This window comes from Gordonia sp. SL306 (assembly GCF_026625785.1).
Taxonomy (GTDB): Bacteria; Actinomycetota; Actinomycetes; order Mycobacteriales; family Mycobacteriaceae; genus Gordonia.
On the sequence record NZ_CP113063.1, the window covers coordinates 1,547,722 to 2,007,709 of the forward strand.

429 protein-coding genes, 3 tRNA genes, 6 pseudogenes and 1 riboswitch (2 of these 439 running past the window's edge) are annotated in these 459,988 nt (G+C 66.7%); of the genes and pseudogenes, 201 read left to right on the forward strand and 237 right to left on the reverse strand.

Translation table 11 applies throughout. The annotated features are described in order from the left end of the window. The 5 genes in view from OVA31_RS07015 to OVA31_RS07035 are tightly spaced (at most 41 nt apart) and all read left to right on the forward strand, a layout consistent with a single transcriptional unit that may run on beyond the window. A protein-coding gene (locus OVA31_RS07015) for an FAD-binding and (Fe-S)-binding domain-containing protein (RefSeq protein ID WP_267630374.1) crosses the window boundary here: on the forward strand, positions 1-2,931 show its 3' portion. 321 nt of this gene lie to the left of the window's left edge; only the last 2,931 of its 3,252 coding nucleotides appear in the window; the start codon falls outside the window, past its left edge; the stop codon is at positions 2,929-2,931. A 2-nt stretch (positions 2,932-2,933) separates the two neighbouring features. After that, positions 2,934-4,451 (forward strand): NAD-dependent succinate-semialdehyde dehydrogenase, encoded by a 1,518-nt coding sequence (locus tag OVA31_RS07020; RefSeq protein ID WP_267630375.1) that lies wholly within the window; start codon positions 2,934-2,936, stop codon positions 4,449-4,451. Between the two features lie 40 nt (positions 4,452-4,491). Then, positions 4,492-5,682 carry a M24 family metallopeptidase gene (locus OVA31_RS07025; protein ID WP_267630376.1) on the forward strand — a complete coding sequence of 397 codons (1,191 nt, stop codon included), beginning with the start codon at positions 4,492-4,494 and terminating at the stop codon, positions 5,680-5,682. Between the two features lie 41 nt (positions 5,683-5,723). Beyond that, a complete protein-coding gene (locus tag OVA31_RS07030) occupies positions 5,724-6,974 on the forward strand; it encodes a PLP-dependent aminotransferase family protein (RefSeq protein WP_267630377.1) in 1,251 nt (416 codons plus the stop codon). A 22-nt stretch (positions 6,975-6,996) separates the two neighbouring features. After that, entirely contained in the window at positions 6,997-8,205 is a 1,209-nt protein-coding gene (locus OVA31_RS07035) for a M20 family metallopeptidase (protein ID WP_267630378.1), read from the forward strand. 104 nt (positions 8,206-8,309) lie between these two features. Here OVA31_RS07035 and OVA31_RS07040 read toward each other — a convergent pair whose 3' ends face one another. From OVA31_RS07040 to OVA31_RS07055, 4 genes are all read right to left on the reverse strand, one after another. After that, positions 8,310-9,692: an MFS transporter gene (locus tag OVA31_RS07040; protein ID WP_267630379.1), complete on the reverse strand. Its 1,383-nt coding sequence runs from the start codon at positions 9,690-9,692 to the stop codon at positions 8,310-8,312. An 84-nt stretch (positions 9,693-9,776) separates the two neighbouring features. Then, complete coding sequence (locus OVA31_RS07045) at positions 9,777-10,490, reverse strand: GntR family transcriptional regulator (protein ID WP_267630380.1); 714 nt, start codon at positions 10,488-10,490, stop codon at positions 9,777-9,779. 18 nt (positions 10,491-10,508) lie between these two features. Next, positions 10,509-11,012, reverse strand: a complete 504-nt coding sequence (locus tag OVA31_RS07050) for a DUF3830 family protein (protein WP_267630381.1) — start codon at positions 11,010-11,012, stop codon at positions 10,509-10,511. Further along, the gene (locus OVA31_RS07055; protein WP_267630382.1) at positions 11,009-12,433 is read right to left on the reverse strand and encodes an amidase; all 1,425 of its coding nucleotides are present in this window, start codon (positions 12,431-12,433) and stop codon (positions 11,009-11,011) included. The genes OVA31_RS07050 and OVA31_RS07055 overlap by 4 nt, the downstream gene beginning before the upstream one ends. Positions 12,434-12,525: 92 nt before the next feature. On the opposite strand from OVA31_RS07055, the gene OVA31_RS07060 reads away from it, so the two are divergent. Further along, positions 12,526-13,266 carry an aspartate/glutamate racemase family protein gene (locus OVA31_RS07060; protein ID WP_267631433.1) on the forward strand — a complete coding sequence of 247 codons (741 nt, stop codon included), beginning with the start codon at positions 12,526-12,528 and terminating at the stop codon, positions 13,264-13,266. On the opposite strand, the gene OVA31_RS07065 is transcribed toward OVA31_RS07060, so the two are convergent. The 8 genes from OVA31_RS07065 to OVA31_RS07100 all read right to left on the reverse strand — a co-directional run bounded on the left by OVA31_RS07065 (position 13,229) and on the right by OVA31_RS07100 (position 22,914). Then, positions 13,229-13,921 carry a response regulator gene (locus OVA31_RS07065; RefSeq protein WP_267630383.1) on the reverse strand — a complete coding sequence of 231 codons (693 nt, stop codon included), beginning with the start codon at positions 13,919-13,921 and terminating at the stop codon, positions 13,229-13,231. The genes OVA31_RS07060 and OVA31_RS07065 overlap by 38 nt on opposite strands. Then, on the reverse strand, positions 13,918-16,497 hold the full coding sequence (locus tag OVA31_RS07070; RefSeq protein WP_267630384.1) for a sensor histidine kinase: 2,580 nt from the start codon (positions 16,495-16,497) through the stop codon (positions 13,918-13,920). The genes OVA31_RS07065 and OVA31_RS07070 overlap by 4 nt, the downstream gene beginning before the upstream one ends. 36 nt (positions 16,498-16,533) lie before the next feature. Then, positions 16,534-17,166, reverse strand: coding sequence for a potassium-transporting ATPase subunit C (locus OVA31_RS07075; RefSeq protein ID WP_267630385.1), 633 nt, complete (start codon positions 17,164-17,166; stop codon positions 16,534-16,536). A gap of 4 nt (positions 17,167-17,170) precedes the next feature. Further along, positions 17,171-19,333 (reverse strand): potassium-transporting ATPase subunit KdpB, encoded by a 2,163-nt coding sequence (kdpB, locus tag OVA31_RS07080; RefSeq protein WP_267630386.1) that lies wholly within the window; start codon positions 19,331-19,333, stop codon positions 17,171-17,173. Positions 19,334-19,464: 131 nt separating this feature from the next. Next, entirely contained in the window at positions 19,465-21,279 is a 1,815-nt protein-coding gene (kdpA, locus tag OVA31_RS07085; protein WP_267630387.1) for a potassium-transporting ATPase subunit KdpA, read from the reverse strand. Between the two features lies 1 nt (position 21,280). Further along, positions 21,281-21,379 (reverse strand): potassium-transporting ATPase subunit F, encoded by a 99-nt coding sequence (locus OVA31_RS07090; RefSeq protein WP_267630388.1) that lies wholly within the window; start codon positions 21,377-21,379, stop codon positions 21,281-21,283. 372 nt (positions 21,380-21,751) lie between these two features. Continuing rightward, on the reverse strand, positions 21,752-22,153 hold the full coding sequence (locus OVA31_RS07095) for a PPOX class F420-dependent oxidoreductase (RefSeq protein WP_267630389.1): 402 nt from the start codon (positions 22,151-22,153) through the stop codon (positions 21,752-21,754). 5 nt (positions 22,154-22,158) lie between these two features. Further along, a complete protein-coding gene (locus OVA31_RS07100; RefSeq protein WP_267630390.1) occupies positions 22,159-22,914 on the reverse strand; it encodes an Asp/Glu/hydantoin racemase in 756 nt (251 codons plus the stop codon). A 228-nt stretch (positions 22,915-23,142) separates the two neighbouring features. On the opposite strand from OVA31_RS07100, the gene sigK reads away from it, so the two are divergent. Next, on the forward strand, positions 23,143-23,748 hold the full coding sequence (gene sigK / locus OVA31_RS07105; protein WP_267630391.1) for an ECF RNA polymerase sigma factor SigK: 606 nt from the start codon (positions 23,143-23,145) through the stop codon (positions 23,746-23,748). 4 nt (positions 23,749-23,752) lie between these two features. On the opposite strand, the gene OVA31_RS07110 is transcribed toward sigK, so the two are convergent. Genes OVA31_RS07110 through OVA31_RS07120 form a run of 3 tightly spaced genes read right to left on the reverse strand, consistent with a single transcriptional unit; the run spans position 23,753 to position 25,242 of the window. Further along, complete coding sequence (locus OVA31_RS07110; RefSeq protein ID WP_267630392.1) at positions 23,753-24,130, reverse strand: PPOX class F420-dependent oxidoreductase; 378 nt, start codon at positions 24,128-24,130, stop codon at positions 23,753-23,755. Between the two features lie 8 nt (positions 24,131-24,138). Continuing rightward, the gene (locus tag OVA31_RS07115; protein ID WP_267630393.1) at positions 24,139-24,579 is read right to left on the reverse strand and encodes a hypothetical protein; all 441 of its coding nucleotides are present in this window, start codon (positions 24,577-24,579) and stop codon (positions 24,139-24,141) included. 48 nt (positions 24,580-24,627) lie between these two features. Next, positions 24,628-25,242: a DNA-3-methyladenine glycosylase I gene (locus OVA31_RS07120; protein ID WP_267630394.1), complete on the reverse strand. Its 615-nt coding sequence runs from the start codon at positions 25,240-25,242 to the stop codon at positions 24,628-24,630. A 151-nt stretch (positions 25,243-25,393) separates the two neighbouring features. Here OVA31_RS07120 and OVA31_RS07125 point away from each other — a divergent pair, with 151 nt between their 5' ends. Beyond that, positions 25,394-27,028 (forward strand): dihydroxyacetone kinase family protein, encoded by a 1,635-nt coding sequence (locus OVA31_RS07125; RefSeq protein WP_267630395.1) that lies wholly within the window; start codon positions 25,394-25,396, stop codon positions 27,026-27,028. Positions 27,029-27,058: 30 nt separating this feature from the next. Here OVA31_RS07125 and OVA31_RS07130 read toward each other — a convergent pair whose 3' ends face one another. Further along, entirely contained in the window at positions 27,059-27,706 is a 648-nt protein-coding gene (locus OVA31_RS07130) for a TetR/AcrR family transcriptional regulator (RefSeq protein WP_267630396.1), read from the reverse strand. A gap of 143 nt (positions 27,707-27,849) precedes the next feature. Here OVA31_RS07130 and OVA31_RS07135 point away from each other — a divergent pair, with 143 nt between their 5' ends. Together OVA31_RS07135 and OVA31_RS07140 are read left to right on the forward strand one after the other, a co-directional pair. Beyond that, positions 27,850-29,394, forward strand: coding sequence for an MFS transporter (locus OVA31_RS07135; protein WP_267630397.1), 1,545 nt, complete (start codon positions 27,850-27,852; stop codon positions 29,392-29,394). Between the two features lie 106 nt (positions 29,395-29,500). Continuing rightward, positions 29,501-30,013: a DinB family protein gene (locus OVA31_RS07140; protein WP_267630398.1), complete on the forward strand. Its 513-nt coding sequence runs from the start codon at positions 29,501-29,503 to the stop codon at positions 30,011-30,013. A gap of 81 nt (positions 30,014-30,094) precedes the next feature. Here the strand turns inward: OVA31_RS07140 and clpB are convergent, their stop codons facing one another. The 4 genes from clpB to OVA31_RS07160 form a co-directional block, all read right to left on the reverse strand. Continuing rightward, positions 30,095-32,647 (reverse strand): ATP-dependent chaperone ClpB, encoded by a 2,553-nt coding sequence (gene clpB / locus OVA31_RS07145; RefSeq protein WP_267630399.1) that lies wholly within the window; start codon positions 32,645-32,647, stop codon positions 30,095-30,097. Positions 32,648-32,811: 164 nt separating this feature from the next. Beyond that, a complete protein-coding gene (locus OVA31_RS07150) occupies positions 32,812-33,849 on the reverse strand; it encodes an alpha/beta hydrolase fold domain-containing protein (protein WP_267630400.1) in 1,038 nt (345 codons plus the stop codon). Positions 33,850-33,940: 91 nt separating this feature from the next. After that, positions 33,941-35,575 (reverse strand): flavin-containing monooxygenase, encoded by a 1,635-nt coding sequence (locus tag OVA31_RS07155; RefSeq protein WP_267630401.1) that lies wholly within the window; start codon positions 35,573-35,575, stop codon positions 33,941-33,943. 10 nt (positions 35,576-35,585) lie between these two features. Further along, positions 35,586-36,551, reverse strand: coding sequence for an NAD(P)H-dependent flavin oxidoreductase (locus tag OVA31_RS07160; RefSeq protein WP_267630402.1), 966 nt, complete (start codon positions 36,549-36,551; stop codon positions 35,586-35,588). A gap of 194 nt (positions 36,552-36,745) precedes the next feature. On the opposite strand from OVA31_RS07160, the gene OVA31_RS07165 reads away from it, so the two are divergent. The 5 genes from OVA31_RS07165 (at position 36,746) to OVA31_RS07185 (ending at position 42,354) form a co-directional block, all read left to right on the forward strand. Next, positions 36,746-37,900 (forward strand): acyl-CoA dehydrogenase family protein, encoded by a 1,155-nt coding sequence (locus OVA31_RS07165; protein WP_267630403.1) that lies wholly within the window; start codon positions 36,746-36,748, stop codon positions 37,898-37,900. Continuing rightward, a complete protein-coding gene (locus OVA31_RS07170; protein ID WP_267630404.1) occupies positions 37,897-38,820 on the forward strand; it encodes an acyl-CoA dehydrogenase family protein in 924 nt (307 codons plus the stop codon). The genes OVA31_RS07165 and OVA31_RS07170 overlap by 4 nt, the downstream gene beginning before the upstream one ends. Continuing rightward, positions 38,810-39,601: an enoyl-CoA hydratase/isomerase family protein gene (locus OVA31_RS07175; RefSeq protein WP_267630405.1), complete on the forward strand. Its 792-nt coding sequence runs from the start codon at positions 38,810-38,812 to the stop codon at positions 39,599-39,601. The genes OVA31_RS07170 and OVA31_RS07175 overlap by 11 nt, the downstream gene beginning before the upstream one ends. Then, positions 39,598-41,673, forward strand: coding sequence for an acetate--CoA ligase family protein (locus OVA31_RS07180; RefSeq protein WP_267630406.1), 2,076 nt, complete (start codon positions 39,598-39,600; stop codon positions 41,671-41,673). The genes OVA31_RS07175 and OVA31_RS07180 overlap by 4 nt, the downstream gene beginning before the upstream one ends. Positions 41,674-41,748: 75 nt before the next feature. Beyond that, complete coding sequence (locus OVA31_RS07185; RefSeq protein WP_267630407.1) at positions 41,749-42,354, forward strand: TetR/AcrR family transcriptional regulator; 606 nt, start codon at positions 41,749-41,751, stop codon at positions 42,352-42,354. A gap of 73 nt (positions 42,355-42,427) precedes the next feature. Here the strand turns inward: OVA31_RS07185 and OVA31_RS07190 are convergent, their stop codons facing one another. Together OVA31_RS07190 and OVA31_RS07195 are read right to left on the reverse strand one after the other, a co-directional pair. Beyond that, on the reverse strand, positions 42,428-43,966 hold the full coding sequence (locus tag OVA31_RS07190; protein ID WP_267630408.1) for a class I adenylate-forming enzyme family protein: 1,539 nt from the start codon (positions 43,964-43,966) through the stop codon (positions 42,428-42,430). Positions 43,967-44,046: 80 nt separating this feature from the next. Next, positions 44,047-44,490, reverse strand: coding sequence for a MarR family winged helix-turn-helix transcriptional regulator (locus tag OVA31_RS07195; RefSeq protein WP_267630409.1), 444 nt, complete (start codon positions 44,488-44,490; stop codon positions 44,047-44,049). A gap of 45 nt (positions 44,491-44,535) precedes the next feature. Here OVA31_RS07195 and OVA31_RS07200 point away from each other — a divergent pair, with 45 nt between their 5' ends. After that, on the forward strand, positions 44,536-45,099 hold the full coding sequence (locus tag OVA31_RS07200; RefSeq protein WP_267630410.1) for a maleylpyruvate isomerase N-terminal domain-containing protein: 564 nt from the start codon (positions 44,536-44,538) through the stop codon (positions 45,097-45,099). An 88-nt stretch (positions 45,100-45,187) separates the two neighbouring features. Here OVA31_RS07200 and OVA31_RS07205 read toward each other — a convergent pair whose 3' ends face one another. From OVA31_RS07205 to OVA31_RS07240, 8 genes are all read right to left on the reverse strand, one after another. Then, positions 45,188-45,844 (reverse strand): LGFP repeat-containing protein, encoded by a 657-nt coding sequence (locus OVA31_RS07205; protein WP_267630411.1) that lies wholly within the window; start codon positions 45,842-45,844, stop codon positions 45,188-45,190. Positions 45,845-45,933: 89 nt separating this feature from the next. Next, on the reverse strand, positions 45,934-46,392 hold the full coding sequence (locus OVA31_RS07210; protein WP_267630412.1) for a polyketide cyclase: 459 nt from the start codon (positions 46,390-46,392) through the stop codon (positions 45,934-45,936). Between the two features lie 78 nt (positions 46,393-46,470). Continuing rightward, positions 46,471-47,751 carry a benzoate/H(+) symporter BenE family transporter gene (locus OVA31_RS07215; RefSeq protein ID WP_267630413.1) on the reverse strand — a complete coding sequence of 427 codons (1,281 nt, stop codon included), beginning with the start codon at positions 47,749-47,751 and terminating at the stop codon, positions 46,471-46,473. Positions 47,752-47,908: 157 nt separating this feature from the next. Continuing rightward, positions 47,909-49,546, reverse strand: a complete 1,638-nt coding sequence (locus OVA31_RS07220) for an HNH endonuclease signature motif containing protein (protein ID WP_267630414.1) — start codon at positions 49,544-49,546, stop codon at positions 47,909-47,911. A gap of 135 nt (positions 49,547-49,681) precedes the next feature. Beyond that, entirely contained in the window at positions 49,682-50,140 is a 459-nt protein-coding gene (locus tag OVA31_RS07225; RefSeq protein WP_190266148.1) for a cupin domain-containing protein, read from the reverse strand. Positions 50,141-50,223: 83 nt separating this feature from the next. Continuing rightward, complete coding sequence (locus tag OVA31_RS07230; RefSeq protein ID WP_267630415.1) at positions 50,224-51,693, reverse strand: NAD(P)/FAD-dependent oxidoreductase; 1,470 nt, start codon at positions 51,691-51,693, stop codon at positions 50,224-50,226. Between the two features lie 163 nt (positions 51,694-51,856). Then, on the reverse strand, positions 51,857-52,312 hold the full coding sequence (locus OVA31_RS07235; protein ID WP_267630416.1) for an RrF2 family transcriptional regulator: 456 nt from the start codon (positions 52,310-52,312) through the stop codon (positions 51,857-51,859). Positions 52,313-52,316: 4 nt separating this feature from the next. After that, a complete protein-coding gene (locus OVA31_RS07240) occupies positions 52,317-53,075 on the reverse strand; it encodes an SDR family oxidoreductase (protein WP_267630417.1) in 759 nt (252 codons plus the stop codon). Between the two features lie 126 nt (positions 53,076-53,201). On the opposite strand from OVA31_RS07240, the gene OVA31_RS07245 reads away from it, so the two are divergent. The 4 genes from OVA31_RS07245 to OVA31_RS07260 all read left to right on the forward strand — a co-directional run bounded on the left by OVA31_RS07245 (position 53,202) and on the right by OVA31_RS07260 (position 55,795). Then, positions 53,202-53,516 (forward strand): ArsR/SmtB family transcription factor, encoded by a 315-nt coding sequence (locus OVA31_RS07245; RefSeq protein WP_420714151.1) that lies wholly within the window; start codon positions 53,202-53,204, stop codon positions 53,514-53,516. Beyond that, positions 53,513-53,929: an SRPBCC family protein gene (locus OVA31_RS07250; RefSeq protein WP_267630419.1), complete on the forward strand. Its 417-nt coding sequence runs from the start codon at positions 53,513-53,515 to the stop codon at positions 53,927-53,929. Before OVA31_RS07245 ends, OVA31_RS07250 begins: the two co-directional genes overlap by 4 nt. A gap of 83 nt (positions 53,930-54,012) precedes the next feature. Then, positions 54,013-54,369 (forward strand): UBP-type zinc finger domain-containing protein, encoded by a 357-nt coding sequence (locus OVA31_RS07255; RefSeq protein WP_267630420.1) that lies wholly within the window; start codon positions 54,013-54,015, stop codon positions 54,367-54,369. Between the two features lie 115 nt (positions 54,370-54,484). Beyond that, on the forward strand, positions 54,485-55,795 hold the full coding sequence (locus OVA31_RS07260; RefSeq protein WP_420714197.1) for an acyltransferase: 1,311 nt from the start codon (positions 54,485-54,487) through the stop codon (positions 55,793-55,795). On the opposite strand, the gene OVA31_RS07265 is transcribed toward OVA31_RS07260, so the two are convergent. Genes OVA31_RS07265 through OVA31_RS07280 form a run of 4 tightly spaced genes read right to left on the reverse strand, consistent with a single transcriptional unit; the run spans position 55,792 to position 59,198 of the window. Further along, entirely contained in the window at positions 55,792-56,289 is a 498-nt protein-coding gene (locus tag OVA31_RS07265) for a flavin reductase family protein (protein WP_267630421.1), read from the reverse strand. The genes OVA31_RS07260 and OVA31_RS07265 overlap by 4 nt on opposite strands. Continuing rightward, positions 56,286-56,786 (reverse strand): NADPH-dependent FMN reductase, encoded by a 501-nt coding sequence (locus OVA31_RS07270; protein WP_267630422.1) that lies wholly within the window; start codon positions 56,784-56,786, stop codon positions 56,286-56,288. The genes OVA31_RS07265 and OVA31_RS07270 overlap by 4 nt, the downstream gene beginning before the upstream one ends. Continuing rightward, the gene (locus tag OVA31_RS07275) at positions 56,783-57,946 is read right to left on the reverse strand and encodes an LLM class flavin-dependent oxidoreductase (protein WP_267630423.1); all 1,164 of its coding nucleotides are present in this window, start codon (positions 57,944-57,946) and stop codon (positions 56,783-56,785) included. The genes OVA31_RS07270 and OVA31_RS07275 overlap by 4 nt, the downstream gene beginning before the upstream one ends. Before the next feature lie 58 nt (positions 57,947-58,004). Then, positions 58,005-59,198, reverse strand: a complete 1,194-nt coding sequence (locus OVA31_RS07280; protein WP_267630424.1) for an SfnB family sulfur acquisition oxidoreductase — start codon at positions 59,196-59,198, stop codon at positions 58,005-58,007. 357 nt (positions 59,199-59,555) lie between these two features. Here OVA31_RS07280 and OVA31_RS07285 point away from each other — a divergent pair, with 357 nt between their 5' ends. Both OVA31_RS07285 and OVA31_RS07290 read left to right on the forward strand, forming a co-directional pair. Beyond that, the gene (locus OVA31_RS07285; RefSeq protein ID WP_267630425.1) at positions 59,556-59,855 is read left to right on the forward strand and encodes a carboxymuconolactone decarboxylase family protein; all 300 of its coding nucleotides are present in this window, start codon (positions 59,556-59,558) and stop codon (positions 59,853-59,855) included. Between the two features lie 94 nt (positions 59,856-59,949). After that, on the forward strand, positions 59,950-60,831 hold the full coding sequence (locus tag OVA31_RS07290) for a siderophore-interacting protein (protein ID WP_267630426.1): 882 nt from the start codon (positions 59,950-59,952) through the stop codon (positions 60,829-60,831). Positions 60,832-60,862: 31 nt separating this feature from the next. On the opposite strand, the gene OVA31_RS07295 is transcribed toward OVA31_RS07290, so the two are convergent. The 3 genes from OVA31_RS07295 to OVA31_RS07305 form a co-directional block, all read right to left on the reverse strand. Next, on the reverse strand, positions 60,863-61,285 hold the full coding sequence (locus OVA31_RS07295) for a PPOX class F420-dependent oxidoreductase (protein WP_267630427.1): 423 nt from the start codon (positions 61,283-61,285) through the stop codon (positions 60,863-60,865). Then, on the reverse strand, positions 61,286-61,993 hold the full coding sequence (locus OVA31_RS07300) for a type 1 glutamine amidotransferase domain-containing protein (RefSeq protein WP_267630428.1): 708 nt from the start codon (positions 61,991-61,993) through the stop codon (positions 61,286-61,288). Between the two features lie 165 nt (positions 61,994-62,158). After that, positions 62,159-62,992, reverse strand: a complete 834-nt coding sequence (locus OVA31_RS07305) for a sulfurtransferase (protein ID WP_267630429.1) — start codon at positions 62,990-62,992, stop codon at positions 62,159-62,161. A 10-nt stretch (positions 62,993-63,002) separates the two neighbouring features. Between OVA31_RS07305 and OVA31_RS07310 the strand changes: the two genes are divergently transcribed. Continuing rightward, the gene (locus OVA31_RS07310) at positions 63,003-63,545 is read left to right on the forward strand and encodes a hypothetical protein (protein WP_267630430.1); all 543 of its coding nucleotides are present in this window, start codon (positions 63,003-63,005) and stop codon (positions 63,543-63,545) included. A 19-nt stretch (positions 63,546-63,564) separates the two neighbouring features. Then, positions 63,565-64,119, forward strand: a complete 555-nt coding sequence (locus tag OVA31_RS07315) for an RNA polymerase sigma factor (protein WP_267630431.1) — start codon at positions 63,565-63,567, stop codon at positions 64,117-64,119. 296 nt (positions 64,120-64,415) lie between these two features. On the opposite strand, the gene OVA31_RS07320 is transcribed toward OVA31_RS07315, so the two are convergent. Further along, positions 64,416-65,687, reverse strand: a complete 1,272-nt coding sequence (locus tag OVA31_RS07320) for a DUF7373 family lipoprotein (RefSeq protein WP_267630432.1) — start codon at positions 65,685-65,687, stop codon at positions 64,416-64,418. A gap of 248 nt (positions 65,688-65,935) precedes the next feature. Between OVA31_RS07320 and OVA31_RS07325 the strand changes: the two genes are divergently transcribed. From OVA31_RS07325 to OVA31_RS07355, 7 genes are all read left to right on the forward strand, one after another. Further along, entirely contained in the window at positions 65,936-67,774 is a 1,839-nt protein-coding gene (locus tag OVA31_RS07325; RefSeq protein WP_267630433.1) for a dynamin family protein, read from the forward strand. After that, positions 67,771-69,207 carry a GTPase gene (locus tag OVA31_RS07330; RefSeq protein ID WP_267630434.1) on the forward strand — a complete coding sequence of 479 codons (1,437 nt, stop codon included), beginning with the start codon at positions 67,771-67,773 and terminating at the stop codon, positions 69,205-69,207. The genes OVA31_RS07325 and OVA31_RS07330 overlap by 4 nt, the downstream gene beginning before the upstream one ends. Positions 69,208-69,248: 41 nt before the next feature. Continuing rightward, positions 69,249-71,147, forward strand: a complete 1,899-nt coding sequence (locus OVA31_RS07335) for an Hsp70 family protein (RefSeq protein ID WP_267630435.1) — start codon at positions 69,249-69,251, stop codon at positions 71,145-71,147. An 88-nt stretch (positions 71,148-71,235) separates the two neighbouring features. Then, the gene (locus OVA31_RS07340) at positions 71,236-72,015 is read left to right on the forward strand and encodes a hypothetical protein (protein ID WP_267630436.1); all 780 of its coding nucleotides are present in this window, start codon (positions 71,236-71,238) and stop codon (positions 72,013-72,015) included. Between the two features lie 140 nt (positions 72,016-72,155). Next, on the forward strand, positions 72,156-74,513 hold the full coding sequence (locus OVA31_RS07345; protein WP_267631434.1) for an ATP-binding cassette domain-containing protein: 2,358 nt from the start codon (positions 72,156-72,158) through the stop codon (positions 74,511-74,513). 131 nt (positions 74,514-74,644) lie between these two features. Then, positions 74,645-75,733 (forward strand): NAD(P)H-binding protein, encoded by a 1,089-nt coding sequence (locus OVA31_RS07350; RefSeq protein WP_267630437.1) that lies wholly within the window; start codon positions 74,645-74,647, stop codon positions 75,731-75,733. After that, positions 75,730-76,449 carry a CPBP family intramembrane glutamic endopeptidase gene (locus OVA31_RS07355; protein ID WP_267630438.1) on the forward strand — a complete coding sequence of 240 codons (720 nt, stop codon included), beginning with the start codon at positions 75,730-75,732 and terminating at the stop codon, positions 76,447-76,449. The genes OVA31_RS07350 and OVA31_RS07355 overlap by 4 nt, the downstream gene beginning before the upstream one ends. A gap of 132 nt (positions 76,450-76,581) precedes the next feature. Here the strand turns inward: OVA31_RS07355 and OVA31_RS07360 are convergent, their stop codons facing one another. Beyond that, positions 76,582-77,436, reverse strand: a complete 855-nt coding sequence (locus OVA31_RS07360) for a VOC family protein (protein ID WP_267630439.1) — start codon at positions 77,434-77,436, stop codon at positions 76,582-76,584. A gap of 171 nt (positions 77,437-77,607) precedes the next feature. On the opposite strand from OVA31_RS07360, the gene OVA31_RS07365 reads away from it, so the two are divergent. The 4 genes from OVA31_RS07365 (at position 77,608) to OVA31_RS07380 (ending at position 82,587) form a co-directional block, all read left to right on the forward strand. Then, the gene (locus OVA31_RS07365) at positions 77,608-78,276 is read left to right on the forward strand and encodes a TetR/AcrR family transcriptional regulator (protein ID WP_267630440.1); all 669 of its coding nucleotides are present in this window, start codon (positions 77,608-77,610) and stop codon (positions 78,274-78,276) included. Further along, complete coding sequence (locus OVA31_RS07370; protein ID WP_267630441.1) at positions 78,273-79,586, forward strand: CoA transferase; 1,314 nt, start codon at positions 78,273-78,275, stop codon at positions 79,584-79,586. The genes OVA31_RS07365 and OVA31_RS07370 overlap by 4 nt, the downstream gene beginning before the upstream one ends. After that, positions 79,580-80,992, forward strand: coding sequence for an amidohydrolase family protein (locus tag OVA31_RS07375; protein ID WP_267630442.1), 1,413 nt, complete (start codon positions 79,580-79,582; stop codon positions 80,990-80,992). The genes OVA31_RS07370 and OVA31_RS07375 overlap by 7 nt, the downstream gene beginning before the upstream one ends. Before the next feature lie 83 nt (positions 80,993-81,075). Beyond that, a complete protein-coding gene (locus tag OVA31_RS07380) occupies positions 81,076-82,587 on the forward strand; it encodes an ANL family adenylate-forming protein (RefSeq protein WP_267630443.1) in 1,512 nt (503 codons plus the stop codon). 10 nt (positions 82,588-82,597) lie between these two features. On the opposite strand, the gene OVA31_RS07385 is transcribed toward OVA31_RS07380, so the two are convergent. The 3 genes from OVA31_RS07385 to OVA31_RS07395 all read right to left on the reverse strand — a co-directional run bounded on the left by OVA31_RS07385 (position 82,598) and on the right by OVA31_RS07395 (position 86,180). Beyond that, positions 82,598-83,788, reverse strand: coding sequence for an acyl-CoA dehydrogenase family protein (locus OVA31_RS07385; protein WP_267630444.1), 1,191 nt, complete (start codon positions 83,786-83,788; stop codon positions 82,598-82,600). 17 nt (positions 83,789-83,805) lie between these two features. After that, positions 83,806-85,434, reverse strand: coding sequence for an AMP-binding protein (locus OVA31_RS07390; protein WP_267630445.1), 1,629 nt, complete (start codon positions 85,432-85,434; stop codon positions 83,806-83,808). 143 nt (positions 85,435-85,577) lie between these two features. Further along, the gene (locus OVA31_RS07395) at positions 85,578-86,180 is read right to left on the reverse strand and encodes a TetR/AcrR family transcriptional regulator (protein ID WP_267630446.1); all 603 of its coding nucleotides are present in this window, start codon (positions 86,178-86,180) and stop codon (positions 85,578-85,580) included. A gap of 156 nt (positions 86,181-86,336) precedes the next feature. Between OVA31_RS07395 and OVA31_RS07400 the strand changes: the two genes are divergently transcribed. Both OVA31_RS07400 and OVA31_RS07405 read left to right on the forward strand, forming a co-directional pair. Next, positions 86,337-87,563 (forward strand): amidohydrolase family protein, encoded by a 1,227-nt coding sequence (locus OVA31_RS07400; protein WP_267630447.1) that lies wholly within the window; start codon positions 86,337-86,339, stop codon positions 87,561-87,563. A 168-nt stretch (positions 87,564-87,731) separates the two neighbouring features. Next, on the forward strand, positions 87,732-88,940 hold the full coding sequence (locus OVA31_RS07405; protein ID WP_267630448.1) for an IS30 family transposase: 1,209 nt from the start codon (positions 87,732-87,734) through the stop codon (positions 88,938-88,940). A 63-nt stretch (positions 88,941-89,003) separates the two neighbouring features. Here the strand turns inward: OVA31_RS07405 and OVA31_RS07410 are convergent, their stop codons facing one another. Next, a complete protein-coding gene (locus OVA31_RS07410; protein WP_267630449.1) occupies positions 89,004-89,216 on the reverse strand; it encodes a hypothetical protein in 213 nt (70 codons plus the stop codon). 4 nt (positions 89,217-89,220) lie between these two features. Further along, positions 89,221-90,018 carry a TetR/AcrR family transcriptional regulator gene (locus OVA31_RS07415; RefSeq protein WP_267630450.1) on the reverse strand — a complete coding sequence of 266 codons (798 nt, stop codon included), beginning with the start codon at positions 90,016-90,018 and terminating at the stop codon, positions 89,221-89,223. Here OVA31_RS07415 and OVA31_RS07420 point away from each other — a divergent pair. The 3 genes and pseudogenes from OVA31_RS07420 to OVA31_RS07430 form a co-directional block, all read left to right on the forward strand. After that, positions 89,990-91,486, forward strand: coding sequence for an acyl-CoA carboxylase subunit beta (locus OVA31_RS07420; protein ID WP_267630451.1), 1,497 nt, complete (start codon positions 89,990-89,992; stop codon positions 91,484-91,486). The two genes, OVA31_RS07415 and OVA31_RS07420, sit on opposite strands and share 29 nt — an antisense overlap. Before the next feature lie 110 nt (positions 91,487-91,596). Next, the gene (locus OVA31_RS07425) at positions 91,597-92,901 is read left to right on the forward strand and encodes an amidohydrolase family protein (protein WP_267630452.1); all 1,305 of its coding nucleotides are present in this window, start codon (positions 91,597-91,599) and stop codon (positions 92,899-92,901) included. Positions 92,902-92,985: 84 nt separating this feature from the next. Next, positions 92,986-93,177, forward strand: a pseudogene (locus OVA31_RS07430) (zinc ribbon domain-containing protein); the annotation flags it as partial. Between the two features lie 24 nt (positions 93,178-93,201). On the opposite strand, the pseudogene OVA31_RS07435 reads toward OVA31_RS07430, so the two are convergent. Together OVA31_RS07435 and OVA31_RS07440 are read right to left on the reverse strand one after the other, a co-directional pair. Then, a pseudogene (locus OVA31_RS07435) lies at positions 93,202-94,137 on the reverse strand (TIGR03617 family F420-dependent LLM class oxidoreductase); the annotation flags it as partial. Between the two features lie 39 nt (positions 94,138-94,176). Then, the gene (locus OVA31_RS07440; RefSeq protein WP_267630453.1) at positions 94,177-95,214 is read right to left on the reverse strand and encodes a zinc-binding dehydrogenase; all 1,038 of its coding nucleotides are present in this window, start codon (positions 95,212-95,214) and stop codon (positions 94,177-94,179) included. A gap of 113 nt (positions 95,215-95,327) precedes the next feature. On the opposite strand from OVA31_RS07440, the gene OVA31_RS07445 reads away from it, so the two are divergent. From OVA31_RS07445 to OVA31_RS07465, 5 genes are all read left to right on the forward strand, one after another. Further along, positions 95,328-96,341 (forward strand): Rieske 2Fe-2S domain-containing protein, encoded by a 1,014-nt coding sequence (locus OVA31_RS07445; RefSeq protein ID WP_267630454.1) that lies wholly within the window; start codon positions 95,328-95,330, stop codon positions 96,339-96,341. Beyond that, the gene (locus OVA31_RS07450; RefSeq protein WP_267630455.1) at positions 96,338-96,958 is read left to right on the forward strand and encodes a cysteine hydrolase; all 621 of its coding nucleotides are present in this window, start codon (positions 96,338-96,340) and stop codon (positions 96,956-96,958) included. The genes OVA31_RS07445 and OVA31_RS07450 overlap by 4 nt, the downstream gene beginning before the upstream one ends. Then, on the forward strand, positions 96,955-97,230 hold the full coding sequence (locus OVA31_RS07455; protein WP_267630456.1) for a hypothetical protein: 276 nt from the start codon (positions 96,955-96,957) through the stop codon (positions 97,228-97,230). The genes OVA31_RS07450 and OVA31_RS07455 overlap by 4 nt, the downstream gene beginning before the upstream one ends. 271 nt (positions 97,231-97,501) lie before the next feature. Beyond that, positions 97,502-97,984 carry a hypothetical protein gene (locus OVA31_RS07460; protein ID WP_267630457.1) on the forward strand — a complete coding sequence of 161 codons (483 nt, stop codon included), beginning with the start codon at positions 97,502-97,504 and terminating at the stop codon, positions 97,982-97,984. Between the two features lie 115 nt (positions 97,985-98,099). Next, positions 98,100-99,680, forward strand: coding sequence for an HNH endonuclease signature motif containing protein (locus OVA31_RS07465; RefSeq protein WP_267630458.1), 1,581 nt, complete (start codon positions 98,100-98,102; stop codon positions 99,678-99,680). On the opposite strand, the gene OVA31_RS07470 is transcribed toward OVA31_RS07465, so the two are convergent. From OVA31_RS07470 to OVA31_RS07495, 7 genes are read right to left on the reverse strand one after another with little or no spacing between them, the layout of a single operon-like run. Next, positions 99,646-99,948 (reverse strand): hypothetical protein, encoded by a 303-nt coding sequence (locus OVA31_RS07470; protein ID WP_267630459.1) that lies wholly within the window; start codon positions 99,946-99,948, stop codon positions 99,646-99,648. The two genes, OVA31_RS07465 and OVA31_RS07470, sit on opposite strands and share 35 nt — an antisense overlap. Before the next feature lie 14 nt (positions 99,949-99,962). Continuing rightward, the gene (locus tag OVA31_RS07475) at positions 99,963-101,492 is read right to left on the reverse strand and encodes a class I adenylate-forming enzyme family protein (RefSeq protein ID WP_267630460.1); all 1,530 of its coding nucleotides are present in this window, start codon (positions 101,490-101,492) and stop codon (positions 99,963-99,965) included. 4 nt (positions 101,493-101,496) lie between these two features. Continuing rightward, the gene (locus OVA31_RS07480; RefSeq protein ID WP_420714152.1) at positions 101,497-103,038 is read right to left on the reverse strand and encodes a coniferyl aldehyde dehydrogenase; all 1,542 of its coding nucleotides are present in this window, start codon (positions 103,036-103,038) and stop codon (positions 101,497-101,499) included. Between the two features lie 10 nt (positions 103,039-103,048). Further along, positions 103,049-103,429 (reverse strand): NAD-binding protein, encoded by a 381-nt coding sequence (locus tag OVA31_RS24665; RefSeq protein WP_324290195.1) that lies wholly within the window; start codon positions 103,427-103,429, stop codon positions 103,049-103,051. Between the two features lie 10 nt (positions 103,430-103,439). Then, positions 103,440-103,859, reverse strand: coding sequence for an NAD(P)-binding domain-containing protein (locus OVA31_RS24670; RefSeq protein ID WP_324290196.1), 420 nt, complete (start codon positions 103,857-103,859; stop codon positions 103,440-103,442). Between the two features lie 54 nt (positions 103,860-103,913). After that, complete coding sequence (locus tag OVA31_RS07490) at positions 103,914-104,762, reverse strand: mycofactocin-coupled SDR family oxidoreductase (protein WP_267631436.1); 849 nt, start codon at positions 104,760-104,762, stop codon at positions 103,914-103,916. A 52-nt stretch (positions 104,763-104,814) separates the two neighbouring features. Further along, on the reverse strand, positions 104,815-106,359 hold the full coding sequence (locus OVA31_RS07495) for an aldehyde dehydrogenase family protein (RefSeq protein ID WP_267630461.1): 1,545 nt from the start codon (positions 106,357-106,359) through the stop codon (positions 104,815-104,817). A gap of 114 nt (positions 106,360-106,473) precedes the next feature. Here OVA31_RS07495 and OVA31_RS07500 point away from each other — a divergent pair, with 114 nt between their 5' ends. Beyond that, complete coding sequence (locus tag OVA31_RS07500; protein ID WP_267630462.1) at positions 106,474-107,694, forward strand: CaiB/BaiF CoA transferase family protein; 1,221 nt, start codon at positions 106,474-106,476, stop codon at positions 107,692-107,694. 79 nt (positions 107,695-107,773) lie between these two features. Here the strand turns inward: OVA31_RS07500 and OVA31_RS07505 are convergent, their stop codons facing one another. The 5 genes from OVA31_RS07505 to OVA31_RS07525 form a co-directional block, all read right to left on the reverse strand. Beyond that, positions 107,774-108,967 carry an acyl-CoA dehydrogenase family protein gene (locus OVA31_RS07505; RefSeq protein ID WP_267630463.1) on the reverse strand — a complete coding sequence of 398 codons (1,194 nt, stop codon included), beginning with the start codon at positions 108,965-108,967 and terminating at the stop codon, positions 107,774-107,776. 10 nt (positions 108,968-108,977) lie between these two features. Next, positions 108,978-110,063 carry an acyl-CoA dehydrogenase family protein gene (locus OVA31_RS07510; protein WP_267630464.1) on the reverse strand — a complete coding sequence of 362 codons (1,086 nt, stop codon included), beginning with the start codon at positions 110,061-110,063 and terminating at the stop codon, positions 108,978-108,980. Position 110,064: 1 nt separating this feature from the next. Next, positions 110,065-110,904 (reverse strand): amidohydrolase family protein, encoded by an 840-nt coding sequence (locus OVA31_RS07515; RefSeq protein ID WP_267630465.1) that lies wholly within the window; start codon positions 110,902-110,904, stop codon positions 110,065-110,067. Positions 110,905-110,937: 33 nt separating this feature from the next. Next, a complete protein-coding gene (locus OVA31_RS07520) occupies positions 110,938-112,143 on the reverse strand; it encodes an amidohydrolase family protein (RefSeq protein WP_267630466.1) in 1,206 nt (401 codons plus the stop codon). A 71-nt stretch (positions 112,144-112,214) separates the two neighbouring features. Beyond that, positions 112,215-113,054, reverse strand: coding sequence for an enoyl-CoA hydratase (locus OVA31_RS07525; RefSeq protein WP_267630467.1), 840 nt, complete (start codon positions 113,052-113,054; stop codon positions 112,215-112,217). 303 nt (positions 113,055-113,357) lie between these two features. On the opposite strand from OVA31_RS07525, the gene OVA31_RS07530 reads away from it, so the two are divergent. The 5 genes from OVA31_RS07530 (at position 113,358) to OVA31_RS07550 (ending at position 117,798) form a co-directional block, all read left to right on the forward strand. Beyond that, entirely contained in the window at positions 113,358-114,086 is a 729-nt protein-coding gene (locus tag OVA31_RS07530) for a TetR/AcrR family transcriptional regulator (protein ID WP_267630468.1), read from the forward strand. A gap of 80 nt (positions 114,087-114,166) precedes the next feature. Next, positions 114,167-114,415 carry a hypothetical protein gene (locus OVA31_RS07535; protein WP_267630469.1) on the forward strand — a complete coding sequence of 83 codons (249 nt, stop codon included), beginning with the start codon at positions 114,167-114,169 and terminating at the stop codon, positions 114,413-114,415. An 87-nt stretch (positions 114,416-114,502) separates the two neighbouring features. Next, the gene (locus tag OVA31_RS07540; protein WP_267630470.1) at positions 114,503-116,179 is read left to right on the forward strand and encodes an acyl-CoA synthetase; all 1,677 of its coding nucleotides are present in this window, start codon (positions 114,503-114,505) and stop codon (positions 116,177-116,179) included. A 39-nt stretch (positions 116,180-116,218) separates the two neighbouring features. Then, complete coding sequence (locus tag OVA31_RS07545; RefSeq protein ID WP_267630471.1) at positions 116,219-116,635, forward strand: Zn-ribbon domain-containing OB-fold protein; 417 nt, start codon at positions 116,219-116,221, stop codon at positions 116,633-116,635. Positions 116,636-116,652: 17 nt separating this feature from the next. Beyond that, complete coding sequence (locus OVA31_RS07550) at positions 116,653-117,798, forward strand: thiolase family protein (RefSeq protein ID WP_267630472.1); 1,146 nt, start codon at positions 116,653-116,655, stop codon at positions 117,796-117,798. A 67-nt stretch (positions 117,799-117,865) separates the two neighbouring features. On the opposite strand, the gene OVA31_RS07555 is transcribed toward OVA31_RS07550, so the two are convergent. After that, positions 117,866-119,068 (reverse strand): cytochrome P450, encoded by a 1,203-nt coding sequence (locus tag OVA31_RS07555; RefSeq protein WP_267630473.1) that lies wholly within the window; start codon positions 119,066-119,068, stop codon positions 117,866-117,868. A gap of 166 nt (positions 119,069-119,234) precedes the next feature. On the opposite strand from OVA31_RS07555, the gene OVA31_RS07560 reads away from it, so the two are divergent. After that, a complete protein-coding gene (locus OVA31_RS07560; protein ID WP_267630474.1) occupies positions 119,235-120,020 on the forward strand; it encodes a coniferyl-alcohol dehydrogenase in 786 nt (261 codons plus the stop codon). A 233-nt stretch (positions 120,021-120,253) separates the two neighbouring features. Here OVA31_RS07560 and OVA31_RS07565 read toward each other — a convergent pair whose 3' ends face one another. The 7 genes from OVA31_RS07565 to OVA31_RS07595 form a co-directional block, all read right to left on the reverse strand. Further along, positions 120,254-121,048 carry an SDR family NAD(P)-dependent oxidoreductase gene (locus OVA31_RS07565; protein WP_267630475.1) on the reverse strand — a complete coding sequence of 265 codons (795 nt, stop codon included), beginning with the start codon at positions 121,046-121,048 and terminating at the stop codon, positions 120,254-120,256. A gap of 20 nt (positions 121,049-121,068) precedes the next feature. After that, complete coding sequence (locus tag OVA31_RS07570) at positions 121,069-121,839, reverse strand: SDR family NAD(P)-dependent oxidoreductase (RefSeq protein ID WP_267630476.1); 771 nt, start codon at positions 121,837-121,839, stop codon at positions 121,069-121,071. A gap of 56 nt (positions 121,840-121,895) precedes the next feature. Next, positions 121,896-122,657, reverse strand: a complete 762-nt coding sequence (locus OVA31_RS07575; RefSeq protein ID WP_267630477.1) for a crotonase/enoyl-CoA hydratase family protein — start codon at positions 122,655-122,657, stop codon at positions 121,896-121,898. A 10-nt stretch (positions 122,658-122,667) separates the two neighbouring features. Next, a complete protein-coding gene (locus OVA31_RS07580) occupies positions 122,668-123,855 on the reverse strand; it encodes a thiolase family protein (RefSeq protein ID WP_267630478.1) in 1,188 nt (395 codons plus the stop codon). A 141-nt stretch (positions 123,856-123,996) separates the two neighbouring features. Further along, positions 123,997-124,905 (reverse strand): enoyl-CoA hydratase/isomerase family protein, encoded by a 909-nt coding sequence (locus OVA31_RS07585; RefSeq protein ID WP_267630479.1) that lies wholly within the window; start codon positions 124,903-124,905, stop codon positions 123,997-123,999. A 16-nt stretch (positions 124,906-124,921) separates the two neighbouring features. Beyond that, entirely contained in the window at positions 124,922-125,056 is a 135-nt protein-coding gene (locus OVA31_RS07590; RefSeq protein ID WP_267630480.1) for a hypothetical protein, read from the reverse strand. A 46-nt stretch (positions 125,057-125,102) separates the two neighbouring features. Further along, the gene (locus OVA31_RS07595) at positions 125,103-125,801 is read right to left on the reverse strand and encodes a PaaI family thioesterase (RefSeq protein ID WP_267630481.1); all 699 of its coding nucleotides are present in this window, start codon (positions 125,799-125,801) and stop codon (positions 125,103-125,105) included. Positions 125,802-125,925: 124 nt separating this feature from the next. Here OVA31_RS07595 and OVA31_RS07600 point away from each other — a divergent pair, with 124 nt between their 5' ends. From OVA31_RS07600 to OVA31_RS07625, 6 genes are all read left to right on the forward strand, one after another. Next, positions 125,926-126,744: an enoyl-CoA hydratase/isomerase family protein gene (locus OVA31_RS07600; protein ID WP_267630482.1), complete on the forward strand. Its 819-nt coding sequence runs from the start codon at positions 125,926-125,928 to the stop codon at positions 126,742-126,744. Positions 126,745-126,817: 73 nt separating this feature from the next. Beyond that, positions 126,818-127,621, forward strand: a complete 804-nt coding sequence (locus OVA31_RS07605) for an enoyl-CoA hydratase/isomerase family protein (RefSeq protein ID WP_267630483.1) — start codon at positions 126,818-126,820, stop codon at positions 127,619-127,621. Beyond that, positions 127,618-128,439, forward strand: coding sequence for an enoyl-CoA hydratase/isomerase family protein (locus OVA31_RS07610; protein WP_267630484.1), 822 nt, complete (start codon positions 127,618-127,620; stop codon positions 128,437-128,439). Before OVA31_RS07605 ends, OVA31_RS07610 begins: the two co-directional genes overlap by 4 nt. Continuing rightward, positions 128,439-129,959 (forward strand): class I adenylate-forming enzyme family protein, encoded by a 1,521-nt coding sequence (locus OVA31_RS07615; RefSeq protein WP_267630485.1) that lies wholly within the window; start codon positions 128,439-128,441, stop codon positions 129,957-129,959. Before OVA31_RS07610 ends, OVA31_RS07615 begins: the two co-directional genes overlap by 1 nt. Positions 129,960-129,963: 4 nt before the next feature. Next, positions 129,964-131,592 carry a class I adenylate-forming enzyme family protein gene (locus OVA31_RS07620; protein WP_267631437.1) on the forward strand — a complete coding sequence of 543 codons (1,629 nt, stop codon included), beginning with the start codon at positions 129,964-129,966 and terminating at the stop codon, positions 131,590-131,592. After that, positions 131,582-131,821, forward strand: coding sequence for a hypothetical protein (locus OVA31_RS07625; protein WP_267630486.1), 240 nt, complete (start codon positions 131,582-131,584; stop codon positions 131,819-131,821). The genes OVA31_RS07620 and OVA31_RS07625 overlap by 11 nt, the downstream gene beginning before the upstream one ends. A gap of 54 nt (positions 131,822-131,875) precedes the next feature. Here the strand turns inward: OVA31_RS07625 and OVA31_RS07630 are convergent, their stop codons facing one another. From OVA31_RS07630 to OVA31_RS07645, 4 genes are all read right to left on the reverse strand, one after another. Continuing rightward, positions 131,876-133,252, reverse strand: a complete 1,377-nt coding sequence (locus OVA31_RS07630) for a flavin-containing monooxygenase (RefSeq protein WP_420714153.1) — start codon at positions 133,250-133,252, stop codon at positions 131,876-131,878. After that, the gene (locus OVA31_RS07635) at positions 133,252-134,373 is read right to left on the reverse strand and encodes a phosphotransferase family protein (RefSeq protein ID WP_267630487.1); all 1,122 of its coding nucleotides are present in this window, start codon (positions 134,371-134,373) and stop codon (positions 133,252-133,254) included. Before OVA31_RS07635 ends, OVA31_RS07630 begins: the two co-directional genes overlap by 1 nt. Before the next feature lie 299 nt (positions 134,374-134,672). Next, the gene (locus OVA31_RS07640) at positions 134,673-135,155 is read right to left on the reverse strand and encodes a nuclear transport factor 2 family protein (protein WP_267630488.1); all 483 of its coding nucleotides are present in this window, start codon (positions 135,153-135,155) and stop codon (positions 134,673-134,675) included. A gap of 44 nt (positions 135,156-135,199) precedes the next feature. Then, a complete protein-coding gene (locus OVA31_RS07645) occupies positions 135,200-136,435 on the reverse strand; it encodes a cytochrome P450 (RefSeq protein ID WP_267630489.1) in 1,236 nt (411 codons plus the stop codon). 159 nt (positions 136,436-136,594) lie between these two features. Here OVA31_RS07645 and OVA31_RS07650 point away from each other — a divergent pair, with 159 nt between their 5' ends. Further along, positions 136,595-137,254, forward strand: a complete 660-nt coding sequence (locus OVA31_RS07650) for a TetR/AcrR family transcriptional regulator (RefSeq protein WP_267630490.1) — start codon at positions 136,595-136,597, stop codon at positions 137,252-137,254. Next, on the forward strand, positions 137,251-138,036 hold the full coding sequence (locus OVA31_RS07655; RefSeq protein WP_267630491.1) for an enoyl-CoA hydratase/isomerase family protein: 786 nt from the start codon (positions 137,251-137,253) through the stop codon (positions 138,034-138,036). The genes OVA31_RS07650 and OVA31_RS07655 overlap by 4 nt, the downstream gene beginning before the upstream one ends. Before the next feature lie 18 nt (positions 138,037-138,054). Here OVA31_RS07655 and OVA31_RS07660 read toward each other — a convergent pair whose 3' ends face one another. Further along, positions 138,055-138,849: an MBL fold metallo-hydrolase gene (locus tag OVA31_RS07660; RefSeq protein WP_267630492.1), complete on the reverse strand. Its 795-nt coding sequence runs from the start codon at positions 138,847-138,849 to the stop codon at positions 138,055-138,057. A 34-nt stretch (positions 138,850-138,883) separates the two neighbouring features. Between OVA31_RS07660 and OVA31_RS07665 the strand changes: the two genes are divergently transcribed. Together OVA31_RS07665 and OVA31_RS07670 are read left to right on the forward strand one after the other, a co-directional pair. After that, positions 138,884-140,887: a phage holin family protein gene (locus OVA31_RS07665; protein ID WP_267630493.1), complete on the forward strand. Its 2,004-nt coding sequence runs from the start codon at positions 138,884-138,886 to the stop codon at positions 140,885-140,887. 9 nt (positions 140,888-140,896) lie between these two features. Next, entirely contained in the window at positions 140,897-141,559 is a 663-nt protein-coding gene (locus OVA31_RS07670; RefSeq protein WP_267630494.1) for an O-methyltransferase, read from the forward strand. 34 nt (positions 141,560-141,593) lie between these two features. Here OVA31_RS07670 and OVA31_RS07675 read toward each other — a convergent pair whose 3' ends face one another. The 3 genes from OVA31_RS07675 to OVA31_RS07685 all read right to left on the reverse strand — a co-directional run bounded on the left by OVA31_RS07675 (position 141,594) and on the right by OVA31_RS07685 (position 143,441). Then, positions 141,594-141,992 (reverse strand): nuclear transport factor 2 family protein, encoded by a 399-nt coding sequence (locus OVA31_RS07675; protein ID WP_267630495.1) that lies wholly within the window; start codon positions 141,990-141,992, stop codon positions 141,594-141,596. Between the two features lie 85 nt (positions 141,993-142,077). After that, a complete protein-coding gene (locus OVA31_RS07680; protein WP_267630496.1) occupies positions 142,078-142,938 on the reverse strand; it encodes an SDR family oxidoreductase in 861 nt (286 codons plus the stop codon). Between the two features lie 14 nt (positions 142,939-142,952). Then, positions 142,953-143,441 (reverse strand): MarR family winged helix-turn-helix transcriptional regulator, encoded by a 489-nt coding sequence (locus OVA31_RS07685; protein WP_267630497.1) that lies wholly within the window; start codon positions 143,439-143,441, stop codon positions 142,953-142,955. Between the two features lie 98 nt (positions 143,442-143,539). Between OVA31_RS07685 and OVA31_RS07690 the strand changes: the two genes are divergently transcribed. After that, positions 143,540-145,030, forward strand: a complete 1,491-nt coding sequence (locus OVA31_RS07690) for an MFS transporter (RefSeq protein ID WP_267630498.1) — start codon at positions 143,540-143,542, stop codon at positions 145,028-145,030. 19 nt (positions 145,031-145,049) lie between these two features. Here the strand turns inward: OVA31_RS07690 and OVA31_RS07695 are convergent, their stop codons facing one another. Beyond that, complete coding sequence (locus tag OVA31_RS07695) at positions 145,050-145,508, reverse strand: MarR family winged helix-turn-helix transcriptional regulator (protein WP_267630499.1); 459 nt, start codon at positions 145,506-145,508, stop codon at positions 145,050-145,052. 114 nt (positions 145,509-145,622) lie between these two features. After that, entirely contained in the window at positions 145,623-146,513 is an 891-nt protein-coding gene (gene thpD, locus OVA31_RS07700) for an ectoine hydroxylase (RefSeq protein WP_267630500.1), read from the reverse strand. A gap of 170 nt (positions 146,514-146,683) precedes the next feature. Between thpD and OVA31_RS07705 the strand changes: the two genes are divergently transcribed. Beyond that, complete coding sequence (locus tag OVA31_RS07705) at positions 146,684-147,319, forward strand: DUF1345 domain-containing protein (protein WP_267630501.1); 636 nt, start codon at positions 146,684-146,686, stop codon at positions 147,317-147,319. A gap of 79 nt (positions 147,320-147,398) precedes the next feature. Here OVA31_RS07705 and OVA31_RS07710 read toward each other — a convergent pair whose 3' ends face one another. The 9 genes from OVA31_RS07710 to OVA31_RS07750 form a co-directional block, all read right to left on the reverse strand. Next, entirely contained in the window at positions 147,399-148,400 is a 1,002-nt protein-coding gene (locus OVA31_RS07710; protein WP_267630502.1) for a glycine betaine ABC transporter substrate-binding protein, read from the reverse strand. 88 nt (positions 148,401-148,488) lie between these two features. Next, positions 148,489-149,349 (reverse strand): ABC transporter permease, encoded by an 861-nt coding sequence (locus tag OVA31_RS07715; RefSeq protein ID WP_267630503.1) that lies wholly within the window; start codon positions 149,347-149,349, stop codon positions 148,489-148,491. Continuing rightward, positions 149,346-150,659, reverse strand: coding sequence for a quaternary amine ABC transporter ATP-binding protein (locus OVA31_RS07720; RefSeq protein ID WP_267630504.1), 1,314 nt, complete (start codon positions 150,657-150,659; stop codon positions 149,346-149,348). Before OVA31_RS07720 ends, OVA31_RS07715 begins: the two co-directional genes overlap by 4 nt. A gap of 266 nt (positions 150,660-150,925) precedes the next feature. After that, a complete protein-coding gene (locus tag OVA31_RS07725) occupies positions 150,926-152,158 on the reverse strand; it encodes a glycosyltransferase (RefSeq protein ID WP_267630505.1) in 1,233 nt (410 codons plus the stop codon). Further along, positions 152,155-153,507 carry a hydroxysqualene dehydroxylase gene (locus OVA31_RS07730; protein WP_267630506.1) on the reverse strand — a complete coding sequence of 451 codons (1,353 nt, stop codon included), beginning with the start codon at positions 153,505-153,507 and terminating at the stop codon, positions 152,155-152,157. Before OVA31_RS07730 ends, OVA31_RS07725 begins: the two co-directional genes overlap by 4 nt. Positions 153,508-153,729: 222 nt before the next feature. Then, positions 153,730-154,398 carry a GntR family transcriptional regulator gene (locus tag OVA31_RS07735; protein WP_267630507.1) on the reverse strand — a complete coding sequence of 223 codons (669 nt, stop codon included), beginning with the start codon at positions 154,396-154,398 and terminating at the stop codon, positions 153,730-153,732. Between the two features lie 101 nt (positions 154,399-154,499). Next, positions 154,500-155,486: a transketolase family protein gene (locus tag OVA31_RS07740; protein ID WP_267630508.1), complete on the reverse strand. Its 987-nt coding sequence runs from the start codon at positions 155,484-155,486 to the stop codon at positions 154,500-154,502. Between the two features lies 1 nt (position 155,487). Then, on the reverse strand, positions 155,488-156,387 hold the full coding sequence (locus tag OVA31_RS07745) for a transketolase (protein WP_267630509.1): 900 nt from the start codon (positions 156,385-156,387) through the stop codon (positions 155,488-155,490). Then, positions 156,384-157,724: an MFS transporter gene (locus OVA31_RS07750; RefSeq protein WP_420714198.1), complete on the reverse strand. Its 1,341-nt coding sequence runs from the start codon at positions 157,722-157,724 to the stop codon at positions 156,384-156,386. Before OVA31_RS07750 ends, OVA31_RS07745 begins: the two co-directional genes overlap by 4 nt. 192 nt (positions 157,725-157,916) lie before the next feature. Between OVA31_RS07750 and OVA31_RS07755 the strand changes: the two genes are divergently transcribed. Both OVA31_RS07755 and OVA31_RS07760 read left to right on the forward strand, forming a co-directional pair. Next, on the forward strand, positions 157,917-158,798 hold the full coding sequence (locus OVA31_RS07755; RefSeq protein WP_267630511.1) for a sugar phosphate isomerase/epimerase family protein: 882 nt from the start codon (positions 157,917-157,919) through the stop codon (positions 158,796-158,798). 28 nt (positions 158,799-158,826) lie between these two features. Further along, positions 158,827-159,597 carry an SDR family NAD(P)-dependent oxidoreductase gene (locus OVA31_RS07760; RefSeq protein WP_267630512.1) on the forward strand — a complete coding sequence of 257 codons (771 nt, stop codon included), beginning with the start codon at positions 158,827-158,829 and terminating at the stop codon, positions 159,595-159,597. Between the two features lie 29 nt (positions 159,598-159,626). Here OVA31_RS07760 and msrA read toward each other — a convergent pair whose 3' ends face one another. Together msrA and msrB are read right to left on the reverse strand one after the other, a co-directional pair. Beyond that, positions 159,627-160,175, reverse strand: a complete 549-nt coding sequence (gene msrA, locus OVA31_RS07765; protein ID WP_267630513.1) for a peptide-methionine (S)-S-oxide reductase MsrA — start codon at positions 160,173-160,175, stop codon at positions 159,627-159,629. Continuing rightward, complete coding sequence (gene msrB, locus OVA31_RS07770) at positions 160,172-160,660, reverse strand: peptide-methionine (R)-S-oxide reductase MsrB (protein ID WP_267630514.1); 489 nt, start codon at positions 160,658-160,660, stop codon at positions 160,172-160,174. Before msrB ends, msrA begins: the two co-directional genes overlap by 4 nt. A gap of 159 nt (positions 160,661-160,819) precedes the next feature. Here msrB and OVA31_RS07775 point away from each other — a divergent pair, with 159 nt between their 5' ends. The 6 genes from OVA31_RS07775 (at position 160,820) to OVA31_RS07800 (ending at position 167,103) form a co-directional block, all read left to right on the forward strand. Then, positions 160,820-161,821, forward strand: a complete 1,002-nt coding sequence (locus tag OVA31_RS07775; RefSeq protein WP_267630515.1) for an ABC transporter ATP-binding protein — start codon at positions 160,820-160,822, stop codon at positions 161,819-161,821. After that, positions 161,818-162,642, forward strand: a complete 825-nt coding sequence (locus OVA31_RS07780; protein ID WP_267630516.1) for an ABC transporter permease — start codon at positions 161,818-161,820, stop codon at positions 162,640-162,642. Before OVA31_RS07775 ends, OVA31_RS07780 begins: the two co-directional genes overlap by 4 nt. Further along, entirely contained in the window at positions 162,639-163,802 is a 1,164-nt protein-coding gene (locus OVA31_RS07785) for a sensor histidine kinase (protein ID WP_267630517.1), read from the forward strand. The genes OVA31_RS07780 and OVA31_RS07785 overlap by 4 nt, the downstream gene beginning before the upstream one ends. Continuing rightward, positions 163,799-164,419 carry a response regulator transcription factor gene (locus tag OVA31_RS07790; RefSeq protein ID WP_267631439.1) on the forward strand — a complete coding sequence of 207 codons (621 nt, stop codon included), beginning with the start codon at positions 163,799-163,801 and terminating at the stop codon, positions 164,417-164,419. Before OVA31_RS07785 ends, OVA31_RS07790 begins: the two co-directional genes overlap by 4 nt. 123 nt (positions 164,420-164,542) lie before the next feature. After that, the gene (locus OVA31_RS07795; protein ID WP_267630518.1) at positions 164,543-166,444 is read left to right on the forward strand and encodes an alpha/beta hydrolase family protein; all 1,902 of its coding nucleotides are present in this window, start codon (positions 164,543-164,545) and stop codon (positions 166,442-166,444) included. Further along, on the forward strand, positions 166,441-167,103 hold the full coding sequence (locus OVA31_RS07800) for a DUF3159 domain-containing protein (RefSeq protein ID WP_267630519.1): 663 nt from the start codon (positions 166,441-166,443) through the stop codon (positions 167,101-167,103). Before OVA31_RS07795 ends, OVA31_RS07800 begins: the two co-directional genes overlap by 4 nt. Here OVA31_RS07800 and OVA31_RS07805 read toward each other — a convergent pair. Next, a complete protein-coding gene (locus OVA31_RS07805) occupies positions 167,088-168,044 on the reverse strand; it encodes a Gfo/Idh/MocA family protein (RefSeq protein ID WP_267630520.1) in 957 nt (318 codons plus the stop codon). The two genes, OVA31_RS07800 and OVA31_RS07805, sit on opposite strands and share 16 nt — an antisense overlap. Positions 168,045-168,095: 51 nt before the next feature. Here OVA31_RS07805 and OVA31_RS07810 point away from each other — a divergent pair, with 51 nt between their 5' ends. Beyond that, positions 168,096-168,605, forward strand: a complete 510-nt coding sequence (locus tag OVA31_RS07810) for a VOC family protein (protein WP_267630521.1) — start codon at positions 168,096-168,098, stop codon at positions 168,603-168,605. Here OVA31_RS07810 and OVA31_RS07815 read toward each other — a convergent pair whose 3' ends face one another. The 3 genes from OVA31_RS07815 to OVA31_RS07825 are packed head-to-tail and all read right to left on the reverse strand — an operon-like array spanning position 168,606 to position 173,094. Next, positions 168,606-170,984: a PEP/pyruvate-binding domain-containing protein gene (locus OVA31_RS07815; protein WP_267630522.1), complete on the reverse strand. Its 2,379-nt coding sequence runs from the start codon at positions 170,982-170,984 to the stop codon at positions 168,606-168,608. 5 nt (positions 170,985-170,989) lie between these two features. Beyond that, positions 170,990-171,967 carry a TIGR03617 family F420-dependent LLM class oxidoreductase gene (locus OVA31_RS07820; protein ID WP_267630523.1) on the reverse strand — a complete coding sequence of 326 codons (978 nt, stop codon included), beginning with the start codon at positions 171,965-171,967 and terminating at the stop codon, positions 170,990-170,992. Further along, on the reverse strand, positions 171,964-173,094 hold the full coding sequence (locus OVA31_RS07825; RefSeq protein ID WP_267630524.1) for a hypothetical protein: 1,131 nt from the start codon (positions 173,092-173,094) through the stop codon (positions 171,964-171,966). Before OVA31_RS07825 ends, OVA31_RS07820 begins: the two co-directional genes overlap by 4 nt. 51 nt (positions 173,095-173,145) lie before the next feature. On the opposite strand from OVA31_RS07825, the gene OVA31_RS07830 reads away from it, so the two are divergent. After that, positions 173,146-173,751 carry a TetR-like C-terminal domain-containing protein gene (locus OVA31_RS07830; protein WP_267630525.1) on the forward strand — a complete coding sequence of 202 codons (606 nt, stop codon included), beginning with the start codon at positions 173,146-173,148 and terminating at the stop codon, positions 173,749-173,751. A gap of 30 nt (positions 173,752-173,781) precedes the next feature. Here the strand turns inward: OVA31_RS07830 and OVA31_RS07835 are convergent, their stop codons facing one another. Both OVA31_RS07835 and OVA31_RS07840 read right to left on the reverse strand, forming a co-directional pair. Beyond that, complete coding sequence (locus tag OVA31_RS07835) at positions 173,782-175,164, reverse strand: HNH endonuclease signature motif containing protein (protein WP_267631440.1); 1,383 nt, start codon at positions 175,162-175,164, stop codon at positions 173,782-173,784. 96 nt (positions 175,165-175,260) lie between these two features. Then, positions 175,261-175,911, reverse strand: coding sequence for a nitroreductase/quinone reductase family protein (locus OVA31_RS07840; RefSeq protein WP_267630526.1), 651 nt, complete (start codon positions 175,909-175,911; stop codon positions 175,261-175,263). A gap of 46 nt (positions 175,912-175,957) precedes the next feature. On the opposite strand from OVA31_RS07840, the gene OVA31_RS07845 reads away from it, so the two are divergent. Continuing rightward, entirely contained in the window at positions 175,958-176,515 is a 558-nt protein-coding gene (locus OVA31_RS07845; protein ID WP_267631441.1) for a TetR/AcrR family transcriptional regulator, read from the forward strand. Here OVA31_RS07845 and OVA31_RS07850 read toward each other — a convergent pair. Further along, on the reverse strand, positions 176,502-177,401 hold the full coding sequence (locus tag OVA31_RS07850; protein WP_267630527.1) for a helix-turn-helix domain-containing protein: 900 nt from the start codon (positions 177,399-177,401) through the stop codon (positions 176,502-176,504). The genes OVA31_RS07845 and OVA31_RS07850 overlap by 14 nt on opposite strands. A 102-nt stretch (positions 177,402-177,503) precedes the next feature. On the opposite strand from OVA31_RS07850, the gene OVA31_RS07855 reads away from it, so the two are divergent. Continuing rightward, on the forward strand, positions 177,504-178,553 hold the full coding sequence (locus OVA31_RS07855; protein WP_267630528.1) for an alcohol dehydrogenase catalytic domain-containing protein: 1,050 nt from the start codon (positions 177,504-177,506) through the stop codon (positions 178,551-178,553). Positions 178,554-178,556: 3 nt separating this feature from the next. Here OVA31_RS07855 and OVA31_RS07860 read toward each other — a convergent pair whose 3' ends face one another. Beyond that, on the reverse strand, positions 178,557-178,931 hold the full coding sequence (locus OVA31_RS07860; RefSeq protein WP_267630529.1) for a DUF2255 family protein: 375 nt from the start codon (positions 178,929-178,931) through the stop codon (positions 178,557-178,559). 125 nt (positions 178,932-179,056) lie between these two features. Here OVA31_RS07860 and OVA31_RS07865 point away from each other — a divergent pair, with 125 nt between their 5' ends. The 6 genes from OVA31_RS07865 to OVA31_RS07890 all read left to right on the forward strand — a co-directional run bounded on the left by OVA31_RS07865 (position 179,057) and on the right by OVA31_RS07890 (position 183,454). After that, positions 179,057-179,941 (forward strand): aldo/keto reductase, encoded by an 885-nt coding sequence (locus OVA31_RS07865; protein ID WP_267630530.1) that lies wholly within the window; start codon positions 179,057-179,059, stop codon positions 179,939-179,941. Between the two features lie 9 nt (positions 179,942-179,950). Further along, a complete protein-coding gene (locus OVA31_RS07870; RefSeq protein ID WP_267630531.1) occupies positions 179,951-180,349 on the forward strand; it encodes a cupin domain-containing protein in 399 nt (132 codons plus the stop codon). Between the two features lie 101 nt (positions 180,350-180,450). Continuing rightward, a complete protein-coding gene (locus tag OVA31_RS07875; RefSeq protein ID WP_267630532.1) occupies positions 180,451-181,281 on the forward strand; it encodes an oxidoreductase in 831 nt (276 codons plus the stop codon). Then, on the forward strand, positions 181,278-182,426 hold the full coding sequence (locus OVA31_RS07880) for a threonine synthase (RefSeq protein ID WP_267630533.1): 1,149 nt from the start codon (positions 181,278-181,280) through the stop codon (positions 182,424-182,426). The genes OVA31_RS07875 and OVA31_RS07880 overlap by 4 nt, the downstream gene beginning before the upstream one ends. Before the next feature lie 72 nt (positions 182,427-182,498). Beyond that, positions 182,499-182,885: a TA system antitoxin ParD family protein gene (locus tag OVA31_RS07885; protein ID WP_164310593.1), complete on the forward strand. Its 387-nt coding sequence runs from the start codon at positions 182,499-182,501 to the stop codon at positions 182,883-182,885. After that, the gene (locus OVA31_RS07890; protein WP_267630534.1) at positions 182,882-183,454 is read left to right on the forward strand and encodes an AAA family ATPase; all 573 of its coding nucleotides are present in this window, start codon (positions 182,882-182,884) and stop codon (positions 183,452-183,454) included. Before OVA31_RS07885 ends, OVA31_RS07890 begins: the two co-directional genes overlap by 4 nt. 102 nt (positions 183,455-183,556) lie before the next feature. Here OVA31_RS07890 and OVA31_RS07895 read toward each other — a convergent pair whose 3' ends face one another. Continuing rightward, entirely contained in the window at positions 183,557-184,387 is an 831-nt protein-coding gene (locus tag OVA31_RS07895; protein ID WP_267630535.1) for an SDR family NAD(P)-dependent oxidoreductase, read from the reverse strand. A gap of 105 nt (positions 184,388-184,492) precedes the next feature. Next, positions 184,493-184,972, reverse strand: a complete 480-nt coding sequence (locus tag OVA31_RS07900; protein ID WP_267631442.1) for a MarR family winged helix-turn-helix transcriptional regulator — start codon at positions 184,970-184,972, stop codon at positions 184,493-184,495. Positions 184,973-185,073: 101 nt separating this feature from the next. Between OVA31_RS07900 and OVA31_RS07905 the strand changes: the two genes are divergently transcribed. The 11 genes from OVA31_RS07905 (at position 185,074) to OVA31_RS07955 (ending at position 198,058) form a co-directional block, all read left to right on the forward strand. Then, a complete protein-coding gene (locus tag OVA31_RS07905; RefSeq protein ID WP_267630536.1) occupies positions 185,074-187,455 on the forward strand; it encodes an MFS transporter in 2,382 nt (793 codons plus the stop codon). 120 nt (positions 187,456-187,575) lie between these two features. Next, positions 187,576-188,190, forward strand: coding sequence for a hypothetical protein (locus OVA31_RS07910; protein ID WP_267630537.1), 615 nt, complete (start codon positions 187,576-187,578; stop codon positions 188,188-188,190). Positions 188,191-188,438: 248 nt separating this feature from the next. Then, positions 188,439-189,563: an FAD-dependent monooxygenase gene (locus tag OVA31_RS07915; protein ID WP_267630538.1), complete on the forward strand. Its 1,125-nt coding sequence runs from the start codon at positions 188,439-188,441 to the stop codon at positions 189,561-189,563. Then, positions 189,560-190,675 (forward strand): amidohydrolase family protein, encoded by a 1,116-nt coding sequence (locus tag OVA31_RS07920; RefSeq protein ID WP_267630539.1) that lies wholly within the window; start codon positions 189,560-189,562, stop codon positions 190,673-190,675. Before OVA31_RS07915 ends, OVA31_RS07920 begins: the two co-directional genes overlap by 4 nt. 56 nt (positions 190,676-190,731) lie before the next feature. After that, complete coding sequence (locus tag OVA31_RS07925) at positions 190,732-191,751, forward strand: VOC family protein (RefSeq protein ID WP_267630540.1); 1,020 nt, start codon at positions 190,732-190,734, stop codon at positions 191,749-191,751. Between the two features lie 25 nt (positions 191,752-191,776). Continuing rightward, the gene (locus tag OVA31_RS07930; RefSeq protein WP_267630541.1) at positions 191,777-192,727 is read left to right on the forward strand and encodes a fumarylacetoacetate hydrolase family protein; all 951 of its coding nucleotides are present in this window, start codon (positions 191,777-191,779) and stop codon (positions 192,725-192,727) included. Beyond that, positions 192,724-193,716, forward strand: a complete 993-nt coding sequence (locus OVA31_RS07935; protein ID WP_267630542.1) for a C-terminal binding protein — start codon at positions 192,724-192,726, stop codon at positions 193,714-193,716. Before OVA31_RS07930 ends, OVA31_RS07935 begins: the two co-directional genes overlap by 4 nt. Next, positions 193,713-194,699 carry a phosphotransferase family protein gene (locus OVA31_RS07940; protein ID WP_267630543.1) on the forward strand — a complete coding sequence of 329 codons (987 nt, stop codon included), beginning with the start codon at positions 193,713-193,715 and terminating at the stop codon, positions 194,697-194,699. The genes OVA31_RS07935 and OVA31_RS07940 overlap by 4 nt, the downstream gene beginning before the upstream one ends. Continuing rightward, positions 194,692-196,005 (forward strand): phosphopyruvate hydratase, encoded by a 1,314-nt coding sequence (gene eno / locus OVA31_RS07945; RefSeq protein WP_267630544.1) that lies wholly within the window; start codon positions 194,692-194,694, stop codon positions 196,003-196,005. Before OVA31_RS07940 ends, eno begins: the two co-directional genes overlap by 8 nt. A 51-nt stretch (positions 196,006-196,056) precedes the next feature. Continuing rightward, positions 196,057-197,016, forward strand: coding sequence for a fumarylacetoacetate hydrolase family protein (locus OVA31_RS07950; protein WP_267630545.1), 960 nt, complete (start codon positions 196,057-196,059; stop codon positions 197,014-197,016). Between the two features lie 43 nt (positions 197,017-197,059). Further along, the gene (locus OVA31_RS07955) at positions 197,060-198,058 is read left to right on the forward strand and encodes a cyclase family protein (protein WP_267630546.1); all 999 of its coding nucleotides are present in this window, start codon (positions 197,060-197,062) and stop codon (positions 198,056-198,058) included. A 25-nt stretch (positions 198,059-198,083) separates the two neighbouring features. Here OVA31_RS07955 and OVA31_RS07960 read toward each other — a convergent pair whose 3' ends face one another. From OVA31_RS07960 to OVA31_RS07975, 4 genes are all read right to left on the reverse strand, one after another. Beyond that, positions 198,084-199,028, reverse strand: coding sequence for a LysR family transcriptional regulator (locus OVA31_RS07960; RefSeq protein WP_267630547.1), 945 nt, complete (start codon positions 199,026-199,028; stop codon positions 198,084-198,086). Between the two features lie 117 nt (positions 199,029-199,145). Next, positions 199,146-200,009, reverse strand: coding sequence for a helix-turn-helix transcriptional regulator (locus tag OVA31_RS07965; protein ID WP_267630548.1), 864 nt, complete (start codon positions 200,007-200,009; stop codon positions 199,146-199,148). Positions 200,010-200,117: 108 nt separating this feature from the next. Next, the gene (locus tag OVA31_RS07970) at positions 200,118-201,140 is read right to left on the reverse strand and encodes a zinc-dependent alcohol dehydrogenase family protein (protein ID WP_267630549.1); all 1,023 of its coding nucleotides are present in this window, start codon (positions 201,138-201,140) and stop codon (positions 200,118-200,120) included. A 225-nt stretch (positions 201,141-201,365) separates the two neighbouring features. After that, positions 201,366-202,655 (reverse strand): alpha/beta hydrolase, encoded by a 1,290-nt coding sequence (locus OVA31_RS07975; protein WP_267630550.1) that lies wholly within the window; start codon positions 202,653-202,655, stop codon positions 201,366-201,368. A gap of 268 nt (positions 202,656-202,923) precedes the next feature. On the opposite strand from OVA31_RS07975, the gene OVA31_RS07980 reads away from it, so the two are divergent. Then, positions 202,924-203,049, forward strand: a complete 126-nt coding sequence (locus tag OVA31_RS07980) for a hypothetical protein (protein WP_267630551.1) — start codon at positions 202,924-202,926, stop codon at positions 203,047-203,049. Positions 203,050-203,209: 160 nt separating this feature from the next. Here the strand turns inward: OVA31_RS07980 and OVA31_RS07985 are convergent, their stop codons facing one another. The 3 genes from OVA31_RS07985 to OVA31_RS07995 are packed head-to-tail and all read right to left on the reverse strand — an operon-like array spanning position 203,210 to position 205,058. Then, a complete protein-coding gene (locus OVA31_RS07985; protein WP_267630552.1) occupies positions 203,210-204,544 on the reverse strand; it encodes a replication-associated recombination protein A in 1,335 nt (444 codons plus the stop codon). Continuing rightward, positions 204,544-204,903, reverse strand: a complete 360-nt coding sequence (locus OVA31_RS07990; protein ID WP_267630553.1) for an MmcQ/YjbR family DNA-binding protein — start codon at positions 204,901-204,903, stop codon at positions 204,544-204,546. The genes OVA31_RS07985 and OVA31_RS07990 overlap by 1 nt, the downstream gene beginning before the upstream one ends. Beyond that, complete coding sequence (locus OVA31_RS07995; protein ID WP_267630554.1) at positions 204,900-205,058, reverse strand: hypothetical protein; 159 nt, start codon at positions 205,056-205,058, stop codon at positions 204,900-204,902. Before OVA31_RS07995 ends, OVA31_RS07990 begins: the two co-directional genes overlap by 4 nt. A 346-nt stretch (positions 205,059-205,404) precedes the next feature. Here OVA31_RS07995 and OVA31_RS08000 point away from each other — a divergent pair. Next, a pseudogene (locus OVA31_RS08000) lies at positions 205,405-206,616 on the forward strand (MFS transporter); the annotation flags it as partial. Between the two features lie 23 nt (positions 206,617-206,639). Here the strand turns inward: OVA31_RS08000 and OVA31_RS08005 are convergent. Together OVA31_RS08005 and OVA31_RS08010 are read right to left on the reverse strand one after the other, a co-directional pair. Beyond that, positions 206,640-207,542 (reverse strand): helix-turn-helix transcriptional regulator, encoded by a 903-nt coding sequence (locus OVA31_RS08005; RefSeq protein WP_267630555.1) that lies wholly within the window; start codon positions 207,540-207,542, stop codon positions 206,640-206,642. 123 nt (positions 207,543-207,665) lie between these two features. After that, complete coding sequence (locus OVA31_RS08010; RefSeq protein ID WP_267630556.1) at positions 207,666-208,004, reverse strand: carboxymuconolactone decarboxylase family protein; 339 nt, start codon at positions 208,002-208,004, stop codon at positions 207,666-207,668. Positions 208,005-208,141: 137 nt separating this feature from the next. Here OVA31_RS08010 and OVA31_RS08015 point away from each other — a divergent pair, with 137 nt between their 5' ends. The 4 genes from OVA31_RS08015 to OVA31_RS08030 are packed head-to-tail and all read left to right on the forward strand — an operon-like array spanning position 208,142 to position 211,089. Continuing rightward, on the forward strand, positions 208,142-208,744 hold the full coding sequence (locus tag OVA31_RS08015; RefSeq protein ID WP_267630557.1) for a hypothetical protein: 603 nt from the start codon (positions 208,142-208,144) through the stop codon (positions 208,742-208,744). A gap of 41 nt (positions 208,745-208,785) precedes the next feature. Beyond that, positions 208,786-209,772, forward strand: coding sequence for an aldo/keto reductase (locus tag OVA31_RS08020; RefSeq protein WP_267630558.1), 987 nt, complete (start codon positions 208,786-208,788; stop codon positions 209,770-209,772). 28 nt (positions 209,773-209,800) lie between these two features. After that, a complete protein-coding gene (locus tag OVA31_RS08025; protein WP_267630559.1) occupies positions 209,801-210,235 on the forward strand; it encodes a cupin domain-containing protein in 435 nt (144 codons plus the stop codon). Next, positions 210,232-211,089 carry an aldo/keto reductase gene (locus tag OVA31_RS08030; protein ID WP_267630560.1) on the forward strand — a complete coding sequence of 286 codons (858 nt, stop codon included), beginning with the start codon at positions 210,232-210,234 and terminating at the stop codon, positions 211,087-211,089. The genes OVA31_RS08025 and OVA31_RS08030 overlap by 4 nt, the downstream gene beginning before the upstream one ends. On the opposite strand, the pseudogene OVA31_RS08035 reads toward OVA31_RS08030, so the two are convergent. Further along, positions 211,074-211,598, reverse strand: a pseudogene (locus OVA31_RS08035) (transcriptional regulator); the annotation flags it as partial. The gene OVA31_RS08030 and the pseudogene OVA31_RS08035 sit on opposite strands and share 16 nt — an antisense overlap. Positions 211,599-211,807: 209 nt before the next feature. Here OVA31_RS08035 and OVA31_RS08040 point away from each other — a divergent pair. The 3 genes from OVA31_RS08040 (at position 211,808) to OVA31_RS08050 (ending at position 214,755) form a co-directional block, all read left to right on the forward strand. Next, positions 211,808-212,485, forward strand: a complete 678-nt coding sequence (locus OVA31_RS08040) for a TetR/AcrR family transcriptional regulator C-terminal domain-containing protein (RefSeq protein WP_267630561.1) — start codon at positions 211,808-211,810, stop codon at positions 212,483-212,485. A gap of 39 nt (positions 212,486-212,524) precedes the next feature. Beyond that, a complete protein-coding gene (locus tag OVA31_RS08045) occupies positions 212,525-214,207 on the forward strand; it encodes an acyl-CoA dehydrogenase family protein (protein ID WP_267630562.1) in 1,683 nt (560 codons plus the stop codon). Positions 214,208-214,419: 212 nt separating this feature from the next. Then, positions 214,420-214,755, forward strand: coding sequence for a DUF1330 domain-containing protein (locus OVA31_RS08050; protein WP_267630563.1), 336 nt, complete (start codon positions 214,420-214,422; stop codon positions 214,753-214,755). Between the two features lie 91 nt (positions 214,756-214,846). On the opposite strand, the gene OVA31_RS08055 is transcribed toward OVA31_RS08050, so the two are convergent. Next, positions 214,847-216,244: an FAD-binding oxidoreductase gene (locus OVA31_RS08055; RefSeq protein WP_267631443.1), complete on the reverse strand. Its 1,398-nt coding sequence runs from the start codon at positions 216,242-216,244 to the stop codon at positions 214,847-214,849. Positions 216,245-216,284: 40 nt separating this feature from the next. Between OVA31_RS08055 and OVA31_RS08060 the strand changes: the two genes are divergently transcribed. Beyond that, positions 216,285-217,232, forward strand: a complete 948-nt coding sequence (locus OVA31_RS08060) for a serine/threonine-protein kinase (RefSeq protein ID WP_420714154.1) — start codon at positions 216,285-216,287, stop codon at positions 217,230-217,232. Between the two features lie 29 nt (positions 217,233-217,261). On the opposite strand, the gene OVA31_RS08065 is transcribed toward OVA31_RS08060, so the two are convergent. Beyond that, positions 217,262-218,413 carry an amidohydrolase family protein gene (locus OVA31_RS08065; RefSeq protein ID WP_267630564.1) on the reverse strand — a complete coding sequence of 384 codons (1,152 nt, stop codon included), beginning with the start codon at positions 218,411-218,413 and terminating at the stop codon, positions 217,262-217,264. Between the two features lie 135 nt (positions 218,414-218,548). Here OVA31_RS08065 and OVA31_RS08070 point away from each other — a divergent pair, with 135 nt between their 5' ends. After that, positions 218,549-219,700: an FAD-binding oxidoreductase gene (locus OVA31_RS08070; protein WP_267630565.1), complete on the forward strand. Its 1,152-nt coding sequence runs from the start codon at positions 218,549-218,551 to the stop codon at positions 219,698-219,700. A gap of 35 nt (positions 219,701-219,735) precedes the next feature. On the opposite strand, the gene OVA31_RS08075 is transcribed toward OVA31_RS08070, so the two are convergent. From OVA31_RS08075 to dnaK, 5 genes are all read right to left on the reverse strand, one after another. Then, positions 219,736-220,866, reverse strand: coding sequence for a hypothetical protein (locus tag OVA31_RS08075; RefSeq protein ID WP_267630566.1), 1,131 nt, complete (start codon positions 220,864-220,866; stop codon positions 219,736-219,738). A 63-nt stretch (positions 220,867-220,929) separates the two neighbouring features. Beyond that, the gene (locus tag OVA31_RS08080) at positions 220,930-221,325 is read right to left on the reverse strand and encodes a heat shock protein transcriptional repressor HspR (RefSeq protein ID WP_267631445.1); all 396 of its coding nucleotides are present in this window, start codon (positions 221,323-221,325) and stop codon (positions 220,930-220,932) included. A 2-nt stretch (positions 221,326-221,327) separates the two neighbouring features. Further along, on the reverse strand, positions 221,328-222,524 hold the full coding sequence (gene dnaJ, locus OVA31_RS08085; RefSeq protein WP_267630567.1) for a molecular chaperone DnaJ: 1,197 nt from the start codon (positions 222,522-222,524) through the stop codon (positions 221,328-221,330). A 150-nt stretch (positions 222,525-222,674) separates the two neighbouring features. Next, positions 222,675-223,328 carry a nucleotide exchange factor GrpE gene (gene grpE, locus OVA31_RS08090; protein WP_267630568.1) on the reverse strand — a complete coding sequence of 218 codons (654 nt, stop codon included), beginning with the start codon at positions 223,326-223,328 and terminating at the stop codon, positions 222,675-222,677. After that, entirely contained in the window at positions 223,325-225,181 is a 1,857-nt protein-coding gene (dnaK, locus tag OVA31_RS08095; protein WP_267630569.1) for a molecular chaperone DnaK, read from the reverse strand. Before dnaK ends, grpE begins: the two co-directional genes overlap by 4 nt. Positions 225,182-225,581: 400 nt before the next feature. On the opposite strand from dnaK, the gene OVA31_RS08100 reads away from it, so the two are divergent. Further along, positions 225,582-226,151 (forward strand): TetR/AcrR family transcriptional regulator, encoded by a 570-nt coding sequence (locus OVA31_RS08100; protein WP_267630570.1) that lies wholly within the window; start codon positions 225,582-225,584, stop codon positions 226,149-226,151. Between the two features lie 120 nt (positions 226,152-226,271). Here OVA31_RS08100 and lon read toward each other — a convergent pair whose 3' ends face one another. The 3 genes from lon to OVA31_RS08115 form a co-directional block, all read right to left on the reverse strand. Then, a complete protein-coding gene (gene lon, locus OVA31_RS08105) occupies positions 226,272-228,599 on the reverse strand; it encodes an endopeptidase La (protein WP_267630571.1) in 2,328 nt (775 codons plus the stop codon). A gap of 114 nt (positions 228,600-228,713) precedes the next feature. Further along, positions 228,714-229,418 (reverse strand): hypothetical protein, encoded by a 705-nt coding sequence (locus OVA31_RS08110; protein ID WP_267630572.1) that lies wholly within the window; start codon positions 229,416-229,418, stop codon positions 228,714-228,716. A 399-nt stretch (positions 229,419-229,817) separates the two neighbouring features. Continuing rightward, on the reverse strand, positions 229,818-230,711 hold the full coding sequence (locus tag OVA31_RS08115; RefSeq protein WP_267630573.1) for an esterase/lipase family protein: 894 nt from the start codon (positions 230,709-230,711) through the stop codon (positions 229,818-229,820). Positions 230,712-230,886: 175 nt separating this feature from the next. Here OVA31_RS08115 and OVA31_RS08120 point away from each other — a divergent pair, with 175 nt between their 5' ends. The 3 genes from OVA31_RS08120 (at position 230,887) to OVA31_RS08130 (ending at position 232,748) form a co-directional block, all read left to right on the forward strand. Further along, positions 230,887-231,216 carry a VOC family protein gene (locus tag OVA31_RS08120; protein WP_267630574.1) on the forward strand — a complete coding sequence of 110 codons (330 nt, stop codon included), beginning with the start codon at positions 230,887-230,889 and terminating at the stop codon, positions 231,214-231,216. A gap of 188 nt (positions 231,217-231,404) precedes the next feature. Then, positions 231,405-232,052, forward strand: a complete 648-nt coding sequence (locus OVA31_RS08125; protein ID WP_267630575.1) for a cutinase family protein — start codon at positions 231,405-231,407, stop codon at positions 232,050-232,052. Positions 232,053-232,145: 93 nt separating this feature from the next. Next, the gene (locus OVA31_RS08130) at positions 232,146-232,748 is read left to right on the forward strand and encodes a dihydrofolate reductase family protein (protein WP_267630576.1); all 603 of its coding nucleotides are present in this window, start codon (positions 232,146-232,148) and stop codon (positions 232,746-232,748) included. Here the strand turns inward: OVA31_RS08130 and OVA31_RS08135 are convergent. The 3 genes from OVA31_RS08135 to OVA31_RS08145 all read right to left on the reverse strand — a co-directional run bounded on the left by OVA31_RS08135 (position 232,720) and on the right by OVA31_RS08145 (position 235,349). Further along, positions 232,720-233,370, reverse strand: a complete 651-nt coding sequence (locus tag OVA31_RS08135; protein WP_267630577.1) for a dihydrofolate reductase family protein — start codon at positions 233,368-233,370, stop codon at positions 232,720-232,722. The genes OVA31_RS08130 and OVA31_RS08135 overlap by 29 nt on opposite strands. 71 nt (positions 233,371-233,441) lie before the next feature. Next, positions 233,442-233,867 carry a hypothetical protein gene (locus OVA31_RS08140; protein WP_267630578.1) on the reverse strand — a complete coding sequence of 142 codons (426 nt, stop codon included), beginning with the start codon at positions 233,865-233,867 and terminating at the stop codon, positions 233,442-233,444. 36 nt (positions 233,868-233,903) lie between these two features. Beyond that, the gene (locus OVA31_RS08145; protein ID WP_267630579.1) at positions 233,904-235,349 is read right to left on the reverse strand and encodes an MFS transporter; all 1,446 of its coding nucleotides are present in this window, start codon (positions 235,347-235,349) and stop codon (positions 233,904-233,906) included. A 64-nt stretch (positions 235,350-235,413) separates the two neighbouring features. Here OVA31_RS08145 and OVA31_RS08150 point away from each other — a divergent pair, with 64 nt between their 5' ends. Beyond that, positions 235,414-236,166, forward strand: coding sequence for an ArsR/SmtB family transcription factor (locus OVA31_RS08150; RefSeq protein WP_267630580.1), 753 nt, complete (start codon positions 235,414-235,416; stop codon positions 236,164-236,166). Positions 236,167-236,183: 17 nt separating this feature from the next. Here OVA31_RS08150 and OVA31_RS08155 read toward each other — a convergent pair whose 3' ends face one another. Then, complete coding sequence (locus OVA31_RS08155; RefSeq protein WP_267630581.1) at positions 236,184-236,768, reverse strand: TetR/AcrR family transcriptional regulator; 585 nt, start codon at positions 236,766-236,768, stop codon at positions 236,184-236,186. A 62-nt stretch (positions 236,769-236,830) separates the two neighbouring features. On the opposite strand from OVA31_RS08155, the gene OVA31_RS08160 reads away from it, so the two are divergent. Further along, positions 236,831-237,601, forward strand: coding sequence for an SDR family NAD(P)-dependent oxidoreductase (locus tag OVA31_RS08160; RefSeq protein ID WP_267630582.1), 771 nt, complete (start codon positions 236,831-236,833; stop codon positions 237,599-237,601). A 40-nt stretch (positions 237,602-237,641) separates the two neighbouring features. Here the strand turns inward: OVA31_RS08160 and OVA31_RS08165 are convergent, their stop codons facing one another. The 4 genes from OVA31_RS08165 to OVA31_RS08180 all read right to left on the reverse strand — a co-directional run bounded on the left by OVA31_RS08165 (position 237,642) and on the right by OVA31_RS08180 (position 241,392). After that, positions 237,642-238,130 carry a DinB family protein gene (locus OVA31_RS08165; protein ID WP_267630583.1) on the reverse strand — a complete coding sequence of 163 codons (489 nt, stop codon included), beginning with the start codon at positions 238,128-238,130 and terminating at the stop codon, positions 237,642-237,644. Between the two features lie 56 nt (positions 238,131-238,186). Beyond that, positions 238,187-238,798: a glyoxalase gene (locus tag OVA31_RS08170; protein ID WP_267630584.1), complete on the reverse strand. Its 612-nt coding sequence runs from the start codon at positions 238,796-238,798 to the stop codon at positions 238,187-238,189. Positions 238,799-238,876: 78 nt separating this feature from the next. Next, positions 238,877-240,034: an epoxide hydrolase family protein gene (locus OVA31_RS08175; protein ID WP_267630585.1), complete on the reverse strand. Its 1,158-nt coding sequence runs from the start codon at positions 240,032-240,034 to the stop codon at positions 238,877-238,879. Continuing rightward, positions 240,031-241,392, reverse strand: coding sequence for a glucose-6-phosphate dehydrogenase (locus tag OVA31_RS08180; RefSeq protein ID WP_267630586.1), 1,362 nt, complete (start codon positions 241,390-241,392; stop codon positions 240,031-240,033). The genes OVA31_RS08175 and OVA31_RS08180 overlap by 4 nt, the downstream gene beginning before the upstream one ends. Before the next feature lie 77 nt (positions 241,393-241,469). Between OVA31_RS08180 and OVA31_RS08185 the strand changes: the two genes are divergently transcribed. Further along, positions 241,470-243,263: a glycoside hydrolase family 15 protein gene (locus OVA31_RS08185; protein ID WP_267630587.1), complete on the forward strand. Its 1,794-nt coding sequence runs from the start codon at positions 241,470-241,472 to the stop codon at positions 243,261-243,263. A gap of 334 nt (positions 243,264-243,597) precedes the next feature. Here OVA31_RS08185 and OVA31_RS08190 read toward each other — a convergent pair whose 3' ends face one another. Next, positions 243,598-244,344, reverse strand: a complete 747-nt coding sequence (locus OVA31_RS08190) for an SDR family oxidoreductase (protein ID WP_267630588.1) — start codon at positions 244,342-244,344, stop codon at positions 243,598-243,600. A 173-nt stretch (positions 244,345-244,517) separates the two neighbouring features. Between OVA31_RS08190 and OVA31_RS08195 the strand changes: the two genes are divergently transcribed. After that, positions 244,518-245,348, forward strand: a complete 831-nt coding sequence (locus OVA31_RS08195; RefSeq protein ID WP_267630589.1) for a helix-turn-helix transcriptional regulator — start codon at positions 244,518-244,520, stop codon at positions 245,346-245,348. 130 nt (positions 245,349-245,478) lie between these two features. Here the strand turns inward: OVA31_RS08195 and OVA31_RS08200 are convergent, their stop codons facing one another. From OVA31_RS08200 to OVA31_RS08215, 4 genes are all read right to left on the reverse strand, one after another. Beyond that, positions 245,479-246,420: an oxidoreductase gene (locus tag OVA31_RS08200; protein ID WP_267630590.1), complete on the reverse strand. Its 942-nt coding sequence runs from the start codon at positions 246,418-246,420 to the stop codon at positions 245,479-245,481. Between the two features lie 176 nt (positions 246,421-246,596). Then, positions 246,597-246,872, reverse strand: a complete 276-nt coding sequence (locus tag OVA31_RS08205; protein ID WP_267630591.1) for a GlsB/YeaQ/YmgE family stress response membrane protein — start codon at positions 246,870-246,872, stop codon at positions 246,597-246,599. Positions 246,873-246,922: 50 nt separating this feature from the next. Then, positions 246,923-247,120, reverse strand: coding sequence for a CsbD family protein (locus tag OVA31_RS08210; RefSeq protein WP_267630592.1), 198 nt, complete (start codon positions 247,118-247,120; stop codon positions 246,923-246,925). 94 nt (positions 247,121-247,214) lie between these two features. Next, on the reverse strand, positions 247,215-247,715 hold the full coding sequence (locus tag OVA31_RS08215) for a hemerythrin domain-containing protein (protein WP_267630593.1): 501 nt from the start codon (positions 247,713-247,715) through the stop codon (positions 247,215-247,217). A gap of 193 nt (positions 247,716-247,908) precedes the next feature. Here OVA31_RS08215 and OVA31_RS08220 point away from each other — a divergent pair, with 193 nt between their 5' ends. Next, positions 247,909-249,087 carry a zinc-dependent alcohol dehydrogenase gene (locus OVA31_RS08220; RefSeq protein WP_267630594.1) on the forward strand — a complete coding sequence of 393 codons (1,179 nt, stop codon included), beginning with the start codon at positions 247,909-247,911 and terminating at the stop codon, positions 249,085-249,087. Between the two features lie 18 nt (positions 249,088-249,105). On the opposite strand, the gene OVA31_RS08225 is transcribed toward OVA31_RS08220, so the two are convergent. Then, positions 249,106-249,885 (reverse strand): RNA polymerase sigma factor SigF, encoded by a 780-nt coding sequence (locus OVA31_RS08225; protein WP_267631446.1) that lies wholly within the window; start codon positions 249,883-249,885, stop codon positions 249,106-249,108. A gap of 272 nt (positions 249,886-250,157) precedes the next feature. Between OVA31_RS08225 and OVA31_RS08230 the strand changes: the two genes are divergently transcribed. Beyond that, the gene (locus tag OVA31_RS08230; protein ID WP_267630595.1) at positions 250,158-250,568 is read left to right on the forward strand and encodes an STAS domain-containing protein; all 411 of its coding nucleotides are present in this window, start codon (positions 250,158-250,160) and stop codon (positions 250,566-250,568) included. Here OVA31_RS08230 and OVA31_RS08235 read toward each other — a convergent pair. After that, positions 250,546-250,998, reverse strand: coding sequence for an ATP-binding protein (locus OVA31_RS08235; protein WP_267630596.1), 453 nt, complete (start codon positions 250,996-250,998; stop codon positions 250,546-250,548). The genes OVA31_RS08230 and OVA31_RS08235 overlap by 23 nt on opposite strands. A gap of 183 nt (positions 250,999-251,181) precedes the next feature. On the opposite strand from OVA31_RS08235, the gene OVA31_RS08240 reads away from it, so the two are divergent. Both OVA31_RS08240 and OVA31_RS08245 read left to right on the forward strand, forming a co-directional pair. Beyond that, a complete protein-coding gene (locus tag OVA31_RS08240; RefSeq protein ID WP_267631447.1) occupies positions 251,182-251,853 on the forward strand; it encodes a HemK2/MTQ2 family protein methyltransferase in 672 nt (223 codons plus the stop codon). Continuing rightward, positions 251,850-252,059 carry a CDGSH iron-sulfur domain-containing protein gene (locus tag OVA31_RS08245; protein ID WP_267630597.1) on the forward strand — a complete coding sequence of 70 codons (210 nt, stop codon included), beginning with the start codon at positions 251,850-251,852 and terminating at the stop codon, positions 252,057-252,059. The genes OVA31_RS08240 and OVA31_RS08245 overlap by 4 nt, the downstream gene beginning before the upstream one ends. A gap of 5 nt (positions 252,060-252,064) precedes the next feature. Here the strand turns inward: OVA31_RS08245 and OVA31_RS08250 are convergent, their stop codons facing one another. The 4 genes from OVA31_RS08250 to OVA31_RS08265 all read right to left on the reverse strand — a co-directional run bounded on the left by OVA31_RS08250 (position 252,065) and on the right by OVA31_RS08265 (position 255,579). Then, positions 252,065-253,060 carry an iron-containing redox enzyme family protein gene (locus OVA31_RS08250; protein ID WP_267630598.1) on the reverse strand — a complete coding sequence of 332 codons (996 nt, stop codon included), beginning with the start codon at positions 253,058-253,060 and terminating at the stop codon, positions 252,065-252,067. Positions 253,061-253,159: 99 nt separating this feature from the next. Next, positions 253,160-253,342, reverse strand: coding sequence for a hypothetical protein (locus OVA31_RS08255; protein WP_267630599.1), 183 nt, complete (start codon positions 253,340-253,342; stop codon positions 253,160-253,162). After that, a complete protein-coding gene (locus OVA31_RS08260; RefSeq protein WP_267630600.1) occupies positions 253,332-253,493 on the reverse strand; it encodes a hypothetical protein in 162 nt (53 codons plus the stop codon). The genes OVA31_RS08255 and OVA31_RS08260 overlap by 11 nt, the downstream gene beginning before the upstream one ends. Positions 253,494-254,217: 724 nt before the next feature. Next, positions 254,218-255,579 (reverse strand): styrene monooxygenase/indole monooxygenase family protein, encoded by a 1,362-nt coding sequence (locus OVA31_RS08265; RefSeq protein WP_267630601.1) that lies wholly within the window; start codon positions 255,577-255,579, stop codon positions 254,218-254,220. Positions 255,580-255,778: 199 nt separating this feature from the next. Here OVA31_RS08265 and OVA31_RS08270 point away from each other — a divergent pair. Both OVA31_RS08270 and OVA31_RS08275 read left to right on the forward strand, forming a co-directional pair. Then, positions 255,779-257,918: pseudogene (locus OVA31_RS08270) on the forward strand (acyltransferase family protein). Between the two features lie 210 nt (positions 257,919-258,128). Continuing rightward, positions 258,129-259,358, forward strand: a complete 1,230-nt coding sequence (locus OVA31_RS08275) for an acyltransferase (protein ID WP_420714155.1) — start codon at positions 258,129-258,131, stop codon at positions 259,356-259,358. Between the two features lie 18 nt (positions 259,359-259,376). Here the strand turns inward: OVA31_RS08275 and OVA31_RS08280 are convergent, their stop codons facing one another. Further along, positions 259,377-259,970, reverse strand: a complete 594-nt coding sequence (locus OVA31_RS08280; protein ID WP_420714199.1) for a SanA/YdcF family protein — start codon at positions 259,968-259,970, stop codon at positions 259,377-259,379. 158 nt (positions 259,971-260,128) lie between these two features. On the opposite strand from OVA31_RS08280, the gene OVA31_RS08285 reads away from it, so the two are divergent. From OVA31_RS08285 to OVA31_RS08310, 6 genes are all read left to right on the forward strand, one after another. Continuing rightward, positions 260,129-261,529: a WS/DGAT/MGAT family O-acyltransferase gene (locus tag OVA31_RS08285; RefSeq protein ID WP_267630602.1), complete on the forward strand. Its 1,401-nt coding sequence runs from the start codon at positions 260,129-260,131 to the stop codon at positions 261,527-261,529. Positions 261,530-261,794: 265 nt separating this feature from the next. After that, positions 261,795-265,172, forward strand: coding sequence for a heterodisulfide reductase-related iron-sulfur binding cluster (locus tag OVA31_RS08290; protein WP_267631450.1), 3,378 nt, complete (start codon positions 261,795-261,797; stop codon positions 265,170-265,172). Positions 265,173-265,280: 108 nt separating this feature from the next. Beyond that, positions 265,281-266,534, forward strand: coding sequence for a pyridoxal phosphate-dependent aminotransferase (locus OVA31_RS08295; protein ID WP_267630603.1), 1,254 nt, complete (start codon positions 265,281-265,283; stop codon positions 266,532-266,534). A gap of 117 nt (positions 266,535-266,651) precedes the next feature. After that, positions 266,652-268,439, forward strand: a complete 1,788-nt coding sequence (locus OVA31_RS08300) for an SDR family oxidoreductase (protein WP_267630604.1) — start codon at positions 266,652-266,654, stop codon at positions 268,437-268,439. Positions 268,440-268,455: 16 nt separating this feature from the next. After that, complete coding sequence (locus OVA31_RS08305; protein ID WP_267630605.1) at positions 268,456-269,391, forward strand: metal-dependent hydrolase; 936 nt, start codon at positions 268,456-268,458, stop codon at positions 269,389-269,391. Positions 269,392-269,405: 14 nt separating this feature from the next. Further along, complete coding sequence (locus OVA31_RS08310; RefSeq protein WP_267630606.1) at positions 269,406-270,545, forward strand: PDR/VanB family oxidoreductase; 1,140 nt, start codon at positions 269,406-269,408, stop codon at positions 270,543-270,545. Here the strand turns inward: OVA31_RS08310 and OVA31_RS08315 are convergent. Then, complete coding sequence (locus OVA31_RS08315) at positions 270,507-272,084, reverse strand: MFS transporter (RefSeq protein ID WP_267630607.1); 1,578 nt, start codon at positions 272,082-272,084, stop codon at positions 270,507-270,509. The genes OVA31_RS08310 and OVA31_RS08315 overlap by 39 nt on opposite strands. A 156-nt stretch (positions 272,085-272,240) precedes the next feature. Between OVA31_RS08315 and OVA31_RS08320 the strand changes: the two genes are divergently transcribed. Further along, positions 272,241-272,816 carry a TetR/AcrR family transcriptional regulator gene (locus OVA31_RS08320; protein ID WP_267630608.1) on the forward strand — a complete coding sequence of 192 codons (576 nt, stop codon included), beginning with the start codon at positions 272,241-272,243 and terminating at the stop codon, positions 272,814-272,816. 35 nt (positions 272,817-272,851) lie between these two features. Next, a complete protein-coding gene (locus OVA31_RS08325; RefSeq protein WP_267630609.1) occupies positions 272,852-273,622 on the forward strand; it encodes a MerR family transcriptional regulator in 771 nt (256 codons plus the stop codon). Between the two features lie 15 nt (positions 273,623-273,637). Here the strand turns inward: OVA31_RS08325 and OVA31_RS08330 are convergent, their stop codons facing one another. The 3 genes from OVA31_RS08330 to dcd form a co-directional block, all read right to left on the reverse strand. Continuing rightward, entirely contained in the window at positions 273,638-274,963 is a 1,326-nt protein-coding gene (locus tag OVA31_RS08330) for a hypothetical protein (RefSeq protein WP_267630610.1), read from the reverse strand. A gap of 64 nt (positions 274,964-275,027) precedes the next feature. Beyond that, entirely contained in the window at positions 275,028-276,449 is a 1,422-nt protein-coding gene (locus tag OVA31_RS08335) for a UDP-glucose dehydrogenase family protein (protein ID WP_267630611.1), read from the reverse strand. A 128-nt stretch (positions 276,450-276,577) separates the two neighbouring features. Continuing rightward, positions 276,578-277,147 carry a dCTP deaminase gene (gene dcd / locus OVA31_RS08340; RefSeq protein ID WP_267630612.1) on the reverse strand — a complete coding sequence of 190 codons (570 nt, stop codon included), beginning with the start codon at positions 277,145-277,147 and terminating at the stop codon, positions 276,578-276,580. Between the two features lie 195 nt (positions 277,148-277,342). Here dcd and OVA31_RS08345 point away from each other — a divergent pair, with 195 nt between their 5' ends. After that, entirely contained in the window at positions 277,343-278,773 is a 1,431-nt protein-coding gene (locus OVA31_RS08345) for a hypothetical protein (RefSeq protein WP_267630613.1), read from the forward strand. 23 nt (positions 278,774-278,796) lie between these two features. Here OVA31_RS08345 and OVA31_RS08350 read toward each other — a convergent pair whose 3' ends face one another. Then, positions 278,797-279,834, reverse strand: a complete 1,038-nt coding sequence (locus tag OVA31_RS08350) for a hypothetical protein (RefSeq protein WP_267630614.1) — start codon at positions 279,832-279,834, stop codon at positions 278,797-278,799. 196 nt (positions 279,835-280,030) lie between these two features. Here OVA31_RS08350 and OVA31_RS08355 point away from each other — a divergent pair. Beyond that, positions 280,031-280,104 (forward strand) — tRNA-Gly (locus tag OVA31_RS08355). Between the two features lie 79 nt (positions 280,105-280,183). Here OVA31_RS08355 and OVA31_RS08360 read toward each other — a convergent pair. Further along, entirely contained in the window at positions 280,184-280,657 is a 474-nt protein-coding gene (locus OVA31_RS08360) for a hypothetical protein (protein ID WP_267630615.1), read from the reverse strand. Positions 280,658-280,839: 182 nt separating this feature from the next. Between OVA31_RS08360 and OVA31_RS08365 the strand changes: the two genes are divergently transcribed. The 5 genes from OVA31_RS08365 (at position 280,840) to OVA31_RS08385 (ending at position 285,744) form a co-directional block, all read left to right on the forward strand. After that, positions 280,840-281,364 (forward strand): DoxX family protein, encoded by a 525-nt coding sequence (locus OVA31_RS08365; protein WP_267630616.1) that lies wholly within the window; start codon positions 280,840-280,842, stop codon positions 281,362-281,364. A gap of 79 nt (positions 281,365-281,443) precedes the next feature. After that, the gene (locus OVA31_RS08370; protein ID WP_267630617.1) at positions 281,444-282,613 is read left to right on the forward strand and encodes an alpha-hydroxy-acid oxidizing protein; all 1,170 of its coding nucleotides are present in this window, start codon (positions 281,444-281,446) and stop codon (positions 282,611-282,613) included. 81 nt (positions 282,614-282,694) lie between these two features. Next, positions 282,695-283,252, forward strand: coding sequence for a pyridoxamine 5'-phosphate oxidase family protein (locus OVA31_RS08375; protein ID WP_267630618.1), 558 nt, complete (start codon positions 282,695-282,697; stop codon positions 283,250-283,252). 123 nt (positions 283,253-283,375) lie between these two features. Next, entirely contained in the window at positions 283,376-283,990 is a 615-nt protein-coding gene (locus OVA31_RS08380) for a pyridine nucleotide-disulfide oxidoreductase (RefSeq protein ID WP_267630619.1), read from the forward strand. Positions 283,991-284,178: 188 nt separating this feature from the next. Further along, positions 284,179-285,744, forward strand: coding sequence for a DUF222 domain-containing protein (locus tag OVA31_RS08385; protein ID WP_267630620.1), 1,566 nt, complete (start codon positions 284,179-284,181; stop codon positions 285,742-285,744). A gap of 17 nt (positions 285,745-285,761) precedes the next feature. On the opposite strand, the gene ppk2 is transcribed toward OVA31_RS08385, so the two are convergent. Next, a complete protein-coding gene (gene ppk2, locus OVA31_RS08390; protein ID WP_267630621.1) occupies positions 285,762-286,643 on the reverse strand; it encodes a polyphosphate kinase 2 in 882 nt (293 codons plus the stop codon). A 359-nt stretch (positions 286,644-287,002) separates the two neighbouring features. After that, a complete protein-coding gene (locus OVA31_RS08395; protein ID WP_267630622.1) occupies positions 287,003-287,248 on the reverse strand; it encodes a three-helix bundle dimerization domain-containing protein in 246 nt (81 codons plus the stop codon). A gap of 264 nt (positions 287,249-287,512) precedes the next feature. Here OVA31_RS08395 and OVA31_RS08400 point away from each other — a divergent pair, with 264 nt between their 5' ends. From OVA31_RS08400 to OVA31_RS08425, 6 genes are all read left to right on the forward strand, one after another. Continuing rightward, complete coding sequence (locus OVA31_RS08400; RefSeq protein WP_267630623.1) at positions 287,513-288,013, forward strand: MarR family winged helix-turn-helix transcriptional regulator; 501 nt, start codon at positions 287,513-287,515, stop codon at positions 288,011-288,013. A gap of 14 nt (positions 288,014-288,027) precedes the next feature. After that, entirely contained in the window at positions 288,028-288,864 is an 837-nt protein-coding gene (locus OVA31_RS08405; protein WP_267630624.1) for an MSCRAMM family protein, read from the forward strand. After that, a complete protein-coding gene (locus OVA31_RS08410) occupies positions 288,861-289,682 on the forward strand; it encodes a YceI family protein (RefSeq protein ID WP_267630625.1) in 822 nt (273 codons plus the stop codon). Before OVA31_RS08405 ends, OVA31_RS08410 begins: the two co-directional genes overlap by 4 nt. A 14-nt stretch (positions 289,683-289,696) precedes the next feature. Then, positions 289,697-292,345, forward strand: a complete 2,649-nt coding sequence (locus tag OVA31_RS08415) for an MFS transporter (RefSeq protein WP_420714156.1) — start codon at positions 289,697-289,699, stop codon at positions 292,343-292,345. Positions 292,346-292,490: 145 nt separating this feature from the next. Beyond that, positions 292,491-293,531 (forward strand): NAD(P)-dependent alcohol dehydrogenase, encoded by a 1,041-nt coding sequence (locus OVA31_RS08420; RefSeq protein ID WP_267630627.1) that lies wholly within the window; start codon positions 292,491-292,493, stop codon positions 293,529-293,531. After that, entirely contained in the window at positions 293,528-295,129 is a 1,602-nt protein-coding gene (locus OVA31_RS08425) for an FMN-binding glutamate synthase family protein (protein WP_267630628.1), read from the forward strand. The genes OVA31_RS08420 and OVA31_RS08425 overlap by 4 nt, the downstream gene beginning before the upstream one ends. Before the next feature lie 12 nt (positions 295,130-295,141). Here the strand turns inward: OVA31_RS08425 and OVA31_RS08430 are convergent, their stop codons facing one another. The 4 genes from OVA31_RS08430 to OVA31_RS08445 form a co-directional block, all read right to left on the reverse strand. After that, entirely contained in the window at positions 295,142-295,612 is a 471-nt protein-coding gene (locus OVA31_RS08430) for a nuclear transport factor 2 family protein (RefSeq protein WP_267630629.1), read from the reverse strand. Between the two features lie 49 nt (positions 295,613-295,661). After that, complete coding sequence (locus OVA31_RS08435) at positions 295,662-296,414, reverse strand: GntR family transcriptional regulator (RefSeq protein WP_267630630.1); 753 nt, start codon at positions 296,412-296,414, stop codon at positions 295,662-295,664. Between the two features lie 94 nt (positions 296,415-296,508). Then, positions 296,509-297,924, reverse strand: a complete 1,416-nt coding sequence (locus tag OVA31_RS08440) for an amidase (protein ID WP_267630631.1) — start codon at positions 297,922-297,924, stop codon at positions 296,509-296,511. Beyond that, a complete protein-coding gene (locus OVA31_RS08445; RefSeq protein ID WP_267630632.1) occupies positions 297,921-298,124 on the reverse strand; it encodes a hypothetical protein in 204 nt (67 codons plus the stop codon). Before OVA31_RS08445 ends, OVA31_RS08440 begins: the two co-directional genes overlap by 4 nt. 356 nt (positions 298,125-298,480) lie before the next feature. Here OVA31_RS08445 and OVA31_RS08450 point away from each other — a divergent pair, with 356 nt between their 5' ends. Further along, the gene (locus OVA31_RS08450; RefSeq protein WP_267630633.1) at positions 298,481-299,617 is read left to right on the forward strand and encodes a DNA adenine methylase; all 1,137 of its coding nucleotides are present in this window, start codon (positions 298,481-298,483) and stop codon (positions 299,615-299,617) included. Positions 299,618-299,644: 27 nt separating this feature from the next. Next, positions 299,645-300,526 carry an LLM class flavin-dependent oxidoreductase gene (locus tag OVA31_RS08455; protein ID WP_267631451.1) on the forward strand — a complete coding sequence of 294 codons (882 nt, stop codon included), beginning with the start codon at positions 299,645-299,647 and terminating at the stop codon, positions 300,524-300,526. 9 nt (positions 300,527-300,535) lie between these two features. Here OVA31_RS08455 and OVA31_RS08460 read toward each other — a convergent pair whose 3' ends face one another. The 5 genes from OVA31_RS08460 to OVA31_RS08480 all read right to left on the reverse strand — a co-directional run bounded on the left by OVA31_RS08460 (position 300,536) and on the right by OVA31_RS08480 (position 306,249). Continuing rightward, positions 300,536-301,207: a TetR/AcrR family transcriptional regulator gene (locus tag OVA31_RS08460; RefSeq protein ID WP_267630634.1), complete on the reverse strand. Its 672-nt coding sequence runs from the start codon at positions 301,205-301,207 to the stop codon at positions 300,536-300,538. A gap of 72 nt (positions 301,208-301,279) precedes the next feature. Further along, positions 301,280-302,002, reverse strand: a complete 723-nt coding sequence (locus OVA31_RS08465; RefSeq protein ID WP_267630635.1) for an ABC transporter ATP-binding protein — start codon at positions 302,000-302,002, stop codon at positions 301,280-301,282. Beyond that, entirely contained in the window at positions 301,999-302,856 is an 858-nt protein-coding gene (locus tag OVA31_RS08470) for an ABC transporter ATP-binding protein (protein ID WP_267630636.1), read from the reverse strand. Before OVA31_RS08470 ends, OVA31_RS08465 begins: the two co-directional genes overlap by 4 nt. Continuing rightward, positions 302,849-304,861: an ABC transporter permease gene (locus OVA31_RS08475; RefSeq protein ID WP_267630637.1), complete on the reverse strand. Its 2,013-nt coding sequence runs from the start codon at positions 304,859-304,861 to the stop codon at positions 302,849-302,851. Before OVA31_RS08475 ends, OVA31_RS08470 begins: the two co-directional genes overlap by 8 nt. A 125-nt stretch (positions 304,862-304,986) precedes the next feature. Beyond that, a complete protein-coding gene (locus OVA31_RS08480; protein WP_267630638.1) occupies positions 304,987-306,249 on the reverse strand; it encodes an ABC transporter substrate-binding protein in 1,263 nt (420 codons plus the stop codon). Positions 306,250-306,668: 419 nt separating this feature from the next. Between OVA31_RS08480 and OVA31_RS08485 the strand changes: the two genes are divergently transcribed. The 5 genes from OVA31_RS08485 to OVA31_RS08505 all read left to right on the forward strand — a co-directional run bounded on the left by OVA31_RS08485 (position 306,669) and on the right by OVA31_RS08505 (position 314,747). Next, a complete protein-coding gene (locus OVA31_RS08485; protein ID WP_267630639.1) occupies positions 306,669-307,865 on the forward strand; it encodes an NAD-dependent epimerase/dehydratase family protein in 1,197 nt (398 codons plus the stop codon). Beyond that, positions 307,862-309,775 carry a hypothetical protein gene (locus OVA31_RS08490; RefSeq protein ID WP_267630640.1) on the forward strand — a complete coding sequence of 638 codons (1,914 nt, stop codon included), beginning with the start codon at positions 307,862-307,864 and terminating at the stop codon, positions 309,773-309,775. Before OVA31_RS08485 ends, OVA31_RS08490 begins: the two co-directional genes overlap by 4 nt. Beyond that, complete coding sequence (locus tag OVA31_RS08495; RefSeq protein WP_267630641.1) at positions 309,772-311,694, forward strand: glycosyltransferase; 1,923 nt, start codon at positions 309,772-309,774, stop codon at positions 311,692-311,694. The genes OVA31_RS08490 and OVA31_RS08495 overlap by 4 nt, the downstream gene beginning before the upstream one ends. Positions 311,695-311,801: 107 nt before the next feature. Then, positions 311,802-312,803, forward strand: coding sequence for a TIGR00341 family protein (locus OVA31_RS08500; protein WP_267630642.1), 1,002 nt, complete (start codon positions 311,802-311,804; stop codon positions 312,801-312,803). Positions 312,804-312,848: 45 nt separating this feature from the next. Beyond that, the gene (locus OVA31_RS08505) at positions 312,849-314,747 is read left to right on the forward strand and encodes an alkyl/aryl-sulfatase (RefSeq protein WP_267630643.1); all 1,899 of its coding nucleotides are present in this window, start codon (positions 312,849-312,851) and stop codon (positions 314,745-314,747) included. Between the two features lie 62 nt (positions 314,748-314,809). Here the strand turns inward: OVA31_RS08505 and OVA31_RS08510 are convergent, their stop codons facing one another. The 3 genes from OVA31_RS08510 to OVA31_RS08520 all read right to left on the reverse strand — a co-directional run bounded on the left by OVA31_RS08510 (position 314,810) and on the right by OVA31_RS08520 (position 318,593). Continuing rightward, positions 314,810-316,711 (reverse strand): alkyl/aryl-sulfatase, encoded by a 1,902-nt coding sequence (locus tag OVA31_RS08510; RefSeq protein WP_267630644.1) that lies wholly within the window; start codon positions 316,709-316,711, stop codon positions 314,810-314,812. A gap of 124 nt (positions 316,712-316,835) precedes the next feature. Next, positions 316,836-317,771 carry a hypothetical protein gene (locus OVA31_RS08515; RefSeq protein ID WP_267630645.1) on the reverse strand — a complete coding sequence of 312 codons (936 nt, stop codon included), beginning with the start codon at positions 317,769-317,771 and terminating at the stop codon, positions 316,836-316,838. 168 nt (positions 317,772-317,939) lie between these two features. After that, on the reverse strand, positions 317,940-318,593 hold the full coding sequence (locus OVA31_RS08520; protein ID WP_267630646.1) for a GAP family protein: 654 nt from the start codon (positions 318,591-318,593) through the stop codon (positions 317,940-317,942). A 163-nt stretch (positions 318,594-318,756) separates the two neighbouring features. Between OVA31_RS08520 and OVA31_RS08525 the strand changes: the two genes are divergently transcribed. Then, entirely contained in the window at positions 318,757-320,436 is a 1,680-nt protein-coding gene (locus OVA31_RS08525) for a SulP family inorganic anion transporter (RefSeq protein ID WP_267630647.1), read from the forward strand. 7 nt (positions 320,437-320,443) lie between these two features. Here the strand turns inward: OVA31_RS08525 and OVA31_RS08530 are convergent, their stop codons facing one another. Then, entirely contained in the window at positions 320,444-320,629 is a 186-nt protein-coding gene (locus OVA31_RS08530; protein WP_267630648.1) for a hypothetical protein, read from the reverse strand. Positions 320,630-320,736: 107 nt separating this feature from the next. Here OVA31_RS08530 and OVA31_RS08535 point away from each other — a divergent pair, with 107 nt between their 5' ends. After that, positions 320,737-322,146 (forward strand): amidohydrolase family protein, encoded by a 1,410-nt coding sequence (locus OVA31_RS08535; protein ID WP_267630649.1) that lies wholly within the window; start codon positions 320,737-320,739, stop codon positions 322,144-322,146. 41 nt (positions 322,147-322,187) lie between these two features. Here the strand turns inward: OVA31_RS08535 and OVA31_RS08540 are convergent, their stop codons facing one another. Then, a complete protein-coding gene (locus tag OVA31_RS08540) occupies positions 322,188-323,360 on the reverse strand; it encodes a carboxylate--amine ligase (protein WP_267631452.1) in 1,173 nt (390 codons plus the stop codon). A gap of 159 nt (positions 323,361-323,519) precedes the next feature. Here OVA31_RS08540 and OVA31_RS08545 point away from each other — a divergent pair, with 159 nt between their 5' ends. After that, complete coding sequence (locus tag OVA31_RS08545; protein WP_267630650.1) at positions 323,520-324,593, forward strand: EamA/RhaT family transporter; 1,074 nt, start codon at positions 323,520-323,522, stop codon at positions 324,591-324,593. 22 nt (positions 324,594-324,615) lie between these two features. Here OVA31_RS08545 and OVA31_RS08550 read toward each other — a convergent pair whose 3' ends face one another. Then, positions 324,616-325,500 carry an SCO6745 family protein gene (locus tag OVA31_RS08550; RefSeq protein ID WP_267630651.1) on the reverse strand — a complete coding sequence of 295 codons (885 nt, stop codon included), beginning with the start codon at positions 325,498-325,500 and terminating at the stop codon, positions 324,616-324,618. A gap of 97 nt (positions 325,501-325,597) precedes the next feature. Here OVA31_RS08550 and OVA31_RS08555 point away from each other — a divergent pair, with 97 nt between their 5' ends. After that, positions 325,598-326,050 (forward strand): nuclear transport factor 2 family protein, encoded by a 453-nt coding sequence (locus tag OVA31_RS08555; RefSeq protein ID WP_267630652.1) that lies wholly within the window; start codon positions 325,598-325,600, stop codon positions 326,048-326,050. Beyond that, the gene (locus OVA31_RS08560) at positions 326,050-326,727 is read left to right on the forward strand and encodes a phosphoribosyltransferase (RefSeq protein WP_267630653.1); all 678 of its coding nucleotides are present in this window, start codon (positions 326,050-326,052) and stop codon (positions 326,725-326,727) included. The genes OVA31_RS08555 and OVA31_RS08560 overlap by 1 nt, the downstream gene beginning before the upstream one ends. Here the strand turns inward: OVA31_RS08560 and OVA31_RS08565 are convergent. The 6 genes from OVA31_RS08565 to OVA31_RS08590 all read right to left on the reverse strand — a co-directional run bounded on the left by OVA31_RS08565 (position 326,720) and on the right by OVA31_RS08590 (position 336,388). Beyond that, positions 326,720-328,126, reverse strand: a complete 1,407-nt coding sequence (locus tag OVA31_RS08565) for a wax ester/triacylglycerol synthase domain-containing protein (protein ID WP_267631453.1) — start codon at positions 328,124-328,126, stop codon at positions 326,720-326,722. The genes OVA31_RS08560 and OVA31_RS08565 overlap by 8 nt on opposite strands. A gap of 41 nt (positions 328,127-328,167) precedes the next feature. Further along, positions 328,168-329,652 carry an HAD-IB family hydrolase gene (locus OVA31_RS08570; protein WP_267630654.1) on the reverse strand — a complete coding sequence of 495 codons (1,485 nt, stop codon included), beginning with the start codon at positions 329,650-329,652 and terminating at the stop codon, positions 328,168-328,170. Beyond that, entirely contained in the window at positions 329,649-331,898 is a 2,250-nt protein-coding gene (locus OVA31_RS08575) for a glycerol-3-phosphate 1-O-acyltransferase (RefSeq protein WP_267630655.1), read from the reverse strand. Before OVA31_RS08575 ends, OVA31_RS08570 begins: the two co-directional genes overlap by 4 nt. Before the next feature lie 113 nt (positions 331,899-332,011). Then, entirely contained in the window at positions 332,012-334,627 is a 2,616-nt protein-coding gene (locus OVA31_RS08580) for a helix-turn-helix transcriptional regulator (protein WP_267630656.1), read from the reverse strand. 49 nt (positions 334,628-334,676) lie between these two features. After that, a complete protein-coding gene (locus tag OVA31_RS08585) occupies positions 334,677-335,429 on the reverse strand; it encodes an ABC transporter permease (protein WP_267630657.1) in 753 nt (250 codons plus the stop codon). Then, positions 335,426-336,388 carry an ABC transporter ATP-binding protein gene (locus OVA31_RS08590; protein ID WP_267630658.1) on the reverse strand — a complete coding sequence of 321 codons (963 nt, stop codon included), beginning with the start codon at positions 336,386-336,388 and terminating at the stop codon, positions 335,426-335,428. The genes OVA31_RS08585 and OVA31_RS08590 overlap by 4 nt, the downstream gene beginning before the upstream one ends. A gap of 69 nt (positions 336,389-336,457) precedes the next feature. Between OVA31_RS08590 and OVA31_RS08595 the strand changes: the two genes are divergently transcribed. Continuing rightward, complete coding sequence (locus tag OVA31_RS08595) at positions 336,458-336,748, forward strand: DUF1330 domain-containing protein (protein WP_267630659.1); 291 nt, start codon at positions 336,458-336,460, stop codon at positions 336,746-336,748. A 154-nt stretch (positions 336,749-336,902) separates the two neighbouring features. On the opposite strand, the gene OVA31_RS08600 is transcribed toward OVA31_RS08595, so the two are convergent. The 3 genes from OVA31_RS08600 to thiO form a co-directional block, all read right to left on the reverse strand. After that, entirely contained in the window at positions 336,903-337,667 is a 765-nt protein-coding gene (locus tag OVA31_RS08600; protein ID WP_267631454.1) for a thiazole synthase, read from the reverse strand. Positions 337,668-337,680: 13 nt separating this feature from the next. Then, positions 337,681-337,878, reverse strand: coding sequence for a sulfur carrier protein ThiS (thiS, locus tag OVA31_RS08605; protein WP_267630660.1), 198 nt, complete (start codon positions 337,876-337,878; stop codon positions 337,681-337,683). Next, complete coding sequence (thiO, locus tag OVA31_RS08610; RefSeq protein WP_420714157.1) at positions 337,875-338,990, reverse strand: glycine oxidase ThiO; 1,116 nt, start codon at positions 338,988-338,990, stop codon at positions 337,875-337,877. Before thiO ends, thiS begins: the two co-directional genes overlap by 4 nt. Next, a riboswitch (TPP riboswitch) is annotated at positions 338,959-339,072 on the reverse strand. (Overlaps the previous gene by 32 nt.) A gap of 19 nt (positions 339,073-339,091) precedes the next feature. On the opposite strand from thiO, the gene thiE reads away from it, so the two are divergent. Together thiE and OVA31_RS08620 are read left to right on the forward strand one after the other, a co-directional pair. Continuing rightward, a complete protein-coding gene (thiE, locus tag OVA31_RS08615) occupies positions 339,092-339,772 on the forward strand; it encodes a thiamine phosphate synthase (RefSeq protein WP_267630662.1) in 681 nt (226 codons plus the stop codon). Positions 339,773-340,079: 307 nt separating this feature from the next. Further along, on the forward strand, positions 340,080-340,487 hold the full coding sequence (locus OVA31_RS08620) for a hypothetical protein (protein WP_267630663.1): 408 nt from the start codon (positions 340,080-340,082) through the stop codon (positions 340,485-340,487). On the opposite strand, the gene OVA31_RS08625 is transcribed toward OVA31_RS08620, so the two are convergent. After that, on the reverse strand, positions 340,462-340,944 hold the full coding sequence (locus tag OVA31_RS08625) for an NUDIX hydrolase (RefSeq protein WP_164310488.1): 483 nt from the start codon (positions 340,942-340,944) through the stop codon (positions 340,462-340,464). The two genes, OVA31_RS08620 and OVA31_RS08625, sit on opposite strands and share 26 nt — an antisense overlap. A gap of 349 nt (positions 340,945-341,293) precedes the next feature. Here OVA31_RS08625 and OVA31_RS08630 point away from each other — a divergent pair, with 349 nt between their 5' ends. The 3 genes from OVA31_RS08630 to OVA31_RS08640 are packed head-to-tail and all read left to right on the forward strand — an operon-like array spanning position 341,294 to position 346,306. Next, positions 341,294-342,739 (forward strand): hypothetical protein, encoded by a 1,446-nt coding sequence (locus OVA31_RS08630; RefSeq protein WP_267630664.1) that lies wholly within the window; start codon positions 341,294-341,296, stop codon positions 342,737-342,739. Continuing rightward, positions 342,736-343,767: a glutamate ABC transporter substrate-binding protein gene (locus tag OVA31_RS08635; protein WP_420714158.1), complete on the forward strand. Its 1,032-nt coding sequence runs from the start codon at positions 342,736-342,738 to the stop codon at positions 343,765-343,767. The genes OVA31_RS08630 and OVA31_RS08635 overlap by 4 nt, the downstream gene beginning before the upstream one ends. A gap of 19 nt (positions 343,768-343,786) precedes the next feature. After that, positions 343,787-346,306 carry a serine/threonine-protein kinase gene (locus OVA31_RS08640; RefSeq protein WP_267630665.1) on the forward strand — a complete coding sequence of 840 codons (2,520 nt, stop codon included), beginning with the start codon at positions 343,787-343,789 and terminating at the stop codon, positions 346,304-346,306. Between the two features lie 21 nt (positions 346,307-346,327). Here the strand turns inward: OVA31_RS08640 and OVA31_RS08645 are convergent, their stop codons facing one another. The 6 genes from OVA31_RS08645 to OVA31_RS08670 form a co-directional block, all read right to left on the reverse strand. Next, on the reverse strand, positions 346,328-347,542 hold the full coding sequence (locus OVA31_RS08645) for an acetate kinase (RefSeq protein ID WP_267630666.1): 1,215 nt from the start codon (positions 347,540-347,542) through the stop codon (positions 346,328-346,330). Then, positions 347,539-349,641, reverse strand: coding sequence for a phosphate acetyltransferase (pta, locus tag OVA31_RS08650; protein ID WP_267630667.1), 2,103 nt, complete (start codon positions 349,639-349,641; stop codon positions 347,539-347,541). Before pta ends, OVA31_RS08645 begins: the two co-directional genes overlap by 4 nt. A gap of 28 nt (positions 349,642-349,669) precedes the next feature. Further along, positions 349,670-351,301, reverse strand: a complete 1,632-nt coding sequence (locus OVA31_RS08655; protein ID WP_267630668.1) for an FAD-binding oxidoreductase — start codon at positions 351,299-351,301, stop codon at positions 349,670-349,672. A 258-nt stretch (positions 351,302-351,559) separates the two neighbouring features. After that, on the reverse strand, positions 351,560-352,108 hold the full coding sequence (locus OVA31_RS08660) for a TetR/AcrR family transcriptional regulator (protein ID WP_267630669.1): 549 nt from the start codon (positions 352,106-352,108) through the stop codon (positions 351,560-351,562). Between the two features lie 54 nt (positions 352,109-352,162). Continuing rightward, a complete protein-coding gene (locus OVA31_RS08665; protein ID WP_267630670.1) occupies positions 352,163-352,783 on the reverse strand; it encodes a hypothetical protein in 621 nt (206 codons plus the stop codon). Positions 352,784-352,813: 30 nt separating this feature from the next. Next, positions 352,814-353,773 (reverse strand): DMT family transporter, encoded by a 960-nt coding sequence (locus OVA31_RS08670; protein WP_267630671.1) that lies wholly within the window; start codon positions 353,771-353,773, stop codon positions 352,814-352,816. Between the two features lie 82 nt (positions 353,774-353,855). Between OVA31_RS08670 and OVA31_RS08675 the strand changes: the two genes are divergently transcribed. Beyond that, positions 353,856-354,734, forward strand: a complete 879-nt coding sequence (locus tag OVA31_RS08675; RefSeq protein WP_267630672.1) for a LysR family transcriptional regulator — start codon at positions 353,856-353,858, stop codon at positions 354,732-354,734. Between the two features lie 6 nt (positions 354,735-354,740). On the opposite strand, the gene fgd is transcribed toward OVA31_RS08675, so the two are convergent. Beyond that, complete coding sequence (gene fgd, locus OVA31_RS08680) at positions 354,741-355,757, reverse strand: glucose-6-phosphate dehydrogenase (coenzyme-F420) (protein WP_267630673.1); 1,017 nt, start codon at positions 355,755-355,757, stop codon at positions 354,741-354,743. Positions 355,758-355,835: 78 nt separating this feature from the next. Continuing rightward, positions 355,836-356,294, reverse strand: a complete 459-nt coding sequence (locus tag OVA31_RS08685; RefSeq protein WP_267630674.1) for a hypothetical protein — start codon at positions 356,292-356,294, stop codon at positions 355,836-355,838. A 490-nt stretch (positions 356,295-356,784) separates the two neighbouring features. Here OVA31_RS08685 and OVA31_RS08690 point away from each other — a divergent pair, with 490 nt between their 5' ends. Continuing rightward, positions 356,785-358,350 carry a DUF222 domain-containing protein gene (locus OVA31_RS08690; protein ID WP_420714200.1) on the forward strand — a complete coding sequence of 522 codons (1,566 nt, stop codon included), beginning with the start codon at positions 356,785-356,787 and terminating at the stop codon, positions 358,348-358,350. Here OVA31_RS08690 and OVA31_RS24750 read toward each other — a convergent pair. After that, a pseudogene (locus OVA31_RS24750) lies at positions 358,293-358,451 on the reverse strand (MarR family transcriptional regulator); the annotation flags it as partial. The gene OVA31_RS08690 and the pseudogene OVA31_RS24750 sit on opposite strands and share 58 nt — an antisense overlap. Positions 358,452-358,630: 179 nt before the next feature. Between OVA31_RS24750 and OVA31_RS08695 the strand changes: the two are divergent. Further along, positions 358,631-359,257 (forward strand): NAD(P)H-dependent oxidoreductase, encoded by a 627-nt coding sequence (locus OVA31_RS08695; RefSeq protein WP_267630676.1) that lies wholly within the window; start codon positions 358,631-358,633, stop codon positions 359,255-359,257. A 46-nt stretch (positions 359,258-359,303) separates the two neighbouring features. After that, a complete protein-coding gene (locus OVA31_RS08700; protein WP_267630677.1) occupies positions 359,304-361,208 on the forward strand; it encodes an ABC transporter ATP-binding protein in 1,905 nt (634 codons plus the stop codon). Between the two features lie 4 nt (positions 361,209-361,212). On the opposite strand, the gene OVA31_RS08705 is transcribed toward OVA31_RS08700, so the two are convergent. The 4 genes from OVA31_RS08705 to OVA31_RS08720 are packed head-to-tail and all read right to left on the reverse strand — an operon-like array spanning position 361,213 to position 363,283. Beyond that, complete coding sequence (locus OVA31_RS08705) at positions 361,213-361,644, reverse strand: TIGR03668 family PPOX class F420-dependent oxidoreductase (protein ID WP_267630678.1); 432 nt, start codon at positions 361,642-361,644, stop codon at positions 361,213-361,215. 7 nt (positions 361,645-361,651) lie between these two features. Beyond that, positions 361,652-361,897: a hypothetical protein gene (locus tag OVA31_RS08710; protein WP_267630679.1), complete on the reverse strand. Its 246-nt coding sequence runs from the start codon at positions 361,895-361,897 to the stop codon at positions 361,652-361,654. A 29-nt stretch (positions 361,898-361,926) separates the two neighbouring features. Further along, entirely contained in the window at positions 361,927-362,364 is a 438-nt protein-coding gene (locus tag OVA31_RS08715; RefSeq protein ID WP_267630680.1) for a DUF202 domain-containing protein, read from the reverse strand. Continuing rightward, positions 362,309-363,283, reverse strand: a complete 975-nt coding sequence (locus OVA31_RS08720; RefSeq protein WP_267630681.1) for an alpha/beta hydrolase — start codon at positions 363,281-363,283, stop codon at positions 362,309-362,311. Before OVA31_RS08720 ends, OVA31_RS08715 begins: the two co-directional genes overlap by 56 nt. 249 nt (positions 363,284-363,532) lie before the next feature. On the opposite strand from OVA31_RS08720, the gene OVA31_RS08725 reads away from it, so the two are divergent. Then, positions 363,533-367,420, forward strand: coding sequence for a Pls/PosA family non-ribosomal peptide synthetase (locus OVA31_RS08725; RefSeq protein WP_267630682.1), 3,888 nt, complete (start codon positions 363,533-363,535; stop codon positions 367,418-367,420). Positions 367,421-367,433: 13 nt separating this feature from the next. Here the strand turns inward: OVA31_RS08725 and OVA31_RS08730 are convergent, their stop codons facing one another. Then, on the reverse strand, positions 367,434-367,859 hold the full coding sequence (locus tag OVA31_RS08730) for a DoxX family protein (RefSeq protein WP_267630683.1): 426 nt from the start codon (positions 367,857-367,859) through the stop codon (positions 367,434-367,436). A gap of 241 nt (positions 367,860-368,100) precedes the next feature. On the opposite strand from OVA31_RS08730, the gene OVA31_RS08735 reads away from it, so the two are divergent. Then, positions 368,101-369,456, forward strand: coding sequence for a M1 family metallopeptidase (locus tag OVA31_RS08735; protein WP_267630684.1), 1,356 nt, complete (start codon positions 368,101-368,103; stop codon positions 369,454-369,456). A 25-nt stretch (positions 369,457-369,481) separates the two neighbouring features. Then, complete coding sequence (locus tag OVA31_RS08740; RefSeq protein WP_267630685.1) at positions 369,482-370,762, forward strand: lipopolysaccharide biosynthesis protein; 1,281 nt, start codon at positions 369,482-369,484, stop codon at positions 370,760-370,762. On the opposite strand, the gene OVA31_RS08745 is transcribed toward OVA31_RS08740, so the two are convergent. After that, positions 370,705-371,577 (reverse strand): glycosyltransferase family 2 protein, encoded by an 873-nt coding sequence (locus OVA31_RS08745; protein ID WP_267630686.1) that lies wholly within the window; start codon positions 371,575-371,577, stop codon positions 370,705-370,707. The genes OVA31_RS08740 and OVA31_RS08745 overlap by 58 nt on opposite strands. Positions 371,578-371,628: 51 nt before the next feature. Between OVA31_RS08745 and OVA31_RS08750 the strand changes: the two genes are divergently transcribed. Together OVA31_RS08750 and OVA31_RS08755 are read left to right on the forward strand one after the other, a co-directional pair. Next, positions 371,629-372,333 (forward strand): glycosyltransferase family 2 protein, encoded by a 705-nt coding sequence (locus OVA31_RS08750; RefSeq protein ID WP_267630687.1) that lies wholly within the window; start codon positions 371,629-371,631, stop codon positions 372,331-372,333. 19 nt (positions 372,334-372,352) lie between these two features. Next, complete coding sequence (locus OVA31_RS08755) at positions 372,353-372,694, forward strand: DUF2304 domain-containing protein (RefSeq protein WP_267630688.1); 342 nt, start codon at positions 372,353-372,355, stop codon at positions 372,692-372,694. Between the two features lie 5 nt (positions 372,695-372,699). On the opposite strand, the gene OVA31_RS08760 is transcribed toward OVA31_RS08755, so the two are convergent. Next, positions 372,700-373,332 carry a dTDP-4-dehydrorhamnose 3,5-epimerase family protein gene (locus tag OVA31_RS08760; RefSeq protein ID WP_267630689.1) on the reverse strand — a complete coding sequence of 211 codons (633 nt, stop codon included), beginning with the start codon at positions 373,330-373,332 and terminating at the stop codon, positions 372,700-372,702. Continuing rightward, positions 373,333-374,208 carry a glucose-1-phosphate thymidylyltransferase RfbA gene (rfbA, locus tag OVA31_RS08765; protein ID WP_267630690.1) on the reverse strand — a complete coding sequence of 292 codons (876 nt, stop codon included), beginning with the start codon at positions 374,206-374,208 and terminating at the stop codon, positions 373,333-373,335. It abuts the gene before it with no gap. A gap of 54 nt (positions 374,209-374,262) precedes the next feature. Here rfbA and rfbB point away from each other — a divergent pair, with 54 nt between their 5' ends. After that, positions 374,263-375,267 (forward strand): dTDP-glucose 4,6-dehydratase, encoded by a 1,005-nt coding sequence (gene rfbB / locus OVA31_RS08770; protein ID WP_267630691.1) that lies wholly within the window; start codon positions 374,263-374,265, stop codon positions 375,265-375,267. On the opposite strand, the gene OVA31_RS08775 is transcribed toward rfbB, so the two are convergent. Beyond that, positions 375,257-376,171, reverse strand: a complete 915-nt coding sequence (locus OVA31_RS08775) for an alpha/beta hydrolase (RefSeq protein WP_267630692.1) — start codon at positions 376,169-376,171, stop codon at positions 375,257-375,259. The two genes, rfbB and OVA31_RS08775, sit on opposite strands and share 11 nt — an antisense overlap. Positions 376,172-376,256: 85 nt before the next feature. Here OVA31_RS08775 and galE point away from each other — a divergent pair, with 85 nt between their 5' ends. After that, entirely contained in the window at positions 376,257-377,276 is a 1,020-nt protein-coding gene (gene galE, locus OVA31_RS08780) for a UDP-glucose 4-epimerase GalE (RefSeq protein ID WP_267630693.1), read from the forward strand. Here the strand turns inward: galE and OVA31_RS08785 are convergent. The 3 genes from OVA31_RS08785 to OVA31_RS08795 form a co-directional block, all read right to left on the reverse strand. Further along, on the reverse strand, positions 377,261-379,327 hold the full coding sequence (locus OVA31_RS08785) for a DUF6541 family protein (RefSeq protein WP_267630694.1): 2,067 nt from the start codon (positions 379,325-379,327) through the stop codon (positions 377,261-377,263). The genes galE and OVA31_RS08785 overlap by 16 nt on opposite strands. Before the next feature lie 72 nt (positions 379,328-379,399). Continuing rightward, the gene (locus OVA31_RS08790; RefSeq protein ID WP_420714159.1) at positions 379,400-380,647 is read right to left on the reverse strand and encodes an MFS transporter; all 1,248 of its coding nucleotides are present in this window, start codon (positions 380,645-380,647) and stop codon (positions 379,400-379,402) included. Further along, positions 380,644-381,297, reverse strand: a complete 654-nt coding sequence (locus tag OVA31_RS08795; RefSeq protein ID WP_267631457.1) for a GntR family transcriptional regulator — start codon at positions 381,295-381,297, stop codon at positions 380,644-380,646. Before OVA31_RS08795 ends, OVA31_RS08790 begins: the two co-directional genes overlap by 4 nt. A 248-nt stretch (positions 381,298-381,545) precedes the next feature. Here OVA31_RS08795 and OVA31_RS08800 point away from each other — a divergent pair, with 248 nt between their 5' ends. Beyond that, positions 381,546-382,775 (forward strand): NAD(P)-dependent malic enzyme, encoded by a 1,230-nt coding sequence (locus tag OVA31_RS08800; protein ID WP_267630695.1) that lies wholly within the window; start codon positions 381,546-381,548, stop codon positions 382,773-382,775. A 59-nt stretch (positions 382,776-382,834) separates the two neighbouring features. Here the strand turns inward: OVA31_RS08800 and OVA31_RS08805 are convergent, their stop codons facing one another. After that, on the reverse strand, positions 382,835-383,503 hold the full coding sequence (locus OVA31_RS08805; protein ID WP_267630696.1) for a VOC family protein: 669 nt from the start codon (positions 383,501-383,503) through the stop codon (positions 382,835-382,837). Between the two features lie 47 nt (positions 383,504-383,550). Between OVA31_RS08805 and OVA31_RS08810 the strand changes: the two genes are divergently transcribed. Genes OVA31_RS08810 through OVA31_RS08825 form a run of 4 tightly spaced genes read left to right on the forward strand, consistent with a single transcriptional unit; the run spans position 383,551 to position 386,017 of the window. After that, positions 383,551-384,147, forward strand: coding sequence for a hypothetical protein (locus OVA31_RS08810; RefSeq protein ID WP_267630697.1), 597 nt, complete (start codon positions 383,551-383,553; stop codon positions 384,145-384,147). 18 nt (positions 384,148-384,165) lie between these two features. Further along, the gene (locus tag OVA31_RS08815) at positions 384,166-384,621 is read left to right on the forward strand and encodes a helix-turn-helix domain-containing protein (protein ID WP_267630698.1); all 456 of its coding nucleotides are present in this window, start codon (positions 384,166-384,168) and stop codon (positions 384,619-384,621) included. Between the two features lie 60 nt (positions 384,622-384,681). Continuing rightward, positions 384,682-385,113, forward strand: a complete 432-nt coding sequence (locus tag OVA31_RS08820; RefSeq protein ID WP_267630699.1) for a VOC family protein — start codon at positions 384,682-384,684, stop codon at positions 385,111-385,113. Between the two features lie 40 nt (positions 385,114-385,153). After that, positions 385,154-386,017, forward strand: coding sequence for a lipase family alpha/beta hydrolase (locus OVA31_RS08825; RefSeq protein WP_267630700.1), 864 nt, complete (start codon positions 385,154-385,156; stop codon positions 386,015-386,017). Between the two features lie 22 nt (positions 386,018-386,039). Here OVA31_RS08825 and OVA31_RS08830 read toward each other — a convergent pair whose 3' ends face one another. The 3 genes from OVA31_RS08830 to OVA31_RS08840 are packed head-to-tail and all read right to left on the reverse strand — an operon-like array spanning position 386,040 to position 389,683. After that, complete coding sequence (locus tag OVA31_RS08830) at positions 386,040-386,861, reverse strand: hypothetical protein (RefSeq protein WP_267630701.1); 822 nt, start codon at positions 386,859-386,861, stop codon at positions 386,040-386,042. Next, positions 386,858-389,305: a hypothetical protein gene (locus tag OVA31_RS08835; protein WP_267630702.1), complete on the reverse strand. Its 2,448-nt coding sequence runs from the start codon at positions 389,303-389,305 to the stop codon at positions 386,858-386,860. The genes OVA31_RS08830 and OVA31_RS08835 overlap by 4 nt, the downstream gene beginning before the upstream one ends. Before the next feature lie 3 nt (positions 389,306-389,308). Next, entirely contained in the window at positions 389,309-389,683 is a 375-nt protein-coding gene (locus OVA31_RS08840) for a hypothetical protein (RefSeq protein ID WP_267630703.1), read from the reverse strand. Between the two features lie 127 nt (positions 389,684-389,810). Between OVA31_RS08840 and OVA31_RS08845 the strand changes: the two genes are divergently transcribed. From OVA31_RS08845 to OVA31_RS08855, 3 genes are all read left to right on the forward strand, one after another. Then, a tRNA-Thr gene (locus OVA31_RS08845) sits at positions 389,811-389,886 on the forward strand. A gap of 157 nt (positions 389,887-390,043) precedes the next feature. Next, positions 390,044-390,256, forward strand: a complete 213-nt coding sequence (locus tag OVA31_RS08850) for a hypothetical protein (protein ID WP_267630704.1) — start codon at positions 390,044-390,046, stop codon at positions 390,254-390,256. A gap of 101 nt (positions 390,257-390,357) precedes the next feature. Further along, entirely contained in the window at positions 390,358-391,281 is a 924-nt protein-coding gene (locus tag OVA31_RS08855; protein ID WP_267630705.1) for a LysR family transcriptional regulator, read from the forward strand. A 2-nt stretch (positions 391,282-391,283) separates the two neighbouring features. Here OVA31_RS08855 and OVA31_RS08860 read toward each other — a convergent pair whose 3' ends face one another. Then, positions 391,284-392,543, reverse strand: coding sequence for a DNA polymerase III subunit delta' (locus OVA31_RS08860; RefSeq protein ID WP_267630706.1), 1,260 nt, complete (start codon positions 392,541-392,543; stop codon positions 391,284-391,286). A gap of 171 nt (positions 392,544-392,714) precedes the next feature. Between OVA31_RS08860 and OVA31_RS08865 the strand changes: the two genes are divergently transcribed. Then, positions 392,715-394,172, forward strand: a complete 1,458-nt coding sequence (locus tag OVA31_RS08865; protein ID WP_267631458.1) for an adenylate/guanylate cyclase domain-containing protein — start codon at positions 392,715-392,717, stop codon at positions 394,170-394,172. Positions 394,173-394,275: 103 nt separating this feature from the next. Here the strand turns inward: OVA31_RS08865 and topA are convergent, their stop codons facing one another. The 3 genes from topA to OVA31_RS08880 form a co-directional block, all read right to left on the reverse strand. Further along, positions 394,276-397,293 (reverse strand): type I DNA topoisomerase, encoded by a 3,018-nt coding sequence (gene topA / locus OVA31_RS08870; protein WP_267630707.1) that lies wholly within the window; start codon positions 397,291-397,293, stop codon positions 394,276-394,278. A 175-nt stretch (positions 397,294-397,468) separates the two neighbouring features. Beyond that, positions 397,469-398,056 (reverse strand): hypothetical protein, encoded by a 588-nt coding sequence (locus OVA31_RS08875; protein WP_267630708.1) that lies wholly within the window; start codon positions 398,054-398,056, stop codon positions 397,469-397,471. Between the two features lie 158 nt (positions 398,057-398,214). Beyond that, on the reverse strand, positions 398,215-398,418 hold the full coding sequence (locus OVA31_RS08880) for a cold-shock protein (RefSeq protein ID WP_004022110.1): 204 nt from the start codon (positions 398,416-398,418) through the stop codon (positions 398,215-398,217). Between the two features lie 330 nt (positions 398,419-398,748). Here OVA31_RS08880 and OVA31_RS08885 point away from each other — a divergent pair, with 330 nt between their 5' ends. Further along, the gene (locus tag OVA31_RS08885; protein ID WP_267630709.1) at positions 398,749-401,076 is read left to right on the forward strand and encodes a DEAD/DEAH box helicase; all 2,328 of its coding nucleotides are present in this window, start codon (positions 398,749-398,751) and stop codon (positions 401,074-401,076) included. Continuing rightward, on the forward strand, positions 401,069-401,620 hold the full coding sequence (locus tag OVA31_RS08890) for a hypothetical protein (protein ID WP_267630710.1): 552 nt from the start codon (positions 401,069-401,071) through the stop codon (positions 401,618-401,620). The genes OVA31_RS08885 and OVA31_RS08890 overlap by 8 nt, the downstream gene beginning before the upstream one ends. 7 nt (positions 401,621-401,627) lie before the next feature. On the opposite strand, the gene OVA31_RS08895 is transcribed toward OVA31_RS08890, so the two are convergent. Beyond that, positions 401,628-402,677 carry a TIGR03857 family LLM class F420-dependent oxidoreductase gene (locus OVA31_RS08895; RefSeq protein WP_267630711.1) on the reverse strand — a complete coding sequence of 350 codons (1,050 nt, stop codon included), beginning with the start codon at positions 402,675-402,677 and terminating at the stop codon, positions 401,628-401,630. A 91-nt stretch (positions 402,678-402,768) separates the two neighbouring features. Here OVA31_RS08895 and OVA31_RS08900 point away from each other — a divergent pair, with 91 nt between their 5' ends. Together OVA31_RS08900 and OVA31_RS08905 are read left to right on the forward strand one after the other, a co-directional pair. Continuing rightward, a complete protein-coding gene (locus OVA31_RS08900; protein WP_267630712.1) occupies positions 402,769-403,368 on the forward strand; it encodes a TetR/AcrR family transcriptional regulator in 600 nt (199 codons plus the stop codon). A 77-nt stretch (positions 403,369-403,445) separates the two neighbouring features. After that, on the forward strand, positions 403,446-405,902 hold the full coding sequence (locus tag OVA31_RS08905; RefSeq protein WP_267630713.1) for an AAA family ATPase: 2,457 nt from the start codon (positions 403,446-403,448) through the stop codon (positions 405,900-405,902). Here the strand turns inward: OVA31_RS08905 and OVA31_RS08910 are convergent. The 10 genes from OVA31_RS08910 to OVA31_RS08955 form a co-directional block, all read right to left on the reverse strand. Then, positions 405,843-408,686, reverse strand: a complete 2,844-nt coding sequence (locus tag OVA31_RS08910) for an AAA family ATPase (RefSeq protein WP_267630714.1) — start codon at positions 408,684-408,686, stop codon at positions 405,843-405,845. The genes OVA31_RS08905 and OVA31_RS08910 overlap by 60 nt on opposite strands. A gap of 141 nt (positions 408,687-408,827) precedes the next feature. Next, a complete protein-coding gene (locus OVA31_RS08915) occupies positions 408,828-410,234 on the reverse strand; it encodes a hypothetical protein (RefSeq protein ID WP_267630715.1) in 1,407 nt (468 codons plus the stop codon). 128 nt (positions 410,235-410,362) lie between these two features. Next, a complete protein-coding gene (locus OVA31_RS08920; RefSeq protein ID WP_267630716.1) occupies positions 410,363-410,725 on the reverse strand; it encodes an Rv3654c family TadE-like protein in 363 nt (120 codons plus the stop codon). Next, positions 410,722-411,120 (reverse strand): TadE family type IV pilus minor pilin, encoded by a 399-nt coding sequence (locus tag OVA31_RS08925; protein WP_324290204.1) that lies wholly within the window; start codon positions 411,118-411,120, stop codon positions 410,722-410,724. The genes OVA31_RS08920 and OVA31_RS08925 overlap by 4 nt, the downstream gene beginning before the upstream one ends. After that, positions 411,113-411,331: a DUF4244 domain-containing protein gene (locus tag OVA31_RS08930; protein WP_164310437.1), complete on the reverse strand. Its 219-nt coding sequence runs from the start codon at positions 411,329-411,331 to the stop codon at positions 411,113-411,115. Before OVA31_RS08930 ends, OVA31_RS08925 begins: the two co-directional genes overlap by 8 nt. A gap of 98 nt (positions 411,332-411,429) precedes the next feature. Next, on the reverse strand, positions 411,430-412,059 hold the full coding sequence (locus tag OVA31_RS08935) for a type II secretion system F family protein (RefSeq protein ID WP_267630717.1): 630 nt from the start codon (positions 412,057-412,059) through the stop codon (positions 411,430-411,432). Further along, a complete protein-coding gene (locus tag OVA31_RS08940; protein ID WP_267630718.1) occupies positions 412,056-412,850 on the reverse strand; it encodes a type II secretion system F family protein in 795 nt (264 codons plus the stop codon). Before OVA31_RS08940 ends, OVA31_RS08935 begins: the two co-directional genes overlap by 4 nt. Next, positions 412,847-414,022: a TadA family conjugal transfer-associated ATPase gene (locus OVA31_RS08945; protein ID WP_267630719.1), complete on the reverse strand. Its 1,176-nt coding sequence runs from the start codon at positions 414,020-414,022 to the stop codon at positions 412,847-412,849. The genes OVA31_RS08940 and OVA31_RS08945 overlap by 4 nt, the downstream gene beginning before the upstream one ends. Beyond that, complete coding sequence (ssd, locus tag OVA31_RS08950) at positions 414,019-415,080, reverse strand: septum site-determining protein Ssd (RefSeq protein WP_267630720.1); 1,062 nt, start codon at positions 415,078-415,080, stop codon at positions 414,019-414,021. The genes OVA31_RS08945 and ssd overlap by 4 nt, the downstream gene beginning before the upstream one ends. A gap of 112 nt (positions 415,081-415,192) precedes the next feature. Next, the gene (locus OVA31_RS08955; RefSeq protein ID WP_267630721.1) at positions 415,193-416,149 is read right to left on the reverse strand and encodes an esterase/lipase family protein; all 957 of its coding nucleotides are present in this window, start codon (positions 416,147-416,149) and stop codon (positions 415,193-415,195) included. Positions 416,150-416,469: 320 nt separating this feature from the next. On the opposite strand from OVA31_RS08955, the gene OVA31_RS08960 reads away from it, so the two are divergent. Next, complete coding sequence (locus OVA31_RS08960; protein ID WP_420714160.1) at positions 416,470-417,396, forward strand: HAD family hydrolase; 927 nt, start codon at positions 416,470-416,472, stop codon at positions 417,394-417,396. A gap of 665 nt (positions 417,397-418,061) precedes the next feature. Here the strand turns inward: OVA31_RS08960 and OVA31_RS08965 are convergent. Then, entirely contained in the window at positions 418,062-418,817 is a 756-nt protein-coding gene (locus OVA31_RS08965; RefSeq protein ID WP_267630723.1) for an oxidoreductase, read from the reverse strand. 266 nt (positions 418,818-419,083) lie between these two features. Between OVA31_RS08965 and acs the strand changes: the two genes are divergently transcribed. From acs to OVA31_RS08990, 5 genes are all read left to right on the forward strand, one after another. Continuing rightward, positions 419,084-421,036 (forward strand): acetate--CoA ligase, encoded by a 1,953-nt coding sequence (gene acs / locus OVA31_RS08970; protein WP_267630724.1) that lies wholly within the window; start codon positions 419,084-419,086, stop codon positions 421,034-421,036. Between the two features lie 110 nt (positions 421,037-421,146). Continuing rightward, positions 421,147-421,824, forward strand: a complete 678-nt coding sequence (locus OVA31_RS08975; protein ID WP_267630725.1) for a HEAT repeat domain-containing protein — start codon at positions 421,147-421,149, stop codon at positions 421,822-421,824. Further along, the gene (locus tag OVA31_RS08980) at positions 421,818-422,816 is read left to right on the forward strand and encodes a MerR family transcriptional regulator (RefSeq protein WP_267630726.1); all 999 of its coding nucleotides are present in this window, start codon (positions 421,818-421,820) and stop codon (positions 422,814-422,816) included. Before OVA31_RS08975 ends, OVA31_RS08980 begins: the two co-directional genes overlap by 7 nt. A gap of 118 nt (positions 422,817-422,934) precedes the next feature. Continuing rightward, positions 422,935-423,474, forward strand: coding sequence for a phage holin family protein (locus OVA31_RS08985; protein ID WP_267630727.1), 540 nt, complete (start codon positions 422,935-422,937; stop codon positions 423,472-423,474). A gap of 3 nt (positions 423,475-423,477) precedes the next feature. After that, a complete protein-coding gene (locus OVA31_RS08990) occupies positions 423,478-424,422 on the forward strand; it encodes an alpha/beta fold hydrolase (RefSeq protein WP_267630728.1) in 945 nt (314 codons plus the stop codon). A 51-nt stretch (positions 424,423-424,473) separates the two neighbouring features. Here OVA31_RS08990 and OVA31_RS08995 read toward each other — a convergent pair whose 3' ends face one another. From OVA31_RS08995 to nth, 4 genes are read right to left on the reverse strand one after another with little or no spacing between them, the layout of a single operon-like run. Next, positions 424,474-425,673, reverse strand: a complete 1,200-nt coding sequence (locus OVA31_RS08995) for a MarP family serine protease (protein WP_267630729.1) — start codon at positions 425,671-425,673, stop codon at positions 424,474-424,476. Beyond that, on the reverse strand, positions 425,670-426,584 hold the full coding sequence (locus tag OVA31_RS09000; protein WP_267630730.1) for an NUDIX hydrolase: 915 nt from the start codon (positions 426,582-426,584) through the stop codon (positions 425,670-425,672). The genes OVA31_RS08995 and OVA31_RS09000 overlap by 4 nt, the downstream gene beginning before the upstream one ends. Continuing rightward, positions 426,581-427,330, reverse strand: a complete 750-nt coding sequence (locus OVA31_RS09005) for a TlpA family protein disulfide reductase (protein ID WP_267630731.1) — start codon at positions 427,328-427,330, stop codon at positions 426,581-426,583. The genes OVA31_RS09000 and OVA31_RS09005 overlap by 4 nt, the downstream gene beginning before the upstream one ends. After that, positions 427,327-428,124: an endonuclease III gene (gene nth, locus OVA31_RS09010; protein WP_420714161.1), complete on the reverse strand. Its 798-nt coding sequence runs from the start codon at positions 428,122-428,124 to the stop codon at positions 427,327-427,329. The genes OVA31_RS09005 and nth overlap by 4 nt, the downstream gene beginning before the upstream one ends. Positions 428,125-428,282: 158 nt before the next feature. Between nth and OVA31_RS09015 the strand changes: the two genes are divergently transcribed. Together OVA31_RS09015 and OVA31_RS09020 are read left to right on the forward strand one after the other, a co-directional pair. Continuing rightward, complete coding sequence (locus tag OVA31_RS09015; protein ID WP_267630732.1) at positions 428,283-428,555, forward strand: hypothetical protein; 273 nt, start codon at positions 428,283-428,285, stop codon at positions 428,553-428,555. A 189-nt stretch (positions 428,556-428,744) separates the two neighbouring features. Beyond that, the gene (locus OVA31_RS09020; protein ID WP_006330855.1) at positions 428,745-429,419 is read left to right on the forward strand and encodes a Crp/Fnr family transcriptional regulator; all 675 of its coding nucleotides are present in this window, start codon (positions 428,745-428,747) and stop codon (positions 429,417-429,419) included. 78 nt (positions 429,420-429,497) lie between these two features. On the opposite strand, the gene OVA31_RS09025 is transcribed toward OVA31_RS09020, so the two are convergent. The 5 genes from OVA31_RS09025 to OVA31_RS09045 all read right to left on the reverse strand — a co-directional run bounded on the left by OVA31_RS09025 (position 429,498) and on the right by OVA31_RS09045 (position 432,710). Continuing rightward, positions 429,498-430,328 (reverse strand): MBL fold metallo-hydrolase, encoded by an 831-nt coding sequence (locus tag OVA31_RS09025; RefSeq protein ID WP_267630733.1) that lies wholly within the window; start codon positions 430,326-430,328, stop codon positions 429,498-429,500. A gap of 78 nt (positions 430,329-430,406) precedes the next feature. Beyond that, on the reverse strand, positions 430,407-431,519 hold the full coding sequence (locus tag OVA31_RS09030; protein WP_267630734.1) for an SPFH domain-containing protein: 1,113 nt from the start codon (positions 431,517-431,519) through the stop codon (positions 430,407-430,409). A gap of 142 nt (positions 431,520-431,661) precedes the next feature. Beyond that, on the reverse strand, positions 431,662-431,865 hold the full coding sequence (locus OVA31_RS09035; protein WP_267630735.1) for a hypothetical protein: 204 nt from the start codon (positions 431,863-431,865) through the stop codon (positions 431,662-431,664). Positions 431,866-432,066: 201 nt separating this feature from the next. After that, positions 432,067-432,540 (reverse strand): RidA family protein, encoded by a 474-nt coding sequence (locus OVA31_RS09040; protein ID WP_267630736.1) that lies wholly within the window; start codon positions 432,538-432,540, stop codon positions 432,067-432,069. 5 nt (positions 432,541-432,545) lie between these two features. Further along, complete coding sequence (locus tag OVA31_RS09045) at positions 432,546-432,710, reverse strand: DUF4177 domain-containing protein (protein WP_161061438.1); 165 nt, start codon at positions 432,708-432,710, stop codon at positions 432,546-432,548. A 43-nt stretch (positions 432,711-432,753) separates the two neighbouring features. Between OVA31_RS09045 and OVA31_RS09050 the strand changes: the two genes are divergently transcribed. Further along, on the forward strand, positions 432,754-433,779 hold the full coding sequence (locus tag OVA31_RS09050) for an ArsA family ATPase (RefSeq protein WP_267630737.1): 1,026 nt from the start codon (positions 432,754-432,756) through the stop codon (positions 433,777-433,779). Continuing rightward, positions 433,780-434,898 carry an ArsA family ATPase gene (locus tag OVA31_RS09055; RefSeq protein ID WP_267630738.1) on the forward strand — a complete coding sequence of 373 codons (1,119 nt, stop codon included), beginning with the start codon at positions 433,780-433,782 and terminating at the stop codon, positions 434,896-434,898. 95 nt (positions 434,899-434,993) lie between these two features. On the opposite strand, the gene OVA31_RS09060 is transcribed toward OVA31_RS09055, so the two are convergent. Next, positions 434,994-435,308, reverse strand: a complete 315-nt coding sequence (locus OVA31_RS09060) for a WhiB family transcriptional regulator (RefSeq protein ID WP_161061435.1) — start codon at positions 435,306-435,308, stop codon at positions 434,994-434,996. 353 nt (positions 435,309-435,661) lie between these two features. On the opposite strand from OVA31_RS09060, the gene OVA31_RS09065 reads away from it, so the two are divergent. The 3 genes from OVA31_RS09065 to OVA31_RS09075 all read left to right on the forward strand — a co-directional run bounded on the left by OVA31_RS09065 (position 435,662) and on the right by OVA31_RS09075 (position 439,869). After that, positions 435,662-438,106: a penicillin-binding protein gene (locus OVA31_RS09065; RefSeq protein WP_324290230.1), complete on the forward strand. Its 2,445-nt coding sequence runs from the start codon at positions 435,662-435,664 to the stop codon at positions 438,104-438,106. 63 nt (positions 438,107-438,169) lie between these two features. Beyond that, complete coding sequence (locus tag OVA31_RS09070; protein ID WP_267630740.1) at positions 438,170-439,171, forward strand: metallophosphoesterase; 1,002 nt, start codon at positions 438,170-438,172, stop codon at positions 439,169-439,171. 17 nt (positions 439,172-439,188) lie between these two features. Then, positions 439,189-439,869: a haloacid dehalogenase type II gene (locus OVA31_RS09075; protein WP_267631461.1), complete on the forward strand. Its 681-nt coding sequence runs from the start codon at positions 439,189-439,191 to the stop codon at positions 439,867-439,869. 39 nt (positions 439,870-439,908) lie between these two features. Here the strand turns inward: OVA31_RS09075 and OVA31_RS09080 are convergent, their stop codons facing one another. After that, entirely contained in the window at positions 439,909-440,352 is a 444-nt protein-coding gene (locus tag OVA31_RS09080; RefSeq protein ID WP_267630741.1) for a nitroreductase family deazaflavin-dependent oxidoreductase, read from the reverse strand. A gap of 165 nt (positions 440,353-440,517) precedes the next feature. On the opposite strand from OVA31_RS09080, the gene OVA31_RS09085 reads away from it, so the two are divergent. After that, on the forward strand, positions 440,518-440,937 hold the full coding sequence (locus tag OVA31_RS09085; protein ID WP_267630742.1) for a DUF7144 family membrane protein: 420 nt from the start codon (positions 440,518-440,520) through the stop codon (positions 440,935-440,937). Positions 440,938-440,971: 34 nt separating this feature from the next. On the opposite strand, the gene OVA31_RS09090 is transcribed toward OVA31_RS09085, so the two are convergent. Beyond that, a complete protein-coding gene (locus tag OVA31_RS09090) occupies positions 440,972-441,898 on the reverse strand; it encodes a crotonase/enoyl-CoA hydratase family protein (RefSeq protein WP_267630743.1) in 927 nt (308 codons plus the stop codon). On the opposite strand from OVA31_RS09090, the gene OVA31_RS09095 reads away from it, so the two are divergent. After that, positions 441,897-442,493, forward strand: coding sequence for an LppP/LprE family lipoprotein (locus tag OVA31_RS09095; RefSeq protein ID WP_267630744.1), 597 nt, complete (start codon positions 441,897-441,899; stop codon positions 442,491-442,493). The genes OVA31_RS09090 and OVA31_RS09095 overlap by 2 nt on opposite strands. Positions 442,494-442,511: 18 nt before the next feature. On the opposite strand, the gene OVA31_RS09100 is transcribed toward OVA31_RS09095, so the two are convergent. Together OVA31_RS09100 and OVA31_RS09105 are read right to left on the reverse strand one after the other, a co-directional pair. After that, positions 442,512-442,781, reverse strand: coding sequence for a hypothetical protein (locus OVA31_RS09100; protein WP_164310414.1), 270 nt, complete (start codon positions 442,779-442,781; stop codon positions 442,512-442,514). A gap of 101 nt (positions 442,782-442,882) precedes the next feature. Next, a tRNA-Pro gene (locus OVA31_RS09105) sits at positions 442,883-442,956 on the reverse strand. Positions 442,957-443,181: 225 nt separating this feature from the next. Here OVA31_RS09105 and OVA31_RS09110 point away from each other — a divergent pair. Further along, positions 443,182-443,619, forward strand: a complete 438-nt coding sequence (locus OVA31_RS09110) for a DUF7144 family membrane protein (RefSeq protein WP_267630745.1) — start codon at positions 443,182-443,184, stop codon at positions 443,617-443,619. Between the two features lie 75 nt (positions 443,620-443,694). After that, positions 443,695-444,321, forward strand: a complete 627-nt coding sequence (locus OVA31_RS09115) for a lipocalin family protein (RefSeq protein ID WP_267630746.1) — start codon at positions 443,695-443,697, stop codon at positions 444,319-444,321. Positions 444,322-444,401: 80 nt separating this feature from the next. Here OVA31_RS09115 and OVA31_RS09120 read toward each other — a convergent pair whose 3' ends face one another. After that, positions 444,402-445,847, reverse strand: a complete 1,446-nt coding sequence (locus OVA31_RS09120) for an HNH endonuclease signature motif containing protein (protein ID WP_267630747.1) — start codon at positions 445,845-445,847, stop codon at positions 444,402-444,404. A 159-nt stretch (positions 445,848-446,006) separates the two neighbouring features. Here OVA31_RS09120 and OVA31_RS09125 point away from each other — a divergent pair, with 159 nt between their 5' ends. Continuing rightward, complete coding sequence (locus OVA31_RS09125; protein WP_267630748.1) at positions 446,007-447,053, forward strand: acyl-CoA dehydrogenase family protein; 1,047 nt, start codon at positions 446,007-446,009, stop codon at positions 447,051-447,053. On the opposite strand, the gene OVA31_RS09130 is transcribed toward OVA31_RS09125, so the two are convergent. From OVA31_RS09130 to OVA31_RS09145, 4 genes are read right to left on the reverse strand one after another with little or no spacing between them, the layout of a single operon-like run. Continuing rightward, positions 447,040-448,398: a dipeptidase gene (locus OVA31_RS09130; protein ID WP_267630749.1), complete on the reverse strand. Its 1,359-nt coding sequence runs from the start codon at positions 448,396-448,398 to the stop codon at positions 447,040-447,042. The genes OVA31_RS09125 and OVA31_RS09130 overlap by 14 nt on opposite strands. Positions 448,399-448,434: 36 nt before the next feature. After that, complete coding sequence (locus tag OVA31_RS09135) at positions 448,435-449,967, reverse strand: MFS transporter (RefSeq protein WP_267630750.1); 1,533 nt, start codon at positions 449,965-449,967, stop codon at positions 448,435-448,437. A 20-nt stretch (positions 449,968-449,987) separates the two neighbouring features. Beyond that, on the reverse strand, positions 449,988-450,392 hold the full coding sequence (locus OVA31_RS09140) for a hypothetical protein (RefSeq protein WP_267630751.1): 405 nt from the start codon (positions 450,390-450,392) through the stop codon (positions 449,988-449,990). Next, complete coding sequence (locus tag OVA31_RS09145) at positions 450,389-451,858, reverse strand: APC family permease (RefSeq protein ID WP_267630752.1); 1,470 nt, start codon at positions 451,856-451,858, stop codon at positions 450,389-450,391. The genes OVA31_RS09140 and OVA31_RS09145 overlap by 4 nt, the downstream gene beginning before the upstream one ends. 331 nt (positions 451,859-452,189) lie before the next feature. Between OVA31_RS09145 and OVA31_RS09150 the strand changes: the two genes are divergently transcribed. Further along, positions 452,190-452,396: a hypothetical protein gene (locus OVA31_RS09150; RefSeq protein WP_267630753.1), complete on the forward strand. Its 207-nt coding sequence runs from the start codon at positions 452,190-452,192 to the stop codon at positions 452,394-452,396. Between the two features lie 19 nt (positions 452,397-452,415). Here the strand turns inward: OVA31_RS09150 and OVA31_RS09155 are convergent, their stop codons facing one another. The 3 genes from OVA31_RS09155 to OVA31_RS09165 form a co-directional block, all read right to left on the reverse strand. Continuing rightward, positions 452,416-455,070: a helix-turn-helix transcriptional regulator gene (locus OVA31_RS09155; protein ID WP_267630754.1), complete on the reverse strand. Its 2,655-nt coding sequence runs from the start codon at positions 455,068-455,070 to the stop codon at positions 452,416-452,418. Positions 455,071-455,200: 130 nt separating this feature from the next. Further along, positions 455,201-456,541 (reverse strand): DUF2252 domain-containing protein, encoded by a 1,341-nt coding sequence (locus OVA31_RS09160; RefSeq protein WP_267630755.1) that lies wholly within the window; start codon positions 456,539-456,541, stop codon positions 455,201-455,203. 84 nt (positions 456,542-456,625) lie between these two features. Continuing rightward, the gene (locus tag OVA31_RS09165) at positions 456,626-456,808 is read right to left on the reverse strand and encodes a hypothetical protein (RefSeq protein WP_267630756.1); all 183 of its coding nucleotides are present in this window, start codon (positions 456,806-456,808) and stop codon (positions 456,626-456,628) included. A gap of 82 nt (positions 456,809-456,890) precedes the next feature. Here OVA31_RS09165 and OVA31_RS09170 point away from each other — a divergent pair, with 82 nt between their 5' ends. Then, on the forward strand, positions 456,891-457,838 hold the full coding sequence (locus tag OVA31_RS09170; RefSeq protein WP_267630757.1) for a GlxA family transcriptional regulator: 948 nt from the start codon (positions 456,891-456,893) through the stop codon (positions 457,836-457,838). Between the two features lie 8 nt (positions 457,839-457,846). On the opposite strand, the gene OVA31_RS09175 is transcribed toward OVA31_RS09170, so the two are convergent. From OVA31_RS09175 to OVA31_RS09190, 4 genes are all read right to left on the reverse strand, one after another. Continuing rightward, the gene (locus OVA31_RS09175) at positions 457,847-458,311 is read right to left on the reverse strand and encodes a hypothetical protein (RefSeq protein ID WP_267630758.1); all 465 of its coding nucleotides are present in this window, start codon (positions 458,309-458,311) and stop codon (positions 457,847-457,849) included. Between the two features lie 154 nt (positions 458,312-458,465). Next, positions 458,466-458,945 carry a Dps family protein gene (locus OVA31_RS09180; RefSeq protein WP_267630759.1) on the reverse strand — a complete coding sequence of 160 codons (480 nt, stop codon included), beginning with the start codon at positions 458,943-458,945 and terminating at the stop codon, positions 458,466-458,468. A gap of 53 nt (positions 458,946-458,998) precedes the next feature. Beyond that, positions 458,999-459,430: an organic hydroperoxide resistance protein gene (locus tag OVA31_RS09185; protein WP_267630760.1), complete on the reverse strand. Its 432-nt coding sequence runs from the start codon at positions 459,428-459,430 to the stop codon at positions 458,999-459,001. Between the two features lie 121 nt (positions 459,431-459,551). After that, on the reverse strand, positions 459,552-459,988 hold the 3' portion of the coding sequence (locus OVA31_RS09190; RefSeq protein WP_267630761.1) for a catalase. The gene runs 1,018 nt beyond the window's last position; the window shows 437 of its 1,455 coding nt (coding positions 1,019-1,455); its start codon lies off the right edge, out of view; it ends in the stop codon at positions 459,552-459,554.

A 459,988-nucleotide genomic window follows, 5' to 3' on the forward strand; every position in this document is an offset into this window, starting at 1 on the left:
TCCGGGACGGCCGTCGCGGAGTCCGGCATCGTCCTGACGACGCTCGCGGCGCAGGCGCGCGCCGCCACCGACGGCCGCCTCACGTTCGCGCCCGACCCGTCGTCGGCGTCACGGGCCACTCTGGGCGGGGCAATCGGCAACGATGCGTGCGGGAATCACTCTGTGCGCCACGGCCGTACCACCGATCATGTCGAGGAGCTGTTCCTGGTCACCGCGGACGGTCGGCGCCTGACCGCCACCCGTCACGGCATCGAGGCGACGGACCACGCCGACGAAGCTGCGGTCGAGCGTGCTGCGGAGCTCACCCGCCGCCTCCGTGACCTCGCGGCCCGACACATGGCGATCCTGCGCACCGACCTGGAGACCATTCCCCGTCAGGTGTCCGGATATCACTTGGCGAAGCTGTTGCCGGAGAACGGCTTCGATGTGGCCCGTGCACTCGTCGGCAGCGAGGGGACCTGCGCCGTCGTGGTGGGCGCGCGGGTCCGGCTGGTACCGGTCGCCGCCTCGCCACTGCTGATCTGCGTCGGCTATCCGACCGTCAGCGACGCCGCGCGCGACATCCCGGCGATCCTGCCGTACGCGCCGTCGGCGGTGGAGGGCATCGACCGCAAGATCGTCGCGACGATGGCCGCACGCCGTGGTCGCGAGACCGTTTCCGCGCTACCCGGGGTGGCCGACCGCGACTGCACCGCATGGCTGTTCATCGACATCGACGAGCAGAGCGCCACGCGCAAGTCCGAGACGGACGTCGGTGCAACCGCGAAGCTGCTCCTCGACGACCTCCGCTCGCGGGGGCGGATGATCGCGGGCACCACGGTTCCCGATCCGGTTGCGCGCAAGACACTCTGGCGCGTACGCGAGGACGGCGCGGGTCTGTCGTCTCGGCTCGCCGATCCCGACGACGAGAGCGTCGGCGCCGACTACGAATCCTGGCCGGGGTGGGAGGACGCCGCCGTCGCCCCTGAGCGGCTAGCCGATTACCTCGACGAGTTCACCGACCTCCTCGACCGCCACCACCTCACCGGGGTGATGTACGGGCATTTCGGCGCGGGCTGCATGCACGTGCGGATCACCTTCGATCTACGCAGCGCCGAAGGGCGCGCCGTGATGGACGGTTTCTGCACGGACGCAGCACGACTCGTGGTCGCGCACGGCGGGTCACTGTCCGGCGAGCACGGCGACGGACGCGCGCGATCCGCGCTGCTGCCCATCATGTACACACCGGCGATGCTGTCCACCTTCGCCGAGTTCAAGCAGATCTGGGACCCGCAGGGCACGCTGAACCCGGGTTCCATCGTCGATCCACCGCCGATCACCGACGATCTCGCGCTCGCCGGCGTCCCACCGCGCACCTGGCCGACCATGTTCCAGCTCGGTGTCCCCGGTCCGTCCGCCCCGGGTGCCGCGCCGGAACCGCCCGCACCGCCGGCACCGGGCGCTCCCGGAAAAGCGCCCCAGAAAGGCGCCCTCGGCACGTCCGCGGATGACATTATGTCGACGGCGGCCCCTCAGCGGGCGGATTTCGGGGGCGGTTTTCTGGAGATCAGCGAGATCCCTCGAGGCGCACACACAACCTCGCCGGACCCGTTCGTTCACGCGGTCCAGGGCTGCATCGGCGTCGGCCGCTGTCGCTCCACCTCCGGCGGAGTCATGTGCCCGAGCTATCGCGCCACCCGCGACGAGAAAGACTCCACCCGCGGACGCGCGCGCGTCCTGCAGGACATGGTCCGAACCGCACCGGATGTCGAGACCGGCTGGCAGTCAACCGATGTCGCCGAGGCATTGGATCTCTGCCTCTCGTGCAAGGCATGCTCCACCGACTGCCCCACGGGTGTGGACATGGCCACCTACAAGTCCGAGTTCCTCCATCACCACTACCGCGGTCGCCGTCGGCCGATGTCGCATTACTCGCTCGGGTGGATGCCCGCATGGCTCGGTGTGGCGGGCACCCTGGCGCCCGCGATCAACGCGGCGTTGAAGAGTCCGCTGCGCCGACTGGCCGCGCGCACCGGAGGCCTCGATCCGCGACGCAGCATGCCCCGATTCGCCACCCGGCGTGATCGCCGCACACATCTGCGGGCCTTGGCGCCGGTCACCGCGGCCACCGACACGGTGCTGTTCGTCGACTCGTTCACCAAGGCGTTCCGCCCGCACGTCGCCACCGCCGCCGCCGAAGTACTCGGGTCGACGGGCGACGCGGTCGGGTGCAGCGCCGACAACTGCTGCGCCCTCACCTGGATCTCCACCGGCCAGTTGACCCATGCCCGCAAGGTGTTGTCGCGGACGGCCGAGCACCTCGACGACGGCACGGACCGCCCGATCGTGGTGCCGGAACCCAGCTGCGCGGCGGCCCTCCGCAAGGATCTGCCGGAATTGGTGCAGACCGATGCGGCGCACCGGGTGTCGTCGCGGGTGCACAGTTTCGCCGACCACCTGTCCCGCCTGGTGGAGGCAGGCTGGCGGCCCGAAGGCCTGCCCGAAGCCGTCACGCTGCAGACCCACTGCCACGAGCACGCGGTGTTCGGCGCGACCACCGGCGCCGCGGTCCTGCAGTCGCTCGGCGTCGAGGTACACACCGCCGACGGATGCTGCGGCGTCGCCGGCAACTTCGGCTTCGAGCAGGGACACTACGAGGTCAGCGTGGCCGTCGCCGAGCATGCGCTCGCCCCGGCACTGCGCTCTGCGCCCGATCGACCGGTGATCACCGACGGTTTCAGCTGCGCCATGTCCGTCGACCACCTGACCGCCACCGACCCGGCCATCTCCTCGACAGGCCTGCACATCGCCGAGCTCCTCACCCGCGGAGCCACCACCCCCCGACCGCCGACAGCAACCGAGATCCCGCCGACAGCAACAGAAGATCCGCCGACGGAAACCACCGCCGAGCCCACCGACCCAACCGAGCCCACCGACCCCGAAGGAGCGTGACCATGACCGCCACCATCTCCCCTACCGCTGCCGCCCAGGCGATCGCGCGCATCCACACCGACCTCTTCATCGACGGCCGATGGTCGCCGGCCGCGTCCGGTGCCACCTTCACCGTCGAGAACCCGGCCACCGGTGAGGCGCTCGCCGAGGTCGCCGACGGCAGCGCCGACGACGCGCGCCGCGCCCTGCAGACCGCTGCCGATCACCAGGCCGCGTGGGCCGCGACATCCCCCCGGTCGCGCAGCGAGATCCTCTACCGCGCCTACCAACTCATCATCGACCGCACCGACGAGATCGCGTCCGTGATGACCGCCGAAATGGGTAAGCCCTTCGCCGAGGCACGCGGCGAGGTCGCCTACGGCGCCGAGTTCTTCCGCTGGTTCGCCGAGGAGGCCGTGCGCATCGGGGGCGACCACACCATCACCGGCGACGGCGCCAACCGGGTCGTCGTGAGCAAGCAGCCCGTCGGCCCGTGTGTCCTCGTCACACCCTGGAACTTCCCGCTCGCCATGGGGACCCGCAAGATCGGGCCCGCGGTCGCCGCCGGTTGCACGATGGTCTTCAAGCCGGCCGAGCTCACCCCGCTCACCGCTCTGCTGCTCACCGAGATCCTCGCCGAGGCAGGTCTTCCCGACGGCGTGCTCAACGTCGTCACGACCTCCGATCCGAGTGCCGTCGTCGGTGAGTGGATGACCTCGGGCAAGGCCCGCAAGGTCAGCTTCACGGGCTCAACCGAGGTCGGCAAGATCCTGCTCGGACAGGCCGCCGGTACGGTGATGCGCACCTCGATGGAGCTCGGCGGCAACGCGCCGTTCATCGTGTGCGCCGACGCCGACGTCGACCGTGCCATCGAGGGCGTGATGGTGGCGAAGATGCGCAACATGGGGCAGGCGTGCACCGCTGCCAATCGGATCTTCGTGCACCGTGCCGTAGTCGACGAGTTCACCGAGAAGTTGAGCGCCCGGATGGGCAGCCTCGTCGTCGGCGACGGCAGCCAGGACGGCACACAGGTCGGTCCGCTCGTCGAGGAGAAGGCCGTCGACAAGGTGACCACCCTCGTCTCCGACGCCGTCGAGCGTGGCGCCCGTATCGCCTGTGGCGGCGAACGTCCCGACGGCGCAGGGCATTTCTACCCGCCGACCGTGCTGACCGACGTCGACCCCGCCGCCGACCTCATGCACACCGAGATCTTCGGGCCCGTCGCCGCGATCATCCCGTTCGGGACCGACGGCGCCGACGCTGCCTCGGGTTCCTCCGACGACGACGAGGTCCTCCGGCTCGCCAACGACACGCCCTGGGGCCTGGTGGGCTACCTCTTCACCCGCGACATCGACCGCGCCGATCGGCTGTCGACCCAGCTGGAGGTCGGTATGGTCGGCGTGAACACCGGACTCGTGTCGAACCCGGCGGCGCCCTTCGGTGGTGTGAAGCAGTCGGGTCTCGGGCGCGAGGGCGGCCGCCTGGGGATCGAGGAGTTCCTGGACGTCAAGTACATCGCCCGACCCATCCCGACGCCGTAGTCGCCGTCCCCACCCAGATCAACCAGACAGGAGACACCGGATGTACCTGGGCGCTCAGCTGTTCACCGACAGCGAGTACGAGCAGCGGCTGACCCGTGTCCGCGAAATGATGGACCGGCAGGGACTCTCGGCGATCATCGTCACCGATCCGGCGAACATCTTCTATCTGATCGGCTACAACGCGTGGTCGTTCTACACCCCGCAGATGCTGTTCGTGCCGATCGACGGCGAGATGGTGTTCTTCGCCCGCGAGATGGATGCGCATGGCGCACACCGCACCACGTGGCTCGGCGAGGATCAGATCGTCGGCTACCCGGAGAGTTACGTGCATCGTCCGCATGTCCATCCGTTCGACTGGGTGGCCTGGGCACTGCGCCAGCGGTTCCTCATCGCACCGGCCTCCAAAGGCTCGGTCGGGCTGGAGATGGACTCACACTTCTTCTCCCCCAAGGCCTATCGCGCGCTGTACAACGCGATCCCGGAGTGGAAACTCGTCGACAACTTCGAGTTGGTCAACTGGGTGCGGTCGGTGAAGTCCGATGCCGAGGTGCAACTCATGCGACAGGCGGGGATGGTCTGTTCGGAGGCCATGCGCGCCGCGATCGACACCATCGATGTCGGTGTGCGCCAGTGCGATGCCGCCGCGGCCATCTCGCAGGCCCAGATCACCGGAACCGACGACTTCGGCGGTGACTACCCGGCGATCGTGCCGATGATGCCGACCGGCGCGGCAGCCGACACGCCGCATCTCACCTGGCATCAGGGCACCTTCGTCGAGGACGAGGCCGTCGTCATCGAGCTGACGGGCGCTCACAAGCGCTACCACTGCCCGCTGGCCAGGACCGTGTCGCTGGGGAAACCGTCGAAGGATCTCGACTACGTCGCGAACGCGACCGCAGAGGGTCTCAACAACGTGCTCGACACCATCCGCCCGGGGGTGGCGACGCGGGAGCTCGCCTCCACCTGGAACTGGACCCTCGCCAAGTACGGGCTGGAAAAGCCCTCGCGCCTGGGATATTCGATCGGCATCGGCTATCCCCCCGACTGGGGTGAGCGCACCATCAGCATCCGGACCGAGGACGAGACGGTCCTCGAGACCAACATGACCTTCCACATCGTCTGCGGAATGTGGATGGACGACTACGGTTTCGAGCTGTCCGAGTCAGTCCGGGTGAGCCCGACCGGCGTGGAGACGTTCACCAGCTTCCCACGCGAACTGATCCGCAAGTAGAGATCCATGAGCCCCAGCACCGATGAATTGAGGTGACCACGATGACCGCCACCACCGAACCCACCACCCACGATCTGCGACGATCGGCGCCCACCCTGCCACTGGCCGGACGAGCCAAAGACCTGGTCGGGTCGATGATCGATTCGTCGACGTCGCTGCTGGCATCGCAATCCCACGACATCGTGCGGTTCGCGATGGGCTCGCCTGCCGACGAGGCGGTGCCGGCGGACGAGTTCCGGCAGATCGCAGGCGAGATCCTCGACAACTCGTCGTTCACCTACGGCGCCACCGAAGGCGAGCCACGCCTGTTACAACTGCTCGTCGACTATCTCGCGACCACTCCGGACCCGTCGAGCCATGAACGACTCGTCATCACCACGGGCGGCATGCAGGGACTCGACCTCGCGTGCAAGCTCTTCGTCGATCCCGGCGACCTGGTGATCGTCGAGTCACCGACCTACACCAACGGCAGCGCGACAGCCCTCTCCTACGGCGCACAACTGCTCGAGGTCCCGGTCGACGAGGACGGCATGCAGGTCGACGCGCTGGAAGATCTCGTCGCGCACACCCGCCTGACCCCCAAGGCGATCTACACGATCCCCACCTTCCAGAACCCGTCCGGCGTCACATTGTCGGAGGAACGACGACGCGAACTGCTGCGGCTGGCCCATCAGTGGGGCTCGATGATCATCGACGACGACCCGTACGGGCTGCTGCGGTTCGCCGGCACCGACATCCCCACGTTCCAGACGCTGAGCCCGCAGGACCCGCTGGTGTTCTCCGTGCGCACGTTCTCGAAGATCCTCGCACCGGGCTGGCGGGTCGGCTGGGTCGACGCCGACCCATCGTTGCGGCAGTTGCTGATCAACGGCAAGCAGGCCATGGACACCTGCACCAACGTGCCCAATCAGCACATCGTCGCGGAGTACATCGCGCGTGGCGGCCTGGAGGATCATCTGGCCGGGATCCGAACCCTCTATCGGGAGCGCAAGGAGGCGATGATCGACTCCATCCGCCGGCACCTCGGCGACCGCGTCGACACCACCGACCCCGAGGGCGGCTTCTTCCTGTGGGTGACGCTGCGCGAGGAGTTCGCCGAGATCGACACCCGCGAATTGTTCGAGGTGGCCCTGGCCGATGGAGTGGCCTTCATCCCGGGTCCCGCGCTGTCGCCCGGCGGCAGGTTCCGCAACGCACTACGCCTCTGCTTCGCCTCGAGCACCCCGGAGCGGATCGACGAAGGTATCCGCCGGTTGACCACGAGCCTCGAGAAGATGGCTCATACTCCATGAGTGATCGAAGCACGACGAACGGATGAAAGGTGATGCGGTGTCGCTGACCGAGGCAGAGGCCGGCGTACTCTCCCACATCAACGCCGACACCATCGCGATGCTCACGGCGTCGCTCGTGGAGGCCTCGAGCGAGAACCCGGGCGGTACCGAGGGTGCAGCGGTCGACGTGCTCCAGAAGGCCTGTCGCTCGGCAGGCTTCACCGTGAGCACCCACGATGTGGCGGCCGAGCGCCCCAATCTCGTGGCGACGCTCCCGGCAGGCGACGGCCCCGGTCTGATGGTCCTCGGCCACTCCGACGTGGTGCCCGCGGGACCGGGCTGGACCTCGGATCCGTATCGCCCGCGGTTCGCCGACGGACGGATCTACGGCCGGGGTACCACGGATATGAAAGGTGGTCTGGCCGCGGCGGTGATCGCGATGCAGGCGCTGTCGCACGCGCCGGCCTACGGCGCGGAGCTGTCGGGTCCAGTCCAGCTCGTCTGCACCGTCGACGAGGAGGAGCACGGGATCGGCGTCCGCGATTTCGTCACCCGCCGTTCGGAGCATCTGTTCGCGGGCTGCATCGTGGCCGAACCCACCGATCTGACCGTCGTCCGTGGGTGCCGCGGCGCCTCCTACATCGAGATCGACATCACCGGCCGCGCTGCGCATTCGGGCCGTCCGGCCGACGGTCGCAACGCCATCGAGGCTGCGGCGTCGATCGTCGATCTCATCCGGTTCGATCATCACCAGCTCGCGATGGACGCCGATGACCTGCTCGGTTCGGGAACCTGGAACGTCGGAACGATCGAAGGCGGACAGGGCATCTCGGTGGTCGCGCCGACGTGCCGTCTCGGCATCGATCGGCGCCTGATGCCGGACGAGGACCCGCACCACATCGCCGAGCGTCTGCGCGCGGCGATCCGGGAGTCGGCCATCGACACCGACGGTGTCACCGTGGACGTCCGGGTCACCATGGAGATGCCCGGATTCGCAACGCCCGCCGACCATCCGCTGGTGGCGACCACGGTCTCCGCGGTCACCGACGGCGGGCGGGCCACGTCGGTGGGCGGCTGGAGCGCGGCCTGCGACGGCGGATTCGTCCACCGCGACCTCGGGATTCCGGCAATCGTCTTCGGACCGGGCGACATTCACGCCGAGGCGCATCAGCCCGACGAGTCGGTGCTGATCGCCGATCTGGTGAGCGCCGCACGCGCCTACGCGCTCACCGCGCTACGCCTCCTGCACTGACACAACAGTTCCCGCTCCCCCGTTCCGTTCCTGCGTACTCGATCGAATGCGCGGGAACGAAATGAGGGAGCGGGAACCGTTGTCAGTGCGCGGTTACCGTGCGGCTACGGCTTCATGCCCTGCAGCATGCTGAAATCGTTCTCCTTGCTGGGGATCTCCGTGCCACGGATCGAGCAGCCCGCCGTCTCCTTCAGGAACACCATCGCCACCAGTCCGATCGCGCAGGCGCCCATCATGTACACCGCGGGGAACAGATTCCACCCGGTGTTCTCGACGACGGCGTCGTTCACGAGCGGGGCCGTGCCACCGAACGCAGCGGTTGCCACGTTGTAGGAGATCGCGAAGCCCGCGTACCGGACCTGCGTCGGGAACATCGCCGGGAAGGTCGCCGAGATGGTGGCCAGCTGCGGTATGTAGAGCAGGCCCAGGATGACGAAACCGACGATCGCCCAGGCGAATCCCTGACCCATGAGCCAGTAGAGCGGCAATGCGAGGATGAACAGGCCGATCAGCGACCCCCACCACATCGGTTTTCGGCCGGTGGAGTCGGACCAGCGCCCGAAGAACGGGATCATGGCCATCATCGCCACCTGCCCGACGAGCACGACGACGGAACCCGACGTCTCGGACAGGCCGATCGTGTTCTTCAGATAGCTCGGCTGATACGCCAGCAGCGTGTAGTTCACTACGTTGAGCGCGATGACCATCCCGAACATCACCAGGATCGGGTGCCAGTAGTTGGTCAGCAGATCCTTGAATCGGGTCCAGGCGGAGCCCTTGATCTCGTCTTCCTGCTCGAGCTCCTGGAACACCGGGGTGTCCTCCATCTGCGACCGCAGATAGAGACCGATGAGACCCATCGGCAGAGCGATCAGGAACGGGATACGCCAGCCCCAGGTCTGCATCTGCTCGTCGCTGAGCAGCAGCTCGAAGAGCAGAACGATCGCCGTACCGGCGCTGAAGCCGGCCAGGGTGCCGAACTCCAGGAACGAACCGTATCGCCCGCGCTTGTTGTCCGGGGCGTATTCGGCCATGAACGTTGCGGCACCGCCATATTCACCGCCGGTGGAGAAGCCCTGAATCACCCGCAAGAGGATGAGCAGGATGGGCGCCCACACCCCCGCGACCGCATGTGTCGGCAGCACGCCGATCAGCGCCGTGGCGCCCGAGATCAACAGGATCGTCATGGCCAGAACCGATTTGCGACCGATACGGTCGCCGATCGGTCCCCAGACCATCCCGCCGAGTGGACGCAGCACGAAGGAGATCGCGAAACCCAGCATGGTTCCGATGCTTCCGAGGTCACCGGGAAAGAATGCCTCGGTGAGATATGTCGCGGTGGCGGCGTAGACGCCGTAGTCGTACCACTCGGTCGCATTGCCGATGGCGGATGCGCCGATGGCCTTGCGGAGCAGGGATCTGCCCTCCGGGGACTCCGGATCCGGGGCGAGTTCTTCATACGTCGCCGGTGAGGATGCCTCAGTCATCTGTGCCTTCCTGAAGGAATTCGTTCGGCCAGTTGTCTTCTAGCTCAACTCACATCGGTGGATAGAGATCGGTGAAGCAGTGGATCAGGCGGTCGAGATGGCCCCCGATGACTCGCCTGCACCGACCAGTCGGTGCAGACCATCCTTCATGTGTTCGATCATCAATGTGTCAGCCGCCGTCGCGTCCCCCGACGCTATGGCGTCCACCAATGCCTGGTGCTCGTCGATCCGCTCCTTCCCCGATGAATACGTCCCACGCATAGCGCGCAAGCACATCCGCGTTTCCACCAGAATAGTCTCGTGGAGACGTGAAAGTCGCTGACTATGCGCATGTTCCACCAGAATCTGATGAAACTCCATGTCCGCCTCGGCCATTTCGGCACCGTTGGGATCGTCGATGAACCCACGCATCCGCGACACTGCGGCATTGAGGTCGTCGATGGCCGCCCGATCCCCGCTGACGATCACCTGTTCGATGGCCGCCCGCTCGATCGCCGTCCGCGCCACATACATGTCGCGGATGTCGTCCTCCTCCATCGACACCACGAACAATCCGCGGTTGCGGTGACTGACCAGCAATCCCTCGGCCGTCAGTCGCTGCATCGCCTCACGCAACGGTCCGCGGCTGACCCCGAGGTCGGCCGCGAGACCGGACTCGGTCAACTGCGAGCCAGGCGGGAAGTTACCGCTCGCTATCGCGTCGTGCAACTTCCGGGCGATGATCGCAGGTGTCGACTCCTGCACCAGTGGTGTCAGAATCCTCTTCCGCCCTTGGCTCTTGTCCTGCGAAACACTCATCGACATTACCTCTAGTTCTTACCCTGATGCACGCGCATAGGACAGTACTTCGCCCCGGGCACCGCCCATCCAGACGTCGTTGCAGGCCGCGGCGAACTCGTCGAGGCCGGAGACAATGGTCGCGAAGACGTTGCCCGGAACCCACCCGACATCGCCATTGACCAGCAGGTTGTTGCGTCCGTAGAACACCGCGAGATCGATGAGCATCTGATGCTCGCCCGGCGCGGAACCGGACTCGTACCCATACGCCGGATTGGTCAGAACTCCGTCAAAGGTGAAGTAACAGAGGTCTCCCGGAATGGGCGTCACGGTGGTGTTCTCCGGCCCCGGCTCAGCCGGGGCGAACGATGGAAGTAACGCGTAGATCTCATTTCGGGCAAACTTCCCGTGATACACCTGTCCGCCGAGCGGCAGCGCGTCCCACACCGCGGCAGCGGTGCGCGGCGCTTCGTCGTCGAGCAGGCGTGCCACGGCTGTGACGTCACGCTGCTCGAGGCGGACGGAGATGAACCGGTCGGTCATCGAACTCCTTCCAGGGTGGCGAATCGCGCCACGGATTCGTAGGCCGCTGCGACACGCAGGACCATGTCGTCGTGATGTCGGGCTCCGACGATCTGCAGTCCGGTGGGCAGACCCGCCCCGTCGTCGATGTCGTCGAATCCACTCGGCACCGTGATGGCGGGCTGCCCGGTGAGATTGAACGGATAGGAATACGGTGTCCACGACGTCCAATCGGGACTCTCGGAGTGTGCCGGAACATCAACGCCCGCTTCGAAGGCCACCGTCGGCATCGTCGGGGTGACCAGCACGTCGAACTCCTCGTGCAGCTTCCCCGTCTCCACGCCCATCGACATCCGCAGTGCGGTGGCGTCGAGGTAGTCGGCGGCAGTGAAACCGCTGTGCCGCAACAGAGCCTGCCGGAGTCCGGGATCGATCTTCTCCATCCCCCCGGGCCCGAACGCGCGCACCACCATCTCCGCCCCGCTGAACCACAGGATGTGATAGGCCCACGCCGGGTCCTCCCACTCGAGGTCCACCACGGTGACGTCGGCGCCGAGGTCACGAAGGGCAGCCACTGCGGCGTCGGTGTTCCGTTGGACGGCAGGATCATTCGATCCGAACCCGAGTGTGGAACTGTATGCGATCCGCACGCCGGCGAGGTCTGCCGGCGCCCGCGCCAGCAGGTCGGCCGTGCGCCGCGTCGGAGTGGGCATCGCCGACCAGTCACGCGAGTCGAAGCCGCTGAGCACGTCGAGCATGGCCGCGCAGTCGCCCACCGTTCTGGTCATCGGGCCGGCATGGGCGAGCGTGCCGAACGGGCTTGCCGGGTAGAGCGGGATGCGGCCATACGTCGGTTTGAAACCCACGATGCCGCAACAGGATGCCGGGATGCGAATGGAGCCACCACCATCGGTGCCCACCGACAGCGTGCTGAGGCCCGCGGCGACCGCGGCCCCGCTCCCGCCACTCGAGCCGCCGGAGGTTCGGTCGGTGTTCCACGGATTCCGCGTGACGCCGCACCGAAGGCTGTCCGTGACTCCCTTCCACCCGAACTCGGGAGTGGTCACCTTGCCGAGCAACACGGCACCCGCCTCACGCAGTCGCGCGACCGCAGGCGCATCGACGTTCCAGTCGAGGTCGTCGGGTTCGATCAGCTCCGAGCCACGCAGGGTCGGCCATCCGGCCGTCAGCAGGAGGTCCTTGATGCTGACCGGGATGCCGTCGAGGGGCCCCAGGGGCCGGCCGGCGGCGTACCGCTGCGCCGAGGCGCGTGCGTCGGCGAGGGCCGAATCCGCGTCGACCAGGCAATAGGCGTTGATCGCGGCGTTCCCGGCCCCGATCGCGTCGAGGTGTTCGGCTGCCACCTCCACCGGCGACAATTCGCCGGAGGAAAAGCCGGACACCAGGTCGGCGGCGCTGAGCCAGCGGGCGGTCGTTTCCATCGGTTCCTTCGGCAAATCTCGGTGTTCTTGGTAGATTGTTGACAATCTACTCGGGAGGTGAACGGGTGACAACCAGAACGCCCACAGTCGTCATGCTGTATCCAGGACACGCCGCGGAGGACGATTACCCGCTGGCCGAGAGCGTCCTCGGCGGTGCGGCGTCGTTGCCGGTGATCATCACCGACATCGAGTCCGACGACCACACGGTCGAGGCGATGCGTGCGGTCGGGACCGGGCAACGACTTCTCGACGGGGCCCGGCAGGCCGCGAGACATCACCCCGATGCGCTGATGTGGGCCTGCACCTCCGGCAGCTTCCTGTACGGCTGGACGGGCGCGCACGAGCAGGTCGCCGAGATCTCCGATGCCACCGGACTCCCCGTGTCCTCGACCTCGCTGGCCTTCGCGGGCGCGTGCCGGGAACTCCAGGTCACCTCGGTCGCCGTCGCGGCGACGTATCCGACGGCCGTCGCCGACGGATTCAGCGCGTTCCTCGCCGATGCGGGCGTCGCGGTGGTGTCCGCGGCGGCGCACGACATCGAGACGGCGACCGAGGCCGGCTCCGTCGACGGCGACAACCTGTTCGAGATGGCCAGGGCTGTCGACACCGACGACGCGGAGGCGATCCTGCTGCCCGACACCGCGTTACACACGATCGGATGGATCGACGACCTGGAACAGGACCTGGGCAAACCGATCCTGACGGCCAATCAGGTCACCATCTGGCAGGCACTTCGGCTGGTCGATCGACAGGTCCGCGCCGAGGGACTCGGCCGGCTCTTCCGCGACGTCGGCGTCACCGCACGAAGCGGTATCCCATCCCCGATTCGGTGAGGAGGTTCTTCGGGTTCGTCGGGTCGTCCTCGAGTTTGCGACGCAGACTGGCCAGGTAGACCCGCAGATAGTTGGTCTGCGTGACATACGTCGGACCCCATACAGCGGTGAGGATCTCTCTCTGTCCCACCAGCTTTCCTTCGTTGCGGACGAGGATCTCGAGAATCCCCCACTCGGTCGGCGTCAGGTGCACCGGCGCTCCGTCCCGTGTCACCGACTTCGCCGCCAGGTCGACGACGAACCCTCCTGCCTCGACGACCGGGGTCGCGGACCCGTCGACCGAGGCCGCGCCGCGTCGTACTGCTGCACGAAGCCTGGCCAGGAACTCCTCCATGCCAAAGGGTTTGGTGACGTAATCGTCTGCGCCTGCATCCAGTGCGGCCACCTTGTCGGCCGCGTCGGTCCGGGCCGAGAGCACGATCACCGGGACATTCGTCCATCCCCGCAGGCCTTCCAGAACGGTCAGGCCGTCGAGGTCGGGCAGGCCCAGGTCGAGGACCACGACCTGTGGGTCCGTGCGTGCGGCGGCCGTCAGAGCGTCGGTTCCGTTCGACGCCGTGGTCACCGCGAATCCCCGGGCGTTCAGATTTATCCGCAAGGCGCGCAGCAGTTGTGGCTCGTCGTCGACCACCAGCACCCGGACGTGCGCGCTCATCGGGCCGCGTCCGCGTCGATGCGATCGGCCGACATCGGTAGCGAGACCACCATCGTGGTCCCTCCGCCGGGCGTCTCGGCCGCCTCGAGGGTTCCGCCGATCGCGGTGACGAAACCGCGTGCCACCGACAGCCCGAGCCCGACCCCCGACGACGCACCGTTCTGGTCGCCGTACTGGTGGAAAGCGGTGAACACCCGCGCACGCTCGTCGACCGGGATGCCCGGTCCGTGGTCGACGACCCGGATGACGCACCAGGGACCGCCATCTCCGATCCCGTCGGGTGGGGTGGGCCCCGCCGACGACTCGTTCGCGCTGCCGATCCCCGCGGTCACCGACACCTCACCGCCGCCATGACGTACCGCGTTGTCGATAAGATTGGCCAGCGCCCGTTCCAGTAGCCCCGCATCGGTGTAGGCCCACGCCTGTTCGAGTTCCACCGCGACATTGGGCGAGTCCGGATCCCGCCGGTACACGGCAGCCATCGCGCGGTGCACGACCTCCGCCAGGTAGGTCCGATGCAGTTCAGGACGCACCGCGCCCGCCGCGAGTCGGGAGGAGTCCAGCAGATTGCCGACGAGTGCGGCCAGTTGATCCACCGATTCCTCGACGGTGGCGAGAAGTTCCGAGGTGTCCTCGGCGCTGAAGGTGACATCGGTGCTGCGCAGACTCGAGACCGCGGCCTTCGCCGCCGCCAGCGGCGTGCGGAGATCATGACTGACCGCCGACAACAGGGCACGCCGCAACTCGTCGGCATGCGCGATCGCGCCCGCCTCGGCTGCCTCGGCCTCGAGCTGATGTCGTTGGACGGCACCGGCGGCCTGGGTCGCGACCGTGGTCAGGACCCGGCGATCCCGACCGCCCAACTTCGGTCCCACCAACCATAATTCGTACTCCCCGCCGGGTACCGGGCAGATCGTCACGGCGTCGTTCTCGACGATCGGTGCGTTCGCCCCGACATCCGAGGCCACCTCGATCACCCCTCGGTCCCGACGGCGGATCAGCGCCACGCCCTCCTGGTCGTAGGTCTCGCGGACCCGTTCGAGCAGACCGGGCACGTCAGCACCGCCGAGTACGGCGCTGGAGAACAGTGACAATAGCTCGGCGTCCCGCCCGGCACGCTGCGCCTGAACGCGTCGTGTCGCGGCCGAGTCCACCAGTGCGGCAACGGCGATCGCGATGACCAGCATCACCATGATGGTGATCAGGTTGTCCGGCTCGTCGATCGTGAACGTGAAGCGGGGGTTGGTGAAGAAGTAGTTGAGGAGCAGGCCCGACACCACCGCCGACAGTGCCGCAGGCCCGATGCCGCCGAGCAACGACACCGCCAGCACCGCGACGAAGAACAGGGCCGACTCGCTGGCGAACCCTAGCCAGCGGTCGAGCCAGGCGAGAACCCCGGTCACCACCATCGGGACGACGACCGCGGCCAGCCAGCTCAGCGGGCGATGAAAACGCGTGTCGCGGATGTCGAGGCGGTTGCGTCGACGCGTCTCCTCGTGCGTGACCATGTGCACGTCGATGCGACCGCTCTCGCGAACCACGCTGGTGCCGACGCCTTCGTCGAGGATGCGCTGCCACCGCGGCCGCCGGGAAGTACCCAGGACGAGCTGCGTGGCGTTCACCCCACGTGCGAAGTCCAGCAGCGTCGCCGGGATATCGTCGCCGACGACGGTGTGGATCTTGGCACCGAAGCCGGCGGCGAGCTCGCGAAGGGCCGCCATGTCGAGGGGGACCGGATCGGCGAGCCCATCTCCACGGACGACGTGGACGGCCACGAGGTCGGCGCTGGATCGGGAGGCGATCCGGCTCGCGCGGCGCAGCAACGTCGACGATTCCGGTCCCCCGGTGATGGCGACGGCCACTCGCTCGCGAGTTTCCCAGGTATCGGTGATCGCATGTGCCGCACGGTAATCTGCCAGATTGTCGTCGACCTGATCGGCCAGCCACAGCAGTGCGAGTTCACGCAGCGCCGTCAGGTTCCCCTGCCGAAAATAGTTCGACAGTGCACCGTCGATCCGTCCGCCCGGGTAGACCTTGCCGGCGATCAATCGTTGCCGGAGCGCCTGCGGCGCGATGTCGACGAGTTCGATCTGATCCGCCGCACGGACGACGTCGTCGGGCACGGTTTCGCGCTGGGTGATCCCGGTGATCTGCGCGACGACGTCGTTCAGGCTCTCGAGATGCTGGATGTTGATCGTCGAGAGAACATCGATACCGGCGTCACGAAGCGCTTCGATGTCCTGCCAGCGCTTCGTGTTTCGCATTCCCGGCGCGTTGGTGTGAGCGAGTTCGTCGACCAGTGCGACCTGCGGCCTGCGCGCGAGGACCGCGTCCAGATCCATCTCCGCGAGAAGGGTGCCCCGGTGCTCCACGTCTCGTCGGCTGATGACCTCGAAGCCCTCGACAAGTGCCGCCGTGGCCACCCGTCCGTGTGACTCCACCACGGCGACAACAACATCGACACCCTCGTCGACGAGCCCACGGGCAGTGGCGAGCATCTCGAATGTCTTGCCGACGCCCGGAGCGCAGCCGAGGAAGACCTCGAGACGTCCCCGGGCATCACCTGCCGCGGCCATGTCGACCAGTGTATCGGCCGGCGACCCGATCGCGGGTCATCGGTGACATGACGGTGCCGTGCGACCGAGCGCGAGGTTGACCTTCATGACGTTGACCCGCGACTCACCCAGGAAGCCCCACTGCCGTGCGCTGGTGTTCCGGTCCACGATTGCTCGCACCTGCTGCTCCGACAAGCCGTTCGTGCGGGCGATCCGCGGCACCTGCACGGCCGCATACGCCTGACTGATGTCGGGATCCAGTCCGGAGCCGGAACCGGTGACCGCGTCCGCGGGGACGGCGGACGGGGGCACGCCCTCGCGTCGAGCGATGATGCTGCGCCGTGCATCGATCCATGCCTTCAGATCCTCATTGCCGGGCCCCTTGTTGCTCGCGGCCGACGCGGCCGGATCGCCGGGCGCCATCGGGTTGTCGGCGGAGCCCAGTACCCGCGCATGCAGATAGGGATCCGGCTGCCCGGCAGGCACGTGTGGATCGACACCGATCAACGACGAACCGATTGCGCACCCCCGCGCATCGACGAGTTGGGAGCCCTCTGCGGAGCCGGCACCGACGCGTGAAACCGCCCACACCGCAGCCGGATAAGCAACACCGAGCAGCACCGTCAGCGCGAGGAGCACTCCGACTGCCGCGACACACTGGCGCGTGAGACCTGACACGACCGTTTTCACCGGACTACCCCATTCCCGGGAGAAGACGTACGACGAGGTCGATCAGCCAGATCCCGAGGAACGGTGTGATCACTCCCCCGACGCCGTAGATGAGCAGATTGCGGCCAAGCAATCTCGATGCCGATGACGGGCGGTAGCGGACGCCGCGCAGCGACAATGGGATCAGGGCCACGATGATGAGCGCGTTGAAGATGACCGCCGAGACGATCGCCGACTGTGCCGAGTGCAACCGCATGATGTTGAGCGCATCCAGCTGCGGATAGATGCCACTGAAGAGCGCAGGCAGGATGGCGAAATACTTGGCGAGGTCGTTGGCCAGCGAGAACGTGGTCAGCGCGCCACGGGTGATCAGCAACTGCTTGCCGATCGCGACGACGTCGATCAGTTTGGTCGGATCGGAGTCGAGGTCGACCATGTTGCCGGCCTCTTTCGCCGCCGACGTGCCGGTGTTCATCGCCAGCCCGACGTCGGCCTGGGCGAGCGCGGGAGCGTCGTTCGTGCCGTCCCCGGTCATCGCCACCAGACGGCCGCCGGACTGCTCGGCACGGATCAGTGCCAGCTTGTCTTCCGGCGTCGCCTCCGCGACGAAGTCGTCGACCCCGGCGTCCGCCGCGATCGCCTGCGCGGTCAGCGGGTTGTCGCCGGTCACCATCACCGTCCGGATGCCCATCGCGCGCAGTTGCGCGAATCGTCCGGCCATCCCCGGCTTCACCACATCCGACAACCGGATCACGCCGAGCACGCGCGGCATGCCCTCATCCCCGCCGACAGCAACCTGTTCCCCGCCGACAGCACCGTGTTCCTCGCCGACAGCACCGTGTTCCTCGCCGACAGCAACCTGTTTCCCGCCGACAGCACCGCGGACTGCCACCACCAGAGGCGTTGCGCCCGCCGACGACACCAGCTCCACCTGCTCGTACACCGCAGGGGGAACCGTCCCACCATGGCCGCGCACCCACCGCACGACGGCGTCGGCAGCACCCTTGCGGTACTCGACCGTGCCGCCACGTCCGTGCACGTCGATGCCGCTCATGCGGGTCTCCGCGGTGAACGCAACCGCCTCGTACTCCGGATGCTCACGCGAGCGTGCGGCAGCCGCCGTCCCACCGTCGATCGCCTCTATCGCGTGGTCGTGGATGCAGAGGTCGACGATGCTGCGACCCTCTGGGGTGTCGTCGGCGAGACTGCACCGATACGCCACCTCTGCGAGTTGTGCGGTCTCCACACCCGGCGCACCGATCAGCTCGGTCGCCCGCCTGTTGCCGAATGTGATGGTCCCGGTCTTGTCCATCAGCAGGGTGTCGACGTCGCCTGCCGCCTCCACAGCCCGTCCCGACATCGCGAGCACGTTGCGCTGCACCAAACGGTCCATACCGGCGATCCCGATCGACGACAACAGGGCCCCGATGGTCGTCGGGATCAGGCACACCAGCAACGCGATCAGCTTGATCGGATCAGGCGATTGCCCGGCATACTGCTGCATCGGGCCGACCGCGACGACGGCGAGCAGGAAGATGATCGTGAGACTCGTCAGCAGAATGTCGAGCGCGATCTCGTTCGGTGTCTTCTTCCGAGAGGCGCCTTCCACCAACGCGATCATCCGGTCGACGAAGGTCTCGCCGGGCGCCGTGGTGATCTTGACGATGATCCGATCCGACAACACGACGGTACCTCCGGTCACCGCGGAGCGGTCCCCGCCGGATTCCCGAACCACCGGGGCGGATTCGCCGGTGATGGCGGATTCGTCGACCGTGGCGATCCCCTCGACGACGTCACCGTCGCCGGCGATCACCTCACCCGCCTCGACGACGATGAGATCGCCGATCCGCAACCCGCTACCCGCGACCTCGACGGTGGACCCGTCCACACCGAGTCGGCGGGCCATGGTGTCGCGCTTGACCTTCCGCAGGCTGTCGGCCTGCGCCCGGCCACGTCCCTCGGCGACCGCTTCCGCCAGGTTCGCGAACACCACCGTGAACCAGAGCCACACCGTCACTGCCCAGGAGAACCAGCTCGGTTGCCAGATCGCCAGTGCAGTGGTCACGATCGCACCCAGATAGACGACGAACATCACCGGATTGCGCGCTTGGGCACGAGGTGTGAGTTTCCGGACGGCCTGCGGGATCGACGCGATCAGTTGGCGGGCATCGAACGCTCCGGTCGTCACGAGGTCCGCCGAGTGTCCCGCGTCCTCCCCGGCCGAGCCATCCGCCCGCCCGTCCTCCGGCCGCCCGTCCCCTGAGGAGCGAGCCTGCGAGCCCCTCGAAGGGTCCCGATCAGTCTCCAACACAGGATGATTCACAACACTGCCTCCGCAATCGGTCCCAGCGCCATCGCGGGGAAGAAGGTGAGTCCGGCGACGAGCAGGATCGTGCCGAGGAGCAGCACGCCGAACAGCGGGCCATGGGTCGGAAGTGTCGACGCGCCGGGATCGGCGGTTGTGGTCGATGCCTCGGTCCGGGCGAGAGTCATAGTTGCGACACCGTGGTCACTCACCGGCGTGCCGGGCTCGACCGACTCACCGGTCACGACGACGCGATCACCGACGGCGACGTCCCGCGATCGTGGACGCTGCATGGCGAGCCGTCCCGACAGCGCGAGCACGAAGATGATCGGCAGAAAGCGGCCCAACAGCATCGCGAGACCCAGGGACGTCTGGAACCAATCACTGGTCACCGTCAATCCGCCGAAGGCACTGCCGTTGTTGTTCGCGGCCGAGGCGTACGCGTACAGCACCTCGCCGAACCCGTGGATCGACCCCGGTGTGCCCGGATCGCCGCTGTTGCCCTGGAATCCCGTGGTGGATCCGAGGATCACGGAGACCGCGGTCCCGGAGAGAACCAGCGCAGGCATCACCAGGACGTACAGCGCCGCCAGGGTGATCTCGTGTTGTCCGACCTTCTTGCCCATGAACTCCGGGGACCGCCCGACGAGCAGCCCGCCGACGAACACCGTGATCACCGCCAACACCAGGATGCTGTACAGACCGGCTCCCACACCACCGGGCGCGACCTCGCCGAGCAGCATGTTCCAGATCAACGCGCCGCCGCCGGCCGCGGAGAAACTGTCGTGTGCGGAGTTCACCGCGCCGGTCGAGGTTCCCGTGGTCGAGACGGCCCACAGGGCTGATGCCGGGATTCCGAACCGCTGCTCCTTGCCTTCCATCATCGCGCCCGCCGCGTTCGATGCGACTCCGTCGGTACGCGATTCGAACATCCACACGACGGTGAGCATCGCCGCCCAGATCGCCGCCATCACGCCCAGCAGGGTGTGCCCTTGACGCCGGTCGCCGACCAGCGTGCCGTAGGTCCGGGTGAGACACACCGGGATCACCAGCAGCGCGAGGATCTCCACGACGTTGGACAGCGGTGTCGGGTTGGAGAACGGATGTGCCGAGTTGACCGACAGGGTTCCACCACCGTTGGTCCCGAGTTCCTTGATCGCCTCCTGCGACGCGAACGGCCCGAGCATGCTGTGCGCCTGCTGCCCGTCGAGCGTGGTGAAGTCGAAGCCGGTCCGCAACGATTGGACCGCACCCTGAGTGAGCAGGATGATTGCGACGATGATGCTCAGCGGCAACAGGATTCGGACTGTTCCGCGCACCAGGTCGACCCAGAAGTTGCCGATCTCGCCACTGCCTCGTCGGTTGACGATGCCACGGATGAACGCGATCGCCACGGCCATCCCGACCGCAGCCGACAGGAAGTTCTGCACCGCCAGACCGAGCATCTGAGTGAGATTGCTCATCACCACCTCAGGCGAGTAGGACTGCCAGTTGGTGTTGGTGACGAACGAGATCGCCGTGTTGAAGGCCATCGATGGCGAGACGCCCGCCTTGCCGTCCGACCAGGGCAGCACCCCTTGAACCCGTTGGAGGGCATAGAGCAACACGAACGAGATCAGCGAGAAGGCCAGCACCGCGAGGGCGTATCCCACCCAGGTCTGTTGCCGGCGCGGGTCGATCCGACCGGTTCGGTAGAGGAGACGTTCTCCCCCCAGATGGCGATCCGAGTCGTACACGCGCGCCATGTAGTCCCCGAGGGGGACATACAGGGCGCCCAGCACGATGACCACCATCGCCAGCTGAAGCAGGCCGGCAGCTGTCACGGACACGTCAGAACCTCTCCGGGACGATGAGCGCCGCCAGCAGGTAGACGACGACCGCGGCGGCCAGAACGACGAGGAGTACGTTGATCACTCCATCGGCGGTCATCGGCTCGTCCTCGCGTCGATACCGCGCACGGTCAGCAGGCACACCACGAATCCTGCGATCGCCGCGAGCAGATACAGCACGTCAGCCACTTCCACTCCACTCCTGTGTCGATGCCGCGCAGCACTTTCTGCGCAGTCGCGCTTCACAGGATCACTCTCGATCGCAGCCGGCGACAGAACCCTTAACGGAATCCATACGCCCGGAACCCACTTATTGACGGCGCATAAGCGCACCCCCTTACGCACCCCCCAAACGCACCCCCTTACGCAGCCGCGACGGTTCCCGTCATCCGCGACGGCATTCAGGGGGCGCGGATGACGGGAACCGTCGCGGCTGCGTAGGGGGGGCGCGTGAGGGGGTGGGGGGTGCGGGTCAGGGGGCGGGAGTTATGGAGAGTCCGACCGTGCCGCTCTTGCCGCGGCGCAGGAGGCTCCCCTTGACCGTCAGCCACCCGAGAATCCCGTACTTGCCGATGATCAGGCCGCGGACCTTCTCGGTACCGGCGTCGTCGAGGATCTCGGCGGTGCCGTTCACCGCCACGCCGGTGGTCTTGCGACCCCGTGCATCGCAGGCCTGTACGACGACCCGCGGATCGCGGCGGATGCGTTTGACCTTCCACGAATCCGCGGCGGTCCACATCGTCAGTTGCCCGCCGTCGATCGCCGCCCACAGCGGCGTGGCCACCGGCGTGCCGTCCTTGCGGAAGGTGGTCAGCTGCACGTACTTGGCCTGCGCCGCCTCGCCGAACGGCGTCTGCGAACTCTGATCGGTCACATGGGTCAGGCTACCCGGGCGAACAACGATTGCCCGTCGTTGACCGACAGCGACTCCGCCGCGACACCCGCTTCGGACAATGTCGCCCACGCCGTGACCTGGTTCGCCGACAACACCGGCTTGCCCAGTTCGGCCTCCATCACTCCCAGGATGTCGTAGGTCCAGAGGTTGGTGCAGGACACGAACACCGCGTCGGCGTCGGGGTGGTCGGCGGCGCGGATCAGATCACAGGTCACCGCGTACGGAATGGTCCAGATCTCGTGATCGCGCCCGAGCCCCGATTGCGCGACGACGCTGCGCCCGGACTCGGACAGGAAGTCGCAGAGCAGTCCGGTGAGTGCCGAGGTGTAGGGCGTGGCCACCGCGATCCCGCCGATTCCCATCATGTCCAGAGCGCGGACCAGGGCCTCTGAGGTGGTCACCGCGGCAGGCGCACCGGCCGCCAGCATGCAGTGGGAGAGTTCCTGCGCACCGGCCATGCCATAGACAAAGCTCCCCGAGGCACATGCGTACCCGAACGCTCGCGGCTCCACCGCCAGCACGCTGCGTACCGCTGCGGCGATCTCGGAGTGATTGTTCAGGTCGCGGCAGAGGTCGACGTCGACAGGAGCGTCGAGAAAACCGGTCCTGGTGAAGTACAGCGACACCGAGTCGGGCATCCACCGCCACAGCTCGCGGTCGAGAGCCATGTCGAAGGGACACACCATCCCGATGCCCACCTGCTGTTGCGGTGGGTTACCTGGGAATTCGACCGGTTTCATGCTCGAATAATGACATATTGTCAGATTGTCAACAATCCAGTTTCGATGACATTTGTGTTACCGACATCGGTGCAGTTCATTCAGGGTTCGCAGAACTCGGACAGCGCCGAACCCGCCGTCGTTACTTCGCCGTTATCGACGTTGCGATCCGGTCGCGGATCCGGTCAGCGCCTCGGCGCCCCGCGCCTGCGCTTCCTACTGTCGGATGTGACCGAGGGAGGACTTTCGATGACCGTCCTCGACGAGTGGACCCCGGCGGAAGAAGCGGCCCCCGCCGACGATGACGTGCTCGACGAGCTGCCAGACCTGTTGTCCCGCATCGCGAATTCTGAACACGACGCTTTCGCCCGGTTCTACGACCTCACCACGGATCGGGTGTACGGCCTGGTGCTGCGCGTCCTGCGCGATCCGGGATACAGCGAGGAGACCACCCAGGAGGTCTTCCTCCATGTGTGGCGGCACGCAACGGATTTCGACGGTGCTCGTGGATCGGCGCTGTCATGGCTGCTCACACTGGCACACCGACGAGCGGTCGACCGCGTCCGGTCGGAAACCGCACTGGCGCGGCGCACCATGACGTACGGGGTCGCGGCCACGCCCATCCACTACGACGAGGTGAGCGCGGCCGCCGAACTCCGCGACACGCAGCGGCTGGTCACCCGGACACTCGGCGAGTTGTCACCGCTCCAACGGGAATCGCTGGTCCTCGCCTACTATCAGGGCTTGTCCTACCGCGAGGTCTCCGAGCGACTTTCGGTCGGATTGCCCACGGTGAAGGCGCGCATCCGGGACGGCATGGCCCGCCTGCGTGCGATGCTGCCGGACGTCGCCTGATCGTTCACGGCACCCCGAACGCGATGACGCGGACGGGATGTACCCGGATCAGCGCGTCATCCATCCCCGACCGGTTCCCCGTGCCGCCGATCACCTGCTCGCCGCGCCCCCGGATCTCCACCATGCGCACGCGCCACGGATCGAACGACGCGATGTCGTCGACGACGAAGGCCACCCGGTCGTTTCGGGCGAGGTTACGGAACTTCCGGCTCTGCCTCAGGTTCCAGCCACCGATGTCGATGGTGCCCAATTCGCGATTGATCCGGAAGCCGACCGGACTGTTCTGTGGCGCACCATCTTTGTCGACGGTGGCCAGCCGACCGAGCCGCTGCGACGCGAGATACTCGAGGATGTCGGGGTTCATCAACTCGGACTCGTTCATCGTCGGCCTCATCGCGTCGGCAGCGTATCCACGATCGGCGTGTTCTGGGCGCCGGCCACCCACCATCGCCCCGCTCGCTCGATCAGCACGTACATCGCCATCTCGGAGAAACCGCCGTCGATCGCGTGCCGTCCGACCTGTGCGACGACGACTCCCGGCGCCGGCGCGATCGCCTGTGCCACCTCGAACCTCGACTCGGGCGCCACCTTCGCGGGCATCATCTGCCGGTGGATGGCGTTCAGTGGGGCAAAGCCCTGGAGAACTCGGCCTTTCGGAGTTCCCCAGAGGATGTCGTCGGCGAACATGTCGTCGTAGGTGTCCGCGGACGCCCCGTCGAGACCACCGTGCAGATGGTCGAGCAGTTCGCCGACCACCGTCCCGACATCGACGGTCTCGTCATGGAGCCCGGGGCGACTCTCCCGCCCGGATTCGATCACTGAATTGGTCATGGTCGTGACGCTAGGACCTCAAGTTCAGTTGAAGTCAAGCAGTGCAAGTCAGGCGTTGCCCGTGCGCGCCGGGCGACGGACCGACGACCGGGCCTTCGCCACTCGGGGACGGATGACGCAATCCTGCGCGTGGTCGTTGACGATCCCACTCGCCTGCATCAGCGCGAACATGGTGGTCGGGCCGACGAACTTCCAGCCGCGCTTCTTGAGGTCCTTCGACAGCGCGACGGATTCTGCCGAGGTGGTCTGGGACTGCGGTTCGGGTTCGGCTTCCGGTTCGTATCGCCAGAAGAACGCCGACAACGACCCCTCGCTCTCGATGAGTTCCTCCGCACGTCGTGCGTTGTTGATGACCGCCTCGATCTTGCCGCGGTGACGGACGATCCCCGCATCGGTGAGCATCCGTTCGACGTCGGAGTCGGTGAACCTCGCGACCTTCTCGATGCCGAACCCGGCGAAGGCCGCACGGAAGTTCTCGCGCTTGGTCAGGATGGTGCGCCAGCTCAGGCCGGACTGGAAACCCTCGAGCGCCACCCGTTCGAAGAACGCGTCGTCGCCGTCGAGCGGAAATCCCCATTCGCCGTCGTGGTAGGTCGTCTCCGGTTCGACGCCTGCCCACCCGCACCGCGTCAGGCCGTCGTCGCCGGTGGTCACAAAGGCCATGGGCCCTCCTCGGTTCGATCGCCAATCGCACCCTACCGCCGGCCTCCGACAGTCGTGCCGACCGCGTATCCAGGCCAACGGAGCGCCCACCGCCGGCCGAGTAGCGGCGAACGGAGTGAGCCGCGTATCGAGGCCCACCTACCCTGGACACGTGACCCCGCATGAGTACGTCCTCAACAGCCCGGACACGTTCATCACCGACGCGTTACGCGGTTTCGTCGCCGCCCACCCGTCGATCGCGTGGCAGCCGGATCCCGGCTTCCTCCACCGCCGCGACGTGCCGGAGGAGCCCCACGTCGGGGTGATCTCCGGGGGCGGATCGGGTCACGAGCCGATGCACTCGGGGATGATCGGAGCGGGCATGATCGACGCGGCGTGCCCCGGCCTGGTGTTCACCTCACCCAATGCCCTGCAGATCGTCGGCGCAACCCGGTGGGCCGACCGTGGCAAGGGCGTTCTCCATGTGGTGAAGAACTACACCGGCGACGTGATGAACTTCCGGATCGCTCGGCACATGCTGCGCGACGAGGTCGAGACCGACCACGTGATCGTCGCCGACGACGTTGCCAGCGAATCAGAAACGGGTCCGGGCAGGCGCGGTACCGGCGCCACCATCATCGTCGAAAAGGTCTGTGGCGCAGCGGCTGCACGCGGAATCGACCTCGCGCACATCGCCGAACTGGGCAGGCGGACCGCCGACAACGCACGCAGCATCGCAGTCGCTTATCGCGCCTGCACGGTGCCCGGCGCGGACGCGCTCACCTTCGAACTCGAGCCCGGCGAGATGGAGTTCGGCGTCGGGATCCACGGTGAAGCCGGCGAGGCACGCACCACCCGGGTGGGCGCTCGCGAGTTGGTTTCCCGCATGCTGGAACGGATTTCGGAATCCTTGGGACTGCAGAAAGGTGAGCAGGTCATCTGCCTGGTCAACGGACTCGGCTCGGCCCATCCGCTGGAACTGTCGCTGGTGTTCGGGGAGGTCGCTGCCGAGCTGGATGCCCGCGGGATCGCCGTCGAGCGATCGATGGTCGGAACGTATGTCACCGCCCTGGACATGACCGGCTTCTCTATCACGCTGGTCCGGCCCGACGACGAGGTCATGTCGCTCTTCGACGACGAGACCGACGCTCCTGCATGGCCATCGACCATTGCGCATGGTCGTCCCACGATCTCCGACATCACGTTCGCCGAACCAGACGACTCCGCCGCCGACGGCGCGGAATCCGCGTGGCTCTCCGATTTCGTCGGGCAGGTGCTGGACTCGATCGACGATCTGACAATCCTCGATCAGCAGGCAGGTGACGGCGACTTCGGCACCAACATGAAGGCGGCGCTCGGCCACTTCGATCTGCCGTTACGGGGGACCGATGCCGAGATCCTCACCGCCATCAGCACGTCGTACCTCGTGCGCGCGGGCGGCACGTCCGGCGCCGTGTTCGGCGTGTTGTTCCGTGAACTGGCACAGGCTTTCGGAACAGCAGACGACACCGAGAGCGCCCTACGCGAGGGGACGGCAACGGCCCTCGCCGAGATCAAGGATCTCGGCGGCGCCGACGTCGGCGACAATACCGTGGTCGACGCTCTCAGCCCGGCCGCCCAGGCACTGTCGGACGGGGAGACGCTGCCCACCGTTGCCGACAAGGCCGAGGAGGGCGCCGAATCCACCAGGGACACCACCGCTTCCAAGGGGCGAGCGAGTTACGTCGGTGAGAACGCGCGTGGCGTGGTCGATCCCGGTGCGCTGGTGATCTCGTGGCTCTACCGAGCCGCGGCCGAATCGGCCTGACATCGCCCACTCTCGCAGGCGACCGCGCGCTCAGACGCTCTTGACGACTTCGCGGAATGTCTCGTAGGTCGCCGCCAGGGTCTCCGCAGCGACAGCCGAATCGGCGAGACCGCCCACCTGGTCACATCGCCAGGCATCCATCGACAGGTGCATCAGCGACATGTACACCGCGACGACCACCCGTACCCGGCTGTCATCGACGGGCAGTTCCATCCGCTCGGCAACCTTGTCGGTGATGTTCCGGAATTTCTTCTCGGCGAGTTCGGTGTTGCGCCCGCTCACCGACGGCGCGCTCTGGATGATCCGATTCATGGTCTCGAATCGGGTCAGATCGACAGAACCCGTCGGACACTCGCCGCAGAAGATCTGAACCTGCGCGTTGACCAGTGCCTCGAAGGGGTTTCCGGTCCGGGGCTGCGCGTCGAGGGATGCGGCCATCGCGGCGATCATGTCCTCGGCCGGCGCCAGGATGACGTCCTCTTTGGTGGCGAAGTATCGGTTGAACGTACGCGGCGAGATGTCGGCAGCATCCGAGATCTGCTCGACGGTGGTCGACTCGAAACCCTGCGTATCGCACAGATCCAGAGCCGCGGCTATCAGCCGGTCGCGCGTCTGCAGCTTCTTGCGTTCGCGAAGACCGGCCTTGAACTGGCCTGTTCGGGATTCAGCAAGGGTCACGACCAGATTGTAACTCTTCCGGACAGATATTTCTGCAGTGTGCGCCAATTGACTGATTAGGTATTTTGTCGCTTGACGACTTCTGTCTGACTCTGCCACTATTGCCGGGCACCGATATTTCACCCCTCCGGATCGAGGACCTCTTGACCACATCGGACACTGCACTCTCACCGCACATCCCTGACTCCGAACTCGCATCCCCACCGCCCGCGAACTCGCGCCGCTGGTGGGCGCTGGGCGTCATTGCCCTGGCCCAGTTGATGGTGGTGCTCGACGCCAGCATCATCACGATCGCCCTCCCCTTCGCCCAGTCCGACCTGGACATCTCCGATGCCAACCGCCAGTGGGCGCTCACCGCGTACACGCTGATGTTCGGTGGACTCCTGCTCCTGGGCGGCCGAATGGCCGACTACCTGGGTCGTCGGCGGATGTTCCTGATCGGCCTCGCCGGTTTCGCCGCGTCGTCGGCGATGGCGGGATTCGCCTGGGACGGCATGTCATTCTTCGCCGGACGCGCCCTGCAGGGGGTGTTCGCGGCAATGCTCGCGCCCGCGGCGCTGTCCCTGATCACCGTCACGTTCACCGAACACCGCGAGCGGGCCCGCGCCTTTGCGGTCTACGGTGCCGTGTCCGGTGGCGGCGCCGCGATCGGCCTGATCGCCGGTGGTGCACTCACCGAGTTCTTCTCCTGGCGTTGGACCTTGCTGATCAACACCCCGATCGCGATCGTCGCCGCGATCGGCGGACTGATCCTGGTGATCCGGGACGTGCCATCCCCGCGAACCGGCCACTACGACCTCCCGGGTGCGGTGACCGTCACCCTGGGGCTCGTCAGCCTCGTCTACGGCTTCACCAGAGCAGCTGAATCCGGCTGGGGCGCACCATCGACCATCCTGCTGTTCGCGGCCGCCGCAGCGCTGTTGGTCGCATTCGTGATGATCGAGCTGAGAAGCGCCAGTCCTCTGCTGCCGCTGCGCATCCCGGGTGACCTGAACCGCGGCGGGGCTTATCTGGTGGCGTTCATCGTCCCGACCGCCATGTTCGCGATGTTCCTGTTCTTGAGCTACTACTTCCAGAACACCCTGGGCCACACCCCGTTGCAGGCCGGCGTCCTGTTCCTGCCGTTCCCGGCGGGGATCATCGTCGCGGCCGCTGCGGCCAGCTCGCTGCTTCCCCGGTTCGGGCCGCGGCCACTGATGATGGCCGGCACCCTGTCCGGCACCCTCGGCTACCTCTACCTGGCACAACTGGATTCGGACTCGACGTGGGTTGCACACATCCTGCCCAGCGAGCTCCTGATCGCGGTCGGTATGGGCCTGGTGTTCGTCGCGATGCAGTCGGTGGCGTTGCACCGTATCGACGAGAAGGACGCCGGTGTGGCCAGCGCGCTGGTCAACACATCGCAGCAGGTCGGCGGCTCGGTCGGCGTGGCACTCCTGAGCACGATTGTGGCACAGGTGTTGTCCAACGACGGCCGAAGTGCCATGACACTCGATCCGGCCACCGGACAGCCTGTTCCGGTGAACCCGCAGGGCTTCATGTCGGCGAGTATCCACAGCTACGACGTGGCCTTCTATTGCGGAGCCGGGTTCATGTTCCTCGCGTTCCTGGTCATCACCGGCATGATCCGGATGGGACGACACGAGTTGGGCGACGAAACGCAGAATGCGGCGGCCGTCGCGGCCTGATCGCGGACACACGCCACTGCCGGCCGAGAACCCCTGCACCATTTCGGTGCAGGGGTTCTTCGCCCGGCTCGCTCGATGTCATGGCGAGATGCCACCATCGGTGACCATGACGACCCCCAACCGCCCGGCACCGCCGATGAGCGCCGACGAACGGTCCACTATGGAAGGCTGGCTGGATTTCTATCGGGCCACCCTCGCCCAGAAATGCAACGGCCTCGACGACCGGCAGCTGCGCTCCGCGACGGTGGCGCCGTCACCGTTGACACTGCTGGGTCTGACCCAGCACGTGGCGGAGGTGGAACGAAACTGGTTCCGCCGTGTACTGCTCGGGGAGCAGGTCGGCCCGATCTACGACAACGGTCCTCGATCCGTCGGTCATGATGGAGGATTCGTGGTCACCGAGGAGTCGTCGTACCATCGCGCCGAAGAGATCAGGCAAGCTGAGATCGTCCGGGCGCGGGCGAATTGCGCAACCCGAGAGTTGTCCGACACCAGCAGTTTCCGCGGTGGCGAGGTGAGTCTGCGATGGATCTATGCCCACATGATCGCCGAGTACGCACGACATTGCGGTCACGCCGACCTGATCCGCGAACGTATCGACGGCGCGACGGGGGTCTGACGACAGCAATCATCCCCGAGGGGTGGCACCGAGGGGAATACCCCTAGGGCCGCCCTCTCGGGGACGATCTCGGTCACCAGATCAGCCGAGCACCAACGACTCTCCGTCGGCACCGACATCGACCGGCACCACGTCACCGTCGTGGATCTTGCCGGCCAGCAACGACTTCGCGAGCTGATCACCGATCGCCTGCTGCACCAGCCGGCGTAGCGGACGGGCACCGTACAAGGGATCGAAGCCACGCTCGGCCAGCCATTCCTTGGCCTTCGGCGTCACCTCGAGGTCCAGCCGACGCTGCGCGAGGCGCTTGCCGAGCTGTGCGAGCTGGATGTCGACGATGGACACGAGCTCCTCGGGGCTCAGCGCGTCGAAGATCACGACGTCGTCGAGCCGGTTGATGAACTCCGGCTTGAAGGCTGCGCGGACCGCCGCCATCACCTGGTCCTTGTCACCACCCGAGCCGAGGTTCGACGTGAGGATGAGGATGGTGTTGCGGAAGTCGACCGTGCGGCCCTGACCGTCGGTCAAGCGTCCTTCGTCGAGGACCTGCAGCAGCACGTCGAATACGTCCGGGTGCGCCTTCTCGACCTCGTCGAACAGCACCACCGCGTACGGACGTCGCCGCACCGCCTCGGTCAGCTGACCGCCGGACTCGTACCCGACGTAGCCGGGAGGCGCACCGACGAGCCTTGCGACGCTGTGCTTCTCGCCGTACTCACTCATGTCGATCCGCACCATCGCACGCTCGTCGTCGAACAGGAACTCCGCCAACGCCTTCGCAAGCTCGGTCTTGCCGACGCCGGTCGGTCCGAGGAACAGGAACGATCCCAGCGGACGGTTGGGGTCCGCGACACCGGCACGCGCTCGACGCACCGCGTCGGACACCGCCTGCACCGGCGCCTTCTGGCCGATGACCCGTTGTCCGAGTTCATCTTCCATCCGCAGCAGCTTGGCGGTCTCGCCTTCCAGCATGCGGCCGGCCGGGATACCCGTCCACGACGACACGACCTGCGCCACGTCGTCGGGACCGACCTCCTCCTGCAACATCACGTCCTGGCCAGGATCGGTGCCGGTCTTCTCCAGCGCGGCCGCCAGGTCCTTCTCCAGGCTCGGGATCTTGCCGTAGCGGAGTTCCGCCGCACGGCCCAGATCGCTGTCACGCTCGGCCCGATCCGCCTCTCCACGAAGCTGTTCCAGCTGCTCCTTGAGATCACGGACCGCATCGATGGCGGTCTTCTCCGACTGCCAGCGCGCGGAGAGCTCGTTGAGCTTCTCCTTCTGGTCGGCCAGTTCGCCGCGCAGCTTCTCCAGTCGCTCCTTCGATGCCGCGTCGGTCTCCTTTTCCAAGGCGACCTCCTCGACCTCGAGCCGCCGGACGATCCGTTCCACCTCGTCGATCTCGACGGGGCGCGAATCGATCTCCATGCGCAGCCGCGACGCGGCCTCGTCGACGAGGTCGATGGCCTTGTCGGGCAGGAAGCGCGCGGTGATGTATCGGTCCGAGAGTGTGGCCGCCGACACCAGCGCGGAGTCGGTGATGCGCACGCCGTGGTGGACCTCGTAGCGGTCCTTGAGCCCACGCAGGATGCCGATGGTGTCCTCCACCGTCGGCTCACCGACGTACACCTGCTGGAACCGGCGTTCGAGCGCGGCGTCCTTCTCGATGTACTGGCGGTACTCCTCCAGCGTGGTGGCGCCGACCAGCCGCAGCTCACCGCGGGCGAGCATCGGCTTGATCATGTTGCCGGCATCCATCGCGGAGTCGCCGGTCGCGCCTGCACCCACGATGGTGTGCAACTCGTCGATGAAGGTGATGACCTGTCCGGCCGACCCCTTGATCTCGTCGAGCACGGCCTTCAGCCGCTCCTCGAACTCGCCGCGATACTTGGCTCCGGCGACCATCGATCCCATGTCGAGGGAGATGACCGTCTTGTTCCGCAGCGATTCGGGGACGTCGCCCGCGATGATCCGCTGGGCCAGTCCTTCGACGATCGCCGTCTTGCCGACGCCGGGCTCACCGATGAGAACCGGGTTGTTCTTGGTGCGGCGCGAGAGCACCTGCACCACGCGGCGGATCTCGGTGTCACGACCGATGACCGGGTCGAGTTTGCCCTCTCGCGCCGCGGCGGTCAGGTCGGTGGAGTACTTCTCCAGCGCCTGATAGGTCTGTTCGGGGTCGGGCGTGGTCACGCGGGCATTACCGCGCACGGCGACGAACGCCTCCTGCAAGGCCTGCGGCGTCGCGCCCGCGTTGGCCAGCAATTTGGCGGTATCAGAGTCGCCGGTGGCCAGGCCGACGAGGATGTGCTCGGTGGAGACGTATTCGTCACTGAGCTCACCGGCCAGCTGCTGAGCTGCGGTGATCGCCGCGATCGACTCGCGGGAGAGTTGCGGCTGCGCGCTCGCGCTGGCCACCGTCGGCGCCCGGTCCACCAGCCCCTGGGCCTGCGCGCGAACGGTCGACGGATCCACGCCGACCGCTTTGAGCAGCGGTGCGGCAATGCCGTCGGACTGATCGAGCAGCGCCACCAGGATGTGTGCGGGACGTACGTCGGAATTGCCGGCAGCGGCCGCCGCCTGCACGGCAGTGCTCAGTGCTGCCTGTGTCTTGGTGGTCGGGTTGAAGCTGTCCACTCGCGTACCTTTCTCTCTTTAGTCCAACAGGCTCAAGTATGAGCCATACGGGAGAGGTAACGCCAGCAGAGTTGAGTGTATTCCGCTCAACTCTGCTGAGACACTCGACCTGCCCGTCGGTTCGTCCAATGACAATGCACTGGCCGACAGATGTGCCGAGAGCGTCAAAGACCGTCCGCGAACCGTTTGATGTCGGCAATGGTCGCTTCATGCGCCTCGCGGACCGACGTCGGGAAGATGGTCTCGGCAGCATGGGTGAGGCCCAGGTTCACACGCCCATGGGCGACGACGCCTGCCTGAACAAGCTTCCGGAAATAGGCTCTGCCCTCATCGCGGAGCGGGTCGAGTTCGTTCACGGAGATGACGTGAGGCGGCAGTCCGCGAAGGTCGTCGACACTGGCGAAGTACGGCCAGCACAGCGGATTGTCGGCATTTCCGAATTCCGGGTCGTAGGTGGCTGCGAGGACATCGAGTCTCGAGCACGAGGCGAAGTACCCGTCGTTCTCGATCATCGACGGCAACTCTCGCAGCTTTCGTTCATCGCTCCACGCATAACCACCGCTGATGAACGGCACCATGGCGTAGACACCGTCGACCATGCCGATGGTCCCGTCGCCGGCCGCTTTCAACGCAGTTGCCAGCGCGAGATTTCCACCACCCGACTCGCCCTGGAGAACGATCGTCGAGATGCCCAATCGCTCCCGCTCGGCGTGCACCCAGCCGAGTGCGCTGAGGCAGTCGTTCAGTCCGGCGGGGAACGGGTGAGGACCGCCGACACCACCGGCATTGCGGAAGTCCACGGCGACCACCACCAGCCCGGCACCGGCGAGTGCCATGCACCAGCCGTTGTGAACAGGGCCGTCGACAGCGAGCATCGTCATGCCGCCACCGTGCAGGTAGATCACCGCCGGCAGCGGCCCAGTGGTTCCGGCAGGGCGAAAGATGTTGAGGGCGATGTCGTTGCCGTCGACACCTCGAACCTTCTCGGTGGTCCGCTCGACGGCGGGACCGCCAGAAGGCGTCTCGTTCAATGCGGCGTAGAAGGTCTCGAAGCCCTGCTCAGTGGTGGCCACCACGGCCAGCCGGTCGGCATGCGAACTGGTGCGATCCACCGTCGACGGTCCACTGTTCGCGGCGAACCCGAAACGCTTCAGCGTTGCGAGCAGATCAGGGTTCATCCGACTGTCAGTGGAGAGATCCATCGCCGGATCGGACAGGCGCCCTTCCTGCTTCGCCGAAGGTCGAGCTACCGCTTCCGATGTCATCCTGCTGCCCTCATCATTTCCCCCTCGGTCATGACAGTACAAAACCCTGGTATCCGTTGGCCTCGATCTCACGCAAGCGCCTGCCGTACTCGACCACACCGGCCGGATAGATCCCGAAGGAGTGCCCGGTCGCGCCTTCGACCGCGTTCCAGAACCATCCCGACTTGGTCTCCGCGTAGAGCGTCATACTGACCACCTCCGCCACGTGCGCAGTCCATTCGTCGCACGCGGTCTGCGTCGGCTCGATTCGGCTGAGGCCATTGTCGCGCATATGTCGCATCAGCGAGTCGAGAAACAGTGCCTGATGTTCGATACAGCGGGGAATGTTGCCGCCCATGGCCTGTGGTCCTCCGAGCATCAAGAGATTGGGGAACCCGTGAGTCCCCAGACCGGCCACAGTATTCGGGCCCTGTCGCCACGCGTCGCCGAGTGATGCCCCGTCGCGACCCTGGATGTCGATCCTGTCGAAAGCGCCGGTCACCGAGTTGAACCCCGTTGCGTAGATGATGACGTCGAACTCGAATTCCCTTTCGGTGGTGCGAATCCCGTTCTCGGTGATTTCTACCAGTGGCGTCTCGGTGGTGTCCACGAGTTCGACATTCGGCTGGTTGTAGACCTCGTAGTAACCGGTCTCGTAGGGCGGTCTCCGCTGCCCGAAGCCGTGGTCGACGGGGATCAGCTTCTTCGCCACGTCAGGATCCTCGACACGCTCACGAATCTTCTCGGCGAGGAACTCCGAGAACTCCGCGTTCAGCTCCTTCGTCCGGATCACCTCGATGAAATTGGTGTACAGGCGGGCGAAACCTCTTCGACCATAAAGTGTTTCGTACCACTGTCGGCGCTCCTCCGGACTGAAGGAAAATGCCGAAGCGGCGATCGGACCGTGAATGAAGCCGCCGCGGGTGGTTCGCGTCTTGGTCCAGATCGCCTCATATTGCCCCTTGATCTCAGCCATCTCCAACGGGGTGATCGGCTCGTTGTTCAAGGGCGGACACCAGTTCGGGCTGCGCTGAAAGACCGTCAGGGAGCCGACGATCGGTCCGATGGCGGCGATGGTCTGCACCCCGCTCGACCCGGTTCCGATGACTGCCACCCGCTTGTCCTTGAGGTCGAGACCTCCTTTTGGCCACCGGGCGGTGTGCGCCACCGCACCCGAGAACCGTTCCCGACCCGGGATGTTGGGATACTTGGGGTCCGAGAGGATGCCGATACCCGTGATGAGGAATCGGGTGCGGTAACGGTCGCCGTCGGCGGTCGTGACCAGCCAGATACCGCCGTCGGGATCCCAATGTGCGGAGGTGACGGCAGTGCCGAGTTTCATGAACGGACGCAGGTCGAGCGCGTCGACGACATAGTTGAAGTAGCGCTCATTCTCGGGCTGGCTGCAGAAGTGCTCCGACCAGTCCCAACCGTTCCGGAGCTCCTCGGAGAAGAAGTATCCGTAGCTGTAGCTCTCGGAATCGAGCCGCGCGCCGGGATAGCGATTCCAGTGCCACGTACCACCTACACCGTCTGCGGCGTCGACCGCGATCGCGTCGAAACCCGCCGACCGGAGCCGGTGAAGCGCTTCGATGCCTGACACCCCGCAACCTACGATGAAAGCATCGAGCAGCACTTCGCCGCCGGCATTGGTCGCAGTGACCTGTGTATTCGCTTGTGTCATGGGCTTTCCTTCAGTCCTGGTCGATCTGCGGGCGGCGGCATGCATCGGCGTACTCGGACCGCAGTTGCTGGACGATCTCGCCGACCGTGGGGATCCCGTCGATGAACTCGATGCTCTGCCCGGCGCTCCATATGTCGCGCCACGGAGTGATGTCTGCCGGCAGGTGGTCACTGTTCAGCGTCCCCGACGGTTCGGGCAGACAATCGGGGTCCAGTCCGACGTCGGCGAGGGAAGTCGCCATCCAATTCGCGGGGACCCCCGAGATCCCGTTCGTGTATCGCAGGTCGGTAGCCGAATCAGACATCAGCAGCTCCTTGTACCGGTCGGTTGCGAGTGACTCCTGCGAGGCGATGAATCGGGTGCCGATGTAGGCCAGATCGGCACCCAGAACCTCGGCCGCGCGGATCGCCGCACCGTGGCCGACCGCCCCGGCCATCACGATGACACCGTCGAACATCTGTCGCAGCCGCGGCACGAGAACCAGATGGCTGACGGTACCCGAGTGGCCGCCGCCACCTGCACCGATCGCGACAAGACCGTCCACCCCGCCTTTGATCGCACGCTCGGCGTGGTAGAACGAGGTGACGTCGTGGTAAACGATGCCACCCCAATCATGCACGCGTTCAGCGATTCTCGCGGGATTACCGATCGCGCTCACGATGATCTCCACGCCATGACGCCGACAGACCTCGAGATTCTCCGCCAGCTCGGCGTCATCCATTCGCGCCGCGAGGTTGACCGCGATGGGGCCGATACGCGCGTCAGGATCCTCGGACAGCCGTTCGTCGATCCCCTCGCGAATGCTTCGCAACCAGGAATCGAACTCCTCGAGCGTACGTGCGTTCTGACGCGGCAGTCCGCCAACGATACCGCTGAGGCAAGCCTCCCTCACCAATTCCGGGCCGGTCACCAGGAACATGGGTGAACAGAACGCAGGCAACGTGAGCCGATCCCGCACGCGTGAGTCAAGAGCCATGTGAATCCTTTTCTGTCAACGACCACCGACCACTTCTTGACGACTAGTCAACCGGTCGGCTACGTTTGCAGAGTACTACGAATCGACAAAGCTTGGCTAGGGGTTCATCAAGAGCCTTCTGGAACTATTCCGTTGCGCGCAAAGCTGATTCACTCATCTCGCCAATCGGGCGCGCACTTGCATCAAGGAGAGCCATGGAGTTCGGATGGACGAAAGCCGAGGAAGAATTCCGCACTCGGATCCACGAAGCGTTCGCCACCCACGCGCGGCCTGGTTGGACCCATCACGACCGCGACATGCCCACCACCAAGGACCGTGACGATTCGATCGCGTTCTGCCAGGCGCTCGCACAAGAACAACTCCTCACGCCACACTGGCCGGAAGAGTACGGCGGACGCTCGGCATCCGGCTGGGAACAGGCGATCCTCGGAGAAGAGGCGTGGGGTAGCGGCGAGCCGCGCGGACCTCAGTACATGAACGTCAACTGGATCGGACCGGCGATCATCTACGCCGGCACCCAGGAGCAGAAGGACTATCACCTGTCGCGCATCGGCGAGGGGAGTGTGCTGTGGTGTCAAGGCTTTTCCGAACCGGACGCCGGGTCGGACCTTGCTTCCATGCGCACCGCCGCCGTCCGCGACGGTGACGATTACGTGATCAACGGCCAAAAGTGCTGGACGTCCTACGCCCACCGGGCGGAATTCTGTTTCCTCTTGTGCCGGACTGATCCCAAGGCCGAGCGCCATATGGGCATCTCGATCTTCCTGGTGCCCATGGACACCCCGGGCATCGAAGTCCGGGAGATCCCGTCACCTTACGCCGCACACCTGGTGCACGAGGTGTTCTTCACCGACGTACGGGTGCCGGAGAGCTGCCGACTGGGTCCCGAGAACAAGGGATGGCAGACCATCATGACGGTGCTGGCGAACGAGCGGGCGGGATGGGTCACGCACGAGAATGCACTCCGGCGCCTCGACACGCTCCTCGAACACCCCGATGTCGATCCCACGAATCCGGATGTGTCGGCAACCGCGGGCCGCGCGTATGCGATGGCCGAGGCGACGAAACTGCTCAATTTCCTCGCTATCGACGAGCGTGAGAATACCGAACACGGCAAGGCGCGCAACGTCGCGCCGGTCGGGCAGGCAGCGCTCGGACTTCTCGAACCCGCGGTCGGCTGGGCGATCCACGAGATATCCGGGATGGAGTCGCTGGATCCCGATTCGATCGCCGGGCGGTCGATGGTCAGCATGACCGCCAGTCCGATCGCCGCCGGCGCCATCGAGATCCAGTACAACCTCATCGCCAGGCAGACCCTGCAGCTGCCCAAGGAAGGACGTCCGGCATGAACCTCACGATGACCCAGGACCAAGCCGATATCGTCGACGCGGCGGTCAACGCGGTCCGTCGCGCGACCACCGACGCGAGCGACGAAGACCAGGCCCGACGTACCACCGCCGCGCTGTCGGATGGTGGGTTTCTCGACCTCGCCTCCACCGCGGGACCGCTCGAGGCTGCTCTTGTCGCCGAAGCCATTTCACGATCGGGCGTGCTGGCCCCGGTGGGCGCCCGACTCCTGGTCGGCGATGTCTGCGGACTGGGTGACGATCCTGTCGTCGTCGGTTTGATCGATGGGCGCCGCTCACTGGTGCGGTACGGGGCTGTTGCGGACGTGTTCCTCGGGGTCGATGGAGACAATGCGTTTGTGGCGTACAAGGATCAGGTGACCGTCACGCCCCTCACGGACGGTGTCGGAACGCCGGTGGCGCGCGTGGAGATCAACAATTCGACCCCGCTCCCCACTGCGCAGGCGGCAGCGGTGACTCGACGATGGCGCATCGCCATGGCCACCGAAGCCGCAGGTGCGATGGCCGGCGCCATCTCGTTGACCGTGCCCTACGTCTCCCAGCGGATCGCTTTCGGGCGCCCCCTCGGCGCGTTCCAGGCCGTCCAGCACCGGCTGGCCCGCGCCCAGGTCTTCGCCGAGGGAACGACCTGGCTGGCGCGCCATGCCGCTTGGGCGGACGACGACTACCTGGCCGCATGCGCCGCAACGTACGCCTGCATGGCCGCTGTACAGGTGTACGAGAACACCCACCAGGTGACCGGTGGCATCGGAATCACCACCGAACACGGGCTCGTCCGGCACACGCGTCGACTGGTCGGCCTGCAACGGGAACTCGGCGGCATGAACGCCCACGCCCGCCGCGCCACCGCGGCACGTCTGGCCGATCCGACACCAGCGGCGGTTGCCGAAAATGTTGCCTGATAACACCGAGAACCTCGTTCTGAGCGGTCAGGATGGCCTGGTGCGGACCCTGATACTCAATCGTCCGGACCGTCACAATGCGACGACGCCCGCCATGCGGCAACGACTCTTCGGGCTCCTACAGGAGGCCGAGGAAGACCCTGATGTCCGATGCATCGTGGTGACCGGGACCGGCCGGGACTTCTGGCCCGGTGAGGACCGTGCAGAACTGGCGCACCTCGACGTTGCGGATGTCGCGCGCGGGCAGACGAATCCGACCTACGACTACCCGATGAGCATGACCACACCGATTGTCGCCGCGGTGAACGGCACCGTGGCCGGGGTTGGATTGTCCTTCGTCCTGCAGGCCGACATTCGGGTCGCCGCCATCGGTGCGAAATGGGCGGCACCGTTCGCCAATCTCGGCCTGGTTGCCGAGGCCGGTCTGTCATGGCTGTTGCAGCGACATGTCAGCCGCGGTGACGCTTTGGAGATCCTCTTGACCGCCGATGCTTTCACCAGCGAGGACGCCTATCGCATGGGTATCGTCCAGCATCTCGAAGATCGCGACGATGTCCTGGCGACTGCACACCGGATCGCGGCCCGGGTCGCACGCAACTCCCCGTTCTCCGTTCGCAACATCCGGGAGCAAGTGAGGATGGACGCGACACGGCCCTGGGACGAGGCCTATGACGACGGCACACGCCGGGCGCTCGTCAGCCTCGACCGCGATGACTTCCGCAATGCCGTCGCGGCGGCCATCGACAAGCGCGAGATCACTTTCGGAGGAGCTCACCGGTGACGCCAAGAGATCGAAACCTCGATGCCCTGTTCGCCCCGGCCAGTGTTGCCGTCGTCGGCGCGTCAGACAATCCGACGCGCATCGGCGGGCGGGTGCTCGCCCGGTTCCTCGACAACTTCTCCGGCCCGATCTATGCCGTGAACGCCAATCGCGATACCGTGCAGGGCCACCCGGCCGCGCGCTCGATCGCCGACCTTCCTGCCGCACCCGATCTCGCGGTACTCGCGCTCCCCGCGGACCTCGTGCCCGATGCGATCGACGAGCTCGCTGCATCGGGATGCCGAGCGGCCATCGTCTTCTCGTCAGGGTTTGCCGAATCCGGCGATGAGGGCAGGGCCATGCAGGACCGTCTTCGTAACGTGGCGTCCGAGTCGGGCATGCGCATCATCGGTCCCAACTGCGTCGGGACCATGAGCCTCCCGTCCGGGGTCTTGGCAACCTTCGCGGATCTCCAGACCGACGTGGCGCCGTCAGCGGAGCCGGGGGTCGGGATCGTCAGTCAGAGTGGCGCCCTCGGCTCGGTCTTCTTCCACGCAGCAGAAGCGCTCGGCCTCCATGTGTCGTACATGTGCACCACCGGCAACGAAGCCGATGTCAGTGCGGCCGAGGCCATCGCCGCGCTGGTGGAGCGGCCGGACGTGCAATCCGTCATGGTCTATCTCGAGGCACTCAGCGATCCGGAGGTGCTGTACGCGGCCGGACGTCGTGCGCTCGAGCTCGGGAAACCGATTGTCGCGCTGAAGGCCGGTGCATCCGACTCCGGTGCCAGGGCAGCGGCAAGTCATAGTGGATCGTTGGCGGCACCCGACCGGTTCGCCGAGGCACTCTTGGAGCGGTCGGGCATCATGCGCGCGAGTTCGCCAGTGGAAATGGTCACATTGACAGCAGCCCTGGCGAGCGGACGGTTCCCCATCGGAGATCGTGTTGCGGTGATGACTCTTTCGGGTGGCGTGGGCATCATGATCGCCGATGCGCTCGATGCCGGCGGACTGTCCCTGCCGCGGACCCGTGAGGAGACCGCGCGGCACATCGAGAAGCTGATCCCGGAGTACGGCTCCGCGCAGAACCCCATCGACTACACGGCCAACGCCGTGAACGATCCGGCGGGCTTTGCCGACATTCTCGACGCCGTGGTGACCGATGACGACTTCGACATGGTCATTGTCAGTGGGCTCGCGATGGGAACCTTTGACGAGAATCTCGCTACCATCGAGCGTGTCCGCGACAAGGTGACGAAACCGGTCGTGTTGTCGGTGTCCGGCGCGAACTCCGTGATTGTCAACAGACGTGGAATCCCCTGTGTCCCGGACGCTGTTCATGCTGCGAACGCGATGGTTGCGCTCAAGACCTACGCAGATCTGCGGGCGCGGCCACCCGTGGAGACACCCCTGTTGGGCGAGGGCAGGGCGCGTGGATCGACGCACCACACCCTCTCCGCCGATGAGACCCGAACCCTGCTGTCACGTTTCAGCATTCCGGTCGTACCCGAGATCGGCGTCGTCGATGAGGCGGGTGCCGTCCAGGCAGCGGAGACGGTAGGCTACCCGGTCGCCGTCAAGCTGGATCCCGCAATTGCGGAGCACAAGACGGAGGTCGGGGGCATCCGTCTGGATGTACGCAACACCGACGAGGTTCGCGCGGCGGTGGCCGACATGCGAGCAGCGAGCGGTGTGACCGGAGACGTTCCCGTAGTGATCCAGCAGATGGTCAGCCGCGGAATGGAACTGACCGTCGGCGCAATCCGCGACAGCACGCTCGGTCCGGCGGTTCTTGTCGGTCTCGGGGGCGTCATGGTCGAGATCTTGGACGAGATCGAGATGTCGCTGGTGCCGGTGAGCCATGCCGACGCCGAACACATGCTCCGGAAGCTGTGTGGTGGACGATTGACCGCCGACCCTCGCGGCCTTGACGACGCCGCTGTCAAGGTCGTCGGTGACGTGATCGTCGCTGTGAGCTCACTGATGGCACAGTGCGCTTACGTGATCGAGGTCGACGTGAATCCGCTGATCGTCGGAGAACTGGGTCCGGTGGCCGTCGACGGACTGATCCGGGTTGCCCGTCCGGATGTGTGAGACGAGATTGACTACCATGGGTTCCTTCACCGGTCCGAGGAGAAGACGGAGCATTCGGATGAACGTGGTGACGACATGACACCACCGAAGGCCAAGCGCTCGAAGGCGACGGCGACCGAGATCGAGGCCGCTTTCGCACGTAGCTTTCTGGCTCACGGATACCGCGGGACCAGCGTAGATGCGGTCGCCAAGGATCTCGGGATGCCGAAGGGCAGTATTTTTTACCACATCGGAACCAAGGAAGCCGTGTTCTTCCGAGTGCAGATGGCCGGGATGCGCGAGTTCACGGATCGGTTGCGCGAGATCGCCGAATCCGGCGAACCGGCGGAGATCCGTCTCCGCGAGGCGATCCGCGACAGTGTGCGGCGCGTTGATCCGTCTGCGGGACCGTTGTTCGCCATGAGCCGCGACAATCATCACCTGCCTCCTGAACATGCGGCCGAACTCGAGGAGGTTCGCCGTGACTACCAAACACTGTTCATCGGCATCATCGAAGACGGAGTCGCAGCAGGGACATTTCGGCCGCAAGAGCATCTGAAGGTCGTGGTGTTCGGCATTCTCCGCTTCATCGGACTCGTGAAGGACTGGTATCGGCCCGACGGCGAACTCTCGCTCAACGAATTGGCCGACCTCTATTGGTCCTTCACGTGCCGTGGACTCGGTCACGAACCCGAGAACTGAGTTCCGGCCCGCTCTCGCGTGTCCCCCCGCGCCACAATCGCCGACGTCGCGCGAATTCCTCCTTCCACGGCCGCTACCGCAGCGGATCGCCCCACTCCACCTGCCCACGCAACCGGTTCTTCAGTAGCTTCCCACCGGCATTACGTGGGAGGACCTCGCCCGACACCACCGCGAACTGGGGAACCTTGAAGTCGGCCAGACGCTGCCGGCAATGCTCCAAGACGGCCTCCAGGTCAAGTTCACCCGACTCGGAAACCAGTATGGCGCCGACCTTCTCCCCCATCACGTCGTCGGGCACCGGAACCACCGCGGCGTCGACGACACCGGGCGCCGAGAGCAGCACGGCCTCGACCTCGATACTCGACACATTCTCGCCACCGCGATTGATGATGTCCTTGATCCGGTCGACGATGTGGACGCGTCCGGCGTCGTCCACCCGGACCACGTCTCCGGTGTGCAGCCAGCCGTCCACGATCGTCTCGGCGTCGGCGTCGGGTCGCTTCCAGTAGCCGGTCGCGACGTTGGCTCCCCGAACGACCAGCTCGCCGATCGTCGGGTCATCGGAAATCGAGACGATGCCGATGTCCACCGACGGCACCGCGTATCCCACCGAGTCGGCATGCTCGACGGCATCCTGGTCGGGCAAAACCGTGACCAGGGAAGCTGTTTCGGTCATTCCGTAGCCATTCATGACGGTGGCATCGCCGAACGCCGCCTGGATCTCCTGCACTGTCGACGGCGCGATCGGCGCACCGCCATACCCGACCACGCGGACACCGGAAACCTTCGCGTCCGCGAAGGCCGGGTGGCGCAGCAGGAGTGCGTACACCGCCGGCACGGTGACCATGTAACCGATCTTCTCGGCCACGAGCACTTCCACCAAGGCGCCGACGTCGAGCTGCGGCATGATCACCGACGTCCCGCCGACGTAAGTGGCGACCAGGAGCTGCGAGTTGCAGCCGGTCACGTGGAACAGCGGCACCGAGATCAGGGTCCGATAGTCCGCGCCCACATCGCGGGAGAGACCGGAACAGCGAATCATGTTCTCGGCGTTGGCGACAAAGGCCTCATGTGTGGTGGGGACGCCCTTGGGGCGGCCGGTGGTGCCCGACGTGTAGAACAGCGCCGCGACGTCGCCCGCCGTCGCGGTATCGACGGCGTACGGTTCGCCATCCGGCAGCGGAGTGCCCGGAGCCAGGTCCAGCGTGACCCCGGCGTTCTCGAGGACGAACGCCACCTCGGGCTCAGCCGATCGGGTGTTCACCGCGACAGCGATTCCGCCCGACAGCAGGATGCCCCAGAAGGCGAGTACCCAGTCCACGCCTGCCGCGTAGCGGACCGAGACACGATCCCCGTTTGCCACACCCTGGGCCCGCAGGCCACCCGCGACGCGCGCCGACGCGTCCCAGAGCTCCGCGTAGGTGAGTCGGCGACCACCGAGTTCGACCACAGCCTCGACATCTGGCTGTGCGGCGGCCCGGTCGCGGAGGACGTCGATGAACGTTGCCGGGACGTCGGCGTATCGCAAGACCCCGGTCGCGTCCCGCACCACCCCATCCTGGCCGAACGGATTGTGATCGCGGCTGATCTCGATGACGGCATTGTCGGTCATCACCTGTTTGTACTCCGCACCGTTCGTCCCAGGCTGGGTGTCGGCCAAATGCCCAGGAGCGTCGGCCGATCCGGTCCTCATCAGTCGATGGACAACTCCTCCGCCGCCTGACCCAGCCTGCTCAGCAGCGCCCGGGCCGTCGCCCCACCGCCGTCGCCGACAGCCGACCGCAGAAACGACTCCTCCATCGCACGGATCTGCCGCTTGACCTTCGCATGCGTCTGCTGACCAGAGGAAGTCATCGAGACCGTCACCCGCCGGCGATCAGTGGATCGAGCCCGATCGACCAGTCCCCGGTCGGACAATGCGTCGAGAAGGTGACCCAGCCGGGTCGGGTCTCGCCGCGTCCGCTGCGACAAGTCTGCCTGCGAGATCGCGGTGGCGTCGGCGAGCGCATCGAGCACCACGTACTCCCACATGGACAGGCCTGCCTGGTCCAGAATCGGCGTCTCCGCGGCCACCATCGCGCGGGCGAGTGCCCCGGCCGCGGCGCCGAGATCCATCCCATGATCGTCACCCGTCACGCATTGCCCCTTCCAATTTCATCTACCATGGTAGATGATTACCCCATGACCACATTCACCGAACTCCATCGTCGCGCACTTACCGATGCCGACGACATGATCGACGAACTCACATCAGCGATGATGCCCAACGCAAGCCGCTGCGTGGGCTGGACGATCGAAGATCTGGTCTGCCACATGGTGGGGCAGAACTTCGGGTTCGCTGCCGCGATCGCCGACGGCGACGCCGACCGGTCCGCCTACCGGGCGAGATCTCACACGCTCTGGGACGAGTCGAGGATCGCACTGACCACGGCCATCGACGGCAACCCCGCCGGCGAGGTACGCCTGGTCGAGATCAGAGAAGAGGCGATTCCCCTCGACGCCGTCCTGGCGATTCACACACTCGACCTGGCAGTCCACGTGTGGGACGCGCTCGGAGACGCTTACCGGCCATCCCCCGACATCGTGGATCTCGTTCTTGCACAAGCAGAACGAATCCCGACGGATCGAGGGGACGACGCGGTCTTCGGCCCGGTCCGCGACGTCGAAGACGGCGATGCCTGGTACCGCGCCCTGGGGCTTCTCGGCCGCAGCGGTCAGACGAGTCGCGCGACCACCGCTGGTTGAGTAGCGCCGTGCGAGCGGAGCGAGCTCGTCGCGTATCGAAACCGAGGCCGTCGCGTATCGAAACCCTGCGAACCGATCCGACCCTCCGTCACGGCCAGAAGATGGTGCCGTTCAGGAAGTCCTGGGCGTAGCGTCCGCCGACCTTGTACTCGCCGCCGAGTGGCACGCCGTAATACCCGGCAGCACCCTTCTGCGCCTGCCATTTCTTCAGGATTCCGCCCCGGACGACCTGAACACCGCCAGAATCGCTGAAGCAGATGACGCCGCCCCGGAAGTTGTTCAGGCTGCCGCTGCCCACCTTGAGTTCACTGCTGGTCGGGTACCCCATGGGCCCGCGTTCGGCGCCCATGCGGTACCAGCGCTGGCGGATGGCGCCACCCACCTCGTGCGGCTTGCCGTCCCCGACCGACGGATGCCAGTAGAAGGACGCGTCGCGCTTGAAGTTCTGGAAGCGTCCGCCCTTGGCCGCGGCATGTTCGGGACCGGTCGGCATTCCCCATTTGAGGATGCCCCCGCTGAAGATATAGGCGTCCCCGATCTTGCCTCCCACGGAGTGCCCGCCGAGGACCATGTCCGCATTGGCCGGCGCTGCCGGACGCGCGACACCGAGAACGCCCCCAACGGCGGAAACGGCGAGAATCAGCGACGCCGCGAGGGCTCGCCGCGTGGAGGACGAGCGCCCGGCCGGACGAGAGGGAGAGATCGCGGAAGGGATCAGCCGCAGCGAAGTCTGAAGTCTCGACATGTTCGGGAGTCTACGTATGCCACCCGGCGAGCCGGATGTGGGGTGAATTGTCGGATTCAGAAGGTTTGAGCTGCAATAGTATTCGCTGGTCAAGCCGTTTCGACGGTTCGCGCGAGGATTCCGAGCGTCGCCCGGATCGCCGTTTCCGGGATGACCGGGAAGACGCCGCGGGCCTCGTCGCGGACCCGGCTCCAGTCGTAATACGACGTCACCCGAGTGCCGCCGTCCACGGATTCGAGCCGATACCCGTAGCGGTGATCCAGCGGGGGCCGCACCATCCCGGCGATCGACCACTCGATCCACTGATCCTGCTCGAAGCCGGTGATGATCACCCGGACGTCGTACTTGCCCATCGGGCGATCATTCAGTGACTCACGGTCCATGTGGACCAGGAACTCGTCGCCCACCGCGCCCACGGACTCGCCCTCGGCGCTCTGCAGCATGCCCGAGCTGTCGATCGTGACGTGCCCCTCGGGGGAACAGAGCAGCGCGAAGATCTTCGCCTTGTCGGCCTCGATCACCCTGGGTACCTCGAACCGGTCGGTCATCGCTGAAACTCCTTTGTTCGCACCGTCGCCACAATGTGCGGCGGGTCCAACGCTAGCCCTCGCGGCGCCATTCGCACCTCACGACGCCGCGGTCCGGAAGTCGTCCCGCTCGACCAGCCTCGACACCACCAGCCCGGCGATCAAACCCCAGAATGCCGAACCGATGTTCAAGAAGCTCAGGTCCGAGATCGAGACGAGGAACGTCGCCAGCGCCCCCATCGTGAACCGCGAGCCGAACGCCGATCGGAATGCGTTCTGGAGAGCACCCAGCAGGGCCAGCCCGCCGACGGTCGCGATGAAGGCCGCGGGCATCGCCTCCATCAGCGTGACGAAGAGCGGGGCGAACAACCCGACCGCGATGGCGAGCACACCGAATGTGAGTGCGGCGGTGTACTGACGCCGCCGTTCTCCGCCGGCGACGAGCAGCGCATTGGTCGGTCCGGCAAGGCAGCTCGAGATCGCTCCAACTGCCGCCGCCAGTATCGACCACACCCCGCACGCGACCGTGACGACGTTGACCGGCGCCTGGTGGCCTGCCGACTTCAGAACGGCGACTCCCTGACCGTTCTGCACGACGATCACGGTGATCACCAGCGGGACCACCAATTCCAGCATTGCGCGGACGCTGAAGTCGGGCGCCTGCACCAGCGGGGTCGCCAGCCATGAGGCCGTCTCGTGGCCGAGGTGGAACTTGCCACTGACCGCCACGGCCACCGCGCCGGCCAGACACGCGCCGATGATCGGCGGCATCCACCGGGAAAGGGTGCCATGGCATTGCAGGACGAAGAATGCGATCACGATCGGAAGCGCCACCACCGGATCCGCACCGACGGAACGCACGACGTCGATGCCGAACTGGAGGAAGACCCCCGCCACCATCGCCATCACGATCGGTGTCGGCAAGGCCGACATGACTTTTCGCACCCGCCCGGTCAGTCCGATCGCGAAGATGAGCACTCCGGTGACGAGAAACGCACCGAGCACCTCGGCCCATGACAGGTGCTTCAGGGACGCACCGACGAGTACGGTGCCCGGTATCGTCCACGCAAACGCCAGCGGCACGCGGTACACCCAGCTGGCGATCAGGGTCAGCACCCCGTTGAGGACGAACACACCGAAGATCCACGACGACAGGACCGTCGCGTCGAGCTTCCCGGCCGACCCGGCCGCCAGGATGACCGCCACCGGGCCGGAGGCCGAGAAGATCAGCCCGACGACGCCGTTGACGACGTAGGTGCCACCGAGATCACGTAGCACCTCGCGAGGTCGGAGGAGCCGACCGCTCGGACGCTCCACGACCGAACTGGTCGAGGGCTGGTGGTCCTCGGTTGTCTCCGCAACGGACTCGGGCGCGGACATGACGTGAGATCTCCTCGTCCCGCCGGTTGCTCGAACACGGCGCTTGGTGGCCGATGTTCGAGCGTAGGTCGACGATTGTTCTACGAGAAAGACCCAGTTTCGCCCCATTGATCGATGACGGCTATCGGTGGAGGTCACCGCGTCAGACACGCTCCGGTCAGCGCGGGTACGTGATGATCTCCTGTCCGGTTCTGGGGTTGCGCCAGGTGATGGTGCGGTCCGTGTGCATGGTCGGGAGCCACAAGCCTTGGTGTTTGCGCTGATGGTCGGGTCGACACATCGGTGCGAGATTTTCGGGCACGGTCCAGCCACCGACGTGCGGCGCACGATGGTCGAAGGCCACCAGGTGGTCGATCTCGCACTGATCGGCAGGCATGCCGCAATACGGGTATCGGCAATAGTGATCCGAGAGCAGGATCTCGCCACGTATCCGTGTTGACGGTGTGTAGATGAGCGCTCCCGGCGGCGGAAGGTCGAAGCCGCCGTGCCCGGTCCGATCGACCGGTGGTGCGGGGCCGCGGTCACGGACCAGCAGGCCTGCCGACCGATCTCGAGGGGCTTCCGGCAGCGATACGACCCGAGCGCGGCTGCTCAGATCCGCCGCCAACACCGGGTCGATCGCGCCGTAGCCCCGGAGCCGGGGGACCTCGATGCCGAGGGGATCGAGGACGACGGTCAGTTCGGGCAGCACGAGCTCAGACTGCGGTTCTGCGTCAGTGAATTCAGCGTTTCCATCATCGGATTCGTCCCTGGAATCCGGCCGAATCACGGCGGCGTCGCCCGCAGCCTGCGAATCCGAGTTGCCGGCGCGGCAACCGTCTCCGCCGCAGGTGCACTCGAGTCGGGCGCCCAGTCCGGCCAGTTCGGCGAATGCCGCCACGCGTTGTCGGCCTATGGTGCGCCGGTCGTTCCGGCACACTCTGGCAGCGATCAAGGCCGCTATCTGTTCACGCAGGGCCACGCCGTGTTCGGCCGGTACGCAGGCATCGATGTTCGCGTGTCCGGAGCTGTCATTGGTGATGGTCAGGTTCTGCCAGGTTTCGGCGAACGCATCGCGGGCTTCGGCGGCGGCCGCCGGGTCGAGGCTGATGACGAGTGCTTCGAGTTCATCGCGCAACACGGCGTCGGTCGATGGATGCGAGGACAGTTCCAGCGCACGGTCTTCCAGATCCAGCGGAGCATCCTCGACCGATGCGTCGCAGGGATCACCGCACTCGTCGTCGGCCACCCCATCGGAGTCGAGGTCGTCCACCTGGGAATCGTCGATCGACGTCTCGGTGTCTGAGGCCTCTGCATCCGGCTCGACAGCAGGACTCGGCACCGGCGCCGACTCGAGGGCGTGCACCATCACCGACATCCGGTGCGTGCTCACGTCGCCGGCGAGATAGGCCAGGCGGATCTTGGGGCGACGTTGCAGTGCATCGCCCAGCTTGTACCAGGTGCCGGCTTTGATCCGTGACATCCCCAGTTGCAGAGAGATCTCCCCGACAGCGGCTTTGTCGGCCTGATTGCGCACCATCATCTGCCGCTCCGCCGACAGCGCGAACAACACCTCGTCATGAGCCGCCTGCCCGATCCGAAAGGCCAAGAGCACCGCCCGCGCCTCGGCCTGCCGACTCAACCGCACCAGGTCCCGAGCCGCATCAGCCACCTGCTCAGCACGCAGCGACGACACAATGGCATCGCCGGCTGCGGCATCATCCGCAAAGGCATCCGAGAAGGTGAACACGGCTGGACTTTCGTGAGATCCTCGCGGACACCGCGAAGGACAAGATCGACAGGACACCAACAACATTCGCCCGTCAACAAAAGAAGCACACCCGCGTCACATCAACTACGACAAGACTAAACCGCCCCACCGACAAACTCGGACAGGACGAGGTCAACGCCAGATCATCAGGTCGTTGTCGCCGCCGAACCCGTGACCGGACTACTCCTTGTCACACCCGGGAGCAGGCGCGTCCTCCGACAACGGCTTGCCCAGCGGGAGGAGGTACAGCACATCGAGGACCACCGGCGTGTTGCCGAGATTGCGCCCGGCGTGAGTGTTGGCCTGTCCGTGCGGCTCTCGGATGATCTCGCCCGGGCGATAGATCGTCGGGACACAATCGGGCCCGGGATGGGTGAAGGTACCCGAGCGGATCAGTCCGACCAGATCCCCGTCGTGATAGTGCCAACCGGTTGTCCCGCCCGGCGCGACCGTGATCTCGCGGACCGCGACGTGGACCCCCTTGGGAACAAAGGGCAGGAGTCCGGCCGGGATGTCCCCTTCGGCAAGGGTCACCGCCGAGATGCCCGACGACGGCGTCGCCGCCGCCTGAGCCGGCAGGAAACCTGCGACAACGGTCACTGCGACGACACCCACGATGGCCCTGATGAGCTGTTTCATCACTGGACCGTACCGCCGTCACCGGGCAGGACAGCCGGTTTCGCGCGCACACGCCGGGCCGCGCCGACAACCGGCTCATAGGTCTACGCGCTCTGCCGCTCCTCCACCCGCGGCGCACGCTCGTCCGGCTGCGACCCTTCGCGTGGCCGACCGAGACTGTCGAGCACACCGATCGCGTTGCGCGCGAACACCTGCTGCTCGGTGATGGCCAGCTGGGTACGGCTGCGGCTGGTGAACGCGAAGAACCAGTCGACGAGTGTCGTGAACCGATTACGGAAACCCACCAGGTACAGCAGATGCAGGAAGAGCCATCCCAGCCAGGCGACGAAACCCGAGAACTCGATGCTGCGCGAGGTGCCCGGGATGGGGATCTTCGCGACCGCACTGAAACGGGCGATGGTGGCCATCGAGCCCTTGTCCCAGTAGGAGAACGGTTTACGCGACGCCGGGTCCGCTCCGCGCAGCCCCGCCCGGATCGCCGCAGTAGCGTACTTCGCCCCCTGGATCGCGCCCTGCGCCATCCCGGGTACACCCTCGACCGCCATCAGGTCACCGACGACGAAGACGTTCGGCTGCCCGGTCACCGTGAGGTCGGCCCCGACCTTCACCCGGCCCGCGCGATCGAGTTCGACCCCGCTCTGCTCGGCCAGCTGACGACCCAGCGGACTGGCCGAGACGCCTGCCGACCACACCTTGCACTGACTCTCGATCCGCCGCGTGGTGCCGTCCTGGTCCTTCACCACGAGACCGTGGTAGTCCATGTCGACCACCATCGCCCCGAGCTGGATCTCCACCCCGTTCTTCGCCAGCCGCTTTGCGGCACGCCGACTCAGCTTGCCGCCGTACGGCGGCAACACAGCAGGCGCGGCGTCCAGGAGGATCACCCGCGACTCGGTCGGATCGATGTTGCGGAAAGATCCCCGCAGTGTCTTGGTGGCCATCTCGGCGATCTGTCCGGCCATCTCGACGCCGGTCGCCCCCGCGCCCACCACCACGAACGTGAGCAGGCGCGCGCGTTCGTCCGGGTCGTCGGAGAGTTCGGCCTGTTCGAAGGCGCCGAGGATGCGTCCCCGCAGCTCCAGGGCATCGTCGATGGTCTTCAATCCGGGTGCGTACTCGGCGAACTGATCGTTGCCGAAGTACGACTGGTCGGCCCCCGCCGCGACGATCAGACTGTCGAACGACGTCTCGGTGACGCGCTCCAGCAGCCGCGACGTGACACTGCGCCGCTCCAGGTCGATGGTCTCCACCTCACCCAGGACGACCGTGGTGTTGCCCTGCTTGCGCAGCACCACCCGAAGCGCAGGTGCGATCTGACCTTCCGAGATCAGTCCGGTGGCGACCTGATAGAGCAGCGGCTGGAACAGGTGATGGGTGGTGCGGGCGATCACTGTGACGTCGACGTCGGCCTTGGCCAGTTGTCGCGCGGCGGTGAGCCCGCCGAATCCCGAGCCGATGATCACCACGCGATGACGTGTGCCGTCACCAGTGATCGGTGCCTCGGTTGGTTTGTCGTCGGTGGTGTTGTCGTCGACGGCTTTGTCGTCGTTCATGCAGCTGCCCTCCAGAAGAGATCTCCGGGACACCCAGGCGGACGATGCCTCTGACAGTTGCGCTCCACGCCGGTTGATTCCGGCCTCGCCAGTCGCAATCTCCAGAATAGCGAAGAACCCGCCGGACGGCGAACCGTACATCTCGATGCACGTCGACCGCCGGTCAGGATGCTGCCAGGATGTTCTTCAATTGGTTGATATCAAGTGTCGCAGCAAGATCCGCGATGGTCACACCTGCCAGCGAGGCCCGCCAGGCCTGCTCGGCGGCGGCCATCACCTTCGCGATTCCGCACGCGGACACGCACTGCTCCGGCGGTGCGGCGAGGATGCCCTGCTGCCGGATCTCGGTACATCGGAATGCCGGCTCCTTGCCGTCCACCGCCTGGACCACGTCGAGCACCGTGATGGTCTCGGGAGCACGCGTCAGGGCATAGCCGCCGTCGCGCCCCTCGGCCGGGAGGATCAGGTCCGCGCGCGCCAACGCCTGCAGATGCTTCGCGAGGTAGGTCTTGGACACTCCGTGCAACTCCGCGAGGCGGCCTGCCGGCACCGGGCGATCGGACTGACTCAGCACCACACAGCAGTGCAGAGACCACTCCACGCCGGTCGAGAGCTTCATGGCGTCAGCCTATCGGCGCACGTGAATCGAGCCAGTCGTCGAAGGTCGTCGGCGCGATCCAGGCATCGGCGCCCGGCGTGGGGACGAGAGCCGCGTTGTCGAGGATCGCGCCGAAGTACCCCGCGTCGAGGTCGCTCTGCACAGATCGTCGATCGCCGGTCGAGGTGAACAACCGTCGGACCAGTTCGTCGATACCCAGCGCCTCGGGCCCCGCGATCTCGGCGGTCCCGTTGACCGGCGTCCCGAGCGCGATGTCACTGACCCGGCCGACGACGTCTCGCGAGGCGATGGGCTGCAGGTGCGCAGGCGTCGCGTGCACCACGTCGCCGCGGGTCCCCGCGTCGGCGATGCCGGCGACGAACTCGAAGAACTGCGTCGACCGCACGATCGAGTACGGGATGGGCCCGGCCTGGACCAGCTCTTCCTGTGCGAGCTTGGCGCGCATGTACCCGGAGTCGGTGAGCCGGTCGGCACCCACGATCGACAGGATCACGTGATGCCCGACCCCGGCAGTCTGCTCGGCGGTGAGCAGATGACTGGTCGAGGCGCGGAAGAATTCGAGGACGTCATCGTCCTGCCACGACGGCGAGTTGGTGAGGTCGACGACGACGTCGGCACCCGCGACCGCTTCGGCGACGCCCTTGCCGGTGGTCGTGTCCACGCCGGCGCTGCGCCCGAGCGCCACCACGTCGTGCCCGGCCGCGGCCACCTTCTCCTCGACCTGACTCCCGATGAGCCCGTTCCCGAAAATGACGATCTTCATCTCACATCTCCTCCTCGATTACTCGGATATCTATGGTCTTAGTTTACTACGACACTCTCTATCCGAGTCAATGTCTGGTCGATCACGGTTGACGCGTCGGATATTTCCGACATATTGTCTCGTCCCGTGACCACCTCCGACGACGTGTTCCTGGCGCTGGCCAATCCGGTCCGCCGCCGGTTGTTGGAGTTGCTCGCCGCCGAACCCACGGCCGCCGGCGATCTCGGTGCGCGTTTCGCGCTGAGCCGCTCGTCGGTCGCCGAACACCTGAAGGTTCTGAAGGACGCCGGGCTCGTCACCGACGAGGCTCGCGGGCGACACCGGATCTATCACCTGACCCCAGACCCGCTCGCCGAGCTGAGCGACTGGCTCCACCCCTTCGAACGCTTCTGGCGTGCCCGACTGACCGATATCGCCGACATCGCAGAGGACCTCGAATGACCACCGATTCCACCGACCAGCACGCGGTGATCCGCGTCGATCAGTTCGTCGCGGCCCGCCCCGAAACCGTCTGGCGCACCCTCACCGAACCGGAGCTGGTGCAGCGCTGGTGGGCAGCCGGCGACATCAGGCCGGAGGTCGGACACGAGTTCACCCTGGACATGCCCGGTTTCGGTCGCCAGCCGTGCCGGGTCCTCGAAGCCGATCCGCCCTCCCGGTTGGTCTACACGTTCTCCGCCAACTGGACGCTCACCTGGACCCTGGTGCCGGAGGGAAAAGGCACACGCCTCCTGCTCGAGCACTCCGGCTTCGACCTCGGCGACACACGGATGGCCGCGGCATTCGACCGGATGGGTCCGGGGTGGCGAGACGTCGTCCTGCCGCGGCTCGCCGATCTCGTACCGGAGATCTGACCCCGTCCGGCACCCCGGAAAGCCGCGGCGCCGATATCCTGACGTGCATCGCGGGTGCCCATCCCCGCCGATCGGAGGCCGCCATGACATCTGCATCGATCGATCCGGACGTCCCGCCGAGCGGTCCGGGCTGCGTCGAATGCACCAGCGACGGCTCGTGGTGGGTGCATCTGCGTCGCTGCGCGCAATGCGGTCACGTCGGCTGCTGCGACGACTCACTGCACCGCCACGCGCGCCGGCACGCGGAAGCGACCGGCCACCGCGTCATCCAGAGCTATGAGCCCGGCGAGGAGTGGTTCTGGGACTTCACCACCGAGGAGTTGTTCGCCGGGCCGGCGCTGGCAGCGCCCAACGAGCACCCGGCCTCGCAGGGTGTGCCGGGTCCGCGCGAGCGGCTCCCCGAGGACTGGCGCGCGCAGTTGGGGTCACGGGATTCCTGACCCGAGCGAGTAACTGGCTCTGACCAGTACCAATCCACCTCCGCTGAGGGTTCTCCCAGGAACGGTCCGTACACTTGCCCGACGCAGGGGAAGGGATCCGATCGGGGAGGTGCGGTTGCAGACCGTCGACGACACCACAGAACAAGTACATACAGACGCCGGACCGCCGGGGGGCGGCTCGACCGGCGTCGCGGCGGAACCTCGGAAGAAAACGTCATCGGGCCGCGCGCACACCGCCGACTTCGTGCGCGTCCTGCTCTTCGCAGGCGTGGTCGTCGCGCACAGCGTCAACGCCATCAACACCACTCCCGACGTGATCCGCTCGGCCAACCTCGTCGGCACGATCTGCCACCTCACCCGCTACGGCTTCGTCGCGGTGACGTTGTTCGTCCTGGTACTCAGCACCCGCGGCAAACCGATGTCACCCGTCGCGTTCTGGCGAAGACGATTCGGCATGGTGGTCGGCCCGTACCTGGTGTGGACCCTTCTCTACTCCCTGACCGATCACGTGATCATCTCCGACAACCCGTGGCCCACCCCGGCCCGCTTCTTCAGCGATCTCGGCCAGGACGTGGTCACCGGCGAGGGCAAGTACCAGCTCTACTTCCTGCTGATCTCCATGCAGATCTATCTGGCGTTCCCCCTGGTCTCATGGATTCTCGATCGCACGGCTCACCGCCCGTGGCGGGTCCTCGGCGTGGCCACCGTGATCCAGCTGGCAGCGTTCGTGTTCTACCAGTACCTCCCCCGCCCGGCCGGACCGACGTGGACCCTGGTCTACGACAACCTGTGGAAGACGCTGCCGATGTACGCCCTGTTCATCGCGATCGGAGCGCTGGCCGCCGTGCACCACGAGACGATGAACGAGTGGCTGCGGACCCACGCGGTCGCAGTGATCTCCGCATGCGGGATCGGTACCGCGTTCAGTGTCGGCGCCTATCTCCTGGCCACCTCCCCCGGCAACGTCCCGCTGCAGGCGAACACCCCGTGGAATCCCGTCAACCTGCCGTGGTTCCTCGCCGGTCTGACGCTTCTCTGGATGCTGGCGCTGGTCTGGAACGCACGCCGGGAATCTGGCCGCGCGATGTCGTCTAAGGCGGTGTCGTATGCGTCGTTCCGCGCCTTCGGCGTCTTCGCCGTACATCCGCTGATCCTCGACATCCTCGGCCGGACCGGCTTCATCGGGGCACTGTTCGGCTGGTTCCCGCACTCCGCGGCGATCCGCACCACACTGCTGACGGCGGTTGTCCTCGCGCTGTCGCTGGTCGTTGTCGACATCCTGCTGCGCACCCCGGTGAGCAAATGGCTCACTGCACGCCCCCGAGTCCCGGTGCGCCGACGGGCGAAGCCCGCCGTCGCCACCATCGTGCAGTCGGTCCCGGATCCGCAGGAGAGCGCTGCCGCGAGTGCGGCACCGGGACGCTAAACCGCGAGACGGCCGAAGCCACTCCGGTGAAAGATCAATGGACTGCCGGACTCCGGATGCTCCACCGCATGGAGTTCCAATAACACGATGAGGTGATCGCCCGCCTCCACCTCGCGGTAGATGGTGGTGTCGAACCGGGCGAGCCCCCCGTCGAGCGTGACCGCCCCGTCGCCCGACGCCTTGAGCGCGATGTCGTCGAAGCGATGCTCGACCGGGCCCGCAAGCTGACGGCAGACCTCACCGTGATGGTCGGCGAGGATCGTCACGCCCAGGTGTTTGGCACGGCGGAGATCCGGCCAGGTCTTGGAGGTGTTCGCCACCGAGAAGGACACCAGCGGCGGGTCGAGGCTGACACTGCTGAAGGAACTCGCGGCCAATCCGGTCAACACCCCGTCGACCTCGGCCGCGACGGCGACCACACCGGTCGGGAACACACCGAATGCCTTGCGCAGCTTCGCCGGATCGAGATCCTGATTGGTGCGGAGCTCACTCATGAACGCCCTCCCAGCAGCGAGGTGACCGTCGGCCCGGTCTCGGCCAGCCACTGCGCGTAGGCCTGCGGATCGTCGTACGCGGCATCCACCACATAGAGCGCGCGGCCCGGCACGGTGCCGCCGATCTCGGTGAGAACCGGCCGCAGCGTCAGTTCCGGTGACAGCGAATGGGCTGGACTGCCGCCGAGCATCAGGGGGATCGCAACCCCCGACAGCCCGGTACCACCCGCGAACCGGTCGAGGAACAACTTGAGCAACCCGGTGTAGGCGGCCTTGTAGGTCGGGCTCGCGAACACGACGAGATCGGCCTTCCCGACCTGCTCCACCAGCGCGGCGATCCCGTCGTCGGACCAGTCGAGGACGGCCGCACCGAGCGTGGCGAGATCGACGATCACATCGGGCTCGGCGCCGCTGAGTTGGGTGGCGACATAGGTTGCCGCGGTGAGTGTTCGGCTCGCGGGCTTGGGATTTCCGACGACGACGGCGGTGACGGTCATGACGCCGCCACCCGCGCGGTGGGTGCCGCACCGAACGGCACCGCCGAACGCCCGACGACCGGTGCGGGATGTTCCCAGAGGCCGCGCCGGGTGAGTTCGGGGAGAACGCCTTCGCCGAACCAGTACGACTCCTCGAGATGCGGGTAGCCGGAGAGCACGAACTCCTCGATACCGACCTCGCGATAGGCCTCGATCAGGTCGGCGATCTCGGTGAAGGATCCGACCATCGCGGTACCGGCGCCGCCGCGAACCAGGCCGATCCCCGCCCAGAGGTTCGGATAGATCTCCAGACCGTCTTTCGACCCCTTGTTGAGTGCGAGCATCCGCTGTTGACCCTCCGAAGCCGAACGCTTCAGCCCCGATTGGATGCGCGCGACCTCCTCGTCGGAGATGTGCCGGAGCAGCCGATCGGCTTCGGTCCACGCGTCGTCGGAGGTCTCTCGCGCGATCGTGTGCAGGCGGATGCCGAAGGTGAGTTCCCGCCCCTGCTCGGCAGCCGCCTTACGCACCCGATCGAGCTTTTCCGCGACCGCTTCCGGGGGCTCACCCCAGGTGAGGTAGACGTCGGCATGCTTCGCGGCGACGGCGATACCGGCCGGTGACGACCCCCCGAAGTAGATCTTCGGCAGCGGGTCCGGGATCTGGGCGAGCGTGGCGTCGGCGACCGACAGGTACTCACCCTCGAAATCGACCGTCTCACCAGTCCACAGCCGGCGGACGATCTCGAGGAATTCGTCGGCGCGGGCATACCGCTGTTCCTTGTCGAGGAAGTCGCCGAACATCTGCTGCTCGTGGTCCTCGCCACCGGTCACCACGTTCAGGAGAAGCCTTCCGCCGGAAAGATTCTGGAAGGTACCGGCCATCTGCGCCGCCAGAAACGGCGCGACGACACCCGGCCGGAAGGCGACCAGGAACTTGAGACGCTCCGACAGACTGCTGATCATCGCGGTCGAGATCCATGCGTCCTCACACCAGGCACCGGTCGGCGTCAGCGCCGCCTCGAATCCGAGTTGTTCCGCGCTACGGGCGATCTGACCCAGATACGGCACCGAGGCCGGCCGGCCCGCGGAGCCTGCCGACACCCCGTGGCCACCGCCGACCACGTTGCGGCCGTCACCTCCGTTGGTCGGCAGGAACCAGTGAAACGTCAATGCACTCATGTACTTCGTTCTCTTCCTTCGTCTCTCGTGCGGTGTCGGAATTCGTGGTGCGGCCCGGTCAGAGTTGACCGGTGCGGGGCGGGAGAATGCCCTCGGCCGCCCAGCGGCCGAGGTGCTGCACCTTCCACGCCGCCGGGTCGTGCAGTGTGTGGGTGCGGGCGTTGCGCCAATGCCGATCCAGCGACTCCTTGGCCACCGCGGAACGGGTACCGGCGACCTCGAACAGGCGGCTCGCCACATCGACGGAGGTCTTGGTGGTGGAAGCGCGGGCCGCCGCGACGGCGAGGGTGGCGGCCGCGGCGGTTGTCTCGTCGAGATCCGCGTCGGCTCGGTCGACGGCGCGGCCCGCCTCGGCGAGCAGGGCCTCGGCACCGCGAACCGCGAGCTCCATCTCGCCGAAGGCATGCACCACCAGCGGATCGTCGGCGGCGCGCGCGACGCCGGCGTCGGGGTGGGGCCTGCTCTTGGTGGTCACGAACTCCGCGGCATCCTCGAGCGCGGCTCGCGCGATGCCCGCGTCGATCGCGGCGTGGAGCAACTGGGCGAACGCGCCGTAGGTGGTCGGACCCGTGAAGGTGGCCGAGAAGTCGGTGATCAGGTCGTCGGTGACCACCACGTCGGTCAAACGCACCGTCCCGCTCGCGGTGGTCCGCTGGCCGAGGGCCTCCCAGTCGTCGACGACCTCGACGCCGTCGGCATCACGCCGGACCCAGGCGACGTGCAGCGGACCGTCCTCGCCGAGGTGCGCGAGCGTCGGGATCCAGTCGGCGAACAGCGCCCCGGTGCAATAGAACTTCGTCCCGTTCAGACGCCAGACACCGTCGTCGCCGGGATCCGGCCGGAGCGTGGTGGTGTAGTCGCGGATGTGTCTGGTGCCGCGCTCGGACTGCGCGTTACCCAGGGTCTTGCCCGCCAGCACCTCGGGAAGGATCCGCGCCTGCTGCTCCGGGCTGCCCTGCAGCAGCAGCTGGTTGATGAACACGAAGTGGCTGTGCGGGATCTGTCCGATGTTGGGGTCGCCCGTGGAGATGAGACGGATCACCTCGGCGACCGTGCTCGCGGGCAGCCCCGCACCACCGAATCGGTCGGGAACCGTGATCGCCGACAAACCACTCGCGGCCAGCTTCGCAACCTGCTCGAACGGCAGGATCTTCGACCGGTCGCGTTCGGCAGCGCCCTTCGCGAACTCGGCGCCGAGTTCGGCCGCGATGGCGATGGCCTCATGGGCGCCGAGGACGGGGACCTCGTGCATGTCTCACTCCTCGCTCGTCCGGGCACCGCAGTTCGTGGCCACATCCAACGGTTCGGCGGCGACCATTCGTCAACCCTCACATCAAACGCCGGTCGGACGGCCCTGGCCACACTTTCTCGCCGGCTGGGCCAAAGGTTCCCCGTCCGATCACTTGCGGGTGAATAGCACGGCCAACCGTTGCCAGATACGAGTCACCGGGCATTCTTGCGGCGAGTAGGAGGTGTTACCTTCGATACTGATACCCCACAGGGGTATCAGTATTCGCTGCCACCCGCCGACGCAGCAAATACTCGTCTTGTACACAACAAACAAGAAGGAGGACCGACATTGCACTCTCACAACGAGGAAGCAAGGTTCATGGCCGACATCAAGGAAGCCGCGCCGGAGATGGTCTCCGCCTTCTTCGGGTTCGACAAAGCTGTGTTCGACAAGAACACCGGAACCCTGGACCTGGCCACCCGTGAGCTGATCGCGGTTGGGGTTGCGGTGACCACACAGTGCCCGTACTGCATCGAAGACCACGCCAAACGCGCGGTCAAGGCCGGCGCCACCAAGGCCGCCGTCGCCGAAGCCGTCATGGTCGCCGCAGCCCTTCGCGCCGGTGGCGGCGTCACGCATGGATGGAAGGCGATGAAGAGCATCGCAGACGGCGAGTGACGTCGTGGAAGATCTCGACGCGCGATCATCGTCCGTCGAACCGAGCGCCTGGCACCGACGTCGTCGATGACCCACGCGTACCCTGGCGCACGTCATGGGCTACTCGTTCGCACGCGTCACAGCTGCCGCCGACCTGAATCCCCGCCTCCGTCGAATCCACTTCGAGGTGCCCGACCTCGAACAACTCGGGCTGCCCGGGATCGCGGACGAAGCGGTCGGGATCTACTTCCCTCGAGACGGTGAGTCGGCTCCGCCGCCGATGCAACTCCGAGAGGGTGTGTGGGCATATCACGACGTCGAGCCGATCCCCGACGCCCGCAACTATTCAGTTCGAGCGATCGATCCCGAGAACCGTTCGATGACTGTCGATTTCGTGGTCCACTCACACGGTCCCGCCACGGCGTGGGCACAGCATGCGGAGCCGGGGCACGAGGTGGCGATGTCACACGCGCGCGGCTGGTATCGACCGCAGGCAGCCGCCGGATGGCACCTCCTCGTGGCCGACCTGGCAGGCCTGCCGGCGTTGGCCCGCATCCTGGAGGAGTACCGCGGCGCGGCCACGGTGACCGCGCTCGTCGAGGTCGCCGCCGACGACGACCTCGCCTACCTCGACGGGTGTTCGACGGGTGCCGAGATCGTTCCCCTGGTCGGCAGCGGAAACGGGCTGGGCCCCAGCGTCCTCGGCGATTCGATCCGTCGCCTCGATCTTCCCGCGGGGACCGGCTACTGCTGGTTCGCCGGCGAAGCGGCCCAGTCACGGGTTGCGCGAAAGTACTTCCGCCAGGAGCACCGTTGGCCGCGAGAGAGCTACGACATCATCGGCTACTGGCGTGCGGAGGGTGAGCGGTGGGCCCGACGCTATGCCGAGCACGGTGACGCGCTCTTTGCGATCTATCAGCGCGCCATCGCCCGGGGCAAGGGTGAGAAGGCTGCCGCCGAGGAGTTCGACGAAGCGCTCGAGCGCGCCGGCCTCTGAGGCACCGACCCCTCCGGGGTGCGGGGCAACCTCAGGCGGTGGCCTGGTCGTTGTCCTTCATCGAGCCCCACCCGTGCCAGCGTTCGATCTCGACGACCGCCGTCGTGCGGGGCCGTACCCGATCGGGATATGGACCGCCCGCGTAATGACGGGAGATCCGGTCGATGTCGGTGAGGCCGTCGTCGTCGCGGAACTCGATCACGCGGCCGAGCAGCGTGATGTGCGTGTACCAGGTCTCCTCGTCCAGCACCGTGAGGGTGACCCGGGGATCACGACGCAGGTGGTCGAGACGCACCCGGCCGTTGTCCATGCTCAGCAGCAGGCGGTCGCCGTCGAGCAGATACCAGGTGGCCGCCGAGACCGGCCCGCCGTCGGAACGCAGAGTCGCCATCACACAGGGATTGGGCTTGGCGAGAAGCTCTCTCGCAGCCTCGGGAAGCGGTGGTAGGGACATCTAGTCGGCCTTTCCCAATCGATCGACGAGGGCGCGCGCGAGCGGGCCCGAGGACGCCGGATTCTGTCCGGTCAGCAGATTGCGGTCGGTCTCGATGTGCGGCGCCCACGGTTCCCCGGTGACCACCTTCAATCCCGCATCGGTGAGACGATCCTGGAGCAGCCACGGCGCCTTGGCCGCCAGCCCGCCCTGTTCTTCCTCGGCATTGGTGAAGCCGGTGACCGTGTGACCGACGAAGGTGTTCTTGCCGGCACCGTCGGTCGCCGAGAGCAGGGCCGCCGGTCCATGACAGACGATGGCGACGGGACGGTCGGCGCCGTTGACCGCGGTGAGGATCCTCCCGGCCTCCGGGTCGACGGCCAGATCCTCCATCGGACCGTGCCCGCCGGGCACGAAGACGGCGTCGTAGTCGTCGACCACCACGTCGGACAAGGCGATCGGGTTCTGGAACTCGGGAGCACTCTCGACGACGTCGCGGATATGGGCGGCCGCCTCGGCCGAGCCCGCGCGCTCGGCGGTCAGACTTCCTTCGTCCACCGGCGGCCGTACGCCACCCGGGGTCGCGACGGTGACCGCGTAACCTGCGTCTTTGAGGATCTCCAGGGGTGCGACGGCCTCCTCGGCCCAGAACCCGGTCGCGTGTTTCGTCCCATCGTTGAGGGTCCAGTGATCCGATCCGGTCATCACGAACAACACTGTGCGTGACATGTCGACCTCCTCAGTCGTTCGGCTCGTCCATTCGAGCGCATTCGTCGGTCCGAGTACAGCGCCCCCTCATCGCCAACGTACCCATGTTCCGGTCATTTCGTGCGAGGTGCCGGTGACTCGGTCGGCTCGGGCGTTCGGTCGTGGCGTGAGCGTTCCGGGCAACGTTCACGCCCCCGTCTCGACCGGCCGCTCCGGGTCGGACGACCACTGCGACCACGAGCCGGGGAACAGGGCGCCGGTGAGGCCGGCGATCTCCAGTGCGGCGATCTCGTGGGCCGCGTTCACACCTGACCCGCAATAGGCGATCACGTCGGTGTCGACACCGACGCCCAAGGCCGAGAAGCGTTCTCGAAGGACATCTGCAGGCAGGAACGTCCCGTCGGAGCTCACGTTGGCCGCGGTCGGCGCGCTGATCGCGCCGGGGATGTGACCTGCGCGCGGGTCCATGGGCTCGACCTCACCCCGAAACCTCTCTGCCGCACGGGCATCCAGCACCTGCGCGTCCGATCCGGCGACGTCGTCGATGTCGGCAGTCGGCAGATGGCCGCCGGTCAGAGTGACCGAGCCGGTACGCGGCGTCGCATCGCCCGACGACACCCGGAGCCCGGCCGTCCGCCATGCGCCCAGCCCGCCGTCGAGCATGCGTACGTCGGTCAGGCCTGCCCAGCGCAACAGCCACCAGGCCCTGGCCGAGGCGAGATTGCCGATGTCGTCGTAGACCACCACCGAGGATCCGTTGTCGATGCCCCATCGGCGCGCGGCCGCCTGGAGATCCGCGATGCCGGGGAGCGGATGCCGACCGCGTTCGGGCGCCGCCGGCGCGGCGAGCTCGGCGTCGAGGTCGACGAACACTGCACCCGGGATGTGCCCTTCCCGGTAGTGGTCGTGGCCGCGGCTGTCGCCGAGTTGCCATCGCACATCGAGGATCACCGGCGGGTGATCGGAGAGCATCGCCTCCGGGAGCTCGTCGGCGCTGATCAATATCGGAGTCGTCGGCATGCTCCCGATCATGCCTGCCCCACCGAACGAGGACGACCGCGGCGGGAACAATCCACCGGCCCGTAACATCAAACCCGTGAGCGGCCACCGACTGGTGGCGGCACCGCACTCACACTCGATCGGAGGTCATGACATGCAGGAGGAGCCGTCGATCCTGGCTTCACTCGGCATCGACCCCGCCGCCACGTCACCCGAGCCCCCCGACGGGGTCTGGGAGGCCGCACTCCAGGCCGCGTTCGACCCCGACGCGGTCGCCGACCCCGACACCGTGCCCGACATGGACGACACGCCGCCACCGGACGACGAGGACGACATCGTCGTGGTGGACGACCATCCGCACGCCGACGACCACGGCACGGCCCATACCGACATCGATCACACCAGCACCGACCACACCGGCACCGGCCTTGTGACGGATTCGGATGTCGACGACGCCGCGCTCGATCAGCCGAATCCCGACAGCAGCGAGCACCACGAGCCCGACCACGGCGACATCGACCATGGCGACATCGATCACGGCGACCAGGGCCACGACGGCCACCACGACATCTGAACTTCGGTTGGGGGAGTTGATGGACGAAGCGGTGCTGCTGATGCAGGCACGCGAGGGTGATCAGCATGCTTTCGCGCAGCTCGTCGCCGCCCACCGCACCCATGTCTGGGCGGTGTGCCTCAACATCTGCGGAAATCAGCACGACGCCGAGGACGCGCTGCAGAACACCCTCGTCGCGGCATGGCAGAACCTGCACAAGTTCCGGGGCGAGGCCCGCTTCTCCACCTGGGTGCACCGCATCGCGGCCAACAACGCACTGACCGTGGTACGCCGCCGCAAGAACAACACCCAGATCACCGACTTCACCGATCCCGAACAACCGATCCAACTCGTCGACGACGACGGCGGATCGAGCTTCGATGAGCGTCTCGCGGTGCGCGATGCCGTTCGTGATGCACTCGCCCGGCTCCCCGATGATTTTCGTGAGGCCGTGGTCCTGCGCGAATTCGGCGACCTGACCTACGCCGACATCGCCGCCCACCAGGGCGTGGGCGTCCAGACCGTCAAATCGCGGCTGAACCGGGCCAGGACACAGCTCGCGGAGATCCTCCGCGATCAGATCAGCACGTCGTAGCAGACCGCCGTACTGGCGCATTTCCGGTATTGCCCACAGTTGAGCGCTTGGCTACTCTTGCGCCGTTGTGATCGTCCCCGGCACCGTGCCGCGGACGACATCCCATCGTCGAAGGAAACCCATGACTGAGCCGGTCCAGGAACCCACCCGCCTCCAGAAGATGTTGACCGCGTTGGCCATCAAGGCCTACCAACTCAAGGAGAAGATCAAGCCGAGTCGGTGATGACCGGAGGGTCTCGGCGTGCTCACGCCGAGACCCTCGTCGCCACCGCTCGGCACCAGGCGAGCGGGCCTGCCTAGTTCGCGTTCTGATCCGCCTTGGTGAGAATCACGTACTGTGCCGAGATCGCTTGGTGCACATCCTTTTTGTCCCGCGCACTGTAGTTGCCGACGTAACGCCCCTTCTGCACGTAGCACGCGTACCAGGTACCGGTGTCGAGAGTCTTGCTCTGACACTTGGCGGCGGGCAGCCCGACCGGACTCTCCGCATCGGCCCAGCCCTGACTGCGGCTCGACGTCAGCGAGGTGTCGACGATGGTCTTCGCGCCATCCGGCGTGGACGCCCGGTACACGGTCGATTTCTCGATGGCATTGGCCGTGGAGCCGACGTCGGTGAGCATGGTGAAGTCGGTCTTGGGATCGCCGCTCATCTGCGCCATCCCACGCGGTCCGTAGACGGCGCGGATGCTGGCGCCGGGCAACGCGGCCTTACCTGTCTTGATCTCGTCGTCGGGATAGGGCAACGCGTAGATCAGGACGTGATTCTGGTCCACGACGGGTGCGCTGCTCCCTGTGATGCCCCTGGCCTTGGCCTCATCCTTCGTCGGCGTGGCGGGGAACTTGTCGATCAGCGCGCTCTGGAGGGCAAGGGCCTTACGGACCGTCGGTTCCAACATGTTCTGCTGCGACGGCGTCGTCTCGAACCACTGATAGAGCACATAGGAGTTGTGCGGGGTGAAGGCCATCATCTGCTTGTTCCCACCGCTGCTCCCCTGCACGACGAGCGTGTCGGGCAGCCCGGGCAACGTCGTCGTGCGCGATTTGTCGCCCGTCGCGGTCGCGTCTGCCATCTGCCGGGCGGCGTCCCTGGCGTCCGCGGGGGTCAGGTAGCGGAGCACCGCGTTGTTGATGGCCCGCTTGGTCCCGGCGCGCAGGCTCTCGTCCGGAGTCGCGGCCGAGTCGACGAAGCCCATCAGCATCTTCTTGTTCGCGGGCACCTTCGCGGTGTCGGGAGCGAAGACCATGCCGAGGTTGCTCGGCCCGCCGATCACCATCGTCGGCATGTTCGCATTGGTGAGATCGTCGTCGATCTCGAACGGCACCACCACGAACTGGGCCATCCGCTGCCCCTCCACCTGCAGGATGTTGTCCTGGGTGGCCTTCCCGAAGGCCGGCCTCGGGGTGGTCGGATAGGCGCCGGTGTCGAGGGCCGCGACGTCGACAGACGGCTCGGACGCCGCGCCGGACGCGGACACGCTGGTCGCCTCTCCCTGGGTGGTGCACCCTGCGATCGCCGTGATCGCGGCGAGAACCCCCACCCAGCGCACCACCGGCTGCCAATTCGTCATCGTCCGTGTTCCCCTCGTCGTGTTCAGGCGCGCCGGATCTCCGGTGTTCTGGTTGCCGGCCGCTCGATGATCTATACATTTATTCGATGCGGTGGCGGCCGGAAAGGTTCCCCCCGAAACACGCCTTCACGATTGTGTTGTCAGAGTGCAGGGTAGTGCAGTACTGAGATGATCAGTGCATTCACAGACTGGGTACGCTTCGGCTGGGTTTCTGTGTGGTGTGGTGAGAACCGGGGGACATGTCATAAATGGGTGAGACTGCATCGCCGCGGGTCGCTGCGGCGTCTCCAGCAGCGCCGGCCGATGTCGCCGTCGGGGTGGTGGACGGGGCGGTCAAGGTGCTGCGCGCCTACCAGATGGACGCCCTGGCCGATGTCGCGCTGACCAAACTGAACCGTGACGACCAGACACGCACCGTGGTGGTCGTCGGGGAGGTTCAACGCGGCAAGAGTTCGCTGGTCAATGCCCTGATCGGGCGACGAGACCTGTGCCCGGTCGGCGTGGACGTCACGTCCTCGGTGTCGGTCAGCGTCACCCCCGATCCTGATCTCGGTTCCGCCAGCACCGCGGAGCTGTTCTTCGCCTCCGGACCGCGGCCGGTCGCGGCCGACGAACTCGGCCAGTGGGTCACCACGGCTGGCGCCCAGGTGTGCGACCCGCGGGTCGAGGAGCTCCCCACCGCTGCCGCCGTCGCGGTGCGCGACGCACGGATGACCGATGTGACCCTGGTGGACACCCCGGGCGTCGGCGGCCTCGACGTCGGGCTGGCGAAGCTGGCCACCCGGTCCGCCCAGCAGGCGTGCGTGCTCGTGCTGGTCTGCGACGCGTCGAGTCCGCTGACCGCCCCGGAGATGGCGTTCGTCCGCGAGGCGACGGCCACGGTGGACTCGGTGGTCGTGGTGGTCACCAAGACCGACAAGAACCTCCGCCGGTGGCGGCAGATCGTCGCCGAGAACGAACGAATCCTGGCCGAACAGCTCCACCGGCGGGTCACCGTCGTCGGGGTGTCGAGCCTGCTGGCGGTGATGGCGGCCGACATCGCCGACGACGACCAGCGTGATCGGCTGGAGGCCGAGAGCGGGATCGCGACCCTGCGCATCGAACTCGCCCGCCGGCTCGACGAATCGTCGCGATCGCCACACATCGACGCCGTCCGCACGTGCCTGGAGGGGCTGCGCGTGATCCGCGGCCGGATCGGCCGCGAGCTCGACGCGGTGCAGGCAGGCGCGACGTCGCTGCCGGACCTGACCGCCGACCGGGACCGGCTCACCGAGCTCCAGGAACAATCCCGCCAGTGGGAGCAATACCTCGCCCGCGACCTCACTCTGCTGCGCCAGTCCGCGGTCGATGATCTCGAACGCCGCCTCGACGACGTGCGCGACAAGTGGACGAAGTATGTCAACACTCACGGCATGCAGGTGCTGCGGCGCAGCGAGCAGAAGTTCACCGCCGACATGCAGACCGATCTGCAACGCGCGATGGCCGAGACGCTGGCGGGGTTCCTCCAGCGATTGCACGACACGATCATCGAGCCCCGCTTCCCCGACGACCCCAGCGTGTGGGAAGAACTCAGCACGCGCATCGTTGCGTCGATGCAGGACAAGCGGATCGAGACCCATCAGGTGGGCAGCAAACGTCACGGGCTTCTCGACCCGACGCTGCTGACGATGGGCGTGGTCGGATCGTCCACGCTCGGTGGACTTCTCGGCCTGTCGGCACTGATGGGCGTCGGTGTGGTGGTCGGAACCGTCTGGGTGGGTATCAATCTGAGCTTCCGTGCGATCCGGACCGGCAAGGCCAACCTGCTCACCTGGTTGCGCGAGACCATCGCGACCACCAAAGCCGCCACCGGCCGTCTCCTCGACAGTGCAGTGGCGCAGTCCCGCCCGGAGATCATCATCCGCTACCGCGAATACCTGCGCGTGAACATCGACGAGTTGCAGAAGACGATCGGCGAGGTGCAGAAGGCGGCGTCGGCCGATGCCGCCGCCCGCGAGAAGTCGATCCAGCGCTTGACCAGCAACCTGGGGATCGTCGACAAACGCATCACGGCGGCCGAACAGCTCCTCACCGGGGCCGCCCGGTGAACGCCCCACGCCCGGGCGCCCGGGTGGACACCGATCCCGTACACGCCACCCTCGACCACGGGCTACACCAATTGGCCTCTCTCGGTGGCGATCTCGCAGCGCACGCCAACGCGATCGGCACCATCCTGTGGTCTCCGCCGCGGGTCGTGATCGTCGGTCGGCTCAAGGCAGGCAAGTCGACATTGGTGAACGCGTTGATCGGCGCACCGGTCGCGGAGACCGCGGCCTTGGAGGCCACCAACGTGGTCACCGTCTACCAGGACGGTTCACCGTCGCGGGCCGAGGTGGTCGGGGTGGACGGCCGGCGACATCCGGTTGCGGTGCACCGCGACCATGCCATCCGACTTCCGCTGGAAACCCCCAACATCCAGTTCGTGGACAGGTGGTTGCCGTCGGCGGCACTACGTCAGCTCACCCTCATCGACACTCCAGGGCTGTCGACGCTGACGGTGGCCAACGACTCGGCCACCCGCCGGGTGATGATCGACGGTTTCGAGCAGACACGCACCGCCTCGATCGACGCCGACGCCGCCGTCTTCCTGTTCGATGCGGCACCCCGATCCGATGAGATCGACTTCCTCTCGCAGTTGCCGTTCACGCCGCTCAACATGCTGGGCGTGTTGTCGCGGGCGGACTCCTTCGGAGAGGGCGCGCTGGGCCGGGTCGACCCGTTGTCCCACGCGGCCCGGCACGCCACGAGGATGGCAGATCGGTTGTCCGACACGGTGAGTGCGGTGGTGCCGATCTCCGGTCTGATGGCCCAGACCAGTCACACCGGGATGCTCACCGAGCAGTTGGCCGGTGCGCTGGCGCGGCTACAGGGGATGGCACCGCTCGATGTGGTGCGCACCTTCGACAACGACGACGCCGACAGCGTGCTGCCCCTGCCGATGCGGGAGCACCTGCTCGGACTCCTCGGCGAATACGGCGTGCTCAACGGACGGCAGATCGCCGCGGGCGGAGCCGCCGCCCTCAACGCGTGGTTGACCGAGCGGTCGGGCGTCGGCGGGTTGCATCGGGCACTGAACGCATCCACCGCCCGGTTCGCGATCCTGCACCGCGCACATCGCATCCTCGCGCGCCTCGACCAGCTCGCGTTCACCCACCCGGCCCGCGAACACATCCGGTCGCTGACCATGCAGCTGCGGTCGTCGCCTGCGCTCCACCTGGTATCGGTACTCGAGGATTACCAGCGCATGCTGCGGACCGACCCGCAGGCCACGGTCACCGAGGAACTGCACACCATCCTCGTCGCCACGTCCGCGGCGGGACGCGTCGGATTACCCGATCAAGCACCCGCGCATGCGGTATCCGCCGAAGCGCGACGACGGCTCGCGACGGCGCAGCAACGGTCCCTCGCCACCAGCTCGGCAGCCGAGGACGCTGCCATCGTCACCCTCGTCCGAACCTACACGCCGCTGACCCACGCGTGAACAGCCACCCGAAACCGCAGAGGACACAGGACACTTCGCACATGTCACCCACCACATGGACCCTGGCCATCGACTTCGGAACCTCCAATTCCGCTGCCGCACACTCGGGTGCGACCAGTGGCGGTATCGAGACGCTGTCGCTGACCCACACCAGCAATCTCATGCCGTCGGCGGTCTACGTCGGCGCACCGGACCGCATCACGGTCGGCGACGCCGCCGTCGACCAGGCCCAACAGAATCCGGCCGGCTTCGTGGCCTCCCCGAAAAGGCTGATCGGCGGTGGCCCGATGTGTACCGTCAACGGGTACACCTTCCCGACCTACGTTCTCGTGGCGGCGGTGGTGGGCGCGATCCTGCAGCGGGGCAAAGCCGCCCACGCCGGCATGCCGCCCGCCCAGGTGGTGATCACGCACCCGGAGGCGTGGGCACAGCAGCAGATCCGCGTTCTGATCGACGGCGCCGCCCAGGCGGGCATCGACCCGGCACGTATCACCACCATCTCCGAGCCGCGCGCCGCGGCCGCACACTACTCGCGCTCGCACGCGATGCAGCCGGGCGCCCGGATCGCCGTCTTCGATTTCGGCGGCGGCACACTGGACATCGCCGTCCTGACGGTCACCAGCGAGAATGCCTTCGGGGTGGTGGCCGCCCGCGGCAACAACGGTCTGGGCGGAAAGAACCTCGACGCCCTCGTCCAGCGTTGGGTGGAGCAGCGGCTCTCCGACCGCGATGAGAATCTGGTCACCTATCTGCGGCGGCAGGCGCCGCTCGACGTCGTCCAGAGCCTGCAAGACTCGATCCGACGCGCCAAGGAGCTGCTGTCGGAGGCACCGTCCGCGACCATCACCGTGCCCGCACCCGCCGGTCGGCAGACCCTGCAGATCACCCGCGACGAGTTCGACGAGCTGATCACCCCCGCCGTGGACCAGGCGATGCAGTTGACCAGGGCAACGCTGCTCGATGCCGGGATCACCCATCCGGAACAACTCACCGCCCTGTATCTGACCGGCGGGTCGTCGCGGATTCCGCTGGTCCAGCAACGGCTCGGCGAGCTCGGCCCCGTTGCCACCCTCGATGACCCGAAAACAGTTGTCGCCCAAGGTGCGTTGGTGACCGCACTGGCCGAGAACGCACCGATCACCAACGAACGGGCCACCCTCGTCCCCGGAGCCGGGGATCTCATGCCGTCGTGGCACGGACAGCCGCCCGGCCAACCATCGGGGCGGGCGGCCGGTCCGCGGACACCGCCCGGCGGTCAGCAATACGGTCAACCCCCACGTGTGGTGCCCGAGTTCGCCGGACCCGATGTGCCGTCCACCGGCACGGGCCGGCGGTGGGGACGCATCGGCGCGATCGCCGTGGCGGTCGTCGCCGTCGTCGGCATCGTCGCCGGGACCATCGCACTGATGTCACGTGACGACGGCGGCGCGGACGACCCCGGTCAGTCCGGACAGACCGCTGCGGCTGCGACCGCGACGGGTGAGACCGGCACCGACGGCGGCATGATCATGACCGACGCGACCCAGTTGATGAGTACTCTGCCCGGTCCGCTGCGCGAGGCCACCACGAACTGCCGCAAGGTCGGTTTCACCAAGAACGACGCGGTGCGCATGCAATGCAACTTCGCCGAAGACGGCGAACTGGCCGATCTCAAGGGCACCGACACGCTGTCCTATTTCATGACGTTCGAGGTCGACGAGAGCGAGGCGAAGGCCAAGATCGTCGGTATCCGCAACGGCACCTACAGCCAGGGCAAGGGCACGCTCGTCGAGGACGCGGACCGGCTCTCGGCCGCGGACATCGACCTCGCCTCGACCGTGTCCACCGACTACAACATCGACTACGCCAGCACCGCCTCGAGCCTCGTCATCACGGTGTTCGGCATCGGTTCGGTCGACGAGGGCAAGACGTTCCTGACTCGATCCGGACTGATTTCCTGACGCCGGGAACATTCCCGCCGGGTCGCCGCATCCAATCCCCGACAACAGCACAACAGCTTCGTTCACCGAACTCAGGAAGGCGGACCCCATGTCCGACAGCACACAGACCAGCACCCCGGACGTCCCCGAGAACCCGGTGATCAGCCCCGACGCTCCGTACGATGCCTCCGCGCCGGACAACACGAGCCCCGCGAGCGCCAGTGCCCCGACACCACCGACGACACCGGCGACACCGGATACGCACGCCCCCACGGGTGGCGAGGCCGGTGTGAAGTCGGCCGTCGACACCGACGGCGACGGCAACCCGGACGTCGTGCACGCCACCGATGCGTCCGGTACCGACATCAACGCCTACCTCGACGACCACGGCAACGTGATGCTCGTGGAGGCCGACACCGACGGCAACGGCACCTTCGACACGCTGGTCCACGCCGGCCAGGACGGGAGCACCATCGTCGAGGTCGACTCGGACGACGACGGGCAGGGCGACACGATCGCCACGCTCGACGCGAACGGACAACTGCGACAGGTCGACACCCTCGATGACGGACATGTCGTCAGCTCGACGATCGACGTCGACGGCGACGGCACCCCCGATGTGCAACTGGTGGACACCGACCACGACGGCGGATTCGACGCGACGATCCTCGACGTCGACAACGACGGCAAGGCCGACACCGTCCTGCGCGACACTGACGGCGACGGGCAGGCCGACGCCATGGGGCACATCAACGGCGGCGCAGACGATCCCGCCATGCCCGACGACTCGTCGGCGCCGGACGACGACCCGTCGGTGCCCGACACCGACGCGGGCGACTACGACGATCACGGAGCACACGACTCGCACGACATCCCCGACGTGATCTGACCACGCACCACCGAGCCCGTTCCCGGGCAGCTCACTCCCCTCACGACGGGGGCGGCGACCTCATGTCGCCGCCCCCGTCGGCATTTCACCTCGATCACCGACCCCGTCGGCAGAACGGAAGCGGACCCGTGACGAACGTGATGATCCCCGGCAGTGTGTGCGTGGACGGCGCCCTTCATCCGCTCGGCGCCACGCCGTGTCTCACCGTCGGCCGCCACGTCGACAACGACATCGTGGTCGATCACCCGCTGGTGGCCGACCATCACCTGCGCATCGAGTGGCGTGGCCGTGAGTGGTTTCTCGCCGTCGCCGACGCCGGTGCACCGATGTTCGCCGCCGGCGGGCCCGTCACGGAGATGGCGATCACCGGTACCGCCCAGGTCCATCTCGGCAGTCCGGGGCGCGGGCCCGTGCTGGTCGTCGCGCTCGCCGGCGACCACCCGGGCGCACACACCACCGGCGGCCGCCCCCTCGACGGCCCGGGCATCGGGTTCCCGACGCCCGGGCCGCCACCGATGCCACGCTCGCTCCGCGGCGCACCTCATCTGCAGCCCATGCACCAGAACCTCGACGGCGGGACCGTGCTCGCACTGCGCGACGGCGTGTGCACCATCGGGCGGACCCCCGGCAACGACCTGGTCGTCGACGACATGCTCGTCTCCCGCAGGCACGCCCACATCACCACCGACCGCGACGGGATCCGGCTCGTCGATCTCGGCGGCATCAACGGCACCCATGTCAACGGTCACCGTGTCGGCGGCGCAGTGCTGCACGACGGTGATGTCGTGACCATCGGCAACAGCGACTTCCTGGTGTCCGGACGTGCACTGGTCAGGGGTCACGCGCCCGGCGCCGTCGAGGCCGGGCTACATGTGCACGGCGTCAGCCTGGTCGTCGACGGCGACAAACACCTACTCCGCGACGTCGAGTTCAGCGCTGCGCCCGGCACGTTGACCGCGGTGATCGGTCCGTCGGGAGCAGGCAAATCGACGGTGTCGAAGGTCGCTGCCGGGCTCGGGACCCCGTCCACCGGCTATGTCACCTTCGAGGGCCGCGACGTCCACGCCGACTACGACTCGCTGCGAACCCGGATCGGCATGGTCCCGCAGCAAGACGTCCTGCACCACAAGCTCACCCTCCGGCAGGCACTGCGCTACGCCGCGGAACTGCGACTCCCTCCGGACATCTCCACCACCGACCGTGACGCGGTGATCACCGGAGTGCTCGGCGAACTGCAGTTGCTCGAGCATCTGGACACCCGGGTCGACAAGTTGTCCGGCGGACAACGCAAGCGAGCGTCGGTGGCGATGGAACTGCTCACCGGTCCGTCGCTGCTGATCCTCGACGAACCGACGTCCGGATTGGACCCGGCGCTGGACCGGCAGGTGATGGCCACGCTGCGGCGCCTCGCCGACGCCGGCCGTGTGGTCGTCGTGGTCACCCATTCGCTGACCCACCTGTCGATGTGCGATCAGGTCCTGCTCCTCGCACCGGGCGGCAAGACCGCGTTCTGCGGCGCTCCCGACCAGGTGGGCGCGGCGATGGGCACCGGCGACTGGGCGGAGATCTTCGCGTTCGTCGCCGCCCACCCCGACACGGCCCACGAGCAACACCGACGTTCCCGGCCGCCGTCGCCCGCGGTGCGACCACGCAGGCCATCCGGTCCGTCGATGTCGGCACCACACCGCGATCCGGTGCGGCAGGCCGGCACCATCGCCCGCCGGCAGATCCGCCTGATCCTCGCCGACACCGGATATCTCGTATTCCTCGCGGTGATGCCGATCGTGCTCGGGCTGTTGACCCTGGTCATCCCGGGGTCGAGCGGCTTCGCGATCAATCGGGCACCCGACACCGCGGGCGAGTCCTTGCAGATCCTGGTGATCCTCACCGTCGGGGCCACGTTCATGGGCACCGCGCTGACCGTGCGCGACCTGGTCGCCGAACGCGACATCTACCATCGCGAGCGCGCCGTCGGACTGCAACCCGGCGCGTACCTGTCGGCGAAGGTCATCGTGTTCGGTGCGGCCGCAGTCGTCCAGACGTCGGTGATGGTCGCGATCACCTACGCAGGCAAAGGTGTCCCGGCCGGTGGGGTGCTGGTACCGGCGCCCCTCGAACTCTTCGGTGCCGTCGCCGTACTCGCCTGTGTCAGCGCTCTGGTCGGGCTGGCCATCTCCGCTTCGGTGCGTTCCGTCGAGCAGACGATGCCGCCGATGGTCATCGCCGTCATCTCACAGCTGGTGTTCTGCGGCGGCCTGTTCCGGTTGACCACCCCGGGGCTGCAACAACTGTCGTGGTTGTTCCCGTCGTACTGGGGTTACGCGGTGTCGGCGGCGTCGGTGGACCTCAACACGATCGCACCGCTGGCACCTCAGACCGCCGACGCCCAGTTGTGGGAGCCGTCGATCTCGACCGTCGTGCTCGGGTACAGCGCCCTGCTGTTGACCGCGACGATCCTGATCGGCGTCACCGCCTCGAGGCTCCGCCTCGGCCGCTGACTGTCGTTATGCGACCGTGACCGACGTCGCGATCGCGTTGCACACCGCGCCCGGCAGCGGCAGGTTGTCCGCATTCGCACCTAGCGTCGAAGCATGGCCTCGACCCGACCCCCACACGCACGGACAGACCGATGAGAGTGCTGGTCACCGGTGCCACCGGATATGTCGGCTCCCGTCTCGTGTGTGCGCTGGTCGACCGCGGCGACGACGTCGTCGTGACCAGCCGCCGACCGGACTCGCTGCGACGTTTCGGCTGGTACGGCCGCGTCACGGCGATCGCCATGGACGCCGGCGACAGCGAGTCGGCGCACGATGCGGTCGCGCGCGCCGGCGACATCGATGCGCTCTACTTCCTGGTCCACGGGATCGGTCAGCAGGACTTCGACGAAGCCGACACGCGCGCCGCGCACAACGTCGCGGTCGCGGCACGCGCGGCGAACGTGCCCCGGATCGTCTACCTCGGCGGCTTCGTACCCGACTGTGACCACGACGACCTGTCCAGGCATCTGCGCAGTCGCGCCGAGGTCGGCGCCGCCCTCGACATCCCCGGCGGCCCCGATCTGGTGTGGCTACGAGCCGCCGTGATCCTCGGCGCCGGGTCCACATCGTTCGAGATCATCCGATACGTGGCCGATCGGCTCGCGGTGATCCCGCAACCGGGCTGGGTCGACAACGCGATGGACCCGATCTCGGTCCGCGATGTCATCCACTACCTGGTCGAGGTCGTCGACCCGACCTTCCCTGCGGGGGCCTACGACATCGCAGGCCCCGACGTCGGCGCACGGTACGAGTCGGTTCTGTCGGAGTACATCCGTGCCATCCGGCAGCCCCGTCTGCGACTGCCGGTCCCCTTCGTGAACTCGCACCTCGCCGGGCGGGTGACCGGCATGCTGGTCCCGGTACCGAGCTCGTTGACCGCCGATCTCGTGGCCTCGCTCAGCCAGCCGATGACCGCGTCCGAGCACTCCATCCGCGGCCTGGTACCGGAACCGCCGAACGGACTGATCCCGATGCGGGAGGCCATCGAATCGGCCGTACACACCACCTCACCCCGCTCGGTGTGTGCGCTCGCGGACCCTCATCACCTCGCCGACACCGACCCGGGATGGGCAGGCGGCGACCTGATGAGGATCCGGCGTGCGGTCTCCGGCGGGATCGGTTCGATCGTCGGCTTCACGACGCGTCGGGTGCGAGGCGTGGTATCCCTGCTGTCAGGATGACTCTCACTCTCGACGACCTCAGGCGGCGACTCAGCGCACCGGCACCGGCCACCCGATTCGACGATCCGGCGACCTTGACCCGCCGACGACGGGTGGTCGCGATCTTCCTAGTGCTGGGCGCCGCGATCCTGGGCGTCTCGCTCTCATCCGACCCGGGCGATTCGTCCTTCTATCCGTTGACGATCGCCTTGGCGGCGGTCTGGATCGTCGGCGGGCTGCTCTCCGGGCCGATTCGGCTGGGCCGATTCGGCCTTCGTGCCGGATCGGCGACGGGCCGATCGTCGACGATCGGCGCTGCCACCCTCGGCACGGCGGTCGGTCTGCTCGTCGGAGCGGCATTCGTGATCGGGGCACTCATCACCCGGGAGATCCCGACCCTCGCCGACCTGGTCACCCAGGTCCTCGACCTCGGTGATCGCGGCAGCATCATCGCTGTCACCGTGATCACCCTCGGCAACGGCCTGGCCGAGGAAGTGTTCTTCCGCGGCGGCGTCTACTCGGCCGCACAGAATCACCACCCGGTGCTGGTCTCGACGGTGTTGTACACCCTCGCCACCCTCGCCAGTGGCAATCCGATGCTCGGATTCGCCGCGGTCATCCTCGGCGCGGTCTGCGCACTACTACGACGAAGCACCGACGGGGTCTTGGCACCCATCTGCACGCACGTCGTGTGGGGCGCCGTGGTCCTGTTCTGTCTGCCGCCGATCTTCGGGTGAGTCCGCGGCCGTGGTACCGACGAAGGGCTGCCGCCCGACGACCGCGAGCACGGCACCCAGTCCGAACGGACGGTTCGACTCCGGCCCGGCGCGTGTCTCGGGGTCGTCGAGGAGGACGGCCACGCTCACCGATCAGGCCAGCCACACCGGGACGCCGGTGTCCGCGTGGTCTGGCAGGCGGACCAGTCGAGCCGGGTCCGCCGCAAGATCGTCTGCGGTGAGGTCACCGTCGCCGAACAGGACGAACGCCACGCCCTCCGCCGACGCGCCATCCCAGAGGCCGGCAGAGCAGGGCGTCGACGACGGCTCGCGGACCAGGATCGAACGGCCGCGACCCCAGGTCGCGAAGAACCATCCGTCGCCGGCCTCGATGACATCGCCGAGCAGAGCCCGCCCCAGAAGGTCGTGTGCGCGGTCGAGGTCGGACACGGTCATTCCGACGATCGCCATCTCACGGTCCGGCGTGCCGGCTCGGGGGAAGTCCGCCGGCGCGGTCGAGAACGCCCCTTCGGCGACGATCGTCTCGTCGTCGGCCCGCACCACCTGGACGAGGGTTCCGATACCCGATGCCTTCGGATGGATGAAGACCTCGGTCCAGATCGGGTCCGTCCGTGAGTCCCCGAAGGTCGCGAAGCCGCGGCGACGCAGGTCGGCCAGGGTCTCGTCGAGGTCGGGCACCTTGAAGGTGAGGTGATGCGCCGACGGTCCGCGCTGTTCCAGGAACCGGTCCATGAAACTGCCCGGCTTGTCGGGCGCGATGAACTCCATCCGGAGGCCGTCACCGTAGACGAGCTGGTACGGGGCGTACTCACCGGCGACTCCACCGTATCCCCATCGCCCGCCGAGTTCGCCGACGAACCGCGGATAGGCGTCCTCCCAGCGCCGCACACCCACCGCGAGGTGATCGAGGGTCGGCCAGCGCACGTTCGAGACGTTCCGGTCCACTGCCGTGTCGACGCTGTGCGTCGATCCGGATGTCGAGGGCATGGGCTGCTCCTTACTTCCACACGTTCGAGGATCTGCGCGAGACAGTAGTACAGTTTCTGCATAACTGTCTAGTGTGGACAGGTGGCACCGGTGGCGGTCGGGAACTCCGCCCTAGACTGGCCTGGCGATGGCCGACTGCCACTCGAGGCAACAGCGACGAGGAGGATCGGCGTGACGACCGGATTTGAGGATCTCTGGCCCGCACCGGGCCGAGGCGTGACGCCGACACGGACGACGGAGGCCGACAAGGCGACCGAGGATCGGCTCCTCGAGGCCACCGACCGACTGGTACGGCAGGTCGGGGTACGACGGCTCAGCATGTCCGAGGTGGCCCGCGCCGCCGGCGTGGCCCGGGGCACGCTGTACCGGTACTACGAGTCCCGCGACGTCCTCCTGGAGGCGCTGCGACGCCGGACCACCGAATGGTTCTTCGAAGAGGTCACCGAGGCCCTCACACCGCTACCGACCCTGTCCGAACAGGTGGGCGCGTTCAGCGAGATCATCGCGCGGACGATCAACCCGCCGCGGGATCAGACGGCACATCGTGCCCGGAGCGGAACCAACCCGGCCGCGATGATCCACATCCTGGGGACACATGGCACCGAGGCCGTGGAGCGAACCGCATCGTTCATCCTGCCCTACGTCGAGTCGGCACGTGAACGCTGTGAGATCCCGGTGGACACCGACGTCACCGGAGCGAGCGCATGGCTGGCACGAATCCTGCTGTCGTTCACGATCTTCCAGGTTTCGTCGAACCCCGACGACGACGGGCAGCCGGTGAGCGAGCTGATCGTCCGCTATGCCGTCGAGGGCCTGGCCGGATCACGCGGCGGCCGGTGACCACCAGCCATCTCATGCCGTCGGCCGTCGTCTCCCGATGGCTGGACAACTGGTGGCCGAACAGGTCTCGCAACGCCGTAGCCACCCCCGACCACTCGGTTCCCGGCTGTGCGGTCCTGCAGTGGGCGGGCAGCGGCGGCATGGAACTCACCGGCGTCTCGACGGCACCCCCGCTCATCTCGCCCGCCGCCGCGTACGGGGTGCTCGACGCCGCCGTGGGTGAGCTCGGCCGCCTGACGGGCCTCGTCGGCGACGCCGTCCACCTCGAGCCCGGTGCCGTGATCGGCGCCCGGGCCGCCCTGCGTGGGCTGCGCCGGAACGGCCAGATCTCCGCGGGCGGTATGACCAGGCTGATCCGCGCGGCCGAGCGGTGGATCGCGATATCCCTCTGTCGCCCAGATGATGTGGCGTCGGTGCCGGCCATCGTCGGCGACCGGGGAACCGACGACCCATGGCGGGATCTCGCAGATTTCGCCGCCCGAACCCCCGCGTCCGATGTCGTCGACCAGGCGCAACTGCTGGGTGTTGCGGCCGCGGAACTCGGAGGTGCTGCAGATGCGGCTAGCGCCCTCCCGTTCCAGGTCACCGACATTGCGTCCCGGACAGATGCTCTCGCCGTGCGTGGGGCGACGGTGGTCGATCTGTCGTCCCTCTGGGCCGGCCCGCTGTGTGGCGGGATCCTGAGCCGCGCCGGCGCCCGGGTCATCAAGGTCGAGAGCACGGGGCGCCCCGACGGCGCCCGCATCGGCGACCCGGAGTTCTTCGAGTGGTTGCACCGCGGACAGGAGTTCCGCGCCGTCGACTTCACCTCCGACGAGGGCCGGAATCAATTGGCGCACCTCATCGATGCTGCCGATATCGTCATCGAGGCCTCCCGTCCGCGTGCGCTCGAGCGGCTCGGTCTGTCGCCCGACCGCCTGGCACACCGACCCGGGAAGATCTGGGTCGGCATCACCGGGGGCGGTCGATCGAGGCCCATTCAGGTGAACTTCGGTGACGACGCCGCGGTCGGCGGTGGCCTCGTCGGCTGGAGTGGCGACCAACCGGCGTTCTGCGCAGATGCCATCGCAGATCCGCTGTCGGGGATCACCGCGGCACTCGCGACGACCGCAGCCGTGGAAGCGGGCGGCGGCGTCCTGATCGATCTGTCGATGGTCGACACCGTCGCCTCGTTCACCGCCGCCGAACTCGCCTGCCCGGGAGACCATGTCGTCCGCGACGACGGCGGTGGCGGATGGGCGGTCGAGTGTTCGCACGAGCGGCGCCACAGTCCCGTCCGGGGTCCAACGGCATCGGGTCTCCCATGCTGATCCGCAACGCTCGCACCCTCGAGCGGGCGTTCGTCGACGTCCGCTGCGACGACGGACTGATCTCCGAGATCGGCTCGCACCTACGCCCCCGCGCGGGCGAGCGTGACATCGACGCCTCGGGCTGCTGGGTGATGCCGGGCCTGCACGACCACCATCTCCATCTTCGCTCCCTCGCCGCCACCGCGGGCTCCATCCGCGTGGGACCACCGGACGCGCATTCCGAGGACGACCTCCGCGCCTTGCTGCAGACCGCGGATCTGGCCGCGCCCCCCGGAGAGTGGTTGCGCGCCTACGGCTATCACGAATCCGTAGCCGGCCCACTCACACGCGGAGTCCTCGACACCACGGTGACCGACCGTCCGGTCCGGGTGCAACACCGCTCCGGCGCCCTGTGGATGCTGAACAGTGCGGCCTGCCGGGAAGTGGGAGTCGATACGTGCACCCTCCCCGGCGTGGAGCGTGATACCGCGGGCGATGCCACCGGCCGCCTGTGGCGGATGGATTCGTGGTTGGGCGACAGGTTGGGCGATACCGCGCCGTCGTCCCCGCCCGACCTCGCGCCCATGAGCCGGCGTGCCGCCGCACGCGGTGTCACCGGGTTCACCGAGGCCACTCCCGACCTCTCGCAGTCGTCGGTCGACGCCCTCGCGGCGGCGGTGCACGACGGCGAGATCGTGCAGCGCGTCCACTGCATGAGCACCCCGGACATCCGCACACCTGCGGATCGGACACCGGGCAGGCGAACCTCGTTCACCCTCGGGCCGACCAAGATCCTCCTCGACGACCACCGGCTGCCGACACTTCCCGAACTCACCGAGGCCATCAGTGAGATCCACCGTTCCGGCAAGCCGGTGGCCGTCCATTGCGTCACCCGTCTACAACTCATCGTCACGATGACCGCACTCGATGACGCCGGGGTGGTGCCCGGCGACCGGATCGAGCACGGCGCCATCATCCCCGCGGAATGCTTCGGCTGGCTGCGCGATCACCGGATTCTTGTCATCACCCAACCGAACTTCCCGTTCGAGAGGGCCGAGCAGTATCGCGTCGAGGTCGATGCCGGCGAGCAAGCCGATCTCTGGCGACTGGGGAGCCTGCTGGCAGCCGGGATCCACGTCGCCGCCGGAACGGACGCCCCGTTCGGCGACTCGGACCCGTGGACAGCGATCCACGCGGCCACGATCGACCATTCCGGCCGCGACCCCCTCGAAACCGTCTCTCCCGCCACGGCGCTCGGCTTGTTCTGGGGCACACCAGAACAGCCCACGGTTCCCCGCGCCATCGAGCCCGGCGCAGTCGCCGACCTGGCCGTCGTCCGCGGTGCACCGGAGGACGTCCGTCGCGACCCGACGTCCGTCCAGGTGGTCGCCACCGTCGTCGGCGGCGTCCCGGTTCATCTGAGTTGACCCGGAACGTGATCCCACCGTCATTACAGTAACTATTTCAGTATCATCGTCGGAGAAGACGGCTCACCGACGAGAGGACGAACGTGGAGCACCAGGGAACGGTGGCGGAGTCCACTGCCGGCGACTTCGCCGACGAGTTGTCCGCACATCTCGCCCGTTACGGAGACCGTCCGTTCATCGAGTTCGAGCGGCGCTGGTATTCCGGCGACGAGGTCACCCAGGTCATCGATGCGGTCACCCGCCTGCTCGACGACAACGCCGTCCCGTCGACCGCACCGATCGGCCTGGTGGCGCGCAACCGTCCTCCGCATGCGGCCGCAGCACTCGGCCTGATCGCGGCCCGACGACCGGTCGCGATGATCTACTCGTACCAGTCCGTGCAGTCGATCGCCCGCGACATCGTCACCCTGGCCCCCGCCGTGGTGATCGCCGATCGCCAGGACTGGACGGAGACCACGCTCGCCGCGGCGCGTGGGGCAGGGTGCGGAGCGATCGCGTTGTCGCTGCGGCCGTTGTCCGTCGAACTGCTGGTCCGGCCGGCGGCCGCACACCTCGACACCGACTCCGAGACCTCGGAAACCCCAGGTCTGCACATACTCTCGAGTGGCACCACCGGGCCACCGAAGCGGCTTCCGTTGCGTACCGACGTCCTGAGCCACACCGTCGCCAGCATGACGATGGGCATGACCGGGTGCTACGACGACCCACCGGAACTCGTGTACTGGCCGTTCGGCAGCGTCGGGGTGTGCCAGTTGCTGGCCGCGCCGTTTCTCGACAAGCGGATGGTCCTGCTGGAGAAGTTCACCGTCGACGACTGGGTACGCGCGATCAAGACCTATCGGATCCGACGCGCCGGTGTACAGCCAGCCCTGCTGCGCATGCTCCTCGACGCCGACGTACCGAAAGAGGATCTTGCGTCCATCGAGTATCTGCCGGGAGGTTCGGGTCCCCTGGAACCCGAACTCCGAGATTCGTTCGAGTCGAAGTACGGCATTCCGCTCATGTGGGCTTACGGGGCAACCGAGTTCGCGGGTTCAGTGTGCGCCTGGACACCGGATGACCACCGTCGCCACGGTGCGGACAAAACTCGTAGCGTTGGTCGCCCGTTGCCCGGTGTCCACGTCCGGGTCGTCGATCCGGAAACCGGCGTCGAGGTGGCCACCGGCGAGGTGGGCCACCTGGAGGGACGAGTCGACGTGATCGGCCCGGACTGGATCCGCACGACGGATCTCGCGTCGATCGACGCCGACGGATTCGTGTACCTACACGGCCGCGGGGACGGTGCCATCAACCGCGGCGGCTTCAAGATCCTCCCGGAAACTGTTCGTGCAGTGCTGATCCGGCACCCTGCGGTCCTCGACGTCTCGGTCGTCGGCGTGCCAGACGACCGTCTGGGTCAGGTTCCGTTCGCCGCTGTCGAGTTGCGCCGCGGCAGTGCCACTCCGTCCGAGGACGAGCTGAAAGATCTCGTCCGCGAATCGCTGCCGAGTCACCATGTCCCTGTCGAGATCGCGGTCGTCGACGAGCTGCCACGCAACGCCGCCTGGAAGGTCACCGTGCGAGATGTCGCCGCGCTCTACCCGATCGATCGGTGACGCCGCCGCGTCACTTCGTGGGTGCCACGTAGGTCGGCCTGCCCAATCCGAGGATGTGCTGCGCGATCATGTTCCGGAACACGTCGATGGTGCCGCCGTAGATCCCGAGGAGCGGAGCCCACCGGAAGAGATACTCCGGCCCTTCCTCCCCCTCGGCCGATGCGCCAGGGGCGTTCGCCTGCAGGGCCGCCCGCCCGCCGAGGATGTCCATGAGTTCCGGCGCGACGTCGCGCATGGACTGTGCGATCGCCACCCGTCCGAACAGGCTGGGCGTGGCGAGCGCGGCCTCGATCCGAGAGTGCGCGCGCCCCAAGCGATACGCGACGGATTCCTCGTCGACCGCGCGCCGCCCGTCGGGTCCCGGCCGTGCGGTTATCGCGGTGGCCAGATCTGCCGAGATCGCCATCGACATACCGAAATTGCTCATCGTCGTGATGTCGGAGAGACCCACGTCGGCCCTATCGGTGGCGCCGTGCTCGGCGGCGAGCGGACCGCTCAGTACCGCCCACCCGTCGTCGACGTCGCCGAGCCGGTAGCGGTCGGGCATCCGTACGTCGGCGTAGTAGGTGATCGTGGTGCTGTCCCCGTCGACGGTCCGAAGCTGTTGCACCTCGATCCCTTCCGTCTCCACCGGCACGAGGAACATGGTCAGGTTGCGATGGCGCTTGCCCGCCGGGTCGGTGTTGGTCAGCAGGAACACGTATTGGCAGACATTCGCGCCGGAGGTGAACATCTTCTGCCCGTTGATGACCCAGTCATCGCCGTCTCGGACCGCGCGGGTCTTGCAGGTGGCGATGTCGGAGCCGCCTTCGGGTTCGGTGTAGCCCATGGCAAAGAGCACCTCACCGCGGAACACACGCATCAGGACCTCGTCGAGCAACTCGGGCGACGCATACTGCCGGACCGCTTGCAGGATCATCAGGGTGGCCCCCCACCGTTCGAGGGGCAGCCCGAGTCGGCGGCGCTCCAGATCCCAGATGCGCTTGCGCACTGCGGTGAGCCCGCCCGCCTCGGCAGGCTTCGCCTCGGCCTCGAGCCAGCCGTCGACACCCATCGCCCGGTGGAGTTCGACGATGACGCCGTCGCTGGTCGCGCGTTCGGCGCGCAGCATCTCCTCGGTCACGGTGTCGGCAAGGAACGCACGCGCGCGCTTCTGGAACGCACGATCATCGTCGGCGAGTTCCACTCGGGCGAAGTCCATTCGGGTGATCCCTTTCCCTACGCGACGGTCATGGTGTCGGCACGGGACGCCGCCACGATCGACTTCGCCCATCGATAATCGGCCTTGCCGTTGGCCAGTCGCTCGACCTTGTCGACCAGGACGATCTTCTTCGGCACCTTGAACCTCGACAGATGCAATGCGGTGAAGGCACGCAGTTCCTCGACGGTCAGTTCGCCGCCCGGATCGAGCGCCACCACCGCAACGACCTCGGTGCCCCACCGTGAACTCGGCCGTCCCACCACGAGGGCGTCGACGACCGCCGGATGTCCTCGGAGGATCTCCTCGACCTCCTCGACGAAGATCTTCTCACCGCCACTGTTGATGACGAGCGAATCACGACCATGGAGCCGGATCGATCCGTCGGCCTCGAGGTGGGCGCGGTCCCCGGGAATCGACACCCGAACACCGTCGATCTCGGGAAAGGTGCGCAGGGTCGCGTCCTGGTCCTCGAAGTAGCCGAGGGGCACCCGTCCGGTGCGCGCTATCCACCCGAGCTCCCCGTCACCGACTTCGAGGAATCGCGTGCGGTCGTCGGAGACCACCCGCCCGCTGGGATGCATGACGAACGTCTCGGCGGGCGAGTCCGTCATGGTGGGGCTCGTCGCCATCCCGCCCGTCTCCGACGACCCGAAAGTATCCAGGATCACGATGTGCGGCAACAACTCCAACAGGTCGGATTTGTGGCGTGGGTTGATCGCCGCACCACCGCTGCCGATACCGATCAGGCTCGACAGATCGTACGACCGGGTACGCAGCTCGGCGACGAGCGGGCCGGCATACGCATCCCCGACGATCGTGAGGATCCGCGCCTTCTCGCGTTCGGCCGTCTCGAGTACCGACCGGGCGTCGAACCGTCCCCGATTGTCGTAGATGACCGCCGTACGACCGGCGACGACCGCACTGAGCGCCGTCGAGATGCCGGCCGCGTGCATGAGGGGCGACACGGCGAAGAAGGGCTCGCCGGTCTCCGGGACGAATTCCACGACTGCTTCGGCGGATTCGTGCTCCATACCGGTCATCGTGGAGATGTAGGCGTCGGCCTGCCGCCACAGCACTCCTTTGGGAAGTCCGGTGGTGCCACCCGTGCACACCATCATCAGGTCGTCGGGTGACGGGGTCACCGGTTGCGCGGTCGCACCGATCTCGAGCGCATCGTCCAGGGAGACCGAACCGGGGATCGCCGAACCGTCGGCGTCCTCGATCGCCACCAGGACATCCACGCCCGCAGGCAGTGTCGCCTCGGCGATGAGATGGGCAAGTGAACGATGGAAGATCACACCCGACGGCCGCACATGTTCGAGCAGTGCCTTGATCTCCCGAGGGGAATAGTGGTGGTTGATGTTGACCGGGATGACCCGTCCGCGGAGGCAGGCGACGAAGACATCGACGTAGAGGTCGTTGTGCATGATCAGCGCCACCCGATCCTGGCCACACTCCCAGCGGTCCAGATCGTCGCGATGGGTGTGTGCACCCAGGCCGCGCGACGCCAGATACCGCGCGAGGTCGGTGGTTCGCCGGGCCGATTCGGCGTACGTGGTGCGGCGGGTGCCGCAGATCGTCATCTCGCGATCCGGGACTGCTCCCGTGACAGCGTCGAGGATCTCGCCGACGGTCCATTCCTTCACCGCTGCCTCCCGAGAAAGCACCTTACTGTCGCAACAACAGTAATAGTTACAACACCACCGTTGTCCCAACGTACAAGCTGCCCACGACGGATACAAGACCTGCTGTGCTATCGCCGACGAGAGCCGATCTCGGAGGTGACGGACTATCTGCGAGCGCCCATCCCGTGGATCACTGCCGTGAGAAACTCGACCATCTCGGCCTCGTCGATCGCGACTGTCTGCGTCCGGACGGTGTACCAAGAGCGGTCGAGCAGTCCGAATGCAGCGCTGCCGACAACCTCCGGCGAGTGGTCGGGCGGCGGGCCGATCGCCTGCCCGAGAATCCACGCGAGGCGCGTCTGCATCCGGGTGTTGCCGCGGCGGAACTCGTCGTCATCGGGGGCCGAATGTGTCGCCGACATGGCGAACGCGCCGTGGCGATCCAGGTAGCCGAAGTACGCCCGCACGAATGCACGCACGTCCGACACCCGATCCGGCTCGTCGAACGAATCCCACGAGGCCAACACGCTTCGGAGGTCGCGGTAAGCCCGCTCGCCGAGAAGGCCGAACACCTCACGCTTGTCCTTGAAGTAGGTGTAGAAGCCCGCTCGCGAGATGCCACATGATGCGGCGATGGCGTTCACGGTCGTTCCCGCATAGCCCCGCTCGAGAAACTGCCGGCGAGTCGCTTCCAGGATCGCGGCGCGCGTTCGCTCGGCCCGACCATGCTGCGGCCGAGTGGTTTCCACGTCGTCGAGGGTGCTCATCGCCCCAACATAGCTGACACCATCGTCAAATTCGGGTCATCTCAGGTCAGACCGCAGAGATATCTACTGTTGTCACTACTGTTGACACTCTCGTCAGACAGTGCAAGGCTCGGTCTCAGCTCAGGTGCGAGCCCGTCACCGCGAAGGAGTAGACGCATGCCCCAGCCCGACGCCCCCGTCTTCGACGCCGACTCTCACATGTACGAGACGGCGGAGGCGCTCACCAAGTACTTGCCGGAGCAGTACCGGCAAGCGGTGCAGTACGTCCAGATCGGGCGCCACACCCGTCTCGCGATCAACGGAACGATCACCGACTTCATCCCGAACCCGACCTTCGATCGCGTTGCCGCGCCCGGCGCCCACGAGAAGTTCTTCGCAGGCGAGAACGCGGAGGGTCTGACGCTGCGTGAGATGCAGGGGAAAGCGATCGAGGCGCCTGCCGCGACCCGCAATCCGGCGGACCGGGTCGTAGAACTCGATCGGCAAGGAGTGCGGGAGTGCCTCAACTACCCCACGCTCGCCAGCCTGGTCGAGCATTCCGCTGCCGACGATCCCGAACTGACGCTGGCGATCATCCACGCACTCAACCAGTGGATGCTCGAGCACTGGACGTATGCCTATCAGGATCGGGTGTTCTCGACGCCGATCATCAATTGCGCCGAGGTCGATGGCGCCCGGCGCGAACTCGAGTACATCCTCGACAACGGCGCAAAGGTCGCGCTCATCAAGCCTGCACCGGTCAAGGGCCTGCACGGGTGGCGATCGCCCGCCCTCCCCGAGTTCGACCCGTTCTGGCGGGACGTCGAGGCCTCCGGCCTCCCGATCGTGTTGCACGCCAGCCAGCCCCCGCTCGATGAGTACGTCAACAAGTGGGAGCCACCGAACACCAAGAACTTCATGGCCATGAGCTCGTTCCGCTGGCTGGCTCTCGGCCATCGCGAGATCTCCGACATGATCGGCAGTCTCATCTGCCACGGCACACTGACCCGCTTCCCCGACCTGCGCATCGCCAGTGTCGAGAACGGGAGTTCGTGGATTCATCCGCTCTTCCACGATCTGACAGACCTCACCCGCAAGATGCCCCAGAACTTCCCGGAAGATCCGCTCGACGTCTTCCGTCGCAACATCTGGGTCAGCCCGTTCTGGGAGGGATCGGTCGCAGACGTGGTGGAGACGGTCGGGTGGGACAAGGTGATGTTCGGATCGGACTACCCGCACCCCGAGGGACTGCCCGAGCCGAAGGGCTTCTGGAAGTACGCCGAAGGCATGGACGACCGACGAACCTGGGACTTCATGGGCGACAACGCACGTCGCTTCATGGGGCTGCCGATCGCGAATCCCGACCCGGATGCTGCCCACCCACCGGAGTTCGCGACGGCCTGACTCACCCGCCTCCCCGGCTCCCCGCGTCCCCGGCTCCCGCCGATCGTGCACAGATCCCCGCCGATCGTGCGCAGATCCTCGCCGATCGTGCACACAGGCCGCCTCGTGCGCACGGTCGGCGGGCGGCCTCAAGGGATCGTCGCAACACCCTGAGTGAAGGGAGTTGTGATGGGGCGGTTGAAGCGTGGGCAGTCGATGCCGGCGTTGCCGGTGTGGGAGTTCTGGCAGGGGCGGGCGGGTGGGATGAGCACGGCGGCCGCGGCGCGACACGCGGGGATCTCGGTGCGGTTGGGGCATAAGTTGATGGCCAAGCATGGTGGGGTGATTCCTACTGTGAGCAGGCCGGCCGCGTGTGATGAGCATGGGTCGGGGCCGCAGTCGCGGTATCTGTCGGCTGATGAGCGTGACCTGATTGCGAATAAGAACGCTGTGGGACTTTCGGTGCGCCAGATCGCGCGTGATCTGGCGCGGGCTCCGTCGACGATCAGCCGCGAGTTACGGCGGAATCGGCCGCAGCATCGCACCTACGCCGCGGGCTATGCCCAGCGGCGAGCGCAGCATCGGCGGGCCAGACCTAAGCTGCGCAAGCTCGAGTCCAACGATGTGCTGCGCGCCTATGTCTGGGACAAGCTCAGTGGCCTCGAGCATTGGTCCCCGGCACAGATCAGTGCTCGGCTGGTAACGGAGTTCGCGGATGATGTGAGGATGCGCATCAGTCCTGAGGCGATCTATCGAACGTTGTTCGTTTTTCCTCGCGGTGAGATGAAACAGCAGGTCACAGCATCATTGAGGTCGGGGCGTAGCGTGCGTAAGCCGCGGACGGCCCGGACGGGGTCGACCATCGTGCCGCGGGAGTTGCTGATCGCCAACCGCCCGGCCGCGGTCGAGGATCGGGCGGTTCCTGGCGATTGGGAAGGTGATTGCATTCTGGGCCGCGAGGGGCACTCGCAGATCGGCACCCTGGTCGAGCGCACTACCCGATTCACGATCCTGCTCCACCTGCCCACGACTCGGACCGGGCAGGACCTGCGCACCGCACTGGCCATCGGGATCGGTGATCTACCCGCCCATCTGCGGCGGTCGATCACCTGGGATCAGGGGTCAGAGATGCGTGGCGTACACACCAACATCGCGGTCGATCACAATCTGCAAGTGTGGTTCTGTGACCCGCACTCGCCGTGGCAGCGTGGCACCAACGAGAACACCAACGGCCTTCTCCGGCAGTACTTCCCGAAAGGGACCGACCTGTCCGTCCACAGCAGCGACCACCTCAACCAGATCGCGACCGCACTCAACAACCGGCCACGCGCAGCCCTGGGATTTCGCACCCCAGCCGAAGCCTTCACCGACCTGCTAGCCTCCCACCACCAGCCATAGGTGTTGCGACGACCGCTGGAATCCGCCGCGGAATTCTGTGCACGGTCGGCGGTCGTGCCGGCGCTATGTCGTCCGTATGGGCTCGGTTGCGTAGACCTCACTGATGATCTCGTCGAGGACGCCCTCCCCGTCATGGGCCGCGTCGACCTGTGCACGCCAGACGTGTAATTGCCTCCGCCGGACCTTGACCTCCGGCATCGTCAGCTTGGAGTGGGACGCGGAGCTGAGACTGCTGAGGTGCGAGTCGATCTCCTTGAGCGCTTCGTTCTTGGTCATGTCATCAATCCTTCCCGATGACGCGCCGGTCGCGCCAGGGCTGTTTCACAGTATGTTTCGACAATCCGACGTCGTTGCGGACGCCCGACAGAATCCACCGGATTGTCAGCGGTAGGTTGCGCGCCATGCTCTCGGCCTCGGCGGCGTTCTCCGCCGACGGGGCAGGATCGTGCAGAGCCCGCACCTCGACAATCGTGTGGTTGACCGTCACGTTCACCAACGCGCGGCAGCACTCCGCTGCCAAGTGGTCCGGAATACCGGCACTCCGAGCAACTTTCACCAGATCGCCGACGAACTCGGTGATCACGCGGCGGTCGTCGAAACTCATCAGTTCGGTCAGATACGGATGCGCGCGCAATGTCTCACGCAGTGTCAGACACCAGCTCACCGCGGTCGACTCCCACTCACCGGTATCGCGGAACTCGAGCCGGAGGTTCGCGAAATGCCTCGCGACCAGAGCCCGTATCAACGCCTCTCGATTCCCCACCTGCTGATAAAGGGTGCGCGTCGAGATCTTGAGGTCCCCGGCCAGACGTCGTGCGCTCAGCGCATCGACGCCTTCGTCATCGAGCAACGCCAACGCCCGGTCGAGGATGTCATCGACCGGGATCAGTGGCCTGGCCATGCGGTTCCGTCGTCGACTGGACTTGCCGTGGAAAACAATTCGTCCTCCTTTCCACGCCGCGGCGAACTGCCACACCTTGTGGCCCATGCGCGGCTCTGATAAGAAAACAGTGTATTTATAACACTCCGAGCCACGGGAGGGCAGCCAGGTGACGTACGCGGACAGCTGGACCGACACACTCGACGATCTGGAACGGCGACGGCAGACGTCGTTGGGGATGGGTGGTCCCGAGCGTCTCGCCAAGCACCACGCCAAGGGCAAGCTCGATGCGCGAGCGCGTATCGAGTATCTCCTCGACCCCGGCAGTTTCCAGGAATTCGGGACTCTCGTCGGTGGTGACATCGCCGCGGATGCCATCGTCACCGGAACCGGCGAGATCGACGGACGACCGGTCCTGGTCGGCGCCGAGGACTTCACCACCATCGCCGGCACGATCGCGCCGGGCAGCAACTCCAAGCGATACCGACTGGCTGAGTTGGCCTTACGCACCAAGGTGCCGATGATCATCCTGCTCGAGGGCGCGGGCTTCCGCCCCACCGGCGACCATTACGGACGGACACCGACCGACCTGCTCGCGCAGGCACGCTGCTCCGGCAAGGTGCCCTTGATCTCGGCGGTCCTTGGACCATCGGCGGGCCACGGCGCACTCGTCTCACCTGTCTGCGACTTCTCGGTGATGAGCCCATCCGGCGCCATCTTCACCGCAGGCCCGCCGGTGGTGAAGCAGTCCACCGGCGAGGACATCTCGAAAGAAGACCTCGGCGGCCCCGACGTCGCGCTGGCGAGCGGGGTCGTCCACAACGTGACCGACGACGACGAGTCCGCGCTCGACGCCATCCGGCGCTACCTGTCGTACTTCCCGTCCAGCGCCTGGTCGTATCCGCCGTCGCTCCCCGTCGACGACTCGGGTGAGCCGCGCGAGACGCCCGAGCTGCTCGACATCATCTCCCGTGACAACAAATACATCTACGACGCCCGCGACGTGCTCGACGTGGTCTTCGACCGACCGGACTGGTTCGAGGTGCAACCGGAGTTCGGTCCGGCGATCATCTGCGCCCTCGCCCATCTGGGCGGACACCCCGTGGCCGTGGTCGCCAACCAACCGCTGGTGCTGGCCGGTTCGATCGATGCCGACGCCGCCGACAAGGCCGCGCATTTCATCACCGTGGCCGACTCCTTCCACCTGCCGCTGATCTTCCTCACCGACAATCCCGGAATGCTCCCGGGCAGTGATTCCGAGCAGAGCGGCGTCCTGCGGAGCGGGGCGCGGATGTTCGCCGCGCAGACCACCGCCACCACTCTCAAGCTGCATGTGACGCTTCGCAAGGCATTCGGCTTCGGGTCGATGGTCATGTCGCTGTTGGGCTTCGACGATCAGGTCGCGACCTTCGCCTACCCCGGAGCGACGATGGGCGCGATGGGCGCGGCCGCGATGGGCCAGGCGACGAAAGCGGGTGAGGACTTCGCCACGGTGTTGCGCGACATGGAACTCGCGGCGTCCTACAGCTCGGCCGAGCACATGGGATTCGACGAGATGATCGATCCCCGCGAGACACGCAACAAACTCCTCACCGCGCTGCGACGCGGCCTCTACGCGCGTCAGGCCGCGCCCGAACCGGTCAGCCGCACCGCCATCACCCCTTGAGCTCGGTGGACGCGTCCACCCCCCCCCCGAGCTCGACCTTTCCCGCCCAAGTGGCTACCGATGACGTCTATGGTAAGACATACTGTAGACGCCTCAGAAAGGAGTCCGACGTGGACAAGAACGACATGATCCTGATCAGCGTCGACGACCACATCATCGAGCCGCCGGATATGTTCAAAGATCATCTGCCGGCGAAGTATGCTGCCGACGCGCCGCGGTTGGTCCACATGGACAACGGCGCCGACATGTGGAAGTTTCGCGACCGCATCATCCCGAACGTGGCGCTCAACGCCGTGGCCGGGCGACCGAAAGAGGAGTACGGCCTCGAACCCGAAGGCCTCGACGAGATCCGACCGGGCTGCTACAACGTCGACGAGCGCGTCAAGGACATGAACGCGGGCGGTGTCCTCGCCCAGATGAACTTCCCCTCGTTCCCCGGATTCGCCGCACGACTGTTCGCGACCGAGGACTCGGATTTCTCTCTCGCACTGGTGCAGGCCTACAACGACTGGCACATCGACGAGTGGTGCGGCGCATATCCCGGACGTTTCATCCCCATGGCGCTGCCGGTGATCTGGGACGCAGAGCTCTGCGCGCAAGAGGTGCGGCGTGTGGCGAAGAAGGGCGTGCACTCACTCACGTTCACCGAGAATCCGGCCGCGCTGGGTTACCCGAGCTTCCACGACGACTACTGGGCGCCGCTGTGGAAGGCCCTGGTGGACACCGACACCGTTCTCTCGGTGCACATCGGCTCGTCAGGCCGACTGTCCATCCCGGCGACGGACTCGCCTCCGGATGTGATGATCACGCTCCAGCCGATGAACATCGTCTCGGCCGCCGCGGACCTGCTGTGGTCGAAGCCGGTGAAGGAGTACAAGGATCTCAAGATCGCCCTCTCCGAAGGCGGCACCGGCTGGATCCCCTACTTCCTCGAACGCGTGGACCGCACCTTCGAGATGCATGCCACCTGGACGTTGCAGGACTTCGGGGGCAAGCTGCCGAGTGAGGTGTTCCGCGATCACTTCCTCACCTGCTTCATCAGCGACCCGCTCGGCGTGAAGCTGCGCCACAAGATCGGCATCGACAACATCTCCTGGGAGATGGACTATCCCCACAGCGACTCGATGTGGCCCGGCGCCCCAGAGGAACTCGGCGGGGTGTTCGACGAGGAGCAGGTTCCCGACGACGAGATCAACAAGATGACTCACCTCAACGCGATGGACTGGTACTCCTTCGATCCGTTCAAGCACGTGCCCAAGCAGCAGGCCACGGTTGGCGCCCTGCGAGCCTCGTCGGCCGATCACGACGTGACCATCCGGGCGCTCAGCAAGCACGAATCGAATCCGGAGCAGAAGCTCGCTGCCTGGGAACAGCAGATCAAGGCCGCGACCGGCCACTCGCGCGCCAAGAAATGATGTCCTGACGCACGAGCACACCACCGCCGCAATCGGATGCGGTCGGACCGGGGATCACCGGACCGGCCGCATCTGTTGTCTGGCATGACAATCGGCACGACCGGCACCTACCGAGTGAAGGAACCGCACACGAGGTCGTCCGACCGCATTCTTCCCCTGGTGCTACCCGAGACCGAGTTCTACTGGACGTCGGGCAAGGACGGCCACCTCCGAGTCCAGGAGTGTCTCTCCTGCGACAGTCTGATCCACCCGCCGAAGCCCATCTGCCCGCAATGCCGATCCGGCAAAACTCGCGACCTGCTAGGCGGGTTCCGGGAGTTCCGCCGACCGCAGATCCGTGATGATTCGCGACTCAGCCTCTACCGACAGGTTCGTGGGCAGCGCGGGTACCGCACGGTCGATCACGCCGGCGCACCGATCCCGGATCCCGCCGGCGACCTGGTCGACCGGCGCCACGACCGCGAAGGTCGCCAGGATCTCGTCGGTGATCAGCTCCCCCATCGTCTCCCATTCGCCGCGCAGCGACAGATCATGGAGTTCCGTTTGCAGGTCTCCCCATCCGTGCAGTTCGAGCACCTTCCGGTAGGCCGGTGTCGATCCGTAGAAGGCGATCTGACGGCGCGTGGCCACCGCCGCCTCGCGCAAGTCCTCCTCCGTCTCGCCGGTCACCACGAAGACCGGTGAGGTCAACTGGAACCCGGCTCGCGCGCGACCGGATCTGTCGATGCCGCGCTGAACCATCGGCGATGTCACCTCTTCCAGGAAACGCCTGGTGGTGAAAGGGTGGGTCAGCAGACCGTCGGCGACCTCACCGCACATCTCGGTCATCTTCTCGCCAACCGCAGCCAGGAACACCTTGGGTGCCGGGTATTCGGTGGGCTCCGGCGTGAACATCGGTGACATGATCTTATGGGTGTAGAACCGGCCGTCGAACCGCAGCTTGGTGCTGTTCTGCCACGCCGACCAGATGGCGTGCAGCGCATCGACGAATTCGCGCATGCGTTCGGCGGGCTCACTCCACGGCATCCCGAAACGCTTTTCGATGTGCGGTTTGATCTGGGTACCCAGGCCGAGGTTGAACCGCCCCTGCGAGAAATCCTGGAGGTCCCAGGCCAAGCTCGCCACGGACATCGGGTTCCGCGCGAACGCGACCGCGATGTTGGTCCCCAGCTCGATCCGCGAGGTGTGTTCCGCGGCGAGGGTCAGGGCCAGGAACGGATCGTGATTGGTCTCGCCCCTGTCTGCGTCATCCCTGTTCGCGTCATCCCCTCTGCGTCATCCTTCTCCTCCCGGCTTCAGCAGGATCTTGCAATGGTCTCCGGGCGCACGGAGATCCGTGAACGAACGTGCAGCGTCCTCCAGCGGGCGTACCGCGGTGACGAAGGGAGCAACGTCGACGGTCCCATCGGCGATCCACTCGAGGGCTCGTGTGAACTCGTCGGGCCGATAGGCGAACACGAATCTCAGCGACAGCTCCTTCACGTTCGCGATCACGGGTGTGATCGTGTCGGGTTCGGTACACACACCCACCACCACGATCCGCGTGTGCGCATGGACCGAGTTCATCACCTCGGCGAGGATGCCGGGCAGGCCCACACATTCGAAGACGACGGTCTGGGCGCGTCGGTCCGTCTCCAGCAGAGGCGACGAGGGCAACTCCTGCCCGGCGAGTTCGGCCCACCGACGATAGGGAGAATCCTGCCCGGGATCGACCACCACGTCGGCGCCGATCCGCTCGGCCAGTCTGCGTCGACTCGGCGAGAAGTCGGCCGCGACCACCGGCCCGTGTCCGGCGGCCTTCAGCGCGGCGATCACCGCCAATCCGACCGGGCCGCACCCGATGACGAGCGCGACGTCGTCGGTGTGCATCTGTGCCTCGGCGACCGCATGCGCACCCACGGCGAGCGGCTCCGCGAGGGCCGCGTGGTCGGCGACCACCGCTTCGGGCACCGGGAGCAGACGCCTGTCCTGCAACACCATCTGCTCCGCGAGTCCACCGGACGCGAGGGGCGACAGCCCGATCAGTTGCGGCCCGTCGGCGGTGTCGAGATAGGGAACGGAGGTGACGACCGAACCGACAGGGAATCGCCCCCGACCCCCCGGACCGTTGTCGAGGACGCGGCCGACGAACTCGTGGCCGAGGACGATCGGCGGTACCAGATCCGGCATCTCGGCCTGCGACGACACCAGATGCAGGTCCGATCCGCAGATCCCGCAGGCGAGCGGCGCGACCAGAACCTGCCCTGGACCGGGCACTGGATCGTCGACCACTTCGACCCCGACCATGCCACCCCGGGCGACAACTGCGCGCACGGCAAACTCCTCCCCGATGTCGGTACGATGTATTACTGTAACGTCAACAGTAATCACTGCGATGGCAGCCCGCGTCACATTGGCGGACACACAGTGAGCGAGTGGAGGCGACGATGGAGGTTCCGTTCACCTGGAAGGTCACCGGGTGGTTCGTGATCGGCTGGTCACCGGAGTTCCCCGCGGGAGAGACGAAACCGCTGCACTACTTCGGGGAAGACCTCGTCGCGTACCGCGACGACTCGGGTGAGCTCCACGTGATGACCGGCCACTGCAAGCACCTCGGCGCTCATCTCGGACACGGCGGCAAGGTGGTCGGCGACTGCGTCGAGTGTCCGTTCCACGGCTGGCGGTGGGGCCCCGACGGCTCCAACCGCTACATCCCGTACGAGCCCGACCGGCCCAACAAGGTCCTGAAGCTCCAGGTCTATCCGGTCCGCGAGCAGTACGGCATCGTCTTCATGTGGTACCAGCCCGAAGGTAAACCACCGCAGTGGGACCTACCCGACATCTTCGCCAAGTTCCCAGAGATCACGGCCGGACCTGAGGAGTACTACCGGATCTATCCCGAGTTCTCGCGTCGTGCCGAGCGAGAGCCGGTGCACCCGCAGATCGTCGCGGAGAACGGGCCGGACAGTTCACACTTCCGCTATGTGCACGGCGCGAGCGTCACCCCGGTGTGCCTGGAATGGGAGGCCGTCGACAACGAGTGGCGCTTCCTCACGGGCTGGCCGGACGCGGACAGCGATGATCCCGACAAGATGTCGTTGCGCATCCACAGCCACTTCTCGGGGCTCGGCTACGCGATGAGCGCCTTCGAGGGCGCTCAGAATCACCGGCTCATCTTCGCGTGCACCCCCGTCGACGACGGCCACTCGGATCTCTTCTATTCGATCTGGTGGCCGAAGCGTGGCGACGACGAGTCCGACATCCCGCCCGAGGACGTCCAGCGGAAGGTCGAGAACCGTTTCCTCGTGACCGTCTTCGAGGATCTCGGGATCTGGCGCTACCAGAAGTACGTGGAGCGGCCGCCACTCGCGCGCATCGACGCGAAACCGTACATGGCGATGCGGCGGTGGGCGACCCAGTTTTACGACGTGCCACCGGTCGACACGCACGCGAGCGTATGAGCGCGACGCTGGCGGAACTCGTCGACCCACGCCATACCGCGATCGTCACCCAGGAATGCCAGGGTGCGGTCGTCGGTCCGGATGCCGGTCTGAAGGCCCTGGCCGACGAGGCGCGCCGCGAGGCGCTGCCCAACATCGGCAGGCTCCTCAAGGTGGCCCGCGATGTCGACGTGCCCGTCGTGCACTGCCTGGTCGCCAGACGCGGCGACGGGCTCGGCTCCAACCACAACGCCAAGCTGTTCGAGGTCGGCCGCAGCCAGGTGTCGATCGCACCGGGCAGCCCGGGAGCCTCCTTGGTGCCCGAACTCGGACCGGAGCCATCCGATGTGGTCCTCACGCGTCTCCACGGCCTCGGCCCGATGGGCGGCACCGACCTCGACGCAGTGCTGCGCAATCTGGGGATCACGACCATCGTCGCCGTCGGCGTCTCACTGAACGTCGCGATCCCGAACCTCGTGATGGACGCGGTCAACGCGTCGTATCGGGTCGTGCTCCCGCGCGACGCGGTTGCCGGCGTGCCGCCCGAATATGGTGAAGCCATGATCCGCAACACCTTACGGATGTTGTGCACAGTAACGACCACGGATGAGTTGTCGTCGGCCTGGGGTCGGCCGTGAGGGTCGACGACGTCCTGGCGACCACTGACCCGGACCCGTCCCGCGCTTTCGTCTTGCCGGACTCCGTGCCGGCAACGCCTGCGATCACCCGGTTCGTCGCGGCGATGCGCAGGATGCAGGACCTCGCCCGCGCCGCCCAAGCCGACGACACCGCACGGGATCTCGCCGCCGAGCAGATCGAGGCCGACGTCCGAGACTCTCGAACCGCATCTCGTGCCACCCGGAGGTTACGGACATCTGGGACGGCATCGGCTACCCGGTCGGTCTCGTGATGGACGATCAGACCGTGGTCGCAGGGGAACGTCCGCTGAGTCGAACCGCCTTCCTCCACGTCGACCACCGAGGCGTCACTCCCATCCATCGACCGCTCGAGGCACGCGGACGCGTCTCGCGTCTGGACGGACGGAAGGCCTTCGTCGAGGCCGAGATGATCGACGAGACGGGACCATACTCTCCCGGGCGAACGACCTGATGATTCTCCTGCTCCCCCACCAGCCGTAGACACGGGTGGCTCTGGCTGCCGCGTGGAGTTAGGTTGGCGCGATGGCGAAGTCTCTGGGGCAGCGGGGGTACGAGCAGGTCCTGACGGCAGTCTGGACGCCCCACGCCGGTGTCGAGGTGCCGGGGATCGACCTCCCTGCAGAGTGGGAAGTGGCACTACATCGGGTCGGTCACGACCTGCGCGCCCGCCAATACGCCGGCCGGATCGAACGCATCGACTGGATCGGCGAGTACGACGACCACAGCGGCTATGTGGCCGTGCTGAGTTCGGTCACGAGCGAGGGGCAACCCGCCCAAGGACTGGGCACCTGCGAAGCGGCGCCGCTCGACAGCACCGAGAACGAGATTGCCCGATACCTGGCAAATGTCGTCCAGGATGAGGTGGCCCGGGCTCACGTCGCCTGGCCGTGGGCAGACGGCGGCGGATTCTGCACGCCGCGGCTCGCCGACGGCGAAGCGGACTGGGTCGACGGGCGCGGCGAGAGTCTCGGTCAGATCGGCCGTTTGGGCGATACTGCGAGATGAACAATGGGCTCCCGAAGTTCTTCAGATCGCTCTCGAAACGGGCTTGCGCAGCGGCAGACCATGCATTAGACTTCGAACATACGTTCGATTCGATGCTTCCGGGGGGTGCAGCGCGATGGCGTACGACGTGGAATCCGCTGTGACTGCGCGCTACCGTCAGCTGCACGAGTTACTGGACGAGATCGACCAACTCGAGACCACCGCCGCAACCGACACCGAAATCGTCGCTGCCGCAGAGTCTCACGAACGCGCCGCTCGGCGGATGAGCTGGATCGGACACCGTCGGGTGTTGGACGTCTCCGACCGTGACGCACACCGCAAGTCCGGCTACCGGTCGCTGGCCGATTTCATGTCCTACCGGCTGCGCATCAGCGATCCCCGGCGCCGGATGAAGCAGATGGAGGCGGTGGGCCGGATGTATTCGATCGTCGGCGAACTCCTGCCACCGCGCTGCCCGAACACCGCGCAAGCACTGGCCGAGGGCGCCATCGGTCCCGCTCACGTCCAGGCAGTCCTGGAGACACTCGACCGCATTCCCGCGGCTATACCCGTCGACGAGAAGGACGCGGCCGAGGCCATGTTCGCCGATCTGGCCCGCGAACACACTCCGGGCGAACTCACCGACCTGGGCGCGCGTCTGCTCGCTCACCTGGACCCGAACGGCACCCTCACCGACGACCGCGACCGCAAGAGGCAGCGCGGATTGAGCCTCGGCAAGCAGGACGCCCAGTCCATGAGCAAACTCCGCGGCAGCCTCGACCCCACAACCCGCGCCATGTTCGACGTCGTACTCGCGGCCTGGGCGGAACCGGGAATGAACAACCCCGACGACGACCGATCGCCTGCCGGGATGAAGGACAGTGCCGACCCGACAACGCTCAAAGAAGCTGCCCAGCGCGACAACAGGACACCAGCGCAACGCAACCACGATGCACTCAAGGCCCTGCTCGAGACAGCTCTGGACGGCGGGGCCCTCGGCACCAGCCACCGCGGCCTGCCACCGCACCTGATCGTCAAGATCACCGAATCCGAACTCCGCGACCTCGCAGGCGTCGGACACACCGCCACCGGTGCCCGTTTGCCGATCAGCGACGTCGTCGAGCTGGCGGCCCGCGCCCAAATGCATCTGGCCGTGTTCGCCGACCACACCGCACAATCGCTCTACCTCGGCACCGCCAAGAGATTCGCCAACCAGGCACAGCGATTCATGCTCTTCGCCCAGCCCGGCGGGAGCGGCTGCTCGTGCCCCAGCTGCAGCCAACCGTTCACACAGGTGGAAATCCATCACGCCGAACGAGATTGGGCCGACGGCGGACACACCGACATCAACCAACTCGCACCGGCATGCCCCCGGCACAACCGAATGGTCGGCCCCAAACCCGGGCAATGGACCACCCGCATCATCCGAGAAGGGCCCGACGCCGGACAGGCCGAATGGACACTCAACACCGACGGCACCGGCCCACCTCCACCTGCGCGCGTCAATCGCGTGCACAACATCGGCGAACTCTTCCATCGTTACGTACGCGAAGAGGCGATGCCCCCTGCCCACAGCTCGGTCGAGCCGAGCACACCGCCGGTTCGCGACAACCGGTCGATCGCCGAGCACCGCCTCGGCCGGCTACTCGCCCGCGGATGCCCCCAACGAGCCCGGGTCGACATCAGTCACTGGCCGGCAACGCTTTCGACTCCTTGAACACGAGAGCCGCATCGCCCACCGACAATGCACCGGCACCCGCCTTCGTCACCAGGACCTCGGCACCTCCCTCGTCGACGTAACGCTTGCCGAGCACCGTTCCGCCCGCGAACCGATCATCGAGAGAGACACCATCAGCCGTCGGAGCACCCACTTCCACCATCGCGACCCCGCCGCACCGTAGATCGTCCAGCGAATCCGCCGGGCTGATCACGACGACCTGGGTGTCGCACACCTGGCTCGCCATCCGACTACCACTCTTGATCATCACCTGCTCCTTTGCTATTCGGCCCGCACCGGGCGAAGTTCCGCAACCAGAACGCGCCGCAGAAGTTTCCCTGTCGGAGTGGTCGGCAGATCGTCGCGGAACACCACTCGATCAGGCGTCCGGGAGCCACGCAGTCGATCGCGGACAAAAGCCCGCAGCTCTTCGGGATCCGGATCGGCGCCGGCCCTCGGCACCACGACGGCGACCATCGCCTGACCCCACTCGACGTCGTCCACACCGATCACGGCCACCGACCGGACCTGCGGGTGCTCCACCAGCACATCCTCCACTTCGGCCGGCGCGATGTTCTCCCCACCACGGATGATCGTGTCGTCGGAACGGCCGCCGATGTACAGGTAGCCATCCGCATCGAAGCTCGCGACGTCCTTCGTCGGAAACCATCCGTCTCCGTCCAGCACGGACCCGATGTCGGAGTACTTCCCGGATACCTGCGGGCCCCGGATGAACAGCTCACCGGTCTCGCCGACGGGCACCACGTCTCCGGACTCATCGCGGATCTGCAGTTCGACCCCGGGCACCGGACGCCCCACCGATCCCAGCCGCCGTGCGATGGCCGGTTCGTCGGTTCCGAGGGCGTCTCGATGATCATCCGGTGTGAGAACCGTTATGGTGGAACTGGTTTCGGTCAGGCCGTAGGCATTCACGAGACCGACGTGCGGCAGCAGTTCCAGTGTCCGGCGCACCAACGGCAGCGGGACCTTGGCCCCGCCATACGCGAGGTTGCGCAGAGAAGGCAGCTTGGCCTCCTCGGCCTCGATGACGGCGACGATCCGGTCGAGCATCGTCGGGACCACGGTCGCCGTCGTGATGCGCTCCTCTTCCACCAGCCGCACCCATGCGCCCGGCTCGAATTGGCGCTGATAGACCATCCGGCGTCCCGCGAAGAGGTTGGTGAGCGCCGCACCCACGCCCGCTATGTGATAGGGCGGAACACAGATCAACACCGCGTCGCCAGGGTCCGCCGAAGCGAAATCGACTGTGCCCATGACATAGTTGGTCAGATTCCCGTGGGTGAGCTCGACAGCCTTCGGGCGAGACGTCGTCCCCGAGGTGAACAGCACCACCGCCACCGTCTCGGGATCTATGGCAACGCCGCCGCGGTAGCCATCGAACTCGGGCAGTGGATCTTCGAGTGGCGGCGTCTCGGTCGACGCCAGGAAGTCGGCGGAATCGACGGTGTGTATGCCTGCACCCTCGACCACACCGACGTACTCGGAGTCCGCGATCACCATCGGATCGGGCAACCTTCCGATGAGCTCGCGCAACGCCGATTCGCCGAGGCGGTAGTTCAGCGGCGTGAACGCGAGACCGGCGCGCGCCGAGGCAAAGATCAGGAGTGGCAACAGAACCCCACCGGTTCCGACATACACGACGTGCCCCGCCCCGGTAGCGGCAATCCGGTCCGCACCTCGGGCACTCATACGGTCGATGTCGGCCACAGTCACCCGCACGTCGTCTGATGCGATGGCGATCCGTTCCGGGTCGGTCGAGACCGCCATTTCCAGCAGCAAAGGAATACTCATGAGGTCACCTCAGGTCGGATGTGGTTGGTACCGAAGCGGACACGAGCCGACCGTCACCACCGAGTCTGCGCCGCGTGCGGCGGCGCGCGCTCCGGATCGTGATGGCGGCGATCGCCCGCGCTGCGCGGCTGAACGGCTGGACCGCGCTGGACGTGGTCACACTGAACGGAAGATCCGAGCCGACGACGGTGCGGCGGTGACTGAACGTGTCGAACCCCGCCTTGCCATGGTAGGCCCCCATCCCACTGTTGCCCACACCGCCGAAAGGCGCTGCCGCAGGCAACATATGCAGACCGAACTCGTTGCGCGCGACTCCGCCACTGCGCGTGTACCGCAGGTACTCCCGGAAATCGGCCCGGTCGGGACCGAACCAGTACGTGACCAGCGGCGACGGCCGGGCATTGACGTGGTCGACGACTTCGGAGAGCTGATCGTACGGCTTGACCACGAGTACCGGGCCGAAGATCTCCTCGTGCGCGATCCTCATCCGATCGTCGACGTCGCGCACGATGGTCGGCGGGATCTTCCGCGATTCCGGATCGGGCAGATCCTCACCCTGCGGGACAACGGTTTCGACACGTGCGCCATGTAGACGCGCATCCTCGATCAACCCGATCACGCGATCGAAATTCGCCTGGTTCACACTCGCCGGATACTCGGGGTCATCGACCACCGACGGAAATGCCGCGGCCAGCGTGTCCTTCGCGTGTGTGACAAAGGCATCGATCTGGCCCTTCGGGACGAACACGTAGTCCGGACAGACACAGACCTGTCCGCCGTTCACCATTCGTCCCAACGCTATCCGTGACGCTGACCGTCTGATGTCCGCATCAGGCGCGACGACGACGGGGTTCTTGCCGCCCAACTCGAGGGTGACCGGGACCAGATTGTCCGACGCGGCGCGTTGCACGAGCTTGCCGATGCCCGGTGAACCGGTGAATAAGAGATGATCGAACGGCAGCGTGGAGAAATCGGCCGCCGCCGTCGCATCCCCGGTCACCACGGCGAGCTCGGCGGGGTCGAAATACTGTGCGGCCAAGGTCTTCATCAATTCCGCGGTCGCGGCGGTGACCTCCGACATCTTGATCATCACCCGATTGCCGGCGGCGAACGCCGCGACCGCAGGCACGATCACCAGCTGCACCGGGAAGTTCCACGGTCCGATGATGCCGACCACACCGAGCGGGCTCGGCACGACCTCTGCCCGGATCCCCAATGCCCGACCGACACGCAGGAGCTTGCTCTCCCGCATCCACTTCGGGATGTTCGATCGGGTGTGTTCGATCTGCGCGATGCAACCGACGATCTCGGTCGACACGGTGCCGAGCCTCGACTTACTGCCGAAATCCTGCACCAGCGCGTCGACGAGGGCATCGGCGTTGTCGACCATGAGGGACACCAGCCGATCGATGCGATTGCGCCGCGTGGCAGCATCCGGTGGGCCGTCGGCGAGGAAGGCCCGACGCTGCACCTCCATCAGCGCGAGCATCTCGTCTCGGTGCGAGACCGACGCAGTGGTGTCCGCGATTCCGTCGAGGGCGCTCATCGCTCGCCCCTCACGACAGTTCGATCGGTCCGGCGTCCACGACCGACCGCAGCCAGCCCAGATCGACACCGGCATCCTCGGCCGCCATCACGCACGCCGCGACATCCTTCCGGAGGAAGGGTGAGGCGACCTTGGTGAAGGTCCCGACGTCGCCCAACAGCTGGACCGACGCGAGGGCATGACTCTTCCCACTGGAGACCGCGACCGCCGACAACAGCTGTTCGCCGCCGACTCCCAGCCGCTCGCCGAGCTCCACCGCGGCGGCCACGAGTTGGGCATTCGCGGCGAACAGCATGTTGTTGACGAGCTTCAGGTTGAGGGCGCTGCCCAGTCCACCTGTTCGGAGGATCGGATCCGCGTACGCCGCCAGCACCACCCCGGCCCGCTCCACGGCGGCCTCGTCACCGCCGAGGAGAACGGTGAGTTTGCCTGGCCTCGATGTCGGTGGCCGCCCCGCTGACCGGTCCGTCGATGATCGCCGGTCCGTCGGGGAACTCGGCGACGAGCTTCTCCAAGGTGCTGACGTTGCCGGTGGTGTGCGAGACCACCACACTCCCGGCTTTCGCGTTGGACATGAATCCATCTGGGCCACCGCCCAGATCGGCCAACTGAGCGTCCGAAAACAGGCAGACGATCAGGAGGTCGGACCGGGCCGCGACATCGGCGACCGAGTCCGCGAGCCGCGCCCCAGCCTCCGACAGTCGTTCCCGCACCTCGTCACGTCGTGCGTAGAGCACCACGTCGTGTCCGGCGCCAAGCAACCGGCGAACCATCGGCTCGCCCATCTGACCCGCACCGATGAAACCGATGATCTCTGGCACCGACGTCACCTCACCTTCCGCTGAACCGTGTCCCGACCGTTGTCCACCGACCGCTCATCCCTTCCAGGGCACCGACTTCACGTACCCGCCTGCGTCGATCCGCAGCTGGGTGCCGGTGATGAAGCGGGCGGAGTCGCTGGCCAGGAAGACCACCGCCTCCGAGACGTCCTTGGGTTCGATGTAGGGCACCCGCATGGCCTGCATCGCCGGGAAGGCGACCTCGGCCTCCTCGCGAGTCGGATGTTCGAGGTCCGGCCGGAAGACCTTGTACATGCCCTCGTTGTGCAGCATGTCCGTGTTCACGTTCGTCGGATGCACCGCGTTGATCCGAATGTTCTTCTTGGCCAACTGCACAGCGAGATCGTTGACGTACCGCGCCACCATCTGCTTGGCGAGACTGTAGGCGGACCCGCCCGGCCCCTGATTGGTCGCGCTGCCGAGCTGCGCCGCCAACGAACCGGTCGCGATGATCGACGCACCCTCACCGAGGTGCGGCAGACTGCCCTGCACCACATTGAAGACGCCCGCGAGGTCGGTGTCGATGGTGTCCGACCAGGATTGCAGGGTCTGTCCCTTGCCCATCGGGCAGATGCCGGCGTTCGCGACCACGATGTCGAGTCGTCCGAGCTGGTTCACGCCGTCGGCGATCGCATTCCACACCGCACTGCGCTCACGCACGTCGGCGACGACGGAATGCACACGGACACCCTCCTTCTCGACGAACCGGACGGTCTCCTCGAGATCCTCCGGCCGCGCAAGTGGATAGGTGTTGCCCTCGAGGTCCGCGCACAGGTCGAGCGCGACGATGTCGGCGCCCTCCTGCGCAAGACTGACCGCGTGCGATCGTCCCTGTCCGCGGGCTGCGCCCGAGACGAGCGCCACCTTGTTGTCGAGTTTTCCCATGTTCTGGTGCCTTTCTGTGGTCACCGGCGAGTTCAGGCTGTGCGAATGACGATCACGACTTGCTCCGCGGCAGCCGATAGCCGATGGTTTTCGTCTCCAGATACTGCGAGAAGCCTTCGAGGCCGCACTGTCGGCCCACCCCGCTGTTCTTGTAGCCCCCGAAAGGTGCGTCGGCGCCGTAGAACATCCCGCCGTTGACGCCGAGCGAGCCGGTCCGGATGCGTCGCGCGACGGCCATCCCGCGCTCGTTGCCGGCGGAGAGGATCGCGCCGGCGAGCCCGAACGCGCTGTCGTTCGCGATCCGCACCGCGTCGTCGTCGTCGGAGAACGGCATGATCACGACGACCGGACCGAAGATCTCCTGTTGTGCGATGGCGGCGGAGTTGTCGACGCCGGTGATGACGGTCGGCGCCACGAAATGCCCGTCGCGGAGATGATCTGCGAGACCTGGGTATTCGCCGCCACCGGTGTGGAATTCGGCGCCGTCGGCCCGGGCCTGGTCAAGGGCACCGAGCACCCGCTGCTTCTGTGCGGCACTGATCACGGGCCCGACAAAGGTATCCGCCAGAGCCGGATCTCCGACCGGGATCATCTGATAGGCCGCGGTGACGTTGGCGACGACCTCGTCAAACAGCGATTGATGCACCAACAGACGACTGTTGACCGCGCAGGCCTGTCCCGCGTGCGAGCACGCGCCCACGGCCCCCATGGTGACCTTGGACGGATCCGCGTCGTCGAGCACGATCATCGCGGACTTGCCGCCGAGTTCCAGAAAGCTCCGCTTCATCGTGGCTGCGCCCTCTCGCATGAGATGGCGGCCGACGGCGGTCGAACCGGTGAACGAGACGAGATCGACACGTGGATCGCTCGCGAGCAATCCGGCGACCTCGTTGTCGGGAGTGGTCACCACGTTGACGACGCCGGCCGGGAAGTCGGTCTTCTCCGCGATCAGGCGTCCGAGTCGCGCTGCGCTCCAGGGCGTATTCGGATCGGGCTTGAGGACCACGGTGTTGCCTGCCGCCAACGCAGGCCCGAGTTTGTTGAGGATGACCTCGATCGGATAGTTCGACGGAGTGATGGCCGCGACCACCCCCGCCGGTTCCTTGACCACGGTTCGCACGTTGCGCGCACCGAACAGCCCGCCGCCGTCGAGGGTGCGCTCCCACTCGAAAACATCGATGAGCGACGCCGGATAGCGCAACGAGTCGGCCAGCGGCCATTCGAGTTGGGCGTCGGAGGTGGACATCAGCGGGCAGCCGACCTCGGCGACGAGTTCTTCCCGCAGCTCTTCCTTCTCCGATTCGATAGCCGCCTGCAGCTGGTCGAGACAGCGCTTCCGGAGCGGCCGGTTGGTCGACCAATCGGTCTCGTCGAACGCCCGCCGCGCCGCCCCGATGGCCCGGTTCATGTCCTCGGCCCCCGCGGCGGCGGCCACTCCCAGCACCAACCCGGTTGCCGGACTGAGATTCTCGAAGGTCACCTCACCGGCGGCCGGGACCAGGGCGCCGTCGATGAGCAACCTCGATTCCGCTCGCGCGCCGGCACGGCGTCCGAGCTCCAGACTCGGTGCCTCGGTACTCTCCACGACTTCGCTCACACGGTCCTCCTGATCTGATCACCGTCGCTCCGCCCACCCGACCGGATGACTAACTGTAATTCTTACAGTAATATCTCTCAATGCTGTAGTGCCAAATCTTTGGAGGGAACGCGGATGTCCGATCTGCTCAACGGTGTGGTGGTCGTGGAACTGGCGTCGTGGACGTATGTGCCCAGCGCGGGGGTGATTCTCCGCGATTGGGGGGCCGACGTGATCAAGATCGAGGACACGAAAGGCGGCGATCCCTGCCGCTACCTGACGGTCGGCGGACTCGACCCCGCGGATTCACGTGTCAAGGCCAACTTCATGATGGAGATCGGCAACCACGGCAAACGCAGCATCGCGATGGACATCAAGACCGACGAGGGCATCGAGATCTTCGGCAAACTCATCGCGAAGGCCGATGTGTTCCTGACCAATTGGCTGCCGGGTCAACTCGACCGCGCGGGCCTGTCGATCGAGAAGATCCGTTCGTTCAACCCGAACGTCGTCATCGCGCGTGGCAGCGGGCAGGGCCCGCTCGGGCCCGACCGCAACAAGGGCGGATTCGACGGTTCCTCCTACACCGCCCGCGCAGGCGTGGCGAACGCACTGTCTCCGGAGAACGCCGAGTTCCCGTTTGCGCAGGGACCTGCCTTCGGCGACCTCCAGGGCGGGAGCACGCTTGCGGGCGGGATCGCCGCGGCGCTCTTCGCACGAGAGCGCACAGGCCGCACCGCGGTGGTCGACGGGTCGCTGCTCGCCCAGGGCATGTGGGCGGTCGCCCCGGACATCTCGGCGGCCGACTTTCACGGCATCGAGCGCATCCCACCGTATGCATTCGGCGACGCCCCGAATCCGGTGGTGAACCGCTACAAGACCCGCGACGGCCGGTGGGTGCAGCTGCTGTTCCTCCAGGCTGACCGGTACTGGAAGGGATTCTGCGAGCGCATCGGCCGGCCCGAACTCGGTGTCGACGAACGGTTCACGCCGCTGGCGAATCTGACGCGCAACAAGGACGAGGCGACCAAGATCCTCCGCGAGATCTTCGCCGAACGCGACCTCGAAGAGTGGCAGAAGATCCTCGTCGACGAGCCCGGGGTGTGGGAGGCCATCCAGACCCCGGAAGAGGTGCTCGACGACCGGCAGGCGGTCGCCAACGGCTACCTGATGAGCGTGCCCGACGCCGACGGAAACGTCTTCCGGACCGTCGGTGCACCCATCCAGTTCGACGAGACGCCACCGGCACCCGGCCGCTCCCCCGAGCACGGCGAGCACACCGAGGAGATCCTTCAGGAACTCGGCATGACCTGGGACGACATCATCGCCGCCAAGGTCTCGGGAGCGGTTCTCTGAGCGGATAGGTCACGCACGCAGAACTCCCATATCCACGGAATGCATTGCGTGTAAGTGGGAGTTCTGCGTGTGCGATCAGCTACTCGGTCTTGGCCCGGGTCTGCGCGTAGCTCGGACGGCCCAGGCCCAGAGCGTGTTGGGCGATCATGTTACGGAACACCTCCAGGGTGCCGCCGTAGATCCCGCACAATGGGGCCCATCGGAACAGATACTCGCTCGCCCCGTCGTCGGCCGCTCCGGCGGTCTCGATCGGCAGCGCTGCTGCGGGCCCGAGGATGTCCATCAATTCTGGAGCGACGTCCCGCATCGCCTGCGCGATCGCCACCCGCCCGTACATGTTGGGCGTGCTCAACGACGCCTCGACACGGGCGACATTGCGCCCGAGACGATACGACACCGAGCCGTCGTCGATCCGGCGTCGCCCGGTGGCGTCAGGTGTCGACACCTTCGCAGCCACCTTGTCGACCGTGGTCGCCATGTACGAACCTTGGTGCTGGAGGATCGAAACGTCCTCCAGACCGTCGGAATTCGCCTCTGACACACCGTGTTCGGTGTCCAGCGGCCCGCGCAGAACGGTCCATCCCTCGTTGACCTCACCCAGCCGGTACTTGTCCGAGATGCGGACGTCGCTGTAGTAGACGATGTTGGTGCGGTCGCCGTCGACCGTCCACAGCGGCTGGATCTCGATCCCCGGCGTGTCCAGCGGGACGAGGAACATGGTGAGGCTCTTGTGCTTCTTCGCCTCCGGATCGGTGTTGGTGATCAGAAAGGTGTACTGGCAGTTGTGGGCGCCCGTGGTGAACATCTTGGAGCCGTTGACGACCCAGTCGTCGCCGTCGCGGACCGCGCGTGTCTTGCACGTGGCGATGTCCGAGCCGCCATCTGGCTCGGTGTAGCCCAGGCAGAGGCGCACATGGCCGCTGAAGACCTTCGACAGCACCTCGTCTCGGATCTCCGGAGAGGCGAAGTTCTCGACCGACCGCGCGACGATCGACGTGGTCCCCCAGGTCACCCAGGGCACATGGACACGACGCTTCTCGAGCTCCCAGAGCCGCCGCCGGACGCGGTCGAAGCCGCCCTGCTCCTCGGTGCGGTACTCGCGTTCGAGGTATCCGGCCGCCCCCATCGCCAGGTGGACCGCCTCGTCGAAGTTGTCACCGGTCTCCCGATCGCGCCGGCGCACGTCGTCGGTGACGTGCGTGGCGAGGAACTCTCTGATCTCATCCAGAAAGCCCTGCTCGTCGGCGGTGAGCTCGACTCGTGAGAAATCCATGCGCTCCCCCTCAGACCGTGGCCGGCTCGGCTGCCGGGGCAGCGACATCGGTTCGACGCGCGACGGTTTCGGCGACGTGCTTGGCCGTCGCGCCCGGATCGCCGCCGGCGAGCGGCCATCCCCGTGCGCGCACGAGATACGACGTCGCCGCCGCTTCCGTGGAAACGCCGAGACCACCTTGCACATGCACAGCCATGGTCGCCGCCTTCGACGCCTCTTCGGACATGAAGACGAACGCGGCACCCGGCAGCTCCGGTCGGACGTCCGGCTCGACGTCGAGGTACCAGGCCGCCTTGCGCGCCAGGGCGCGGCCGCCCTCGACGGTGATCGCCATGTTGGCGAGCGGATGCGAGATACCCTGCAGCGACGAGATCGGGACGCCGTAGGTGTACCGGTTCGTCGCGAACTCCGCGGCGATCCGCATCGTCTGCTCGACCAACCCGACCAATGCCGAGGCGGTGAGCAGGCGCCACTCATCCAGTGCCCGCTGATATTCCGCGACCGCAGTCGGGCCGCTCGCGAGGGTGACGCGAGCCGAGACGGCTGCCGGGTCGATCCACGCCATGGGCAGGCGACCGAGGTTGTCGACCTTCGGGGGCTTGACGTCAGAGGTCAGCAGGACGATGTCGTCCCCCTCCCGAACGACGATCTGGTCCGCGACGGAACCGGTCGGGATCAGGCGCGCTCCGCGTGACTCGCCGAGTTGTGCATCGAGCCCGATGATCTGGGCACCGGAGACGATCTTCTCGGAGTTCGGGTTGTCGGCGCCGAGGGCACCTAGTCGCGCCAGAAGCCTTGCGGCGCTGACATGATCGATCCAGGGAACGGGTGCCAGCCAACGACCGATCTCTTCGGAGACGAGGGTGAGGTCGACCAGCGTCGCACCGTCTCCGCCGACCGTCTCCGGCAACGCCATCGTGGTCGCACCGGTGCCGCACAGCCGTTCCCACAACGGGCGGTCGATGCCCTCGGACTCGGCGGCCCGGACGACGTCGATGGTCGAGTAGGTCTGGAAGAACTTTGCGTACGCGGTCTGCAGATCCGCCTGGTCGGCCGAGAGGCTGTAGTCCTCCCTGCGCAATTCGTAACGGTCCATCTCACTGCTCCTGTTCATGTGGGCCGAAGAAGAATTCCTGGGCGTTGTCGTGGAGGTATTTGTCGAGGACGTCGGACGGCAGGTCGAGCGCCTCGGCCTCAGGGACGACGCGGCGCTGTGCCAAGACGGGCCAGTCCGAGCCGAAGATGACCTTGCCGGTCCCGCGGGTACGCATGTAATGGAGCAAACTCTCCGGCAGTCGCTTCGGCGACCACGCCGAGGTCATCAACCGAAGGTTCGGGTATTTGATCAGCAATCGGATTGCGACGTCCCACCACGGGTCGGCACCGTGGATCATGCAGAGAAGCAATTCCGGGAACCTCACACAGACCCGATCCAGATGGATGGGGTTCTGCACCTCACCGGGAATCGGTGGTCCCGGGATGCCCGTGTTGACACACAACGGGAGCCCGAGTTCCGCGCACTTGGCGTAGAGCGGATAGTAGACCGCGTCACTCGGCGGATACTGTCCGTCACCCCAGAAGCTCGGCCCCACAGCGGCATAGGACACCGGGAGATCGCGGACCATCGCACTCAGATCCCGCAACGACGAGACCGGGCGCAGCAGGTTCGCGCCGCCCATTGCGAGGGAGAACCGGTCCGGACGGGCCTCGACGAACTTCCGGGCGGTGACCGACGGCTTGGCCAGGTTGTCCATCAAGATCGCCTTGCGAACCCCCTGCTCGTCCATCTCGTCGAGGAGTTCGGACATGTCGACGGCTTCGAACATCGACGTGGCGCCCTTGAAGTAATTGTCCCGCACCGCCAGCATCCAACCGGGTTGCTGTTCGGTCTCACCGAAGTGGACGTTGACGAGACAGTCGATCACATTGCGTGGCATGGCACTCCGATTCTTCGCAATCCGGCCGGCATCTCAGGGGATGGAGGGAACCGACACTCCCAGCAGGTCGAGAGCGTTTCCGCGCATGACCTTTCGGATCTCGTCATCACTGCTGAGTCCGGCGAGGTCTTGGACGTAGGAGGTCGGGTCCTCGAGCCCTTCACCGTGGGGCCAGTCCGACCCGAACAGGATGCGATCGGTGCCGATCGTGTTCGCGAGGTGCTTGACATCCTCCTCGTAGTACGGCGCGATCCAGACGTGCTCTTTGAGTTCATCGACCGGGTTGTCGGCGAACGACTTCGGATACTGGTTGGCGAGCTTGTGCAGTCGCTTGATCAGACGATGCACCCATTCGGCCCCGTTCTCGATGCTCGCGACCCGTAGTTTCGGATGCCGCACGAAGACTCCGTGCACGATCAGCGAGGCGATCGTGTCATGAATCGCACGGTCGTCGACGACGACCTTGTCGAACGGATCGGTGGTGCCGAAGCCCTCGAAGTTCTCCTTGCCACCCCACATCGCCGCGATACCCAGATAGCCACTGTCACCGAGATGGAACGCGACGGGTACGTTCGCCTCGGCGAGTCGCGCCCACACCGGATCGTGGCTGGGATGACCGAGCGACCTCGGCTTGGGGCTGCCGGGCACCGGCGCCGGACGCATGTGGACCAGCTTGGCTCCCCGTTCGATGACGAACTCGACCTCGGCGAGCGCTGCCTCCGGATCGGCGAGCGAGATCATCGGAGCTGTGTAGATCTTGTGGTCCGGGCGGTCGAAACCCCAGTCCTCGTCGAGCCAGAGGTTGAAGGCATGCAGAGATGCCATGGTCGCCGGGATGTCCTTCTTGAGCGCTTCTTCGACACCGCACCCGAACGTCGGGAACATGAAGATCGATTCGAGTTCCTGGTTCTCGAGCACCTTGATGCGCGCATCCCGGTTCTGATATTCCGGGCGCAATCCGAGCTCTTCGACCTTCATCAGCGACGCGGGATCCACCCCCTCCGGAATCTGCCCGCGGAACATCAGATCGAGGCAGCCCGGCTCGATGATGGGATCGAACGTCGGATTGGGGATGAATCGGTTGACCTTCTCCCCCATGACCGCGACGGTGTGTTTGCCGTCCTGCAGCATCCGCACACCTCGCCGCCGGAACTCCTTCGGGAGATGCCGCGTGAACGCATCGAGTGGCTCGTAGTAGTGATTGTCGACGTCGATCGACAGGTATCCGAGTTCATTCATGGTGTCCTCCGGTTTGCGAATCGTTCGCGGACGATGTGTTGTGTGTGTTCGACCCCGCTGCCGCGCGCGTGTCACGGCAGCGGGGGAAACCGTGGGGTTCGTTTCTCGAGGAACGCGGTGATCCCTTCGATCACGTCTGGCCGCGTCAATGACTGCGCCATCGCGGACTCGGCGCGCGTCATCGCCTCGTCGACATCACCGTCCGCGTCCGCGAGGAGCTGTTTCTTGATCTGGTCGAGTGAGACCGGCGAGCACTGCGTCGCGATCTCCTCCGCATACGCCACCGCATGCGACAGCAGATCATCCGCAGGCAGCACCGCGGTGACCAGGCCCAGATCGCGGGCCTCGTCGGCGAGGAAGGTCCGACCACTCAGCAGCAACTCTCGTGCCACCGCCGGGCCGGCCACCCGCGGCAGAATCCAGGAGATCCCGTGCTCGGCGATGAGACCACGGCGCGCAAACGGAGCGGCGAACTTCGCGCCGGACGCCGCGAACCGGACGTCGCACATGAGCGCGTGGGTCAGGCCGATACCGACGCAGGCCCCGTTGATCGCCGCGATCACCGGCTTGCGCAGAGCCATCAGGAACTGCGCAGGCCGTTCCCCCACGGTGGCACCGACATCCACGGACTCGGCGTCGGCCAGTGAACCAACCTGCTCGACCGTTCCCATGTGGGCGCCTGCGCAGAACGCCCGGCCCCTCCCGGTGATCACGATGACCCGTACGGCGGGATCGGCTTCCGCATTGTCGATGTGCGCGTACAGCTCCTGCGCGATGTCGGCCGCCCACGCGTTGAGACGGTCCGGCCGATTGAGCGTGAGAACGGCGACGCCACCCTCGGTCACCTCGGCGAGAACCGCGGGTTCACCGACCGTCCCGGCCTGCCGGTCACTGTCCTCGGCGACACTCACCGGACCGTCCGTCCGGACGGCGCAATCGAGTCCATTCGGGTGTCTCCTCCTGCACCGACACTGTACTTGAACATGCCTACTGTATACCTATCGGTAGAGGGTTCCGCAAGGCGCCCAGAGCCTCCGCGGTGACATGATGGACCACCTCGATTCGCCGGATTTACTGTACCGTTTACCGTAACCTCAACCAAGATCCGGTCGGGCGCGCCGTTGCCGGTGCACCGGCAACTCGGATCGAGCTCGAATCCGGTTGGATTCCCAGCTGACGCCGCGACGATGCGGCAGATCACGGAAGGTGGCGGCATGGCGAGGCAGACGACGCCCAAGCGGCGGCGACGCGAACGCGGTTCCATCGATCCCGACGACATCGTCGCGGGCGCCTTCGAGCTCGCCGACGAGGTGTCGATCGACAATCTGAGCATGCCGATGCTCGGCAAACATCTCGGGGTCGGCGTCACCAGTATCTACTGGTATTTCCGCAAGAAGGACGACCTCCTCAACGCGATGACCGACCGGGCCCTGCGTGAGTACCTGCTCGCGGTCCCCCTGCCGAAGTCCGAGGACTGGCGTGAATCACTCACGCAGTACGCGCGCACGATGCGGAAAGCCTTCCTCAGCAACCCGATTCTCGTGGACCTCATCCTGATCCGGGCGACGCTGGGCCCGCGGTATTCCGAACTCGGGGCCAAACACATCGAGGGCCTGGTCGCCCGCCTGGTCGACGCCGGACTCACGTTCGACGACGGCTTCGACACCTTCTCCGCCCTGCAGTTGCACCTGCACGGCTCGATCGTGCTGACCCGCCTGCACGAGAAGAGCAAGGCGAGCGACCCCGAGGCCCGCACGTACTACGAAGATCTCGCCATCTCGCCGGAGTCGACGCCGATCCTCGCCCAGGCCGCCGCCCACGGGCACACCGGCGGCGCCCCGGACGATCGGAACTTCGAGTTCGGCCTTCGCTGCATCCTCGACCACGCCGAGAGGTTGATCGACTCACGCAACGCCGCGGCGACGCCACGCGGTGCCGCATGATCATCGTGCCCCGCCCCTGACAGGCCGGCTGGTCCGAGCCCCAGAGCACACATCCGTCGTAGCGAATCCCTGGAGCCATCTTGTCCGTTCTGGTCGATCAGCAGGGCGCCGTCCGCACGGTCACGGTGAACCGCCCCGAACAGCACAATGCACTCGATGCCGAGACGATTGCGGCGGACGCCCCACTCGCGGTGCAGTTCACCAAACGACACATGTACGCCGCCGTCGACCACGATGCCGATCTCCGGAACCGGATGCGCGAGGGCCTCCCCGAGATCCTCGATGAGTCGGCGAGACCACACCGCCGGGTCGCCGGCAATCGGCGGTAGGGACTATCGCAAGCCTTTCCGTATTGCTTACAGTCACTATGACCACCGCCTGCGTGCAGCCGACCACGACGACCCCAGGAGCAGAACGTGTCCGAGTCCGCGACCAACACAACCACCCGCGAGTTCACCGTTCCCGAGGTAGCCGACGCGGTCGCCGCGGCGATCCCCGACCGTGAGCTCATCGCATTCCGCTCGCGCCGCCTCACCACGAGCCAGATCGCGGAGCGGTCCAAGCGTCTTGCGTCGTACCTGCACTCCCAGGGCCTCGGCGCGCACACCGAGAGGTCGGCACTGGCCGGCCACGAGGTGGGACAGGACCTGCTGGGCATCTACGCCTACAACGGAAACGAGTACGTCGAGACGATGCTCGGAGCATTCCGCGCACGCGTCGCGCCGTTCAACGTGAACTACCGCTACGTGAAGAACGAACTCCACTACCTGCTCACGGATTCGGGCGCGACCGCCCTGGTCTATAACGCCGCGTTCGCTCCTCAGCTCGCGGAGGTGCTCCCGGGGTTGCCGAACCTGCGGGTGCTGATCCAGATCGCGGACGACTCCGGCAACGAACTTCTCGAGGGCGCAGTCGATTACGAAGATGTCATCGCGACCAACTCTGCCGATCCGATCCCGGTCACCCCCTCCCCCGACGACCTGTACGTGCTCTACACCGGCGGTACCACGGGTATGCCGAAGGGCGTGCTGTGGCGTCAGAACGACATCTACATGGCGGGTGGCGGCGGGCGTGACGTCTACAGCGGCGCACTCACCACCTCTCTCGACCAGGTGACCGAACGGGTCACCGCGGGAGAGGGATTGAAGGTCTTCGTCCTGCCGCCACTCATCCACGGCGCCGCACAGTGGGCCATCATGACCGCACTGACCTCAGGGCAGACGGTGCTGCTGTCCCCGGTCGTCGAACGCCTCGATGCCGAGGCCGTGGCCGAGACCATCGAAGCCGAGAAGCCGATGGTCCTGATGATGGTGGGCGATGCGATCGCTCGTCCCCTGATCACGGCCTTCGAGCGCGGCGAACGGGACATCTCCTCGATCGCCGTGCTCGCCAACGGCGGCGCCGTGTTGTCACCGACGATCAAAGAGCGTCTGCTGGCAGTGCTGCCCAACGCGATCATCCTCGACGGCGTCGGATCGTCCGAGACGGGAACACAGATGACGCACGTCTCCAGCGCCGGTGCCGTGTCGACCGGCATCTTCAACCCGGGCTCCAACACGTGCGTCCTGACCGAGGACATCGACGCGATCGCGGAGCCGGGCCACGAGGGTCTCGGCTGGCTGGCCCAGCGTGGTTTCGTCCCGCTCGGCTACAAGGGAGATGCGGCCAAGACGGCGAAGACGTTCCCCGTCGTGAACGGCGAGCGATTCTCGCTGCCCGGGGACCGCGCACAGCTTCTCGACGACGGCACGATCCATTTGCTCGGCCGAGACTCCGTGACGATCAACTCAGGTGGCGAGAAGATCTTCGTCGAGGAGGTCGAGATGGCCATCGCCACGCATCCCGCCGTCGGCGATGTGCTCGTCGCCGGTCGGCCGAGCGACAAGTGGGGGGAGGCCGTGGTCGCGATCGTGGAACTGGTGGACGGCGCGGACGCATCGGGCGACGAGCTCATCGAGCATGCCGCACAGTCGATCGCGCGGTACAAACTCCCGAAGACGGTCCTGTTCCGGCCGGCCATCCAGCGGAGTCCGGTGGGCAAGGCCGACTACCGCTGGGCACGCGAGCAGGCAGCAGGCGTCGGCACGGACTGAGTGGCCATGGAATCAATCACCCGATGTGAGGAACGACAGATGCAACGAATGATCGCACCAGAGATATCGACATGGCCCGAGGCGGATCCTCATCTGCTCGGCAGTGCCTGCGATGACTGCGGCGCAACCGTTTTCCCGGTGCAAGAGCTCTGCCCGCGGTGCAGCGGCGCGTCCATGCGCGAGACCGAACTGCCCCGTCGAGGAACCCTGATCGCCTGGACCACCCAGGGATTCCTGCCCGGCGCACCCTACCTCGGCGACGAGACTCCGAAGACCTTCGAGCCCTTCGGAGTCGGGCTCGTCCAATTGGGAGACGTGATCCGGGTCGAGAGCCGACTCACCGAGAACAACCCCACCGCACTCGAATTCGGCATGGATGTCGAACTCACGATGGTGCCCCTCGGCACTGACGACGAGGGCACAGAGGTCCTCACCTTCGCCTTCCAACCCGTCTGACCGACAGGAGTTCTCTCATGAATGACGTAGCCATCATCGGTGTGGGAATCCACCCCTTCGGCCGGTTCGAGGGCAAGACTGCGATGCAGATGGGTACCGATGCCATCCGTGCCGCGCTCGCCGACGCCGGTCTCGAGTGGAAAGACATCCAGTTCGCCGTCGGCGGCAGCTGGGAGGTCGCGAACCCGGACGCCATCGTCAGCCTGATGGGATTGACCGGCATACCGTTCACCAACGTGTTCAATGCCTGCGCGACGGGCGCCAGCGCTACCGAGGCCTGCGCCGACGCGATCCGATTGGGCAAGCACGACATCGGCATCGCGATCGGGCTCGACAAGCATCCCCGTGGCGCCTTCACCGTCGACCCGACCCTGGTCGGCATGCCCAAATGGTACGGCGAGAACGGCCAGTACCTGACGACCAAGTTCTTCGGCATGAAGGCGAATCGCTACCTGCACGACCACGACATCTCACCGGAGACCCTGGCCAAGGTGGCGGCCAAGAACTATCGCAACGGTGCACTGAACCCCAATGCGTTCCGCCGCAAGCCTGTTCCGGAGGAGGACATCCTCAACGCACCGATGCTCAACTATCCGCTGACCCAGTACATGTTCTGCGCCCCGGACGAGGGTGCGGCAGCGGTGATCATGTGTCGCGCGGACATCGCCCATCGGTTCACCTCGAAGCCCGTATACGTGCGTGCTGTGGAGGTGCGGACGCGAACATACGGCGCGTACGAGGTCAACACCACCTTCGCGCCCGTGGAGGAGGTCGCGTCCCCTTCGGTGTTCGCGTCGCGGGCCGCATTCGAGTCGGCCGGCATCTCGCCGGGTGAGGTCGACGTGATCCAGCTCCAGGACACCGACGCCGGCGCCGAGGTCATCCACATGGCCGAGGCAGGGTTCTGCGCCGATGGTGACCAGGAGAAGCTGATCGCCGACGGTGCCACCGAGATCGGCGGAACCATGCCGGTCAACACCGACGGCGGGCTGATCGCGAACGGCGAGCCCATCGGCGCATCGGGTCTGCGACAGCTCCACGAGCTCGTCCTCCAGCTCCGCGGTACCGCGGGTGATCGCCAGGTGGCCGGGACGCCGAAGGCCGGCTTCGCCCTGCTGTACGGCGCGCCGGGCACCGCCGGGGCGACCGTGGTCACCACCTGAACCACCACCGATCTCGTAGTAGCAACCGGCGTGAGACGCGGGTTTCTACTACGAAATCGGCTGCGCGCTAAAGAATCTTGACCGGGACATGGTCGTAGCCCGCGACATTCTGCATGCTCACCCGCGTGCAGTTGTCGATATCGACCTCGAACTCCGGCATGAAATCGAGTATCCGCTCGAGGGCGATGGCGCTCTCCATACGCGCCAGGGCCGCACCGAGGCAGCTGTGGATGCCGAGACCGAATGCGAGGTTCTGCGCTTCGGACCGGTCACGATCGATGTCGAAGGTGTCGGCGTCGGTGAACGCGTCCGGGTCCCGGTTGGCCGAACCGAGCATCAGGAACACCGGTTTCCCGGCCGGGATCGTCACCCCGTGCAGGGTGACCTCCTTCATGGAGTACCGCACGTTGTATTGGTTCGGAGACTCGAAACGAAGCAACTCCTCGACGGCGTCGGGAATCTTGGTGCGGTCTTCCTGCAGCTTCTTCCACTGATCGGGAAACCGCGAGAACGTGACCGGTGCACCACCGATCAGCTTGGCCACGGTCTCGGCGCCTGCGCCGCCGAGCAGCGATGCGAACATGGCGATCTCCATGTTGCTCAATGTCGGCGGTTCGTCGTCGTCCCGTTCGATCTGGGCCCGGGTCAGCTTGGTGATCATGTCGTCGCGCGGATTCTTGCGGCGATCGGAGGCGAGGCCGTAATAGAACCTCGCCAGTTCGACGACGGCGTCGAACCCGACCTCGGACATCTCCATCTGCCCGACCTCCCGCTGTAGGAGGTCGTCGGTCCACAGACGTACCTGGGTTCGGGAATCCTCCGGCACGCCGAGCATTCGAGAGATGATCTCGATCGGGAACAACGCCGAGAAGTCGTGCACCATGTCGAAGCCGTCCGGATCCACCGCGGCGAGAAAGCGATCGATCTGCTCCGCGGCCATGTCCTTCAGCTCCGCGATCGCCCGCGGTGTGAACACCTTGCTGACCAGTCGCCGCATGTGACGGTGTTCCGGAGGATCGAGCACGATGATCGACTTGTGGGGCGGGATCTTCCCCTCCCGGACCGTCGCGAGGTCGATGCCGCGCGCCGACGAGTACGTCTCGAAGTCCCGATAAGCGGGAGCCACGTCCTCATGCCTGCTCAGCGCGTAGAAGTCGTACTCCTCGCTGTAGTAGACAGGCGCCTCTTCACGCATCCGGCGATAGATGTCATATGGACCATCGAAGAACTCCCGCGAGAAGGGGTCGAAGACAAGCTTCGTGTCGGTCACTGCATCCTCCTGTACGGCATGGTCCCTCGCGATGGTCACCCGAGATACTGTAAGCCATACTATAGAGCATTCAAAGTACTTGCCGAAATACCGCTCAACCTCCTACAGTCGTATTTACAGTAAAGCATCCGCCGTCGGCGGGTCGGTCCGCGAGCAACGGAGAATCATGGGATCCGAACAACGCAAGATCGTCGTCGTCGGTGCCGGGTCGGGCATCGGAGCCGCCACCGCGGCTCATTTCCACGGTCGTGGCGATCATGTGCTGGCGGTCGACATCAAGCCCAACGACACACCTGCGGCCGAACACCGCGAAGTGGATCTGCGTGATGGCGCCGCGGTCACCGCTCTCCTGGGGTCGATGGGATCGGGCTGGGACCTGTTGGCTCACGTGGCAGGTGTCCCCGGGACCGCTCCGGACAGCGATGTGCTGCGAATCAACTATCTCGGTGCCCGCCGCATGATCGAGGGCATGCTCCCGCTGTTGAACCCCGGTGGCGCGATCGTCGCGGTCGCGTCCACGGCCGGCATGGGATGGACGCAACGCACGGAGCTTCTGGAAGGACTGCTCGAGGCCGATGACGCGGACGGGGTCGACGGGTGGCTCGCCGCGCAGGAGCCCGGCTACCCGGCGTACAACACGTCGAAAGAAGCCTTGCTGATCTACGCCAAGCGCGTGTCCGGCCCGGCGTTGGCCGAGTACGGGGTGCGCGTGAACACGGTGAGCCCCGGTCCGGTCGAGACCCCGATCCTCACCGACTTCGAGGAATCGATGGGCAAGGACACGCTCGAGATGGTCCGCGCGACCGTCGGACGCCACGGCAACGTCGACGACATCGTCCCGGCGATCGACTTTCTCGGCTCCCCTGACGCGCGCTGGGTGAACGGACAGAATCTCGAGGTGGACGGCGGCTTCATCGCCTCGATGATCGCCGGAGCCCCGATCCAGCTCTGAGTCGATCCAGCCCTGGGGCACAGATCCGCCCGTCGCCGATCGTGCGCAGTTCTTCGTCCATCGTGCCCACTTTCGCGCCGATCGTGCGCAGTTCTTCGTCCATCGTGCGCACATTGCCGTCGATCGGGCAGAGGACAGCGTGCCCACGAGCGTCGAGCGCCCATTCGGCGGGAATCTGTACCCGATCGGCGCGAAAGTGCGCACGATCGGCGGGTATTCGGTTGCCGTCGGCGTCAGGTGAAGTCGGTGCCGCCGTCGACGTTGATGTTCGCGCCGGTCATGTAGGAATTCCGGCGGGAGGCCAGGAACGCCACCACCGGCCCGATCTCCTCGGGCAGGCCGACACGAGGCAGATGCGCCGGATGGCCGAAATGCTCGGTGATCGCCGACATCAGGGCATAAGGGTCCGTGGTGTCGACGCCCACCGACCGCGCCCAGGCGATCAGCGAGTCGGACGCGACGCTGCCGGGTGAGACGACGTTCACCAAGATCTCGTCCGGCGCGAGTTGCAGCGACAGATTCTTCGAGATGCTCGTCACCATCGACTTCGCCGCGGTGTACGCGACCAACGACACCGTCTGTCGCTGTGTGGAACTGGCGGAGAAGTTGACGACTCTGGCCCACTCCGCCTTCCGCAGCAGCGGTAGCGCGCTACGCACGCAGTGGACGATGCCGAGCACGCCGTCGTCGAAAGCCACCCGCCATTGTTCGTCGGAGAGATCCTCGACGGTCCCCCGGACGTTGGGACCGACAGCATTCACCAATACGTTGAGCTCACCCCAGCGGGCATCGAGATCCGCGAACACCTGCGTCACCGCAGCATCGTCGCGCACGTCGACCACCAGTCCGACGGCGTCGGGACTGCCCCGCTGTCCCAGCTCGACGACTGTCTCGTCCAGATCCTGTTGCGTGCGTGCGAGTATCGCCACCCGGGCGCCCTCGTCGGCAAAGCACCGAGCGGCGGCCCGGCCCATGCCGCGACCGCCGCCCGCCACCACCACCGCGGCGCCTCCCAATCCCAGATCCATGTGTCTCCCGGCCCGGGTGCCTAACGCATCTGGAAACGCTGCGCGCCGTCGATGCGGACCACCTCACCGTTGATGTAGGTGTTCTCCAGGAGATACTGTGCGAGACCGGCGTACTCCTCCGGCGTACCGAGACGCTTGGGGAACGGGATGCTGGTCGCGAACTTGTCCAGCGCCTCGTCGCCGAGCAGTTCCAGCAGCGGAGTCCGCATGGTGCCGGGCGCGATGCTGTTGAGACGGATGGCGACCGAACTGAGATCCCTTGCACCGGTGAGGGTCAGCGAGATGACGCCTCCCTTGGCCGCGGAATATGCCGACTGTCCCATCTGACCCTCGAAGCCGGCGATCGAGCTCGTCATCACGATCGCGCCGCGCTCGCCGTTGGCCTTCTTCTCCTGTGTCGCCAGTTTGGCCGCGGTGAGACGGAGGACGTTGTATGTGCCAGTCAGATACAGCGAGATGGTGTCGGTGAATCCCTTGCTGCTGTGCGGACTCCCGTCACGATTGACGATTTTCTCCAGCACACCGATTCCACCGTGGGCGATGACGGCGTACCGCAGGGTGCCGAGTTCGTCGGCCTTGGCAAGAGCGGCGTTGACCGAGTCGTCGTCGAGGACGTCGGTATGGACGTAGAGAGCCTTGTTGCCCAGTTCGTCTGCCAGCTTCTGCGCCGGCTCATCGTTGACGTCGGCGATGACGACCACCGCGCCTTCGGCGTGCAGCTTCCGGACGGTTGCGGCTCCCAGGCCTCCGGCGCCACCGGTGACCAGGACCACCTCACCTTCGAATGCCATGCGTTCTCCTCAGAATCTGTTGTGATGACAGTGCTTACGCGACTGCGAGGTCGGTGTCAGGACCCGGTCCAGTTCGGCTTGCGCCTCTCCGCGAAGGCGATCGAGCCCTCCTGGGCGTCCTTGCTGGCGAAGACCGGCACGATGGTCTCGATGAGCTTCTGCCACTTCTCGTCTTCGCTCCAGCTGCGCGACTTCGCGATCACCTCTTTGGTCGCGGCGATCGCCAACGGGCCGTTCTCGGTGATGCGCTCGGCGAGGGCGATCGCCTCGTCGAGAGCGCTGCCATCCTCGGCGAGAACGTTGATCAGGCCGTACCGCTCCCCCTGCTCAGCGGTGAAGCTGTCGCCGGTCAGCGCCAACTCGAGGGCCTTCTGATACGGAATCCGTTCGGGCAGACGGAACAGACCGCCTGCGCCGGCGACCAGACCCCGCTTGACCTCCGGGATACCGAACTTGGCCGACCGCGCCGCGACGATGAGATCGGTCGCCAACACGATCTCGGTTCCGCCGGCCAGGGCATAACCCTCGACCGCGGCGATGATCGGTTTGGCGGGCGGCCGTTCGGTGAAACCCATGCCCCGGCCCTCGATGGCGACGATCTCGCCGGCGGCGAAGGCCTTCAGATCCATTCCGGCGCTGAAGTTCCCTCCTGCACCGGTGATAATGGCCACCGACAGGCTCGGGTCCTCGTCCAACTCGTCGACGGCGTCGGAGATGCCCTGACTGGTGGCACGGTTGACGGCGTTGCGCGCCTCCGGTCGATTGATCGTGATGATCAGGATACGACCGCGACGTTCCAGCAATACCTCGTCGGACATCGTCTCCCCCTCAGCCCTCGACCTCGACGACGACCGCGCCGCCCTGACCGCCGCCGGCACACATCGCCGCGACGCCGATTCCGCCACCGCGGCGCTTGAGTTCGTAGAGCAACGTGGTCACCATCCGCGCGCCGGATGCGGCGATCGGATGACCCAGGCTGCAACCACTTCCGGAGAAGTTGACCAACTCCTCGTCGATCCCGTGTTCACGGCATGCTGCGATGGGCACCGACGCGAACGCCTCGTTGATCTCCCACAACGCGACGTCGGAGACCTTCAGTCCGGCACGCTCGAGCGCCGGTCCGATCACCTTCACAGCGCCGAGTCCGCAATCGCGGGGTGGCACACCGACCGAGGCCCACGCACGAACCGATGCCATCACGTCGAGGCCGTGTGCCGACGCGTACTCGTCGTCGACGACGGTGACCGCGGCGGCCGCGTCGTTCATGCCACTGCTGTTCCCGGCTGTGATCGAGAATCCCTCGATCTCGGGATGCAGCACCGGAAGTGACGCGAGCTTCTCCATCGACGTGCCCCGGCGCGGGAACTCGTCGACGGCGAAGTCGACCATCGAGCCATCCGGGAGCTGCACCTTCAGCGGCAGGATCTCGTCGACGAACCTCCCCTCGTCGATCGCGGCGATGGCACGCTCATGCGAACGGACCGCCCACGCATCCATCTCCTCGCGCGTGATGCCGACCTTCTTCGCCGTGTTCCACCCGACGGTGATGGCCATGTCCAACGTGGGCGCATCGGGCGTCTCGGGGTGGCTCGGCGGAATCCAGGGCTCGGTGAAGGTCATCTCCTCGCCGGGCGCCGGTACGCGCCATTTCATCAGCGGACCGGTCGACAACGACTGCACGCCGCCGGCGACCACCACCTTCTCCATTCCGGAGCCGACCTGGGCGGCCGCGTTCCCGATGGCGGTCAGGCTGCCGGCGCAGTGCCGACTCACCGCTTGCCCCGGCACATCGTCCATGCCGTTCGCGGCGGCGGCGTAGCGCGCCATGTCGCCTCCGCCGTAATTGGTCTCGGCGAAGATGATGTCGTTCACCTCGGAGGATTCGATGCCGGATCGACGGATGACCTCCGGCAGGATCGCCGTGGCGAGTTGTTCGGTCGGGGTGTTGACGAGCGTCCCCTTGAAGGAACGCCCGATCGCCGTACGTGCGGCGCCGACGATGACGGGTTTTGACATCAGATCTCGACCTCGGGTGGACGGGCTGTATTCACAGCGTGGTGGACATCGTGCATCGGTTCACGGCAGACCATATCATCTACCGTATGGGCAACAGTATAGGTTTCCGATCGTACCGGTCGAACCCTCGGGGCCCGACCGTCAGGACGGATCGGGCTCCGGTACATGGAAATGCTCGTCGCGGAGCCGGAAGGCCTCCTTGGTGCCGTGTTCGGCACGGGTCTTGACGAAATTGAACTCACCGGGCGAGAACTGCAGGTTGGTCCCGAAGGCGTGGAACAGATAACTCGCCACCTCCTCGCCCTGATACGCCTGACTCTGCTCGACGAGCCGGAACGCCTCCTTGGCGATCACGACGCCGTCGGCAGGCATCTTGGCCGCCTTCTCGGCCCAGTACCGCGCGCGGGCGGTCACGTCGGCCGGATCACAGGTCTCGGTGAACACACCGAGATGCTCGACGGCAGCGGCGTCGACGATGTCGCCGGTCAGCAGCAGACGGCGCGCCAGGACCGGACCCAGTCGATGGAAGAACATGTGCAGACTGCCGAGCGCCGGCCCGAGGAACCGGGTGGCCGGCATGCCGACCCGGGTGTCGCGGGCGATCACCGAGATGTCGGTCATCAACGCCATCTCGAATCCGCCGCCGAGCGCAAACCCACTGATCTCGCCGACGGTGACCTTCGGGAACCCCAGGAACTCGTGATAGAAGTCGAATGTCTTGCGGTCCACGATCAATCGCCGCCGCTGACTCGGCCTGCTCTTGGCCGGGCGACTCGCTCCCTCGGCAGACCCGTTACCTTCGCTGCCATACCAGCCGTAGGCGTTGTTCATGTTGGCCCCGGTGCTGAAGACACCGTCGGCACCGCGCAGCAGCACGACGGTGATGTCGTCATCGTCGACGACCACATCGAGGCACCGGGCGACCTCGTCGCGCATCGCCTTGTCGTAGGAATTGCGCTGCCCTGGATTGTTGAACGTGATGGTCGCGATCCGGCTGTCCTTGTCGAGATCGAACAACACCCGGTCGTCGGCGCCCTTGGCGTCGGCCATGGTGATTCCTTTCTGGTCAGGCTGTCTGAAAGATATCGGCAAGGCCCAGTTCGTCGAGGATGCGTTCGTTGTGGGCTTCGAGGTCGGGGATCAGACCCAGCGCCACCTCCCACGCCGAACTCGGCGCGGGCGGCAGCATGGTGGGCGGCACACCGACGGGCGAGTCGACCTCGCGGCGTCGGAGGACGCCTCGACCGTCATCGATCGTCCCCTCGCCGCCTGCCGAAAGCGCGGGCGGCGAGCTGTTCCGTCGACATGGCCACCGAGTCGAGTTCGCCGGTACAGAGAACCTGGCCGTCGCGGACGAGCCGGCCTGCCGATCGCAGTCCGCGGTCGGTGACCTCGCGGGTGATGTCGAAATCCAGATCGGTGAGCAGGGGTGTCGGCCGCCGATAGGTGATGGTGAGCGAGCGGGTCTTGCCTGCACTTCCCAGCGCACAGTTGTGGTGCTGGATGACGCAGTCGAAGAACGAGGCGATGACGCCCCCGTGCACGAGGCCGGGCGGTCCCTCGTAGACGACCGGAAAGGTCACGGTGCCGCGAGCGGATTCGGACTCGATCCGCTCGAACCGGTACTCGGGGAAGTTCGGGTTGAACGAGCCGGGATCAAACGCATGGTCGAGGTAGACGCGCTGCTCGGCCGTCTGCTCGGGCCCGAACCGCGGCCGGGGATCCCGCGGCGCGGCCAGGGTCAGTTCGTCCTCCCACGATGCGAGCTGTCCGATCATCGCGTCGACCGTCGGATGCTCGTGCTCCAACGACATGAGCAGGCCCGCCAGGCGCCGCAACGCCGCCGACGCCTCGCGGGTCTGCGCGAGCGGCTCCTCGCCGAACCGGAGCGCCGTGGGACGGTCGTCGATGATCCCCGCTGCCGGCGAGTGCTCGTCCTGCGCCATGTGCCCTCTTTCTCCGGCGGTACCGGTTCCGCCGGTCGCCATTCCTTGCTAACTTGGGTGAAACATTAACGGTATTGCCTACCGTATAGGTAACAGTATCCCCGCGGAAGGTGTGGTTTCAACGGTGACCGGAAACGGCGGTTCAACAGGGCAAACAGGCGACGTCGGCGTCACCAGGGACGGGAAGATCCTGCGCCTGTGCCTGGACCGTCCGGCCGCACGCAACGCGTTGACGCCGACGATGGTCGAGACGATGGTCCGGGAGCTGACCGCAGCCGCGAGCAACGACTCGTTGCGCGCCGTGCACATCAGCGGGAGCGGCTCGGACTTCTGCGGCGGCGCGGATTGGGTGGCCACCAACTCCGGCGATCGTCAGCGTCCGCGCACCGGGGATCTCACCCGCCGCATCCCGCAGACCGCGCATCGCATCATCGAACTGGTCCACGACATCCAACTGCCGGTCGTGTGCTCGGTCCGCGGCTGGGCCGTCGGACTCGGGTGCAACCTGGCCCTCGCCGCGGACTTCACCGTGGCCGCCGACGACGCGGTGTTCTGGGAGCCGTTCATCGCGCGCGGCTTCAGTCCGGACTCGGGTTCGACGTGGCTGCTCCCCCGACTGGTCGGACTCGCACGGGCGCGGAAGATGCTCCTGCTCGGCGACAAGGTCAGTGGTACCGACGCAGAGAACTGGGGGCTCATCCACAGCGCTGTCGCGCCGGACGAGCTCGACGGAGCCGCCGACACACTGGTCCGACGCCTCGCCGACGGGCCGACGGTCGCACTCGGTCTCGCCAAACAGGGCATCAACCACCAGCGCGGCACGATCGGCGAGGCCATGAACTCCGAGCTGAGCTATGTCGAACTCTCCTGCCGTACAGGTGATTTCAAAGAGGGACTGGCCGCCTTCCGAGAACGCAGACCACCCGGCTTCCGAGGACGCTGAGCCCTGACCGCCAGTCATCAGCCCATCGCCGTCGCGACGTCGAGCGCCGGCCCCACGACGAAGGGAAGCACGAATGTCGTTCGACACCATCAAATACGAGGTCGACGGCCACACCGCGATCGTCACCCTCAATCGACCCGACGCACTCAACGCACTGAGTCCGCACATGATCTCCGAACTGCGGTCGGCCTATGCCGAGGCCGAGAACGACGATCAGGTCTGGACGCTCATCGTGACCGGCAGCGGTCGCGCGTTCTGCACCGGCGCCGACGTCAAGGAGATCCCCGGCGACGGCAAGGTCCTCAACGAACGTCCGTATCTGTCGACGTATGAGCAGTGGGAGGCACCCCAGGAGGGCACTCCACCCTTCCGCACGATGGCCAAGCCGATCATCGTGGCGATCAACGGGATCTGCTGCGGCGCGGGATTGGACTGGGTCACCACCGGCGACATCGTCATCGCGTCCGACAAGGCGACCTTCTTCGACCCCCACGTCAGCATCGGGCTCGTGGCGGGACGCGAGGTGGTGCGTCTCGCGAGGGTGCTGCCCCGCTCGGTGGCGCTACGGATGGCCCTGATGGGCAAGCACGAGCGGATGGATGCCGAGCGTGCGCTCGACCTGGGGATGATCAGCGAGGTCGTCGAGCACGAGCAACTCGTCGAGCGCGCCCGCGCGATCGCCGACATCGTCAATTCCAATGCGCCGCTGGCTGTTCGCGGAACGCGCATGGCCATCCTCAAGGGCCTCGACCTCCCGCTGCACGAGGCGGAGATGCTGGCCGAGTCCTTCCGCGAACGAGTCACGCGGACCGAGGATGCCCTCGAAGGCCCCCGTGCCTTTGTGGAGAAGCGTGCACCGGAATGGCAGTGCCGATGAGCGTGGGATCGCCCGACGGAGGCGGGTTCGAGACCATTCTGCTCGAGGTCGACGCGGACGACCATGTCGCCACGATCACGCTGAATCGTCCCGAGCAGCTGAACACGTTCAATCGGACGATGTGCCAGGAACTGCAACGTGCCTGGCACACGGTCAAATTCGATGATCGGGTGCACGCCGTGGTCCTCCGGGCCGCCGGGGATCGGGCCTTCAGCGCGGGCCTCGACGTCAAGTCGTCCTACGGCCAGCCGGACAACATCTGGAACCACGAGGATCCGGGCGAACTGCTCAGCCCGAAGTGGCAGAAGATGTGGAAGCCGGTCGTCTGCGCGGTCCAGGGTCTCTGCACCGCCGGTGCGCTGTACTTCGTCAACGAGTCGGATGTGGTCATCTGCTCCACGTCGGCGACGTTCTTCGACTCTCATGTGACCGCGGGACTGGTGTCGGCCCTCGAGCCCGTTGGACTGATGCGACGGGTCGGACTCGGCGAGACGCTGCGAATGGCCCTGATGGGCAACGACGAACGCGTCGGACCCGACACCGCGCTGCGCATCGGTCTGGTCTCCGAGATCACCGACCCGGCGGAACTCTGGGACCGGGCGCACGAGATCGCGGCGTCCATCGCCGCCAAACCGCCCACCGCCACCCAGGGGACGGTGAAGGCCATCTGGGAGTCGCTGGACAAGCCGTACCGGGCGGCGATGGACCAAGGGCTCATCTACACGCGGCTCGGCAACCCGATCGCCAAGGCAGAACTGACCACGCCGGCGCCCGGCACCGGTGCGTCCCGCCCGTCGACCACTCCGAGGATCCGCTGATGACCGAGCCCGGGCTCATCGACACCGACACCGTGCACCGCCTCGCCCGACGAATCGCGTCGGTGCTGACCCTGGAACCCGATGCGGGAGCCATCGAGTACGACGGCCGATGGACCACGTGGGGTCAGCTCGCCGCGCTGGCCGAACGCATCAAGGACATCTGCCTCGAGACCTCGGCAGGTGACGTGCCCCATGTCGGGATCCTGCTCCGCAACCGGCCAGCCCACGTCGCCGCATTCCTCGGCGTACTCCTTGCCGGTGGTTGTGTCGTGGTGATCAACCCGTCCCGCGGGGATGCGCGAACCCGTTCCGACATTGCCGATCTGACGCTTCCCATCGTGATCGGCGAAGCGGACGACCTGAGGAACCTCGTCGATCCGCAACCGACGACGACGGTGGTCACGATCACCGACCTGACCATCGAACCAGAGGTCGCGTCGGCAACCGCGAACTCGGGCGATCCCGCCGACGACGGCTCGGGTACCGCGGTCCTCATGCTGACCAGCGGCACCACCGGACCGCCCAAGCGAGTCGCCCTCACCTATGACATGCTCGCCCGCAGTGTGCTGGGAGCCGACGATGGCAGCAACGAAAAGAGCAGCAGCGCTCCCGCCCGACTGAGTTCCGGAGTTGCCATCGTCAACGCTCCCCTCGTCCACATCGGTGGCGTGTTCCGGACGCTGCAGTGCATCGTCGCGGCGCGGCCCTATGTGCTGCTCCCGAGGTTCGAGATCGGTTCCTGGGCCGACGCCGTGCGCCGGTATCGGCCACGTGCGGTGTCCCTCGTCCCGACGGCGGTCCGGATGGTGCTGCATTCAGATCTGACCCGCGACGACCTGTCGAGCATCCGCGTGGTCACCTCCGGCACCGCGCCGCTGTCCGCCGAGGACGCCGATGCGTTCACCGACAAGTTCGATATACCTGTGCTCACCTCGTACGCAGCCACCGAATTCGGTGGTGGCGTGGCCGGTTGGACACTCGCGGACCATCGCGAGTTCTGGGAGACCAAGCGCGGCAGTGTCGGCCGAGCCGATCCCGGATCCCGGCTGCGCGTCGTCGCCGACGACGGCACCGTACTCGGCCCGGACGAAACCGGACTGCTCGAGGTCGCGCCCGGCCAACTCGGCCCGTCGGCGGACTGGATTCGTACCACCGACCTCGCCCGCATCGACGGCGACGGTTTCCTGTGGATCGTGGGCCGGGCGGATCAGGCCATCATCCGCGGCGGCTTCAAGGTGATCCCCGACGATGTCCGCGCCGCACTGGAGAGCCACCCGTCGGTGGAGGGCGCGTCGGTTGTCGGCCGCCCCGACGACCGGCTCGGCGCGACGCCTGTCGCGATGGTCGAACTCCGCAGCGGTGAGACCGTTTCAGAGGATGAGTTGGCGGAGTACCTGTCCGATCGCCTGGCGCGCTATGAGATCCCCACCGCGATCATCATCGTCGACGCCATCCCGCGCACTCCCTCCGGCAAGGCGGATCTCACCGCCGTCCGGAGCCGACTGGAAAGTAGTGAGTGACGCCATGATCGACGAGACCGGGCGAACCATCGCGACGTTGATCTGCGAGCATGCGCTCCGACGCCCCAATCAGCCCATGGTCATCGACCCGGTCACCCGGGTGAGTTACGGGGAACTCGACCGCACCACGCGGGCTCTCGCCGCCGGCTTCGCCGAAGCCGGGATCGGCCCCGGCATGCGTGTGGGCCTGATCATGCCCAACAGTGCGCGCTGGGTCCAGATAGCCCTTGCACTGACCCGGATCGGTGCCGTGCTGGTGCCTTTCAGTACTCTGCTGGCGCCGCGCGAACTCCGGGCTCAGCTCGAGGTCTCCGCCGTCTCCCACCTGATCACGACCGAGGAGTTCCGGGGACATCGCTACCTCGACGACCTCGCCGACGCCCTCGGACGTGACACGATCACCTCCGGCGAGCTCATCGATCCGGGCCTGCCCGCCCTGCGCCACATCTGGACCGTCGACGACGTTCTCGCAGCGGGTCGTTCACCGGACAGCGAGAGAGTGGTCGATGCCCTGTCCGATTCGGTCGCCCCGGGCGACCCGATGATCATCATCTTCACTTCCGGCAGCAGTGGAATACCCAAGGGGGTCATCCACTCCCACGGTGGCGCGCTCGGTGCGGTCGCCGCCGGACTGGCCGCCCGGTGCATCAATTCGGACACCCGGCTCTACCTGCCGATGCCGTTCTTCTGGGTCGGCGGGTTCGGAGCCGGGATTCTCTCCGCCCTGTTGGCCGGTGCAACCCTGGTCACCGAGGAGATCCCTCGTCCCGAGACGACGCTGAAACTCCTCGAACGTGAACGCGTCACCCTCTTCCGCGGCTGGCCCGACCAGGCGGCGGCGCTGGCACGACAGTCCGGGACGGTCGGCGCCGACCTCTCGTCGTTGCAGGTGGGCAGTCTCGACGCTCTCCTACCTCCCGAACTCCGCGCCGAGCGCGGCGCACGCGCCAATCTGTTCGGCATGACCGAGTCGTTCGGCCCGTACTGCGGGTACCCCGCCGACCGGGACATGCCTCGCGCGGCGTGGGGAAGTTGCGGAAAGCCCTTCGACGGCATGGAGGTTCGGATCGCCGATCCGGAGACCGGCGCGCCGCTGCCCACCGGCGCCACCGGCGAGATCGCGCTGCGTGGGCCGCACGTCCTGCTCGGCATCTGCCGGAGCACGCGTGAGGACGTCTTCACCGCCGACGGCTTCTACGCGACCGGGGACCTCGGCCACCTCGACGACGGCGGGTTCCTCTTCTATCACGGGAGATCCGACGACATGATCAAGGTCAGCGGGGCCACCGTCTACCCGAGCGAGGTGCAGGCCGCACTGAAGGCCATCGACGGCGTCGACAACGCCTTCGTGACCCACGTCGACGGTGAGGCCGGTCCTCGGGTCGCAGCCGCGGTGGTGTGCCGATCCTCGACTACGGAGGACGAGCTGCGATCGGCGGCCCGGAACATGCTGAGCTCGTTCAAGATACCGTCGGTGTGGCTTCTGCTCGACTCCGACGATCCGATCCCGCGCGGCGGCACCGGGAAGGTCGACGCCCGGGGGCTACGAGAGTTGCTCACTCGCGCCCACACACCCACCGGCGATCGGCAACCAGCAGCCGCCGGAGCACCGACACGGATCGGTGACCGATGAGCCTCGCAACGCCGGAAGACATGACGCAGCAGCACACCGGGGAATCGGACGCGACCAGCCATCGACGATCCGAGACCTATTTGCGCACATCGTATTCGGCGAACCGATCCGGGACGGCGACGAACTCGTGGTCGAGCTACCGGCTGCTCCGCACGTGGTGAACACGCGCGGCGGCATCCAAGGCGGGTTGATCGCGACCCTCATCGACATCAACGTGACCGGCACGTGAAATGCCGGCCGCTGCAGAGATCGGCGCCGCTCGGGAAGGTCACGTCTCCGCGATTCACGCGATGTCCTGCAGTGGTCGGGAGGTGGGGGTGGGCGTCGGGAAGCCGCGTGATTCGGCACGCTTCGCGCCGGTCGGCAGTTCCCGGGTGCGGATGTCGTGTTCGTACACGAAGTAGTCGACCTGCTGGGTGTGCCGCGGGCTGTCGGTGGTGTGCCCGTTGTGCAGCTTCTGATCCTTGTCGATGATCTGCTCCATCTCGCCAACGTCGGGAAGTGCATACCGACCGACGGCGTAGGCCGCGACCACTCGGGACTGACATTCGACGAACGGGAACAGCGTCGGGACCGACTGCGCGAACCCGACGAATGCGAGGTTCTCGATACCAGGCTTGAAGATCCTCTTGTACAAGCGGATCTGGTTGCCGGGGGCGCCCACGAACTCCGGATCGAAAAAGGGGAAGGTGATGTTGTAGCCGGTCGCGTACACGATCACGTCGAAGTCGCCGCTCGTGCCGTCCTCGAAATGCACTGTGTCCCCGTCCAGCCGCGACACGTTGGGTTTGGGTATCACGTCGCCGGACCCGAGTCGGAGCGGCAGCTCGACGGACTGGGTCGGATGCGCCTCGAAGAGCTTGTGGTTCGCCGGAGGAAGTCCGTAGAGCGTCGGATCGGTCCCCATCAGCGGCATCATCATCTGCAATGCCTTACGCTGCAAGCCCAGTGGCAGATGCGGCGTGGTGCGCCAGTATGCATCGCCCGGTTTTCCGGCGATGTATTTCGGCACGATCCAGGCGCTCGACCGGGTCGACAGGGTCACGGTGTTGTCGAGCGACTTCGACGAGAGTTCGACGGCGATGTCGGCGGCACTGTTGCCGATCCCGACGATCAAGATGCGCTGTCCACTCAGATCGAGCGGCGTCCGCGGGTCGATGTAGTCATGGGAGTGAATCCGCCGCCCGGAGAACTCACCCGGGAAGTCTGCGTAGCGCGGATCCCAATGATGCCCGTTGGCGACGACCAGGAAGTCGAACTCGCGCTGCGCGCCCGCCTGGTCCTCGATGTGCCATCGCCCGTCGGCAGACCGGGCCGCATGCTTGACACCGTTCCCGAACTCGATGTTGTCGAGAAGACCGAAGGCCGCCGCATAGTCGTCGAGGTAGGACTTGATGTCGGTGTGATGCGGGAAGGTGGGATAGTTGTCGGGCATCGGGAAGTCCTTGAAGGACAGGCGATGCTTGGACGTGTCGATGTGCAGCGACCGGTACGCGCTGCTGTGGCCGTTCGGATTCCCGAACGCCCAATTTCCACCGATGCGGTCCGACGACTCGAAGGTCGTGTACGGCACCCCGTAGTCGCCCAGCATCTTTCCGGTGGTGAGGCCGCTGATGCCGGCCCCGATGACGGCTGTACGTGGAATGGGTTGTCCCACCATCACTCCTCCGGTTCTGTCGGTGCGGGGACGAGTGCGAGCGTGCCCAGATCACGGATCGCCTCGCAACCTCGCCGGATCATGGCGACGAACATCGCGGTCCCGCGGTCTGTTTCGGTGGAGGTGGCGATCGCGATGCAGGGGATCAGGAGCGCCTGGATCATCCCCAGCCGGTAGTCCTCCCAGCACTGGGCACGGGAGTAGTCGGTCACGCCGTGAGTCCGGAGCTCGTCGTGGTAGTGGTCGACCAGTCGACTCTCGACTGCTCGTCGTACGTCCGGCTCCAGGCTGGTTCCGGTGAAGTAGGCCAGATCGCGGGTGGGCAAACCCACCCCGAGGGTCTGCCAGTCGACCACCGCCACACCTTTCCCGTCGGCGTGGAACAGGAGATTGTCGAGGCGGAAGTCACCGTGCAACAACGCCCGACGATCGGGCTCGGACAGCAACCATCGGGTGACCGATCCCATGGCGGCAGCGAGGGTTTCGTGGTCGCCCGACGACAGTTCTTCGCCGATTCGACCCAGTGCGAGCGCGACACTCATCTCGGCGAAGTCCCCCAGGCCGCGGATCGCGGCCTCGTCCCGGAGGTTGAACGCGAGCCCCTCGAAGTCCCGCCATACCGGATCGTTCCATGTGGGTCCGTGCAGGCCGGCAAGAGCGCGGACGGCGAGGAGGGCCTCGTCGAACCCACATCCGGCCAGCTGATCGCCCTGCTCCGCACCCACCTGGTCGGCGAGGACCAGCACGAAGTCGGCGGCGTCCGCACTGACGTCGACATGAAAACAGTCGGGCGCCGGGACGAGTACACGCTGGTTGACCGAGGCGTAGAAGGCACATTCGCTGCGATAGCCGAATGTCACCGAGTTGCGGACGCTTTCGTCGGCGGCGGGCAGCTTCACCACGAAGGTGTCCGGTAGACCATCGGGTCGGCGCTCGTATGTGGGCGTCACCCTGAAGGTGGCACCGACCTGACCGGTCCCGATCGGCTCGACCTCCACCGCAGTGATGTCGGCCGGATGGCCGTGCTGTTCGAGAATGCTCGACAACCATTCTTCGGTGACATCCTCAGGCCCGCGCGGAATCGTCGCGATCGTCTTTCCGGCGAACCCCCGGGCTGCGGCCACGATTTCCTCCTGCGCTCTGCATCCGTTGTGACGGATCACTCGACGGACCCAACTGTAATCGATACCGCAAGAGATTCTGCGGCGAATTCCAGCAGAAACCCGGTCGATCCGCCGGTAGTGCCCTCCGATTTACTGTAATAACTACAGTTGATGTGTCGACACCTTGTGAGGGGCCACAACACACTCGATCCCATTGCGTCCCCATTGCATCGTCGAGCACGGAGACGACTAACCGACGCCGACAGATCTGGACGACTCGGCATCGGTCGAGATGTTCATCGACTGATCGGTGTCACAACTCAATCCGACAACTTCGCGCCCGACCAGTCGCCGGTCAACTCGACCCACAGCCGAGTGAGATGCTGGGTCTTGATCTTCCAGTCGCCGTCGACCTTCTCGTAGGTCTCGTGGTAGTGGCCGGCACCGAGCAGCGATCGACCACCCGGATAGACCAACCGGTCTTCCATCGCCCAGATGCCGGTGGCCGTCAGTTCCGATGTCAGCTCGATCTCGGGCGTGTGGACGTGATGGACCGTCGTCGCGTCGGCCAAGGTCTCCAGCACGCTCGACACGAAGCCGTCGGCACCGACGATCGGCGGGGCCGTCATCGGATCAGCACCACCGGTCGCGGGCGCCATGTCCAGTTCGACGACCAGATCGTCGGCGAACAGCCCGCGCCAGCCCGCGGCGTCCTTGGTGTCGAGGTATCGGCAGTAGCGGGCCTTCACCACCTTGATGGCTTCGATCTCGGCCGCGGTGTCGGCCGCCACCCGTGCTTCCATCGTTCTCCTCCTCGCGCAGCGACTCAGCGCAGATTATCCAACCGTCAGATCAGCGCGTAGCGGATCGGCAGATGTTTCAGCCCGCCGACGAACGTGGTGGCCGTGCGTTCCGGATCCCCTGCCGGTTCCACACCTTTCAGCCGCGGCAGCAGTTCGGTGAAGAAACTGTTGACCTCCATCCGTGCGAGAGCGGCGCCCAGGCAGAAATGCACACCGAACCCGAACGCCACGTGCTTGTTGATCTCGCGGGAGACGTCGAACCGGAACGGATCGGTGAAGGCTTCCTCGTCCCGGTTGCCCGACACGTAGGACAGCAGGAGCGAATCACCGGCCGCGATGGGAACCCCACCCAGCTCGGTGTCCTCGGCTGCGGTACGCATGAAGGCCTTCACCGGTGTCACCCAACGGATCATCTCTTCGGTCGCCTGCGGCATCAGATCGAGATCGTCGGTCAACCGACGCCGCTCCCCGGGGTGTTCGATCAACGCCTGCATACCACCGGAGATCGTCGACGTGGTGGTGTCGTGTCCGGCGGTCGCGATGAGTGCGTAGTACGACACCAGGTCGATGTCGCCGAGCGGTTCACCGTTCACCACGGCATTGGCGATCGTCGAGGCCATGTCGCCGGTCGGCTGTGCACGCCGCTGAGCGGCCAACGTACTGAAGTACTCGAACATGTCGAGCAGGGCGGCCATCTGCTCGTCCGGGCTGGTGCTGCGCTGGAACTCGGAATCCTGCGAGCCCACCAGTTCCTGGGTCAGTTCGAGCATGCGGGGTAGGTCCGACTCGGGCACGCCGAGCAGCGACATGATCACGAAGAGTGGGAAGTTGACCGCCACCTCCTGCACGAAGTCACACTCCCCTCCCGCGTCACGCAGCTTCTCGACGTGAATCCGGGCGAGTTCGTCGATGCGTTCCTTCATCGCCTTCAGAGCCTTGGGACGGAACCAGTCGAGTGCGACGGCCCGCATCACACGGTGCTCGGGATCGTCCATGTGGATGAGCGTGCGGATCTGCGCGGCCGCCTGCAGTTCTTCTTCCTGTGCGGTCATGAGAACCGGCCGAGGGGCGTTCGTGAAAAGATTGTTCGCCCGCTCGACGGTCATGATGTCGGCATGTTTGGTGACCGCCCAGAACGGGTTGTATCCGGGGGCGTCGACATAGGAGACGGGCGCCGCCCTCCGCAGCTGCGTCAGCGCGGCATGGATGCGGGTCTCGTCGGCATATGCCTTGGGATCGGCGACACTACGCGCCGCCTCGTCGATGGTGGGTGCACTCATCCGTGACTCCTCGGGGCTGGTGGTGGCCGGGCGGCGAGTCGACCCCAGCTCGGCCCGTTGCACTTACAGTAAGGTAAAACTACACCGATTTCCCGCCGGGTCGAAAGGCTTTGCCGACGGCATCGGCGGGTCGGCGCACGTCGCGGATACGATGCGACCATGGCAAAGCCGTTGATCCCGGTGGAGACGATCTACGAGCGCGCACTCGTCTTGCTGGACGAAGAGGGCGACAGCGCCTTGAGTACGCGCCGTCTGGCCGCCGACCTCAGGATCTCCACCCGCACGCTGTATCAGCAGGTCGGAAACCGGGAGAACCTGATCCGTACACTCGTTGCCCGACATCTCTCCCGGCTGCGGCTCGAGTTCCACGAGCACGGCGATTGGGAGACGACCGCACTGCAGTGGTGCCTCGGGTTACACGACGCTCTACGCGCGCATCCCCATCTCACCGAGCTGATGACGATCGACGACGGCGACGCGGTGATGGAGTACGTCAGCGAATTGGTCGCCGCCACGCGCAAGGAGGGTTTCGATCCCCCACTGGCCGACGAATGCTGTCGGGCACTCGTAGGTCTCACCATCAACCACACGATCATGGAGGTCCGCGGTATGCACGACACCAAGCTCTCGGAGCGCGACCCCGGGTCGGCGGCGAAGACCGAGGCCAGCTTCGTCCAATCGATCCGTTGGATACTCGCCGGTGTCCGCGCCGAGGTCACATCGGCGCGCCCCACGTCCACCCGAGCACCGAGAAAGCCCCGTAAGGCTGCGTCGTCGCGGACGGCGCAGCGTCCCGCCTCCACGAAAGCCGGCCGATGAATCTGCTCGTCGAGACCCACAACCGGGTACGCACACTGACATTCAACCGCCCCGACGCCCTCAATGCGTTCGACGAGGCGCTCTACGATGCGACCGCGCAGGCACTCATCGACGCCGCCGACGACCCCGAGGTCGCCGTCGTGCTCCTGACCGGCACGGGCCGGGCCTTCACTGCCGGAACGGATCTGAAGGAGATGGCGCAACGCGTCGGCGATCCCGACTTCGTGCCGGGGCGATACGGATTCCCTGGTCTCATCGACGCGCTCGTCGCCTTTCCCAAGCCGCTGATCTGCGCCGTCAACGGACTCGGACTCGGGCTGGGAACCACCATCCTCGGCTTCGCCGATCTCGTCTTCGTGTCGACCGCAGCGCGGTTCAAGTGCCCGTTCACCAGCCTCGGGGTCGCACCCGAGGCGGCGTCCTCCTACCTGCTGCCCCGCCTACTCGGCCGACAGGATGCGGCCTGGGTACTGATGTCGTCGGAGTGGATCTCTGCCGAGCAGGCGGTGGAGATCGGCCTGGCGTGGCGCCTCTGCGAGCCGGAGGAATTGCTCGGCGTCGCGACCAGACATGCCGAACAGCTTGCGCAACAGCCGATCTCCAGCCTGATCGCGGTGAAGCGAACGATGACCGAGCCCATCAGAGAACAGATCGATGCGGCCCGTGACCGCGAGAACGCGGCCTTCGCCGAGTTGATGGGTGGCCCGGCGAACACCGAGGCGCTCACCGCCTTCGCCGAGGGCCGCGCCCCCGACTTCACCGGGTTGCCGGCCGGAGCGTGACGCACCGGCGTACCCGCGTCACTCGTCGCTGGTGACCAATCGGTCGCCGGGCGCCAGTTCGGTTGCCGCGACACCGTGTTCGGCGGCCTCGCGGACGAATGCGGCTCCCGGATCGTGGAACAACTCGGGGCGCATCCGGTCGAGTCCGATCGGCCACAGGGTGCCGTAGTGGATCGGGACCGCTCGTCGCGCACCGATCATCTCGGCGGCGGCCACGGCGCGGACGGGATTCAGGTGTCCGGCACCCAGAGTCGGACCCCACCCACCGACCGGGAGCAGCGCCAGATCGGGCTCCCGGACCCACTTCCCGAGGTCGGGATAGAGGTCGGTGTCCCCGGCGAAGTACGTTGTCGAATCACCGACGACGACATAGCCGAGGGCCGACGTCACATGTGGGCCGTGGCGCCAGCGGCGGCCGTCGTGCTCGGCGGGTACCGCACGGATGACGACCTCTCCGATCGGCACCTCGTCGCCTGGTCCCACCTCGATCAGCCTCGCCCCCAACTCCCGGAGCGCGGGCATGGCATCCGGGGCATGCCGTGGCAGCACGATCGGGACGTCGGCGTCGAGCATGCGCAGCGACGGCAGGTGCGTGTGGTCGGCGTGGAGATGCGAGAGCAGGACGACGTCGGCGGCCGCGACGTCGGCGTCATCCGGGATCGGCCCGCGACGGCGTCGAAGGTGCGCCACCCGGGCCGTCAGGACCGGGTCGGTCAGCACCGACGTCCCGCGATCAGAGATCAGAGTGGTCGCGTGCCCGAGCCATCGCATCGAGGACCGATACCCCGCTCGGTCGTCCGATGTGCCGTTCATCCCATTACGATCCCAAGGCAAGCGAAAGGACGCCATGCGAAGCACCGCACGAGCCCTCGGCATCGCGATCGAGTTGATCGTCCTGTGGCTGACGTCCGCTCTGGCCATGCTGGTCCTCGATATGGCGTTCGGGGGCGTCACACTCGACACGGTCACCGTGGACGGACACGCCACCACGCTGCCGGCCGCACTCGTCCTCGCATTGGTGTTCGGTCTGCTCACCGCGATCCTCTGGCCGGCGATCGTCCGGCTGATGTCGTGGATCGGCCCGGTCGTGCTGTTCCTCCTCGTCTTCGTGGCGAACGGTCTGCTGCTGATGCTGTCGCTCGTCCTGGTACCGGTGGCAACCGTCGACCGGACCTTCGACCTCTTCGTCATGGCCGCCTTGTTGTCACTGTTCACCTCGGTCGTCGGCGGCATCATCGCCTCACGCTCGGATACGTCCTATCGGCTGATGCAGGTGCGTCGGCAGCGGTTCCGACGACGCCATACGTCCGGGTCGACGGAGGAAGCCGGACTGCTGTGCCTGCAGATCGACGGGCTCGGTCATGAGGTCTTGCGACGTGCGATCGCCGACGGGGTGACGCCGACCATCGCGAAACTGGTGCGGGAGTCCCATCGGCTGGTGCCCTGGCACACCGATTGGAGCAGCCAGACCGGGGCGTCCCAGCTCGGCATCCTGCACGGCTCGAATCACAACGTGCCAGCCTTCCGGTGGTTCGACAAGGCGACCGGGACGATCTCGGTGTTCAGCAACCCGCGGGACAACGAGCAGCGTGAGATCGAACGGTCGGACCTGCCGGGTCTGCTCGCGGTCGATGGCGCGAGTCGCGGCAACCTGTTCACCGGCGGTGCCGACGACAACGTCCTCGTGGTCAGCCGCATGCGCGGTGCGCGACTCGGCGGCGGAGCCGGCTACTCGTCCTACTTCGTCGATCCGTCGAGCGCGCTGCGCACCGTCGTCCGGATGATCGCCGAGGTTCAACGTGAGCTCCGACAGTCGCTGCATCAGCGCCGGCGCGACATCCGGCCGCGGGTGCCGCGCGGTGGCGTGTATCCGTTCGTCCGTGCGTTCACCACGGTCGTCGCCACCGATGTCACCGTGGCGGCCGTGGTCCGCGACCTCATCGACGGCCGCGGCATCATCTACGCGGATCTGATCGGCTACGACGAGGTGTCCCACCACTCCGGCATCTCGCGGCCGGAAACCCTTGCGGTGCTGACCAAGATCGACGAGACGGTCCGCCTGCTATTGGCCGTCGTCGAGCAGGCCGACCGCGACTACCACGTGGTGCTCCTCTCCGACCACGGCCAGAGTCAGGGAGCCACATTCGCCGACCGATACGGGGAGAGCCTGCCCCAACTGGTGCACCGCCTGTGCGGAGATCCCGCGCATCCGGAGACCGACGACGACTCCCACCGGACCTACGCCGAGGGCCAGCTCTACGCAACCGCGAGCATCCGCCCGTCGAACCTGCCGGAGGAGCCGGTGGTCGACACCGACGCCCCGGTGGTGCTCGGTTCCGGGAACCTCGGACTGATCAGCTTTCCGGCCATCCCGGGACGTGCCGACACCGCGTCGATCGAGGCCGCGTATCCGGGTCTCGTCGATGCCTTACGCCACCATCCCGGGATCGGTTTCCTGCTGATCTCTCGCCCCGCGGGCGGATCCGTGGTGCTCGGCGACGGCGGGACCGTCGACGTCGCGACCGGCGCCGTGACCGGCATCGATCCGTTACGCGACTTCGGTCCAGACGCCCTCGAGAAGATCAGGCGGACAGATGGTTTCGACAACGTCGCGGACATCATGGTCGGCGGGGCGTACTGGCCCGAGACCGACGAGGTGGCGGCATTCGAAGAACAGGTCGGCTCACACGGCGGCATGGGCGGGCCGCAGAGCACACCGTTCCTGCTCCATCCGGTCGGACTACCCGATCCCCCGAATCCGTTGCACGGCGCCGAAGCCCTGCACCGGGTACTGGCCGGCTGGCGGGACAACACAGCCAACGCACAGCGAGCGAGCAGTTCGTTTCGTTAGCGTGGTGGCATGACGAACACCCTGGACACCGACCCCGTCGCCGCCACGATCACCCGGCTGTACGACCAGGCCACCGCCCAGTTCGCCGATCGACCACCGCGCCGACCCGACGGCCCCCGCGCCGCGCCTGCCGGGACCGCTGCCGAACGCGCCGATGCCGCGCAGGACTGGTACATGCCCGTGAGCCCGATGGCCGGCCGGCTCATGTACTCGCTGATCCGTGCGACCCGACCCGTCACCGTCGTCGAATTCGGGATGTCCTACGGCATCTCGACCCTTCACCTCGCGGCGGCCGTGCGTGACAACGGTGTCGGCCACGTCTACACCACCGAGCTGAACGCGAAGAAGATCGAGACCGCATCGGCGACCTTCGCCGACGTCGGACTCGACGACGTGATCACCGTGCTCGACGGTGACGCGCTCGAAACCCTCGCCGCCGTGGAGGGCGAGATCGGTTTCGTGTTCATGGACGGATGGAAAGAGATCTACCTGCCCGTACTGCAGCTACTCGAGCCCCGGTTACCAACCGGCGCACTGATCGTCGCCGACAACACCGAGAGCCCCGACACCGCCGACTACCTCGAGAGGGTCCGGCGACCCGAGAACGGCTACACGAGTGTCAATTTCCCCGGCAAGGGAAACGACACCATGGAGCTGTCGTGTCGAGTGTGAGGCCGGTCGGGTGTGAGGCCCGACCGGCGCGACATCATCCCTCGCCGGCCGCGGCCGAACTCACGATCTGCTCGAAGCGAGCACCCATCTCGCGGGCCAGCGCCTCGGCGGCCCGGAGCGGGCGCACCATCACCATGAAGTCGACGATCTTCCCGTCGTCGTCGAAGTGCAGGAAGTCGCAACCCGTGATGGCCAGGCCGTCGACCTTCGCCTCGAACACCAGCGCGTGATCGACCGATCCCGGGCCACCGATCTCACGCACGTAGTTGAAGTCCTCGAACACCTCGATGACCGCACGCAAGATCGCCGACGTGATGGCCTTTCCCTCGTAAGGCTTGAACGCGACGGGACTGCGGAACACCACGTCGTCGGCGAGCATCGCCTCCACGGCGTCCAGGTCGCGGGCGTCGATGGCCTCACGGAAACTCGGCATCACGGATCCTCTCGATCGGTCGGTCGCACCCGCGGATCGGGACGACGTGACAGCTCAATACTGCCTGCCCCCAATACTGCATCCGTCAGTACTGGGCCACCCGACCCTCGCGTGGAGCCCGATACATCGTCCACAGGAAGCGTGGAACCGATCGCAACGGCAACGGCCGCGGCCAATCGCCCGGCCGGATGAGCGCATCGGTACCGCCGTCGACGACGATCACGCTCCCGACCAGGAAGTCCGCGGCCGGCGACAGCATCGTCATGACCCATTCGGCGATCTGCTCGGCCGTGCCGAACCGGCGGCTCGGCAGCGGAAACGCCCGCACCTGCGACCCGGTTCCGCTGTCGAGCTGAGACTGCAGCAGGGGGGTCATCACCGGGCCCGGCGCGATCACATTCAGACGGACACCCTCGCCTGCCCAGTCGTCGCTCACCGCTCGTGCCCGGCACCAGTGCGTCACCGCGATCTTCGACGCGGCGTACGCGACCGGGCCCGAGACACCTCTCCGACGACGGATCTGCCGCACGGCCGCGTCGAGTTCTCCGCCGATCAGGCGACGGACAGCTCGTTTCGGCACCATCGGCGTCGTGGTGGTCGAGTTGGAACCGAAGACCACGACCTTGGCGTCACCGGCCGCGGCGAACGCCGCCTGCCAGGAGTCGAGGAGTTCGGTGACGCCGAGAACGTTGACCTCGGCGATCATGCGCTCGCGGCCTGCGCCCGGACCGAGTCCCGCTGCCATGACCGCACCGTCGAGGCGCCCACCGGCCAGATCGCCGACCTCGGCGATCGCGGCTCGACGGCCATCCGAGGTCGACAGATCCGCGATCACCTCGACATCTCGCAGGTCGACCCCGATCACGCTGTTGCCCGCCGCACGCAGCCGCTCGGCGCAGGCCTTGCCGATGCCCGACGCAGCACCGGTCACCACATACGTCCCCATTGACTCCCTCGCGGTCAGTGCGCGTGCTGGCGCGCGGCGTGCTGCTCATCCTGCCGAGCCGTGGTGCGTTCGTAGGCGTCGTTGAACGCCCGGAGCTCGTGCAGCAGGGTATCCGGTGAGCCCGGCGCGAGATCGGCGAAGACGCGGATCAGGCGGTCGGCCCGTCGCATCCCGTCGTGTTCGAACGCATCGAGGCCTGCGGCAGTGGGCCGGATGAGCCGGCTGATCTGCCCCTCGACCTCGAATCGCTCGAGGTAACCGTGTTTGATCGCCGCGTTCACCTGCCGGTTGACCGTCGATTGTTCGAGATCGAGTTCTTCGCTGAGTTCCCGAAGGGTTCGCGGCCGGTCGTCGGAGAGCACCCACAGAATCGCGAAAGCCGATGCCTCGAGCTGGGTGCCCGGAACGACGTTGGTCTTGCGCCGACCCATCCGCAACAGCTCTTCGGCCAGGTCACGGTAGACGGGCGACGGCCAGAACGATGCGTCACCGGCACCTGACATGTCTCCAACCTTCCGTCCGATATATCGGACAATCTACGCATAATTTGGCGTATGCACCATACATATGTAGGCTACATACCCTACGAGGAGGATGCCACATGACCAGTACTCCCTCCGGCGATTCGCCGGGTACGCACGTGGACCCCGAATTGACCGGCGACGACCACTCCGCCGCCGCGATCGTCGTCGTGTCGATCCTCTGTTTCGGCGGTCTGGTCGCCTCGCTGATGCAGACCTTGATCATCCCGATCCAGCCCGAGATACCGCGCCTGCTGAACACCTCGATCTCGAATGCGTCGTGGATCATCACCGCGACCCTGCTCGGTGCGGCAGTCGCCATGCCGATCGCGGGCCGTCTCGGCGACATACTCGGCAAGCAGCGGGTCCTGCTGGCGAGTGCCGCCCTGCTGGTGGTGGGATCTCTCGTCTGTGCCCTCAGTTCGTCGCTCATCCCGATGATCGTCGGACGCACCATCCAGGGACTGGCCATGGGATTCATCCCGCTCGGCATCAGCCTCATGCGCGAGGTGACCCCTCCGCGCCTGACGTCGATGGCGGTCGCGGCGATGAGCGCCACGATGGGCGTCGGAGGCGCGATCGGCCTGCCACTCTCGGCATGGGTCGCACAGCAATGGGATTGGCGTGCACTGTTCTGGGGTTCGGCCGCCCTCGCGGTGGTGATCACCGTCCTGGTCGCGGTCGCCGTGCCACACGTCGACGACAGCAACGGAGGTCATTTCGACATCGTCGGCGCCATCGGACTCGCCCTCGGCCTGTCCGGTGTGTTGATCGGCGTCTCCAAGGGCAACGACTGGGGATGGGATTCGGGGACCACGCTCGGCCTCATGTTCGGCGGTCTGGCGATCCTGCTGATCTGGGGTGTCTTCGAGGTCCGCCACACCGATCCACTCGTGGACCTGCGCACCACCGCTCGGCCCGCCGTCCTGTTCACCAACCTGGCGGGGATCGCGATCGGTTTCGGCATGATGGCCCAGGCGATCGTCATGCCGCAGCTGTTGGAGATGCCATCGGCGGTCGGCGGCCTGGGACAGACCTTGCTCGCCGCAGGCCTGTGGATGGCTCCCGGCGGCTTGATGATGCTCGTCTTCGCCCCGGTTTCTGGCACGTTGATCAACAAGATCGGCGCCAAGCCGACGATGGCCATCGGGGCCGGCGTGCTCGGCCTGGGCTACCTCGGCGCCTTCCTGCTGATGAACGCGCCATGGCAGCTCGCGCTGGCCTCACTGATCTGTTCGGCCGGCGTGGGTATCGGCTACGCCGCCATGCCGACCCTGATCATGAGTTCGGTGCCGATGCACGAGGCCGGCGCCGCCGTCGGCCTCAACGGCCTGATGCGTTCGATCGGCACGACCACCGCTTCGGCGGTGATGGCCCTGGTCCTGACCAGTTCGACGATCACCTTCGGGCCGGCCGAAGTGCCCAGCCATTCCGCGTTCCGGTGGTGTTTCCTGATCGGCGCGGTCGCAGCCTTCCTCGGGGTGGCCATCACCCTGCTGATCCCGGTCGTGCGCAACAAGACCGCCGCCGCGGAGGTCTCCGCCGACGCCGAGCCGGTTCCGACCGCCTGAACAGGCGGGCGTCCGGCTGTTAGGGCACGTCTTCGCCTGCCATCTCCTCGAGACCCCGCAGGGCCGGTAGGGCGGCGGCCAGCGCTGAGCGCTGGTCGGTCGGCAGGCTCTCGATGTACTCGCCGATCCGATCGGTCACCTGCCGTCGGCGCTCCACGATGTAATCCAGTCCGACCTCGGTGAGCTCGATGAGACTGGCACGGCCATCGGCCGGATCGTCGCGTCGCGCGACGAGTCCCGACTTCTCCAGCGATGCGATCAACGAGGTCATTGACGGCTGGGTGACGCCCTGGGTGCCCGCGAGGGCGGTGATACGTTGCGGTCCGCGCTGGCGTAGGGCGGTCAACGTGGCTGCCGCGGTCATGCTCATGTCGCGGGGGCGCTGGCGCACGAAGTCGGCCATCAATGCATAAAGCGCGTCGGCCGTCTCGTCGACGTTGCCGTTCGAATCGGCTGAGGATACGAACGTGGCGGACATGTGACCCACTTTATTCGACCTGCAACGATGCTGCATAGGTTTCCTATATAGCGCCGCTAAAGGTGGTCGAGGGGTGGTTGCGGAGACAATCACCCCTCGACCACGTCGGTCAGATCACCTGTGCGCCAGATGGTCCGGTCGCGGTTGCGGCGCGCCGAACGGCTCCTGTAGAGCATTCGACTTCGCGTTGAAGACCACGAAGAGGTTGCTCCGCGGGTAGGGCGTGATGTTGCCCGACGACGCGTGCATGCAGTTGGAGTCGAAATAGAGCGCCGAGCCGGCGGGCCCGGTGATCGTGTCGATGCCGAACTCGTCGGTCAGCTCGGTGACGTCGCCCTCCTCCGGAGTGCCGAACGGCGGGCGGTAGGACACCAGCGACTCCTCGTGGTATCCGTCCGGCGTCTCGCCCACACAGCTGACGAATCTCTTGTGCGATCCCGGTACGATCATCAGCGCTCCGTTATAGGAGTGGTTGGGCGTCAACGCAATCGACACGCTGAGCGCACGCGGGGCGGGCATCCCGTCCTCGGCATGCCACGTCTCGAAGTCGGAGTGCCAATAGAACGGCCCACCTGCAAAACCGGGCTTGAGATTGACTCGACTCTGATGGATGTACACATCGTCGCCGAGGATTTGCCTTGCGACACCGACGATCTCGTCACGCGCACAGATCTCGGCGACCACGTCGCTGAGCTGATGCACCGCGAACAGTGACCGCACATCGCCACTCGACGGCTCGCGGATCACCCGATCGTCCTCCCCGAGACGATCGGTGACCGTATCCACATCGTCGAGACAACGCCGGATGTCGTCCCCACTGATCACCGATGACGCGGTGTGGTAGCCGCGCTCGTCGTATCGACGGAGTTCCGGGCGAGACATCGGACCCGGGGTGTTCATGCCTGCCCAGACCACCGGGTGAGGTCGAGGCTCGATCTGGCTGTGCTCCGACAGACGCGTGCGATACACATCGACGACGGAGCGAGTTGCTGTTTGAGTTACCACGATCTACGTTGATCCTTTCCCTCAATTGGCATCTATGGCCGGATGTTGACTTGTCATACGCCCGCGAAATGGGCGCCCACCTGAGGATTACCCGGATCGGACAGGCTAAGCAAACCCGCTGCGTATCGTGGCGCTCGCGACCACCACAGATATGCGAGCAGACTGACGACATGCGATTCGTGCCGTCGACCGCCACACCTCGGATACTTCTCGCGCTCATCGTGGGCATACTGTGCGCGGCCGCCGTCGGGTTGGTCACCACCGATGCGGGGTCGGCGATCCTCGTCGCCATCGCGGTCACCGGTGCGGTGTTCGTCGTGCTCGGATGGGCGGCGCTGTGGCCGATGGACGGGGAGCAGACCCGACAGCACGCGGGTCGCGAGGACTACCGGCCGGCCATCGACGAACTCATCGTTGTCGTTGCGACCTTGTCGGCACTCGGCGGGATCGTCGGCCTGTTGATCGAGGGGGGCTCCCACGCCGACTGGTTCCCGGCCACGGTCGCGCTGGCGGGAGTGTTCCTGTCGTGGGGAAGCCTGCACCTCATGTACGCCACGCGGTACGCGTTCCTCTACTACGCGGGTGAACCCGGTGGCATCGACTTCAATTCAGACGCACCTCCGGAGTTCCGCGACTTCTTCTATTTCAGCTACAACCTGGGCATGACGTACCAGGTGTCGGACACCGACGTCTCCGACTCCGGAATCCGGGCGGTCGCGCTGCGCCACTGCATGCTCTCGTATGTATTCGGCGCCGTGATCCTCGCGACGACGATCAACCTCGTCGCCGGGATAGTCGTCACATGACTGCGCGGCACCGGCTTTCGGTCTCGAGGACCTCGGCCGGTGCCGCGCGTGTCGTTGTCGAACTGTCGACTGGGGGCTGTTACTTGAGCGCCCCGGTCTGCAACTGGTTCGCGAAGTCCGGGTGCGTGGTCAGCCACTCGTTCACCGCGGCGTCAGGATTGTTGCCCTGGTACTTCTGCGTCATCAGGTCCTCGAGATCGGAGAGTTCCTGGTCGGGGACGATGAGGTTCTTGAACAGCTGGGCAGCCTTCGGATTGGACTCACCGAAGCCCTTGGTGGCGAAGTTCCAGATGCCTTCCTTGCCGCCCATCGCTCCCTTCGGATCGTCCAGGTCCCGAATGTCGAACGCCGAGTAGGCCCAATGCGGCTTCCACAGGGTGACCGCGACGTTGGTCTTCTCGGCCTCGGCCTTCTTGATCGACGCGAGCATCGCGGCGGTCGACGAGGTCGTGAAGGTCATGTTCTGCAGGCCGTAGGCGGGGATCATGTCGTCCTTGACGACACCGGTCTCACCGGCCCCGGGCTCGATCCCGACCAAGGTGTTGTTGTAGTCGCCACCCATCGACTTCAGATCTTCGATGGACTTCGCCGGTGACGAACTGTTCACCGCGATGGTCAGTTTCGCATTGTCGTACCAGCAGCCGAGCGGCTCCATCTGGTCGCCGTACTGCTCGATGTAGGTCTTGTGGGTCGTCGGCAACCACACGTCGGTGATGACGTCGACGTCGCCCTTGGTGGTCGCGGTGAAGGCCGCCGCGGCGTCGAGGGTCTTGACGTTCGCGGTGTAGCCGTTCTTCGTGAGGATGTTCTTCATCAGGTAGGCCGTCGCGGTCGACTCATCCCACCCGCTGAATGCACCGATGGTGATGTTCTTGTCGCCACTACCCGCGGAGGCACTCGTGGCATCCGCGACGCCGTCGGTGAGCGAGCAGTTCGCGTATTTGCTCGCCGCACCCGAGGCGCTGGCCTCGGTCCCGCCGCCGCCCGCCGAATCGGAGTTGGAGTTCGACGCCCCGCAACCGCTGAGCGCCAACGCGCCGACCGTGACGGCCGCCGCGAAAATCCCTAGCTTTCTCTTCATCTCGTTCCTACCCTCTTTCACTCCTGCAATGGGTCGTGTGACCCACCGGACGTAACGTGTGGCCTGCGGCGCGGCCGGATCGATGCGACTAGGCGTTCGCCACCCGGCCACGGCCACCGATCGCCGAACTGATCCGATCCATGTAGACGGCGATGATCACCACCGACAGACCGGCTTCGACTCCCAGCGCCAGGTTCAGGGTCTGCAGGGACTCGTTGACCTGCCCGCCCAATCCGCCTGCACCCGCGAATCCGGCGATCACCACCATCGACAGTGCGAGCATGATGACCTGGTTGACGCCGGCCATGATCGTGGGCATCGCCAGCGGGATCTGGATCTGGCGCAGGATCCGCGCGGGGCTCGACCCGAATGCCTGTCCCGCTTCGACCACTTCCGGATCCACTTGCCGGATCGCGAGTTCGGTGAGGCGGATGCCCGGCGGCATCGCGAAGATGATGGTCGCGACGACGCCCGGCGTGGGGCCGATACCGAAGATGATGATCACCGGGACCAGGTAGACGAGGCCCGGAAGGGTCTGCATCAGGTCGAGGATCGGCCGGACGACGGCCGACACCGCCCGGTTGCGGGCCGCAAGAATGCCGATCGGGATCGCGATCACGAGCGCGATGATCACCGCCACGAGGACCAGGGCGATCGTGCTCATCGCGTTCAGCCACTGATCGAAGGCGCGGATGAAATAGAAGCCGATGACCGTGAAGACCGCTAGTGGCCACCCTTTTCGGAGGCCACCGGCGAGCAGGGCGAGGACGGCGAGAATCACGATCATGACGTAGTAAGGCGGGCTGGACAGCACGTTGTACAACGCGTCGTAGAACCCGTCGATCACGGTCTTGATCGCGTCGAACAGCCAGGAGGCGTGTTCGGTGAACCAGTCGAAGGCGGACTCGACGGCGTCCCCGAGATGGATACGCGGGTTGGCGAAGCTCACGATGCGTCACCACCTTCGAGATCGGTGGGGGGCGGTTCGACGACGTTGTCCACGTCGGCATGCTCGGACGAACCCGGCGCGGTGTCCCTGGGCGCCATCGAGGCGAGCAGCCCGACCCGCGGCACGACGCCGCGCAGCCGCCCGTCGTCATCGGTGACCACCAACGGCACCGGCGACTCACTCGACGGCGCAAACAGTTCGGCCACCGGCGTCGACCCGGTGACCGAGACGAGCGCGTCCTTTCGCAGCAAAGGCGTCAGTTCTTTCTGGTCGGATTTCACTGCCGCGACCGCATCGTCGTCGGTGACGTAACCGAGCAGTCGCCGGTCACGGTCGACGACGAGAACGCCCGAGGTCTGGTGCTGTCGCATCTCGTTGACGGCACCACGCGGTCCGGCGGACAACGTGATCACCGCAGTCGCTGGCTCCATGACCGAACTTGCGGTCAACACCCTGGACCGGTCGACCTCGGCGGTGAACTTCGCGACGTAATCGTTGGCCGGGTCGGTCAGAATCTGTTCCGCGGTACCGATCTGGACGATCCGTCCGGACCTCATGACGGCGATCCGGTCACCCACGTACATCGCCTCGTTGAGGTCGTGGGTGATGAAGATGATCGTCTTGCCGAGGCTGGACTGGAGTTCGATGAGCTGGTCCTGCATCTCACCGCGGATCAACGGATCGAGCGCGGAGAACGCCTCGTCCATCAGCAGGATGTCCGTTTCCGCTGCCAGTGCTCGCGCCAGACCGACACGCTGTTGCATGCCGCCCGACAGTTGGCCGGGCAGTCGGTCCCCCCAGCCCTCGAGGCCGACGACGCCGAGCCAGTGGTCCGCACGTTCGAGCCGCTCGGTCTTGCCGATGCCCTGTTCCTTGAGCGCGTATGCCGCGTTGTCTCGGACCGTCCGGTGCGGGAGAAGAGCGAAATGCTGGAAAACCATGGAGACGTGGTCACGACGGATGCCCCGCAGGGCTTTGTCGGAGACCTTGGTGATGTCGGTGTCGCCGATGTGGATGTTGCCCGCGGATGGCTTCCACAGCCCGTTGAGGGTCCGGATCAAGGTCGATTTTCCGGAACCGGACAGCCCCATCACGACGAAGATCTCACCGGACGCGACCTCGAAACTGGCGTCGATGACCGCTGCGGTGCCCATCTCTTTCAGGTCGTCGGGGTCCGCACCGGCCCGTAACCGCTTGACCACCTCGTTCTCACGTCGACCGAAGATCTTGTAGACGTGCTCGGCGCGTAGCGCGACGTCGTTGGGATGCGTACCCGGCTGGGCAGCCTCACTCAGGGATGGAGTCGCCAAACCCTCACCTTTCCGGGCCTGGCCGTGTCGCTCGTGGTCCGTTCGGAGCCAGCGCCGGCGATCACATTCCGGATCACGCCGGGGCGCATCCGAGGCCACATTTTGTCGGTCGGTTCGTCTGTCACCTTAGTCAGGTGACGGTTGACGCACATCATTTGCCTGGTGTTGACCGTGTCTTCGGCAACAACGACCACGTTGAAATCGGACAAAGCGCCGACGCCGCAACGGGTTGACCGTGGCCCCCTGGCGGGTGCCGGATCAGTGGATCAGGCCGCCGCCGACAGCAACACATCGCACGCGCGGGCAACCGCACGATCGGGCGGCGTCAGCCGGTCGGCCAGGCGCACGGCGTTCTCGGCAACGCACTCGTCGAGCAACAGTGCGAGGTCATCGTCGTCGAGCTTGCGCAACCGCCGGCCGCCTCCGACCTCCAAGCGGCGGAGTGCGGCGGTCCACATCGGTTGATCAGCACTGAGCCAGCCCACCACCGCGGGGATGCCCGCCCGTGCGACGGCCGCCGTGGTGCCCGCACCACCGTGATGCACCGCGCCGCGACAGCGCGGCAGCAGCACCTCGTGATCGACCGATCCGGTCACCCGCAGAACGCCGTCGCGCTCCGGAAGGTCATGTGGCGTATGGGCGATGACCCGCAGGCCCATGGCGGTCAGCGATCCGATGATCCCCTCGATGCGTCCGCGTTCGATCGGCATGCTGCCGAATCCGACGTAGACGGGCCGGGCATCGGCTTCGGCCCAGTCGACGGCCCGTGCCGTCACCTCGCCGTCGTCTCCGTTGTATGCCTCGCGAGTGGGCCCGTCCGGCAGCAGGGTGCCGGTGAACGGCCGGGTGGGACCCCATTCGTCCGGGAGTCCCGGAAACATCAACGCGTCATACGCCTGGATCTCGGGGCCACCCGCCTCGCGGAGCCGGCGCGGAAGCGGGCCGGTCGCCGGCGCCATACCGAGGCGCCGGCGCAGGTCGCGGTCGCGACCACGCACAGTCCACCAGTTGACCTGGTCACCGATCGACCAGAACGCACGCCGGGCCCACCGCGGCGTCGATCCGAGGATCTCGACCGACTGATTGGCGCGGATCGGGCAATAGTGCAGCGGCACGAACGAGACCTGTGCGCTCTCGGCGACGGTGGCCGCGCGTTCCTGCGCAAGCAATCCGGTCACCAGCACGTCGGCGTCGCCGGCGAGTTCGCCCATGACCTGTTCCGACGTCTCCGCACCGAACGCCGATATCTCCGCCAGCGCCTTGAGGCGGACCGAGGGATTCTTGCTCTTCAGCCGCTTCTTGACGAGCGGACTCTGCAGGAGCTCCGAGTTGTCCGGACACAACACTCGGGTCGGCAACCCGGTGCGGCTCACCGCCGGCGCGATGTCCTCGGGCGCCGCCACGGTGACGTCGTGGCCTCGGTCGGCAAGCGCCTGCGCGACGGCGACACCCGGCTGGACGTCGCCCCGGCTGCCGTGCATGGCAAAGCCGAATCTCATCGATTCTCCGAACTCCCCTCCAAGATCACCTCGACGGCGCGCGCGGCACTCTGGCACGCGCCTTCCATCGTGGTGGTCCAGTCGGTGCGCGTCCAGTCACCGGCCAGAGCCAGGCCTTTCACCATGGTGCGCTGGTCGGGCCGGACACCCGCGGTCCCCGGACGTTGCGCGAACGTGGATTTCGGCATCCGCACCACGTGACTGTGGATGACCGTGGCCCCGGCGGCATCCGGGTAGTACCTGCGCAGCATCCCCATCTGGAGGTCGGTGATCTCTGTGTTCGACTTCGCGGTCAGCTCGTAGGCCGCCGAGACCGTCGTGGAATAGAGGTGGTGCCGGGACGGGTCGCGGTCGTGCATCCGCTGGCGATCCCACACCTGCTCGAGCACCCCCTCACCGCCGTAAAGGATCTCGCCCCAGTCGGCCATCCCGATCGAGCGGTCGAGGTAGAGGTTGACGCTGACGATGGGGACCGGTGTCAGGTTCTCCACCGCGGCGTAGATCTGTTCGTGACCGGGCACCTGGTCGAGTAGGCCCTTGACGTTCCACACCGGCACGGCGCAGATGACCGCCTCCGCGGAGATGCGTTCACCGTCGGTGAGGGTGACTCCCGTGACCGTGTCGTCGACGACATCGACCGATGCGACGACCGCTCGGTGCCGCACGTCGACACCGGTGTCGGCGAAGACTTTCTCGGCGCCGTCGACGAACAAGGTGTCGAGATCGACAGTCGGGTAACCGATCGAGATCGGCGTCCGGCTCTCGCGTGCCCGCCGGATACCGGTCACGAGAAGGTCGGCAGGCACCTTGGCCGACGAGATGTCGGGCTTGTCACCGGTCAACCCGATCACGATGCCGTCCCACAATGCGTCTCGCGCCGACTGCGGCATACCGATCCGACGGAACCACTCGTCGGCGGTGACGTCGTCGAGCCAGGGCGGCTGGCGCAGCGCCTGCCGGATCAGCGTGGCCTGGGCGCGTGCCGTCCGCCATCGGTCCAGGCCGGTGACGCCGGGCAGATCGCCGATCGCGGCGCGCAGGCCCGCGACGCCACCGAACGAGGAACGACGTGTGCCGCCGCCGGGCATGCGGACGGTCATGTGACCGGGAAAGGCCACATGCTCTCGTGTCCCGACGCTGTCGAGATATCGCATGAGGTGCTGGTAGCCGCTCGCGAACACGTGCTGCCCGTTGTCGGGAACGTCGTCGACCGCCGCCACCGGCATCGCGATCGTGCGCCCGCCGAGCGATCCGCGTCGTTCCAGGAGCGTCACGCGGTGCCCTGCTTCCGCGAGCCACACCGCCGACGCCAGCCCGGCCAGCCCCCCACCCACGACCACGCAATGCATGCGGCCAGCGTAGCGGTCAGCGCTGACCGGTGCGCTTCGCGAACCGCCCGGGAATAGAAGTCCGCGGCGCCCCGTTGAACAGCGCGACGGTCTCGGGATCTCTGCCCCGGGCCCCACCCCTTTTCGCCGCTTCGAGCGGCCACTTGCCGAGAGGCGCATTATTCCGGGGCCGTCCACCAACAGCGAGAGCCGCCACCCATCGGGTGGCGGCTCTCGTGTGTGTCAGGCGAAGCTGTTGACCAAATTGTCTGCCGCCCAGTTCATGTGTTCGACGATAGCGTCTCGCGCATCGCCGGCATTGCCGCTGTCGATCGCGTCGATGATGACCGCGTGGCGATCGACGTCCATGTTGCCGACGGCACGCTGGGTGCCCGCGTACATTATCGACATGCGGATGGAGCCCTCGAGCGACGTCCAGGAATGCACGAGGGTGTCGTTGCCGGTCAACCGACAGAGGGCGCGATGGAAGTCGAGGTCGGCTTCGATACGGTCGTCCAGGTTCTCGGTGCCGGCGCGTTGCATGCGGTCGAGGGTCTCGCGGAGCTCGGCGACTGCTGCCGCGCGGTCCGGCAGTGCGGCCAGGTCCGCCGCCGCCAGCGCTTCCAGTGCCGCGCGCACGGCAAAGATGTCACGGACCTCATGCCGTTCCAGGCTTCGGACCGACAGTCGGCCCCGCGGCCCCGGAACGACAAGTCCCTCCTGCTGCAGTTGCCGAAGCGCCTCGCGCAGGGTGCCGCGGCTGATCCCCAGTCGCTCGGAGAGCTCGGTTTCGATCAGGGCACTACGCGGTCGGAGTTCGCCGCGGGTGATCGCGGTCCGAAGGGCCGCCACGGCTTGTTCACGCAGGTTGGTGCGCTGCAGACCGAGGAGCGCGCCGGGTTGGTCCGCCATGGTCGGAGTCCTCTCTGCAGACAGACGGTTGACTGCTGTCTGTTGACAGTGAGTGTACGGGCCGGGACGGTATTCGCGGGCCGTCGCCGGCACGGGCGTGGTCACAGCTCGGCCAGCACGCGTGCTTCGATGCGGTCGGTGGACAATCCGTATCGTTCATGCAGAGTCGGCAAGGCGCCCGCATCGAGGAACGCGTCCGGCAGCGCGATTGCACCCACCTGCACACCGACGCCACGCTCGACGATCGCCGCTGCGACGGTCTCGAACAGGCCGCCCACCTTGGTGTGGTTCTCCAGCGTGTAGGCCCGGCGACCCGTGGACAACTCGGCCACCACGGTGTCGGCATCGAACGGTTTGATCGTCGGGGCGTGCACGACGCCGACGTCGACGTTGTGCTTGGCGAGCCGGTCGGCGGCCTGGAGGGCGCGCATGGTCATGAGTCCCGAGGAGACGAAGACGACGTCGTTGCCCGGGCGCAGCACCTTGGCCTTGCCGAGTTCGAAGGAATAGTCGTATTCATCGAGGACGGTGGCGACTTTACCGCGCAGTAGTCGCAGGTACGACGGGCCGGGAGCGGCCGCGAGCTGTGGGACCGCCTGTTCGATGTCGATCGAGTCGCAGGGGTCGACGATCGTCAGATTCGGCATTCCGCGGAAGATGGCCATGTCTTCGGTCGCCTGGTGGCTGGGGCCGTAGCCGGTGGTCAGTCCAGGCAGACCGCCGACGATGTTGACGTTGAGATTGGGTTCGGCGATGTCGAGGCACAAGAAGTCGTAGGCACGCCGCGCGGCGAACACCGAGTAGGTGGATGCGAACGGGATCAGGCCGGTCTCGGCCATGCCGGCGGCGGCACCGAGGAGCAGCTGCTCGGCCATGCCCATCTGGAAGAAGCGCTCGGGCATGGCCTGGGCGAGGATGTGCATGTCGGTGTACTTGGCGAGGTCGGCGCTGAGGCCGACGATCCGCGGGTCGGCTTCGGCGGCACGCACCAGCGCATGTCCGAATGGTGCTGTCGCCGTGCGTTGACCGGGATCGACGAACGACGCGATCATCGCGGAGGTCTTGAGTTTGGGTGCTGCGGTGGTCATGTCAGGCCTTCGGGGTACTGGTGGTGGAGAAGCGGTCGGTGAGCTGATCGCGGCAGATCTGCCATTCGTGTTCCTCGATGCGCATGAAGTGTGCTTTTTCGCGGTTCTCGAGAATGGTCGCGCCGTAGCCCACCCGGGTGTCGCAGATGACGATGGACGGCGTGCCGCGCGGAGTTGCGCGGGCGGTCACATCGTCGAACGCATCGAGCAATGCCTCCGGTTCGTTGCCGTTGACGCGGCGGACGTACCAGCCGGCGGCCTGCCACTTCTGTTCCACCGGTTCGATGTTCAGCACGCCGGACGTCGGGCCGTCGGCCTGCAGTGCGTTCATGTCGACCATGGCGATCAGGTTGCCGAGTTGGTGATGGTGGGCGCCCATCGCGGCTTCCCAAGTCGATCCCTCGTCGAGCTCGCCGTCGGACAGGAAGTTGAAGACGCGAGACTCCGAACCCTGGTGTCGCAGGCCGAGGGCCATCCCGACCGCGACGGTCAGCCCGTGACCGAGCGATCCCCCGGAGATCTCCATACCCGGCGTGTAGGAGGCCATTCCGGACATCGGCAACCGGGAGTCGTCCATCGCGTAGGTGAGCAACTCCTCGGTCTCGATTATCCCCGCGGCGGCCAGCGCCGCGTAGAGGCCGATCGCATAGTGACCGGTGGACAGCAGGAACCGGTCGCGCTCCGACCAGTGCGGGTCGTCGGCGCGGTAGCGGAGATGGTCGCCGTAGACCGTGGCCAGGATGTCGGCGGCGCCGAGCGCCTGTCCGACGTAGCCCTGTCCCTGCACTTCGCCCATGTCGATGACGTGGTGGCGCATCCGGTAGGCGAAGTCGGCGACGACGCGCCGACGCTCGGAGAGGGATTGGGCGGTAAGGGTTTTGGTGGTCGAGGTGACAGTCATAGCAATTCCTTGGCAGGTTCAGGGACGAAAGGGCGGTCGGCGGCGTTTCGCTCGGCTTCGGCAGCCAGGCGACGCTCCTCGGGCCCCCACGTTTCGCGGGTCGACAGGGCAGCGACGAGACCGATGGCCGCATACAGCGCGAACAGCAGCGCCGGACCGATCCAGCCGAGCCAGACGAACAGCAGGGTCGTGATGAACGGGGTGAAACCGGCGACCATGGCCGAGATCTGGTATGCCAGTGATGCTCCCGATGCACGTCGAGCAGCGTCGAAGAGCTCGGGGAACCAGGCACCCTGGGCACCGGCCAGCGCGTTCTGGCAGACGGCGTAGGACAGGATGATGGTGGCGCCGATGAACAGGATCAATCCGGTGTTGACGAGTAGGAACATCGGTATCGCGAAGATCACCGCGAAGGCGCAGACGCAGATGTAGACCGGGCGTCGACCGATCTTGTCGGTCAGCGTCGCCCAACCGACTGTCGCACCGATGCCGATTGCCGAGGCGATGCACAGTGACGTGAGGGTCTCACTCTTGGAGGCCAGATCCTCGTTGTGCAGGTAGGAGATCATGTAGGTGATCGAGACGGCGTAGCCGGCGGTTTCGGCGATGCGGAGCCCGATGCCGCGCAGGATGTCGCGCCAGTCGTGTTTGATCGACTCGACGATCGGCGACTTCTCGACCTTGCCGGCGTCCTTGACCTCTTCGAAGACCGGCGACTCGGGGACCTTCGCCCGGATGATCAGGCCGACGATGACGAGCACGATGCTGGAAAGGAACGGGACTCGCCACGCCCAGTCGCCGGCGAGGTGCACGCTGCCGAGGAACACGAGGTTGGCGAGCAGTAGACCGACGGGGAAGCCTGCTTGCACGATGCCGGTGTAGCGACCCTTCTTGCGCCACGGTGCATGTTCGTAGCTCATCAGGATCGCGCCGCCCCATTCGGCGCCGAACGCGAGGCCCTGGATGATGCGCACCACGACGAGCAGGATCGGGGCGATCACGCCGACTTGGGCATAGGTCGGCAGCAGGCCGATGGCGAAGGTGGCCAGTCCCATCAGGATCAGGGAAGCCACCAGTACCGGCTTGCGGCCCACCCGGTCGCCGAGGTGGCCGCCGATGACACCGCCGATCGGACGGGCAGCGAAACCGACGCCCAGCGTGGCGAATGCCGCCAGAGTGCCGGCAACCGAGCTCTGCCCGGGGAAGAACGCCGTGCCGAAATACAGGGCGGCCGCAGTTCCGAAACCGATGAAGTCATAGGTCTCGATCACCGCACCGACCGAGGAACCGACGGCGACACGTCGCGCATCGGGCGATCCATTCACAGGTCCGCGCATCTGGAGTGCTGATGTCGTCACCTCGCACCCCTCCTTCGAGTAGTGGGTCAAGTGTTTCAGGGGATGTTGGGCCTCAACAAGAAAGAGTGTGACTCACGACACGATCACTGTCAACAGTCGACGGTTGCCGGTTGACCGTTGCCGGTCAACGACATACTGTGGTCCACATCACGGCAGATAGAGGAGAGCTCAATGGTCAGCACGCGACTCGGTTGTTCGACGATCTCGTTTCGTCGGCTCGACCTGGGTGCGGCGTTGGCCACCATCGCCGATCTGGGATTCAGCGAGGTCGATCTCGGCTCTCTGCCGGGGGTGTGCGAGCACGTCCCGCTAGATCTGGACCGACCCGCCCGGTCGCGCGTTGTCGCCGCAGTCCGCGCCAACGGTCTGGCGGTTCGCTCCATCAACGCCGACATCGGTGACCTGAATCGCCCGATCTCCGCCGGTGAGACCGCACAACGTCGACGCCACCTCGAAGAACTACTCGCGCTTGCCGCCGACGTCGGCTCGATGGCCGTCGTGCTGCCCAACGGTGCTTTGTCCCGAGCGCCGATTCAGTCCCTCACCGCTGACCTCGATCTGGTCGCAGCGGAGCTCACCGCGGCCGCTGCGGTTGCCGAAACCCACGGTGTCGGGTTGTGGACGGAGTCGCTGCACGTGCTCCGGTTGTGCTGCACGGTGCAACGGGCGACCGCGCTCGCCGAACGGTTGGCCGGCAGCACCGTGGGCCACGTGCTCGATGTCAGCCACGTCGTCGCCTCGGGCGCGCACCTCGCCGAGGCGATCGCCGCGCTGGACGAACGCATCGAACACGTGCATCTGCGGGACGCGACTCGAGGAGAGCCCGGCGACGATTCGGATCCGCTCCGGCCCGGAAACATCAACCTGAGTATCGGTCGAGGTGAGGTCGACTTCGACGCCGGGCTGCGCGCGCTCGGCGACAGCGCATTCACCGGGCACCTCACGCTCGAACTGGAAACCCACGACATCGACGACCGCGTCCGCCCAGCAGTCACGGCCGCCGCAGCCCGCACCATCGAGGCACTTCTCGACACGCACCTGCCCACCAATTGACCCGCAACAACAGGAGATGAGATACAGCATGAGCACCCAACGAACCGCCGTCATCACCGGCGCCGCCTCGCAGGCCGGACTCGGCCGCGCCACTGCCGCCCGCTACGCCGAAGACGGCTGGGGCATCGTCATTCTCGACCTCGACGGGGAGGCGTCGGCCAAGGTCGCCGCCGAGATCGGTAGCACCTACGACGTACCGGCCTTCGGCCACGAGATCGACGTCGCGAGTGAGGAATCCGTCACCCGCGCCCACGCCGCCGTCGCCGGCGAAGTCGCCTCCGGTGCACTCCCCGCGGTCGGGGCGGTCGCCAACATCGCCGGCATCACCTCCCCGGTGCCCTTCCTCGAGACCACCCTCGACCTGTGGAACAAGGTCATGGCAGTCAACGCCACCGGCACCTACCTGGTCACCAAGGCCTTCGTGCCTGCCATGATCGACAACGGCTGGGGCCGCATCGTCAACATGTCTTCGGTGTCCGCACAGCGCGGCGGCGGCGTCTTCGGCAAGGTCCCCTACTCGTCGGCAAAAGCCGCCGTCCTCGGCTTCACCAAAGCCCTCGCCCGCGAACTCGGTGATACCGGTGTCACCGTCAACGCCGTCACCCCAGGTGCTGCCGACACCGCTATCCGCGTCGGCAGCACCGCCGAGGACGAGGCCGCCATCGCCGCCGGTATCCCCCTGGGTCGCGTCGCCACGACCCGCGAGGTCGCCTCGGTCATCACCTTCCTGTCCTCGGAGGATGCCTCATACCTCACGGGCACCACCATTGACATCAACGGCGGCAGCCATATGCACTGAGTCTGCGGGCGATGGGCGGCGGTTGCGGCCTACCGGGTCTCGGCATCCTCCCGCTTCGGCAGCACCCACCCTGCGCGGGGGAAGTGGCAGGTGTAGCCGTTGGGCTGCTTGAGCAGGTAGTCCTGATGCTCCGGCTCGGCTTCCCAGAAGGGCGCTTGCGGCTCGATGGTCGTCACGGCCTTCCCGGGCCACAGGCCCGACGCGTCGACGTCGGCGATCGTGTCCCGCGCGACCCGCTCCTGCTCCGGGCTCAACGGGAAGATCGCGGACCGATAGCTGGTACCGACATCGTTACCCTGACGATCCTTGGTGCTCGGATCGTGGATCTGGAAGAAGAACGCCAGAACGTCTCGGTACGTCGTCTCCGACGGATCGAACACGATCTCGACCGCCTCGGCATGACCGGGATGGTTGCGATAGGTGGCGTGCTCGTTGCTTCCGCCGGTGTATCCGACCCTGGTGTCCAGCACGCCGGGTTGGCGGCGGATGAGATCCTCCATTCCCCAGAAGCAGCCGCCGGCGAGGACCGCCGTCTCGGCGCCGGGGCGACGCGTGATCTGTCCGGTGTCGATGGTCATGATGCATCCCTCTCGGTCGTGGTGTCGGTCGGGTCGTCGGTGGTGTCGAACAACTCACGGTAGGCGCCGTAGCCCTCCGCATCGAGATCCGAGGCCGGGATGAACCGCAGCGCTGCGGAATTCATGCAGAAGCGTTGTCCGCCTGCGTCGCGCGGGCCGTCGTCGAATACGTGTCCGAGGTGGCTGTCGGCGCCTGCGGAACGGACCTCGGTGCGTCGCATCCACAGCTTGCGGTCCGACTTGGTGGTCACCGCGTCGGCCTCGATCGGCTTGGTGAAACTCGGCCAACCCGTTCCACTGTCGTACTTGTCGGTCGAGGAGAACAGCGGTTGTCCCGAGACGACATCCACGTAGATGCCCGGCTCGTGGTTGTCCCAGTACTCGTTGTGGAATGCCGGCTCGGTGCCGTCCTGCTGGGTGACGCGATATTGAGCGTCGGTGAGGGCGCTCACGGTCTCGGTTGTCTTGCGGTACTCGTTGGTCACATTTCCTCCTGTCGGCGCCGCTGGCTGCGGCGACACCCTTTCCAACAACGGGGTCGCCCGATTTGGTCCCGGCCCTTCGAAGGGCGATGACATTTGTCAGCGCGAATCGATGATTGCGCCCACTACCTCCCCTGATGCCGTCCGACGATGCTGACAAGCATGCGAAACAGACACAGCACCAGGTTCGACGTCGAACTCGGCCGGCACCCGACACCGCGGTCGACGGTCATCGCCGCCCGCGGACTCCGGCGCACCTACGGCCGGGGCGCCACGGCGTTCGAGGCGGTCCGGGGCGTCGACATCGACGTCCGCGAGGGCGAGGTGTTCGCCCTACTCGGCACCAACGGCGCAGGCAAGACGTCGACCTTCGATCTGCTCGAGGGGCTGACCGCACCGACGGCGGGACACGTCGAGGTGTTCGGGCTCGATCCCCTCCGCAACCGCACCCTCGTCCGCCCCCAGGTCGGCATCATGCTGCAGTCCGGTGGCCTGCCCGCCGAACTGACGGTCGCCGAGACCCTGCAGATGTGGCGCGGCACGTGTTCGCGCCCGATGACCGTCCTCGACGCGCTGGCCAAGGTCGACCTCACCGATCGAGCCGACGTGCGGGTGGGTTCGCTGTCGGGTGGCGAGAAGCGTCGCGTCGACCTCGCCTGCGCGCTGCTCGGGCAACCCCGACTGCTCTTCCTCGACGAACCGACCACCGGCCTGGACCCCGAGAGCCGACGGCAGACATGGAAGCTCTTGTCCGAACTCAAGTCCGACGGCGTCACGATCGTGTTGACCACCCACTACCTCGATGAGGCCGAAGCGCTCGCCGACCGCATCGCGATCATGCACCGCGGCGAGATCTCCCGGCGCGGGACCCTGCGCGAGATCGTCGACCACCACCCGGCGCGTATCGCTTTCGACCACCCCGGCCTGATGCTGCCCGACCTCCCCGATGCAGTCGTCGACACCGGCGCGCGCGTCACCATCGCCACCCATCATCTGCAGACCCACCTCGACACGCTGTTGACCTGGGCGCGCGAACACCGCGTTGCCCTGCACGGCCTCGAAGCCCGGGCCGCATCACTCGAATCGGTGTTCCTCGACATCGCAGAGGGCACCGATGACACCAGGCCGACCATCACTGCGACACCGATCGGAGCGCACCGATGACCACCACTACCCGCACCGGATCCGTCGACCCCACCGGCAGGCGTCGGCCCCTCATCGCACTCGCGACCGCCGAGTTCCGTCAGTTCTGCCGCAACAAGACGCTCGTCACGATGGGCACCCTGTTCCCCATCGGGATTCCGCTGGCGACATTGTTCATCGCCCGTCGCGAAGCGGATGTCACGGCGACCGTCGCCGCCACGACCCTCGAACTGTTCGCCTATGCGGCGCTGCTGTTCGTGCAGTACTACTCCGTGCTGTCGATGGTCACGACGCGGCGCGGCGAGGGGGTGCTCAAACGCCTGCGCACCGGCGAGGCGGCCGATTGGCAGATCCTCACCGCTCCGGCCGCACCGGGGATTGCATTGACCGCCCTCGGCGCGGCCGTCGTCGCCGGCGTGGTCTACGGATTCGGCGCACCCGCACCCGTCAACCCGATCCTGATCGCCGTCGCACTGATCGCCGGCGTGGTCCTGTTCTCGGTACTCGCACTGGCGACCAGTGCCGTCACGAAGAACGCCGAGGCCGCCCAGATCACGTCGCTGCCGGTGATGGTGCTCGCCACCATCGGGCTCGGGTCGATTCGCTCGATCCTCCCCGACGGCCTGGCCACCCTCGCCGGCTGGACGCCGTTCGCCGCGATATCGGATCTGGTCTCCCTGGGCGCCACGGGCAAGACGGTGATGGCGTCGTCGACCGACGCGGCCCTCGACTTCGCGGGCACCTTCGGCGAGATCGAGCAGCCGCTTGCCACACTGGTCCTATGGTCGGCTCTGGCATTCGCCCTCACCTCGACGAGCTTCCGGTGGGACGATCGCGGGTGACGGCGGTGACGGGCTGGTGGCGCGGACTGTCCGGGCCGGAACGATTCCGGCTCTACACACGCCTCACGTTGCAATCCGCCATCCTTGCGGTCGCCGTCATCCTGGCCGTCACCACCGCACGCGCGTGGGCGACGCCCGGGGTGCTGATCGCCGGCGCCGCCGCGCTGCTGGCCGTGGAGGCCCAGCCCGAGTTCGCCACGATCGGCCGCGGCCGGAAGCGTCGATGGATGCTGCCCACCGCGACCGCCGTACTCGTCGCGATGTGGCTGGGTTACGCCATCGCCGCCCGCGTGTTGTCGGACGAGGCCGACGTCGACGCCGCCCGCAGCGCGGGCATCTACGTCGCGATGCTCGCCGCGCTGTCGATCGCCCCATTCGTCCGGCACAGCTGGTGGATCGCTCTCGGCCTCAGCGTCGCGACCGGGGTGGCCTTCGGCGCCCACCCTGGTGGGATGCTGCTGGTCGCCGGGATCACCTTCCTCGTCGCCGTCTTCCTCGTCGGCACCACATTGTTGACCCGCTGGGCCATCACCATCGTCGACGACCTCGAGCGTGCCCGCGTCGTCGAAGCGAAACTGCGAGTGGCCGAGGAACGTCTGCGATTCTCCCGCGACCTGCACGATGTCGTGGGTCGCGGATTCTCGGCGATCGCGGTGAAGAGTGAACTGGCATCGACACTTCTGCGGGCGGGTGCCGCCGACCGTGCGACCACCGAGGTCGAGGAGATCAAGACCCTGGCCGTCGAATCGATGGATCAGATGCGCGCGCTGGTCCGCGGGTACCGCGACATCAACCTCGACGGCGAGGTCGCCGGCGCCCGATCACTGCTGTCCGCCGCCGGATGCGAGCTCACCGTCGAGGGCGATCCGTCGGCGGTGCCTGCCGAGTTCCATGAGGTCGCCGCGTGGGTGGTCCGCGAGGCGACGACGAACATCGTCAAACACTCGTCGGCGACGTCGGCCACCATCACCATGGGATCGTCCGGAATGACGTTGAGGAACAACGGGGTATCGTCGGTCGCGACCGACGCAACCGCCGGCGCCGACGAGCGATCCGGACTGCGGGGGCTGGCCGAGCGGCTCGCCCAGGTGGGCGCGCACATCGAGCATTCCTCGACCGCCGACGGGTTCGTGCTCGAGGTGAGGTGGGAGGACGCATGATCCCGGTGTTGCTGGCCGACGACGAGACCCTCATCCGAGCGGCGATGGCGACGATGCTGGATCTCGAGGACACCATCGACGTCGTCGCCCATGTGGGTTCGGGTGAGGAACTCGTCGAAGTGTGGCAAGCCCGTGCCGACGCGGGTGACGATGTCGCGGTCGCACTGATCGATCTGCAGATGTCGGGAATCGACGGGATCGACACGGCCACAAAGATACTGGAGATCACCCCCGACGCCGGCATCGTGATCGTGACGAGCCACGGCCGTCCCGGCTACCTCAAACGTGCCCTCTCCGCCGGGGTCCGCGGATTTCTGCCCAAGACCGCGTCGGCGGCCACCCTGGCCGAGGTCGTCTCCACAGTGCACGGCGGAAGTCGTTATGTCGATCCCGAACTCGCCGCGGAGGCCATCAGTGCTGGTGAAACCGTCCTGACCGCACGTGAGGCCGATGTCCTGGAGTACGCCCTCGACGGTGCAGCCGTCGACGAGATCGCCACCCGCGCACATCTCTCGCCGGGCACGACCCGCAACTACCTGTCGTCGGCGATGGCCAAGCTCGATGCAGCCAATCGCTACGAGGCCGCGCGCAAGGCACGCGAGTTGGGCTGGATCTGAACGGTTCCGGGCCGCTGACCTCGACATCTGACATTTGTCATCACGGCCGGGCACGGAAAGTCATCGCCGATCGATGACTCCGCGTACTACTGAGAATTCGGCACAACGAGCAGTGTCGAAGGCATGGAACAACACACGAACACGTTGCCCCGACTGATCAGCATCGACGACTTCTTCGCACCGCCGCGCCGCACCGGCGCGACCATCTCACCGGATGGCACGCGGATCGCCTTCCTCGCTCCCCGCGGCGACCGGCTCAACATCTGGGTACAGGACCTCGACTCCGATGACGAGCCACAGTGCGTCTCGGCGGACGAGACTCGAAGCGTCCGCAATCACCGGTGGACCGACGACCCGCGGTGGCTGCTCTACCTGCAGGACACCGGTGGAGACGAGAACTGGCACGTCTTCCGCGTCGACCTGGAGGCCCCCGGCGCACCTACGGTCGACCTCACCCCGCACCCCGGGGCACGAGCCGTCGGACTCGAACCGGCGCCCGGACGACCGGGCGTGATGACCCTGCTCCTCAACGCCCGCGACGTGAGCGTGTTCGATCTGTACGAGATCCACGTGGCATCAGGCGAACTCACGCTCGTTGCGGAGGGCCCTGGGGTGGGAAAGGCCTGGGTGCCAGGCCGTGACGGCGAACTCTATTGCACGGCCATCACCGAGGATCGCCGCTTCGAGATCTCCCGCCGCGACCCGGTCAGCGGGGCCCTCACCCCGATCATCTCCTACGACGGGGACGACAACCCGTACGGCGTCACGGTCGCGACGATGACCCCCGACGGCACCGGTATGTGGATCAGCACCAACCGCGATCGTGACCGGACCCGACTTGTCCGGGTCGACCTCGCCACCGGCGCCGAGACAGAGGTCGACAGTCATCCCACGCTGGAACTCGACGCCGATCGTCGTGCCGTGGCGGACATGTCGTCCCCACTCATCCGGGACCGCGCCACCGATGAGCTCATCGGCGTCCGCTATCTCGGTGAGCGCCAGGTCATCCACGCTCTCGACGCCGACTTCGCCGACGTACTGGCCGAACTCGAGACGCTGTCCGACGGTGACATCGGCGAACTGTCGTCGGATCTGGACGGCCGGCGGTGGGTTGTCAGCTTCACCCACGATCGCGACCCCGGGGCCACCTGGCTGTACGACCACAGCACGGGCGAACGCCGATTGCTCTTCCGTCCGTTCCCGCATCTCGACCCCGAATCGCTGGCACCGATGGTGCCGGTGACCATCACGGCGCGTGACGGACTGGATCTGCCCTCCTACCTGACTCTGCCGGTGGGCGTCGAGCCGACCGACCTTCCGATGGTGCTGCTGGTCCACGGCGGACCGTGGTACCGGGACTCCTGGGGATACCAGCAGGTCGTGCAGATGCTCGCCAACCGCGGATACGCGGTGCTGCAGGCCAACTTCCGCGGGTCCATCGGCTACGGCAAGGCGCACACGCAGGCAGCGATCGGCGAGTTCGCCGGCGCCATGCACAACGACCTGCTCGACGCCGTCGACTGGGCGGTCGCGCAGGGATACGTCGATCGCGATCGGGTCGCCATCTTCGGCGGCTCCTACGGCGGATACGCCGCACTCGTCGGCGCCGCCTTCACACCGGAGGTCTTCGCCGCGGCCATCGACTATGTCGGCATCTCCGATCTCGAGAACTTCATGAACACCCAACCCGCGTTCCTCGGCGCCGGCATCGCGAACAACTGGTACCGCTACGTCGGCGACCCGAACGTCCCCGAGCAGGCCGCGGACATGCGGGCACGATCGCCGATCAGTCGTGTCGGCAACATCGTCCGGCCGCTGATGGTCGCACAGGGTGCCAATGACCCGCGGGTGGTGAAGGCGGAGTCCGACACGATCGTCGCAGCACTGGCCGAACGTGGGGTCGACGTCGACTACCTGGTCGCCGACGACGAAGGACACGGATTCGTCAACCCCGAGAACGAGATCACCCTCTACCGCACCGTCGAGCGTTTCCTCGCTCGCCACCTGGGAGGACGGACAGCATGATCGACCAGAACCAAAACCAGAGCCAGAGCCAGAGCCAGAGCCACATCGTCGCGCAACAACTCGGCGGCACCACCGGAATGATCTACACCGCCGTTCCCATCGTGGTGTTCGTGATCGCGAACAGCATTGCACCACTGCCGATCACGATCGGCGTGGCGATTGCCGTCGCCGTCGCGATCGCCGTACTGCGCGTGGTCCGTGGCGAACAACTGATGACCGCCCTCGGCGGTGTCTTCGGGGTCGCCGCCGCCGGCGCGGTGGCCGCCGCGACCGGCTCCGCCGACGGATATTTCCTGATCGGTATCTGGGCGAGTCTGGCAGGCGCCGTCATCACCGGCGCCTCGCTGATCGCCCGCCGACCGCTGACCGGGCTGCTGTGGAATGCGTTGCACGGCAACAAGCACCCGTGGCGTCAGGATCGTCCGGTGCTGCGCGCCCACGACCTGGCCACCCTCACATTGACGGTGCTGTTCGCCGCACGGTTCGTTGTGCAGCAACAGCTCTACGATGCCGACGCCACCGGCTGGCTCGGGGTGTCCCGCATCGGCATGGGATTCCCGTTGCTGGCACTGGCTCTCGTGGTGGTTGTGTGGGCGTTCCGCCGGTCCTCGAAGCGACTGACCGACGACGGCGAACACACCGCTCAGATCGCCGACTGAATCCGCTCGACAACACGCAGGGTGGCCAGCGTCCGGGCATGATCGGACGCCGTATCCCCCGAGGTGTCCACGAGGTCCGCAAACCGGCGGACCTCGTGGACCATGTTGTTGGACGGCCCGTCGAAGGTGTGGTCGCTGACGGTTCCGTCGAGCAGCGCCACCCGCGCCGACGTCGGCTGCGCGACATGCTCGAAGGTGAGCGTGCCGAGTTCGCCCTGGATCTCGTTGACCCGACCGGACGCGGTGATCTTCGAATATGACAGATCGACGACCAAGCCACCGTCGAAGGTCGCCAGCACCGCACCGGCACCGTCGGCGCCACCGGGGATGGGGATCGACGCCGCGACGACCCGCTCGGGTTCGCCGAAGAGCGTGACCATCGCGGCCACCGTGTAGACACCGAGGTCGAGCAGGGCACCGCCGGCCATCGCCGGGTCGAAGATGTTGACGCGTTCACCGGCGAGCACCTTGTCGTACCGGGCGGAACGCTGGCAGTACGCCAGGGATGCACGCCGCAGAGTGCCCAGTGCCGGGAGAAGTCCGGCGAGGTCGGCCATCCCGGGGTCATAGCAGTTGCGCATCGCCTCGAGCAGGATCACACCGGCCGACGACGCGGCATCGGCGAGCTCGACGAACTCCGCGCTCGTCGGTACCGCAGGCTTCTCCACGAGCACATGTTTGCCCGCGTCGATCGCCTGTCGGACCTGGTCGCCGTGAGCGCCGTTCGGCGAGGCGATGTACACGCCGTCGACCTCGGGGGACGCCAGGAGCGCATCGAGATCGGAGACCGAGGACGCGAGCCCGGTGTCGGCAGCGAACGCCGCGGCTCGTTCCGGATCGCGGGAGTATGCCGTCGTCACGTCGACGGTCGGCACGGAAGCGGCGGCGTCGAGGAACGAGCGGGTGATCGTGCTGGTACCGATGGTCGCCATGCGGATCATGAGGATCATTCTGCCCGCACAGGTGGGCAAGCGTGAACGGTACGGTGAGGCATGACCGCATCGACATGGGGCCCGATCACCCAGACAGCGTGGGTGGTCGAGGAGATCGAAGCAACCGAGCGCTTTCTATCGCAGCTGTGCGGCGCAGGCGAATGGACCCGGATGCCCGACATCGAATTCGGCGACAACTGCACCTTTCGCGGCCAACCTGCCGACTTCACCGCGCACATCTCACTGTCCTACATCGGCGAGATGCAGCTCGAGTTGATCCAGCCACGGCGCGGCGAGAGCATCTACACCGAGTTCCTTCGCACCGCCGGTCCGGGCATCCACCACATCTGTTTCGAGCCGCAGAACCTCGACGACGCGGTGTCCGACGCCGCACGCTCCGGTGTCGAGGTGATCCAGAGCGGAGACATGGGTGGCGCGATGCGATTCGCCTACCTCGACGCCGGGCAGGCAGGGGTGCCCTGCGTCGAACTCGCCGAGATCGGGCCGGACATGCGGGCCTTCTACCGCCACGTCAAGGATCGATCGTCGAGTTCGTCACCGTCACGGTGACTAGTCCCCGCCCAGTCGCGTGACCAGACCCCGATCCCCATCCACCCGCACCCGGTCGCCGGTCTCGAGCACTTGAGTGGCCACCAGAGTGTTGACGACGCAGGGCAATCCGTACTCGCGGGCCACCACAGCGCCATGTGACACCGAACTGCCGATATCGGTGACCAGCGCGGCGATCACGGTAAAGTACGGCGTCCACCCCACGTCGGTGACCGGAGCGACCAGGATCTCGCCGCGCCGCAGCTCACGCGCGTCGACAATCGACTTCGCGACGCGCACCACTCCCTCCACCGTTCCCCGGCCGGCGGGCCGACCGGCGATCGCATCGCCTGCGTCACCTCGCTGCGGCGGTGTCACGAGCGGGGACGGCCGCCCCACCGAGACGTCGTCGAACTCGAGGGAGTCCTGGAATGCCAGCGCTTCTCGACGTTTCACGGCGCTGTGCACCAGTCCGGCGACATCGTCAGTACCGACGAGGCGGTGCAATTCCGCGCGGTCGAAGAAGTAGACCAGATCGGCGTCGGGCAAGCGTCCCGACCCGGCCAGCACCTCACCCAGGTGGCGGTAACCCAGTTTGAGGCGGTGCGCCATCAGCGCCATCTTCGATTTCGTCTGCTCGCGCCCGCGAGCGCCACTCTGCGCCCACCGGGCGAGAAGTCGGACAGTCGATGACCGGGGTGCCGCCACCTCGACGGCGCTCGGCCCGTTGTCGACCGGATCGAGCGCTGAGCGCAACATGACCTGCATCATCGCGCCCAGACCGCCAGGGTCTTCGGCCCAGGACGGGTCACGCATGCACAGCTCGCGGTAGCCGCGATGTCCGTGACGACTCAAGAACTGCCGCAACGCACTACCGCCTGCGCCACCGGCGGCGCGCAACTCGGTGACCGCGCCCTCGGGTAGGGCAGACAGGAACTTCTCGGTGGCCGCAGCATCGGCGGCGACGGTGTGCACCACCGCGTCGAGTTCGGAGAGCATGAGCGCGCTTTCGACGTCGGTTGCGCCGGCCATCAGCCGACTCGCCTCGGCCCGGCCATCGTCCTCACCGCGTCCGTCCTTGATCGCCTGCCTCATCAGCACGCTTTCGAGAACATTGGCCGCGACCGCTGCGCGAGACGACGACCGCACATGCGTCAGGGTGATGTCGCAGTACTGCTCGACACCGGATTCCAGCTGCTGCATGACAACTCGTGGGTCATCACCGGTCGGTATGCGGAAAGCGGCGATCTGCTCGTCCATCCGGCGGATCGCCGGGCCCGCAGACAGCGCGTGCGTGCTGAGCCGGACCGTGTTGCCCAGCTTACGGATGAACGGTTGCGGCGGCTTGGGTTTCAGCTCGTCGATCACCCGGCCACAGATCGACGTGGAGAACTGCTCCAGGGAGTTGCCCAAGATGCCCGAACTCAGGGCCGTGCCCTCGGTCAGGTTGAGGAACATGTGCCCGTAGAAGTAGCCGACCTGGAGCCACGGCTTCTCGTAGCTCTCCTGTGCCCGCGCCACCACTTGGATGGCCTGCATCGCGTAGTCGATGGCGTAGCCGGATACCGACGCGGTCAGCGGGCAGAAGGCCCCCGGCATCATCTCGCCGATATTGCAGCGCGTGTACACGTGATCGGCACCCGCAAGCGGCGAGTCCATCTCGTTGAGATCGGCAGGCAGAGTGGTGATCGGCCGCGCCTGCAGCCACCACAGCTTCCCGGATCGGTCGATCGCCCATTCGAGATCCATCGGCCTGCCCCAATGCTCAGCAGCGCGTAGGGAATCGGAGCGGATCTCCGCGATCTGGGCCGGCGACAAGACCGGCATTGCACCCATCTCGCTGATGACCGCTGTGCCGCCTGCGTCCAGGACGATGTGGTCGGGCGAGGCCGTACCGTCGACGAGCGCTTCGCCGAGGCCTGGGACGGCGTCGATCACCATGAGGTCGCGCCGGCCGGTTGTCGGATCCGCGGTGAACACCACGCCGGCACTGCGCGCGTCGACCATCCGTTGGACCACCAGATGCATGGTGGCGCCAGGTTGTCCGCGGTAGGACGAGGCTCGTCGAGAATGTACGGAAGCGGCGCACTTGCGCACGGCCGCGGCGAAGTCGTCGACGGACTCGACGCCGAGCACCGTGTCGTATTGCCCCGCGAAGGACTGGTCCTCACCGTCTTCCCCGACTGCCGAGGACCGGACAGCGACGGCGGCCGACTCGGCTACGGTCATCTGGGAGAACCGTTCCGTCACCCCGTCGAGGGAGCCCTGTGCAGAAGCGTCGGCGATGACGAATCCATCAGGCACCGAGAGCCCGATGCGTCGCAGTTCTGCGAGTCCCGCTGCCTTGCCGCCGAAGCGGTCGTCGGCGATGTCATCGAGTTCGATCGTTGTCGGTGCCATGTCGATCACCGCAACGCGTCCACGATCTCGGCGAGCGCGTCGACGGCGATCGGGCCGGGCTGATACAGGCAGATCCGGTCGGACACACCGTCGACGCGGTCGCGGATGTGCGCGGCCACCTCGGCGGGGGTTCCGCACGCGGCGATGGTGTGCAGTATCTCGTCGTCGATCAGCGTGGCCATCTCCTGCCAGCGACCCTGCTTGGACATCGTGTTGAGTTCCGGCTGCAGGTCGCCCCAGCCATGGGCGTCGAGCACCGGCCGGTATGCGGGGGTGGAGCCGTAGAACGCCAACAGCATTCGGGTCGAGGCGTGGTCGTCACCGACCGACACGATGATCTCGGGCACCACTTCGAAGTCGTCCTCGCTACGCCCGGCGGCCGCCAGCCCTGCACGAACGCCCGGCATCGTCGCCTCGTGCAGGAATCGTTTCGTCCCGAACGGCATCACCAGCAGTCCGTCGGCCACCTCCGCGGTGGCCCTGGTCATCCGCGGGCCCAGCGCGCCGAGATAGATCGGCGGCGGGCCGTAGGGGTTGGGCCCGGGCACAAACGTCGGCGTCATCAAGGTGTGTCGGTAGTATTCGCCACGGAAGTCCAGGCGTTCACCGTCGCTCCATGTCGCGAAGATCGCCCGCAGCGCCCCCACCATTTCCTTCATCCTGGCAACCGGGTGGTCGAACTCGACGCCGTAGCGCTTCTCGATCTGTGCGCGCACCTGCGTGCCCAGGCCCAGGATGAAGCGCCCCTCGGACAGCAGCTGCAGGTCGTTGGCCTGGTGCGCGAGCTGGATAGGGTTGCGGGGGAACGCGATCGCGACATTGGACATCACGTCGAGGCCCTTGACCGCCGACGCCGACACCAGCGGCGTGAAGACGTCGTGCGGGCCTTCGAAGGTGAATACACCGGAGGCCCCGGCCTCTTTGAGAACCCTCGCGCGGTCGACCGCATCGGTGGGATCGAACAGCGCTGTCATGATCTTCATGGCCGTGCCCCCTGGTCCGCCACATCGGTCCAGTCGAAGAGTCCCGACGGATGGTGCGGACCGATGACACCGTGCTCGAACAGCCCTGCCCCCTCACAGGTCCGACCGTCGGCCTCGGTACACACAGCTGTGGCGACGTGGTCGATGAGGCTGAACGGCGCTCTGGCCATCACTTCCGGGTCCGTCAGATCGAAGCTGACACGCTCGGCGAACGGCCCCTCCTTCCACGTGCCGTGTGCCCACGACGAGTCGCCACCGTATCCCGACCCGAATGCGATGGGCGCGAAAAGCTTCGACTCGACGTCGAGTTGTATCCGGTCCCCGGCACGGTTCATGAACTCGACATGGGCACCGTGGGGAATCCTTGTTCCGGGTGTGTAGTGGATGGTGACTCGTACTCCGTCGAGTTGTTCGATACGGCCGTCACGCCAGCGACGGGTGCAGTCGTAGAGGCTGCGGTGCCCATCGGGGTCCTCTTGCAGGATCATGAACAGCTGGTAGTCGTCGAAGGCCAGCGGCAGATAGAGCCACCACATCCCGCGGAACGCTGCGTCGGGTCGGCCCGACGGTTCTGCCTCACCGACCGGTCGGATACCCCAGGACCGATCGCGACTCGCCACGCTGGACTCATGATCGACCGCCAACCGCTCGCCGTCGACGTCGATCCAGCCCTCCCACGTGCCGACCTGAGCAAAGCGACACGCCTGCAACGTCACCCGTCGCTCGGTCAGCATCTCGTGCGGGCGCTCCAGAGCGGCGGGGAACAGACCTCGCCACGTCAGATCCGCCGAGATGCCTTCGGTATCGGCCAGGGTCAGGTGCATCTCCTGCAACGGCTCGACAACATCGAGACGGTAGCCGTTGACGCTCTGGTGGAGACGATCGTCATCGATGGCGTCGCTGAGGTGCACCGCGGTCTGCGTGTCGCCGCGACGGACGACGAAGTAGGCGTCCTTGACACCCAGGCGCGGGTAGTACCCGATTCCCGTCAGCGCCATGAAGCGGCCCTCGCGGTCGAGGACGTTGAAGTACGACCGATCGTAGAAATTCCGATCGGCGGTGGCCGGCCAAGAGATCGGTGCCGGCGTCTGGTGGATCGGGTACTCGTCGAGTGGGCTCAGTTGCACTGACTCTCCCTATAAATACGATGCATCCTGTATTGGAACTATGCTGTGGTCATGACAGCAGAAACACCCGGCGAAGGCAAGAGGTCTGTACCGTCGCCCGGCCGCCCCCGCGACGGCCGGATCGATGCCGCGATCATCACGGCCACCCGGGAGCTGATCCTCGAAACCGGATACTCGGCGCTGTCGTTATCGGCGATAGCCGCGCGCGCCGGAACCACCACGGCCGCCATCTACCGGCGATGGGCCGGCAAAGCCCAACTCGTGCACGAGGCGGTGCTGTCCGCCGAAGAGATCCCCACGTCGGATGGTTCCGGCGATATCCACACCGACATCCGGGCATTGGTCGAGACAGTCCGCGAAATGTTCGACAACCCGGAGGTTCGCATGGCGCTGCCCGGCCTGATCGCCGACACCGTTGCCGATCCCCAGGTGCACAGCATGATGATCACCCGACTGGCCGGCAATCTGGCCACCTTCGAATCCCGGTTCGGTCAGGAGCGCCGCGATGACGACCAGTTGCCCATGCTGGCCGAGGTCGTCGCGGGCACCGCGATCTTCCGCATCCTCATCCGCCGGGACGCCGCCCTCGACGATGCCTGGGTGGACGAGATGACCGAGCTGATCACCGAACGCTGGCCGTCCGGTCGGACGACCTAGTACTACCTCCCACGGCGTTCCGCGGAACGCTCACGCCGCGATCGGTTCGGTGCGCTCTCTGGCTTTGAGCGCCCAGATCGCATAGAGCACTTCGGTGGTGTATCCGAGGTCGAGGCGGCCACCGCCGACCGGCATGGTGGCGCCGACGGCGATGCGAGGGTCCGGGGTCCAGCCGGCGGGCGCAACGATGGTGGGCGCGCGTTCGATCACCGATCCACTCTGGCGGTGAAAGGTGAACTGTTGCCCACCTTTCGCGGTGATGGTGAACTCGCCGCGATGTAATGCGCGATGGTGGGTGCCGCACAACAAGATCAGATTGTCTGGATCGGTGGGGCCGCCGTCGGCCCACGACCGCACGTGATGGACGTGCAGGTGGCGGGTGCGTCCACAAGCCGGGTGCCGGCAGCACCGGTCACGCTGGGTCACGATCCGGATCAATGCGGCGGTCGGCGTCCGACGTTTGTGACCCCAGTTGAGAACGGCGCCGCGGCGGGTGGTGTGCACTTCGCGGACCGCCGCCCCGCAGCGCGCTTCATCGACCTCCACGTCGAACAACGCGGGCCCGTCATCGAGATGATCATCGGCCTGGTCGCCATCGTCGTCGACGATGTCCTGGCCGTGGGTGTGCACGAGGATCTCCGCACCGGGCGCGGTCTCGGGGATGTCGACGGCGCCGTGGAGGGTGTCGGCCATCGCGATCACCGCCGGGGCGATGTCGGCGGGCACATGGCGCCACAGATCGCGCTGCCGGCGTTTGACCTCGGCCGGCCCGAGGTCCTCGGCGTCGTCGGTGGCGGTCTCGTCGGGTTCGAGCGCGTTCCGCGGAACGTCGAGATCGTCTTCGGTGCGGGTCCGCTCGTACTCGGCCCGCACTGCACCCGCCAGAAACCTCGCACCATCGAGGGGGTTGAGCCGCAGGTTCACCGACAGCGAGCCGTCATCGTTCCATCGCCATCGACCCGACGACGCGATCACACCGGATTCCTGTTCTCCGGCGCCGCGATCGATGTGCCGCATCGACCGCACCAGCGCATCCACCTGTGCTGCGGTCGCACTCAGCGCCACGTTCAGCAATTCCTGCTGACGCTCCGGAGTGGCCACCCGAGTCAGTGCCCGCACCTTCGAATACGTGACCCGCCCGTCGGCGAATGACTGTGAGATCAGCGGGAGTTCGGTCAACGCGTGGGCAATCCTCAGATGGTCTTGCGCGGTCCGCAACGACAACCCCGTCCGCCACGACAGCCAATGCGCACACGACATCACCCCCTCACCGCTCCACGCGTGACGATTGTCGAACTCCACCAGCAACCCCATGAACCGCGCCGTCAGCGCCGCCATCTGTCCGGCATACCCGACCACCCGCTCGCGTAACTGACGATCCGACAACTCGCCGACCGGAGTCACGTCAAAGATGTTGGGCGACCGGGGCTCGGCCTCGGGCACAGACGGATCAATGGGAACGACAACGGTCATTTCAACCCCCGACAGGTCGAGCTGAATCGAATTACCTCAACGATATCGGTGACCACCGACAACACCGGCGTTCCGCGGAACGCCGTGGGCCCCTGGCGGGCCCAGATCGATTCGGACCGTCACCGGCGTCACTCCGAGTGCACGAACATTCATCGCGTTCAACCAGCGGAGCGGACGGAGACCACAGAACTCACGTTGCCGTACGAACGGATCATCGCCGACGAGTACCGTTGCCACACCCTCGATCCAGGTGAACCGGAGTCCGATCCGGAGCCGCACACGGACGTCTGGGTTCGCACGGATGTTGGCCACATACCCGGCACGAAGGCCGTGTTCGGCGACGAGCCAGAAGGTGTCGCCCACTCTCCCGTTGCCCACCGGCACGATGCGGGGTCGGCCGGTCCGTCGGCCAATCGTCTCGACAAGCGCAAAGCCGAACGGGACGAAACCGATCCGAAACAGCGCTCGCACCAACGGGTTCACACACCATCGCTGGACAAGTATCACCGCCCGGCGCTTCGTCGCAGGCGCGGCGACCGTCACCATCACATTGGCCACCATCACGCCCGTGATGATCAACGGCTGGATCTGGGACGCCGGCGCTGTCGGATCGACCGCCCACATCGCCCAACTCAGGCCCGCCACGACCACCGCACCGGAACCGACCCATCTGACCACACCAGCCATACGAACGTATGGTTCCATACGTGTGTATGGTTGTCCAGTGACCTCGATGCGCCGGCGCACACCGTTGACCGAAGCCGATCTGGGCGACGCCGTGCTCGCGGTGGCAGCCGAGCACGGACTGGCCGCCGCGACCATCCGGAACGTGGCGATGCACCTCGGTGTGTCGATCGGCGCAGTGCAGCATCACTTCCCGACCAAGGACGCGCTCTACATCTCGGCCTTCACCGCGCTTGTCGATCGCGTAGCCGAACGCATCGGTGCAGTCGGCCACGACACGGAGACGGCGTTGGAGGACATCCTCGTCGAACTTCTCCCGATCGATTCCCGGCGCCGGGCAGAAGCCCGGGTGATGATCGAATTCTCCGCTCTCGCAACCAGATCTCCGGAGTTGGCCGCGATCCAGGAAAGCACTCTGGGCCGGATCCAGGTCGGCCTTCGTGATGCCTTGCGCGCCCGCGGCGTCGACGCACCGGGCCTGCGCGCAACCGCACTCCTCGCGATGGTCGATGGGCTGGCGCTGCATTGGTCGAGCACGACCGGCGCCTACCCTCAGGAGGCGCTGGAGTCGGTGCTACGGGACCACCTGACTCTCATCCTCGGCTGACCGGGTGACCCTCCGTGTCGATCTGCTCCTGACTCGCAGCCCACGACGCGAGCAGCTTCAGCCCGTCGGCGGTGGGCGTTCCCGCGGCCGCGGTGTAGATGTTCAGGTACAACCCGGGCTCGGAGGGCAGTTCCATCCCCTCGAAGTCGAGGTCGAGCTGCCCGACCACAGGGTGGCGGAGCCGCTTACGTCCACTGCGATGGAACCGGACGTCTTGGGAGGCCCAACGTTGGCGGAAGAGCTCACTGCGCGTGGACAATTCACCGACGAGCTGGATGAGGGCCTTGTCGTTCGGGTTCCGACCGGCCTCGAGCCGTAGCATCGCGGCAGCATCCCTGGCGATCTGGTCGTAATCGACGAAGAACTCCTCGGCCTCCTCCGGATGCAGGTAGACGAATCGGGTGGTGTTCGCAGGTCGTCGAGGATCGGCGAGCACCGGCGAATAGAGTGCCCGCGCGAGCTGATTCATCGCGACGATGTCGTGACGACCGTTGCGCACCCAGGCCGGCGCGTCCGCGATGGCGTCGAGGACCTGTTGGATGGCCGGTCGCACTGTCGAGGCCGGGGTGCGGGCCCGGCGAGAACCGGCACCGGCCTGTGACTGGCGGGCCAGGGCGTAGAGGTGATCCCGCTCGGCCTCGTCGAGCTGCAAAGCGCCGGCCAGGGCGGCGAGCACACTGTCCGATGCACCGGCGAGGCTGCCGCGCTCCATCCGCACGTAGTAGTCGACCGAGACCCCCGCGAGCAGTGCGACCTCCTCGCGACGCAGACCCTTGACGCGACGGTTGCTGCCGTAGGCAGGCAAGCCCGCCTGATCGGGGGTGATGCGCGCGCGCCGCGAGCTCAGGAACTCGCGGATCTGAGTGCGCAGGTCGGTGGTACCCATGGACTCCAGGGTAGGCACGATGCCGCAGGCCAGGGAGGTACTGACAGTACCCGGAACGATGGTGACTCCCCACGCGCGCGGAATCGCGGTGCACTGGATGTCATGAAAGCCACCTACATGTACGGCGCCGGCGACGTCCGCGTCATCGATGTCCCTGATCCGACCCTGCAACTACCGACCGATGCCCTGGTCCGAGTGGTCCGCGCCTGTGTCTGCGGCAGCGACCTGCACCCATACCACTCCATGCCCGACACCCCCGCGGGCGCGCCGATGGGCCACGAGTTCATCGGCGTCGTCGAGGCCGTCGGCTCCGAGGTCACCACCGTCAGCGTGGGTGATTTCGTCATCTCGCCGTTCGTCGTATCGTGCGGGACCTGCGAGTTCTGCCGGGCCGGCCTGCAGACGTCGTGCCTGCGTGGCGGATTCTGGAGCGACGACGCCATCGGCACAGCCGGAGCGCAGGCCGAAGCCGTTCGGGTACCACTGGCCGACGGCACCCTGGTGAAGGCGCCGGTGGACGAGAACGCCGACGACGCTCTGTTGGCCTCGCTGCTCACCCTCTCCGACGTGTACGGCACCGGCTGGCATGCCGCCGTGCGCGGGGGCGTGACCAGCGGAAGTTCGGTCACCGTGATCGGCGACGGAGCGGTCGGCCTGCTGTCTGTGCTCTCCGCCCGTCAGCTCGGTGCCGAGCAGATCATCTTGATGGGCCGCCATCAGACCCGAACCGACCTCGGTCGGGAGTTCGGCGCCACCGAGGTTGTCGCAGCACGTGGCGACGAGGGCATCGAGCAGGTCCGTGACCTGACCGGGGGTCTGGGCAGCCAGGTCGTCCTGGAGGCCGTCGGACATCGTCCCGCCTACGATCAGGCGGTCGGCGTGGTCCGTGCGGGCGGTGTCATCAGCCGGGTCGGCGTCCCTCAGTACGACGATGCGCCGGTCGGCTTCGGCTCGCTGTTCGGCCCCAACGTCACGTTGACCGGCGGCCCCGCACCGGTGAGGGCCTACATCGATCAGCTCCTCCCGGCGGTGCTCGACGGCAGCGTCGTCCCGGGCAAGGTGTTCGACCGGACGTTGTCACTCGACGAGACACCCAAGGCGTACACCGCGATGGATGCCCGCGAGGCACTCAAGGTCGCGGTGCGGCCCTGACCGTCAGTCCTGCGGGTCGAGTCGGAACGTCTCGCCCGGTCCGTGCGGGGCGACGACAGTTCCGACGATCTTCGGGCCGTAGCGGTCGTATTTGAGGTGGTACGCGGCGTCCAGGGACGGATGCACGTCATCGTCCGGTTCCTGGAATGCCACGTCCTTCTCTACGCCGCCGGCCCGGATCCGACCGCGACCGCCGGCGAGGGCGCGCCGGAACCAACCGTTGTCCCGCCCGTATGCGGAGCGGATGAAGATGTGGTCGCCCGAGCGCACCGCCCAGATCGTGACGAACGGCCGCAGTGTGCCATCCGATCGATACGAAGACACCTGCAACTCGTCGGAGTCGCTGATCCGGTTGAGTTCATCGTCGGTCCACGTCATCGTCGACTGTCCTTCCGTGGGGTGTCTGACCACCGTAAGCGCAGATCTCGCGTGGTGGGAGGTACTCGCAGTACCTGGTACGACGAACACTCCTTCGTGAAGTGCCATCGGCGTAGCGTGAGGATATGGCCATACCGCAGATCGAACTCAACAATGGAATCCACATCCCGGCTTTGGGTTTCGGGGTGTACCAGACACCACCCGACGAGACGGCGACCGCCGTGGAGACGGCGCTGTCCACCGGCTATCGCCATATTGACACCGCCGCAGCATATCTGAACGAATCAGGAGTCGGCGAGGCGATCCGCCGCTCCGGCATCGACCGTTCCGAATTGTTCATCGAGACCAAGATCTGGATCACCGACTACGGCTACGACGCCACTCTGCACGCCTTCGACAAGGCCGCAGGCAAACTCGGCGTCGAGCAGATCGACCTCCTCATCCTGCACCAGGCACTACCCGGCGAGTTCAACCTCACCATCGACGCCTACAAGGCGCTCGAACGCCTACTGGCCGACGGAAAGGTCAAGGCCATCGGCGTCAGCAACTTCATGCCCGACCACCTCGCACGACTTCTCGACGCGACATCGGTGGTCCCGGCGGTCAATCAGATCGAGGTCCACCCGTACTTCCGGCAGTCCGCCCTGCTCGATGCCGATGCCGAGCACGGCATCGTTTCCCAGGCGTGGTCGCCGATCGGGGGGATCACCTTCTACCGCGACGGCTCCCACGGTTCCACGCTCGAGGACCCGACACTGCAGAAGATCGGTGCCGCACATGAGAAGACCACCGCGCAGGTGATGCTGCGGTGGCACATCCAGCAAGGTCGGCAGGTGATCCCCAAATCGGTGACACCGTCCCGGATCGCGGAGAACTTCGACGTGTTCGACTTCGAGCTCACCAACGACGAACTCGCCTCCATCGATGCACTCGACACCGGGGTGCGTGGTGGTCCGGAGCCGGAGGTCATCACACGTGAGAAGTTCGGCCTGACCATTCCCGAAGCGTAAGGACGGAAGATGGATATCGACCAACACAAACCCACCACCAAGAACCCGCCCGAACAGTTCACCGGCGACGTCTGGCTCGACCCGATCGCATTTCCCCGCGAGTCCGGTCAGCAGATGGTCGTGGCGAAGGTGCGCTTCGCGCCGGGCGCACGCACCGCGTGGCACTCACACGCCCGCGGCCAGACCCTCCACATCACCCAAGGTGTCGCATGGGTGCAGTCCCGCGGCGAAGCCAAGGTCGAGGCCCACCCGGGTCAGACTCTGTATTGCCCACCCGGCGAGGAACATTGGCACGGTGCGAGCAGCGACTCCTTCATGGAACACCTGGCGATGCTCGACAATGCCGAGGATCCGGCGACCACCACGACGTGGCTCGAACACGTGACGGAGGAGGAGTACCTGGCCTGACGCGGGGCAAGCCGCGAAGATCGCTGAGCCCCCAGCCGAGTGAATGGTAGGCGCAGACCAGTTGGGATAGTGGAGACCGGATCGCACGAAAGGGGAACTCGATGACCACGTGGCTCATCACCGGTTGCTCGTCCGGCCTCGGGCGCGCACTTGCCGAATCCGTGCTCGAGCACGGCGACAACGCCGTCGTCACCGCACGCGTCGTCTCGACGGTTCAGGATCTTGTCGACCGCCATCCGGACACCGCCCTGGCGGTCGCCCTCGACGTCACGGACAGCTCACAAGTGAGTGCCGCTGTCAGCGCTGCCGACGAGCGTTTCGGCGGCGTCGACGTTCTCGTCAACAACGCGGGCTACGGCTATCGCGCCGCCGTGGAGGAGGGTGAAGACGGGCCGGTCCAACAACTGTTCGACACACACGTGTTCGGGACGGCGCGGACGATCAAAGCCGTGCTGCCCGGGATGCGGGCCCGGCGCGCCGGCACCATCATCAACATCTCCTCGATCGGCGCCCGGATGTCCCCGGAAGGCTCGGGATACTACTCGGCGGTCAAGGCGGCAATCGAGGCGTTGACGCTGTCGCTGCGCAGAGAGGTTGCTCCGCTGGGTATTCGAGCGATCGTCGTCGAACCCGGCGCTTTCCGAACCGATTTCGCCGGCCGGTCACTGACCCAGTCTGCCGACGCCATCGGCGACTACGCCGACACCGCAGGCAAACGGCGAATCGAGAACGACACCGTGCACGGCACCCAACCGGGCGACCCGGCCAAGGCGGCCGCCGCTCTCATCACAGTTGCCGAGTCTGCCGATCCGCCGTACTTCCTGCCGCTCGGCAGCGACGCCGCGGCGGCCGTTCGCAGCTCTCTCGACGCGTTGGCCGTCGACATCGAGAAATGGGATGAGCTGACGCGGAGTACGGACTTCGCGCAGTGAAGACCCCAGTGTCCGCCGACGCCGTGTTGGTGGAGCGTTCGGGCACAACGCATCCGCTCACCGACGGCCGATGGCGCGGCGACGACGGCGGACCGCTGATGGTGAGCCCGATCAGCGGACTGACTCCGAACGAGATCGACGCCGCCGAGCGATCATTGTGGCGTTACGGCGGAGCCCTCCCTGTCGACCCGAGTTTCCGGGTCAGTCTCGGCGAGGGATGGACACCGCTCGTCTCCCTACCGTGGGGTCGCGGCGACATCCGGTTCAAGCTCGAATGGTTCAATCCCACCTCGAGTTTCAAAGATCGCGGGGTGTCCGTGATGATGTCGCACCTGCGCAGCCAGGGGGTGTCGCGGGTCCTCGAGGACAGCTCGGGCAACGGCGGATCGGCCGTCGCCTGCTATGCCGCGGCCGCCGGCATCCACGCCACGATCATCGTCCCTGCGGCGACCTCGCCGGCAAAGATACTGCAGGCACGCGCCTTTGGCGCGGAGATCGAACTCGTGCCCGGAACTCGCGACGAGGTGTCCGACGAGGCCATCAGGCAATCCGCGACGATCCCGTACGCGAGCCACAACTGGCATCCCTTCTTTCTGCAGGGAACCAAGACCATCGCCTATGAGATGTGGGAACAACTCGGCTTCACCGCACCCGACAACGTGGTGCTGGTCGCCGGCGCCGGCAGCAACATCCTCGGCTGCGACATCGCCTTCCGCGAGCTACTCGAGGCCGGGCAGATCGACCGGCTCCCGCGACTCCTCGTCGGACAGCCCGAGCACTGGGCGACCATCGCCGATGAAGTCAATGGGATCGATCCGGAAAGCCGTGGGCCCCGAGAGCCCACGATTGCCGAGGGCGCATCGATCGCGCGTCCGGTTCGCCTCATCGAAACAGTTGCAGCGGTGGTGGATTCGGGAGGTTCGGCCGTCGCGGTGTCCGACGACGAGATCCGTGCGGCCGTGGCGGCCCTGACCGCACGAGGCCTCTACGCGGAACCGACGAGCGCAGTCGCGGCCGCGGCGCTCGACCGCTTCCTGGCCGACGGCACCATCAGACCCGATGACACGACGGTCGTCATCCTGACCGGCACGGGACTGAAGTCCGCCGACTCGATGGCGGCCGTCGTGGGGAGAACGCCTGACTGACCTGCCTGTAGCAACCTGCTACACTGGGTTTCACCCTGCTACAGCTCGTACCGTGCCACAGATGGGCTTGCCATGACCAGAGCCGCGGACAAGGTCACCCGCGTCGACGCCGACCTCGTCGACAGTGCGATCGCCGAAGGCCGTCGTCAACAGCGGACCGGCCGCCAACAACTCGAGTACTGGGCGCGCGTCGGCCGCGCACTCACCACCCACGAGTCCGCGTCGCTGCGGCGCGTGCAGGACGCACTGGCAGGCACCGTAGCGACCACCGACCTCACACCTGATGAAGGCCGCGCGTTCAACGCCCAGGTCCGGGCCCTGGTGAGCGAGAGTCTGGCAGCGGCCGACTACCGACACGAGCTCACCGAACGGGGTGTCACCACCGTCTCACTCGACGAGGACGGCCGCATCGTCGAATACCGACCGGACGGAACCACCCACGTGCTCGACGTCGAGTGAGACGCCTCGATCTGGTCATCGGCCCCAACGGCTCGGGCAAATCGACGTTCGTCGAGTACACCCTCGGCCCGCTGTTGCCGGGGAGCGTGTTCGTCAACGCGGACTCGATCGCACGGCAGCGCTGGCCGGCCGAGGCCGAGGCACGCTCATATGACGCGGCAAGAATCGCCGCGGACACCCGCGACCGCCTGATCGCCGACGGGCGCTCGTTCATCGCCGAGACCGTGTTCTCGCACGAATCGAAACTCGACCTGATCGACCGCGCGCATGACGCCGGATACTTCGTCGTACTCCACGTCCTCATCGTGCCCGAATCCATCGCGGTACTGCGTGTCGGCCGCCGTCAGGCGTCGGGCGGACATTCTGTGCCCGAGAACAAGATCCGCGCCCGATTCCATCGATTGTGGCCACTCGCGGTCGAGGCGGTCCATCGTGCCGACGAATCGACCGTCTACAACAGCGCACTCGGCCCGGCCCCCACCATCGTCGCGGAGTTCACCGCAGGCGTGCTGGTCGGCGCCACCAGGTGGCCGGCGTGGGTGCCAACCGAACTCCGAGGGGACGGCTGAGGTTTCTTGTCGACAACAGAGCGGCGAGAATCTTCTGGTGGCCACCATCTGACGGTCGACACAGCCAGATCGGTTGCGCGCCCATCGCCTAGCGCCTAGCGCCTAGGCGATCCCGACCAGCCGCTCCGACGCCTGCCACAGCCCGTCGATGAGTTCCTGTTTGTGCGCCTGCGAGTTCTGCGGCCCATTCGCCTTGTGGCGGCTGAAATACACGCCGTTGATTGCGGGATCGGTGCCACGGTTCGCCAGCGCGATCAGTGGCTCGGCCCCCTTCTCGGGTGTGATGGTGGCGACCTTCTTCAGCGGCGTGCGATACAGCAGGCCCACGAAGAACGAGTCCCGCCCGAAGCTGGATGCCACCGGCCCGGGATGCACTGCGGCGGAGATGATTCCGTCATCCTTCCAGCGCTCGGCGATACCTCGGGTGAACAGGATGTTCTCCAGCTTGCTCGTCCCGTAGCAACGCAATTCCAGCGCGCGCCGTCGCTGGAAATCGAGATCGTCGAGGTCGACCTTTCCGGCGAGGTTGCCGATACTCGCGGTGTTCACCACCAGCGCACCACCATCGGCAGAGAGCTTGTCGCGCAGCAAGTTGGTCAGCAGGAACCCGCCGAGGTGGTTGATCTGGAAGTTCGGTTCGTGGCCGTCCGCGGTCCGCTTCTTCGGGTCGAAGGTACCGCCGGCATTGTTGAGCAGCACATCGATCGTGCCGACCCGTTCCCGGATCTCGTCGGCGAGACGTCGGACGTCGTCGAGCTTCGCGAAGTCCGCGACGAACGCGGTGGCACCGGTCTCGTCGGCCACCGCCTTGGTCTTCTCGGCCGAACGACCCACGACGACGAGGTCGACGCCGGGTCCGGCGAGTTCCCGCGCAGCGACTGCGCCGATCCCGTCACTCGCCCCGGTGATCACGATGGTCCGTTGGTTTGCCACGAATTCCAGTCCTTCTATCGGTTGCTGTCGACCTATCAGTTGCCATCGACCTGTGAGTTGCCATCGACGTTGTCGACCATACGTTGCGTCGCCGTCTCCGGGCTCTCACCGAGCGGCGTGCTCCTGGTGATGCTGACGGGCAATGGTCCGCTCGTAGGCATCGTTGAAGGACCGCAACTCGTGCAGCAGCGCATCGGGCGCACCCGGTGTGAGGTCGGAGAACACCCGCACCAGTCGTTCGGCACGCAGCATGCCGTCGTGCTCGAAGGCCTCGATGCCCAGCGCTGTCGGACGGATCAGTCGACTCAGCTGCCCTGACACCTCGAACCTCTCCAGGTAGCCATGTTTGATGGCCGCGTTCACCTGTCGATTCACCGTCGACTGTTCGAGGTCGAGCTCCTCGCCGAGTTCACGCAGGGTGCGGGCCCGGCCGTCGGACAACGTCCAGAGGATGCCGAAGGCCGAGGCCTCCAGGCGCGCCCCGGGGAAGACATTGGTGCGCCGCCTACTCATCCGGAGCAGCTCTTCCGCCAGGTCACGGTAAACCGGTGACTCCCAGAACGAATCGTCGCCGACATCGGGCATACGCATGTCCTCCCACGTCCGATTTTCACGGACAACATACTCTCGGGTTGGCATGTGCACCATACATATGTAGGGTACACATCTCGAAGGAGGGTGCCCTTATGACCACTACGTCAACCCGCGATTCACCGGACACGAACGACACGGTGCCGGTGGACGGCGAACTGACCGACGACAACCACACCGGTGCCGCCATCGCGGTCGTCATCGTGCTGTGTTTCGGCGGCCTGGTCGCGTCACTCATGCAGACGCTGATCGTGCCGATCCAGCCGGAACTCCCGAGCCTGCTGAACACGTCGATCTCGAACGCATCGTGGGTCGTCACCGCCACGCTGTTGGCCGCTGCCATCGCGATGCCGATCTCCGGCCGCCTCGGTGACATGTTCGGCAAGAAACGCATCATCTTGGCCAGCGCTCTCCTGCTGATCGTCGGCTCGCTGGTGTGTGCACTGAGCTCCGAGCTCATCCCGATGATCGTCGGACGCGCCGTCCAGGGACTCGCGATGGGCTTCATCCCACTCGGCATCAGCCTGATGCGCGAGGTGACACCACCACGCCTGACGTCGATGGCGGTCTCCGCGATGAGCGCGACCATGGGCGTCGGCGGGGCGATCGGGCTGCCGCTGGCTGCGTGGGTGGCACAGCAATGGGATTGGCACGCACTGTTCTGGGTGTCGACCGGACTCGCCGTCATCGTCGCCGCACTCGTCACGTTGCTGGTCCCCCACGTCGAGGACGGCACCGCAGGCGGACGCTTCGACATCGTCGGCGCCGTCGGTCTGGCCATCGGCCTGTGCGGTGTGTTGATCGCCGTCTCGAAGGGCAACGACTGGGGCTGGAGCTCGGGCACCACCCTCGGCATGATGTTCGGCGGGATCGCCGTGCTGCTCGTCTGGGGCATGTTCGAGCTGCGTCACTCCGAGCCGCTGGTCGATCTGCGGACCACGGCGCGGCCCGCGGTGTTGCTGACCAACATCGGGGCGATCGCCATCGGATTCGGAATGATGGCGCAGATGATCGTCGTGCCTCAGCTTCTCGAGATCCCGGAGGCGATGGGCGGTCTCGGACAGACCCTGCTGGCCGCCGGCCTGTGGATGGCACCGGGCGGTCTGATGATGCTGGTGTTCGCGCCCGTCTCGGCCACTCTGATCAACAACATCGGCGCCAAGCTCACTCTGGCGATCGGCGCGACCGTCCTCGGCCTGGGCTACCTCGTGGCGTCCATGCTGATGGATGCGCCATGGCAGCTGGCCGTCGCGGCGGTGATCTGCTCGGCGGGTGTCGGCATCGGCTATGCCGCCATGCCGACCCTGATCATGGGCGCCGTGCCGATGACCGAGGCCGGTGCGGCGGTCGGTCTCAACGGCCTGATGCGGTCCGTCGGCACCACCAGCGCATCGGCCGTCATGGCTCTGGTGCTGACCAGCTCCACCGTGGCCTACGGACCCGCCGAGGTGCCGAGCCACACGGCGTTCAAGTGGTGCTTCGTGATCGGCGCGATCGCCGCCTTCGTCGGTGTCGCGATCACCTTGTTCATCCCGATCAAGCATCGTCGCGCCGGTTCCGTTGCGGGCGCAGGCGAGACCCCGCCCGTCGACCACGAGGACGCCGTCTCGGTGGAGACACCGGAGCCGGTCGACGAAACGCCCACCAGCGGTGCCCGTCATCGACTCGACTCCGCGGGTGAGGTCGGATCACGAGATGACCGTCCGCGCATTGCCGGGCGCATCACCGCCGACGACGGCACGCCCCTGGGCACCGCCGCGATCACCGTCACCGACACTCGCGGCCACCAGGCGGGCAACACCGCCGTGCACGCCGACGGCACCTATGCCGCGCACGACATCGCTGACGGCACATACACCGTCATCGCCACGGCACCGGGGCGCTCCCCCAAGGCCATGACGGTCTCGGTCGTCGGCGATGCGGTGTTCCGCCGCGACTTCACCCTGGCAGGCGGCTCCGTGCTGCGCGGGCGAGTCCGTGACGTCGCGCGCCCACTCGCCGCCAACCTGATCGTGACCGACCAATCCGGTGCCGTGGTCACGCAGGCGCACGCCGATTCCGACGGGTACTTCACGATCGCCGGCCTGTCCGCGGGCGACACCGTGGCGGTCACCGCATCGGCACCCGGCTATCAGCCGGCCAGCCAACTGGTGACCGTCGACTCCGCGGGCCGGACCACCGACGCCGTCGACATCCTGCTGGTTGCCACCAGCGGTATGCAGGGTTCGGTACGCACCACCGACGGCTCTCCGCTCGAGGGTGCGACGGTTTCGGCGATCGGTCCCGACCAGACGATCGTCGCCTCGGTGACCACCGACGCCGACGGCCGCTATCGCATCGAAGGCCTGACCGAAGGGCTGTTCACCGTGGTCGCGAGCATGTACGAACCGGCTGCGGTCCAGGTCAATGTGGTTGCCGGCCAACGCAACACCGCCGACATCGGATTGGGGTTCGGTAAAGACCCGGCGGTGCCGTGATCGTGTAGCCCGACTCGAGAACCTGTCGGCCCACCCGGGGAAGCCTCGGGTGGGCCGACGCGTTTGCAATGTAGGTACGCCCATCCCCAGAGAGAGGTGGACAAGCAGTGGGGGCAAGTGGTGATTGATCCGCGGTTCGTGCTCCTCGGCGCCGCGTTCTCGATGGTCGGGAGCATCAGCTACGCCATCCTCACCGTGCGCGGCCGCGTGCGACCGAACAGGGTGTCGTGGTTTCTGTGGGGCGCCGCGCCGATGATCGCCTTCTTCGCCCAGCTCCACGACGGCGTTGGCCTGCCCGCCATCTCGACACTCGCGATCGGCCTCGGGCCCTTCGTCATCCTTGCGGCGTCATTCGCCAATCGCTCGAGCTATTGGCAGATCACAGCTTTCGATCTGTCCTGCGGCGCGGTCTCGGTGCTTGCCCTGGTCCTGTGGCTGACCTTCGACAACCCGTTGCTGGCAGTCCTCGCCGCCCTCGCCGCGGACGCGATCGGTGGAATCCCGACGATCGTTAAAGCCTGGCGCCGCCCCGACACCGAACGTTCGGCCGTCTACGTCTGCACGGCGCTCAACGGCACCATCACCATGCTCAGCCTTCAGACCTGGACGGTCGCCGAAGCAGCGTTCCCGCTGTACCTCGTGCTCCTGGGAGTGGGGTTGGCGACGACGGTGAGGCTGCGAACCACAGCAGACCGGCGCCCCGATCACCCGGCGGCATTCACCTCCACACCATGAGTACACCTCGCACCACGTAACGGTCGCGACGAATCCGCTGCTCTGCGCGAACCGTTCCGATGTGAGTTGGCATCGATGGCACCGATACCAACCATTTGTGAGACAGGGTTCCCGTTTACGCGTGCGCCGGAGACAGTGGTGGCACAGCTCACATGGTTGGGGCCGAGCCGTCGCGACATCGCCGATGAAGCACTTCCCGGTCCTGAGACGGCCGAATGGTCAGGGCGATTGGAGGAGGGATGTCATCGATGGTTCCCGTGGACAAGGTCGGGATTGTTGGCGCCGGTGCGGCAGGTTTGACGTTGGCGGTGTTCCTGGCTGATGCCGGGATCGAGGTGGAGGTGCTGGAGAAGGGCGCCGGCTTCACGACGCTGGGATCGGGCATTACTCTGCAGGGCAACGCGCTACGGGTACTTCGGGACATCGGTGTGTGGCCCGAGATGCTGGAGAAGGGGTACCCATCGAACTCGATGGCCATCCGCGCTCCTGATCCGGACGCCACTGTCGTGGTCGAACTGGACGATGTCCGAACGGGCGGTGAGGACCTGCCGGCGTCGTTGGGTATGTACAGACCCGACCTCACCGAGATCGTGCGAGCACGCGCGGAACGAGCAGGTGCACAGGTGATTTACAGCACCGAGGTCACGGGGGTGGAACAGTCGGATGACGGTGTCACGGTGACCTTCTCCGACGGTGGACAGCGGGTGTTCGACCTCTTGGTCGGCGCAGATGGGATCAACTCGACCGTCCGGCGGCTGATCGGTATCGATGTCACTCCGGCGGCGACGGGAGCAGGCGCCTGGCGGGCGATCGTCCCGCGACCGGCCGAGATCACCCGCAGCGAATTGATCTACGGCGGGCCGCGTTATATCGCCGGCTACTGCCCGATCAGTGCTGACTGGATGTACGCATACATCGTCGAGCCGGCTCAGGACCGGGATGTCGTCGCCGACTGGCCTGAACTCGCTCGTCTGGCCGCGCAATACGGCGGTCCTTGGCAGGGGATCGCCGGGGCGATCACCGAGGACACCGCGGTGCATTACACGCAGTTCACGACGCATCTGGTCGAAGGCGACTGGCACCGGGGACGGGTCGTGCTGATCGGCGATGCCGCCCACAACTGTCCGCCGACCATCGCGCAGGGCGCGGCCATGGCGATTGAGGATGCTGCGGTCCTGGCCGCCGAGGTGGTCAAGGCGCACGGCGTCGACGACGAGGTGATGGATCGGTTCCACGAACGCCGGGTACCCCGCGCGAGCTTGATCGTGAGGTCGTCTGTGCAGCTGGTTTCGTGGCTGGTCGATGAGGTTCCGAATCCCGATGTACCAGGCGTCATGCACGAGGTGGCCCAGACCGTCAAGGAGCCGGCATGACTGCACCGATCATCGATGTCCACACTCATGTGTTACTACCTGAAGTGGAAGCGCTTGTCGACCAGCTGGACTCCGAAGGACTCAGCGCTGCAAAAGATCTCGAAGTCAGGCGCAACGGCGCCGAGTCGCTGGCCTCCTCCGGCAAGATGATCCGGTCCCGCTGGCCGTTGCTGACCGATCTGCCGAATCGACTGGCCGCGATGGACGCTGCCGGCGTCGACATCCAAGTGGTGTCACCGTCGCCGTCGCACTACTACCCGTTCCTCGCTGCCGAGCCCGCCGAGGAGATCACGCGATGCATCAATCGATCGATCCGCGACCTGGTGGCCGCGGCGCCGACCCGGCTCCGGGGACTGGGCGTGGCGCCGCTCCAACATCCTGAACTGATGGCATCGATGCTCACGCACGCCGTCGGTGACTGTGGTCTGCGCGGCGTCGAAATCGGATCGTTCGGAGCTGCGCCCGACGGCGGGCAGGCAGGCACCGTCGAGTTATCTGATCGGCGCCTAGACGAATTCTGGTCCACTGCTGAGTCGTTGCAGGCCATCGTGTTCGTGCATCCGTTCGGATGCTCGCTGGACGAACGCCTCGACCGCTTCTATCTGGCCAACACGGTGTCCCAACCGGCCGAGAATGCCGTGGCATTGTCTCACCTGATCTTCGCGGGAGTCCTGGATCGATACCCCGATCTCACGATCGTCGCTGCGCACGGTGGCGGCTACCTGCCGACTGCCATCGGCCGCTCCGACCGGGCATGGGCGGTGCGTCCGGAGGCACGGACCTGCGCGCGCCCGCCGTCGCAGTATCTGTCCCAGCTGTGGTTCGACTCGCTGACCCATGACGGTGGTCAATTGCGGGAACTGATTAGAGTAGCCGGCAGCGACAGGATCGTCCTGGGGTCCGACTTCCCCTTCGACATGGGTACGGCGACACCGGTGGAGGATCTGCTCGCATCCGGCTTGACCGACCAGAGAACCATCGAAAACGTGCTGCGCGACAACGCGAATCGGCTCCTCGCCGTGACAAGCGACGCATCGGGCATCGACCCGATCGATACCACTCATGGGCGTGACGCCCTTCCGTATTGTCGCGGGCCATTTCAGACTGACTAGCAACTGTCACAACCTCTTTCCCCGACGACCACATCGCTACACCGAGAGGCACTGCCGTGCATAAGTATCTGTCCAACCTGATCCACCTCGAGATCACCAGCCAGGACGTCGACGCGTCTGCGGCCTTCTACGTCGACAAGTTCGGGATGCGTGAGTTCGCGCGCGTCGATGGCGCGGTGTACCTGCGGTGCTGGGGCGATCACCAGTCCTACAGTGTGGTTCTCGTGCCCGGCGACGAGCCCGCGCTGCACCGCATGGCCTGGCGTACCACCAGCCCGGAGGCGCTCGACGCAGTGGCGCAGAGGATCGAAGACGCCGGTATCGCCGGCACTTGGTCGGAGGGCGGCTTCGGATACGGCCGTGCTTACGAATTCATCGGCCCCTACGGTCATCCGATGCGTCTGGTGTACGAAGTGGACAACTACGCGGCGGACTCCGAACACGCGTCGATCTATCCTGACCGGCCGGAGAAGCGGTCGGCACACGCCGGCGCGCCGCGGTTCCTCGACCACGTCACCATCGCCGCGTCCGATGTGCGCTCATTCTGCGAGTGGCACTCCGAGGTTCTCGGTTACCGCACCATGGCGTACACCGAACTCGACGACGCGCCGATCACCGTGTTCGGGGTGCTCACCACAAACGAGAAGTCCCACGACCTCGGCGTCGTACTGGACACCTCGGCCCGCGGTGGGCGGATCAACCACATCGCGTTCTGGGTCGACACCTACGAGGAACTCGTCATCTGTGCCGAAGTTCTGCTGGAGCGCGGCACGGCCATGGAATACGGCCCGTCCGTGCACGGGATCGGCGAGCAGAACTTCCTCTACTTCCGTGAACCGAGCGCAATGCGGGTGGAACTGAACTCCGGTGGCTACCGCAACTATGTGCCTGACTGGGAGCCCCGGGTCTGGAAGCCGACCGACGGGTCGAACAACATCTTCCGTAACAGCGCGATGCCATTCTCGATGACCGAATCCTTCCCTGCGGCTGAGGGATTCACCGCGACCGAGGAGGGCGTCTCCGATGAGATGAAGGCAGAGCTGCTCAACCCGTACGCCGAGCACGGGCGCGGGTGAACAACCTCACTGACGAGAGAGACTCATGAAGATCGCACGCAGACAGACCGACGGCGGTCCGCGATGTGCAGTCCTAGACGAGCAGAACCTGCTCGTGGACCTGCTGGTCGAGGACTCACTCAGCGAGTTGTTGGCCACCGAGGACGAGCACCGGATACACGAGGTCGCCGAAGAGGCCCTGCGTCGTCGGCGAAGTGTAACCGACCCGGCCGGTGCGGCGTTGCTGGCCCCGCTGCAGCCGCCGACCTTCCGCGATTTCTCCACCTTCCCCGAGCACACGGCGGGGATCGCCAAACTCCTCGACCCCGATGCCACGGTGCCTGAGGCCTTCTGGCAGATCCCGACGTTCTACTTCTCCAATCCGTATGCGATCACCGGTCCCGACGACAGGATCGCGATCTCACCAGGGGCACACGACTTCGACTTCGAGCTCGAAGTCGGCGCCGTCGTCGGCCGCAGCGGCCGTGACCTCAGCGTCGAGGAGGCCGCCGCCCACATCGCCGGGTATGTGGTGATCAACGATTTCTCCGCGCGCGACACCCAGTTCCAGGAGATGCAACTGCATCTCGGGCCGGCAAAGGGTAAGGACTCGGCCACTGCCCTGGGCCGGTTCTTCGTCACTGCCGATGAACTCGAACCCCACGCGTGTGGCCCGTCATTCGACCTGACGATGCAGGTGTTGGTCAATGGCACCACCATCGGTACCGACAACCTGTCGAACATGGCCTGGTCATTCCCGGCATTGGCCGCCTACGCATCCCGTGGCACCTGGATCCGTCCCGGCGACCTCCTCGGTTCGGGCACCTGCCAGGGTGGGTGTCTGGCCGAATTGTGGGGACGTCATGGCCGCGACGCTTACCCCGCGCTGCGGCCCGGGGACGTCGTGTCCACCACCGTCGACGTGCTCGGCGGCTCCACCAACACTATCGCCGAAGCGACTGCGGTACAGCCGATCACCGCCTGGGAGCGTCGATGAGCCTACGCATCCTGATCACTGACCACCCGGGCGCCACGATCGACGTCGAGCGGGAGGTGCTGTCGGCGATCGACGCCGAGATCGTGGTTGCGCCCGCCACCGATTCGGCCACATTGGCGACGCTCGCGGGCGATGTCGACGCGATCATCACCTGCTTCGCGCAGGTCACCGCTGACGTCCTCGAGGCCGCAGTCCGTTGTCGCACGGTCGCCCGCACCGGCGTCGGTGTCGACAACATCGACGTCAAGCGGGCCACCGAACTGGGGATGGTGGTCAGCAACGTGCCCGAGTACTGCACCGACGAAGTCGCCGATCACACCCTGATGTTGGTCCTGGCGCTGGCACGCCGTCTGCCTCCGCTGGTCGCCGACACCGCATCGGGCGGATGGAACCGCAATCTCACCGCCGTCCCGACTCGACTCCGCGGCAAGACTCTGGCGTTACTCGGTACCGGCGCCATCGGGTGGGCAGTGACGTCTCGGGCCCAGGCCATCGGGCTCGAGGTCGTCACCGTCGAGCGTGGGCGCCCGGTGCCCGCAGGGGTGCGGACGGTTCCCACGGTGATCGAGTTGCTCCGCACCGCTGACGTGGTGTCCCTACACCTCCCGTTGACTGCAGAGACCGCAGGCATCATTGATCGGGAGGCCCTCACTGCGATGAAACCCACCGCCGTGCTGGTGAACACGGCGCGTGGGGCACTTATCGACACCGATGCGCTGACCGAAGCCCTGGCCGCCGGCCAGATAGCCGGCGCGGCTTTGGATGTCACCGAGCCCGAACCGCTGCCTGCCGGGCATCCACTGCGTGCCCTCCCCACTGCGATCCTCACCCCGCACATCGCGTTCAGTTCCGACGGGTCGCTGGCCGACTTGTCCCGCAAGGCCGCAACGAACGTCCTCGACGCATTGTCTGGGCGCGTCCCCGCCTCGGTCGTCAACCCGGAGATCCAACCCGACAGCGAACGACGAACACAAGCCGGAGAACGATGAACGCAGTCTCGATCACAGACACTGTTGTCACACACCTCGTCGAACGCGGACTGATCAGCGACGACACCGATGTGACGATCTCGGCGCTGACCGGCGGAGTGTCCAACGAAGTCCTGGCAGTGACCGGCCCCGGCGTTGATCTCGTGGTCAAACGCGCGCTGGGGCAACTCCGCACCAGCGAGCTCTGGGAGGCCGACACCGCTCGGCTGCTCACCGAGGGCCGAGCACTGCGTGCCGCCAGGGCGATCCATCCGAAGTCGGCCCCCGCCGTCGTCGACCTGACGCCGCAATTTCTGGTCATCGAACGCGCACCAATACAGTGGAAAACGTGGAAGGAAGCGCTGCTCGACGGCGTGATCGATGTGGGTGTGGCGGCCAGACTGGGCGAGTTCCTCGCCACCTTGCAACGAGACAGTGCCTCCGGAGCCATTCCCACCACAGACTTCAGCAGCCGGCTTGCGTTCGAGCAGCTGCGCGTCGATCCCTTCCACCGTCAGATTGCCGAGCGGCACCCCGACCTGCGACCGGTGATCGACCAGACGATCGATGTCATGGCGTCGTCAAAGTCCTGTCTGGTCCACGGTGACTACACCCCCAAGAACATCATGGTCGGTGAGTCGCCCGACGACGTCTGGGTAATCGATTGGGAAGTAGCCCATGTTGGCGACCCGACCTTCGATCCAGCCTGGATCATCGGGCACCTACTCCTCAAGAGTGTGCATCGACCGGAGATGGCACGCGCCTACTGCAACGCCGCCGCCACCTTTGTGGACAGTCATTCCGGCGTCGACGACGCACCGAACCTGGACCACGACCAACTCATCCGTCAGCTCGGGTGCCTGCTGTTGGCCCGTGTCGACGGACGCAGTCCCGTCGAATATCTGTCCCGGCCGGCACAGCATGTCGTTCGACAGCTCGGCCGCGAGGTGCTGCAGACTCCGCCGGACACCATTCTCGACATCTGGAAGGCTTTACATGACTGACACCGCCATCGCCACAGCTTTCGCCTGGGAAGCACTCGATTCCCGAGGTAAACCCACCGTCGCGTGTGAGATCACCCTGCGGGATGGCTCGACCGGCCAGGTCACCGTCCCATCTGGCGCATCCACCGGGCGTCACGAGGCCCGTGAATTGCGCGACGGTGGCCTGCGCTACGACGGCAACGGGGTCCGTGATGCCGTGGGCAACGTGAACACCGTTCTCGCCGAGTCGGTCCGCGGCATCGATTCGCTCGACCAGCCTCAGGTCGACGCCGCTCTTCGCGCGGCCGACGGCAGCGATGACCTCGGCCGACTCGGCGCCAACGCGGTCCTCGCAGTGTCCATCGGGACCGCGATCGCCGCCGCTGCTGCCCAGCACCTTCCGCTCTATCGCACGGTGGATGACACCGGGCGCGCCCCACTGCTTCCACTCCCGATGGTCAACATCCTCTCCGGTGGCGCGCACGCCGGACGATCTATCGACATTCAGGACTTCCTGGTAGTGCCCATGTCGGCGACCAGCTTCTCCGATGCCATCGAGATCTGCAGCCGGGTGCGCCGCGGCGCCACCCAGGTGCTCGCCGAGCGCGATCTGCCGGTCGCGCTGGTCGCAGACGAGGGTGGTCTCGGACCGATTCTCCCGTCCAACCGATCGGCGCTCGATGTCATGGTGGCCGCCATCGAGCGCGCAGGATTCACTCCTGGCGCTGATGCGGCCATCGCGATCGATGTCGCCGCCACCCAGTTCCACACTGCCGGAGACTATGTCCTCGCCGCCGAGAACGGCCGCCGCCTCACCTCCACGGAGCTGATCGACGAGCTCGTCGCCTGGTCCGGCGACTATCCGATCGTCTCATTGGAAGATGCGCTGGCCGAAGATGACTGGCACGGTTGGGCCTTGGCCACGGCTCGACTGGGCGGTGTGCAGCTCCTCGGCGATGACCTGTTCGTCACCAACGAGCGCCGGCTACGACGTGGTGTCGCCGACGGTGTCGCCAACGCCGTATTGGTCAAACCCAATCAGATCGGCACGCTCACCGACGCACGTTCGGTGGTGGCGATCGCTCACGCCGCGGGCTACCGGACCGTACTGTCGGCGCGGTCGGGCGAGACCGAGGACAGCTGGCTGGCGGACCTCGCCATCGGGTGGCGCACCGGGCAGATCAAAGTCGGCTCCACCATGCGATCAGAACGCACCGCCAAGTGGAACCGATTGTTACGTCTCGAAGCCGAACTCGGTGATTCAGCCGAGTACGCCGGAGCTGCCGCCATCACTACGGCACCCCACCCCGTCGTGTCGGCCCTCTGAGGCCGCGGACAGCGCCTCGACCACAATCCACCGAAAGAGGAGTCAGCACACATGACACGTTGGATCGACCACTATGGTTTAGGTACGTTCAGCGACCACGACCACACCTTTGCCGGAGTGGTCGCGCATGACTTGGTGCTCGAGATACCAGCGAACGCGCTCACCGACGGACCTGCCACCGTGCTCGGTGTCCTCGACAACTGGGCCGAGGCCCGAACGCAATTGCCCGGCCTCGCACAGTCCGCACTCTCCGGCGGTGCGCCCCTTGCCGAACTGTGTGTGCGGCCGCCAGTTCAGCCGCGGCAGATCTTTCAGGCGGGCGCCAACTATCGCAGCCACGTAGCGGAGATCATCGTCTCCGGCAAAGCCGGAGACGACAATCGCACCGACGAGCAGCTACGTGCGGCCGCCGAGAAAATGCTCGATGAGCGAGCCGCCACCGGCAGCGCATTTCTGTTCGCGGGGCTGCCGTCGGCGATGTGTGGCGCCGACGACGAGGTGATCCTGATCGCGGACTCCACCCAGACCGATTGGGAAGCCGAACTCACCGTCGTCATCGGCAGCGTCACCGACAACGTCGCCCCCGACGATGCCCTCAGCCACGTTGCGGGCTACACGATCGCCAACGACATCAGCGCCCGAGATCTCCAGTTCCCGGCCGAGCACCGGCCGCTGGGCGGGGACTGGCTACGTGCCAAGAACCGGCCCACCTTCCTGCCGGTCGGACCGTTCATCGTCCCCGCAGACGTCGTCGGCGACTACCGCGATCTCGAGCTCACGCTCGACCTGAACGGCAAACGGATGCAACAAGACAAGGCCGCCAACATGATCTTCGACGTGCCCGCCCTCGTCGCGCAGGCATCCCAGATCACGCCGCTGCAGCCCGGCGACCTGATCCTGACCGGAAGCCCTGCCGGCAACGGCGGCAAGTGGCAGCGCTGGCTCCGGCCCGGCGATGTCCTCGAGACGCAGATCTCCGGACTGTCCTCGCTCCGCAACACATGCCGATGACCTCTGGCCCGCAAGCCGCACGTCGCAGAAGGAGTCAGCCGAAATGACCTCACACATCTCGTCTATCGACCCCGCCGAGCTCGATCGCGGAGATCCCGAAGCCGCGATCGCTGCCGCCGCGCGACGCTGCTCCAACTGGGGACGGTGGGGACCCGATGACGTTCACGGCACCCTCAATCACATCGGGGACGCCGACCGTGCCCGAGCCGCAGCACTGGTGCGCACTGGTCAAACGCTGAGCTTGTCATTGCGATTCGATATGGACGGCCCGCAAAGCGGCTGGCGACGCCGGACCAACCCGATCCACACCATGCTCGACACTGGCTCCGACGCCGAAGCCGGCCGTCAGGGTTTCCCCCACGGCATCGGCGGCGCAGACGACGTCGTCACGATGCCGCTGCAATGCTCCACCCAGTGGGATGGTTTGGGGCACATCTTCGATCATGGTCGCGCCTGGAACGATCGCCCGGCGGGCGAGGTCGTCACCTCCGATGGCGACCGCGTGACCGGTATCGAGACGGCAGCAGACCTGATCATCGGCCGCGGCGTCCTCCTCGACGTCGGCCGACAGTTCGGGACCGACGGTGAACTCCCCGACGGGTTCGCCATCACCACCCAGCACCTGGACGAGACCATCGAAGCGCAGGGCTCGACCGCGACCGTAGGCCGAGGCGACCTTGTCTGCATCCGAACGGGACAGCTGACCCGGGTCCTACGTGACGGATGGGGCACCTACGCGGGAGGTCCGGCACCGGGACTCTCGTTCACCACCGCTGATTGGCTGCGCCACACCGACATCGCCGCCATCGCCACAGATACCTGGGGATTCGAGGTGCGTCCCAACGAGTTCGACGACGCTTTCCAACCACTGCATCAGGTCGCCATCCCACACATCGGGCTCTACCTGGGAGAGATGTGGAACCTCGACGCGCTCGCCGACGCGTGCGCCACCGACCGGCGCTACGACTTCCTTCTCACCGCCGCACCGATCCCCGTCACCGGCGCGGTCGGTGCACCCGTCAACCCGATCGCCATGCGCTGAACATCCAACCGCCCGTCGACCGAGTCTAGGTGGTGATGCGGACAGGATGAGTGAGCAGATCGTCGGTGGTGTCAATTTCGCGGCAGACCCGTTGGATCACCGAGCGGAACCACACGTTGGCCGGGTCGGTCGCTTGCATCGGATGCCAGTACATCGATTCGACGACCGGTATCTCGAGATCCGGGTCGAGCTGGACAGTCGTGATGGCCACATCCTGATGAATCCGTCGGATCAACATGCGTGGGACAAGTGCCACCAGGTCGGTTCCCTCGACGAGCATCGGTGACGCCTGCCATCCAGCCACCCGCGCCGCTACTCGTGGCGTGATCCCCAACTCGGCGAAGAAGCGCATCGGCGGGGTCTGGACACCCGGTCCGAACTCGCCCATCACATGCGGCGCCGCAGCGAGATCATCAACGGAGATCCGTTTCTGCTTCAGAAGAGGGTTTGCGGAGTCCATCACCGCGACGAACTCGTCACGGAACAGCTGTCGCGACACACCCCCGAAGCTCTGACCCACGGGTCCGATCAGCACATCGATGTGATTGAAGGCTTCCAGATCGGGCCGGATCCGGGAGGACGGCATGATGTCGACGCTGACCCGAGCGCCCGCCTCGGCTATCAGATTGCGCAACGGACGCATCACCACGGCCGTCGCATAGTCCGACGCCGCCAACACGAATGTGCGTTCGCTCAGGGCCGGGTCGAACTGCGCATTCAGTCTCATGGCGCCCTGCGCTCGTTCCATGGCGTCATTCACCAGTGGCGCCAGGGTCTCCGCGAACGCGGTCAGTTCGTAGCCGCGGCCGACGCGCACGAGGAGCTCATCGTTGAAGTGCCGACGAAGGCGGCCCAGGTTGTTGCTCATCGCCGATTGACTCAGATGCACTCGTTCGGCCGCTCGCGACACGTTACGCAGCTCCAGCAAGGCCTGCAGATGAGGGATCAGGTTGAGATCGACTTCATTCACGATTGCTGCCCCCGTTTTCACGTTCGAGCGCCTCTCGACGTCAACATATCCTGCCCGAGGCGCGCCAAGGCGCCGCACCAGGGATTTCTGTCTCGCCAGTGTGTCGAGGCGGTCGGGCTACCGCACAGCGTCGGCTCTGGGAATGGCGGTCAGGTTCTGGCTGGCTGCCCAGCTGGCCAGCAGAGCGAACTTCTCTGTCGTCGCGCTACCTGCCGGGGCGGTGTACGACGTGATCGATATGCCCGGTTCACCGGGGACGTCGAGCACGTCGTAGTCGGCTTCCAGGTCGCCGACTTCGGGATGGTGGAAGAGTTTTCGGCCGGTGCGATGTTCATGCACGTCCTGCGCAGCCCAGTGCGCACGAAACGCGGGGCTCAGCGTAGAGAGTTCGCCGATGAGGGCCGCGAGCTCGGGCGCGAGGGGGTTACGTCCGACGGCGTACCGGAGCATCGCCGCATTCAGACTGCACGCCAACTCCCAGTCGCCGAAGAACTCTCGCGCACGCGGATCGAGGAAGGAGAACCGGGAGAAGTTCGGGCGGTCAGAATCGAACAAGGGCGCAAACATCGCACGTCCCAGCAGGTTGGTGCCGACGATGTCCTGCAGCGCGTTGTAAGCGAGCGCCGGCACCGTCATGCTGTCGAGCATCCGCCGGAGCGACTCCCTCAGACCTGTCGGAGCAGACTCGGCGGCCCGAATCCCGGAGACGTTGGGGCGGAAGAGATCGAACAGATGAGTGCGTTCGGCGTCGTCGAGCTGAAGGGCGCGAGCGATCGACTCCAGCACGCTGTCCGAGGCGCTGGCGACTTTCCCACGTTCGAGCTTCGTGTAGTAGTCGGCGCTCACCCCCGCGAGGGTGGCGACCTCCTCGCGCCGAAGCCCCGGCACGCGGCGTTCGCTGTTGCCCGTGGGCACGCCGGCTTGTTCAGGCGTGATGTTCGCCCGCCGGGAGGCCAGGAACTCCCTGATCTCCTCGTTCATGTCCACTCCTTCAGAATACGATTTCCCCCGCCCCAAATGGCTGAGAGGTGCGCCCACCGAGACGGGCCGGTGCGCTCATCCTCGCCGTCCGGACTCGGCGACGGCCGCTTACAGCGTGAGCATGACCTTCGTGGCGCGGCGTTGGTCCATCGCCTTGTATCCCTCGGGTGCTTCCTCCAATGGCAAGGTCAGGTCGAAGACCTTGCCGGGGTCGATCTCGCCCCGCCAGATGCGGTCGATGAGGTCGGGCAGGAATCGGCGCACCGGTGCCGGCCCACCAAGGGTGTGGATGCCGGCAAAAAACAGCTCGATACCAGGGAGCTTCACGTCGTAGTTCACCCCGACGTAGCCCAGGTATCCACCGCCGCGAGTTGCACCGACTGCCTGCATGAACGACTCCTGCGTACCGACGGCCTCCACCACACCGTGCGCGCCGAGACCGTTGGTGAGCTCCTTGATCTTCGCCACACCCGCGTCGCCACGCTCCTCGACGATGTCGGTCGCACCGTAGTAGCGGGCCAGCTTCTGCCGCTCCGGATGGCGTGACATGGCGATGATGCGCTCCGCGCCTAGCTGCTTCGCGGCGAGGACCGCCATCAGGCCGACCGCTCCGTCACCGACGACGGCGACCGTCTTGCCAGGCCCGGCATCTGCGGCGACGGCGGCGTACCAGCCGGTGCCGAGCACGTCCGATGCCGCCAGCAGCGCCGGGTACACCTCGGGATCGGGCGTCCCGGGCGTCTTCACGAGGGTGCCGTCGGCATGAGGGATGCGCGCCTTCTCGGCCTGGGTGCCCACGGTCTGCGCGACGAATTCGGCGTGCACGCACTTGGACTGGAAGCCGGCCTGGCAGATCTCACACGTGTTGTCGGAGATCACGAACGAACCGACGACGAAGTCGCCGGGCTTGACGGTTTCGACAGCGCTGCCGACCTCCTCGACCACACCGATGTACTCATGCCCCATCACCTGGTGGTCGGCCGGCTCAACGCCGCGGTAGGGCCAGAGGTCCGATCCGCAAATACAGGATGCGGTCAGCGCGATGACCGCATCAGTGGGTTCGATGATCGTCGGATCGTCGCGGTCCTCGACCCGAACGTCCCCGGCCGTATACATGACAACTCCGCGCACTGACGGTCTCGATTCCTGGTCGACTACGGACCTGCGGTCGCAGGCCCGACCTCTCCATGGAACGGAATATCCGGGCTGACTGGGAGGGTCAGATTTTCCCCCGCGACGTACCAAACGCCACCTCGACGATGTTTTCCTCCGGGACAACTGCCAGAATCTGCGATTCGCGGGCCTGCCGACGTCGGTCCTTCATTTCGTTACTACTGTATTGCGCCGTGACACCGATCAGCTCCTGCGGGGGTGCGGAAGATCGACGACTTCGCCTGCGGCGGTGACCAATCGATGTTCGTCCCCGGCGGGCTTGCCTAGTGCCCGGTCGTGCAGCCAGTCGATCGTCAGCCCGCGCCAGCTCGGGCCCACTGCGGTTGCCGGGCTGTCGGTCATGGAGTGGCGGGCACCGGCGTATCTGGTGATCGAAGAGGGTGCGGGACAGATTCGGGCTAATTCGTCGACCCATCCAGTGGGCGATAATTCATCGGCCGTGCCCCCGATGATTTGCCACGGAACGTTCATCTCCCTGATCAGCGGGCGCAAATCGTAACCGGCGACCATGTCGTCGAATGCTGCCTCGTCATCGTAGAGCCCGGCCATCCACATATGCCGGGCCTTGAAGGTCGGCGAGGCCTGCTCGAACAAGGTGCGGAGACCGGGTTCGAAAGCAGGCAGAGCAACCGAACAGCCGCGGAACACCGGCGAGGTCGCCGCGACCTGGGTCATCCAGTGCGATCCGAAACTGGTGCCGGCACAGACCAATCGGTCGTCGTCGACCTCGGGGCGCGCACGCAGCCAATCGACCAGCACCCGGCCCGCCTCGATCCAGGCGGTAGGGGTGACGTGGACACCCCGGATCGCGGTCTCCCCCTGGCCGGGACCGTCGACCGCGAGCACCGCGAATCCTCGTGCCAGCCACGGGTCCGCGGCACGGGATACGACGATCTCGCGCGGGGCATCCATGCCGCCACAGGCCAGCACAGTGGGGAACGGCCCGTCGACACCGGCCGGGCGGTGAAACCAGGCCGCGAGCACGCCGGTGCCGAAGGGGATGTCGACGCGCTCGACATGGTGATCCGAATGTGCGCCCCAGGCAAGATAGGCGGCATTCTTGTGGTCGTCGAGCTCACGAACCAGCGCCTCGTCGGTCCATACCGGCCAGCAGGCCAGCGACCACAGTTGGGCCGCGGCATACCAGTGCACCGCGGCCGTCTGCGGATGCCCGGCATCCTCGGCCTCCCGTGCAAACCGCTCACGGCGCCGCGCTACCCCAGTGACGACCGGGACGTGATCGTCGAGCTTGCGTACCGCGCCACGGATAACGGCCATATCCGCCGGCGCGAGTTCATCGCCGACCGGGCCCAGATGGTAGGCCAGACGTGGCTGATCGAATTCGATGGTCTGCGCCCGGATCGTCTCGTCGACCAGCCAGCGCTGCTCACGAAACCGCCGCGGGCCGCTGGGCACGCCGATGTTCGGAGTGGTGTTTTCGACCTGACTGAGGTGAGCCCTCTGGTGAGACACGAATCTGTCCTTATCGACGACGGTTCGACTGACGGAGGTCCGAGTCACCAGTGTCAGGGCGATTCGCCGAAAAGGGAACCGGATCTCACGGATACGAACTATCCACCGTGCGGATAGTGGCTCGACCGAGTGCCATCATCACCCGGGACTCCCACCCGTGCACGAGGCGTGGTCGGATGGGTAACGGGCATCGCCGCGGCGTCGGCTCCGACCGAGATCTCGACGCCGTTCGGCCCGCACCGTCACCCACCAGAAGGACCACCTCGACATGCCCGAAGCATCCGCACGATCCGCCGACGGCGCCCCACTGTCGCTGCTGATCTACATCCTCGCCGGCGGCGTCTTCCTGATGGCACCACCGAATTCATCGTCGCCAACGCCGACGCCGGCCTGATAATCAACGTATTCGCGATCGGGATGATCATCGGCACGCCGCTGATGGCGGACGCAAAGCTCAAACTGCTGCGCCGCGTGGCGCTTTCGCAGTCGCCGATCGCTTACGCTGTACGACCCGGTGAGAGATTGTGAACGTGTAGGCGTTCGACCGGCGAAGGTCAGTCGGTTGTGGGAGTGGTGTGGTCGTCGTCTGAGGCGCTGGGACCTGTGGCGCGCAAATGCGCCCACTGGCGGAGGCGCTCGGTGATGGTGCGCTCGTAACCGCCGGCGGTCGGTTCGTAGAACGTCTCTCGCAGCATGTCGTCGGGAAAGTAGTTCGCGCCGGAGAATCCGGTGTCGGTGTCCGGGTCGTACTGGTAGCCCTTCCCGTAGCCGAGGTCCTTCATCAGCCGGGTCGGTGCATTGAGGATGTGCGACGGCGGCATCAATGACCCGGTGCGTTTGGCGGCAGCGTGAGCCTTGGTGAAGCCGCGGTACACGCCGATCGACTTCGGGGCGGTCGACAGATACAGCACGGCCTGAGCGAGGGCGAGTTCGCCTTCTGGGGAGCCGAGACGTTCGTACACGTCCCATGCCGCCAGTGCTTGCTGGACCGCGTGCGGGTCGGCCATACCGATGTCTTCGTTCGCGAATCGGGTGATCCGGCGGGCGATGAACAGCGGGTCCTCGCCGCCGTCGAGCATCCGAGCCAGCCAATAGAGTGCTGCGTCCGGGTCGGAACCGCGCATCGACTTGTGTAGGGCGGAGATCAGGTTGTAGTGGCTCTCTTGCGACTTGTCGTACAGCGGCACGCGTTTCTGCACGGCAGCAGCAAGCGCGGCCGTGTCGACAGGACCGGGGAGGTTCTGGACCTGCTCGATCATGTTGAGCAGATACCGACCGTCGCCGTCGGCCATCGCGATCAGCGACTGCCGGGCGTCCTCATCGAGCGGGAGCGGCGCGCCGATGAGTTCTTCGGCGCGGTTGATGAGGGTCTCAAGAGCAGCCTCGCCCAGGCGTTTGAGGACAAACACCTGGCAGCGTGACAACAGTGCACCGTTGAGTTCGAAACTGGGGTTCTCCGTGGTCGCACCAACGAGAACGATGGTGCCGTCCTCGACGTAGGGCAAGAAGCTGTCCTGCTGGGCGCGATTGAAGCGGTGGATCTCGTCGACGAACAGCAAGGTCCCCTGTTCGATCTCTCGGCGACGCTTGGCCGCCTGGAAGATCTTCCGAAGGTCTGCAACGCCGGAGAATGTCGCCGACAGGGGCTCGAAGGCGAGGTCGGTCTGCTCGGCGAGCAGCCGGGCAATGGTCGTCTTGCCGCACCCGGGCGGTCCCCACAGCACCATCGACACGAGTCGCTGCCCAACGACCATCCGCCCGATCGGGGCGTCATCGGCGAGGAGCTGATCTTGACCGACAACGTCGGTCAGGACGTTCGGTCTCAACCGGTCGGCCAGCGGTCGAGAGGCATCATCCGGCTCGAACAGCGACGACTGCTGCCCGTCCATCACTTGCGCCTTTTGGGGGCGTGTTCGCCGGCGAGCTCGTACGAGCCGTGCACCAGGTCGTCGATCAGCGCAGGCGTGATGTCCGGGCCGGACCCGATCGAGATCCAGTGCAGCTTGTCGAGGTAGCGCCCCGCTGTGATCGTGTCGTGGTCGCGGCGCAGCGCGTCTCCGTGATCCGGATCGACCTTGACAGTGACGATCTGCAGGTCAGGGTCGTCGTCGGTGACGATGAGAAAAACCTTGTCACGCACTTTCCACACGTCCAGGTGCGCAGTGAACGGACGCCCGTGGGTGACACCGTCGAGTGACGCGGCCGTGTCACGAGCGATCTGCTGGAGCTGCTTTCCCGAGAGCGTCACCGGAGACGCCGACCAAACGTGCCAGGGTCAGCAGGGCCCTTTGCCCACGGCAGATTCGCCACGACAAGCAGGTATGAATCCGTGACCAGATCATCGATCGACGGCGTCGACAGGCCGCCCCCGGGGTGCAACGTGATCCAGTGCGTCTTGTTCATGTGATACCCGGGAGAGATGTCTCGTACTGCTCCCGCAGGGCCTTCCCTTCCTCCGGATCGGTCGTCAGGATCACGATCGGTGCCTCACACAAAGTACGTACCAGCGTACGCACCGAGTTCAGACGTTGGAGACCAGATGCGCCGAGGGAAACCGAGCCTCGAGCCCCAACGGTAGGCAGCCGAACACCTCGCCGGGAGTCCCCCCGAGTACCACCATCACGCGGGACTCCCACCCGTGCACGAGGCGTGGTCGGATGGGTAGCGGGCATCGCCGCGGCATCGGCTCCGACCGAGATCTCGACGCCGCTCCGCCCCGCACTGTTACCCAAGAAGGACCCACCTCGACATGCCTGAAGCATCCGCACGATCCGCCGTCGACGCCCGGCTGCCGCTACTGATCTACGTCCTCGCCGGCGGCGTCTTCCTGATGGGCACCACCGAGTTCCTCGTCGCCGGCATCCTTCCCGAGATCGCCGCCGACATCGGCGTCAGCGTCGCCGACGCCGGCCTGATGATCACCGTATTCGCGATCGGGATGATCATCGGCACGCCACTGATGGCGGTCGCAACGCTCAAACTGCCCCGGCGCGTGGCGCTCTCGCTGTCTCTGATCGTGTTCGCGATCGGCCACGTCGTCGTCGCCCTGATCTCCAACTTTCCGCTGATCCTTGCCATGCGTTTCATCACCGCACTGGCCACAGGCGCGTTCTGGGCGGTCGCAGCCGTCGTCGCCGCGAAGGCCGTCGGGCCGAGGCTCAGCTCGCGGGCGCTTGGCATCGTCCTCGGCGGAGGCATGCTCGCCAACGTCGTCGGGGTACCGCTGGGCGCGTTTGCCGGACAGGCCATCGGCTGGCGCGGCCCGTTCTGGGCGCTGGCCGTACTCGCGCTGATCGCTGTGGTCCCCATCCTCAAGCAAGTGCCGGTCGAGGCCGGCGACGCACCGGTGCCCTCGGTCAGGTCCGAGGTCGCCGGTCTGCGGGACGTGCGGATCTGGCTTGTCCTCGGCGGCGCTGCGATCGTCTGCGGTTCCTCGCTGGCCGCCTACAGCTTCATCTCCCCGCTGCTGACCGAGAACACGGGCGTGGCCGCGTCGACCGTCCCGCTGGTGCTGCTCGTCTACGGCGTCGGCGCACTCATCGGCTCCAATCTCGGCGGACGCCTGGGCACCTACCGCCCCTACGGCGTGCTGTTCACCTCGGCGACCGCTACTTTCCTGGTCCTCATCGGTCTGGCTGTCTTCTCCCACTCGCCGGTCGCCACTGTGATCCTGGTGTTCCTGCTCGGTCTGTTCGGCATGTCGACCAACCCGATCTTGATCGGCAAGGCGGTCGGCTACGCCCAGCAGGCACCGACCCTGGCTTCCGCGCTCAGCACCTCGTCATTCAACGTGGGCACCGCAGTCGGCTCCTGGATTGCCGGGTTCGCGCTCGAATCGGCGCTAGGCGCGACCGGACCGGTCGTCGTGGGAGCAGCGATCGCGGCGCTGTACTTCCTCCCGCTGAGCGCATTGATCGTCATGGACCGACGCGCCGAGCATCAACTCGTCGAGGGTGCCGGCCCGGACGGCACGCCGGTCGGAGGTCAGCTGCCGGTCTCGGTGCGTTGCTCGGCGAGGCCCGACGCGGAGGCGCCGCGCTCCTCGCTGGCTGCCCAGGACGCGAGCACCTGCATACGCTCGGCCGATTGCGATCCGGGCTCCGCGGCGTAGACGGTGAGGATCAAGCCGGGCTCCGACTCCATCTCCATGCCCTCGTAGGCCAGCGTCATCTCACCGACCACCGAGTGATGGAAGGTCTTGAAACCCGTGCCATGGTGGCGAACGTCGTGTGCGCCCCAGATACGGCGGAAATCCTCGTTCCGCGTCGAGAGCTCCCCGACCAGGTCGTGCAGCTCCTGGTTGTGCGGATCGCGGCCTGCCTCGGTCCGCAGGATCGACACTGTGATCTCGGCGAAGGAGTCCCAATCCGGATAGAAGTCGTAGGAGCGCCGGTCCAAAAAGGTGTACCGGGCAATATTGGGCGGCCGCCCGGGCATGTCGTAGACATCCTGGTAAAACGCCCGACCCAACGCATTCGCGGCCAGCAGGTCCATGCGGCCGTTCCGGACGAACGCCGGACCAGCCGTGACCGCGTCAAGTGTCCACTGCAGGCTCGGGTGCGGCGTCCAGCACTTCGGGCTGCGTCTGCGCGGCGACCTCTCGACCGCACTGGCCGCCTGCGCCAGGTCGAACAGGTGCGCGCGCTCGGCATCGTCAAGACACAACGCATTGGAGATCGCGTTGAGGACCTCCGGGGACGCACCGCCGATCGCGCCACGCTCCAGCTTGATGTAATACTCCACGCTCACGCCCGCGAGCGTGGCGACCTCATTGCGCCGCAGCCCGTCAACCCGCCGGTTCGTGCCCATGGGTAAGCCGACGTCCCTCGGATTCACCTTCGCGCGGCGGGAGGTCAGGAACTCGCGCACGTCCGCCCTGTTGTCCATGTTTTCAACCGTAAGGCGGCGACCGATACCAGAGGGAGTCCTTCGCGGTACCTCCATCGACCGGAACCGCCTATCGCCGAATCGCAGGTCACCGCGAGCGTCGTCGACGCCCGCCCTGCGTGCTCAGCCTTCCTTCTCGATGACGTTCTTCAGCACCGTGGTGGCTCCCATGCCGTTGGGCCAGCCGGCGTAGAACGCCAGGTGCAGGAGAGCTTCCTTCAGCTCGTCGTCGGTCACGCCGTTCTGGCGAGCGAAAGCGAGATGGAACTGCAGTTGGTCGGTCTTTCCCATGGCGGTCAGCGCCGCCACCGTGACGAGGCTGCGGTCGCGCTTGGACAGGTCCGCGCGCTCCCAGACCTCGTCGAAGAGGACCGTGTCGGTGTAGTGGACCATCCCGGGCGCGAAGTCCCCGAAGGCGTTCTTCCCGCCGGTCCAGCCAGTGCTCTGCTCCTCATTGCTCATGCCAGCTCCATCGATGCGTGGGTTGTTGTGCGTTCGCCCTCCATGCAACCCGTGATTGCGCGCCCGTGGGAGTCCCTGTCGTGAGGGGGTACTGGCAGGGTCTGGCATGGATGGCGCGAAGGGCCTTGACTCGATGTATGAGCACTCGTGGACCGCGCAGCAGCGTCGATCGGACACGGCCTGCCCCGCTGCGCTCCGGCCTGCGCGCAGTTCTCGACGCAATAGACGCGCCGGCAATGGTCCTCACCGACCGGCTGGACGTGGTCGCCGCCAATGCCGTGGGCCGGGCGTTGCTCGCACCCGTGTTCGAGAGCGACCGGCCGAACCTGGCCCGGTACCTCTTCCTGGACGAGGATGGCTCGTCCAGGTTCTACCCCGAGTGGGACCTGGTGGCAGATGAGCACACGGACAGACTGCGCGCCGCAGCGGCCGCCGACCCGCACGATCGAGCGCTGCACCGGCTGATCGGCGAACTCTCGACGACCAGCGACACGTTCCGGACCCGCTGGTGCTCCAAGGTGCTCTGCGCGTGCCGCGCGCCGCGCATGGTGGTCGACCATCCGCTGGTCGGCGAGCTCACCCTGGTCCGCGAGGACCTCACGCCGACCGCCGACCGCACACTCACACTCCGCATCTGCACGGCCGACCCGAGGTCGCCGTCCGACGAACGGCTGCGCATCCTCGCCAGCTGGACCCAGGAAGAAGCCACCCACCACCGTCCGGGCACTGCGCCCACCTGACCATCCCTCTGCATCGGAGCGCATCCCCGAAAGGAGCACGCATGCATACAAGGACGCTCGGACAAGGCCTCGAGGTCTCCGCGATCGGGCTCGGCGCGATGGGCATGTCCCAGAGCTATGGCCCCAACCCCGGCGACCGCGACGAAATGATCGCCGTGCTTCGCTCCGCGCTCGATGAGGGCGTGACGTTCTTCGACACCGCCGAGGTCTACGGCCCCTACGTCAACGAGGAACTCGTCGGCGAAGCCCTCGAGGCGATCGGCGACCAGGTGGTGATCGCCACCAAGTTCGGCTGGGACATCCGCGACGGCAAGAGCGTCGGGCTGAACAGCCGGCCCGAGCAGATCCGCCACGTCGCCGAGGAGTCGTTGCGCCGACTGCGCACCGACGTGATCGACCTGTTCTACCAGCACCGCGTCGACCCGGACGTGCCGGTCGAGGACGTCGCCGGCACCGTCGGCGAGCTCATCGCAGAAGGCAAGGTCCGGCACTTCGGACTCTCCGAGGCCTCGGCCGCCACGATCCGCGCCGCACACGCCGTGCAACCCGTGACCGCTGTACAGAGTGAGTACTCGCTGTGGACCCGCGACCCCGAGGCAGAGGTGCTACCGACCCTGGCGGAGTTGGGCATCGGGTTCGTCCCGTTCAGTCCGCTCGGCAAGGGCTACCTGACCGGCACAGTCAGCACTGACACCGCTTTCGCCGACGGGGACATCAGGACCACGATTCCGCGCTTCGAGGCGGATAACCTCGCCGCGAATCAGGCCCTTGTCGACCAGGTCAGAGTGCTCGCCTCGGCGAAAGACGCGACTCCGGGGCAGATCGCGCTGGCCTGGCTCCTGGCCCAGCAGCCATGGATCGTGCCGATCCCCGGAACCCGCCGCACCGCACGCATCCAGGAAAACGCCGCAGCCGCCCAGGTCGCGCTGTCCGCGGACGAGCGCGCCGACCTCGACTCCCTCGCCCGGCGCATGGGCGTCCGCGGCAACCGTTACAACGAGCTGCACATGGGCTACGTCAACGGCTAGTCCGACGAAGAGAATTGAAGGAGACGACATGAACGACAACGGATTCGATCAGATCTTCCCGCTCGGGGAGGAGAACGACGCCTACGCGCAGTATTTCATCGGCCAGAGCTACCTGGCTCCACTCACCTCCGGGAGCGTTCCCGTCAGCAACGTCTCGTTCGAGCCGGGCTGTCGCAACAACTGGCACATCCACCACGGCACCGGCGGCGGCGGTGACCAGATCCTGCTGAGCACGGCGGGCAGCGGCTGGTATCAGGCCGAGGGTGAGGACCCGATCAGCCTGGAGCCGGGAACGGTGATCCGCGTCCCGGCGGGCACGAAGCACTGGCATGGCGCGAAGGCGGATTCGTGGTTCTCCCACGTCGCCTTCATCACCCCGGGCGAAGGTGTCAGCAACGAATGGCTCGAGCCCGTCGCCGACGATGTGTACGCAGAGCTGCCGAAGAACGGAGAGAAGGCATGACCATCCTGACCGAGAACTACACCCTTTCGAACGGCCTCGAGATCCCCAAGCTGGGGCTGGGAACCTGGTTCATCGACGACGACAAGGCCGCCGATGCCGTCCGCGCGGCCGTGGAGATCGGGTACCGCAACATCGACACCGCCCAGGCATACGGCAACGAGCGCGGCGTCGGCGAGGGCGTGCGCATCTCCGGCGCGGCCCGCGACGACCTGTTCGTGTCCACGAAGCTGGCCGCCGAGATCAAGGACTACGAAGGCGCGGCCGCGGCGATCGACGGATCGCTGGCCGCGCTGGGTCTGGAGCACATCGACCTGATGTTGATCCACAGCCCGCAACCGTGGGACGACTTCCGCGGCGGTGACTACGCCGACGGCAACCGCCAGGCGTGGCGGGCCCTCGAAAACGCCCACAACGCCGGCAAGATCCGTGCCATCGGGGTGTCGAACTTCCAGCAGCACGACCTGGAGAACATACTGCCGACTGCGACCGTCGTCCCGCACGTGAACCAGCTGCTCGTACATGCCGGCAACACTCCGTCCGAGCTGATCGCATACTGCGAGGGCAAGGACATCCTCGTGGAGGCGTACTCGCCGATCGCCCATGGAGAGATCCTCGAGAACCCCGTCGTGCAGGCGATGGCCGAGAAGTACGGCGTGACCGTCCCGCAACTATGCATCCGCTACACGCTGCAGCTGGGCGCGGTGTCACTGCCGAAGACCGCCAACCCCGAGCACATGCGCTCCAACGCCGCGGTCGACTTCGAGATCTCAGAGGCAGACATGGGCGCGCTGCGCGACCTGCACGCTCAGGACTACGGCGAGTCCAGCGCGTTCCCCGTCTACAGCGGCAAGTAGGAGCGATCCGCCGCGGACGCCCTCGCCGACGGACCGTCCGTCCCGAACGTCAGCTCGGCCAGAAAACGCATCCGCGGATCCGACGGGGTGTTCGGCTCAGCGCTATAGGCCGTCAGGGTCAGCCCCTGCTGTGCAGGGAGGCTCAGCGCATCAAAGCTGAGGCGTAGCTCGCCGACCACCGGATGCCGAAAGTCCTTGTAGCCACACTGGTGCAGGCGCACGTCGTGCTGGGCCCAGAGCGCGCGGAACTCCTCGGAACGGGTGGACAGCTCTCCGACGAGCTCGGTCAGCTGCTCATTGGAGGGGTCGCGTCCGGCCTCGGTGTGCAAGAGGGCGACAGACGTTTCAGCGGCTTTCCGCCAATCGGGGTAGAGCCGGTGCGCACCCTCGTCGAGGAAGCAGAAGCGCGCCATGTTCACCGGCCGCTCGGTGCTCACGAAGGCCTCGGAGTAGAGCATCTGGCCCAGGGCGTTGATCGCCAGGACGTCCAGGCGGCCGTTGCGGATGAAGGCCGGTGCCCTCGGGGAGCAACTTCGCGCGGCGGGTCACCAGAAACTCCCGAATCTCGGCTCGATTGTCCATGTATTCAACGGTGGTCGCGAAACGTGGGCGGCCTCGGCAGTGCCTGGCACGGGTCCTGAAAGGTTCTCCGACCCATCCTTGACCCCCACCCGCTCGTCATTTATTGTTTTCCATACAAACACTTGACGAGGTGGCGATGACCAGCGCAAACGGACGCGGAACGCGTGAAGCCGGTAAGGCGACACGTCGCGCATTGCTGTCCGCGGCCACCGAGGTGTTCGTCGAGCAGGGCGAGACGGCGTCCATCGCGCAGATCTGCCAGCGGGCCGGGGCCTACCCGAACCAGGTCACGTATTACTTCGGCTCCAAGGAGCAACTCTTCGTCGAGGTGGCGTGTGCGGCGGTACTGCGCGCCGGCCGGCACGCCGAGGATGCCGCCGCGTCGGCCACCACGGTGCGCGAGTACACCAACACCCTGGTGAGTTCGCTGCTCGGTGCGCAGGCCCGCAACGTCGAACTCTTCACGACTGCCATGCTCCTCGTCTCGCGTCGCGCGGATCTCCGGGACAGCATCAGCGATACGCTGCGCACCCTCCACGAACGTGGCGAAGAGGCCCTGATGCGCACCCTGGTCCGGACCGGCTGGCAACTGCGCGCCGAGATAGGGGTGGAGGCAAAAGCGTTCTGGTCGGCGATCTTCGGGCTCATCGTCCAAAAGGCCGCGACCGGGCCCGATTTCGACGACAACCTCGAAGATGCTGTCGCAGTGATCTTCACGAATCTGCAGATACCGGAGCAGGTTCTCGATCGAACTTTGGCGGGTGGTCTCGATACGCCACTCACTTCGTTCGCGGCTACTCGACCAGCGACGTGAGCCCATGGCACTCGACCAGCGAGATGAGAAGGAAACACGATGACGCAGTCCGACACCCACACCACACCGCAGCCCCACGTCACGCACACGGTGCTCAACCAGTCCGCGCCCCGTCGCGACATCAACGAATATGAACTCAACACCGTTCTCCGCGAGGCCGTTCAACGCCACGACGGCGGATGGGCCGACGACGAGCTGCGCGAGATCGGCGCCCTGGTCGGCAGCGAACAGTTCCAGCACGACGCCCACCTGGCCAACACGATCACGCCCGAGTTGCACACCCACGATCGGTGGGGCAACCGGGTCGACGAGGTCGAGTACCACCCCGCGTACCACCGGATCATCTCCGCGTCGATCGCCCACGGCTCGCACACCCGCTGCTGGGCCGACCCGCAGCCCGGTTCCCATGTGGTGCGGGCCGCCGGATTCATGATGTTCGGTCAGATCGAGCCGGGCCACGCCTGCCCGGTGTCGATGACCCATGCGGTGATCCCATCGCTCGAACTACAGCCCGACGTCGCCGCGCAGTGGGTTCCGAAGGCCCTGTCCCGCAGCTACTCTCCCGACCTCTCTGCCGACAAGCAGTCGGCGATCTTCGGGATGTCGATGACCGAGAAGCAGGGCGGCTCCGATGTCCGCGCCAACACCACGGTCGCCAAGCCAGTCGCAGGCGGTGGTCCCGGCGCCGAATATCTGCTCACGGGCCACAAGTGGTTCTGCTCGGCCCCGATGTCGGATGCATTCCTGGTGTTGGCGCAGGCGGAAGGCCCCGCAGGTGAAGGCCTTTCGTGCTTCCTGCTGCCCCGGGTGCTGCCGGACGGTACCCGCAACGTCTTCCGCATCCAGCGGCTGAAGAACAAACTCGGCAACAAGTCGAACGCGTCGTCGGAGATCGAGCTCGACGGCACCGTCGCGGTGATGATCGGGGAGCCGGGCCGCGGCGTGCGGACCATCATCGAGATGGTCGCCCAGACCCGCCTGGACTGCGTCCTCGGCAGTGCATCCGGCATGCGGCAATCCGTCGCCGAGGCGGTCTGGCACGCTCGCCACCGCGCCGCGTTCGGTGCGACGCTCGCCGATCAGCCCGCGATGGCCGCCGTACTCGCCGATCTTTCGCTGGAATCCGAAGCCGCGACGGTCACTGCGATCCGTCTGGCCCGCGCCCACGACGAGGACGCCGACGACCAGGAGCGCGCCTTCCGGCGACTCGCCACCGCGGTCGCGAAGTACTGGATCTGCAAGCGCGGCCCGCACCACTCCTACGAAGCGCTGGAGTGCCTGGGCGGCAACGGTTACACCGAGGATTTCCCGCTCGCGATGCGGTACCGCGAACAGCCGGTGATGGCCGTGTGGGAGGGGTCGGGCAACGTGATCGCGCTTGATGTGTTGAGGGCGATGACCCGTGAGCCCGAGTCGGTGGCGGCATTCGATGCCGAGATCTCCCTGGCCCGCGGGTCGAACCGGACCCTCGACACCCATCTCGACAGCCTGCGCGACCACCTCGGCGAGCTCTCCCGCCTCGACGCGGCATCGGCGCAACGGCGCGCCCGTTCCGTCGTGGAGTCGATGGCCCTTGCCCTCGAAGCGTCTCTGCTCGTACGGTTCTCACCGGCACCGGTGGCCGACGCGTTCATCGCGGCCCGCCTCGGCGAGGACCGCAACTTCGAATACGGCGCGCTGCCGGACGGCGCCGACCTGTCCGCCATCCTCGAAAGGCACTGACCCGCGGCCATTCTCGCTCACCGATCTCGTTCCCGCTCATCCCGCAGGATGCGCGGGACCGGAATGGGTGAGCGGGACCCCGACCGAAACCACCCGACCCACGGAGGCGTCCCATCAGCACCGAACTCCCACCCACCGACCGCCGCGCCGTCGACCCACGCAAGGGCCAGTTCGGGCAGCTGTCCGAGCTACCGGCCGACCAACCCGTCACCATGCTCAACCTGCTCCGGTTCCGCGATGTCGCCGACTATTCGCAGGCCGACGACATCGCGCCCGCACAGCCGATCTCCGGCGCCGAGGCCTACCGTCTGTACACCAAGGCGGCCACGGCGCACCTCGACAAGACCGGCGCGGAGGTGGTGCTGCACGGCGATTGTGGACCCACCGTGATCGGTCCCGACGACGAGCGCTGGGATTCGATCCTGGTGGTCCGCTACCCCAACCCGAACGCGTTCCGGCAGATGGTCACCACTCCTGACTACCAATTCATCGCTCGCCATCGCACCGCGGCGATCGCCGACTCGCGGCTGATCGCGACGTCCGCGTAGCCTTCCCGATTCCCGCTCAGCGATTCCGTTCCCGCGCACCCGGCAGGATGAGCGGGAACGGAATGGCTGAGCGGGACCTGTCCCTGAGCGACTACAGCATCACTCCGGGATTCAGCAAGCCGTGCGGGTCGAGGGCACGCTTGATGGTCGCGGTGAGATCCATGACGTCGAGGCCGACCTGATCCGGTAGCCAGTTCTTCTTGAGCCTGCCGACTCCGTGTTCGCCAGTGATGGTGCCACCGAGGGAGATCGCCAGATCCATGATCTGTCCGAAGGCGCGTTGTGCACGGGCGGCCTCGTCGGTGTCTGCCGGGTCGAAAACGATCAGCGGATGCGTGTTGCCGTCGCCGGCATGGGCGATCACCGAGATCAGCACGCCGTTGTCGGCAGCGATCGTCCCCACGCCGTCGATCAACGCGGGCAACTGTGGGAGCGGCACCCCGACGTCCTCGAGGAGCAGTGACCCGATCTTCTCGACGGCCGGGATCGCGGCGCGCCGGGCCGCGGTGAAGGCCTCACCCTCCTGCGGGTCGTCGGTGGCGAACACCTCGCTCGCGCCGTGTGCCTCGAACGCCTGCGAGATGATCTCGACCTCAGCCGCCCCGGCCGGTCCGGGAGCATCCGACTGGGCCACCAGCAGTGCCCCCGCCTCCCGGTCGAGCCCCATCCGCAGCATGTCCTCGACAGCGTTGATGGAGACGGAGTCCATGAACTCGAGCATCGCCGGCCGGATCTGCGACGTGATCGCGAGGACGGCCTGGCTGGCCTCGTGGACCGATGCGAAGGTTCCCACGACGGTGGAGGCCGGCGCCTGGGGCGGCAACAGACGCAGGGTCACCTCGGTGATGATGCCGAGCAGACCTTCGCTGCCCACGAACAGTTTCGTCAGTGACAAACCGGCGGAGTCCTTCAACTGCATGCCGCCGAGCCGCACTGCGCGACCGTCGGCGAGCACCACCTCGAGTCCGAGCACGTAGTCGGTGGTCACGCCGTACTTCACACAACACAGACCGCCGGCATTGGTGGCGACGTTGCCACCGATCGAGCAGATCTCGAACGACGACGGGTCCGGCGGATACCAGAGACCATTGGCTGCGGCGGCCGCCTTGACCTCGGAGTTGAACAGTCCCGGCTGTGCCACCGCGGTCCGTGTCGCGGTGTCGATGGCGAGCTCGCGCATCTTCTCCGTCGAGATCATCACCGCTCCGTCGACAGCGGTCGAACCGCCGGACAAGCTGGTCCCGGCCCCGCGGGTGATGAGCGGGATGCCATGCTCGCCACACCAGCGAACCGCGATCTGAACGTGCTCGGTGGTCGTCGGGCGGATCAGCGCGAGGGGCGTCCCGGCCTGCGGATCCTGCGCACGATCCTGCCGATATGCAGCGAGGATGTCGGGGTCGGTGACCACCATCCCGTTCGGCAGCGCAGCGGCAAGGGAGTCCGTGGCCACCGTTCGGGCGCCGGGACCGGACGAGGCGGGCTCGGTCATTCGGGTCATGTGTCAACCATAGGTCCGACGACCCGGCAGAATGACCAGGGTGAGCGACTTTGCGGTGCTGGAGGCCGGCGACATGGTGGCCGGCTACACCATCGATGCGCTCCTCGGTAGCGGCAGCAGCGCCGAAGTATATCGCGCACACCGCGATGGTGCCGCCGATCCGGTCGCGCTCAAGGTGCTCCACACCGGGCCCAACGACCGGCAACGGGTTCGCGAGCGGTTCGACCGCGAGTTCACCATCGCATCTCGCCTGCAGCACCCCCACATCGTCAAGATGTACGCACGCGGGGAGATGGATCCACCCCCGATCGGCGACAAGCACACTGCCGCAAGCGTTCTGTGGATGGCGATGGAGTACATCGGCGGGATGACGGCCGCCGACCTGATCGCCCACCGTCCCGCCGAGCCCGACATCACGATGATCGCGCAGGTCGGCGCGCAGATCGCCGACGCACTCGATTTCGCCCATGCCCGCGAAGTCCTGCACCGTGATGTCAAGCCCGCCAACATCATGGTCACCACGCCATCCGACGACGTTCATGCGGTCCTCACGGATTTCGGTATCGCCCAGCTGCTCGATGACGCCCGTCCGCTTGCGCGTAACGGCAGGGTCCAGGGGTCGATCGCCTATGCCTCGCCGGAATTGCTCACCGCTCAACGTCTCTCACCGGCAACCGATCAGTATGCGTTGGCCGCCAGCCTGTTCGAACTACTGACCGGCGACCCGCCCTTCCAGAGGGCGACGGCTTTTGCCATCACCCATGCCCACCTCCACGATCCGGTCCCGCCGCTGACCCGGGCTCGCCCCTGGCTGCCCTCGGCACTCAACTCGGTGTTCGCCAAGGCGCTGGCAAAGGATCCACGCACCCGGTACGAGACATGCAGGGCGTTCACCGACATCGTGACCCGAGCGCTGCGGGACATCCCGGTGCCGGCCGGGGCCCCGCAGCGGCGCTGGCCGTGGCGTCGAACTTTGTAGTAGAAATCCGCGGCCACCGCGGGTTTTTGCTACAAGATCGGCGATGGGGCAGCCTGGTCGATCCCGTAGACCCGCATGGCGTTGTCACGGAACACCTTCCGTAACACGTATTCCCCACCCTGGGGCTCGAGCAGATCGATGAGTGCACCGATCACCATGTCGAGTGCGGTGTTGGGCTTGTCGATCGGGAAGTTGGATCCGAAGATCAACCGGTCGGGGCCGAAATGTCCGAGGACGTGTTCGACCAGCGGGCCGACCATCTCGGCGAGGGTGCCCCGGCTGCCGATGTTGCCCCACCGCTCCCGGCCGTAGCCCAGGACCGGCAACCCGAGCCCGGACAACTTGACCACCACGTTGGGACACGCGGCCAGCGTGGTCATCCGCTCCCGCCACAGGCGCAGGATGTCTGCTCGGGCGCCGGCGGTCGCACCGGTCCGCGCTCCGACCGGACCGAACACCCCGACCGGCGTCCCGAGATGGTCGACCACGATGGTCGCCTCCGGGTACTCGCGCGCGAGCGTCACCACGTCGTAGAGCTGATGCGAGTAGACGAAGGCGTCGAACACCAGGCCGCGCTCGGCAACTTCGGCGAATCCGCGGAGGAACGACGTCGACGCGAGAATCCCGTCCGCGTCGGCACCGTTACGGATGCGAGGATCGGGGTGCCGGGTGGTGATCCAACGGACCCCGCGCAGGCGGTCGGTGAGCGCCGCGTGCTCGTCGAGCAATTCCGCGAACATCTCGGCGCGCGGATCGGCGTGCGCGACGATGGCACCCAGTTCGGGCGCCTGACCGACCCCGAACGGGAGCTTGGTGACGTACCGGGTCTCCTCGACGGCCGAACGTCCCGCCGGGGTGTCGGCCCGGCCTGCGGTGTCGTCGCGGCGCCAATGCGACTCCATGTGTACGACAGTCTCGACCCGGACCCCGGCGACCGTTCGGACGGCCGACGCATCGGCCAGATACTGCAGGGGTTCGTACACCCGGGCCACCGTGCTCGGCGTGAGCACGTACTCCCGATCCGCCTGCGACACCACCATCGGAAAGACACGATCGCCGAAGGCGGGAAGAAAACTGTAGAGCCGCGACAGTCGATTGGCCGCCCACGGCGTGCTCCGCGGATTCCACTGGTGCAGATGGGCATCGACTATGCCCGGCACCACGCCATCGAGCGAGCTCACATCTCTGAGCCTGCCACACACCGCGCGAACCCGACATCGAATGATCGATCATCAGTCCTCGTCGAACGACCGCTAGGGTGATTAGTCTTGGGCGGGAAAATCCGCAGTACCAGTACAGGGAGGTGACCCCACGACGTGCCCAGCCACTCTCGGCATACGCTCCATCACCTACGCACGCTGATCGGGCGCGATCCCGACAGATTCTCCGCAAACGTCTACACCAGGATGTTTGCCATCGATCCCGACCTCCGCGAGCTCTTTCCCGCGGTGATGGCGGGACAGCGCGAAGCGTTCTATCACGTCATCGATCACGTCCTCGACGTGGTGCCGCGCGAGGACGGGCACAACGAACTGATCGAATTCCTCGCACAGCTCGGTCGGGATCATCGCAAGTTCGGTGTGCGGCCCGAGCATTACGGCATCATCTACCAGGCCCTGATCGCCGAGTTCGCATCGGTGCTCGGCGACTACTGGGACGACGAATCCGCGCAGACCGTGACGCAGGCGATGATGCTGACCACCGGTGTCATGCGTGGTGCGGCCGAGACGGCCCCGCATCCCGCGTTGTGGTCGGCCGAGGTGGTGGAGAAATTCCGGATCACCCGTGACCTCGCGGTGGTTCGCCTGATCACCAAGGCACCGCTGCGCTTCGTCGTCGGGCAGTACCTGGAGGTGCAGATCCCGCAGCGACCTCGGATGTGGCGGAACCTGTCCCCTGCCATTCCACCGAACCCCGCCGGTGAACTGGAATTCCATGTGCGCGCGGTCTCCGGTGGGACGGTCAGTTCGGCGATCGTCGGTGAGACCCGGAGCGGTGACACCTGGTATTTCGCGCAAGGGCACGGGACTTTGCACGTCAAGCGTGATCAGAAGGTGCTCATGGTTGCGGGCGGCACCGGTCTCGCGCCACTGCGAGCGCTGCTCATCGAGATGTCGAAGCGAGCCGACTCGCCGCCGACACACATCTTCTACGGGATGCGTCATCCCGGTGAGCTCTACGACCTTGCGGTGCTGCGCCGCATCGCGGGCACCAACCCGTGGCTGACCGTCACCGCCGTGTCGGAGGAGACCAGCGACCCGTGGTGGATCACCTCGACGACGGCACCCGAGGCCCTCGGCATCGACCACATCATCGGCACGCTGGGCGACGCGGTGGCGCAGACCGGTCCGTGGGATGACCGTCAGGTTCTCATCGCGGGCTCGGCCCAGATGATCGAGGCGACGCGGCGGCGGTTGCTGATCGCGGGTGTCCCGGCGAGCCGGATTCAACACGACCCGGTGACCTGAACGCAGTTCATCCGCGCCCGCCGACCCCGGTCCGTCTACCGGCTGGGCGTGTCCTGCGAAGCCTCGGGCGCCCACCGGTTCGCGGATGCCTCACCGCCACCGCCGAACCTGGTCTCGGTCGTGGTCTCGGTCGTGGTCTCCGTCTCGGTGACCGTGGCGGGGTCCGCCGCCGATTCCGTCTCGGTGGTCGTCTTGGTGACCGTCTGCCGATCCCGGGTCACCGTCGAGGTCTCGACGGCGGTCTGGGTCTCGGTCCGCGGCTGCGCCGTCGAGGTGACGGTGATGGTCGAGGGCGCAGCGGTCACCGTCGTCGTGGTCGGCGCCTTCTCCTCGGTTGCGTCGACACCCGCGAAGACCGCCGACGCCGCGATCGCGCCGAGCACCAGGGCACCGGCCATCGCCGCGCCGATCAGCCACCAACGCCGATTCGACGAACCGCGCGACACCGCTCCGGGCCGTAGTGCGAGGATCGCAGCGCCCACCGCGGAGGACAGGGCGGGCTGGTCGGCGGCGGTCACCGGGCGAGCCAATGCATAGCCCAACGCAGATACCGCGCCCGGCACGTCGGCGCCGGGTCCGGTGCACAACACCGACGTCACCGACGATCCGCCAGGCGCCGAGATCACCGCCTCGGCGACTGCGGTCGCGTGTGCCGGATCGGTCACGGGTCCCGGCGAGCCGTAGGCGAACTCCGCGGTGCCGAGCACCTCGCCGGTCGCCGAGTCCAACGTGACCACCGACGAGCCCGGTGACGGGACGGCTGTTCGATCCAGATCGACGACGGCCATGATGCCGCGGACACCGGCCGAGCCCCGCGCAACCTCGGCGAGTGCAGCGGGCATGTCGGTGAGCGCGACCTTCTCGTACCAGCCCGGACGCGAAGTCCCGGGCGCGAGGTTCGCCTGCAGGTAGCTCTGGGTGGCCGGTCGCGCACACGCGATGCCGATCCGGTCGATGTCGTACGGCACGGAGTCGACGAGCTCGTGGATGGCGGTCTCCGCGCTCTGCGCCGACGGATCGGACAGGTCGACCAGATTGCTCGCGACGATCTCGCCGTCGGCGCCGCGCACGACCGAGACGATCTGGTCTTCGATGACGGAGATGCCGAGGACCGACCCGGCCGAGCTCGAGCTGCCCTGGGTGCGGGTGCTCTGCGTCTCGGCCATGGTCCTGTCCTGTCTCCGGCGACGTTGTCGGGAGTCAGGGTAGCGGGTGGTTCCCGACCGCGATCAGTCGGCTTTGCGCTTGCGGCGCGGTTGCCATACCACCAGCGCGCTGGTGCGCGGTACCGGCACGAGTTCGCCGCTGCGGCGGTGCGGAACGTTGTCCACCTCGGTCTGGAGTTCGCGGACCCGCTGTTGTAGCGCGTCGACCTGATTGCTCAGATCGATGATCCGCTTGATCCCGGCGAGGTTGACGCCCTCCTCCTGGGAGAGTCGCTGGATCTCGCGGAGCAGCTCGACGTCGCGCGCCGAGTACCGTCGCCCGCCGCCGCTGGTGCGCTGTGGGGTGACCAGACCGAGCCGGTCGTAGGTACGCAACGTCTGAGCGTGCATACCGGCGAGTTCGGCGGCAACCGAGATCATGAAGGTCGCGCTGCCCTCACTCTCGAACTTGCCTGCCATCATCATCGCCCCCACCCGGCACGCGGATCGAAACCGCCGGCCTTCTCGGCCTCCGCGTATCGACGCATGGCTTCGGCGGCCGCGTCGTCGAGCTTCGGCGGTACCGCGACTTTGACGGTGACCAGCAGATCGCCTGCCCCACCGGAACGCTTCGGCACGCCTCGGCCACGGACGCGGAGTGTGCGGCCATCGGTCGTGTTGGCCGGGATCTTCACCCCGACCGTGCCGTCGAGTGTCGGCACCGACACCGTGGCGCCCAGCACCAGCTCCGAGATACTCACGGGCAGTTGCACTTTGAGGTCGTTTCCGCTTCGGGTGAAGACCTTGTCCGAACGTACGTGGACGACGACGTACAGGTCTCCCGACGGCGCGCCGCGAGGTCCTGCCTCACCTTGGCCTGCGAGCCGAATACGTTGTCCGTCTTCCACGCCAGCAGGGATGCGGACGTTGATGGTCCGGGCACGAACCTTCACACCGGAGCCGTCGCAGTCGGTGCAGGGGTCGTCGATGCGCGATCCGGTGCCCTGGCAATCCTGGCACGGTTCGCTGAAGCCGAACGCTCCCTGATTGCGGCTGACGAATCCGGAACCGTTGCAGTTCGGGCAGACTCGCGGGCTCGTTCCGGGCTTTGCCCCGCTGCCGTGACACGTGGTGCACGGCGACGGGCTCGTCACCCGGAGCGGGACCGTGGTGCCCTGCGCGGCGTCCTTGAAGCTCAGCGTGGTCTCGGTCTCGAGGTCGTTGCCGCGCTTGGGACGCGTCGCCGTGGACGTCCGCGGCCCGCGATTGAACAATCCTTCGAAGAGGTCGCCGAATCCGCCTGCCGAGTTGGTCGTACCGCCACCGTTGCCGAACAGGTCGCCGATATCGAAGTCGGCGCCACCCGTCGTCGTATATGTGCCGCCGCCGCCCGGGAAACCTCCGGGAAAGCCGTTGCCCCCGCCGCGGAATCGCCCACCGGCGAACATCGCGCGGGTCTCGTCGTACTCTTTGCGCTTCTCGGCATCGGACAGCACGCTGTGGGCTTCGGACACCCGCTTGAAGCGCTCCTCGGCCGCCGTGTCGCCCGGGTTCGCGTCCGGGTGCAGCTCGCGTGCGAGCTTGCGGTAGGCCTTCTTGATCTCTTCAGCCGAAGCGTCAGAAGCAACGCCCAGGTCCTTGTAGAAGTCGTGTTCCAACCACTCACGTTGTGGAGCCACCAGACGTCACCTCCTTCGTTGTCTCAGTTGTCTCGATGTAGTTGTCTTCGCTCGTGAAGTTGTGGGTCGAACCGTGCTGCCCGGTGATGCGCCGCGCGCGACGTCGCGTCGCCGCTGCGCACCACCGGGCAGGCAGATGAAACGGTTGCCTTATTGTGCACCAGTTTCTTCGTTTTCCGGCACGGCTCCGACCGTGCTGCCCTCGACCGGATCGGTGACCGTCACCATCGCGGTGCGGATCACCCGCTCGCCGAGACGGTACCCACCGCGATACACCGAACCGATGACCGGATGGGCACCCTCGCCCTCGTGCTGAACCGCCTCGTGGAGTTCCGGATCGAACTCGTCGCCGGACTCACCGAACTTGACCAGCCCTTCGGCACCCAGAGCGGAGCTGAGCTTGTCGGCCATGGTCCGCATGGGCCCGTCTTCGAGGTCGCCGTGCGCACGGGCGCGGTCGAGATCGTCGAGGATCGGGAGCAGCTTCTCGATCAGCACCTGCTTGCCGTAGGCGACCGATCCCTGCTTCTCCTCCGCGGCACGCCGCCGGAAGTTGGCGAACTGCGCGCGTTCACGCTGCAGATCAGTGGTCAACTCGGCAATACGCGCATCGACCTGATCGGCCGCGCCGTCGGCGTCCGCTGATTGGTCGGCTTGCTCGTCTGCTGCCGGCTCGGCTTCCGCCGGGCCCGGTCCGGCGCCCGCCGCGTCGCGCACCTCGCCCGTCTCGGGGTCGATGCGTCGACGGTCGGACACCGTGACCGGCTCGTCGGGATAGGTGCCTTCCGGCTCGCCACCGGTCACTTGTTGTCCCCGGTGTTCGACGGCTCGTCGACGACCTCGGCGTCCACGACGTCGCTGTCGCCGCCTGCGGTCTCACCTTCCGGTGCCTCACCGTTGGGCGACTCCGCAGCCGAGGCGGCATAGATCGCCTGTCCCATCTCCTGGGACTCGGCCGAGAGCTTCTCGACGGCCGACTTGATCGCCGCGAGATCGGTGCCCTTGAGGGACTCGTTCGCCTCGGCGATCGCCGCGTTGACCTTGTCCTTCACCTCACCGGGAACCTTGTCCTCGTTGTCCTTGAGGAACTTCTCGGTGTGGTTGACCAGCGACTCGGCCTGGTTGCGGGTTTCCGCCTCCTCGCGACGCGTCCGGTCCTCGTCGGCGTGTGCCTCGGCGTCCTTGATCATCCGGTCGATCTCGTCCTTGCTCAGGCCCGAGCCCTCCTGGATGCGGATGCTGTTCTCCTTGCCGGTGCCCTTGTCCTTCGCGGTGACGTGCACGATGCCGTTGGCGTCGATGTCGAAGGTCACCTCGATCTGCGGGACACCCTGCGGCGCCGGGGCGATGCCGCCGAGCTCGAACGAGCCGAGCAGCTTGTTGTGCGAGGCGATCTCGCGCTCACCCTGATAGACCTGGATCTGCACGGACGGCTGGTTGTCTTCCGCCGTGGTGTAGGTCTCCGACCGCTTGGTCGGGATGGTGGTGTTGCGCTCGATCAGCTTGTGCATCACGCCGCCCTTGGTCTCGATGCCGAGGGACAGCGGGGTGACGTCGAGCAGCAGCACGTCCTTGACCTCGCCGCGCAGCACGCCTGCCTGCAGGGCCGCACCGACCGCGACGACCTCATCGGGGTTGACGCCCTTGTTGGGCTCCTGACCACCGGTGAGCTCCTTGACCAGCTCGGTCACGGCGGGCATACGGGTCGAGCCGCCCACCAGGACAACGTGATCGATGTCGCCGACGGCGATGCCGGCGTCCTTGATGACGGCCTGGAAAGGCGAACGGGTCCGCTCCAGCAGGTCCGAGGTGATCTTCTGGAACTCGCTGCGGCTCAACTGCTCGTCGAGGAACAGCGGGTTCTTCTCTGCGTCGACGGTGATGTACGGCAGGTTGATCGACGTGCTCTGCGAAGCAGACAGTTCGATCTTGGCCTTCTCGGCGGCCTCACGCAGCCGCTGCATGGCCATCTTGTCCTTGGTCAGGTCGATGCCGTTCTGGCTCTTGAACTTGTCGACGAGCCAGTCGACGATGCGCTGATCCCAGTCGTCGCCACCGAGGTGGTTGTCGCCCGAGGTCGCCCGGACCTCCACCACACCGTCACCGATCTCGAGCAGCGAGACGTCGAACGTACCGCCACCGAGGTCGAAGACCAGGATGGTCTGTTCCTTCTCGCCCTTGTCGAGGCCATAGGCCAATGCGGCCGCAGTCGGCTCGTTGACGATGCGCAACACGTTGAGGCCGGCGATCTGGCCGGCTTCCTTGGTGGCCTGACGCTGCGAGTCGTTGAAGTAGGCGGGGACGGTGATCACCGCGTCGGTGACGTCCTCACCGAGGTACGACTCGGCATCGCGCTTCAGCTTCATCAGCGTGCGCGCGCTGATCTCCTGGGGGGTGTACTTCTTGTCGTCGACACCGACGGTCCAGTCACCCTCGCCCATGTGGCGCTTGACCGAACGGATGGTGCGATCGACGTTGGTGACCGCCTGATTCTTCGCCGGCTGCCCGACCAACACCTCGCCGTTGCGCGCGAATGCGACCACCGACGGGGTCGTCCGGGAGCCTTCGGCGTTGGCGATGACAGCGGCTTCGCCGCCTTCGAGCACGGAGACCACCGAGTTGGTGGTGCCGAGGTCGATTCCAACTGCACGAGACATGTGTTCTCCTCCTGGTTCATGGGTTGCACCCAAGTACGTGGCCGGGCCCGAGCCGTTTACTGCACGAACCGCGGATGTTTCGTCGAGACCCGCGTCGGAACCCGAACTTCAGTGCATCCGACTCATGTCCTACTGAACAAACAAGCCGGAGTCAACCTGGGTTGAGCCTACATGACTCAGGTCTCTCGATTTCCTCAACGGACCCACCTGGCGGATTGTTCCCGGATCGACGAAATAAGTTGAGTGCGGTGGACTCAATGTGGGGAGAATCTCCCTCCCCATACCTCATGGTCCGGTACGCCGCCGAATACACTCATGCCGCCGGGCGCAGGCTCACGCCCCGGCGATTGCGGGCGTGACCTGGGAAATGATGGAGGCGGCGTGACCATGGATCTCGTTGATGGCTGACCGGCGCAAACGTTTCGGCGAGGCCGCCCTGACGGTCATCTCGACCGGAGGGCTCCGCGCACTCACCCATCGTTCGGTGGACGAGGCGGCCGGCCTGCCTCCCGGTTCGGTGAACTATTACGCGCCGACCCGGGCGAAGCTCGAGGCACTCGCGCTGACCGAGGCATACGAGCAGATGTACGCGATCGCCATTCGCACGTTCGGGCCGATCCTGGAGACCGACGAGCCCTCCACCGGTCTCGTCCTCGACTGCACCACCGATTTCGTGGCGGCCATGTCGGCGGAGACGGGACTCGTCGCGGCCCGCCATGCGCTGCTCGTCGAGTCACAGTTCGATGACGGCCTGCGCAAACAGGTGACGACCAATCGCAACGCCTTTGTCGCGTTCACCGAACCGTTCGTCCGGTCGAACGCGCCCGACAGCCCGGCGCGAACGGCCGAACTCATCGTCGCTCTGGTCGAAGGCCTCATCCAACAGCAGACGCTCGTTGCGACAACGAATTTCCACCGCCCGATGGTCCGCGCCGCGATCGCACGGATCTTCGGGTTCGCCGGGGGTTGAGCCCTCCGTCGACGAATATGACTGCGGCGTGAGCGCATTGCGGCGACAATAGTTGTCGTCGCGGCGCGCCCACGCCGCGGTCGTATTCAGATTTCCGATCGATCGCCGGTCATGCAACCGTCAGGCAGCGGACACCGCCAGTTCCTCGACCGGCTCCAGCGCCTGCGCGATGATGTCGGCGACATCGACCATCGGTTTGACCTCGAGCGCCTCGAGAACCTCGGCGGGGACGTCGTCGAGGTCGGGCTCGTTGCGCTGCGGGATGAAGACGGTCCGCAGTCCATTACGTTGCGCGGCAAGCAGTTTCTGCTTGACTCCACCGATCGGCAGCACTCGCCCGTTCAGCGTGACCTCACCTGTCATCCCCACGTCGGCACGAACCTTGCGGCCCGTCGCCATCGACACCAGCGCCGTCACCATCGTGACGCCTGCGCTCGGACCGTCCTTGGGCACGGCACCCGCAGGCACGTGCACGTGGATGGTCTTGTCGAGCGCCACCGGGTCGACACCGAGTTGCTCGGCGTGCGCTCGCACGTACGAAAGTGCGATCTGCGCCGACTCTTTCATCACGTCGCCCAGTTGACCGGTCAGCTTGAGACCCGCCTCGCCGTCGGTGCCGTTGACCTCGATGAACAGGACGTCGCCACCCATGCCGGTGACCGCCAGACCGGTGGCCACGCCCGGCACCGCCGTACGCTCCTCCGATTCGGGAGTGAAGCGCGCGCGACCGATGTACTCCTTGAGGTCGGACTCCCCGATCTCGATCGGCGCCCGCGCCTTGCCGGATTCGAGGTTGGTCGCAGCCTTGCGGAGCAACTTGGCGAGCAGCCGTTCGAACTGTCGCACACCGGGTTCCCGGGTGTAGTTCGCGGCGATCTCGCGCAGTGCTTCGTCGGCGACGGTCACCTCGGCGTCGGTCAGGGCCGCGCGCTCGGCCTGCCTCGGCAGCAAGAAGTCACGGGCGATCGCGACCTTGTCGTCCTCGGTGTAGCCGTCGATGGTCACCAGCTCCATCCGGTCCAGCAGCGCCGACGGGATGTTCTCGACCACGTTGGCGGTGGCCAGGAACAGGACGTCCGAGAGGTCGAGATCCAGATCGAGGTAGTGATCACGGAAGGTGTGGTTCTGCGCGGGGTCGAGGACCTCGAGCAGCGCCGCCGCGGGGTCGCCGCGGTAGTCCGAGCCGACCTTGTCGATCTCGTCCAGCAGCACAACCGGATTCATCGATCCGGCCTCGCCGATGGCCCGCACGATGCGGCCAGGTAGGGCACCGACGTAGGTGCGCCGGTGACCGCGGATCTCCGCCTCGTCACGCACGCCGCCGAGGGCGACGCGGACGAACTTGCGACCGAGAGCACGGGCGACCGATTCACCCAGCGACGTCTTGCCGACGCCGGGAGGGCCGGCCAGCACCATCACAGCACCCGACCCGCGACCGCCGACGACCTGCAGGCCACGCTCGGCACGCCGAGCCCGAACGGCCAGGTATTCGACGATGCGATCCTTCACGTCGACCAGACCGTGGTGATCGGCGTCGAGGATTTCGCGGGCACCCTTGATGTCGGTAGAGTCCTCGGTCCGCTCGCTCCACGGGAGGTCGAGCACGGTGTCGAGCCAGGTCCGGATCCAGCCGGTCTCCGGCGACTGATCGCTGGCACGTTCGAGCTTGCCGACCTCACGCAAGGCGGCTTCACGCACCTTGTCGGGAAGATCGGCGGCTTCGACGCGACCGCGATAGTCGTCGGCACCTTCGGGCTCGTCCTCACCGAGTTCCTTGCGGATGGCGGAGAGTTGCTGGCGCAGCAGGAATTCCTTCTGCTGCTTCTCCATCCCGTTGCGGACGTCGTCGGCGATCTTGTCGCTGACCTCGGTCTCGGCGATGTGCTCGCTGGTCCACTCGATGAGCAGGGTGAGCCGCTCGCCGATGTCGGGCGTCTCCAACAGCTGACGCTTCTGGATGTCGGTCAGCCATGACGAGTAGCCGGAGGTGTCCGCGAGTGCAGACGGATCCGACATCTTGTTGACGCCGTCGATGATCTGCCACGCCTCCCGGCGCTGCAGCATGGCAAGCACGAGCTTCTTGTACTCGGCAGCCAGCGCCTTCACGTCGTCGGTGATCTCGGGATCATCGATCTCGGTGACCTCGACCCACAGCGCGTTGCCGTGGCCGGGCGCACCCGTGCCGATCTGGGCCCGGGTCTCACCCTTCACCACCGCGGCGGTCTGCCCGCCGGGCATGCGCCCGACCTGCACGATCGACGCGATCACGCCGTAGCTGGGATACCGGTCGTCCAGTCGCGGCGCGACCAGGAGCTTGCCGGATTCACTCGCGCGGGCCGCGTCAACGGTCGCCTGGGCGGCATCGTCGAGCGGGATCGGGACAACCATGCCCGGCAGGACGACGAGGTCCGGAACGAACAGAACGGGCACTGAATATGTCTGTGACATTCATCCTCCAAAGTTCAGTCTGACCGACTCAACCCTGGTGGCGGGATGTTTGTTCCCGGGGATATTTCGCCAGGAGCGGAATGGTATCGCCATTCCCGCTCACCGGTTCGCCGCTCAGAGAGTCGCGCGCTCCAGCGGCGTCGCGAGCGGCCGGAGGACACCGGCAGCATCAAGTCGCCGGTACCCATCCACCACGGCCTCGACGTCGCCCGGGTCGGCGACCGTCAGGAGCACGCCGCCGGACGGCAGGTCGATCCGCGCCATGGCCTCGCCGTGCGGCACTAGCCGAGCTCGACCGGGCGAGAGGTAGCCGACGCGCCCGACGACAGGTTCTCCGACGGTGTACCCGGCGTCGTCCTCCAACGCATCGAGGATCGCGTCGTCAGTGACGTCCCCGAAGTCCGGCTCCCAGATCGTCGCCAGCATCGCGAGCAGACCGACCTCGTCGATGACGACACCCTCCGGCGATTCGACGGCGAGAACCGTTGACTGCAAGAGATATTCGGGTTCGCCGCCCGCGACTCCAGAGATCTCCAGCTCGAGGCCCGCAGTGGTGCCGGCGATGACCCGCAGTCCCACACCCACCCGGTCCGACCAGGGTTCCGCCGACTGCGCGTCGATCAGCAGCGACACCAACTCGCCGACCGACACGGGGGTGGGTGGGCCGGACGCTCGGACCTGACGCCACCGCAGCTCCGCCACCGCCGGTACCGATGAGAGCAGGGGCGCGACCTGCTCCAACGTCTGGCGCCATCGAGCAGCAACCGATTCGACGGGCTCCGGTCGTCGCCCCCAGAAGACTCGTATGACGCGTCGCATCCAAGAGACCTTACGGTGGGGTGGTGCACCATCCTCGATGAGCAGCCCATCGATCAGAACAGTGAGCGCGCGGCTGCTCATGCGCCTTTCTGCAGACTCGACTTATACAAAAGCTAGCACTGCCGAGTGGGCCGGAAGCGAACATTCTGGACATATCTCCCAAACCGCCAATGCGCCTTGATGATTCGCCGATCGCCACGACGACTGCCAACCGTGGAGTCATGTCCGAATCCGGAGTTGTCGACGGCAGGACCTCACCGATGCGGTGGGCGCACGCCCACGTCACGGCAACCACTGACCGGTTCGCCACCACAGGTCGATTCACCGGCCGAGGCTGCTCGCACCTACGCCGCGGCACGCAAATCGGCTGATGCGGTGAGCGTCTGAGGCCGGCGCGGTCTACCAGGCGTCGCCGCGATCGACCGCGTTGAACGCGGTCTCCAGCGGAGCCCATCCGTTTGTGGTGTCGTGCGGCTTGCCCTCGGATGCGTGCCAGTAGCGCAGGTTGTACTTGCCGCCCCCTGGCTTGAGCATGCGCATGTTGGTGTGCGAGATGTCGTGATCTGCATCTGACGCGTAGCGGTATTTGTGCTCTGCCGGTCGATCCTTGTCGTAACCGGAACCGGCGTACACGGTCTGGTCCTCATCGGACCCGGCGAGACTCCAGTCGACACCCGCGGCCCACTTCTGGTCGAGCCGGTTCTCGGGCGCCTGCAGTACCTCCAGGAATTTCGAGCCCGGCACCATCTCGTCCCATTGCACACTGTGGTACTTGAACTCATCGATGATGCCCTGGTGCGGAGTCGCCAGCGTGACGACATCGCCGACCTTGAGCTTCGCGGCCGGAAAGCCCTTCCAGTGCTGCGCCGAGCCCAGCAATGCCACGCGCGTCACGAGTCCGCCCATGGAGTGCGCGACGATGTCGACCGACTGGCCCTTACGCGTGTCGGCGTCGTAGATGTGGTTGGCGAGTGCCGCCGCCACCGTCTTGATCCGCGTATCGGTACTGGCGTTGCCGAGGTCGACATCGCAGTTGCTGTCACCCGCGTAGTACCCGACGGTGTGCAGCGACGATCTGGTCATCCCCTTGGACGTGAAGTAGTCCATGGCATCGCCCCACAACGATGCACAATCCGACTTGCCGGAGTCGTTGTAGCCGTGGACAAGGTAGACCGGATCTCCCCCGTTCGCAGCTGGGGCGGAACTCGCAGTCGGCGCCGTGGCTGCCGTCAACGCTCCCGAGACGACGGCGGCCACCAGCGTGACCGCTGCCCGAATTCGCCTCGCACCCATGGATTCTCCCCTCATCACCGTCTTTCGCACGCTGTGCTTCTCGAATCTCCGGGATGGTACCAAGTGGCGATACGGCGCTGGGTCCCACATCCATCGGCCGGGCGGCGTCCATTCGGCCCGGCGCACAGCGCGAAGGTGAGATGATCGAAGACAACCGTTCCGAAAGGTCACGACTATGGATCTGTTCGCGGGTATCCCCGTCAGCAACCTGGCGAACGCTGCCGGTTGGTATGAACGACTCCTGGGTGACGTGACGTCATTCGACCCGAACGATCAGGAACGGGTCTGGACACTCACCGCGCATGGCCACCTCTACGCTGTCATCGCACCCGACGACGCCGGGCACGGGCGCGCGACGTTGTTCGTCGACAGTCTCGATGAGTTCCTCGCCGCAGCCGCGGCGCGCGGCGTCGAACCCGAGTCGACGGAGACCTACGACAACGGTGTCCGCAAGGCCGTCTTCCGCGATCCCGATGGCAACGAGATCGGTGTGGGTGGCAAGTGAACAATCGCCGACAGGTGCAACCAGCCTGGAGATCAGCTGGAAATTCGACCCATCCGAACGCCGTCCACGTCCGAACCATGTGCATGAACCTTGAATCCCACAGTTCAACCAGTGCTCTGTCCAGCGTCGGCGCCCGATTGACCGTGTCGTTTCTCTGTTTGTTCGCGGCTCTCGCGGGCGGGGTGGTGATGAACGCCCCGAAGGCGTCGGCTGCCACGTGCTCCGACGTCGCGGTCGTCTTTGCGCGCGGCACCGCCGAACCGGCGCCTCCGATCGGATTGACCGGTCAGTCGTTCGTCGCGGCGCTGCGTTCGCAACTGCCGGGCAAGTCGGTGGCCGCCCAGGGTGTGAAATACCCCGCGAGCAGCGATTTCAACAATCGCCCGAAGTTCGTCAAGACCGTGGCTGACGGCGTGAAGGAAGCCCAGAACGAGGTCAAGACCATCGCCGCCACCTGCCCGCGGACCCGGATCGTCCTCGGCGGATATTCGCAGGGAGCGGTGGTCGCCGGGTATGCGACGAGCGGGAAGATCACGATCGCCGATCGCTACCGCCAGTACGAGTCGCAGGTGCCCGCCCCGCTGCCCGCCAAGGTGGCGAGCCATGTCGCGGCGGTGGTTCTCTTCGCACCGCCTTCGGACCGGTTCATCAGCGACATCGGTGCACCGCGGATTCGCGTCGGCGCCCCCTATGAGCCCAAGACGGTCCGGTACTGCATCCCCGGCGACACCATCTGCAACGGCGCACCGGTGGGACAGCCCAACGCGCTGCACGTGCTCTACACCGTCAACGGCATGCCGCTGGACGCCGCACACTACGTGGTCGGACGGCTGTAGAGCCTGACCGTCGGCGTTTCTCGCCCACTCCGATGAGTTCCTCGGTCGCGCCTGGTCACAACTGTTGACCGGCGCGACCGAGGAGGCTCCACCATGGGAAAAGTCATCACGCACATGACGATGTCGCTCGACGGCTTCATCGCCGACCCGAACGACGATCCGGGCGAGCTGTTCGCCTGGTACGACGCCGGCGAGACGGCGGTGGCCAGCGCGAACGAGGACATCGGATTCCACGTCGACGATGCCGACGCGGACGTCCTCGGCGAGTTGACCGGCAACGCAGGCGCACTGGTGTCCGGACGACGCCTGTTCGACATCACCGATGGTTGGGGCGACAACCACCCGGTCGGCGTCCCGGTCGTCGTCGTCACCCATCACCCGCCCGAGGACGCCACGACCCGGTGGCCGAACACCACCTTCGTCGACGACGTGGCCGGTGCCATCTCACGGGCGCGGCAGATCGCAGGTTCCGCCGATGTGATCATCGCCAGCCCGACGATCATCCAAGAGGCCCTCGACCTCGATCTGGTCGACGAGATCTGCGTCAGCCTCGTACCGGTGCTCTTCGGCGAGGGGATCCGCTACTTCGGCCCGCTGGCGAACGGCCATCGGCTCCTCGCAGACCCGACGGTCGTCCCCGGTCGCCGCGCCACCCACCTGCGTTATGTCACCGCCGCCAGAACAGATGATGCGTGACCGCACCGCCCGGACTCGGCACGACGTCGCAGCGATAGCGATCGAGCAGCTCGTCGGGTGACTCCCAGAGTCGCACGCCGGACCCGAGCTCGACCTCGTTTGCCACCGCCACGTGCAAGGTGTCGACCAGGCCGGCGTCGAGGAATTCCCGCACAGTGGTCGCGCCGCCGCCGAGCCGCACATCCTTGCCGTCGGCGGCGGCCTTCGCTTTGTCGAGGGCCGTCGCCGGGTCGTCGTCGATGAAGTGGAACGTCGTATCCGACAAGGTGAACGACGGTCGCAGGTGATGGGTCAGGACGAACACCGGCGTGTGGAACGGCGGCTCGTCGCCCCACCAGCCGAGCCAGCTGTGATCCTCCCAGGGTCCGCGGTACGGGCTGAACTTGTTGCTGCCCATGATCTCGGCACCGATGTTGTGGGAGAAGTCGCGGGTCAGGTAGTCGTCGAGCCCGCGGGTGCCGCCGGAGTCGGTGCGGTTGGGCCAACTCGCTGTCTTGATCACCCACGACATCAACGTCGCCGGATCGGCATGACCGAACGGCCGTTCGAGGCTCTGTCCGTCACCGGCCCCGAAGCCGTCGCGCGACACCGTGAAGTTCTGGACTTTCAGTAGCTGACCCATTCGACAATCCTGCACTCTCGACGTAGCTGACGATGGTCAGACTGCCCGAGTCCGGGGAAATCATCGGCCCGTCACGAGTTCCCTCGCCGCCGCTCGTCGTGGTCCGGCGACGCAGGCCGCGCGAGGGGGTGGTCGGTCGTCTCGAGAAAATCGAGCAACTCGAGAACACTGTCGCGTCGATCCGGCGGGAGGCGGGCGATCGCCACCGCCATCATCCACAGATCGTGGTCGACGTCGAGCCGCGCGGTCCGGATCTCGTCGCCGGAGGCCGGTGTCTCGCCGGCTTCTGCGAAATACTCGGGAGTGACGCCGAACCCGGCGGCGATGGCGATGACGGTCTCCACCGATGGATGCACGATATGACCAGACCGGACGGCCGACAGAGTGCCGACGTCGAGGCGGTGGCCCCGCTCGCGAGCGCGCCCCACCACTTCCGCAGCCGTCAGGTCCGGCCAGAACTCGAAGAGCGCCTCGATGCGGTCAGGGATCACCGACACTGCCCACCCCCATCGAAGAATTCCCCTCGTCGAATTTCAGCGTGAAGCCAGCAAATCATAGACAAGGGCGTTTAACATCGTCGGGGTCATGGCCGGGTGCGCAGCCCCGGCTCGGCCCCTGTTCGACCAGATACGGCGGGCGGTGACGGTAGCTGCGGCGATCGCAAAAGCCGCGGCAGCCGTGACGAGTGCCCAGGACACGCGTTGAACGAAGCCGGGCGCCCCGCTAGAACCCGTCGCCACGGCGAAGGTCGCGACCCCCAGCGCGGCCCCGATCTGCCGGGCCGTGTTGGAGGCTCCCGAGGCGGCTCCGGGAGTTGTCGGGGTGGCCTCGATCGCGGCCGTGACGATTGCCGGCGTCAGTATCCCCAAACCGATTCCCCACACCACGAATCCCGCCGTCACGACGGGACGATCGAGCGAGTCCGTGGTCGAGGCGATCACGACGAATCCGATGGCCGACATCGTGATTCCGATGGCGGAGGTCGGCCACGTGCCGAACCGCGCCGTCATCCGCGCCGAAACCGTGCCCAACAACGGCAGCGGGAGCAACGCGGGCAACAAGACCAGGCCGGTCGCCAGTGGGCTCAGATGGTGAACGGACTGCAGGAGCTGGGTGAGGACGAACAGCGTCCCGAGCACGCAGGCGTTCATCAATCCAGCGACGAGGCAGGCCGCGATCAGTTGTCTCCTCGCGGATCGTTCGACCCGGAGTAACGTTGTGTGCGTTCGCCGTTCGATGCTCACGAACCCAACCGACGCGGCAACGGCCACACTCAGGGCGATGACGGCGTCCGTCGGCGACGAGCGGAGGCGCAACACCGCCACGGTAGCGGCGGCGATCGCGACGGCCAGCACCACGGCGCCCGCCCAATCCACCCGATCGTCGCCGACCGGATTGTAATTTCCTTGGGGCGCAGCGGGTTTGGACCGCGCGATCACCACGCCCGTCGCAGCGATCACCGGCACGTTCACCCAGAACACCGACACCCATCCCCACTCCTGCACGAGGAAGCCACCGATCACCGGACCCGCGGGGACCGCCGCCCCGCCGACGGCCGCCCACACACCGACCAGCCGGGTGCGCTGCCGATCGTCGACAGCAGACTCGGTCAGCATGGCCAACGTGCCCGGGAGCATCACGGCCGCCGCCATACCCTGGACGAAACGGCCGAGGATCAGCACCGACAGCCCGGACGCCAACGCACACAGCACCGATGCCGCGCCGAACCCGATCAGTCCGACGAGCACCACCCGCCGGTGGCCGACACGATCGCCGATCGCCCCGGCCGGCAGGAGCAGAGCCGCGAGCGGCACGGTGTAGGCGTCGACGATCGAGGCGAGTCCGGCGCCCTGCGCCGACAACGCGTGACCGATGGAAGGTAGCGCCACATTCACGACGGTGACGTCGAGCAACACCAGGAAATACCCACCACAGAGGGCGACGACGACCGACTGGCGCAGACGAGAGATCTCAGCCATTCGCCCATCGTGGTCCCGCGACGTTTCAGCCGACGTCGAAGTATCTCCGTCGTATCGTCGAACCATGAGCACTGCACGAGAGGTGCCGACCGGCGGTGAACCCGACCTCGCGGTGGTCGCCGCGGGGTTCGCCGATCCGCGGCGAATCCGAGTGCTGATGGCGCTGGCGGACGGCCGGGCACTACCCGCCGGACGTCTCGCTGCAGAGGCCGGCGTGGCCGCCTCCACGATCAGCAATCACCTGTCCCGACTTCGCGATCAAGGTCTCGTCATCGCGGAACAGCATGGCCGCCACCGCTACTATCGGCTGTCCACTCCGGATGTCGACGGCGTGCTGGAGGCGCTGGCCCGCCTGGCACCGCGCGAACCCATCACTTCGCTGCGTCAGCACACCCGAGCGCATGCCCTCCGCAAGGGGCGCACCTGTTACCAGCACCTGGCCGGACAGCTCGGCGTGGATGTGTTCCAAGCCCTGCTCGACCGCCGCTGGGTCGTCGGCGGCGACGGTCACCACCACCCCGACACCGACGACAGGCTCTCCGCGCCCGGCCACGCGATCGACTATCGCCTCACCCCGGAAGGAGCCGCGGCACTGTCCGATTGGGGCCTGCCCCAACGACTCCTACGTGTCGACACCACGCTGCGGTACTGCACCGACTGGACCGAGCAGGCCCATCACCTCGCCGGCGCGCACGGCAGCGCGCTCGCCACGTTTCTCTTCGAACAGGGATGGATCGCTCGCGGGACCACACCGCGCAGTGTGGCGGTCACCGAATCGGGGCGCCCGCACCTCGACCGGCTGTGCGACACAGCCTGATTCCCGCCGGAGCCACCTCACTCGGGCCGCAGGTGCGCGAACAGGACGTCGAGCACGGCTTCGAGATGAGCCGTATCCCCCGTCGTCCGGAGAACTGTCACCCCTCCCTGGATACCGGCGATCATCGCTGCCGCGACACCATCAGCGTCCACACCGGGGCGAGCGACCCCGCTCGATTGAAGTGCGGTGATCCCCTGTCGCACATGGCCCTGCCATCGCTGGAGCAACGCCGTCGCCACGTCGGCAGCGCCCTGCGCCGCACCCACTTGACTCATCAGAGCGGCAAGTGGGCAGTGCGGCCCCTGCGCCCGATACCGTGCGACGAGCACCTCCCGCCAGCGCTCCCACGCCTCCCAGGTGTCCAGGGTGCCCAGATACGGTTGCTGGTCCTCCAGCACCCGGTCCGCCTCGTGCCGGGCGACCTCCAACCAGAGTTCTTCCTTTCCCCCCGGGAAGTAATGGAAGAGTTGACTCTTGCTGGTCCTGGTGACGGCGCGGACGTCGTCGAGGGTGACGCCGCCCGGGTCGCCCTGCCGCAGATACGCGGCAGTCTCCTCGACGATCCGTTTGCGGGTCGCCCGCCCCTTCGCCGTCAATGCCATACCACCACCCTACGGATTTTCTGGACTTGCTGGTCCAAAAATACGCGCCTACCGTCGCGGACATGCAGCGACTCAACGGCAGGACCGCACTGATCACCGGCTCGACCAGCAACATCGGCCGTGCCATCGCTTACCGCTTCGCCGATGAAGGAGCGCATGTCATCGTGTCCGGTCGAGACCCCGACCGTGGCCAGTCGGTGATCGAGCACATCCGCGACCGGGGAGGCCGCGCCGATTTTGTCCGGGCCGACCTCGACGGCAGTTCGTCCGCGAGTGCAACACTTGCCCGCGAGGCAGTATCGGCGGCCGGCGGTCGACTCGACATCCTCGTGAACAACGCTGGGATTTTTCCCTCCTCCACCACCAGAACCGTCGACGACGACACCTTTGATCGGGTGTACGGCGTCAACGTGAAGGCGCCGTTCTTCCTCGTGCAAGCGCTCGTCCCGACGATGTCCGCCTCCGGGGGCGGCGTCATCGTCAATCTCGGGAGTTGGGTGGCCAGGCTCGGTATCGGTTCGGGAGCCCTGTATGCGTCGAGCAAGGGCGCACTCGAAACCCTCACGCGTGCATGGTCTGCGGAGTTCCGTGCAGACAACATCCGGGTCAACGCGGTCTCGCCCGGCGTCATCCGCACACCTGATCTGGACTCTGACGCCGTGTACCCCGGGGAGGCCCTGATGATCGGTACGCCTGCCGGCCGCGCGGGCCACCCCGACGCGATCGCGGCCGCGGCGGCCTATCTGGCATCCGACGATGCGGAGTTCGTCCACGGCACCGTCGTCGACGTCGACGGCGGACGTGTCGGCGTCGCGGTCGTCACCGGGAACTGAAATATCCAGCGTGGATTTCTCGGCGAGGCGCCGCGGAGGTTCATGTCGCTGCGGCCTCGGCGGTGATGAGTTCGACCAGGATGTCGGCGTGACCGGCATGACGAGCGATCTCCTCGATCATGTGCAGGAGGAGCCACCGCACGCTCACGTCCGCACCGTGCGAGTTCTGGAAGGTGTCGGACATGTCGTATGCGGACACGATCTCCCGCGACTGCGCGCTGGCACTCCGGAACTCGTCGACGACGTCGTCGAGCGACCGGCCGTCGGGGATGGCGAAGCTCGCCTCCCCCGGGGTGGCCGGTCCGCTGCAGTCCTCTTTCGATCGTCCGTCCAGGATGTGCTGAAACCAGAAACGTTCCGCTGCCGCACCGTGTCTGAGCAGGCCGATCGGGGTCGTCGCCGACGGCACGCGTCGCGACCGCGACGCCGCGTCCGAGAGTCGGACGACGGACTCGATCAACGCCTCACGGTTGCGGTCGAGCATGTTCTCCAACAGGGTCCGTTCATCTCCGCTGATGATGCGTTCCATCGACTGATCCACTTCGCCGGGGTACGTGACGGCGCCCAGCCTAATGCGATCGCGGATTACCCGGCGGGCTCCCACACGATGCCGTCCGGGTCGGTGAACGACGCACCGGAGCTGCCAACCAGCAGCCGGTGCGACCCACTGCCCTCCGCATCCACCCCGGCATCCTTGGCCGCGGCGCGCCGGCCGTAGAGTGCCAGCTTCACCGAACCGGGCTCGCTTGCGAACTCGACGTACTTGCGGCCGAAGCTCTTCGCGACGTCGAGTCCCTGCTCGACGTAGAACTTCTTACTCGCGGCCACGTCGTCGGCGCCGATGAGGAGCACGATGTCGTCGACCTGCCGGGCCGGGGCTCCGGCTGCCTTCTTGTTCGACGTCGCGACCTTCCAGATGGCGCCGTCCGGCGCCTGCACCACGCCGCCATAGCCCCAGAACGACTTCTTGGCGGGCTTGATCTCGGTGGCACCTGCGTCGAGAGCGGGCATGATCAGCGAATCGACGACGCCGGGATCGGCGACGACGAGGGACAGGACGAATCCTCGGAAGCCGGTGGTCGGCTGTTCGGCCGTCCGGAACCGGAGTCGATCGCCCAGCCCGAAGGCTTTGTCGTAGAAGGTCTCCGCGGCGGCGGTATCAGGAACGTCGAGGGTGATGGCGGTGATTGTTGTCATGCGTATGACGTTAGGCCCGGGCGTGCCGGAAGACTTCTCGATTCCTGCTCGATCATGGCCGAGCAGTGTGGTGCGTCGTCAGCCCGCAAACCCGCTGCGAAACGGCCGAAAGAAGTCTCGCAGTTCCTGCGCGTACTGCTCGGGCTGTTCGAACGGCGCGAAATGCCCACCGTGTTCCGGCTCCGTCACGCTGACGACGTTCGCCATTCGTTCGAGCCAGGCCCGCGGCGGCTTGAGCACATCACCGCCGAACAGTGCGAAGCCCGACGGCACGTCCACGTGTCGGGTGTACTGATCGAGCGGGATCGCGGCATTGGCGTGGTACATCCGCATCGACGATCCGATGCTGCCGGTCACCCAGTACTGGGTGAGCAGGGTCAGGATCTCGTCCTTCGTGAACGCCGTCTCGACGTCACCGCCGCAGTCGCTCCATGCACGCAGCTTCTCGACGATCCACGCCGCGAGTCCGGCAGGCGAGTCGGTGAGACCGACCGCGGCGGTGACCGGCTTGGTGCTGTGCATCGCCGCATACGCACCTTCGGTGCGCGCCCACACCGTCCCCGTCTCGATCCACGCGCGTTCGGCGTCGTCGAGTTCTTCCGGATCTCCCCAGTACCTGGGCAAGCCGGCGTCCATGCGGTGCACGGCGACGACACGTTCGGGTTGGTCGAGCGCGAGGTACCTGCTGACATGACTGCCCATGTCGCCACCCGCCGTGCCGAACTCGTCATATCCGAGCTCGGTCATGAGTTCCGCCCACAGCATGGCCACCGCGATCGAATCGTACGCATGGGCCGGGTGATCGGAATATCCGAAGCCGGGCATGTCGGGCACGATCACGTCGAAGGCATCGGCGGGATCGCCACCGTGTGCCCCGGGGTCACTCAGCAACGGGATCACCTTGAGGTACCGCCAGAACGAGTCCGGCCAACCGTGGTTGAGCAGCAGGGGCATCACCGGTCCGGCGCGGTCCGCCGCGCGGGCATGGATGACATGTATCCCGAGGCCACCGACCTCGACCCGCAGGTTCGGGAGTCGGTCGATCTCGGATTCCTGTGCCGACCAATCGAATTCGTCGGCCCAGTAGCTGATCAGCTTCCGGAGGTAATCGACGTCGGCGCCCAGTGACCAGCCCGCGGGAGAGTCGGGCCATCGGGTCGCCCTCAGCCGCGTGCGGAGATCCTCGACGACCTGCGGATCCGTTCGCAGCGACATCGGCCGTGGGCCGGCGCTCACAGCGTAGGCCAGTCCGTTGGACCGCTGGAACCGGCCGGATACTCGTCGATCGGGACCTGATCGGAGCGCCACGCGTCGAGGATCGGCGCGACGATCCGCCAGCATTGCTCCGCGGTGTCGCCACGCACCGCGAGAGTTGCGTCGCCGTCGAGGATCCCGGACAACACCTCGGCGTAGGCCCGCGGCGATCCGACCCCCAGATCGGCGTCGAGTTCGGTCGCCTTCAGATCGAACGGGTGCGAACCGTCGTGCACGTTGAGCCGCAAGGACATCGTGTCCGGACCGAAGGAGAACCGGAGTACGTTGCTCGCCGCCTCACCGCGAAACTGTTCCGGCAGGTGACGGACCGGACGGAAGGTGAGGGCGATCTCCTTGACCGCCGGTTCGATCGCCTTGCCCGACCGCAGGGTGAAGGGCACACCTGCCCAGCGGGCGGTGCACACCTCGAACGTCGCCTCGGCGAGTGTCTCGGTGTCACGTGCCGGATCGACGCCTTCCTCGTCGGTGTAGGACGGCAGCCGATGGCCATTCACCTCGCCCGCGGTATAGCGCGCCCGATGGGACGCACGGACGGGATCGCCCTGCCAGACCCGGGTGGCGCGCAGCGCGGCCGCCGTGGCATCGCGCAGATCTCGCTCGGCCAACGACGCGGGAGAATCCATCGCCACCACCGAGAGGAGTTCCAGCAAATGGCTCTGCAACATGTCGATGAACGCGCCCGCTTTGTCGTAATAGCCTGCGCGGCCTTCGAGGCCGAGTGTCTCGTCGTAGCGTATGAGGACGGACTCGATGTGATCGGCCGACCAGACCGGCTCGAACACACGGTTGGCGAACCGCACCCCGATCAGGTCCAGCAGGATGGACTGCCCCAGGAAGTGATCGACGCGGAACACCTGGTTCTCCGGGACGAGGCGGGCCAGGGTCTGGTTGAAGGCGTGGGCGCTCGCCTCATCGGTGCCGAACGGCTTCTCGAGAGCGAGGATGGTGCCGGACGGCACCTCCACGTCCGTCATGGCCTCACACGATGCCTGTGCGATGGCGGGCGGAACGGCGAAGTAGAGGATCGGTCGGCCCTGCGCCGACCCGAGGATCGTGCGAAGCCCATCCGCGGAGCCGAGGTCCGCCTGCAGGTAGGTCGTCGAGTCGGCGAGACGGGCGGCGGCCGGCGCCGGCCCGTCACCGAACGCTTCGCGAACGCGGTCGCGCCACTGATCGTCGGAGACCTCACGCCGCCCCACACCGACGAGCCGTACGTCGCGTTCCGGTTCGAGCGCGAGGAGCTGCTCGAGTGCCGGCAGCAGCAGGCGTGAGGTCAGATCGCCCGTCGCACCAAGGATGAAGAGTGTCGTCTCGGCCATGCCCGACGGTAACGCGCATCGAACTCACCATGGCCGAACTCGCCGATACATCGCACGTTGGCGGTAAGAATCGACGTATGCGTCCGAACATCGAGGATTATGCCCTGATCGGCGACTGTCGCACCGCTGCACTCGTGTCCAGCCGCGGCGAGATCGACTGGTTCTGTGTGCCCCGGTACGACTCGGCATCGATCTTCGCCGCGCTGCTCGGCGACGAGGAGCACGGCTGCTGGACGCTGGCGCCACGGGAGGGATCGGCCCAAGAGGGATCGGCCCAAGAGGGATCGGCACAGTGCAGTCGCGAGTACACGGGAGACACCCTCGTCCTCGTCACGCGATGGGAGACCTCGACCGGCGTGGCCGAGGTGCACGAATTCATGCCTCTCGACGGCGGACGGGTCGACCTCGTGCGACGCGTCGTAGGGGTGTCGGGCCACGTCGAGTTCCAGACCGACCTGCGGATGCGCTTCGACTACGCACGGGCGGTGCCGTGGGTCCTGCAGGTCGGCGACGCCTCCGGGCCCGCCCTGCGTGCCATCGCAGGCCCGGACGCGGTGGTGGTGCGGGGCGCCGCGCTGCACGCCGACGGCAACGTGCACCGCGGGTTCTTCACGGTCGAACCCGACGTGACCGTCGACCTCACGCTCACCTGGTATCACTCACACCGACCCGAGCCCGAACCCCTCGACGTCGACACGGCGCTCGACCACGCGGTCGGCTGGTGGACCGGATGGTCGAGCCGCATCGACCATTCCGGACCGCACCACGAGCAGATGGTCCGATCGCTGATCACATTGCGCGCGCTGAGCAATCTCGACACCGGCGGCATCGTCGCCGCCGCGACCACGTCGCTGCCCGAACAGTTCGGTGGCAGCCGCAACTGGGATTACCGATATGTGTGGCTGCGGGATGCCTCGCTCACCCTGGAGGCGTTGGTGAATCACGGCTTTCTCCGGGTGGCCGAGCACTGGCGCATGTGGCTGATGCGCGCGATCGCCGGGAACACCAAGGAACTGCAGATCATGTACGGCATCGCCGGGGAGCGCGATCTCGAGGAGCGGGTGCTGTCGCATCTGCCGGGCTATCAGAACGCCGCACCCGTCCGGATCGGAAACGGCGCGGTCAACCAGTACCAGGGCGACGTGATCGGCGAGGTGCTGTGCGGTCTCGAGTCGGCACGGAAGGCAGGACTGCAGGAGACCCCGATGTCGTGGTCACTGCAGAAGGCGTTGCTCGAGCAGGTCGAGGCGAATCTCGAGCGTCCCGACAACGGGATCTGGGAAATGCGCGGCGACCCCCAGATGTTCACCCATTCCCGCGCGATGATCTGGGCGGCTTTCGATCGCGGTGTCCGTGCGTCCGAACGGTTCGACCTCGACGGCTCGCCCGAGCACTGGCGCGAACTCCGCGACCGGGTCCGGGCCGAGATCGACAGCGCCGGAGTTGATCCGGACACGGGGCGATTTGTCCAATACGCCGGGACCGACGAAGTGGACGCGTCGTTGCTGCTGCTCCCCCAGGTCGGATTCTGCGCCGCCGACGACCCACGCATGCTCGCGACGGTCGCCGAGATCGAGCGGGTGCTGATGAACGGCGGACTGGTTCACCGGTACCGCACCGGTTCCGGGGTCGACGGGCTCGACGGCGACGAACATCCGTTCTTGGCCTGCACGTTCTGGCTGGTCACGCAATACGCGACGAGTGGACGGCACCACGACGCGGCGGCGTTGATGGAGCGTGCGTGTGCCACCGCCAACGACGTCGGACTGTTCTCCGAGGAGTACGACGTCGGTGCCGGGCGCCAGGCGGGCAACACCCCGCAGGCCCTGTCCCATCTCGCCTTCGTGCGGGCGGCCGACGCGCTGGCGTGACCCTTCGAGACGCTCGCACGCACGCTCCTCAGGGAACCGGGTCACCCGACTGTTGCGCCACCCGGCCGACCGCGCAAGGATGGACTCCAGCGAGGCTTCACCGGGCAACGTCCGCCCGGGTCGGTGGGTGGTGCCGCGCATCCACGATCGTTCGGTGAATTCCCGAGGGAGACAAGACCGATGAAGAGACGATTCTTAGCTGTGCTGGCTGCGTGCGCCGCCGTTGCCACAATCGGACTGGCAGGGACGGGTCCGGCGACCGCGGCCTGCATGGGCAACGGGATCGACGACCTGACCGCCGAACCCTGCGGCGACTGACGCGATCCTTCGCCGATCACCCGGCCTGCTGCGCGAGAGCGGCCATCAGGTCGTCGTAGTGACCCTCATGTGCCGAGAAGCGCAGCGGCTTCACCCGATCCACCAGGATCTCGCGGGTCGCGGTCGGCAGCAGCGACATCACCTCGTCGAGGAAATCGTCGAGCGGCATGGCCCAGTCGGCCTCCGCCTGGCCCGGCATCAGGTCGGTCTGCACGGCCGGCGGAACCAGCTCCAGTACACCGATACCCTTGTCGGACAACTGCAGTCGGAGACTGTCGCTGAACGAGTGGATCGCCGCCTTGGTCGCACTGTAGGTCGGCGTGCCCGCCATCGGGGTGAACGCCAGCCCCGACGACACGGTCATGATGACCGCGTCCGGTTGTGTGGCAAGGAACTCGGCGAATGCCGCGACGAGCCGCAGCGGCCCCAGGATGTTCGTCTCCACCTCGGCGACCGCGGTCTCGAGAAAACCCGCACCACTCAGATCCTCCGATCGCATGATGCCTGCCATCGCGATCAGGACATTGGTCTCGGGGAACCGCTTCTGCACATCGGCGCAGGCGCGAGTGACATCAGCGGCATCGGCGGTGTCGATCCGGATCGTCTCCATCCCCGGATGGTCGGACGCGATCTGTTCCAGCAGTGCGACCCGACGTCCGCCGACAATGACGCGATTGCCGGCCTCGTGCAATCGGAGCGCCAGGCCGAAGCCGATGCCGGAGGTCGCGCCGGGGATGAAAATGGTGTTGCCGGTGGTCTTCATGATGTCTCCTTCACTCCGATGTACTTCCACCCAAGACTTCACCGCGTTCGCGCCCGCGCATCAAGGAAGCGGTCATCCATGGATTGCCGATCCCTGGATGCGGGCATCCGCATGCGGAACAGTGGTGGGTACCAACCGCGCAGCACTCAACACGCAGCCAGAATCGAGGAACCGTGATCGACCGGGCCGGACTCGCCGAGTTCCTACGGCGCCGACGTGAATCGCTCACACCTGCCGACGTCGGGCTGCCGCCCGGGCAACGTCGCAGGACAAGCGGCCTGCGACGCGAAGAAGTCGCGATGATCGCCGGGATGTCCACCGACTACTACAGCCGCCTCGAACAACAGCGCGGGCCGCAACCGTCCGATCAGATGGTGGCGGCGATCGCACGGGCGTTACACCTCACGCTCGACGAACGCGACCACCTGTTCCGCCTCGCCGGGCACAATGCCCCCGACCGCATGGCCATTCCCGACCACGTCGGCCCGGGCATGATGCGTATTCTGGACCGGCTCGCCGATACGCCCGCGATGGTGGTGAACAGTGCCGGGGAGACGCTGGTGCAGACGACACCCGCTGTCGCACTGGTCGGCGACGAAACGCACTTCACCGGTCTTCGTCGCAGCATCGCCTACCGGTGGTTCACCGATCCGACCACCCGACAACGCTTTCCGGCCGACGACCACGATCACCACGCGCGAGCGCACACCGCCCGACTCCGGGCAGCGGTGACGCGCGAGGGGGCAGGCTCACACGCGGGTGAGATCGCCGATGCATTGCTCGCGGTGAGCCAGGACTTCGGCGAGATCTGGGGCAGGCATGACGTCGCCACGTCGCTCACCGATCAGCGCAAACGTCTGCTCCACCCGGATCTGGGGCTGATCGAGGTCTTCTGTCAGACCCTCCTCGACCCCGACGGCGCGCAGGCCCTGCTGGTCTACACGGCGACACCGGGCAGCGAGAGCCATCAGAAGCTGGCGATGTTGAGCGCCGTAGGGGTCTGAGGGGTGGTGGTCAGGTGATCTCGATACGCCTCGTCGCTACGCTCCTCGGCTACTCGATCAGCGGAGAAGGCGCGACATTCCGCTGGTCGAGTGGCCGCGGGAGCGAAGCGAGCCGGCGTATCGAGACCACTCACCGCGCAAACGCGTACGTCACCCCGGTCAGCTCTTCTGCCGTGTCCCACAAACGGTTTCCGAGTTCCCCGTCGAAGACCCGATGGCTGGGCACCACGAGCACCGGCGGTCCGCTGAACTGCCCTGGCCCCGACGGACCGAAATACTGGCCACCGATCACACCCGGATCGGTGGCTGCGCGCAGCGACGGCAACGCACCTTCCGGGCCCTCCATGATGAAAGACCTGCGCAGCCAGTGCAGCGACGGCGTGGTGAACAGCCACTGCAGCAGCCGGCCCGAATCGCGCATCACCCCACTGTGGGTGGCACCCGGATGCGCGGCCACCGAGATCGGTGCGGTGTGCCCGCTCGCCGACAGCCGACGCTGCAATTCCACCGCGAACACCAACTGCGAGAACTTCGCACGACCGTAGGCACGTGAGGTGCTGAACGAGTGGTCCATCGTCAGATCATCGAAATCGATGACGCCCGCGCGATGCGCACTGCTGCCGATCGTCACCACCCGTCCCGATTCCGCCGACAACAGGCGCTCGAGGAGCAGTCCCGTCAACGCGAAGTGGCCGAGAAAATTGGTCCCGAAATCCAACTCGAAGCCGTCGGCAGTCAGTTCCCGACGCCCGGCCATGACACCCGCATTGTTGACCAGGACTTCGATAGACGGATAAGAGTCACCGATCTCGTCGGCGGCCTTGCGAACGGATGCGAGGTCGCCGAGATCGAGCTGCACGACGTCCACACGACCATCGGGCACGGAGCCGAGCACATCGGTACGAGCGGCCATCGCGGCATCGATATTGCGGCAGGCCATCAGCACGTGGGCACCCAGCCGTGCGAGGTGGCGCGTGGTCTCCAGCCCGATTCCGGAATTCGCACCGGTGACCACCACGGTCGTGCCGTCCATCCGCGGCGCATCTGCCGGCGTCCACCCGTTCTTCGCCATCGCCCTCCCCCTTGTATCCACCACCCACGACGTTCGTGCCGTTCGTTCGCCGCTTCAGCCTGCCACAATGCCGGCCGAACCCGTTCTGGGTGTCCGCTGTCGCGCCCGCATGAGGCACAGGTGAAATGGCGGCCACCGTGGATCACGGTGACCGCCACAAGGGGTTTCAGGGGAGATCAGTGGTGGCTGACCTGTCGTCCACGTACCGCGAGGTATGCCGCGATCAGGGCGATGGCCACGACGACCCCCACGATGAACGGGATGACCTCCCATCCGCCGTTGCTGTTGCTGTAACCCACCTGGTAGGTCAGCCACGAACCGATCAATGACCCCAATATCCCGAGCACGATCGTCATGATCACGCCGACATTCTGCTTGCCCGGCATGACGAGCCGGGCAAGTGCACCGACGATCAGACCCACAACGATGGCACTGATGATGGTTCCGATCATGTTTCACCTATCCGTTCTTCGAGTGGCATCGACCGCAGGAGATGGCCAGGTCAGTGCCCGGTCAATTTGTCCTTGACCTTGCCGGCCGCATCCTTGACACTTTCGACGCCGTCTTTCACCGCCGACGACGCCTGGTCGCCCTTGCCCTCGTTCTTGAGATCACGGTCACCGGTCACGCTTCCAGTGGCCTCTTTGGCCTTGCCTTGCAGGTCTTCTGCCTTGTTCGAGATCTTGTCATCGAGACCCATCGTGTGCTCCTTTGGATCGAGAATCGGTTGCGTACACCCGTGATACCCACGAATCGGTGGATCAAACATCGTCCCGCGGATGTCGACGACCCGGTCACCTCACGATCGCGTCGATGGTCTTCTTGAGGGCTGACGGCTGTGCGGGTGAGTGCGGCGCCTTCTCCTTCAGTTCCAGCAACTCTTCACCGAGCTGCTGGAGTTCTTTCCGGCCCAGCGTCTTACGCACCTCGGGAAACCATTCGGACTCTTCTTCCTCGATGTGATGCTCCACATTCTCGATCAGAACGGTGGTCTTGGCATCGAATCGCTCGTCTTCGGGCTTCATCGTGACGAGTTCCATCACCAGCAGGTCGGCCACGTGGTGCTCTTCATATGACTCGAGGATGTCGTCTTCAACGGCGGGCACAGCCTTGCGGACCGCCGGGTACATCCCTTCGTTCTCGATGTAGGTGTGCACGGTGAGGGCCTCGATGATCTTCCCGACGATGTCACCCTTCGTCTTCGTCGCGTTCGGACCTGCATCGCGGAAATCGTTGAACAGCTTCTTGATCTGCTTGTGGTCGTCTTTCAGGATCACGATCGCATCTGTCGACATGGGGATCTCCTCGAGGTGATGGTGCGATGGGTCGGCGGCGGTGGCCGGTGGGCGCCGCTGATCGTTCCGACGCACACGGTGACGTATGCCCGCGCACCTCTCACGTCAAACCACCTTCGCCCGTCAGATCGGCGGAGGTTTGATCGTGATCCACCGCGGGCACGCTGTGATCGAACCGATCAGAGGAGACCACATGCGCGCAGTCACTTGGCAGGGCACGCGGAACGTCACCGTCGAGGATGTCCCCGATCCGCAGATCCAGGAGGATTCGGACGCCGTTATCCGGGTCACCTCGACCAACATCTGCGGCTCCGACCTCCACCTGTACGAAGTTCTCGGGGCATTCATGAAACCGGGGGACATCCTCGGCCACGAACCCATGGGTGTGGTGGAGGAAGTCGGCTCACAGGTCGGCGATCTCGCCATCGGGGACCGGGTCGTGATCCCGTTCCAGATCTCGTGCGGGTCGTGTCACACGTGTACGCAGGAGCTATACACGCAGTGCGAGACGACTCAAGTGCGCGATCAGGGAATGGGTGCGGCACTCTTCGGCTTTTCGAGCCTTTACGGATCGGTTCCCGGTGGTCAGGCCGAGTACCTGCGCGTGCCGCAGGCACAGTTCACCCACATCAAGGTCCCTGGTGACGCATCGGATTCCCGATATGTCTATCTGTCCGATGTTCTGCCGACCGCGTGGCAGGCGGTCGCCTATGCCGACATCCCGGCGGGAGGATCGGTCACTGTCCTCGGCCTCGGCCCAATCGGCGACATGGCCGCACGCATCGCGGCTCACCACGGTGCCGAGGTGATCGCGGTCGACCGCGTACCCGAGCGGTTGGCGCGTCTACGGGCACGCGGTATCCACACGATCGATCTCGACGAGGTCGACGACATCGGAGATGCGGTCCGCCAGCTGACGCATGGTCGTGGCACCGACGCGGTGATCGATGCGGTGGGCATGGAGGCGCACGGCTCCCCGGTGAACAAGATGATGCAGCGGGTAGTGGCGATGCTCCCGGACAGTGTCGCCGAGCCGATGATGCGCAAGGCCGGCGTCGACCGCCTGTCGGCGCTCTACTCCGCCATCGACATCGTGCGTCGTGGAGGCACCCTGTCGATCATCGGCGTCTACGGCGGCACCGCCGACCCCCTGCCGATGCTGACGATGTTCGACAAGCAGATCCAGATCCGAATGGGGCAGGCGAATGTGAAGAAATGGGCACCGGACATCATGCCTCTACTCGGCGACGACGATCCCCTCGGTGTGGACTCCTTTGCCACACACGAACTCCCGTTGAACGACGCGCCGCATGCGTACGACATCTTCCAGCGCAAGGCCGACGGTGCCGTCAAGGTGATCCTGAAGCCATAGGGCGGTTGCGAACGGAGCTCAGGGTCGGTGGTCCGGGCCCCACTTCTCGGGCAGCGGGGTCAGTTCGTCGCGAAGTCGGGCCAGCGTCCGGTTCAGCAGCCGCGAAACGTGCATTTGCGAGATGCCGACTTCTGCGGCGATCTCACTCTGCGACATGGAGTGGAAGAAGCGCAGACTCACTATCTGCCGCTCCCGCTCGGGCAGGTTCTCCAAAGCCGGTCGCAGCGCGACGATCTCATCGATCTGAGCGATCCGCTCGTCGTCGGCGCCCAGGGTGTCGATGATCGACCGCCCATCATCGTCATCTGGCTCGGAATCGATGGACGTGGCGTGGTAGGCGGAACGCGCCATCAGTCCGTCGATCACGTCCTCGACCGGCATGCCGAGATGTTCGGCCAGTTCGGTGGGGCGCGGCGACCTGCCCAACCGTTGGACCAGTTCATCACTGGCCCGGTTGATGCTCAGCGAGGTCTCTTTGGCCCGTCGTGGCACCCTGATCGCCCACATGCTGTCACGGAAATGACGCTTCACCTCACCCATGACCGTCGGCACAGCGAAGGACAGGAAACTCCCGCCACGTCCCGGGTCGAAACGGTCGACGGAATTGACCACTCCGATGCGCGCGACCTGAACGAGATCGTCGAGCGATTCCCCACGGCCACTGAATCGGCGCGCGACGTGGTCGGCCAACGGGAGACATCGTTCGACGATGTCCGAGCGCATTCGCGCCCTGACCTGGTCGTCGGTGGCCTCGCGCAGCGCTTGGAGCGCCGGCGCCACGTCTGCGTAGTCGTCCATCCGAGAGTTGCCGGCCGACGTGTCACGCGGCACCGAAGCGTTCTCGGGTGTCGAGGTCAAGCAACTCCTCCGGAGGGTGGTGGTGGTGGCATGCGGGCACAGATATCACTCCAACGTAGCGGCTACCCAGGCGACGCCCCTTCGAAACTCCACTTGTCGACGGGTGCCAGGCACCGTACGGTTGGCCATAGCGGTTCAGCCAACAGCTGCAGCAGCGAGACCTCGGAACGCTTGTCTCGCTGCACTCGTACAACTCGGAACGAGGCAGACGCATGAGCCTGGATTCACACATCACTTTTCACGACTCACCGGCGCCTGCGGCAGGTGCGAGGGCTGCCGCAGGCAATCTCATTGCGGCCAGAACCATTTGTGTACAACGGATCTCGGGTGAGATCGACCTTCAGAGCGTGGCCGACTTCGCCGTGGCGCTGGATCGTCTGACCGGCCGCCGACCAGAGTGCGTGCTACTGGATCTGCTGCAGGTACGTTTCCTCAGCACCTCCGGACTGGCGGTGCTCGGCCAGTTCTGCGATGACGCCGCTGGACGTCACATACCGGTTGCCGTCGCCTGCGGTCGTGCCGTCGCGCGGCCCGTCGAGGCATGCCGCCTCGACGACGCGATCGATCTCCATGATTCGTTGGCGGCAGCCGGCAGGTCACTCACCTCGGTCGAGTTCCGCTGAGCAATTTGGCCAATCGAACCGTGACATCACGGCGGTGGGGGTCGTCGACGTAGGTGACCGCGTGAGCATCGGTCACCGTCTCCACCACATGCCAGCCGAAACCGGCCGTGTCCAGTTCGATGGCGGGCTCGATCGCGCCCGCCACCTCGCCGACGAACCCAGCCTCTCCGACGAGTAGTGAGACGCGCAGGCGACCGGCGTCGACCGACGCCACGATGAGTTGCGAGCAGACCTCGTCGACCGCGAGTTGGATGTCGGCGACGTCGTCGATGGTCCAGTCGTCGGCATAGAGGGTGCCTTCCACCACTGCTCGGACGATCTGGAGTCTGTCGGCTCGTGCAGGCACACTCAACTCCACGGGCAGATCCGCCGACTGCGCGACGTCGTCGATGACGCGGTGGTCATCGGTGATGTTGCGGTTCTCGGTCACTGCGTGCTCTCCTCACCCGCGACAATCATCTCGCCGCAGTCATACCCCCACGTCGCCGGGCTGAAACCCCCGGGTCCGTCCGCCTTCGGTTTGGCATGAGCATTCATTGGGAACAAGAGATGCATGACGCTCAGTTGTGATGCCCAAGTACCAGGAGGATTGGGACTCCCGATCTCTACCGACATGGTCTACCGGCCACAGGAAGACTCGCAACTGTTGGCCGACGCAGTCCGGCGGTCCGGTCGTGTCCCCGGGGCCCGGGCAGCGGACCTGTGCACCGGAACCGGCGTCGTCGCCATCGAGATGGCCCGACTGGGCGCCGCCTCGGTGCTCGCGATCGATTCGTGCCCGGGCGCCGCACAGACCGCTGCCGCGCAATGCCGGAAGGCTTCCGACATCGTCACGGTCGAGCATCGCGATCTCAACGACCTCACCGGCCGGGACACCTTCGACCTCGTGACCTGCAATCCGCCTTATGTACCGACGCCGCTCGACCTGGACGTCACCGACGAGTACGCCGGGCCCCGGAACGCCTGGGATGGTGGGCCCGACGGCCGGTCGGTGCTCGATCCGCTGTGCGCAGGCGCCGCCGAACTGCTGAATCCCGGCGGAACTCTCCTGCTCGTACAATCGGAGTTCGCCGACCCGGCCGAAACTGTCGTGGCACTGCGTTGTAGCGGCCTCCGTGCCGACATCGTGGCGCGGCGTCGTGTTCCGTTCGGTCCCGTACTCACCGCCCAGGCCGCCTGGTTCGAGGAACTCGGGCTCCTCGACACCGATCGTCGGGTAGAGGAACTCGTCGTCATTCGCGCCGACCGGCCATCCACATCTGCGGCGCCGCGAGGTCATCGATGAGCGGCTCGTCCACACCGACTCGCGTCCGGGTGGTGCGAGGTGGACCGATGCTGGTGTCCGGACCGGTGGACATCGAGATGCCGGACGGATCGCACGTCCGGTCCGACCGGTTCACGGTCGCGGTGTGCGCATGCGGCCGCAGCCGGCGATACCCGCTGTGCGACACCAGCCATCGGCGTCGCATCCGAGCCGACGATGCAGGCTGAGACCGTCACACGAGGACGGTGCCCTGCTCCCAGACTGACCGCAGACCCCGGTCGAAGGCGTCCTCCACCAACAGGAACCCACGGATTCCGAACACGACATCCGCCTCCAGATCCGGCTCGGCGCGCACGAGTTCGCCCACGACGTCGTGCCGTAGGATCTGCTCGTGGACAGCGTCCGCCTCGACGTGCTCGGCATAGAAGTGTCGGCACGTCTCCGGGGCGTCGAGACGTTCGAGACCGGACAACAATCGCTGCGAGCCCGGCGGCGATGTGATCTCGGTGGCGGCGAGGTGTCCGACCGTGGCCCCGCGCAGGGATCGATGTAAACCGAAGAGTGACATGAGGTTCACCGGAGCCAGCGCCCATCCGGGCGCACCGTCGAGATAGGCGAGATAGTCGGGGCGCAGGTCTGCCGCCGCCAACAGATCCGCGAACAGCTCTTGGTGAACCGCTTCTGCACGGCCCCCACCGAATTCATCGAATTCGACCGCGACGTACGCAGCCTTCGCGGCGCCCCGCAGCCGCGGGATGGCCCATGCGTGGGGGTCGGCCTCTTTGAGGTGATAGAGCGACCGCATCGCGAACATGTCACGGAACTGCTGCCAGGAACCGCTGTCGCGCAGGATGAACGAGACACCGTCGCCGTCGGCGGGCTCGACGCACAGCCGGTTCATCTCGGTGTGTGCCGACGAGAAATCGTCGGCCGGCCCGACATCGGTATGCACCGCATCCAGGAAGTGCCGCTCGAGTTCCCGACGGAACGTGAGGATCTCAGGATCCCATTCCCGGTCATCGGGCACCCCGGCCCATCCCGCGTAATGCATCTCGTAGGCGATGTAGAGCGCGAGCTGCAGATCGTCCCCGTAGGGGTCTGACGAACCCACAGTCGGCGAGCCGAGGGGATGGCCATCCTCGAGCGTCTCGATCAGCGCTGAGGACAAGGCGCCGCACGATGGCGGCAATTCGGCCGTCACCGCGTGGCCGCGACGATCAGCAAGCATTGGAGAACCTCTCGCGGGCAGACGGTGGTGGCACGCGACTACCCGATCGGGCCGGTCGCCAAACACCACCGCCACCGACGAGCCTACCTACTGGACGCATCAATCCGGCGGTTCCGCATCCCCGGCTGCGGGCGAAGCCGGATCGCCGGTTCCCGAGTCGGTCGCCGCGGCCGGATCGACGTGGGGTTTGTCATCCGGATCGGGGACGTCTACATGCTCGTCCTCGAGCTCGTCGACGGTTTCACGCGCGCCGCGCACATCGTCGGGAGTCTTATCCGGCATCGTCGACCTCGCTCTTGCGTGCCACCTCAGGGGCGACCTCCCGCGTCGCCATACCGCCGTTGCCGTCGTTGTCGGCGGGTCCCGGGTGGAGCACATCCCGTGTATCACCCGACGTCGGCTCGGTCGAATCGGTGTCTGGTTCCCTCGTCATCGCAACTCTCCTTCGGTTGTCGGGACCGCGTGACGGACGTCTTCCCCGGACGGCCACCCGAGCTGAACGATTGAACTCCGGCAGCCCGACCCCGCGAGATCACGCGGCACAAAGGCGGCTGGACTCCAGACATACCCAAGATGCGGCCCGGTCAAACAGGAGGCACGCACAGCTCGAATGTTTGGCGCCGACCGATAGTGGGCACTCACGCACGGCCAACGAATGCGGGCCACGCAAACAATTTTGAGAGAAGGCCACTATGGCGGTCACCCCGAAGAAGCCGGCCTATTCTTCGGGAGCGTCCGACGTGGCGCCGAAGCTCGACTCCGCAACGTCCAACGACGTGGTTTGGCCTGATCCCTCGCCGCTACGCGATTGGTGGACCTCGGTCATGGACTCCGGTCAGGACACTTCCGACGAGTCAGATCACGATGTCGGGGAGACCACGTGAATGGTTCGAAATGGTCTGGACCAGACTGCGAGCTGAAGTGCAGAAACACCTTCCGGGAACCAAGGAGGGGCCGTGACCGAAGTCACGGCCCCGTTCTCGACATCGGAGTGGCGCCCGGGTTTACACGTCCGCCACACCGGGTAGAACTGAACGCAACCGCGACGATCACCCGGGTGTTCGTCTCGGCCAGATCTCCAAGGTTCTGCGAGCAGCCTTGGAGATCGCCCCCCTTTGCCTCAGTTTCTGCCTCAGTCGGCCAGCCTCACCGGCACCTCAGCTCGCGACTTTGTCCCCCGCCGAACTGAACCGACCGGCCGGCTCGAACCGGCCGAGCACATCGTCGGCGGGCTCGCCGGACACCGCCGAAATGAACCCGAGCACATCCTCTCGGCTCTCCAGTGTGAGAAGCGGATTCGGCTCCGAGAGCAGTCCGAACAGCGCCGACGCCACATTCGTGTCGACGGCGGCGGCCGGGAACGAGAGCTCGAGGTGGGTGGCGTAGTCCGGATCGCCCAGATAGAGGCGGGTGACCTCGACCGCCGCGCGGCCACGCCGTTCCCAGTGCTTCTCGAACTCGGCTTCGAGCCAGTCGGCGCTGAACGCGCCGTCGTGCGCCTTGGCTGCCCTCACCAGCTCCGCGACCTGGATCAGCGTGTTCTGGGCACCCTGGCCCGCGACCGGGTCCACCGCGATGGCGGTGTCTCCGATCGCGGCGACGACATGCCCGCCGCGGGTGGTGGACACGGCATGCCGCACCGTCGGGGTGACCGCACCCGTCAGCCATGACACCGGGTCCGACTCGATCACCTTCAGCTGCTCGATCACCGGGGCGTCGTGCGGAAAGTACCCGGTGAAGATGTCGACGATCGCCGCGCGGGCCGACACGGCGTCGTCGACCTCGTCGATCTTGGGCGCCCACGCTCCGTCGGGCTTTGCGAAGACGATGAACGACCAGGTCGCGCCGGCATCCTTGTGCAGGAACGGGCCGACGAAGATCTCCCCGTTCTCGCTGTCGAGGTTGAACAGGGAGTGATTGCCGCCCTCGCTGCTGCGATAGGCGAACGCGTCGGGTCCGTGGTCGAGGCCGGTGAGCGTCACCTGCAGCAGCTTGCGCTGCGGCTCCCGATAGTGCGTCCGCGACCCGTCGACCGGGAACAACGCCGACAACCCGCCCTTGCCGGTCGCGACCAGCGTGAGATCGTGGGTGCCCGCGATCTCGTCGAGGCGGTCGACGTCGACCGAACCCACCTCGAAGTGTCCGCCCTGATCGAGGAACCGGCCGAGCCGGTCGTCGGCGCGCAGACGGAGGTCGACCGCCTGGGCGATATAGCCGTACTCGGGGTTGAACTCGAGCACATCGGTGCGGTCCTCACCGCTTCCCGAATGCAGCCGGACGCTGATCCCGGTGGTGTTGCCGACGTCGTAGGTGTCCTCGATGATCTCCGCGTCCCACTCCCGCGATTTGCCGAACAGCACCCCAACCCCGGTCGGCGGCACCTTGTCGCGCAACGATTCCTGGTCCTTGTCGCTGTAAAGCGTCACGTCGAAACCCGCTTCGGCGAAGCCCAGTGCCGCACTCGCGCCTGCCAGGCCTGCACCCACGACCCCCACACTCCTGCGTCCCTCGTCTGCCATGCCGTTCCCCTTTGCTCGTCGCTGTCCCGGTGTCTCCGGCGGCCGATGCCGTCGGCGTCAGCGTGCCTGCGGACGCCGGCCGGCTGAAGGGTTAGGCGCAGGGCGCGCATATCGGTGCCGCACCTTTTCCCGATATGCCTGCGTCTACACGGCGCCTGGTCACCGGAATCACCTCCGGGGCCAAGTAGCATCCCTGCCTGTGAGCACGGCCGTAACCACCCCGACCGCGACGCCCAACGAGGACGCCGCAACCGGCAACACGTCCGGTTACCGGCTGGATCTCGACGGACTGCGCGGGATCGCGATCGCCCTCGTCGCGATCTTTCATGTGTGGTTCGGACGCGTCTCCGGCGGCGTCGACGTGTTCCTGACGCTGTCGGGTTACTTCTTCGTCGCGTCGCTGCTCAAGCACGTCATCGCCACCCAACCCGCATCAGTGCCGTGGCGGACCGCGATCAACCCGTGGCCGCGGTTCTCGCGCCTCGTACGCCGCTTGCTCCCGGCGCTGCTGGTGATCCTGGTCGTCATCACCGCGCTCATCGCCCTGGTGATGCCGAAGACGCGGTGGGGACCGCTCGGTTCCGAGGTGCAGGCCAGTGCGCTCTACTACCAGAACTGGCATCTGGCGCTCGATTCACAGGACTATCAGGCCGCGGACTCCGCCAACAGCCCGATGCAGCACCTCTGGTCGATGTCGATGCAGGGACAGTTCTTCGTCCTGACACTGCTGTGCGCCCTCGCCCTCGGCGGTCTGCTGCGCGCCATGTCCCGACGGTTCACCGCACTGTCGAATCCCTCGGTGATCCGCGGCATCGTCGGGTTCAGCCTCCTCGCGGTGGCCCTGGTCTCATTCGCCTGGGCCAATCACCGACACTCGGTGAACCAGCCATTCAACTACTACGACACCGTCGCACGGCTCTGGGAACCATTGGTCGGAGGCCTGCTCGCGATCTGGATGCCGCGCCTCGCGCTACGCCCGTGGATGCGCAACGTCCTCGGCGTCGTCGCACTGGCACTGATCGTCACCTGCGGCTGGTGGATCGCGGGGGTGCAGGAGTACCCCGGCGTCATGGCGCTCGTGCCCGTCGGTGCGACGCTGCTCCTGATCTGGACGGGCTCGACCGCGACCCGTCCCGACTCCACGGCCGGGCCGAGTTCGGTCAGCAACGCCCTCGCACATCCGCGTCTCGTCTGGCTCGGCTCCATCGCCTACGCGCTCTATCTGTGGCACTGGCCGCTGCTGATCTTCTATCTGGCCTGGCGGTATCAGGACGACGTGAACTGGCTGGAGGGCACAGCCATCCTGGCGATCTCCGTGGTGCTGGCCTGGGCGACCACCAAGTTCATCGAGACACCCTTGCGCGCCGGGCGGTCGAGCGGGCTCGGACAGCGATATCGGCGGGTACTTCTCGCGCTCGTCCTGATCACCTCCGTCGTCGCGGGTTCGACCGTCGTCATCTGGCAGCGAAACGCGGCCAACGCCACCGTCAACACCGAGAACCTCGACACCCGCCTGTATCCCGGGGCCCGCGCCTACCTCGACGGCGCACCGGTTCCGAAGGTCGACCCGCAGCCGAGCCCCGAGGTGGTCGACAAGGACTGGCCGATCACCTCGTACGACTCGGTCATCAGCGGCTGGAAGGACCCGTCGATCAAGGTCGGGGTCTACGGGGACAAGAACGCCACCCGAACCGTCGCGCTGGTGGGAGGTTCGCACGCCGAATACTGGATCACCGCACTCGACGCCATCGGGAAACGACGCGGATTCAAGGTGACCACCTACCTCAAGGTGGGGTGTGCCCTGACCACGAGTCACGTCTTCATCTGGTTCGGCCAGAAGTACTACCAGTGCAACGACTGGTCGAAGCGGGTGATGACCCGACTCGCCGCCGACAAAGCCCGACGTCGTCTTCACCAACTCCACCCGCCCGGTGGAAGGCAGGGGGGCTCGCGGCGACTACGTCCCGCAGGACTACGAGGACATCTTCGCGCAGTTCCGGGATCGTGGACAGCGCGTGATCGCGGTGCGGGACAACCCGTGGGCGCACGGCCAACTCAAGCCGCCGGAATGTCTGGCCGAGGGCAAGAAGCCACAGGTCTGCGGAGTGTCGCGGGACATCGCGATGGCACCGACCGACCCGGCACAGGCCATCGCCCCCCGGTTCCCGAACACGACCTTCCTCGACTACACCGATGCCATGTGCGGGCCGACCTACTGTCCGGCCGTCGTCGGCAACATCGTCGTCTGGCACGACTTCCACCATCTGTCGGCGACGTTCGTGCGCAGTCTCACCCCCGCCGTCGAGGCCGATCTCGCAAAGTCACTGCACTGGTGGTGATCCCGGTCACAAGCCGATGAGTCGCGATCGTCGCCGGTCAGCATCTCAGGGTGCCCCCAGACTGCGCTGTTAAGGTGTCAACCGATGCTCGTGCTGCGGGCGCCCACGCGGGAGGCGCGGGGCCGCGACCGATCGCCACGAGCTCCGAGGACTCATGGGCGAGCCCCTCGGAACCGAGAAGTCCATCAACGGTTTGGGGCTGAGACACGCGTGACCACCTTTGCGCCGGAGCGAGGTAGCGCCACCATAGAGGGTGCGGGCACCGTCGCACGCTCCGGACAGACGGTCCGCCGCGCAGGCCGCAAGGCCTACCTCCACCACCTCGACCTCATTCGGGTCACCACGTTCTCGCTGGTCATCTTTGTCCACTGTCTGACGCAGACGACCGACGAGTTCACCAGCATGCCGGTCAACACTGCGTCCTTGCTGCTGCATTTCACCCGCAACACCTTCTTCGCGCTGACCGGCTTCGTGCTGATGTATCAGAACTTCGACAACGCCGACTTCAGCACGACGGGGTTCTGGCGCAAACGCATCAAGTTGGTCATCTTCCCGTACATCATCTGGTCGGCGATCTACTGGCTCGTGCAGGAGGTGTGGGCGAAGGACCGGATCGGGGACGTCCTGTCGAATCCGGTCGGGAGCCTCGGCGAGTTCGGCCGACTGGCCGGCTGGGGACTGTCCGGCTTCCAGATGTACTTCCTGTTCGTGATGCTGCAGGTCTACCTGCTGTTCCCGCTGGTGCTGTGGCTGGTCCGCGCGACCCGCGGGCACCACGTCACACTTCTGGCGGCCAGCCTCGCCGTGCAGGTCGCGATCAGTGTGACCATCACCTTCTGGCATCCGCCCGCCCCCATCTCCCAGTACTGGTGGCATCACTACGCGACGTTCATCCCGTACCAGTTCTTCATCTTGTACGGCGCGGTGGCCGCGGTGCATCGCGAGGCCATCGCCCGATGGCTCGCGGGTAAGGGCTGGTGGCTCTTCGGCGCATTGCTGACGACCGGCATCTTCGCCGTCGGCACGTACCTGGCAGGAGTCTGGTTCGGCGGAAAGCCGGTGCACGACAGCAACTCCGCCTTTCATCCGACCCTGATCCCCTTCATCATCGTGGCGATCACCTGTCTGTACGCGGCGGCCGCACACTGGGCGAGCAACTGGCGCGACGTCACGCCGCGGTTCGCCCGGGCCGTCTCCTTCGCCTCCAACCGCTCGTTCGGTGTGTTCCTCGGACATGTGCTGGTGCTGTACTTCGTGCTCAAGCCGCAGTCCGGCGAGCAGCCCTGGATCCTGGCCACGCTCGGCCAGCCCTGGGGCACGTTGGTCACCTACGTCGCCACCATCGCGGGGGCGCTGCTGCTGGTGGAGATCCTGCGCCGCGTGCCGGGGTCGCTGTACCTCACCGGGCGCCCTCGGCTGCCGCTCGCGATCAAACGCTGATCGGCCTCGCCGACCGATTCACTGCCCGCTGATCGTGCTCAGCAACGCTCGTGGGCGCGCCAACGCCAGTTCGCGAACGTGGTTGCGCAACAGCGTCCACGTCGGGCAGTCACACCGAGCGGCCACACCGGTGGCATCGATCCCCCGGTTCCGGCACAACGCGATCGCTCGCGACAGGTGGAAGTCCTGCGTGATGATCACCGCGGCAGTGACGCCGAAATCCTCGTGAGCTCGACGACAACTCGCCTCGGTGTCCATGCCGAGCGGGTCGTCGGTGATGTCGTCGGCGTCGACGCCGTGTTGCTCGAGATAACGTCGCATCACCGCGGGCTCATCTCCTGCGGCAGCGGAACCGTTGCCCGAGTTGATGATCCGTGCAACGCGTCCGGAGCGGTAGAGGTCGACCGCGGTGTCTAGACGGCCGCGCACATAGTCACCGGGCTCGCCGTCGTCCACCAGCGATCCGAGTACCAGGGCCGTCGAACCGGCCGGGACGTCGGCCTCGTCGAGCACTCGTGCCGACGACGAGACGTACACCCAGGTGGCCGCGATCGTGATGATCAGCTCGACGGTCACGACGACGACGAGTACCGCCCGGGCTGCCGGATGCACGATCTCACGGTAGGCGATCGCACCTCCGCCGCCACCGGCTGCTGAGTCGTTTCTCACCACTTGGCTCAATCGGGAGATGGGGCCCGGTCGGGGGCTGATACTGAGATGATCGCACTGCCCGCACGGTGCCCCCACCCCAAGATCCAGAGGTCACCACGATGCCCTACATGCCAGTCACCGAATCCATGTTCCTGATCGCGGAGACCCGCGAGCAACCGATGCACGTCGGCGGACTCCAGCTGTTCGTGCCCAGGGAGGGACAATCGGGAACCGAACTCGCCGAGGAGATCTTCGAGACTTTCCAGGGCTGCACCGATGTGCGCCGTCTGTTCCGCAAGCGCCCCGCATCTCCGGCATCACTGTTCGGCTACGCCGCCTGGTCCCACGACGAGGAGATCGACTTCGACTACCACGTGCGTCGGGCCGTGCTGCCGCGCCCGGGTCGCATCCGCGAACTGCTGCGCTACGTGTCGCTCAACCACAGCGCCCTGCTCGACCGCACCCGTCCGATGTGGGAGCTCCACATCATCGACGGCCTCGAGGACGGCCGCGTCGCCATCTACACCAAGATCCATCACTCGCTCGTCGACGGCGTCTCGGCGCTGCGCCTCCTGGAGAACTCGCTGTCCACCGATCCCGACGATCGGAACGGCACCGCGTGGTGGGATCCCCGGCTCGTCCGACGATCAAGCAACTCGTCGTCGTCGGGTTCACGCATCCCGAAGCTCTCGGCGGTGGCCGGCCTTGTGGGGCAGGCCGTCGGCGTCGCCGGGCAGATCGTCGGGGCGGCGCCGGCCGCGGCCAGGGTCGCGTGGACCGCCGTCACCGACGACGACTTCTCCTCACCGTTCGTTCCGGCACCACGCACCATGCTCGACGTCTCGATCGGCAGCGCACGCCGATTCGCCGCCCAGCAGTGGCCGATGGAACGGCTCCGCGCGATCGCCTCGGCACTCGACATCACCCTCAACGACGTCATCGTCGCGATGTGCGGCGGGGCGCTGCGCTCTTACCTGATCGACCGCGACGACCTACCCGACACACCGCTCGTCGCGGCGATCCCCGTCTCGATGCACACCGACGACGCATCCGAGGGCAATCTGGTCACCGCCATCCTGGCGAACCTGGCGACCGATCAACCCGATCCGGAACGACGCCTGGCCACGGTGGTCGCCTCCACGCGTAAGGCGAAGCAGGTCATCCGTGGACTGTCACCGCTCCAGGCGCTGATGTTCGGCGCCGCGGCGTTCGCGCCACTGGCCCTCGCGCCTGTCCCGGGTTTCGTCCGCTACACGCCGCCCCAGTTCAACCTGATCATCAGCAACGTGCCAGGACCCTCCGAACAGCTCTACTGGAACGGCGCCCGGCTCGAAGGGGCGTATCCGGTGTCCATCGCGATGGAGGGTCTGGCGCTCAACATCACGGTCACGACCACGGCCGATCAGGTGAACTTCGGCCTCATCGGCGCACGCAAGGAACTACCCAGCCTGCAGCGACTCCTGACCCACCTCGACACCGCACTCGAGGAACTGGAGAAGGTCGCGGGAATCGTCGGCTGAGGCCGGATCGCCTCTCGCGCACCTTGTTGCGTGATGCTTCCCACACCGAGCGCACGGATCCCACACCTGACTCGACAGTAAGTTACTCACGAGTATCATCCACTGTGACAGTGGTGTCGGGACCGAGCGTTAGTTAGGTCATCCTTGGCAGCGCAACGCCCCCACAACAAACTACGGTTACCTGTAGTACACGTCGGCCCACGTGCGCCTGAGTCCTGCGCAAATGGGTCCGGCGATGACCTCAGAGAAAGGCCGGTACGCGCCCGTGACCTCCACGACGATTGCCATCGGCACGATCACGACGATCGTCAGCCTGTTCTGCTGGGCGATCTTCTTCCAAGGCATCAGCCGGATGGTCCGCACCATCAGCAAGGGCCAGAAGATCGACCGCTCCCGGATCTTCCCCATCCTGCCGCGCATGAAGACGGTGGTGATCGAGTTCGCGGCGCACACGCGCATGGCGAAGTTCCGCACCGTCGGCTGGGCGCACTGGCTCGTCATGGTCGGCTTCCTACTGGGTTTCATCTTCGTCTTCGAGGCCTACGGACAGGCCTTCAACCCGGACTTCCACTGGCCATGGCTGGGTGTGTGGGGCCCATACGTCCTCGCCGAGGAACTGCTCGGCTGGGCGACGGTGATCGGCGGGGTCGCACTGGTCGTCATCCGGCAGCTGAATCACCCGCGTGTGCCCGAGCGGATGTCACGGTTCGCGGGCTCGAACTTCGGTGCCGCCTATTTCGTCGAGGCTGTCGTCATCATCGAGGGCCTCGGCATGCTCGGCGTGAAGCTGTTCAAGATCGCGTCGGGTATCGAGCATGCACCGATCTGGGCTTCGCCCACACTCCACTACATCGCGATGCCTTTCGAAGGCGTGCCGGAGTGGTCGGTCTCCGCGATGGCCGTCGTCAAGTTGCTGTCGGCGATGATCTGGCTCGCCGTGGTGGGACGCAACATCAACTGGGGCGTCGCTTGGCACCGTTTCGCCGCGTTCTTCAACATCTACTTCAAGCGTGAGGCCGACGGCGGAGTCGCACTCGGCGCACTCAAGCCGATGATCAGCCAGGGGCAGGTCCTCGACATGGAGACCGCGGACCCCGATGTGGACGCATTCGGCGCCGGCAAGATCGAGGACTTCAGCTGGAAGGGCTGGCTCGACTTCACCACCTGCACCGAATGTGGTCGCTGCCAGAGCCAGTGCCCGGCCTGGAACACGGGTAAGCCGTTGTCACCCAAGCTCCTCATCATGTCGCTGCGCGATCACGGCTACGCGAAGGCGCCGTACCTGCTTGCCGGCGGCAAGAAGGACATGGGTGGCGACGAGGTCGGCCTCGTCGATGCCGACGGAAATGTGCTCGAGGACAAACTCGACGCGATCCCAGAGGCCGCGCGCGCAGAGGCCGCCCGCAAACTGGTCGGCGAGAGCAAGGGCGCACTCGGCGGCGGGAACGGCATCGAGGCCACCGACGGCGAGTTCGACCCGTCGGAACTCGGCGCCGTCATCGACACCGAGACCCTGTGGAGCTGCACCACGTGCGGCGCTTGCGTGGAGCAGTGCCCGGTCGACATCGAGCATGTCGACCACATCCTGGACATGCGCCGCTACCAGGTGCTGATCGAGTCCGACTTCCCGACCGAGCTCGCGGGCATGTTCAAGAACTTGGAGAACAAGGGCAACCCGTGGGGCCAGAACTCCTCGGCGCGCACCAACTGGATCGACGAGATGGACATCGAGATCCCGGTGTTCGGCAAGGACGTCGAGTCGTTCGCAGGCTTCGAGTACCTGTTCTGGGTCGGTTGCGCAGGCGCCTACGAGGACCGCGCGAAGAAGACCACCAAGGCCGTCGCCGAACTCCTCGACATCTCCGCGGTGAACTTCCTCGTCCTCGGCGAGGGTGAGACCTGCACCGGCGACTCGGCTCGCCGCGCGGGCAACGAGTTCCTGTTCCAGATGCTCGCCCAGCAGAACATCGAGATGCTCGGCGAGGTCTTCGCGACCGCGCCCGAACAGCGCAAGAAGATCGTCGTCACCTGTGCGCACTGCTTCAACGCGCTGGGCAACGAGTACCCGCAGCTGGGCGCCACCTACGAGGTGGTCCACCACACCCAGCTGCTGAACCGGCTGGTCCGGGAGAAGCGACTGGTCCCGGTGGCACCGCTCGGCGAAGGCGTCACCTATCACGACCCCTGCTATCTGGGCCGCCACAACAAGGTCTACGACGCCCCGCGTGAGCTGATGGGCGCATCGGGATCGACGCTGACCGAGATGCCGCGCCACGGCGAGCGGTCGATGTGCTGCGGCGCAGGCGGCGCCCGCATGTGGATGGAAGAGCAGATCGGCAAGCGCATCAACCTCGATCGCGTCGACGAGGCGCTCGACACCCTCGGTGCGTCGAAGGGTGATGCGCCGCAGAAGGTCGCGACCGGCTGCCCGTTCTGCCGCGTGATGCTGACCGACGGCGTCACCGCACGCACCAGCGGCACCGAGCAGGAAGGCAAGATCGAGGTCGTCGACGTCGCGCAGCTGCTCCTCGATTCGGTCAAGCGTGGCGCTCCCGAGGTGAGCCGCGGGGGCCGCTATCTGGGTCCCGCTTCGGTGCCGGCCGCAGCGCAAGCCGCGCCGGCCACCGAGGAGAAGGAAGCGGATGCCGCACCGACTGCCGCTGCCGCTGCGACCGCCACCGCGACGGAGGCCAAGCCGAAGCCCAAGGTCGGACTCGGCATGAAGGGCGGCAAGAAGCCCGGCGCCGCAGGGAAGACCGACGCCCCGGCCGCCGAGAAGGCCACCGAATCGGCACCGGCCGCGACGCCCGCAGCCGAGAAGAAGCCCGCCGCCAAGGGATTCGGCATGAAGGGCGGAGCCAAGCGCCCGGGTGCCGCCAAGCCCGAGGCCGGCTCTGCCGAGCCCGCACCCGCCGAGGCCGAGTCGTCGGCGGCCGTGGAATCCGCTGCGACCGAGAAGAAGCCTGCGGCAAAGGGCTTCGGCATGGGCAGTGCAAAGCGTCCCGGCGCGAAGAAGCCGAACGCCGCCGCTGCCGACGCGGGGGTCACCGCGCCCGCGGAGAGCAACGTCGCCGAGGCAGAGTCCGCCCCCGAGGCATCGCCGACCGCGGACACGGAATCCGCCGGCGCCGCCGCCGTGACCGAGGAAAAGCCTGCCAAGGCCAAGGGATTCGGCATGTCGGCAGGCAAGAAGCGGCCGGGTGGAGTCGGCAAGGCAGCTGCGGTCCCCGCGGCCGCACCGTCGAGCGAGGCCGCACCCAGTGAGCCCGCAGAGTCGACCGAGGCCGCACCGGCCGAGACCGCAGAGTCGTCGGCCGAGCCCGTCGAGGCGTCGAGCGAATCCACCACCGCGGCAGTGACCGAGGAAAAGCCCGCCAAGGCCAAGGGATTCGGCATGTCGGCAGGCAAGAAGCGGCCGGGCGGAGCATCCAAGGCCACTGCGGCCGCACCGGCTCCGGCTGCCGCGCCTGAGTCGACGCCGGAACCGGAAGCTCCGGAGCCGGAAACGGAGACCGAGTCGGAAGCGGAGTCCGAGGAATCGACACCGTCGTCCAACGGCAGCCGGACCATCGCCGAGGCAAGCACATCGAAGGCGAAGGGATTCGGCATCGCCGCGGGCAAGAAGCGCCCCGGACACAGCTGATCCGTCCCGACCACGTCGACCGCGCCCACAGTGGCGCGGTCGACGTGTTTCCGCACCCGAAGCGACACCCGGAAAACCGGTTTGCGCAGTGCTGTCACAATTGAACTCGTGAGTAGACCGCATGTATCGCATCTGAACCAGAACCTCAAGCCACTCGAGCAGTCGCAGAAGCTGCAGAACGTGTGCTACGAGATCCGGGGGCCGGTGCATGCGCATGCGGCACGACTCGAGGCCGAGGGCCACCGGATCATGAAGCTCAACATCGGCAACCCGGCCCTGTTCGGCTTCGAGGCACCCGATGTGATCATGCGCGACATGATCCACGCCCTGCCGTATTCACAGGGGTACTCCGAGTCGGCGGGTGTGCTGTCGGCACGACGCGCTGTCGTCACCCGGTACGAGCTCATCCCCGACTTCCCGTACTTCGACGTCGACGACGTGATCCTGGGCAACGGTGTGTCCGAGCTGATCACGATGACCATGCAGTCGCTGCTCAACGACGGCGACGAAGTGCTCATCCCCTCGCCCGACTACCCGCTCTGGACCGCGATGACCGCGCTGTCGGGCGGGCGTGCGGTGCATTACCGCTGCGACGAGGACAACGGGTGGAACCCCGACATCGCCGACATCGCCTCGAAGATCACCGACCGCACCAAGGCGATCGTGATCATCAACCCCAACAACCCGACGGGCGCCGTCTACTCACGCGAGGTTCTCGAACAGCTCGTCGAGCTCGCCCGAGCGCATTCGCTGTTGATCATGGCCGACGAGATCTACGACAAGATCCTCTACGACGACGCAGAGCACGTGAACGTGGCGTCGCTGGCCCCGGATCTCCTCTGCCTCACCTTCAACGGCCTGTCGAAGGCCTACCGGGTCTGTGGCTATCGAGCAGGCTGGCTGGTCCTCACCGGCCCGAAGGACCATGCGAGGGGATTCATCGAAGGTCTCGGGATCCTCGCCTCCACCCGACTCTGCTCCAACGTGCCCGGCCAGCATGCCATCCAGGTCGCGCTCGGTGGTTATCAGAGCATCGACGCGCTCGTCGAACCCGGCGGGCGTCTCTTCGAGCAGCGCAACGTCACCTGGGAGAAGCTCAACGAGATCCCCGGCGTGAGCTGTGTGAAGCCGATGGGCGCGCTCTACGCGTTCCCCCGCCTCGACCCCGAGGTGCACGAGATCCACAACGACGAATTGTTCGTCCAGGACCTGCTCCTACAGGAGAAGATCCTGGTCGTACAGGGAACCGGCTTCAACCTCACCGACCACAACCATTTCCGGATCGTCACCCTCCCCTGGTCCCGCGACCTCGGTGTCGCGATCGAGCGAATCGGGAACTTCCTGTCGTCGTATCGGCAGTGACCTGCGCGGATGTGGTTCCGCAGGGATACACGTGACGCTGCGTCACGGACACCCTGGTCAATTCCTGTGACGCTTGGTAACGTCTAACTCCATTCGATCGTCTCGAAGGGGAGTCGCATGGTCGATTGGCGTAAGAGCAGTGTCACCAACGACGGGGTTCACCTCGCCGTTTTCGAAGTGGCGGGATCGGCCGAGCCCGGTGTCGCCGACCCGCGTCCGACCGTCCTGCTGATCCACGGCTGGCCGGACACCCATCACCTGTGGACGCACGTCGCACCGGCGCTGGCCGAGGATTTTCGGGTGGTGGCCTACGACTGCCGCGGATTCGGGGAGAGTGACCGCCCCGACGGCGACGTCCGGTATCGGTTGAGCGCCCTCGCGGACGACTTGTTCGCGGTGGCCGAGGCCGTCAGCGCGGATCGGCCCGTCCACATCGTCGCCCACGACTGGGGATCGGTACAGGCCTGGGAGGCGGTCACCCGACCGGGCGCGGAGCTGCGCATCGGATCGTTCGTCTCCGTGTCCGGGCCCAACCTCGACTACCTCGCCGACTGGGCCCGGCACAATCTCTCCCGACCGACTCCGCGCAAACTGGGACGCGCTCTTGCGCAAGCGAGTTCGTCGTCGTACACGGTCTTCTTCCAGCTACCCGTACTGCCGAAGATGTTCTTCGGCGCGGCGGGGACCCCAGCGGTGTGGCGCGAGTTCCTGCATCGGGTCGAGGGCACGCCACGGGAGAACGTGGTGGTCGCAGACACATTGGGCGACGACATGATCTCCGGCCTCCGGCTCTACCGGGCCAACATCAGGCACAAGCTCCGCAATCCGGAGTCACGGCCGACGGCGGTCCCGGTGCTCGAGCTGGTCAACGAGCGAGACATCGCGCTACGCCCCGCGATCTTCGACGACACCTACCGGCACGCCCAGCGACTGTGGCGACGCAACACCCCGACCGGGCACTGGCTGCCGTACACACGGCCCGGGTATCTTGCTGATGTGGCACGAGAGTTCATCGCCACGCACTCCACGGGCTCGCGGACCGACACCGCGGGTCGGATCGACCGCGCGCGAGTGTTCAGCAGGCCGAATCCCCTGTCCGGCAAGCTCGCCGTGATCACCGGTGCAGGCAGCGGCATCGGCCGCGCCACTGCGCGGGCCCTCGCCGAGCGTGGATGCGAACTCGTCCTGGCCGACATCGACACCGCCGCCGTCGAGGAGACGGTCCAGGAGAGCAAGGCCGCAGGCGCCCTGGCATCGTCGTATGAACTCGACGTCTCCGATACCGCGGCGGTCGCGGACTTCGCCGGTGTCGTCCGCACCAGGCATGGTGTCCCGGACATCGTCGTCAACAATGCCGGCATCGGTCTGGCCGGTGGTGCTCTCGACGCGACCGACGAACAGATCGATCGCTTGCTGGACGTGAATCTGCGCGGGGTGGTCTCCGGCAGTAGGGCATTCGGCAGGCAGATGGTCGAGCGTGGCGTTGGTGGGCACATCGTCAACATCGCTTCCGCCGCCGCCTTCACACCGCAGCGCACGCTCGGGGTGTATGCGGCATCCAAGGCCGGCGTGTTGCTGTTCTCCGAATCGCTGCGAGCGGAACTGGCCGAACACCGGATCGGCGTCACGGCCATCTGTCCGGGCATCGTGGACACCGCCATCGTGGGCAACACCCCGATCGCCGGACTGGACGCGACACATGAAGCAGCCGAACAAGATCGGCTCGCCGGCCTGTACCGTCGACGCGGCTTCACCCCGGACAGGGTCGCCGACGACATCGTCCGCGCCATCATCCGGGACAAGGCGGTCGTCCCGGTGACGGCCGAAGCCAAGATCGGCTATCGCATCTATCGATTCACACCCTGGCTGTCGCGCTTCGCGGCGCGCCAGAAGGTCACCCGCTAGAGAGGATTCGACGACGATGTCTGCGCCCGCACATGCCGAGCATCCACATCCGATCAGCGACGCTCGTGAGCCATGCGATCTGGACGGTTCCGATCCGGGTCCGGTGGAACTCCACGCCCGCAATGTCACCTTCGACTGGTCGGATACGCCGCTGCACTGGATCCCCGACCACCCCGTCCCGTCCAACTTCATCAGCGTGCTCAACCTCCTGCTGCCCGAAGGGGAGCGCTGGTTTGTGCAGACGTACAACGAGGCGCTCCCGCTCGTCGCCGACGACGAGCTCGCCGCCACCATGCGAGGATTCATCGGGCAGGAGGCAATGCATGCCGAGGCCCACGACCACGTGCTGTGGGAGTTCCTGGATCATCATGGAATCGATCCGCGGCCCTATCAGCGCCAGATGGAATGGATCTTCCGAAAGGTCCTGGGCCCCATGCGCGGCGGCAGCCCCAAGGCACGGCAGAAGCACCTCATCGAACGCTTGTGGCTCATCGCCGCGCTGGAGCACTACACCGCGATCCTCGGCGATTTCGCCCTCAACAACACCTGGGTCGAATCCGGCGCCGATCCGGGGATGACCGACCTGTTCACCTGGCATGGCGCCGAGGAGGTCGAGCACCGCGCGGTCGCCCACGAGGTGGCGATCTATTTCGGCGACGGCTACCTGCGCCGCGGCCGCGCGATGCTGGTGGCCCTGCCCGTACTGCTGCTGCTGCTCAACCGGGGCTTCCGGTTCATCATGAAGCAGGACACATCGTTGTCGTACAACTACTTCCAACGGCAGTACCACTACTTCCGCGGCGTCCATGCCGGCGTGCTGCCGAAGATGCGCAAGATCATCCTCGCGACCTTCAGCTACTTCCGGCCCGGATTCCATCCCAACGAGATCGGCAGCACCGCGCAGGCCGTAGCCTATCTCGCCGCGTCTCCGGCCGCCCGCAACGCCGGCTGACCCGAAGGTATGCGATGAACCAGCGTGCGCACCCCCACAGCACCGAGATGACCGCTCCCCCTCCACATCTCTACGGACGGTGGCGCCACGACCCGTTCCTCACCGTGGGCACCGTCATGGCAAAGATGTGGTGGCCGTTCTGGCGGCCACTCGCCCCGCTGCACCCCACCCCGGCCGACGACGGCGTGACGACTCTGCAACTCATCGACCGCGAAGTGGTGGCCGCCGACGAGAATGTTGTCGCGCTGACCCTGGCCGCGCCCGACGGCGACATCCTCCCCAGGTGGCATCCGGGCGCTCACCTCGACCTGCTGCTGCCGTCGGGCCGGATGCGGGAGTACTCACTGTGCGGAGACCCGGCCGATCGTCGCACCTACCGGATCGCCGTGCGCCGCATCCCCGATGGTGGCGGCGGATCCATCGAGGTGCACGACGACCTGCACGTCGGCGATCCGGTCTCGATCAAGGGACCTCGCAACGCCTTTCCCCTCGCCATCCCGGGCCACGGGTCGCATGCCCAGTCGATCCGGTTCATCGCCGCCGGCATCGGTATCACCCCGATCCTCCCGATGCTGGCCGCCGCCGACCGGTTCGGCCTCGACTGGTCGATGATCTACACCGGACGCACGATCGAGTCGATCCCGTTCCGCGACGAACTCGCCCGATACGGCGACCGGATCACCATCCGCACCGACGCCGAACACGGTCTGCCTGCCATGGACGAACTGCTCGGTCCGATCGATCCCGAGACCGGCCGCGCGCCGGGCGGGCTCGCGGTCTACTGCTGCGGACCGGTACCGATGTTGGAGCGCCTTCGCCGACATCTGGCCGATCGACCCGACATCGAACTGCACTACGAACGCTTCAGCCCGCCGCCGGTCGAGGACGGCAGGCCGTTCACGGTCACGCTCGCGTCGACCGGTCAGGAGATCCCCGTGGCCGCCGACGAGACCGCGCTCGCCGCCATCCGGGAGGTCCTGCCGTCGGTCCCGTACTCGTGTCAGCAGGGCTTCTGCGGAACCTGCAAGGTGAGGATGCTGTCCGGCGCACCTGATCACCGCGACAACATCCTCACCGAGCCGGAACGCACCCAGGGCATGTTCCTCACCTGCGTGTCACGGGCGGACGGCGACCGCCTCACCCTCGATCTCTAGGCCTGCGGGGTCGTCGACGATCACCGGCGCGTCGGTTGCCTGCCCGCTCGGGACACCCCGTAGGAAGTAGGCGGCCGCGAGCGCCGCGGCCGCGGTGACCGCGACCGCCACCCAGACCGCGCTGTGCAGGCCTTCGACGAACACATCCTGCACCGCGAACCGCAGCTGTTGTGCAACCTCCGACGGCGCCCGGGCAGCCACCTCGACCCCCGACATCACCGAGTCCTCCGCGATTCCGGTGGCAGCCTGCGGCACACCGAGATCGGCAAGGCGATCACCGACACCCGAGGTGTACACCGACGTCAGCACCGAGCCCAGCACCGCGACGCCGAGCGTCCCGCCGATCTCACGAGTGGTGTCGTTGACCGCCGAGCCGGCCCCCGCCTGCTCGGGTGTGAGCGCGTCCATGATCACCTGCGTGCACGGTCCCGAGATGAAGGCGAGCCCCATCGCCATCAGCGACATCGACCAGATGATCAGCTCCCAATAGCCCGACACCCGCGACGACACCTCCACGAGCGCGAAGCCGCCCGACATCAGCAACGCACCGACCACCGAGACCATCCGCGGCCCGAATCGATGCGACAGGGCCATCGCGAACGGCGAGAAGACCGCCATCACCAGCGCGAACGGCAGGGTGCGCAGTCCGGCTTCGAAGGGGCCGTAGCCCTGGACCGCCTGGAAGAACTGGGTGATCAGGAAGATGAAGCCGAACAGTGCGAAGAACGCGACACTGATCATGCCGGCGGCCGCGGCGAATCGGCGGTTGGCGAACAGTCGAATGTTCAGGATCGGATGCTCGACGGCAAGTTCCCGCCATGCGAAGAGCCCCAGAGCGATTCCCGCGACAACGAGTCCGCCGATGGTTCGCGGATCGGTCCAGCCGAAGTGCGGCCCCTCGATCACCGAGTACGTCAGCAATCCGAGACCGATGATCGAGAGCACCAGACCGATTGCGTCGAAACGAGATACCGATTCCGGACGCGTGCCCGGCACCACCAGCACGATCGCCAGCGCGGCCACCACCGCCATCGGCAGATTGACCCAGAACACGGACGACCACGAATAGTGCTCGAGCAGCCAGCCGCCGAGCACCGGACCGACGGCCACCGCGATGCCCGACGTCGCGGCCCAGATGCCCACGGCCGCAGCACGTTGCTTGGACTCGGTGAAGATCGACATGATGATCGCCAGCGTCGCCGGGAACACCAGGGCGGCGAACAACCCGAGCCCGCCGCGGCTCGCGATCAATTGCCCCAGGGTCTGCGAGGACGCAGCCAGCACCGAGACCACCGCGAATCCGGCGATGCCGGTCAGCAGCATGCGGCGGTGTCCGAATCGATCGCCGAGATAGCCGCCGGTGAGCAACAGGCCGGCGAACACGAGCGTGTAGGCGTCCACGATCCACTGGAGCCCGGAGATCCCGGCATCGAGATCGCGCGCCATGGTGGGCAGCGCGACGTTGACGATCGTGTTGTCGACCATCACGAGTAGTTCGGCAAAGCACAGGGCCGCCAGAGCGAGCCAACGAGTTCTCATGACCTCTCCTTCGAATTGTCCGGTCCCGATGTACGAGCGTCACGTTTCCTGCTCCCTGAGGAGCGAGCGTCACGAAGGGCCGGGATTGGAACGTCGTCACATTGTTGTAGCACGTTGTTCTATTCAAGAAGAACACTGTTCTAGTACGCTGTCAATATGCCGCCGCAGAAAACCGCTCGAACTCCCGCGACCGAAGTGCGTGCGAACCTCGTCTCCGCCGGGCGTCGGCTGCTGGAACGAGAGGGCGCGGCCGCGCTGACCGTCCGTGCCGTGGCCACCGAGGCCGGCGTGGCGCCGATGGGCGTCTACAACCACTTCGACGGCAAGGACGGTCTGCTGGACGCCGTGGTCACCGATGGCTTCGCCGAGTTCGCCACCAGGGTCGCCGCGCACGACGCGGACGCCGCGACGCGACTGCGCAACAGCGGCCGCAACTACCGGGCGTTCGCGATCGCCAACCCGATCCTCTACGGATTGATGTTCTCGGCCGAGTGCACAGCCGACGACGAGGTGGCCGCGCGGGCGTTCGGGGTGCTGGCCGACATCGTCGGCTACGGCCAGGTCGCCGGGGTGATCCGCTCCGGCGACCCCACGCAGCTGGCCGCGCAGATCTGGGCATGTGTGCACGGCGCGGTGTCCTTGGAGCTCGGGTCGGTATATCCGCCGTTCATCGACGCGTCCGGCTCGTACGAGGAGGTCCTCGACCTCATCGCGCGAGGAGTCGCGGCCTGAGCCGAGCGGCGGGCCCGATCTGGGACAATGTCGCGGTGACCGAATACCGGATCGACGATCTGGCACGGGCCGCGGGCACCACCACCCGCAACGTCCGTGGCTACCAGGACCGAGGTTTGCTCCCGCGCCCTCTGCGGCGTGGACGCATCGCCATCTACACCGATGCCCACCTCGCGCGGCTGCGGGTGATCAACGATCTGCTCAAACGCGGTTTCACCATCCGCCACATCGGCGACTTCCTCTCCGGAATCCAACGCGGCGACAACCTCGCCGAGGTGCTGGGCCTCGAGGAGGTGGTGTCCGAGCCGTGGTCGACCGCGACGTCGACCACGATGGCGGCCGAGGACCTCAAAGACCTGCTCAACTCCGGAAACCCCGCGCATTTCGAGCGTCTCGCAGAATTCGGCCTCATCGCTCCGAAGGGCGACGAAGCGCACCCCAAGCAGTACACGATCCTCGATCAGGAAACCGTTTCCGCGTACGGCCGCCTCGTGAAACTCGGGTTGCCCCTCAGCGGCATCCTCGACGTCCACGGCCGGCTCGACCAGGAGATGGCAGCGGTCGCAAAGGTGGTGATCTCCGCCGGACGTCGCGCCATCACCGAAGGGCATGAGGACGGCTGGTTGCCCCGTACGCCTGCCGAATCCGAGTGGGCGAAAGAACTCCTCGGCGAGATGCGGCATGCGGGCTCGATCTCGGCGCACAACGCCCTCGACCGCGCCCTCGATCGAGACCTCGCACGCCAGCTCAACGACTATCTCGGCCGGGCGCGCCACACGAGCGCCGAGAATCCGTCGGCAGACTGACCTATCCCGGCAGGCCTATCCCGGCAGGACGATCGGCGGCAACCCGGGGATCGGATTGGGGAAGACGCGCTGCCGTGGCAGGGGTGGCGGCGCCGGTACGGGTGGCGGCGCCGGTGCAGGCGCGTTCTGCCGCGGTCGCGGGCGCGGCGCCGGCCGCCGCGGCTCGCCGGTGCGCTGACTGCCGGTCGACGTCTCGTCGGATGACGACCCCTCGCTGGTCGTCTCCGGAGGTGGCGGGGGCGGTACGTAGGTGACTGCAGGCACCCGCGCTTCCGTGAGATCCGCCGGGTCGGCGTAGGACGAGTCGTTCTGCGATGTCGCTGTGGTGTCGTCGCCCATGGCCGACGGCCGATCGGAGTCCCCGCCGCCGGTCACCGCGACGGCGGTCGCGGTACCGATCGCAATGATCGCGCAGATGGCAGCGATGCCGATGAGTGCACGCCTACCCGTCAGTCGCTGTCGCCACACCATCGCGCGGGTCGCCGGTCGCGGCTTGCCTGCGTCCGGCTCGAGATCCCATCCGCTCGGTTCGGCGGCGGGGCGAGGCGTGGTCTGCCGCACCGACGGGGACTGCGTTGGCTGCGGGGACTGCCGGGGTGGTTCCGGTTCGCTCGGTGGAACAGGCTCGGACACAAACAGATCCGAGGTCAACGCGAGCGACGCCGGCGGCCGGGCGCCGAGTGGGACACCGTCGTCGTGCCGTCGCTCGGAGAGATCGGCCTCGGGAGCGCTTGCCGGTCGCAACGCGATCACCGGAACCGGCGCACGTTGTCCGAGCATCGCGGGGAGGCCGGGCCAGGCCTCGTGTCCGCCGGCAAGCACCAGAGAGGTGATGCGGCCGGGGGCATCGGCGGCCGCCTCTTCACACAGCAGGCCGACCCCGTCGGCGAACTCGGCCGTGGCCTCGTCGAGATCGCCCTGCGCGACGCGGAAGTACTCCACGTGGTCACGGCCGACGATGAAGGTGCCGTCCGTCGTGGCGAGACGAGTCCGCCCTCGACGCGCGAGGTCGAGCAGTTCGACGGACCACTCCTCGGAGGTCGGCTGCGCCACCCGCCCGACCCGGACCAGATGCGCCGCCAGGAGTTGGTCGAGCGCCGCCGGCCGGATGGCGGGGGCCATCAGCGCAGCGACCGAGGCATCGAGGCGCGGGTCCACTGTGGTGACCCTCAGGCCGTCGTCGGTGACATCGACGAGCAGGAACGGCAGGTCGGCGGGAATGCCCCTGGCCAGTTGTCGAGCCGCCACATCGCCGAGGAGTTCATGGCTGACCGGATGCGCGTGGACGTCGGTCGTGGTGGCCAGCGCCCCACGACCAATGGTCGTCGCCTCGTCTGTCATGCGATCTGATGTCCCGCGTCGATGAACCCATCTGATATCCGGAATTCACGACAGTAACATGCGACTAGGGGGAATGCGGAGGAACGGAGGCCGGGACCTGCGGCAACGACTGACCGGTCATCCCCGAACGGGCTGTTCTCGGCGCGGTGACCGAGCGCATCGGCCCACCGATGGCGTGGAAACGCCACCCCGCCGAGCGCCATGCGCCGGCATCGAGGCAGCGCCGACCGTCGACGATGACGCGCGATCGCACCACCCCGGACAATTCCTCGGGCCCCATGTGGACGAACTCGGCCCACTCGGTGGCCACCACCACCGCATCCGCGTCCTCGCACGCCTCCACGGCGCTCTCCGCATAGGACAGCATCGGATACATGCGCCGGGACGTCGCGGTGGCCTTGGGGTCGAAGACACTCACCGACGCCCCGCGCAACGCCAACTGCCCGGCCACGTTCAGGGCAGGCGAATCCCGGACGTCGTCGCTCTCCGGCTTGAAGGCCGCGCCCAGCACGGCGACATTCGCGCCGAGGACGTCGCCGCCGACCGCATCGGCGACCAGCTCGACCATCGCCGTCCGACGGCGGTTGTTGATCGCGTCGACCTCCCGCAGGAATCGCAACGCCTGCCCGGCACCCACCTCCTCGGCGCGTGCCATGAACCCACGGATGTCCTTGGGCAGGCATCCCCCACCGAAACCGAGTCCCGCGTTGAGGAATCGGCGGCCGATCCGCCCGTCGTAGCCGATCGCATCGGCGAGCGTCGACACATCGGCACCGACCACCTCGCAGATCTCGCTGATGGCGTTGATGAACGAGATCTTGGTGGCCAGAAACGCATTGGCCGATACCTTCACCAGTTCCGCAGTCGCCCAATCGGTCCGGATGAAGGGCACGCCGGTCTCCAGGATCTCCCGATAGATCTCGGCGATCACCTGCTCGGCGGCGTCCGTGGCGGGATCGTCGGGATCGGTGCCCAGCACGATGCGGTCGGGTTCGAGGGTGTCCTCGACCGCGAATCCCTCCCGGAGGAACTCCGGGCTCCAAGCCAGCTCGATCCGAGAGCCCGGCGCGGTGAGCACCGACATCCGTTGTGCAAGTGCGGCTGCCGTTCCGACCGGGACTGTGGACTTGCCGATGATCAGGTGGTCACCCCGCAGCAGGGGGGCCAGGGCGTCGACCGCCGATTCCACATGCGAGAGATCGACGCCGTAGCCGCGACGCTGCTGGGGCGTCCCCACTCCGAGGAAGTGCACGGACGCAAAGGTCGCGGCGTCGCGGTGATCGGTGGTGAAACGCAGCCGGCCCGCATCGAGATTGCGGCGCAACACGTCACCGAGCCCGGGCTCGAAGAACGGCACATCCCCGGCCTGCAGTCGCGCGACCTTTTCCGCGTCGACATCCACGCCGAGCACCTCGTGCCCGAGTTCTGCCATGCACGCCGCATGAGTGGCCCCGAGGTACCCGCAACCGATGACTGTCAGCTTCATGTCTTCAGTGAGTACGCGCGGTTTCCTGCGACGACGCATCCGCGACATGACCCGTCCCGATCGGGCTGGTGAACACCCGACGGCCAAGATGAACTGCACCCCAACGGCGGGCCCGCGTGGGAGCAGTGCTACGGCTTGGTGAAGTTCAGATAGGCCTTCGACGGGGTCGGCCCGCGCTGGCCCTGGTACTTCGATCCGACGCTCGCGCTGCCGTACGGATGCTCCGCCGGGCTCGACAGCCGGATCAGACACAACTGGCCGATCTTCATCCCCGGCCACAGCGTGATCGGCAGGTTCGCGACGTTCGACAGCTCGAGAGTGATGTGCCCGGAGAAGCCCGGATCGATGAAGCCTGCCGTCGAATGGGTGAGCAGGCCGAGCCTGCCGAGAGACGATTTGCCCTCCAGCCGCCCTGCCAGGTCGTCGGGCAGCGAGCAGACCTCGAGGGTCGAGCCGAGCACGAACTCTCCCGGATGCAGGACGAACGGCTCGCCCTCGGGCGGTTCGACGAGGCTGGTCAGCTCGTCCTGGCGTTCTGCGGGGTCGATATGCGTGTAGCGCGTGTTGTTGAAGACGCGGAACAGACGGTCGAGGCGCACGTCGACACTCGACGGCTGCACGAGCGTCGGATCGAACGGTTCGAGCGCCAACCGCCCACCGGCGATCTCGGAGCGGATGTCGCGATCGGAGAGCAGCACACGTGTGAGGTTAACCGACCGGCTCGGATGAACGCCGAATGGACGGTCGCCGTCGAACCAGATGCAACTTGAGCCGAACCATGGTCAAAACGCTCAGGAACCTCTTAGAGTGTGCCGGGGCCGTGATTCTCGTGTGATCGCCATGTGACTGCGACGAGATCCGGCGGGTCGGAACGAGCCGGGGGTGCGTGGGGTATGTGGGGTCAGAGGCTGTCGGTGTCGATGATCGCGGTGGCGATCGTGACGTGCGTGACGCTGTCGTTCGGTGGGGAGAACGGCCTCGGCGCGGTGGCCTCGGCAGCTCCGATCGCACCACACTCGGACTCGCGCACCACGTCGAGGAGCACCGAGCCGAAGGAGTGCGTCGGATCGCGGTTCGCCACCTTCGGCGCGATCTATGACGCCATCTTCGATTCGCTGAAGCCCTATCTGCCGCAAGAGGTCCAGCAGAAGTCGGCATCGATCAAGGCCGGCGCCCATCGCGACATGGCACGACTGCGGATCTCCTCGCTGGCGGTGTCGAATCATCCGTACGACCTGGGGGCCGACGACAAGGACCCCATCATGAAGTACCGGGATCCGATCTCGCAGTGGGTGGTCACGCAGTTGGTCGCCGTTCGCGACGGCCGCGCCGGAGAGGCCATCCCCGTCGAGAACCTCACGCTGGCGCAGGCCGTGGAGAGCGTGTGGCTCTACCTCTATGTGACGGTCATGGTCCCGCTCACCGTGCTGCGGCGCACGCTGCCGAGCATCGGTCCGCTGGCAGGACCGATCACCATCGGCACGCTCATCACCCTGCCGATCCTTCTCGGCGTGTTCGCCGCGACCCAGCTGTACAAGTCGATCAGCGAGAAGCTGGTCGACTCATGCGTTGTGTCCGTCACGCGATCGCAGAAGGCGAACGCCGGGAAATCGGTCAAGGACCTCCGCTTCGCCTACGCGGTGCCCGGGATCGTCCGGGACATCGCCGGGCAGGTCGCGGTGGCCGACGCCGACACCTGTAAGCCGATCGGCGATCTGCCGCTGACGCGGATCGTGACGCGCACCTCGGACTACCTGCAGTCGATCACCGCGAATCCCGCCACCGATCGACAGATCGCCGGGATGACGACGCGCCTGCAGGATTACCTGCGCACCACGCGAGTTCACCAGAATCTGATCCCTGCCGACCCCGCCGACTTCAACACGCCGGAGTACATCCTCTCTCAGGTCGGGGTGCTGATCCCCTACGTCGGCGGCGCCCCGCTCGACGTGGTCATCGGGCTCAGCCACAACCGCAACAACAAGCAGGATTTTGCTGCGACCGTACCGATGTCGGACCTGACGGTGACCAAGTCGCTCACCGCGGCCTACTACGCCTACGCGCTGGCCGCGCACATGGTGGAGTTGGCCTGGCAGGAGGGCGGTACCGACCCGGCGGCCGCGCTGGCCAACGATCTGTTCCCCGGCCTCGGGATCACCACCGACATGCTGCCCAAGTCGACCGGCATCGTCGGGGCGCCGAACCTGTACGGACTCGTCGTGTACCACAACGTACTTCGGTCGATGTGCCTCGCGGAGGACAAGCGTCCCGCCCCGGCTCCGACGTCGGGCAAGCGCGTACCGGTATCCGCGGCACGGTGGTGACAGCGCTAGCGCGCAGTCGAAGTTCAGCCGGGTAACCGCGGCAGAACGATCGGCGGCAGCCCCGGAATCGGATTCGGGATGACCAGCCTCGGCGGCGCGGATCGTGGCCGATTCGGTTGATCGGGCGACTGCGGCGTGCCGTCGGAGGAAACGTCGTCGGCAGGCGCCGGCGGGGGTGGTGTGTAGGTCGCAGCCGGTTCCCGAGCGGCCACGAGTTCGGCGGGATCGGCGTAGCTCGACGTCGGTGACGGTGTGCTCGAAGGGAATTCGAGACTCGACGGCGGCCGACGCGGTGAGTCGTCGGCGGTGACCGCGAGCGCAGTCACCGTTCCGGCGCCGATGACGGCGACGACCGCGGCCATTGTGATGGCGATGCGCTTGCCCGGGTATCGGGCGGACGAGGCCGAGGAGTCGGTCTGATGCGCAGCGTGCGGCGGCGGCGCCAACTCCGGAGGCACCGGCTCGGTCGGCGGCGTCGGCGCGGGCGCCGCTGCCGGGACGCCCGATGGGACACCGACATCGCGAATCCCGTCGACGGGCGGGTCCGGCGCGACCACTGGCAGATGCGCGGACCGCTGCAGGACCGCATCGAGGCCCGGCCAGTCATCGCGTCCGCGGCCGAGTACCACCGAGGTGGTGCGGAACTCTCGGCCCATCTCGCGCAGCACGCCGGCGACCTCGGCGGCGAGTGAGGCGGTCGCCTCGTCGAGGTCTCGCCGACTGACGCGGAAGAACCGCACGTCGCGGTGCCCCATGACGAATGTCCCGTCGGACGTCGACAGGCGTTCACGTCCGCGTCCGGCGAGTTCCCGCAGTTCATTCCACCAGTCGTCGGTCCGGGGCGTCGGCACGCGACCGGCCCGGACCAGATGCTCCGCGAGGGCCTGGTCGAGAGCGGTGGGATGTATCCCCCAGAGCGCACGCCGACCGAGAGCCGTTTCGGTGGCTGGGTCGACCGCGGAGATCAGCACGCCGTCGTCAGACATGTCGACGAGCAGAAACGGCTGATCGGTGGGTGCTCCGGAAGCGAGTTGGCGATCGCCGATCTCGGACGAGCGCATGGACTCCACGATGTTCACGACCCCCGAGCGCGCTCACGGACATTGAGGGCATCAAGCTAACACGTCTGGCGCCACGACGTCCGACTCCACAGTGCCTGGCCCGCGCGTGCCGGGCCGGCGAAATGCGGGTGTCCGCGCACGGGCTCGAGCGTGGCGTTTGCTACTCTGTCGATCGCGAGGTCAGAGCGCCTCGCACGCCGATGTAGTTCAATGGCAGAACATCAGCTTCCCAAGCTGAATACGCGGGTTCGATTCCCGTCATCGGCTCCACCATCACCGCACCTCCATCACCACCGCATGTAGAGCGGTGCCACGCCAGAATCGACTGCCCGCGTTTCCACGTGACAGATCAACGGCTTTCGGGCGCCTGTCGGGGGTCCTGCACGTGGCGCGGATCGTATCCCTGATCGGGGCCTTGAGCGTGGCGCGGCGGCTGGTCACCCTCCTGGTGGGGCTCCGGCTCGCGACGGACTCCGTCCCGCCCGACGTCGGGGTCGAGCTTGTCGGCGCGCGCGAACTCGCTGTCGACCTGTTCCCGGGACTCGGCGGCGTGCTCCTGATGGGTGCGCGCATGCTCGCCGAGACGCTTGGCCTCGGCAGCCTTCTGATCGGCCTCGGCCTTGGCCTTACGTGCCCGCGCCTCGGACTCCTCGGCGATTGCTTCGCGATGGCGCACGTCCGACACCTGCGCGGTGGCGTTCTCCCTGATGTCCTGCGCTTTGACCCGGCGGTGCTGCCTGCGCTGTCGCAGGAACAGCAGCAATGCCACGAGCAGGATGATCACGACAACGATGGCGATGATGACCCAGATTGCAGTATCCACGGTTCCACTCCTCGGATGACGATGGTCGCGAAGACATACCCAGTACAGAGCGAGATCAAACATTCGAAGCTGCTGACCTCGCGGACCTTCATCGGAGCCATATATCCCCCTGAGTGACCTCTCAGCTAAGCGGACTAGAGTTCGCTTTAGCTGGACGCCACAATGCATGGAGGAACGACACGATGTCTACTGATGTTTCATCACGAGCGAAGGCGCTCGATCTGGGCCTGCTGACGCTGCGCACTGCGGTGGGTGCGACGTTGTTCGCCCATGGCGCACAGAAGCTCACCGGTTGGTTCGGCGGGCCGGGCATCGAGGCGACCGCATCCGGCATGAATCAGATGGGCTTCAAGCCTGCCAAGCTGTCCGCGGTCACCGCCGGGGTCAGCGAAGCTGCCGGTGGTCTTGTCGCGTTGGGCGCGGGCACCCGGGTCGCCTCGGCAGCCGGCGCCGCAGCCATGATCGCGGCCGCCGATGTACACCGCCCGAATGGCTTCTTCGCGCAGAACGGCGGCCTGGAGTACCCAGCGATCCTGGGCATCGCCTCGGCAGCGCTGGCCCTGACCGGCCCCGGCCGCTACTCCCTGGACAGCAAGATGGGACATCGCCTCGAGCGTGACGGGGTGGGGGTGGCCGCGCTCGCCGCCGCGACCGCGGGTGCAGCAGCAGTGCTGTACCGCCGCAAAAAGGTGACAGCCACCGCCTGACCTTGTAACCGGCAAGTCGTCCGGTAGCGATGTCGTACATTCGTCACGGATGGCGCATCGACACAAGGGAGACACTGACATGACACCGGACTACGGGGCTTTCCAACTGGAGATCTACCTGGCCGGTACGCAAGGCGTGCTCCCCCGCTACCCGGTTGACTCCGAGTCCCTCGAGCGCAAGGCGCAGGAGGTGCTGCCGCCCTGGATCTGGTCGTACGTGACGGGTGGCTGCGGGAATGAACGGACCCAGCGCGCGAATGTCGACGCGTTCGACAAGTGGGGCATCGTGCCTCGGATGGGCGTCGGGGCGACCGAACGTGACCTGTCGGTCGACTTGTTCGGGACCACGCTGCCGTCGCCGGTCTTCATGGCACCGATCGGGGTGATCGGGATCTGCGCCCAGGACTTCCACGGCGATCTCGCCGTCGCGCGAGCCGCGGAGCGCACCGGGGTTCCGGCCGTACAGTCCACGCTGTCCATGGACCCGGTCGAGGAGACCGGTGCGATCCACCAGGAGACGCCGGGATTCTTCCAGCTCTACATGCCCAAGGATCGTGACCTCGCATTGAGTTTCATCCAGCGTGCGGAGCAGGCCGGATACCAGGGGATCGCCGTCACCCTGGACACCTGGACACCGGGCTGGCGCCCGCGGGATCTCAACACCTCCAACTTTCCGCAGCTCCGCGGCATGTGTGTCTCCAACTACTTCACCGACCCCAATTTCCTGGGCAAGCTCGCCAAGAGTCCGGAGGAGGACCTGCCATCGGCCGTCCTGCAGTGGGCGGTGAGCTTCGGCCAACCGGTCAGCTGGGACGATCTGGCCTGGATCCGTGAGGTGACGGATCTGCCCGTCATTCCGAAGGGGATCTGCCATCCCGACGACGTCCGCCGCGCCGTCGACGTCGGCGCCGACGCCATCTACTGCTCGAATCACGGTGGGCGCCAAGCCAATGGTGGACTCTCTGCCTTGCAGCACCTACCCGATGTGGTGGCCGCGGCAGGTGACACACCAGTCCTGTTCGACTCGGGGGTGCGCAGTGGCAGCGACGTCGTCCTGGCCCTCGCACTCGGCGCCACCGCCGTCGGCATCGGCCGCTCCTATGCCTACGCGCTGGCCGTCGGCGGCGAGGACGGCCTGGTCCATCACCTCCGGTCGATCCTGGCCGAGGCCGACCTGCTGATGGCGATCAACGGCTATCCGACGATTGCCGACCTCCGGGCCGACGGGGCTCTTCAGCGCGCCATGTAGCGGCGACGCCTTGTCCGCTGGTCAGGCGAAACAGCAAGAACGGTCAAGCCGCGCCCGACCGCATGCTCGTAGCGTTGGGCCATGACCGAGAAGCACACGCTGCCGCAGGCGGATACTCTGCCGGCGCTATCCGAGCCGCTCGTAGACCGCCCCCGTTTCCCCGATGGTTACGGGGTCAGCGAGAGCCTCGACGGGACGCGCTCGTGGGCGTCGGTCGAGATACGCCTCGTGGAATCAACGCACTACTGGCTGACGTCGGTGCGACCGGACGGCGCTCCCCACGCCGTCCCCCGCTGGGGTGTCTGGGTCGATGGCCGATTCTTCTACGACGGCGCCCCGACGACCCGGCACACACGCAACGTCGAAGCCAACCCCGCCTGCACGCTCACCTTGGAGAGCGGGTCGGACGTGGTGATCATCGAAGGGGCCTCGGTTGCGGTGTGCGCACGGCCCGACGGTCTTGGCGCCCGGCTCGCCGAGGCATTCGGAAAGTATGCCGACCAGGACTACCGGCCCGAACCGGACTCTTGGCAGTCCCCGGCCGACGGTGGCGGTCTGCGGACGATCACGCCGCGACGCGGCTTCGCGTGGTCGGCATTCCCCACCGACTGCACGCGCTTCACCTTCCGACTCACCTGAAGTACGGCGCGTAGGCACCGAAAGGCACCTGCCCGGTGGGACTGCGCACCAAGCCGACCTCAAGTCCGTCACAAGAGCCGATCGAGATGCTCGTCGCACGACAAGCAACCGAAAGGCTTTCCGATGACGTTCCACGATTCCTCTCCGCGCCCGGCCATCACCTACATCGACGACGCCGACCGACCAGCACCGCGCCGGCGATGGCAACTCGCCCGCCACGCCGGTCTGTTGGTCGCCTGCTCGGGCTTCACCCTGCTCGCCGCGTGCAGCGTGTCCTTCAGTACCGACAGCGAGAGCCCTGTCGAGAAGACCTCCGACATCGCGGCGGGCGAATGTCTACAGATCGCGGACAAGGCCGATGACGAAGGGAAGGTGCGCGCCACCAAGGTCGCTTGCGACTCCGACGGGCTCACCTTCTACGCCGCCTCGACGGTCGCGACCGATGGTGCCTGCGCCGGCGAGAACAGCGCCAGCCTCTCGTTCCCCGGTGATCCTCAGAAGCTCTGTATGACACCCAATTTCGTCAACGGAGAGTGCTACCAGATACCGATGCCCGGTGGGCAACTTGTCGACTACCGGGAGAGTGACTGCACGGCCACGCCCGCGCAGACGACGGTCATCGCCGAAGCGATGTCACGCGCGGACGAGTCGGTGACCTGTACCCATGACCAGACCAAGTGGTCGTTCTCCCAGCCGAATTCGCTCGGATACTGCCTGCGCGCAATCGAGCCGGCCTGACACCCGGGTGCACACCCGGGGACGAGGCTCACGAACGATTCTTGTCAGACCGGTTTCGTAGAGTAGTCGTCAGCAGGATCAGTTGTTGATGAACCCGAGGTCGGCCCCCACCGGAGTGGCTGATGTTCGAAGAGATACGTGGGAACGGTCCTGTGTTCCCTGGTTTCTTCGTGCGGAAGGTGTTCTCGGTGTCGGGTTCGGCGTGGTCGCTGTCGTCGTGGTGGGGTGTCTCCTCGCCGTGGCCCGATGTGGCACCGCTGTTCACCGGTGGGGTGCCCGCCGAGGAGATCCCCGACGCGGACACCAACGACCTGGTTGGCTCCTTCGTCTCCCTGCAGCGCGGTCAGTCTTTTCTGGCGTGGCAGAAATACCAGACCGCAGCCGAACTGCATGCCCGCATCGTCGGCACCACCCCGGACCCGCATGCGCTGTTCCTCAAAGACAGCTTCGCCGACTGCGCCGCGCGGATCGCGATGGCGTTGAGCATCTCCCAACAGGCCGCGGAAAAGATCATCAATCAAGCTCTCGCCCTACGGGACCGGTTGCCGCAGATCGCCGAACGGCTCCGGGACGGGAAGATCTCGGCCGAGTTGGTCGCCACGATCATCTCGCGCACCGATCTGGTCGACGGTCACGACTACGCAGAGGCGGTCGACGCAGAGATCGCCGCGGCTCTGGATCTGCACGACGGTGCGTGGTCCCGCGAACGCGTGCAGGACATGGTCGATCGGATCGTGTTCCGCCACGACCCGGACGGGGTACGCGAGCATCGCAGACGTGCGCTCGATGCCCGCGGGGTGTGGGTGCACGACGGCAAGGACGGCACCTCGAAGTTCACGGCGACGATGGCGGCGGAGAACGCGCGGATCGCGATGGCCACGGTCAGGGCACTCGCTGCGACCGCCTGTGAGTTCGATGGGCGCACGAAACTGCAGCGGGCCTCGGATGCGACATTCGCGTTGATGACCGGGACTCCGTTCGAATGCCAGTGCGGCCGGGCCGAGTGCACCGCACAGATCCCCGAACCGACAGCGACGCCGCAGGTCGACAGCAAGGTGATCATCCACGTCATCGCCGACGAATCCACCGTCGCCGGCACCGCCGACAATGCCGGGTTCCTCGCCGGGCACGGCGTCATCTCCGACGACCACGTGCGCGATCTGGTCGCGCGCCCGGACGCGGTGGTCACACCTCTCGTACCGCCTGGTACGCAGCCGAACCCGGACGGCACCATCACGCTGCCGGCGTATCTGCCGTCGGAACCGTACCGACCGTCGTCGGCACTGGATCTGTTCGTGCGGATTCGTGACGGCTACAGCGTGATCCCCGGCTCCTCGGTGTCGTCATTCGACGGCGACCTCGACCACGTCGTCGAATACGACCACCAGCATCCGGCTCGTGGTGGTCAGACCACCGCGGACAACCTGAACGCCAAAGACCGCTTCGGGCACCTGCTCAAGACGTTCGGCGAATGGGTCGACGATCAGTACCGCGACCACACCGGCCGCCTGCGCACCGAGTTCACCACACCCGAAGGGCTGATCATCCCGGGCGATCCCGAACATCTCGACGTCCTGTTCCCCGGGCTGCTGCGGATCCGGTTCACGGCGCCGGCTCAGGGGCCGCCGCGCACCGCAGTAGAGCCGCCAATACCACCCCCTCGGTTGCAGAGTCGGGTGTCAGCCAAACACGCCCGCAGACAGCAGGAACGCGAACGCAACCGCAAACGCCGGATCAGCGAGGCCGACGACTAGAAGCTGAGACCCCGTGCTCAGTACCGCACCGGAACCTCGGTCACGGCCAGGTGAGGGCTGGTGTACCCACTACGGACCCGTTCGGGAAGTTCGATGTCCGGCGCGGCCAGAGGCGTGTACGGAACCTGGTCGAGCAGGTGGCTGATGATGTTGAGCCGTCCACGCTTCTTGTCGTCGGTGTTCGCGACGTACCACGGCGCCCACCCGGTGTCGCTGTAGCGGAACATGTCGTCGCGGGCCTGCGAGTAGTCGTCCCAATGGGTATACGACTTCACGTCCATCGGCGACAGTTTCCAGTACTTGCGCGGGTCGTCGATCCGGCTCTGCAGGCGAAGGGTCTGTTCGTCTTCGCTGACCTCGAGCCAGTACTTGATCAGCAGGACCCCGGACCGGACCACGGCACGCTCGAACTCGGGGACGTCAGCGAGGAACTGCGTGGACTGTTCCTCGGTGCAGAATCCCATCACCCGCTCCACGCCCGCCCGGTTGTACCAACTGCGGTCGAAGATCACCACCTCGCCCGCCGCCGGCAGATGGGGCACGTACCGCTGCAAGAACATCTGCGACTTCTCGCGCTCGGTGGGGGTCGGCAACGCCACGACTCGGAACACACGAGGACTGACGCGTTCGGTGATCGCCTTGATGACGCCACCCTTGCCCGCGGTGTCACGCCCCTCGAAGATCACGCAGACCTTGGCGCCGGTGGCGCGCACCCACTCCTGCATGGCGACGAGTTCGGCGTGGAGCGGCTTCACCAACTCCCGGAACTCCTTGTTCTTCATCGGAGATGTTGGTGCCGAATCTGATTGGTGGCTTTCCGCATGCCCTGACGCCGACGACGTTTCGCGGGTCGCATGCTTCTTTCCGTGCGACTTCTTCTTGGATTTCTTCTTACCCACGAACTGTCCTCCTCGATCACGATGCCCGGTCGATCAACCCGACAAGGTTTCGGAGAATGCTACGCGGGTGCGTACTCGAGGCGGAGCGCCACGGCGATGGCCGACAGGCTGCGTGCAGGACGATGAGCGGCCGAAACCATCCGTGCCTTACGATCCCCCGGTGACCGTTGGTGCAGAGGATCCGTCTCACGCCCAGGCCCGGTCCTTGATCGCAGATCTCGAACGAGTGACCGACCGGATCGTCGCCGAGCTGGAATCGACATCGATGCATCCGTCGAGCGCGGACCGTCGGCGCAGCGAACTCTACGAGGCCCGTGCCCTCATCCGGCTCCTGGAGACGCAATACGACCTGTCGTCCACTACTGCTCGCCGAGATGCGGCGGAACCTTCGCCGGATCTGCCATGACAGCCGACCCGCCCAGTTCCTGATTGGCCCGCCGCTCGACCAGCAACGGAACGAAATCACGCACACGCGTGCCGTCGAAGTGACGGTATGCGGCCTCGACCGCACCGGCCACGTCGTCCGACGGGTGGCCCGCGTAGGCCTCCGTCAATCGCGTCCGGACCTCATTGATCTGTCTGCGTTCGTCATCGTCCCCGGCCATTGCCCCACGCTACGACCAGGTCTGGGCAACTGCTCCATGCCGGCCGCGATTGTCACCCACTGTTCACGTCTCCTCGGCTGCCGACGACCGGGCCTCAATACCCCAAAAATGTCCGAATTAGGCTGATTTGCCCTTCTTTTCGGCAGATATGTAGTCCAACTCACACCATCTCGATGCGTGCTCACGCGGAGAACTACTTTAGTCTGGCTAAGTAATTTTCATTTAGCTTTACGAAGCAAGTTGTCCGCGGAGGGAAGTCTGTCTATGGGCGAGGGCGCATCGGTCGGCCTGTCGTCCGCCGCAACCTTGAGTGACGCCGCCACCATCCATCGTGACCTCATCCGGATAGGGCGTGCGATCCGCGCCAGGTCCGGCGGCGGGGAGCTTTCCGCAGGTCAGATGTCGGCATTGTGGACAATCGCCCAGAACGCGCCGATCCGGGCTACCGAACTGGCCGAACGGGAGGGCGTCGCCGCGCCGACGATGTCTCGCGTCGTGGCCTCACTCGAACGACACGGGATGGTCATGCGCACCACCGATCCGCGCGACGGACGGGTCAGCTTGCTGGCTCCGTCGGCGGAGGGGATGGAGCACATCCAGGGCGCGTCATCGCGGAACTCCGAGCTCTTCGAGATGGCTCTCGACCAGCTCGCCGACGAGGATCGCGCGGCCGTGGAGCGATCGATGCGCATTCTCGCCGACACCGTGTGCGGCCTGGCCGCGCCAACCGCAGACTGCCCAGCTACCGCAGACAGCGCCACATAGAAGGGGGGATCCTGATGCAGCCCAACGTCAATGGCCACCGGGACGAGGACCGGATCGAGCCGTCACACACCATCGCCGGCGGAGCAATCCGCGGCGAGATCCGCCGCGGAGACGGCGCCACGATCGCCGACGCGACGATCACCGTGATCGACCCGAACGGACGTCAGGCAGCCCGCACCGTGGGAGATGCAGACGGCACGTTCGGGATTGCGGTCCCGGGTGGCGGTCACTACGTCCTCGTCGTCTCGGCTGCCGGCCACGAACCGTCCGCGGTGACCGTCACGGTCGGCTCCACTCCGATCGACGTCGAGGTGGTGCTCACCTCGATGGCAGCACTCTCCGGGAGTGTCACCACCTCTGCGACCGGTGAGGCCGTGGCCCAGGCGACAGTGGCCGTCGCCGATCATTCCGGCCATGTCACCGCGACCGCCGTGACGGGTGTCGACGGACGGTGGAGTGTCGCCGGCCTGGCGAACGGCACCTACACGGTCATCGTCACGGCCGCCGGATGCGACCCGGTCGCGGAGACCGTGATGGTCAGCGGAACAGCCTCTCCCGCTGTCGATGTGGTACTCCGCACGGCGGCGGAACTCGGCGGGACGATCACCGACGGCACCGGCGCCGACGGCGCACCGGTGGCGCACAGCCAGGTCGCCCTGCTCAACGACTCGGGTGAGATGGCGGCGAGCGCACTGACCGACGACGACGGTCGGTATCTGTTCGCGAACCTCACACCCGGCGACTACACGGTCATCGCCAACGGTTACTCCCCGGTGGCGGCCACCATCGACATCGAGGCCGGACGATTCGTCAGCCACGAATTCGTCCTCGGCGCTAGGGGGCAGGCATGAGTGCAACCATCACGGCACGGGTGGCGACCTCGAGCGGTCGTCCACTGGACGGCGCGGTCATGACGGTCATGTCCCAGGCCGGCGAACAGCGAGCGATCGCCCGCGCCGACGCCGACGGTGCGGTCAGCGCGGCTGACCTCGACACCGGCACCTACACAGTGGTGATCACCGCCGAGGGCTACCAGCCGACCGCCCGCGTGGCGGTGGTGACCGGGTCGAGTCCGGTCAGTCTCGGCGAGATCGCCGCGGCCCGCGCCGGTGGCGCACCGGTCCCGGTGCCCGGCCGGTGGGACATCGACCCGGGCCATTCGACGATCGAGATCAGCGTGCGTCACTTCGGGATCGCCAGCATCAAGGGCCGTTTCACCGATTTCACCGGGCAGATCGAGGTGGCCGAGGACATCGAGAAGTCGTCGGTGCTCGCCGAGATCAAGACCGCGAGCATCGACACCGACAACAAGACACGTGACGACCATCTGCGTTCCGATGCGTTCTTCGACACCGAGCAGCATCCGGTCGCCGAGTTCCGGGCCGGGCAGGTACGTCCGGCCACCGACGAGACGTGGACGCTCTCGGGCACGCTGTCTCTGCGCGGCACGGCGGTCCCGGTGACGCTCGAATTGTCCTATCTCGGCGAGGTCGAGGACCCCTGGGGCGGACAACGCGCCGGCTTCCGTGCGACGGGAACGCTGCAGCGCAACGACTTCGGCATCAGCTTCGACGACAAGCTGATCAGCGGCGTCGCCCAGATCGGCAGCACGGCGAAGGTCGTCCTCGACATCCAGGCCGTCCGCAGCAGCACACATATTTCTGATTGATCCGAAAGGCACACATGTCGAATCACACAGTGGCCGAGAGAGGCGGGGCCGCGCAGGCGGAGTCCCCTCGCCCCTCGCGCCAGAGATCCCTCGAGGAGCTCGGTCCGAACTACAAGTGGATCGCGCTCTCCAACACCACGTTGGGCATGCTGATCGCGACGATCAACAGCTCGATCGTCCTGATCGCCCTGCCGGACATCTTCAAGGGCATCCATCTCAATCCCCTCGAACCCCAGAACACCAGCTACCTGCTGTGGATGATGATGGGCTTCCTGGTGGTCACCGCCGTGCTGGTGGTGAGCTTCGGACGCCTCGGCGACATGTTCGGTCGCGCCCGCATGTACAACATGGGCTTCGCGATCTTCACGATCTCGTCGATCTTCTTGGCCATCACCTGGTTCGACGGCAGTGAGGCGGCCATCTGGCTGATCTTCTGGCGCATCATCCAGGGCGTCGGCGGTGCGTTCCTGATGGCGAACTCGTCGGCGATCCTCACCGATGCCTTCCCCGCCAACCAGCGCGGCCTCGCGATGGGCATCAACGGTGTGGCCGCGATCGCCGGCTCGTTCCTCGGTCTGCTGATCGGCGGCGTGCTCGCCCCGATCCAGTGGCACTACATCTTCCTGGTGTCCGTACCGTTCGGCGTGATCGGCACGATCTGGGCGTACCTGAAACTGCACGACACCGGTGAACGCCGCAAGGCCAAGATGGACTGGTGGGGCAACATCACCTTCGCGGTCGGCCTCATCGCGATCCTCATCGCCATCACCTACGGCATCCAGCCCTACGGCTCGTCGAACATGGGTTGGGGCAACCCCTGGGTCCTCACCGGCCTCATCGGTGGTGCGATCGTGCTCGCCGTCTTCGTGTTCATCGAGACCAAGGTCGCCAGCCCGCTGTTCGAACTGTCGCTGTTCAAGAACCGTTCGTTCGCGTTCGGCAACATCGCCAACCTGATGGCGTCGATCGGCCGTGGTGGTCTGCAGTTCATCCTGATCATCTGGCTGCAGGGCATCTGGCTCCCGCAGCACGGCTTCGACTACTCGCGTACGCCGCTGTGGGCGGGCATCTACATGGTGCCGATGACGATCGGCTTCCTGCTCAGTGCACCGGTCTCCGGGTTCCTCTCCGACCGCGTGGGCACCAAGTGGTTCACCACCATCGGCATGCTGATCACCGCGGGCACGTTCGCCGCGCTGATCGCGATCCCGGTCGACTTCACCTACTGGGTGTTCGCCGTGATCATGCTGATCAACGGCATCGGTATGGGTCTGTTCGCGTCGCCGAACCGCGCCGAGGTGATGAACAGTCTCCCGATCACCTCGCGTGGCTCCGGTGCGGGCATGATGACGACATTCCAGAACGCCGCCATGGTGCTCTCGATCGGCCTGTTCTTCTCGCTGATGATCGCCGGCCTGAGTGCGCATCTGCCCGATGCGATGTTCAGCGGTCTGACGGCCGGCGGTATGCCGCAGGCTCCGGCCGACGGCATCGCACACCTGCCGACGGTCGGCATCCTGTTCGCGGCGTTCCTCGGCTACAACCCCATCCGGGAGATCGGTGGCCAGGCGCTGCAGGGCCTGCCGCAGTCGAGTGTCGACCACCTGACGGGTCTGGACTTCTTCCCGCACCTGATCAGCGATCCGTTCTCCGACGGATTGACGGCGGCCTTCACCTTCGCGCTGATCTGCTGCGTGCTGGGTGCCATCGCATCGCTGTTCACCGGTGGGTCGAAGTCGCCGGTGGAATCGCCGGAGACCGTGGGTGCCGAGCTGGCGGCCGTCGCCGCCGATGCCTCCGTGGCCGCTCCGTCGGAACTGATCGACGAGCCGCGCGCCACCGGGCCACGGCATCTGCTGACCTCGGCCGGCAGTGCACAGTCCGAGGTCGAACGACCACGGATCGCGGGCCGGATCACCGCCTCCGACGGGACACCGCTGGGAAACTCCGCCGTCACCGTCACCGACATCCGCGGCCACCAGGCCGGCGCGACCGCGGTGCACGACGACGGGTCGTATGCGGTACACGATCTGGCAGACGGCACGTACACCGTCATCGCGACGGCACCGGGGCGCTCTCCCAAGGCGCTCACCGTGTCCGTGGTCGGCGACCTCGTGTTCCGCCGAGACTTCGCTCTCACCGGCGGGTCGGTGCTCCAAGGCTCGGTGCGTGACGAGCAGCGTCCGCTGCCCGCCAACCTGATCGTCACCGATCAGTCGGGCGCGGTGGTCACCCAGGCGCACGCCGATTCCGATGGACGCTTCGCCATCCACGGGTTGTCCGAAGGCGACACCGTCGCGGTCACCGCATCGGTTCCCGGCTACCAGCCGGCCAGCCAGCTGGTCACTGTCGATGCGACGATGCGTGCCGAGATCGAGATCGTCCTGGTCGCGACCGGTGGCGTGCAGGGTTCGGTGCGAGCCGTGGACGGATCGCCGTTGGTGGGTGCCACCGTCTCGGCGATCGGCCCCGAACAGACGATCGTCGCGTCGGTGATCACCGACGCCGACGGGCGCTATCGGATCGAGGGACTGACCGACGCGCAGTTCACCATCGTGGCCAACATGTACGAGCCCGCCGCCGTTCAGGTGAATGTGGCCACCGGCCAACGGAACACGGCCGACATCGCCCTGGGTTCCGGCAACCAGACCAGTGTCTCCTAGCGTCGTGTCATAAGCACATGTTCTAGAAGATCAGCGTCACAACGCGTTCGGCCCGTGTGATCCCTATCAAGGGTTCACACGGGCCGTTCTCGTTGTCCGAGGCGTAGAACGGAGGTAAGGACGAAGATCTCGACGAGGAGGAACCGTGAAGGCGATCCAGATGGTCAAGCCGGGCAGCGAGCCGGAACTCCGTGATATCGAGAAACCCACCCCCGGACCCGGTGAAGTGCTGGTGAAGGTGACTGCGGCGGGGGCCTGCCACTCCGACGACTTCGTCCTCAACATGCCGGCCGAGAGCTTCCCGTACCCGCTGCCGCTGACACTCGGGCACGAGGGCGTCGGGGTGGTCGCCGAACTCGGCAGCGGCGTCACCACACTGTCCGAGGGCACCGCGGTCGCGGTCTATGGGCCGTGGGGCTGCGGGGTGTGCCACTTCTGTTCCCGCGGACTGGAGAACTACTGCAGCAATGCCGCCGAACTGCAGATCGCACCCCCGGGGCTCGGCGCCCCCGGCGCCATGGCCGAGTACGTGATCGTCGACGACCCGCGTCACCTGGTGCCGATCGGCGACCTGGACCCGGTCACCACCGTGCCCCTCACCGACGCCGGACTCACGCCGTATCACGCCATCAAACCGTCGTTGCCCAAGCTGGTGGGTGGCACCACCGCTGTCGTCATCGGGACCGGCGGACTCGGCCATGTCGCGATCCAGCTGCTGCGCCACCTCACCCCGTCCCGGGTGATCGCGCTCGACGTGACCCAGGAGAAGCTGGACTTCGCCAAGGAGGTCGGGGCTCACGAGACCGTGCGCAGTGACGCCGACGCCGTCGAGAACATTCGCAAGATCACCGGCAAGGACGGGGCCACAGCTGTTTTCGACTTCGTGGGATATCAGCCCACCATCGACACGGCGATGGGTGCGGTCGGCACGATGGGCGATGTGACGATCGTCGGCCTCGGCGACGGACAGGCCGCAGCCAAGGTCGGGATCTGGGCGCAGCCGTATGAGGTGTCGGTCCGGGCACCGTACTGGGGATCGCGCGGTGAACTGATCGAGGTTCTGGATCTCGCCCGCGACGGCGCGCTCGACGTGGCTGTGCAGACCTTCGGTCTCGACGACGGAGTCGAGGCGTATCGCAAGCTCGCAGCCAATGACCTGCGTGGACGCGCCGTCGTCGTACCGTGATCCGTGTCGCGAGCGTCGTCTCGCTGGTGGTGGTCGCGCTCGCGGCCATCGTCATCGCTTCGTTGGGCCCGTGGGGCTGGTGGATCGCGGCAGTCGTGCTGACCGCGATCGCCGGCGTCGGGGTCTATGACCTCGTCCAGCGTCGCCACTCGGTACTGCGGAACTATCCGGTGGTCGGCCACCTGCGGTTCCTGCTGGAGTCGCTGCGACCGGAACTGCAGCAATACTTCATCGAGCGCAACTTTGACGGCAGGCCGTACGACCGGGACATCCGGTCGCTGATCTACGAGCGTGCCAAAGGCACCGCGGCAGAACTGTCGTACGGGACCGAGCGCGATATCGACGTCGACGGTTACGAGTACCTGGTCCACTCGGTCGCGCCGATCGAACGGCCACCGGAGCCGCTCCGTGTGCGGGTCGGCGGCCCCGACTGCCGTCAACCCTACGAGATGTCGCTCCTCAACGTGTCATCGATGAGCTTCGGCGCACTCTCCGGAAATGCATTGCGAGCGTTGAACAACGGCGCCCGGCGAGGCGGATTCGCACACGACACCGGGGAGGGCGGGCTGACGCCCTACCACCTGGGCGGGGCCGACGTGATCTGGGAGATCGGCTCGGGCTATTTCGGAACGCGAACCAAAGACGGACATTTCGATCCGGAGCAGTTCGCCGACAAGGCCGCCGACGATCGCGTCAAGGCGATCTCGCTGAAGCTGAGTCAAGGGGCCAAGCCCGGCGTCGGAGGGGTGCTGCCCGCTGCCAAGGTCAGCGCGGAAATAGCCCGCTATCGCGGCGTGCCGGCCGGTGAGAAATGCGTCAGCCCGGCGAGCCACTCCGAGTTCGCCACTCCCCGTGAGCTCATCGCCTTCGTCGCACGGCTTCGCGAACTCAGTGACGGCAAGCCGATCGGGGTGAAGCTCTGCATCGGGTCGAGAGTGGATGTGCTCGCCATCTGCAAGGCGATGCTCGCCGAGCGGATCACCCCTGACTTCATCGTCGTCGACGGCGCGGAAGGCGGAACCGCCGCGGCGCCTCTCGAGTACGAGGACCACGTCGGCCTACCGCTCACCGACGGATTGATGACGATGCACAACGCCCTCGTGGGCACCGGTCTACGGGACCGAGTCAGGATCGGCGCCAGCGGCAAGGTCGCGTCCGGCAACGACATCGTCAAACGCCTGATCCAGGGCGCCGACTACACCAATGCCGCACGCGCAATGATGATGGCCGTCGGTTGCATCCAGTCACAACGTTGTCATACCAACCACTGCCCGGTGGGTGTGGCCACCCAGGATCCTCGACGTGCCCGTGCACTCGACGTGGATGACAAGAGCGACCGCGCCTACCGGTACCAACAGGCCACCGTCGACGAGGCCATGCGACTGATGGCCTCGATGGGCATCTCGCGCCCGTCGCAATTGTCACCCCACCTGCTACGCAAACGAGTGTCGGCCACCTCCCAACGCTCCTACGCGGAGATCTACGAGTGGCTCCGGCCAGGCCAACTCGTCCACGAGGCCCCACAGACCTGGGTCGACGACTGGACTCGCGCCGATCCGGATTCGTTCGCGCCCGACGGCACACGCCTCCGCGGGTGACCGTGAGCCGACCTACCGGGACGGCGCCATGTCACCGAAGTAGCCCGTCCGCCAGACCACCCGGTTCTGCAGCCGGGTGATACGCCAGCCGTCGGGCGTCCTGGCCAGGCGTGCCGTGACCACGCCGCCCGCGGTGAAGGATCGCTCGTCCAACGCGGCGTCGACGGGTCGATCCTTCCAGAGATGGATCGCGACGAGGTTGAACCGGAGATCGGCGATGTCGTCGGTCACCTGCACATCGTGGCCGGTCAACAGGTGCTGGCTGCTCTCGAAACGTGCGAAGTTGCGCGCGTGACTGGCCGCGATGTGGTGCGGGCCGATCGTCTCCGAGCCGTCTGGACGAACGATCGTCGCATCGTCGTGGAAGATCTCGTGGAACCGCCACTCGTCGAAATCCTGTTCGTCGAGCAGGCGAAAGTAGGTGGTCACCAGTCGCACGATTCGCTGGGAATCGAGCCAGTGTTCGAGGTCTGAGGGCTGCACGTCCCCATTGTGCGACAACGCCCGCCCGAGGCGGGCAGTTGTCCACGTATCAGCGTGCCGGCCTCACCCTCCCGATCCCGGTCACCTTGAACCGGGCCTCCCGACGCATCCGACCGATCGCGAAGTCGATGGCCGCACCGGCGGAATCGCGGATGGTCTGTTCGAACAGCTGGATCGGATCGCCGTCGGCCACCTCGATCAGCTCAGCGGTCCGCCGGTCGGCACACTGCGGCGTGAACTCGATGTCATAGTCGGCCATGTCCACGCCATGGGAGTCGAGGAGCTGGTAGAAGTCTCCGCGGAAATCCTCGGGCCGCATCCCGGCCGCCTCGCGTGCGCGCAGGTAGTTGGTGATGAGCCCCACCGGCCAACCGTCGAGAACCATCACGTACTCCATGCACAGGCACTGATCGTGTTCGCCGACCGCGTCGAGGTGATCCCCGACGACGGCCGGCGCGGATTCGAGGCGCCAATGCAGCATCCGGAACGTCAGGACCCCGCCTGCCGTGAACTGATCGGTCAGATCGCCCGTACGACTGGGCAGATGGCCCTCGACGGTGAACGACGACCCGACCACCAGAGTGCCGAGCCCTCGTCGCCGGACGATCAGTCCCTCGGCGGCGAGGATGGCGAGTGCCTCACGGAGGACGTCTCGCGCCACATCGAACCGACGCATGAGCGTCGACTCGTCGAGCAGGCGATCGCGCTCGATGATGTCGCCGCGGTCCAGGATCGCCACCCGGAGCAGATCGTGGAGTCGATGTACCGTCAGATCCCGGGACGGGGCAAGATTCACGGTCATCACACGATTGTTGGTAGCCCAGGTTTCGCAGCGAACACCGTTGTGTTACAGCCACGTTGAACGAGAAGGTATCCGGGGGTCCGCGGCGACACCTTCACGCGGCCGAGAGGTCCGGCTCGGCGACCATGGGCGGAACGCGGCGATGCCAGTCCGTGGCGTGCTGATAGGCGTCCGCCGCACGGAGTGCGAGCGCCTCGGCCAACGGCCGCGCCGCGATCTGAAGGCCGAGCGGCAGTCCGTCGGGGGTGAATCCCATCGGCACCGACACCGCCGGATTGCCGATGCAGTCCCAGTACTGCGTGTGGATCGTCCGCATGGCGTCCGGCTCGGCGAGATCGCTCGCCTCCAGTGACGTCGCGCCCGCGGCACACGTCGGCGTGGCCACCAGGTCCACCTGAGCGAAGACGTCTGCCATCCGTTGCTGCGCGACTCGCCGAACCCGCTGCGCCTGGACATAATCCGCACCGGTGAACGACAGTGCGCCGGAGATCAGAGCGCGGGTGGTCGCGAAGTAGTCCGACCATCGGGAGGCCAGGTCGCCCTGATGGTAGGCCAATGCCTCCGACAGCATGATCACCATGTTCGCCGCCCGCATCTCCTCGTAGAGCGGCAGTTCGATCTCCACCACCCGTGCGCCCCGTGAGGTCAGCGCGTCCACCGCGGCCGCGAACACCGCATCAACCGACGGGTCCGCGAGTGGCCCGGACGCGCCAACCAGTGACGCCACCCCGACGGTGACACCGTCGAGGTCACCGGTCAGCCCGGCGAGGTAGTCGTCGACGGGCACGTCGAGGCAGGTCGGATCGGACCTGTCGTATCCGGCCATCGCGTTCAACATGAGCGCGCAGTCCTCGGCGCTGCGGGTCATCGGCCCGATGTGATCCAGCGTGTAACCCAGTGGCACACAGCCCGATTTCGGGACGCGCCCGAAGGTGGGCATCAGGCCGGTGATGCCGCAGAACGCGGACGGGATACGAATGCTGCCCGCGGTGTCGGTCCCCAGTGCGCCGAGCACCATGCCGGCGGCGACCGCACTCCCCGAGCCCGAGCTCGACCCGCCCGCCCAGTGGTCGAGGTTCCACGGGTTGCGCGGGATCGGGAACGGCTTGCTAGCGTCGGGTCCGCCGATCGCGAACTCCATCGTGGTGAGCTTGCCGGTGATCACCGCGCCTGCCGCCCGGAGTCGCTGCACCACAACCGCATCGGCGGGGTGCCACGAGGAGTCGTGCACCACGCTCTGTGCCGTCGTCGGAGACTCTTCGGTGCTGATGATGTCCTTGACGCCCAATGGAATACCGTGCAGAGGGCCGTGGTCACGGCCTGCCGCAAGCTCGCTGTCGGCGGCCGCCGCCACCGCGAGGGCGGTCTCGGAGAACATCCGGACGTAACTACCCACCGCGCCGTCGTGTTGCTCGGCGCATGCCAGTGCGCGCTCGGTGAGTGCCAGCGAGGTCACCGAGCCGTCCCGCAGCGCGGCCGCCGCCTCGGCAATCGTCGATACCGTGCTCACACCGCACCCCCGATCCGCGGGTCGACGGTGAACGCCGGCACTTCGTAGCGCGCGTCCGGGCACGCGTGCAGCAAATCGGCCATCGCCCGGAATCCGGCTGCGGACTCCGAGAGCCGGATGAGTTCCGGGTCGCTGCCGGGCAGTCCCGACAAAGTCTGGAGTGATTCGTGATGGCGTCGTTGATGGATGTCGCTGGGCATTCGTGGTTTCCCTTCTGATTCGTCCACCGTCCGAGGTGCAGGCGAACTGGGACAACCGTGGCAACGGAACCTGTTACGCGGCTACCACTTCGATGGAACGATCAGGTTTCGCGGCCGTCATGCGACTCTGACCTGGGTACTCCCCGGGTCGACGCGCCGGTTCCGCGGATCGACACGGCCGGTCGGGCGCCGTCTGGGCGCCACCCGTCGACCTTGCGCCGGGCACTGCGCGGCGCACGGCCTGATCGGATCAGCGTTCACCTCCGGCAATCCCACCCGCACCGACGCCATCAGGTGAGACGATGGCGGGACCGACCAGACTCGATCCCCCATATTCGATCCGAGGTGGCAACGCGGTGAGCCTTGATCACGCGTCCTTCGCTCCGTCGGCTGCGATCGTGGAGGACCCGCGGTACCTCTCCGAGCAACTCCTCACCTACATCGGCAACAAACGGTCGCTGCTGCCCGTGATCGATGCGGCCGCCGAACAGGTGCAGACACGGCTGGGTCGCCGGCTGGTGGTGCTCGATGCGTTCTCCGGGAGCGGCGCCGTGTCGCGATTGTTCAAGGCGCGCGCCGGGAGGGTGATCGCCAACGACCTCGAATCGTATGCGCGGGTGATGAGCGAGTGCTATCTCTCCGACCGTGCCGACGTGGACCCCGACGAGATCGGGGCGCTGGTGGAGATCATCAACACCCAAGTCGACCAAGGACTCTCGGTCGACGGATTCATCGAGGAGCTCTACGCCCCCGACGACGACGAGCACATCCGTCCCGGCGAACGGGTCTTCTACACCCGCGACAACGCGCGGCGTCTCGATGCCTACGCCACGTTGATCCACCAGCTCGACGAGCGGGTGAAGCCCTACCTGCTGGCGCCGTTGCTGTCCCTCGCATCGGTCCACGCCAACACCTCCGGCGTGTTCAAGGGATTCCACAAGGACCGGCGCACCGGCATCGGCAGATTCGGCGGGTCCGGCCGCGACGCGCTGGTGCGCATCCTCCGGACCATCCGCCTGTCGCCGCCGGTCCTCAGCAGGCACTCCGCCCAGAGGCAGGTCCTCCAGATGGACGCCAACGCCCTTCCCGGCCACGCGGGCCCGGTGGACGTCGCCTACCTCGATCCGCCGTACAACCAGCATCCGTACGGTTCGAACTACTTCATGCTCAATCTCCTCGTGGACTACACGCGACCGACCGAGATCAGCCCGATCTCCGGCATCCCCGTCGATTGGAACCGCTCGCGGTACAACGTGCGCAAGGACTCGGCAACCTTGCTGCACGACCTCGTGACATGCCTCGACGCCCGATTCCTGATCGTGTCCTTCAACGACGAGGGCTACATCACCCCGCCCGAGATGGCCGAGATGCTCGCCTCGGTCGGGACCGTCACCGAATTCCGGTCCCGGTACAACACCTTCCGCGGCAGCCGGAATCTCCGGGCCCGCCGCACCCATGTCACCGAGCACCTGTTCGTGGTCGAGAAGGGGTGATGCGAGAATCCACTCGTGCACATCGGAATGACCATGCCGGTGATGGAACCGGACCTCGACACAGACCTCCTGAAGGCCTGGGCGACCGCGATCGACGACGGCCCGTACTCCTCACTGTGCTGGGGCGAACGAATCGCGTTCGACAACCCGGACTGTCTCACGCTGCTCGGCGCGCTGTCGGCCTGGACCGACCGCGTACGACTGGTCACCACCGTCGTGGTGCCGCAACTCCACGATCCGGTGATGCTGGCCAAGGCGCTGGCCACCGGAGACATGCTGTGTGGTGGTCGACTGACGGTCGGCCTCGGCATCGGCGGACGGCACGAGGACTATCACGCGGTCGGTGCCGACACATCCGCCCAGACGATGCGCGGGATGGCCGAGCGGGTCGACATCATGCGTCGGGTCTGGGCAGGCGAGAAGCTCACCGAATCGGTCCTCCCGGTGGGTCCGCGACCGCACCGCAGCGGTGGTCCCGAACTCCATGTCGGCACCACCGGACCGAAGACCATCCGCAGCGCCTCGGCGTGGGCCTCGGGCGTCGCGGGAGTCACGCTCGACCTCGACCTGGTCAAGCAACAGGAACTCTTCGACGTCGCGCGCACGGCGTGGGCCGATGCCGGCAAGCCCGCACCCCACCTCGCGACGTCGTTCTGGTTCGCGCTCGGAACCGGCGACGGCCCGCGCGAGCAGGTGCATCGTCATCTACGCCACTACATGAACTGGATCCCGGCAGATTTCGTCGACGCGATCGCCCCCACCACCGGCTGGGCCGGTACCGAAGACGAGCTGGCCGCGGTGCTCCGCCGCTTCGCCGAGATCGGCACCGACGAGGTCCAGCTCATCCCGACCAGTTCGGATCCCGATCAGCTGCGTCGCGCAACCGAGGTCGCGGCCGAATTCGCCTGAGCGCGGGCGCTATCGCCTGGCCATCGATGCGTCGATGGCCAGGAGCTGCTCGGGTCGCACATCGCGCAGGACCGCCATCGTCGCCGTCACCGCGAGATCACAGGCCACATCGATGTCGGCGTCGTCCACGATCAGGGCCCGATAGGCGACGTCGAGGCTGATGCCGATCAACAGCGAGGCCAGGGTGTCGGCACTGGCGGCGATCTTCGTGCCCTGCGTGCCGTAGTTGCTGCGCAGGCGCGCGGCCACCCGCGGTTCCAACGCCTGGTACAGACGGCGGCCGGGATCCTCGGCCTCCTCGCGGTGCCCGAGCAGGATGCGGAAACCCTCCGGGTTACGACGGGCGTACTCGAAGGTCGCCTCCACCGAATGCCGTGCTCGCGCGCCATAGGCCATGTGCTCGGAGTCGTCGTACGCCGCGTACATCCAGTCGGTGAACTCACCGAGTTCACGGTCGAGCACCATGCCAACCAGCGCATCCCGCGAACCGAAATGCGCATACAGGGTGACCCGGGTGGTGCCGCCCCGTTCGGCGATCATGTCCATCGTGGATCGTTCCGCACCGACCTCGGCGATCACCGACCGCGCGGCGTCGAGCAACTCTTTGTCGGTCGGCCGGTTCCGCGTACTGCGTCCTCGCGTGCGGCGTCGCGCGCTCTCCGCTCGTCCGGACTGGGTCACGCTGGTCTCCTGAGCTCGCGTCGTGGGCCGGCAGGGCGATACCGGTATCGATCGATGCCACCCCGACGCACCTCAGCCGGGGACGTCCGATCCGCCCAGCCGGCCGAAGTAGGCAGCCTCGACGGTATCGCGGTGCTCCCGGAGTTCGCGCGCCGAGCCCCTCAGTGCGACCCGCCCGTGGTGCAGGACCACCGCAGAGTCGGCGATACCGAGTGCGAGATCGATGTGCTGCTCCACCAGGACCACCGCCATCTGCTGGTCATCGGCGATCGCGCGCAGACGCGGGAGCAGATCCTGGACCGCGATCGGCGAGAGGCCGAGACTGAGCTCGTCGATCAGCAGCACCGACGGCCGCGTCAGCAGCGCCTTGGCGAGGGCCAGCATCTGCTGCTCACCACCGGACAGATTTCCGCATCGACGCCCGCGCAGCCCCCGCAGCTTGGGGAAATGCTCGTAGACGGCGTCGATGCTCCCGCCACTCTTGCGTTTTGCCAGCTTGAGATTGTCGCTGACGGACAGCCGATGGAACAGGCCGCGGTTGTCGGGAACCAGGGTGACGCCGCGCCGCGCGTTGCGCTCCACCCGACCGTCCACCGATTCGCCGAGTGCGGTGATGCTGCCCGACATCACCGGCAGGGCCCCGACCGCGGCGAGCAGCGTGGTGGTCTTGCCTGCCCCGTTCGGTCCGAGGAGCGCGAGGATCTCCCCCGGTCGGACCGCTGCGGAGAGGTCGCGGACCGCCGGGACACCGCCATGACCGACGGTGACCCCGTCGAACTCCAGTACCGCGTTCATCGCGCACCCTCTCCCAGTTCGTCGGTCGATCCACTGTCGGTCGATCCACTGTCAGGCGATCCGCTGTCGGGCGAGTCCGCCTGCACCTCAGGGCTTCCGAGGTAGGCGGCCACCACGGCCGGGTCGTCCTGAATCTCCGTCGGCGAACCCGAGGCGATGACCCGCCCGAAGTCGAGCACGTAGAGGCGATCGCACACGTCCAGCACCAGCGACATGTCGTGGTCGATCAGCAGGATGCCGACGCCGGTTGCCGCGATCCGCCGCAGTTCCGCGCCGAACTCGCGACTCTCGTGGGTATCGAGGCCTGCGGCCGGCTCGTCGAGCAACACCAACCGGGTGCCGCCGACCAGGGCACGTGCCACGCCCACCAGTTTCTGTTGGCCGAGTGTCAGTTCTCCCGGTCGCCGGTCGGCGACGCCGAGCAGCCCGACCATGGCCAATGCCTCGTCGATGAGGCCTGCGGGCGGCTTCGATCCGGTGAACACGTCGGAGACCAACGCGCGCAGGCCGACCCGTTGAACCGCGACCGCGAGGTTCTGCGCGACGGTGAGGTCGGCGAACAGCTCACCGGCCTGCCAGGTGCGGGCCATCCCCGCGGTCCGCCGACGATAAGCGGCGATGCGGTCGACACGCTCGCCGTCGAGGCGCACCTCGCCGGATGACTTGGCGAATCCGGTCACCGCATCGACGAACGTCGTCTTCCCGGCGCCGTTCGGCCCGATCAACCCGACGATCTCGCCCGCATCGACGGTGAGATCGATGTCGGCGTTGGCGGTGACACCGCCGTAGTGGACCGAAAGCCCGCGAGTGGAGAGCAACGTCGTGGTCGCGGCGATCTCGATGGTGTCAGACATGAGCAGCTCCCGATTCCGAGTTCGATGATGCGACAACGGCTGTCGGAGTTTCGGGTGCCTTGCGGGCGCGGTGTGCGCGACTGAGCCGGTCTCCCAGATCCGCGATCGCGCCCGACACACCGACCGGGTTGAGCACCGCCATCAGCAGCAGACCACCGGCCGCGATGATCTCGTAGTACTCACCGAGGTCGAGGGTCTGGTTGAGGAACACGTATCCGACGCCCAACGGGCCGATCACGCCGGCGATGAACGCACCAGACACCGAGGTGATCCCGCCGACGTAGGTCATGGCGAGCAGCGTCAATCCGACCATCACCGTGAAGGAACCGGCCGACAACTGGCCCCGGCTGTAGCCGATGAGACACCCACCGATGCCGGCGAGAAACGCCGACAGCGCGAAGCCCAACAACTTGGTCGCGGCGACGTTGATGCCCACCGAGGCGGCCGCGCGCTCGTTCGACCGGACCGCCAGGAACGACCGTCCGGTGGAACCGGCCATCAACCGCATCACGACGAGCGTCGCCACCGCCACCACGAGCAGGACCATCAGCGCGAAACGGACCGTCACGAGGTTGGTCCCGTCGCGGACCCCGAGGTCGAGGCCGAACAAGGTCGGATCGGTGATCATGTTGCCCTCATAGGCGGTGATCTCGGGATTGTTGAAGACGAAGCTCTGGATCGCAATGGCCGCGGCCAGGGTGACCACGGCCAGCTGCGCACCGCGGATGCGTAGGGCAGGTATGCCGACCAGAATCCCGAGCGCGGTCGCGATGAGCGCCGCCAACAGGATGCTGAACGGAAAGGGCACGTTCCAGTTGACGGTGAGCTTCGACAGCGCGAACCCGGCGGTACCGGCAAACGCCATCGACGCCAACGAGATCTGGCCCAGGTAGCCGGTCAACAGGACCAGCGAGAGGGCGATGAGAGAGAGGATCACCGACGTCACCACCCCGAAGCGCCAGGTTCCGGAGGTCAGCAGGATCGCGGCGACGACCACTGCCAGCACCCCGACCGTGGGGAGCAGACGGATGCGCGGTATCCGGACGGCAGGCATCTGCACGTCGCCCAACGACCCCCGCGACGGGATTCGCCCGCCGAGCAGGAACAGCGCGACGACGATCACGATGAACGGCAACGCCTCACCGAGGCCGGCCTGCGCCCATTCCGGCCACCAGTCCTTGGTGGTCAGCCAGGTGATGACCGCTTGGAAGCTGCCCAGTAGAAGGCCTGCCCCACAGGCGATCCCGAACGAGGTGAGGCGCCCGAGCAGTGCCACCGCGAGAGCCGGGATGACAAAGAAGGTGTAACTCGTGACGTTCAATCCGATCGTGAACGCCGCCAGGATCACGATCAGCCCGGTCGCGGCACCGGTGAGCACCCAGATGATCGCGGCGAGACGATCCGGCGAATATCCGACCAATCGAGCGGCCAGCTCGTCCTCGGCACCCGCACGCGTGGCGACACCGAGCCTGGTCAGACGGAAGTAAGCCCACAGGATTGCCGCGATCGCGATCGCGATGCCCGCGAGGATCACGTCCGAGACGTTCACCACGGCACCCGCGAACTCGAATGTTCTGTCCGGCAGCACCGCCAACGCAAGCAGGTTCTCGGTGTCGAAGCGCAATTGCACGAGGGCTTGGATGAACAGCATGAGCCCGACCGACGCGACCACCTGGGCGAGCACCGGCGCCTGCCGGAGCGGCCGGAAGACGAGCAGATGTGCGACAACGGCCCACACCACCGCCGATCCGACGCCGATCACGATGGCCGGCCACATCGACATCGGATCATCCGCGCTGCCGAGGGGGATGGACCCGATCGGCAGGACGAGGCTGCCGTCGGTGCGCAGCGCCGCCACGGCGTAGACCGCCCAGAGGCCCATCGCGCCTTGTGCGAAGTTGATGATGCCGGTGGCCGCGTACACCCCGACCAACGACGTGGCCATCACCGCATACACGGCACCGGTCGAAAGACCCAGGAACACGAACTGCAGGAACTGACCCATGCGGTTACCCCAACGGATAGTGCGCCGATGGCGCGATGGTGAACGGTGGTGGCGGGCGGGTGGGCGCTGGACTGTACCTCCACGTGTGCGCCCACCCGGGCCCGTTGACTACCTCGTCACCGGGACTATGCGGCGCCCGGGATGAGCTTGAGCACCTCGGGGCTCGGCGTGATGAACCCGCCGCCCACCGGCTTCGTCGTCTTGTCACCGGTGACCTCGAACAGCAACATCTCGGTGGTGCAGTTCGGGGTGGTCGGCTTGCCGCAGTTGAGCTTGGGCCCCAGGAAGCTCTGGAAATCGGTGAGTCCCTTGAGCCCGTTCAGCACGTTGGCGCCGGTGAAGTCGGTGACCTTGGCCTGGTTCAACCCGTTGACGAAGTCGACGAAGGTGGCGAAAGTCCCGTAGGCGTAGAAGCCGCCGGTCCCGCCTGCCGCGTCGATGTACTGCTCGGCGACCTTCAGATTGGACTTGGCAGGCTCCGGTGCCGAATCGATGGCGGGCGGCTGCCAGCCGGGTGAGTAGGTCTGGGCACCGACGGCCTGCGATCCCATCGTGTCGATGAACTCGGTGCAGGCGGCCATGAACATGGTGCCCTTATAACCAACCGACCGCAGCGATTGCGACAGCTTGGTGCAGGTGTTGTCGTTCGGCGCGGTCATCAGGCCTGCCGCGTCCGGGTTACCGTCGGCAAGAGTTGTTGCGAGAGCGGTGAAGTTGGGTCCCGTCGGCGGGTAGTAGACGCTCTTGACCTCGATGCCCAACTGCTTGCCCAACGGGGCCAGCAAGCCGTCGAAGACCTGGTGGGCCTGCGGCAGATCGGCGTTGGCCAGCGTCAGCGACGTCTTGCCCGCAGCCTTGAGGCTCTGCATGAACCCGACCAGGAAGGCTGCCGGGGGCGGACCGAAGTACACGCGGTTGTCGGCTTTGGCACCGGTCGCGGTGTTGAACGGGATCTGCCCGACCAGGGGGATGCCGGCGGCGGTCAGGATCGGCACCGCGGCAAGTGATTCCGAGTCGTATCCATCGACCGCCGCGACCACACCGGCCTGGACGAACTGGTTGGCGCAGGCGATCGTCGATTCCGGGGCGGTCTGGTCGATCCCACAGTCGACGATGTCGATCGGACGTCCGTCGATACCGCCGATCTGGTTGTTGATGTAATCGAGCGCTGCGGTCTTGCCGGAGCTGACACCGGCCTGCGTCGCCGGTCCCTTGGACGGATTGAAGAGCCCGACCTTGATCGCCTGACCGGCGGCTTTCACACCGCTCTCGCCCGCCGCAGATGTCGATCCGCCCGAGTTGTCGTCGTCGCTGCTACACGAAACGACCGAGAAAACACACGCCGCAGCAATGGCGGCTGCGACGACCCGACCTGTTCTCCTACGCATTCCCACACGCCTTTCCCTCAGACCCCGGGCATGACGGATCAGCCCGGAGGGGCCGTCGTCTGCGGGGTTTCTGCACTGGATCGCCGGCGGCGGCCAGTGGACCCGATCCGGGTAATTGTGATCTGGGCCACTCGCAAATTAGCCCCTGCCTTACACGGGTGTCAAGCTGTTTCTGCAGGCCAAACGCATTGCGTACGAATCACTCCCCGCTCTCGGGGTTGGTCGAGCGTCCAGGAGGACGGTCCTTCGCCATCCAAAAGATTCTTGCCCCGGCGTCAACGAACACCAGGAAATCCACGTTGGAACAACTTATTCTTGTTCGACGTGGCCGTGGTTCGACCGATGTCCGCCTCCTGTTCACCAGTACCGGCACGCGTAGCGGACATTCGAACGGTGACCGGTGCAGAGGGGCGTTACGGATGCGGATTCTGGTCCTGGGCGGCGACGGCTTCTGCGGATGGCCGAGTGCCTTGCACTTGTCGGCCGTCGGCCACGACGTCACCATCGTCGACAGCTTGATCAGACGCACGATCGACGACGAACTCGGCGTGCGGTCACTGACCCCGATCCACACCTTGGCCGAGCGCGTGGATGCGTGGCGTGAGGTGTCCGGGCGAGAAATCGACGTGATCGAGCTCGACATCGCCCACGATTACGCGGAGCTGGTCGAGCTGTTGGCCACATCTGCACCCGATGTGGTCGTCCATTTCGCCGAGCAGCGCGCGGCACCGTATTCGATGAAATCACCTGCGCACAAGCGCTTCACCGTGGACAACAACCTGAACGGCACGCACAATCTGCTCGCCGCGATCGTCGAGGCAGGCCGCGACATCCACGTCGTCCATCTCGGCACGATGGGGGTCTACGGTTACGAGACCGTCCCGGTGGACCTGCCCGAGGGGTACCTCACGGTCAGCTATCCGGATCGAGACGGCGAGATGCACTCGCGCGACATCCTCTACCCGACCCAGCCCGGAAGCGTCTATCACCTCACGAAGTCGTTGGACCAGTTGCTGTTCCAGTTCTACGCCCGCAACGACGGCATACGGATCACCGACCTGCATCAGGGCATCGTCTGGGGTACGCAGACCGACGAGACCGAGCGGGACCCCCGACTCATCAACCGTTTCGACTACGACGGAGACTTCGGGACGGTACTGAACCGGTTCCTGGTCGAGGCGTCTATCGGCTACCCGTTGACCGTGCACGGGACCGGCGGACAGACAAGGGCGTTCATCAACATCCGCGATTCCATCCGGTGCATCCGGCTCGCCGTCGAGTCCGGCTCGGAAGTGACCGAACAGGTCCGGGTGATGAACCAGATGACCGAGACCCACCGGGTCGCCGATCTCGCGCGACTCGTCGCGGATCTCGCCGGCGGGACGGTCGCCGAGGTGTCCAATCCACGCGCCGAGGCCGACGAGAATCTGTTGGCCGTCCGCAACGACCGGCTGCTCGGGCTCGGGCTCGACCCGATCCGCCTGGACTCGGAACTCCTGAGGGCCGAGATCGAGATCGCCCGCAAGTATGCCGAACGTGTTGACCGGCAACATATCCCGTGTACGTCGTACTGGACCGAGACTCGCCGTGCCGCGGCGGAGGAGCACGAGAAGTGAGCGACGAGAAGCCAGAAGACCCCTCGCCGAAGCCAAAATCGGGTGCCGAAGAAGAGGACACGACAAATAAGGAGTACTTCACCGGAGAACGCGGACGAACCGTGCCGCGCGCGGCGTGGCTGGTGCTGGCCGTCGCTCTGGTGATCCTCCTGGTGTTCGTGTTCGTACAGCCGAAATGGTTCACCCACGACGCCGACGACACCAGCCTCGACGTCCCGGCCGACCGTCATTTCACCAAGACGCTGGAGGGTGCCGGTTACGCGGACGGCGCCTGGCTCACCGACGATTCACCGTCGACGAGCTACCTCGTCACCTTCCCTGCTGACTCAGCGCGCGACGAGACGCGCCTGCACCTGTCGGGCACCTCCCAGGTGGCCGCGGACAGTGTGGTGTTCATGACCGTGAAGATGGATGGGCAGCAGGTCTACAAGAGCGAGCTGCCGCATGGCGAACACGACGTCGACACCTTCGTGGACGTCCCCGACCAGATCGCCGAGGACGGGCACGTCCGCGTCCAGGTGATGCTCACCGGCAGCCTCAGCGATCAGACGTGTGTCGCCGACCATTCGACGGGCATGCAGGTCCACCTGGATCCGGGAACCGTCGTCGAAGCCGCCCTCACCGAACGGGTGCACACGGTTCGCGACGCCGTGGTGTCCTGGAATCGTGACATCACCATCGTCCTCGGCGACCAGACCGACGAATGGCGAACCGCGGCAGCACAGTTGGGAATCGCCTTGACCCGGGCCGGGCATCGGGTCACCTACGCGGACAGTGTGCCGAGCTCGGATGTGCAGAACTCCATCGTTGTCGGGCCTGCACAGAAACTCGGCGATCTGGGCTGGTCGGCCACCGAGTCGTCCGACGACAGCATCGCGATGGGAACGGCCGACAACACTCCCGTGGTCGGAATCGTCAAACCACAGGGCGATCTCATCTCGAGCTTCCTGACCAGCACATCGGTGACCACCGCCGACTCGGAAAAGAATGATCCGCAAACGCTTCCGGTGGTCGCGGCGACCGGAAACGAGGTCGGGCTCGAGACGCTCGGCGCGGACACCTCGGTGACCCAGATCGGCGACAACCACAAATGGCGTGCGGCATACTCGCTCGCCGATCTCCCGGATGGCCGTCTACCGCAGGCAGTACGGGTCGCCTTGCAACTACCCGCATCACCGGACGACCTCACCTGGATCCTCAACACCGAACTCAACGGGCAACTCATCGACAGCCGACGGCTGCCGAAGACTCCCACAACACAACCCACGATCCCGTTGCCCCCAACAGCTCAGCTCATGGACAACACCGTGACGCTGACCGTGCAGCGTGACCGGAACATCGGCGGATGCGATGTGCGGGTGACGAACTACCCGATTCAACTCGAGTCGAGTTCGGCACTCGTGCTGGGCAACGATCCGGGTGCGGGCTTCACGTCCCTCCCCCGCACCCTCACGCCCGGGTCGGCGGTCTACTGGCCCGACGCGGCCAAGTCGAGTGCCGTCGACGAACTGAACGCGGTGATCCCGGCACTCACGAAATTCATCCCGGCCGGAGCGCAACCCACCTTCGAGTGGAATGCCCAGCCCGCGCCGGGTAAGCCGTTCGTCCTGATCGGCCAGAGCCCCGAGGTCAACACGCTGATCCACCTGCAGGACGGGCGTCTCGTCGCGGGCCCCGACTCCTCGGCCCTCGACATCTCGTCCTTCGACAACGGGATGGTCCTGCAGACCGCCACCAGCACGAGCCGCGCGGGCGGACTCGCGATCAGCTATGTCGGCGCACCCGGCCGGATGCGACTGCCCACGTTCGGCCGCGAGCCCGCGCAGGTCGTGACCTCGCAGGCGAGCTTCGCGGTCGGCCCCGACGGGAAGGTCGTCGACGGCCCGTCGGATTCGGACTCGCCGCGATGACCACGTCGGTTCCGAATCAGCATGCCGAGGAAGCGATCACCGATCACTTCCGGTCGGTCGACAGCGCACCGGCCGACTACGCCGTCGACCGTCCGTCGAGTGGCGTGAACGGCTTCCTCGTCACATTCGTCGGGCTGTCGTTGGTGTTCCTGTGCGCCCGTATGGTGCTGGCGCACACCGATTTTGTCCAAGTGCCGCGTGACCCCGTGCTTTTCGCAAAGGTGCACGGCGACGTCGTCTTCCCGTTACGCATGTTCCTGGTCCTCTTCTTCATCTCCTACGCGGCCTTCGCCTACTCGAACGTGTGGCGGCGACTGTTCATCGGGATCTCCTTGCTGGGAAAGTTCCTGGTGTTCTGCTTCGCCGTCGACATCACCGCATGGCTGCTCCATGACGCCGGGATCATCGACATCTCCGTCTTCGGCGCCCAGATGATCTCCGGTCTTGCGGCTCTGGCGATCTTCCCGCACACGATCATGCGTCAGGCCCAGCTCCCGCCACAGGGTCCGATGCCGTCGGTGCTCCCCCAACTGCCTCTCCGGCCATTCCTCACCTGGCTGGGATGCCTGCTGCTGGCCATCGCCGGTGCCGCCATCGCCATCCACGTCCTCTACAACCTCGTCGACGTGTTGAAGGATTGGGCCATCCTCGGCGGCATCGGCGCCGGTGTGTTCCTGATGCAGCAGATCCTCGCCGTGTCCACGGCACTCCTGGGACTGCGGGCGCTGAAGAAGTCGCGAAGCCACGAATTCGCACCGCGCGTGGCGATTCTGGTGCCCGCGCACAATGAGGCGCACAGCATCGCCGCCACGATCGAGGCGGTCGACGATGCCGCGGAGACCTATCCCGGCAAGGTCCATCTCTACGTGGTGAACAATGCGTCGTCGGACACCACCCAAGAGGTCGCCGCGGAGACCATCGCCAACTGCCGGTTCATCACCGGAGAAGTGCTCGAATGTCCGACACCGGGCAAGGCGATCGCGTTGAACATGGGTGTCGAGGAGATCAAGGAAGAGTTCATCGTGCGCATCGACGCCGACACGGTGATCGGTCCGGGATGCCTGGAAACGGCGATGCGTCATTTCGCCAACCCGGACGTCGGCTGCGTCGGTGGGCTACCCCTGCCGCTCGAGGAGAAGACCTGGATCGACAAGTGCCGACTCGTCGAGGTCTATATGCGCCACGGGTTCTTTCAGGTGTCCCTCGACGGCTACCAAGGGGTGATGGGTATTCCCGGGATGTTCGCCGTCTACCGCCGCAGCCAGTTGATCGAGGTGGGCGGCATGGTCCAGGGCATGAACGGCGAGGACACCGACATCTGCATGCGACTCACCTCGGCGGGTTATCACAGCGTCGCCGATCCGCATGCCGTGTACTACAGCGAGACGCCCGCCTCATATGCCCACCTCCGTGAGCAGCGGACCCGATGGTTCCGCAGCATCTACCACCTGACAGCACGCAACCGCGCCATCCTGCTGGATCGCCGAACGATGGTGGGCACCTTCGTGTTGCCGTTCAACCTCGTCAACGCCGCGCGCCGCGCCATGCTGCTCCCGCTCCTCATGTATGCGTCGCTGACGGGTTTCATCTTCCACGCGACATTCACCACCATGCGATGGCAGCCCATCGTGGCCACCCTGCTGGGTATGTCGATGATCATGACCGTTGCCGTCTGCCTGCTCTGGCGGCCGAGTTCCGTGCGATTCATCCCGCTGTATCTGGGATTCCGCGTGTTGCGTAGCTATTTCACGTTGGCGTCGGCGTTGAGTCTCATCTACCCGCCGATGCACCCACGGGTACCCACGCTTGCCGGGCTCCGGTTGAGCGGACCACGCGCCAGGCATCAGCGTCACCTCGACGAACTCCGGGAACCGAACCCGGATCCGCTGGTGCCGCCCGACATCACCCAGCCCGAATGACGCCGCAACCGTCGGTACGATGCTAGGTTTCCATGCTGAGGTCTCGATGAGCGGGAACCGGCGGCCGATGCCGTCGCCGTCTCTTGTACGAAAGGGGCGCCGACGCCGTGCTCAGACTCATCCCCGATTCGCAGCGACGAACCCTCGATGAACTCGTCGAGAGACTCGATCTCTCGACGGGTGACCGCGCCTCGAAGCAGTCCGCCTTCTGGATCATGCTCACGTTGTCGGGGATCATCGCCGTCTCCGGCGTGGTCGCCGACAGCACCGCCACCGTGATCGGCGCGATGATCGTCGCGCCGCTGTCCACACCGATCCTCGGCATCGGACTCGGCATCGTGACGGCCCGCGGCAAACTCATCCTGGCCAGTGTCGGCTATGTACTCGCCGGCGTCGTGCTGGTGACGTTGCTGGGCGTGATCCTGTCCCAGCTGTTGCCGAATCCCACGAACGTACTGACCAATTCGCAGGTCCTAGGCCGGACGTCACCCACTCTGGTCGACCTGCTCGCGGCCCTGGCCACCGGCGTCGTCGGTGCGGTCGCGATCACCCGACGCGACGTCGGCGATGTACTCCCCGGTGTCGCCATTGCCATCTCGCTGGTGCCGCCGCTCGGCGTCGTCGGAGTCTGCCTCGGCTCGGGTGCTCCCTCACTGGCGCTCGGGGCGTTTGTCCTGTTCGCCTCCAACGTGATCGCGATGATCATCACCAGCGTCGTCGTGTTGACGATCGGCTCCTACGGCCGAGAGGCGGCTGAGCAGGCGGCCGCCGAGACCGATTCGGCTCCGCCGCGCAGACACCGCCGGGCGTATGTGGTGCTCGCGATCGCGCTCATCGTGGTGGCGATACCGATGGTGCTCAACTCGTTGTCGTCGCTGTGGTCGCGGCAGATCGCCACCGCCGCCGACTCGTGGCTGCAGGACGCCGGAATGGGTTCGGCCGAGGTGACCGGGGTGTCGTGGACGGGCGGCACGGTGACCGTGAGCGTGCTGGGGCCACAACAACTGCCACCGGTCGATGATCTCCAACACACTGTCGACGACCTCGTACCGTGGGACCCTGAGGTGGTGGTCGTGCACACCGTCGGTGGTAGGCAGGCCGCGGAGTGAACCGACCAATGCACACGACACAACGAGAGAACTGAGGTGATTTTCATGGGGAGCCCCCAAGAGGCGACTCCGTCTGTGGCCGATGCGAACTCTGCGGCACAGTCCACTCTTCCGTTCGACAACACGAGTGATCTCGACAATGCCTCGCGCGGCTTGATCGCCACCCTGGATTCATCGGTGATCACCGGAGCGGACGGAAACGCCGTATGGGACTGCGGCGAATTCGGTTTCCTCACCGAGAGTTGCCCGCCGACCGCGAATCCCAGTCTGTGGCGACAGTCCGAACTGGTGGCGCGCCATGGCCTGTTCGAGGTGACGGATCGCGTCTATCAGTTGCGCGGACTCGATCTCTCCAACATGACGGTGATCGAGGGCGACGACGGCGTGATCATCATCGACCCGCTGATCTCGGCCGAGACGGCGGCCGCAGGTCTGAAACTGTATCGGGACCAGCGCGGAGACCGTCCGGTCAAGGCGGTCATCTACACCCACTCGCACATCGACCACTTCGGCGGTGTCAAAGGTGTGACCACACAAGAGGCCGTCGATGCCGGTGACTGCGTGATCGTCGCACCGGTGGGCATGGTGGAACACGCTGTGGCCGAGAACGTCTACGCCGGAACAGCGATGGGTAGGCGCGCGGCCTACATGTACGGAGCCGCACTCCCCCGCGGCCCGCAGGGGGCCGTCGGCGCCGGCCTCGGTCAGTCGACCTCGACCGGGCATGCCGGGTTGATCCTGCCCACGATCGACATCGCCGAGACCGGCCACACCGAAACTATCGACGGTGTGACCATCGAGTTCCAGATGACCCCGGGGACCGAGGCTCCCGCGGAGATGAACTTCTACTTTCCGCAGATGCGCGCGTTGTGTATGGCCGAGAACGCCACGCACACCCTGCACAATCTGCTGACCCTGCGTGGCGCGCTGGTGCGAGATCCGCATGTGTGGGCGAAGTACCTGACCGAGGCGATCACCATGTTCGCCGCGCGATCCGACGTCCTGTTCGCGTCCCATCACTGGCCGACCTGGGGCACCGAGGAACTCACGGAGTTCCTTGCTCAGCAACGTGATCTCTACGGCTACCTGCACGACCAGACCCTGCGCGCGCTCAATCAGGGTCGGACCGGGCTGGAGATCGCCGAGGACATCCAGTTACCGCCCGCCCTCGAAAATGCCTGGCACACCCACGGCTACTACGGCTCGGTCAGCCACAACGTCAAGGCCATCTATCAGCGGTACATGGGATGGTTCGACGGCAACCCTGCGCACCTGTGGGAGCATCCACCCGAAGAGTCGGCCAAACGACATGTCGAGTTCATGGGTGGTGTGGACGCGGTCGTCGAGAAGGCGCGCAAGACATTCGCCGACGGCGATTTCCGTTTCACCGCGACGGTACTCAACTACGTACTGTTCACCGACCCGGATTACTCGGCCGCACGCGAACTCCAGGCCGACACCCTCGAACAGCTGGGTTACGGTTCCGAGAACGGCACCTGGCGCAACTTCTTCCTGATGGGCGCCTACGAATTGCGCAACGGAGCAATCGGGACCCCCACCACGACGGCAGCACCCGACATCCTCGCCGCGATGTCGGTCGAGCAGTTGTTCGACGCGATCTCGTTGCGAGTCGACGGTCCTGCCAGCTGGGACGCGCACATCACCCTCGATTGGATCATCAGCGATGAGGGCATCCGCCATCGCACCGAGCTGCGCAACGGTCTCCTCGTGCACTTCGATGTGCCAGACGATGCGCCCGGAACGGCCGAAGCGACTTTCACGCTGACGAAGGCTGCGCTGCTGGGCGTGCTGCTCGGCGGGGTCGACTTCAACGAGGCCATCTCCGACGGCTCCGTGTCGGTCGAGGGCGACGTCTCACGCTTCGCCGAGCTCGCCGGTCACCTCGACAAACCTGACCCGGATTTCGCCATCGTCACACCCTGATTCGTCCGACAGCCGAAGGGCACACCACAAGTGGCGTGCCCTTCGGTTGTTCTTGACGGAGATCAGTCCGGGGTGACGATGGCGAACTCCTTGTCGCCCGGATCGAGAACTGCGGTCAGCCGGCCGAGCACCGACGCGTCGCCGCTTACCTCGATACCGGCCTTCGCGAGGCCGTCTGCCGACAGACCGCCGCCCGCCAGTGCGGGAAGTGCGGCCTTCGTCGTCGTCAGGGTCAGGGTCACCGCCGCGTCATCGGCCTGCGGATAGGTGCTGTAGGTGAGCACACCGCGAGCCAACCGGAGACGATACCGCTCGTCGAGGTCGGTGAGCACGACGTCGATGGTCAGGTTCTCGTCCCAGGCCTTCGGCCCGTTGACCTGAATTGCGATGGCATCGAACAGCATCGGCGGTGACAGCTGGGCGATGATGTCGGGGGCGTTGGTCTCGGTGGGCGTCCCGAAGTTACCCTCGCGCAGCTCAGTGGTTCCCGACAGGTAGAAGTCGCGCCACGTACCGTTCTCCGACCCGTAGCCGAGTTGCTCGTAGGTATCGGCCAGCAGTTCCTTCGCGTCGGCGTGGTCGGGCTGGGCGAACACGACATGATTGATGACCTGCGCGACCCAGCGGTAATCACCGGCGTCGAAGGACTCGCGGGCCTTGGTGACCACCGCGTCGGCACCGCCCATGAACTCGACGTAGCGTTTCGCCTGCTCGACCGGTGTGTGCTCCCACAGGTGGGCCGGGTTGCCGTCGAACCATCCAAGGTAGCGCTGGTAGATCGCCTTCACGTTGTGGCTCACCGAACCGTAATAGCCGTGCGTGCTCCACGCTGTCTCCAACGCCGGTGGCAGCTCGATGGACTCGGCGATCTCCGGTCCGGTGAGCCCCTTGTTCATCATCCGCAGCGTCTGGTCGTGGACGTAGGCGTAGAGGTCACGTTGTGTCGTCAGGAACTCGACGACCCGCTCGTTGCCCCAGACCGGCCAGTGGTGAGATGCGAACACGGCCTCTACCTCACCCCCGAACAAGTCGACTGTTTCGGTGAGATACTTCGCCCATCCGTGTGGGTCGCGGACGACAGCTCCGCGCAATGTCAACAGATTGTGGAAGTTGTGGGTGGCGTCCTCGGCCGCACACAGCGCCTTGAAGTCGGGGAGATAGATCAACATCTCCGACGGCGCCTCGGTGTCGGGGGCCATCTGGAACACCATGCGCACCCCGTCGACGACCTCCTCGTGCCCGGTGGTGGTGATGATGTCGGTCGGCGGGAGGAGCGTCACGGTACCGATGGACAGCGTCTGCCCGAGCCCGGCACCGACCTGGCCCTCCGGCCCGCGTTCGAGGGCCGCGCCGTACATGTAGCCGGCACGTCGGTTCATCGCGACGCCCGCGTACACGTTCTCGGAGATGGCGTGCTCCATGAAACCCTCGGGGGCGAAGATCTTCACCTTCCCCGCGTCGAGCTCCTCCTGAGACACGAAGCCGCGGACACCGCCGAAATGGTCGGCATGTGAATGCGTGTAGATGATCGCCTTCACGGGACGATCGCCACGGTGTTCGCGGTAGAGCTCGAGAGCTGCTTTGCCAGTCTCTTCCGACAGGAGCGTGTCGATGACGACGACGCCCTCGTCGCCTTCGATGAACGACGTGTTGGACAGGTCCATGCCGCGCACTTGGTAGATACCCGGCACGACTTCGAACAGTCCGTCGATGGCCGCAAGTTTGGACTGTCGCCACAGACTCGGATTGACGGTGTCGGGAGCATCCCCCTGCAGGAACGAATAGGTGTCGTTGTCCCAGAGAACTGTCCCGTCTTCGGCTTTCACCGCATTCGGCTGCCGCCGGGCGACAAGCCCACGCGTCGCATCGTCGAAATCCGCGGTGTCGGAGAAGGGAAGTGAATCGAGCAACTTCCGCTGCTGCTCGACAATCGTCGCTGACGGTGGTTTCCGAGTATTCGCCATGGCATCCACCTTGCCATCTTTTGCCAACTCGGTGTTCACGATCAATCATGTCGTGGCGTCTTCATCGAAGGTTCACTTCGCCCGCGACGCCGCCGGACGACGACACGTCAGTGACCGCCGATCGTCAGCTGGAGAACGGTCCGCCCGTGGGGATCACCGGACCGGTCGGGAGGCCCGTTTCGGTGGGGATCCCTGTCGGGAAGCCCGTTTCGGTCGGTGCGGTCGGTGTCGAGGAGATCTTGTTCAAGAACTCGACGGCGACGTCGTATTGGGGTGTTCCGCAGTTGGGGCATTCGGCGCCACCACCGGGGATGTTGAGCCAGTATCCGGTGGCACCAGCGGTCTTGGCGGCGTTGTAGACCTCGATCATGTCGTCGGCGGTGACCTGCCGGCCATTCGGATTCGTACTCACCCCCGCCAACACCGGTGCGCCGTCCGGATTTGCCGCGTACGCAGCCTGCACGGCTTCCTTGACGAACGAGGTCGCAAACTCGGTCGCCTCCGTACGCTGCGCCTGGATCTCGAAACCGTCGGCGATCGCAGCACCGGGAGTGACCAACCGGTCGATGAACGCCTGGTAGAGCGCATCCCCCGACAACCCCGGTTGGAGCACGTTCATCAGATCGATGGCGGGCGCGAAGATCACGCCCTTGCCGTACCGGTGGGCCACGTTCTCGGCACGACGCAACGCGCCGATCGGGTCACGCTGATCACGTGGCGGTGTCAACGACGACGCCTCCAGATCCAGCAGCACCCAATGCATCGAATCCGGGACCTCCCCCGCCCGCAGCGCACGCGCCAGATCGGCGGCGCTGCGAAAGTTGAAGGTCGGAGTGCCGTTCGGCAGATAACTGTTCGTGTAGACATGCTGGACCAACAGCAGAGTCGACGGATCGTTCAAGTCGTCGAGCTCCGACTGCGGCAGCCCCGCATCAACGAGACCGGGTACCGATCCGGAGACCATGATCCAGCGGGGGGCGGGCACCGACGGCGCCGAAGGAGCGGCATCCGCACGCGCCAAAGCGGCTGTCACCGCAGCGGCCAGCACGAGCACGGCCACGATGAGACGTCGCTTCCCTACCACCTCGACCCCTAACGATTCCTGAGCAACCTTCTTTCAGTCAGCGAAGGCGTGCTTTGGTGACGTTACCGGGGTTGTACCCCGTTGATGGGCGATATGTCAGGTCCAGGATCTGCCATGGGTTCGCAGTCCCGCAGTCCGGCTGGATCACCCCAGCCCGGAGATCCCCTTGCCGATCAGCACGACGCCGATCACCAGGATCAGCGTCGCCATGACGGTCTTGTTGTTCTCCTGCAGCCAGGCCTTGAGACGGTCCAACGGATCTCGTAGCCGCTCGGCCGCCACCTGATACGCGAGAACAGGAATCACCACCGTGGTCGCCGCCAGCAACGAGAACACCACCACCGCCACGATATTCGAGCCGGAGGACAAGGCGGCGCCGCCGATCGTCACGCCGGCGGCGATGCACATCATCAGGTTCTTCGGATTGATCGCGGACAGTGCGAATCCGAGACCCAGTGCGGTGAACGGTTTCATATCGTCGATCGCCGCCATCCACTTCGGCGTCGAATGGTCGCCACTGCGCGCTCGCCATTCGCGGATTCCCTCGGCGAGCAGCAGCACACCCAGCGCGAGCTTGATCCAGGCGCCGGTCTTCGAATCGGAATCGCCTGCGGCACCACCGACGAGCACGAAAATCGTGGTGGCGATGACGATCCCGGCCAACCAGCCGATCGCGAATCCGATGCTGGTTGTCCGGGCATGCTTCCCGAGGAGCATCAGGATCGCGCCGATGATGGGGATCGGTGAGATGGCGACCCCGACCGCCAGCGGCAACAGATCACCCAATACCGATCCCACAAAACCTCCTCGGCCGTGCACGGCGACACCCGTCTCGGTGACCGTATCCCAGAACCACAGCCGACGTGCACGCCTGCTCGAACGTGGTCAAGTTCCGGAGAAATCGCCGTCGTTTGGGCGGGAGCACGTGCGTCCGGACGCCTAGGCTGATCGGGTGTCTGTCGTGAAGCGGTTCAGACGTCCCACCATCCGTGTCTCGCGCCCGCGTCCTTCAGACGCGATCTCCGGGCTCGTGACCGCGTTGTTCTCGATCCCCGAAGGGATGGCCTACGCCAGCATCGGTGGCTTCAACCCGGTCAGCGGCCTCTACTCGGGAATGGTCTCGACCCTGGTCGGTTCCGTCTTCTCCCGCACCGTGCTCATGGTGACGACGCTGACCAGTGCGATCGCACTCTCCGCCCAGAGTGTGCTCGCACAGGCAGGCCTCGATCCCCACGACATCGGGAACATCGCGATGCTGACGGTCGCCGTCGGTGCGGTGATGCTTCTGTTCGGTCTGCTCCGCATCGGCGCGATCATGGACTTCGTCTCGAGTGCGGTGATGACCGGCTTCACCGCGGGTATCGCCGTTCAGATCGTCGCGGGCGTGATCAAGGACGTCACCGGATACAAGCCCGACGCCCACAACACGGTGTGGAAGTTCGTCGACGCCTTTGCGCATATCTCCCAATGGTCGGCACACGCCGTGATCGTCGCGCTGGCCACGGTCGCCGTCTGGGCGGTGTTCCGGTTCATCAAACCGCTCGAGTCCTATTCGACACTGATCGCGTTGGTGGTGGTCACCGCCGTCACCGCCGTCAGCGGGACCGATGTCGAGACCGTCGGCGACATTGCCGAGGTGCCGAACAGTCTGCCCCCGTTCACCGTCCCGGATCTCTCGGCATTCCCGGATCTGCTACTCGGCGCGTTCGCGATCGCCCTGGTGGCGCTGGCCCAGGCGGCAGGCATCTCGGCGGCCGTCCCCAACCCCGACAAGTCGCGACCGAACGCGTCGGGTGACTTCTCCGCGCAGGGCGCGGCCAACCTGGTCGGCGGTTTCTTCGGGTCGTTGCCCACCGGCGGCTCGTTGTCGCGCACCGGCGTCGCGGTGTCGGCCGGCGCTCAGACGCGGTGGGCCGGGATGTTCGCCGGCATCTGGCTGATCTTGCTCGTCCTCATCGCCGGCTCGGCCGCACAGATCATCCCCATGGCGGTCATCGGTGGCCTCCTGTTCGTGATCGGCTTCGAGCTGATCCAGGGCCGGTGGGCCGACATCGTGCTGGTGTTCCGCACGGCAAGGTTGAGCGCCGTCGCCTTGATCGTCACCTTCGTCGCCACCACCCAGATCCCCCTGCAGGACGCCATCCTCGTGGGTGCCGCGATCTCGTTGATCTTGTACTGCGTTCAGGCCGCGCGCGCGGCACGGTTGGTCGCCCTCGTGCCGGACGATGGTGGCTGGCGGGTCGTCGACACACCGCAGACCCTGCCCGCCGACGGCATCACCGTCCTGGACTACTCGGGTGTCGCCTTGTTCGCCGAGGTACCGCGCATCGCCGAGACGTGGCCGACCGTCGGCGACGACAACGGTCGTAGCGCGCTGATCCTCAGCGTGCGCACACTGCCCGACGTCCCGTCGTCGACGTTGCAGAAGTTGTTGCGCGCCCACGCCGACGAACTACGTTCCAAGGGCGGCAGATTCATGCTCGCGGGCGTGCGGCCACAGCTGATGAAGGGCATCGAGAACGCAGGTCTCGTCGACGCCGTCGGTCGCGACAACATCTTCGAAGCGACCGACCGGGTGTTCGAATCCGTCGACGACGCCTATGCCGAGGCCAAGCGGTGGCTCGATGCCGCACCGGAGTGACGACCGGTCAGATACAGATGCTGATCCGCAGAGGTGGAGGCACCGGCACGGCCACACAGATCGACACCGAACCGAAGGCTCCCGCCGCCTGATGCGGTTCGACCGGTGCCGCACCTGCGGTGGGCGCCACGAACATCCCGATCGACACGGCGGTGGCCGACCCCGCCACCACAAGAGCCATTCTGCGCTTCATCGTCTTCCCCCTCTGCCAAGCAGCTCGGCAGCCCGCCGCGCCGTTCGGATATTACCCCGGCCCACGCTCACCCGGCCGGCACCGCCGTCGTGTGCTTTCGTGATCGGGTGACCACGACTCATCTCGGCCAGATCTTCCACGTGGCGGGCCGTCCTGTCGTCACCGAGGCGGCCGACGCCCTGACCTGGATACCCGACGGTGCACTGGTCCTGGACGGCGCAGGCACCATCGTCTACTGCGGCCCGCGCGACGGCCGGCCTGCCGCGCGCACTCCGGGGTCAGCCGAGCGGATTCACGACCACGGCGACGGGTTTCTCATCCCCGGATTCGTCGACGCCCACATCCACTTCCCGCAGACCTACTCGGTGGATGCCTACGGCGGCGGACAGCTGCTGGAGTGGCTGGAGACGTGCATCTTCCCGGCCGAGGCTCGGCTCGCCGATCCCGGTTTCGCCCAGCAGATCGCACGGGATTTCACCGCCCGCCGGATCGCGGTCGGGACCACCGCCGCCATGGTGTTCGGTTCGGCATTTCCGCACGCCCAGGACGCGCTCTTCGACGAGACTCGTCGAGCCGGTCTCCGCCTGGTCGGCGGTCGCGGCATCCAGACCGTCGGCGGTCCCGCATCCGCGCCCCTGCTGACCACCGAACAGCAGGCGATCGACCTCACGGCCGACGAGATCAGCCGCTGGCACGCAGCCGATTCCGGCGATGTCTCCTCGGCACTGCTGCATGTGGCGATCGTGCCGCGATTCTCACTGTCGGTGACCACGGAGACCCTGGCCGGTCTCGGCGAGCTCTACGATGACGTGCGCGATCGGGGTGTGTACGTGCACACCCACCTCAACGAGAACAATCGCCTCGGCGACGGCGAGATCGACCTCGTCAAGCGCAGTTACGAGGTCGATTCCTACCTGGACACCTACGACGGCCGGTTCCTGCCGGGCAGCAGGACCGGCGGGGCCGGGCTGCTCGGTCGCCGGACCGTCATGGCGCACGCCGTGCACTGCACCGACGACGAGCTCACGCGGATGGCCGAGACCGGGACGTCGATCGCACACTGCCCGGTGTCCCAGCTGTTCCTCGGTTCGGGCACCATGCCGTGGAAACGGACCGTCGCCGCCGGGATCACGATCGCGGCCGGCACCGACGTCGGCGCCGGAGACGAATGGTTGATCTCGCGGGTGCTGTCCGACGCCTTCAAGGTTCATCTCAGCGAGCCGGGTGCGGGGAGTGTGGCGATGCACCCGGCCGAGATGTTGTTCACCGCAACGCTGGCCGGTGCACGAGCGCTCGACATGGAGAACCGCTTCGGGAACTTCGATGTCGGCAAAGAGGCGGACTTCCTGGTTATCCGACCCGAGCGGTGGACGCCTCTGGAATCAATTCTGCGCCAGGGCATCCGGGCCGACGACGAGGTCACCGCCCGCGATCAGACCCTGTTCGCGCTCTTGATGGGATTACGAGAACCCGCGATCGCGGAAGTCTACGTACGCGGGCACCGAGTCCGCACCTGAGTGGTGCTGTCGGCGGGATTCCGGTTGCTGTCGGCGGGGTCTCACTCCGAGATCCGCAGACCGTCCCACTCGTGGTCGTGCATGAATCCCTCGGCGAGCCCGACCTTGTACTTGTAGCAACTGCGCAGGATGCCGAGATAGGCGAACGGGAGGAGGAGCGCGGGGCGCTGGTCACCCGGACAACTGATAACGTCGCTCGACGACCGGAAGGCGCGTACGAATTCGCGCATGCTGCGGCCACGGCGCGAATCCTTGCGCCACCCGTAGAGCAGCATGCCCAGGCCGATCATCTTGTCGACATCGGCTCCGGGGGTGATGATCTCGTCGTTGGTCCCGAAGAATGCGCGGTCGACGCCATCCTCCGGACCGAACATCATGATGCCGCTGGTCGCCCGCGGGTTGCACTCGATGCAGAACAGCCCACGTTCCGGATCCTCGATGAAGTCGAACCCGACCTGACCGGTGAAGTTCATGTCCCGCACGAACTTCGAGATCCATTCGAAGATCGCATCGTGCTGGACCGACTTGAAGTTCAGGCACGAACTCCCACCGATCGCATAATCCACCGGATAGGTGGCATGGGCATTGATCTGGCCGTCACGGCAGATCGAGTAGGTGCAGTAGTTGGTCCCGGAGAGCCACTCCTGCGCCAGCCACGGGTTGATCGGGTCGAACTCGACCCAGTCCATCGGGTCACCCGGGGTGACCTTGTGGACCTTCTGCGATCCCCGCGAATAGCACTCCTTGAGGGCGAACGGTGCGTCGAAATCGAGCGCCGCGAGGTCGTCGGGACCGCGGACCTGAGCGTATTTCAGCGCCGGAATCCCACGGGCGACGAGAAGCTCCTGGAACTCGAATTTGTTGTGGAGGCTGTTCTCGGTCTCGAAATCGGACAGGAACAATTCGCATTCGGGCGGGAAGATGTCGACCATCATCGAGAGGATGTCGGTCTCCTCGTGGATCGGGATGACCATGTCGACCTTTTCGTCGACGACGATCTGCGCGAGTGCGTGGCAGTACGCCCGCGGCTCGAATTTGGGCGCAGGCACCCGGTGAAAGGCGTCCGCGCCATGAGAGAACCTGGTCACACCCACCGGGATGCTGTCGACGATGGTCACCCGATGTCCCGCCGCAGACATCAGGCGGGTCAGCTCGAGGGTCAGGAACGACCGCCCGAAAGTGATCAGAACGTGCTTTTGTCCGGAAGTCCCCACAGTGCCCACCGGATCGAGTCTAGGAGAGGGCCGATAGGGTGATCCATCGGCCCGGAGGAGACCTGCCGAAAAAGGAATAGTCGGTCGCCCGCAAACGTTGCAGAATGCTGTTACGCCGGGTTGACCCGAACAGACAGGCGAGAGAGGCGGGGTTTACTGATGTTCGTGATCGGCATCATCGCCGCTTGCCTCGCCGCCGTCGCCTACGGGATGTCCACCGTACTACGCGCGCTGGGCGCGCGCCGGGTGGCGACGGCCGCCCGTGACGAGGGCACCGAGGACAACCAGACCAACGCGGTCGGCGGCCCATCGCTGCAGTCGACGATGTCCACCTTCGTCGATCCATCGTTCATTCTCGGCACGATGATGGTGATCATCGGCTTCGCCGGTGGCGCGCTGGCCGCGCGATTCCTCCCGCTGTTCCTCTCCCAGACCATCGTGTCGGCGAATCTCGTGATCACCGCCCTACTCGGCACCATCATGCTGAACATCGCGCTGCACACCCGCGACTGGATCGCCATCTGGCTGGTCGTGCTGTCGCTGTGCCTGCTCGGCATGTCGGCCGAGCACCACACGGGCGGCGGCGAGAGCGCCGTCTTCCATTGGGAACTGTTCGTCGCCACCCTGGGACTCTGCGCGATCGCCCTGTTCGGCGTGTACCGGCTCGGCAAGCACGCGGCCATCGTCGGCGGCGCCACCGCGGGGCTGCTGTTCGGCATGATCGCGATCGCGGTCCGCGTCCTCGACGGCGTCGCGCCGTTCCATCTCGTCACCCTGCTCACCGACCCGGCCGCCTGGACCATCGCGGTCGCAGGCGCCGTCGGCTTCTTCGTCCAGACGGTCGCTCTGCAGGTGGGTGCGGTGAACGGGGTGACGGCAGTCCTGGTCGTCGGCGAGACAGCCGGCCCGAGCCTCGTCGGTGTGCTGTTCCTCAACGACACGGCCAAGCCCGGACTCGGGTGGCTGGCCATCGTCGGCTTCATCGGCGCCGTCATCGGAGCGGTGCTCGTCGCCTGGTACGGCTCCGGCGACCCCGATCATTTCGGCGAGGCGCCACCGCTGAAGGGCGGATGGCGGCGTGGCCGCGTCGATTCGTCCGGCGCCGACACCGGGGAGATCGACACCGGGTTCTACGGGTCCGATCTGTTCGGATGGTCGTCGGCGGCGCGGTCGAGTCGCCGCAGCCGATCCTCCGACGACTCCGAGGGGCCGTCGGAGGACGCGTCGCACTGACGACCGCCGAGCCGTTGGACCTTCAGTCCTTCTTGCGGGTACCCGGTAGTACTCCCGCGTCGATCACAGCCTTCACATACGGCCGCGTGCGTTCCAGGAGTTCGTCGACGCCGGGCTTCGCCCAGGCCTGGGCAGTGATGGCATCGGTCTCGGCCTCGATCGCGCGATAAACGTCCAGGCCGGCGTCGGTCAGTCGCTCGCCCGATTCCACACGGGTCGCCAGACCACGACCGACCAGCCGGTCCACGGAGGCATCCCAGTCGTCGTCCGACCACCCGCGAGTCAGCTGGATGAGCTTGCGGCCGAGAGTCCGCCGACGGACCGTCGGGTCCGGCAGCTCGGCCTCGTGGAAGATCACCGCGTCCAGGGCATCGAGGTCGTGGTTGACCAGCACCGCGATGTGGTTGTCGCCGCGCCATTCCCGGAGGACGGCGATGGCGTGCCACAGCGCGACATGCGGCTCGTCGGGCGGGGTGGCGGCGGCCCAGGCCGACGCCAGCGGGCGGCCACCGAACGGCAGCCCGTGGGCGAGTTCGCGATAGCGACTGGTCAGCTCGACGATCTCGGGGTCGCCGACCCGATCACCCAGGATCGTGCGCAGCTGCTCGTCGAGCATCTGCACGCGCCGCGCCGCGACCTTCTCGAGCCCGACCGCGCGGGCGGCATCCCAACTCGTGGCGATCAGGTCGGACGCGAAGTTGTAGAACGACGACGTCACGACCGACGCGTGGCACTCCCCCATCGGAGCGGCGCGAGCGCCGACGTAGAAGCCGTGGCCGTCGAGGCCGGTGTCCTCCTGCGCCGCACGCAGGCCGTGATTGAAGTACGCGAGAACGTGAAACGGCTCGATGCTCTCGTAGGCCTTGCGGGCGGTCTGGTGGGCGGTCTCATCGGCGATCGAGGTCATCGGTCCACACTCGCGGCCACCGAGTGCCGCTGTCAACCGGTGCCGCTGTCAACCGATTCGGTAGGTCTTGGGCGGCAAGTCGGGTAGATGTTGAACCATGGATGATCTCGAGGCGATCAAGCAGCTCAAGTACCGCTACCTCCGTGCACTGGACACGAAGGACTGGGAGGTGTTCGAAGGCACCCTCACACCCGATGTCACCGGCGACTACGGCAGCAGCCTCAAGTTCACCACCCGTGACGAGCTGGTCGGCTTCATGCGCGAATCGGTGGGACCCGCGGTGATCACCGAACACCGAGTCGCCCATCCCGAGATCGACGTGGAGGGCGACGAGGCCACCGGACGCTGGTACCTGCAGGACCGGGTCATCGTGCCGGATTTCAAGTTCATGCTGATCGGTGCCGCGTTCTACGCGGACCGCTACCGCCGCACCGACGAGGGTTGGCGGATCTGCGGGACCGGCTATGACCGCACCTACGAGGCGAAGATGAGCCTCGACGACGTGCCGAGCTTCGCTCTGGACGTCGGCCCAGCGATCCGGATCGACTGATGTCACGGCGCGCAGAGGTCTTCGCCGATCGACAGGCCGCCGGTCGAGCTCTCGTCGAACGACTTCGCAGCGCGCCGATCCCGTCCGGTTCGAGTGAGGGCGCCACGCACGACCGTATCGTCGTGCTGGGTCTGGCGCGCGGCGGTGTGCCGGTGGCCCGGGTGGTGGCCGATGCCCTCGGTGCCCCACTCGACGCGCTCGTGGTCCGCAAACTCGGCGCGCCCGGTCAGCCCGAGTTCGCGATGGGCGCACTGGCGGCGGGGCAGGTCGTCGTCAACGACGACGTCCCCCGCCGACTCGGTGTCTCACCCGAACAGTTCCAGGAGGTGGTCGACCGCGAGGAGGCCATCCGCATCGATCGCGAGCAGCGCTACCGGGGAGGTGCCCAACCGGTGGCCGTCGAGGGCAAGACGGTGATCCTCGTCGACGACGGGATGGCGACCGGATCGACGATGGCGGTGGCGCTGCGTGCCGTGGGCGCGGCCGGTGCCGCTGCCGTCGTCATCGCGGTGCCGACGGCACCCGACGACGCGATCCGACGCTTCACCGCCGATCCGGCCGTCGACGCCGTTGTGTGTGTGCGCTCTCCGGAGCCCTTTCACGCCGTCGGGTTGTCGTATCGCGATTTCCAACAGGTCAGCGACGACGAGGTCACGCGCTGCCTCCGGCTCAGATGACGCGCCGCATCAACCCTGGCGTACTCGATTCTGTTGCGCCAGATCTTGTCTCCGCGCCGAGCGCGATCACCTCGTTGAACCCGTCGACGAGACAGTCGGCGAAGAGTTCCGGCTCGGTGATCGAGGCGGCATCGTGGTTGAGCCCCAGGCAGGCCGTGCCGTTGTGGGTGATCATGGTGGCCATCACCGCACACCCGGGCAACGGCCCGAACGGGAACATGCGTTCCACCTTCGCCCCGGCGACGTAGGTGTCCCAGGGGATTCCCGGCACGTTGCTGGCCTGCAGGTCGTTTTGTGTTGTCGCACCGCTGAACTGAGCGAGGACCTGACCCGGCAGCCAGGCGAGCACCGACCCGAGCGTGTTGAAGATGTCGACGGCGGGTTCGGTCCGCGCGGCGCGGACCTGTTCGCGGATGGTGAGCACCCGCTCGAACGGGTCGGCGATGCCCACCGGACCGGCCATGCGTCCCACCGCGATCCGGTTCCCGCCTGCCGGATCCTCGGGCCTTCGTACCGAGATCGGGATGGCCACCGGGATCGCGTCGACCGGCTGCCCGAGCTTCTCGTGATAGAGCCGGAAGCCACCGATCAGACCGGCGAGATAGACGTCGTTGACCGAGGCCCGGGCGGTGACGCCGGCGGCCTTCAGGTCGGCGAACGGGACCTCGAAGGCACTGAACCTCCACGAGATACTCCGCGCGGCGAGCAGCGGCGACCCCGGCGGAGACACCAGCCCGGCCACTCGCGGCACCGACCGTCCATATCGCAGGACGTCGCTCAGCGCCTTCCTCGGTCGGGTCAGCGCGCGCATTCCCCGCACGGTGGTGTCGATCCGATGCGGGAGCCGTTGCACCTCCTCACCGAGCTGGCGGCCGACCACGTCGAACGCCGAGATGCTCACCGGCTCAGGACTGGGCGGCTGCGGCTTGCCGGGGATCGGATCACGTGACGTCGAATGCAACTGTGCCAGACCGAGAATCGCCCCCAGTCCGTCGGTGAGTGCGTGATGGGCCTTGAGGAAGTAGGCCGACCGCCCGTCGGGCAGCCCCTCGATCAGCGTGCCCTCCCATGGCGGGCGGGCCGGGTCGAGTGCAGTCATCGCCAGCTGCTCGCATGCCGAGAGGAGCTCGCGCATCGAGCCGTCGCCTGCGAGGCGGATACGCCGGAGGTGGTAGTGCAGGTCGAAGTCGGGGTCCACTGCCCAACTCGGGGTGCCGGTGCCGAACGGGGAGTCGACGACGCGCTGCCGAAAGCGTGGTGCCATCCGACTGCCCCACTCGTGTGCGGCGAGCAGCCGATCCCAATCCGGTACGCAGTCATAGATTTCCAGCATGCTGATGGTGCCGCGCAGCCGGCGATCGGTGTCGCCCCGCCACATCAGGGCATCGACCGGGCTCATGTGCGGCTCGTTGGCCCAGTCCAGTGGCTGGTCGGTGCTGCTCACTCCCACACTCCCGTGGCTCGGGTCATCCGACCGTCCTCGAACGATTCGACCGGCCAGTCGGCCAGTGCCGTCACGAACATCTGCCGGACCTCACCGGCATGCTTGCCTGCGTCCTCCGGCCGCCACTGCGACGTGTCGACCGGCGGCAACACCTTGACCTCCACTGTGCCGGGTCTGATCAATTGCGAGCCACGCCACATCAATTCACCGGTGTTACGCAGGACCACGGGCACCACCGGCACACCTGCCTGCATCGCGATGTGGAACGGCCCCTTCTTGAACGGCCCGATCCGCGGCGTCGACGACCGGGTGCCCTCCGGCGCGACCACCAGCGACACACCCTCGTCGCGGAGTTTGCGGACCGCAGGCTGCATCTGCTCGATCGCCTTGCCTGCGTCGGCACGGTCGATGAAGACCAGGCCCGCCGCGTCGAGGATCTGCCCGAGCACCGGTACCCGCTTGACCTCTTTCTTCGCGACGCCGGTCGCGTCGCGGCGGACCAGATGGATGATCACGGGCAGGTCGAGTTTGGACTGGTGGTTGAACACGAACACGCACGGGCGGTTCGACGTCAGGTACTCGGCGCCGTCCAGAATGCGCACACCGACGCCGGCGATGCGCAGTCCGAGATCGTTCCCCGCCGGGATGGCCTTCTCCACGAGCACATTCGGGTCCCGGCGAACGAGGCCGCCTGCGGCTCCGAGGGCCGCCGACCCGATGAAGGAGCCGTAGAACGCGGCCGTCCGCGCCGCCATCGCCAACTGGTTGTGGCTCGGGTTGCGCAGGTCGAGGATCGGCCAGCCCCGCGCCTGGGCCTCCGCTCGCAGGCCGTACCGCGGTGACACGGCCGCCGGATGTCCGACCGACTCCAGGTAGGGGATGTCCTCGTTGCCGTCGCTGTAGGCGAACGACGCGTCGAGGTCCATCTCGTGTTCGCGCGCCAGCGCGCGCACGGCGGCGGCCTTACCCGGACCCCACAGCGGCCGCCCGAGAATCTCGCCGGTCAGCACCCCGTCGACCACCTCGACGTCGGTCGCGAGTGCGTGGTCGGCCTCGATCTCACGGGCGATGGGGTCGATCTGAAAGCGCGTGGCCGAGGACGCGATGACGATCCGATGTCCCATCTCGCGATGCGCCCGCAGCAGCTGCCACATCTGCGGACGCAGATGCGAGGCGGTCTCGTGTCGGAACAGATCGTCGCCGAACGCGAGCATCTCGGCATAGGTCTTGCCGGCGAAGGTCGGTCTGGTCGCCTCCAGCACTTCGGCATAGTCCTGTTCGGACTTCACCCCGCGCAGCGCGATCAGCAGGAAGCTGCCGAGTTCGCCGAGGCCGAACTCGAGACTCTTCACCCGGGCCCGCGTGATCGCGCTCGCGGAGAAGCCCTCGATGAGGGTGCCGTCGTAATCGAAGAACGCACCGATCTTCTTCCCGGTGGGCGCCGCCCGGATCTCCCGTAGTCGGTCCGCGACCGTGCTCATGTCAGCAATCCCGCCTGCTCGGCCTCGATCCACGCGATCCGCCGCAACCGTTCCCGCATCGAGCGAACCTCGTCGAGCCACTTCTGCCGAGCGGTCGCGAGGTCGGTGTCACCGGGACCGGCACCGTCGTCGGGGACGAGTCCCCGGTTGTCGGCCAGCTGATATGCCGCGTCATAGAGCTCCGTCGAGACCGAGTCCTTGCTGCGCACGATGCCCTGCAACGACAGCTGACGGCCGAGGCCGAGGCAGTCGGCGAGCACCTGATCCTTGCCGAGCGATCCGTCGCCGAGGCAGACGAGCCGTTCGGCCACCACCAGCTGCGCGTCGAAGAACGGCTGCAGGGTGCGGCGCGCGAACAGGGCGCCGGCATGGTCGTGCAGCACCCGATCGGTCCATTCCGGCGTCGGCGACACCTCACGCCACCCGGGCGCGACCAGGTCGAGCTCGGCGCCGAGCCGATGCAGGAAGACGTCCTTGGTCGGGAAGAAGAACTCGAACTTCAGCAGATCCCGGATCCGCAAGGCCTCCTGCTGGGCGGCCGGGAGCAATCCACCCTCGCCGACGATCAGGTCCCCTTCGGCAGTGGCCAGCAATCCCAGCTCGACGATCGCCCGATCGACGAAATGGTGCAGCGCCCCGTTCCGGTAGTAGGCGGCGACGGCGTGGTTGTCGGGGGCGATCGACCAGACCGTGTCGGTGCCGCCGTCGTAGGCGGTCAGCACCCCGGCGTCGGTGAGCTCCCGTAGCGTGCGCCGCAATCCGACGCCGCGGCACAGCGCCGGATCCGGTCCGGGTAGGTCCCGCTGCTCGATGTAGTCGAGCAGCGGCGCGAGAATCGCCTCGATCTCCGCCGCGGTGTACGCGCGATCGCGCGCACCGAGGATCGCGAAGCCGGCGAGCGACGTCGCCGAGATCGGTGTGGCGGCATTGATCTCGTCCATCACCTTGAACGCGACCTTGTCCAGTCTGGCCCGGCCCTCGCCTGCCTCGCGCAGCGCCTGCCGCAGCGAGAACGGTTCTCCGAAGCGGACCCGCGCCTCCCCGAGGTAACTTCGCTGTGCCTTCGCGTACTTCAGCAGCCAGGTGATGCCCTCCGGCTTCTTGGTGCCGCCCGCGGATTCGGCCGCCATCGCGCCGATCTCGTGCAGCTGGTCGTACACGATCGAGGTCGGCACCACCATCACGTCGGAGTCCTCGAGTTGCTCGACCGCGTCGACGACGTAGGCGAGCAGACCGAGCATCGGCTTGCGGAGTTTTCCGGTGCGGCTGCGGCCCCCTTCGATGTACCACTCGAGGTTGAACCGTTTCTCCACGATGAACGACAGATAGGACCGCATCGCGAACTTGTAGACGGGATCACCGCCGAACTTGCGGCGGATGAAGATCATCCCCGCCCGGCGGGCGATGGGCCCGACCGGCCAGAACGACAGATTGTTGCCACCCAGGACCAGATTCGGCGGGAAGTCGTGACCGCGCAGGACCTCGGCGAGCACCAGTGGGTCGACGTAGGAGCGGTGCGACGGCAGGAACACCAGGCCGTGTGACCTGTTCAGGGTGCGCAGGCGGTTCAGCGTGTCGAGGTCGACCGACACGGTCCAGGTCCGTTCGTGCAGGTTGCTGAAGACCGAGGAGAAGACGTCGTCCATCAGACGGCTCTGGGTGGCGACGAAGTTCGACATCTTGTCGGTCGCCTCCTGCACCACCGCAGCGGCCGGGCGACCGAGTTCGGCGGCGAGTTTGGCCGCCTTGGCCTGGAAGCGCGCCGACGAGCTGATCTGTTCGGCGACCAGCCTCGGCACCTTGTACCGGTCACCGACGATCTGACGCTCGGCGCGCTCGGCCGACAGCGAGGCCTGCACGGAGACGAACGCGGTGAACGGTTCCCCCTCGGCGAACTCGTTGACGTACCGCTGACGCAGTTCGGCCACCGTCGCCGGTTCCCCCTGCACCACGCGCAGCCGATCGGGCCGCCGATTCTTGATGGCCTTCTGCCGTAACGCCATGGGCCGTCGAGGATTGGACAGCACCAGCACGTCCGCCAGGGACACCCGGCGCTCCCCCTGCCGCACCGCGGGCAGCCAGACGGCACGCGCGGGGATCAGCTCGGTGTCGGGGTCCAGGTCGTCGGCGACCACCTCACGCAATGCCCGCACCGGGGCGTCGGGATGGGTGGTCGCCGCCCATTCCCGCACCGCCTGCAGCTCACATGCCGTGCGCACCTCCGCGAGCACCAACGAGTCGCCCACGACACACCACCTCTCGCGCCTCCCGACCCCGACGATCCGGACCGGTTGGGCTCATTGTGACCCCAGATCGACCCACCCATGACGGGTTCGACGAGACAGGGTCCAGACCGTGCTCAGGTGGTGCCCGCATTCGCCTTGAGCAGCAGGGCGGCGATCTCGGATCGGTCGGCGACGTCGAGTTTCGTGCAGGCCCGATAGATGTGGCCCTCGACCGTCCGCACCGACACCGTCAGGCGCCCGGCGATCTCCTTGTTGGACAGTCCCGCGGCCACCAGATTGGCGATCTCGCGCTCGCGGGTGGTCAACGGAAGCGGCTGCGCCGCCTCGACCAGCGCGGGCGTCCGCAGACCGCCACATTCCGCGGCGAGACGATTGGCCACCGCCGCCGAGGCGACCGTCGCCGCGCGGTGGCCGGCTGCCTCGTGCAGGACACTCGCCTGGGCAGCTGCGTCGGCCGCCGAGAGCCGCACACCGACGTCTTCGAGTTCGGTTGCGCAGAGATCGAGTTCGACGGCGTCGCCGGATGCCAGTGCCTCCGCATGTCGCGCGTAGAGCCCCGCGAGCGGTCCGTCGATCTGGTCGGCCAACTCCCGCAGGCGTTGCGCACCCGAGGAGTCACCGAAACGGGCCGCCGAGTGGAGTGCTTCGGCCTCGATCGCGTATTGCCCGGACTCCTGCGCCGAGGCGGCTGCCCCGGCCGCGGTCTGCGCCGCCACCGATACCGTGCCCGCGGCCGCCTCCTGCCACGACTTCGCGATGGCGAGCATCGGGCCGAACACCGCGATGTGCCGGCCGAATCGGTCCTGCGCCTTACGGAGTGCGCGTTGGGCTCGCTCGGTTCGACCGGCCGCGCTGAGCGCCTGGACGAGATAGAACTGTGCTGGATAGTTCCAGGATTCTGCCGCACGGCCGCTGTCGAGGGTCGCCAGGGTCTGCTCCATACGCCGGGCCACCGCGGAGCTGTCGCCGCGCGCCAGTTCGACCACCGACACCAGGATGCCCGCCATTCCCCAGCCCAGATACTGACCGACGTTCGAGAACGCGACGTACCGCTGCGCCCGGATATCGGCCTCGTCGAGTCGGCCGGTGAGCGTCAGGCCCAGGATCTCGCCCAAACCGGTTGGGAATCTGAGCAATCCGTCGGTGGTCGTCTCCGCGGTACGCGCCCGCGCGGCGAGTTCGGCGACCTCGTCGCCGCGTCCCGACAGTGCTCGCGAGAGGCCCCCGCCGAAGACCGCCCACTCCACCGCCCACGGAGATGGGTTCGGCGAACCGAGGACTTCGTCGGACAATACGATCGCATCGTCGATTCGATTTCCGAATACTGCACGCGCAGAGGCATATCCCTTGACCACCAGCGACAGATTGGGGTCGGTGACCTTCTCGCGCAACATGTCCAGCACCGGATCGGCACGATCGGCATCACCGATCGCCCAGAAGAGATTGCCGAATCGCATTCCGCCCCAGAGCACCAGCTCCAACTCGCTGAGCTCCGCTGGGCGGAACGCGGCCAGCACGTCTTCCGCCTCTTCCGCGTACCCCTGCCACATCAGCGCCCGTGCCAGCGGTTCGGCCGCCCCGACACCTCCCTTCCCCTCGGCGGCAGCGGCACGTGCGAACCGCTCGCCGAGCGGGGCGTTGGCGAATCCGAGGGCGTCGCGCGCGGCCGCGCTCATCAGGTCCGCATCGACGCCGACGTCACTCTCCAAGGCGAGGTCGGCGAGACGGATGCGTTCCGTGGGCGTCTCCGCGCCCCTCGCTCGCAGGGCCTTGACCAGACGCCCGCGCAGTCGCCGCGACGACGCCAGCCCGAGCCGGTGCCGGATGACCTCACCGAACAATGGATGGTTGTAGCGAACCTGCAGGCTGCGGCCATCACGGGAGATGCGGACCAGGCCGGCGATCTCGGCCTCCTCGACCGCCTCTTCGCCTGCCAGCTCGGAGAGGATCTCGATGTCGAGCGGTTCGCAGAGGGCCAGGTACTTCAGCACATTCAGCACCGCGTCGTCGAGCTGCTCGATGCGACTCTCCAACAGCGACGCCAGTTCCGAGGTGATCGCAGCACGGCCCCGCAACTGCCACACACCGTTCACCTGACGCAGCGTCTCGGCCTGTCGCGCGCCCTCGACGAGATGCCGGAGGAACAGCGCGTTGCCACCCGACGCCTCCCACATGAGGTCGGCCGAGAGTCCTTCCAGCTGCCCGCCCAGAACCGACTCGATGAGCTCGACGCTCTGCTGTTTGGTGAACGGCGACAACGTGATCCGCTTGAGGTGATTGTCTTTCCACAGCGAGGTCACCGCATCCGGCACCGACTCGCCACTCCGGACCGTCGCGACGATGTGCACCGCGCGGTCGATGGCGAGCTGGTGCAACAGGGTCGCCGACAGCTCGTCGAGGAGGTGGGCGTCGTCCACCCCGATCACGACGTTCCCGTCGGCGAGCAGGGATTCGCGCGCCGCGGCCAGATAGGTCACCGGATCGCTGGTCGTCGCCGGTCCCACCAGGTGCGCGAACACCCCGAGCGGGATGCTCCTGGCCGACTCGGTACCCGCGACCCACCGCACGCCGCCGTCGAGTGCGGCCGTGACGTGACGCGCCAAGGTCGTCTTGCCGACCCCCGAATCGCCGGTGAGCACGACTCCGCACGCAGTCGTCTCACCGCGCAGCGCGGATTCGATGATGCGGAACTCTTTCTCGCGCTCGACCAGAGGCCAGTTCGAGGACATGTGGGGATTTTAGTCGCATTGCCCGGTCGACGACACCGCGATTCGATCGCTATGCGTCGCGACGCTCGGTCATCACGATCCCGATCACGAAGACGATGACCGCGAAAACGGCGAAGTAGATCAGCGATCCGTAGACGTTCCAGTGGTATTGGGTGTCACCGGCTCCCTCGTTCAGGAAGCGGGAACCGTTGGCGAACGGCAGGAACGGCGCGATGTGCTCGCCCACCTTGGGGAGGATGGACAGAATCGACTCGAGGGCCAGATTCCAGATGAGCACGATCACGATCGCGCCTGCCGTGTGCCGGACGATGGCTCCCACCCCCAGTCCGATCAGCACATAGAGCGCGGCGATCACGGGGGTGCCCCAGATCTGGCGCACCACGCCCGGGTCGCCGAGCTCGATGCCGCTCGACGAGCCGGCGAGACCGCGCACCAAGAAGATGCCCACCACCGCGAGCACCAGGGTGACCGCTACGGCGAGCGCACCGAACACACCGGCCTTGGCGAGCAGGACAGTGGATCGTTTCGGGATCGCCTGGAACGTGGTCCGGATGGTGCCGAAGCGGTACTCGCTGGTCACCGCAAGCACGGCCATGATCATCAGCACGAGCACGCCGAAGGCGTTCAGTCCGATCAGCGCGGTCCATGCGGATTCGCCCGGCGACGGTCCCAGCGGCGCCGTCGACGTCGCGCCGGTGAGCCCGGCCACGGCGACAGCGAGCACGACGACCACGGCGATGCACCAGTACGGCGACCGCGTGGACGTCAGCTTGATGCGTTCGGCGTTCATGGCGGCGATCATCGCGGGCCTCCCTGGATTCGAGGGTCGCTTCCGGGTTGGGCGGGAGGACCGCCGCCCTGGTACTGGACCGCGCCCGCGGTCATCGACATGAAGACCTCTTCGAGCGATGCGCTCGTGCCGGTGAGTTCGTGTAGCGCGATCCCGGCCTGCCCTGCGAGATCACCCACCTGATCGGTGGTGACGTCGGCGACGGACAGCGCCGGGCGGCCGTCGGATGCGGTGAGGGGCACGACGTTCAGACCTGCCTCGGCGAGCACCCGGTGCAGGTCCGGTAGTCGAGGGCTGCGTACCCGCACGCTGCTCGACGCACGGCTGGTGAACTCGCCGACCGAGCAGTCGGCGATCAGCCTTCCCTGGCCGATCACCACGAGATGGTCGGCGGTCAGCGACATCTCGGTCAGCAGGTGACTCGACACCAGGACGGTGCGGCCCTGCCCGGCCAGATGCCGCATGAAGTTGCGAATCCAGACGATGCCCTCCGGATCCAAACCGTTGACCGGCTCGTCGAACAGCAGTGTGTGCGGGTCGCCGAGCAGGGCACCGGCGAGTCCGAGCCGTTGCTTCATGCCGAGCGAGAATCCGCCTGCGCGTTTGGTGGCGACCGACGTGAGGCCGACCATCTCGATCACCTCGTCGACCCGGCGCGCCGGGATACTGCTGGAGGCCGCCATCCACCGCAGATGCGACCTGGCGCTGCGATTGGGGTGCACCCATCCGGCGTCGAGCAGCGCACCGACCTGTCGCAGCGGATGGTCGAGTTCGCGATACGGGCGACCGTTGATGGTCGCGGTCCCCGAGGTCGGTCGGTCCAGTCCGAGCATCATGCGCATCGTCGTGGATTTGCCCGCCCCGTTCGGGCCGAGGAACCCTGTCACCACCCCGGGCCGGACGTTGAAGGACAGATCGTCGACGGCACGCGTCCGCCCGAAGTCCTTGGTCAGCTTCTCGACTGTCAGCACACCTCGACCATAGACATCTCCGCACTCACCGGGCGCACTCCGCACCGCCTGTCGTCATAGGGTGTGCCCATGGCGACGACGTTCACAGTGCTGCTCTGGCCGGTCACCGGCCACGAGTCGGAATTGCACGCCTACGAGGACGATGTCCTGCGATTGGTCGACGAGCACCGGGGTCGCGTGCTCACACGCCTACGCAACGTCGAGGGCGATGCCGACCATCCGCTCGAGACCCAGATCATCGAGTTCGCCGACGAGGCGGCCTTCGACTCCTACATGCAGGATTCACGCCGGCAGGCGATGGCGCGGCGTCGCGACATGTGCGTCGCGAAAACGCAGATGTGGCGGGTCGAATCCGCCTGACGCCCCGTCCATCGGGCGCAGTTTCTCGCCGACCGTGCGCAGTTTCTCGCCGACCGTGCGCCGCATGGTGGTCAGTCGCACACTCGACGCGATTCTGTGCACGATGGACGCCGATCTGTGCACGCTCGGCGAGAAATCGGGCCCGGTCGACGGGCTACGCACGCGCCGGCGACGACGCCTGGGCCCAGAACCGCTTGGGCATCCGGCCCGCGCCTGCGGCGTACCGTCCGGCGATCACGGCGTGTCGCATCGCGGCCGCCATCCGCTCCGGGTCGTCGGCGCGGGTGACCGCCGACGCGAGGAGCACCGCGTCACAACCGAGTTCCATCGCCAGCGCCGCGTCGCTCGCGGTGCCGATACCGGCGTCAAGTACCACCGGAACCCGGGCCGCCTCGACGATCATCTCGATGTTGTGGGGATTCGCGATGCCGAGGCCGGTTCCGATCGGCGAGCCCAGCGGCATGACGGCGGCCACCCCGAGATCCTGCAGTCGCGCGGCGAGGACCGGATCGTCGTTGGTGTAGGCAAGCACTGCGAATCCGTCGTCGACGAGAGCCCTTGCCGCATCGACCAATTCGATCGGATCGGGCAGTAGCGTGCGCTCGTCGGCCACCACTTCGAGCTTCACCCAATGGGTTTCGACGGCCTCGCGCGCGAGTTGCGCGGTCAGCACCGCCTCGGCGGTGGTGTGGCAGCCGGCGGTGTTGGGCAGGATCGCGATGTCCAGACGTCGGAGCATCTCGATCATCCCGGTCCGGGACTCGGGACTCACCCGCCGCAGCGCCACGGTGGTCAACTCGGTACCCGACGCCACCAGAGCCCGTTCCAGCACAGCGAGATTGGTGGCACCGCCGGTGCCCATGATCAGGCGCGACGTCAACTCGCGGTCGGCGATCCGCAACGGTGCGTCGGCGGCCATGGCCGCGATCGGGCTATCCACCCTGCACCGCCGTCACGATCTCCACACTCGCGTCGTCGCGAAGCACTCGATCCCACCGGCCACGAGGGACCACCTCGCCGTCGATCGCGACCGCGATCCCGCGATCGGGTAGACCCAGTTTCGCGACCAGATCCCCGATCGATGCGTCGGGTGCGAGATCGGTCGCCTCGCCGTTGACCACAATCGTCATGATGGCTCCACTCCTTCCGTGGTGCTGCCGAGTTCGCCCGCAGCGACCCATCCATCCGTCAGCAGTTCGAGAACCTTGTCGGCGGTGTAGGGCGCCAACAGGATTCCGTTGCGGCCGTGCCCGGTCGCCACGACCGCCCGGTCGTCGACGCGCCGGATGATCGGCAGCCCGTCGGCGGTACCGGGCCGCAGACCCGCAGCGGCCTCGGCGAGCTGGTAGGTCCGCAAACCCGGCATCAGGTCGACGGCATCGGCGAGCAGATCGCTCACACCACCGACCTCGGGCGCCGGCTCACTCTCGTCCAGCGGCTCGTATTGGGTTGCGCCGACGACGACCCCGTCGTCGCGGGGTACGAGATAGACCTGCCGACCATGCATCCGGGCGCGGATCACGCGGGAGGGCTGGGCCACCGACCATCGCGTCCGACGCAGCCGCAGGATCTCGCCCTTCGCCGCGTGGAGTGCCACGTCGGGGACCAGCGAGCGTGTGCCCAGGCCTGCCGCGACCAGGATCTGGTCGGCGTCGACGTCGTCGAGATCGGTCACTCGCTCGTCGACGAAGCGCACTCCCGTCCCGACGAGGGCCTCGCGAAGTCGGGCCAGCAGCCGGCGATTGTCCACCGCGCCCTCCCCGACCGCCAGGTATCCGCTGTGCAGGCGTGAGCTCAGTCCCGGTTCGCGTCGACGGATCTCGGCGAGGTCGACCCGCCGCAGATCATCCTGCGAGCGGGGCGCGCGGGACCAGACGAACTCGGCGAGGTTCGCGAGATACTCGGCGTCTGCCGACGACGCTGCCACGAACAACGACTCGGTGGCGGCCATCACCGTCGGATCGCCCAGACGCGCCACCAGATCCGGCCAGCGTCGCACCGATGCCGCCGACAGCGCGAGCAGATCGTCCTCGCCGGGGTGACCTTCGCCGAGGGAGCCGAGCATGCCGGCGGCCACCCAGGCCGCCCGATCGGCGGTGCCCGCATCGTGGACCCTGACCCGGTGGCCTGCGTCGACCGCGGCGAGCGCACACGTCAGCCCGATGACGCCGCCGCCGACGACGGCGAGTGTCGGGCCAGGTCGGTCGATACTCAAGGGGTGACATCCTTCCTTCGCCGGCATTACCCGGATCAGGTCAAACGGTCAGCGGGGGTTCGGCCCGCACTCTCAGCCCGTCGTACCCCGGGCTCCCGTGTCTCGACGTCTAGCCTACCGTTGCGTCCGTGACACCGACTCGAGGCCCGAGATCCGTCCGCCTGTCATCGGCCCGGGTGTATCTGTGCACCGACGCCCGGCGCGAACGTGGCGATCTGATCGAGTTCGTCTCCGCAGCACTCGCCGGTGGTGTCGACATCGTGCAGCTACGCGACAAGGGATCGCCCGGTGAGGCGCGGTTCGGCACGCTGGAGGCCCGCGAGGAACTCGAGGTCCTCGCCAGGCTCCGCGAGGTGACGCGTCGGCACGACGCGCTGCTCGCCGTCAACGACCGTGCCGATGTCGCCGTCCTCGCCGATGCCGACGTACTGCACGTCGGTCAGGGTGATCTGCCCGCCGCCCGCGCCCGGCAGATCACCGGTCCCGACGTCGTGATCGGGCTGTCCACCCACGACGAGGTACAGATGCGGGCTGCGGTCGTCGACGACGACGTCGACTATTTCTGCGTCGGACCATGCTGGCCGACTCCGACCAAACCGGGCCGGGTCGCACCGGGACTCGATCTCGTACGGGCAGCGGCGGACGTCGATCCGCCCAAGCCGTGGTTCGCGATCGGCGGCATCGACACCGCTCGACTGCCCGAGGCCCGGGCGGCCGGTGCGGGTCGCGTCGTGGTCGTCCGGGCGATCACCGCCGCCGACGACGCCCGGGACGCCGCGGCGCAGCTCCGGACCGCGCTCACCCGCTGACGTCCGAAAGCCGGTTGCCGCGCCCCGGCGGGCGGGTCTATCGTTGTCGACATCATGTTGTGCATGAAGAGCATTCTCGTAACCCGCCGCAGCGGGGTCTGATCGACCGACCCCCCGCTGCGGGGTCGTTGCGCTCTCTGCTCGTCGGTCATCTTTCCTTCGACCGAAACGTAGACACGAGATGCACAGCCTTCATCTTTCTCAGCAACCCTGTTCGTGTGATGCACCCGATCCGTTCGCGCCCGACCCGTTCGCTCGCCGATTCGGATGCGACCTGCCCCGAGGCATGCGTGAGGAGGCAGCCGACATGACGTGGCAAGGATTCACCGACCGATACGCACCCACCGGCGCCATCCGGCTGGGCTCGCTGCGCATCGAGACCGGACGAGAGGACATGGTCACCTGCCACGCGACCATCGCCTTCGCCGACCGGATCATGTCACTGCAGGCCAGCGCCGTCGGACCGATCGGTGCGATGACGTCGATGCTCCACGACATCGGAGCGCCGATCCAGATCGTCAGCCTCCACCAACGCGAGGTCGGCGGCACCGTGACGACATTCCTGCTGTGTGAGTCCGACGACCGGCAGTGCTGGGCCTACGGCGACGGCGCCACGGGCGACGAGGCCAACGTCAACGCTCTGATCGCCGGCGCCAACCGGTTGCGGGACCCGATCAGCTCTGGGGCTATCAGCTCTGGGGGTCGAGAGCGCTGATGCGCTCTCGCAGTCCCGGCCACGCGTTCCCGAACGCCGGGTGCAGAGGCAGTTCCGCCACGTCGTTCTCGGGGACCCAGCGCAGTTCGGCGGATTCGAAATTGGCCACGGTGCGCACCGGCTCGTCGATATCCGCGATGACCGTGGTGTACGTCCAGCCGCTCGGCGCCTGATGGGTGACGAGCGCGGCAACCACGTGCAGGTCGTCTCCGCCGACACCGGCCTCCTCATGCGCCTCGCGGACGGCCGTGTCGATCGCGCTCTCGTGCGAATCGCGCGCGCCGCCGGGGAGCCCCCATGTCCCGCCCTGATGGGACCACACCGCACGATGCTGCAGCAGGATCGCCGTGGAACCGTCCGGCAGAGGTGCCCGCAACAGCAATCCGGCCGCCCCGTGGCGCCCCCAGTAGCGCGAACCGTCCGGATCGATCACCCATCCGTCGCCGTCTCCGCGCACCCTGCCTCCTGCCGTCGGTTTCCCGCCCAGTGACCCAGACCCTCTCCACGGTATGTGAGTTGCGCGACACAGGCCAGGGAAAGCCGGCGCGGATCGGCATCTCGATCACCCGGGGACACGGCCGCTCAAGTCGAGCCGGTCAGGACGACGAGGACTAGGGTTGAAACCGGTGAGGAACACCGATCCCGACCGGGAGGGAATCGTCGCCGATACCGGGAAAACCCGGTACCTGAAACGCGTGCGCTGCCCGGTGCGACACACAAGGTGGAGACTGTGAGCCCAACGCCGGCATGCCCGGCACTAGCGGAAAGCGACGCCGGAATCATGGAGAATTCGGAAGGACCGTGAGGTGACCGGCGACGTCTCGCATATGCGGACCGCGCTCACCCGCGCGGGCCGGACCATCCGACCCACTTCTTCCGCCCCGCCGATCCGGCAGGTACTCGCAGACCGACGGGATCTGGTCGCCGCCGCGCGCCAGCGCGCGCAGTCGCCACTGACCACTCTGCGACACTATGCGGTCACCAGCCCGGGCAAGCTCATCCTGATCCTGGTGATCCTGGCCCTCGCCTGCCTGACCGCCGGGCTGTACGCCTCCGACACCCTGGAGAAGCGCACCCAGACGCTGCAGGAGATGATCGACCGGACCGAGCCGCTCGCGGAGGCCTCGCAGGTCCTCTACAGCTCGCTGTCGATCGCCGACGCCGCGGCGAACTCGGCGTTCATCTCGGGCGGCCTGGAATCCCCCGAACTCCGCACGCGCTATTCCGATGCGCTGGCCACGGCGTCGTCGTCGTTGATAACGGCCGCAGGCACCACTCACGACCTCGCCGATTCCGAGAGCGCCACCGTCCAGCGGGAGTCCAACGCGGACCTGCGGACCCTGGCCATCAACATCCCGGCATACAGCGGACTCATCGAGACCGCGCGCACCAACAACCGGCTCGGCAACCCGGTGGGCTCCTCCTACCTGGGTCAGGCGTCGACGATGATGCAGGACAAGATCCTGCCCGCCGCGCAGCGGCTCTACGAACGTCGCTCCCGGTCGATCGCCGATCCGCAGAGCACCCTGACAGTCCCGCCGTGGGGCGTGTACGCCGCGCTCATCGTGCTCATCGTCGGCCTCGTCGCGACCAGCCGCTACCTCCAGAGACGGACCCGTCGCCGCTTCAACATCGGAGTGCTCGCCGCTCTCATCGCGGTGATCGTGGGCACGGTCTGGTTGTTGGCGTCGGGTCTCATGTCGGTTGCCGCGACCAACAACGCGCGCATCGACGGCGCCGAACCCCTCCGCGACCTCACGTCGGCGCGCATCATGACCCAGCAGGCCAGGTCCGCGGAAACGCTGTCGCTGGTGCGACGTGGCGATCAGGACGATCTGGACCGCACCTTCACCGACGCGACCACGAACATCGGCCGCACCCTCGACCAGCTGGGCAAGGATCGCGACGACTCCAGCGCGGTGTCGGCGGGACAGCTCTACAACGCCAACTACGTCCTGGCCCGCTGGAAGGAACTCGACGCGCAGGTCCGCTCGCAGATGAGTTCCGGCAATTTCGCGCGCGCCCGCGTGATGACGGTGGGCGACGGCCCCAATTCGACGGCGCAGGCCTACGGTGATCTGGATCGGGCGCTGGTCGACACGATCACCACCACCCGGCTCTCCTTCCGCGACGACATCAACACCGCGCAGCGGGTGCTCGGATACACCGGCACCGGCATCCTCCTGCTGACCCTGTTCGCCGGGGCCGCCGTGATCGTCGGCCTCATCCCGCGTATCCGGGAGTACCGATGAGGTGCCCGGGCGCACCCGCGAACCGACACGCCGACCGGATCGGCAGATACCGCATGCGATGGGTGCGGGCGGTGGTGGTCCTACTGTTCGTCTGCGTCGCCGCCACTGGTTGTGTGCGCTTTCCGGCCCCTCCGTCGCCGCCACCGGTCGCCTTCGGTGTGCAGCCCACCCCGCCGGGCGCGGAGACCGATGCCGCCCGCGAGCCCGCACCGAACTCCGAGACCTGCGATGCGACGGCCAGCCTGCGGCCCGGTCCGATGCCGGTACCCGCACAGATGCCGCAGCGCACCACCATGGCCGACATCCTCGGTCGCGGACGCCTGATCGTCGGACTCGACATCGGGAGCAACCTGTTCAGTTTCCGCGATCCCCTCACCGGTGACGTGCAAGGGTTCGACGTCGACATCGCCCGCGCGATTGCCCAGGCGATCTTCGACGACCCCAACACGATCGAGTACCGCGTGCTGAGCTCCGCAGAGCGCACCCAGGCCCTCATCGACCACAGCGTCGACGTGGTGGTGAAGACCATGAGCATCACCTGCGACCGTGTGAACGATGTCGCATTCTCCAGCCCGTACTACGTTGCTTCCCAACGTATTCTGTCCACCCGGACGTCCGGTATCGACGGCCCGGCGGCGTTGGCGGGCAAACGGGTCTGCTCCGCGCGCGGGGCCACCTCGATCGGCCGCATCCAGGCAATCCAGCCGCGGGCCAGGATGGTCACCACCACCACCTGGGCCGACTGCCTGGTGATGATGCAGCAGGGCCAGGTGGACGCGACCACCACCGACGACGCCATCCTCGCCGGCCTCGCCGAACAGGACCCGTGGGTGCAACTGGTCGGCCCGAGCCTCGGCGAGGAGTACTACGGCGTCGGCATCCCGAAGGGCCAGGACGACATGGTGCGCTTCGTCAACGGTGTCTTGAACGAACTGCGCGTCAGCGGCCGCTGGCAGCAGATGTACGATCACTGGCTGTCCATCCTGGGTCCGGGCAACGGACCGCCTCAACCCGTGTACCGCGACTGACCCGACGAGTGACTGCGAGATGAGCGAGCACCAGAAGCGCACCGACACAGCAACTCCCGCCGACGACGCGGGAGAGGTCGACCTGGGCACGCAGGCGGTCAGTCGCGACGAGCTGGTCGATGACGACCTCGACGTCGGGACCCAGGCCGCCGACCTCGCCGACCTCGATGTCCGCACCCAGGCGGCGGCGCCGGACTCGGGAAATACCCCGACGGATCGGGTCTCCGGGCGGTCGAGACCGACCATCCCCAGCGAGGGGTTCGCGGGGTTCGGTTCGTCCCGGCGCCTCATCCCCCGCAACCGGTCGATGGTGCACGACCGCCGGCTAGGCAGCGGTCTCGTCGAACTGCCCAAGATCACCGACATCGAGCCCGCCGACGCGGTGCTGACCCATCCGGTCATTGCCGAGCGCAAGCGAACCTGCTGGCGATGCGGAAAGCCGGTGGGGCGCAGCGCAGGACCAGGAAAGGGCGATCTCACGGGAGAGTGCCCGCATTGCGGTTCACGCTATTCCTTCGTGCCCGGACTCGCCCGCGGAACCCTGGTCGCCGACCAGTACGAGATCACCGGCGCGATCGCGCACGGCGGACTCGGCTGGATCTACCTCGCCATCGACCGCAACGTCTCGGACCGACCGGTGGTCCTCAAGGGCCTGCTGAACTCGTCGGATTCCGAGGCCCAGGCGGTGGCGGTCGCCGAGCGGCAGTTCCTGGCATCGGTCAACCATCCCGGCATCGTCAAGATCTACAACTTCGTCGAGCACGTGAACGAGTACGAGGATCGCTTCGGCTACATCGTGATGGAATACATCGGCGGCCAGACTCTGAAGCAGATGACGTCCGACGAAGGCAGTTCCACGACGAGCGGCCCGACGAGCGGCGGTCCCGCCGACAGCTCATCGACCGGTCCACGCGGGAACCACGACACTCACCTGCTGCCCGTCGAGATCGCCATGGCCTACATGCTGGAAGTACTTCCCGCCGTGGGATATCTGCACTCGGTCGGACTGGTCTACAACGACGTCAAGCCGGAGAACATCATGGTCGGAAGCGACGAGGTCAAGCTCATCGACCTCGGTGCCGTCTCCCCGATCAACGGGTACGGCCACCTGTACGGCACGCCCGGGTTCCAGGCACCCGAGATCGTCAAGACCGGCCCGCAGATCGCCACCGACATCTACAGCATCGGCCGCACGCTCGCCGCCCTCACCGTGGACATGCCCAAGGCGGACGGCCGCTACCTCGACGGCCTGCCGTCCCCCGACGAGAACTCGGTACTGGCCGACAACCCGTCGTATTACCTTCTGCTACAACGGGCCACGGCCATCGATCCGGCCGAGCGCTTCGCCTCGACCGATGAGATGACCACCCAGGTACTCAACGTCCTGCGCGAGATCGTCGCAGTGCACACCGGCGTCCCCCGCCCGTCGCTCTCGACGGTGTTCACGCCGCAGCGATCCACGTTCGGCACCGACCTGATGCTGGCGCCCGTCGACGGTTTCTTCGATCCAGATCAGGCCGCGTTCTACGACCCCGTCGACATCGCACGAGCCCTGCCCCTGCCCCTGGTCAATCCGCTCGATCCGGCTGCCGGACTGCTGACCTCGGCCGCGCTGTCGGATCCGCGCCAGACTCTCGACTCGATCCATGCGGCACGAGCCGACGGATTCGCCTCACTGCTCGGCAGGCCGACCGACAATCCTCATCCGTCACTGGAGATCGACCTCGCCGAGGCGCGCGCCCATCTCGAGCTCGACGACGTCGACACCGCACTCGAGCTGCTGCGTGATGTCTCGGCGCACCACGGGGATTCGTGGCGCATGCAGTGGTACATGGCGATCTGCGCGCTGATGAACGACGAGCCCGAGCTGGCCTATGAACGCTTCAGCGATGTGCTGCAGGCGATGCCGGGCGAGGTGGCACCCAAGCTCGCGGTCGCGGGGACGGCCGAACTCATCGGACGATGGTTCTCCGACGAGAACTCGTCGTCGGACCAGCACGGCAGGCGTATCACCGAGTTGTTCGACATCGCCGCGCACCATTACCACGACCTGTGGCTCACCGATCACGCGATCGTCACCGCCGCATTCGGTCTCGCCCGCCTGGCGGTCGCCGCCGGCAAGGTGGACGAGGCGATCGAGCCGCTCGACGAGGTGCCACCGACGAGCAGGCACTTCAACACCGCCCGCGCGACAGCGGTACTCGCGCTGGTCCACGGCAGGCCGATGAGCACCATCACACGCGAACACATCGTCGAGGCGGCACGACGGGTCGGGGTGATGCCCGACAGCGAGCCCCGCAAACAGCGCCTGCTGCTCATCGTGCTCGGCACCGCACTCGGCTGGGTCCACGAGAACCCGGACATGGACCCGGACCTCCAGCCCACCGTGCTGCTCGGGTACCCGTTCACCGAACCGGGACTGCGCGCCGGTACCGAACGTTGCCTGCGCGGACTGGCGAGGCAGACGCGTGTCAACCGGGACCACCGGTTCATGCTGATCGATCTGGCGAACTACGTACGGCCCGACACACTCTTCTGATCGGCCGGCGGGTCGCCGGGACTAGAGCTCGGCGACGATCTCTGCCGACTGCCGCGCGATCGCCAGCTCCTCGTTGGTGGGGACGACCAGCACGTCGACCTTGCTGCCATCGGCCGAGATGCGCCTGGCCTGCTTGGTACGCACCGCATTTCGTTCGTGGTCGACGATGATGCCGTAGTTCTCCAGGTTCGTGAGCGCATCGGCACGGACCGTCACGGCGTTCTCCCCGACCCCGGCCGTGAACGTGATCGCGTCCACCCTCCCGAGCTCGATCATGTACGCGCCGATATACCGTCGGAGCCGGTGGATGTAGACGTCGTAGGCCTTGCGCGCACCGGCATCGCCTGCCGCCATCTTCTCGGTGATCGCGCGAAAGTCGTTCTCGCCGCACAGCCCCTTGAGTCCCGACTGCTTGTTCAGCAGCGTGTCGATCTGGTCCACACCGAGTTTCGCCACCCGGTTCAGATGCATCACGATGCCGGGATCGATGTCACCACTGCGAGTGCCCATCACGAGCCCCTCCAACGGCGTCATACCCATCGACGTGTCGACGGGCCTGCCACCGGCGATGGCCGAAGCCGATGCGCCGTTGCCGAGGTGGAGCACGATCTGGTTGACCTCGTCGACCGGGCGCCCGAGGAACTCCGCGACCTGACCGGAGACGTACTCGTGACTGGTGCCGTGAAAACCGTAGCGGCGGATGGCATGCATGCTGGCGACACCGCGGTCGATCGCGTAGGTGGCCGCGGCATCGGGCAGCGAGTGGAAGAACGCGGTGTCGAACACCGCAACCGACGGAACATCGGGGAGCAATGCCCGCACCGCTTCGATCCCGATCAGGTTCGCCGGATTGTGCAGTGGCGCAAGGGTCGATATCCGGCCGATCTCGGAGATCACCTCGGTGGTGATCAGCGTCGGCTGATGGAAGATCCGTCCGCCGTGGACGACGCGATGACCGACGGCGCGCAGGCCGACCCTGGCGAGATCCGTTCCGCGGTCGGCGAAGAACGCCATCGCCGACTCGACCGCCGCCCGATGGTCTGGCAGCGTCCGTACCTCGGTCACCGATTCGCCGCCCTGCTCGTGGGTGATCGACGAGTCGTGCTCACCGATCCGTTCCGCGATGCCGTCCGCCAGCACCTCTTCGGTATCCGGATGGAGCAGTTGGTATTTGAGCGACGACGAGCCGGCGTTGAGGACCAGCACGGCACCTTCGGCCGACTTCGGATCACTCATCGTTCCTCCCCGGAGGTCGGGGCCTGCTGGGCCTGGATGGCGGTGATAGCGACCGTGTTGACGATGTCGGAGACCAGCGCCCCCCGCGAGAGATCGTTGATCGGTTTGTTGAGTCCCTGCAGGACCGGTCCGATCGCGATCGCGTTCGCGCTCCGCTGCACGGCCTTGTAGGTGTTGTTGCCGGTGTTGAGGTCGGGGAAGATCAGCACCGTCGCCTTGCCGGCCACCGGGGAATCCGGCATCTTGGTCGCGGCGACGCTCGGCTCGACGGCCGCGTCGTACTGAATCGGCCCTTCCACCAAGATCTCCGGCGACCGTTCACGTACCAGATCGGTGGCGACGCGCACCTTGTCGACGTCGGCGCCGGAGCCGGACTGGCCCGTCGAATAGGACAGCATCGCGACGCGGGCGTCGATGCCGAACTGCTCGGCCGTCTGCGCCGACGAGATCGCGATGTCGGCCAGCTGTTCGGCGGTGGGGTCGGGGACCACGGCGCAGTCGCCGTAGGCCAGCACCTGATCGGCGAGGCACATGAAGAAGACGCTCGACACCGTCGACACCCCGGGGCTGGTCTTGATGATCTCGAAGGACGGGCGGATGGTGTGCGCGGTGGTGTGCACCGCACCGGAGACCATCCCGTCGGCGAGTCCGGTGTGAACCATCATCGTGCCGAAATAGGAGACGTCGCGCATGGTCTCGACGGCACGCTCGAGGTCCATCCCCTTGTGCTTGCGCAGGTCGGTGTAGAGCGCGGCAAACTCGTCGAGCCGATCGGAGGTGGCCGGGTCGATCACGTCGACGCCGTCGATGTCGAGTGCGAGTTCCTGTGCGCGAGTGCGTACGACGTCCTCGTCACCGAGCAGGGTGAGCCGCGCGACCCCGCGGCGCAGCAGTCTGCCGGCCGCCCGCAGGATACGATCCTCCTCCCCCTCGGGGAGCACGATGTGCTTGCGCTCCGAGCGGGCCTGCGCCACCAGGCTGTATTCGAACATCTGCGGGGTGACCACCGACGGGGTACGGACGTCGAGGACCTTCATCACCGCCTCCGGGGCGATGTGTTCCTCCATCAATGCGAGCGCGGCCTCGATCTTGCGTGCCGATCCGACGGCCACCCGACCGCGGGTGTGGGCCGCGGTTCGAGCCGTCTCGTAGGTACCCTGCGCACACGAGATGATCGGCAGGGTCGGCCTCAGTCCGCTCACCAGTGCCTGGATCATCGGATGTGGGCGCAGACCACCGTTGAGGATGATCCCGGACAGCCGGGGAAACCCTTGCGCGGTATTGGCATTGACCAGCGCGAGCAGCACGTCGGAGCGATCGGCCGGGGTGATGACCACCGTCCCGTCGGTCAGCCGCTCGAGGATGTGCTCGACCGTCATACCGCCGACCATCACCTTGAGCGCCTCGCGGTCGAGGAGTTCCTCGTCGCCGCTGTACATCTCGGCGCCGAGTGCATCCTTCAGCTCGGCCATGGTCGGTGCGAACAGCACCGGCGCCTCCGGCAGACACCAGGTCGGCGTGCCCGTCTTCTCCACCTCCTTGCCGATCACCACCATCAGTTCCGGTTCACACCGGTTGACGACGATGGCGGCGGTGGTGGCGTGCACTGCCGAGATCTCGGTGAGGAGCAGATCTGCGAGCCCGTGGAGTTCGGACGCGCTCCGCCCGGTTGCCTTGATGGCCAGGATGATCGGCGCCGACAGGTTGGCCGCGATGCGCGCGTTGAAGCTCAGCTCGGAGGGGTTGCCGACGTCGGTGTAGTCCGACCCGATCACCAGGACCGTGTCACAGCGGGCCTCGACGGCGTGGAAGCGCGCGACGATCTCACCGATGGCGCCTTCCGGATCCGCGTGAACCTGTTCGTAGGTCACGCCGATGCAGTCCTCGTACGGCAGATCGACCGAGGCATGGTCGATCAGGAGGTCGAGGATGTAATCGCGTTCGCCCGCGGCAGCCCGCGAGATGGGGCGGAAGACCCCGACGCGCCCGCCGGTCGCCGACAGCAGGGCCAGCAGGCCAAGCGCGATCGTGGACTTGCCCGTGTCGCCCTCCGCGGACGCGATGTAGATGCTGTTCGACGTGCCGGTGTCTGCACCCATGACCGCCAGCCTATCGGCAGGCGGCGATTCAGAGCAGGATGCCGGGATTGCAGACACCCTCCGGATCGAGCGTCTGCTTGACCGCACGCAGCGACGCGAGCGCGAGCTCACCGATCTCGTCGTGGTAGGCAGCACGATGGTCGCGACCCACCGCGTGATGATGGGTGATGCTCGCACCGGTGGCCCCGATCGCATCGTTGGCCGCGATCTTCGCGGCCGACCACTGGGCGATGGGGTCGTCGGCCTGCGGGCAGACCACCGTGAAATACAGCGATGCCCCGGCCGGATAGACATGGCTGATGTGGCACATCACCAGCGGCGGAGTACCCGCCTCGGTGAGGGCGTCGGTGAGCGCCGCGGTGACGGCGGCCTTGAGGTCGGTCAGTCGCGACCAGTAGGTGACAGTCTCGAGGGTCTCCACCAGGACGCCGGCGTCGAGGAGCGGATCGCGCAGGTAGGGGGCCCGGAAACGGCCGGTGCGCCACGCCTCCCCCGGGCCGGTGCCCAGGCCCACGCCGCCGGCCTGTTCGAGAACCCGCCCGGCCGCATTTCGCCGAGCCTCGGCCTCTTGCCGCTGCCCCTCGTATCCGACCACCACCAGGCAGCCACCCTGCGCGGTCGCATCGGCATCGGCGCCTGCACCATCCGGGTCGGCGAGGTTGATCGCGGTCTCCGTCTCGTCGGACAGCCGAAGCACGGTGGGCATCGGCCCGTCCTGTGCGAGCGCGCGCAGGGCGGTGGCACCCGAGTCGAAGTCGTCGAACCGCCAACCCTCGAACACCCGGTGCGCGGGAGCCGGACGGACGCGCACGGTGACCTCGGTGATGATGCCGAACGCCCCCTCGGAGCCGAGGACGAGTTGGCGCAGATCCGGCCCGGCCGCCGATTTCGGGGCCGTGCCGACCGTCATGGTCCCGCGTGGTGTGGCCAGTGTCAGCCCCTCGACGATCTCGTCGAATCGACCGTATCCGGCCGAGGACTGACCGGCCGACCGGGTCGCCGCGTAGCCACCGATCCCGGCACCGGCGTACGACTGCGGGAAGTGACCGATCGTGTATCCCTTGGCGCGCAACAACTCCTCCGCACGGACCCCGCGCAGACCTGCCTGCAGCGTCGCGGTGCGAGAGATCTCGTCGATCTCGACCAGACCGTCGAGCCGGGCGAGGTCCACACTGACGACGCCCGCGAACCCGGTGCGATCCGGTGCGAGTCCACCGACCACCGATGTGCCGCCGGTGAACGGCACCACGGCGACGTGATGGACCGCACAGATCTCGAGGATGCGGAGTACGTCGTCGTGCGATCCCGGGCTGACGACGAGGTCGGGTGCATCGCAGGCGTCGCCACCGCGCAGCGCCAGGATGTCAGGAGTCGAGTAGCCACGGGTGTGGTCGATGCGCGCCCGGTGATCGTCGGTCACGTTCGCCTCGCCCAGTACGTCGACGAGGGCCGACCGCGCGGCGGGCGGGATCGCCGGGTCGTCGAGCACGACGTCGTCGGGGGCCACTCCCCTCCGCTCGCTGCCGTCGGCGCCGACCAGCGCTGCCGCGGCCGCAGGCAATTCGCCGGGCGTTTCCGGGTCACCCCACCGTGGCCTGCGCAGATGGACGACCGGCAGGGCGGTCTCGTCGGTGCTCGGTGAATCGGCGTGGATCTTCATGGCAGCCGGCCTCCTCGGGATCGTTACACATTCACCCTAACTGTCACGGGGCCCGGTGACTGGCACTGCCACCGAAGGACACCGCGACGATGCGTCCCAGAAGTCCGTCCGTTCCAGAAAAGCGCCCCGGAAATGCGCCCTCGAGCGGCGCACCGCGGAGCATAGGTAGATGGCCCCCGTGCTGAGGGTGCTTTTCTGGGGCGCTTTTCTGGGGCGCTTATCAGGGGTGGCGGGCCCGTCGGCCGAGCGTCGACCGACTCACCTGACGATCGCACGCACGACGAGGTCCGCGATCTCCTCGTCGGACAGAGCACTGTCCGGGATGAGCATCAACGAATAGATGGTGCGCACGAGGAACTCGGCCGCGCCCTCAGGGTTCGGGTACAGCTGATCGCCGATCTCCGGTTGGAGGTCGGGGAGGGTTTCCGCGACGATCTGGTGGATCAGGGTCGGCCCACCAGCGTCCTTCGTCGCCACCAGGGCGCGCACGATCTCCTCGGGCTCGTTGCGCAGGACATACTGCAGCGCTTCGTGTTCGCGGATGTAGGGCAGCACGTTGAGGATCTGCGCCCGCACCTTGCCCGCCGCGTCGGGTTCGGAGTCGGCCCACTCACGCAACTTGACGCGCAGGGTGGCCACCTCACGCTCGACGATCGCCGCGATGAGGGCATCCTTGCCGCCGAACATCCGGTAGGCCGTCGCCCGGGCCACGCCTGCCTGCCGGGCCACCGACGTCAGGCTCAGCGCCTTGGCACCGAAGCGTGACACCACTGCCACCCCGACGTCCACCATCCGGTCACGATCCATGGCTGTCAACGGTATCGGACGTACGAGGCAGGTACGGCCTGCCGGACGTCCCGATCAGCCGACCGGCGGAGTCGTGGTGGTCGTGGTGGTGGTCGGCGTGTGCGGACGGGGCAGTAGGGGACGGGGCAGGACAGGACGCGACCGGGTGACGGTCGGGGTCCGCTTCGACGTCACCGTGGGCGTCACGGTCGAGCGGGGACGCGCCGACGGTCGCGCTCGGGTGGAGGTCGAGCGCTTGGGTATCGCGCGATCGGGTGAGGAGAAGGTCGCGGTGAAGACGGCGCGACGCGCGACCTCTTTGCCCACGGGCACCGCGCTCTGGCAGTCCACGACATACGACTGTGCACCCGACACCGCCGACGTCGCGCTCAGCACGCCGCGCTGCCCCGGTCCAAGCGTGGTGGTGGCCGTGGGCGGTTGCGGCCCCACGCGGCCCAGCGTGCAGAACACGGGCACGGGACGAATCCCGTTGTTGCGCAATTCGACACGTACCGTGCGGTCGGAGACGCGGACGCCGCAGTCGGGAGCGGGTCCGGAGCCCTGGAACTGTCCGCACGAGGACCTGGTGACGGATGGAGCGGCCGACGTCGGCGACGCATCCACGACGAGCATGGTGACGCCACTACCCGCGGCGACCAGCCCGCCGGCGGCGATCAGCACAACAAGTTTTCGCATACGTTCGCTCCTCGACGACGTGGATCAACCCTAGCCCGTTCGGGCAGGTGTCGGCACCTCGTCGTCGGAGGTCCGCGGGCGTGAACGCAGGAGCCCCCGGCCGATGGCCACCCCGGCCAGACACAGGACCCCGCCGACGATCCGGATGGCGGGCGGGAGTTCGCCGAGGAACCACCACGACATCAGGATGACGATCGCCGGCACCGCGAGTGTCGTTGCCGCGAGCTTGCCCGCGTCGGTGCGCGCCAACGCGTAGGCCCAGGTGGTGAAAGCGATCGCCGTCGGGCCGACGCCGAGGTAGACGATCGCCCCGACCTGCCCGGGATCGGCCGCGGCCAGCTCTCGCATCGCGGTCGGCGCGAAGGGCAGCGTGGCGACCAGACCGGCCACCGCCCCCAGCCAGGTGGCGGTGACGGCGTCGACGTCGCGCAGGGCCACCTTCTGCAGCAGGACACCGGCGGCGTATAGGACGGCGGTGACGACCCCCAGCGCCAGTCCGAGCCAGTCGGCATGGGCACCGTCGCCGCCGACGGTGATCAGCACGACCCCGCTGAACGAGATGACGATTCCGATCACCAACGTCCGCGAGAATCCCTCCCCGAGGAAGAACCCGGCGTACACGGCCACGATGATCGGCGCGAGGTTGACGAGGAGGGCGGCGGTGCCGGCGTCGAGGTGTTGCTCGGCCCAGTTCAGCACCACGCTGTAGGCGCCGAACCACGCGACACCGTAGGCGATGACGAGGCGCAGGGCCCGGCCGCGCGGCCATCGGGGCCCGGTCCGGGCCCGACTCGCAGGCCGACGTCGCGCGACGACGAGCACGACGGTCAGCGCCACGACACCGAACAGCAGACGGAGGAACGCCATCGAGCCCGGCGAGAAGATCGGCCCGAGGTCGCGGATCACCACGAAGGCCGATGCCCACAGCACTACTGTGACGGTTGCGGCGATTGCCGACCGATAGATCGGATCGGAGGTGCGCGTCAGCATGCCAACCAGCATCGCTGGAGCAAGTGATTAGCACAAGCGACTATTCGTTGTGGACAATTAAGCGCTGCTGTAGTTTCGGCTCATGGTCGATCCTCACCGTCTCCGCGTCTTCCGGGCCGTCGTCGCCGAAGGTTCGATCGGCGGCGCGGCCCGGGCACTGGGTTACACGTCGTCTGCGGTGAGCCAGCACATCTCCGCACTGCAACGGGAGACCGGCCTGGCGCTGGTGGAACGCGATGGTCGCGGCGTGCTGCCGACGCAGGACGGGCTCATCCTCGCCGAGGAATCCGCAGCCGTGTTCGACCACCTCGCACGACTCGACGGGATCGTCGGCGACCTCCGTCAGGGTCGGGCGGGGCGCCTCTCGGTGAGCTACTTCGCGTCGGCGGGGACCACCTGGATTCCCCCGATCGTCGCCACCATCACCCGGGAGTTCCCCGACATCCGACTCGACCTGCGTCTCGTCGAACTCGCGGAGGACTCCCCGCCCGGACCCGACGTCGAGGTCTACGTGGACGGCGCGGCGAGCTCGACGTTGGGCGGCTACGAGTGTGAGCACCTCGTCACCGAGCCGTACTACGCTGTGGTGCACTCGGATTCGACACTCGCCGACGCGGGCCGGGTCACCCTCGGCGAACTCGCCACGCGATCGTGGGTGGACAACGACATCGCCCGCGGGCCGTGCCGGCAGGCGCTGCTCGATGCGTGCACCGCCATCGGGTTCACCCCCGACTTCGGCGTGCAGACGCAGGATTATCCGACCGCGATCCGATTCGTCGCGGCCGGCGTCGGGCTCACCGTCGTCCCGGAGCTCGCCCTCGTCGGATTGCCCGACGAGGTGGTCGCGCTACCGATCGAAGACCCCACCCCGACCCGCGCGATCTGGATGCGGCGTCATCACCGGGTCGCGGGCAGTCAGGCGGCCGACCGCGTCGTCAGTCTGCTGCGGTCGGCCGTCTGAACACGCTCAGGCCGACAGCTTGCGCAGCCGGGGCGCGAGGTCCTTCTCGAAGTTCTCCAGGAAGCGACGCTGATCGTGGCCGGGCGCATGGAACACCAGGTGGTTGAGTCCGCAATCGGTGTAGAACTTCACCTTCTCCACCGCCTCGTCGGGATCGGACGCGACGATCCACCGTTTGGCCACCTGCTCGATGGGCAGTTCGTCGGCCAGTCGTTCCATCTCGGTTGACGAGTTCACGCTGTGCTTCTGCTCGGCGGTCAGCGACAGCGGCGCCCAGAACCGGGTGTTCTCCAGTGCCAGTTCGGGATTCGGATCGTAGGAGATCTTGATCTCGATCATCCGATCGATGGCGTCGAAGTCGCGCTCGGCCTTCTCCGCACCCTCCTTGACCGCAGGGATCAGCTTCTCCTGATAGAGATCGGCTCCCTTGCCCGAGGTGCAGATGAAACCGTCTCCCGCGCGTCCGGCGTAGCGTGCCACCACCGGTCCACCCGCAGCGACGTAGACCGGGATCGGCTTCTCGGGCACGTCGTACATGTACGCGCCCTGGGTCTTGTAGTACTCGCCGTCGAAGTTGATCTCCTCGCCGGTCCACAGTTCGCGCATGAGCTTGATCGACTCACGCAGCCGGGCGAAGCGCTCCTTGAATTCGGGCCATTCGCCCTGGAAGCCGGTCGCGTACTCGTTGAGGGCCTCGCCCGTGCCGACGCCCAGCATGATGCGTCCCGGATACATGCACCCCATCGACGCGAAGGCCTGCGCGATCACCGCCGGGTTGTAGCGGAACGTCGGGGTCATCACCGACGTCCCGATCTGCACCCGCTTGGTCCGCTCCCCCACCGCTGCCATCCAGGCCAGCGAGAACGGGGCGTGCCCGCCGTTGTGCCGCCACGGCTGGAAATGGTCGCTGACCGCGACCGAGTCCATGCCGTGCTCCTCGGCGGCCACCGCGATCTCCACCAGCTCACGCGGATCGAACTGCTCCGCCGACGCCTTGAAACCGAGCTTGAGTTCTGCTGCCACGTGTTACCTCGCTCCTGACGGCCGCGGCTTGTCGAGCGCGCGGACTCCTCACCGATCGATCACTCTGTTCCAACCTACTCAGGGCCGTGGGGTCGCGCTGCCACCGGTCGACGAACGCGGGGAATCCAGCCGTGCCTTCACACCCAGATGCGCCGCCGCGATGATCAATGCGACCAGGGTCATCGGCGCGCCGGCAAGCACTGACAAGAGCCAGAAGCTCGCCCAGTTCGCCAGACCCGCGAACGAGAGTCCGGCCAGCGCGATGACGGCCAGCCAGGACACCCACCACCGCATCGCGAGGGCCGCCACCACCGGTGGCGCGGCCAGCAGCAGTCCGAGTCGGACGAGCGGCCCGGCGCCCAGGGCATGGACCATCGAATCGTCACAGGTGGCCCCGCTGCGCGTACCGGGCTCGTACAGCACGCCGCCTTTCGAACACGACAGCGACCAGAGGGACACGGGTTCGACGGCGAACCACACGGTGAAAGCCACTGCGAGCACTGCCAACACCCACCACGCTGCGCGCACCTTCGCCACCCCCGGACCGTAGCGCGCCGGGGTCCGGAGCCGGGCGACCCAGGCGCGCTGTTGTCACGATCAAATCTGTCGGTGGGGTGACATAGAGTTCTTGTCAACGGGATCGACGAGTTGATGTGAGTACCGGAGCAAGCCGCTGCAGGGCCCAGTAGGGCTCGGCGGCTTGGTCTTTCAGAGAATGTGAATGCCGAGTGACGGTCCCGACGGTGTTCATTCGTTCTCTGAGAGGCGTGTCTGGTGTCGGGTCCGGCGTGGAGGTTGTCGTCGTGGTGGGGTGAGGTCTCGCCGTGGCCAGATCTGCCTGCCTTTTTCACCGGTCGGGTCGACGTCGCTGAGCTCGGCGAGGCTGACACCAATGATCTGATCGGCAGCCTGGTCTCAGCCCAACGCGGTCGCTCGTTTTTGGCGTGGCGCGATTATCGGGTGGCCGCCGAGTTGCATGCGCGGTTGGTGGGTACCGAGTCGGATCCGCACGATCTCTTGTTGGTGGATGGGTTCGCCGATTGTGCGGCGCGGATCGCGATCAGCTTCGGATGCGTTGCGGGATCGGTTGCCGCAGGTGGCCGAGCGGTTGCGGGACGGGCGGATCTCGGCGGAGCGGGTCACGTCGATCATCGCGCGCACCGATCTGGTTGACGGTCATGACTGTGCCGCCGTGGTGGATGCCGACATCGCTGCCTGCCTGGATCTGCACGAGGGTGCGTGGTCGGTGGAGCGGTTGCGCGACATGGTCGACAGGATCGTCTACCGACACGATCCTGATGCGGTGCGTGAGCGCCGGCAGAAAGCCGTGGACGCGCGGGGCGTATCCACCCGACCGTTGCCCGATGGGATGGCGAAGTTCTCGGCGACGATGTCGGCGGAGAATGCATGCCTGTCGGACGGGTCTGTGAAGGCGCTGGCCGCGTGCGCGTGTGAGCACGATCCGCGCACCACGCAGCAACGACGTTCGGATGCCACGTTCGCGCTGTTGACTGGCACTGCGTTCGAGTGTGAATGCCGACGTGAGGACTGCGACGCGGTCATCCCCGAACCGGGCGCCGTCGCGCTGACCGAGCCCAAGGTTGTCATCCACGTGGTCGTCGACGAATCCACTCTGAATGGTGACGCCGACAACGCCGGCTACATCGCCGGACACGGGGTCATATCCGACGAGCACGCCCGCGATCTGGCCGCGCGGCCCGATGCCGTGATCAAGCCGCTCGTGCCGAAAGGGACGCCGGAGAATCTGGACGGCTCGTTCACCGTGGCGGCCCATCTGCCGTCGGATCCGTACCGTCCGACGGCCGCGTTGGACACATTCGTGCGGATTCGGGACGGCTCCAGCGTCATTCCTGGGTCGGAGGTGTCCGCGTTCGACGCCGACCTCGACCACGTCGAAGAGTTCGACCACGACGATCCGGCGTCGGGTGGTCACACCCTGCCCGACAACCTCAACGCCAAAGACCGCTTCTGGCACCTGCTCAAGACCTTCGGCGACTGGGTCGACGACCAGTACCGTGACCGACACGGCGCGTTGAGGACCGAGTTCATCACCCCCGAAGGCTTGGTGATCCCGGGCGATCCGGAGAACCTGGACATCCTGTTCCCCGGGTTGCGGCGGATTCGGTTCAAAGTGCCACCCGGCGACGACGCCGACCCTTCGAGACGCTCGCACGCTCGCTCCTCAGGGAACGAGAATCGCTCCACGAGCCGGGTGGCGGCCAAACATGCCCGCCGACGCCGCGAACGCGAACGCAACCGGCAACGCCGCGAAGCGGAGGACGAGACCAGTTCTCAGCCCATAGCCTCGAACGCCCGGTCGAAGGCGGCCAAGGTGTCGATGACACGAGCCATGTCGCCTGGCGAGATCTCGGGGAAACGCGACCGCGCCTCGTCGAAGAGTTCGTCGCCGCGACGCACCGTCGCAGTACCAGCTTCGGTGAGGGCGATCTCGTTCTCCCGGCGCGATCTCGGCGACGGCGATACCACGATCAGCCCGGCCGCCACTCCGTTGTCGATCTGGCGACTGACTGTCGACTTCGTCAACCCGAGCCGGTCCGCGATCATCTGCTGATTGAGCCGATTCGGGAACGCGTCGATCGTCGAGAGCACCAGGAACTGCGGCAGTGAGATACCGAGCCCGCTGCGGAACAGCGCGTCACCGGTGCGATCCATCAGGCCCGCGACCCTGCGGAGCAGAAACCAGAACCGCGCGAAGTCGTCGGGCAGTTCGGGCAGGTCCTTGTCGTTCGGCACGACGATCACGGTAACAAAAGTTTGACCGACAACAGTTCAAGGCGTATCAGTTGTAGTTACAACTGTTGAATCCTGAACCTTTATCGGAGGCCCGAACCATGCGCACTCTCGTCGTCCTGGATCACCCGTACACGCTCACGTCCTCGGCCGACGTCGAGCACCAGCGCAGTTTCTCCGCCGCCGTCGCCGACGCGGCCATCCGAGGCGCCCGCTCCGCCGGCCATGAGGTCGACGTCATCGACCTCGCCGCGGACGGTTTCAACCCGGCGATGACCGCCGACGACCTGCGAGCGTGGCGCCTGCAGCAGGTCGCCGACCCGGTGGTGGCCGGTTACCAACGGCGTGTGCTGGCCGCGAATCACCTGGCGTTCGTCTTCCCGATCTGGTGGGAGGCGATGCCCGCGGCGACGAAAGGGTTCCTCGACAAGGTCCTCACCAAGGGCATCGCCTACGAGGAGATCGAGGGTGCGCGAGGCAATCCGTTTCGCAACCTGATGACCGAGTTGCGGGGCGTGTCGGTACAGACCGTGATGACCACCCCGCATCCCGTCTACCGCTGGTGGTTCGGCGACCCGGTCACCAAGATCATGTTCCGCGGGACCTTCGGCAAGATCGGCGTGAAGAACCTGCGCTGGCACAACTACGCCAATGTCACCGCCGCCGGGAACGAGCGTCGCGCAGCCCTGCTGACGTCGACGGAACAGCGTTTCGCGCAACTCGCGTGAGCGCCGATTGGACTTCAAGTGAACTTGAGGTTCTACGGTGGTCGTCATGAGCATGGAATCGGTGGGCTGGGACACCATGTACAAATCGATGAACGCGCCGGAGGCACGGAACCTCCGGGGCGAGCGAGGCACCACGCTGCGACGTATCGCGCAGTTCGCGAGGCCACATCGGCGCCGGATCGCCGTGTTCCTCGGACTGTCGGTGCTGACCGCACTGCTGACGGTCGTGACTCCACTGCTGGCCGGACGGGTGGTCAACCTGATCACCGGCGGCGGCAGCGGTGGTGCGATCGCCGGCTTGGCGTTGGTCATCGCGTTCATCGCCGTCATCGAGGCGGCAGCGGGCATCGGGACGCGCTGGTTCTCCGCCAACATCGGCGAGGGACTGATCCTGGATCTGCGCCGCTCGGTGTTCGACCACGTGCAGAAGATGCCGGTCGCGTTCTTCACCCGCACGCGAACCGGCGCCCTGGTGAGCCGCCTCAACAACGACGTCATCGGAGCGCAGCGAGCGTTCAGCGACACGCTGTCCGGCGTGGTGTCGAATGCGGTGACCCTGGTCCTGACGCTGGGCGTGATGATCGCGATCAGCTGGCAGGTGACGCTGCTCGCCCTGGTGCTGCTGCCGGTGTTCGTGATCCCGGCACGCCGGATGGGCAAACGGATGGCGTCCCTCTCCCGCGAGGCTGCCGAGTACAACGCGCGGATGTCGACGCAGATGACCGAACGGTTCTCGGCGCCGGGCGCGACCCTGGTCAAGCTCTTCGGTCGCCCTGACATCGAATCGACCGAGTTCGCCGATCGCGCAGATCGGGTGCGCGACATCGGGGTTCGCCGCGCAATGCTGCAGGCATACTTCATGACTGCTCTCACGCTCGTGTCGGCGCTCGCATTGGCGCTCGTCTACGGGCTCGGCGGGTGGCTCGCCGTCGGCGGCCATCTATCCGCCGGAGCCGTCGTCTCGCTGGCCCTCCTGCTCACGCGGATGTACGCGCCGCTGACCGCGCTGGCCAACGCGCGCGTCGAGATCATGAGTGCCCTGGTCAGTTTCGAGCGTGTCTTCGAGGTGCTCGACCTCGAACCGCTGATCGCCGACAAGCCGGATGCACGACCCGTCCCGCACGGCCCGGTCACCGTCCACTTCGACGACGTGTCCTTCGCCTACCCGTCGGCGGACAAGGTGTCGCTGGCTTCGCTGGAAGAAGTTGCGCAACTCGATAATCGGGGTGGCTCCACGGTCCTGCACAACATCGACCTCGAGGTCCCGGCCGGGACGATGACGGCGCTCGTCGGCAGCTCGGGTGCCGGCAAGTCGACCATCGCCAACCTGGCCACCCGCCTCTACGACGTCGACGCAGGCGCCATCGCGCTGAACGGTGTCGACCTCCGCGATCTGCAGAGCGCTTCGGTCCATCGGACCGTCGGACTCGTGACCCAGGACGGACATCTGTTCCACGACACTGTCCGCGCCAACCTGGCGCTCGCCGATCCCGAGGCATCGCAGGAGCGGATCTGGGACGCCCTGCGACGGGCACGCCTCGACGACCTGGTCGCGTCACTGCCGGACGGCCTCGACACCGTCGTCGGGGAGCGGGGATATCGGCTCTCCGGCGGCGAACGTCAGCGCCTCACCATCGCGCGACTCCTGTTGGCCCAGCCGTCGGTGGTGATCCTCGACGAGGCGACCGCACACCTCGACTCCACGTCGGAAGCGGCTGTGCAGGAAGCACTCTCCGAGGCCTTGGTCGGGCGTACGTCCCTCGTGATCGCGCACCGGCTGTCGACCATCCGCGCCGCCGACGAGATCGCCGTCCTGGAGCACGGCCGGATCGTCGAACGCGGCGACCATGCGACCCTGCTCGCACGCAACGGTCGCTACGCCGAGCTCTACCGCACACAGTTCGCCGAGGAGCCCCGATTGAATGTCTGTGACGAGGAATTGACGGCCTGACATTTCAGGGCCGGGCGGCCCATTCGTGCCACACCAGGTCGCGCACCACGATGACCGGGCCGTCCGGCCGTTCCGTGCGATATTGCTGATACTTCTCGGCGAGAAGGTCGATCGCGCCGGCACCCGTCGCCGTAGCGGCGTCCACCACGTCGGCCCGACCGTCGACGCGGACCCACCACAGCGAAGTCCAGTCGTCTGCGTAGTGGTCCACGAGCAGCGAGACCGAAGGGTTCGCGGTGATGTTCGCGAGCCGACGCAGACGGCGGGTCCGTTTGGGCTTGTGGTCGACGCACGAGTAGACGGCGTCGGCGTCGGGAGAGAGCGCGAAGACGATGGGTACGAGATGCGGCGCGACGCCTGTTGCCGCAGCCGCCTCACCCACGGTGGCCAGCCGGGCGACCCGGGCCGCACCGAACCGTTCCCGTGCGGAGCTCATCGGACGTTCAGTCGTCGGGATCGGCGGCGTTCGGCCGAGCGGGCGGCGTCAGCTTGCGGCGCCGGAACTGCAGGAAGATCAAGCCGATGTTGACCACCACGATCGCGATGCCGATCACCACCCACAGCCAGCGACCTTCGCGCCACCAGTTCACGGTCAGCAGAGCCACGCAGACCATCAGGATCACCGAGCCGACGATGGTCATCCCGCGGGAGAAGCCCAGGGCCCCTCGTTGGAAGTCGTTGTTGATCATCGCAGAACTCTCATTGCAGCTCTCTCACGTCAGGTCTGGATCAGGATCACCGCGGCGATCGCCACGGCAATCACCACTATCGCAACGACGAGGAACACCACGTGCGACGGCCCCGGCATCTCGCCCCCGTCGCGGAGGACGGCCATCGTGCGGCGCCACCGCCAGGCACCCAGCAGGGCGATCGCGCAGCCCAGGCCGACCATCACGAGTCCGAGCGCGGCCTCCACCACCGGATGCGCGATGTCGTCGGAGACATAGACGACGGCGACCCCGGCGGCCATGAAACCGAGGGACGTGCGTACCCAGGCCAGCACCGTCCGTTCGGCGGCCAGCGTGAAACGGGCGTCGATCGCTCCCGGCGTGGCCGGCGGTTCGGCGGACGGTTGGTTGGACGGTTGGTTGGACTCGGACTCAGCCGGCCCGTTGGTCCTTTCGGTGGTCAGCGTCCTTGGCCTCTCGGATTGCATGGGCAACGAATGCGGAGATCACCTCGATCGCGTGCACCGTCTCCGGATGACGTGTGGTGAGCACCGGAAACGCGTGCACCTGCCAAGAATAGCTGTGGCCGACGGCGTCGACACCCGCGTCGTCGAGCTTCTCGACCAACTCGATCACATCGGCCTCGAGCATCTCGCCCTCGGCGGTGATGATCGCGGTCGGCGGAAAATCCGAGTCGGCGATCGCCGGGATGCGACGTATGCCCGAGAACGGGATCGGCCCACGGCCGAACAGCTGCGCGAGCTGCGCCATCTTGCTCTTCGGGATGTACGCGTCCGAGCGGCTCGAACGATCGGGGTTGGTCCCGACGTCGAGGTCGAGCAGCGGCGAGACGCCGATGAAGGCGGCCGGTCGCGGCAGCCCCTCGCGTGCGGCGGCCTCGACCACCTTGCCGGCAAGAAAACCGCCCGCGGAATCACCGGCGACGATCACACGCCGATACCCGCGCTCGCCGACGAGTTCGCGGTAGGCCTCCACCGCATCAGACACCGATGTCCCCACGCCGACCGACGGCAACTGGCGGTACTCGACGGAGAAGACGGGGAGTCCGCAGGCGCTCGACAGCCGGCTCGCGATCGACCGGTGGGTACCGAGTCCGCACACCAGGAAGGCGCCACCGTGCAGGTAGAGGATCGCGGTCTCGGAGTCGCGGCCTGATGGCCCGGACGGCATGATCAACTCGACCGGCCGGTCCGCGAGGGTCATCTGTTCGCGGACCACTCCTCGGGGCTTCGGCCCGACCGCGATCGCACGATCGATCAGGAACAGTCCCGCCATCCCCGCCGTGCTGAGCGGCCACAACGACAACGTGGGTCGTAGCAGGGTCCGCGCACCGAACCAGAGCGGATACGACAGGAGGCTGGGTTTGCGATGGTGAACTATCGGCATGCTCGTTCCTCCTCATCCAGTGACGCTGAACATGCTGAGGCGGATGGTCTACACATCGGAACTCGGGACGTGCTGAGATACATCAGTCCGAAAACTACACCGGTAAACTCCGATGTCGCCTGCAATCCGTTGGGTTTGGCGTGCAACCTCACCGTGCGGGGACACCGAGATGCTGGCCACTGACTGTTCACTCCGGTCACAGCCAATGGTCGTCTTGGTCGTATAGATTTCCCGCTTCGTGTCGAAACAATGGTGCTAACAGTGGTCATACCCCCGCAGTTTCTTCTGTCTTCGCAGGCCAGCGAGCCGCGCACTCTGTGTGACGTCCTGGATCGGACTGCCGAGGTACACCCCGACGCGCCCGCGATCGACGACGGCGAGCTGTCGCTCACGTACTCACAGCTCCTCGCCGTGGTCCGGCGCGGGGCCGAGCGACTCACCGCGTCGGGTGTCCGCAAGGGCGGGCGTGTCGGAATCCGGATGCCCTCGGGTACTCGGGATCTCTACATCGCAATCCTGTCCACTCTCTACGCCGGAGCGGCCTACGTGCCCGTCGATGCCGACGATCCGGACGAGCGTGCGGAATTGGTGTTCGGCGAGGCCCAGGTGGACGCGATCGTCGGGGCCTCCGGGATCCAGGCGTTCGAGGCGCAGTCCGATGCGCGAATCGAGCCGTCACCCCAGGCGCCACGACCCACGGTGGACGACGACGCGTGGATCATCTTCACATCGGGCTCCACCGGAACACCCAAGGGTGTCGCGGTGACCCATCGCAATGCCGCGGCGTTCGTGGACGCCGAGGCGCGCATGTTCCTCGTCGACGAGCCGTTGGGACCCGGCGACCGCGTTCTGGCCGGGCTGTCGGTCGCGTTCGACGCATCGTGTGAGGAGATGTGGCTGGCATGGCGCCACGGCGCCTGTCTCGTCCCGGCACCGCGATCACTGGTGCGCAGCGGCATGGACCTGGGTCCATGGCTCGTGCAGCGCGACATCAACGTGGTGTCGACGGTGCCGACGCTCGCGTCGCTGTGGCCTCCGGTCGCGCTGGAAGCGGTGCGGTTGTTGATCTTCGGCGGTGAGGCATGTCCGCCGGAGCTCGCCGAGCGGCTCGCCGTCGAGGGCCGGGAGGTGTGGAACACCTACGGCCCCACCGAGGCAACCGTCGTGGCGTGTGCGGCACCGCTGGACGGCGCGGGGCCGGTCCGGATCGGATTGCCGCTCCCGGGTTGGGATCTCGCGGTGGTCGATACCGACGGGCAACCTGTCGTCGAGGGTGCCGTCGGTGAACTCGTCATCGGCGGTGTGGGCCTCGCGCGCTACCTCGATGCGGCGAAGGACGCCGAGAAGTACGCTCCCATGCCGACTCTGGGCTGGGACCGCGCCTATCGCAGTGGCGACCTCGTCCGTCTCGACCCGGCAGGCCTCCTGTTCATGGGACGTGCCGACGATCAGGTCAAGGTCGGTGGCCGTCGTATCGAGCTGGGCGAGATCGACAATGCGCTGCAACAACTCCCGGGGGTCAGCGGCGCCGCCGCGGCCGTCCGGAAGTCGGCGGCGGGCAATAGTCTCCTGGTCGGCTATCTGGTCTCCCCGAATCCGGACTTCGACATCGCCGCGGCACATGCCACCCTCGCCGAGCACCTGCCTGCTCCGATGGTCCCGCGGCTCGCACTCGTGCCCGAGTTGCCGACCCGCACCTCGGGCAAGGTGGACCGGAACGCGCTCCCGTGGCCACTGCCCGGCACCGAGTCGACCGACGACGCCGAGGAACTCAGCGAGACCGAGGAATGGGTCGCGAAGTGCTGGACCGACGTACTCGGCGTGGTGGTGAACAACCCACAGGCGGACTTCTTCACCGAGGGCGGCGGATCACTCGCGGCCGCGCAGCTGGTCACCGCGCTGCGGACCCGCTACCCCGACATCACCGTCGCCGACCTCTACGACCATCCCCGGCTCGGGTCGCTCGCCGAGATGCTCGACGGACGCAAACCGTCGACCGTCGTCACGCCGCGAGACGTCACACCGACCCCGCGCAGGACCGGTCTCGCGCAGATCGCCCTGTCGGTACCGCTGACCACCCTGACCGGCCTGCAGTGGGCGACCTGGTTGGGAGTGGTGAACAACATCGCCGTCGAGGTCGTCGAGCGCACCGACCGCTACGTCCCGTGGATGGTTCACGTGAACTGGTGGGTGCTGCTGGTCGCATTCCTGCTGTTCATCACCCCTCCCGGACGCATGGTGATCGCCGCGACCGGTGCCCGGCTACTCCTCGCCGGGGTCGTCCCGGGCAGCTACCCGCGCGGTGGCGGTACCCATCTGCGATTGTGGGTCGCCGAACGGCTGCTCGAGGCGAGCGGCGCGTCGAACCTGTCGGGTGCGCCCTGGATGATCTACCTGGCCCGAGCACTGGGGGCGAAGGTCGGTCGCGGCGTCGACATGCACACCATCCCGCCGGTGACCGGTTTCCTCACCATCGGAGAGGGCGCGTCGGTCGAACCGGAGGTCGACATCACCGGATGGTGGATCGACGGTGACGTCGTGCACATCGGGGAGATCGTCATCAAGCGTGGCGCGTCGGTCGGCGCACGGTCGACACTGTTGCCCGGCGCGGTGATCGGCCGCGACGCCGAGGTCGCGCCCGGGTCGGCGGTCCGCGGCCGGGTGAAGGCGGGCCAACACTGGGCGGGCTCGCCCGCGGCAAAGGTCCGCAAGGCCGATCACCCGTGGCCGGATCATCGGCCACCGCGTGGGAGCGCGTGGGTCTCGATCTACGGGGTGTCGTCGTTGCTGCTGGCCGCGATCCCGCTGATCGCGCTGGCGGCCGGTCTCGCCGTGATGGGCTCCTGGGCCGTCCACGCCGACCGGCTGCACGACGTCGGACTGCGTTGCCTGATCCTGCTCCCGGCCGCGACCGTGACCAGCCTGCTGGTGTTCGCGGTGATCACCGCCGTGCTCGTCCGGCTGCTGTCGATCGGCCTGTCGAAGGGCTATCACCCCGTCCGCTCGCGCGTCGGCTGGCAGGTGTGGATGACCGAGCGCCTCCTCGATGCCGCGCGAACCTACCTGTTCCCGCTCTACGCGAGCCTGTTGACGCCGTGGTGGTTCCGGCTCCTCGGTGTCAGGGTCGGCGCGGGCACCGAGATCTCCACCGCACTGGTGCTGCCGAAGTTCACCACCATCGGCGACGGCGCGTTCCTCGCCGACGACACCATGGTGGCGTCCTACGAGCTCGGCGGCGGCTGGATGCACATCGACGAGGCAAAGATCGGGAAGAGATCGTTCCTGGGCAACTCTGGGATGACCGGTCCCGGCCGCAAGGTACCGAAGAACAGTCTCGTCGCGGTGCTCTCGGCCACCCCGGACCGCGCGAAGTCGGGGTCGAGTTGGCTGGGCAGCCCGCCGGTCCGCCTGCGGCGCACGGCGGCCGCCACCGACACCTCGCGCACGTTCGATCCGTCGACACGGCTCAAGGTCGCGCGTGCGGTGGTCGAGACATTGCGGATCATCCCGGTGATGGTGTCATTCGGCCTCGGACTGTTCATGCTGCTCGGCCTGCAGTACATCGCCCAGCACACCCACTACTGGGTGGCGGCCATCGTGAGCGGGTTGCTGCTGCTGGTGGCCGGCGCAGCCGCATGCTGCATCGCGGCAGCGGCGAAGTGGCTGGTCGTCGGACGCATTCGGGTGTCCGAGCACCCACTCTGGAGCTCGTTCGTCTGGCGCAACGAACTCTCCGACGCCTTCGTCGAGACGGTCGCGGCGCCCTGGTTCGCCAACGCCGCCACGGGAACCCCGATCCTCAATCTGTGGCTGCGCATGCTGGGCGCGCGGATCGGCAAGGGGGTCTGGTGTGAGACCTACTGGCTACCCGAGGCCGATCTCGTGACCCTCGGCGACGGCGCGACCGTGCAGCGCGGCTGCGTGGTGCAGACGCATCTCTTCCACGATCGGGTGATGGCCATCGACCGGGTCACCCTGGAAGCGGGCTCGACGTTGGGCCCGCATTGCGTCGCACTGCCGGCGGCAGGCCTCGGCGAGGCCGCCACCGTCGGTCCCGCGTCGCTCGTGATGCGCGGCGACGTGGTCCCCGCACACACCCGCTGGCAGGGGAATCCGATCGCGCCGTGGAGCGGTTAGGGATCGAAGACGATCAGTCGACGACCGCTGTCCGGCGACGACGCCGGAACACGTAGTGATCGGCGGCGGCGCCACCCGACTGGGCGAACCCGACGGCGAGGAGAGCGGCGATCAGCGCGAGCGGCAGCTCGTATCCACCGTCGGCGCTCCAGAAACCGCTGTCCCAGTGCGCGTACGCGATCGCGCCGATCATGTCCGCGATCAGCAGGATCGACACCAACGGCAGGAGCAGACCCAGGATCAGCAGGATGCCGCCGACGAACTCGACCCAGGTCGCGTACTGCGCCGCCAGGTTGGGAGCCGGGATACCCATCCCGTCGAAACTCTTCTCCACATTGCTGATTCCGTTCGTGTGGAGTTTCTGCCAGCCGTGCATGATGAAGATGTAGCCGAGAATCAACCGTGCCAAGAAGAACGTCACACTTCGTACGCCGAACATGATCTCCCTTTCGTCCCGACCCAAGTAACCGGACTGTAGTCCGGATGTGGATCCCCACCTTCTCACGATCGCCACCGCCGCGTGCACCTCGGGTGCGGCAGGTAACCTAAGTGTCCGCGACGGCTCACCGCCGCCGTGGGACATACGCGCCGCAACTCGCACATCGTGCGGCGCATCCATCCACCGGATCATCTCAGGTGAACGCGTGCCCGGGGTGTGTATCGATCAGGCAGGAGCGTCAGTGCCGGGTAAGTCGAGCAAGGGTCCGCGACAACCCCTCCTCGGCGCTCCACTCGATGCCCTCGACCCGTACCTGCCCGACAACGGCAACCTCGGTTACCGGATCTCGCGCTACGACCTCGAACTCGAGTACAAGGTGTCGCCGAACCGCCTGGCCGGCACCGCGACACTCACCGCGACGTCGTTCATCCACCTGCGCAGGTTCACCCTCGACCTCGCGTCGTCGATGTCGGTGTCGCGCGTGACGATCGACGGGAAGCGCGCCCGCCACAGCCACCGGAACCGAAAGCTCACGGTCACTCCCGAGTCCCCGATCCCGCCCGGCGGAGCGTTGACCATCGTGATCCGCTATTCCGGATCACCACGGCCCATCCGCGGACCGTGGGGCGAGGTCGGCTGGGAGGAACTCACCGACGGTGCGCTGTGCGCCAATCAGCCCAACGGCGCCGGATCGTGGTTTCCCTGCGACGACCATCCCAACGCCAAGGCCCCCTACCGGTTCTCGATCACCACCGACAGCCCCTACTACGCGCTCGCCAACGGCGTCCTCGAGTCCAAGCGGACCCGCGCAGCACAGACCACCTGGGTCTATCAGCAGGTGGAACCGATGGCGACGTATCTGGCATCCGTCCAGATCGGGATGTACAAGAAGAAGACGCTCGCCACCAAGCCCGTTCCGGTGGAGGCAGTACTGCCGCCGCGACTGATGCGCGACCTCGAGGTCGACTTCGGCCGCCAGATCGAGATGGTCGAGGCGTTCGTCGAGATGTTCGGGCCCTACCCGTTTCCCGTCTACACCGTGGTGATCACCGACGACGAGCTCGACATCCCCATCGAGGCGCAGAGCTTCTCGATCTTCGGCGCCAACCACTGCGACGGCAGCCGCCACGCCGAACGGCTGGTCGCACACGAGCTGGCCCATCAGTGGTTCGGCAACTCGGTGACGCTGTCGCGGTGGCGCGACATCTGGCTGCACGAGGGATTCGCCTGCTACGCCGAGTGGCTCTGGAGTCAACGGTCCGGCGGCCGGAGTGCCGCCGAGTGGGCGCGGATCTACTACGACAAACTCGCCGCACACCCGGTCCGGGCGACACTCACCGACCCCGGCCCGCGCCACATGTTCGACGACTGGGTCTACAAACGCGGCGCATTGACCCTGCACGCACTGCGCCTGAGCATCGGCGACGGCAACTTCTTCGCGCTCCTGCGCCGCTGGACCGACAAGTACCGGTACGGGTCGGCGACCACCGAGGACTTCATCGCACTGGCCGCCAACTACTCGACGATGTCGCTCGGACCGCTCTGGGACGAGTGGCTGTTCACCGCCGCGCTGCCGGCCTTTCCCGGGCCGTCCTGATCCGGAGACCATCCGTGGAATCCCCATGTCCGACGACGTAGAACAGCAGGCGGTACGCGGCACCATCGGGCGGGTCACCATCGCCACGCTGATCGCCGCGGCCTCCGGATATCTGGTCCTGCTGCTCGCCGCCCGTCACCTCGGCGCCGCGGGCTACGCCGTCTTCGCGGTGTTCTGGGCGGCCTACGGCATGTTCACCGGCACCCAGAACGGCCAGCTGCAGGAGACGACCCGTACCGTGCGGGCCGCCCTCGATTCCCGCCGCGACCAGGCAGCAGGCGACCGCACACTCCGCGCCCGCCCCTGGCTGATCAACGCGGCGATCGGACTCGTCCTGGCGGCCGCCGTCGCCGCGACGTCACCGCTGTGGAGCGGTCAGGTCTTCACCGAGGAGCGGTGGCTGTCGGTGCTCCTGCTCTCCGTCGGGGTCGCGTCGTTCGCGGTCTACGCACATCTCGCGGGTGCACTCTCGGGAGCACTCGCCTGGGGGCCGTTTGCCGTCCTGCTCTCCGTCGACGCTCTCATCCGACTGATCGGCGCGGTCGTCGCGGTGGCCCTCGGCGGCGACGTGACGTCGTTCCTGGTGATCACGGTGATCGGATCGGTGTCGTGGATGGCCGTCCTGCTCACCTCGGCGGCGGCCCGGAGCGCGGTCGGCCTGCGCGGCGACGTCGCGCCCGGACGCTTCACCACCAATACGCTCACCGCGATGGCGGCCGCGGCCGCGAGCGCCGTGCTGGTGATGGGCTTCCCGGTACTGATCAACGCCACCAGCCGCGATGACGCCGACACCGCGACCGTGGGTGCGGTGGTGCTGGCCGTGACACTCACCAGGGCGCCGCTCCTGGTGCCGCTGAACAGCTTTCAGGGCGTGCTCATCACCCGGTTCGTCGACGGCCGCCGACACCTGATGGCCGCACTGCGCACGCCGGCCGCGGTGGTCGCGGCGATCGGCGTGGTGGGGTCGGCAGCCGCATGGCTGCTCGGACCGTGGCTGTTGACCACCGTGTTCGGTGCGGATTTCCACCTGTCGGGCGCCACGCTGGCCGCGTTCACACTCGGTGCGACCGCGCTCGCCCTGCTCACCGTGAGCGGCGCGGCGGCCATAGCGGTCGGCTCGCACCGCTGGTACGCGGCCGGCTGGTGGGTCGCCACGCTCGCGTCGATCGGACTGCTGCTGTTACCGCTCGGGGTCGAGGGCCGGGTCGCGATCGCCCTGATCGGCGGACCGGTGATCGGGATGCTGGTTCACGGTGTCGCGTTCGCCCGGCGCAGCGTGCCCGCGGCGGCCAGCACGCGCGACTGAAGGTGATTGAGCCGCGACGTCGCATGGAGACGTGCGGCACGTGCGGCGCGATGCCATCCGAGCTCGGCGCATCGTCGCGCCTCACCGGCGAAGAACGCGTTCTCCTCGGCGAACCGCCGCCCGTCGACCGCCTGTAGGGAACTCACCGACGCCTCGTGGCGCCGGTACCGGAACACCACCGTCGAGTCGTGGACCAGCGAACCACCGGTCGCGGCCAGATCCACCAGCAGTGCGAGGTCGAGGACGATCTCCAGCCCTGGACGGAACCCGACGTCGCGCACCGGTTCGGTGCGCCACAGCAGAGATGGGAAATAGGTCCAGTTGCCATGGTAGAGGCTGGTCGCCAGGGCCTCGCCGCCGAGCACCGTCGCCGACCCGCCCGCCGAGGCCCCAGGTGTGAGAAACCCCTTGATCCGGTCGCCCAGCGGACGCACCACCTCGCCGCGGTCGTCGATGACCTCGACCCCGGGCGCCACCACCGCGGCGTCGGGGTGGTCGTGGGCGAGCGCGCGTACGGTGCCGAGGTAATCGGGCAGCATCACGTCGTCGCAGCCCATCACCACGAAATGCTCGGCCTCCACCAACTCGACGCAGCGACGAAAGTTGCCGTTCACTCCGAGATTGGTCTCGTTGCGCAGGTAGTGGACCCGTGGATCCGCGAGTGACGTCAACCATTCACGCGGCTCGGGATCCGGGTAACAGTCGTCGATCACCACCAGCCGGAGATCCCCGTCACGCTGGTCCAGGACGCTGGTGACGGCCTGCCGAAACTGCGCGACGTCGCCGTAGAAGGGCATCATCACGTCGATCGGCACGCGACCAGACTAGTGCCGGGATACGCCCGCGCCTCGGCTAGGGTTACCCACATGGCCTCCGGTTCCACCAGCAACGATGACGTGTGGCTGGTGATACCCGTCTACAACGAGGCGCAGGTGATCCGGAAGGTGGCGGCCGACGCTGCGCAGGTCTTTCCCAACATCGTCTGCGTCGATGACGGCAGCAAGGACGACTCCGCCGACGAGATCATCGCCGCAGGCGCCCGTCTGGTGCGGCATCCCGTCAACCTCGGCCAGGGCGCCGCGATCCAGACCGGCGTCGAGTACGCGCGTGTGCAGCCGGGCGCGCGCTTCTTCGTCACCTTCGACGCCGACGGGCAGCACCAGGTCGACGACGTGGTCGCCATGATCGAACGACTCCGCACCGAGCCGGTCGACATCGTCGTCGGCACCCGGTTCGCCGAGGGACGCAGCGAATCGGTCCCGCCCCTTCGTCGAATGGCGTTGCGCACCATCGTGTTCCTCAGTCCGCGTACCCGACGTCTCGGACTCACCGACGCCCACAACGGATTACGCGCATTCAACAAGACCGTGGCCGACCAGCTCGACCTGATGATGGGCGGGATGAGTCACGCATCCGAGTTCGTCGCCCTCATCGACCACTACGACTGGCGGGTCACCGAGCAACCGGTCACCATCCTCTACACCGACTATTCGCGCGCGAAGGGACAGTCCCTGATCAACGGCGTGAACATCGTGGCCGACGGCCTGCTGCACGGCCGCATGCGGCGCTGAGAACGTTGGGAGACTACCGATGATCATCATCCAGATACTCTTGGTGGCTGCCGCCCTCGGGCTGGTGTGGTACTTCATCACCAACCGCGGCAACGCGCGCGCCTCGGCGGGCGTGAAACTGCTCTTCGTGGCGTTCGTGGTGTTCGGGATCTATGCGATGCTGCGCCCCAACGACATCACCGCCGTGGCCGAATGGGTCGGCGTCGGCCGTGGCACCGACCTGGTGTTGTACTGCCTGGTGATCGCCTTCGCGTTCACGACGGTGGCGACCTATCTCCGGTTCCGCGAGTTGGAGATCCGCTATGCACGGCTCGCCCGGGCGATCGCGTTGCAGAACGCGGAGAACCAGAACGACGCCTGAGGCGTCTACCCGAGTGGCGGATCGGTCGCCAACGATCGCAGATAGGCCGTCACGTCGGCGTACTCCGGTAACAGCCCACTCTCACGGGCGGCCGAGAGGCCCGGTGCGGCCGTGTCCTTCTCGGAGAGTTCGTAGTCGAGCGGCGTGCCGTCGCGGGCAGCCGTCGGCCACTCGATGCCGAGTTCCGGATCGAGCGGGTTGATGCCGTGCTCGGCGCCCGGGTTGTATCCGGTCGAGCAGAGGTAGGTGACGGTGGAACCGTCGGCGAGGGAACAGAATGCGTGGCCGAGCCCCTCGGACAGGTACACCGCGCGACGGTCCACGTCGTCGAGCAGCACGGTGTCGTAGGTGCCGAACGTCGGTGACCCGACCCGGATGTCGACGATGACGTCGAGGATGGCACCGGACGCACACGTGACATATTTGGCCTGCCCGGGCGGGACGTCGGCGAAATGGACGCCGCGCAGCACGCCGGCCGCCGACACCGAGAGGTTCACCTGCGCGAGGTCGAGCCGGTGACCGATCGCCTCCTCGAGCAGATCGCCCTTGAACACCTCCGCGAACAGCCCGCGGGCATCGCCGTGCTGGACGGGTGTGAGTTCCCATGCACCGTCGATGGACAGTGGTCGCAGCTTCATTCAGAATCCCTTTCCACGGTCCAGCAGTTCGAGCAGGTAATTGCCGTAACCCGACTTGCGGAGCTTCTCCGCACGCGCACGCAGATCCTCGTCGTCGATGAATCCCCGCCGCCAGGCGATCTCCTCGGGCACCGCGATCTTGAGGCCCTGCCGCTGCTCGACGGTGCGGACGAAGTTGCCGGCGTCGAGGAGCGAGTCGAATGTGCCGGTATCGAGCCACGCGGTCCCGCGCGGCAGCACCTTCACCGCGAGCTTTCCGCGATCGAGGTAGTGCGCGTTGATGTCGGTGATCTCGTATTCGCCACGGGCACTGGGTTTCAGGTCACGGGCGATCTCCACGACATCGTTGTCGTAGAAGTACAGTCCGGGCACCGCATAGTTGGACCGGGGATGTTCGGGTTTCTCCTGCAGGGCGACCGCTCGGCCGTCAGAGTCGAAGTCGACGACGCCGTACGCGGCGGGGTCGGCCACCCAGTAGGCGAAAATCGCTCCGCCGTCGACATTCTCGAAGCCCTGCAGCTGGCTGCCGAGACCTGGTCCGTAGAAGATGTTGTCGCCCAGCACGAGTGCCACCGAGTCGTCGCCGATGTGATCGGCGCCGAGGATGAAGGCCTGAGCGAGCCCGTCCGGCGACGGCTGGGTGACATAGCTGATGGAGATGCCGAACTGCTCGCCATTGCCGAGCAACCCGTGGAACGCGTCGCTGTCCTGCGGGGTGGTGATGATGAGGATGTCGCGGATACCGGCCAGCATGAGAGTCGAGAGCGGGTAGTAGATCATCGGCTTGTCGTAGACGGGCACCAACTGCTTGCTGACGCCCTGCGTGATCGGGTGCAGACGGGTCCCGGTACCGCCGGCGAGAATGATTCCGCGCATGACCCTCAGACTAGGCGACGGTAGGCTGATCGGCGTCAGCGAAAGGGGTAGTCCATGCGGGTTCTGGTCACCGGGGGTGCCGGTTTCATCGGCGCCAATTTCGTGCTGCGGACCCTCGAGCAGCGCCCCGACGTCGAGATCACGGTGCTCGACAAGCTGACCTACGCCGCCAACCCGGCCACCCTGGCGTCGGTGTCCGATCGCATCGACCTCGTCAAGGGCGACATCGCCGACGCCGACCTCGTCGACGACCTGGTGGCGGCCACCGATCTGGTGGTGCATTTCGCCGCCGAATCCCACAACGACAACTCACTGGCCGACCCGTCGGCATTCGTGCAGACCAACCTGGTCGGCACCTACAGCCTGCTCGAGGCGGTCCGCCGTCATGGCGTGCGGTATCACCACATCAGCACCGACGAGGTCTACGGCGATCTCGACCTCGACGATCCGGCCCGGTTCACCGAGGCCACCGCCTACAACCCGTCGAGTCCCTACAGTTCCACCAAGGCGGGCAGCGATCTGCTGGTGCGCGCGTGGGTCCGGTCGTTCGGGCTGGCCGCGACGATCTCCAACTGCTCGAACAACTACGGCCCGTATCAGCACATCGAGAAGTTCATCCCCCGCCAGATCACCAACGTGCTCTCGGGCGTGCGTCCCAAGCTCTATGGCGACGGCCTCAACGTGCGCGACTGGATTCACGTCGACGACCACAACGACGCCGTCTGGACCATCATCGACAAGGGTGAGATCGGCGAGACCTACCTGATCGGCGCCGACGGCGAGGTGAACAACCGCACCGTCGTGGAGACCGTCCTGGAACTGCTCGGACAACCCGCCGACGCATTCGACTTCGTCACCGATCGCCCCGGCCACGACCGCCGCTATGCCATCGACTCCACCCGCCTGCGTACCGAACTCGGCTGGCGCCCACAGTATGTGGACTTCTCAGCGGGCATCTCCGCCACCATCGACTGGTACCGCGACCACACCGACTGGTGGCAGCCGGACAAACAGGCCGTCGAACAGGGCTACGCCGCCACCGAGAAGGTCATCCGCTAGACACGTCCCAGGCATCCAGCGGCACCACCCGATCGAGGAAGTCGACCTGATCGGCAACGATCTCCTCGAAGGCGTCCCCGACATAGATGTCGAAATGGCCTTCCGGGTAACGGATCAGCCGTGTGGTCGGACCGCGACGGGCGTAACGCACCGTCGGACGGGGCGGCGCGACAGTGTCGTCGTCGCACACGCAGACCAGCACCGGGCAGGTGATCCGCTGCAGCGATCTCCCCGGGTGGTGCAGCGGGATCGCGAGCCCGACCCGGGCGGCGACCTCGTTGCTGAACGGATGGCCCTCCGGGACCAGCGGAAGGTAACCGGGGATCACATCCGGTGCCGTCATCAATGCGGCGTCGCCTGCCTCCCCCGCCAGCCCGACCGTCACGGGCGCACGACCGAGCACCGACCCCGCCAGATCCATGACACCGCGGGCGGTCACCTTGATCGCCGAGATGGGATGCAGAGCCAGCGTCGACGCGATACCGCTGGTGAACGGGCATTGCGCGATGACCGCGGCCACGTCGCCGTCCCGGGCGCCGGCCGCCATCGCATGGCCACCGCCGAACGACGTGCCCCACAGGACCACGCGCCGACCGTCGACATCGGGGATCGAGCGTGCATGGGCGATCGCCGCAGCCCAGTCGGCCAGCTGGCGACGGATCGACAACAGTTGCCGCGGCGAACCGTCGCTGGCACCGAAGTGGCGGTAGTCGAACACGAGACATGCGTACCCGGCGTCGGTGAACCGTTCGGCAAACGCGTCGAGTCGCATCTCCTTGACCGCCCCGAGCCCGTGCGCCATCACGATGACCGGTGCAGGCGTCGCCGCGTCGGGCAGGTACAACCATCCCCGGCAGAGATCCCCCGCGCCGCCCGATCTGAATTCCACGTCTCGCCGCGACACAACGCCGACGGTATCCCGAGACGATGAGGGCGACAACACAGCATCCCCGGAGCGAACGCCCAGGCCGATTGCATACCGTGGTGCCATGCGCGTACTCGTCAGCGGCGGCGCCGGCTACATCGGCTCGCACACGGTCATCCGTCTCGTCGAGGCAGGCCACGATGTGGTCGTCGTCGACGACTTCAGCAATGCCAAGCCCACCGTCGTCGGCAGGCTGGAGGCCCTCACCGGCACATCGGTCCCGGTCCATTCCTTCGACCTCACCGACGTCGACAAGACCGAGCATCTGTTCGCCCACGAGACGATCGACGCGGTCATCCACTTCGCCGGCTTCAAGGCGGTCGGCGAGTCGGTGGCCAAGCCGCTCGACTACTACCAGAACAACCTCGACAGCACGTTCTCACTGCTACGCGCCATGCGACGACATGATGTGCGGACGCTGGTGTTCTCGTCGTCGGCCACCGTGTACGGCGCCGAGCCGCAACTCCCGATGACCGAGGACCTGCCGACGTCGGCGACCAACCCGTACGGCTGGACCAAGGTGATGATCGAGCAGGTCCTCACCGACGTCGCCGCGAGCGACGACCGCTGGCGGATCGCCGCGCTGCGCTACTTCAACCCGGTCGGTGCACACGTCAGCGGCGACATCGGGGAGGACCCGAGCGGCATCCCCAACAATCTGATGCCGTTCGTCGCGCAGGTCGCTGTGGGACGCCGGGTGAAACTGTCGGTGTTCGGAGACGACTACGACACCCCCGACGGCACGGGCGTCCGCGACTACATCCACGTCGATGATCTCGCCGCCGGGCACGTCGCCGCACTGGATCGCATCAGCGCGGGCACCACGCCGATGTCGATCTGGAACCTCGGTACCGGGCAGGGTGTTTCGGTCCTCGAGGTGATCAAGGCCTTCGAACGCGCGAGCGGCAGGCCGATCCCGTACGAGATCGCACCCCGGCGCGCAGGCGACATCGCCGCGTCGTACGCCGATCCGACGAGGGCCAACGCCGAGCTGGGCTGGTACGCCACCAAGACCATCGACGACATGTGCGCCGACACCTGGCGCTGGCAGTCGAAGAACCCGAACGGTTACCCGGACGCCTGACCGGCGCCCGCGAACACCGAGTCGTTCACGCGGTAGATCGTCACGTTGCCGCGGCGGAAGACCGGCGTCAGACCCGGCGCACCGTGCTCACGCAACGCCAAGAACGGGTCGCCCTGCACACCGTGTTCGGGGTCGGGCACGCCGTTCTGGAACGGCCAGTAACTGGGCGGACTGTCGATCAGGTAATGCACGTTCATGTCCCGCACGATCTGGTCGACATGCGGGTCGGCACCGATCTGGGACACACCCCAGTACAGGTCACGCTGGCGCTGGGAGAAGTCGTTGGCGCGGTAGAACGGGAACATCGGCGTGACACCGGTGACCGGATAGATCCAGCCGGTGCCCTGGTCGAGGTTGTTCATGACCAGCGTGTCGCGGATTCCGGGTTGCCGTTCGAGCCAGTGATACGCCACGAGGTCGTCGGGCCCGACGTACTTGCCATCCCGCTGCTTCGACGCGATCTGCGCGTCCGATGGATATCGCCACACCCCGGCTCCGGCGACGACCAGCAACAACACCGCCACCGCGGCCGGCGCCACCCAGCGGCCCGATCGCGGCCGCACCGACGTCGGTTCGGGCGCGACGCGCCGCGACACCAGCCCGGCCACCCCGAGCGCGATCGCACCCAATGCGATCCCGGCCGCGGCCGCCGAGAGCATCGCGACCACAAAGGTCAACCGGTGCGGCGAGTTGTAGAAGTAGCCGCCGATGGCGCCGAGCGGATAGGTCAGCGGGCCGAGGGCGACCACCGAGTTGGCGGTCACCAGAACGAAGACCAGCCAGGCGGCGAGTCCGGCCCAGCACCGCATCCACACCAGCACGCCGAGTCCGATCAGTGTGAGGACGATCAGACCCCAGATCGGGTAGTGATCCTGCAGCGGGATGGTGCCGTTGAACGCCGCCTGCCCGAGCGCGTTGAACACGCTGACGTGTTCCTCGCGGAAGTCGAAGAAGGGCAGTTCGTTGGTGTCGGACACCTTGATCGTCCCGGCCACCACGGGAGCGATGCCCACCAACGTCACCAGGCCGGTCGACACCAAGGTCGTCAGGTCGGCCAACCGCCCGTACGCGGGTCGCCACAGTCCTTCACAGAGCCACCACAGCGCGACGAGGACGACGGTCAGGATGAGACCGGACGGATGGGTCGCGGTGACCCCGGCGAGAGCGAGGGCGGCCGGCAGCACCCGCCGACGGTCACGGACCGCACTGATGATCAGGATGGCGGCGACCGGCGCGATCGACACCCCGACCGCATTCGGCACCGAGGTCAACTGGATCTCGACGTAGGGCAGCGACGGGAACAGCGCCGAGACCGCGGCCGCGGTGCCGGCGAGCACCGCCGATCGGTTCGTGTCGAAGCGATGGCGGGCCAGCCAGTACGCGAGGGAAGCGACCCCGAACGGCACCGTGATGGCGAGCGCCGCAGGCGAATACGTGTTGTAGAGCTCGACCGGGTCGGCACCGGTCAGCGGGAAGAGCACGGCGCCGAGGGCATGCCAGGTGTTCGGGTAGTAGTTGAAGCCGTGGGTGTCGTAGTTCATCAGCTCGCCCATGCGCAGCGCCGACCCGACCCCGGTCTCGTGGATCCACCGCAGCGAACTCGCATGCCACAGGGAGTCCCACACCTGCGAGATGTTGCCCAGCCCGGCGAACGCGGTCTTGACGAGCGGACGGATACAGGTGATCGCGATGATCGCCCCGCCGATCACGGCACCGCCGATCAGCGGCAGCGTCGCGCGACGGGTCAGCGGCGGGTCGTCGTCGGACGACTCGGCCGGTGCCAGACCACGTAGTCGTCGGGTGCCGAGGAGCGCCGCGTACGCCCAGCCGACGAGCAGGGTGATCACCAGCGCCACCAGGGCCGTCACCGCGTTCCATTCGAACCCGATGGCCGAGTAGACGACGGTGAAGAGGCTGACGATCGCGAAGGTGATCGGCGGACCTGCCGCGATCGCGACCGGCCACGGCAACGTCATCCGACGTCCGACCAGCGCCCCGGGCACCACCAGCACAAGTGCTGTCACGACGGTGACCCACGCGCCCAGCAACATCGCCCGCAACCTCCCGTGCCCGAAGAACCACGATGAGGTTACCGGTCGGTGTATGAAGTGGGTTCCGGCGGATCAGCTCGTCGCGACGTCACGTGCCCGATCGGCGCGGTGCGCGAGAGCGACGATCACCAGGCAGGCCACCGCCGCCACCATCCCGACGCCGAACATCATCGGGTAGGTGACCGACCCGAAGGTCTGCGATGTCCACGCGAGCACGGCCGGCACGGCGAAGCCGAGATAGGTGACGCCGTAGAACACCGCCGTGAGTCCGGCGAGGTTGTCGGGACCGGCGATCCGCTGGACCTCCAGGAGTCCGGAGATCATCGCCATGCCGTACCCGCAACCCAGCACTGCGGCGGCCAGGAGCGAGAGCCAGATCGTCAGCATCGCCGCGGCGGCCGCGGCCAGTGCCATGCCGACGGCGAGCACGATCAGGGCGAGAACCACGCCGCGCACCCCGTGCGGGTCGTCGATGCGGCGGCCCACGGACTGGATACCGAAACCGGCCGCGAGTCCCAGCACGCAACACAGCGCTGCGAAGGCGATCGGCGCACCGGAGGTGTGCGCGGTCATCAGCGCCGGGATCACCGCATACGCCGACGCGCACGCGCCGAACACCCAGGGCGCGACGGGCAGCACCACGAACAGGAATCGGCGGTTGGCGATCCCGAGGATCTTCAGGTCGTCGAGCAGTCGGCCCGGGTGTTCCTGGCGGGGGCGGGTCTCCGGACTGCCCGACAACCACAGCAGGGCCGCGACGGCGACCGCGATGTTGACCGCGTACGGCGTGACCGTCGGCCACGGCCCCCACTGGGCCAGCACACCCGCGAGCCCAGCGCCCACACCGAATCCCGCCGTGAGACTCATGGCCGCCCGGCGTGCGCCTGCCGGCGCACCCGATCCGTCGCGGGCACTGATCTCGGCGATCCAACTGCCGCCGACCGCCATCGACAGGCCGAGCGCCACGCCGCTGGCCACCCGCCCGACACTCAGCAGCGCGAACGAGTGCGGTCCGAGTGCCAGCAACACCGAGCCCAGCGCGGCAAAGATCGGCGCAGGCAACATCAGCGGCCGACGACCGAGCCGGTCCGAGAGCGGGCCACCGATCACCAGGGCCGGCACGATCCCGAGCACGTAGGTGAACAGCAGGCTGTCCACCGCGACGTCGGACAGGCCCCCGTTCTGCCGGTACATCACCAGCAGCGGCGTGAACTCGTTGCCGCCCCACGCCGCGGCGAACACTGCCGCGGAGACTGCCATCCAGCGACCGCTTCTGATCGCCGTCGCGGTGGTCTGGCGGTCGATGGCATCGACACTCATGAGCGTTCCCCCGGCCTGATGTCGTGGACGGCCGCGAGATGCGCGGCCAGGGCGGTCGCAAAGGCCTCGGCGTCACCCGCTTCGATGGCGGCCAGCAGTTCGCCGTGGTCGGACAGGATCCGGGCGGCGACGCCCGTGTCCCGGTGCACGCTCGCGGTGGTCATCCGGCGGTGCCGTTCACCGAGGCCCACGAAGAAGTCGGCGAGCAACGGATTGTCGCCCGCGGTCACGATGAGCTGGTGGAACTCGGCGTCGAGCCGGGAGAACTCGGCGATGTCGGCCGGGTCCGCCGCGCGGTGGGCGACGAGATTCTCCGCGAGCCGTGCCGTGAGCGAACCGCGAACGGAGTGATCTCCGACGACCGACCGCACAGCGTGTCCCTCGAGCAGGGTTCGCGCCTCCACCACGTCGCGCGCTTCACGCTCCCCGATGGGCACCACGAGCGCGCCGCGCTTGGGGTAGAGACGCATCCATCCCTCGGCCTCCAGACGCAGGAACGCCTCGCGGACCGGAGTGCGGCTCACCGCACAGCGAGAGGCCACATCGCCCTCGCTGATGAGCTCACCGCCGACGATCTCGTTTGTGAGAATTTGACCCTTGACCTCGCGATATACGCGCTCAGCAGCCGATTCAGGGGTGGCACTCAACATAGACACAAGTTGTATCTTACCGGCCCGAGCGATCATTCGGGGGGCACCTTGATCCGGTCGTCGAGACGGTGGGACACTGAGCGGGTTCCGCGCCCAGGTTGTTGCGTTATCCGGACGCGGCGGTCGCGGCATCTGATGGTCACACCGGCCAGATGCAGTCGAGACCGACGAGGATATTCGGGCGCCCCGCCGATGTGGCGCCACCGTCTACCCGCCTCATCGATGACGCGGGTTACGCAGGAGGAACAGTGGCCAGCACGGCAGACAACGTCCCGACCGACCGGCAGACCGGAGCGCCGTTCAACGAGCCGTCGATCGACGATGTGCCCATCACCGACGAAGAGATCTTCATGGCTCACGTCGGGGGCAAACTCTCGGTGGAGTTGCGGTCCCCGATCGACACCCAGCGGGATCTGTCGATCGCCTACACGCCCGGCGTGGCGCAGGTGTCACGGGCCATCGACAACGAGGCCCACCTGGTGAACAAATACACCTGGACCGACCGGCTCGTCGCGGTGGTCAGCGACGGCACCGCAGTACTCGGGCTCGGCGACATCGGCCCGCGCGCCTCGCTGCCGGTGATGGAGGGCAAATCCGCCCTCTTCCGCACCTTCGCGGGCCTGAACTCGATCCCGATCGTGCTGGACACCAAGGACCCCGACGAGATCGTCGAGACCCTGATCCGTCTGCGGCCGAGCTTCGGCGCGGTCAACCTCGAGGACATCTCCGCGCCGCGCTGCTTCGAGATCGAACGGCGCGTCATCGAGGCCCTCGATTGCCCGGTCATGCACGACGACCAGCACGGCACCGCGATCGTGGTACTCGCCGCCCTCAAGGGTGCGATGGCCCAGCAGAACCGCGATCTCCGCGACCTCAAGGTGGTCATCTCCGGCGCCGGCGCCGCGGGCGTGGCCTGCGCGAACATCCTCGACCACGCGGGCGTCACCGACGTCGTGGTGCTGGATTCCAAGGGCATTGTCAGCTTCCACCGCGACGACCTGAACGAGATCAAGCAGGAACTCGCCGAGCGCACCAACCCGCGCAGCCTCGGCGGTGGCCCCGCGGAGGCATTGGCGGGTGCCGACGTCTTCCTCGGCGTCTCGGCGGGCAAGATCGATGAATCCCTGATCGCCTCGATGGCCGAGAACGCGATCGTGTTCGCGCTCTCGAACCCGGACCCGGAGATCCATCCCGCCGTGGCCGCGAAGCATGCCGCGATCGTCGCGACCGGTCGCAGCGACTTCCCGAATCAGATCAACAACGTGCTCGCCTTCCCGGGCGTGTTCGCGGGTGCGCTCGACGCCGGCGCACGACGTATCACCGAACGCATGAAACTTGCTGCGGCAGAAGCGATCTTCTCGGTCGCCGCGGACGACATCCGCCCCGACCGGATCGTCCCGAGCCCGCTCGATCAGCGGGTCGCACCGGCCGTCGCGGCGGCAGTCGCCGAGGCCGCGAAGGCCGAAGGTGTCGCCTGAGCCGACCTTTTCGTAGCAGTAATACGCGGTGAGCGCATATTACTGCTACGGAATCAGCGTCAGTCGCGGTTCTGCCAGGTGCACAGGCAGATCTCGTTGCCCTCCGGATCGGCGAGCACCCACCACTCGGGGGCGAACTCATCGGTGACGAGCGACCCGCCCGCGTCGACGGCGGCCGCCATGCGGTCCTCGACGACGTCGTGCGGGACCCAGAGGTCGACGTGGACGCGATTGCGTTGCGGTCGCGGCCCGTCCATCTGCTGGAACCAGACTCCCGGCAGGATGCCCGCCGGGTCGGCGAGGTCGACCGACGTCTCCTCGGGTTCGTCCCGGTATCCGAGGACCGCCTTCCAGAACGGCCTGATCGTGGCGATGTCGAGTGCGTCGATGCCCAGTTCGAAGCGGGCGGGCGGCGCAGGCAGCGACTCGAGGTCGAGGTCGGCGGCGATCGCGGAGATCGTGTTCGCCAATGCGACGTCTGCCTCGGTGAGCGCGTTCGCACTATGCGTCGTCAAGGCGAGATGAACTGAGCCATAACGCAACTCGATGTCTGGATGATGCTGCACCGCCTCGGCGGCGTCGATGATCTTGGCGACGAACTCACCGCCCTTGACCATGCCGCCGGTCTTGTATGCGGCGTAGAGGGTGTCGGCGAGCACCCGCCACGGGTCGGAGATCGCCTCGGTTGCGGCCGCGGCACTGACTGGGGTTCCACTGGATCCGGTCATGTCTCCGACACTACGACCGGTTCGCGCTCCTGGGTACCCTGGTGGCTGTGCTCCTTCCCGCCGCAACGGCGCACGGCGTGGCAGACGGCTCCATCGACCTGGCCTTTCGTCGATGGAAAGTCCCGCGTGTCACGGTCGGGTCAACGTTTGTCAGCTCGGCAGGCGTCGTCGAGATCGTGTCGGTGGCGCAGATCCGCGCGGACGACATCTCCGACGACGACGCCCGGCGCGCCGGCTTCGATTCGCCTGCGAAGGCCATCGCGAAACTGCGAGCGAATGACGATCCGATCTTCCGCGTCGGTCTGCGATGGGCGGGGCCCGATCCGCGCATCGCGTTACGCGAGGACGACGCCCTGTCCGACGACGACATCGACGATCTGCTGACCCGACTGGCCCGGCTCGACGCGCGGTCGTCGTATGGGCCGTGGACACGCGCGACCCTGGACGTCATCGCACGCCGGCCCGCCGTCGTCTCGACCGAATTGGCTGCCGAATTGGGCAGGGAGCGGCCTGATTTCAAGCTCGACGTGCGAAAGCTGAAGAAGCTCGGCCTGACCCACAGCCTCGACGTCGGATACGAGTTGTCGCCGCGGGGTCGGGCGCTGCTGGACCGCCTCGACACAAAACACGTGCGCGGGCGCTAGTCGGCGCATAATCGACACATGCCCAGCCCGCCTCCGGCTCGCCATCTGCTGCGGGCCAAGGACCTCGTCGACGCCCGCTTCGCCGAGCCGCTGACCGTCAACGAGATGGCCTCGGCGGCCGGTCTGTCGCGGGCACACTTCACACGTGCCTTCGCCGCGACGTTCGGAGAATCTCCGCACGCGTACCTCCAGACCCGTCGGCTCGAGCGCGCGGCCGCCATGCTGCGCAACACCGACCGTTCGGTGGCCGACATCTGCATGTCGGTCGGGTTGTCGAGCGTCGGATCCTTCACGACCAGCTTCACGAAGGCCTTCGGCAAAACGCCCACCGCCTATCGGTCATCGTTCCCGCCCGCGAAGGCCTATGTCCCGGTGCCCACCTGTGTGATGCGCATCTACGGCCGACCGGCACCGACGACGCGCAGACCGAAGACAGCACACGGGAAGAAGACCCCGGACGTCGCCGGCTCATAACGTGAGGATCACCCAACACCACCAGATCCACGAGAACCCCGACAAGGAACGGTGATCATCATGATTCGTGTTGCCAGCGCCCAACTTTGGGTGCACGACCAAGATCAGGCGCTCGATTTCTGGACACGCAGAGTGGGCATGGAGATCCGACAGGACGTCAGCTTCGAGGAAATGGGCGACTTTCGATGGCTCACCGTCGGACCGCCCGGGCAGGACGACGTCTCCATCGTGCTGATGGCCATCCCCGGTCCGCCGATGATCGACGCGGGTACGCGGGAGGAGATCGCCGCGCTCACCGCCAAGGGATTCGCCGGCACCGTCTTCCTCACCACCGAGGACTGCCAGGCCTCGTACGAGGAACTCGCTGCGCGGGGCGTCGAGTTCACCGAGACGCCGGAACAGCGGCCATATGGGATCGACGCGGGTTTCCGTGATCCGTCGGGCAACAGTGTCCGGCTCACCCAACTCGCACCGGATCTGGCCACCGCCTGATCTGCCGCACCGATGAGGGCCGCCGGGGCAGAATGACCACATGCAGCGCACGCTCAAGCGGTTCGGACTGTTCGGCGGCCTCGCGGTCATCGCGACGGCTCTCACGACCGTCGTCGGAGGGAACGCGTCGGCGGCACCGTTCCCGGTGACCACCGACGTCAATCAGGCCGTCGCCACCGGTTTCACCAGGCCTGCCACCACGTCGCCGGCCGGCTCCAATCGCTTCGATTGCCATGATCGTTCGGGGCGCGACCCGGTGATCCTCCTGCACGGCACGGCACTGAATCAGGACGCCAACCTCGCTTATCTGGCGCCGACTCTGGCGAATGCCGGGTACTGCGTGTTCAGCATGACCTACGGCCTGACGAGCTGGAGCGGCAACGTCGGCGGGCTGGGCGACAAGAACCGGTCCGCCCGACAGGTCGCCGCGCTCGTCGACCGTGTGCTGGCGGCGACACACGCCCGCCGGGTCGACTTCGTCGGGCACTCGCAGGGCGGCGCGATCGCGCAACTCGTCAGTCAGCTGCCGGGGCGGGCAGCACAGATCGACACCATCATCGGCCTGTCCGCCCCGAACCGTGGCTTCTCCCGGACCAGCAACATCACCGACCGCCTGCCCGCCGCGGCCCGCCAACCCGGCGAGAACGATTGGGGACCGCGCCACCCGAACATCCGCTATCTCAACCTGGCGACCATTCACGACGAGATCGTCACGCCGTGGCAGAACTCGCTGATGACCCCGGGACCGAACGTCACCAACACCCGCGTGCAGGACGTGTGCCCGAAATCCGAGATAGGGCATCTCGGGATGGCCTTCTCCCCCACCGTCGCGGCGCTGGTCCGCAACGGCCTCGATCCGGCGCACCGCGTCACGGTGCCGTGTGGGGAGGACTATCCGGGTTGATCCGCAGGCGGGTCGTTTTACCTCAGGGCTGTCCGATGCGAGTCCATCCCGGGGACTGCTCGAGCGTTGGCTGGAAGGCCGGGTCAGGGAATCCGTTGGGATACATGCGTTGCAGAGGCTTGTCCGGCGCGACCGCACCCGGGTAGTTGCTCTGCGCCCACCGACCACAGTCGGTATCCGATTTCCATGGCGCGTCAAAGCCCCGCTCCACAAGTCCCCAGCCGTGGAACACGTCCCAATTCGGCGCTCGCGCCGGGCCGATGTCGACCTTTGCCGGCCACTTCGATGGCTCACCGTTACGTCGAACCACCACGTACCACGATGCCGCAGGTTGCATGTATGTGCGCTGACTCTCGCCCGGTTTATCACTCGAGGCACTCGATGCCCCACCCGCGCTGACGCGGTCCTTCAGATAGAGCCCCCCACGATCGTCACAGATCGATGCGCGAAACTCGTCGCCCAATACAGATACCGACCTGAGCAACAACCGTCGCGTACCTCCCCACAAGTGATCTCGCTCAGGCGTGATCTCAGCTATGTTGTGCCCACTGGCTGCCTGAAAATCAACGAAACCAGGAAAGGCCGCCGACGCTCGGCTCCATTCCGCGATGAACTGCGACTCGAAATACGCCCGCACCAGAGTGCCCTGCGTATCAGCAAGATCCAGCCCGGGCGCAGCCTGCCACACTGTCGTCATCGAACCGAATCCGTGTGGAAAAGTGTAGCCCGCCAACGGATCAGAAGATTCCGACGAAGATGGCGCAGATGCTTCGTCCACACCACCAGTGCCACATGCCGCCAACAAGACCGCTGCTGACAGCAAAACTTGAATCAGCTTCTTCACTTGTCACCCAAAAGATCTTGCTTGTAAGCATTGTAGTCGATAGCATCATTGTCATTTCCGGCACTCGACAGGTACACCGAGTCGTAGTCGCCCAGTTCGTGCCCTCCCGCCCTGAGTTGCTCGTTCAGGTAGACCGTCAGCTGATCACTACCGATAGTCGACCCCTCCCCATGGTCTGGATTGTTCTGGTCGAGGATCACGTCCAACGACTTGAGCGAGCCGTCGGAATTGAACAGGGCTCTGTCCATCTCCATGTCGCCCGTCGGCCGTGGATGCGTCGCAGCCCATGTCGACCAATGTTGCTCCAAGAGAGTGTCATTCACTGACACGTGCGTCGGGATATTGCCCGAGTCCCCGGCCTCGTGCTGAGGCAAACTCGCCCAGTCGATACCGATACCGGCACCGAGCGAAAGTGCGCCGCCCACAACCGGAACGGCATCGAGTCCTGTGGTGACAATGTCTTTCGTATTGGACTTCAGGTTGTTCACCGTGTCGTCATCGATGTCGTTTCCGGGATTCTCGTCGTGCCAGTCGTCCAACTGGTCGGCCATCACACCGTCCCGCAACAGACTCTGCAACCACCCGTTACGCGCCGCGAGGTCGCCCGCGAACCCGCGCCCTTCGTTCAGTGCCAGCGGAACGTGCTCGGCGTTGTGCGCCTGCTGAATCCCGATGTCCCGGATGAGATTTGCCTGAGCATCGTCGCCCGATGAGATGACCCCGAACAGACGTCGCACCTGATCCTGCATCTCCCGGTCGTTGGCAATCTCCGGGCTGTCTCCCCCGAGGTGCAGCAGATGTCTGGTTGCTTCGTCGCCGAAACCGTAATTGGCAGGGTTGCCACCACCAAGGACATTCAAGTAAGGACGAGTGGCCTCTTCCAGAGACTTGGCCAATTCTGGATTCACATCACCCAACGACCCGGAATGGCCGCCGGACATGTCCATCAGAGATGTGAAATTCTTTGGATCGGTGTTGAAGTCGTACATGCCGCGGAATGCCTCCGCCGATAGACCGGCACGGTAGCTGTTCCCCTGATCGCCCGCGTAATCGTCGATCCAGTCCGTCAGGTGGCCGACCGTGGAGCCACGATCTTCCCAATGGAACCCGTACAAAGCCTGGAGGGTCCGGCTCGAGTCGTATCCCGCCGGCAGCCCTGCATCGGCATCGCCGTGGCCGGTCAAGATCGCGGTCGACGATTCGTGATTCAGCGCCCCAGCATTCAGCAGACTCCGCATGGTGTCGTCGTATCGGTCCTTGAAGGCCGCCGCCGGATCGTCGCTCACGTGCGGATGCGCCGGATCCTGAAGGCCGTTGGCTTCACCCCACATGCTGTGCTGTAGGAGTAGGTCCGACATTGTGGTCTGATACTGCGGGTTCGACCTTGCGAGATCTGCGAGGTCGGCCGATTTGAGTTCGAGCTGAGTGCCCAGCTTGGTGCCGGGTTGTGTCGTCGCGCCGTTGAACAGCTGACCGAGCGCAAATGAACGCGCAAAGTAGTTGGCGAACTGGTCGCTGCCCCGATCACCGGGAACGCGCTCGCCGACGATGTCCTTCATCCATCCGGGAAGCTCGTCGTATCCGCCCGAAGTGCCTCCGCCCGAGACTTTCTCGTTTCCGAGCGTGTTGATCCCGTTGGCGAACGCCGTACCGGCCGCCGGGTCATTCTTGTCGAGACCGTATCGAAGAGCGAGAGCGTCCTCCGGACTCAGACCGCCGAACATGTTGCGCAGGTAGGACACGACACCAGGTGGCACGTCGGCCGTCTTGCCGTCCATGAGTGCCTTTATCTGTTCGGGCGTTAGTTGAGCGTCCTTGAGATGTTGGCCGATCGTCCGCAGTTCCTCGGGCGTGTACCCGTCTTTCGCCATACCTGCGTCGCGTGCACCCATGGTCCCGTTGAGTGCCAAGGACGCGGGAGTCAGGGTCGTCAGCTGTCCGAGTTCGGATTGCAACGAACTCGCTACGCCTTGCACGGCGTGGAAGACCTCGTTTGCCTGCGCAACCAACCGCGTCCGCCACGACTCCATCGCTGCGGCGTCGCCGTCCTTCTCCTCTTCACCTTGCTTACGCTTCAACGTCCAAGTGGTGTCCCTGGTGGATGCGAGTTCGTAGCCCGCATCGAGAGCACCGTTCTGCAAAGCGTCGAGAGCGCTCTTCTGGTTGACGATGTTCGCGCAGCCCTGCTCGATGGCCGTCGCCACATCCTCGAAGTTGTCGGACAGATTGGTCAGCCATTTCTTCTCGGCCTCGGCGCGATCATCGGCAGACGCGCGGCTGTGACCGACCCAGCCGGTGGTGCGGTCGATGTCGGAGACCACCGCGTTGCGAATCGGACCTGATCTGGCCTCCAACGAGCCGGCAACCGACCGGAGGGACGCCGCGACGGGCAGCATCTGGTGAGGACGCCACATGGCGACGTCGGATCGAGCTGGTGTGGGCACGTGTCAATTCCCCGACGGTATGGACGGAGGTGGCACGTTGCCGGGATTCCACGGCTCGACGCTCGGTAGTTCACCCGCGTCCGAGAACCTGGTCGAGTTGAAGTCGTCGGTCGACTCGGTGACCGACTTCGCGGCCCGCACCAACGCGCCGAACGCCTCGACCTGGCCCCCGCAATTGCTCAACGACGTCGCCACCGTCTGGTCGGCGCGGGCAGCGATGGGTGTGATCGGCGACGCGCAGTTCGGCGTGTCCGGGATGGCCTCGCCGAGCACCGACATCTTGGTTCCGAGTTCGAGCTCGCGGATCTCAGCCGCCAAGCCATCGAGCTTCGCCGCCGCGGCCGACAGTTGCCCCGGCTCGACACTGAAGATTGCCATTGATCCCCCAACGCAGTCTGACCTGGGCACCTTATCAAGGAGCTACGCCCTCGCAGTCGGTCGTTTGACTGGTTTTGTCCTTGCCATCGGGGCTCGCTACACTCGTGTGCGCTGCCTTGCGCAGCACGCCGCCCTAGCTCAGTCGGTAGAGCAATTCACTCGTAATGAATAGGTCAGGGGTTCGATTCCCCTGGGCGGCTCCATTCCGGCGGTGAATGTCTTCTCGGCTCTACCGAACTGCCTGGTCAGCTCGCACCGCCCTCGCACCCGAGATTTCCGACATTCGAATGACCCAGACGTCCTTATAGTGGTGTCGGGACCACCGGTCGAGCGGCCGGGCGAGGTGGCAAGGAGAACACGATGTCGGACTTCATCAACAAGATCAAAGAGGAAGCGAAGGCTGTCTCCGCTGCGTTCGATCAGGAGCTCACCGTCCTCGAAGGCGTCGACGGCTATGACGCGCTCCGCGAGGAGGACGAGGAATCCGGTGACACCGCCGGAGATGACGGCGGCACCGACGGCGAGAGCGCGTCCGACGACACCGAGGGCGGCGGATCGGCGACGGAGAAGTGACCGCCGGCCGCCGCTGTCCCAGATGACACGACAGCGGTCGGCCGAGGTCGTCCTCGACGCGACGATGCGCACAGGTGCCATCCGGGACAGAAAGTCATCGCATGGTGCAACGCCGGCTCCCTGACATCCCCGCCCTCGACGTCGTGGTGACCGTCGCCCGGCTCGGCAGCATGGGCGCCGCCGCGCGGGACCTGGGCATCAGCCAGCAGGCGGTGAGTGCCCGGGTCCGCGGGGTCGAACGCGAGCTGGGTGTGGAGATCTTCATCCGGTCGGCCGGCGGCGTCGACGTCACCGCGAACGGCATGGCTGTGTTGGAGTGGGCGAACGCGCTCGTCGAGCGGGCGACCCAGTTCATGGCCGGCGTCGACGCGCTGGTCGGCGCCCGGCACGCGACGTTGGTGGTCGCGGCGTCGAAGACGGTCTCCGAGTACCTGGTACCACTCTGGATCAGCACGCTCGCCCACCGCAGCGACGTCAAGATCTCGGTGCGACCGATGAACTCGACCGAGGTCATCGAGACCGTCCACGCCGGCAAAGCCGACCTCGGATTCATCGAGAGCCCCGGCGCGGCAGGCGATCTCGACAGCGCCGTGGTCGCCCGCGACGAACTCGTGGTGGTCGCGGCGCCCGGCCATCCATGGGCAGACGGGCGGAGCGTCCACCTCGACGAGCTCGCGGCCACACCACTCATCCAACGCGAACCCGGATCCGGCACCCGCGTCACCTTCGAAGCCGCACTGCGTGATTCGGGCGTCACGCCTGCCGATCCCCTCATCGAACTCCGCTCGGTCACCGCGATCCGGTCGTCGGTGCTGACGTCTCCGGGCGCTGCGGTCCTGTCACGTCTCTCCGTCGATGACGACATCGCCGCGGGACGCCTGGTCCGCGTCGACGTGGCAGGCCTTCGGATGGTGCGTCCCCTGCGCGCGGTGTGGACCCCCCACATCTCGCTGCGCGGTCCGGCCCGCGACCTGCTCGACATCGCGATGCAGGTCGGCGCGGCGGGGCCACCGGTCAGCGCCTGAAATCACCTGCCCGAGTTCATCGCCAGACCGATCTTGGCCACCATCGCGTCGACCGCGAACTTCGGCTTCACGTTCACATCGAGGGCGGTCCGGCAGTCCAGGACGGCCTCGACGCACCGCAGGAGACGCTCAGGCGACGCGTAGTGCGCCATCCCACCGACCAGATCCGCCTTGTCCGGATGCATCGCGGTCACCGAGGCACCGACCGAGACCACCAACGCATCGCGGAAGAGTGCGGCGAGATCGACCAGGGCGCGGTCGAGCATGTCACGAGAGACCCGGGTGGCCCGCGACTTCTGCCGCCGCTCCAGCTCTTTCAACGCACCGGCGCTCCCGCGGGGCGGCCGGGCGGTGCCCTTGCCGGTGCCGCCCGCGCCGAGGGCCGTCCGCATCTCCTCGGTCTCGGGTTCATCGAGTTCGGCACTGATGGCCTTGGCGGCCTCCTCCGCGGACTTCACCAACGACTCGGCCGCGGCGTACGCCGTCGAATCCCGGGTGGCGGCCCGCGCGAGCCCGAGGGCCTTCTCGCGCTGCGCCCGAGCGTCGTCGTCGGTGGCCAGCCGTCGGGCCCGGCCGACGTGGCCTCCGCAGACGCCGGCCGCCCAGGCCGCCCGCTCCGGTTCGATGCCATCGCGATCGACCAGGACCCGCTCGATGTCGGCCACCCCCGGCGTCGTGAGTGCGACATGTCGGCACCGCGACCGCAGGGTGACCGAGATGTCCTCCGGATCCACCGACGGCGCGCACAGTAGGAAGACCGTCCGGGACGCCGGCTCCTCGACCGCTTTCAGGAGAGCGTTCGCCGCCTGCTCGGTGAGCCGATCGGCGTCCTCGACGATCACGATCTGCCACCGGCCGGTGCCCGGGCGCCGCGCCGCGGCCTGCACCACGTCACGCGCCTCGTGCACCGACAGACTCAACCCCTGGGGGACGACGTGCCGGATGTCGGCGTGGGTCTGCGCCATCGCGGTGACGCAGGCGCGACATTCACCGCAACCGACCTCGTCCTCGGCGTGGCACTGCAGCGCTGCTGCGAAACACGTCGCGGCCACCGAACGCCCGCTGCCGGGCGGGCCGGTGAACAGCCATGCGTGGGTCATCGCCGCCCGGGACCGACTCGCGAATCGGTCGTCGTCCGGTTGGGCGGCGGCGGAATCGCCCTCGTCGAGTCGCGCCGCCACGCCACGGGCGGCGTGGGCCGCTGCCTGCAGTTCCTCGGCCACCGCGACCTGGCCGATCAAACGGCTGAAGACATTCGTCACACCGCCACCCTAATGTGCTGCTCAGACACCTCCCACCGACCTGCGTGTGTTTAACAATTGCAAGCAGACAGCTACCGTTGTTACGTGATTGAACGGCGGTCTCGGTGGTCAAAGGGCCTGCATCTGGCCCGATGGCTCGTGCACACACCGTGGCCGATCCTTGCCCTCGACATGTTGAGGGCCAACGTGGTGGGCGCCCTGTTCACCTTCGCGTTCCTCCGATTCGGGATGCCGATGGAGGACTCCATCCGTCTCGACGAGATCACCGCGCTCAATCAGATCATCTTCGCCGTCTACCTCGTCGGCGCGATGCTGGTCGGCGCGTTCCTGAGCATCCAATTGTCGTTGCCGGTGCTGGTGTGGCATCGGCGGCGTACGCGCCTGGACAACGAGAACGCGCGACGGCGTGCGCTCAAACTCCCGTACCTGTTGTCGGTGGTCAATGCCGGCCTGTGGCTGGTCGGCGGAGTGCTGTTCACCCTGGTCAACTTCGCGGTCTCCCACAAGGACGCCTTCATCGTGGGCATGGCCAGCGCCATCGGCGCCCTGGTGACATGCGTGCTGTCGTACATGCAGGCCGAGAAGGTGCTGCGACCCATCACCGTTGCCGCGATGGCGAACGAGCCCGACGTGGCGGTTGCGCCGAGCGTGACCACCCGCATCGCGGTGTTCTGGGTGATCAGCGTCGTCGCACCGCTGGCGGTCATCATCGGACTGATCACCCTGCAACGACTCGGCTGGATCGCAACCGATCCGGCCGGGTTGCAACGACCGATCCTGTGGATGTCGGGAGCGGCCCTCGCGTTCAGCGTCATCGCTATCGTCCGTGTGGTCGCCGCGATCAACGATCCGATCAAACAGTTGCGCCGCGCTCAGAGCCAGGTGTCGGCGGGCAACCTGAACGTCGCGGTCCGGATCTATGACGGCAGCGATCTCGGCCTGCTGCAGGCGGGCTTCAACGACATGGTCGCCGACCTGCGCGAGCGCCAACAGCTGCGCAACCTGTTCGGCCGGTACGTGGGCGAGGACGTGGCGCGGCGGGCGATCGAGACCGGCACCGAACTCGGTGGCCAGGAGCGCTACGTCGGAGTGCTGTTCGTCGACATCGTGGGGTCGACGCGGCTGGCGGTGAACCGGCCGCCACGCGATGTGGTCGAGCTGCTCAACGAATTCTTCCGTGTGGTGGTCGCCGTCGTCGGCCGCCACGGCGGCTTCGTCAACAAGTTCCAGGGTGACGCGGCGCTCGCCATCTTCGGTGCACCTCTCGATCTCGAGGACTTCGCCGGACGTGCCCTCGCCTCGGCGCGCGAGCTCCGCACCGAGCTGTACCGCACCCTGGGCGACACCGACATCGGGATCGGGGTGTCGGCGGGCAAGGCGATCGCCGGCCACATCGGCTCCGAACAGCGTCTCGAGTACACCGTGATCGGTGACCCGGTCAACGAGGCCGCACGGCTCACCGAACTGGCCAAGGACGAACCGAGCCGAGTGCTCGGCAGCGCACGCGCCGTGTTCCTCGCATCGCAGCAGGAGTCGGAGAACTGGGAGATCGGCGAGGGCGTCGAACTCCGTGGTCGTGGTATCGAGACGCTGCTCGCGCGCCCGCTGCTCGAGCCGATGGGAGACTGAGCAGGCCGGCGGTCACCCACCGACCGCTGGTCGAGTAGGTGCGAGCCGGTAGGGCGGCTCGGTCGTACTCGACCAGCAGTAGGAGACAGAGTCCCGCGGGGAACTACTCGGTTGCCTTCTTGGCCGCGGTCTTCTTCGCGGTCGTCTTCTTCGCAGCGGTCTTCTTGGCAGCAGTCTTCTTCGCCGCGGCCTTTTTGGCCGGAGCCTTCTTGGCCGGGGCCTTCTTCGCGGCCCGCTTCTTCACGGGTCCGCGGGCCCGACGGTCGGCCAGCAGTTCCATCGCCCGCTCCGGGGTGATCGAATCGACTTCGTCGCCCTTGCGCAGGCTGGCGTTGGTCTCGCCGTCGGTGACATACGGACCGAAGCGGCCGTCCTTGATCACCATCGGCTTCTCACTGACCGAGTCGTTGCCCAGTTCGCGCAGCGGCGGGGCAGCGGCCTGACGACCCCGACGCTTGGGCTCGGAGTAGATCTTCAGCGCCTCGTCGAGCGTGATCTCGAAGAGCTGCTCCTCGTTGGTCAGCGACCGCGAGTCGGTGCCCTTCTTGAGATACGGCCCGTAGCGGCCGTTCTGCGCGGTGATCTCGTCGCCCGACTCCGGATCGACGCCGACCACCCGCGGCAGCGACAGCAACTTGAGCGCATCCTCGAGGGTGACGGTGGAGATGTCCATCGTCTTGAACAGCGATCCGGTCCGCGGTTTCGGGCCTGCCTTCTTGGCGGCCTTCTTCGCCGCGGCCTTTTTCGCGGGAGCCTTCTTGGCGGTCGTGGTGCCGGTCCCGCCACCACCGGTCGGCGCGTCGTCGAGGTGGATCACCTCGCCGCCGGAGTCACCACCGTCGCGCGGCGTCGGTCCCGCGGGGACCGTGGCAGGCGCGCTGCCCGTGTCATCGTCGTCGTCCGACGGCAGGATCTCGGTCACGTACGGACCGAAACGGCCTTCCTTCGCCACGATCTCGTGGCCGGACTGCGGATCGACGCCGAGGGTCCGCCCCTCCTGCGGCGTCGCGAACAACTTCTCCGCGACGGCAAGCGTCAACTCGTCCGGGGTGATGTCGGCAGGCAGGTTGGCGCGCTTGAGGTCCGGTTCCGCACCCGCCTGGGCAACGTTGCGTTCGAGGTACGGCCCGTATCGACCGACGCGGACGTAGACCGGACGGCCCTCTTCGTCGTCGAACAGGCGGATCGAGTTGACCTCGCGGGCGTCGATCTCCTCGAGGTTGACGCCGACCAGCTTCTTCAACCCGCCGTGCTTGGCAATGTCGGATCCGGACACTTCCGACCCCTCGGCCGCCTGAGCCTCGCCATCGTCGCCGAAGTAGAACTCGGTCAGCCAGCGGGTGCGGTTGGCGTTGCCGCTGGCGATCTGGTCGAGGTCGTCCTCGAGCGACGCGGTGAAGTCGTAGTCGACGAGGTTCTCGAAATAGGCCTCGAGCAACCCGACGACCGCGAACGCGATCCACGACGGTACGAGGGCATTGCCCTTCTTCACGACGTAGCCACGGTCCTGGATGGTGCCGATGATCGATGCATACGTCGACGGCCGGCCGATCCCCAACTCTTCGAGAACCTTGACCAGCGACGCCTCGGTGAAGCGGGCGGGCGGGTTGGTGGAGTGCCCGTCGGCGGTCAGCGAGGTGGCCGTCAGCGCCTGCCCCTCGGTGAGATTCGGGAGCCGGTTCTCCTCGTCGTCCGCCTGTCCGCCGGTCTGTTCGTCGACGGTCTCGACGTAGGCGGACAGGAAGCCCGGGAACGTGATCGTGCGGCCGGACGCGGCGAACGTGCAGCGCTCCCCCGTGGACGCCGTACCGCTGATCCGCAGACTCATCGTGGTGCCCTTGGCGTCGGCCATCTGCGATGCGACGGTCCGCTGCCAGATCAGCTCGTAGAGGCGGAACTCATCGGTCTCGAGCTGACCGGCGACCTGACCCGGGGTCCGGAAGGTCTCACCCGCGGGCCGGATCGCCTCGTGGGCTTCCTGTGCGTTCTTGACCTTGCGGGTGTACTGCCGCGGGGTCGGATGTACGAACGACTCGCCGTACAGCTCGCGCGCCTGATCGCGTGCCGCGTTGATCGCCGACTCGCTCAGTGTCGTCGAGTCGGTACGCATGTAGGTGATGAAACCGTTCTCGTACAGGCGCTGCGCGATCCGCATCGTGCGATCGGAGGAGAACCGCAGCTTGCGCCCGGCCTCCTGCTGCAGCGTGGATGTCATGAACGGGGCGTAGGGGCGGCGGGTGTAGGGCTTCTCCTCGACCGAGGTCACCGACATGTCGGCACCGTCGAGGGCGTCGGCTAGCCGGGTGGCACGTGGACCGTCGAGCACGACCACGCCGTCGGAACGCTTGAGAGCGCCGCGCGCGTCGAAATCACGGCCGGTCGCGACCCGGGCGTCGTCGACCGACACCAGCCGGGACCCGAAGGTCGACGGGGTGGCCGCGCCGCCGGCGTCCATGGTCGCCGCGATGTCCCAGTAGTCGGCGGAGACGAACGCCATCCGCTCGCGTTCGCGGTCGACGATGATGCGGGTGGCCACGGACTGCACACGGCCTGCCGACAGTTTCGGCATGACCTTCTTCCACAGCACCGGTGACACCTCGTAGCCGTAGAGACGGTCGAGGATGCGGCGGGTTTCCTGGGCGTCGACGAGGTCGTTGTCGAGGTCGCGCGGATTCTCGGCGGCGGCGCGGATCGCCGGCTCGGTGATCTCGTGGAAGACCATCCGCTTGACCGGGATCTTCGGCTTCAGGGTCTCCAGCAGATGCCAGGCGATGGCCTCGCCCTCGCGGTCACCGTCTGTCGCGAGGTAGAGCTCGTCGACGTCTTTCATCAGCGACTTCAGCTCGGTGACCGTGGACTTCTTGTCGGCGGAGACCACATAGAGCGGTTCGAAGTTGTCGTCGACGTTCACCCCGAGGCGCGCCCACGGCTGTCCCTTGTACTTGGCCGGGACATCGGCCGCACCGCGCGGGAGGTCGCGGATGTGACCACGAGAGGACTCGACGACGTAGTTCGCCCCCAGGTAACCCGCGATCTTGCGGGCCTTGGTCGGCGACTCGACGATGACCAATCGTCGAGTCGTGCTCCCGTTCGCGGGAGATGCGGTGCTGGTATCGGCCACCGGGCGTCCTTACTTCGCTATCGCTGCTCGTTGAGGTTTGTACCTTATATATAGCGTCATCTGCACATCCGGATTCCCTTCTCAAACTCCCAGTGTGACAAATTGCGCCACGCTCAGCACATAACCCCAGGTCACGGGATTTCCGTAAATTTTCGGGATTGTCGGGGGTGTTCGCTCAGAATCCGGTGACGGTCGGCCAGTGTTCGGCCGCGCCGGGCAGTGCAGGCGCCTCGCCCACGTACTCGAGCAGATGGGTGAGGCGGCGCTTCCCTGCGATCCGCAGGGCCGGCGACTGACCGCGGGTGCCGACCAGGGTCGGCGCGACGCCGACCCGCATCAGTGCGGTCGCCAGCATCGCGTGGGTGTCGAGCGCGTGGGCATCGAGACCGAGAAGGTACCGCTCCCCCTCGCGTTCTCCACCGGCGATGGTCCAGAGGCGCAGCGCGCGGGGCGACGGCACCCACCCGGCGGGCATCGCCTTGACGGCTCCGGCCGACCATCGCCGATGCAAACCGTCGAGCTGATGACTGTGCCCGGTCCGAGCGATCGGATTGCCTTCGTCAGACGTGACGACCTCGACCGCCAGTCCGGTGGCCGCGATCTCCTCGACAATCGCCGTGGCGCGCCACTTGTCGGCCACGACCACAGACACCCGCGTACCGGCATCGGAGCGGACCGCTTGGCCGTTGGTGGCCAGCAGACCCGCCAGATCGTCGTACGCGGGCTGGTCGATCTGCGCCGAGAAGAACGACAACTGGCCCACATCACAGAGGTTACTGCGTGGGGCAACAGACGGGTGACGCAACAGACCGGCGTCCCGATCAGTTCGGCGGCATGATGAAAAAACCGCTCCCGGTCACCGTGACGGTGACCGGGAGCGGTTTCGCTCAAGCGTGCTTCGCAGCTTGCAGGAGGTGACTCCTAGACGGCGCGAACACCGGTGGCCTGCGGGCCCTTGGTGCCCTGACCGACCTCGAACTCGACCCGCTGGTTCTCTTCGAGAGTGCGGAAACCGGATCCCTGGATCTCGGAGTAGTGGACGAACACGTCGTCGGACCCCTCATCTGGTGCGATGAAGCCGAAGCCCTTTTCCGCGTTGAACCACTTCACAGTTCCCTGTGCCATTACTGCAATCCTTTACATACATTCCAACAGACGCGACACGATGGGTCTCGTGTCGTGGTCGGTTCCGACCGCCATACCTCGATGGACCCCTGCGGAGAACCCGCGAAAACCAGCCTCAGTACCACGGCCACAACACGATCTCGCTGCGCAACCGGCTGTCCGGCGCCCCACGAAAGCTGCGACCGCCACTAGTCAATCATGTTCGGCCCGCCTGCGATAGTCACCCCAACCAAACTGCGTGAAAACCTGGTCATTTTCGCTCGCGTGGACATCTCGCAGTAACATCAGGGTCCACGTTGGCGAACGCCGTCGACGATCGAGTCACCAACAATGCAGAATCTCACATTCGGGTCCGAACTCCTCCGCCAGAGCACGGCGGGCACCGACGCGATGACGTCGTGCCTCACCCACATGTCGGTAATAGACTCGCGGACAGCCACTTTCGCCAGGTGGCCGGAGTGGGTCCCACCAGAATTGGTGACTGCCTTCATCGATTCCGGAATCGATGAACCGTGGACACATCAGGTGTCGGCCGCCGATCTCGCCTATCACGGAAATCATGTCGCGCTCTGCACGGGAACCGCTTCGGGTAAATCGATGGCGTACCAGTTACCCATATTGACCACGCTGTCGAAGGATCCGAATTCGACAGCGCTCTATCTTTCACCCACCAAGGCGCTGGGTGCGGATCAGATCCGTTCGGTGAGTTCGTTACTCGCCGGACATCGGGAGTTCACCCATCTGCAGCCGTGCGCCTACGACGGCGATACCGATGTCGAGATCAGGCAGTGGGCGCGCGCGCATTCGCGGTGGATCTTCACCAATCCGGACATGCTGCACATCGGCATCCTCTCCGGACACGCTCGATGGCGGCACTTCTTCCGCCATCTCCGCTACATCGTGATCGACGAATGTCACCACTACCGGGGGGTCTTCGGCTCCAACACGGCCTTGGTCTTGCGGCGGCTGCTCCGAATCGCGCGATCTGCGGGCGGAAACCCGGTGGTGATCGGTACCAGCGCGACCATGGCCGAACCCGCAGAAGCGTTGACCCGCTTGATCGGCGAGCCGGCGACCGCCGTCACCGAGGACGGATCACCTCGCGGCGAGCGCACGGTCGCCCTATGGGAGCCCGACTTCCTGCCTGCCGTGACCGGCGAGAACGGCGCGCCGGTGCGTCGTTCGGCCGGCTCCGAATCCGCTCGGCTGCTGGCCGATTTCGTCGTCGAGGGAGCGCGAACACTCTGCTTCCAGCGCAGCCGACGCGGCGTGGAGCTGACCGCACGTCAAGCACGTCACCTGTTGTCGCAGACCGCACCGGAATTGGTCGATAAGGTCGCGGCGTATCGCGCGGGCTACCTCGCCGACGATCGCCGTCGCCTGGAGCAGGCGATCTCCGACGGAGACCTCATCGGGGTGGCGACCACCAACGCGCTCGAACTCGGCGTGGACATCAGTGGTCTCGACGCTGTCATCGTGGGCGGCTATCCCGGTACCGTCGCCTCCTTCTGGCAGCAGGCCGGACGCGCCGGCCGGCAACGCACCTCAGGGGATTCGCTGGTGGTGCTCGTCGCCCGCGACGATCCGCTGGACACCTACCTCGTGCACCACCCGGAGGCGCTGCTGGGTCGACCGGTCGAGGCGACCGTGACCGATCCGACGAATCCGTACATCGTCACTCCACACCTGTTGTGCGCGGCCGCCGAGCTACCGCTGCAGGACAGCGAGATCGAGGCATGGGGAGCCGCCGACGCGGTCGCGGGGCTGGCCGCCGACGGGATGCTGAAGCGCCGCAAGGCGGGCTGGTACGTGGCGCCCGGCGTCGAACCGCACGCCGACATCGACATCCGCGGAGGTATCGGCGGCCAGGTCCTGATCGTCGACACCACCACCTCCCAGTTGCTCGGCACCGTCGACTCGGGCCGCGCCATGTCGACCGTCCACCCCGGTGCATTGCACATCCATCAAGGCGAGTCCTACGTCGTCGACGAGCTCGACCTGACAGACGGTCTGGCCCTGGCACATCCGGAGGAACCGGACTGGACCACCTCCGCCCGCGAGACCACCGACGTGACGATCACCGACGTCGTGGCGCGCCGCACCTGTGGTCCGCTGACCGTCGCACTGGTGACCGTGGACGTGACCCATCAGGTGGTCGGCTACCTCCGCACCCTGTTGTCGGGCGAGGTCCTCGACGCGGTGGAACTCGACATGCCGCCGCAGACACTGAGTACCCGCGCGGTGATGTACACGCTCACACCGGAAGCGCTGGAGGAGGCCGGCGTGGCCGTCGGCCGGTTCCCCGGCGCACTGCATGCCGCCGAGCATGCCGCGATCGGGCTGCTCCCACTCGTCGCCTCCTGCGACCGGTGGGACATCGGCGGGCTGTCGACCAACCAGCACCCCGACACCGGTCTGCCCACCGTCTTCGTCTATGACGGCTACATGGGTGGTGCGGGCTTCGCCGATCGGGGATTCGCGGCGTTCGAGACGTGGATCGCCGCGACGCGCGACGCCGTGGCGAGTTGCCGGTGTGAGAGCGGGTGCCCGTCGTGTGTGCAGTCGCCCAAGTGCGGAAACGGCAACGACCCGCTCGACAAGGACGGCGCGATCACGGTGCTGACGCTGCTGAGTCGGCAATACTCGAGTGATGACTGACGACAGCACCGAACGTCGCCGCGAGCCCGCGCACGCCGTCGCGTCGTCACGGGCCGCGTACTTCTTGCTGGCCCGGCCGACCGAGCAGGCCGACGAATTGCCCGCCACCATCGGCGAGCGCGACGTGTTCTTCTCCGAGGACGAGGCGCTCGACGCGCTCGATCTCCACTACGCGTGGTGCGCCGCCCAGCACGGCGGACATCATTCCTCGGTCGTGGCTGGCGCACATTGGTATCTACAGAGTGCGATGGTCGGATCCCAGGTCACTGCTGGACTGGGCGAGGTCTTCCTGGCGTCCGGCGCCACCGATCCGGATCGACCGATGGCGGTCGCGGGTGGGTTCCTCACCGAAGGGGAGTTGATCCACTGGACCTCGTTCGTCCGCGCGGCGATGCGGTACATGGCCGTCCCGTCGACCACGATGTCCTTCGGACTCGTCTATCGCGGTGACGAATCGGTGGACTTCGGCCAGATCGGATTCGCACCCTCGCATTCGCGCCGCGTGTATCCGAAACGGATCGTGGTGCGCGAGGACGACATCTGACCGTCGGTCACCTGCCTCCCGCCCGGTAGGCCGTCACCACCGGCTCGAGCTCGGCGGGGGTGGCGCCGTGCATGATCAGCGCATCCGCGCCGTACTCGAACTCCTGCCGGATGCGGGCGGCACATTGATCCGGCGACCCCGTCGCCGACGGCTCAAGCCACTCGTCGGGAAGGAGCGTGGCGATGTGCTCGATCTGGTCGGCACTCGCCTTGTGATCGATCCCACCGGGAATCGACTGGACCACCGAGTCGTCCCGAAAGCGCTGCAGCACGGCCGGATCCCAATCGTTGGTCTTCACCAGCAGGTCGCCGTAGCCCTGAAGATACGTGGCCAGGCGAGCCACCGTCTTCTTCATCCGCAGCTCTTCGGGCAGGTGATCCCCGACGGTCGCGAAGCAGGACCAGACACGCACGCTGTCCGGATCGCGGCCCGCCTCCTCGGCGGCCTGCTTGACCGTTCTCACACTGCGCTGCAACGTCTCCGGGGTGAAGTACGTGTGCAGGACGACATCGTCGAACTCGCGCCCGCCGAGGGCCAGGGTCTGTGGGCCGAAGGCCACGACGGCCAGCCGGATGTCCTCGTCGAAGTCCGGGTCCAGAAACAGCAGGTCGTACTTCCCGATGGGGCCGTCGTGGCCGAAGATCAACTCGCCGTGCCACAGTCGCCGCATCACCTGGGCGAAATCCTCCATCTGCGCCGTGGTCACGGCAGGCACGCCGAACGCCTTGTACATCGCGGCGATCCCACGACCGAGCCCGAGAGTGAAGCGCCCGCCGGAGAGTCGATGCATCGTCGTCGCCCACGACGCGGTGATCAAAGGATGTCGGGTGTTGTGATTGGTTGCCGCCGTGGCGATCTGCATGCGCTCACTCACCGCGCACGCGGCGCCCGTCAACGACGACGCCTCTTTGACGTTCCAGCGCTCGGAGATGAATGCGGTACCCAGCCCCAGCGCCTCTCCCGCACGGGTCTCGTCCATCAGCGTGGCCGGCCCCTCCCCGCCTGCGCCGGCCAGCAGGTAGTAGCCCAGTTCATCCAGTGCACGTGGATCGCTCACGCCCCACACCCCTCCGATGCCGTTCTCGACACTGAACACAAGTTAGTTGTCGAGCGTCTAATATGCAATGGTGCCGTCACCCACCCGAGGAATGAGTCAACCCCAACGCGTGGAGGTCTCGAACCGTCGGATGGTCGAGGCCGCGGCGGAGCTCATCGTCGAAAAGGGCTGGGAGGCGACCACAGCCGCAGAGATCGGTAGGCGCGCCGGGTACAGCCGGGCGATGGTGCATGCGCGCTTCGGGAGCAAGGAGGCGATCCTCGACGCCTTCTTCGAGCACGATTACGTCCGCCGCCTCACACCGGACGTCGACCCCGAGGACACCGGACTCGACCAGGCCGTCTCACATGTCACGCACGTGCAGCAGCTGTACGCCGAAGACCCCGACTTCCTGCGCGCGATGTTCGTCGCGACCTTCGAGGCCGTCAAGGAAACCTCGGCACTGCGCGATCGTGTGCGGCACAACATTGACCAGGGTCGAGCCAAGATCATCGCCGGATTGGCGAAGGGGCTTCGCGACGGTTCGGTACGCGCCGACATCGACCTCGACCGCGCCACCAACGACATCGGTTCTGCGGTGTTCGGTCTGAGCTACCAGTGGATCGTGTCGCCCGAGCTCTACGATCTCCCGACCGAACTGACCCACCTCGCCGAGCGCTTCCGGGCGACGTACGGCACCGCGACGCGGTAGCGCACGGGGACCCGGAGGAGGCGCAACCTACCGGGCAGTAATATGACGGCAACAGCCCTTCTCACCGAAGCGAGCCCATGGCCGACTCCGCCCGCCAGCTGCATGGACGTACCGAGCTCGTGTCCGCGCTCGGCGCCTTTGTCACGGCGCGATCCGGCGGGTCGGCGCTCATCCTCGGGGAGCCCGGATCGGGCAAGAGCAGCCTCGTGCGCGCGGCCGAATCGATGGCGATCGACGCCGGGGTCACCGTCGTACGGGTCACCGCCGACCACCGGGCGGGACCATATCCCGCACTGGACTCCGTGGTGGCCGCCGTCGACGACACCCTCCTCGCGCTCGACGACCGCCGTCGACATCTCCTGCAGGTCGCGCTGGGTCGTGTTCCCGGTACGCCGCCCTCGCGACTGGTTCTCTCGGCCACCGTTCTCGACCTCATTCGACGGCGGGCGCACCGCGACGTCCTGCTCCTCACCCTCGACGACGCGCATCGCATCGACCGTGCCAGCGTCGAGATCCTGGCCTCCGTCGCGCGCCGGCTGCGCGCGGCGCCGGTGGCGATCCTGGTGGCCGCACCTCCGGGCGAGGCCGTGTTCGCCGAACGTTCCGTCGATCACTCGTGGCACCTCGACCCGCTACGCCCCGCGGACGCGCACCGCCTGCTGCGCGACCGGCTGCCGATGTTGCCCGACACGGTGCGCGCACACGTGGTCGACACCGTCCCGGGCAACCCACGAATGCTCATCGAGCAGGGATCGGCCGAACTCTCGCGCCGTGCCGTGTCCGTCGACCGCGCGACCGGCGACACCACAGCCGTGGACACCACCGGCGCGGACACGACCGGCCTCGAGGGCGATCCGCGCGGTGTCGCACAACTCCTCGACGGCGTCGCCGTCCGGGCAATGCGACGCGGCGATGCCCGTGCCGCTGCCTTCGTGCTCGAGCGCGCCGTGGAGACCTCGACCGAGCCGTCGGCGCGGGCGCGACGGCTGGCCGCGGCCGCGTGCCTCTCGGCCGACGTCACCGGCGACCTGCCTGCACTGGGCCGCCTCCTCGATCAGGCGCTGCGCGCCGACCCGCGGTCGGACCGCTCACTCGAGGCCGTCATCGCCACATCGTACGTGGCACTTCGCGGTAGCGACGGGATCGACGACGTCCATCGTCGACTCGTCGAGGCGATCGGCGACCGTAGACACGAGATCGGTCGCTGGGTGTTCGAGGAGGCGCTGTGGGCGCTGTACCTGTTGTGCTGGTTCGGCAATCAGCGCGAGCACTGGCACGACTTCCGCGCCGTGGTGGAGGCCGACGTCGACCGAATCCCACCGTGGGCCGTACTCGCCGCCAGGCTGGAGTCCCACTCCGCGTTCGACGACGCCTACCTCGACGCACAGGCCGATCAGCTGATCGAGAATCTGGCGTTCACCACGGATCCGTCGGCGGTGGTACGTATCGCCTTTGTCACCCGCGGCCGCGACCGGCGGTTCTGGTGGCGCAACGCCCTGCAGCGACTCTGGGCCGACGAGCGCAGCCCGTTCGCCTCGGTCGTCTACGCGGGCGCGTTGCTCGCCGCCGACGGCCTGAGTTCCGGGAACTGGAAGGCGGTCGAACAGGCGACCCGTCGTGCGCTGGATCTCTGTGAGACACACGACTATCGGATGTATGCCGAACCGTGGCTCCGACACTCGCGCGCGCTGCTCGCCGCCTATCGGGGCGAGGAAGAGGTGGCGCAGTCGGCAGTCACCCTGCTACAGGAGTGGGCCGATGACCGTGGCTCGGCCGCGCTGCACTGGCGGGCCCTGCACTGCCGGGCGGTGATCGCGCTCGGCGCGGGCCGGCCGCGGCAGGCCTACCGGCTCCTTCGGATGATCTCCGGCACCGGCGAATTCGGTGCCGTGATCGAGTTCGACGACCGGACGGCATTGGACTTCGCCGAGGCGGCGATGCTGGCAGGTACCCGCGACGACATCGAGTCCCTCCGGGCGATCGTCTCCGCACGCCTCGCAGACGATCGCGTCGCAGCCGATCGCCGGACCCTGCTGTACGCGGGTGCACTCGCCATCATCTCCGGAGACGATCTGCATTATCAACGCGCGGTGACCATGCCGGAGGCCGACCGGTGGCCGTTCGATCTCGCGCGCATCCAGCTGAGCCGTGGACGTTCCCTGCGAGCTCAGGGTTCCCCGGCACAAGCGCACCGAGCACTCCGTTCGGCGGCCGTGACGTTCCGGTACCTCGGCGCCACCCCGTGGCTCACCCAGGCGCGTGAGGAACTCCGCCGCCTCGGGGCGACCGACGAAACAGATCACCTGCTGCACAACATCACCCAGGTCTCCCCGATCGGCCGCCGGGTCGCCGGGCTGGCTGCCACCGGGCTGTCGAACCGCCAGATCGGCGCTGTCCTGCACATGTCCCCGAGCACCGTCGGGTCGCACCTGTCTCGTGTCTACGCGACGCTCGGCGTGCATTCCCGTGCCGGACTACGGGATTCGCTGCGGTCCGAGGACCCTGCCGGTGGGCCCGGCGTTCGGCACGCGTAACGCGTCACGGAGGCCGCCACGAGAGGCCACGCCGAGCTTGCGGTAGGCCTTGTGGAGGTGGTTTCCGACGGTGCGATGCGAGATCGCGAGACGCTCGGCGATCTTCTTGTTGCTCATGCCCTGTGCCGCGAGTTCCGCGATGTGTCGTTCCTGCGGGGTGAGGGAGCCGGACATCGCCTCGGTCATCATCAGCCGGGTGGCTCCGGTCGCCTCGAGTTCCGCACGAGCCCGATCCGACCACGGCCGAGCACCGAGTTCGTCGAATGTCGCGAGCGCTTCCGTCAGCAGGGGCCGCGACGCCGCTGCCTCGTGATGACGGCGCAGGTGCGCACCGAACATGAGTAGGGCGCGGGCGCGGTCGAATCGCCACGTCGTCGAGCCTGGGACCGCCAGCGCCTGCCGGTACAGCTCGCGGGCCTGCTCGTCATCGGCGATCAGGGCACGGGCCACCAGGTGGATCATGGCCATCCTCGGCGACAGCCTGCCGTAACCGATGCGGTCCATCGCATCGACGTGTGCGCGGGCGAGGTCGGGTCGCCGCAGCCGCAGCGCGGCGTCCACGACGTCGAGGGCGACCGAGATCGCCATCCACGCATGCGAGGCGAACACGCCGATCGGACTGATCGACGTGGCATGCGCGAGCACACCTTCGGCGTCGCCGCGCCCCGCCGCTGCCGTCGTCTCCACGTGCTCGACGCAGGCGATGACCGTGGTCGCGCGGCGAGGGATCGCCCACGCCGCCATCGCGTCGGTGAGCACCGCCATCGACGCCCGATCGCCCCGCGCGGCCGCGAGCCACGCCATCTCGTAGTCCGCGGCCCACAGGAGCAGGTTGTAATCCCCGCCGTTCGCCAGCCGGCGTGCATGATCGACGGCGTCGACGCCGGTCTGCCAGTCACCGCGGTTGCGCCCGTCGCGGGCGATCATGAGCAGCGCCCAGATCGCCGGGAGGACGGGACCACGGTGTTCGGCTGCGTCGACGATTCGGTCGAGCGCGACACGGCAATCGGGCAGCCGGTCGAAGGTGACCGCCATCTCGGCGATCTGGATGACCTGAACCGGGTCGGTCTCGGCATGCACCCCGCGGATCAGAGCGTCGACCTCGCCCAGCGTCGTCGCGGTGGTGCGGGCAGGATCGAGCGAGGTACGACTCGCCAGATCGGCGACGACCGGGGGACGCGGGTCCAGTCGATCGAGAGCCCGGTAGTAGGCCGGCCACAGCTCTTCTCGTCCACCCAGCCAGCAGACCCACCGCAGTTCACCGATCGCCTCCATCAGCGCCTCGTCGGTCGGGTCCGTGTGACGGGCGTACCCGTCGATCGCCCGTGCGAGGATCTGGTGAGCCATGTCGATGTCGCCGTCGTGGCCGCTGGCGATCACCGTCGCGGCCGCGGCCGCCGCTGTCAGCGACTGGGTGAAACCGGGGTCCAACTCCCGGATCTCGTCGATCAGCTCGAGTGCCATCGACGAATCGGAGCCTGCGGCGATATATGCGGCGCGCGCGAGCCGCCGAGCACGGTCGGGCGGCGTCGGTGTCAGCCCCGCGGCGCGGGTGAGAAGCGCGAGTGCGTCCGTCCAATCTCCGTCGCGGACCGCGGCCTCCGCGGAACGCTCGAGGTGCGACGCGCGGGGTTCGTCGTACCGGCCGACCTCGTGCAGTGTGCCGGACTCGACCACCTCGGCGGGGGTCCGGACGAGCAGTCTGCCGAGTCTGCGGTGTGCGTTCGTACGCTCCTGAGGCGTGGAGTCGGCGAGCAGCGCAGACCCGAAAAGAGGTCGGCACAGGCCGATCCGGGCGTCGGGGCCGACTCCGGAGATGGCGATCACGCCGGCATCGGCCGCATCGGCGATGGCACGCGTCGCCGATCCATCCGGGACCGCCCCGGCGAGATCGGCGACCGATGCGGCCGGTTGGAGGACATGCAGGAGGAGCAGAAGCCGGGCATCGGCACCCAATGAGGTGATCTGCGGGGCGAATGCGTCGCGCAGCCGGTGCGTCAGTGGAAGTAGCGGCGGCAGAGACGTGTAGCCCGAGTGCTGTTCGGTCGAGAGGGCCGCGGGCAGGTCCACGAGCGCGAGCGGGTTGCCCTGTGCCTCGGCCAGCAGTCGCGCTCGCACCGACGGCGCGAGCGTTGGGCTGGTGGCGTCGAGCAGCGATGCCCCGTCGACATCGTCGAGGCGTTCGAGCCTCATCTCGTCGCGATCCGACATTCCCCGGTCACGTGTGGCCGTGAGGATGCCGACCCTGGCGAGCCCGAGGGCGGCCAGGCCGTCGAGGACCTCGCGGCTCGCTGCGTCGGCCCAGTGCAGGTCGTCCACGACGATCAGCACGGGCCCATCGGTGGTGAGCTCCCCGATCGAGCGCGTCGTCGCTCGCAGCACTGCGGTGATGTCGGGGATCGCGCCGTCGTCGAGACCGAGGGCCGTCCGCAGTGTGGTCGCCCAGGCCCGATCGGTCGCCCTCGGACTGTCGACCACCGGGAGCAGCAGCTCCTGCAGCGTCGCGAAGTCGATGTCGGTCTCGAACTCGACACCCGTCGCGTGCAGCACGCGGCAGCCCCGGGATTCGGCGAGCCCGGCTGCGGCGGTGAGGATCTCGGTCTTCCCGATTCCCGGCTCCCCGACGACGGCGAGGGACCCGCTCGACCCGGCGGTGATCGTGGTCAGGAGCTCCGAGATGCGGTCGATGTCGCCCGTGCGGCCGAGCAGCGCGCGTGGGTCAGCGCGACATCGCCCGTCGACAACGTCTGCTGACAACTCGTCCGTCTCCCCCGCCACGGCCATGCTGACCTGGCCTTCCGTCGATGAACGCTAATTCACCGTGCGCCGTTGGGTCAACATCACCGACGATACGGAGAGTCCGCCCCGACGACCTCGGCGGCCGACGGGACGGACTCTCGTGGTGGTGTTGCTCGCTGGTCCGACCTAAGCGGCTGCACTCGAGCTGCTCGAACCCGAATCGCTCGACGAGCCGCCATCCGAGGAGGCGCCATCCGACGAGGAGCTCGGCGACGAGTTCGAGGTTCCGGCGGATGCGGCCGAACCCGATCCGTCAGCGTCGCTGTCGGCGCCGGCGTCCGCTGTGGTCCCGGCGTCCGCTGTGGTCGAGTCAGCGGTGGTCGAGTCGGCCGTGGTCGACTCAGCGGAGGTGGGGTCAGACGTTGTCGAGTCGGCTGCAGCCGAGTCCGTGGCAGTCGAGTCAGCGGCAGTCGAGACCGCTGAGCCCGCAGCGTCGGTCGCCTCCGAGGTGTCGACGGCCGAAGCTGTCGCCGATTCGCTGCTGTCCGTAGATGATTCGGCGCCGGCCGCGTCGGCCTCTACTGAGCCTCCGGTGGTCTCCGCCGTCGTCTCCGACGACACGGCTGTCGCATCGGTGTCGGCGGCCGACCGCACACCGGCGAGGGTCGTGGTGGCCGGCGGGGTGATGCCGTACAGGATGCTCTGCTGGATCGCCTGCAGCGACGCCAGCGTGCCCGGCATGATCACGCCACCGTCCGCGGTCGCGCCACCATTGCTCAGCAGTCCGCCGGCATAGATCGTGAGCCCGGGGATGTCGAGGCCGATGAGCGGCCCGAGGTTGGGACCGTAACCGCCGTTGAGCAGGCCGTCGAGCATCACTGCCGGCGCCTTCGCGAGGGCGCCGACGATCTCCGATGCGCCGCCTCCGCCCTGGGCCGCCTCGATGACACCCTGGATCGCGGCGCCCAGGCCGCCGACCCCGCCGTAGATCGGGCCGATGAGAGCGAGCCCCGCGTTGAGCGCGATGTTCGGCACCTGCTCGTTGATCACCCTGGCCAAGTTCTCCACCGGTGCGGCGAGCGCCTGCTGGATGGCGGGGATGAGATCGCCCGACACCGGGTCGATCGCGGAGAAGATGGGGAGGATCACGGCGGTCAGCACATTGTTGAGGGCCGTGGCGACGTCGCCGCCCCGGAGCGCGGTCGAGGCCGCCTCGAGAAGACCAGGAACATCGTCGTTCAAGGAGGTGGTGATGGCCGTGCCGGCCGACTGCAGACCGCTGATCAGGGTCTGGCCGCTCGCGGACTGGTTCTCGAGGATCTGACGCAGGATCGGGAGCGCTCCCCGGGCGTCCGACGTAGCGGCGATGCCCTCCAGATTGGTCATCGCGTGCTCGATGGCTTCTTGGTACGCCGCGAACGAGCTCAACCGGACACCGGGTGAGACGACGCTGTGTACCTGGGCGCCGAGGTCATTCGTCAGCGACGGCGCCCCGGACATGGCGAACGGGGTCGCGGCGATCGCGGTCGCGCTGACCAGCGACACTCCGGCCAACAGGTATGGGCGCAGCTGTGGGCGACTGAGGACGTGCAATGTAGCTCTCCTTGACAACAGAAACGAACCGACACATGTCGGACGATTTCGAAGTCTGGACCGTGGTCCGCATCTCGATGTCAGGAAATCGGAACAGTGTGGACAAATGACTCATGCTGCAGTCGCCCTCACCCCACCGGGCCGGCCCTCGCGACGGCCTGCGCGCGATGGACACCGAACGGTCCCAACGTCACCGGAACCACCACACTGACCACGACGTCTGCACCCTCCGTCACACACCGATCGACCTCGGCACCAGTGTCCTGCGCAGCGGCGATCTGCCGCGCGGCCGCGCACGGATCCGGCTCGGCGGCCACCTGCTGCTGCGCGGCGGCGAGCGCTGCGAGGTCGGCGGCCGACTGCGCGCGATGCCGGGCGACGACCGCAGCGCCGAAGTACAGCAGGGTGACCACCGTGGCCGCGATCGCCGCGATCGCGAACGCCCCGGCCACGGTCGCGAAACCCCCGTCGTCGCGCCACCCCCGGATCATGGCGAAGATGCCTGCGCAGTCGCGTCGTCGTCGGGCTCCTTCGCCGCCACCGCCCGGGCCGACACCGTCACCATCGGCAGCAACGGGATCGACGACCGCACGACGACCTCGACGCGGGAGTCAGTGCCGGTGATCATGATCTGCGCCGACCGCCCGACCACCCCGGCAGCGACCTCCTGCGCCGCGGCGTCCCCGGCCGCGGCCAGTCGGGCGGCCTCCCGGGCCGCGTCGGTACACCGGATCTGCACCGTCGCACCGACGACCGCCGTGATGCCGAGGACGACGGTGGCCACGATCGCCGCGATGACGTACGCGCCCTCGACGGTGACCATGCCACGCTCATCGCGCCACACCTCCCGCAACGTGACCACCGGCCCGAGCACCGCCTCAGCCAACCGAGGTGTTCAGGGCCTTGCCGATGATGCCGGTGAGGGCACTCACGATGTTGTCGCCGGTCACGACCGTGTAGAGGATCGCCCCGAAGGCCGCCGCGGCGATGGTGCCGATCGCGTACTCCGCCGTACTCATCCCCTCGTCGTCGGCGACGATACGCAACACCTCGGCTTGCACTCGTGCGATCGGACGTCGAAAGATTCTGTCGGACATGATGTTCTGGCCTCCCCTGGGTCACGCACCTTGCGTGTCACAGATAGGACGCACCAGACCACGATTCGGATCCATTGCGCCCACGATCACTCCACCGATCAGCCACCGAGGACGGAGCCGGCGAGGCCGACCACCACGGGCACGATCCCGAGACAGATGAACGCCGGTAGGAAGCACAGCCCGAGCGGACCGCTGATCGCGACACCCGCGCGTTCGGCGGCCGCCAGCGCGTCGTCGTGCGCCTCTCTGCGCGTGCTGTCGGCCAGTTCGGCCAGACCTCCGGAGAGCGACGACCCGGACCGTGCCGAACGCCGCGCCAACGTTGCCAGCGCCTCGAAGCGGTCGCCATCGACGTCCCTCCTCGCGGCTCCCCGGCCGCCGACGACGGGCGCCCCGTGGCGATGCCAGGCGTGCTCGGGATCGGCACCGAGTCCGAGGAGTTCGGCTGCCGACGCCAACGGGCGGGCGAGACCGGGCGGCGCGGAACGCGAGACCACGCCCGCCGCCGCGGCGACCGGCATCCCGGCGCGCAGGCACACGGCGAAGAGATCGAAGGACGCCGCGACCGCGAACGGGTCGTCGGAACCGGGCCTCGGATGCGCAGAGTCGCGATCGGCCATCGCCGACACCGGATCGCCCACCACCCGATGCAGTGCCCAGCCCGGTGCCGGCCACACCCACAGGGCCGCCCCCGCCGCGACGAGCGTGCTCAGCGAGAACGCGCTCATCGGTTGATCACCCGGTCGGTGATCCGCTCCGACCACACGAGCCCGGCCACCGACAACGCCGTGCCAACGATGAGCAGGACCCCTCCTAGACCGCTGCCGAGGAGCACGCCGATGGGGTGCGCGCCCATGAACTCGCCCAGCGCGATGCCGATGACCGGCAAACCTGCGAGCACTGTCGCGGTGGCCCGCGGGCCGGCGAGTCCGGCTCGGGTCCGGGTGGCGAACTGCCTGCGCGCCAGCAGATCGGCCCGCACCGACTCCACCAGCTCGATCATCGGCAGACCGTGCCGGTCGGCGGTCTGCCAGGCGACCCCCACACGATGCCAGGAGAGCTGGTCGGAGGCCTCGACATCGGGCATCACCTCGCCGCCCAGTTCGGCCCGTCCCGCCATCATCGTGAGGCCATCGGCGACCGACGACCTCGGTTGCCCGACAACGAGTTCCCGTGCCGCGGCCGCACACGCCGACGCAGGCGGGGCACCGACCGACAGTTCGGCCGTCATCACCGACAACGCCAGCAGCAGATCGGAGGTCTCCCGGTCGCGCGCCCGCACCCGCTGTGCGCGGTGCCGTCGCCACATCACCGTCGCAGACACCAACGTCATCGCCACCGCCGCATGGAGCCCGACGAGCACCGCTGCCGCCACCGGGGCGCCGACGGCGACCGATGCATCCCACGGAACAGTGCGCGCCCGCGGGGTTCCCGGCGTGAGGGACACCAACCGATACTGGGCGTGGGTCGCCGGCCACCAGAGCACGGCGGACGCGAGCGCCAGGATGACCGGGATCATCGGTGCGTCCGGGACCGCACCAGTGCATCGAATCCCGCCATCTCGTCGGTGAAGCCGTGCGCGCGCATCCACACGGGCCGGATGTGCACAAAGCCATCGGTGTCGCGGGACACCAGCCCGATCTCGGTGAGTCCGCGCGAGCCACCGGGGGTCCGCGCGACACCGAGCACCACGTGGACGGCCGCCGCGAGCTGGCTGTGCAGCGCGTCGCGCGCCATCCCGCCGAGCGCCGCCAGCGCCTCCATCCGCGCCGGGACCTCCGACGTCGAGTTGGCATGCAGGGTGCCCGAACATCCCTCGTGTCCGGTGTTCAGCGCGGTCAGGAGATCGATCACCTCCGCACCGCGGACCTCGCCGACGACGATCCGGTCCGGCCGCATCCGAAGCGCCTGCCGTACCAATGAGCGCACCGGAACCTCGCCCGCCCCTTCCACATTCGGAGTCCGGGCGACAAGGCGCACGATGTGCGGATGAGGCGGGTCGAGTTCGAGCGCGTCCTCGACACAGAGAATTCGTTCGGCCGCGTCCATCTCACCGATCAGGGATCCGAGGAGTGTGGTCTTGCCCGATCCGGTCCCGCCCACGATGAGGAAGGCGAGCCGGGCGCGCAGCATGGCGCGGAGCGGCTCCACCGCCTCGCCGGGGATGGCACCCAGCGCGACGAGTTCGTCGAAGTTGCGGGTCGCGGTGCGCAGGACGCGGAGCGAGATACAGGTTCCGTCGGTGGCCACGGGTGGGATCACCGCATGCAGCCGGACCGCATGGCCGCGACGCCCGAGGTCGGCGAGTTGGCCGTCGACCCAGGGCTGTGCGTCGTCGAGCCGTTTGCCCGCACTGAGTGCCAACCGACTCGCGAGGCGGCGGACCGCCGCCTCGTCGTCGAAACGGATATCCGTGCGCTGCAGCCCGTTTCCCCGATCGACCCACACCCGCTCGGCGCCGACGACGAGGATGTCGGCGACGTCGGGTTCGGCCAGGAGATGCTCGAGCCGGCCCGCTCCGATCAGCTCGGTCTGCAGGAAGCGCAGGGCGGCAAGTAGGTCCGTATCGCCGAGCATGCCCCGCGACTCCGAGCGGATCGCATCGGCGATGACCTCTGCCGTGGGCTCGACGGCTTGGGTCGCCAGCCGGTCACGCACCCGGTCGAGGAGCGCATCGTGCGGGCCGCTCACGCTGCGAGCCGCTCGGCGGCCCCCACCTTGCGGTACACCGCCAGCGCGGCACGCCCGAGCGGGCTGCGTGGCGGAACCCGCAGCCGCCCGGCCTCCATCCGGCCCGGCAGTCCGGGATCGGATCGGTAGGCGGTGAGCAGCGGGAGGCCCACGGCGGAGGCCACCTCGACGGCGCGCAGGCCGCTCGGCGCCGGCCCCCGGACCGCCAGCGCCGCGGCGATCCCGCGCTCGCCCAGGCGGGCGCCGACGGTCCGCGACGACGCCACCCCGTGCACACCTGCCGTGGTGACGAGCACGACGAGATCGACGGAATCGAGAACGGCATCGGTGACCGGGTCGGCCGTGCGGGGCAGGTCCACCACCACGGTGTCGCCGTTGACCCGGCCGGCATCCATCGTCGCGACGACCGCGTCCACGCCGATCCGCAGCCGGCTGTCGCGACGGGGCGCGAGCACCGACAACCGGTCGTTCACCTGCGGCAATGCGCTGTGCAACGATTCCGCCCGGACCGCCCCGCCCGCCAGGGTCAGGTCCTGCCACCGGAGCCCGGCACGACCCTCGATCCCGAGCGTCAGGTCGATGCCCGCTCCGAACTCGTCGACGTCGAAGAGCAGTACGTGTGTGGATTCCTCGGCAGCGGTCAGGGCCACCGCGGCCGCCAGGGTCGTGGCGCCTGCTCCGCCGTGTCCGCCGATCACGGCGACCGCGCCCGCCGGGGTGGCGAGCGGCGATCGGAGATCGGTGAGGAGTCCGACGAGGGTGGATTCCTCGGCGGGCAGCGACACCGCCCGATCGGCACCGAGACTCATCGCCGATCGCCAGATGTCGGCTGCGGGTTCGCCGTCGGTCACCATGACGACTCCCGCGCGCCGCGGCGGCCCGAGTTCGGCCAGCACCCGCGTGGCGTTCACATCGGCGACCACCGCGTCCGCACGCAGCCACTCCCGGCGGCAGTGTTCGGGGTCGGCGCGCCGCATCTGATATCCCGCCGCGGCCGCACAGCGGGCGACGTCGTCGGAGAGATCGGGACCCACCAGGGCGAGGAGTTCATCGGTCATGTACCGATCCTGCTGCGCCATCTCCCCTCGGTGGAGGTGTCGGCGGCGCGACGACCCGATCTGTGGAATATCCCGGATCTGTGGACGACCCGGATTGTGGCTGACCCCGGGGTCAGCCCGTGAACGGTGGCACGAACTCACACGGGACGGGAACCGGATGCTGCGGATCGAGTGCGTTGAGCACCATGTAGGCCGCACGCCGCGACCCGGCGATCGCGAGGTGATCGCTGTGGTCGGCAGCGCAGGTGTCCTGGACGACGATGTTGCGCACCTTCTCGCCGGTGCGTCCGGGTACCTGTCCGCTGGTGTAGGGCAGGACGAGTTCGTCATAGCGGGTGGAGATGTTCGTGTACTCGACGCCCTCGACGTACGGGCTGCCCCCACGCCAGATCTCCCGGTTGAAGGCCGATCCGGCGGTCATCTGGCCGCATGCGGCACAGATCGGCAGATCCCGGCCGCCCAGCAGCGTGTCGGTGAGGCCGGTCAGCGGAGTGCCACCGAACGTGCCCCGCCACAGGGGTGCGAGCGAGACGTACTTGCCGACCTTGCCCGCTCCGCCCAGGTTCTTGAGGTAATAGGTGGGCATGTACGTGCCCTGGGAGTGCCCGACGAGATCCACGGTCTTCGCACCGGTACCGGCCAGCACCTTGTCGACGAATCGGGAGAGCTGTCCGGCGCTGCCCTCGATGGGCGCCATCCCCCCGATCGCCGACACCGGCCACGGAGTTCCCGGCAGGGCGCCATAGGTGAGCGCGAAGACGCAGTAACCACGATTGGCCAGCATCGCCACGTAGGCGCCCCAGTTGGTCTGCTGCGATCCACCCGTTCCGTGCACGAGCACCACCGGCCGCGGGTGCCGCACGGTGGGCTTGCAGGTGAAGTCGTTGGAGCCGGGCAGGGACCCGCCGGGATGCGAGAGCTCGGCCGGGATACCGGAGAAGAAGTTGTAGGTCTCGGGTAGCGGCGGCTGCGGGGCCGCGTGAGCAGTGCCCGCGCCCACCACGACGGCCATCACGCAGGCGACCACCGAACCGATCAATCCCACCCGGGTCCTTGCACCGATCGACATACCCACTCCCCCATTCGGCTGACGTCCGCCCAGAACCTAGCAACTGCTTGGTCAAGCGTCCCAGTTTTCGGAAAACCGCCGGATACCCGCGAGAAATGAGTGCTGCCGAGATCCGAAACCGACCCCAGACAGAGGACGACCCCGGCCAGGGGGGGAGGAGGCCGGGGTCATCGCGTTTCAGCCCCGGGGGGTCGGGCTGAAAGGCACCGGTATTAACCGGTTATGGCCGACTATACACACGGGATTTCGTTGATTGCAACCACAACAAAGAGCGATCCGAGGTCACATTTTTATATCGCTGCCTGCGCATTCACGATGCAATGACGTTGCATCGGGGCTATCGCCGCAGGCGTGTCAGAACGTACTCTGACTGCGTGACGGACACCTCACCGAAGGCGACCGGGTCGCCACCTTCGGTATCACGTCTGACCGACCGACGCCGCGTCGCGGCCTTCTTCGATCTCGACAAGACGGTCATCGCGAAGTCGAGCGCGCTCGCGTTCTCGCGACCGTTCTTCGACGAGGGACTGATCAATCGGCGGTCGGTGCTGAAGTCGAGCTACGCCCAGTTCCTGTTCCTCGTGACGGCCGCCGACCACGATCAGGTGGAGAACCTGCGCCGCCATGTGACCGACATGTGCCGCGGGTGGGATGTGGAGCAGGTGCGGGCGATCGTCAACGAGACCCTCCACGACATCGTGAATCCATTGGTCTTCGCGGAGGCCGCCGAGCTGATCGCCGGCCACCAGGAACGCGGACACGACGTCGTGCTGATCTCGGCGTCCGGACGCGAGATGGTCGAGCCGATCGGCGAGCTCCTCGGGGTCGACCACGTGGAGGCCAGCGAGATGAGGGTCGTCGACGGCCACTACACCGGCGAGCTCGAATTCTATTGCTACGGAGAGCACAAGGCTGTCGCGATGGCCGCACTCGCCGAAGCCCGTGGCTACGATCTCGCCGAGTGTCACGCGTATTCCGACTCCATCACCGATCTACCCATGCTCAGCGCGGTCGGTCACCCCGTCGCGGTGAATCCGGACCGGCAACTCCGCAAGCAGGCAGCCGATCGAGGCTGGCCGGTGCTGAGCTTCAATCGTCCGGTGCCGCTCCGCAAACGGATCCCCACCCCGTCGTCACGGATGGCCGCCGCCCTGGCGCTCGGCGCAGGTGTGGCGGCTGTCAGCGGCGTCGGAATGCACTCGTTCCGGCATCGTCGGCACCGCCCACGCCGAACCCGAGACTCCTAGGAACACCACTGAATGTTGGTGCGAAAGGCCCTTGATGTGACTGCGGTCACGGTGTACAAAAGGGGTTACGGAATCTCGGAAGGCAAAGTCCGATCCGGAAGAGAAGGAGCGGACCCCCACGCCGAGCGCTTCCCAGCACGGGCGGCAAGCACCCACGCGGAGCACGCCGCAATAAGGCAAAAGCGTTGTGCGCCTGCGACATCGTAGGCTGGCAAGGGCAAGCCGATGGCCATCAACGGGCCGTGAGCGGGAACATGAGGAGTTCCCCGTCGGGCCGGACGAATCGATCCGATCGGAACGGACCATTTGGTCTGTGAGACGGAACGAATCGATCCGATGAAGCTCGATTCAATTGCACGGCACCGTCATTCGTAAATGGTTCACATCGGGGCGCACCGACCAGTACCGCGGTCCCTCGCCGAGGCGATCCACACAACCCACCAAGCACGCTTGGTAACTTGGGTCCGTGCTATGCGGGCGGCAACCCGGTCGGTGTCAACCGGCCGAGCGGCCGCCCGCATTGTATTGTCCGGATGCTGTTGTGTTGTCCGGGCGTGGCGCGGTACTGACAGTTCGCACGCCACTTGCGTTTTCGTGCGCGTGCACCCTTCGAGGCTCGCTACGCTCGCACCTCAGGGAACGGGGCAACGGGCAACCCTGGCGAGCTAGCCCGCGCGCGCCGCGTCGGCGATCGAGCGAGCCTCACCTGCGCCGGCCTCGAGCGCCTCGCAGCACAGCACGATCCAGGCGCCCACGCCCGTCGCGTCTCCGTCGGCGAACCGCGCCGACAACGAGCGGTAGTCGTCGAGGCGACGCAGCCAGGTCACCTCCGGGACGCCGAGGTTGTGCGGATCCAGTCCCGACGACGTGCACACCAGCCGCGAGGCCGCGCGCGCGACCACACCGTTCGCGGTCGGGAACGCGCCGACCCCCAGCAATTCGCCGTGGACCACGGCGGCCAGCACCGGCGCCGGGACCGACGTGGCGCCGGTGACCAGCTGGCCGAGCAGATCGAGCCGTCCGGCGACTCCGGGCTGCGCACTCGGGCGGCCCAGCTCGTCGGGGTCGGCGACGAGATCGGCGGCGGCGAGCATGTGCAGCCGGGCGAACGCCTGGGCGGGAGCCCGGCGGAACACGCCGGTGAGTTGATCGAGGGCGTCGCCGTCGAGGGCCTGGGCCACGCGCATCGCGCCGGCCAGCAGCGGATCGTCGAAGTCACCGTCGCGACGCAGTTCCACGCTGCCACCGTCGATGGCCGCAGAGGATCGGCCGGCCCGCCAGGACGCCTCGGTCGCGGTCTTGTCCCATCCGCGCAGATTCGCCGGATGACGATGCACGGCACTCAGCGCGTCCCGTGCACGGTCAGCGGCGTCGCGCACACCGGGCAGGTCGAGCAGCGGCGCGAGCGGATCAGAGGTCACGCCTCCCCACGATAGTGATGTGGGGTCGGCCGTCGTCGGGCCGGTGACGTCGATCCGCGTCCTGCACCACTCGTCGTGTCCATGGGACCATTCGTCGCGGAACTGCGGGGCCCGGTCGACGGCACCTGCAACGAGGTTCCAACGTGACTACCCTCACAATGAGTAACCGGCATGAATGCACGTCACGCCAGTGTGCGGGCACCCAGCACGCATACACACAGCACGCGTACACATCGTCTCCTCGACAGTGAAAGGTCTCCTCACCGATGACTCCCGCCACCACTTCGTCCGCCCAGGGGTATCCGCCGTCGGAGGATTTCGTCGCGCAGGCCAACGCCGGGTCTGAGCTCTATGACCGGGCCGACGCGGATCGTCTGGAGTTCTGGGCCGAACAGGCCCGCCGCCTGGACTGGGACACCGATTTCGACCAGATCCTCGACTGGTCGGACGCGCCGTTCGCCAAGTGGTTCGTCGGCGGCAAGCTCAACGTGGCCTACAACTGCGTCGATCGACATGTCGCGGCGGGCAAGGGCGACCGGGTCGCGATCCATTGGGTCGGCGAACCCGGCGACACCCGCGACCTCACCTATGCCCAACTGCAGGACGAGGTGTCCAAGGCCGCCAACTACTTCGCCTCGATCGGGCTGGTCGCAGGCGACCGCGTCGCCATCTACATGCCGATGGTCCCCGAGGCGATCGTCTCGATGCTCGCCTGCGCCCGGCTGGGGCTGACCCATTCGGTGGTGTTCGCCGGATTCTCCTCGGGCGCACTGCGTTCGCGCGTCGACGACGCCGAGGCCAAGCTCGTCATCACCACCGACGGCCAGTACCGTCGCGGCAAGCCCGCCCCCCTCAAGGCCGCCGTCGACGAGGCACTCGGCACCGGCGACGACGCCGCGAAATCGGTGGAGAAGGTCCTGGTGGTGCGCCGCACCAACGACGATCCCGATCTGCCGTGGGTCGACGGGCGCGACGTGTGGTGGGACGACACCGTCGACGAGCAGTCGACGACCCATGAACCCGAGGCCTTCGACGCCGAACACCCGCTGTTCCTGCTCTACACCTCGGGCACCACCGGCAAGCCCAAGGGCATCGTGCACTCCTCGGGTGGCTACCTCACCCAGGCCAGCTACACCTTCCACTACGTGTTCGACCACAAGGAAGGCCGCGACGTCTTCTGGTGCGGCGCCGACATCGGCTGGGTGACCGGACACTCCTACCTCGTCTACGGCCCACTGTCCAACGGCGCCACCGAGGTGGTCTACGAGGGAACCCCCAACTCCCCCAACGAACATCGTCACTTCGAGATCATCGAGAAATACGGCGTGACCATCTACTACATCGCGCCGACGCTGATCCGCACCTTCATGAAGTGGGGCCGTGAGATCCCCGACGCGCACGACCTGAGCTCGGTGCGACTGCTGGGCTCGGTCGGCGAACCGATCAACCCCGAAGCGTGGAAGTGGTATCGCGAGGTCATCGGCGGCAACTCTGCGCCCATCGTCGACACCTGGTGGCAAACCGAGACCGGCGCCATCATGATCTCCCCGCTGCCCGGAGTGACCACCACCAAACCCGGCTCCGCGATGGCACCGCTGCCCGGCATCTCGGCGAACATCGTCGACGACCAGGGCAAGCCGGTCGGCGCCGGTGAGCAAGGATATCTGGTGCTCGACCAGCCGTGGCCGTCGATGCTGCGCGGCATCTGGGGCGACGACGAACGGTTCCGCGAGACCTATTGGTCACGCTTCGCCGAGCAGGGCTGGTACTTCGCAGGCGACGGCGCCCGCTACGACGACGACCACGCGTTGTGGGTCCTCGGACGCGTCGACGACGTCATGAACATCTCCGGGCACCGCATCTCCACCGCCGAGGTCGAGAGCGCCCTGGTCGGACATTCCGGGGTCGCCGAGGCCGCCGTCATCGGCGCCGCCGACGAGACCACCGGTCAGGGCATCGTCGCCTTCGTCATCCTGCGTGAGGGCGTCGAGAACACCGGCGACCAACTCGTCAAGGAACTGCGCGACCAGGTCGCCGTCGAGATCTCGCCGATCGCCAAACCCCGCGAGATCAACGTCGTCCCCGAATTGCCCAAGACCCGCTCCGGCAAGATCATGCGACGCCTCCTCAAAGACGTCGCCGAAGGCCGCGAACTCGGCGACACCTCCACCCTGGTCGACCCGTCGGTCTTCGAGGCCATCCGCGCCCGCAAGTCCTGAGCACGTCTCTGTGCCCCGGCCGGGATGTACTCCGGCCGGGGCACAGACGAACTCCTCCTTGACCTTGACACGGTGACAAGGTCTTGACTGGTGTCGAGGAGGTGATCGCGATGAACAACGCAATTCGTGACGATCGGCAAGCCCGGCTGATCGAGGCCCTGTCGGCTCCGCAGTCGTCGACCCGACTGCAAGCGGCGCTGGCCGCCGGGACATACCCGGATGATGCGCTGGTCGAGGTGCTGGTGGGGCGCTGTGGCGTCGAACCGGACTTCTTCGTACGCGACATGCTGACGTGGGCTCTCACCCGCTGTGCAGCAGGCGTCACCATTGCGCGACTGCTCGGCGAGCTCACCTCGGCCACACCGCAGGCCCGCAGCCAGGCGTTGCACACGCTGTCGAAGATCGGCGACCACACGGTCTGGGAGAAGATCCCCCATGGGCTGCTCCATGATCCCGACGACGACGTCGCGCGCAGTGCCTGGCGCGCGGCGGTCGTCCTGGCTCCGCACGATCAAAGTGCCGTTCTCGCACGAGAACTGGCGACCGAGTTGGGCCGCGGCGACTGGGAGATGCAGCGCAGTCTGAGCCGCGCGCTCCTCACCCTCGGCGATCCGGTGCTCCCGTTGCTGGCGGTCGCACGTACGGGTCGCAACCGGGCCGTGCGTGAGCATGCCGTCGCCACCGAGCACCTCATCGAGGACCCGGACAGCGATTTCTCGGCTGCGGTGGATCAGGCGCGACGGGTGCTCTCGTTGACGGACGCGCCGTCGCCGGGCACCGAATGCTGATCGGTGAGGTGTCGCAGCACTCCGGCGTGAGCACCCGGATGTTGCGGCACTACGACCGGCTCGGTCTCGTGGCGCCTGCCGGCCGCACGTCCGGCGGGTATCGCGAGTACTCGACGGACGACATCGCGCGGCTGTTCCGGGTGGAGGGACTCCGATCACTCGGATTGTCGCTGGCCGAGGTACGGCGGGTGCTGGACGCACCAGGATCCGCCGAGCCGGCCGCACTGATCGGCGAACTCGTCGACCAGTCACGCCGCCGTCTCGCCCGCGAGGAGGAGCTGCTGGCTCTGCTCCGGCGCATCGAGGCGTCCACCCCGGCGGATTGGGAGGACGTGCTGCGAGCGGTGCGACTGATGCACGACCTCGGATCGGATTCCGCAGGCGTGCGCTATCGGGCGGCTCTCGCGGCGATGGGTCACCAGCTCTCGTCCGAGGCCGTCGCCGACGCCGTCCTGGCCGAAGCGGACCCCAACGTGTCCGGCGCACTGACCTGGGCGCTGGCCGCCACCGGAGACGCGGCCGGCACGGCCGTGTTGGCTGCGGGCCTGCAATCCGACGATGCGCAGGTACGACGGCGCGCGGTGTCGGCCGTCGCGGAGCTCGCAGGTCCCGCGGTGGCCGACGTGCTCCGCGGCGCGCTCACCGACACCGACGTCGTCGTCCGCAGCCGGGCGGCGATGGCTCTCGGGGCGCGCGGCGACCGGGAGGTGGTGCCGACGCTCATCGACATGGTGGTCGCCGGGACCAACGATGTCGATGCCGCCGACCTGCTCCGCGATCTGGCGCACACGTCCGGCACCGCCGATCAGGTCGCAGCTGATCTCGGTCGGCTGCTCGACGACGAGGCGGTATCGCCCGCCGCGCGGAGCCGTCTCGCACAGGCTCTGGTGGAGCTGCCCGGCGACGTGGCCGTCGGCATCCTCACCGGGTTGGTCGACGACGACGATCCCGCCGTCGCGGCCGTCGCGGCGATGCGAGCGCACCGGAGGTGATCTCGCCGGTCGCGGGCCGGGTCGCGCGACTCGCGGCGGTCGCGACCCGGGTGGCCCGCGCCGCGACCGCCCATCGCATGGCACCATAAGCGCAGAGCACCGAGATACGGAGGATGCAGTGAGCCGCAACGAGCACGGCCAACCCGCAGACGGCACCGGATCGGTCCCGTCCATCCCGCTGTCGGACCCCACGCTGGGTCGCGACGGGGAGCCCAGTATCGGGAACCTGGTGAAGGACGCCACCGCGAATGTGTCCACGCTGTTCCGATCCGAGGTGGCGCTGGCAAAGGCCGAACTCGTCGGGGAGGCGAAGAAGGCGGGCGCCGGCACCGGTCTGCTGGTCGTCGCCGGGGTGATGGCCCTCTATTCGAGCTTCTTCTTTTTCTTCTTCCTCGCCGAGTTGCTGGACAACTGGATGCCGCGGTGGCTGGCGTTCCTGATCGTCTTCCTGATCCTGGTGCTGATCACCGTCGTCATGGCGTTCGTCGGCTACGTGCTCTTCCGCAAGGTCAGGGGCCCCAAGAAGACGATCGAATCGGTCCGGGAGGTGCAGACGGTGCTGCCGGGCAAGCACCCCGCCGACGTCTCGCCGACGTCCGCGACACGGACCGGCGATCATCCCGAGATCCCTCGCGCGCACGACCCCGGGCGGAGATGACCGTTGGCGGTCCCGCCTGACCCGTCGAGCGTCCGGGTTCCCGGAAACTGGCATCACTTCGACGTCCGGGCGAACGGGGTCCGCTTCCACGCTGTCGAGGCGGACGGCCGATGGCTCGCCGACCGCCCCCTGGTTCTGCTCCTGCACGGCTTCGGTGAGTTCTGGTGGAGCTGGCGACATCAGATCGCCGCGCTGACCGATGCCGGATACCGAGCCGTCGCCGTCGACCTGCGCGGGTACGGCGACTCCGACAAGCCGCCGCGCGGTTACGACGGCTGGTCACTGGCCGGTGACACGAACGGTCTGGTGCGCGCCCTGGGGCACACCGAGGCCGCGCTCGTCGGGCATGCCGACGGCGGCCTGGTGTGCTGGGCGACCGCCACGTTGCATCCCCGGGTGGTGAACCGGATCGCCGTCATAGCGTCACCGCATCCGCGTGCTCTGCGTCGGGAAGTGCTGCGCAACCGGGCGCAGCGATCGGCCTTCCTCACGGGATTCCTGCGGAACCAGTTGCCGCGGATGGGCGAACGGCACCTGACCCGCCGCGACGGCGCATACATCGAGCAGTACTTCCGTGAACGCGCCGCGCATGATTGGCAGCAGACCGACGAGTTCGCCGAGGCCGTCGAGCGGAACCGATCGGCGATCCAGATCCCATACGTCGCTCATTGCAGCCTGGAGTATCAGCGCTGGGCATTCCGGTCGCAGTTCCGTCCAGACGGAATGCGCTTCATGGAGTTGATGAATCAGCAGCTGCACATTCCGGTACTCGCGCTGCGCGGCCGGGAGGATCCGTACATCCTGGATCACCTGATGACCGCCGGCAACCGGTGGTCTGCGCACATGGATTACTGGCAGATCGACGGCAGCGGCCACTTCGCCCACCAGGAACGGCCCGATCAGGTCAACGAACGACTGGTCGAGTTGCTCTCGCGCGAACCCGCGTAGCGGTACCCGCCACCCGTCGATCGGCCGAGCGGCCGCAGTTCCCCGCCGCGCTCAGGCGTGAACGCAGGATTCTGTGCTGACCCGTGACGACCGGTTCTCCGAGTCGGTGAAATTCGACTGAACCTGCTTGGCGGTCAACACGAAGCCGGTCTGGTCTGCGGTGTCCTCGGCAGCGCCGAAGACGACGCCGAGCACCTCGCCGTCCGAGTTGATCATCGGGCCACCCGAATTGCCCTGACGGATCTGGCCGCGGACGGTGTACACCTCACGCAGAATCCGGCCGGTGCGGTAGATGTCCGGACCGGACAGATTGATGACCTCACGCACCCGAACGGGATTCACCGCGAACGGGCCCGCCTCGGGATAGCCGAGGACGATCGCGTCGTCGCCGGGTGACGCCTCCTTGTCGGCGAACTTCAGTGGCGGCGCGGTCAATCCCGGGACGTCGAGCACCGCGATGTCGTTGCTGCTGTCGAAGAGCACCACCCGCGCAGGCAACTGCTGGCCGCTCGGGGCGGAGACCGAGAGACGGCGCGTACCCGCGACCACGTGGGCATTGGTCATCACGCGTTCCGGCGACACCACGAAACCACTGCCCTCGAGGGCCTGTCGACAACTCGGCGCGGTCCCCTCGATCTTCATGACGCTGGGACGCGTCTGGTTCACGACGGGCAACTGGACCACCGACGGATCGGGCGGACCGACATTGACGACGGGAGTCCGGCCGAACGGTCCGATCACCTGCGGCAAGCCCGAATTGTCCAGCAGCGCACTGAAGTCCCGGGGCAGATCGCGCAGCCACTGCGGGGCGAACACGTCGACTCCGCCGAGCACCTTGGAGCCGCGGACCGCGCTCGAGAGCTGGGTCTCGGTGGAGCTGCTCAACGGGATCGCCAGCAGCCATGCCGCCACGAGCACGGCGATCACCTGCAGGACCAAGCCGATCACGCTGTCGATCCGGCGCACGCCCCTCGACCGAATACCGCTTCGCGCGGCCCGGCCGAGGATCATTCCCGACACCTCGCCGACGATGATCAGCCCAACCAGCAACACCACGCCGACCAACAACCGCACCGTACTGTCGTCGAACCTCGAGATGATGTGCGGCGCAAGCAGGATTCCGGCGACGGCCCCCAGGATGACCCCCAGGAACGCCAGCGCCGAGGCCACCGCGCCCTGACGGTACCCACTGGCCGCGGCCAGCACGGCGATCACCACGACGATGAGATCCACCCATCCGGAACCGCTCACCTATGTCCACCCTCACCGCGATCGGGATCGCCGACCGCCTGATGCATCGCCTCCGGCAGCACCGCTGAATGGCCGGTCATCTGGGGACTCCCGGCGTCACTGACCTCGCTCGCAGTGCTCCCGGCGGCCGCTGCCTCAATGGCGTCCTCCAGCGGACGCACATCGGACTTGTCCCACGGCACATCCCATCCCGACACCTCGCTGATGGCCGCGATGAGACCGCCGGTGAATCCCCACACCAGCAGACCGTCGACCATGAACGCCGGTCCACGATAGGCGCTCGCCCCCAGCACTTTCCGTTGCACCTGGAAGCGATTCTCCGGCGCCAGCAGCGACCGCAGGTTGACCCGGGCGACCCGCGACGTCTCGGCGGTGTCCATCACCTGCACGTCGCCCGGCCGCTCCCAGTGCGCGAGCACGGGGATGACGTCGAACGCCGACACCGGGACGGGGAAAGACGGCAGGTTCGCCACCACATGCACGCCGTCGGCGATCAGACCGGTCTCCTCGTTCGCCTCTCGTAGCGCGGTACCCACCGGGTAGTCGTCGCCGGAATCCATGGCGCCACCGGGGAAGGCGACCTGCCCGCTGTGCTGCCGGAGCGTCGCGGCACGTTCGGTCAGCAAGATCTCGGCGTCGGCCGGCAGTCCACCCGGATGGTCGGGCGCCTCGTCCCAACTGCCCGAGATCAGCACCAGGACAGCGGCGGCACGGCGGTTCCGACCGATCATCGAGGCCCACCGGGTCCGATCTCCACCCCGATTGAGGACCGCGTCGGTGACGGCACCGACATTGCCCGTCACCGCGCGCATCCATGGCGGGATCTGTCCGGTCGGCACCAGCGGCCCGACCGGTGAGACCTGCTCGTCGCGGTCGGTCATGTCACGGTCGGTCATGTCGCGGTCGGTCATGTCGTCACCCCCAGGTATTGCCGGACCGCGGCGGCGATCTGGTCGGGATCGTCGAAGACCTGCGGGAGCACCTTGGCGACGGTGCCGTCGGCGCGCACCAGGATCGTCGACGGGAAGACCCGCGGGGCCTTGAGCGCGCCGGCGATGCGGGCGTCGGGATCCATGACGACGGGCAGGTGGACGTTGTTCTCGGTGAGGAACCGCAGCGCCAGATAGGGATTCTGCGCACCCTCCTGGGCGTGGACGGCCAGGACCGTCACCTTGTCACCGGCACGCTGCGCGTAGCCGGCCATCTCCGGCAACTCGCGACGACACGGCAGGCACCAGACCGCCCACATGTTCACGACCATCGGTTTCCCGGCGGTGCCCGCCCCGACGTCGTACGGCTTGCCGTCCGCCAGGCACGGCGCGGTCACGCCCGCGAGGACCGACCCCGGACCGACCGGGAGGCCGGTCTGGGGGCAGGGTTCGAGAGCGGCATCGCGTCGGGCCTGGGCCAGCTGGCCCTCGTCCACCTGGGCGTCGGTCGCCTTCGGACCGGTCGCAGTCGCCGGGTCCGATACGCCGGCCGGATCGTCGTCACCGCGTGGCCAGATCGCCACCACCAGGGCGATCATCACGACGATGAAGACCAGGGTCCATCGCGCTGATGCCGGGAAGCGCCCGCGCGGGGGTCGCGACGGTTCCGGTGGGCCGGGCTCGGATTCCGCGGCACTCGAGCCCTCGTCGGTTGGGGTCTGATTCACTGCGCTGTGATCCCCGCCAACTGCAGCAGGTGATCGGTCTCGGGTCCCTTGACCAGCCGGGCGGCCTCGGTCTTGTCCATCGGACCGGTTCCGACCGCCGGGCAGTCCTTCGCCAGGATGCAGACGCCGCAGGCCGGCTTGCGGGCGTGACACACGCGTCGCCCGTGGAAGATCACCCGATGCGAGAGATCCGTCCATTCCTTCCGCTCGATCAGTTCACCGACTGCACGCTCGATCTTGACCGGATCGGATTCGTTGGTCCATCCCCACCGACCGACCAGCCTCGCGAAATGGGTGTCGACGGTGATGCCGGGCACCCCGAAGGCGTTCCCGAGTACGACGTTGGCGGTCTTACGTCCGAACCCGGGCAGTGTGACCAGCTCTTTCAGTGTGTTCGGGACCTCGCCGTCGAACCGCTCGACGAGCGCCTGACCCAGGCCGATGATCGAGTTGGCCTTGTTCCGGTAGAAGCCGGTCGAGCGGATCATCTCCTCGAGTTCGGTGCGGTCGGCCTGCGCGTACGACACGGCGGTCGGATATTTCGCGAACAGCGCGGGGGTCACCATGTTGACCCGGACATCGGTGCACTGGGCCGACAGGATGGTGGCGACCGACAGCTCGAGCGGCGTGGTGAAGTCGAGTTCGCAGTAGACATGCGGGAACGCGACATCGAGGGTCCGGTTCATCCGACGGGCACGACGCACGAGCCCGAGGCGTGTCTGCGCCCCGCCGCTCTTGCGCGGACGGGCCGACGGAGTCGGCACCGCGGGGTCGGTGGTCTTACGTGCGCTCACCGATTCAGGTTAGCCAGATCGTCGCGGCCTGACCGACAGAGACCGTGCGCATCGCCGGGAACGGGGTGCCCACGACGGTGCTACGCATTGGTAACAAGTCAGTGAAGGCCGCCACTCTGGTTGGCGGGAGACGGATCCGATTGTGTTTACTGGTCCCCATGCAAGGACTCGCGGCGCTGCTGTTCCCAGCTGTCCTCATGCTTTTCGCGCTGGCGATGGAGAAAGTCCAGAGTCGGATCGATCGCCTCTCGGTTTCCCGCGATCACGTGGAGGAATTCCTCGAATCGGCCGACGCCGCACACGTGGACACGCTGGCCAAGGAGGGTTTTCCCGCCGCGCTCGACGAGTTCCGCAGTCGCCGTGGGATCGGTGAACCGGCCCTGCCGACGTCGGATTCGATGCTCTCGTCGTCGCCGAAGCGCGCCAGCTGACCGCAGAACCGCCATAACCGACGAAGCCGACTCGCCGCAATGGTCCGGTCCGTGACCCATTCAACACTTATGCTTGGGGCGAGAGTAGCGTTGCACGGGGCAACGCGTCGGCGGGGCGGTATCCACGTGCTTGTAGACGCCGGTGACCAGTTGCCACGCGATTGTGGTTTGGACGAGAAAGGTTCCTAGGTGGAGGACGTACTGGCGCGGGCTGGCATATTCCAGGGTGTCGAGCCCTCGGCCGTCGCAGCGCTGACCAAGCAGCTTCAACCGGTCGATTTCCCTCGCGGCCACGTGATCTTCCACGAGGGCGAGCCCGGTGACCGGCTCTACATCATCCTGTCGGGCAAGGTGAAGGTCGGGCGTCGCTCTCCTGATGGTCGCGAGAACCTGCTGACGATCATGGGACCGTCGGACATGTTCGGCGAGCTCTCGATCTTCGACCCCGGGCCCAGGACCTCGTCCGCGACCACGGTGACCGAGGTCCGCGCGGTCTCCATGGATCGCGACGCCCTGCGCGCCTGGATCAAGGATCGCCCCGAGATCGCCGAACAGCTCCTGCGGGTGCTCGCCCGCCGCCTGCGCCGGACGAACAACAACCTGGCGGATCTCATCTTCACCGATGTGCCGGGACGCGTGGCCAAGCAGCTGCTGCAGCTCGCACAGCGGTTCGGCACCCAGGAGGGTGGCGCGCTGCGTGTCACCCACGACCTGACGCAGGAGGAGATCGCTCAGCTCGTCGGCGCCTCCCGTGAGACGGTCAACAAGGCGCTGGCCGACTTCGCTCAGCGCGGCTGGCTGCGACTCGAGGGCAAGAGCGTGCTCATCGCCGACTCCGAGCGCCTCGCGCGTCGCGCCCGGTAGCACCCGAACATCACACAGAACTCCCACGAACACGATGCAGTGTTCGTGGGAGTTCTGCGTTCGGGTTGTGAACGTGGCTCAGTCCCGCAGGTACTCCAGCTGCGCCTTGACCGACATCCGCGCGGCCGGCCACAGCTTCTTGTCGACGTCCGCGTAGACCTTCCGGACCACCTTCATCGGTTTGGCGTCCTTGGCCGACACACCGAGTTCGTCGAGGGCGGCCACGATCTGGTCGATCCGTTCTTCGCGGTGAGCCTTGTAGTAGCGCGCCACCGGGCCGACTCGGGGGTGGTCGGGGCCGTGGGCGGGAAGAAGTACCGCGTCTTCTCCCTCCACGATGATCCGGTTGAGGGAGTTCAGGTAGTCCCGCAGTGTGCCGTCGGACGGATCGATGACGGTGGTCCCGCTGCCCAGGATGGTGTCGCCGGTGAGCAGGGCGCGCTGTCCGTCGCACTCGACGAGGAAGCTCACCGAATCACCGGTGTGCCCCGGCGTGTCGAGCACGGTGATGCGGACGCCCGCCACCTCGATGACCTCTCGATCAGCGAGGGGTGCCGCACCGTGGGTGAACTTCGACGATCGCGCACGCACCGGGGCGTCGACCCGTTTCCGCAGGCGTTTGATGGCACCGGTGTGGTCGAAATGGCGGTGTGAGATCAACACGAGCGCGATGCCCGGCTGCTCTGCGATCCGCTTGACGTGGCCCTTCTTGTTGGGCGGCCCCGGATCGACCACCACACATTCCGCATGCCCCGGCGCCCGCAGAATCCACGTGTTGGTGCCGTCGAGCTCCATGTTCCCCGGGTTGTTGCACAACAGCACCGACGCGTACGGGGTCACCTCGCGGACGACCCCGTACGCCGGGTGCACCGGCGCCGCGTCGGTTGCGTCACTTCCGTTGTCGGTCATGCCATCCGACACTACCCACAGCGTCTCCGAAGGCAGTGGTTCAGGTCACCGATGATGCAAAGTCCGGCGACGTCGCGACTACGCCGTCCGGTCGACGTCCTCGACGATCTGGGGAGCGAACTCGCTCTGAAGACTCCTCAGCAGCGACGCTCCCTGCGTGACGACGCCCGTCATCAGTTCGTTCACACCTTCGGCTCCGTTGAAGACGGTGAGATTCGACGTGCCGAGGCCCTTGGCGACCTCCCCGACCAGCGCGGGCAACTGCTCGATGAGCTGCTGGTCGAGCGCGATCCGATTGTGCTTCGCGGCCGCCGCCGAGCCGATCTCGACGGCACGCGCCTCCGCCTCCGCGATGATCTGGGTACGACGGGCCTCCGCCTCCGCCGGCTTCACCACCTCGGAGATCAGCTCCTGCTCGCGCAGATCGGCCTGGGCCTGGGCCAGCAACGACTGTTCGCGAGTGATCTCCTGGCTCACCCGGGCCTGCGCCAGCGGACCCGCCTGGGCCGCCTCGGCGTCGGCCTTGTCGGTCTCGGACTTGATCTGAGCCCGCTTGATCGCCGTCTCGCGCTCGTAGTCGGCCTGGTTCCGGAGCGACTCCTGCTGAGCCTTCGACGCCTCCTGGTCGGCTCGTGCGCGTTCGACCGCCGCCTCCCGCTGCACCTTCGCGATGTTCGGGGCCGCGAGAGCGTTGATGTATCCCGAATCCATGTCGTCGATGGACTGGATCTGGAACGAGTCGACGACCAGACCGATCGAACCCATCTCCCGCTTCGATGCCTCGAGCACCTGCCGCGCGAGGGTGTCGCGTTCCCGGATGATCTGCTCGACCGTCATCGATCCGACGATCGACCGCAGATGGCCGGAGAAGACCTGGCCGGTGAGCTGATTCATCTCGTCCTCCTGCTCCGAGATGAACCGCTGCCCGGCGTTGACGATCGACGCGACGTCGCTGCCGACCTTGTGCGCGATCACCGCCCGCACGTTCAGCTGGATGCCCTGGGTGGTCACACAGACCTCGCGGATCTGCGCCTCGTGCAACGCCATCGACAGGAACCGCACCTTGCGGAGGATCGGCATCACCCACTTGCCGTGGCCGACCACGACGTCGAACGGCGCGCCGCCCTCCTGAGCCTTCTTACCCGAGATCAGCATCGCCTCATCGGGTTCGGGAACGTAGTAGCCGAGCATGGTGGCCCTCCTCAGTCGCCGGTCGCGCCGCGACATCTCCGGTGCGCGAACACGAATCATCTGTTTGACGGCTCATGCTACGGCTCGGTTCCAGGATGTCGTTCGGGCAGACGACACCATGGCCAGGCCGAACGTCGGCGCGTCAGGTCGGCAACGGCAGCCAGCGCTCGACGTCGACGATCCGCCCCGGCCGGACCCCGATCACGAGCACCGTCGCGTCGACATCGATCGGCTCAGCGGCCACCGCGATGAACCGCTCGGTTCCGCCCGCGAGGCCCAGTTCCACCTCGCCGAGGGATTCCCCGCCCCCGATCGCCAGGGTGACCACGCCGGTCGTCCCGATCACCGCAGCACACTCCCAGCCGCCTCGCGGTCGACCATCGGGCACACAACACCGTCCACCGTGCGCACTTTCTCGTCGACCGTGCGCGAACGCTCGACGGGCAGGACCCAACTGCACGATCGGCGAGGATCTGCGCACGATCGGCGAAGATGTGTACCCGCTCGGCGGGCGACTCGGGTCCCGCTGGTCGCGCGGGTCACCGGATCAGGCGACCTCGACGATGAGCTCGACCTCCACGGGCGCGCCCATCGGCAGCTCGGCGACACCGACTGCGGAGCGGGCGTGGACGCCCATCTCGCCGAAGATCTCCCCGAGGAGGTCGGAGGCACCGTTGATGACACCGGGCTGACCGGTGAACCCGTGCGCGGAGGCGACGAAGCCCACCACCTTGACGATGCGCACGACCGAATCGATACCGACCAGACCGTCGACGGCGGCAAGCGCGTTCAGGGCGCACTGGCGGGCGGCGACGTTGGCCTGATCCGGGTCGACGACCCCCTCCGCACCCTCGTGCACCTTGCCCGCGACGTCGAGCTCACCGGCCACGATCGGCAGCTGCCCAGCCGTGTAGACGAGGTTCCCGGTCCGCACCGCGGGTACGTAACTCGCGACCGGCGAGACCACCGGGGGCAGTTCGATACCGAGCTCGGCCAGGCGCTGGGTCCATGTACCTGCCATCGGTGCTATCCCTTCGGCCGCTTCAGGTAGGCGACGTGCTGCTCACCGGTCGGGCCGGCCAGCACGCTGACCAGTTCCCAGCCGTCTGCGCCCCACTGATCCAGGATCTGCTTGGTGGCGTGCGTCAACAACGGCACGGTCACGTACTCCCACGCGGTCACTTCACTCATGGACCCACCCTAACGGGTCGAGGGTTGTCGATATGGTGATGCAGTGGTGAACCAAACACCGGCCGACGACGCCGGGCACGCCAACGAATGGCCCGAGTCCGCCGAGCGCGCCCGCCTGCACTTCGTGTCCGGTAAGGGCGGCACCGGCAAGACCACCGTCGCCGCCGCCCTGGCTCTCGCCCTGGCCGCCGATGGCAAGAAGGTCCTCCTCGTGGAATGCGAAGGCCGCCAAGGCATCGCACAGCTCTTCGACATGCCTCCGCTGCCGCCGAACGACACACGGATCGCCACCGCCTCGGGCGGCGGCGAGGTGTCGGCGCTCGCGCTCGACATCGAACACGCCCTCCTCGAGTACCTCGACATGTTCTACAACCTCGGATTCGCCGGTCGCGCGATGAAGCGCATCGGCGCCATCGACTTCGTCACCACCGTCGCGCCAGGACTCCGCGACGTCCTCATCACGGGCAAGATCAAGGAACGGATCATCCACACCGACAAGCAGGGCAGACGCGTCTATGACGCGGTCGTCGTCGACGCCCCGCCGACCGGCCGGATCGGGAACTTCCTCGACGTGACCAAGGCGATGGCCGACATCGCCAAGACCGGGCCGATCCGCAACCAGAGTGATGGTGTGGTGAAACTCCTGCATTCCGAGGACACCGTCATCCATCTGGTCACCCTGCTCGAGGCGATGCCCATCCAGGAGACCGTCGAGGCCGTGACGGAGCTGCGCGAGAAGGACCTGACGATCGGCACGCTCATCATCAACCGCGTGAGTCCGACCCATCTGCCCGCCGGCTTCATCGACGAGATCGCCGAGAGCCGGATCGATGCGCCCCGGGTGCTCGAGCATCTGACCGCGGCAGGCATGCACGTCTCGGACGAGGACCTGGCAGGCCTGCTCACCGAGACCATCGAACACGCGACACGATTGCAGGCCCAGCAGGTGGCCAAGGCGCAACTCGACGACGTGGAGTTGCCAACCCTGGAGTTGCCGACACTCGGCGACGGCATCGATCTCGGGGCGATCTACGAACTCGCCAACCTCTTGCAGAAGGCAGGTGCCTAGATGCCGCTGGACCTGAAGATGGGCTCGGTGCTCACCGATCCCGCCACCCGCGTGGTCATCTGTTGCGGCGCGGGCGGGGTCGGCAAGACCACCACCGCCGCCGCCATGGCGCTGTACGCCGCCGAACAGGGCCGGACCGTCGCGGTACTCACCATCGACCCGGCCCGCCGGCTGGCGCAGTCGCTGGGCATGTCCGAGCTCACCAACGATCCGCAGCCGGTGGACATCGGCGCGGCCAACGGGTCCGGCGATCCGGGCGCCGGTTCCCTCGACGCGATGATGCTCGACATGAGACGCACCTTCGACGAGATGGTGCTGGAGTACTCCTCACCCGACCGGGCGGCCGCGATCATGGAGAACTCCTTCTATCAGACGATGGCGTCGTCGTTCTCCGGGACGCAGGAGTACATGGCGATGGAGAAGCTCGGCAAGCTGCTAGAGCGGGACCACTGGGACCTCATCATCGTCGACACCCCGCCGTCACGGAACGCCCTCGACTTCCTCGACGCACCGCAACGGCTCGGCTCGTTCCTGTCGGGACGGCTGATGAAGGTGCTCGTCGGCGGTGGCCGCGGCGTGGGCCGGATGGTCACCGGCGCGATGAGTCTGGCGATGCGCGGTGTCTCGACGATCATCGGCGGTGACATGCTGCGCGACGTCGCGATGTTCGTGCAGTCGCTCGACTCCATGTTCGGCGGTTTCCAGGACCGGGCGCTCAAGACCTACGAGTTGCTCAAGCAGCCCGGCACCCAGTTCGCGGTGGTCGCGGCGGCCGAACCGGACGCGCTACGTGAGGCGGCATTCTTCGTCGACCGCCTCTCGGAGGAGTCGATGCCGCTCGCGGGCCTGATCCTCAACCGCACCCACCCCAATCTGACGTCGATCTCTGAGTCGTCGGCCCGTGCGGCCCTCGAGAGCGTCGACGACGAACTGACCCGTGGCGTTCTCGAGATCCACTCCGAGCGTGCGGCCAGGGGCAAGCGGGAACTCCACCTGCTGCAACGGTTCACCGCATCGCACCCCGCCGTGCCGATCGTCGGGGTCCCGTCCCTGCCGTTCGAGGTGGCCGACGCCGTCGCGCTGCGCGCCGTCGCCGAGCAGATCGTCAGCCGCGGCTGACAGCTCCCTCCCGAACGACTCCCTCCCGAACGACGACGATGGCCGGCCCCAAGGGACCGGCCATCAGTCTCGTGCGACTGTCGTTCGTCGGTGGGTCACACCGCGTCGGCGCGCTGTCGGCGTCGTTGGGCGTCGAAGAATGCCGCCCAAGACGTGACCTCGGGATGCTGCCGGAGCAACGCCCGCCGCTGCCGCTCGGTCATGCCGCCCCAGACCCCGAACTCGACTCGGTTGTCGAGGGCATCGGCACCACATTCGAGCTGCACCGGGCAGTGCCGGCAGATCGTTGCGGCCTTGCGCTGGGCCGCTCCGCGAACGAACAGGTCGTCGGGGTTTCCTCCCCGGCATCGAGCTTGTGACACCCACATCAACCGAGCGTCATCTCCGGTGGAAACTGCCGCAATCGCCATCCGCCGACCCCTGTCTGTCGTTGTGTCCCGCCGGGTCGTCACGCGTTCTCTGCCACGACTCCGACGTCCCTGACCGTGAACATTTCTCACCCAACTGAAGCATTTGCGCTGGTCACGGCTCCCGCAGCACTGGGCGCGCTTCACATCCCCGAGGGAATGTTAAGTGAGTCACATTCTGCACTCAATTTAAGGATCTGTGCATGGGAGCGCAACCCCTGGAGCAAAGAAAATGGCACCATCGTCCAAACAAGTGACATCAACGCAGGTCAACTGCCCCGTTCGCCGCGCGCGACCCCCCGTGACCCGTGGTCGGACGATGTTGCACCCATCGCACGTATCCTGTGCGTGTGCCGATCTCGAAGAAGCTGTGGCCGCTGGCCGGAGCCTGCCTGTTGGCAGGCGTGTTGGTGGCCGGTCTGTTGTACCCGGTCGCAAGCGGTATGGGCGTGGTGTCCAACCGTGCGGCCTCCGCCGTCGAAAATGTCTCATCGGAGCTGCTCAACGGCACTCTGCCGGAGGTCACCACGATGACCGACTCGGCGGGCACACCGATAGCCGTGCTCTACGACCAGTACCGCTATCAGGTCGGCTACAACGACATCTCGCCGGACATGATCCGCGCGATCATCTCCATCGAGGATCGCCGGTTCCTCGAACACGACGGCGTCGACTGGAAGGGCACCATCCGCGCCGCGCTCAAGAACTCGTCGTCGGGCGAGGTGCAGCAGGGCGCCTCGACACTCGATCAGCAGTACATCAAGAACTACCAACTCCTGGTCCTCGCGCGCACCGAGGCCGACCGGCAGGCTGCGATCGAGACCACCCCGGCGCGCAAGCTGCGTGAGGTCCGCATGGCGCTGACCATGGAACAGTCGCTGACCGACCAGGCGAAACGGGACAAGGGCCTCGACGACGCGGCGGCCAAGCAAGAGGCGAAGAAACAGATCGTCACCCGCTACCTGAACGTGGTGCCGTTCGGCAACAACGCCTACGGCATCGAGGCGGCGGCCCAGACCTATTTCGGCAAGCACGCGAAGGACCTGGCCGTAGAACAGGCGGCCATGCTGGCCGGCATGGTGCAGTCGAGCTCGTCCCTCGACCCGTACACCAATCCGGAAGCCGCGACCAAGCGGCGGAACACCGTCCTCGACACGATGATCCAGAACTTCCCGGATCGCCGCACGGAGCTCGTGGCGGCCAAGGCGAAGCCACTCGGTGTGGTGCCCAATCCACAGACCCCGACGCAGGGCTGTATCGGGGCCGACAACAACGGGTTCTTCTGTGACTACGCGTTGCAGTTCCTCGCCGAGAACGGCATGTCCCGCGACTCGGTGGCACGCGGCGGCTACGTGATCCGCACCACCCTCGACCCCGATGTCCAGCGGTCGACGATACGGGCCGTCAAGGCACAGGCGAATCCCGATTCCGACGGTGTCGCCGACGTGATGAGCGCGATCCGCCCCGGCAAGAAATCGCACGACATCCTGGCGATGGCCTCGAGCCGCGACTACGGGCTCAACCTCAAGGCAGGCCAAACCGTGCAGTCACAGCCGTTCTCGATGGTCGGTGACGGCGCCGGATCGGTGTTCAAGATCTTCACCACCGCGGCAGCGATGGAGAAGGGGCTCGGCCTCGCCTCCAACATCCAGGTACCCGGCTTCGTCGCGCTCGAGGGCATGGGCAACAGCAGCGGGTCCAACGGCTGCCCGGCGAACTCGTACTGCGTCAAGAACGACGGCAAGTATCCCGCTTCGATGTCGGTGACGAACGCGCTCGCGCAGTCCCCCAACACGGCCTTCGTCAAGCTGCTGCAGCAGGTCGGTGTGAAGCCGGCAGTCGACATGGCCGTGCGTCTCGGGTTGCGGTCCTACACCGTGCCCGGCTCGTCGGGCTACGGCGACAAGAGCATGGCCACCTACGTGAAGGAAGGCAACTTCGGCTCGTTCACGCTGGGGCCGCTCCCCGTCAACGGTCTCGAGTTGTCGAATGTCGCCGCCACTCTGGCCTCCGGCGGCACCTGGTGTCCGCCGAACCCGATCGCGTCCATCAGCCGCATCAAGCGCGATCAGTACGGCAATCCGGTGCTCGGGCCCGACGGCAAGCCGGCGATGACCGCCGTCCCGTTCAACCCGCCGCCGTGCGAGCAAGCCGTCGAGGAAGGCCTCGCCAACACGCTCGCCAACGGCCTGAGCCACGACGACAAGGGTGGCGGCACCTCCGCGGGCGCCGCCGGGTCCGCGGGCTGGACCCTGCCGGTCTCCGGTAAGACGGGTACCACCGAGTCGCATCGTTCGTCGGCGTTCCTGGGCTTCACCAACAACATCGCCGGCTCCTCGTACGTCTACAACGACGGCCCGAACCCGACCGGCATCTGCAGCGGCCCGCTGCGACAGTGCTATGACGGCGACCTGTACGGCGGTATGGAGCCCGCGCGCACCTGGTACGCGGCGATGAAGCCGGTGGCCACCAAGTTCGGGCCGGTACGTCTTCCGCCGACCGATCCGCGCTTCATGGCCGGTAACGACCGCGGGCGGATCCCCTCGGTCAGCGGTCTGCCGGCCAGCGACGCGACGTCGCGACTGCAGCGCGCCGGGTTCAAGGTGAACCAGCTCGACGTCGACAGCAACCGTCCGCAGGGCACGGTGGTGTTCACGGCGCCGTCGGATTCGGCGATGCCGGGCAGCGTGGTGACCATCTACGTCAGCAACGGCCGACGCGACGAAGGTGACAAGGGGCCGACCGAGACGACGGTGCAGGTCCCGGGCGTAGGGCCGGTGGTGATCCAACTGCCGGGCTGAGTCACCCGGGGGCCGGAGAAAACCCGTGGGTGCCGCGGGCGTGGCACTGCGTATCCTGAGTGAATGGTTCACGTCGACAACGCCCTCGCGGGCCGAATCACCTCAGCGGGCCTGACCTCCTCGGCAGCGGTGCGCGCAGCCGGCGGACTGGCCGGCCTGGCCGCCGCGGGTCTCTTCTACTCGACGGTGGTCGAACGCAACGCCTTCACGCTCCGGCACAGCACTCTGTCGGTGCTCGAACCCGGTGCCGCGCCGCTGCGTGTGTTGCACATCAGCGACCTCCACATGATGCCCCACCAGCGCCTCAAGCAGGCGTGGGTGTCCGAGCTCGAGGCCCTGGAGCCCGATCTGGTGATCAACACCGGCGACAACCTCGCCCATCCACAGGCGGTCCCGGCGGTCATCCAGTCGCTGGGCGGGCTGCTGTCGCGGCCGGGCATGTTCGTGTTCGGCTCCAACGACTATTTCGGACCGCGCCTGAAGAATCCCTTCCAGTACTTCCGGAGTGACCACACCCGGACCTTCGGCGATCCGCTGCCATGGCAGGACCTGCGTGCCGCATTCATCGAACGCGGCTGGCTCGACGCGACCCACACCGTGCGCGAACTCGAGGTCAGCGGGGTGCGCGTGGTGGCCGCCGGCGTCGACGACCCGCACATCGAGCGCGACCGCTACGAGACCATCGCGGGGCGGCCGAATCCGCTCGCGCATCTGCGTCTGGGACTCACCCACTCGCCGGAACCCCGGGTGCTCGACCGCTTCGCCGACGACGGCTACGACCTCGTGATGGCCGGACACACGCACGGCGGCCAGCTGTGCCTGCCGTTCTTCGGAGCCCTCGTGACCAACTGCGAGCTAGACCGCTCGCGCGTGAAGGGTGTGTCCAGCTGGGGCTCGGCCATGAAGTTGCATGTCAGCGCCGGCCTCGGGACCTCTCCGTATGCACCCGCCCGGTTCTGCTGCCGCCCCGAGGCGAGCCTGCTGACGCTGACGCCGGTCTCGAACGGCGACGCCGAGTTCGACGAGGATCACTCACTGCCGCAACTGGCTTCGGAGATCGGCTGAACGGGCTTGCGGGCGAGCTGAAAGTGCTCGCCTTCGACACGTTCGGCACGGTCACCGACTGGTTCACCGGGATCTCGTCGACGGTCCGGGAAGTGGCGCCGGGCGTGGACGCCGACGCTTTCGCTCGTGAGTGGCGCCGTCGGTACGGACCGATCCTGGCGCGTGTGGAGTCCGGTGAGCTGCCGTGGCGGCGGCTCGACGATCTGCAGACCGAGACCGTCCACGAGGTCGCGGCGCGGTTCGGCTGCGCACTCGACCACGAGCAGGCGACCAGGCTCGTCCGCGGATGGCGCACCATCCCGGGATGGCCGGACGCGGCCGACGGAATCCGCAGACTCCGAACCGGATTCATCGTGTGTGCGCTCAGCAACGGCACCGTCGCGCTGCTCACCGACATGGCCCGGCACAATGGCTTCGAGTGGGATGTCATCGGCGGCTCCGACCTCTGGCGGCACTACAAACCCGCTCGCGAGACCTACTGCGGGCTGGCCGATCTGCTCGAGGCCTCGCCGGCACAGGTGATGATGGTCGCGACTCACCAGCACGACCTCGATGCGGCCCGATCGTTCGGCCTGCGTACCGCGTTCATCGAACGTCCGATGGAGTGGGGTGGCGACCACAAGGACGACTCGGGCTCGCCCGAGAACGACATCCACGCCACCGACGTCCTCGATCTGGCGCAACAGCTCGGCTGCTGATCCGGTCCGGTCCGGTCCGGGGAGAAGCAGCGCGCGGATTCAGGTCAGGGTCAACCGGACCAGCGGCACGTCGTCGATCGACAGACCCGTGGATTCCTCGATGACTCCGGACAACTCGGCATACGCACGGGCATGCGCGTCGCGATATCGGTCCATGACGGCCGTCGCGTCATCGGTACCCAGCACCTCGGCCTGCGCCGGACACCGTGACGACCACCCGATGGACACCCGGCAACGGGGGTCCGCCTGCAGATTCTTGAACCACTGGGCACGTGGCCCGAAACCCGACGCGATCACCACCTGTGTCGCCGACGATCGTTCGACCTTCTCGAGCACCACATAGCGTGTCTCTCCGGTGCGACGCCCGGTGTGCTCGAGCAGCAACAGACGACCACCGAACAGGAAGCCGAGACGGGCGCGGAAAACGATGATCGGCGCTCGCACAAACCACCGGGTCTGCAGCATTCGGGCGGCGATGCTCATCGGACCTCCTCGCGTCGTGCGCCGGTGTCCACCGACATCTACCGCGCCACCCACCGGCCACGCAATCACCCGCTACGGGGGATGTGGCGGCCGTGTGTGTCCGCGACCATGCGGTAGAGGTGACGCGACAAGGCTTCCGGCACCCCATCCGAGAGAAAGGTTGCCATGACCACACCACAGTATGAGGAACCACGGTACGAGGACCATCGCGTGCAGCAGGGCTTCGCAGGAGGCACGACGATCGCGGCCGCGATCCTGCTTCTCACCGGCGGCATCATCGGGCTCCTGCAGGGCATCTCGGCGGTGGCCAAGGACGATCTCTTCGTCGTCGGCCCGCAGTACGTCTACAAGATGGACATCACCAGCTGGGGATGGATCCACATCGTGGTCTCGATCGTCGCGATCGGCATCGCGATCGGGATGTTCACTGGCGCGGCATGGGCGCGGATCGCGGCCATCATCGTCGCGGCGCTGTCGATCATCCTGAACTTCCTGTGGCTGCCCTACTACCCGTGGTGGTCGGTGCTGGTGATCGCCATCGATCTGGTGATCATCTGGGCAGTGGCCACCTGGAGAACGGCCTGAACTCTCGGTCCGCACATTCGGGGCCGCAGCGACATCAGGTCCGGTCTGTGCCTGCCACATCGGCGGGTGCGGGCCGGGCCTCTGCTGCGCCGTGACGACCGGCCCCGCCGGCGAAACGCCGGGCACCGGCCAGCGTGTCCGCGGCCAGCGACTCCTTGCCGTGTCCGAACTCGTTGGAGATGGCAGCGGGCTCGTCGAGGCCCTCCTGCTCCAGCATCGACAACCGGTCGTGCCGGAGGCAGGTCTGCGGCAGTCCGGCAATCTCGGTGGCCAGTCGGATCGCCGCGTCGAGTGACGTCCCTGCCGGGACAACACGATTGGCCAGTCCGATGTCGAGTGCTTCCGGCGCCGACACGGGCCGTCCCGTCAAGATCAGATCCATCGCCCGGCTCGCACCGATCAGTCGCGGTAATCGCACAGTTCCGCCGTCGATCAGGGGCACGCCCCAGCGGCGGCAGAACACCCCGAACACGGCGTCGTCGTCCATCACGCGCAGATCTGCCCACAACGCCAGCTCCAGGCCGCCTGCCACGGCATGCCCCGAGATCGCTGCGATCACCGGCTTGGACAACCGCATTCGCGATGGGCCCATCGGGCCGTCCCCGTCGTCGGCGATCCGATTGGGCGCGCCATCGGCTATGGCCTTGAGATCAGCTCCAGCACAGAAGGTTCCACCTTCGCCGTACAGGACCGCCACCGACGACGAACCGTCCGCGTCGAAGCGACGGAAGGCATCGGCGAGGGCGTCCGCGGTGGTCCGGTCGACTGCGTTGCGCACCTCGGGTCGATTGATACCGATGATCCGGACGGGTCCGTTCGAACGCTCGATGATCACACCGCCGACGATACGCCGCAGCCCCTCCGCCGAGGCCGAGGTCTCTCGCCGTTTCCGGTAACCGTGTGGGTGGTCGTCGCGATAGACGAGGTAGGTCGGGACATCGACGACCGACGGGCGAACCATGACGAATCTGCCACTCTCGCGCGTCGTGTGCGTTGTCGCGACTGCGCTGACCGTGCTGGTAGCCGCTACGGCCTGCGGTACCGACGAGACCGCGCAGCACGATGCACTGCCCGCGGCCACCGCGATGGTGACGACACACATGACCGCTCCCGGCACGGGACCGAAGCCTCCGGCCCCACCCGCAGGCAGCGGCCACGGATTGTGCCTCGACGCGCACTCCCCCATGGTTCATGACGCCATTGCGTCGCTCGGCAGCGACCCGAACGGTGGACAGTGGCAGGTCGAGACGGCGTCCGACAATCCTGTCGGCCGCGGCTGCGACCTCGACTTCGTGCTGGTCACCGGGTCCGGCTACAACGATGCGACCGCCACGAGCCGCGTGCTGCTGTTCCACGGCGGCGAGTTCGTCGGGACCGTCGAGTCCAGGCCCTATTCCTATACGGGCATCGCCGGCTTCAGCCGCAATTCGGTGACTGTGCGTTATCGGTGGCTGCTCGGCGACGACGCGTTCTGCTGCCCGACCGGTGGACCGACAATCGTGACCGCTACCTATGACGACGGCATCCGGCGCGTGGGCATCTTCCCGCCGGGATGACGACTGGCGTGCGGCCGGTCAGCCGGCCTGATCGCGCAATTCGGCCAGTGAGGTGAGGACGGTGATCTGGTCATCGGCCAACGACTCGTCGTCGCGATCGAGCTCGGTGAGCGCGAACTGCTTGAGGTTTGCGAGATTGACGAGGTAGACGTGGTGGTCCGCATTCGTCGACAGACCGATGGGTTCGTGCCCCCGAATCGCCTCGCGCACAAACGTCAGGACGTCCGGCGCGGATTCGGTGAAAAGGATCCGGATGTCGAGCTCATCCGAGGTCAGAAGTGTCGGCATAGCCCATGTTCACACACGGGGCGGCCTGGTATTGACGGAAACGAGGAAGCCCTGACCGGATCTCTCCAGGCCAGGGCTTCTTCTGCAATCTCAACCTTGCGTCGGGGTGGCGGGATTCGAACCCACGACCTCTTCGTCCCGAACGAAGCGCGCTACCAAGCTGCGCCACACCCCGTGTGCAACCTGCGATAGCTTACCCCCACGTCCCCCTGGGGACTAAATCGGCTGGTCAAACGCCGAGTCGGCCCTGTGCCGGCCCCTGCGTGGCCCCCGCATCCTGCACCTCGCGATATAACGTTTCGATCCGTACGGCGCGTTCACGACATTTCGTTTGCTTCGGCAACTTAATCTGGTCGTGCACTATCGTCCGATCGTCTGTACGAACGAAGGGAGGCGCACCATGACCGCCGAGAGAACCGATGTGACAACGCCTGACAGCGACGCCGATCACGGAGCCAAGACCGGGTTCGCATTCGGGATCTCGATCGTGGCGGCTGCGCTGATCTTCGTGGCCAGCCTGGTCGCGATCTTCCAGGGAATCTCCGCAGTGGCCAAAGACGACCTCTTCGTCCTCGGGAACGAGTACGTCTACAAATTCGACCTCACCACGTGGGGCTGGATCCACATCGTCATCGGCGTCGTCGGTGTCCTCGTCGCCGGCGGCCTGGCGGTCGGCGCCGATTGGGCACGCGTCGCGGCGGTGGTCATCGCGTCGGTGTCGATCATCGCGCAATTCCTGTGGCTCCCCTATTACCCGCTGTGGGCCATCCTCATCATCGCGCTCGACCTCATCGTGATCTGGGCGGTCGCGACCTGGAAGCCCGCCGAAGAGTACTGACTGACGCAGTCACCCATCCACGACGACGGCGGCTCCGAATCGCTGGCAACATCCAGCACATCGAACGGAGCCGCCATGCGCATCACCCGCACGACCCGCCCGCTGTTCACGCTGTTCGCGACAGTTGCCCTCACCATCGCAGCCTTGTTCGTCGCGACCGCACCCGCATCGGCCGCTCCCCTGCAGCCGATTCCGAAGCTCGATGCGGAGCGGTATCTGGGTTCGTGGTGGCAGCTCGCCGCAGTGCCCGCGTTCTTCAACCTGAACTGCGCCAAGGACACCAAGGCCACGTACACGCCGATCGATTCCAAGACCATCGGCGTGGAGAACACCTGCGCAACCTTCACCGGCCAGACCAATCGCGTGCAAGGCCGCGCCACCGTCGTCGACCCGGTCACCAAAGCCCAGCTGTCGGTGACGTTCCCCCAGGTTCCGGTGAGCATCAATCCCGGAAACGCTCCCAACTACATCGTCGCCTGGATCGCCGACGGCAAGACCCCGACCGATCCCTACCGGTTTGCCGTCGTCGGCGACCCCACTCGCACATCGGGATTCCTGCTCTCCCGTGACAAGGTCGTCCCCACCTCCACCCTGCGCATGTTGCGCGGTGAGATCGAGAAGGTGGGATTCAACTCGTGCACCTTCCTCGTATCGCCGACAACCGGTGGGCGGACCGACCATTCGCCGCTCTGCACCGTGTAGACCAAAGCAGTGTGTAGACCAAAATACTATGTGGCCGGAATCGGACAGAGTAAGACAGCCCGGGTCCGTGAACGATCCGGCTATCGCGGGTAGGTGACGATCTCCTCTCCGGTTGTCGGGTTGTGCCAGGTGATGGTGCGGTCGGTGTGCATGGTGGGGAGCCAGAGTCCGAGGTGTTTGCGGTGGTGGTCGGGTGTGCACAGCGGCGCGAGATTGAATGCCACGGTCCAGCCGCCGGCCTGTGGGTCGGCATGGTTGAACGTGACGAGGTGGTCGAGTTCGCATTCGTGGGATGGTTTGCCGCACAGCGGGTATCGGCACCACAGGTCGGTGTGCAGGATCTGGTCGCGTAGTCGCCGGGATGGTGTGTAGGTGAGCGCTCCTGGTGGTGGATGGTCAAAGCCGCCGTGGCCGGTGGGATCGACCGGTGGTGCGGGGCCGCGGTCGCCGACGATCAGCCCCGACGGTCGGCGGTGCGCCTCCTCGGGAACGGCGATCAGCGTGGAGTTCTCGGCGAGGGTTGCCGCCAGTGCGGGGTCGATGGCGCCGTAGCCGCGTAGTCGGGGTACGGCGATGCCGGTGGGATCGGACACGAGTGTCCAGGTGGGCGGGTTCGGTGGTACCGCAGTAGGCGGTGTCGTGACGGGGTTGTCCCCATTGTCGCTCGGCTCACTCGGGTCGACCGGGTCGGTGGGTTCGGTGGTTTCGGTGGGTTCGGGGGTGGGGTGTCGCGGGCAGTCGTTGTGTCCGCAGTGGCAGGTGAGTGTTTTGCCGGGGACGCCGGTGATCTCGGCGAGGGCCGTGACGCGTTGTTGTCCAATGCGCCGCGGGTCGCGGCGGCAGAGTCGTTCGGCGATCAGGGTGCTGATCCGTTGGGACCGGTGCACGCCGTCTTCGGCGGGTACGCAGCCGTCGAGGTTCATGTGTCCCGATGAGTCGGCTGTGATGGTCAGGTTCTGCCAGGTGTGCGCGAATTCTTCGCGGGCGTGTGCGGCGCCGTCGGGGTCGAGGCTGATGACGGTCTCGGCGAGTTGGTCGGTGAACACCTTGTCGGTGGTGGGCCGTGATTCCAACTCCAACGCCAGGTCTTCGAAATCGAGAGTCGGCGCAGCATCGGGCGCGTCGTTGAGGTCGGGCACCAGTTGTGCGGCGTAGACCATCTTCGACATGCGGTGGGTGCTGAAGTCGCCGGCCAGATAGGCCATCCGGATCTTGGGTAGCCGTTGCAGGGCGTCGCCGAGGTTGAACCAGGTGCCGGCTTTGGTTCGGGAGAATCCCAGCTGCAGGGAGATCTCGCCGACGGCGGTTTTGTCGGCGGCGCCCCGCACTGTCATCTGTTGTGTGGTGCTCAACGACATCAACATGTCGTCATACGCCGACTGGCCGAGCCGATAGGCCGCCAGCAACGAGCGGGCTTCGTGTTGGCGGCTCGCACGCAGATGTTCGCGCGCGGCAGCGCCGACGGCGGTCGAGGATGCCGACGCGATCGCCGCATCGGCGGCATCGGGATCAGTGCACGAGAACACGACAGCGGGGCCTTCGCAGATCGAAACCGACAGGACACCAACAACATCTGCCCGTCATAGGAAACGACAACCCGCATCACCATCAACTGACAACAGCGTATCCGGACCCACCGACAAGAACCGGCGGCCGAGGATCGTCCGCCGCCGTAGTCTGGCGGGGTGACCACCGATCCCGAGACTCGGCGCACCCGACTGGTCGAGAACGCCTACCGCCTCGCCGACGAGCTCCTCTTCCCGGCAGCGTCCGAGGTCGACCACACCGGCGAGATCCCGGCCGGTCACTGGCACACGATCGCCGACGCCGGACTCTTCGGCATCGCGGCACCGGAAGAATCCGGTGGGCCGGGCCTTGAATTCGCCCAGGTCATCGAGATCATGGAAGTGATGACCAGCGGCTGCCTCACCACCGCGTTCACCTGGCTACAGCATCACGGCGTGGTCATCGCCCTGGCAGGCACGACGAACGCGGCGCTGCGCGACGAGCTCTTCGAGGCCACCGTGTCCGGGCGGCTACGTGCCGGGGTCGCCTACGCCGGCGTGGTACCCACACCACCCCGGATGCGGGCCACCCGCGTCGATGGCGGGTGGCGCTTTGACGGGTATGCGCCGTTCGTGAGTGGTTGGGGCATCGTCGATCTGCTGCAGATCTCCGCACGCGACGTGGCCACCGACGACGTGATCGCCGCGATCCTGCCGATCGAGCCGGCACCGTCGGCCATCAGTGTCACCCCGTTGCACCTGGGCGCGGCCGACGGGACTCGAACGGTGTCACTGAAACTCGACGGTCTCACGGTTCCCGACGACCGGGTGGTGAGCCGGGTGAACCTCGACGACTTCTTCGCGTCGCAGAACATCGGCGTCCGGATCAACGGAACGCTGCCGCTCGGGCTGCTCCGACGATGCGCGGCACTGCTCGACATCTCCGGCCACACCGACGCCGCCCGCGCCCTGCGCGAGCGCGGCAGCGTCGTGCGCACCCGGCTCGACGAGGGCATTCCCGATGCAGCCGTGCTGATCTCGGCCAGGGCCGAAGCCGCCACGCTGGCGCTCGACGCCTCGGCCGCGCTGGTGGCCGCGGACGGCGGACGCGGGTTGCTCCGCGGCAGCCACCCCGAGCGGCTGGCACGCGAGGCGGTGTTCACCCTCGTCGCCGCCAGCCGTCCGCAGCTGAAAGACCTTCTGGTGGCGCGATTCAGCTCCGGTTGAGGCGAGCGGGATAGTCCCGGAGGAACATCGCCTCCACGATCGCCATGTTCTCGATCTCGCTGGGATCCACACTCTCGTTGGGTGCGTGGATGAGGCACAGTGGTTCCTCGACGCCGAGCAGCATGATCTCTGCGTCCGGGAACGTCTCGGCGAACACATTGCACAACGGGATCGAGCCACCCTGCCCCTGCAGCAGGACGTCGGTACCGTAGGCGGTCGTCATCGCGTCGACCATCGTGTCGAAACCGGCTCCTGAGGTGGAACCCGTGAAGGGCGACCCGTCGGCCTCCCGCTCGAACGACACATTCACGTGCCACGGGGCCGCATCCTCGAGATGTGCGATGAGCGCATCCTGCGCATGACGGGCGTTCATCCCCGGCGGCACGCGGAGGTTGATGCGAGCGCGGGCCTTTGCCTGAATCGCCGCCGACGACCCGACCACCGGCGGACAGTCGATACCCAGGACGGTCGCAGCCGGACGCGCCCAGACCATGTCCGATACCCGTCCCGAGCCGACGAGATCCACGCCGTCGAGCACGGTGGCGTCCCGTCTGAACGCGTCGGCCGGATAGTCGACGCCCTCCCAGACCGCGTCGGATTTCAGGCCGGCCACCGTGGTGTTGCCGTCGGCGTCCCGGAGGCTCGCGAGCATCGAGATCAGCGCCGCCAGCGCATCCGGTGCGGCACCGCCGAACATCCCGGAATGCATTGCTGACGAGAGCGTTTCGACGGTGACGACGATGTTCGCGATACCTCGGAGGCTCGTGGTGAGGCTCGGTCGCCCCACTGCGAAGTTGCCTGCATCGCACACCAGGATCGCGTCGGCCCGCAACAGTTCGGAGTTCTTCGGCACAAAATCCTCGAGACCGCCGGTGCCCTGCTCCTCGGACCCCTCGCCGATGATCTTGATGTTCACCGGGATGTCGCCGTCCAGTGCGCGCAACGCGGTCAGGTGGGTCGCGATGTTGCCCTTGCAGTCCGCCGCCCCGCGGCCGTACCAGCGACCACCCCGCTCGGTGAGCGACCAGACCGGCGAATCCCATGCGGCGTCGTCCAGCGGCGGCTGCACATCGTGGTGGAAATACAGCAGAACGGTCGGCGCGTCATCGGGCCCGGCGAGACTGCCGGTGACCGCCTTGCTCCCATCCGACGTCTCGTGCGCCGCGACCTCGGCCAACCCGAGCGAGGTGAAGGTCTCCTGCAGCCAGTCGACCATCTTGTCGCACTCCTCGGGCGGCGACTGCGCCGGATCGTGGACCGAGCGGAATCCCACCATCTCGGTGAGATCTGCCTGAGCCTGCGGCATCAGACCACGGATTCGTTCGCGCAAGGCTTCGTCACTCATCGCTGTCCCTCGATCTCGACTGTTGTCTCCAGGCTCTCATGACTCGCCGGTCTCGTCTGCCGTCCCGGCATCCTGACCCGGCCACACCCACCAGACCACCAGCGTCGCCGCCACGATCAGCACCGCGGTGACCACCGTCGTCACCGCCAGACCGTGGGTGAACGCATCGACGACGGCAGCGGTGACCTTCTGTTGCAGCTCGGCGGGCAGCGTCGTCAATGCATCGGAGTACGACGACGAGTTGACCAACGCGGCATGCGCCTGATCGACCTCGTCGGAGGTGAGTCCCGTTTCCTTCACCGCCTCGTGCGAGTCGGCGATCGTCAACCCGTGTGTGATCGCGGTCAGCAGTGCCACACCGATCGCACCGCCGACCATGCTCGACATCTTGAAGACGCCTGCGGCCGTGCCGGAGAGGCGTTCGGACACACCGCCGACGGCCGTGTTCGACACCGGTGTGGACAGGAGCCCGAGACCCGCGCCGATGACGATCAGCGCGATCACCACCAGCCATAGCGACGAATCAGGCTGCAGCGGACCGAGAACTGCCATCCCCACGGCCAGCACCACCAAGCCGACCAGCACCGGGAGGCGGCCACCCACACGGGCGTCGAGCCTGCCACCGATCGGGATGAGCGCGAAGATGCCGAAGGTCGCAGGCAGCAGGAGCAGACCTGCCTCGACCGCACTGTAACCGCGGGCGTTCTGCAGCCAGAGAACGAGCACGTAACTGAGTCCGGCATAGCCCAGATTCATCATGAGATTGGCGACGAGGGCGCCGTCGTAGGGACGCAGCCGGAAGAGCGAGAGGTCGACGAGTGGCGACGCCACCGTGCGCTCGATCAGCACCCAGGCAATGGCGAGAACCACCGCGGCGATGAACAATCCGATCACCACCGGACTGTCCCAGCCCGCCGTCGGACCGTCGGTCAGTGCGTAGAGCAACGCGAAGACCGCGAGCCCGATGGCGCCGAGCCCCACCCAGTCAACCGAACGATCCGCCTTCTCGTCGCTCGCCTCGGGTGTGGCCCAGCGGATCACCAGCAACGCAATGATCGCCAGTGGTACGTTGATCCAGAACATCCACCGCCAGCCTGGGCCGTCGGTGATGAGACCGCCGACGGTGGGCGCCAGCGCCTGACCGCCCCAGGCGACCGCCTGCCACACCCCGAACGCGGTCAGTTGGGTGCGGCCCGAGAACTGCATCGGAATCAGCGCGAGAGTGGCCGGAAGAATAAGGGCCGCACCGATTCCCATCAGTCCGCGGCCGGCGATCAGAGTGCCGACACCGGGCGCCAGGGCCGCGACGACGGAGAACACCCCGAATACGGCGATGCCGATCTGCAACACCCTCCGCTGACCGAAGATGTCCCCGAACTTGCCGGCTGCGATGACCAGGGCACCGGCCGCCAGGCTGAAGGCATTGTTCGCCCACTGCAATCCGGAGAGATCCGCGTGCATCTCGTCGGCGATCGTCGGCGTGGCCACACCGAAGTCGGCGAAGGCCAGCCACACGAGCCCGGCCGCGGTACAGGTCGCCGCCAGCGAGACCCACCTGCGCGAACCCACGCCTGCGGATTCCGCGTGGATCATTGTGCGTAGCGCTGATCAGCGATGAAATCCCGGACGGTCGCGATGTTCTCCGGGCAGTAGACCTCGACGATGAGCCGCAGTCCTTCGAACACGTTCTCCTTCAGGATGATCGGCCGAACATAGAACTCGCCGCCCACGCCTATCTGAGTTTTCAGTTGCCCCAGCTGCGCCTCGCTCCCGGCGGCTGCGCACACCGTTCCGCCGTCGTCGCCGAGAACCTGTGCGACCTGATCCACCGAGAACGGTGTCGCCAGGCCGTTCGCGTCATAGGACTCGATGAGGGTGGACGCCTTGGCGCGCGCCTCGGGGCTGTTGCGGTCGTAGTCGAAGCTGACCAGCATCACGATCAGCAGTACCGCCAGAACCGCGCCGACCGTCCAATAGATCGCCTTGGGGCTCATGCCTTCTCCTCCTCGGTCTCGACCGGGAGATGCCAACTGGGTTTCCGGAACGCGATGAGACCTGCCGGGATGATGAGGCCCAGGAGCAGGATGCCGCCGCCGACGATTGCGACGAACACCCATGGACTGCCGCCGCCGAACTGTGAGGGCGGCACGAAGCTGATCGCTATCGCGGCGACCGACGAGATGAATCCGACCGCGCACAGCAGCGGGAGGGCGGGCGCGCGGTATCCGCGGGGGTGGTCGGGGGCGATCTTGCGCAGCCGATATGCGGCGATGAACAACCACAGGTACACGAGCAGATAGACCGACGTGGTGATGGTCATGAAGATCCAGTAGGCGTTCGACACCGCAGGGACGAGCGCGAACAGCAGTGCGAGCACGGTGGTCACCCATCCCTGGACGACCAGGATGTTCTGCTGGACACCGGCTTTGTTCGTCTTCTGCAGGTAGGGCGGCAGATACCCGCCGTCTTTCGCGACGAGCAGCAGACTCCGCGACGGACCGGACAGCCAGGTCATGAATCCGGCCAGGGAGGCGATCACGATGGCCAGCCCGATGAGAGGCACGAGCCATTGCAGCCCGAAGTGCGCGAACACCACCTCGACGGCCTGCATCACCCCGGCCGTGAGGCTGATCTGGTCCGACGGCACGACCCACGAGATCGCCAGGGGCGGCAGGATGAGGATCACCAGGACGAGCGCCACCGCCACGAACATCGCGCGCGGGAACTGTTTCGCCGGGTCCTTCAGCTCGTTGACGTGCACGGCGTTCATCTCCATGCCCGAGTAGGCCCCGAAGTTGCTGACGATCAGCACGATGCTGGCGATGCCCGTCCACGCCGGGAGCAGGTGACCACCGGTCATCGGCGCCGCCGACGGGTTGCCCTGGAGCAGGTAGATGATGCCGAGCAGGACCAGCAGGGCACCCGGGATGAGGGTGCCGATCAGGACGCCGCTCGATGCGAGTTTGGCGATCACGCCGATACCGCCGCGCAGGGCCAGCAGCACACCCGACCAATAGACGACGATGATCACGACCGCCGTGAACACCCCGCTCGACGCCAGGTCCGGATCGATCACGTAGGCCAGCGTGCTCGCGACGAACGACAGCAATGTCGGGTAGTAGAAGATCGTCATCGCGAACTGATGCCACGCCGCGGCGAAGCCCATGTTGGGCGAGATCCCCTCGGTGACCCAGCGATAGACACCGCCGGACCATCCGGAGGCCAGTTCCGCGGACACCAGCGACGTCGGGATCAGGAACAGGATGGCCGGCAGCACATAGAGGAACACACAGGCCAGCCCGTACACCGCCATGGTCGGGGCGGGACGGAGACTCGCGACCGACGACACCGTCATCAGCGCGAGGGCGGTCCAGGTGATGTAGTTCACCGGACGCGGGGTGGCAACCGTCCCGGCTCGGCCCTTGGTCGCAGAATCGTCTTCTCCGGAATGCTCACCCATCCAGCACACTCCTACACCGAGAACCGCCGCCGGCGACGATTCGTTGAGAGAGCTCAGCATTCCGACACTCGCACCTGTCCTGCCGCCGCACCTCACCCTCCGCGGGTGAAATATCCCTGCACCCCTCCGGAGTCTGGTGAACGACCCTCCGCAACACGGCAGGCATGGTCATTATCATTGTGTTGCAAGTGTTTTGGGAACCAACAGTGGGTGTCACGGACCGGCGACGAGGATCCACCCACACCTCATCCCCCACGGATGATGCCCCGACGACAGCCGGTGGAGGACCATCACCAGGGGGAGCGGACCTCGGACCATGCGGCAGGTGGACGTGAGCGCAGATGAATACGAGTTCGTCGTCGACGGAACGTTGTCGGACCGTGCGATCGCATGCTTTCCGGAGCTGATCGCCGACATCGATCACCGACACACGACCACCCGTCTCACAGGTGCGCTCCCCGACACCGCGGCCGTCCGGGGAGTGATGGCCAGAATCGACACTCTCGGACTGGTTCTCCTCGAGTTTCGCGTCCGCTGATCGCCCGGCGCGGCGCAGATCAGATCAGCCCGGTCGAGCGGGCCACGCTCACCGCGTCGCGTCGTGACCCGACACCCAGCTTTCGGTACACACCCCGCATGTGTGTCTTCACCGTGTTCACCGACACGGACAGGAGCTCGGCGATCTCGCCGGCCGTCTTGGCCGACGGGAGCATGCCCAGCACCCTCATCTCGGACGGGGTGAGGTGCGCCTGGTGGACCCGATCCCGGCTGGTCGCCAGCGACAGGACCCGATCCGCGAGGCCGTCGAGATGCCCGAAGGTGCCGGCATCACGCGCCAGGGCACCCGTCACCGCCGCGCCGGCCTCGACCACCGGTGCCACCACACCGGTCCGATCCGCGACGCCGAGTGCCGCATCCAGCGCCAGGTGTACGGCACGGGCCTCCCCGAGTTCGCACGCCACCGCCGCCTCCAAGGTCCACGCCGCCGACATGGTGTGCGGATGCAGACCTTCCGCATCGTGCAGGACCGGGGCCAGTGTGCGACGTGCCGACTCCCAGCGACCGTGAAAGACCTGGACCGCAGCGGACGCGACTCGAACTTCGGGGCGAGGTCCGAAGGAGCGATCCGCGGTCGCGATCATCTCGGTCACCCAGTCCGGCCGGCCAATCGCCAGGCACATGTGGGCCACGCTCGTCAGCAGCACGCACGACGGCACCGGGGCCGGGTCGTCGGTCAGCATCATCTCGAGGATTCGGCGTGCACGGTCCGCCGACGCGTAGCGTTCGGCGGCGCCGTCGAAGGTCGCGACGAGTTCACACAGCTCCGTCAGCGCACCGACCGCGTCTGGCTCGTGCAGCTGCCCGATGAACGGCAGATCCGCGGAACCGCCGACGTCGTCGCGGTCACCCAGCAGGTAGTCGGCCATCGCCACCATCGACGCGCACCGCGCGATGTCGTGCCCGCCGATGGGGTGGGTGCGCGTCAGTGACATCGCGGCGACTGCAAAGGATCTCATCGCCGACGCGTCACCCCGGAACCATGCGAGAGTCGCCAGTTCGGTGCCGATCCGTACGCGCAGCGACGGCCGCGCGGCCCCCTCGGCCAGGGCCAGCGCTCGCCGAAAGCGACGCTGCGCCGCATCGTGCTCTCCCACTGCACGGCATCCGATACCGGCCGCGACCAGTCCGACGATGACGAGATCGTCCGTGGCACCGGCCGGCGGGTCGTCGAGAACCGGGATCAGTTCCGCCACATCGCGGTCCCGAACTCGGGCGCACACCTGCACCAGCAGCGCCCGGTACAAATACACCATCCGATCGTGCTGCGCGCGTGGATGACCGAGCGCAGGAGCAAGGGTCACCGCATGGTCGAGATGGATCGCCGCACGATCGAGATCGTCGGCTACACAAGCGATCAACGCGTGCAGAAGTGGTATCACCGGATTGCCCGCCAGCACAGGATGAGCGGAGTCCAGCAGTGCGAGGAGATGATTCAGATCTCCATCGATCGCCATCGGCAATCCACACTCGAGGAGCGTCGTCTCGAGCACGTCGGGATCGCCGAGATCGACCGCGAGCCGGATTGCGTTGGGGTTGCGTCGGTTCCGCACAGACCAGGCAATCGCAGTCGTGAGAATCTGCCCCCGCGCAGCGGGCTGCCGGGTCCGCAACTCCCCTCGCAGATAGGCACGGACGATACCCGGATACGTGTACGACCTGATACCCGAAGTGGGTTCGGCCGCGACGACGGGGAAGTTGTGGTCGGTCAGGCCGCGGAGTGCACGAGCCGCGTCGACCGAGCAGATGGTGTCGGCGAGGTCCACCTCGAACTCCGGCAGGACCGCGGTCGCGGAGACGAAGTCGAACAGATCTGCCGGCAACGCTGTGATCAGATCGCCGACCAGATAGTCGGATACCGGTCGGGGGGATCGCTCGAGTTGGTCCAACGCGCCGGCGATGTCGGATCGCCCGGCGAGGTGATTCGCCGCAACTCTGACCAGGGCCGCCCATCCGCCGGTCAGGAACAGCAACCGCTCGGCCGCGCCGTCGGTCAGCTCGGTGTGCTGACGGAGCATCACGTCGCGTATCTCGGCCGCCGTCAACGACAGAAAATCTTCACCCAACCGTGTGAAACGTGCTTCGCGGGCGTACCGATGCCACGACATCGGAGGGTCGTGTCGCGCGATCAGCACGACGGCGACATGCGCCGGCACCGCGGCGAGAAAGGTGTCGAGACTGTGCACTCCGACGGGATCGGTCAATCGGTCGACGTCGTCGACGATCAGGACGACCGGACCATCGCATCGCGCCAGCCCCTCCTCCAGTCGTCGCGCCGCGTCGGCGAAGTCCGTCGACGGTCCACCAGACGACAATCGCCCCGCGGTCCGTACCGGCCAAGCATCCGCCGCCGTCGCGAGACCCTCGTGGCACCGACGCCAGATCCGTTCCATGGATTCGGCGGGCGAGACGGCGATCTCGATGGTCCGCACGTCCCGTAGCGTGCAAGCCCAGGCACCCACCGCCGAGGTCTTGCCGGTGTTCGCCGGGGCGCTGACCAGGATGATCGGCCCGTGTCGGGAATCGTCGGCGGGCTGTGCGGTCGGCGCGATCGCCTGATCGAGAAGGGCCGAGATCCGCGGACGCTCGGCGACGAACGGACCCGCCACGGCACCGTGGACGTCCGTCGGCACGTCTGCGGCACTGGCCGACATACGCTCCACCGCACACCCTTCTGCGTACCCCCACCCCCCATCATGCCCGAGTCGATCGGACGTCTCGTTGATTTGGGGGACTGTTCGCCCGGCGTGTGCCGTCCGGTAGTGCCGCGTTCAGCCCTGGCGCTCAGCGCAGCTCGTTCGATGGCACGTCGCCGCGGTCGATCGCGGCGACGAGAGAGGCGTGATCCGCGTCGTTGAGATCGGCGTATGCCGCCGCGAAATCGGAGATGGCCGAGGCGAATCCCTTACCGCTCCGGAGATAGTCGATGATCGCGAGTCGGTCTGCTGTGCGTGCATGCGCCTGCGCCAGGACGCGGCCACAGAGACGTGCGTAGAGATTCATCTCGCCGGGGGTCAAGGCCTCGATGACGATCGACCCCTTGCCGTCACGCAGTTGCCGCACATAGAGATCGCGCTTCTCGTCGTTCTCGTCGAATCCTGATGTCCAGCCGAGGAAGAGGTCGCTGGCCGCCTGTAACAGGCGCTGCCCCTCGACCACTCGTTGCCCCTGGTTCGGATAGGGCTGCACCGGAACATGGTCCATTATCACCGATCGCTGCGCCTCCTTGAGCTGCAGGAAGAGCGGATCACCCTGCGGTCCACGCATCAGCACGATCCAGGAACGGGTGCCCACGCTCCCGACGCCGACGACCTTGCGCGCGATGTCGACAACCGTGAACTGATCGAACAGCGCGCGGACATAGTCCGGCAGCATCGACCGATATCCCTCGATGCGCACCGCGATCCGTTCGGCGACCACGTCGGCGTGGTGATCGGGGAAGAGTTCGTCGATGGGCACCAGCAGTGGCGGATCGCTCCGGATCCGGAGGTTGCCCTCGTCGTCGGTGACGCACAGTTTGCCGACCGCCTGCAGGCTGTTGCGGTGGCGGGCCTTTCGGAGGCCTTTGACGGTACGGGCCGCCGTGGACGTGTCGAGTGTCGAACCAACCTCCGCCAGCATCTCGTCGGCGTCGATCCGCGCATACCAGCAGTCCATCGTCGACTGGTCGGCACTGGCCACCATCCACTTGCGGTACGACTTGGCCACTTCGCGGGCGATCGCCCGGCTGGTCTTCGCGTCGTAGCCGTTGTAGCGCGCCGCGACCATGAAGCTGGCCGCCAGCCGCTTCACGTCCCACTCGAAGGGCCCCGGGCTCGTCTCGTCGAAGTCGTTGAGGTCGAAGATCATCCGGCGCTCTGGCGTGTAGAACAGACCGAAATTGCTCAGATGGGCGTCGCCGCAGAGCTGAGCGTTGACCCCCGAATCTGGCGTAGCGGCCAGATCGGCTGTCATCACGGCAGCGGCGCCGCGATAGAAGGTGAACGGGGTCGCCGCCATCCTGGCATTGCGCACCGGGACCAGTTCCGCAACCCGCGAGGTCGCCTGCGCGGTCAGGATCTGCACCGGGTCGGCCCGGCCGGCCGGCTCCGGGCAGGTCGCCAATTCGGGAATCGTCGCGGGCATCTGCGCCTCCTCGTCCCCCGAACGAGAATTCTCCCACTCGACGCGGCCGAGCGGCGCGGATTCACCCGGTCACGGCGTCCGAGTTCACGCGCAATCCCTCCGCCGGAGGTTCAGCACGACCAGTTCGTCGTGGATGCGTTCGGAATCGGGCCCGAATCCGAACGGCACACGAGTCAGATGTGAGGTCTTTCGGTCGGCGCGATACACGAAGACGACAGCCGGTGCGACGATGACGACGAGCAGGGTGATCATCAGGATGGTGTTCATGACAGAAAGTATTTCTCCGTCAACATCCCGCCACCAGTGGCCTGAATGACATCGTTCACAAATTTTCTGCCATACTGGTGAGATGCTGAACAAGGTGGCGGTACTCCTCTATCGACGGGTCTCCTTGTTCGAGTTCGGCGTGGTCAACGAGGTGTTCGGACTCGACCGCACCGACGACGGCGTGCCCCCGTTCGAGTTCGTGATCGGTTCACCCGATCCCGGCGTCCCGCTGAGCATCGGGAACGGCGCCTTCGTGGTACCACCGGCCACCCTCGAGGCCTGTCTCGATGCGGATCTCGTCGCCATCCCGGGCGGCAGTACCGACCCCGACTTCCCGCCCGAGATCCTCGACACGCTGCGTGGGGTGGTCGCCAACGGCGGCCGCGTGCTGACGGTGTGTTCCGGCGCGTTCGCGGCGGGCGCCGCGGGGCTGCTCGACGGCAGGCGCTGCACCACACACTGGCGGTTCGGCACCAAGCTCGCGGAGACATTCCCGAAGGCGATCGTCGACACCGACGTCCTCTTCGTCGACGACGGTCCCATCACCACGAGCGCCGGCACCGCCGCGGGCATCGACGCGGCGCTGCATCTCGTACGGGAAGAATTCGGTCCCGAGGTGGCCAACCGCATCGCACGCCGCATGGTGGTACCGCCGCATCGCGACGGCGGCCAACGGCAGTTCGTCGAGTCTCCCATCCCGGAATGCGAGTCGGACGGCTTCGCCGGCGTGCTGGAGTGGATGATCGAGCACATCGACCACGAGATCTCCGTCGACGAGCTGGCGCGCCGGATGCACATGTCGACGCGCACCTTCGCCCGGCGGTTCGTCGACGAGGTCGGCGTCTCACCGCACAAATGGCTCACCGAGCAGCGGGTACTGCACGCGCGGCGGCTGTTGGAGTCGACCGATCTGGCCGTCGACGAGGTGGCGGGCTCGGTGGGTTTCGCCTCCGGCACCCTGCTCCGACACCATTTCAACGCCACGGTCGGGGTGACCCCGACGATCTACCGGAAGCGCTTCGCGCGCTGAGGAGCGGTTTACTCCGAATCGGCGGAATTCGCGTACGAGTCGGCGAAGGACACTCGCGGTGTCGTAGCGGTGTGGAAGACGGCCAACGCGGCGAAGGCGATGGCCGCGATCCCGAAGCCCACCGCGACGATGACGGCGACGATGTGCACGACCGAGTACAGGAGACCGTCACCGGGCCCGGTCGCCAGCGCGGCGGCGACCGCCAGCACCGCACCCAGGAGCGCCCAGGCGGCACTCCGGATACGCGGCGCGACCACCGACGCATAGAACAGGCGCTGGTAGATGGCCAGCTCGAACTCGTCCACGGCGGCGACACGGATGTCGTCGCCACCCGCGAGGTCACGCAGTTCGCGGGCCAATGCAACGTCTCGCTGCAGAGTCGTCGTCTCTCGTTCCCGATAGCGGACGAACGCGATCACGCTCACCGCTGCCGCGAGTAGTCCCAACCCCACAACTGCTCCCCAACTGTCCACGCTGACACGCTACATGCGGCCGGATCGGCGGAGTGCGCCCGGTCACACCCGAACTTTTGGCCCGGAAACGACGAAACGCGCGCCGTCCGCTCCGCCGTGCACGGGATTCGTGCACGTGGAACGGACGGCGCGCGTCGGCGACCGGGACTGTCGGTCAGGCCACCTGCGCCTGCCACATCCAGTGCAACTGCTCCAGCTTGGATGCGAAACCGATCAGCAGATCCTGCGTCACCGGGTCGGCCTTCTCCGTGGCGTCGATCCGCTCGCGCAGGCCGGCGATGACGGACTTGAGGTTCTCGACGACGCCGTCGACCACGTCCGCGTCCTTGGTCCAGCCCTCACCGAAGCCCGTGGTGTGGGCGGTCTTGGCCACGGTCTCCGCGCGTCCGTCGGGGCTGACCCCGATGGCGGTGGCACGCTCGGCCGCTGCGTCGGTGAACTCACGGCTCACCGCGACGAGCTCATCGAGTTCGAGATGGACCGAGCGGAACTGACGTCCGACGACGTTCCAGTGGGCCTGCTTCGCGATCAGCGAGAGATCGATCAGATCGACCAGGGTGTCCTGCAGGGCACGTCCGGTGACCGCCTGCTGCTCCTCGGTCAATGTGCTGGTGATGGGGGTCTTGGTGGTCATGTCACCACTCCTTTCGCTGCACGGCCCCTGCCGTGCTCATCTGAGGTCTGAGGTCACACCGTGACGGTGACGGTTTGCGCGATGTTGCCGCGCGTGGCCTTGGAATACGGGCAGAAGGCGTGGGCGCCGTCGGCCAGCTTCTGAGCGGTCGCCTCGTCGACGCCCGGGATGTGGGCCTCGATGGTCGCGGTCAGCCCGAATCCGCCGTCGGCCGGATCCTTGCCGATGCCGATGGTCACCGAAACCGTCGAGTCGTCGGGGACCGGCGAACCCGCCTGTTTCGACGTGGCGCGCAGCGCGCCCAGGAAGCATGCCGCATAGCCGGCCGAGAACAGTTCCTCCGGATTGCTGCCGTCACCGCTGCCGCCCATCTCCTTGGGCGGACGGAGCTCGAGATCGATCTGGCCGGTCGCCGAGACGACCTCTCCGTCGCGGCCTCCGCCGGACGCCTTGGACGAAATCGTGTACACCGGGTCGATTGCCATCGTGGTCTCCTCGTGTGGGTCGATGTCTTCTTCGGTGAACTACCTTCTACTTCAGCAGTTCTCGGTCTGGATTCATTTCGGTTTGATCTGTGAGCTTCGTCGCGCAGGCCATCCTCACCGATCAAAGTCCCTGTCGGACACCTTCTTCGACCTTCTTGCCGAGATCGGCGTCCACGTTCTTCCAGTAGTCGAACACCCTCGAGAGAACCGGCTCGCGGACCCCGTCGAGAACATGGCCGACGATGTTGCCCACCAACCGTTCCCGGGCCGCGTCGTCGAGAACCTCACGGACCATGGTGCCCGCCTGCGCCCAGTCACTGTCCTCCGGATGTTCGATGTACCCGGCGCGGACTGCGGCGCCGTCGAAGCTCCACAGCCCTTCGTCGCCGGCCTCGTCTGGTTCGGCATGCGGGCCACCGAACGAGTTCGGCGCGTAGACGGGGACCTCTGGAGCGCTGAAGTCATAGGCCATCGCGCCCTCCTTCGAGTACGTGTTGACCGTGGCGGCCTTGGCCGAGTTCACCGGCAGCTGAGCGTAATTCGTTCCGATTCGGTACC

What these genes read in the sequence shown, in the direction of transcription:
- OVA31_RS09100 (WP_164310414.1), bottom strand. Translation starts at nt 442,781, where the DNA reads ATGCCGACACTTCTGACCTCGGATGAGCTCGACATCCGGATCCTTTTC.
- OVA31_RS07805 (WP_267630520.1), bottom strand. Translation starts at nt 168,044, where the DNA reads ATGATCCGCATGGCGACCATCGGTACCAGCACGATCACCCGCTCGTTC.
- OVA31_RS07350 (WP_267630437.1), top strand. Translation starts at nt 74,645, where the DNA reads ATGAGAGTGCTGGTCACCGGTGCCACCGGATATGTCGGCTCCCGTCTC.
- OVA31_RS08570 (WP_267630654.1), bottom strand. Translation starts at nt 329,652, where the DNA reads ATGAGCACGGTCGCGGACCGACTACGGGAGATCCGGGCGGCGCCCACC.
- OVA31_RS08375 (WP_267630618.1), top strand. Translation starts at nt 282,695, where the DNA reads ATGACCGAGAAGCACACGCTGCCGCAGGCGGATACTCTGCCGGCGCTA.
- OVA31_RS07780 (WP_267630516.1), top strand. Translation starts at nt 161,818, where the DNA reads ATGACCACCACTACCCGCACCGGATCCGTCGACCCCACCGGCAGGCGT.
- OVA31_RS07965 (WP_267630548.1), bottom strand. Translation starts at nt 200,009, where the DNA reads ATGAACGAGGAGATCAGGGAGTTCCTGGCCTCCCGGCGGGCGAACATC.
- OVA31_RS07830 (WP_267630525.1), top strand. Translation starts at nt 173,146, where the DNA reads ATGACAGCAGAAACACCCGGCGAAGGCAAGAGGTCTGTACCGTCGCCC.
- OVA31_RS08150 (WP_267630580.1), top strand. Translation starts at nt 235,414, where the DNA reads ATGAGCACTGCACGAGAGGTGCCGACCGGCGGTGAACCCGACCTCGCG.
- OVA31_RS07950 (WP_267630545.1), top strand. Translation starts at nt 196,057, where the DNA reads ATGACACGTTGGATCGACCACTATGGTTTAGGTACGTTCAGCGACCAC.
- OVA31_RS07685 (WP_267630497.1), bottom strand. Translation starts at nt 143,441, where the DNA reads ATGTCAGGTGCCGGTGACGCATCGTTCTGGCCGTCGCCCGTCTACCGT.
- OVA31_RS07955 (WP_267630546.1), top strand. Translation starts at nt 197,060, where the DNA reads ATGACCTCACACATCTCGTCTATCGACCCCGCCGAGCTCGATCGCGGA.
- OVA31_RS07800 (WP_267630519.1), top strand. Translation starts at nt 166,441, where the DNA reads ATGATCGACCAGAACCAAAACCAGAGCCAGAGCCAGAGCCAGAGCCAC.
- OVA31_RS07035 (WP_267630378.1), top strand. Translation starts at nt 6,997, where the DNA reads ATGAAAGGTGATGCGGTGTCGCTGACCGAGGCAGAGGCCGGCGTACTC.
- OVA31_RS08550 (WP_267630651.1), bottom strand. Translation starts at nt 325,500, where the DNA reads ATGACCTCGATCGCCGATGAGACCGCCCACCAGACCGCCCGCAAGGCC.
- OVA31_RS07275 (WP_267630423.1), bottom strand. Translation starts at nt 57,946, where the DNA reads ATGAGTGCATTGACGTTTCACTGGTTCCTGCCGACCAACGGAGGTGAC.
- OVA31_RS08565 (WP_267631453.1), bottom strand. Translation starts at nt 328,126, where the DNA reads ATGAGCCCGGTCGATGCCCTGATGTGGCGGGGCGACACCGATCGCCGG.
- OVA31_RS07225 (WP_190266148.1), bottom strand. Translation starts at nt 50,140, where the DNA reads ATGAAACAGCTCATCAGGGCCATCGTGGGTGTCGTCGCAGTGACCGTT.
- acs (WP_267630724.1), top strand. Translation starts at nt 419,084, where the DNA reads ATGACTCCCGCCACCACTTCGTCCGCCCAGGGGTATCCGCCGTCGGAG.
- OVA31_RS07410 (WP_267630449.1), bottom strand. Translation starts at nt 89,216, where the DNA reads ATGACCAAGAACGAAGCGCTCAAGGAGATCGACTCGCACCTCAGCAGT.
- OVA31_RS08100 (WP_267630570.1), top strand. Translation starts at nt 225,582, where the DNA reads ATGGCTGACCGGCGCAAACGTTTCGGCGAGGCCGCCCTGACGGTCATC.
- OVA31_RS09110 (WP_267630745.1), top strand. Translation starts at nt 443,182, where the DNA reads ATGACCGCCGAGAGAACCGATGTGACAACGCCTGACAGCGACGCCGAT.
- OVA31_RS07400 (WP_267630447.1), top strand. Translation starts at nt 86,337, where the DNA reads ATGCCCCAGCCCGACGCCCCCGTCTTCGACGCCGACTCTCACATGTAC.
- OVA31_RS08880 (WP_004022110.1), bottom strand. Translation starts at nt 398,418, where the DNA reads ATGGCACAGGGAACTGTGAAGTGGTTCAACGCGGAAAAGGGCTTCGGC.
- OVA31_RS07040 (WP_267630379.1), bottom strand. Translation starts at nt 9,692, where the DNA reads ATGACTGAGGCATCCTCACCGGCGACGTATGAAGAACTCGCCCCGGAT.
- OVA31_RS09155 (WP_267630754.1), bottom strand. Translation starts at nt 455,070, where the DNA reads ATGTCGGCCAGTGCCGCAGACGTGCCGACGGACGTCCACGGTGCCGTG.
- OVA31_RS08930 (WP_164310437.1), bottom strand. Translation starts at nt 411,331, where the DNA reads ATGTCCGACAGAATCTTTCGACGTCCGATCGCACGAGTGCAAGCCGAG.
- OVA31_RS08485 (WP_267630639.1), top strand. Translation starts at nt 306,669, where the DNA reads ATGCGGATTCTGGTCCTGGGCGGCGACGGCTTCTGCGGATGGCCGAGT.
- OVA31_RS08545 (WP_267630650.1), top strand. Translation starts at nt 323,520, where the DNA reads ATGTTCGTGATCGGCATCATCGCCGCTTGCCTCGCCGCCGTCGCCTAC.
- OVA31_RS07205 (WP_267630411.1), bottom strand. Translation starts at nt 45,844, where the DNA reads ATGTCGAGACTTCAGACTTCGCTGCGGCTGATCCCTTCCGCGATCTCT.
- OVA31_RS08730 (WP_267630683.1), bottom strand. Translation starts at nt 367,859, where the DNA reads ATGTTCGGCGTACGAAGTGTGACGTTCTTCTTGGCACGGTTGATTCTC.
- OVA31_RS08230 (WP_267630595.1), top strand. Translation starts at nt 250,158, where the DNA reads ATGAGCCTGGATTCACACATCACTTTTCACGACTCACCGGCGCCTGCG.
- OVA31_RS08695 (WP_267630676.1), top strand. Translation starts at nt 358,631, where the DNA reads ATGCGCACTCTCGTCGTCCTGGATCACCCGTACACGCTCACGTCCTCG.
- OVA31_RS09140 (WP_267630751.1), bottom strand. Translation starts at nt 450,392, where the DNA reads ATGAGCCCCAAGGCGATCTATTGGACGGTCGGCGCGGTTCTGGCGGTA.
- OVA31_RS07610 (WP_267630484.1), top strand. Translation starts at nt 127,618, where the DNA reads ATGAGCGTGGGATCGCCCGACGGAGGCGGGTTCGAGACCATTCTGCTC.
- OVA31_RS08365 (WP_267630616.1), top strand. Translation starts at nt 280,840, where the DNA reads ATGTCTACTGATGTTTCATCACGAGCGAAGGCGCTCGATCTGGGCCTG.
- OVA31_RS08910 (WP_267630714.1), bottom strand. Translation starts at nt 408,686, where the DNA reads ATGGCCGTGGCGGGGGAGACGGACGAGTTGTCAGCAGACGTTGTCGAC.
- OVA31_RS07220 (WP_267630414.1), bottom strand. Translation starts at nt 49,546, where the DNA reads ATGTTGTTGGTGTCCTGTCGATCTTGTCCTTCGCGGTGTCCGCGAGGA.
- OVA31_RS07115 (WP_267630393.1), bottom strand. Translation starts at nt 24,579, where the DNA reads ATGACCAATTCAGTGATCGAATCCGGGCGGGAGAGTCGCCCCGGGCTC.
- OVA31_RS07335 (WP_267630435.1), top strand. Translation starts at nt 69,249, where the DNA reads ATGTCACCCACCACATGGACCCTGGCCATCGACTTCGGAACCTCCAAT.
- OVA31_RS07745 (WP_267630509.1), bottom strand. Translation starts at nt 156,387, where the DNA reads ATGACTGTCACCTCGACCACCAAAACCCTTACCGCCCAATCCCTCTCC.
- OVA31_RS09000 (WP_267630730.1), bottom strand. Translation starts at nt 426,584, where the DNA reads ATGACCGACCGCGACATGACCGACCGTGACATGACCGACCGCGACGAG.
- OVA31_RS07305 (WP_267630429.1), bottom strand. Translation starts at nt 62,992, where the DNA reads ATGCCGACGACTCCGATATTGATCAGCGCCGACGAGCTCCCGGAGGCG.
- OVA31_RS07470 (WP_267630459.1), bottom strand. Translation starts at nt 99,948, where the DNA reads ATGATCAAGAGTGGTAGTCGGATGGCGAGCCAGGTGTGCGACACCCAG.
- OVA31_RS07660 (WP_267630492.1), bottom strand. Translation starts at nt 138,849, where the DNA reads ATGAACGGCACATCGGACGACCGAGCGGGGTATCGGTCCTCGATGCGA.
- OVA31_RS08635 (WP_420714158.1), top strand. Translation starts at nt 342,736, where the DNA reads ATGAGGTGCCCGGGCGCACCCGCGAACCGACACGCCGACCGGATCGGC.
- OVA31_RS09085 (WP_267630742.1), top strand. Translation starts at nt 440,518, where the DNA reads ATGACCACACCACAGTATGAGGAACCACGGTACGAGGACCATCGCGTG.
- OVA31_RS07810 (WP_267630521.1), top strand. Translation starts at nt 168,096, where the DNA reads ATGACCGCATCGACATGGGGCCCGATCACCCAGACAGCGTGGGTGGTC.
- OVA31_RS07150 (WP_267630400.1), bottom strand. Translation starts at nt 33,849, where the DNA reads ATGGATCTCTCCACTGACAGTCGGATGAACCCTGATCTGCTCGCAACG.
- OVA31_RS09180 (WP_267630759.1), bottom strand. Translation starts at nt 458,945, where the DNA reads ATGACCACCAAGACCCCCATCACCAGCACATTGACCGAGGAGCAGCAG.
- OVA31_RS07790 (WP_267631439.1), top strand. Translation starts at nt 163,799, where the DNA reads ATGATCCCGGTGTTGCTGGCCGACGACGAGACCCTCATCCGAGCGGCG.
- lon (WP_267630571.1), bottom strand. Translation starts at nt 228,599, where the DNA reads ATGTCACAGACATATTCAGTGCCCGTTCTGTTCGTTCCGGACCTCGTC.
- OVA31_RS08710 (WP_267630679.1), bottom strand. Translation starts at nt 361,897, where the DNA reads ATGATCAACAACGACTTCCAACGAGGGGCCCTGGGCTTCTCCCGCGGG.
- OVA31_RS08760 (WP_267630689.1), bottom strand. Translation starts at nt 373,332, where the DNA reads ATGAAGCTGCGACCACTGTCCATCGACGGTGCATGGGAACTCACACCC.
- OVA31_RS07285 (WP_267630425.1), top strand. Translation starts at nt 59,556, where the DNA reads ATGGCCGACATCAAGGAAGCCGCGCCGGAGATGGTCTCCGCCTTCTTC.
- OVA31_RS08825 (WP_267630700.1), top strand. Translation starts at nt 385,154, where the DNA reads ATGCAGCGCACGCTCAAGCGGTTCGGACTGTTCGGCGGCCTCGCGGTC.
- OVA31_RS08120 (WP_267630574.1), top strand. Translation starts at nt 230,887, where the DNA reads ATGGATCTGTTCGCGGGTATCCCCGTCAGCAACCTGGCGAACGCTGCC.
- OVA31_RS07560 (WP_267630474.1), top strand. Translation starts at nt 119,235, where the DNA reads ATGGGATCCGAACAACGCAAGATCGTCGTCGTCGGTGCCGGGTCGGGC.
- OVA31_RS07280 (WP_267630424.1), bottom strand. Translation starts at nt 59,198, where the DNA reads ATGCACGAGGTCCCCGTCCTCGGCGCCCATGAGGCCATCGCCATCGCG.
- OVA31_RS07665 (WP_267630493.1), top strand. Translation starts at nt 138,884, where the DNA reads ATGCGAAGCACCGCACGAGCCCTCGGCATCGCGATCGAGTTGATCGTC.
- OVA31_RS07510 (WP_267630464.1), bottom strand. Translation starts at nt 110,063, where the DNA reads ATGGACCGTTACGAATTGCGCAGGGAGGACTACAGCCTCTCGGCCGAC.
- OVA31_RS07565 (WP_267630475.1), bottom strand. Translation starts at nt 121,048, where the DNA reads ATGGATCTGGGATTGGGAGGCGCCGCGGTGGTGGTGGCGGGCGGCGGT.
- OVA31_RS08465 (WP_267630635.1), bottom strand. Translation starts at nt 302,002, where the DNA reads ATGAACGCGGTACTGGAGTTCGACGGGGTCACCGTCGGTCATGGCGGT.
- OVA31_RS08055 (WP_267631443.1), bottom strand. Translation starts at nt 216,244, where the DNA reads ATGACCGAGCCCGCCTCGTCCGGTCCCGGCGCCCGAACGGTGGCCACG.
- OVA31_RS09165 (WP_267630756.1), bottom strand. Translation starts at nt 456,808, where the DNA reads ATGAACACCATCCTGATGATCACCCTGCTCGTCGTCATCGTCGCACCG.
- OVA31_RS08045 (WP_267630562.1), top strand. Translation starts at nt 212,525, where the DNA reads ATGACGCAGTCCGACACCCACACCACACCGCAGCCCCACGTCACGCAC.
- OVA31_RS08330 (WP_267630610.1), bottom strand. Translation starts at nt 274,963, where the DNA reads ATGACAGACGAGGCGACGACCATTGGTCGTGGGGCGCTGGCCACCACG.
- OVA31_RS07795 (WP_267630518.1), top strand. Translation starts at nt 164,543, where the DNA reads ATGGAACAACACACGAACACGTTGCCCCGACTGATCAGCATCGACGAC.
- OVA31_RS08240 (WP_267631447.1), top strand. Translation starts at nt 251,182, where the DNA reads ATGGTCTACCGGCCACAGGAAGACTCGCAACTGTTGGCCGACGCAGTC.
- OVA31_RS08505 (WP_267630643.1), top strand. Translation starts at nt 312,849, where the DNA reads ATGGGGAGCCCCCAAGAGGCGACTCCGTCTGTGGCCGATGCGAACTCT.
- OVA31_RS07650 (WP_267630490.1), top strand. Translation starts at nt 136,595, where the DNA reads ATGGCAAAGCCGTTGATCCCGGTGGAGACGATCTACGAGCGCGCACTC.
- OVA31_RS08145 (WP_267630579.1), bottom strand. Translation starts at nt 235,349, where the DNA reads ATGGCTGAGATCTCTCGTCTGCGCCAGTCGGTCGTCGTCGCCCTCTGT.
- OVA31_RS07640 (WP_267630488.1), bottom strand. Translation starts at nt 135,155, where the DNA reads ATGGAAGCACGGGTGGCGGCCGACACCGCGGCCGAGATCGAAGCCATC.
- OVA31_RS07570 (WP_267630476.1), bottom strand. Translation starts at nt 121,839, where the DNA reads ATGGCATTCGAAGGTGAGGTGGTCCTGGTCACCGGTGGCGCCGGAGGC.
- OVA31_RS07550 (WP_267630472.1), top strand. Translation starts at nt 116,653, where the DNA reads ATGAATGACGTAGCCATCATCGGTGTGGGAATCCACCCCTTCGGCCGG.
- OVA31_RS09015 (WP_267630732.1), top strand. Translation starts at nt 428,283, where the DNA reads ATGCAAGGACTCGCGGCGCTGCTGTTCCCAGCTGTCCTCATGCTTTTC.
- ssd (WP_267630720.1), bottom strand. Translation starts at nt 415,080, where the DNA reads ATGACCGATGAACTCCTCGCCCTGGTGGGTCCCGATCTCTCCGACGAC.
- OVA31_RS08755 (WP_267630688.1), top strand. Translation starts at nt 372,353, where the DNA reads ATGATCATCATCCAGATACTCTTGGTGGCTGCCGCCCTCGGGCTGGTG.
- OVA31_RS08010 (WP_267630556.1), bottom strand. Translation starts at nt 208,004, where the DNA reads ATGAGCAATGAGGAGCAGAGCACTGGCTGGACCGGCGGGAAGAACGCC.
- OVA31_RS08660 (WP_267630669.1), bottom strand. Translation starts at nt 352,108, where the DNA reads ATGGATCGTGACCGGATGGTGGACGTCGGGGTGGCAGTGGTGTCACGC.
- OVA31_RS08580 (WP_267630656.1), bottom strand. Translation starts at nt 334,627, where the DNA reads ATGTCCTCGAACTGGCCTCTGGTCGAGCGCGAGAAAGAGTTCCGCATC.
- OVA31_RS07295 (WP_267630427.1), bottom strand. Translation starts at nt 61,285, where the DNA reads ATGTCCCTACCACCGCTTCCCGAGGCTGCGAGAGAGCTTCTCGCCAAG.
- sigK (WP_267630391.1), top strand. Translation starts at nt 23,143, where the DNA reads ATGACCGTCCTCGACGAGTGGACCCCGGCGGAAGAAGCGGCCCCCGCC.
- OVA31_RS07995 (WP_267630554.1), bottom strand. Translation starts at nt 205,058, where the DNA reads ATGAACAAGACGCACTGGATCACGTTGCACCCCGGGGGCGGCCTGTCG.
- galE (WP_267630693.1), top strand. Translation starts at nt 376,257, where the DNA reads ATGCGCGTACTCGTCAGCGGCGGCGCCGGCTACATCGGCTCGCACACG.
- OVA31_RS07580 (WP_267630478.1), bottom strand. Translation starts at nt 123,855, where the DNA reads ATGTCAAAACCCGTCATCGTCGGCGCCGCACGTACGGCGATCGGGCGT.
- OVA31_RS09040 (WP_267630736.1), bottom strand. Translation starts at nt 432,540, where the DNA reads ATGGCAGGTACATGGACCCAGCGCCTGGCCGAGCTCGGTATCGAACTG.
- OVA31_RS07235 (WP_267630416.1), bottom strand. Translation starts at nt 52,312, where the DNA reads ATGAAGCTCTCGACCGGCGTGGAGTGGTCTCTGCACTGCTGTGTGGTG.
- OVA31_RS08115 (WP_267630573.1), bottom strand. Translation starts at nt 230,711, where the DNA reads ATGGGTGCGAGGCGAATTCGGGCAGCGGTCACGCTGGTGGCCGCCGTC.
- OVA31_RS07165 (WP_267630403.1), top strand. Translation starts at nt 36,746, where the DNA reads ATGGAGTTCGGATGGACGAAAGCCGAGGAAGAATTCCGCACTCGGATC.
- OVA31_RS09145 (WP_267630752.1), bottom strand. Translation starts at nt 451,858, where the DNA reads ATGGGTGAGCATTCCGGAGAAGACGATTCTGCGACCAAGGGCCGAGCC.
- OVA31_RS07385 (WP_267630444.1), bottom strand. Translation starts at nt 83,788, where the DNA reads ATGGACTTCGCCCGAGTGGAACTCGCCGACGATGATCGTGCGTTCCAG.
- OVA31_RS08865 (WP_267631458.1), top strand. Translation starts at nt 392,715, where the DNA reads ATGTTGAGGGCCAACGTGGTGGGCGCCCTGTTCACCTTCGCGTTCCTC.
- OVA31_RS08170 (WP_267630584.1), bottom strand. Translation starts at nt 238,798, where the DNA reads ATGACAACAATCACCGCCATCACCCTCGACGTTCCTGATACCGCCGCC.
- OVA31_RS07450 (WP_267630455.1), top strand. Translation starts at nt 96,338, where the DNA reads ATGAGCGCGACGCTGGCGGAACTCGTCGACCCACGCCATACCGCGATC.
- OVA31_RS08225 (WP_267631446.1), bottom strand. Translation starts at nt 249,885, where the DNA reads ATGGACGACTACGCAGACGTGGCGCCGGCGCTCCAAGCGCTGCGCGAG.
- OVA31_RS08245 (WP_267630597.1), top strand. Translation starts at nt 251,850, where the DNA reads ATGAGCGGCTCGTCCACACCGACTCGCGTCCGGGTGGTGCGAGGTGGA.
- OVA31_RS08640 (WP_267630665.1), top strand. Translation starts at nt 343,787, where the DNA reads ATGAGCGAGCACCAGAAGCGCACCGACACAGCAACTCCCGCCGACGAC.
- OVA31_RS07070 (WP_267630384.1), bottom strand. Translation starts at nt 16,497, where the DNA reads ATGGCCGCGGCAGGTGATGCCCGGGGACGTCTCGAGGTCTTCCTCGGC.
- OVA31_RS08700 (WP_267630677.1), top strand. Translation starts at nt 359,304, where the DNA reads ATGAGCATGGAATCGGTGGGCTGGGACACCATGTACAAATCGATGAAC.
- OVA31_RS07875 (WP_267630532.1), top strand. Translation starts at nt 180,451, where the DNA reads ATGACCACGTGGCTCATCACCGGTTGCTCGTCCGGCCTCGGGCGCGCA.
- OVA31_RS08080 (WP_267631445.1), bottom strand. Translation starts at nt 221,325, where the DNA reads ATGGCAGGCAAGTTCGAGAGTGAGGGCAGCGCGACCTTCATGATCTCG.
- OVA31_RS07620 (WP_267631437.1), top strand. Translation starts at nt 129,964, where the DNA reads ATGATCGACGAGACCGGGCGAACCATCGCGACGTTGATCTGCGAGCAT.
- OVA31_RS07315 (WP_267630431.1), top strand. Translation starts at nt 63,565, where the DNA reads ATGGACGAAGCGGTGCTGCTGATGCAGGCACGCGAGGGTGATCAGCAT.
- OVA31_RS08285 (WP_267630602.1), top strand. Translation starts at nt 260,129, where the DNA reads ATGCCCTACATGCCAGTCACCGAATCCATGTTCCTGATCGCGGAGACC.
- OVA31_RS09025 (WP_267630733.1), bottom strand. Translation starts at nt 430,328, where the DNA reads ATGACCGACAACGGAAGTGACGCAACCGACGCGGCGCCGGTGCACCCG.
- OVA31_RS07030 (WP_267630377.1), top strand. Translation starts at nt 5,724, where the DNA reads ATGACCGCCACCACCGAACCCACCACCCACGATCTGCGACGATCGGCG.
- OVA31_RS07725 (WP_267630505.1), bottom strand. Translation starts at nt 152,158, where the DNA reads ATGAGATTCGGCTTTGCCATGCACGGCAGCCGGGGCGACGTCCAGCCG.
- OVA31_RS08395 (WP_267630622.1), bottom strand. Translation starts at nt 287,248, where the DNA reads ATGGCCGGGGACGATGACGAACGCAGACAGATCAATGAGGTCCGGACG.
- OVA31_RS08155 (WP_267630581.1), bottom strand. Translation starts at nt 236,768, where the DNA reads ATGGCATTGACGGCGAAGGGGCGGGCGACCCGCAAACGGATCGTCGAG.
- OVA31_RS08220 (WP_267630594.1), top strand. Translation starts at nt 247,909, where the DNA reads ATGCGCGCAGTCACTTGGCAGGGCACGCGGAACGTCACCGTCGAGGAT.
- OVA31_RS07740 (WP_267630508.1), bottom strand. Translation starts at nt 155,486, where the DNA reads ATGACCACCGCAGCACCCAAACTCAAGACCTCCGCGATGATCGCGTCG.
- OVA31_RS08600 (WP_267631454.1), bottom strand. Translation starts at nt 337,667, where the DNA reads ATGGCCGCCGACGCACCGTTGCGGATCGCCGACCGCGAGTTGACGTCG.
- pta (WP_267630667.1), bottom strand. Translation starts at nt 349,641, where the DNA reads ATGGGTGCAGACACCGGCACGTCGAACAGCATCTACATCGCGTCCGCG.
- OVA31_RS08315 (WP_267630607.1), bottom strand. Translation starts at nt 272,084, where the DNA reads ATGAGAACTCGTTGGCTCGCTCTGGCGGCCCTGTGCTTTGCCGAACTA.
- OVA31_RS09160 (WP_267630755.1), bottom strand. Translation starts at nt 456,541, where the DNA reads ATGCCCGCGACGATTCCCGAATTGGCGACCTGCCCGGAGCCGGCCGGC.
- OVA31_RS08050 (WP_267630563.1), top strand. Translation starts at nt 214,420, where the DNA reads ATGCTCAACCTGCTCCGGTTCCGCGATGTCGCCGACTATTCGCAGGCC.
- OVA31_RS07760 (WP_267630512.1), top strand. Translation starts at nt 158,827, where the DNA reads ATGAGCACCCAACGAACCGCCGTCATCACCGGCGCCGCCTCGCAGGCC.
- OVA31_RS08975 (WP_267630725.1), top strand. Translation starts at nt 421,147, where the DNA reads ATGAACAACGCAATTCGTGACGATCGGCAAGCCCGGCTGATCGAGGCC.
- OVA31_RS07775 (WP_267630515.1), top strand. Translation starts at nt 160,820, where the DNA reads ATGCGAAACAGACACAGCACCAGGTTCGACGTCGAACTCGGCCGGCAC.
- OVA31_RS08905 (WP_267630713.1), top strand. Translation starts at nt 403,446, where the DNA reads ATGGCCGACTCCGCCCGCCAGCTGCATGGACGTACCGAGCTCGTGTCC.
- OVA31_RS07935 (WP_267630542.1), top strand. Translation starts at nt 192,724, where the DNA reads ATGAGCCTACGCATCCTGATCACTGACCACCCGGGCGCCACGATCGAC.
- OVA31_RS08405 (WP_267630624.1), top strand. Translation starts at nt 288,028, where the DNA reads ATGCAGCCCAACGTCAATGGCCACCGGGACGAGGACCGGATCGAGCCG.
- OVA31_RS07060 (WP_267631433.1), top strand. Translation starts at nt 12,526, where the DNA reads ATGCTGTATCCAGGACACGCCGCGGAGGACGATTACCCGCTGGCCGAG.
- dnaK (WP_267630569.1), bottom strand. Translation starts at nt 225,181, where the DNA reads ATGTCTCGTGCAGTTGGAATCGACCTCGGCACCACCAACTCGGTGGTC.
- OVA31_RS08180 (WP_267630586.1), bottom strand. Translation starts at nt 241,392, where the DNA reads ATGGCCGAGACGACACTCTTCATCCTTGGTGCGACGGGCGATCTGACC.
- OVA31_RS08305 (WP_267630605.1), top strand. Translation starts at nt 268,456, where the DNA reads ATGTCTGCGCCCGCACATGCCGAGCATCCACATCCGATCAGCGACGCT.
- OVA31_RS07615 (WP_267630485.1), top strand. Translation starts at nt 128,439, where the DNA reads ATGACCGAGCCCGGGCTCATCGACACCGACACCGTGCACCGCCTCGCC.
- OVA31_RS08210 (WP_267630592.1), bottom strand. Translation starts at nt 247,120, where the DNA reads ATGGGTCTCGATGACAAGATCTCGAACAAGGCAGAAGACCTGCAAGGC.
- OVA31_RS08480 (WP_267630638.1), bottom strand. Translation starts at nt 306,249, where the DNA reads ATGCGTAGGAGAACAGGTCGGGTCGTCGCAGCCGCCATTGCTGCGGCG.
- OVA31_RS08250 (WP_267630598.1), bottom strand. Translation starts at nt 253,060, where the DNA reads ATGCTTGCTGATCGTCGCGGCCACGCGGTGACGGCCGAATTGCCGCCA.
- OVA31_RS09185 (WP_267630760.1), bottom strand. Translation starts at nt 459,430, where the DNA reads ATGGCAATCGACCCGGTGTACACGATTTCGTCCAAGGCGTCCGGCGGA.
- OVA31_RS07545 (WP_267630471.1), top strand. Translation starts at nt 116,219, where the DNA reads ATGCAACGAATGATCGCACCAGAGATATCGACATGGCCCGAGGCGGAT.
- OVA31_RS07845 (WP_267631441.1), top strand. Translation starts at nt 175,958, where the DNA reads ATGCGCCGGCGCACACCGTTGACCGAAGCCGATCTGGGCGACGCCGTG.
- OVA31_RS07840 (WP_267630526.1), bottom strand. Translation starts at nt 175,911, where the DNA reads ATGGCTGGTGTGGTCAGATGGGTCGGTTCCGGTGCGGTGGTCGTGGCG.
- OVA31_RS07695 (WP_267630499.1), bottom strand. Translation starts at nt 145,508, where the DNA reads ATGTCCGCCACGTTCGTATCCTCAGCCGATTCGAACGGCAACGTCGAC.
- OVA31_RS08655 (WP_267630668.1), bottom strand. Translation starts at nt 351,301, where the DNA reads ATGAAGATCCACGCCGATTCACCGAGCACCGACGAGACCGCCCTGCCG.
- OVA31_RS07520 (WP_267630466.1), bottom strand. Translation starts at nt 112,143, where the DNA reads ATGAATGAACTCGGATACCTGTCGATCGACGTCGACAATCACTACTAC.
- OVA31_RS08020 (WP_267630558.1), top strand. Translation starts at nt 208,786, where the DNA reads ATGCATACAAGGACGCTCGGACAAGGCCTCGAGGTCTCCGCGATCGGG.
- OVA31_RS07865 (WP_267630530.1), top strand. Translation starts at nt 179,057, where the DNA reads ATGGCCATACCGCAGATCGAACTCAACAATGGAATCCACATCCCGGCT.
- OVA31_RS08670 (WP_267630671.1), bottom strand. Translation starts at nt 353,773, where the DNA reads ATGCTGACGCGCACCTCCGATCCGATCTATCGGTCGGCAATCGCCGCA.
- OVA31_RS08310 (WP_267630606.1), top strand. Translation starts at nt 269,406, where the DNA reads ATGAACCAGCGTGCGCACCCCCACAGCACCGAGATGACCGCTCCCCCT.
- OVA31_RS09030 (WP_267630734.1), bottom strand. Translation starts at nt 431,519, where the DNA reads ATGCTCGGCTACTACGTTCCCGAACCCGATGAGGCGATGCTGATCTCG.
- thiS (WP_267630660.1), bottom strand. Translation starts at nt 337,878, where the DNA reads ATGACGATTGTGGTCAACGGCGAGGCGACCGATCTCGCACCCGACGCA.
- OVA31_RS07355 (WP_267630438.1), top strand. Translation starts at nt 75,730, where the DNA reads ATGACTCTCACTCTCGACGACCTCAGGCGGCGACTCAGCGCACCGGCA.
- OVA31_RS07445 (WP_267630454.1), top strand. Translation starts at nt 95,328, where the DNA reads ATGGAGGTTCCGTTCACCTGGAAGGTCACCGGGTGGTTCGTGATCGGC.
- OVA31_RS07940 (WP_267630543.1), top strand. Translation starts at nt 193,713, where the DNA reads ATGAACGCAGTCTCGATCACAGACACTGTTGTCACACACCTCGTCGAA.
- OVA31_RS08435 (WP_267630630.1), bottom strand. Translation starts at nt 296,414, where the DNA reads ATGACCGTGAATCTTGCCCCGTCCCGGGATCTGACGGTACATCGACTC.
- OVA31_RS09090 (WP_267630743.1), bottom strand. Translation starts at nt 441,898, where the DNA reads ATGGTTCGCCCGTCGGTCGTCGATGTCCCGACCTACCTCGTCTATCGC.
- OVA31_RS08890 (WP_267630710.1), top strand. Translation starts at nt 401,069, where the DNA reads ATGACTGACGACAGCACCGAACGTCGCCGCGAGCCCGCGCACGCCGTC.
- OVA31_RS08900 (WP_267630712.1), top strand. Translation starts at nt 402,769, where the DNA reads ATGAGTCAACCCCAACGCGTGGAGGTCTCGAACCGTCGGATGGTCGAG.
- OVA31_RS08345 (WP_267630613.1), top strand. Translation starts at nt 277,343, where the DNA reads ATGTGGGGTCAGAGGCTGTCGGTGTCGATGATCGCGGTGGCGATCGTG.
- OVA31_RS08455 (WP_267631451.1), top strand. Translation starts at nt 299,645, where the DNA reads ATGACCATGCCGGTGATGGAACCGGACCTCGACACAGACCTCCTGAAG.
- OVA31_RS07630 (WP_420714153.1), bottom strand. Translation starts at nt 133,252, where the DNA reads ATGGTGGGACAACCCATTCCACGTACAGCCGTCATCGGGGCCGGCATC.
- OVA31_RS08300 (WP_267630604.1), top strand. Translation starts at nt 266,652, where the DNA reads ATGGTCGATTGGCGTAAGAGCAGTGTCACCAACGACGGGGTTCACCTC.
- OVA31_RS07290 (WP_267630426.1), top strand. Translation starts at nt 59,950, where the DNA reads ATGGGCTACTCGTTCGCACGCGTCACAGCTGCCGCCGACCTGAATCCC.
- OVA31_RS08740 (WP_267630685.1), top strand. Translation starts at nt 369,482, where the DNA reads ATGTCCGACGACGTAGAACAGCAGGCGGTACGCGGCACCATCGGGCGG.
- OVA31_RS08920 (WP_267630716.1), bottom strand. Translation starts at nt 410,725, where the DNA reads ATGATCCGGGGGTGGCGCGACGACGGGGGTTTCGCGACCGTGGCCGGG.
- OVA31_RS08510 (WP_267630644.1), bottom strand. Translation starts at nt 316,711, where the DNA reads ATGGCGAATACTCGGAAACCACCGTCAGCGACGATTGTCGAGCAGCAG.
- msrA (WP_267630513.1), bottom strand. Translation starts at nt 160,175, where the DNA reads ATGACCATCGACACCGGACAGATCACGCGTCGCCCCGGCGCCGAGACG.
- OVA31_RS07705 (WP_267630501.1), top strand. Translation starts at nt 146,684, where the DNA reads ATGCGATTCGTGCCGTCGACCGCCACACCTCGGATACTTCTCGCGCTC.
- OVA31_RS07215 (WP_267630413.1), bottom strand. Translation starts at nt 47,751, where the DNA reads ATGTCCGCGCCCGAGTCCGTTGCGGAGACAACCGAGGACCACCAGCCC.
- OVA31_RS08370 (WP_267630617.1), top strand. Translation starts at nt 281,444, where the DNA reads ATGACACCGGACTACGGGGCTTTCCAACTGGAGATCTACCTGGCCGGT.
- OVA31_RS07670 (WP_267630494.1), top strand. Translation starts at nt 140,897, where the DNA reads ATGACGAACACCCTGGACACCGACCCCGTCGCCGCCACGATCACCCGG.
- OVA31_RS09060 (WP_161061435.1), bottom strand. Translation starts at nt 435,308, where the DNA reads ATGGCGATTGCGGCAGTTTCCACCGGAGATGACGCTCGGTTGATGTGG.
- thiO (WP_420714157.1), bottom strand. Translation starts at nt 338,990, where the DNA reads ATGCCGGCGAAGGAAGGATGTCACCCCTTGAGTATCGACCGACCTGGC.
- OVA31_RS07265 (WP_267630421.1), bottom strand. Translation starts at nt 56,289, where the DNA reads ATGAGTGAGCTCCGCACCAATCAGGATCTCGATCCGGCGAAGCTGCGC.
- OVA31_RS07710 (WP_267630502.1), bottom strand. Translation starts at nt 148,400, where the DNA reads ATGAAGAGAAAGCTAGGGATTTTCGCGGCGGCCGTCACGGTCGGCGCG.
- OVA31_RS08445 (WP_267630632.1), bottom strand. Translation starts at nt 298,124, where the DNA reads ATGCCCAGCGACATCCATCAACGACGCCATCACGAATCACTCCAGACT.
- OVA31_RS07585 (WP_267630479.1), bottom strand. Translation starts at nt 124,905, where the DNA reads ATGGCCGACGCCAAGGGCGCCGACGACCGGGTGTTGTTCGATCTCGAC.
- OVA31_RS07045 (WP_267630380.1), bottom strand. Translation starts at nt 10,490, where the DNA reads ATGAGTGTTTCGCAGGACAAGAGCCAAGGGCGGAAGAGGATTCTGACA.
- OVA31_RS08160 (WP_267630582.1), top strand. Translation starts at nt 236,831, where the DNA reads ATGCAGCGACTCAACGGCAGGACCGCACTGATCACCGGCTCGACCAGC.
- OVA31_RS07515 (WP_267630465.1), bottom strand. Translation starts at nt 110,904, where the DNA reads ATGCCACGCAATGTGATCGACTGTCTCGTCAACGTCCACTTCGGTGAG.
- rfbA (WP_267630690.1), bottom strand. Translation starts at nt 374,208, where the DNA reads ATGCGCGGAATCATTCTCGCCGGCGGTACCGGGACCCGTCTGCACCCG.
- OVA31_RS08350 (WP_267630614.1), bottom strand. Translation starts at nt 279,834, where the DNA reads ATGCGCTCGTCCGAGATCGGCGATCGCCAACTCGCTTCCGGAGCACCC.
- OVA31_RS07210 (WP_267630412.1), bottom strand. Translation starts at nt 46,392, where the DNA reads ATGACCGACCGGTTCGAGGTACCCAGGGTGATCGAGGCCGACAAGGCG.
- OVA31_RS07690 (WP_267630498.1), top strand. Translation starts at nt 143,540, where the DNA reads ATGACCAGTACTCCCTCCGGCGATTCGCCGGGTACGCACGTGGACCCC.
- OVA31_RS07675 (WP_267630495.1), bottom strand. Translation starts at nt 141,992, where the DNA reads ATGCCGAGTTTCCGTGAGGCCATCGACGCCCGCGACCTGGACGCCGTG.
- OVA31_RS08165 (WP_267630583.1), bottom strand. Translation starts at nt 238,130, where the DNA reads ATGGAACGCATCATCAGCGGAGATGAACGGACCCTGTTGGAGAACATG.
- OVA31_RS07395 (WP_267630446.1), bottom strand. Translation starts at nt 86,180, where the DNA reads ATGAGCACCCTCGACGACGTGGAAACCACTCGGCCGCAGCATGGTCGG.
- OVA31_RS08960 (WP_420714160.1), top strand. Translation starts at nt 416,470, where the DNA reads ATGACGTTGCATCGGGGCTATCGCCGCAGGCGTGTCAGAACGTACTCT.
- OVA31_RS08380 (WP_267630619.1), top strand. Translation starts at nt 283,376, where the DNA reads ATGACGTTCCACGATTCCTCTCCGCGCCCGGCCATCACCTACATCGAC.
- OVA31_RS07465 (WP_267630458.1), top strand. Translation starts at nt 98,100, where the DNA reads ATGGCGTACGACGTGGAATCCGCTGTGACTGCGCGCTACCGTCAGCTG.
- OVA31_RS07680 (WP_267630496.1), bottom strand. Translation starts at nt 142,938, where the DNA reads ATGGGGACGTATGTGGTGACCGGTGCTGCGTCGGGCATCGGCAAGGCC.
- OVA31_RS07480 (WP_420714152.1), bottom strand. Translation starts at nt 103,038, where the DNA reads ATGAGCGCCCTCGACGGAATCGCGGACACCACTGCGTCGGTCTCGCAC.
- OVA31_RS07905 (WP_267630536.1), top strand. Translation starts at nt 185,074, where the DNA reads ATGACCACTACGTCAACCCGCGATTCACCGGACACGAACGACACGGTG.
- OVA31_RS08675 (WP_267630672.1), top strand. Translation starts at nt 353,856, where the DNA reads ATGGTCGATCCTCACCGTCTCCGCGTCTTCCGGGCCGTCGTCGCCGAA.
- OVA31_RS08400 (WP_267630623.1), top strand. Translation starts at nt 287,513, where the DNA reads ATGGGCGAGGGCGCATCGGTCGGCCTGTCGTCCGCCGCAACCTTGAGT.
- OVA31_RS08415 (WP_420714156.1), top strand. Translation starts at nt 289,697, where the DNA reads ATGTCGAATCACACAGTGGCCGAGAGAGGCGGGGCCGCGCAGGCGGAG.
- OVA31_RS07730 (WP_267630506.1), bottom strand. Translation starts at nt 153,507, where the DNA reads ATGCATTGCGTGGTCGTGGGTGGGGGGCTGGCCGGGCTGGCGTCGGCG.
- OVA31_RS08805 (WP_267630696.1), bottom strand. Translation starts at nt 383,503, where the DNA reads ATGACCGGATCCAGTGGAACCCCAGTCAGTGCCGCGGCCGCAACCGAG.
- OVA31_RS07310 (WP_267630430.1), top strand. Translation starts at nt 63,003, where the DNA reads ATGCCTGCCCCACCGAACGAGGACGACCGCGGCGGGAACAATCCACCG.
- OVA31_RS08940 (WP_267630718.1), bottom strand. Translation starts at nt 412,850, where the DNA reads ATGATCCCGGTCATCCTGGCGCTCGCGTCCGCCGTGCTCTGGTGGCCG.
- OVA31_RS08040 (WP_267630561.1), top strand. Translation starts at nt 211,808, where the DNA reads ATGACCAGCGCAAACGGACGCGGAACGCGTGAAGCCGGTAAGGCGACA.
- OVA31_RS08795 (WP_267631457.1), bottom strand. Translation starts at nt 381,297, where the DNA reads ATGTTGAGTGCCACCCCTGAATCGGCTGCTGAGCGCGTATATCGCGAG.
- OVA31_RS08470 (WP_267630636.1), bottom strand. Translation starts at nt 302,856, where the DNA reads ATGTCTGACACCATCGAGATCGCCGCGACCACGACGTTGCTCTCCACT.
- OVA31_RS07815 (WP_267630522.1), bottom strand. Translation starts at nt 170,984, where the DNA reads ATGGCACCGACAACGATCGAACTCGATGACATCGCCGACGACCGCTTC.
- OVA31_RS07915 (WP_267630538.1), top strand. Translation starts at nt 188,439, where the DNA reads ATGGTTCCCGTGGACAAGGTCGGGATTGTTGGCGCCGGTGCGGCAGGT.
- OVA31_RS07860 (WP_267630529.1), bottom strand. Translation starts at nt 178,931, where the DNA reads ATGACGTGGACCGACGATGAACTCAACCGGATCAGCGACTCCGACGAG.
- OVA31_RS07240 (WP_267630417.1), bottom strand. Translation starts at nt 53,075, where the DNA reads ATGAAGATCGTCATTTTCGGGAACGGGCTCATCGGGAGTCAGGTCGAG.
- OVA31_RS07055 (WP_267630382.1), bottom strand. Translation starts at nt 12,433, where the DNA reads ATGGAAACGACCGCCCGCTGGCTCAGCGCCGCCGACCTGGTGTCCGGC.
- OVA31_RS08555 (WP_267630652.1), top strand. Translation starts at nt 325,598, where the DNA reads ATGGATGATCTCGAGGCGATCAAGCAGCTCAAGTACCGCTACCTCCGT.
- OVA31_RS07110 (WP_267630392.1), bottom strand. Translation starts at nt 24,130, where the DNA reads ATGAACGAGTCCGAGTTGATGAACCCCGACATCCTCGAGTATCTCGCG.
- OVA31_RS07980 (WP_267630551.1), top strand. Translation starts at nt 202,924, where the DNA reads ATGCCCGAAGCATCCGCACGATCCGCCGACGGCGCCCCACTGTCGCTG.
- OVA31_RS07755 (WP_267630511.1), top strand. Translation starts at nt 157,917, where the DNA reads ATGGTCAGCACGCGACTCGGTTGTTCGACGATCTCGTTTCGTCGGCTC.
- OVA31_RS07900 (WP_267631442.1), bottom strand. Translation starts at nt 184,972, where the DNA reads ATGCCCGATGTCGGCGACGATTCGTTCTGGGAGTCACCGGTTTACCGT.
- OVA31_RS08215 (WP_267630593.1), bottom strand. Translation starts at nt 247,715, where the DNA reads ATGTCGACAGATGCGATCGTGATCCTGAAAGACGACCACAAGCAGATC.
- OVA31_RS07185 (WP_267630407.1), top strand. Translation starts at nt 41,749, where the DNA reads ATGACACCACCGAAGGCCAAGCGCTCGAAGGCGACGGCGACCGAGATC.
- OVA31_RS08840 (WP_267630703.1), bottom strand. Translation starts at nt 389,683, where the DNA reads ATGGCAATCTTCAGTGTCGAGCCGGGGCAACTGTCGGCCGCGGCGGCG.
- OVA31_RS08790 (WP_420714159.1), bottom strand. Translation starts at nt 380,647, where the DNA reads ATGAGTGTCGATGCCATCGACCGCCAGACCACCGCGACGGCGATCAGA.
- OVA31_RS08495 (WP_267630641.1), top strand. Translation starts at nt 309,772, where the DNA reads ATGACCACGTCGGTTCCGAATCAGCATGCCGAGGAAGCGATCACCGAT.
- OVA31_RS08715 (WP_267630680.1), bottom strand. Translation starts at nt 362,364, where the DNA reads ATGCAATCCGAGAGGCCAAGGACGCTGACCACCGAAAGGACCAACGGG.
- OVA31_RS07255 (WP_267630420.1), top strand. Translation starts at nt 54,013, where the DNA reads ATGACATCTGCATCGATCGATCCGGACGTCCCGCCGAGCGGTCCGGGC.
- OVA31_RS07360 (WP_267630439.1), bottom strand. Translation starts at nt 77,436, where the DNA reads ATGCCCTCGACATCCGGATCGACGCACAGCGTCGACACGGCAGTGGAC.
- OVA31_RS08595 (WP_267630659.1), top strand. Translation starts at nt 336,458, where the DNA reads ATGGCGACGACGTTCACAGTGCTGCTCTGGCCGGTCACCGGCCACGAG.
- OVA31_RS07575 (WP_267630477.1), bottom strand. Translation starts at nt 122,657, where the DNA reads ATGTCCGACGAGGTATTGCTGGAACGTCGCGGTCGTATCCTGATCATC.
- OVA31_RS07605 (WP_267630483.1), top strand. Translation starts at nt 126,818, where the DNA reads ATGTCGTTCGACACCATCAAATACGAGGTCGACGGCCACACCGCGATC.
- OVA31_RS08645 (WP_267630666.1), bottom strand. Translation starts at nt 347,542, where the DNA reads ATGAGTGATCCGAAGTCGGCCGAAGGTGCCGTGCTGGTCCTCAACGCC.
- OVA31_RS07140 (WP_267630398.1), top strand. Translation starts at nt 29,501, where the DNA reads ATGACGACCCCCAACCGCCCGGCACCGCCGATGAGCGCCGACGAACGG.
- OVA31_RS07160 (WP_267630402.1), bottom strand. Translation starts at nt 36,551, where the DNA reads ATGGCTCTTGACTCACGCGTGCGGGATCGGCTCACGTTGCCTGCGTTC.
- OVA31_RS08200 (WP_267630590.1), bottom strand. Translation starts at nt 246,420, where the DNA reads ATGGCGAAGAACGGGTGGACGCCGGCAGATGCGCCGCGGATGGACGGC.
- OVA31_RS08955 (WP_267630721.1), bottom strand. Translation starts at nt 416,149, where the DNA reads ATGTCGATCGGTGCAAGGACCCGGGTGGGATTGATCGGTTCGGTGGTC.
- OVA31_RS09115 (WP_267630746.1), top strand. Translation starts at nt 443,695, where the DNA reads ATGCGCATCACCCGCACGACCCGCCCGCTGTTCACGCTGTTCGCGACA.
- OVA31_RS08530 (WP_267630648.1), bottom strand. Translation starts at nt 320,629, where the DNA reads ATGAAGCGCAGAATGGCTCTTGTGGTGGCGGGGTCGGCCACCGCCGTG.
- OVA31_RS08560 (WP_267630653.1), top strand. Translation starts at nt 326,050, where the DNA reads ATGTCACGGCGCGCAGAGGTCTTCGCCGATCGACAGGCCGCCGGTCGA.
- OVA31_RS07300 (WP_267630428.1), bottom strand. Translation starts at nt 61,993, where the DNA reads ATGTCACGCACAGTGTTGTTCGTGATGACCGGATCGGATCACTGGACC.
- OVA31_RS07170 (WP_267630404.1), top strand. Translation starts at nt 37,897, where the DNA reads ATGAACCTCACGATGACCCAGGACCAAGCCGATATCGTCGACGCGGCG.
- OVA31_RS08720 (WP_267630681.1), bottom strand. Translation starts at nt 363,283, where the DNA reads ATGCCGATAGTTCACCATCGCAAACCCAGCCTCCTGTCGTATCCGCTC.
- OVA31_RS07490 (WP_267631436.1), bottom strand. Translation starts at nt 104,762, where the DNA reads ATGGGAAAACTCGACAACAAGGTGGCGCTCGTCTCGGGCGCAGCCCGC.
- OVA31_RS07595 (WP_267630481.1), bottom strand. Translation starts at nt 125,801, where the DNA reads ATGGCGCAGGACGAGCACTCGCCGGCAGCGGGGATCATCGACGACCGT.
- OVA31_RS07930 (WP_267630541.1), top strand. Translation starts at nt 191,777, where the DNA reads ATGAAGATCGCACGCAGACAGACCGACGGCGGTCCGCGATGTGCAGTC.
- rfbB (WP_267630691.1), top strand. Translation starts at nt 374,263, where the DNA reads ATGCGGGTTCTGGTCACCGGGGGTGCCGGTTTCATCGGCGCCAATTTC.
- OVA31_RS08620 (WP_267630663.1), top strand. Translation starts at nt 340,080, where the DNA reads ATGACGTGGCAAGGATTCACCGACCGATACGCACCCACCGGCGCCATC.
- OVA31_RS07345 (WP_267631434.1), top strand. Translation starts at nt 72,156, where the DNA reads ATGATCCCCGGCAGTGTGTGCGTGGACGGCGCCCTTCATCCGCTCGGC.
- OVA31_RS07270 (WP_267630422.1), bottom strand. Translation starts at nt 56,786, where the DNA reads ATGACCGTCACCGCCGTCGTCGTCGGAAATCCCAAGCCCGCGAGCCGA.
- OVA31_RS08475 (WP_267630637.1), bottom strand. Translation starts at nt 304,861, where the DNA reads ATGGGTCAGTTCCTGCAGTTCGTGTTCCTGGGTCTTTCGACCGGTGCC.
- OVA31_RS08980 (WP_267630726.1), top strand. Translation starts at nt 421,818, where the DNA reads ATGCTGATCGGTGAGGTGTCGCAGCACTCCGGCGTGAGCACCCGGATG.
- OVA31_RS07230 (WP_267630415.1), bottom strand. Translation starts at nt 51,693, where the DNA reads ATGAACGACGACAAAGCCGTCGACGACAACACCACCGACGACAAACCA.
- OVA31_RS07870 (WP_267630531.1), top strand. Translation starts at nt 179,951, where the DNA reads ATGGATATCGACCAACACAAACCCACCACCAAGAACCCGCCCGAACAG.
- OVA31_RS08935 (WP_267630717.1), bottom strand. Translation starts at nt 412,059, where the DNA reads ATGAGCGCGTTCTCGCTGAGCACGCTCGTCGCGGCGGGGGCGGCCCTG.
- OVA31_RS08025 (WP_267630559.1), top strand. Translation starts at nt 209,801, where the DNA reads ATGAACGACAACGGATTCGATCAGATCTTCCCGCTCGGGGAGGAGAAC.
- OVA31_RS07985 (WP_267630552.1), bottom strand. Translation starts at nt 204,544, where the DNA reads ATGGACGGGCAGCAGTCGTCGCTGTTCGAGCCGGATGATGCCTCTCGA.
- OVA31_RS07090 (WP_267630388.1), bottom strand. Translation starts at nt 21,379, where the DNA reads ATGACCGCCGATGGAGTGATCAACGTACTCCTCGTCGTTCTGGCCGCC.
- OVA31_RS08185 (WP_267630587.1), top strand. Translation starts at nt 241,470, where the DNA reads ATGCGTCCGAACATCGAGGATTATGCCCTGATCGGCGACTGTCGCACC.
- OVA31_RS08190 (WP_267630588.1), bottom strand. Translation starts at nt 244,344, where the DNA reads ATGAAGACCACCGGCAACACCATTTTCATCCCCGGCGCGACCTCCGGC.
- OVA31_RS07820 (WP_267630523.1), bottom strand. Translation starts at nt 171,967, where the DNA reads ATGAAGATCATGACAGCGCTGTTCGATCCCACCGATGCGGTCGACCGC.
- OVA31_RS08320 (WP_267630608.1), top strand. Translation starts at nt 272,241, where the DNA reads ATGCCGCCGCAGAAAACCGCTCGAACTCCCGCGACCGAAGTGCGTGCG.
- OVA31_RS09170 (WP_267630757.1), top strand. Translation starts at nt 456,891, where the DNA reads ATGCTGAACAAGGTGGCGGTACTCCTCTATCGACGGGTCTCCTTGTTC.
- OVA31_RS09070 (WP_267630740.1), top strand. Translation starts at nt 438,170, where the DNA reads ATGGTTCACGTCGACAACGCCCTCGCGGGCCGAATCACCTCAGCGGGC.
- OVA31_RS08135 (WP_267630577.1), bottom strand. Translation starts at nt 233,370, where the DNA reads ATGGGTCAGCTACTGAAAGTCCAGAACTTCACGGTGTCGCGCGACGGC.
- OVA31_RS07850 (WP_267630527.1), bottom strand. Translation starts at nt 177,401, where the DNA reads ATGGGTACCACCGACCTGCGCACTCAGATCCGCGAGTTCCTGAGCTCG.
- OVA31_RS08705 (WP_267630678.1), bottom strand. Translation starts at nt 361,644, where the DNA reads ATGAGCTCCGCACGGGAACGGTTCGGTGCGGCCCGGGTCGCCCGGCTG.
- OVA31_RS08815 (WP_267630698.1), top strand. Translation starts at nt 384,166, where the DNA reads ATGCCCAGCCCGCCTCCGGCTCGCCATCTGCTGCGGGCCAAGGACCTC.
- OVA31_RS08885 (WP_267630709.1), top strand. Translation starts at nt 398,749, where the DNA reads ATGCAGAATCTCACATTCGGGTCCGAACTCCTCCGCCAGAGCACGGCG.
- OVA31_RS07460 (WP_267630457.1), top strand. Translation starts at nt 97,502, where the DNA reads ATGGCGAAGTCTCTGGGGCAGCGGGGGTACGAGCAGGTCCTGACGGCA.
- OVA31_RS07100 (WP_267630390.1), bottom strand. Translation starts at nt 22,914, where the DNA reads ATGAAACCGGTCGAATTCCCAGGTAACCCACCGCAACAGCAGGTGGGC.
- OVA31_RS07645 (WP_267630489.1), bottom strand. Translation starts at nt 136,435, where the DNA reads ATGAGTGCACCCACCATCGACGAGGCGGCGCGTAGTGTCGCCGATCCC.
- OVA31_RS08015 (WP_267630557.1), top strand. Translation starts at nt 208,142, where the DNA reads ATGAGCACTCGTGGACCGCGCAGCAGCGTCGATCGGACACGGCCTGCC.
- OVA31_RS09080 (WP_267630741.1), bottom strand. Translation starts at nt 440,352, where the DNA reads ATGAGCATCGCCGCCCGAATGCTGCAGACCCGGTGGTTTGTGCGAGCG.
- OVA31_RS07500 (WP_267630462.1), top strand. Translation starts at nt 106,474, where the DNA reads ATGTCCGATCTGCTCAACGGTGTGGTGGTCGTGGAACTGGCGTCGTGG.
- OVA31_RS07340 (WP_267630436.1), top strand. Translation starts at nt 71,236, where the DNA reads ATGTCCGACAGCACACAGACCAGCACCCCGGACGTCCCCGAGAACCCG.
- OVA31_RS08785 (WP_267630694.1), bottom strand. Translation starts at nt 379,327, where the DNA reads ATGTTGCTGGGCGCGTGGGTCACCGTCGTGACAGCACTTGTGCTGGTG.
- OVA31_RS08030 (WP_267630560.1), top strand. Translation starts at nt 210,232, where the DNA reads ATGACCATCCTGACCGAGAACTACACCCTTTCGAACGGCCTCGAGATC.
- OVA31_RS07250 (WP_267630419.1), top strand. Translation starts at nt 53,513, where the DNA reads ATGACCACCGATTCCACCGACCAGCACGCGGTGATCCGCGTCGATCAG.
- OVA31_RS08335 (WP_267630611.1), bottom strand. Translation starts at nt 276,449, where the DNA reads ATGAAGCTGACAGTCATCGGTTGCGGGTACCTCGGGGCCACTCATGCG.
- OVA31_RS07530 (WP_267630468.1), top strand. Translation starts at nt 113,358, where the DNA reads ATGGCGAGGCAGACGACGCCCAAGCGGCGGCGACGCGAACGCGGTTCC.
- OVA31_RS07855 (WP_267630528.1), top strand. Translation starts at nt 177,504, where the DNA reads ATGAAAGCCACCTACATGTACGGCGCCGGCGACGTCCGCGTCATCGAT.
- OVA31_RS07120 (WP_267630394.1), bottom strand. Translation starts at nt 25,242, where the DNA reads ATGGCCTTTGTGACCACCGGCGACGACGGCCTGACGCGGTGCGGGTGG.
- OVA31_RS08005 (WP_267630555.1), bottom strand. Translation starts at nt 207,542, where the DNA reads ATGGACAACAGGGCGGACGTGCGCGAGTTCCTGACCTCCCGCCGCGCG.
- OVA31_RS07025 (WP_267630376.1), top strand. Translation starts at nt 4,492, where the DNA reads ATGTACCTGGGCGCTCAGCTGTTCACCGACAGCGAGTACGAGCAGCGG.
- OVA31_RS09095 (WP_267630744.1), top strand. Translation starts at nt 441,897, where the DNA reads ATGACGAATCTGCCACTCTCGCGCGTCGTGTGCGTTGTCGCGACTGCG.
- OVA31_RS08260 (WP_267630600.1), bottom strand. Translation starts at nt 253,493, where the DNA reads ATGACGAGGGAACCAGACACCGATTCGACCGAGCCGACGTCGGGTGAT.
- OVA31_RS07920 (WP_267630539.1), top strand. Translation starts at nt 189,560, where the DNA reads ATGACTGCACCGATCATCGATGTCCACACTCATGTGTTACTACCTGAA.
- OVA31_RS08820 (WP_267630699.1), top strand. Translation starts at nt 384,682, where the DNA reads ATGATTCGTGTTGCCAGCGCCCAACTTTGGGTGCACGACCAAGATCAG.
- OVA31_RS09055 (WP_267630738.1), top strand. Translation starts at nt 433,780, where the DNA reads ATGCCGCTGGACCTGAAGATGGGCTCGGTGCTCACCGATCCCGCCACC.
- OVA31_RS07065 (WP_267630383.1), bottom strand. Translation starts at nt 13,921, where the DNA reads ATGAGCGCGCACGTCCGGGTGCTGGTGGTCGACGACGAGCCACAACTG.
- OVA31_RS07655 (WP_267630491.1), top strand. Translation starts at nt 137,251, where the DNA reads ATGAATCTGCTCGTCGAGACCCACAACCGGGTACGCACACTGACATTC.
- OVA31_RS07885 (WP_164310593.1), top strand. Translation starts at nt 182,499, where the DNA reads ATGACCAGAGCCGCGGACAAGGTCACCCGCGTCGACGCCGACCTCGTC.
- OVA31_RS07375 (WP_267630442.1), top strand. Translation starts at nt 79,580, where the DNA reads ATGCTGATCCGCAACGCTCGCACCCTCGAGCGGGCGTTCGTCGACGTC.
- OVA31_RS07405 (WP_267630448.1), top strand. Translation starts at nt 87,732, where the DNA reads ATGGGGCGGTTGAAGCGTGGGCAGTCGATGCCGGCGTTGCCGGTGTGG.
- OVA31_RS08075 (WP_267630566.1), bottom strand. Translation starts at nt 220,866, where the DNA reads ATGGCCGAGACGCAGAGCACCCGCACCCAGGGCAGCTCGAGCTCGGCC.
- OVA31_RS08125 (WP_267630575.1), top strand. Translation starts at nt 231,405, where the DNA reads ATGAACGCCCCGAAGGCGTCGGCTGCCACGTGCTCCGACGTCGCGGTC.
- OVA31_RS08855 (WP_267630705.1), top strand. Translation starts at nt 390,358, where the DNA reads ATGGTGCAACGCCGGCTCCCTGACATCCCCGCCCTCGACGTCGTGGTG.
- OVA31_RS07325 (WP_267630433.1), top strand. Translation starts at nt 65,936, where the DNA reads ATGGGTGAGACTGCATCGCCGCGGGTCGCTGCGGCGTCTCCAGCAGCG.
- OVA31_RS07175 (WP_267630405.1), top strand. Translation starts at nt 38,810, where the DNA reads ATGTTGCCTGATAACACCGAGAACCTCGTTCTGAGCGGTCAGGATGGC.
- OVA31_RS08585 (WP_267630657.1), bottom strand. Translation starts at nt 335,429, where the DNA reads ATGATCGCCGCCATGAACGCCGAACGCATCAAGCTGACGTCCACGCGG.
- OVA31_RS08665 (WP_267630670.1), bottom strand. Translation starts at nt 352,783, where the DNA reads ATGCGAAAACTTGTTGTGCTGATCGCCGCCGGCGGGCTGGTCGCCGCG.
- OVA31_RS08850 (WP_267630704.1), top strand. Translation starts at nt 390,044, where the DNA reads ATGTCGGACTTCATCAACAAGATCAAAGAGGAAGCGAAGGCTGTCTCC.
- OVA31_RS07155 (WP_267630401.1), bottom strand. Translation starts at nt 35,575, where the DNA reads ATGACACAAGCGAATACACAGGTCACTGCGACCAATGCCGGCGGCGAA.
- OVA31_RS09045 (WP_161061438.1), bottom strand. Translation starts at nt 432,710, where the DNA reads ATGAGTGAAGTGACCGCGTGGGAGTACGTGACCGTGCCGTTGTTGACG.
- OVA31_RS07750 (WP_420714198.1), bottom strand. Translation starts at nt 157,724, where the DNA reads ATGCGCGGACCTGTGAATGGATCGCCCGATGCGCGACGTGTCGCCGTC.
- OVA31_RS07735 (WP_267630507.1), bottom strand. Translation starts at nt 154,398, where the DNA reads ATGGCGGACCAACCCGGCGCGCTCCTCGGTCTGCAGCGCACCAACCTG.
- OVA31_RS07020 (WP_267630375.1), top strand. Translation starts at nt 2,934, where the DNA reads ATGACCGCCACCATCTCCCCTACCGCTGCCGCCCAGGCGATCGCGCGC.
- OVA31_RS08750 (WP_267630687.1), top strand. Translation starts at nt 371,629, where the DNA reads ATGGCCTCCGGTTCCACCAGCAACGATGACGTGTGGCTGGTGATACCC.
- OVA31_RS07475 (WP_267630460.1), bottom strand. Translation starts at nt 101,492, where the DNA reads ATGAGTATTCCTTTGCTGCTGGAAATGGCGGTCTCGACCGACCCGGAA.
- OVA31_RS08110 (WP_267630572.1), bottom strand. Translation starts at nt 229,418, where the DNA reads ATGCGACGCGTCATACGAGTCTTCTGGGGGCGACGACCGGAGCCCGTC.
- OVA31_RS08255 (WP_267630599.1), bottom strand. Translation starts at nt 253,342, where the DNA reads ATGCCGGATAAGACTCCCGACGATGTGCGCGGCGCGCGTGAAACCGTC.
- OVA31_RS07190 (WP_267630408.1), bottom strand. Translation starts at nt 43,966, where the DNA reads ATGACCGACAATGCCGTCATCGAGATCAGCCGCGATCACAATCCGTTC.
- OVA31_RS07050 (WP_267630381.1), bottom strand. Translation starts at nt 11,012, where the DNA reads ATGACCGACCGGTTCATCTCCGTCCGCCTCGAGCAGCGTGACGTCACA.
- OVA31_RS08205 (WP_267630591.1), bottom strand. Translation starts at nt 246,872, where the DNA reads ATGATCGGAACCATCATCAGTGCCATCGTTGTGGGTCTGATCGTCGGT.
- OVA31_RS09130 (WP_267630749.1), bottom strand. Translation starts at nt 448,398, where the DNA reads ATGAGTGACGAAGCCTTGCGCGAACGAATCCGTGGTCTGATGCCGCAG.
- OVA31_RS08410 (WP_267630625.1), top strand. Translation starts at nt 288,861, where the DNA reads ATGAGTGCAACCATCACGGCACGGGTGGCGACCTCGAGCGGTCGTCCA.
- OVA31_RS08690 (WP_420714200.1), top strand. Translation starts at nt 356,785, where the DNA reads ATGGGTTCGCCGATTGTGCGGCGCGGATCGCGATCAGCTTCGGATGCG.
- OVA31_RS08060 (WP_420714154.1), top strand. Translation starts at nt 216,285, where the DNA reads ATGACCAGGGTGAGCGACTTTGCGGTGCTGGAGGCCGGCGACATGGTG.
- OVA31_RS08130 (WP_267630576.1), top strand. Translation starts at nt 232,146, where the DNA reads ATGGGAAAAGTCATCACGCACATGACGATGTCGCTCGACGGCTTCATC.
- eno (WP_267630544.1), top strand. Translation starts at nt 194,692, where the DNA reads ATGACTGACACCGCCATCGCCACAGCTTTCGCCTGGGAAGCACTCGAT.
- OVA31_RS08725 (WP_267630682.1), top strand. Translation starts at nt 363,533, where the DNA reads ATGGTGCTAACAGTGGTCATACCCCCGCAGTTTCTTCTGTCTTCGCAG.
- OVA31_RS07200 (WP_267630410.1), top strand. Translation starts at nt 44,536, where the DNA reads ATGACCACATTCACCGAACTCCATCGTCGCGCACTTACCGATGCCGAC.
- OVA31_RS07505 (WP_267630463.1), bottom strand. Translation starts at nt 108,967, where the DNA reads ATGGATTTCTCACGAGTCGAGCTCACCGCCGACGAGCAGGGCTTTCTG.
- OVA31_RS08265 (WP_267630601.1), bottom strand. Translation starts at nt 255,579, where the DNA reads ATGGCAGACGAGGGACGCAGGAGTGTGGGGGTCGTGGGTGCAGGCCTG.
- OVA31_RS07320 (WP_267630432.1), bottom strand. Translation starts at nt 65,687, where the DNA reads ATGACGAATTGGCAGCCGGTGGTGCGCTGGGTGGGGGTTCTCGCCGCG.